This window comes from Streptomyces sp. DSM 116795 (assembly GCF_055792905.1).
In genome coordinates this window covers 4,980,336-5,441,708 of sequence record NZ_CM147707.1, presented here as the reverse complement: position 1 = coordinate 5,441,708, position 461,373 = coordinate 4,980,336, and the positions used below count along the sequence as shown (strand labels likewise).

376 protein-coding genes, 8 tRNA genes, 7 pseudogenes and 1 riboswitch (2 of these 392 running past the window's edge) are annotated in these 461,373 nt (G+C 71.0%); of the genes and pseudogenes, 182 read left to right on the top strand and 209 right to left on the bottom strand.

Features of this window, described 5'->3' with window-relative positions; all coding sequences use genetic code 11:
- From pcaH to ACSMXX_RS23410, 7 genes are all read left to right on the top strand, one after another.
- On the top strand, positions 1 to 58 hold the end of the coding sequence (pcaH, locus tag ACSMXX_RS23440; RefSeq protein WP_473180665.1) for a protocatechuate 3,4-dioxygenase subunit beta. 713 nt of this gene lie to the left of the window's left edge; the window shows 58 of its 771 coding nt (coding positions 714-771); its start codon lies off the left edge, out of view; the stop codon is at positions 56 to 58.
- The gene (pcaG, locus tag ACSMXX_RS23435) at positions 55 to 660 is read left to right on the top strand and encodes a protocatechuate 3,4-dioxygenase subunit alpha (RefSeq protein WP_473180664.1); all 606 of its coding nucleotides are present in this window, start codon (positions 55 to 57) and stop codon (positions 658 to 660) included. Before pcaH ends, pcaG begins: the two co-directional genes overlap by 4 nt.
- Entirely contained in the window at positions 647 to 2,395 is a 1,749-nt protein-coding gene (locus ACSMXX_RS23430) for a lyase family protein (RefSeq protein ID WP_473180663.1), read from the top strand. Before pcaG ends, ACSMXX_RS23430 begins: the two co-directional genes overlap by 14 nt.
- A 93-nt stretch (positions 2,396 to 2,488) precedes the next feature.
- Positions 2,489 to 3,331, top strand: a complete 843-nt coding sequence (locus ACSMXX_RS23425) for an alpha/beta fold hydrolase (RefSeq protein WP_473180662.1) — start codon at positions 2,489 to 2,491, stop codon at positions 3,329 to 3,331.
- A gap of 100 nt (positions 3,332 to 3,431) precedes the next feature.
- The gene (locus ACSMXX_RS23420) at positions 3,432 to 4,349 is read left to right on the top strand and encodes an oxidoreductase (RefSeq protein ID WP_473180661.1); all 918 of its coding nucleotides are present in this window, start codon (positions 3,432 to 3,434) and stop codon (positions 4,347 to 4,349) included.
- Between the two features lie 234 nt (positions 4,350 to 4,583).
- Positions 4,584 to 5,414, top strand: coding sequence for a response regulator transcription factor (locus ACSMXX_RS23415; RefSeq protein ID WP_473180660.1), 831 nt, complete (start codon positions 4,584 to 4,586; stop codon positions 5,412 to 5,414).
- 256 nt (positions 5,415 to 5,670) lie between these two features.
- Positions 5,671 to 5,851: riboswitch (cyclic di-AMP (ydaO/yuaA leader) on the top strand.
- Between the two features lie 5 nt (positions 5,852 to 5,856).
- Positions 5,857 to 6,927, top strand: a complete 1,071-nt coding sequence (locus ACSMXX_RS23410) for a transglycosylase family protein (RefSeq protein WP_473180659.1) — start codon at positions 5,857 to 5,859, stop codon at positions 6,925 to 6,927.
- A 213-nt stretch (positions 6,928 to 7,140) separates the two neighbouring features.
- On the opposite strand, the gene ACSMXX_RS23405 is transcribed toward ACSMXX_RS23410, so the two are convergent.
- Positions 7,141 to 8,784: a thiamine pyrophosphate-dependent enzyme gene (locus ACSMXX_RS23405; RefSeq protein WP_473180658.1), complete on the bottom strand. Its 1,644-nt coding sequence runs from the start codon at positions 8,782 to 8,784 to the stop codon at positions 7,141 to 7,143.
- Between the two features lie 107 nt (positions 8,785 to 8,891).
- Positions 8,892 to 10,367, bottom strand: a complete 1,476-nt coding sequence (locus ACSMXX_RS23400; RefSeq protein WP_473180657.1) for an MFS transporter — start codon at positions 10,365 to 10,367, stop codon at positions 8,892 to 8,894.
- Positions 10,368 to 10,499: 132 nt separating this feature from the next.
- On the opposite strand from ACSMXX_RS23400, the gene ACSMXX_RS23395 reads away from it, so the two are divergent.
- The gene (locus ACSMXX_RS23395; protein ID WP_473180656.1) at positions 10,500 to 11,297 is read left to right on the top strand and encodes an IclR family transcriptional regulator; all 798 of its coding nucleotides are present in this window, start codon (positions 10,500 to 10,502) and stop codon (positions 11,295 to 11,297) included.
- A gap of 3 nt (positions 11,298 to 11,300) precedes the next feature.
- Here the strand turns inward: ACSMXX_RS23395 and ACSMXX_RS23390 are convergent, their stop codons facing one another.
- From ACSMXX_RS23390 to ACSMXX_RS23330, 13 genes are all read right to left on the bottom strand, one after another.
- Positions 11,301 to 12,059: an aminoglycoside adenylyltransferase family protein gene (locus ACSMXX_RS23390; protein WP_473180655.1), complete on the bottom strand. Its 759-nt coding sequence runs from the start codon at positions 12,057 to 12,059 to the stop codon at positions 11,301 to 11,303.
- Positions 12,060 to 12,119: 60 nt separating this feature from the next.
- Complete coding sequence (locus tag ACSMXX_RS23385; RefSeq protein WP_473180654.1) at positions 12,120 to 12,578, bottom strand: VOC family protein; 459 nt, start codon at positions 12,576 to 12,578, stop codon at positions 12,120 to 12,122.
- A gap of 30 nt (positions 12,579 to 12,608) precedes the next feature.
- The gene (locus tag ACSMXX_RS23380) at positions 12,609 to 13,079 is read right to left on the bottom strand and encodes a pyridoxamine 5'-phosphate oxidase family protein (RefSeq protein ID WP_473180653.1); all 471 of its coding nucleotides are present in this window, start codon (positions 13,077 to 13,079) and stop codon (positions 12,609 to 12,611) included.
- A gap of 138 nt (positions 13,080 to 13,217) precedes the next feature.
- Positions 13,218 to 15,359, bottom strand: coding sequence for an ArnT family glycosyltransferase (locus tag ACSMXX_RS23375; protein WP_473180652.1), 2,142 nt, complete (start codon positions 15,357 to 15,359; stop codon positions 13,218 to 13,220).
- A complete protein-coding gene (locus tag ACSMXX_RS23370; protein WP_473180651.1) occupies positions 15,356 to 16,750 on the bottom strand; it encodes a bifunctional glycosyltransferase family 2/GtrA family protein in 1,395 nt (464 codons plus the stop codon). The genes ACSMXX_RS23375 and ACSMXX_RS23370 overlap by 4 nt, the downstream gene beginning before the upstream one ends.
- Positions 16,751 to 16,776: 26 nt before the next feature.
- Entirely contained in the window at positions 16,777 to 18,354 is a 1,578-nt protein-coding gene (locus ACSMXX_RS23365; RefSeq protein ID WP_473184926.1) for a sensor histidine kinase, read from the bottom strand.
- Between the two features lie 62 nt (positions 18,355 to 18,416).
- Positions 18,417 to 19,205, bottom strand: a complete 789-nt coding sequence (locus ACSMXX_RS23360; RefSeq protein WP_473180650.1) for a response regulator transcription factor — start codon at positions 19,203 to 19,205, stop codon at positions 18,417 to 18,419.
- Between the two features lie 231 nt (positions 19,206 to 19,436).
- The gene (gene ppdK, locus ACSMXX_RS23355; RefSeq protein ID WP_473180649.1) at positions 19,437 to 22,148 is read right to left on the bottom strand and encodes a pyruvate, phosphate dikinase; all 2,712 of its coding nucleotides are present in this window, start codon (positions 22,146 to 22,148) and stop codon (positions 19,437 to 19,439) included.
- A gap of 505 nt (positions 22,149 to 22,653) precedes the next feature.
- Positions 22,654 to 23,604: a Gfo/Idh/MocA family protein gene (locus ACSMXX_RS23350; protein ID WP_473180648.1), complete on the bottom strand. Its 951-nt coding sequence runs from the start codon at positions 23,602 to 23,604 to the stop codon at positions 22,654 to 22,656.
- A 19-nt stretch (positions 23,605 to 23,623) separates the two neighbouring features.
- Positions 23,624 to 24,859, bottom strand: a complete 1,236-nt coding sequence (locus ACSMXX_RS23345; protein WP_473180647.1) for an ROK family transcriptional regulator — start codon at positions 24,857 to 24,859, stop codon at positions 23,624 to 23,626.
- A gap of 7 nt (positions 24,860 to 24,866) precedes the next feature.
- Complete coding sequence (locus ACSMXX_RS23340; RefSeq protein WP_473180646.1) at positions 24,867 to 25,763, bottom strand: carbohydrate ABC transporter permease; 897 nt, start codon at positions 25,761 to 25,763, stop codon at positions 24,867 to 24,869.
- A 91-nt stretch (positions 25,764 to 25,854) separates the two neighbouring features.
- Positions 25,855 to 26,934 (bottom strand): carbohydrate ABC transporter permease, encoded by a 1,080-nt coding sequence (locus ACSMXX_RS23335; protein ID WP_473180645.1) that lies wholly within the window; start codon positions 26,932 to 26,934, stop codon positions 25,855 to 25,857.
- A 67-nt stretch (positions 26,935 to 27,001) separates the two neighbouring features.
- Complete coding sequence (locus ACSMXX_RS23330) at positions 27,002 to 28,423, bottom strand: ABC transporter substrate-binding protein (RefSeq protein ID WP_473184925.1); 1,422 nt, start codon at positions 28,421 to 28,423, stop codon at positions 27,002 to 27,004.
- A gap of 155 nt (positions 28,424 to 28,578) precedes the next feature.
- Here ACSMXX_RS23330 and ACSMXX_RS23325 point away from each other — a divergent pair, with 155 nt between their 5' ends.
- From ACSMXX_RS23325 to ACSMXX_RS23305, 5 genes are all read left to right on the top strand, one after another.
- Positions 28,579 to 29,625 carry a zinc-dependent alcohol dehydrogenase gene (locus ACSMXX_RS23325; RefSeq protein ID WP_473180644.1) on the top strand — a complete coding sequence of 349 codons (1,047 nt, stop codon included), beginning with the start codon at positions 28,579 to 28,581 and terminating at the stop codon, positions 29,623 to 29,625.
- Positions 29,626 to 29,709: 84 nt separating this feature from the next.
- Positions 29,710 to 30,510, top strand: a complete 801-nt coding sequence (locus ACSMXX_RS23320) for a sugar phosphate isomerase/epimerase family protein (RefSeq protein WP_473180643.1) — start codon at positions 29,710 to 29,712, stop codon at positions 30,508 to 30,510.
- Entirely contained in the window at positions 30,507 to 32,105 is a 1,599-nt protein-coding gene (locus ACSMXX_RS23315) for an MGH1-like glycoside hydrolase domain-containing protein (protein WP_473180642.1), read from the top strand. The genes ACSMXX_RS23320 and ACSMXX_RS23315 overlap by 4 nt, the downstream gene beginning before the upstream one ends.
- 5 nt (positions 32,106 to 32,110) lie before the next feature.
- On the top strand, positions 32,111 to 34,192 hold the full coding sequence (locus tag ACSMXX_RS23310) for an amylo-alpha-1,6-glucosidase (protein WP_473180641.1): 2,082 nt from the start codon (positions 32,111 to 32,113) through the stop codon (positions 34,190 to 34,192).
- 181 nt (positions 34,193 to 34,373) lie between these two features.
- Positions 34,374 to 34,601, top strand: a complete 228-nt coding sequence (locus tag ACSMXX_RS23305; RefSeq protein WP_473180640.1) for a dodecin — start codon at positions 34,374 to 34,376, stop codon at positions 34,599 to 34,601.
- A gap of 125 nt (positions 34,602 to 34,726) precedes the next feature.
- Here the strand turns inward: ACSMXX_RS23305 and ACSMXX_RS23300 are convergent, their stop codons facing one another.
- Together ACSMXX_RS23300 and dusB are read right to left on the bottom strand one after the other, a co-directional pair.
- Positions 34,727 to 35,785 carry a zinc-dependent alcohol dehydrogenase family protein gene (locus ACSMXX_RS23300; RefSeq protein WP_473180639.1) on the bottom strand — a complete coding sequence of 353 codons (1,059 nt, stop codon included), beginning with the start codon at positions 35,783 to 35,785 and terminating at the stop codon, positions 34,727 to 34,729.
- A 100-nt stretch (positions 35,786 to 35,885) separates the two neighbouring features.
- Complete coding sequence (dusB, locus tag ACSMXX_RS23295; RefSeq protein WP_473180638.1) at positions 35,886 to 37,322, bottom strand: tRNA dihydrouridine synthase DusB; 1,437 nt, start codon at positions 37,320 to 37,322, stop codon at positions 35,886 to 35,888.
- Positions 37,323 to 37,603: 281 nt separating this feature from the next.
- On the opposite strand from dusB, the gene ACSMXX_RS23290 reads away from it, so the two are divergent.
- The 4 genes from ACSMXX_RS23290 (at position 37,604) to ACSMXX_RS23275 (ending at position 40,813) form a co-directional block, all read left to right on the top strand.
- On the top strand, positions 37,604 to 38,608 hold the full coding sequence (locus ACSMXX_RS23290) for an aldo/keto reductase (RefSeq protein WP_473180637.1): 1,005 nt from the start codon (positions 37,604 to 37,606) through the stop codon (positions 38,606 to 38,608).
- A gap of 17 nt (positions 38,609 to 38,625) precedes the next feature.
- Positions 38,626 to 39,216 (top strand): TetR/AcrR family transcriptional regulator, encoded by a 591-nt coding sequence (locus tag ACSMXX_RS23285; RefSeq protein WP_473180636.1) that lies wholly within the window; start codon positions 38,626 to 38,628, stop codon positions 39,214 to 39,216.
- 16 nt (positions 39,217 to 39,232) lie between these two features.
- Positions 39,233 to 40,090: a phosphotransferase family protein gene (locus ACSMXX_RS23280; RefSeq protein ID WP_473180635.1), complete on the top strand. Its 858-nt coding sequence runs from the start codon at positions 39,233 to 39,235 to the stop codon at positions 40,088 to 40,090.
- Between the two features lie 93 nt (positions 40,091 to 40,183).
- Positions 40,184 to 40,813: a Uma2 family endonuclease gene (locus tag ACSMXX_RS23275; RefSeq protein WP_473180634.1), complete on the top strand. Its 630-nt coding sequence runs from the start codon at positions 40,184 to 40,186 to the stop codon at positions 40,811 to 40,813.
- Between the two features lie 58 nt (positions 40,814 to 40,871).
- Here the strand turns inward: ACSMXX_RS23275 and ACSMXX_RS23270 are convergent, their stop codons facing one another.
- Positions 40,872 to 42,254, bottom strand: coding sequence for a glycine--tRNA ligase (locus ACSMXX_RS23270; protein WP_473180633.1), 1,383 nt, complete (start codon positions 42,252 to 42,254; stop codon positions 40,872 to 40,874).
- A gap of 183 nt (positions 42,255 to 42,437) precedes the next feature.
- Here ACSMXX_RS23270 and ACSMXX_RS23265 point away from each other — a divergent pair, with 183 nt between their 5' ends.
- The 5 genes and pseudogenes from ACSMXX_RS23265 to ACSMXX_RS23245 all read left to right on the top strand — a co-directional run bounded on the left by ACSMXX_RS23265 (position 42,438) and on the right by ACSMXX_RS23245 (position 46,888).
- Positions 42,438 to 43,397 (top strand): metal ABC transporter substrate-binding protein, encoded by a 960-nt coding sequence (locus ACSMXX_RS23265; protein ID WP_473180632.1) that lies wholly within the window; start codon positions 42,438 to 42,440, stop codon positions 43,395 to 43,397.
- 110 nt (positions 43,398 to 43,507) lie between these two features.
- Positions 43,508 to 44,299 carry a metal ABC transporter ATP-binding protein gene (locus ACSMXX_RS23260; RefSeq protein WP_473180631.1) on the top strand — a complete coding sequence of 264 codons (792 nt, stop codon included), beginning with the start codon at positions 43,508 to 43,510 and terminating at the stop codon, positions 44,297 to 44,299.
- Positions 44,296 to 45,171, top strand: a pseudogene (locus ACSMXX_RS23255) (metal ABC transporter permease); the annotation flags it as partial. The gene ACSMXX_RS23260 and the pseudogene ACSMXX_RS23255, both read left to right, overlap by 4 nt.
- 388 nt (positions 45,172 to 45,559) lie before the next feature.
- Positions 45,560 to 45,973, top strand: coding sequence for a Fur family transcriptional regulator (locus tag ACSMXX_RS23250; RefSeq protein WP_473180630.1), 414 nt, complete (start codon positions 45,560 to 45,562; stop codon positions 45,971 to 45,973).
- Positions 45,974 to 46,156: 183 nt separating this feature from the next.
- Positions 46,157 to 46,888, top strand: coding sequence for an SDR family oxidoreductase (locus tag ACSMXX_RS23245; protein WP_473180629.1), 732 nt, complete (start codon positions 46,157 to 46,159; stop codon positions 46,886 to 46,888).
- A 54-nt stretch (positions 46,889 to 46,942) separates the two neighbouring features.
- On the opposite strand, the gene ACSMXX_RS23240 is transcribed toward ACSMXX_RS23245, so the two are convergent.
- The 6 genes from ACSMXX_RS23240 to ACSMXX_RS23215 form a co-directional block, all read right to left on the bottom strand.
- Entirely contained in the window at positions 46,943 to 47,764 is an 822-nt protein-coding gene (locus tag ACSMXX_RS23240) for an isoprenyl transferase (protein ID WP_473180628.1), read from the bottom strand.
- A gap of 131 nt (positions 47,765 to 47,895) precedes the next feature.
- On the bottom strand, positions 47,896 to 48,756 hold the full coding sequence (gene recO / locus ACSMXX_RS23235; RefSeq protein ID WP_473180627.1) for a DNA repair protein RecO: 861 nt from the start codon (positions 48,754 to 48,756) through the stop codon (positions 47,896 to 47,898).
- Positions 48,757 to 48,862: 106 nt separating this feature from the next.
- Positions 48,863 to 49,471 carry a histidine phosphatase family protein gene (locus ACSMXX_RS23230; RefSeq protein WP_473180626.1) on the bottom strand — a complete coding sequence of 203 codons (609 nt, stop codon included), beginning with the start codon at positions 49,469 to 49,471 and terminating at the stop codon, positions 48,863 to 48,865.
- Positions 49,468 to 51,015, bottom strand: a complete 1,548-nt coding sequence (locus ACSMXX_RS23225; protein ID WP_473180625.1) for an FGGY-family carbohydrate kinase — start codon at positions 51,013 to 51,015, stop codon at positions 49,468 to 49,470. Before ACSMXX_RS23225 ends, ACSMXX_RS23230 begins: the two co-directional genes overlap by 4 nt.
- Positions 51,016 to 51,088: 73 nt before the next feature.
- Positions 51,089 to 52,528: an MFS transporter gene (locus tag ACSMXX_RS23220; RefSeq protein ID WP_473180624.1), complete on the bottom strand. Its 1,440-nt coding sequence runs from the start codon at positions 52,526 to 52,528 to the stop codon at positions 51,089 to 51,091.
- 189 nt (positions 52,529 to 52,717) lie between these two features.
- A complete protein-coding gene (locus tag ACSMXX_RS23215; RefSeq protein WP_473180623.1) occupies positions 52,718 to 53,512 on the bottom strand; it encodes a DeoR/GlpR family DNA-binding transcription regulator in 795 nt (264 codons plus the stop codon).
- A gap of 163 nt (positions 53,513 to 53,675) precedes the next feature.
- On the opposite strand from ACSMXX_RS23215, the gene ACSMXX_RS23210 reads away from it, so the two are divergent.
- From ACSMXX_RS23210 to ACSMXX_RS23185, 6 genes are all read left to right on the top strand, one after another.
- Complete coding sequence (locus ACSMXX_RS23210) at positions 53,676 to 54,374, top strand: HAD family hydrolase (protein WP_473180622.1); 699 nt, start codon at positions 53,676 to 53,678, stop codon at positions 54,372 to 54,374.
- The gene (locus tag ACSMXX_RS23205; protein WP_473180621.1) at positions 54,374 to 56,233 is read left to right on the top strand and encodes a dihydroxyacetone kinase subunit DhaK; all 1,860 of its coding nucleotides are present in this window, start codon (positions 54,374 to 54,376) and stop codon (positions 56,231 to 56,233) included. Before ACSMXX_RS23210 ends, ACSMXX_RS23205 begins: the two co-directional genes overlap by 1 nt.
- A complete protein-coding gene (locus tag ACSMXX_RS23200; protein WP_473180620.1) occupies positions 56,230 to 56,682 on the top strand; it encodes a ribose-5-phosphate isomerase in 453 nt (150 codons plus the stop codon). Before ACSMXX_RS23205 ends, ACSMXX_RS23200 begins: the two co-directional genes overlap by 4 nt.
- Before the next feature lie 67 nt (positions 56,683 to 56,749).
- Complete coding sequence (locus ACSMXX_RS23195; RefSeq protein WP_473180619.1) at positions 56,750 to 57,796, top strand: 2-hydroxyacid dehydrogenase; 1,047 nt, start codon at positions 56,750 to 56,752, stop codon at positions 57,794 to 57,796.
- Entirely contained in the window at positions 57,793 to 59,244 is a 1,452-nt protein-coding gene (locus ACSMXX_RS23190; protein WP_473180618.1) for an FGGY family carbohydrate kinase, read from the top strand. The genes ACSMXX_RS23195 and ACSMXX_RS23190 overlap by 4 nt, the downstream gene beginning before the upstream one ends.
- Before the next feature lie 213 nt (positions 59,245 to 59,457).
- Positions 59,458 to 59,961: a DapH/DapD/GlmU-related protein gene (locus tag ACSMXX_RS23185; RefSeq protein WP_473180617.1), complete on the top strand. Its 504-nt coding sequence runs from the start codon at positions 59,458 to 59,460 to the stop codon at positions 59,959 to 59,961.
- An 88-nt stretch (positions 59,962 to 60,049) separates the two neighbouring features.
- Here ACSMXX_RS23185 and ACSMXX_RS23180 read toward each other — a convergent pair.
- A pseudogene (locus tag ACSMXX_RS23180) lies at positions 60,050 to 60,393 on the bottom strand (HAD-IA family hydrolase); the annotation flags it as partial.
- 138 nt (positions 60,394 to 60,531) lie between these two features.
- A complete protein-coding gene (locus tag ACSMXX_RS23175) occupies positions 60,532 to 61,014 on the bottom strand; it encodes a GNAT family N-acetyltransferase (protein WP_473180616.1) in 483 nt (160 codons plus the stop codon).
- Between the two features lie 249 nt (positions 61,015 to 61,263).
- Between ACSMXX_RS23175 and ACSMXX_RS23170 the strand changes: the two genes are divergently transcribed.
- Positions 61,264 to 61,917: a class I SAM-dependent methyltransferase gene (locus ACSMXX_RS23170; protein WP_473180615.1), complete on the top strand. Its 654-nt coding sequence runs from the start codon at positions 61,264 to 61,266 to the stop codon at positions 61,915 to 61,917.
- A gap of 185 nt (positions 61,918 to 62,102) precedes the next feature.
- Here the strand turns inward: ACSMXX_RS23170 and ACSMXX_RS23165 are convergent, their stop codons facing one another.
- Entirely contained in the window at positions 62,103 to 62,567 is a 465-nt protein-coding gene (locus tag ACSMXX_RS23165; RefSeq protein WP_473180614.1) for a hypothetical protein, read from the bottom strand.
- Positions 62,568 to 63,295: 728 nt separating this feature from the next.
- Between ACSMXX_RS23165 and ACSMXX_RS23160 the strand changes: the two genes are divergently transcribed.
- Entirely contained in the window at positions 63,296 to 64,045 is a 750-nt protein-coding gene (locus ACSMXX_RS23160) for a dienelactone hydrolase family protein (RefSeq protein ID WP_473184924.1), read from the top strand.
- A gap of 32 nt (positions 64,046 to 64,077) precedes the next feature.
- Here ACSMXX_RS23160 and ACSMXX_RS23155 read toward each other — a convergent pair whose 3' ends face one another.
- The 4 genes from ACSMXX_RS23155 to ACSMXX_RS23140 form a co-directional block, all read right to left on the bottom strand.
- On the bottom strand, positions 64,078 to 64,479 hold the full coding sequence (locus tag ACSMXX_RS23155; protein ID WP_473180613.1) for a hypothetical protein: 402 nt from the start codon (positions 64,477 to 64,479) through the stop codon (positions 64,078 to 64,080).
- Entirely contained in the window at positions 64,476 to 64,952 is a 477-nt protein-coding gene (locus ACSMXX_RS23150; protein WP_473180612.1) for a protease inhibitor I42 family protein, read from the bottom strand. Before ACSMXX_RS23150 ends, ACSMXX_RS23155 begins: the two co-directional genes overlap by 4 nt.
- A gap of 20 nt (positions 64,953 to 64,972) precedes the next feature.
- Entirely contained in the window at positions 64,973 to 66,565 is a 1,593-nt protein-coding gene (locus ACSMXX_RS23145) for a peptidoglycan-binding protein (RefSeq protein ID WP_473180611.1), read from the bottom strand.
- A 69-nt stretch (positions 66,566 to 66,634) separates the two neighbouring features.
- Entirely contained in the window at positions 66,635 to 67,069 is a 435-nt protein-coding gene (locus ACSMXX_RS23140; RefSeq protein WP_473180610.1) for a WXG100 family type VII secretion target, read from the bottom strand.
- 157 nt (positions 67,070 to 67,226) lie between these two features.
- Here ACSMXX_RS23140 and ACSMXX_RS23135 point away from each other — a divergent pair.
- Positions 67,227 to 67,337 (top strand): annotated as a pseudogene (locus ACSMXX_RS23135) (XRE family transcriptional regulator); the annotation flags it as partial.
- Complete coding sequence (locus ACSMXX_RS23130; protein ID WP_473180609.1) at positions 67,318 to 67,524, top strand: DUF397 domain-containing protein; 207 nt, start codon at positions 67,318 to 67,320, stop codon at positions 67,522 to 67,524. The pseudogene ACSMXX_RS23135 and the gene ACSMXX_RS23130, both read left to right, overlap by 20 nt.
- Positions 67,525 to 67,555: 31 nt before the next feature.
- Here ACSMXX_RS23130 and ACSMXX_RS23125 read toward each other — a convergent pair whose 3' ends face one another.
- The 5 genes from ACSMXX_RS23125 to leuA all read right to left on the bottom strand — a co-directional run bounded on the left by ACSMXX_RS23125 (position 67,556) and on the right by leuA (position 73,823).
- Complete coding sequence (locus ACSMXX_RS23125) at positions 67,556 to 69,718, bottom strand: tetratricopeptide repeat protein (protein WP_473180608.1); 2,163 nt, start codon at positions 69,716 to 69,718, stop codon at positions 67,556 to 67,558.
- Complete coding sequence (locus ACSMXX_RS23120) at positions 69,715 to 70,137, bottom strand: hypothetical protein (RefSeq protein WP_473180607.1); 423 nt, start codon at positions 70,135 to 70,137, stop codon at positions 69,715 to 69,717. Before ACSMXX_RS23120 ends, ACSMXX_RS23125 begins: the two co-directional genes overlap by 4 nt.
- Before the next feature lie 269 nt (positions 70,138 to 70,406).
- Positions 70,407 to 70,865 (bottom strand): hypothetical protein, encoded by a 459-nt coding sequence (locus ACSMXX_RS23115; RefSeq protein WP_473180606.1) that lies wholly within the window; start codon positions 70,863 to 70,865, stop codon positions 70,407 to 70,409.
- Positions 70,866 to 71,040: 175 nt separating this feature from the next.
- Complete coding sequence (locus tag ACSMXX_RS23110; protein WP_473180605.1) at positions 71,041 to 71,733, bottom strand: TerB family tellurite resistance protein; 693 nt, start codon at positions 71,731 to 71,733, stop codon at positions 71,041 to 71,043.
- A gap of 317 nt (positions 71,734 to 72,050) precedes the next feature.
- Positions 72,051 to 73,823, bottom strand: coding sequence for a 2-isopropylmalate synthase (leuA, locus tag ACSMXX_RS23105; RefSeq protein WP_473180604.1), 1,773 nt, complete (start codon positions 73,821 to 73,823; stop codon positions 72,051 to 72,053).
- A 405-nt stretch (positions 73,824 to 74,228) separates the two neighbouring features.
- Here leuA and ACSMXX_RS23100 point away from each other — a divergent pair, with 405 nt between their 5' ends.
- Complete coding sequence (locus ACSMXX_RS23100) at positions 74,229 to 75,362, top strand: M4 family metallopeptidase (RefSeq protein ID WP_473180603.1); 1,134 nt, start codon at positions 74,229 to 74,231, stop codon at positions 75,360 to 75,362.
- A gap of 38 nt (positions 75,363 to 75,400) precedes the next feature.
- On the top strand, positions 75,401 to 75,679 hold the full coding sequence (locus ACSMXX_RS23095; RefSeq protein WP_473180602.1) for a protealysin inhibitor emfourin: 279 nt from the start codon (positions 75,401 to 75,403) through the stop codon (positions 75,677 to 75,679).
- 65 nt (positions 75,680 to 75,744) lie between these two features.
- On the opposite strand, the gene era is transcribed toward ACSMXX_RS23095, so the two are convergent.
- The 12 genes from era to ACSMXX_RS23035 all read right to left on the bottom strand — a co-directional run bounded on the left by era (position 75,745) and on the right by ACSMXX_RS23035 (position 89,195).
- Positions 75,745 to 76,713, bottom strand: coding sequence for a GTPase Era (era, locus tag ACSMXX_RS23090; protein ID WP_473180601.1), 969 nt, complete (start codon positions 76,711 to 76,713; stop codon positions 75,745 to 75,747).
- A 148-nt stretch (positions 76,714 to 76,861) separates the two neighbouring features.
- Positions 76,862 to 77,233: a cytidine deaminase gene (locus ACSMXX_RS23085; RefSeq protein WP_473180600.1), complete on the bottom strand. Its 372-nt coding sequence runs from the start codon at positions 77,231 to 77,233 to the stop codon at positions 76,862 to 76,864.
- 91 nt (positions 77,234 to 77,324) lie between these two features.
- Complete coding sequence (locus tag ACSMXX_RS23080; RefSeq protein WP_473180599.1) at positions 77,325 to 77,681, bottom strand: MmcQ/YjbR family DNA-binding protein; 357 nt, start codon at positions 77,679 to 77,681, stop codon at positions 77,325 to 77,327.
- A gap of 48 nt (positions 77,682 to 77,729) precedes the next feature.
- The gene (locus ACSMXX_RS23075; protein ID WP_473180598.1) at positions 77,730 to 79,067 is read right to left on the bottom strand and encodes a hemolysin family protein; all 1,338 of its coding nucleotides are present in this window, start codon (positions 79,065 to 79,067) and stop codon (positions 77,730 to 77,732) included.
- Positions 79,064 to 79,564, bottom strand: coding sequence for an rRNA maturation RNase YbeY (gene ybeY / locus ACSMXX_RS23070; RefSeq protein WP_473180597.1), 501 nt, complete (start codon positions 79,562 to 79,564; stop codon positions 79,064 to 79,066). The genes ACSMXX_RS23075 and ybeY overlap by 4 nt, the downstream gene beginning before the upstream one ends.
- 11 nt (positions 79,565 to 79,575) lie before the next feature.
- The gene (locus ACSMXX_RS23065) at positions 79,576 to 80,721 is read right to left on the bottom strand and encodes a PhoH family protein (protein ID WP_473180596.1); all 1,146 of its coding nucleotides are present in this window, start codon (positions 80,719 to 80,721) and stop codon (positions 79,576 to 79,578) included.
- A gap of 161 nt (positions 80,722 to 80,882) precedes the next feature.
- The gene (locus ACSMXX_RS23060) at positions 80,883 to 82,268 is read right to left on the bottom strand and encodes a PfkB family carbohydrate kinase (protein ID WP_473180595.1); all 1,386 of its coding nucleotides are present in this window, start codon (positions 82,266 to 82,268) and stop codon (positions 80,883 to 80,885) included.
- Positions 82,269 to 82,485: 217 nt separating this feature from the next.
- On the bottom strand, positions 82,486 to 83,778 hold the full coding sequence (locus ACSMXX_RS23055; protein WP_473180594.1) for a glucarate dehydratase family protein: 1,293 nt from the start codon (positions 83,776 to 83,778) through the stop codon (positions 82,486 to 82,488).
- A 226-nt stretch (positions 83,779 to 84,004) separates the two neighbouring features.
- Entirely contained in the window at positions 84,005 to 85,333 is a 1,329-nt protein-coding gene (locus ACSMXX_RS23050) for a cation:proton antiporter (protein WP_473180593.1), read from the bottom strand.
- A 547-nt stretch (positions 85,334 to 85,880) separates the two neighbouring features.
- Complete coding sequence (locus ACSMXX_RS23045) at positions 85,881 to 87,410, bottom strand: potassium/proton antiporter (RefSeq protein WP_473180592.1); 1,530 nt, start codon at positions 87,408 to 87,410, stop codon at positions 85,881 to 85,883.
- Positions 87,411 to 87,524: 114 nt separating this feature from the next.
- The gene (locus ACSMXX_RS23040; RefSeq protein ID WP_473180591.1) at positions 87,525 to 87,779 is read right to left on the bottom strand and encodes a DUF3040 domain-containing protein; all 255 of its coding nucleotides are present in this window, start codon (positions 87,777 to 87,779) and stop codon (positions 87,525 to 87,527) included.
- Between the two features lie 117 nt (positions 87,780 to 87,896).
- Positions 87,897 to 89,195 carry an ArsB/NhaD family transporter gene (locus ACSMXX_RS23035; protein ID WP_473180590.1) on the bottom strand — a complete coding sequence of 433 codons (1,299 nt, stop codon included), beginning with the start codon at positions 89,193 to 89,195 and terminating at the stop codon, positions 87,897 to 87,899.
- Positions 89,196 to 89,615: 420 nt separating this feature from the next.
- Here ACSMXX_RS23035 and ACSMXX_RS23030 point away from each other — a divergent pair, with 420 nt between their 5' ends.
- The 3 genes from ACSMXX_RS23030 to ACSMXX_RS23020 are packed head-to-tail and all read left to right on the top strand — an operon-like array spanning position 89,616 to position 92,065.
- Entirely contained in the window at positions 89,616 to 90,569 is a 954-nt protein-coding gene (locus ACSMXX_RS23030) for a HAMP domain-containing sensor histidine kinase (RefSeq protein ID WP_473180589.1), read from the top strand.
- A 1-nt stretch (position 90,570) separates the two neighbouring features.
- Positions 90,571 to 91,230 (top strand): response regulator, encoded by a 660-nt coding sequence (locus tag ACSMXX_RS23025; protein ID WP_473180588.1) that lies wholly within the window; start codon positions 90,571 to 90,573, stop codon positions 91,228 to 91,230.
- Positions 91,231 to 91,270: 40 nt separating this feature from the next.
- The gene (locus ACSMXX_RS23020; RefSeq protein ID WP_473180587.1) at positions 91,271 to 92,065 is read left to right on the top strand and encodes an IclR family transcriptional regulator; all 795 of its coding nucleotides are present in this window, start codon (positions 91,271 to 91,273) and stop codon (positions 92,063 to 92,065) included.
- A gap of 53 nt (positions 92,066 to 92,118) precedes the next feature.
- On the opposite strand, the gene ACSMXX_RS23015 is transcribed toward ACSMXX_RS23020, so the two are convergent.
- A complete protein-coding gene (locus ACSMXX_RS23015; protein ID WP_473180586.1) occupies positions 92,119 to 92,862 on the bottom strand; it encodes an SAM-dependent methyltransferase in 744 nt (247 codons plus the stop codon).
- Positions 92,863 to 92,966: 104 nt separating this feature from the next.
- On the bottom strand, positions 92,967 to 94,055 hold the full coding sequence (locus ACSMXX_RS23010; protein ID WP_473180585.1) for an S-(hydroxymethyl)mycothiol dehydrogenase: 1,089 nt from the start codon (positions 94,053 to 94,055) through the stop codon (positions 92,967 to 92,969).
- 332 nt (positions 94,056 to 94,387) lie between these two features.
- On the opposite strand from ACSMXX_RS23010, the gene ACSMXX_RS23005 reads away from it, so the two are divergent.
- Positions 94,388 to 95,410 (top strand): pyridoxal-phosphate dependent enzyme, encoded by a 1,023-nt coding sequence (locus tag ACSMXX_RS23005; protein ID WP_473180584.1) that lies wholly within the window; start codon positions 94,388 to 94,390, stop codon positions 95,408 to 95,410.
- 186 nt (positions 95,411 to 95,596) lie between these two features.
- Here the strand turns inward: ACSMXX_RS23005 and ACSMXX_RS23000 are convergent, their stop codons facing one another.
- The 5 genes from ACSMXX_RS23000 to ACSMXX_RS22980 form a co-directional block, all read right to left on the bottom strand.
- The gene (locus tag ACSMXX_RS23000; RefSeq protein ID WP_473180583.1) at positions 95,597 to 95,869 is read right to left on the bottom strand and encodes a hypothetical protein; all 273 of its coding nucleotides are present in this window, start codon (positions 95,867 to 95,869) and stop codon (positions 95,597 to 95,599) included.
- Positions 95,870 to 96,036: 167 nt separating this feature from the next.
- On the bottom strand, positions 96,037 to 96,957 hold the full coding sequence (locus ACSMXX_RS22995; protein ID WP_473180582.1) for a ribonuclease Z: 921 nt from the start codon (positions 96,955 to 96,957) through the stop codon (positions 96,037 to 96,039).
- 69 nt (positions 96,958 to 97,026) lie between these two features.
- Positions 97,027 to 97,404: a histidine triad nucleotide-binding protein gene (locus tag ACSMXX_RS22990; RefSeq protein WP_473180581.1), complete on the bottom strand. Its 378-nt coding sequence runs from the start codon at positions 97,402 to 97,404 to the stop codon at positions 97,027 to 97,029.
- A gap of 140 nt (positions 97,405 to 97,544) precedes the next feature.
- Positions 97,545 to 98,327, bottom strand: coding sequence for a 16S rRNA (uracil(1498)-N(3))-methyltransferase (locus tag ACSMXX_RS22985; protein ID WP_473180580.1), 783 nt, complete (start codon positions 98,325 to 98,327; stop codon positions 97,545 to 97,547).
- A complete protein-coding gene (locus ACSMXX_RS22980; protein WP_473180579.1) occupies positions 98,324 to 99,472 on the bottom strand; it encodes a nitronate monooxygenase in 1,149 nt (382 codons plus the stop codon). Before ACSMXX_RS22980 ends, ACSMXX_RS22985 begins: the two co-directional genes overlap by 4 nt.
- On the opposite strand from ACSMXX_RS22980, the gene ACSMXX_RS22975 reads away from it, so the two are divergent.
- Complete coding sequence (locus ACSMXX_RS22975; protein ID WP_473185053.1) at positions 99,438 to 99,635, top strand: hypothetical protein; 198 nt, start codon at positions 99,438 to 99,440, stop codon at positions 99,633 to 99,635. The genes ACSMXX_RS22980 and ACSMXX_RS22975 overlap by 35 nt on opposite strands.
- Positions 99,636 to 99,896: 261 nt before the next feature.
- Here the strand turns inward: ACSMXX_RS22975 and dnaJ are convergent, their stop codons facing one another.
- Positions 99,897 to 101,036 carry a molecular chaperone DnaJ gene (gene dnaJ, locus ACSMXX_RS22970; RefSeq protein WP_473180578.1) on the bottom strand — a complete coding sequence of 380 codons (1,140 nt, stop codon included), beginning with the start codon at positions 101,034 to 101,036 and terminating at the stop codon, positions 99,897 to 99,899.
- Positions 101,037 to 102,053 carry a heat-inducible transcriptional repressor HrcA gene (gene hrcA, locus ACSMXX_RS22965; protein ID WP_473184923.1) on the bottom strand — a complete coding sequence of 339 codons (1,017 nt, stop codon included), beginning with the start codon at positions 102,051 to 102,053 and terminating at the stop codon, positions 101,037 to 101,039.
- 238 nt (positions 102,054 to 102,291) lie between these two features.
- Here hrcA and ACSMXX_RS22960 point away from each other — a divergent pair, with 238 nt between their 5' ends.
- The 3 genes from ACSMXX_RS22960 to hemW all read left to right on the top strand — a co-directional run bounded on the left by ACSMXX_RS22960 (position 102,292) and on the right by hemW (position 105,460).
- The gene (locus tag ACSMXX_RS22960) at positions 102,292 to 103,086 is read left to right on the top strand and encodes an MBL fold metallo-hydrolase (RefSeq protein ID WP_473180577.1); all 795 of its coding nucleotides are present in this window, start codon (positions 102,292 to 102,294) and stop codon (positions 103,084 to 103,086) included.
- A gap of 11 nt (positions 103,087 to 103,097) precedes the next feature.
- Positions 103,098 to 103,970: a DUF3097 domain-containing protein gene (locus ACSMXX_RS22955; protein WP_473180576.1), complete on the top strand. Its 873-nt coding sequence runs from the start codon at positions 103,098 to 103,100 to the stop codon at positions 103,968 to 103,970.
- A 251-nt stretch (positions 103,971 to 104,221) separates the two neighbouring features.
- Positions 104,222 to 105,460, top strand: a complete 1,239-nt coding sequence (gene hemW, locus ACSMXX_RS22950) for a radical SAM family heme chaperone HemW (RefSeq protein WP_473180575.1) — start codon at positions 104,222 to 104,224, stop codon at positions 105,458 to 105,460.
- Between the two features lie 525 nt (positions 105,461 to 105,985).
- Here hemW and ACSMXX_RS22945 read toward each other — a convergent pair.
- On the bottom strand, positions 105,986 to 107,914 hold the full coding sequence (locus ACSMXX_RS22945) for a SpoIIE family protein phosphatase (RefSeq protein WP_473180574.1): 1,929 nt from the start codon (positions 107,912 to 107,914) through the stop codon (positions 105,986 to 105,988).
- 849 nt (positions 107,915 to 108,763) lie between these two features.
- Between ACSMXX_RS22945 and ACSMXX_RS22940 the strand changes: the two are divergent.
- Positions 108,764 to 110,701: pseudogene (locus ACSMXX_RS22940) on the top strand (ATP-binding response regulator); the annotation flags it as partial.
- Positions 110,701 to 111,417 carry a response regulator gene (locus ACSMXX_RS22935; protein ID WP_473180573.1) on the top strand — a complete coding sequence of 239 codons (717 nt, stop codon included), beginning with the start codon at positions 110,701 to 110,703 and terminating at the stop codon, positions 111,415 to 111,417. The pseudogene ACSMXX_RS22940 and the gene ACSMXX_RS22935, both read left to right, overlap by 1 nt.
- Before the next feature lie 170 nt (positions 111,418 to 111,587).
- On the opposite strand, the gene ACSMXX_RS22930 is transcribed toward ACSMXX_RS22935, so the two are convergent.
- Entirely contained in the window at positions 111,588 to 113,507 is a 1,920-nt protein-coding gene (locus ACSMXX_RS22930) for an AMP-dependent synthetase/ligase (protein WP_473180572.1), read from the bottom strand.
- A gap of 259 nt (positions 113,508 to 113,766) precedes the next feature.
- The gene (gene lepA, locus ACSMXX_RS22925) at positions 113,767 to 115,653 is read right to left on the bottom strand and encodes a translation elongation factor 4 (protein ID WP_473180571.1); all 1,887 of its coding nucleotides are present in this window, start codon (positions 115,651 to 115,653) and stop codon (positions 113,767 to 113,769) included.
- 261 nt (positions 115,654 to 115,914) lie between these two features.
- Here lepA and rpsT point away from each other — a divergent pair, with 261 nt between their 5' ends.
- The gene (rpsT, locus tag ACSMXX_RS22920) at positions 115,915 to 116,181 is read left to right on the top strand and encodes a 30S ribosomal protein S20 (protein ID WP_473180570.1); all 267 of its coding nucleotides are present in this window, start codon (positions 115,915 to 115,917) and stop codon (positions 116,179 to 116,181) included.
- A gap of 279 nt (positions 116,182 to 116,460) precedes the next feature.
- On the opposite strand, the gene ACSMXX_RS22915 is transcribed toward rpsT, so the two are convergent.
- From ACSMXX_RS22915 to holA, 3 genes are all read right to left on the bottom strand, one after another.
- Positions 116,461 to 117,246 (bottom strand): response regulator transcription factor, encoded by a 786-nt coding sequence (locus tag ACSMXX_RS22915; protein ID WP_473180569.1) that lies wholly within the window; start codon positions 117,244 to 117,246, stop codon positions 116,461 to 116,463.
- Positions 117,247 to 117,278: 32 nt separating this feature from the next.
- Entirely contained in the window at positions 117,279 to 118,655 is a 1,377-nt protein-coding gene (locus ACSMXX_RS22910; RefSeq protein WP_473180568.1) for a sensor histidine kinase, read from the bottom strand.
- A 190-nt stretch (positions 118,656 to 118,845) separates the two neighbouring features.
- Complete coding sequence (gene holA / locus ACSMXX_RS22905; protein WP_473180567.1) at positions 118,846 to 119,835, bottom strand: DNA polymerase III subunit delta; 990 nt, start codon at positions 119,833 to 119,835, stop codon at positions 118,846 to 118,848.
- 55 nt (positions 119,836 to 119,890) lie between these two features.
- Between holA and ACSMXX_RS22900 the strand changes: the two genes are divergently transcribed.
- The 3 genes and pseudogenes from ACSMXX_RS22900 to ACSMXX_RS22890 all read left to right on the top strand — a co-directional run bounded on the left by ACSMXX_RS22900 (position 119,891) and on the right by ACSMXX_RS22890 (position 121,229).
- Positions 119,891 to 120,139 (top strand): hypothetical protein, encoded by a 249-nt coding sequence (locus tag ACSMXX_RS22900; RefSeq protein ID WP_473180566.1) that lies wholly within the window; start codon positions 119,891 to 119,893, stop codon positions 120,137 to 120,139.
- Between the two features lie 3 nt (positions 120,140 to 120,142).
- A pseudogene (locus tag ACSMXX_RS22895) lies at positions 120,143 to 120,282 on the top strand (IS630 family transposase); the annotation flags it as partial.
- A 59-nt stretch (positions 120,283 to 120,341) separates the two neighbouring features.
- Entirely contained in the window at positions 120,342 to 121,229 is an 888-nt protein-coding gene (locus tag ACSMXX_RS22890; protein WP_473180565.1) for an aminoglycoside phosphotransferase family protein, read from the top strand.
- A 188-nt stretch (positions 121,230 to 121,417) separates the two neighbouring features.
- On the opposite strand, the gene ACSMXX_RS22885 is transcribed toward ACSMXX_RS22890, so the two are convergent.
- The 7 genes from ACSMXX_RS22885 to ACSMXX_RS22855 all read right to left on the bottom strand — a co-directional run bounded on the left by ACSMXX_RS22885 (position 121,418) and on the right by ACSMXX_RS22855 (position 131,723).
- Complete coding sequence (locus tag ACSMXX_RS22885; RefSeq protein WP_473180564.1) at positions 121,418 to 121,594, bottom strand: hypothetical protein; 177 nt, start codon at positions 121,592 to 121,594, stop codon at positions 121,418 to 121,420.
- Positions 121,591 to 124,338, bottom strand: coding sequence for a ComEC/Rec2 family competence protein (locus tag ACSMXX_RS22880; protein WP_473184922.1), 2,748 nt, complete (start codon positions 124,336 to 124,338; stop codon positions 121,591 to 121,593). The genes ACSMXX_RS22885 and ACSMXX_RS22880 overlap by 4 nt, the downstream gene beginning before the upstream one ends.
- A 161-nt stretch (positions 124,339 to 124,499) precedes the next feature.
- Positions 124,500 to 125,369 (bottom strand): ComEA family DNA-binding protein, encoded by an 870-nt coding sequence (locus ACSMXX_RS22875; RefSeq protein WP_473180563.1) that lies wholly within the window; start codon positions 125,367 to 125,369, stop codon positions 124,500 to 124,502.
- 686 nt (positions 125,370 to 126,055) lie between these two features.
- The gene (locus ACSMXX_RS22870) at positions 126,056 to 126,913 is read right to left on the bottom strand and encodes a DegV family protein (protein WP_473180562.1); all 858 of its coding nucleotides are present in this window, start codon (positions 126,911 to 126,913) and stop codon (positions 126,056 to 126,058) included.
- A 20-nt stretch (positions 126,914 to 126,933) separates the two neighbouring features.
- A complete protein-coding gene (locus ACSMXX_RS22865) occupies positions 126,934 to 127,683 on the bottom strand; it encodes a hypothetical protein (RefSeq protein ID WP_473180561.1) in 750 nt (249 codons plus the stop codon).
- Between the two features lie 143 nt (positions 127,684 to 127,826).
- The gene (leuS, locus tag ACSMXX_RS22860; RefSeq protein WP_473180560.1) at positions 127,827 to 130,700 is read right to left on the bottom strand and encodes a leucine--tRNA ligase; all 2,874 of its coding nucleotides are present in this window, start codon (positions 130,698 to 130,700) and stop codon (positions 127,827 to 127,829) included.
- Between the two features lie 950 nt (positions 130,701 to 131,650).
- Positions 131,651 to 131,723 (bottom strand) — tRNA-Ala (locus tag ACSMXX_RS22855).
- Between the two features lie 174 nt (positions 131,724 to 131,897).
- On the opposite strand from ACSMXX_RS22855, the gene ACSMXX_RS22850 reads away from it, so the two are divergent.
- Entirely contained in the window at positions 131,898 to 133,268 is a 1,371-nt protein-coding gene (locus tag ACSMXX_RS22850; protein WP_473180559.1) for a glycosyltransferase 87 family protein, read from the top strand.
- Positions 133,269 to 133,287: 19 nt separating this feature from the next.
- Here ACSMXX_RS22850 and ACSMXX_RS22845 read toward each other — a convergent pair whose 3' ends face one another.
- From ACSMXX_RS22845 to ACSMXX_RS22805, 9 genes are all read right to left on the bottom strand, one after another.
- Positions 133,288 to 133,521, bottom strand: coding sequence for a hypothetical protein (locus tag ACSMXX_RS22845; RefSeq protein ID WP_045863337.1), 234 nt, complete (start codon positions 133,519 to 133,521; stop codon positions 133,288 to 133,290).
- A 6-nt stretch (positions 133,522 to 133,527) separates the two neighbouring features.
- The gene (locus ACSMXX_RS22840; RefSeq protein WP_473180558.1) at positions 133,528 to 133,722 is read right to left on the bottom strand and encodes a hypothetical protein; all 195 of its coding nucleotides are present in this window, start codon (positions 133,720 to 133,722) and stop codon (positions 133,528 to 133,530) included.
- 325 nt (positions 133,723 to 134,047) lie between these two features.
- Entirely contained in the window at positions 134,048 to 134,941 is an 894-nt protein-coding gene (locus ACSMXX_RS22835; protein WP_473180557.1) for a carboxymuconolactone decarboxylase family protein, read from the bottom strand.
- 58 nt (positions 134,942 to 134,999) lie between these two features.
- Positions 135,000 to 135,072 (bottom strand) — tRNA-Ala (locus tag ACSMXX_RS22830).
- A 171-nt stretch (positions 135,073 to 135,243) separates the two neighbouring features.
- The gene (locus tag ACSMXX_RS22825; RefSeq protein WP_473180556.1) at positions 135,244 to 135,924 is read right to left on the bottom strand and encodes a histidine phosphatase family protein; all 681 of its coding nucleotides are present in this window, start codon (positions 135,922 to 135,924) and stop codon (positions 135,244 to 135,246) included.
- Positions 135,921 to 136,448, bottom strand: coding sequence for a ribosome silencing factor (gene rsfS, locus ACSMXX_RS22820; RefSeq protein ID WP_473180555.1), 528 nt, complete (start codon positions 136,446 to 136,448; stop codon positions 135,921 to 135,923). Before rsfS ends, ACSMXX_RS22825 begins: the two co-directional genes overlap by 4 nt.
- A gap of 76 nt (positions 136,449 to 136,524) precedes the next feature.
- Positions 136,525 to 138,204: an LCP family protein gene (locus ACSMXX_RS22815; protein ID WP_473180554.1), complete on the bottom strand. Its 1,680-nt coding sequence runs from the start codon at positions 138,202 to 138,204 to the stop codon at positions 136,525 to 136,527.
- Positions 138,201 to 138,827, bottom strand: coding sequence for a nicotinate-nucleotide adenylyltransferase (gene nadD, locus ACSMXX_RS22810; RefSeq protein WP_473180553.1), 627 nt, complete (start codon positions 138,825 to 138,827; stop codon positions 138,201 to 138,203). The genes ACSMXX_RS22815 and nadD overlap by 4 nt, the downstream gene beginning before the upstream one ends.
- A gap of 123 nt (positions 138,828 to 138,950) precedes the next feature.
- Positions 138,951 to 139,112 (bottom strand): hypothetical protein, encoded by a 162-nt coding sequence (locus tag ACSMXX_RS22805; RefSeq protein ID WP_171904209.1) that lies wholly within the window; start codon positions 139,110 to 139,112, stop codon positions 138,951 to 138,953.
- A gap of 277 nt (positions 139,113 to 139,389) precedes the next feature.
- Between ACSMXX_RS22805 and ACSMXX_RS22800 the strand changes: the two genes are divergently transcribed.
- Positions 139,390 to 140,517: a M48 family metallopeptidase gene (locus ACSMXX_RS22800; protein ID WP_473180552.1), complete on the top strand. Its 1,128-nt coding sequence runs from the start codon at positions 139,390 to 139,392 to the stop codon at positions 140,515 to 140,517.
- A 145-nt stretch (positions 140,518 to 140,662) separates the two neighbouring features.
- Here the strand turns inward: ACSMXX_RS22800 and ACSMXX_RS22795 are convergent, their stop codons facing one another.
- From ACSMXX_RS22795 to ACSMXX_RS22780, 4 genes are all read right to left on the bottom strand, one after another.
- Positions 140,663 to 141,817, bottom strand: coding sequence for an SCO2583 family membrane protein (locus tag ACSMXX_RS22795; protein ID WP_473180551.1), 1,155 nt, complete (start codon positions 141,815 to 141,817; stop codon positions 140,663 to 140,665).
- A gap of 254 nt (positions 141,818 to 142,071) precedes the next feature.
- Positions 142,072 to 142,977, bottom strand: a complete 906-nt coding sequence (locus tag ACSMXX_RS22790) for an SCO2584 family spore wall biosynthesis protein (RefSeq protein WP_473180550.1) — start codon at positions 142,975 to 142,977, stop codon at positions 142,072 to 142,074.
- A 94-nt stretch (positions 142,978 to 143,071) separates the two neighbouring features.
- Positions 143,072 to 144,334: a glutamate-5-semialdehyde dehydrogenase gene (locus tag ACSMXX_RS22785; protein WP_473180549.1), complete on the bottom strand. Its 1,263-nt coding sequence runs from the start codon at positions 144,332 to 144,334 to the stop codon at positions 143,072 to 143,074.
- 144 nt (positions 144,335 to 144,478) lie between these two features.
- Positions 144,479 to 145,048 (bottom strand): YceI family protein, encoded by a 570-nt coding sequence (locus tag ACSMXX_RS22780; protein WP_473180548.1) that lies wholly within the window; start codon positions 145,046 to 145,048, stop codon positions 144,479 to 144,481.
- Positions 145,049 to 145,228: 180 nt separating this feature from the next.
- Between ACSMXX_RS22780 and ACSMXX_RS22775 the strand changes: the two genes are divergently transcribed.
- Complete coding sequence (locus ACSMXX_RS22775; protein ID WP_473180547.1) at positions 145,229 to 146,539, top strand: sensor histidine kinase; 1,311 nt, start codon at positions 145,229 to 145,231, stop codon at positions 146,537 to 146,539.
- A 37-nt stretch (positions 146,540 to 146,576) separates the two neighbouring features.
- Positions 146,577 to 147,236, top strand: coding sequence for a response regulator transcription factor (locus tag ACSMXX_RS22770; protein ID WP_473184921.1), 660 nt, complete (start codon positions 146,577 to 146,579; stop codon positions 147,234 to 147,236).
- A 66-nt stretch (positions 147,237 to 147,302) separates the two neighbouring features.
- On the opposite strand, the gene ACSMXX_RS22765 is transcribed toward ACSMXX_RS22770, so the two are convergent.
- Together ACSMXX_RS22765 and proB are read right to left on the bottom strand one after the other, a co-directional pair.
- A complete protein-coding gene (locus ACSMXX_RS22765) occupies positions 147,303 to 147,719 on the bottom strand; it encodes a hypothetical protein (protein ID WP_473180546.1) in 417 nt (138 codons plus the stop codon).
- Positions 147,720 to 148,070: 351 nt separating this feature from the next.
- Positions 148,071 to 149,207 (bottom strand): glutamate 5-kinase, encoded by a 1,137-nt coding sequence (gene proB, locus ACSMXX_RS22760; protein ID WP_473184920.1) that lies wholly within the window; start codon positions 149,205 to 149,207, stop codon positions 148,071 to 148,073.
- A 421-nt stretch (positions 149,208 to 149,628) separates the two neighbouring features.
- Here proB and ACSMXX_RS22755 point away from each other — a divergent pair, with 421 nt between their 5' ends.
- Positions 149,629 to 151,737 carry a hypothetical protein gene (locus ACSMXX_RS22755; RefSeq protein ID WP_473180545.1) on the top strand — a complete coding sequence of 703 codons (2,109 nt, stop codon included), beginning with the start codon at positions 149,629 to 149,631 and terminating at the stop codon, positions 151,735 to 151,737.
- A 135-nt stretch (positions 151,738 to 151,872) separates the two neighbouring features.
- Here the strand turns inward: ACSMXX_RS22755 and ACSMXX_RS22750 are convergent, their stop codons facing one another.
- The gene (locus ACSMXX_RS22750; RefSeq protein WP_473180544.1) at positions 151,873 to 152,781 is read right to left on the bottom strand and encodes a LysR family transcriptional regulator; all 909 of its coding nucleotides are present in this window, start codon (positions 152,779 to 152,781) and stop codon (positions 151,873 to 151,875) included.
- Between the two features lie 242 nt (positions 152,782 to 153,023).
- On the opposite strand from ACSMXX_RS22750, the gene ACSMXX_RS22745 reads away from it, so the two are divergent.
- On the top strand, positions 153,024 to 153,758 hold the full coding sequence (locus tag ACSMXX_RS22745; protein ID WP_473180543.1) for a type 1 glutamine amidotransferase domain-containing protein: 735 nt from the start codon (positions 153,024 to 153,026) through the stop codon (positions 153,756 to 153,758).
- Between the two features lie 415 nt (positions 153,759 to 154,173).
- Positions 154,174 to 155,640 carry a S41 family peptidase gene (locus tag ACSMXX_RS22740; protein ID WP_473180542.1) on the top strand — a complete coding sequence of 489 codons (1,467 nt, stop codon included), beginning with the start codon at positions 154,174 to 154,176 and terminating at the stop codon, positions 155,638 to 155,640.
- Between the two features lie 28 nt (positions 155,641 to 155,668).
- On the opposite strand, the gene ACSMXX_RS22735 is transcribed toward ACSMXX_RS22740, so the two are convergent.
- Positions 155,669 to 156,328 carry a response regulator gene (locus ACSMXX_RS22735; protein WP_473184919.1) on the bottom strand — a complete coding sequence of 220 codons (660 nt, stop codon included), beginning with the start codon at positions 156,326 to 156,328 and terminating at the stop codon, positions 155,669 to 155,671.
- 2 nt (positions 156,329 to 156,330) lie between these two features.
- Positions 156,331 to 157,377, bottom strand: a complete 1,047-nt coding sequence (locus ACSMXX_RS22730; protein WP_473180541.1) for a HAMP domain-containing sensor histidine kinase — start codon at positions 157,375 to 157,377, stop codon at positions 156,331 to 156,333.
- 400 nt (positions 157,378 to 157,777) lie between these two features.
- Here ACSMXX_RS22730 and ACSMXX_RS22725 point away from each other — a divergent pair, with 400 nt between their 5' ends.
- From ACSMXX_RS22725 to ACSMXX_RS22710, 4 genes are all read left to right on the top strand, one after another.
- Positions 157,778 to 158,104: a TraR/DksA C4-type zinc finger protein gene (locus ACSMXX_RS22725; protein WP_473180540.1), complete on the top strand. Its 327-nt coding sequence runs from the start codon at positions 157,778 to 157,780 to the stop codon at positions 158,102 to 158,104.
- Positions 158,105 to 158,184: 80 nt separating this feature from the next.
- Positions 158,185 to 158,583: a TraR/DksA family transcriptional regulator gene (locus ACSMXX_RS22720; protein WP_473180539.1), complete on the top strand. Its 399-nt coding sequence runs from the start codon at positions 158,185 to 158,187 to the stop codon at positions 158,581 to 158,583.
- Complete coding sequence (locus tag ACSMXX_RS22715; protein WP_473180538.1) at positions 158,580 to 159,401, top strand: rod shape-determining protein; 822 nt, start codon at positions 158,580 to 158,582, stop codon at positions 159,399 to 159,401. The genes ACSMXX_RS22720 and ACSMXX_RS22715 overlap by 4 nt, the downstream gene beginning before the upstream one ends.
- A 135-nt stretch (positions 159,402 to 159,536) precedes the next feature.
- A complete protein-coding gene (locus tag ACSMXX_RS22710; RefSeq protein WP_473180537.1) occupies positions 159,537 to 160,157 on the top strand; it encodes an Rv1733c family protein in 621 nt (206 codons plus the stop codon).
- A 10-nt stretch (positions 160,158 to 160,167) separates the two neighbouring features.
- Here ACSMXX_RS22710 and ACSMXX_RS22705 read toward each other — a convergent pair whose 3' ends face one another.
- Positions 160,168 to 160,437 (bottom strand): DUF397 domain-containing protein, encoded by a 270-nt coding sequence (locus ACSMXX_RS22705; RefSeq protein WP_473180536.1) that lies wholly within the window; start codon positions 160,435 to 160,437, stop codon positions 160,168 to 160,170.
- Positions 160,397 to 160,687: a Scr1 family TA system antitoxin-like transcriptional regulator gene (locus ACSMXX_RS22700; protein WP_473180535.1), complete on the bottom strand. Its 291-nt coding sequence runs from the start codon at positions 160,685 to 160,687 to the stop codon at positions 160,397 to 160,399. The genes ACSMXX_RS22705 and ACSMXX_RS22700 overlap by 41 nt, the downstream gene beginning before the upstream one ends.
- Positions 160,688 to 160,756: 69 nt before the next feature.
- Between ACSMXX_RS22700 and ACSMXX_RS22695 the strand changes: the two genes are divergently transcribed.
- Positions 160,757 to 161,596, top strand: a complete 840-nt coding sequence (locus ACSMXX_RS22695; protein WP_473180534.1) for a GNAT family N-acetyltransferase — start codon at positions 160,757 to 160,759, stop codon at positions 161,594 to 161,596.
- A 35-nt stretch (positions 161,597 to 161,631) separates the two neighbouring features.
- Here the strand turns inward: ACSMXX_RS22695 and ACSMXX_RS22690 are convergent, their stop codons facing one another.
- On the bottom strand, positions 161,632 to 162,966 hold the full coding sequence (locus tag ACSMXX_RS22690; protein WP_473180533.1) for an erythromycin esterase family protein: 1,335 nt from the start codon (positions 162,964 to 162,966) through the stop codon (positions 161,632 to 161,634).
- Between the two features lie 530 nt (positions 162,967 to 163,496).
- Between ACSMXX_RS22690 and ACSMXX_RS22685 the strand changes: the two genes are divergently transcribed.
- A complete protein-coding gene (locus ACSMXX_RS22685) occupies positions 163,497 to 163,802 on the top strand; it encodes a hypothetical protein (RefSeq protein WP_473180532.1) in 306 nt (101 codons plus the stop codon).
- Positions 163,803 to 163,879: 77 nt separating this feature from the next.
- Here ACSMXX_RS22685 and ACSMXX_RS22680 read toward each other — a convergent pair whose 3' ends face one another.
- The 4 genes from ACSMXX_RS22680 to ACSMXX_RS22665 all read right to left on the bottom strand — a co-directional run bounded on the left by ACSMXX_RS22680 (position 163,880) and on the right by ACSMXX_RS22665 (position 168,874).
- A complete protein-coding gene (locus ACSMXX_RS22680; RefSeq protein WP_473180531.1) occupies positions 163,880 to 164,602 on the bottom strand; it encodes a LutC/YkgG family protein in 723 nt (240 codons plus the stop codon).
- Positions 164,599 to 166,071 carry a lactate utilization protein B gene (locus tag ACSMXX_RS22675; protein WP_473180530.1) on the bottom strand — a complete coding sequence of 491 codons (1,473 nt, stop codon included), beginning with the start codon at positions 166,069 to 166,071 and terminating at the stop codon, positions 164,599 to 164,601. Before ACSMXX_RS22675 ends, ACSMXX_RS22680 begins: the two co-directional genes overlap by 4 nt.
- Positions 166,068 to 166,925 (bottom strand): (Fe-S)-binding protein, encoded by an 858-nt coding sequence (locus ACSMXX_RS22670; RefSeq protein ID WP_473180529.1) that lies wholly within the window; start codon positions 166,923 to 166,925, stop codon positions 166,068 to 166,070. Before ACSMXX_RS22670 ends, ACSMXX_RS22675 begins: the two co-directional genes overlap by 4 nt.
- Before the next feature lie 134 nt (positions 166,926 to 167,059).
- Positions 167,060 to 168,874 (bottom strand): L-lactate permease, encoded by a 1,815-nt coding sequence (locus ACSMXX_RS22665; protein WP_473180528.1) that lies wholly within the window; start codon positions 168,872 to 168,874, stop codon positions 167,060 to 167,062.
- A gap of 249 nt (positions 168,875 to 169,123) precedes the next feature.
- Between ACSMXX_RS22665 and ACSMXX_RS22660 the strand changes: the two genes are divergently transcribed.
- Positions 169,124 to 169,921: a FadR/GntR family transcriptional regulator gene (locus tag ACSMXX_RS22660; protein ID WP_473180527.1), complete on the top strand. Its 798-nt coding sequence runs from the start codon at positions 169,124 to 169,126 to the stop codon at positions 169,919 to 169,921.
- Positions 169,922 to 170,018: 97 nt separating this feature from the next.
- Here the strand turns inward: ACSMXX_RS22660 and ACSMXX_RS22655 are convergent, their stop codons facing one another.
- Positions 170,019 to 170,303, bottom strand: coding sequence for a hypothetical protein (locus tag ACSMXX_RS22655; RefSeq protein ID WP_473180526.1), 285 nt, complete (start codon positions 170,301 to 170,303; stop codon positions 170,019 to 170,021).
- A gap of 62 nt (positions 170,304 to 170,365) precedes the next feature.
- Positions 170,366 to 170,878 (bottom strand): DinB family protein, encoded by a 513-nt coding sequence (locus tag ACSMXX_RS22650; RefSeq protein WP_473180525.1) that lies wholly within the window; start codon positions 170,876 to 170,878, stop codon positions 170,366 to 170,368.
- Between the two features lie 99 nt (positions 170,879 to 170,977).
- Between ACSMXX_RS22650 and ACSMXX_RS22645 the strand changes: the two genes are divergently transcribed.
- The gene (locus ACSMXX_RS22645; RefSeq protein WP_473184918.1) at positions 170,978 to 171,742 is read left to right on the top strand and encodes an ArsR/SmtB family transcription factor; all 765 of its coding nucleotides are present in this window, start codon (positions 170,978 to 170,980) and stop codon (positions 171,740 to 171,742) included.
- Positions 171,743 to 171,836: 94 nt separating this feature from the next.
- Here ACSMXX_RS22645 and obgE read toward each other — a convergent pair whose 3' ends face one another.
- The 16 genes from obgE to ACSMXX_RS22565 all read right to left on the bottom strand — a co-directional run bounded on the left by obgE (position 171,837) and on the right by ACSMXX_RS22565 (position 195,860).
- Entirely contained in the window at positions 171,837 to 173,279 is a 1,443-nt protein-coding gene (gene obgE / locus ACSMXX_RS22640) for a GTPase ObgE (protein ID WP_473180524.1), read from the bottom strand.
- A gap of 254 nt (positions 173,280 to 173,533) precedes the next feature.
- Positions 173,534 to 173,791, bottom strand: a complete 258-nt coding sequence (rpmA, locus tag ACSMXX_RS22635) for a 50S ribosomal protein L27 (protein ID WP_473180523.1) — start codon at positions 173,789 to 173,791, stop codon at positions 173,534 to 173,536.
- Positions 173,792 to 173,804: 13 nt separating this feature from the next.
- Positions 173,805 to 174,134 carry a 50S ribosomal protein L21 gene (rplU, locus tag ACSMXX_RS22630; RefSeq protein ID WP_473184917.1) on the bottom strand — a complete coding sequence of 110 codons (330 nt, stop codon included), beginning with the start codon at positions 174,132 to 174,134 and terminating at the stop codon, positions 173,805 to 173,807.
- Positions 174,135 to 174,534: 400 nt separating this feature from the next.
- A complete protein-coding gene (locus tag ACSMXX_RS22625) occupies positions 174,535 to 179,334 on the bottom strand; it encodes an Rne/Rng family ribonuclease (protein WP_473184916.1) in 4,800 nt (1,599 codons plus the stop codon).
- A gap of 270 nt (positions 179,335 to 179,604) precedes the next feature.
- On the bottom strand, positions 179,605 to 180,420 hold the full coding sequence (locus ACSMXX_RS22620) for a TIGR03936 family radical SAM-associated protein (RefSeq protein WP_473184915.1): 816 nt from the start codon (positions 180,418 to 180,420) through the stop codon (positions 179,605 to 179,607).
- A 169-nt stretch (positions 180,421 to 180,589) separates the two neighbouring features.
- Positions 180,590 to 181,873, bottom strand: coding sequence for a hypothetical protein (locus ACSMXX_RS22615; protein WP_473180522.1), 1,284 nt, complete (start codon positions 181,871 to 181,873; stop codon positions 180,590 to 180,592).
- Positions 181,874 to 182,039: 166 nt separating this feature from the next.
- Positions 182,040 to 183,965 (bottom strand): TIGR03960 family B12-binding radical SAM protein, encoded by a 1,926-nt coding sequence (locus tag ACSMXX_RS22610; protein WP_473180521.1) that lies wholly within the window; start codon positions 183,963 to 183,965, stop codon positions 182,040 to 182,042.
- A gap of 122 nt (positions 183,966 to 184,087) precedes the next feature.
- Positions 184,088 to 185,287 (bottom strand): rod shape-determining protein RodA, encoded by a 1,200-nt coding sequence (rodA, locus tag ACSMXX_RS22605; protein ID WP_473180520.1) that lies wholly within the window; start codon positions 185,285 to 185,287, stop codon positions 184,088 to 184,090.
- Positions 185,284 to 187,446 (bottom strand): penicillin-binding protein 2, encoded by a 2,163-nt coding sequence (mrdA, locus tag ACSMXX_RS22600; RefSeq protein ID WP_473180519.1) that lies wholly within the window; start codon positions 187,444 to 187,446, stop codon positions 185,284 to 185,286. Before mrdA ends, rodA begins: the two co-directional genes overlap by 4 nt.
- Positions 187,443 to 188,195, bottom strand: a complete 753-nt coding sequence (gene mreD / locus ACSMXX_RS22595) for a rod shape-determining protein MreD (protein ID WP_473180518.1) — start codon at positions 188,193 to 188,195, stop codon at positions 187,443 to 187,445. The genes mrdA and mreD overlap by 4 nt, the downstream gene beginning before the upstream one ends.
- A gap of 3 nt (positions 188,196 to 188,198) precedes the next feature.
- On the bottom strand, positions 188,199 to 189,137 hold the full coding sequence (gene mreC, locus ACSMXX_RS22590; protein WP_473180517.1) for a rod shape-determining protein MreC: 939 nt from the start codon (positions 189,135 to 189,137) through the stop codon (positions 188,199 to 188,201).
- A 145-nt stretch (positions 189,138 to 189,282) separates the two neighbouring features.
- The gene (locus ACSMXX_RS22585) at positions 189,283 to 190,302 is read right to left on the bottom strand and encodes a rod shape-determining protein (RefSeq protein ID WP_028431807.1); all 1,020 of its coding nucleotides are present in this window, start codon (positions 190,300 to 190,302) and stop codon (positions 189,283 to 189,285) included.
- 303 nt (positions 190,303 to 190,605) lie between these two features.
- On the bottom strand, positions 190,606 to 191,019 hold the full coding sequence (gene ndk, locus ACSMXX_RS22580) for a nucleoside-diphosphate kinase (RefSeq protein WP_473180516.1): 414 nt from the start codon (positions 191,017 to 191,019) through the stop codon (positions 190,606 to 190,608).
- Positions 191,020 to 191,134: 115 nt separating this feature from the next.
- Positions 191,135 to 191,485 carry a DUF4233 domain-containing protein gene (locus ACSMXX_RS22575; RefSeq protein ID WP_473180515.1) on the bottom strand — a complete coding sequence of 117 codons (351 nt, stop codon included), beginning with the start codon at positions 191,483 to 191,485 and terminating at the stop codon, positions 191,135 to 191,137.
- Positions 191,485 to 193,047 carry a bifunctional tetrahydrofolate synthase/dihydrofolate synthase gene (gene folC, locus ACSMXX_RS22570; protein ID WP_473180514.1) on the bottom strand — a complete coding sequence of 521 codons (1,563 nt, stop codon included), beginning with the start codon at positions 193,045 to 193,047 and terminating at the stop codon, positions 191,485 to 191,487. The genes ACSMXX_RS22575 and folC overlap by 1 nt, the downstream gene beginning before the upstream one ends.
- Before the next feature lie 161 nt (positions 193,048 to 193,208).
- A complete protein-coding gene (locus tag ACSMXX_RS22565; RefSeq protein ID WP_473180513.1) occupies positions 193,209 to 195,860 on the bottom strand; it encodes a valine--tRNA ligase in 2,652 nt (883 codons plus the stop codon).
- A 158-nt stretch (positions 195,861 to 196,018) separates the two neighbouring features.
- On the opposite strand from ACSMXX_RS22565, the gene ACSMXX_RS22560 reads away from it, so the two are divergent.
- Positions 196,019 to 196,993 carry a hypothetical protein gene (locus ACSMXX_RS22560; RefSeq protein WP_473180512.1) on the top strand — a complete coding sequence of 325 codons (975 nt, stop codon included), beginning with the start codon at positions 196,019 to 196,021 and terminating at the stop codon, positions 196,991 to 196,993.
- Positions 196,994 to 197,069: 76 nt separating this feature from the next.
- A complete protein-coding gene (locus tag ACSMXX_RS22555; protein WP_473180511.1) occupies positions 197,070 to 197,777 on the top strand; it encodes a hypothetical protein in 708 nt (235 codons plus the stop codon).
- Positions 197,778 to 197,895: 118 nt separating this feature from the next.
- On the opposite strand, the gene clpX is transcribed toward ACSMXX_RS22555, so the two are convergent.
- The 5 genes from clpX to ACSMXX_RS22530 form a co-directional block, all read right to left on the bottom strand.
- Entirely contained in the window at positions 197,896 to 199,182 is a 1,287-nt protein-coding gene (gene clpX / locus ACSMXX_RS22550; protein ID WP_473180510.1) for an ATP-dependent Clp protease ATP-binding subunit ClpX, read from the bottom strand.
- A gap of 151 nt (positions 199,183 to 199,333) precedes the next feature.
- Entirely contained in the window at positions 199,334 to 200,041 is a 708-nt protein-coding gene (locus ACSMXX_RS22545; protein ID WP_473180509.1) for an ATP-dependent Clp protease proteolytic subunit, read from the bottom strand.
- A gap of 73 nt (positions 200,042 to 200,114) precedes the next feature.
- Entirely contained in the window at positions 200,115 to 200,717 is a 603-nt protein-coding gene (locus tag ACSMXX_RS22540; protein WP_473184914.1) for an ATP-dependent Clp protease proteolytic subunit, read from the bottom strand.
- A 250-nt stretch (positions 200,718 to 200,967) separates the two neighbouring features.
- Entirely contained in the window at positions 200,968 to 202,416 is a 1,449-nt protein-coding gene (tig, locus tag ACSMXX_RS22535; RefSeq protein ID WP_473180508.1) for a trigger factor, read from the bottom strand.
- A gap of 109 nt (positions 202,417 to 202,525) precedes the next feature.
- Positions 202,526 to 202,602, bottom strand: a tRNA-Pro gene (locus ACSMXX_RS22530).
- 133 nt (positions 202,603 to 202,735) lie between these two features.
- Here ACSMXX_RS22530 and ACSMXX_RS22525 point away from each other — a divergent pair.
- A tRNA-Gly gene (locus ACSMXX_RS22525) sits at positions 202,736 to 202,806 on the top strand.
- 135 nt (positions 202,807 to 202,941) lie between these two features.
- Here the strand turns inward: ACSMXX_RS22525 and ACSMXX_RS22520 are convergent.
- Entirely contained in the window at positions 202,942 to 203,136 is a 195-nt protein-coding gene (locus tag ACSMXX_RS22520; RefSeq protein WP_055485007.1) for a hypothetical protein, read from the bottom strand.
- Positions 203,137 to 203,748: 612 nt separating this feature from the next.
- On the opposite strand from ACSMXX_RS22520, the gene ACSMXX_RS22515 reads away from it, so the two are divergent.
- Positions 203,749 to 205,068: an acyltransferase family protein gene (locus ACSMXX_RS22515; protein WP_473180507.1), complete on the top strand. Its 1,320-nt coding sequence runs from the start codon at positions 203,749 to 203,751 to the stop codon at positions 205,066 to 205,068.
- A gap of 177 nt (positions 205,069 to 205,245) precedes the next feature.
- On the opposite strand, the gene ACSMXX_RS22510 is transcribed toward ACSMXX_RS22515, so the two are convergent.
- On the bottom strand, positions 205,246 to 206,403 hold the full coding sequence (locus ACSMXX_RS22510; RefSeq protein ID WP_473184913.1) for a SpoIIE family protein phosphatase: 1,158 nt from the start codon (positions 206,401 to 206,403) through the stop codon (positions 205,246 to 205,248).
- Positions 206,404 to 206,551: 148 nt separating this feature from the next.
- Between ACSMXX_RS22510 and ACSMXX_RS22505 the strand changes: the two genes are divergently transcribed.
- Positions 206,552 to 207,790 (top strand): GNAT family N-acetyltransferase, encoded by a 1,239-nt coding sequence (locus ACSMXX_RS22505; RefSeq protein ID WP_473180506.1) that lies wholly within the window; start codon positions 206,552 to 206,554, stop codon positions 207,788 to 207,790.
- 84 nt (positions 207,791 to 207,874) lie between these two features.
- Here the strand turns inward: ACSMXX_RS22505 and ACSMXX_RS22500 are convergent, their stop codons facing one another.
- The 4 genes from ACSMXX_RS22500 to ACSMXX_RS22485 form a co-directional block, all read right to left on the bottom strand.
- Positions 207,875 to 208,705: an Fpg/Nei family DNA glycosylase gene (locus ACSMXX_RS22500; RefSeq protein WP_473180505.1), complete on the bottom strand. Its 831-nt coding sequence runs from the start codon at positions 208,703 to 208,705 to the stop codon at positions 207,875 to 207,877.
- A 4-nt stretch (positions 208,706 to 208,709) separates the two neighbouring features.
- Entirely contained in the window at positions 208,710 to 209,195 is a 486-nt protein-coding gene (locus tag ACSMXX_RS22495) for a ribose-5-phosphate isomerase (RefSeq protein WP_473180504.1), read from the bottom strand.
- Between the two features lie 66 nt (positions 209,196 to 209,261).
- Positions 209,262 to 209,879 carry a biotin transporter BioY gene (locus ACSMXX_RS22490; protein ID WP_473180503.1) on the bottom strand — a complete coding sequence of 206 codons (618 nt, stop codon included), beginning with the start codon at positions 209,877 to 209,879 and terminating at the stop codon, positions 209,262 to 209,264.
- A complete protein-coding gene (locus ACSMXX_RS22485) occupies positions 209,876 to 210,067 on the bottom strand; it encodes a hypothetical protein (protein WP_473180502.1) in 192 nt (63 codons plus the stop codon). Before ACSMXX_RS22485 ends, ACSMXX_RS22490 begins: the two co-directional genes overlap by 4 nt.
- 152 nt (positions 210,068 to 210,219) lie before the next feature.
- Here ACSMXX_RS22485 and ACSMXX_RS22480 point away from each other — a divergent pair, with 152 nt between their 5' ends.
- Together ACSMXX_RS22480 and ACSMXX_RS22475 are read left to right on the top strand one after the other, a co-directional pair.
- Positions 210,220 to 211,740: an amino acid permease gene (locus tag ACSMXX_RS22480; protein WP_473180501.1), complete on the top strand. Its 1,521-nt coding sequence runs from the start codon at positions 210,220 to 210,222 to the stop codon at positions 211,738 to 211,740.
- Between the two features lie 136 nt (positions 211,741 to 211,876).
- The gene (locus tag ACSMXX_RS22475; RefSeq protein ID WP_473180500.1) at positions 211,877 to 212,518 is read left to right on the top strand and encodes a superoxide dismutase; all 642 of its coding nucleotides are present in this window, start codon (positions 211,877 to 211,879) and stop codon (positions 212,516 to 212,518) included.
- A gap of 197 nt (positions 212,519 to 212,715) precedes the next feature.
- Here ACSMXX_RS22475 and ACSMXX_RS22470 read toward each other — a convergent pair whose 3' ends face one another.
- Entirely contained in the window at positions 212,716 to 213,348 is a 633-nt protein-coding gene (locus ACSMXX_RS22470) for a DsbA family protein (RefSeq protein ID WP_473180499.1), read from the bottom strand.
- A gap of 220 nt (positions 213,349 to 213,568) precedes the next feature.
- On the opposite strand from ACSMXX_RS22470, the gene pepN (ACSMXX_RS22465) reads away from it, so the two are divergent.
- On the top strand, positions 213,569 to 216,304 hold the full coding sequence (pepN, locus tag ACSMXX_RS22465) for an aminopeptidase N (protein WP_473180498.1): 2,736 nt from the start codon (positions 213,569 to 213,571) through the stop codon (positions 216,302 to 216,304).
- Positions 216,305 to 216,446: 142 nt separating this feature from the next.
- Here the strand turns inward: pepN (ACSMXX_RS22465) and ACSMXX_RS22460 are convergent, their stop codons facing one another.
- From ACSMXX_RS22460 to ACSMXX_RS22450, 3 genes are read right to left on the bottom strand one after another with little or no spacing between them, the layout of a single operon-like run.
- Positions 216,447 to 218,021, bottom strand: coding sequence for a nickel transporter (locus ACSMXX_RS22460; protein WP_473180497.1), 1,575 nt, complete (start codon positions 218,019 to 218,021; stop codon positions 216,447 to 216,449).
- The gene (locus tag ACSMXX_RS22455; RefSeq protein ID WP_473180496.1) at positions 218,018 to 219,427 is read right to left on the bottom strand and encodes a tetratricopeptide repeat protein; all 1,410 of its coding nucleotides are present in this window, start codon (positions 219,425 to 219,427) and stop codon (positions 218,018 to 218,020) included. The genes ACSMXX_RS22460 and ACSMXX_RS22455 overlap by 4 nt, the downstream gene beginning before the upstream one ends.
- Before the next feature lie 50 nt (positions 219,428 to 219,477).
- A complete protein-coding gene (locus tag ACSMXX_RS22450; protein WP_473180495.1) occupies positions 219,478 to 220,959 on the bottom strand; it encodes a DUF4331 domain-containing protein in 1,482 nt (493 codons plus the stop codon).
- A gap of 492 nt (positions 220,960 to 221,451) precedes the next feature.
- Between ACSMXX_RS22450 and ACSMXX_RS22445 the strand changes: the two genes are divergently transcribed.
- Positions 221,452 to 222,159 carry a hypothetical protein gene (locus ACSMXX_RS22445; protein ID WP_473180494.1) on the top strand — a complete coding sequence of 236 codons (708 nt, stop codon included), beginning with the start codon at positions 221,452 to 221,454 and terminating at the stop codon, positions 222,157 to 222,159.
- A gap of 161 nt (positions 222,160 to 222,320) precedes the next feature.
- On the top strand, positions 222,321 to 222,950 hold the full coding sequence (locus tag ACSMXX_RS22440; RefSeq protein WP_473180493.1) for a DUF1707 SHOCT-like domain-containing protein: 630 nt from the start codon (positions 222,321 to 222,323) through the stop codon (positions 222,948 to 222,950).
- 17 nt (positions 222,951 to 222,967) lie between these two features.
- Here ACSMXX_RS22440 and ACSMXX_RS22435 read toward each other — a convergent pair whose 3' ends face one another.
- On the bottom strand, positions 222,968 to 223,972 hold the full coding sequence (locus tag ACSMXX_RS22435; RefSeq protein WP_473184912.1) for a LysR family transcriptional regulator: 1,005 nt from the start codon (positions 223,970 to 223,972) through the stop codon (positions 222,968 to 222,970).
- Positions 223,973 to 224,181: 209 nt separating this feature from the next.
- Between ACSMXX_RS22435 and snpA the strand changes: the two genes are divergently transcribed.
- Positions 224,182 to 224,847, top strand: coding sequence for a snapalysin (gene snpA, locus ACSMXX_RS22430; RefSeq protein ID WP_473180492.1), 666 nt, complete (start codon positions 224,182 to 224,184; stop codon positions 224,845 to 224,847).
- 341 nt (positions 224,848 to 225,188) lie between these two features.
- Here snpA and pepN (ACSMXX_RS22425) read toward each other — a convergent pair whose 3' ends face one another.
- Complete coding sequence (gene pepN / locus ACSMXX_RS22425) at positions 225,189 to 227,777, bottom strand: aminopeptidase N (protein WP_473180491.1); 2,589 nt, start codon at positions 227,775 to 227,777, stop codon at positions 225,189 to 225,191.
- A 428-nt stretch (positions 227,778 to 228,205) separates the two neighbouring features.
- Between pepN (ACSMXX_RS22425) and ACSMXX_RS22420 the strand changes: the two genes are divergently transcribed.
- On the top strand, positions 228,206 to 229,951 hold the full coding sequence (locus ACSMXX_RS22420; RefSeq protein WP_473184911.1) for a TIGR03767 family metallophosphoesterase: 1,746 nt from the start codon (positions 228,206 to 228,208) through the stop codon (positions 229,949 to 229,951).
- Between the two features lie 70 nt (positions 229,952 to 230,021).
- Here the strand turns inward: ACSMXX_RS22420 and ACSMXX_RS22415 are convergent, their stop codons facing one another.
- Positions 230,022 to 230,933 (bottom strand): LysR family transcriptional regulator, encoded by a 912-nt coding sequence (locus ACSMXX_RS22415; protein WP_473180490.1) that lies wholly within the window; start codon positions 230,931 to 230,933, stop codon positions 230,022 to 230,024.
- A 97-nt stretch (positions 230,934 to 231,030) separates the two neighbouring features.
- On the opposite strand from ACSMXX_RS22415, the gene ACSMXX_RS22410 reads away from it, so the two are divergent.
- A complete protein-coding gene (locus tag ACSMXX_RS22410) occupies positions 231,031 to 232,050 on the top strand; it encodes a DMT family transporter (protein WP_473180489.1) in 1,020 nt (339 codons plus the stop codon).
- 9 nt (positions 232,051 to 232,059) lie between these two features.
- On the top strand, positions 232,060 to 233,184 hold the full coding sequence (locus tag ACSMXX_RS22405) for a serine hydrolase domain-containing protein (RefSeq protein ID WP_473180488.1): 1,125 nt from the start codon (positions 232,060 to 232,062) through the stop codon (positions 233,182 to 233,184).
- Positions 233,185 to 233,223: 39 nt separating this feature from the next.
- On the opposite strand, the gene ACSMXX_RS22400 is transcribed toward ACSMXX_RS22405, so the two are convergent.
- The 3 genes from ACSMXX_RS22400 to ACSMXX_RS22390 all read right to left on the bottom strand — a co-directional run bounded on the left by ACSMXX_RS22400 (position 233,224) and on the right by ACSMXX_RS22390 (position 235,465).
- Positions 233,224 to 234,378, bottom strand: a complete 1,155-nt coding sequence (locus ACSMXX_RS22400; protein ID WP_473180487.1) for a hypothetical protein — start codon at positions 234,376 to 234,378, stop codon at positions 233,224 to 233,226.
- A 415-nt stretch (positions 234,379 to 234,793) separates the two neighbouring features.
- The gene (locus tag ACSMXX_RS22395) at positions 234,794 to 235,051 is read right to left on the bottom strand and encodes a hypothetical protein (protein WP_473180486.1); all 258 of its coding nucleotides are present in this window, start codon (positions 235,049 to 235,051) and stop codon (positions 234,794 to 234,796) included.
- A 120-nt stretch (positions 235,052 to 235,171) separates the two neighbouring features.
- The gene (locus ACSMXX_RS22390) at positions 235,172 to 235,465 is read right to left on the bottom strand and encodes a hypothetical protein (protein WP_473180485.1); all 294 of its coding nucleotides are present in this window, start codon (positions 235,463 to 235,465) and stop codon (positions 235,172 to 235,174) included.
- 791 nt (positions 235,466 to 236,256) lie between these two features.
- Between ACSMXX_RS22390 and ACSMXX_RS22385 the strand changes: the two genes are divergently transcribed.
- The gene (locus tag ACSMXX_RS22385; RefSeq protein WP_473180484.1) at positions 236,257 to 239,547 is read left to right on the top strand and encodes a beta-N-acetylglucosaminidase domain-containing protein; all 3,291 of its coding nucleotides are present in this window, start codon (positions 236,257 to 236,259) and stop codon (positions 239,545 to 239,547) included.
- A gap of 126 nt (positions 239,548 to 239,673) precedes the next feature.
- Here ACSMXX_RS22385 and ACSMXX_RS22380 read toward each other — a convergent pair whose 3' ends face one another.
- Complete coding sequence (locus ACSMXX_RS22380; protein WP_028435157.1) at positions 239,674 to 240,213, bottom strand: HNH endonuclease; 540 nt, start codon at positions 240,211 to 240,213, stop codon at positions 239,674 to 239,676.
- Positions 240,214 to 240,568: 355 nt separating this feature from the next.
- On the opposite strand from ACSMXX_RS22380, the gene ACSMXX_RS22375 reads away from it, so the two are divergent.
- From ACSMXX_RS22375 to ACSMXX_RS22360, 4 genes are all read left to right on the top strand, one after another.
- Positions 240,569 to 241,717, top strand: a complete 1,149-nt coding sequence (locus ACSMXX_RS22375; protein ID WP_473184910.1) for a mechanosensitive ion channel family protein — start codon at positions 240,569 to 240,571, stop codon at positions 241,715 to 241,717.
- Positions 241,718 to 241,842: 125 nt separating this feature from the next.
- Complete coding sequence (locus tag ACSMXX_RS22370) at positions 241,843 to 243,090, top strand: ROK family transcriptional regulator (protein ID WP_473180483.1); 1,248 nt, start codon at positions 241,843 to 241,845, stop codon at positions 243,088 to 243,090.
- Between the two features lie 24 nt (positions 243,091 to 243,114).
- Positions 243,115 to 244,398 carry a 6-phospho-beta-glucosidase gene (locus ACSMXX_RS22365; RefSeq protein WP_473180482.1) on the top strand — a complete coding sequence of 428 codons (1,284 nt, stop codon included), beginning with the start codon at positions 243,115 to 243,117 and terminating at the stop codon, positions 244,396 to 244,398.
- Entirely contained in the window at positions 244,389 to 245,381 is a 993-nt protein-coding gene (locus ACSMXX_RS22360; RefSeq protein WP_473180481.1) for an N-acetylglucosamine kinase, read from the top strand. Before ACSMXX_RS22365 ends, ACSMXX_RS22360 begins: the two co-directional genes overlap by 10 nt.
- Positions 245,382 to 245,491: 110 nt before the next feature.
- Here the strand turns inward: ACSMXX_RS22360 and ACSMXX_RS22355 are convergent, their stop codons facing one another.
- The 6 genes from ACSMXX_RS22355 to ACSMXX_RS22330 all read right to left on the bottom strand — a co-directional run bounded on the left by ACSMXX_RS22355 (position 245,492) and on the right by ACSMXX_RS22330 (position 254,254).
- A complete protein-coding gene (locus ACSMXX_RS22355; protein ID WP_473180480.1) occupies positions 245,492 to 247,120 on the bottom strand; it encodes an FHA domain-containing protein in 1,629 nt (542 codons plus the stop codon).
- A gap of 62 nt (positions 247,121 to 247,182) precedes the next feature.
- The gene (locus ACSMXX_RS22350; protein WP_473180479.1) at positions 247,183 to 248,550 is read right to left on the bottom strand and encodes a vWA domain-containing protein; all 1,368 of its coding nucleotides are present in this window, start codon (positions 248,548 to 248,550) and stop codon (positions 247,183 to 247,185) included.
- Positions 248,551 to 248,662: 112 nt separating this feature from the next.
- The gene (locus ACSMXX_RS22345; protein ID WP_473180478.1) at positions 248,663 to 249,679 is read right to left on the bottom strand and encodes a PP2C family protein-serine/threonine phosphatase; all 1,017 of its coding nucleotides are present in this window, start codon (positions 249,677 to 249,679) and stop codon (positions 248,663 to 248,665) included.
- Between the two features lie 850 nt (positions 249,680 to 250,529).
- On the bottom strand, positions 250,530 to 251,834 hold the full coding sequence (locus ACSMXX_RS22340; RefSeq protein ID WP_473180477.1) for a hypothetical protein: 1,305 nt from the start codon (positions 251,832 to 251,834) through the stop codon (positions 250,530 to 250,532).
- 626 nt (positions 251,835 to 252,460) lie between these two features.
- Positions 252,461 to 253,195 carry a TSUP family transporter gene (locus ACSMXX_RS22335; protein ID WP_473180476.1) on the bottom strand — a complete coding sequence of 245 codons (735 nt, stop codon included), beginning with the start codon at positions 253,193 to 253,195 and terminating at the stop codon, positions 252,461 to 252,463.
- A gap of 105 nt (positions 253,196 to 253,300) precedes the next feature.
- The gene (locus ACSMXX_RS22330; protein WP_473180475.1) at positions 253,301 to 254,254 is read right to left on the bottom strand and encodes a methyltransferase domain-containing protein; all 954 of its coding nucleotides are present in this window, start codon (positions 254,252 to 254,254) and stop codon (positions 253,301 to 253,303) included.
- Between the two features lie 72 nt (positions 254,255 to 254,326).
- Here ACSMXX_RS22330 and ACSMXX_RS22325 point away from each other — a divergent pair, with 72 nt between their 5' ends.
- From ACSMXX_RS22325 to ACSMXX_RS22315, 3 genes are all read left to right on the top strand, one after another.
- Positions 254,327 to 255,055 (top strand): ABC transporter ATP-binding protein, encoded by a 729-nt coding sequence (locus ACSMXX_RS22325; RefSeq protein WP_473180474.1) that lies wholly within the window; start codon positions 254,327 to 254,329, stop codon positions 255,053 to 255,055.
- Positions 255,052 to 256,131, top strand: a complete 1,080-nt coding sequence (locus tag ACSMXX_RS22320) for an ABC transporter permease (RefSeq protein WP_473180473.1) — start codon at positions 255,052 to 255,054, stop codon at positions 256,129 to 256,131. Before ACSMXX_RS22325 ends, ACSMXX_RS22320 begins: the two co-directional genes overlap by 4 nt.
- Before the next feature lie 663 nt (positions 256,132 to 256,794).
- A complete protein-coding gene (locus ACSMXX_RS22315; RefSeq protein ID WP_473184909.1) occupies positions 256,795 to 257,208 on the top strand; it encodes a globin in 414 nt (137 codons plus the stop codon).
- Positions 257,209 to 257,273: 65 nt separating this feature from the next.
- Here the strand turns inward: ACSMXX_RS22315 and ACSMXX_RS22310 are convergent, their stop codons facing one another.
- The 7 genes from ACSMXX_RS22310 to ACSMXX_RS22280 form a co-directional block, all read right to left on the bottom strand.
- On the bottom strand, positions 257,274 to 257,936 hold the full coding sequence (locus ACSMXX_RS22310) for a DUF8185 domain-containing protein (protein ID WP_473180472.1): 663 nt from the start codon (positions 257,934 to 257,936) through the stop codon (positions 257,274 to 257,276).
- On the bottom strand, positions 257,905 to 258,426 hold the full coding sequence (locus ACSMXX_RS22305; protein WP_473180471.1) for an acyl-CoA thioesterase: 522 nt from the start codon (positions 258,424 to 258,426) through the stop codon (positions 257,905 to 257,907). The genes ACSMXX_RS22310 and ACSMXX_RS22305 overlap by 32 nt, the downstream gene beginning before the upstream one ends.
- A 19-nt stretch (positions 258,427 to 258,445) precedes the next feature.
- Positions 258,446 to 260,110, bottom strand: a complete 1,665-nt coding sequence (ettA, locus tag ACSMXX_RS22300) for an energy-dependent translational throttle protein EttA (RefSeq protein ID WP_473180470.1) — start codon at positions 260,108 to 260,110, stop codon at positions 258,446 to 258,448.
- A gap of 157 nt (positions 260,111 to 260,267) precedes the next feature.
- The gene (locus ACSMXX_RS22295) at positions 260,268 to 261,773 is read right to left on the bottom strand and encodes a TQXA domain-containing protein (RefSeq protein WP_473180469.1); all 1,506 of its coding nucleotides are present in this window, start codon (positions 261,771 to 261,773) and stop codon (positions 260,268 to 260,270) included.
- Positions 261,774 to 261,984: 211 nt separating this feature from the next.
- A complete protein-coding gene (locus ACSMXX_RS22290) occupies positions 261,985 to 262,479 on the bottom strand; it encodes a single-stranded DNA-binding protein (RefSeq protein ID WP_473180468.1) in 495 nt (164 codons plus the stop codon).
- Positions 262,480 to 262,634: 155 nt separating this feature from the next.
- Positions 262,635 to 265,022, bottom strand: a complete 2,388-nt coding sequence (locus tag ACSMXX_RS22285) for a GTPase (protein ID WP_473180467.1) — start codon at positions 265,020 to 265,022, stop codon at positions 262,635 to 262,637.
- Between the two features lie 5 nt (positions 265,023 to 265,027).
- Positions 265,028 to 266,797 carry a dynamin family protein gene (locus ACSMXX_RS22280; RefSeq protein ID WP_473180466.1) on the bottom strand — a complete coding sequence of 590 codons (1,770 nt, stop codon included), beginning with the start codon at positions 266,795 to 266,797 and terminating at the stop codon, positions 265,028 to 265,030.
- A 340-nt stretch (positions 266,798 to 267,137) separates the two neighbouring features.
- Here ACSMXX_RS22280 and ACSMXX_RS22275 point away from each other — a divergent pair.
- Positions 267,138 to 267,210: transfer RNA gene (locus ACSMXX_RS22275), tRNA-Arg, on the top strand.
- An 890-nt stretch (positions 267,211 to 268,100) separates the two neighbouring features.
- On the opposite strand, the gene ACSMXX_RS22270 is transcribed toward ACSMXX_RS22275, so the two are convergent.
- On the bottom strand, positions 268,101 to 268,295 hold the full coding sequence (locus tag ACSMXX_RS22270) for a hypothetical protein (RefSeq protein WP_473180465.1): 195 nt from the start codon (positions 268,293 to 268,295) through the stop codon (positions 268,101 to 268,103).
- 241 nt (positions 268,296 to 268,536) lie between these two features.
- On the opposite strand from ACSMXX_RS22270, the gene ACSMXX_RS22265 reads away from it, so the two are divergent.
- Complete coding sequence (locus ACSMXX_RS22265; protein ID WP_473180464.1) at positions 268,537 to 269,124, top strand: hypothetical protein; 588 nt, start codon at positions 268,537 to 268,539, stop codon at positions 269,122 to 269,124.
- Between the two features lie 4 nt (positions 269,125 to 269,128).
- The gene (locus ACSMXX_RS22260; RefSeq protein WP_473180463.1) at positions 269,129 to 270,076 is read left to right on the top strand and encodes an SRPBCC family protein; all 948 of its coding nucleotides are present in this window, start codon (positions 269,129 to 269,131) and stop codon (positions 270,074 to 270,076) included.
- A 290-nt stretch (positions 270,077 to 270,366) separates the two neighbouring features.
- On the opposite strand, the gene ACSMXX_RS22255 is transcribed toward ACSMXX_RS22260, so the two are convergent.
- The 3 genes from ACSMXX_RS22255 to ACSMXX_RS22245 are packed head-to-tail and all read right to left on the bottom strand — an operon-like array spanning position 270,367 to position 272,424.
- Positions 270,367 to 271,044, bottom strand: a complete 678-nt coding sequence (locus ACSMXX_RS22255; protein WP_473180462.1) for a hypothetical protein — start codon at positions 271,042 to 271,044, stop codon at positions 270,367 to 270,369.
- Positions 271,045 to 271,102: 58 nt separating this feature from the next.
- Positions 271,103 to 271,813, bottom strand: coding sequence for a DUF6114 domain-containing protein (locus ACSMXX_RS22250; protein WP_473180461.1), 711 nt, complete (start codon positions 271,811 to 271,813; stop codon positions 271,103 to 271,105).
- A complete protein-coding gene (locus ACSMXX_RS22245) occupies positions 271,804 to 272,424 on the bottom strand; it encodes a DUF6230 family protein (protein WP_473180460.1) in 621 nt (206 codons plus the stop codon). The genes ACSMXX_RS22250 and ACSMXX_RS22245 overlap by 10 nt, the downstream gene beginning before the upstream one ends.
- Before the next feature lie 621 nt (positions 272,425 to 273,045).
- On the opposite strand from ACSMXX_RS22245, the gene ACSMXX_RS22240 reads away from it, so the two are divergent.
- The 12 genes from ACSMXX_RS22240 to qcrB all read left to right on the top strand — a co-directional run bounded on the left by ACSMXX_RS22240 (position 273,046) and on the right by qcrB (position 290,225).
- Positions 273,046 to 274,236 carry a LacI family DNA-binding transcriptional regulator gene (locus ACSMXX_RS22240; protein ID WP_473180459.1) on the top strand — a complete coding sequence of 397 codons (1,191 nt, stop codon included), beginning with the start codon at positions 273,046 to 273,048 and terminating at the stop codon, positions 274,234 to 274,236.
- Positions 274,237 to 274,373: 137 nt separating this feature from the next.
- A complete protein-coding gene (locus ACSMXX_RS22235; RefSeq protein WP_473180458.1) occupies positions 274,374 to 275,624 on the top strand; it encodes a sugar ABC transporter substrate-binding protein in 1,251 nt (416 codons plus the stop codon).
- A gap of 4 nt (positions 275,625 to 275,628) precedes the next feature.
- Positions 275,629 to 276,627, top strand: coding sequence for a carbohydrate ABC transporter permease (locus ACSMXX_RS22230; RefSeq protein ID WP_473180457.1), 999 nt, complete (start codon positions 275,629 to 275,631; stop codon positions 276,625 to 276,627).
- Positions 276,624 to 277,508: a carbohydrate ABC transporter permease gene (locus ACSMXX_RS22225; protein WP_473180456.1), complete on the top strand. Its 885-nt coding sequence runs from the start codon at positions 276,624 to 276,626 to the stop codon at positions 277,506 to 277,508. The genes ACSMXX_RS22230 and ACSMXX_RS22225 overlap by 4 nt, the downstream gene beginning before the upstream one ends.
- A gap of 84 nt (positions 277,509 to 277,592) precedes the next feature.
- The gene (locus ACSMXX_RS22220; protein WP_473180455.1) at positions 277,593 to 279,449 is read left to right on the top strand and encodes a GH39 family glycosyl hydrolase; all 1,857 of its coding nucleotides are present in this window, start codon (positions 277,593 to 277,595) and stop codon (positions 279,447 to 279,449) included.
- 92 nt (positions 279,450 to 279,541) lie between these two features.
- A complete protein-coding gene (locus tag ACSMXX_RS22215) occupies positions 279,542 to 280,954 on the top strand; it encodes a glucoamylase family protein (protein WP_473180454.1) in 1,413 nt (470 codons plus the stop codon).
- A gap of 154 nt (positions 280,955 to 281,108) precedes the next feature.
- Complete coding sequence (locus ACSMXX_RS22210) at positions 281,109 to 282,557, top strand: sulfatase family protein (RefSeq protein WP_473180453.1); 1,449 nt, start codon at positions 281,109 to 281,111, stop codon at positions 282,555 to 282,557.
- Positions 282,554 to 283,525: a formylglycine-generating enzyme family protein gene (locus ACSMXX_RS22205; RefSeq protein ID WP_473180452.1), complete on the top strand. Its 972-nt coding sequence runs from the start codon at positions 282,554 to 282,556 to the stop codon at positions 283,523 to 283,525. Before ACSMXX_RS22210 ends, ACSMXX_RS22205 begins: the two co-directional genes overlap by 4 nt.
- A gap of 138 nt (positions 283,526 to 283,663) precedes the next feature.
- Entirely contained in the window at positions 283,664 to 286,216 is a 2,553-nt protein-coding gene (locus ACSMXX_RS22200; RefSeq protein WP_473180451.1) for a beta-galactosidase, read from the top strand.
- Between the two features lie 354 nt (positions 286,217 to 286,570).
- Positions 286,571 to 288,235, top strand: coding sequence for an aa3-type cytochrome oxidase subunit I (gene ctaD / locus ACSMXX_RS22195; protein ID WP_473180450.1), 1,665 nt, complete (start codon positions 286,571 to 286,573; stop codon positions 288,233 to 288,235).
- A complete protein-coding gene (ctaF, locus tag ACSMXX_RS22190) occupies positions 288,232 to 288,615 on the top strand; it encodes an aa3-type cytochrome oxidase subunit IV (RefSeq protein WP_473180449.1) in 384 nt (127 codons plus the stop codon). The genes ctaD and ctaF overlap by 4 nt, the downstream gene beginning before the upstream one ends.
- Before the next feature lie 35 nt (positions 288,616 to 288,650).
- The gene (qcrB, locus tag ACSMXX_RS22185; RefSeq protein WP_473180448.1) at positions 288,651 to 290,225 is read left to right on the top strand and encodes a cytochrome bc1 complex cytochrome b subunit; all 1,575 of its coding nucleotides are present in this window, start codon (positions 288,651 to 288,653) and stop codon (positions 290,223 to 290,225) included.
- 34 nt (positions 290,226 to 290,259) lie between these two features.
- On the opposite strand, the gene ACSMXX_RS22180 is transcribed toward qcrB, so the two are convergent.
- The 6 genes from ACSMXX_RS22180 to ACSMXX_RS22155 form a co-directional block, all read right to left on the bottom strand.
- Positions 290,260 to 290,850 carry a class I SAM-dependent DNA methyltransferase gene (locus tag ACSMXX_RS22180; protein ID WP_473180447.1) on the bottom strand — a complete coding sequence of 197 codons (591 nt, stop codon included), beginning with the start codon at positions 290,848 to 290,850 and terminating at the stop codon, positions 290,260 to 290,262.
- 158 nt (positions 290,851 to 291,008) lie between these two features.
- Entirely contained in the window at positions 291,009 to 292,001 is a 993-nt protein-coding gene (gene ku / locus ACSMXX_RS22175) for a non-homologous end joining protein Ku (RefSeq protein ID WP_473180446.1), read from the bottom strand.
- Between the two features lie 105 nt (positions 292,002 to 292,106).
- On the bottom strand, positions 292,107 to 293,558 hold the full coding sequence (gad, locus tag ACSMXX_RS22170) for a glutamate decarboxylase (RefSeq protein WP_473180445.1): 1,452 nt from the start codon (positions 293,556 to 293,558) through the stop codon (positions 292,107 to 292,109).
- 102 nt (positions 293,559 to 293,660) lie between these two features.
- Entirely contained in the window at positions 293,661 to 294,458 is a 798-nt protein-coding gene (locus ACSMXX_RS22165; RefSeq protein ID WP_473184908.1) for an SAM-dependent methyltransferase, read from the bottom strand.
- A gap of 156 nt (positions 294,459 to 294,614) precedes the next feature.
- Positions 294,615 to 295,802: an L-rhamnonate dehydratase gene (gene rhmD, locus ACSMXX_RS22160; RefSeq protein WP_473180444.1), complete on the bottom strand. Its 1,188-nt coding sequence runs from the start codon at positions 295,800 to 295,802 to the stop codon at positions 294,615 to 294,617.
- Positions 295,799 to 296,893, bottom strand: a complete 1,095-nt coding sequence (locus tag ACSMXX_RS22155) for a zinc-dependent alcohol dehydrogenase (protein WP_473180443.1) — start codon at positions 296,891 to 296,893, stop codon at positions 295,799 to 295,801. Before ACSMXX_RS22155 ends, rhmD begins: the two co-directional genes overlap by 4 nt.
- Before the next feature lie 109 nt (positions 296,894 to 297,002).
- On the opposite strand from ACSMXX_RS22155, the gene ACSMXX_RS22150 reads away from it, so the two are divergent.
- The 12 genes from ACSMXX_RS22150 (at position 297,003) to ACSMXX_RS22095 (ending at position 314,086) form a co-directional block, all read left to right on the top strand.
- Positions 297,003 to 297,767 (top strand): IclR family transcriptional regulator, encoded by a 765-nt coding sequence (locus tag ACSMXX_RS22150; protein ID WP_473180442.1) that lies wholly within the window; start codon positions 297,003 to 297,005, stop codon positions 297,765 to 297,767.
- Positions 297,768 to 297,910: 143 nt separating this feature from the next.
- Positions 297,911 to 298,438 (top strand): (2Fe-2S)-binding protein, encoded by a 528-nt coding sequence (locus tag ACSMXX_RS22145; RefSeq protein ID WP_473180441.1) that lies wholly within the window; start codon positions 297,911 to 297,913, stop codon positions 298,436 to 298,438.
- A 72-nt stretch (positions 298,439 to 298,510) separates the two neighbouring features.
- A complete protein-coding gene (locus ACSMXX_RS22140; RefSeq protein ID WP_473180440.1) occupies positions 298,511 to 299,506 on the top strand; it encodes an FAD binding domain-containing protein in 996 nt (331 codons plus the stop codon).
- Complete coding sequence (locus ACSMXX_RS22135; RefSeq protein WP_473180439.1) at positions 299,503 to 301,749, top strand: xanthine dehydrogenase family protein molybdopterin-binding subunit; 2,247 nt, start codon at positions 299,503 to 299,505, stop codon at positions 301,747 to 301,749. The genes ACSMXX_RS22140 and ACSMXX_RS22135 overlap by 4 nt, the downstream gene beginning before the upstream one ends.
- A 143-nt stretch (positions 301,750 to 301,892) precedes the next feature.
- Positions 301,893 to 303,035, top strand: a complete 1,143-nt coding sequence (efeO, locus tag ACSMXX_RS22130; protein ID WP_473180438.1) for an iron uptake system protein EfeO — start codon at positions 301,893 to 301,895, stop codon at positions 303,033 to 303,035.
- A 9-nt stretch (positions 303,036 to 303,044) separates the two neighbouring features.
- Positions 303,045 to 304,385, top strand: a complete 1,341-nt coding sequence (efeB, locus tag ACSMXX_RS22125; protein ID WP_473180437.1) for an iron uptake transporter deferrochelatase/peroxidase subunit — start codon at positions 303,045 to 303,047, stop codon at positions 304,383 to 304,385.
- A gap of 48 nt (positions 304,386 to 304,433) precedes the next feature.
- Complete coding sequence (efeU, locus tag ACSMXX_RS22120) at positions 304,434 to 305,306, top strand: iron uptake transporter permease EfeU (RefSeq protein ID WP_473180436.1); 873 nt, start codon at positions 304,434 to 304,436, stop codon at positions 305,304 to 305,306.
- Between the two features lie 307 nt (positions 305,307 to 305,613).
- Entirely contained in the window at positions 305,614 to 306,237 is a 624-nt protein-coding gene (locus ACSMXX_RS22115) for a helix-turn-helix transcriptional regulator (RefSeq protein WP_473180435.1), read from the top strand.
- 172 nt (positions 306,238 to 306,409) lie between these two features.
- Complete coding sequence (locus tag ACSMXX_RS22110; protein ID WP_473180434.1) at positions 306,410 to 309,847, top strand: GH92 family glycosyl hydrolase; 3,438 nt, start codon at positions 306,410 to 306,412, stop codon at positions 309,845 to 309,847.
- 80 nt (positions 309,848 to 309,927) lie between these two features.
- Positions 309,928 to 310,716, top strand: coding sequence for an HAD family hydrolase (locus ACSMXX_RS22105; RefSeq protein ID WP_473180433.1), 789 nt, complete (start codon positions 309,928 to 309,930; stop codon positions 310,714 to 310,716).
- The gene (locus tag ACSMXX_RS22100) at positions 310,713 to 313,061 is read left to right on the top strand and encodes a glycoside hydrolase family 65 protein (protein WP_473180432.1); all 2,349 of its coding nucleotides are present in this window, start codon (positions 310,713 to 310,715) and stop codon (positions 313,059 to 313,061) included. The genes ACSMXX_RS22105 and ACSMXX_RS22100 overlap by 4 nt, the downstream gene beginning before the upstream one ends.
- Before the next feature lie 245 nt (positions 313,062 to 313,306).
- Positions 313,307 to 314,086: a snapalysin family zinc-dependent metalloprotease gene (locus ACSMXX_RS22095; protein ID WP_473180431.1), complete on the top strand. Its 780-nt coding sequence runs from the start codon at positions 313,307 to 313,309 to the stop codon at positions 314,084 to 314,086.
- A 45-nt stretch (positions 314,087 to 314,131) separates the two neighbouring features.
- Here the strand turns inward: ACSMXX_RS22095 and ACSMXX_RS22090 are convergent, their stop codons facing one another.
- The gene (locus ACSMXX_RS22090) at positions 314,132 to 314,776 is read right to left on the bottom strand and encodes a GNAT family N-acetyltransferase (RefSeq protein ID WP_473180430.1); all 645 of its coding nucleotides are present in this window, start codon (positions 314,774 to 314,776) and stop codon (positions 314,132 to 314,134) included.
- A 265-nt stretch (positions 314,777 to 315,041) separates the two neighbouring features.
- On the opposite strand from ACSMXX_RS22090, the gene ACSMXX_RS22085 reads away from it, so the two are divergent.
- From ACSMXX_RS22085 to ACSMXX_RS22070, 4 genes are all read left to right on the top strand, one after another.
- Positions 315,042 to 315,632 carry a TetR/AcrR family transcriptional regulator gene (locus ACSMXX_RS22085; protein WP_473180429.1) on the top strand — a complete coding sequence of 197 codons (591 nt, stop codon included), beginning with the start codon at positions 315,042 to 315,044 and terminating at the stop codon, positions 315,630 to 315,632.
- Positions 315,633 to 315,721: 89 nt separating this feature from the next.
- Positions 315,722 to 316,471 (top strand): ABC transporter ATP-binding protein, encoded by a 750-nt coding sequence (locus tag ACSMXX_RS22080; protein ID WP_473180428.1) that lies wholly within the window; start codon positions 315,722 to 315,724, stop codon positions 316,469 to 316,471.
- A 5-nt stretch (positions 316,472 to 316,476) separates the two neighbouring features.
- The gene (locus tag ACSMXX_RS22075; RefSeq protein WP_473180427.1) at positions 316,477 to 318,894 is read left to right on the top strand and encodes an ABC transporter permease; all 2,418 of its coding nucleotides are present in this window, start codon (positions 316,477 to 316,479) and stop codon (positions 318,892 to 318,894) included.
- Positions 318,895 to 319,167: 273 nt separating this feature from the next.
- On the top strand, positions 319,168 to 319,788 hold the full coding sequence (locus ACSMXX_RS22070; RefSeq protein ID WP_473180426.1) for a LysM peptidoglycan-binding domain-containing protein: 621 nt from the start codon (positions 319,168 to 319,170) through the stop codon (positions 319,786 to 319,788).
- Between the two features lie 237 nt (positions 319,789 to 320,025).
- Here ACSMXX_RS22070 and ACSMXX_RS22065 read toward each other — a convergent pair whose 3' ends face one another.
- On the bottom strand, positions 320,026 to 321,327 hold the full coding sequence (locus ACSMXX_RS22065; protein WP_473180425.1) for a PucR family transcriptional regulator: 1,302 nt from the start codon (positions 321,325 to 321,327) through the stop codon (positions 320,026 to 320,028).
- On the opposite strand from ACSMXX_RS22065, the gene nhaA reads away from it, so the two are divergent.
- The 4 genes from nhaA (at position 321,309) to ACSMXX_RS22045 (ending at position 325,970) form a co-directional block, all read left to right on the top strand.
- On the top strand, positions 321,309 to 322,715 hold the full coding sequence (gene nhaA, locus ACSMXX_RS22060) for a Na+/H+ antiporter NhaA (protein WP_473180424.1): 1,407 nt from the start codon (positions 321,309 to 321,311) through the stop codon (positions 322,713 to 322,715). The genes ACSMXX_RS22065 and nhaA overlap by 19 nt on opposite strands.
- 145 nt (positions 322,716 to 322,860) lie before the next feature.
- Positions 322,861 to 324,147: a cation:proton antiporter gene (locus tag ACSMXX_RS22055; RefSeq protein WP_473180423.1), complete on the top strand. Its 1,287-nt coding sequence runs from the start codon at positions 322,861 to 322,863 to the stop codon at positions 324,145 to 324,147.
- A complete protein-coding gene (locus tag ACSMXX_RS22050; protein WP_473180422.1) occupies positions 324,144 to 325,442 on the top strand; it encodes an ArsB/NhaD family transporter in 1,299 nt (432 codons plus the stop codon). The genes ACSMXX_RS22055 and ACSMXX_RS22050 overlap by 4 nt, the downstream gene beginning before the upstream one ends.
- Positions 325,443 to 325,472: 30 nt before the next feature.
- Positions 325,473 to 325,970, top strand: a complete 498-nt coding sequence (locus tag ACSMXX_RS22045) for a CBS domain-containing protein (RefSeq protein ID WP_473180421.1) — start codon at positions 325,473 to 325,475, stop codon at positions 325,968 to 325,970.
- Here ACSMXX_RS22045 and ACSMXX_RS22040 read toward each other — a convergent pair.
- Together ACSMXX_RS22040 and ACSMXX_RS22035 are read right to left on the bottom strand one after the other, a co-directional pair.
- Complete coding sequence (locus tag ACSMXX_RS22040) at positions 325,956 to 326,564, bottom strand: dihydrofolate reductase family protein (RefSeq protein WP_473180420.1); 609 nt, start codon at positions 326,562 to 326,564, stop codon at positions 325,956 to 325,958. The genes ACSMXX_RS22045 and ACSMXX_RS22040 overlap by 15 nt on opposite strands.
- A 49-nt stretch (positions 326,565 to 326,613) precedes the next feature.
- The gene (locus ACSMXX_RS22035; protein ID WP_473180419.1) at positions 326,614 to 327,012 is read right to left on the bottom strand and encodes a YybH family protein; all 399 of its coding nucleotides are present in this window, start codon (positions 327,010 to 327,012) and stop codon (positions 326,614 to 326,616) included.
- A gap of 159 nt (positions 327,013 to 327,171) precedes the next feature.
- On the opposite strand from ACSMXX_RS22035, the gene ACSMXX_RS22030 reads away from it, so the two are divergent.
- Positions 327,172 to 328,071: an ATP-dependent DNA ligase gene (locus ACSMXX_RS22030; protein WP_473180418.1), complete on the top strand. Its 900-nt coding sequence runs from the start codon at positions 327,172 to 327,174 to the stop codon at positions 328,069 to 328,071.
- Between the two features lie 20 nt (positions 328,072 to 328,091).
- Here ACSMXX_RS22030 and ACSMXX_RS22025 read toward each other — a convergent pair whose 3' ends face one another.
- Both ACSMXX_RS22025 and ACSMXX_RS22020 read right to left on the bottom strand, forming a co-directional pair.
- Positions 328,092 to 328,970 (bottom strand): isocitrate lyase/PEP mutase family protein, encoded by an 879-nt coding sequence (locus ACSMXX_RS22025; RefSeq protein WP_473180417.1) that lies wholly within the window; start codon positions 328,968 to 328,970, stop codon positions 328,092 to 328,094.
- 78 nt (positions 328,971 to 329,048) lie between these two features.
- Positions 329,049 to 331,268: an FUSC family protein gene (locus ACSMXX_RS22020; RefSeq protein WP_473180416.1), complete on the bottom strand. Its 2,220-nt coding sequence runs from the start codon at positions 331,266 to 331,268 to the stop codon at positions 329,049 to 329,051.
- A gap of 193 nt (positions 331,269 to 331,461) precedes the next feature.
- Between ACSMXX_RS22020 and ACSMXX_RS22015 the strand changes: the two genes are divergently transcribed.
- Together ACSMXX_RS22015 and ACSMXX_RS22010 are read left to right on the top strand one after the other, a co-directional pair.
- Positions 331,462 to 331,971 (top strand): GyrI-like domain-containing protein, encoded by a 510-nt coding sequence (locus tag ACSMXX_RS22015; RefSeq protein ID WP_473180415.1) that lies wholly within the window; start codon positions 331,462 to 331,464, stop codon positions 331,969 to 331,971.
- A 59-nt stretch (positions 331,972 to 332,030) separates the two neighbouring features.
- Positions 332,031 to 332,501 carry a GNAT family N-acetyltransferase gene (locus tag ACSMXX_RS22010; RefSeq protein WP_473180414.1) on the top strand — a complete coding sequence of 157 codons (471 nt, stop codon included), beginning with the start codon at positions 332,031 to 332,033 and terminating at the stop codon, positions 332,499 to 332,501.
- Positions 332,502 to 332,526: 25 nt separating this feature from the next.
- On the opposite strand, the gene ACSMXX_RS22005 is transcribed toward ACSMXX_RS22010, so the two are convergent.
- The 6 genes from ACSMXX_RS22005 to iolC all read right to left on the bottom strand — a co-directional run bounded on the left by ACSMXX_RS22005 (position 332,527) and on the right by iolC (position 340,315).
- A complete protein-coding gene (locus ACSMXX_RS22005; RefSeq protein ID WP_473180413.1) occupies positions 332,527 to 333,693 on the bottom strand; it encodes a serine hydrolase domain-containing protein in 1,167 nt (388 codons plus the stop codon).
- Positions 333,694 to 333,797: 104 nt separating this feature from the next.
- The gene (locus tag ACSMXX_RS22000; RefSeq protein WP_473180412.1) at positions 333,798 to 335,303 is read right to left on the bottom strand and encodes a CoA-acylating methylmalonate-semialdehyde dehydrogenase; all 1,506 of its coding nucleotides are present in this window, start codon (positions 335,301 to 335,303) and stop codon (positions 333,798 to 333,800) included.
- Positions 335,304 to 335,382: 79 nt separating this feature from the next.
- On the bottom strand, positions 335,383 to 337,320 hold the full coding sequence (iolD, locus tag ACSMXX_RS21995) for a 3D-(3,5/4)-trihydroxycyclohexane-1,2-dione acylhydrolase (decyclizing) (protein WP_473180411.1): 1,938 nt from the start codon (positions 337,318 to 337,320) through the stop codon (positions 335,383 to 335,385).
- Positions 337,317 to 338,243 (bottom strand): 5-deoxy-glucuronate isomerase, encoded by a 927-nt coding sequence (gene iolB / locus ACSMXX_RS21990; RefSeq protein ID WP_473180410.1) that lies wholly within the window; start codon positions 338,241 to 338,243, stop codon positions 337,317 to 337,319. The genes iolD and iolB overlap by 4 nt, the downstream gene beginning before the upstream one ends.
- Before the next feature lie 79 nt (positions 338,244 to 338,322).
- Positions 338,323 to 339,204 (bottom strand): Cgl0159 family (beta/alpha)8-fold protein, encoded by an 882-nt coding sequence (locus ACSMXX_RS21985; protein ID WP_473180409.1) that lies wholly within the window; start codon positions 339,202 to 339,204, stop codon positions 338,323 to 338,325.
- Between the two features lie 76 nt (positions 339,205 to 339,280).
- Positions 339,281 to 340,315 (bottom strand): 5-dehydro-2-deoxygluconokinase, encoded by a 1,035-nt coding sequence (iolC, locus tag ACSMXX_RS21980; RefSeq protein WP_473180408.1) that lies wholly within the window; start codon positions 340,313 to 340,315, stop codon positions 339,281 to 339,283.
- A 250-nt stretch (positions 340,316 to 340,565) separates the two neighbouring features.
- On the opposite strand from iolC, the gene ACSMXX_RS21975 reads away from it, so the two are divergent.
- From ACSMXX_RS21975 to ACSMXX_RS21960, 4 genes are all read left to right on the top strand, one after another.
- Complete coding sequence (locus ACSMXX_RS21975) at positions 340,566 to 341,477, top strand: sugar phosphate isomerase/epimerase family protein (RefSeq protein WP_473180407.1); 912 nt, start codon at positions 340,566 to 340,568, stop codon at positions 341,475 to 341,477.
- A gap of 185 nt (positions 341,478 to 341,662) precedes the next feature.
- On the top strand, positions 341,663 to 341,857 hold the full coding sequence (locus ACSMXX_RS21970) for a helix-turn-helix transcriptional regulator (protein WP_070013986.1): 195 nt from the start codon (positions 341,663 to 341,665) through the stop codon (positions 341,855 to 341,857).
- A 245-nt stretch (positions 341,858 to 342,102) separates the two neighbouring features.
- Entirely contained in the window at positions 342,103 to 342,321 is a 219-nt protein-coding gene (locus ACSMXX_RS21965) for a heavy-metal-associated domain-containing protein (RefSeq protein ID WP_473180406.1), read from the top strand.
- Positions 342,322 to 342,370: 49 nt separating this feature from the next.
- A complete protein-coding gene (locus tag ACSMXX_RS21960) occupies positions 342,371 to 344,707 on the top strand; it encodes a heavy metal translocating P-type ATPase (protein ID WP_473180405.1) in 2,337 nt (778 codons plus the stop codon).
- 592 nt (positions 344,708 to 345,299) lie between these two features.
- Here ACSMXX_RS21960 and ACSMXX_RS21955 read toward each other — a convergent pair.
- A complete protein-coding gene (locus tag ACSMXX_RS21955) occupies positions 345,300 to 346,589 on the bottom strand; it encodes a citrate synthase (protein ID WP_473180404.1) in 1,290 nt (429 codons plus the stop codon).
- Between the two features lie 149 nt (positions 346,590 to 346,738).
- Positions 346,739 to 348,997 carry an SF1B family DNA helicase RecD2 gene (gene recD2, locus ACSMXX_RS21950; protein WP_473180403.1) on the bottom strand — a complete coding sequence of 753 codons (2,259 nt, stop codon included), beginning with the start codon at positions 348,995 to 348,997 and terminating at the stop codon, positions 346,739 to 346,741.
- 260 nt (positions 348,998 to 349,257) lie between these two features.
- Here recD2 and ACSMXX_RS21945 point away from each other — a divergent pair, with 260 nt between their 5' ends.
- The 9 genes and pseudogenes from ACSMXX_RS21945 (at position 349,258) to ACSMXX_RS21905 (ending at position 361,989) form a co-directional block, all read left to right on the top strand.
- Positions 349,258 to 350,265, top strand: coding sequence for a LacI family DNA-binding transcriptional regulator (locus ACSMXX_RS21945; protein ID WP_473180402.1), 1,008 nt, complete (start codon positions 349,258 to 349,260; stop codon positions 350,263 to 350,265).
- On the top strand, positions 350,262 to 351,920 hold the full coding sequence (locus ACSMXX_RS21940; protein ID WP_473180401.1) for a sugar ABC transporter ATP-binding protein: 1,659 nt from the start codon (positions 350,262 to 350,264) through the stop codon (positions 351,918 to 351,920). The genes ACSMXX_RS21945 and ACSMXX_RS21940 overlap by 4 nt, the downstream gene beginning before the upstream one ends.
- A 97-nt stretch (positions 351,921 to 352,017) precedes the next feature.
- Positions 352,018 to 353,977, top strand: a pseudogene (locus ACSMXX_RS21935) (ABC transporter permease/substrate-binding protein).
- Positions 353,978 to 354,152: 175 nt separating this feature from the next.
- Complete coding sequence (gene rbsD, locus ACSMXX_RS21930) at positions 354,153 to 354,548, top strand: D-ribose pyranase (protein WP_473180400.1); 396 nt, start codon at positions 354,153 to 354,155, stop codon at positions 354,546 to 354,548.
- An 85-nt stretch (positions 354,549 to 354,633) separates the two neighbouring features.
- Positions 354,634 to 355,029, top strand: a pseudogene (locus ACSMXX_RS21925) (VOC family protein); the annotation flags it as partial.
- Positions 355,018 to 355,575: a GNAT family N-acetyltransferase gene (locus tag ACSMXX_RS21920; RefSeq protein ID WP_473184907.1), complete on the top strand. Its 558-nt coding sequence runs from the start codon at positions 355,018 to 355,020 to the stop codon at positions 355,573 to 355,575. The pseudogene ACSMXX_RS21925 and the gene ACSMXX_RS21920, both read left to right, overlap by 12 nt.
- A 145-nt stretch (positions 355,576 to 355,720) precedes the next feature.
- Positions 355,721 to 360,289: a DUF6531 domain-containing protein gene (locus ACSMXX_RS21915; RefSeq protein WP_473180399.1), complete on the top strand. Its 4,569-nt coding sequence runs from the start codon at positions 355,721 to 355,723 to the stop codon at positions 360,287 to 360,289.
- 606 nt (positions 360,290 to 360,895) lie between these two features.
- Positions 360,896 to 361,792, top strand: coding sequence for a helix-turn-helix domain-containing protein (locus ACSMXX_RS21910; RefSeq protein ID WP_473180398.1), 897 nt, complete (start codon positions 360,896 to 360,898; stop codon positions 361,790 to 361,792).
- The gene (locus ACSMXX_RS21905; protein ID WP_473180397.1) at positions 361,789 to 361,989 is read left to right on the top strand and encodes a DUF397 domain-containing protein; all 201 of its coding nucleotides are present in this window, start codon (positions 361,789 to 361,791) and stop codon (positions 361,987 to 361,989) included. The genes ACSMXX_RS21910 and ACSMXX_RS21905 overlap by 4 nt, the downstream gene beginning before the upstream one ends.
- Before the next feature lie 1,119 nt (positions 361,990 to 363,108).
- Here ACSMXX_RS21905 and ACSMXX_RS21900 read toward each other — a convergent pair.
- The 10 genes from ACSMXX_RS21900 to ACSMXX_RS21855 form a co-directional block, all read right to left on the bottom strand.
- The gene (locus ACSMXX_RS21900; RefSeq protein ID WP_473180396.1) at positions 363,109 to 363,972 is read right to left on the bottom strand and encodes a sugar phosphate isomerase/epimerase family protein; all 864 of its coding nucleotides are present in this window, start codon (positions 363,970 to 363,972) and stop codon (positions 363,109 to 363,111) included.
- A complete protein-coding gene (locus tag ACSMXX_RS21895; protein WP_473180395.1) occupies positions 363,969 to 365,261 on the bottom strand; it encodes a dihydrodipicolinate synthase family protein in 1,293 nt (430 codons plus the stop codon). Before ACSMXX_RS21895 ends, ACSMXX_RS21900 begins: the two co-directional genes overlap by 4 nt.
- A gap of 42 nt (positions 365,262 to 365,303) precedes the next feature.
- A complete protein-coding gene (locus tag ACSMXX_RS21890; protein WP_473180394.1) occupies positions 365,304 to 366,455 on the bottom strand; it encodes a Gfo/Idh/MocA family protein in 1,152 nt (383 codons plus the stop codon).
- 164 nt (positions 366,456 to 366,619) lie between these two features.
- Complete coding sequence (locus tag ACSMXX_RS21885; protein WP_473180393.1) at positions 366,620 to 367,243, bottom strand: hypothetical protein; 624 nt, start codon at positions 367,241 to 367,243, stop codon at positions 366,620 to 366,622.
- A 6-nt stretch (positions 367,244 to 367,249) separates the two neighbouring features.
- The gene (locus tag ACSMXX_RS21880) at positions 367,250 to 368,146 is read right to left on the bottom strand and encodes a carbohydrate ABC transporter permease (protein ID WP_473180392.1); all 897 of its coding nucleotides are present in this window, start codon (positions 368,144 to 368,146) and stop codon (positions 367,250 to 367,252) included.
- A complete protein-coding gene (locus ACSMXX_RS21875; RefSeq protein WP_473180391.1) occupies positions 368,146 to 369,168 on the bottom strand; it encodes a carbohydrate ABC transporter permease in 1,023 nt (340 codons plus the stop codon). The genes ACSMXX_RS21880 and ACSMXX_RS21875 overlap by 1 nt, the downstream gene beginning before the upstream one ends.
- Entirely contained in the window at positions 369,168 to 370,451 is a 1,284-nt protein-coding gene (locus ACSMXX_RS21870; RefSeq protein WP_473180390.1) for an ABC transporter substrate-binding protein, read from the bottom strand. The genes ACSMXX_RS21875 and ACSMXX_RS21870 overlap by 1 nt, the downstream gene beginning before the upstream one ends.
- A gap of 72 nt (positions 370,452 to 370,523) precedes the next feature.
- The gene (locus tag ACSMXX_RS21865; RefSeq protein WP_473180389.1) at positions 370,524 to 371,288 is read right to left on the bottom strand and encodes a cupin; all 765 of its coding nucleotides are present in this window, start codon (positions 371,286 to 371,288) and stop codon (positions 370,524 to 370,526) included.
- A gap of 70 nt (positions 371,289 to 371,358) precedes the next feature.
- A complete protein-coding gene (locus ACSMXX_RS21860) occupies positions 371,359 to 372,294 on the bottom strand; it encodes a DUF6807 domain-containing protein (RefSeq protein WP_473180388.1) in 936 nt (311 codons plus the stop codon).
- The gene (locus ACSMXX_RS21855) at positions 372,291 to 373,466 is read right to left on the bottom strand and encodes a Gfo/Idh/MocA family protein (RefSeq protein WP_473180387.1); all 1,176 of its coding nucleotides are present in this window, start codon (positions 373,464 to 373,466) and stop codon (positions 372,291 to 372,293) included. Before ACSMXX_RS21855 ends, ACSMXX_RS21860 begins: the two co-directional genes overlap by 4 nt.
- A gap of 323 nt (positions 373,467 to 373,789) precedes the next feature.
- On the opposite strand from ACSMXX_RS21855, the gene ACSMXX_RS21850 reads away from it, so the two are divergent.
- Both ACSMXX_RS21850 and ACSMXX_RS21845 read left to right on the top strand, forming a co-directional pair.
- On the top strand, positions 373,790 to 374,983 hold the full coding sequence (locus ACSMXX_RS21850; RefSeq protein WP_473180386.1) for a LacI family DNA-binding transcriptional regulator: 1,194 nt from the start codon (positions 373,790 to 373,792) through the stop codon (positions 374,981 to 374,983).
- A gap of 147 nt (positions 374,984 to 375,130) precedes the next feature.
- On the top strand, positions 375,131 to 375,994 hold the full coding sequence (locus ACSMXX_RS21845) for a sugar phosphate isomerase/epimerase family protein (protein ID WP_473180385.1): 864 nt from the start codon (positions 375,131 to 375,133) through the stop codon (positions 375,992 to 375,994).
- A 154-nt stretch (positions 375,995 to 376,148) separates the two neighbouring features.
- On the opposite strand, the gene ACSMXX_RS21840 is transcribed toward ACSMXX_RS21845, so the two are convergent.
- Positions 376,149 to 377,558 carry a S28 family serine protease gene (locus ACSMXX_RS21840; protein WP_473180384.1) on the bottom strand — a complete coding sequence of 470 codons (1,410 nt, stop codon included), beginning with the start codon at positions 377,556 to 377,558 and terminating at the stop codon, positions 376,149 to 376,151.
- A gap of 197 nt (positions 377,559 to 377,755) precedes the next feature.
- Positions 377,756 to 379,168, bottom strand: a complete 1,413-nt coding sequence (locus ACSMXX_RS21835; protein WP_473180383.1) for a flavin monoamine oxidase family protein — start codon at positions 379,166 to 379,168, stop codon at positions 377,756 to 377,758.
- Positions 379,169 to 379,297: 129 nt separating this feature from the next.
- On the opposite strand from ACSMXX_RS21835, the gene ACSMXX_RS21830 reads away from it, so the two are divergent.
- A complete protein-coding gene (locus ACSMXX_RS21830; RefSeq protein ID WP_473180382.1) occupies positions 379,298 to 379,813 on the top strand; it encodes an NUDIX hydrolase in 516 nt (171 codons plus the stop codon).
- Between the two features lie 15 nt (positions 379,814 to 379,828).
- Here ACSMXX_RS21830 and ACSMXX_RS21825 read toward each other — a convergent pair whose 3' ends face one another.
- The 3 genes from ACSMXX_RS21825 to speB all read right to left on the bottom strand — a co-directional run bounded on the left by ACSMXX_RS21825 (position 379,829) and on the right by speB (position 388,367).
- On the bottom strand, positions 379,829 to 382,582 hold the full coding sequence (locus ACSMXX_RS21825; protein WP_473180381.1) for a glycosyl hydrolase family 65 domain-containing protein: 2,754 nt from the start codon (positions 382,580 to 382,582) through the stop codon (positions 379,829 to 379,831).
- A 52-nt stretch (positions 382,583 to 382,634) separates the two neighbouring features.
- Positions 382,635 to 386,483: an ABC transporter ATP-binding protein gene (locus ACSMXX_RS21820; protein ID WP_473184906.1), complete on the bottom strand. Its 3,849-nt coding sequence runs from the start codon at positions 386,481 to 386,483 to the stop codon at positions 382,635 to 382,637.
- An 855-nt stretch (positions 386,484 to 387,338) separates the two neighbouring features.
- The gene (gene speB / locus ACSMXX_RS21815; protein WP_473180380.1) at positions 387,339 to 388,367 is read right to left on the bottom strand and encodes an agmatinase; all 1,029 of its coding nucleotides are present in this window, start codon (positions 388,365 to 388,367) and stop codon (positions 387,339 to 387,341) included.
- Positions 388,368 to 388,529: 162 nt separating this feature from the next.
- Between speB and ACSMXX_RS21810 the strand changes: the two genes are divergently transcribed.
- The 3 genes from ACSMXX_RS21810 (at position 388,530) to erm (ending at position 390,691) form a co-directional block, all read left to right on the top strand.
- On the top strand, positions 388,530 to 389,333 hold the full coding sequence (locus tag ACSMXX_RS21810) for a phosphatase (protein ID WP_473180379.1): 804 nt from the start codon (positions 388,530 to 388,532) through the stop codon (positions 389,331 to 389,333).
- Positions 389,334 to 389,426: 93 nt separating this feature from the next.
- Positions 389,427 to 389,558 carry a hypothetical protein gene (locus ACSMXX_RS21805; RefSeq protein ID WP_473180378.1) on the top strand — a complete coding sequence of 44 codons (132 nt, stop codon included), beginning with the start codon at positions 389,427 to 389,429 and terminating at the stop codon, positions 389,556 to 389,558.
- 365 nt (positions 389,559 to 389,923) lie between these two features.
- On the top strand, positions 389,924 to 390,691 hold the full coding sequence (gene erm, locus ACSMXX_RS21800; protein ID WP_473180377.1) for an ErmE/ErmH/ErmO/ErmR family 23S rRNA (adenine(2058)-N(6))-methyltransferase: 768 nt from the start codon (positions 389,924 to 389,926) through the stop codon (positions 390,689 to 390,691).
- A gap of 91 nt (positions 390,692 to 390,782) precedes the next feature.
- Here the strand turns inward: erm and tesB are convergent, their stop codons facing one another.
- The 3 genes from tesB to ACSMXX_RS21785 form a co-directional block, all read right to left on the bottom strand.
- Positions 390,783 to 391,673 carry an acyl-CoA thioesterase II gene (gene tesB, locus ACSMXX_RS21795; protein WP_473180376.1) on the bottom strand — a complete coding sequence of 297 codons (891 nt, stop codon included), beginning with the start codon at positions 391,671 to 391,673 and terminating at the stop codon, positions 390,783 to 390,785.
- Positions 391,674 to 391,800: 127 nt separating this feature from the next.
- Complete coding sequence (locus tag ACSMXX_RS21790; protein WP_473180375.1) at positions 391,801 to 392,958, bottom strand: acyl-CoA dehydrogenase family protein; 1,158 nt, start codon at positions 392,956 to 392,958, stop codon at positions 391,801 to 391,803.
- 101 nt (positions 392,959 to 393,059) lie between these two features.
- The gene (locus ACSMXX_RS21785) at positions 393,060 to 393,764 is read right to left on the bottom strand and encodes an SACE_7040 family transcriptional regulator (protein WP_473180374.1); all 705 of its coding nucleotides are present in this window, start codon (positions 393,762 to 393,764) and stop codon (positions 393,060 to 393,062) included.
- Positions 393,765 to 394,000: 236 nt separating this feature from the next.
- Between ACSMXX_RS21785 and ACSMXX_RS21780 the strand changes: the two genes are divergently transcribed.
- Genes ACSMXX_RS21780 through ACSMXX_RS21765 form a run of 4 tightly spaced genes read left to right on the top strand, consistent with a single transcriptional unit; the run spans position 394,001 to position 399,916 of the window.
- Positions 394,001 to 395,635 carry a carboxyl transferase domain-containing protein gene (locus ACSMXX_RS21780; RefSeq protein ID WP_473184905.1) on the top strand — a complete coding sequence of 545 codons (1,635 nt, stop codon included), beginning with the start codon at positions 394,001 to 394,003 and terminating at the stop codon, positions 395,633 to 395,635.
- A gap of 32 nt (positions 395,636 to 395,667) precedes the next feature.
- Positions 395,668 to 397,770 (top strand): acetyl/propionyl/methylcrotonyl-CoA carboxylase subunit alpha, encoded by a 2,103-nt coding sequence (locus tag ACSMXX_RS21775; RefSeq protein WP_473184904.1) that lies wholly within the window; start codon positions 395,668 to 395,670, stop codon positions 397,768 to 397,770.
- On the top strand, positions 397,767 to 398,747 hold the full coding sequence (locus ACSMXX_RS21770; RefSeq protein ID WP_473180373.1) for a hydroxymethylglutaryl-CoA lyase: 981 nt from the start codon (positions 397,767 to 397,769) through the stop codon (positions 398,745 to 398,747). Before ACSMXX_RS21775 ends, ACSMXX_RS21770 begins: the two co-directional genes overlap by 4 nt.
- Before the next feature lie 5 nt (positions 398,748 to 398,752).
- Positions 398,753 to 399,916 (top strand): acyl-CoA dehydrogenase family protein, encoded by a 1,164-nt coding sequence (locus tag ACSMXX_RS21765; RefSeq protein WP_473184903.1) that lies wholly within the window; start codon positions 398,753 to 398,755, stop codon positions 399,914 to 399,916.
- A gap of 156 nt (positions 399,917 to 400,072) precedes the next feature.
- Here the strand turns inward: ACSMXX_RS21765 and ACSMXX_RS21760 are convergent, their stop codons facing one another.
- Positions 400,073 to 401,686: a beta-N-acetylhexosaminidase gene (locus ACSMXX_RS21760; RefSeq protein ID WP_473180372.1), complete on the bottom strand. Its 1,614-nt coding sequence runs from the start codon at positions 401,684 to 401,686 to the stop codon at positions 400,073 to 400,075.
- Between the two features lie 344 nt (positions 401,687 to 402,030).
- Here ACSMXX_RS21760 and ACSMXX_RS21755 point away from each other — a divergent pair, with 344 nt between their 5' ends.
- Both ACSMXX_RS21755 and glmS read left to right on the top strand, forming a co-directional pair.
- Positions 402,031 to 402,309: a hypothetical protein gene (locus ACSMXX_RS21755; RefSeq protein ID WP_473180371.1), complete on the top strand. Its 279-nt coding sequence runs from the start codon at positions 402,031 to 402,033 to the stop codon at positions 402,307 to 402,309.
- Between the two features lie 146 nt (positions 402,310 to 402,455).
- Complete coding sequence (glmS, locus tag ACSMXX_RS21750) at positions 402,456 to 404,282, top strand: glutamine--fructose-6-phosphate transaminase (isomerizing) (protein WP_473180370.1); 1,827 nt, start codon at positions 402,456 to 402,458, stop codon at positions 404,280 to 404,282.
- Between the two features lie 296 nt (positions 404,283 to 404,578).
- Here glmS and ACSMXX_RS21745 read toward each other — a convergent pair whose 3' ends face one another.
- Positions 404,579 to 405,100, bottom strand: coding sequence for a universal stress protein (locus ACSMXX_RS21745; RefSeq protein ID WP_473180369.1), 522 nt, complete (start codon positions 405,098 to 405,100; stop codon positions 404,579 to 404,581).
- Positions 405,101 to 405,428: 328 nt separating this feature from the next.
- Here ACSMXX_RS21745 and ACSMXX_RS21740 point away from each other — a divergent pair, with 328 nt between their 5' ends.
- The 5 genes from ACSMXX_RS21740 to ACSMXX_RS21720 all read left to right on the top strand — a co-directional run bounded on the left by ACSMXX_RS21740 (position 405,429) and on the right by ACSMXX_RS21720 (position 409,500).
- The gene (locus tag ACSMXX_RS21740; protein WP_473180368.1) at positions 405,429 to 405,887 is read left to right on the top strand and encodes a hypothetical protein; all 459 of its coding nucleotides are present in this window, start codon (positions 405,429 to 405,431) and stop codon (positions 405,885 to 405,887) included.
- Positions 405,888 to 406,301: 414 nt separating this feature from the next.
- A complete protein-coding gene (locus ACSMXX_RS21735) occupies positions 406,302 to 407,651 on the top strand; it encodes a helix-turn-helix domain-containing protein (RefSeq protein WP_473180367.1) in 1,350 nt (449 codons plus the stop codon).
- A gap of 24 nt (positions 407,652 to 407,675) precedes the next feature.
- The gene (orn, locus tag ACSMXX_RS21730) at positions 407,676 to 408,281 is read left to right on the top strand and encodes an oligoribonuclease (protein ID WP_473180366.1); all 606 of its coding nucleotides are present in this window, start codon (positions 407,676 to 407,678) and stop codon (positions 408,279 to 408,281) included.
- 202 nt (positions 408,282 to 408,483) lie between these two features.
- Positions 408,484 to 408,556 (top strand) — tRNA-His (locus tag ACSMXX_RS21725).
- Positions 408,557 to 408,747: 191 nt separating this feature from the next.
- The gene (locus tag ACSMXX_RS21720; RefSeq protein ID WP_473180365.1) at positions 408,748 to 409,500 is read left to right on the top strand and encodes a DUF6069 family protein; all 753 of its coding nucleotides are present in this window, start codon (positions 408,748 to 408,750) and stop codon (positions 409,498 to 409,500) included.
- 129 nt (positions 409,501 to 409,629) lie between these two features.
- Here ACSMXX_RS21720 and ACSMXX_RS21715 read toward each other — a convergent pair whose 3' ends face one another.
- Positions 409,630 to 410,133, bottom strand: coding sequence for a M23 family metallopeptidase (locus ACSMXX_RS21715; protein ID WP_473180364.1), 504 nt, complete (start codon positions 410,131 to 410,133; stop codon positions 409,630 to 409,632).
- 399 nt (positions 410,134 to 410,532) lie between these two features.
- Positions 410,533 to 411,543, bottom strand: a complete 1,011-nt coding sequence (locus ACSMXX_RS21710) for a chitinase (protein WP_473180363.1) — start codon at positions 411,541 to 411,543, stop codon at positions 410,533 to 410,535.
- Between the two features lie 588 nt (positions 411,544 to 412,131).
- Here ACSMXX_RS21710 and ACSMXX_RS21705 point away from each other — a divergent pair.
- From ACSMXX_RS21705 to ACSMXX_RS21685, 5 genes are all read left to right on the top strand, one after another.
- On the top strand, positions 412,132 to 412,335 hold the full coding sequence (locus tag ACSMXX_RS21705) for a cold-shock protein (protein ID WP_014155340.1): 204 nt from the start codon (positions 412,132 to 412,134) through the stop codon (positions 412,333 to 412,335).
- Between the two features lie 375 nt (positions 412,336 to 412,710).
- Complete coding sequence (locus ACSMXX_RS21700) at positions 412,711 to 414,333, top strand: DEAD/DEAH box helicase (RefSeq protein WP_473180362.1); 1,623 nt, start codon at positions 412,711 to 412,713, stop codon at positions 414,331 to 414,333.
- A 233-nt stretch (positions 414,334 to 414,566) separates the two neighbouring features.
- On the top strand, positions 414,567 to 415,145 hold the full coding sequence (locus tag ACSMXX_RS21695; RefSeq protein ID WP_473180361.1) for a DUF5994 family protein: 579 nt from the start codon (positions 414,567 to 414,569) through the stop codon (positions 415,143 to 415,145).
- A gap of 5 nt (positions 415,146 to 415,150) precedes the next feature.
- Positions 415,151 to 415,417: a hypothetical protein gene (locus tag ACSMXX_RS21690; RefSeq protein WP_473180360.1), complete on the top strand. Its 267-nt coding sequence runs from the start codon at positions 415,151 to 415,153 to the stop codon at positions 415,415 to 415,417.
- A gap of 172 nt (positions 415,418 to 415,589) precedes the next feature.
- Positions 415,590 to 416,756: a fatty acid desaturase family protein gene (locus ACSMXX_RS21685; RefSeq protein ID WP_473180359.1), complete on the top strand. Its 1,167-nt coding sequence runs from the start codon at positions 415,590 to 415,592 to the stop codon at positions 416,754 to 416,756.
- A 56-nt stretch (positions 416,757 to 416,812) separates the two neighbouring features.
- On the opposite strand, the gene ACSMXX_RS21680 is transcribed toward ACSMXX_RS21685, so the two are convergent.
- Both ACSMXX_RS21680 and ACSMXX_RS21675 read right to left on the bottom strand, forming a co-directional pair.
- Positions 416,813 to 418,282 (bottom strand): sensor histidine kinase, encoded by a 1,470-nt coding sequence (locus ACSMXX_RS21680; RefSeq protein WP_473180358.1) that lies wholly within the window; start codon positions 418,280 to 418,282, stop codon positions 416,813 to 416,815.
- A gap of 25 nt (positions 418,283 to 418,307) precedes the next feature.
- Positions 418,308 to 419,027, bottom strand: coding sequence for a response regulator transcription factor (locus ACSMXX_RS21675; RefSeq protein ID WP_473180357.1), 720 nt, complete (start codon positions 419,025 to 419,027; stop codon positions 418,308 to 418,310).
- Between the two features lie 59 nt (positions 419,028 to 419,086).
- Between ACSMXX_RS21675 and ACSMXX_RS21670 the strand changes: the two genes are divergently transcribed.
- Positions 419,087 to 419,638: a hypothetical protein gene (locus tag ACSMXX_RS21670; RefSeq protein WP_473180356.1), complete on the top strand. Its 552-nt coding sequence runs from the start codon at positions 419,087 to 419,089 to the stop codon at positions 419,636 to 419,638.
- Positions 419,639 to 419,738: 100 nt separating this feature from the next.
- Here ACSMXX_RS21670 and ACSMXX_RS21665 read toward each other — a convergent pair whose 3' ends face one another.
- A complete protein-coding gene (locus ACSMXX_RS21665; protein ID WP_473180355.1) occupies positions 419,739 to 420,713 on the bottom strand; it encodes a spermidine synthase in 975 nt (324 codons plus the stop codon).
- Positions 420,714 to 420,777: 64 nt separating this feature from the next.
- The gene (locus tag ACSMXX_RS21660) at positions 420,778 to 421,161 is read right to left on the bottom strand and encodes a hypothetical protein (RefSeq protein WP_473180354.1); all 384 of its coding nucleotides are present in this window, start codon (positions 421,159 to 421,161) and stop codon (positions 420,778 to 420,780) included.
- A gap of 180 nt (positions 421,162 to 421,341) precedes the next feature.
- Here ACSMXX_RS21660 and ACSMXX_RS21655 point away from each other — a divergent pair, with 180 nt between their 5' ends.
- Entirely contained in the window at positions 421,342 to 422,913 is a 1,572-nt protein-coding gene (locus ACSMXX_RS21655) for a tetratricopeptide repeat protein (protein ID WP_473180353.1), read from the top strand.
- 137 nt (positions 422,914 to 423,050) lie between these two features.
- Here ACSMXX_RS21655 and ACSMXX_RS21650 read toward each other — a convergent pair whose 3' ends face one another.
- Positions 423,051 to 423,647, bottom strand: a complete 597-nt coding sequence (locus tag ACSMXX_RS21650) for a histidine phosphatase family protein (RefSeq protein ID WP_473180352.1) — start codon at positions 423,645 to 423,647, stop codon at positions 423,051 to 423,053.
- Positions 423,648 to 423,882: 235 nt separating this feature from the next.
- On the opposite strand from ACSMXX_RS21650, the gene ACSMXX_RS21645 reads away from it, so the two are divergent.
- The 6 genes from ACSMXX_RS21645 (at position 423,883) to ACSMXX_RS21620 (ending at position 429,929) form a co-directional block, all read left to right on the top strand.
- A complete protein-coding gene (locus ACSMXX_RS21645) occupies positions 423,883 to 425,193 on the top strand; it encodes a hypothetical protein (protein ID WP_473180351.1) in 1,311 nt (436 codons plus the stop codon).
- Positions 425,184 to 426,860 carry a hypothetical protein gene (locus tag ACSMXX_RS21640; RefSeq protein ID WP_473180350.1) on the top strand — a complete coding sequence of 559 codons (1,677 nt, stop codon included), beginning with the start codon at positions 425,184 to 425,186 and terminating at the stop codon, positions 426,858 to 426,860. Before ACSMXX_RS21645 ends, ACSMXX_RS21640 begins: the two co-directional genes overlap by 10 nt.
- Positions 426,861 to 427,000: 140 nt before the next feature.
- Positions 427,001 to 428,311, top strand: coding sequence for an AAA family ATPase (locus ACSMXX_RS21635; RefSeq protein WP_473184902.1), 1,311 nt, complete (start codon positions 427,001 to 427,003; stop codon positions 428,309 to 428,311).
- A gap of 211 nt (positions 428,312 to 428,522) precedes the next feature.
- Complete coding sequence (locus ACSMXX_RS21630) at positions 428,523 to 428,885, top strand: hypothetical protein (protein ID WP_473180349.1); 363 nt, start codon at positions 428,523 to 428,525, stop codon at positions 428,883 to 428,885.
- A gap of 203 nt (positions 428,886 to 429,088) precedes the next feature.
- Positions 429,089 to 429,865 carry a hypothetical protein gene (locus ACSMXX_RS21625; protein ID WP_473180348.1) on the top strand — a complete coding sequence of 259 codons (777 nt, stop codon included), beginning with the start codon at positions 429,089 to 429,091 and terminating at the stop codon, positions 429,863 to 429,865.
- Positions 429,856 to 429,929: transfer RNA gene (locus ACSMXX_RS21620), tRNA-Lys, on the top strand. The genes ACSMXX_RS21625 and ACSMXX_RS21620 overlap by 10 nt, the downstream gene beginning before the upstream one ends.
- Before the next feature lie 129 nt (positions 429,930 to 430,058).
- Here the strand turns inward: ACSMXX_RS21620 and ACSMXX_RS21615 are convergent.
- Positions 430,059 to 431,249, bottom strand: a complete 1,191-nt coding sequence (locus tag ACSMXX_RS21615; RefSeq protein WP_473180347.1) for a M6 family metalloprotease domain-containing protein — start codon at positions 431,247 to 431,249, stop codon at positions 430,059 to 430,061.
- A 530-nt stretch (positions 431,250 to 431,779) separates the two neighbouring features.
- On the opposite strand from ACSMXX_RS21615, the gene ACSMXX_RS21610 reads away from it, so the two are divergent.
- The gene (locus ACSMXX_RS21610; RefSeq protein ID WP_473180346.1) at positions 431,780 to 433,531 is read left to right on the top strand and encodes a putative bifunctional diguanylate cyclase/phosphodiesterase; all 1,752 of its coding nucleotides are present in this window, start codon (positions 431,780 to 431,782) and stop codon (positions 433,529 to 433,531) included.
- Between the two features lie 302 nt (positions 433,532 to 433,833).
- Here ACSMXX_RS21610 and ACSMXX_RS21605 read toward each other — a convergent pair whose 3' ends face one another.
- The 4 genes from ACSMXX_RS21605 to ACSMXX_RS21590 form a co-directional block, all read right to left on the bottom strand.
- Positions 433,834 to 434,472: a LysE family translocator gene (locus ACSMXX_RS21605; protein WP_473184901.1), complete on the bottom strand. Its 639-nt coding sequence runs from the start codon at positions 434,470 to 434,472 to the stop codon at positions 433,834 to 433,836.
- An 80-nt stretch (positions 434,473 to 434,552) separates the two neighbouring features.
- Positions 434,553 to 435,659, bottom strand: coding sequence for an LLM class flavin-dependent oxidoreductase (locus ACSMXX_RS21600; RefSeq protein WP_473184900.1), 1,107 nt, complete (start codon positions 435,657 to 435,659; stop codon positions 434,553 to 434,555).
- Between the two features lie 117 nt (positions 435,660 to 435,776).
- On the bottom strand, positions 435,777 to 436,520 hold the full coding sequence (locus ACSMXX_RS21595) for a maleate cis-trans isomerase family protein (protein ID WP_473180345.1): 744 nt from the start codon (positions 436,518 to 436,520) through the stop codon (positions 435,777 to 435,779).
- 205 nt (positions 436,521 to 436,725) lie between these two features.
- Positions 436,726 to 437,700, bottom strand: a complete 975-nt coding sequence (locus ACSMXX_RS21590) for a maleate cis-trans isomerase family protein (RefSeq protein ID WP_473180344.1) — start codon at positions 437,698 to 437,700, stop codon at positions 436,726 to 436,728.
- 214 nt (positions 437,701 to 437,914) lie between these two features.
- On the opposite strand from ACSMXX_RS21590, the gene ACSMXX_RS21585 reads away from it, so the two are divergent.
- Both ACSMXX_RS21585 and ACSMXX_RS21580 read left to right on the top strand, forming a co-directional pair.
- Complete coding sequence (locus ACSMXX_RS21585) at positions 437,915 to 438,880, top strand: D-2-hydroxyacid dehydrogenase (protein ID WP_473180343.1); 966 nt, start codon at positions 437,915 to 437,917, stop codon at positions 438,878 to 438,880.
- Positions 438,881 to 439,127: 247 nt separating this feature from the next.
- On the top strand, positions 439,128 to 440,537 hold the full coding sequence (locus ACSMXX_RS21580) for an amidase (protein ID WP_473180342.1): 1,410 nt from the start codon (positions 439,128 to 439,130) through the stop codon (positions 440,535 to 440,537).
- A 158-nt stretch (positions 440,538 to 440,695) separates the two neighbouring features.
- Here ACSMXX_RS21580 and ACSMXX_RS21575 read toward each other — a convergent pair whose 3' ends face one another.
- Positions 440,696 to 441,217, bottom strand: coding sequence for a DUF3830 family protein (locus ACSMXX_RS21575; RefSeq protein WP_473180341.1), 522 nt, complete (start codon positions 441,215 to 441,217; stop codon positions 440,696 to 440,698).
- Positions 441,218 to 441,346: 129 nt separating this feature from the next.
- Here ACSMXX_RS21575 and ehuB point away from each other — a divergent pair, with 129 nt between their 5' ends.
- The 11 genes from ehuB (at position 441,347) to ACSMXX_RS21520 (ending at position 454,728) form a co-directional block, all read left to right on the top strand.
- Positions 441,347 to 442,282: an ectoine/hydroxyectoine ABC transporter substrate-binding protein EhuB gene (ehuB, locus tag ACSMXX_RS21570; protein WP_473180340.1), complete on the top strand. Its 936-nt coding sequence runs from the start codon at positions 441,347 to 441,349 to the stop codon at positions 442,280 to 442,282.
- On the top strand, positions 442,279 to 443,031 hold the full coding sequence (gene ehuC / locus ACSMXX_RS21565; protein ID WP_473180339.1) for an ectoine/hydroxyectoine ABC transporter permease subunit EhuC: 753 nt from the start codon (positions 442,279 to 442,281) through the stop codon (positions 443,029 to 443,031). Before ehuB ends, ehuC begins: the two co-directional genes overlap by 4 nt.
- A complete protein-coding gene (gene ehuD, locus ACSMXX_RS21560) occupies positions 443,028 to 443,678 on the top strand; it encodes an ectoine/hydroxyectoine ABC transporter permease subunit EhuD (RefSeq protein WP_473180338.1) in 651 nt (216 codons plus the stop codon). Before ehuC ends, ehuD begins: the two co-directional genes overlap by 4 nt.
- Positions 443,668 to 444,483: an ectoine/hydroxyectoine ABC transporter ATP-binding protein EhuA gene (gene ehuA, locus ACSMXX_RS21555; protein WP_473180337.1), complete on the top strand. Its 816-nt coding sequence runs from the start codon at positions 443,668 to 443,670 to the stop codon at positions 444,481 to 444,483. The genes ehuD and ehuA overlap by 11 nt, the downstream gene beginning before the upstream one ends.
- 776 nt (positions 444,484 to 445,259) lie before the next feature.
- Entirely contained in the window at positions 445,260 to 446,018 is a 759-nt protein-coding gene (locus tag ACSMXX_RS21550) for an IclR family transcriptional regulator (protein WP_473180336.1), read from the top strand.
- A gap of 84 nt (positions 446,019 to 446,102) precedes the next feature.
- Positions 446,103 to 446,176: transfer RNA gene (locus ACSMXX_RS21545), tRNA-Lys, on the top strand.
- A 230-nt stretch (positions 446,177 to 446,406) separates the two neighbouring features.
- Complete coding sequence (locus tag ACSMXX_RS21540) at positions 446,407 to 447,000, top strand: lytic polysaccharide monooxygenase auxiliary activity family 9 protein (RefSeq protein ID WP_473180335.1); 594 nt, start codon at positions 446,407 to 446,409, stop codon at positions 446,998 to 447,000.
- 230 nt (positions 447,001 to 447,230) lie between these two features.
- Positions 447,231 to 448,373: a winged helix DNA-binding domain-containing protein gene (locus tag ACSMXX_RS21535; RefSeq protein ID WP_473180334.1), complete on the top strand. Its 1,143-nt coding sequence runs from the start codon at positions 447,231 to 447,233 to the stop codon at positions 448,371 to 448,373.
- A gap of 420 nt (positions 448,374 to 448,793) precedes the next feature.
- Positions 448,794 to 450,767, top strand: a complete 1,974-nt coding sequence (locus ACSMXX_RS21530) for a glycosyltransferase family 2 protein (RefSeq protein WP_473180333.1) — start codon at positions 448,794 to 448,796, stop codon at positions 450,765 to 450,767.
- The gene (gene glxA, locus ACSMXX_RS21525) at positions 450,764 to 452,755 is read left to right on the top strand and encodes a radical copper oxidase GlxA (RefSeq protein WP_473180332.1); all 1,992 of its coding nucleotides are present in this window, start codon (positions 450,764 to 450,766) and stop codon (positions 452,753 to 452,755) included. The genes ACSMXX_RS21530 and glxA overlap by 4 nt, the downstream gene beginning before the upstream one ends.
- A 446-nt stretch (positions 452,756 to 453,201) precedes the next feature.
- A complete protein-coding gene (locus ACSMXX_RS21520; protein WP_473180331.1) occupies positions 453,202 to 454,728 on the top strand; it encodes an alanine/glycine:cation symporter family protein in 1,527 nt (508 codons plus the stop codon).
- Positions 454,729 to 454,861: 133 nt separating this feature from the next.
- Here ACSMXX_RS21520 and ACSMXX_RS21515 read toward each other — a convergent pair whose 3' ends face one another.
- The 3 genes from ACSMXX_RS21515 to ACSMXX_RS21505 form a co-directional block, all read right to left on the bottom strand.
- Positions 454,862 to 455,977, bottom strand: coding sequence for a glycoside hydrolase family 6 protein (locus ACSMXX_RS21515; protein WP_473180330.1), 1,116 nt, complete (start codon positions 455,975 to 455,977; stop codon positions 454,862 to 454,864).
- 254 nt (positions 455,978 to 456,231) lie between these two features.
- Positions 456,232 to 457,011, bottom strand: coding sequence for an HAD-IIA family hydrolase (locus tag ACSMXX_RS21510; RefSeq protein WP_473180329.1), 780 nt, complete (start codon positions 457,009 to 457,011; stop codon positions 456,232 to 456,234).
- A gap of 86 nt (positions 457,012 to 457,097) precedes the next feature.
- The gene (locus tag ACSMXX_RS21505) at positions 457,098 to 458,705 is read right to left on the bottom strand and encodes an ROK family transcriptional regulator (protein WP_473180328.1); all 1,608 of its coding nucleotides are present in this window, start codon (positions 458,703 to 458,705) and stop codon (positions 457,098 to 457,100) included.
- A 55-nt stretch (positions 458,706 to 458,760) separates the two neighbouring features.
- Between ACSMXX_RS21505 and ACSMXX_RS21500 the strand changes: the two genes are divergently transcribed.
- Positions 458,761 to 459,852, top strand: coding sequence for a Gfo/Idh/MocA family oxidoreductase (locus ACSMXX_RS21500; RefSeq protein ID WP_473180327.1), 1,092 nt, complete (start codon positions 458,761 to 458,763; stop codon positions 459,850 to 459,852).
- 66 nt (positions 459,853 to 459,918) lie between these two features.
- Positions 459,919 to 461,130, top strand: a complete 1,212-nt coding sequence (locus ACSMXX_RS21495; protein ID WP_473180326.1) for a hypothetical protein — start codon at positions 459,919 to 459,921, stop codon at positions 461,128 to 461,130.
- Between the two features lie 215 nt (positions 461,131 to 461,345).
- Here the strand turns inward: ACSMXX_RS21495 and ACSMXX_RS21490 are convergent, their stop codons facing one another.
- On the bottom strand, positions 461,346 to 461,373 hold the end of the coding sequence (locus ACSMXX_RS21490) for a fumarylacetoacetate hydrolase family protein (RefSeq protein ID WP_473180325.1). Its footprint extends 833 nt past the window's final position; the window shows 28 of its 861 coding nt (coding positions 834-861); its start codon lies off the right edge, out of view; its stop codon occupies positions 461,346 to 461,348.

Sequence of the window (461,373 nt, the reverse complement as noted above, 5' to 3'; positions counted from 1 at the left end):
CTGGGACATCGTCCTCGACGGACCGTCCGCCACCTGGATCGAGGAGGGCCGCCGATGAGCGAGCAGACGGGCGCACACACCGCCCTGCAGCCGACCCCGTCCCACACCGTGGGCCCCTTCTACGGCTACGCCCTGCCCTTCCCCGGCGGAGGTGACGTCGCTCCTGTGGGCCGCGGCGACGCCGTCACCGTGCACGGGAACGTGTACGACGGCTCGGGCGCGCCCGTCCCCGACGCCCTCGTCGAACTGTGGCAGGCCGGCCCGGACGGAGATCTCTCCGGGGTGCCGGGCTCCATGCGGCGCGACCCCGTCGACGGCGGTCATCTGGGCCGCAACGGCGTGGACTTCACCGGTTTCGCACGTGTGCCGACGGACGCGGACGGCCACTGGACGGCCCGTACTCTCAGGCCCGGCGCACGCCCGGGCCACGCCCCGTACATCAGTGTGTGCGTCTTCGCGCGCGGACTGCTGCACCACCTCTTCACCCGCGTGTACTTTCCGGAGGACACTCAGGCGCACGCCGACGACCCGCTTCTCGCCTCGCTCGACGCCGAACGGCGCGAGACCCTGGTGGCAACGGCCGACCCTGCCACAGGCTCGTACCGCTTCGACATCCGGCTTCAGGGCGAGAAGGAGACGGTTTTTCTTGAGTTCCACTGAACCAGGCCCGGTTCCCGCCCACGGCCCGGAGGACGTCGGCCTTCTGGCGCCGGTGCGGGCCGGCTCGGGCGCGGAGTCGGCCACGGGCGACACCGCGGTGCTCCAGGCCCTGCTGGACGCCGAGGCCGCTCTGACCCGCGCGCAGGCGAGCCTGGGCCTTGCGCCCGCGGCCGTCGCGTCGGCGGTCACGGAGGCCGCCCGCGCCGGACGCTTCGACGCACGCGGGCTGGCACTGCGTGCCCGCTCCGGCGGCAACCCCGTGATCCCGCTGGTCGCGGATCTGACGGACGCCGTCGGACGGGAAGCGGCACCGTACGTGCACAGAGGCGCCACCAGTCAGGACATTCTCGACACAGCGCTGATGCTGGTCGCCGCCCGCACCATCGACGCGGTTCTCCCCGACCTGGACCGCACGGCGCGGGAGCTGGCCATGGCGGCGGCCGAGCACCGCGACACCCCCATGCCGGGGCGGACGCTGACGCAGCACGCCGTCCCCACGACGTTCGGCCTCAAGGTGGCGGGCTGGAGAAGCCTGGTACTGGACGCCCGCGACCGGCTCTCGGCGGTGCGGGCCGCGCTCCCCGTCCAACTGGGCGGCGCGGCGGGCACGCTGGCCGCCTTCGCCGCACACGCGGAGGCGGACGCCGCACCGCACGGCGAGGGGACGGCCGGGACCGCCGGAACCACCGGGACCGCCGGGACCACCGGGAACGCGGGGACGGCCGGAACCACCGGAACCACCGGGGCCGCCGGAGCGGCCGGGGCGCCCCAGCCCAGGACCGGTCCCGGCAGCCACGGCCCCGAGGCGGAGTCCCCGGACGGTGCGGCACACGGCGTCCCCGCCACCGACCTCGGCCTGCGGCTCCTCGCCGCCTACGCGCGCGAACTGCCCCTCGCCGAACCGGCCCTGCCGTGGCACACCCTGCGCACCCCGGTCGCCGACCTGGGTTCCGCGTGCGCCTTCACCTGCGGTGCGCTCGGCAAGTTCGCCGCGGACGTGCTGGTGCTCTCGCGCAGTGAGGTCGGGGAGGTGGGTGAGGGCGGCGGCGGCACGTCGTCCGCGATGCCGCACAAGACCAATCCCGTACGTGCCACGCTCGTCGCCGCCACCGCGCGGCAGGCTCCCGCCCTCGCCTCGACACTGCTGTCCTCGCTGGTCGCCGAGGACGAACGCCCCCCGGGGGCGTGGCACGCCGAGTGGCAGCCGGTACGCGAACTGCTCCGGCTGACCGGCGGTGCGGCACACGCGGCCGCCGAACTCGCCGAAGGGCTGCAGGTCTTCCCGTACCGCATGCACGAACACCTCGCCCTCACCGAGGGGCTCATCGTCAGCGAACGCTTCACCGTCGCCCTCGGGCCGCTGCTGGGCCGCGCCCGCGCGCGCAAGCTCCTCGACGCCGCGTCACGCAAGGCCGTCGACGAGGGGATCACCCTGGACGAGGCCCTGGAGGAGGAAGAGCCAGCCCTGCGCGAGATGCTCTCCGGGGAGCGGCTGCGGGACCTGACCGACCCGACGCACTACACGGGGTCCGCGCCCGCCCTAACCGACCGGGCGCTGCGGCGCGGCCCGTCGTCCGTACGTACGTCCGAGCCGGGGCAGGGGCAAGGGCACACGCACGGCCCGGCACCCGGGCCCGCGCAGGCAACCGGGCCCAATCAGACGTCCGGACCCGGACCCGGAGCCGGCCCCGGACCAGACTCAGAAGACACGACCCCCGACACCGGAGAGCGGTGACAGACCATCGGCAACGGAATTCCATCTCCCGCGTCGCCCGGAGACGACTCGCGCGGCACGCCTCGAAGCTCCAGCCAGCCCGGAGACATCACCGTGACCGCTTCCGTCCCGCCCGAGCCCGCGCCGCTCCCGTACCACCGGCTCGACGGGCCCGCCGACGGCCGGCCGATGATCCTCGGCTCCTCTCTGGGCACGTCCCTGGCCGTCTGGGAGCCCCAGCTCCCCGCGCTGATCCGCACCCACCGGGTGCTGCGCTGGGACCTGCCGGGACACGGGGCCTCCCCCGCCGAGCCGATGGCCGGCTCCTCCAGCGAACTGATCCCCACCGACGGCACCGCGACCGTCGCGCACCTCGCGGAGCTGGTCCTGCGCGCCGCGGACGCCCAGGGCTGGGACGAATTCGCCTACGCCGGGGTCTCGCTGGGCGGCGCGGTCGGACTGCACCTCGCGGTGCACCACCCCGAGCGGCTCACGGCGCTCTCCGTCGTCTGCTCCTCGGCCCGGTTCGGGGAGCCGTCCGCCTGGCGCGAGCGTGCGGCGGCCGTACGCGCGCACGGCACCGAGTCCATGATCGCCTCACGTCCCGGGGTGTGGTTCGCGCCCGACTTCGAAGTCACGCCGCACGGGATCGCACTGCTCGAGGACCTGCGCTGCACTGACGCCGCAGGCTACGCGGCGTGCTGTGACGCCCTCGCCGCCTACGACCTGCGCGGACAGCTCGCCGAGGTGACGGTGCCGACCCTCGCGGTCGCCGGCCGCCTCGACCCGGCGACGCCGCCCGCGCACGCCCGCGAGATCACCGACGGCATCCCCGGAGCGGCCCTGGTCGAGGTCGCGGGGGCCGCGCACCTGGCCAACGCCGAGTGCCCGGACGCGGTCACCTCGGCCCTTCTCGTCCACCACGACGGCCTGCCGGGCCCCGGGGAGCGGTGGTGAGCGCGGCACCGGCGCGCGGCGTCCGGATCCCGCCCCCGGCCCGGCCCACGGTCCGGCGGAGCCCTCGCGCGGTCCGTCCGCCCGCCATACGCTGAGTCGCATGAGCTGGACAGCGCGCAGCATCCCGGACCAGAGCGGACGTACCGCCGTGGTGACGGGGGCCAACAGCGGCATCGGCTATGTGACCGCGCGCGAACTGGCGCGGCGCGGCGCCCGCGTGGTGCTGGCGTGCCGCAGCGAGCAGCGCGGCGCCGCCGCCCTGGACCGGCTGCTCTCCCAAGTGCCCGAGGCCCGCGCCGAGTTGCGCCTGCTGGACCTGGCGGATCTGTCGTCCGTACGGGAGTTCGCCGGCGCTCTGCCCCACGACCGGCTCGACCTGCTGGTCAACAACGCGGGCCTGATGGCGGTTCCGTACGCACGGACCGCCGACGGCTTCGAGATGCAGCTCGGCGTGAACCACCTCGGCCACTTCGCCCTGACGGGGCTGCTGCTGGAGCGACTGCTGTCCGCGCCCGGCGCGCGCGTGGTGACGGTCGCCAGCATGGCGCACCTGCTGTCCAACATCGACATGAGCGACCTCGGCAGCGCACGCCGCTACCGGCCGATGGCGGCCTACGGCGCCTCGAAGACGGCCAACCTGCTCTTCGTACGGGAACTGGCCCACCACGCCGACCGCAAGGGCCTCGACCTGACCGTCACCGCCGCCCATCCCGGATACGCGCGTACCGAGCTGCAGGCCAAGGGCCCGCGGCTGGCCGGGCAGGCGGGGCGCGAACGGCTCACGCGGCTGGTCACCGACGTGGTCGGCGCCTCCGCGGACCAGGGCGCGGCGCCGGTGCTGTACGCGGCGACCGCGCCGTACGTGCACGGCGACTCCTTCTTCGGGCCGCGCATCCTCGGGGTACGCGGCGGCCCCGGCGCCGCCCCACGAGCGCCGTGGGCGCGCAACGACATCGCGGCGGGGCAGCTCTGGGCGGTCTCGGAGCGGCTCACCGGCGTCGCCTACGGAGGGCTGTGACCGGGCTGCTCCACTGCCGCCTCACCGGTACGGGCCCTGGTGTGCGGCCGCGGCGTCGGGCATGGTTCTCCTGCGTCCGTCCGGGGCCGCGGTCGCGGCCCCCTGGTCACCTCCGGCGCATCCGTCCAGACCGCCCAGACCGTCCGTCCAGTCCCTCCAAACCGTCCAGTCCGTCCGTCCCGTACGCTCCGTACGCCCGTGCCCGGCCACCCGGCGCGGAGAGAGGAGGCAGCCGTGATCCGCGTGCTCGTCGTCGACGACGACTTCATGGTGGCGCGGCTGCACAGCACCCTCGTCGGGCAGGTGCCGGGCTTCACAGTGGCCGGAGCCGTGCACAGCGGCACCGAAGCGCTGGCGGCCGTCCGGGAGCTGCGCCCTGACCTCGTACTGCTGGACATGTACCTGCCGGACCTGCCGGGCCTCGAGGTCCTGCGTGAGCTGCGCGGCACCGCGGCGCCCGAGGAGGGCCCGGACGTGCTGGTCGTCACCGCGGCCCGGGACGCCGAGACGGTACGGGGCGCGCAGCGCGGCGGCGCCGTGCAGTACATCATCAAGCCGTTCGAGGGTGAGCTGCTGAAGGAGCGGCTGAGCCGGTACGCGGAGCACCGCGAGGCGCTGGCCGCGCTCCAGGCGCCCGAACAGGGCGACGTGGACCGGCTGTTCGCCGATCCGGCCGTCGCGGGCGGAGCGGCGGACGACACCGGCACCGGCGCCCCGGGCGAGGCGGGTTCCGCCGCGCCCCACCCGCACGCGAGGCCGTCCGGCCCCGGCACCCCGGCGCGGCTGCCCAAGGGCCTCACCGAGCAGACGTCCGGCCTGGTGCGCGCCACGCTCGAAGCGGAGCACGGCCCGGCGGGTCTGTCCGCCTCCGAGTGCGCCGAGCGCAGCGGCCTGTCCCGGGTGAGCGCCCGCCGTTACCTGGAGCACTTCGTCTCGCTCGGGACCGCACGCGTCACCCTCCGGTACGGCACGACGGGCCGTCCGGAGCGGCGCTACCACCGCGTGTATCCGCAGCGGCGGGAAGCGGGCGGCGCGGCCCCCGGGGAAATCCGCGAGAACACGTGATTCGCACCACAGAAATGCCGTGACACGGGTCACATTCCACACGGCGCCCACATCCGGCTCGACTCAATTCCCTTGCACGGCAAGGCGAATGGAAGAGCAATCATTAACCCGTACATGCCAATTTTCGCGATCTTCGCCTTATCCGGGTTCTGCGCCTTTCTTGTGGTGATGAATTTCTTCTGCTTAACGTGCATCACCACCGCGTCTCCCGTGCGGTGGTCCGCTGCCGGGAACGCCGAATCCTGCCGCCCGGTCCGCGGAAAACACGCAATCCCAGCCCGGCAGGAGCGGGGGACCCAGGTAAGCGCCGCGCGTTTCGCACCCGAGGAACGCACGGCTAGGGGTGAAGCCGCACCGAATGCCCCCTCGCATTCGCTGCGGCCGGGCCACTCCAGCCCGAATCCGACAGCTCACCTCGCAGGCGCAGGAGAGGAACTGCCCTATGTCCGGACGCGGTCGACACCGTCGTCACTCCAATCGTCGTATCTCGCGCAGAGTCACGTCCATCGCCATTACCGCGGGCGGTGCGGGCATCGCCCTTCCGTTCATCGGTACGGGCACCGCGCACGCTGCCTCCGTCGACACCTGGGACAAGGTCGCCCAGTGCGAGTCCACGGGCAACTGGTCCATAAACTCCGGCAACGGCTACTACGGCGGCCTCCAGTTCAGCCAGAGCACCTGGGCCGCCAACGGCGGCACCGAGTACGCCGAGCGCGCCGACCAGGCCACCAAGGAAGAGCAGATCCGCGTCGCCGAGAAGGTGCTCGACAGCCAGGGCGCAGGGGCCTGGCCGTCCTGCGGGGCGAAGGCCGGCCTGGCCGGCGACAGCGCCGCTCCGGACCTCTCCGCCGGATCCGGAAAGCAGGCGAAGCCCGCTGCCGGGGACTCGTCGAAGAAGGCGGACTCGTCCAAGAAGAAGGACGACGGCTCCAAGAAGAGCGACGAGAAGTACACCGTCGAGACCGGCGACACCCTCAGCGCGATCGCCCGCGAGAACGACACCGAGGGCGGCTGGCACAAGCTGTACGACGCCAACCGCGAGACCGTCGGCTCCGACCCGGACCTGATCCGGCCCGGCCAGAAGCTCAGCCTGTCCGGCGGCGGTTCGGGCTCGGACCAGCAGCAGGGTTCGGAGCCGCAGGGCAGCCAGGCGCCACAGGCCGGCGGTGTGCACAAGTCAGGCTCGAAGCACGGGAACAACCTCGACGGATGGATCCAGGAGGCCCTGGACATCATGAAGTCCAAGGGCATCCCCGGCTCGCACGACGGCATCAAGCGCAACGTCATCCGGGAGTCCGGCGGCAACCCGAACGCCGTCAACAACTGGGACAGCAATGCCGCGAAGGGCACCCCGTCCAAGGGTCTGCTGCAGACCATCAAGCCGACCTTCGACGCCTACCACGTCGAGGGCACGGCCGACAGCATGACCGACCCCGTCGCGAACCTCGTGGCCGCCTGCAACTACGCGGCGGACAGGTACGGGTCCATCGACAACGTCAACGGACCGTACTGACGGACCGGTCCGGCAGACCTGACCCTGCCGGACCGGAAAACTCAACTCGGCACATGCGCGGTGCGATCCGGGGACCGGTTCGCCGATCCGTGAATCCACGAATGGGAATCCGGCGCATTTCGCGGCACGATGGCGGCCTGTTCGCCGGAGAAATCCGGCGGGCGGCCGCCATCGGCATTCCACCTCATTCCAGCGCGGCGGCGCACGCCCTTATCAGGGCTGGAAGGTCTCGTCGGCCTCCACCGTCACTTCGAGAACCAGCGGCCGTGTGCTGTCGGGGAGTTCGGGCAGCAGCGTGTCCAATTCCGCGAGCAGTTCGGCATGTCCGCTCACGCGGCGCGCGGAACAACCCAGAGCCTTCGCCATTCCGGAAACGCTGACCTCCTCGAAGTCGGGCCATGGCGCGGTGTCTTGGTGTCTGTCCGCGAGCCGGTCCATGATCGCGTAACGGCCGTTGGCGAGAACGATGAAGACGACGCCCACCCGGTAGCGCACAGCCGTCCAAAGGGCCTGTATCTGATAAAGCGACGACCCGTCGCCGACGACCGCCACCACCGGACGCTCCGGCGCTCCCATCCGTACGCCGATCGCGGCCGGGAGCGCGAAGCCGAGCGCGCCCATCGCCGCGCTGAGGAACCCCAGCGGACGCCGGGCGGGCACGAGGGCGTGCAGATCGGGGCGACTGGACGGGGTCTCCTCCACGAGCACCGTCTCCGCGGGCAGCCGTCGCGCCAGCTCCGCCAGTACGTGCGCGGCGCGCAGCGGCTCGCCCTCCCCGGGAGGCGGCGGCGGTGCGGGCCGCCCGCCGGGCGTCCCGCCGGGCGGCCCGTACTCCGGCCCGTGCTCCGCCTTGCGCGCCGTACTGTTCACCGTCTTGCCCGCCGTCTCGGCGAGCGCCGTGCAGAACGCCGGCAGTGCGGCCACCACGGCGAGCTCCACCGGGGCCCGGTGCGCCTCCGCCGGGTCGTCCGTGACGACGGCGAGCCGTGTGCCTGCCCGCACCAACGGCCCTTCCTCGTACGGATACTGGCGGAAGACGGGAGCCCCCACGCTCAGCACCAGGTCGTACGGACCGAGCGTCTCGCGCAGCCGCGTACGGTCGGCCGGCAGATGCCCGGCGAAGAGCGGATGGTCCTGCGGGAAGCCCGCCCGTGCGCCGAAGGACTCCTGCCACACGGGGCAGCCGAGGCGCTCCGCGAGGAGCGTCAGCGCCTCCCAGGTGACGGGGTGGTCCGCGCCGGCGCCGACGACCAGGGCGGGCGCGGCAGCCTCGTCCAGCAGCCCGGCCACCTCACGCACGTCGCCGGCGTCCGCGGCGGCCGGAAGGCGCAACTCCGCGGGAGCCGGCAGCGGCAGCTCCTCGGCGGGCTGCGCCCAGTCGTCCATCGGCACGACGACCAGGGCGGGACCGCGCATCGTACGGGCGGCGTGCGCGGCCCGGGCGATCGCTCCGGGCACGTCCTGCGCGCGCGGCGGCGTCTCCGTCCGTACGGGATAGTCACCCGCGAGCTGTTCCAGCCGACCCGCGAGGAACGGCTCCTGGACGAGGTGCCGGCGGTCCTGCTGCCCGACGATCACGACGAGCGGCGCCCGGTTGACCCGTGCCGTGGACAGCGCCCCCACCGCGTTCCCGAGGCCCGCGGTGGTGTGCAGCAGCGCGAGCGCGGGCGCTTCGCGCGCGAGGGCGTAGCCGGTGGCGGCCCCCACGACGGAGCCCTCGTGCAGCGCGAGCACGAAGCGGATGTCGTCGGGAAGGCCGGCGAGGAAGGGCACCTCCGTCGAGCCCGGATTGGCGAACACGGTGGTCAGGTCGTGCCGGCGCATCACGTCGAGCGCCGCCTCGCGGACGGTGGGCATGGAAGTGGAGCTCCTGTTGCGGGTGTTGAGCGGGACCGGCCCGTGGCCGGCGGCCGGGTGGCAGGTGATGAGGGAACGTCAGGGTCAGGCGGGTCGTGCCATCGCTCCTAGGTGGTGGCGGCGGCCGGCGAGCGGTGGCGTACCTGCATCAGGACGAAGAAGCCGGCGACGACCAGCGCCGTGTCGAGCCATACGGCCGCCTCCCAGCCTCCCGTGCTGTCCCGCAGCACACCGCTGATCGCGGGAGAGAGCACAGCGCCCGTCTCGCCGATGAGGTTCTGCATCCCGAACGCCGAGCCCCGCAGGTGTGCCGGGGCGATCTCGGCGGTCAGGGCGTGCCCCACGGGCTGCAGGGCGTTGAAGAAGAGGCTCGCGAAGAACAGCAGCAGGCCCATGACCCACAGGGACGGTTTGGCGGCGGCGCTGAGGTACCAGGCGAACGCGATGGTGAGTACGGCCTGCGCTCCCGTGAAGGTCAGCATCATCTCCTTGCGGCCCCAGCCGCGCTTCAGCCCGTGGTCCGAGATCCAGCCGCCGGCCGGGAAGCCGAGGATGCCCGCGCCGGCGTTGAAGGCCGCGGTGAGAGCGGCGTTCATGAACGAGGAGTCCGCCGCTCCGGCCACGATGGAGACCGACCAGAAGCTGAAGAACCAGAGGTTCCACAGGATCGCGATGTAGACGAGGTGGACCAGGAACAGATCGCGGTTCTTGATCACGGGGCCGACTTCCTCGCCCTTGCGCACCAGCGCGAAGATCACCAGACCGACGGCGAGGGCGACTTCGAGCAGCGCGATCCACAGCTCGGACAGGCCGATGCCGGTGCCCAGCCAGTACACGCCCATGATCAGGGCGAGCGAGACGGCCGAGTAGGCACTCAGATGCAGCGTCGCCCGGCTCAGCCCGGAGATGGTCAGATGGGCTCGGAACCAGAAGGCGACGACGACACCCACCACGACGGTCCCGGCGCCGAGCACCCAGAAGACCATCCGCCAGGCCTCGATGTGCGCGAGGAAGACCTTGCCGAATTCGACGAGTCCGGGCGTGAAGACGATCGCGACGGTGATGCCGAGGGCGAGACCTGTGATGACCACGCCCATGCCCAAGGCCCGCTGACGCTCGGGGGTGGTGGCGGTGATCAGGCTGCGGTCGTTGGAGTAGAAGGCGCCCTCGCCGAGACCCGTGACCACGCGCACGACGATGAACGCGACGAGTCCGCCGATGAAACCCGTCAGCACGGTGGCCACACCGGCCCACAGCAGGCTGACGACGATGAGGGTGCGGTGCCCGTACCGGTCCCCGAGATAGCCGCCTGGGAACTGGGTGAGCATGTAGCCGGCGAAGAAGAGCCCGCCGACGAGGCCGCCGAGCGCGTGCGGATTCTCGGCGTCGGCGAGGAAGCCCACCCCGTTGTCGATCATCCACGTCACGACGGGCCCGGTGACCGCTCTGTCCGCGGCGCTGACCGTCCAGCCCAGGAGCAGCAGCACCCACAGGGTGTGCCAGGAGCGCCAGCCGCCGCCCTCCGCGAGGGCGTCGTCCGTACGTGACTCGACTGAGGAGGGGTCGCCCGGTGCAGCCTTCATGGGTTTCTCCGTAGCGGTTGGTGCGGCCCGGACGCCGAGCGGTGACGTCCGGGCGGGGGGGGGAGAGCGGACCGCCGGTCAACCTAAACTCGCGAAGTGGCAGGCGGAACAGGTTGCGATACGTTTTCTGCTATGCCGAAAAAGCAGCCCACGGAAAAGGAGCGACGAGGCGAGGAGAGACGAGGCGACGCCTACGCCGCCAGCTCCGTCGACAACGCCCTGCGCACGCTCGTCTATCTGCGCGGGACCCAGTGCGCCCGCGTCACCGACATCAGCGACCACCTGGGCGTCGCCCGCTCCACCGCGCACCGGCTGCTGACGACGCTGCGCGGCCACGGGTTCGTCGAACAGGAGCCCGGCGGCAGGCGTTACCGCCTCGGCCCCGTACTGCTGGGGCTGACCCGCGGCGCCGTCGACGAACCCACCCTGGTGCGGGTCGCGCACGGTCACCTCGTCCAACTGCGGGACGCGGCGGGCGAGACGACCAATCTCCTCGTCCTCGACGGCTCCGACTCACGCTTCGCCGACGGCGTCGAAGGCCCGCACCCGCTGCGCGTGGGCACCCGCACGGGCGACCGCGTGCCCGCGTACGGAACGGCGGGCGGCAAGGCCCTGCTCGCCGAACTCGCCCCCGAGGCCGCCCGCACGCGCTACCGGCGCGGCCTGCCCGCGCTGACCGCCTCCACCCTCCCCGACGTGGACGCCCTGATCGCCGACCTCGCCGTGACGCGCGCCCGCGGCTACGCCCTCAATCTCGACGAGAGCGTCACGGGCGTGCACGGCGTGGGCGTCGCCGTCCGCGACCGCTTCGGCACGTGTGTGGCGGCACTGACGGTCGCGGCCCCCAGCACCCGCCTCGACTCCGTCCGCGCCGCCGAACTCGCCCCGCTGCTGCGGCAGACGGCCGACCGGATCGGTGCGGAGCTGTGAGCCTCAGGTGCCGGTGATCCGCGCGATCTCGGCGAGCACCGCCTCCACGTGCGCACGCACCGCGGCCTTGAGCGAGTCGCTCCAGCTCTCCTCGGAGTACGGGCGGCCGAGATAGAGATCCCGGGCGTGCTCCAGCACGGGCCGGTGCTCCGCGGGGAGCCGGGCGAGGGCCCACCGTGCGGCCCCGTCCTTGGACGCGATGTCACCCGTGGCGAGTGTGTGCCAGATCCGGGCGAGGGTCAGCAGGACGTTGCGGGTGTCGTCGTGCAGGTCGTCGAGGAGCCCGGGGATGCCGGCCACGCTCGCCCGGAGGAGGTCCGCGTGCGGGACGGGGTCCAGGACGTGCGAGGGCGGCGGGCCGGTGAGGGGGTGCGCCGCCGCCAGGGCCATCGTGAGCAGCAGCGCCAGATCCGGCATCGGCTCCGGCTGCGGGACGAGTCCGGCCTCGAACTCGCCGCGGAGCCACTCCCCGTACTGGAAGTCACCGGTCGGCGGGTAGCGCCACGGACGGACGGCGGACCGGACGACGACGGTGAGTTCGACCGGGCGGGCCTCGGCACCGCACGGGGACATCCCGAGCAGCCCTGCGAGGAGCGCCCGCCGCTCCAGGTCCTCCATGGGCCGCCGTGACACGACGAGGACGTCCAGGTCACTGGCCGGCTTGAGCCCTCCGAGCACGGCCGAGCCGTGGAGGTAGGTGCCGATGACCTCGCGGCCCAGCACCTCTTCGGCCAGACCCGCGATCCTTTGAATCCGATCCACGGTGCCAGGGTGGTTCCCGTACCGGGACGGCGCAGGTGGATTTCCGCTTGTGACCGTGCGTCAGCCGGGCGGCGGCGCGGACCGCTTCCGCATCGGGGGTGGGTCTTCGCCGAACACCCAAGGTGCGAGGACGAGTTCGCGGCCGTCCGGGTCGAGGAAGGTGACGCCGTCGTTGAGCTCCCAGTACCGGTACTGACGGGCCGGCGTGTAGCCGGCCTCCTCGATACGGCGTGCGACGGCATCGCGGGCGGTCTCGCCACGGAAGTAGAGCACCAGCTCTTCGTGCCGGTCGACCGGCACCGGTTCGAGCCCTTCGACCAGTTCGAAGGTCGCCGGCGTGCCCGGCAGCCCGAAGATGGCGCAGCCGAAGCCGTCCGGACCGTCCTCGGCGAGATACACCAGCGGCAGTCCGACCACGTCCCGGTAGAAGATCACGGATTCCCGGTACCGGTTGCAGCGGCGGCCGATCCTGGTGGCACCGACGGCCAAGCCGTCGGGCCAGCCGGGCGCCTCACTCATGAACACCACCCCAACTGGCGGACTACATGCCTAGACGAGCCACTCACCGTCACGCATGAGGGTCCGCCCCTTCATCTCGGCCACTGTTCCCCATGCCTGCAGCAGCTTCGGGACGACCTGGAAGAAGACATACGACGGGTGGTCCTCGCGAGGGTCCCAGCCGTCCTTGGCGGCGAAGGCGTCGCCCACCCCGGCCGGAAGCTCCTCGCGGGTCACCATGCGCGCAGTGCCGTGGACCAGGACCACATCACGGGTGTGGCCGAAGGAGAGCCGGGCCCGGCCCGAGGCACACAGGTTCCGCCCGGTCGGATTGGTGTCACGAGTGGCCAGCCACACCGCCTCGCCGTCCCACCAGAAGGCAAGCGGAACGAGACACGGCTCGCCGCCGGCATCGGCCGTGGCCACCCATGCGTCGTCGTCCCGCGCGAGCCGCTCCAGCGCCTCGTGCTTGCGCTGCTCCGGGGTGCGGGGTCCGCCGGAACGGGGTTCGACTGCCGTCATGCGGTGAGGCTATGACGTCGAGCACCCGGCCACATCCGGCGGCGGAACTAGGCCCCGGGACGGACGCCGTCCTCGGCCGGAGGTGGCCGTACAGGGCCCCGCGGAAGGCCGCGGGCCCAGGCGAACGCCCGCTGCCGGCTACTGCTTCTCCTTCGTCAGGTCGTAGAGAGTGGTCCCGCCGATCCGCAACTTGGTGTAGTGCTTCTCGACCCGGTCGGCGATTTCCGAGGAACCTCCCCTCCGGTCCTGTCCGGGTGACCCGTTCCCGCCGACGAAGTAGTGGATCTCACGGTCGCCCACGTACTCCTTGAACCGCGCCAACGTGGGAGCGGGATCGGTTCCGTTGAAGCCGCCGATCGACATCACGGGCCGTTCGGTGGCGAGTTGGTAGGTGGCGCCGTTCATCGCGCCGATCGCGGCGGCAGCCCACTTGTAGTCCTCGGCGTTCTCCGTCAGCTTCGCCTCGACGGACTTGCCGACGCGCTGCCCGTCGAGCAGCCCGCCCATCGGACCGCCCGCGGGCATTCGTCCCGCGCGTTCGCTGCCGGTGCCGCCGCCAGGGCCGGTGCCGTCCGGCATGCCGCCCTGCCCCTGCCCCTGCCCCTGCCCCTGCCCCTGCCCCTGCCCCTGCCCCTGCCCCTGCCCACCCGGCATACCAGGCGGGAACTGCCCTGGGCGGCCGGTCCGTTGCCCTTGTCCGTCCGGCTGGGCGCGTTCGCCGCCGGGGCCGCCGAAGCCCTGCCCGTCGCCGGGTCCTCCGCCGGGTCCGGAACGCGCCACCACCGGGCCCGCCGTCACGATCGCGCCGGAGTGCGGCGTGCCCACGGTGCTCAGCGTGTACGCCACGGGCCCGGCGACGGACGCCGCGAGACCCAGCCCCGCGACGGCCATCGCCACCCGCCGCGGAACCACGGCCACCACGAACATTCCGAGCGCGGCCGCCAACCCCACCGCCAGGACCGCCCACTTGAGCCATGGCAGCCAGTCGCCTGCCCGTCCCAGCAGTACGCAGGACCACACCGCTGTCGTCGCGACCGCGAACGCCAGTGCCGCCGACGCGGCGCGCCGCGTGCGCCGGCGCCATAGCAGCACGGCACCCATGGCGACGACCGCGGCGATGTACGGCGCCAGCGCGACGGTGTAGTACTCGTGGAAGATGCCCGACATCAGGCTGAAGACGGCGCACGTGACGAGCAGCGAGCCGCCCCAGGCCAGAAGTGCCGCGCGCTGTACGTCGGTACGGGGTGCCTTGCGGATCACCAGCAGTCCGGCGACGAGCAGGAGGAGCGCGGCGGGCAGCAGCCAGGAGATCTGGCCGCCGGTCATCTGGTTGAACATCCGCCCGATGCCGCTCTCTCCGAACGGGCCGCCGCCGGGGCCGCCGGGACCTCCGCCCCGTCCGGCGGCGCCCGGCCCGGCGCTCCCCGGCTCGTTGCCGGTGATGCGGCCCAACCCGTTGTAGCCGAGGGTGAGTTCGAGGAAGCTGTTGTTCTGCGACCCTCCGATGTACGGACGTGAGCCAGCAGGCCACAGCTCGACGAGGGCCACCCACCAGCCGGCGCTTGCCACCATCGCGAGCCCTGCCGACAGCAGTTGCCCTACCCGGCGAGGCAACGACGCCTGTGCGCACACGAGATGGACCAGCGCCAGGGGCGGCACGATCAGCCATGCCTGAAGTGTCTTGACCAGAAAGGCGAATCCCAGGCAGACGCCGCACAGCAGCAGCCATCTGCCGCGCGTGCCTTCGAGGGAGCGCAGCAGGCAGTACACCGCGCACACGCACAGCAGACACAGCAGGGCGTCCGGATTGTTGAAGCGGAACATCAGCGCCGCGACCGGCGTCACGGCCATCAGCCCGCCCGCGAGAAGGCCTGCTGCGGGCCCGAACCAGCGCCGTACGGACGCGTACAGCACCGCGACCGTGGCGACGCCCGTCAAGGCCTGCGGGAGGAGGATCTGCCACGCGCCCAGCCCGAAGAGCCGCACGGACAGAGCCATCGGCCACAGGGCCGCGGGCGGCTTGTCGACCGTGATCACGTTGCCGGAGTCGAGGGAGCCGAAGAGGAACGCCTTCCAGCTCTCGCTGCCCGCCTGGGCCGCCGCGGAGTAGAAGGAGTTGGCGTATCCGGAAGCGCCCAGCCCGTACAGGAAGAGGACCGCCGTCAGTGCGAGCAGCGTCCAGTAGGAGGGACGCTCCCAACGCGGGCGACCGGGCCGGACGCGAGGAGCCGTCCGCCGGGCGAAGAGGGTGAGGGGCGTGGAGCGGGCAGGGGTGGTCATGCGGTGGTCCGTTCCGTGGAGTCGTCGCCGGTATCGTCTCCGTGCCCGGCTTGCCGTTCGTCGTGGGTCGACGGGCCGCCGGGGCCCCCGGGGCGTGCTCTCGTCGCCGGCGTCCGGCCGTCCTCCCCCGCGAAGACCCAGGTGCGGAAGAGCAGGAAGCGCAACAGCGTTGCGGCCAGATTCGCGACGACGAGAACCGCCAGTTCCGTGCTGTGCGACGGATGCGCGTCCGCGGCTTCGAGTGCGCCGAGCGAACCGCTCGTCAGGGCAAGCCCGATCGCGAAGACCAGCAGCCCTTGGGCCTGGTGCCGCACCATGCGCGCACGCCCGCGGACCCGGAAGGTATGACGGCGGTTGGCCGCGGTGTTGGCAAGTGCGGTGAGCAGCAGGGCCAGGGCGTTGGCGTACTGCGGACCGAGCCCGAGACGCAGCAGCAAGTAGAGGGCGAGGTAGGCGAGCGTGCTGAGGGCGCCCACCACGCAGAAGCCGGCGAGCTGGCGGGCAAGTCCGTTCGGCACTCCCCTTATCAGGCGGTCGCGAGGGTCGTCGCCGAAGGGGCGGCTCAGCCGTGCGAGGGGCAGCGCGCCCGTGGCCAGCGCACGCCCCACACGCCATACGCCGCGCAGGTCGTCCACCGCCGTGCGGACGAGGTCGACCCTGCTGTCGGGGTCGTCCACCCAGTCGACAGGCACCTCGTGGATGCGCAGCCCGGCACGTTCGGCGAGCACCAGCAGCTCCGTGTCGAAGAACCACCCCGTGTCCTCGACCAGCGGCAGCAGCCGGTCCGCCACCTCGCCGCGGATCGCCTTGAAGCCGCACTGGGCGTCCGAGAAGCGGGCGGAGAGAGAGCCTCGCAGAATCAGGTTGTACGCACGGGAGATCAGCTCCCTCTTCGGACCGCGCACGACCCGGGACCCGCCCGCCAGGCGGGTCCCGACGGCGATGTCGGAGTGCCCCGAGACGAGTGGTGCGACCAGCGGCAGCAGGGCGTTGAGGTCGGTGGAGAGATCGACGTCCAGATAGGCGCGTACCGGCGCGTCCGAACGGCTCCACACCGTGTGCAGGGCTCGTCCGCGCCCCTTCTGCTCCAGGCGTACGGACACGAGGCCGCTCAGCTCCGCCGCCAGCGCGGCGGCGATCCGCGGCGTGCGGTCGGTGCTTGCGTTGTCGGCGACCGTGATGCGGAAGCCGTACGGGAGGTGCACGGAGAGATATCTGTGCAGTCGCCGCAGGGACGACTCCAGGGTGCTCTCCTCGTTGTGGACCGGCACGACGATGTCGAGCACGGCCCGCCCCGGAGGAGCCGTTGTCGTCGGCGTGGCAAGGGCCAGCGGGCTGCGGGCGGGCAGCGACTCCATGGCGGGTCCTGTCCGCGGGGTGTCTGTTCGCATGCCCCGAACAGTTGTCAACTGGTCTGTCAGGAGGGTGTGGTGAGCCTTTGAGCGGGCTGTGAATCGCTCCGCGACGGCTGTTCCCGCTGTTCAGCGTGAGCCACGTGAGCCGCATGCGCCGCGGCCGGGAGCCGCACTGCGAAGACCGTACTGCCCGGCGCGCTGTCCGCGCTCACCCGCCCGTGGTGCGCGGTGACGACGGCTTCCACGATGGCCAGACCGAGCCCGGTGCTGCCGTGCGCGCGTGACCGCGTGGCGTCTCCGCGGGCGAACCGCTCGAAGATGTGCGGCAGTACGTCCGCAGGGATGCCGGGACCGTCGTCCTCGACTTCGACGACGACGTGGCGTCCCTCAGGCTCGGAACGCACGCGTGCCGTGACCGTGGAGCCGGCCGGCGTGTGCGTACGGGCGTTCGCGAGCAGGTTGCCGAGCACCTGCTGCAATCGCGTGCCGTCGCCGGGCACTTCGACGGGTTCGGGGGGAAGCTCCAGCCGCCACAGGTGACTTGGCCCTGCCGCACGAGCGTCGCTCACCGCGTCCACGACGAGCGACGAGAGGCTCACGGGTTCACGCTCCAACGGCCTCCCGGCATCGAGCCGGGCCAGCAGCAGAAGATCCTCCACGAGCCCCGACATCCGCGCCGCCTCGGCCTCGATCCGGTCGAGGGCGTGCAGGGCGTCCGGACCCCACTCCGGGAGGGTCTCCTGCACGCCTCGGACCGCGGCCGGCGGGCCGGCGTCCTTGCCCGGCGGGCCGGGACCCCGGGAGACCCGCCGGGTCAGTTCGGCGTATCCGCGGATGGAAGCCAGCGGGGTACGCAGTTCATGACTGGCGTCCGCCACGAACTGCCGTACCCGGGTCTCGCTCTCCTGACGTGCTTCCAGCGCGGCACCCACGTGCCCCAGCATGCTGTTCAGGGCGGCGCCCACCTGGCCCACCTCGGTACGCGGATCCGTGTCACGCTCGGACACCCGGTGCGGAAGCTCCACATCGCCCCTGTGCAGGGGCAGCCGGGTGACCTTCGTCGCGGTCGCGGCGACACGGCGCAGGGGCCGCAGCGCGATCCGGACGGTCGCGGCGCCCGCGATGCCCGCGGCGACCAGACCCGCGGCCGAAACACACACTTCGACGACGACAAGGGTCTTCAGGGTCGACTGGACACCGTTCATCGGCAGACCGACCAGCAGGCCGGCCTCCTCTCCGGGCGGCGCCCCGGACTGAACGCGGTAGTCGCCCAGCCCCGGCAGCGACACCGTGTGCGGACGGCCGTCGCGCGGCACCTTCTCGAGCGCTCTGCTCTGGGCGGCCGTCAGCCCCGCAAGCCGGTCGGACAGGTCCATGCCCGGGCCACCACCAGGGTCCGTGCTCCGCGCCGTGCCGGTCAGACCGCCGTCGTCGCCGGTGCGGGCGCCGACGGTGCCGATGGGCTGGCCCGGTACGGCGACGAAGCGCATGTCGTCGGGGCGCGGCTCCGGCGCGCGGGGAGGCCCGTACGAGCGCTGCACGGAAGCGCGCAGCTCGTCGTCGAGACGCGACTCCAGCGAGGAGTTGACGGCTATCGCGGTCACAGTGCCGATCACCGCGCAGACGACAGCGATCAGCATCACCGCCGAGACCACCAGCTGAGTACGCAGCGACCAGCGCCGGCCCCGCCGCGGCCGCCGCTTCACCGCTCGTCCTCCCCCGCGGGCTCTGCGGACCGGCTCGCGGAACCCGTGCGAACCGTGGTCCCGGCATGCTCATCGGACGCGGCCTTGATGAGATATCCGGCGCCCCGACGGGTGTGGATCATCGGCTGACGCCCGGCGTCGATCTTGCGGCGCAGATACGAGATGTAGAGCTCCACGACATTCGCACGGCCACCGAAGTCGTAGCTCCACACCCGGTCCAGTATCTGCGCCTTGCTCAGCACCCGGCGGGGATTGCGCATCAGATAGCGCAGCAGCTCGAACTCCGTCGCCGTCAGCTCGATCCCGCTGCCGCCCCGTGCCACCTCGTGGCTCTCCTCGTCCAGCGTGAGGTCACCGACGACGAGCACGGACTCCGCCCGCACGCTCAGCGCCCCCGACCGGCGCAGCAGCCCACGCAGCCGCGCGACGAGCTCTTCGAGGGAGAAAGGCTTGGTGACGTAGTCGTCGCCGCCCGCCGTCAGTCCGGCGATACGGTCCTCCACCGCGTCCCTGGCCGTGAGGAACAGGACGGGGACCTCAGGCAACACCCGCCGCAACCCGCCGAGCACGGCCAGCCCGTCCATGTCCGGCAGCATCACATCCAGCACCACCGCGTCCGGCCGCCAATCGCGCGCGGTGCGCAGCGCCGAGGCGCCGTCGCCCTCGGTCCGCGTCTCCCACCCCTCATAGCGCAGTGCCATCGACAGCAGGTCGCTGAGCGCGTCCTCATCGTCCACGACAAGGACGCGGCAGGGGCGGTGCCGGGGAGCGGCGGTCTCGTTCATACGCTCAGAGTGAGCGCTCACCCTGAGAGACTCCTTTGGGATTCCTGTGAATCCGCTGAGAATCCCGCACCTCGGAAGCCCGTCCGCCGGCGCACGAAGGGGGGCGGCACCTCCGCACAGGTGCCGCCCCCGGGTTCCCCGGCCCGTCCCGCCGCCGGTGAGGTTGCGGGCGTGAGGCGGGCCGGGAAGCCGGTCCGGCTCGGGACGCGAGCCGGTACCGGAGCCTCGGCCTTAGGGGGTGTCCGCCGCTGCCGCCCGGCCCGCCTCCAGCCGCGCGACGGGGATGCGGAACGGCGAACAGGAGACGTAGTCGAGCCCCACCTCGTGGAAGAAGTGCACCGACTCGGGGTCGCCGCCGTGTTCGCCGCAGATGCCGAGTTTGAGGTCGGGGCGCGTCGCGCGGCCCTTCTCCACCGCGAACCGCACGAGTTCGCCGACGCCGTCCCTGTCGATCGTCTCGAACGGGGAGACTCCGAAGATCCCCTTCTCCAGGTACGCAGTGAAGAAGCTGGCCTCCACGTCGTCCCGGCTGAACGCCCACACCGTCTGGGTGAGGTCGTTGGTGCCGAAGGAGAAGAAGTCGGCGCACTCGGCGATCTGGCCGGCCGTCAGCGCCGCGCGCGGCAGCTCGATCATCGTGCCGAGGGTGAGGTTCAGCTCCACCTCGTACCGCTCCTCGACCTCCGCGATGACCGCCTCCGCCTCCTCGCGGACGATCTCCAGCTCCTGCACGGTGCCCACCAGCGGAATCATGATCTCCGCACGCGGGTCGCCGCCGCCTGCCTTGCGTTCGGCCGCGGCCTCCGCGATGGCCCGTACCTGCATCGTGAACAGGCCGGGCACGACGAGACCCAGCCGTACGCCGCGCAGCCCCAGCATCGGGTTCTGCTCGTGCAGCCGGTGCACGGCCTGGAGCAGCCGCAGGTCGTTCTCGTTGGCGTCCTTGCGGGACTCGGCGAGCGCGACCCGCACCGACAGCTCGGTGATGTCCGGCAGGAACTCGTGCAGCGGCGGGTCCAGCAGCCGTACCGTCACCGGCAGTCCGTCCATCGACTCCAGCAGTTCGGTGAAGTCGCCCTGCTGGAGCGGCAGCAGACCCTCCAGCGCCTCGTCGCGCTCCTCCTCGGTGTCCGCGAGGATGAGCCGCTCGACGAGGCTGCGCCGCTCGCCGAGGAACATGTGCTCGGTGCGGCACAGGCCGATGCCCTGGGCTCCGAAGCGACGGGCGCGTGCGCCGTCCTCGGCATTGTCGGCGTTGGCCCGTACTCGCAGCCGGCGTACCCGGTCCGCGTACGCCATGATCCGGTGGACGGCCTTGACCAGCTCGTCGGCGTCGTCCGCCCCGGCGTGCATGCGGCCCTCGAAGTACTCGACGACGGGCGAGGGCACGACCGGCACCTCACCGGCGTAGACCTTGCCCGTGGAGCCGTCGATCGAGACGACGTCGCCCTCCTCGATCACCTTCCCGCCCGGCGTCTTCAGGCAGCGCCGCTTGGTGTCGACCTCCAGCTCCTCCGCACCGCACACGCAGGTCTTGCCCATGCCGCGTGCGACCACGGCGGCGTGCGAGGTCTTGCCGCCGCGGGAGGTGAGGATGCCTTCGGCGGCGAGCATGCCGTCCAGGTCGTCCGGGTTGGTCTCGCGGCGGATGAGGATGACCTTCTCGCCGGAACGGGACCACTTGATCGCGGTGTACGAGTCGAAGACCGCCTTGCCGACGGCCGCGCCCGGCGAGGCGGCGATGCCCCAGCCGATCTCGTCGGCGTCCCTGACGCCGCCGTTGCTGTCGAAGCGGGGGAACATCAGCTGCGCGAGCTGGTTGCCGTTGACCCGCTGCAGCGCCTCGGCCTCGTCGATGAGGCCCTGGTCGACGAGCTGGGTCGCGATGCGGAACGCCGCGGCGGCGGTGCGCTTGCCGACGCGTGTCTGCAGCATCCACAACTTGCCGCGCTCGATGGTGAATTCGATGTCGCACAGATCCCTGTAGTGCGTCTCCAGGGTCTCCATGATCTGCATCAGCTGGTCGTACGAGGCCTTGTCGAGCCGCTCCAGCTCGGCGAGCTGCACGGTGTTGCGGATGCCGGCGACGACGTCCTCGCCCTGCGCGTTCTGCAGGTAGTCGCCGTAGACGCCCTGCTGGCCGGTGGCGGGGTCGCGGGTGAAGGCGACACCGGTGCCGGAGTCCGGGCCGAGGTTGCCGAAGACCATCGAGCAGACGTTGACGGCCGTCCCCAGGTCCTGCGGGATGCGCTCCTGACGGCGGTAGAGCTTGGCGCGCTCGCCGTTCCACGAGTCGAAGACCGCCTTGACGGCGAGGTCCATCTGCTCGCGCGGGTCCTGCGGGAAGTCCCGTCCGGTCTCCTTCAGCACCAGATGCTTGAATTTCTCGGCCAGCATCTGCATGTCCGCCGTGTCCAGGTCGACGTCGCTGGTGACGCCCTTGAGGCTCTTGGCCTGCTCCAGGGCCTCGGCGAAGACCTCGCCGTCCATGCCCAGCACGGTGTCGCCGAACATCTGGATGAGGCGTCGGTAGGAGTCCCATGCGAAGCGTTCGTCGCCGGACTGCGCGGCCAGGCCGTTCACGGAGTCGTCGGAGAGCCCGATGTTGAGGACGGTGTCCATCATCCCGGGCATCGAGAACTTCGCGCCGGACCGTACGGACACCAGCAGCGGGTCGTCGGCCTGGCCGAGGTTCTTGCCCATCTTCCGTTCCAGCGCGTCGAGATGGGCGCTGACTTCGTCGCGGAGCGCACCGGGTTCCGCACCACTGTCGAGGTAGACCTTGCACGCCTCGGTGGTGATGGTGAAACCCGGAGGGACGGGGAGGCCGAGATTCGTCATCTCGGCGAGATTGGCCCCCTTGCCACCGAGGAGGTCCTTGAGGTCCTTGTTGCCCTCTGTGAAGTCGTAGACGAACTTCTGCGCTGCATCGTGATCCGGCACGGCACTCGACCCCTTGTGGACGGCTGGCCTGACGGCGGGGAGCGTACCCAGATCGAAGGCAGGGACGTACGTCCAGCGGTACGCCAAAGGGCCGTAACCACCCGGACGGCGAGGATCGAAGGCGGCGGTCTCCTCGTACGGCCGTAAAGATCGACTCCACAAGTCGAATTCACGACTTCGCCCCGCCACCGGCCACCCGTCGATGACCACTCTCCGTCATCACCCTCTTCGGGGGGTGAATCTAGGACGGGTAAAGTCGCGGGCTGCTCCTTGGAGATGTTGACCGCCCAGGTGAGCGCTCATGTGAGCGCAGTCCTGATCAGGGTGGCGAGAATCACGCCTGCGGGTGACTGCTTGGTCTCACAATGCGGACAGGCGGATCGGGGCTGCGGGCGGGACCGCGGCTTGCGGCCCGCGGCCCGCGGGCTCCGATTCGGGCATACGCACGCGGGCGTGCTCGCACCGTGAGGTTCACGCTCACGCCCCGAGGCTCACGCCACAGCGGTCACGCCGCGTTCCGCCGCACCTGCTCCAGCAGCTCCTGCAGGCGCAGGCCACGCCGCGCGTCCGGGTCCGCGGAACGCCTGCCGCGCACGGCCTCGGCGAATTCGCGGCGCAGCACCGGCCAGCCCTCTTCCAGGTCCAACTCCGCGGCGTCGTAGACGAGTTCGTCCTCTTCGCCGTAGAGCTCGATCCTCGTACGGGCGCGTGTGAGCCGTATCACGCCGGACAGGGACGCCTGACTGACGGCGCCGTTCTCGTGCTCGCAGGTCAGCTCGATCCACCGCCGCGAGTCCCCCGTACCGCGCACCTCGGTTATGGGACCTACGGCGAGGTCCAGCAGGTCCAGCAGGTGAGGTCCCAGGTCGAGCAGCGCACCGTGCTCCAGACGCCAGGCAGTGGCCATCTCCCCGCCCAGGAAGGCGCCGTGTATGTAGCAGGAACGAGCGCCGGTGACCTTCAACCGCCTTGCCCGGGACAGGAATTCGCGGGTGCCGGGGTGGTATCTCTTGCTCAGTACGAGCTGCGAGACGGCTCCTGCCTCGTCCACGGCGTCGGCGAGCGTACGGGCCGATGCGAGGTCGTCTCCCAGGGGCTTCTCCAGCAGCAGCGCCCGGCCGGCCAGCGCGGCACGTACGGCCAGCCCGGCCTGGACCGCGGGCGGTACGGCGAAGGCCACCGCCTCGCATTCGTCGAGGAGTTGGGCGAAGGAGGCCGCGACGGACGCCCCGTACGGCGCGGCGACCTCCGCCGCGGCCTCGGGCCTGCGAGCCCATACGGACACCAGTTCCGTCTCCGGTCCTGCCGCCAGCATCCGGGCGTGCATGGTGCGGGCCCAGGGCCCGGCGCCGACGAGTCCGACGCGTACGGGATCGCCGCTCCACGGCCCGGCCACGGTCCCAGTCGCGGTCCCGGTCCCGGTCTCCGTCTCGGTCTCGGTCTCCGTCTCGGTCATGGGGGCGTTCCTTCCGGGGTCAGCGGCCGAGGGCGGCGAGACGGGCGTCGGCTCGCTCGGGCGAGTAGAGGTCCTCCACGACGACGGCGGCGGCCCCGAGCAGCCCGGCCCGCTCACCGAGCCGCGAGGTGACGACGCTCAGATGCGCGGTCGTGCGCGGCATGGCCCGCTGGTAGAGCAACTCCCGTACGCCGGTGAGGAAAGGCGTGCCCGCGAGATCCCCGGCGATCATCAGCACACCCGGGTTGAGCAGCGTGACGACGGTGACGAGCACTTCGCCGACCCTGCGTCCCGCCTCCCGTGCGAGCCGCACCGCGTCCGGCTGTCCGGCGGCGAGATGGTCGCGTACGCCCGTGCCCGAGTTGGTGGCGATGCCGGCGTCGGAGAGCTGGGCGGCCAGCGCGCGGCCGCTGGCGACGGCGGCGAGGCAGCCGTAGGAGCCGCACATGCACAGCGCCTCCGGGCAGTCGTGCAGCCGGATGTGGCCGATGTCGCCCGCGCCGCCGTCGGTTCCGCGGTAGAGCCGCCCGTCGGCGACGACGCCCGCGCCGATGCCGGTGGAGACCTTCACCAGCAGGAAGGCCGTGCAGTCCGGGTGGCCGGCTCGCTGTTCGGCGTAGGCCATCAAGTTGGCGTCGTTGTCGACGAGTACGGGCACCTCAGGCACATCGGTCACGGGCCCGTCCGCGGCGATGTGCCGTGCCCACGCCTCCTGGAGTCTCTGCCGGATCGGGTATCCGTCCCAGCCAGGCATGATCGGCGGCTGCACGACCAGGCCCGAGGCCCAGTCGACGGGGCCCGGCACGGACAGTCCCATGCCGCACACCCGCTCGTGCGGGGTGCCGGTCTCCTTCAGCAGCGCCGCGAACCACTGCGCGAGCACGTCGAGTACGCGCTCCGGGCCGTCCGCGATCAGCATCTCGCCGGAGCGCTCGGCCAGTACATTGCCGGCGAGGTCGACCACGGCGGCGCTCGTGTGCCGGGTGCCGAGATCCGCGGCGAGCACGACGGCATGCCCCGCGTCGAACTCCAGCCGCGTGGAGGGCCGTCCGCCTCCCGGGCCCTCGACGGGTGCCGCTTCGCCCTCGCGCAGCCAGCCTGCCGCGAAGAGCTGGTCGAGGCGGTGCCCGACGGTGGACCGGGAGAGCCCGGTGGCCCGTTGCAGCGCGCCGCGAGTGGTGGCGCGGCCGTCCCGGATGAGCCGGAGCAGTGCTCCCGCGCTCGCCTGGTTCCCGGTCGTCGGCTTTCCGGTCATCGACTCCTCAGCTCTTGTCCGCACCGCTGGTGAGGCCCTCTGTCAGCAGCCGTTCCGCGGCGAGGAAGAGGAGCACCACGGGAACGGTCAGCACGACCGATCCTGCCATCAGCACGGTCTTGGACACCTCGATGCCGTTCGCGAGCTGCTGGAGGCCGAGCGAGACCGTCCAGTTCTCCGGCGTCGCGGCGAGGAAGAGCAGAGCGAAGAGGAACTCGTTCCAGGCGATCATGAAGATGTAGAGGCCGGTCGCCATCAACGACGGTGCGGCGAGCGGCAGTACGACCTTGCGGATCGTCTGCAGCCGCGAACAGCCGTCCAGAGCGGCTGCCTCCTCGATGCTGAGGGGGATCGTCGCGAAGTAGTTCCTGAGCATGTAGATCGAGACGGGCACGGTCTGCGCGATGTAGACGATCGCGAGCCCGACGATGCTGCCCTGCAGTCCGATCTTCGCGAACATCACGAAGAGCGGCACGGCCAGCAGGGTCGCCGGGAAGAGGTAGACGGCGAGGAAGAGCGCACTCAGATGCCGCCCGCCGAAGAAGCGCAGCCGGCTCACGGCGTACGAGCCGGGAATCGCTGCGAGCAGAGTCAGCACCACGGCGCCGAGCGAGGCGAGCGCGGAGTTGTAGAGCATGTCCAGGAATCCCTGGCCGCCCTCGGCGGTCGGCCTGAGGACTTCCTCGTAGGTGCTCAGGGTGAACTCCTTCGTGGACACCCACAGTTTGCCGGGGTCCAGCAGGAGCGCGTCGATGGGTTTCACCGACAGCAGCACCATGTAGTAGAAGGGCACCAGCGTGATCAGCGCGAGGAAGGCGATCACGACCCAGCGGAGCACGCCGAAGAGACGCTCCTCGAACCGGGCCCGGCTGAAGGGGACTTGGGCGCGGTCGGCGCTGCTCATGACGTGCCCTCTGCATGAGCTTCTCCGCCCGCACAAGTCAGAGGCGCGGGCATCGCGCACCTCTGCAGCCGGGTGGTTGTGCGTGCGTAGCTCATGAATCCTCCTGGACCTTCCTGCCGAAGAACGCGAAGTAGAGGCCCAGCAGCGCCATCAGGACGACTGCGAGCACGAGCGCCTGGGCGGCGGCGGCGCCCACGTCGAAGCGCGCGGTGAGGAATTCGTAGACGCGCACGGCGACGACGTCGGTGCCGGAGCCGCCGCCCGTCAGCAGATACACGTCGTCGAACTTGTTGAACTCCATGATGAAGCGCAGCACGCACAGCAGCGCGACGACGGGCATCAGCTGCGGCAGCAGCACATGCCGGAAGCGCTGAGTGGGCGCGGCGCCGTCGACCTTCGCCGCCTCCTCCAGGCTGTCCGGCACCGCCTGGAGCCGGGCCAGCAGGAAGAGGAACGCGAAGGGGAAGTAGCGCCAGGTCTCGAAGGCGATGACGGTCAGCAGCGCGAGCGGCAGCTCGAAGTCGAGCCCGAGCAGGGAGACTTCGTAGGAGCGCGTGGAGAGGAAGGCGACGGGGTCGTCCCAGCCGAGCAGCTTCGCGCCCCATTCGTTGACGATGCCGAACTGCGGGCTGAGGGCGATCTCCCACACGAAGGCGACGGCGACGACGGGCGCCACGTACGGCAGCAGCATCGAGCCCCGCACCAGGCTGCGGCCGCGGAAGGGCTTGCGCAGCGCCAGTGCGGCCACGAGGCCGAGCGCGATCGAGCCGGCCGTCGAGCCCACGGTGTAGAGGAGCGTCGTCCAAAGGCTGGTCCAGAACCCGGGAGAGCCGAAGACGGACTGGAAGTTCTCCAGTGACCAGTCGCCCAGCAGCCCCATGCCCTGGATGTCGACGAGCCTGGCGTTCTGGAAGGCGAGCAGCACCGTCCAGAGGATCGGCAGCACGACGACGACCGCCACGACGACCACGGTGGGCGTGACGAAGGCCAGGCCGGCGCGGTTCTCCCTGCTGCTCGCGGTGAGCGGACGGCGAGGGCCGCCGGGCCCACGCGTGCCGGGGAAGCGGCGGGGGCGCCCTCCGTCCGCGGTGCCTCCGGCGCCGGACCCGGCGCCGGACCCGGCGCCGGGACGCGGGGCGCCGTCCGGTGCGGTGGTCGTGGGATGCGTCATGGTTTGCGTACCTCGGGTGTGTGCGTACCTCGGATGCCGGCGTCTCCGGCGGGGGTGCGGGGGCTGCTCACCGCAGGGACTGCCGTAGCGCGTCGACCTCGTCCTGGGACTCTCGGGCCGCCTCTTCCGGCGTGGTCTGGCCGCTGGTCATGGCACCGATGGCCTTGGGTACGGGCAGTTCGCCGTTCGTAGCCCCGACGAGCGCGCCCTCGCCCTGTGTGAAGCCCCAGCGGCGCATCACGCTGACGCCGTCGGCCAGTTCGTCCAGCAGCTCGTCGGGATAGATCGAGTTCAGCGGCTTGCGGACCTCCGCCTCGACGCCGAGGCGGCTGGAGTGCCAGGCGCGGGTGTACTTGTCCGGGTCGTCCGAAGTGCCTTCCCGTACGGGGATCTTGCCTTCGGGGGCCATCCCGAACCAGTCCTCGTAGCTGTCGCTGAGCATGTACTTCACGAAGCTGCCGGCGGCCCCGGTCTCGGCGGTCCTGGTCACCGCCCATGAGGTGATCTCGCCGAACTGGACCGGCTTCTCACCGTCCGGCCCCTTCAGGGCCGTGGTGATGCCGCTGTTCCCGGCCAGGAACTCCTTGTTCTTCTTGCACTCCGGGCAGTTGGGCACGGCGTCGGCGCGCTGCCCGGACAGCTCGTCGAGAAGGAACGAGGACCACACCATCATCGGCGACCTGCCCGCGAAGTAGGTGGCACGGGTGGTGTCGACGGTCTGCGTCCCGGGAGCTCCGTGCTCGCGTGCCAGCCGGTCGTACGTGGCGAAGGTGCGGCGGCACGCCGGGGAGTCCAGCGTCACCTCGCCCTTCTCCACCAGCTGGCAGTCGTTGGCGAGCGCCAGGTCCTCGAAGCTCTGCTGGGTGAAGGGGTCGGAGGGGTCGGTGGCCAGCGAGATGCCGTGCATACGGCCGCGGTCGAGCTTACGGGCGGCCTTCAGGACCGTCTCGTAGCTGTCGGGTGCGGGCAGGCCGGCCTTCTTCAGCAAGTCCTTGCGGTAGACGAGGAGTTGGAGCCACGCGTCGGAGGGGACGGTGAGCCGGTCCGGGCCGTCCGAAGTCAGCTTCAGCGCATTCGAGTTGAAGGTGCCGCGGCCCAGTTCCTTGACGATGTCGGCGGGGGCCTTGGTGTTCAGCAGCCCGTTGCCGTACATCTGCCAGGCCTGGCCGAGCGGCAGGGAGCCGATGACATCGGGAAGATTGCCGGACGCCGCGGCGGACATGATCAACTGCGGGAGCTGGCCCTCGTCCACGCCGACGAGCTCGACGCGCACTCCGCTCTTCTTCTCGAAGCGGGCCACCATCTTCTTCTCCGCCGCCATGCGGGCCGGCAGGTTCTCCAGCGTCCACACGGTGATCTTGTTGTCCGCCTTGCCGGGCCCCGCCTGCGCGTCCGCCGAGCATCCCGCGAGCAGGGCGGCGCTCAGCGATACGGCCACGGCGGCCGCGGCCGGCTTCCTCACGCTCGAACGCCGCGTCCACATACGCACCTCTGCCTCGCCCTCATCCGGCTTCCGCTTTACCGCCATGCATCTCAGCACCACTTCTGTCTTTTAACAAGACGTAATTCTCATGTACCTTCGACGGAACTTGAGAGGTCCACGTCAGGGCCCCACGTGAAGGACCCAAGTCTTCGGAGTGCGTTGTGGAGCAAGTCGTCCAGTTCACCGGCCCGCGGCAGGTGGAGGTCGCCGAGCACGAACGTGCGCCGCTGCCGTACGGCCATGTGCGGCTCCGCACGCTCTACTCGGGCATATCGGCGGGTACGGAGCTGACCGCGTACCGGGGCACGAACCCGTATCTCACCCGCACTTGGGACCCGCAGGCCCGGCTCTTCCGGGACGGCGCGGCCGGCATCGAGTATCCGGTCGCCGGCTGGGGTTACTCCGAGGTCGGCGAAGTCACCGAGATCTCCCCCGAGTCGGCGGAGCTGCCCGGCATGCCCCGCGTCGGTGACCTGGCATGGGGAATCTGGGGCCACCGCAGCGAGGGCGTCGTACCGGCGGAGCGGCTGGCCGGGCACACGCTTCCCGCCGGGCTCGAACCGCTCGCCGGGGCGTTCGCCCGCGTAGGGGCCATCGCGTACAACGCGGTGCTCGGCGCCGGCATCAATCTCGGCGAGGACGTCGCGGTGTTCGGGCAGGGCGTCATCGGTCTGCTGACCACTCGCCTCGCCCGGCTCAGCGGCGCCCGCGTGACCGCCGTCGACGCTCTCGGCGTACGGCTGCCCGTCGCGCGGCGCTACGGAGCGGACGTCACCCTCGACGCCCGTGAGGACGAAGTCGCCGAACGCATACGGGAGTCGACGGACGGACGGGGCGCGGACGCGGCCATCGAGATCAGCGGTTCCTACGCCGCGCTGCACGAGGCGCTGCGCTCGGTCGCGGTGGGCGGACGCGTCGTCGCCTCCGGCTTCTACCAGGGGGACGGTGCGGGACTGCGGCTCGGCGACGAATTCCACCACAACAGGGCGCAGTTGATCTGTTCGCAGATCGGGGGCGTGCCGCAGGAGCTGGCCGGGCGGTGGAGCGTGGAGCGGCTTCAGCAGACGTTCCTGCGGCTGGTGGCCGAGGAGCGGGTGGATGTGAAGTCGCTCGTCAGCCACGTCGTCCCGGTCGCGGAGGCGGCGGACGCCTATGCGCTGCTGGACGAACGCCCGGCGGACGCCCTCCAGATCGTGCTCGCGTTCTGAGCTCCGCCGGACGGACCCCGTCCACGCCCCCGAGCGACCGACCCGAAGCACCGAAGCACCGAAGCACTCCGCGAAAGGCCCGCCATGTTCACAACCGCCTGCCAGGAGCAGCTGCTGCCGGGCGAGACCCTGCAGCAGAAGTGGGAGTCCGCCCGGTCCGCGGGCTACGGCGCCATCGAGCTGCGCGCACAGGGCGACTTCGCGTTCCGTGACCGGCTGCCCGAACTGCGCCGGGCGCTCGCGGACGGCGTCGTCATGCCGACGGTGTGCGTGGAGATGCGGCACTTCTTCGGCGCCTTCGACGAGGACCTGCGGCGCGACGCCGTGGAGCAGATGAAGTCGCAGCTCTCCGTCATCGGCGAACTCGGCGGCCGCGGTGCGATGACCCCCGCCTCGTACGGGATGTTCTCGCGCCGCCTGCCGCCCTTCGAGCCGCCGCGCAGCGAGGAGGAGGACCGCGAGGTACTGCTCGCCGGCCTGACCGAGCTCGGTGAGCACGCCCGCCGCGAGGGCGTCGCGCTCTTCCTCGAACCGCTCAACCGCTACGAGGACCACATGGTCAACAGGCTCGACCAGGCAGTGGAGTTGGTTCGTGCGACGGGGCTGGACTCCGTACGCGTCGGCATCGACAGCTACCACATGAACATCGAAGAGGCCGACCCTCCGGCGGCGATCCTCGCCGCGGCCCCCTACATCGGACACGCCCAGGTCAGCGACTCCAACCGCTTCCAGCCGGGCGCGGGCCACCTGGACTGGCCGGCCTGGCTCGGCGCGCTGGACGCCGCGGGATACGAGGGCGAGCTGGCCGTCGAGTGCCGGCTGACCGGCGACCCCGCCGAAGCGGTCCGTTCCGTACCGGCGTTCCTCGCCCGGGCCGCCGCGTGAACGCCGCCGCGCCGGCATCGGCATCGGCGACGGCATCGGCGACGTCGCGAGCCGCGCACAGCACGGCACAGCCCAACTCCCTGCCCCCGCACCGGTTTCCGGGAAGTGCGGAGCGCGCCCGTATCAGACGCGGCGCCCACCGCGTACTCCTCGGCAACTGGACGGGCGCCTCGACGGTGCCGTCACATGGTCTCTATCCGCACCAGTGGAGCTGGGACTCGGCGTTCATCGCGATCGGGCTGCGCCATCTCTCACCCGTACGGGCACAGCGCGAACTGGAGACGCTGCTGGGCGGGCAGTGGGACGACGGCCGCATCCCGCACATCGTCTTCAACCCCCGTGTGCCGCCGGACGCCTACTTCCCCGGTCCCGACTTCTGGCGCTCCTCCTCGGCGGGGGCCGCCGCGCGCGGCGGTACGGGCGCGCCTCGCCACGTGGAGACATCCGGGATCGTCCAGCCGCCCGTGCACGCGCTCGCGGCGTGGCTGGTGCATCTGGCGGACCCGGCGGCCTCCCGGCGCCGCGGCTTCCTGGCTCGGGTACGCCCGCGGCTGGCGGCCTGGCACCGCTACCTCGCCGAGCAGCGGGACATCGGTGGAGGCGGACTGGCCGCGGCCGTGCATCCGTGGGAGCCCGGCATGGACAACAGCCCTTGCTGGGACGGCCCGCTGGCCCGTGTCGAACCGGCCGCGGCGGACTCCTTCCGGCGCGCCGACCTCGCACACGGCGCCGCCGCCGACCGCCCCACCGACCTGGACTACGGGCGTTACGTGGCCCTCGCCGCCGGCTACCGCGACCACGGCTACCGGGACGCGGACGCACCGCATCCGTTCGCCGTCGAGGACCCCTCCTTCAACGGCCTGCTCATCGTCTCCGAGCACGCACTCGCCGCCGTCGCACGGGAACTCGGCGGCGACCCCGCACCGCACCGCGAGCGCGCCGCCGCGCTGACGGCCGCACTCGTGCGGCGGCTGTGGTCGCCGGAAGCGGGCCAGTTCCTCTGCCGGGACCTGCGCGGCGGACTGGGCGGCGGACTGCGCGGCGGCGACGGTTCGGACCAGGGCGCGCTCGTGGACGCGCGGAGCGCCGCGGGGCTGCTGCCGCTGATCGCACCGGGCCTGCCCCGGCACATCACCGCCGCCCTGCTGCGCACCGTCACCGGTGAGCGCTTCGGGCTGGGCACGAGAGTGCGGCTCCTTCCCAGTTACGACCTGTCCGGTCCGGCGTTCGACCCGTCCCGCTACTGGCGCGGCCCGGCCTGGTTCAACGTCAACTGGCTGCTGGAGCGCGGTCTCCGCCGCTGCGGCGAGACCGAGCGCGCGGACACGCTGCGCGCCGACGTGCTCGGTGCGGCCGCCGCGTCCCGCTTCGCCGAGTACCTCGACCCGTACACCGGAGCGGCCCGTGGTACCCGCGACTTCAGCTGGACCGCGGCGCTCGCCCTCGATCTGCTGAAAGGGCCGGATTCAGGCCATGAGTCCGGACCTGAGGTTCAGCAGGCCGGATTCACGTCAATGAGCCCAGAAGAGTTCACACCCGAGTCGCCCGAGTCACCCGAGTCACCCGAGTCGTCCGAGTCCGAGGAAGGACCCTGACCCCTGTGAATGCGACCGAGCACCGCCTGCTCGTGCACGAAGGCACCTTCGCCGTACTGGGCCCCTCCGGCGACGTGAGCGGCCCGCCCGGCTGGGCCCTGCCCAGTGCGCAGTCCGAAGGCACGGTCCCCGAGGGCCTGTTCGTACGTGACGCGCGGCATCTGAGCCGATGGCAGCTCACGGTCGACGGCTCGTCCCCAGCCGTTCTGGTGCCCGCATCCGACGGCGACGGCGCCGCCGTCCTCACGCCGCACGGCACCCGCGAGGAGCCGCCGGCCTACACCGTCTTCCGCCGGCAGGCCGTCGTGAGCGGCGAGTTGACCGAACGCATCCGGTTCACCAGCAACCTGGGCGAGGCCACGACCGCACGGCTCACGCTCACGGCCGACGCCGACTTCGCCGACCAGTTCGAGCTGCGCTCCGACCACCGCTCCTACGACAAGCCGCACACGGTCCGTACGCACGAAGTGCTGCCGGACGGCGTCGAGTTCGGCTACCGGCGCGGCGAGTGGCACTCCCGTACGAGCATCACCGCGGACCCGGCGCCGCTCACCGTAGAGGAAACCGGCAGCTCCGCACGGCAGTTGGGCTGGCTGCTGGAGCTCCCGCCGCACGGAACGGCGGAGTTGACGCTCCGCGTCACGGCGCACCCGCACGGCGCCCCGGTGCGCGGCCGACCGGCACCGGTGGCGGCGCCGGCACCGCCACCGGCAGGCGACCCGGCCGCCGTCGTCTCCTGGCTGCGGGCACGCACAGAGGAGTTCACCTCCGCGGAGCCCGTCCCCTCCCGTCTCACCGACTGGCCTGAGCTGGCCCGCGCCTGCGAACAAGGGCTCGCGGATCTGGCCGGTCTGCGCGTGACCGCCCGCGGCCCCGACGACGAGGAACTGCTCATACCCGGCGCGGGAGTTCCCTGGTTCCTGACCCTCTTCGGCCGGGACTCCCTCCTCACCTCGCTCTTCGCCCTCCCCTACCGGCCGCAGCTCGCCGGTCCCACGCTGCTCGCGCTCGCCGCCTCCCAGGCGCGCGAGGAGGAGCCCGAACGTCTCGCACAGCCCGGCAAGATCGTGCACGAGCTGCGCCACGGCGAACTGGCCCACTTCGGCCAGGTCCCCTACGGGCGCTACTACGGCTCGGTCGACTCCACGCCGCTCTTCCTGATCCTCCTCGGCGCGTACAGCGAACAGCTGCGCGGGAACGACGGCGACGACGGGACGGGCCGTCCAGACCGTACGGGCTGGCCGGACCTCGCCCGCCGCCTCGAACCTCACGCACGCGCCGCCGTCGACTGGATGTTCACCCACGGCGGCCTCGACGAACACGGCTACCTCGCCTACCACGCACACGAAGGCGGCCTCGCCAACCAGAACTGGAAGGACTCGCCGGGCGCCGTGTGCACCGCCGACGGCACACGCCCCACGGGCGCCGTCATGGTCGCCGAAGTGCAGGGCTACGCCTACGATGCGCTGTGCCGCACCGCGGAGCTGGCCCGTACGGACTGGCAGGACGCGGCCTACGCCGAACGGCTGTCGAAGGCGGCGGCGGCGCTGCGCGAACGCTTCGAGGCCGACTTCTGGATGCCGGAGCAGAACTTCCCCCTCCTCGCACTCGCCGCAGACGGCCCCGGCCGCAACCCGGCGGAAGGCACCCGCGCCGACGTACTCGCCTCCAACGCGGGCCATCTGCTCTGGTCCGGAATCCTCGGCCAGGAGGCGGGCGAGCGGGTGGGCCGCCGGCTGCTCCAGGAGGACTTCTTCTCCGGCTGGGGCGTACGCACGGTGGCCGCCGGCCAGGCCCCGTACCACCCGCTCTCCTACCACCGGGGCAGCATCTGGCCGCATGACAACGCCGTGATCGCTCTCGGGCTCGCCCGCTACGGGCTGCACGGGGAAGCCCGTACGCTCGCCGCCGGCATGGTCGAGGCCGCCGCCAGGCAGAGCTACCGGCTGCCCGAGGTGCTCGCGGGCTACGGCCGAAGCGACCACCCGGACCCCGTCCCCTATCCGCATGCCTGTTCTCCGCAGGCGTGGGCGGCCGCCACGCCGCTCGCGCTGCTCACAGCCGTGGGGGACGCTCCGGGCACCTGACACCCGCGCCGTCCCTCACCCGCCGCCCCTGGCCGCCATCCCCCCTGCGGCCGGGGGCGGCCTCTTCACGTGCGCGTTTGCGTACGCGTTTGCGTACGCGGCCTCGCGTGCTGCGTATTCCGGGCAGATCCGGGCACCGGGGGAAGAACACACCGGACGAACGAGGCCTGCGGAGGTCCGCATGAGCGAGCACACCTACCGGGTGACCGAGATCGTCGGCACGTCCCACGAGGGCGTGGACGCCGCGATCCGCAACGCGATCAGCCGTGCTTCGGAGACGCTGCGCCATCTGGACTGGTTCGAGGTCACGCAGGTGCGCGGCCAGATCGAGGAGGGGCAGATCGAGCACTACCAGGTCTGCATGAAGGTCGGGTTCCGGCTGGAGGCGGGCGAGTCCGCAGGAGGCTGACCTGCCCGCCCGCCTGCGCGCCTGCCCGCCCACCTGCCCGCGGGCGACCGGTCGCTGGAACCGTGCGGCGCACCAGACCGCCGCCCGGTCACATCCGCGAGGCACTCGCCGCGGGCGCGACCGGCTCAGGACTTCGGCGACTCCGGCTTGATGACGGTCACCCCGGGTGTGGCGGGCACCGGGATGTCCATCTCCATCAGCGCGGCAGGCGCCTCCGAGAGGTCGATCGTGCGCCGTACCAGCAGCTCCGGCTTGAACACGCCCGACTCGACGAGGCCGAGCAGCCCCGGGTACTCGTGCGCCTGGATGCCGTGGCTGCCGAGCACCTCCAGCTCGTGTGCGACGACGCGGTCCATCGGGATCGCCGGCGTGCCCTCGTCGGACGGCAGCAGACCGATCTGCACATGCCGTCCGCGCCGCCGCAGGCTCCGTACGGACGCACAGCAGGTGCGCGGATCACCGAGGCAGTCCAGGGACAAGTGCGCACCGCCGTGCGTGACTTCGAGGACTCCGGCCGCCGCGTCGTCGACACTGGAGACGTCCACGGTCGCTTCCGCGCCGAGGTCTTTGGCGACCTTCAGCGCCGCTGCGGAGATGTCCACCGCCACGACCCGTGCGCCGCTCGCGACCGCCACCATCACCGCGGAAAGCCCCACGCCGCCGCAGCCGTGCACGGCGACCCACTCCCCGGGCGTGACGCGGCCCTGCCGGACGACCGCACGGTAGGCCGTACCGAAGCGGCAGCCCAGGGCGGCCGCCGCGGGGGCCTTGAGCGAGTCGGGCAGCGGGACGAGGTTGCCGTCGGCGTTGTCGATCGCGACGTACTGGGCGAAGGACCCCCAGTGGGAGAAGCCCGGCTGGGTCTGCTGCTCGCACACCTGCTGGTTCCCCGTGACGCACTGCGCGCAGGCGCCGCAGCCGCAGACGAAGGGCACCGTCACGCGCCGCCCCACCCAGGGCAGCCCCGATCCGGAACCCGCGGCGACGACCGTCCCCGCGAACTCGTGGCCGCCGACATGCGGCAGCTTCACATCCGGGTCGTGGCCGCGCCACGCGTGCCAGTCGCTGCGGCACAGGCCCGTGGCGTCGACTTCGATCACCACGCCGCCTGGGGCAGGTGCGGGGTCGGGTACCGAGCGGAGCGCGGGGTGGTGTCCGAACTCCTCGTAGACGATGGCCTTCACAAGCGGCGAGTCTCTCAGTCACCTGACCTGCACACGCGCTTGCTTAGCCGTTCCGGATAAAACTCCGGCTGGTCCCGACCAAGCCCTGTGACAGGGGACTTCAACCGCCCGAAGTATCCAGTTCCGCCTCAGCGCCCACGCCTCCGGCGCAGTCGTAGGGGTCGTCGAGCCAGCCCTCGGGCAGCACGACCTTGTTGCGCCCGTGGGTGCGGCCGCGCGGGCCGTCCGCGCCGTGCGGCCACGGCTCGTCCTGGTCGAGGGCGTCGAGCAGCCCGGCCAGTTCGTCCAGCGAGGCGGCCACCGCGAGTCGCCGGCGGGCCTGCGAACCGAGCGAGAAGCCCTTGGTGTACCAGGCCACGTGCTTGCGGAAGTCGATCACTCCGCGCGCCTCGTCGCCCAGCCACTCCCCCAGCAGCGTCGCGTGCCGCAGCATCACACGCGCCACCTCGCCGAACGACGGCCGCGCGTACGCCTCTTCGCCCTCTCCCGCGAACGCCGCGACGAGATCGCCGAACAGCCACGGCCGCCCCAGACAGCCCCGTCCGATGACCACGCCGTCGCAGCCCGTCTCGCGGACCATCCGCAGCGCGTCGCCCGCGGACCAGATGTCGCCGTTGCCCAGTACGGGGATCTCGGGCACCGCCTCCTTGAGGCGGGCGACGGCGTCCCAGTCGGCGGTGCCGCCGTAGTGCTGTGCGGCGGTGCGGCCGTGCAGGGCGATCGCGGTGATCCCCTCGTCGACGGCGATGCGGCCGGCGTCCAGATACGTCAGGTGGCCGTCGTCGATGCCCTTGCGCATCTTCATCGTGACGGGGAGGACGCCCGCGTTGCCGACCGCCTCGTGCAGGATCGCCCGCAGCAGCGGCCGCTTGTACGGCAGGGCCGAACCGCCGCCCTTGCGCGTCACCTTGGGCACCGGGCAGCCGAAGTTGAGGTCGATGTGGTCGGCCAGGTCCTCGTCCGCGATCATCCGGACCGCCTTGCCGACGGTGACCGGGTCCACCCCGTACAGCTGGATGGACCGCGGCCGCTCGCTCTCCTCGAAGCGCACGAGCTGCATGGTCTTCGCGTTCCGCTCGACGAGCGCCCGCGTCGTGATCATCTCGCTGACGAAGAGGCCCTTGCGGGCGCCGCTGCCGGGGGCGGCGGTGTCGGGGGTGCCGCTGCCGGGGGTGGCGCCGGGGGCGGTGCCGGCGTCTGCCGCGGGACGGCCCGCGTAACCCCGGCCGCCTTCGGCACTGCGATCCCCCGGGGGACGGCCCCCGTAACCCCCGCCGCCTTCGGCACTGCGATCCCCCGGGGGACGGCCCCCGTACCCCCCGCCGCCTTCGGCACTGCGATCCCCCGGGGGACGGCCCCCGTACCCCCCGCCGCCTTCGGCACTGCGATCCCCCGGGGGACGGCCCCCGTACCCCCCGCCGCCTTCGGCGAATTCCCGGCACAGCGTGCGGAACGGCGCGTTCGTGATCCCGGCCATCGGCGCCAGCACGACAGGCGGCTGGACGGCGTGGGGACCGATGTGGAGCGGCGGCGTCATGACGTCGGCGTCCTCCGGGACGTTCGTACGGACGGTGCGGTCGCGGGCCGCTCCGGTGCGGGGCGGTGCGTTGCCTGCGCGGCGGGCGGCGGCGCGCGGCCTCCATTCTCCCGCATCGGCGCGGCGGCCGTACGGAGGGCACCGAAGGGGGCGGGGCGGGCCTGACCTTAGTCTGACCTTGGCCGGACAGAGTTGGACTGACAGATATTGAAATCTGTCATCCGTCATGCCATAGTTGTCATCGCAAGGCTCGCCGCCCTCACCACCCCAAGGAGCGCCCTATGCAGACCCGCAACCTCGGCAAGAACGGTCCCCGCACCTCGGCCCTCGGTCTCGGCTGCATGGGCATGTCCGCGCTCTACGGCGACACCGACCGGGCCGAGTCCATCGCGACCGTCCACGCCGCCCTCGACGCGGGCGTGACCCTGCTGGACACCGGCGACTTCTACGGCATGGGCCACAACGAACTGCTCATCAACGAGGCCCTGCGCACCGCACCCACCGCCCACCGCGAACGAGCCCTGACCAGCGTGAAGTTCGGCGCCCTGCGAACGGTCGAGGGCGGGTTCACCGGCTACGACGGCCGCCCCGAGGCGGTCAAGAACTTCGCCGCCTACTCCCTGCAGCGCCTCGGCACGGACCACATCGACGTCTACCGGATCGCCCGCCTCGACCCGGCCGTTCCCATCGAGGAGACGATCGGTGCCATCTCGGAGCTGGTGACGGCCGGCCATGTGCGGTACATCGGCCTCTCCGAGGTCGGCGCCGAAACCATTCGCAAGGCCGCGTCGGTGGCTCCCGTCAGCGATCTGCAGATCGAGTACTCGCTGATCTCCCGCGGCATCGAGGAGCAGATCCTCCCCGTCTGCCGCGAACTGGGCATCGGCGTCACCGCCTACGGAGTGCTCTCGCGCGGCCTCATCAGCGGCAACTGGTCCAGCGAACGGGAGCTGGCGCCAGGGGACTTCCGCAGCATGAGCCCGCGCTTCTCCGGCGAGAACCTGGACCGCAACCTCACCCTCGTCGAGGCGCTGCGCCGCGTCGCCGACGGAAAGGGGATCACCGTCGCCCAGACCGCCGTCGCCTGGGTTCTCTCGCGGGGCGAGGACATCGTTCCGCTGATCGGCGCCCGTACCCGCGAGCGGCTGGCGGAGTCCCTGTCGGCGCTTGACGTTACTCTCGACGCGGACGATCTCGACGCCATCGAGCAGGCGGTGCCCGCCGGTTCCGCCGCCGGCGACCGGTATCCGGCCGCCCAGATGGCGCACCTCGACAGCGAGAAATAGCCAGAACAGGGGGCCCGATGGTGTCGGAAGCGCTGACTGCGGAGCGTGTTCTCGAGGCCACCGAGGAGGTGCTGCGCCGCTACGGGCCCAGCAAGGCCACGGTGGTGGACGTCGCGCGCGCCCTCGGCGTCAGCCACGGCAGCGTCTACCGCCACTTCCGCACCAAGGCCGCCCTCCGCGAGGCGGTCACCCAGCGCTGGCTGGACCGCACCACCGAGCTGCTGGTCCCCGTCGTCGACGACTCCGCCCCGGCGGAGGAGCGCCTCGACCGCTGGCTCACCAGCCTCTTCGAGGCCAAGCGCCACAAGGCGGGCGGAGATCCGGAGCTGTTCGCCACGTATTCGGTCCTGACCGGTGACATGAGCGCCGTCGTCGACCGGCACATCGGCGATCTGGTCGGCCAGCTCGCACGCATCATCGAGGACGGCCGCCGGGAGGGCGTCTTCGCCTCCGACTCGGTCGGCTTCCCGACCGAGACCGCCCGTGCGGTGTTCCAGGCGACGGGCCGGTTCCACGACCCGGCGTATGCCGCGGAGTGGTCGCGTCCCGGCATCGACGAAGACTTCGCAGCCGTACGGACGTTGATCATCCGCGGCCTTCGCGCCTGACCGAGGGCCCGGACCCTTGAGCACCGGAGCGCCCGGCACCCACGGCACCCACACCGTCGAGCTGGGCCCTCACCTGGTGACGAAGCGCTTCCGCCACGCGGACGCCGGGGCGGGCGAACGGGAGTGGCGGGCGCTGCAGTTGCTCGCCGAGCACGCACCCGGGCTCGCCCCCGCTCCTTCGACGGCCGTACTCGGCACGGCGGAACCGGTGATCACCATGTCGCGGTTGCCGGGTGAGCCGCTGCGCGGCCGCACTCAGGACGGGAGAGCCCTCAACGCCCTCGCCGACGCGGTGATTTCTCTCCATTCGGCGCTCCCGCCCGCCGTCCTCGCCGGAGTCCCGCCCAGACCGGGCCTCCCGCACGAACTGACAGCACATCTGCGCTCCTGGGCCGCCCGCGTCCGCGTTCCGCCCCGCGGGGAAGTGGACGTGGCCATGGACCTGGGGCTCCGATGGCTGGCCGAATCGGACATGGAGAACGCCCCGCCGGACGTCCCCGCGGTCTTCGGCGCCGGTGACGGCAACCTCGCCAACTTCCTCCATGGCGGTCCCCCCGGGCCGCAGGGCCCAGGGGGAGGCTCCCGCGTACGGATCGTCGACTTCGAGGACTCCGGCCGCAGCGACCGCGCCTTCGAACTGGCGGAAATCACCGAGCACGTGGGCTCCTGGGTCGACAGCCCTCTCGACGTCCCCGCGTTCCTGTGCCGGTTCGCTCTGACGCCGGCCGAGTCCGCCCGGCTGCGGGAGTGCCGCCGGCTGCTCGCCCTCGTATGGCTGTTCCTGCTCTCCTCCGACGCGGAGCGGGAGCACCCACGCAACCCACCGGGCACGGCGGCGCGGCAGGCGCGCAGGCTGACGGCTCTGCTGGCCTGAGCGGCCGGGCCACTCCAGGACCCGTTGTCAGACCCGCCGAATACTCTGGGTGACGACTGGATCACCCAGGAAGAAAGGCGCATCATGACCGTGATGCTTGAGCGACCGACGTCACCCACGCCCATAGAGACCCCTGACGGCCCGCCCGGCTTCGAGGCGCTGTGCCGGACTCTGCTGAGCATGAACGTGCCCGACGGCTACCGGGCGGAGATCATCGGGGGAAACATCGTCATGTCGCCGTGGTCGAGGGGCTACTACTACCGGGGCATGGAGTCGCTCCGGGAGCAGTTGGGGCAGCATCTGCCCCAGGGTGAAACCTGCGGCGACGCTCCCTTCCTCTTCACCTTCCCCGGTCAGGAACGCGCGTACGGACCGGATGTCTACGTTGCGGCACGCGAGGCGTTCAACACCACGAAGCGGTACATCGACGGTGACGCACTCACCCTCGTCGCAGAGCTGACGTCGCCCTCGACCCGGACGGACGACTGGGAGGGCAAGGTCCGCGTCTACGGGCAGGCCGGCGTCCCCGTGTATCTGCTGCTGGACATGGAGGAGGAGTCGGCCACCGTCTTCTGGACGCCGTCCGGGAAGGGCTACAGCTCGCACACCACAGTGCCGTTCGGGAAGACGCTCCAGATTCCCGCGCCCTTCGACTGCGAGCTGGACACCACCGGCTTCGGAGCGCCGACCGGACACGGGGGCGAGCAGGCGGAGGGCAACTGACGCAGAGCGAGGGCCGGTTCCGCGCCACGGCGGAACCGGCCCTTCACGTTCGTACGGCTCAGCAGCCCAGCAGCCGCCCGGCCAGATAGCTCTCCATCTGGTCGAGCGAGACGCGGTCCTGCTTCATCGTGTCGCGCTCGCGCACCGTGACGGCGTTGTCGTCGAGGGTGTCGAAGTCGACGGTGACGCAGAAGGGCGTGCCGATCTCGTCCTGCCGGCGGTAGCGGCGGCCGATGGCGCCGGCGTCGTCGAACTCGATGTTCCAGTGCTTGCGCAGCGTCTCGGCGAGGCCGCGCGCCTTCGGCGACAACTTCTCGTTGCGCGACAGCGGAAGCACGGCCACCTTGACGGGGGCGAGCCGCGGGTCGAGCCGCATCACGTTGCGCTTCTCCAGCTTGCCCTTGGCGTTGGGCGCCTCGTCCTCGATGTAGGCGTCGAGCATGAACGCGAGCATCGCGCGGTTGACGCCTGCAGCCGGTTCGATCACGTACGGGACCCAGCGCTCCCCGGCCTCCTGGTCGAAGTAGGACAGGTCCTGCCCGGAGGCCTTCGAGTGCGCAGTGAGGTCGAAGTCGGTGCGGTTGGCGACGCCTTCGAGTTCGGAGAACTCGTTGCCGCCGAAGTTGAAGCGGTATTCGATGTCGGCGGTGCGCTTGGAGTAGTGGGAGAGCTTCTCCTGCGGGTGCTCGAACCAGCGCATGTTCTCTTCGCTCAGGCCGAGATCCGTGTACCAGGACCAGCGCTGCTGCATCCAGTACTCGTGCCACTCCTCGTCCTCACCCGGCTTGACGAAGAACTCCATCTCCATCTGCTCGAATTCGCGGGTGCGGAAGATGAAGTTGCCCGGCGTGATCTCGTTGCGGAAGGACTTGCCCGTCTGCGCGATGCCGAACGGCGGCTTCTTGCGCGAAGTCTGCTGCACGGCCGCGAAGTTGGTGAAGATGCCCTGCGCCGTCTCGGGCCGCAGATAAGCCACGGAGCCGGCGTCCTGCGTCGGGCCGAGATGCGTGGAGAGCAGCCCGGAGAACTGCTTGGGCTCGGTGAAGCCGCCCTTGTTGCCGCAGTGGGGGCAGTTGACGTCGGCGAGCCCGTTGGCCGGAAGCCGTCCGTGCTTCGCCTCGTACGCCTCCTCCAGGTGATCCGCACGGAAGCGCTTGTGGCAGGAGGTGCACTCGGTGAGCGGGTCGGTGAAGGTGGCGACATGGCCGGACGCCTCCCACACCTGCGTTGCAAGGATCACGGACGAGTCGATGCCGACGATGTCGTCCCGCGAGGTGACCATGGCACGCCACCACTGACGCTTGATGTTCTCCTTGAGCTCCACGCCGAGCGGCCCGTAGTCCCAGGCGGCACGCTGACCACCGTAGATCTCACTGCACGGGTACACGAAGCCACGGCGCTTGCTCAGGCTGACGATGGTGTCGATCTTGTCGGCGGCCACAGTGCTCTCTTCATCAACGGCGGACGGAATGCTTCAGGTTACCGATCCATGAGGGGGGCGGATCAAATCGGTTCGGCTATCGGTACGGCGAGCGATTCGCGGGCGCCCGCGGGCCCGCCCCGGCGAGCGGAATCCCGCCTCACCATTTGACAATCGTTTCCAAGTAGTCTGAAAATGACTGTCATGAACGCTTCCCGTCGGCTGATACGCGCCCTCGCCGCCACCACCGCTCTCGGCGTCGGCTCTCTCGCCCTCAGCGCCTGCACGAGCGAACCGGGCAGTGCGGACTCGGACGGGAAGGTGAACGTCGTCGCGTCCTTCTATCCCCTCCAGTTCATCGCCCAGCAGATAGGCGCCGAGCACGTCGAGGTCGAGACCCTCACCAAGCCCGGCTCCGAGCCGCACGACCTGGAACTCAGCCCCCAGCAGACCGGCCGGCTGACCGACTCCGACCTCGTCGTCTACCTCAAGGGCCTCCAGCCCGCCGTGGACGAGGGCATCCAGCAGGCCGAGCCGGAGCACGTCGCCGACGCGTCCTCGTACGCCTCGATGGAGAAGCACAGCCAGGACGTCCACGGCGAGGAGGACCACGGCAAGGGCCACTCCCACTCCCACTCGGACTCCGGGCAGGGCGGCGACCCGCACGTCTGGCTCGACCCCGTCCGCTACGCGCAGATCGCCAAGGGCGTGGGCAAGGAGCTCGCCGAGGCCGATCCGGCACACAAGAAGGACTACAAGAAGAACACCCGCGCCCTGACCGAGCGCCTGCACTCCCTCGACAAGGAGTTCAAGAAGGGTCTGTCGCGCAAGAAGACCGACACCTTCATCACCACTCATTCCGCCTTCGGCTATCTCGCCGAGCGCTACGGGCTGCACCAGGCCGCCGTCTCCGGCATCGACCCGGAGTCCGAGCCGAGCGGCGCCCGCATGAAGAAGCTGCACAAGATCGCCAAGGCGGACGACGTCGACACCGTCTTCTTCGAGTCGAGCGCCAGCGACAAGACGGCCAGGACCCTGGCGAACGATCTGAACCTGAGGACCGGGGTACTCAGCCCACTGGAGACCGTGAACAAGGGCCAGGACTACTTCTCGGTCATGCACCAGAACCTCATCGCGCTGCAGTCCGCGCTCGGCGCCAACTGAGCCCCCTCCGCTCCGGACTCCTCCCCCGCAGCGCAGGGAATCCGGCAGCGAATCCGAACCCGAACCCGACCCGAGCCCCGCTCACCGACCACCGAGGAAGGGCCCCGCCCATGGCCGCACCGCAGCCCGTGATGTCCCTCCGGGCCGCCACCGCCTCGCTGGGGGCGCGCACCGTGCTGCGCGGCGTCGACCTGACCGTGGGCAGCGGCGAGGTCGTCGCGCTGCTCGGCGCCAACGGCTCGGGCAAGTCGACGGCGATCCGGGCGGTCATCGGCCAGGTGCCGCTCTCCGGGGGCGAGCTGGAGCTGTTCGGCACCCCGTTCGCGCGGTTCCGCGACTGGCGCCGCATCGGCTACGTGCCGCAGCGCTCCACGGCCGCCGCAGGCGTGCCCGCCACCGTGCGGGAAGTCGTCTCCTCCGGCCGCCTGGCCCGTACGAAGCTGCGCCCGCTGGGCCGGGCGGACAGAGCCGCCGTCGCCCGTGCCCTCGACGTCGTCGGGCTCGGGCACCGCGCCAAGGACTCCGTCAACGCCCTCTCGGGCGGGCAGCACCAGCGCGTACTGATCGCCCGTGCGCTCGCCGCCGAGCCCGACCTGCTGATCATGGACGAGCCCCTGGCCGGCGTGGACCTGGCCGCCCAGGACGTACTGGCGGACGCGCTGCGTGAGCAGGTCGGACGCGGTACGTCCGTCCTGCTCGTCCTGCACGAGGCGGGGCCTCTCGCACCGCTGATCGACCGCGCGGTGCTGATGCGCGACGGACTGGCCGAGAGCGTCGCCGACCCCGAACGCCTCCACGACCTGGCCTGCCACCCGCACGACACCCGCGACGCCGCGGCAACGGCCGCAGCCATACAGAGCGGACTCTCCGTGAGCGAAGCCAACCCCGGGACGCGCGCATGACCGAGCTGCTGCACTACCCGTTCATGCAGCGCGCCCTGCTCGCCGCACTGCTCGTCGGTATCGCGGCCCCGGCCGTGGGCATCTACCTCGTACAGCGCCGCCAGGCGATCATGGGCGACGGCATCGGTCACGTCGCGCTGACGGGCGTCGCCCTCGGCTTCCTGCTGGGCACCAGCCCGGTGTGGATGGCGATCGCCGTCGCCTCGCTCGGCGCGATCACGATGGAGCTGATCCGCTGGCACGGGAAGGCACGCGGCGATCTGGCCCTCGCGATGCTCTTCTACGGCGGCCTGGCAGGCGGCGTCCTGATCATCAACTTGGCGCCGAACGGCTCGAACGCCAGCCTCACCACATATCTCTTCGGCTCCATCACCACCGTCTCCGACTCCGACGTGGTCGCCATCGTCTGTCTGTCGGCCTTCGTCCTGGCCTGCTCGCTGGGGCTGCGGCGGCAGCTGTTCGCGGTCTGCCAGGACGAGGAGTTCGCACGCGTCACCGGCCTCCCGGTGCGGGTGCTGAACCTGCTGCTCGCCGTCACCGCAGCGGTGACGGTCACCGTCGCCATGCGGGTCGTGGGCCTGCTGCTGGTGAGCGCGCTGATGGTGATTCCGGTGGCCGCCGCGCAGCAGGTCACGCGGGGCTTCGCCGGCACTCTCGGGCTGTCCGTGATCTTCGGGGTCGCCGTGACCCTGTCCGGGACCACCGCCTCGTACTACGCGGACGTGCCGCCCGGCGGCAGCATCGTGGTACTGGCCATCGCCGTCTTCGCCCTGGTGACGGTCCTGGCGGCGCCGCTCGCGAAGCGCAGGGCCGCGCTGCAGGGGGCGGCGGCGGCCGGCGGAGCGACGGGGGGAGGCGGCCCGGACGGCGGCGTCACCGGCGGAGACCGGAGCGAAGGGGACCGGCGCGAAGGGGACCGGCGCGAAGGGGACCGGCGCGAAGGGGACCGGCGCGGCGGGGACCGGAGCGGCGGGGACTCGGGCCAGGGGGACCAGGACCGCAGGGACGCGGACCACGCGGACCCGGACCACGGGGTGACGGTCGCCGGCGGGGCACGGTCGGGCCGCCGGCCGCGTCCCCAGGACGGGGACGGTGCCTCCTCCCACCGGGACCAGGCCTCCTCCCGCGACGGCAGGGGCGCCGAAGGCGCGGCCTAGAGCCCCGGTCGACCGCTGGTTTCCGGGCGTGGGGCCCCGCGCCCGCGCTGCCTGGCACAATGACCGGGCAGGTTCAGTGAGCGAGACGAGCGAAGGAGACAGCGTGACCACCGCAGGTCCCCCAGTCCGCGGCCGGTCGACGCGGCAGCGTGCCGCAGTCTCGGCGGCACTGGCTGAGGTCGAGGAGTTCCGCAGCGCGCAGGAGCTCCACGACATGCTCAAGCACCGCGGGGACTCGGTCGGGCTGACCACCGTCTACCGCACGCTGCAGTCCCTCGCCGACGCCGGTGAGGTGGACGTCCTGCGCACCGACGAGGGCGAATCGGTTTACCGCCGCTGCCACAGCGACGACCACCATCACCATCTCGTGTGCCGCCACTGCGGCAAGGCCGTCGAGGTCGAGGGCCCGGCCGTGGAGAAGTGGGCGGACTCCATCGCCGAGGAGCACGGCTTCGTGAACGTCGGCCACACCGTCGAGATCTTCGGTACGTGCGGGGACTGCGCCGCCGAGAAGTGACGGCGCCGAACTGACGGCGCTCGTCCGCCTCTCCTGCCGCGTGTCCCGCACGCCGCGTCCTTCGACGACGAGCACCGCGATCTGCGAGGGACGACGGGGCAGCACGCAACCGGATGCACAAAAGGTACGCATGTGACTTCATGGGGCTATTACCCGCAGTGGCACCAGGAGAGAGGGCACCACATGAAGGTCGCAGTGATCGGTGGAACCGGGCTGATCGGATCGCAGGTCGTGACGGACCTGAACGCGGCCGGACACGAGGCCGTACCGCACTCCCTGTCCACAGGAGTGGACGTCATCACCGGCCAGGGCCTGGAAGCAGCCTTGGCGGGCACTGACACCGTCGTCAATCTGACGAACTCCCCGACCTTCGACGAAGCCTCGTCCGCCTTCTTCCAGACCTCGATGGACAACCTTCTCGCCGCGAGCGAGAAGGGCGGAGCCGGGCACTTCGTCATCCTCTCCATCGTCGGCGTGGAGCAGGTTCCGGAGCTGGACTACTACCGGGCCAAAGTGCTCCAGGAGGACATCCTCAAGGCCGGGCGGATCCCCTACTCGATCGTCCGCGCCACGCAGTTCATGGAGTTCATCGACGCGGCCATGTCCTGGACCGTCGACGGCGACACCGTCCGCCTGCCGCGGACACCTCTTCAGCCGATCGCCGCGGCCGACGTCTCCCACTACGTCGCCGAGGTCGCCGCCGGCGCCCCCACGGGCGGCGTGCTCGACGTCGCCGGCCCCGAGGTCCACCCCCTCGACGAACTCGGGCGGCTCACCGTCACGGCCAAGGGCGACGGACGGTCCGTCGTCACGGATGACAACGCCGGCATGTTCGCCGCCGTACACGGCGACGTCCTCACTGCTCCGGCCGGCGCCCGCATCGCGCCCACCAGCTTCGCCGACTGGCTCTCCTGAGCCCGGCAGGCCCCGGCCCACCGGCCGCAGGCCGCCGTCGGGCGAACAGCACACCTAGGAGCTCTTACCGTCCCCGCCGTTCCCGCGCGCTCCGCCGAAGCGGCGGTCGCGCTTGGCGTATTCGAGGCAGGCCCGCCACAGGTCACGGCGGTCGAAGTCCGGCCACAGCACGTCCTGGTAGACCATCTCGGCGTAAGCGCTCTGCCAGATCAGGTAGTTGGACGTGCGCTGCTCGCCGGAGGGACGCAGGAAGAGGTCCACGTCCGGCATGTCCGGGTAGTACAGGTACTTGGCGAGGGTCTTCTCGTTCACCTTCGACGGGTCGAGCTTCCCGGCCCTCACGTCCTCGGCGAGCGCCTGCGCCGCGTCCGCGATCTCCGCGCGGCCGCCGTAGTTGACGCAGAAGTAGAGCGTCATCGCGTCGTTGCCGACGGTCTGTTCCTGCGCGACCTGCAGCTCGCGCACCACGGACTTCCAGAGCTTCGGCATCCGCCCGACCCAGCGGATACGGATGCCCAGTTCGTCCATCTCGTCGCGGCGGCGCCGGATGACGTCACGGTTGAAGTTCATCAGGAAGCGCACCTCTTCGGGCGAGCGCTTCCAGTTCTCCGTGGAGAAGGCGTACAGGGAGAGGTTCTTCACGCCCATCTCCAGGCAGCCCTTGAGCACGTCGAGCACGACGCCCTCGCCGACCTTGTGCCCCTCCGTGCGCGGCAGACCCCGCTGCTTCGCCCACCGTCCGTTGCCGTCCATGACGCACGCCACATGGCCGGGGACGAGCTCCGGCGGGATCTCGGGCGGGCGTTCGCCGGAGGGGTGCGGCTCGGGCGTGACGTACTCGCGACGCTGCCTCTGCAGCATTGCGCGGCGTGCCATGGTCGTTCAGCTCCAGGGATGGACGGGGCGGGGTCACGGTGCGGGAAGCGCCGGGGCACGGGCGAGCGTAGCCGACGCCCGGACGTCACCGCCGGTCAGGACCGCGGTCAGGACTGTTTTCAGGACCGCGGTCAGGGCTGCGGCCAGGACTGCCGGGCCTCCGGTTCCGCCGGCGGCTGCGGCCGGGACTGCGCCGGCGGCTGCGGCTGGGCCTGCGGCTGCTCCTGCGCACCCGCGGGCCCCGTCGTGCGGTCGACGTAACGCAGCGAGCGCAGCCCGCGCTCCATGTGCCAGTGCAGATACGCCGAGACCAGCCCGGTGCCCTCCCGGGCATGCCTGGCCTCGCTCGCGTCCGCCGTCTCCCAGTCCCCCGTGAGCAGCGCACCGAGCAGCCGCAGCGTCTCCGGCGACGGTACGACGCTGCCGGGCACCCGGCAGTCGCCGCACACCACGCCGCCGGAGGCGACCGAGAAGAAGCGGTTGGGGCCGTGCAGCCCGCACTTGGCGCAGTTGTCGAAACTCGGCGCGTAACCGCCCATGGCCAGCGAACGCAGCAGGAAGGCGTCCAGCACCAGACTGGGCGTGTGCTCGCCGGCGGCCAGCGTGCGCAGCCCGCCCACCAGCAGCAGATACTGCTGCACGTTGGGCTCGCCCTCGTGGTCGGTGAAGCGCTCGGCGGTCTCCAGCATGGCCGTACCGGCGGTGTAGCGCGCGTAGTCGGCGACGATGCCCTGCCCGTACGGGGCGATGGTCTCCGTCTGGGTGCACAACGGCAGCCCGCGGCCGATCAGTTCACTGCCCCGTGCGAAGAACTGCACATCGACGTGGCTGAAAGGCTCCAGCCGCGCCCCGAATTTCGACTTCGTACGCCGCACCCCGCGCGCGACCGCCCGCACCCGGCCGTGCCCGCGCGTGAGCAGAGTGATGATCCGGTCCGCCTCGCCCAGCTTCTGGGTGCGCAGCACGATGCCGTCGTCGCGGAACAGACTCATGCGGGCCAGTATCCCGTACGGGCCCGTCGGAGGACGCCGCTCCGGTCGGGGAGCACGGCGGCGCCCTCAGTACGGCGGCACCGTCAGCACAGCGGCGCGCGAGCCGTCAGCACAGCGGCGCGTTGAAGCGGATCAGGGACCACTGGCCCTCGCGCAGTCGCAGGGTGGTCGGTGCGGTGTTGCCGAGTTCGGGGAACGTCCGCCGGTACTCGGACAGCGGAATGCCGAGGACCGTGCACAGCATCAGCCGGATCAGGGTGTTGTGCGATACGACCAGCACCGTTCCGTCCGGATGGGCGGCAGCGATGTCGTGCAGGGCCGCCAAGCCCCGTTCGGCGGCTGCGGCCGGGTCCTCACCGCGGGGCAGCGGCGATCCGGCGGGGTCGCGGTGGAACGCCATGAGCCGGTCGCCGAAGGCCTGCCGCATCTCCGTCTTCGTCATGCCCTCGCCGTCTCCGAAGTGCAGTTCCCGCAGGCGCGGTTCGCAGCGCAGCGGGAGGCCGGCCGCTTCGGCCGCCGGAGCCGCCGTCAGGCGGCACCTGCTCAGCGGTGAGCAGAGCACCGCCGCCAACTCGCCGTGCCTGGACGCCCATTGGGCGAGGTCACGGCCCTGCTCGGCGCCTCTTTCCGTCAGCTGTACGTCGCTGCTGCCCGCATAGCGGTTCTCCGCGTGCCACACGGTCTCGCCGTGCCGCACCAGCACCAGTTCCGTCACGTAAGGCTCCTCTGCACAGCGTGCGCGGCCAGTTCGGACGGGAGCCAGCCGCGCCGTTCCAGCTCCCGCACGAGCCGCCGGTAGGACCGCAGCAGGGGCTCCTGATGCTGCGTGCGCGGTTCGAAGGTCTCCCGTGTCCGCACCATCGCACGGCTCGCGGCGCCGATGCCGTCGGCACCGATGCCGTCAGCGCCGCTCCCGCCCCCGCCCCCGGCACCTTCGCCGAATCCGGGGGATGCGGCGAGCAGCGCCATGCCGAACGCCGAGCCGTGCTGCTCCGTGACGCGCGCGGGCCGGCCGAGCACGTCCGCGCGCAGCGCACTCCAGACGCGGCTGCCGCTGCCGCCTCCGCCCAGGGTGAGGCCGCCGTCGGTGGGCACTCCGAGCAGGTCCAGCCGGTCCAGCGCCAGACGTTCCACGAACGCCACGCCTTCCAGCAGGGCGCGGTAGTGCTCTGCTTCGTCCAACCGGTTCCCGGGCCTCTCCAGCAGGAATCCGTGCGCCGCGGGTGCGGCGAAGGGGAAGCGCTCGCCCGTACCGGGCAGCGGGTAGGCCACGGTGCCGGCGGGCCCGTGCCGCTCCGCGGCCGCGTCGAGGGCGGCGAACCGCTCGGGCGGGAAGACCGTCTCCAGGGCCCGTCCGCCGGCGCTGGACGCGCCACCCGGCAGCCAGAGTCCGGTGGGTGAGCGGTGTGCGTATACGGCCCCGTCGGGGTCCCGGGGCAGGCGAGGACTGACGCCCTTGACCACGAGGGTGGTGCCGAGCACCGAGTTGACGTCCCCGATATCCGTGGCGCCGACGGCCAGTTGGGCCGCGCAGCCGTCGGTCATGCCCGCCGTCACCCTCGTCCCCGGCGGCAGTCCGGTCTGTTCCGACGCCGCTTCGCAGACCAGGCCCAGGGTGGTGCCCGGTGCAACCACGGGCGGCAGCACCTCGGGCGGGACCTTGAGGGCCTCCAGCACCTCCCAGGGCCAGTCGTCCTCGGTCAGGTCGAAGCCGGACTTCAGCGCGTGACTGCTGTCGGTGGGGGTCGCGTGACCGGTCAGCCGCCGGTTCACGTAATCGTTCTGGTGCGTCAGCCGTACGCCGGGGGCGCGGGCGCCGTCGCCGTCGCCGTCGCGCAGCAGCCGGCACAACTTCGGCAGCCCCCAGGAGCGCTGCATGTGCCCGTATCCCAGCCGCTCCCAGATCTCGCCGCCGCAGGAGTCGGCCTCGGCCGCCTCCTGTTCGGCGCGCGCGTCGTCGTACATCAGGCCCGGGGTCAGCGCCTCACCGTCGGCTCCGGCCAGCAGGACCGTTCCGGAGGTGGCGTCGACCGCCACACCGCCGACCCGGGCGGGCGGCACGCCCTGCAGCGCCTTTCGGCAAGCGGCCGCGGCGGCGGTCCACCACTCCTCCGGTGACTGGGTGTGCCGCACGCCCTCCCGGTGGCTGGTGAGGGGGACCGCGCCCCGGCCGAGCACCCGGCCCTCGCGGTCTGCCGCGAGGGCGCGGGCGCCCGTGGTGCCCAGGTCGATGCCGATCCAGACGTCCGGGCAGGTCACGCTCCGCCTCCAGGGGTGGGCCGCGGCGGACTCGGCGAGGGATACCGCGGGTCAGCTCTGCTGAGCCGCGCCGTCACGCCGTACTGCCGGCGACGGCCGTGGGGGTGTCTGCCGCGCGGCGCTGTTCGCCCGGGTCGCTGGGGTCCTTCAGCCGGGTCGAGAGGACGGCGACCACGAGGTAGAGCGCGCCGAAGACGATCGCGACGCCGCCGCCCCCGATGAACGGGTAGCAGATCGTGACCAGGAACGGCCCGACGAACGCGGCCCCGCCCGCACCGAAGTTGAGCACGGCCAGCGAAGCCCCCTTGTCCTTGTGCTGCACCATGGACGGCATCAGGGCGGACAGCGGTACGAAGCCGGCGAGCAGCACGCCGTAGACGCAGCCCAGCACGATGGCGACGGTGAAACTCTCGCTGGCCAGCGAGACGAAGTACCACAGCGGCGTGGCGATAGCGCAGCCGAGACAGCCGAAGAAGGTGACGGTGCGGCGCCAGCCGAAGTAGTCGCCGAAGACGCCGAAGAAGAGGTTGGCCGCGATGTTCGCGCCGTAGGTGATCGCGGTCAGGGTGGAGAGCTGGGCGATGCTGAGGAAGCCGTCCGCGTCGCCGGCCGTGCCGAAGGTGAACGGGAACATCGCGAAGAAGCCGTACTGCGGTGCGGTGTTGACGATGCGCACCAGCCCGCCCGCGAGAGTGCGCTTGTCGCGCCACAGGATGTCCACGCCCTCCATCAGCCTGCGGTAGCTCCGGGGCTCGGCCACCGACGAGTCGGCGATCGGGAGCAGCCCCTGGGGTTCCCGTACGGCGAAGGAGCCGATGGCGCCGCCGACGGCGACCAGGACGAGGGACAGCACCAGGGTGTCCCGCAGGCTCATGCCCAGTGGCCCGATGGCCAGCGCGGCGACGCCGGCGCCGAGGGTGGGGAGGCCGCCGGTGAAGGCGAACCAGAACCAGCCGGCGACCGATCCCCGCATCCGCTGCGGGCTGGTCGTCTGGGCCCACACCAGGAACGCGAACGCGAACAGCGGGTAGGCGAAGCCGCGTATCCCGTAGACCAGCGCGATGAACGGCAGGCTCTGGCTGGGGATGGCGAAGAAGAGGAAGACGATCTCAAAGCCGACCCACCATGCCGCGCCCAGCCACATCACCCGGCGCGGGCCCCAGATCGCGGACAGCGTGCCGGAGAACCAGGACGCGACCATCACGGCGATGCCGTACGCGGTCACCGTGGCGAAGGACGCCTGGCCGCCGGCGAGGCCGCCGCCGCCGGGCTGCTGCAGATAGTCGGTGAGGTAACTGATCTCGACCCCGTCACCGATCATGTAGATGAAGACGCCGACGAACCCCCACACGAGCGGCCGGGGGATGCCGATGCGTTCGATCCCGCGCGGTACGTAGTCGGGTGCGTCGGGCGCGGGCGCGCCTCCCGGCCCGGCCGGGCCGTGGGGCGCTTGTGAGGTGGTGGTGCCGCGGCCTGTGCCGAGCGCCGCCTGTGATGTCTCCGGCTCGTTCATGGGTCTCCCCTGTGCGGGTGCGGTCCCTGTGGCGGATGTGGTCCTTGCCGGACCAGCAGGCCGGGGAGCCAGTGCCCCTCACGGCACTGGGCGCCCTGGCGCAGTTCGCTGTGTGCGGCGCCCGCGAACGGATCGCGGTCTGCCTTCACCGGACGCACCGTAGAGCGTGTTTTTTTCACACGCAATACGTTAAGAGCGATCGATCTCCGCGACGTGCACCCGCACCGCCTCCCGGAGCTCCGCCAGCGTCTCCGGGGCCGCGCCGTCGTCGACCACCAGGTCGTCGTAGCCGGAGAGCGGAGCCAGCTGGTGCAGCGCGGTCCGCGTCAGCTTCCCCGAGTCCATCAGCAGCACCCGCTTCGAGGCCGAGGCCAGCATCGCCCGCTTGACCTGGACGATCTCCTGCTCCTGGTGGAACGTCATGGCCGTGCTCATCGCCGAGGTGCTCACGAACGCGACGTCGACGTGGACCCTGGCGATCGCCTCGGTGCAGGACAGCCCGTTGAAGGAGTCGTGGGTGCGGGAGTACTCGCCGCCGAGGGCGATCAGCCGCATGTCCGTGACGCCGCACAACTCGTCGATGGCCCGCCGGTAGTTGGTCACCACGGTCAGGGGCGTGAACGGCTCCAGCAGCCGGGCGAGCTGCAGCGCGGTGGTGGAGTCGTCCAGCAGGAGGGACGTGCCGGGCTCGACGAGCCCGGTGGCGCACCGGGCGATCGCCCGCTTCTGCTCCAGCCTGGCGCCGAGCCGGTATTCCACGTCGCTCTCGAAGACCGTGGAGGGCTGCGCGGAGACGCCGCCCCGGAACTTGCGCAGCAGGCCGCGCCTGGCCAGGTCGTCCACATCCCGGTGCACGGTCATCACACTGACGCCGGTCAGTTCCGCCAGTTCGTTCGCCGTCGCGGAGCCGTTTTCCGCCACGTACTCGGCGATCGTCTGCTGGCGGGACTCCTGTGGCCGTGCCGCACGGCGTCGAGAACTCATGGGCACAGTCTGCCGACCGAGGGCGCGCGGTGGGGCCGCCGGGCCCGCTCGGCGACCGGGATCGACGCCCGGGGGGTCGCCAAGTAACATCCTGGATGTTAATTTCACGTTCGGGACGGGACCTCTCGTCCCGAACAAGCCCCACCAGCGGAGAGGTGCCCCCATGCAGGACGGTCGGCTGCAGGCGGTGGTGTTCGACCTGGACGGAGTCCTCGTCGAGAGCGAACACCTGTGGGAGGAGAACTGGACCCGTTACGCGGAAGCCCACCACACCCCCTGGACGCCCGAGGACACCCGTTCCGTACAGGGCATGAGCGCCCCCGAGTGGGCCGCCTGCCTCTGGCGGCTGACCGGGCGGCCCGACGGCGGTCCCGAAGGCACCGAGCGGAGCGTCGTGGACGGGATGGTCGCGGACTTCGAGAGCGGACGCGTGGACCTGCTGCCCGGCGCCGAACGGCTCGTCACCGCCGTCGCCGCACGTGTCCCCATCGCACTGGCCTCGTCCGCGCCCCGCCGGCTGATCGACGCGGTCCTGCACGGACACGGGCTCGCCGGAAGCTTCTCCGCCACCGTCTCCAGCGCGGAGGTCGACCGCGGCAAGCCGCACCCGGACGTCTACGCCGAAGCCGCCGGCCGTCTCGGATTCCCCGGCGCGGACTGCGCGGCCGTGGAGGACTCGGGCAACGGCATACGCGCGGCCCACGCCGCTGGGATGACCGTGATCGCCCTGCCCAACCCCACGTATCCCCCGCCGTCCGACGCGCTCGCCCTAGCGACCGGCCGCGCGGCGGACCTCGACGACGTCGGCCGGCAGCTGGACCGGCTGCTGACCCCCGCCCGCGATGCGGAGAGGACGCTCTGATGCGGCCACTCGGTGAAGCCTCGACCTTCAAGTCCGACTGGATACGCGGGCTGGTCACCGCCCGCGGCCATACGGTCCGGGCCGTGCCCGGCGCGTACGGCGTGATGAGCCGCAGCGCACCCGAGCCGGGCCGGGTCGGGGTCGTCATCGGCGGCGGCTGCGGTCACTACCCCGCCTTCGCCGGGCTGGTCGGACCCGGGCTGGCCGACGCGGCCGCCATCGGCGACGTCTTCACCAGCCCCAGCGCCGAACAGGTCTACCGGACCGCGCGCGCCGTGGACGGCGGTGCGGGTGTGCTGTTCTCGTTCGGCAACTACGCGGGCGACGTCATGCACTTCGGGCTGGCGGCCAGCCGGCTGGCCGCCGAGGGCACCGACTCGCGCACCGTGCTCGTCACCGACGACGTGGCGAGCGGCCGGCCGGACCGGCCCGAGGAGCGGCGCGGAGTGGCCGGCGGCTTCTTCGTGTTCAAGACCGCCGCGGCGGCCGCGCACCGCGGGGACCCGCTGGAGCAGGTCGAGGCCCTCGCCCGGCACGCCAACGCCCGTACGCGCACCTACGGCGCCGCCTTCGCCGGCTGCACGCTGCCCGGCCACGACGAGCCGCTGTTCACCGTCGAGCCCGGTGCCATGGAGCTGGGGCTGGGCATCCACGGTGAGGCGGGCGCCGAGACCGTACCGTCGCTCGCGCCCGCCGATCTCGCCGACGTGCTGGTCGACCGCGTGCTCGACGAACTGCCGCCGGGACGCAGGGTCGCCGTCCTGCTCAACGGGCTGGGCCGCACCACCCCCGAGGACTTGTTCATCTGCTATGCCCGCGTCCACGACCGGCTCACCGCCGCCGGACGTATCCCGTACCGGCCCGAGGTCGGCGACTTCGTCACCTCCCTCGACATGGCAGGCATCTCGCTGTCCGTGACCGTCCTCGACGACGAACTCACCGCGCTCTACGACGCCCCGTGCGAGACGCCGGGCTTCACCCGGGTCGCCGGGCGGCCGCCCGGCGACCACGACGGGGAGGGCGAGGTGGAGGGCGACGCGTTGGGCGCCGTGGACGGGTCTGCCGCCGCGGGCGTTCCCTCGCCCCCGGTGCCCCCGGACGGACCGGACGGTCCGCCGCGCGGTGCCGCCGCCGAGCTGCTCGCCGCCGCTCTGGCCGTCGTGCGGGAACACGAGGAGGAGCTCGGCCGGCTCGACGCGGTGTGCGGTGACGGCGACCACGGCCAGGGAATGGTCCGGGGGCTGCGCGCCGCGCTCGTCGCGGCTCAGGCCGAGGCGGCGGATCCGGACGCTGCCGCGGGCCGCGGCGCGGACACGGACGCGGACGCGGACACGGGCGTGGACGCGGACGCGGCGCGCGTCGGCCGCCACCTGCTGCGCGCCGGCACAGCGCTTTCCGACGCAGCCGGAGGCGCCTCCGGCGCGCTGTACGGACTGCTGCTCACCGAGATCGGCGCCGGCCTCGGCCGGTCCGCCGACGGGCCGGTCACCCTGGACGCCGTCGCCGTCTCGGTCGACTCCGCCTTCGAAGCCGTACGCGCACTCGGCGGCGCGGAGGTCGGTGAGAAGACGCTGCTCGACGCCCTCGATCCGTTCCGCGCAAGCCTTCTCGCGCAGCGCGGCAGCAGCACCCCGCTGGCCGAGGCGTGGGCCGCCGCCGCGCACGAGGCCGACCGCGGCGCGCAGGCCACCGCGGATCTCGTCGCGCGCCGCGGCAGGGCAGCCCGGCTCGGCCCGCGCGGCCGTGGCCACCCGGACGCCGGGGCCACCTCGCTGGCCCTCATGCTCGGCGCCGCCGCCCAGGTCCTGGCCCGGCGGGCCGGTGCCGACGTACACGCACACCACGTGGAGGAACGTTGAAGATCGCCGTAGCGGCCGACGACGCCGGCCTTGAGCTGAAGAACATCCTGAGCCGGGTGCTCGCCGACGATCCGCGGGTCACCGAGGTCCACGACCACGGCGTGCACGTCCCGGACGACGACCGTCCGTACCCCCCGCTGGGGATCGCCGCCGCCGAGGCCGTGGCCCGCGGCGAGGCCGACCGTGCGCTGCTGGTCTGCGGCACCGGCATCGGCATGTGCGTCAGCGCGAACAAGGTGCCCGGCATACGGGCCACCGTGGCCCACGACGCCTACTCCGTGGAACGCTCGGTGGAGTCCAACAACTGCCAGGTCCTCGCCATGGGCGCCCGTGTCATCGGGCCCGAACTGGCCAAACGCGTGGTCGGCGAATGGCTCGGCCACACCTTCGACCCGGACTCCCCCAGCGCCGCCAAGGTCGCCCGCATCAGCGCGTACGAGCAGAGCTGACCGGGCGTCACGTACCGACGAGCACCGAAAGACCGAGCCGCGAAACACCGAGCTCCGAGGAGCGATCATGCGCGTACTTGCCGCGGGCGACCACTTCGTCTCCCCCGGGCTGCTGGAGACATGCCTGAGGGACGAGGCCGGCGACTCCGCCGGTCTGGACGTACGCCACCTGACCCTGCCCTGGCCCGTCGAACCGTTCGGGCCGGTCGGGGGCGTACGGGAAGCCAGCGGAGACGAGGAGACGCTGATCAAGGCCCTCGACGGCGTGGAGGTCTGTCTCACGCAGATGGCACCTTTCACCGACACCGTCTTCGCCGCCGCACCCGACCTCCGGCTGGTCTCGGTCTGCCGGGGCGGCCCCGTGAACGTCGACCTGGCCGCGGCCACCCGGGCCGGCGTGGCCGTCAGCTACGCCCCGGGGAGGAACGCGAGCGCCGCCGCCGAGTACGCCGTCGGCATGATCCTCGCCGCGATGCGGCACATCCCCCATGCCAACTCGGAGCTGCACAGCGGCCGTTGGCGTGGTGACCTCTACGCCTACGACAAGGCCGGTCTGGAACTGTCCGGTACCACCGTCGGACTCGTCGGCTACGGCGCGATCGGCCGCATCGTCGCCCGGGTCCTGCAGGCCTTCGGCGCCCGCGTCCTGGTCAGCGACCCGTACGCCGACGGCGAGGCCCTGGCGGAGGACGGCGTGACACTCGTGGACCTGGACGAACTGCTGCGCGCCAGCCCTGTCGTCAGCCTGCACGCCCGGCTCACCCCCGAGACCCGGCATCTCATCGACGCACGCCGGCTCGCGCTCCTCCCGCACGGCGCCGTCCTGGTCAACACCGCCAGGGGGGAACTGCTCGACCACGAGCCGCTCGCGGCCGCGCTCGCCGACGGCCGGCTGCGGGCCGTCGCACTCGATGTGTACGACGTCGAGCCGCCCCCGGCAGACTGGGCGCTGCGCGGTGTGCCGGGCGTCGTCGCCACCCCGCATCTGGCCGGCGCCACCCGGCAGACGGCCGAACGGGCCGCGCGCATCGTGGCAGGCGAGGCGGCACGGCACTTGCGCGGCGTGCCGCCCGCACACCTGGCGAACCCAGAGGTGACCGGAGGCGGCGCATGATCATCGGTGTCGACATCGGGACGACGCTCACGAAGGCCGCCGTCTTCGACGACGACGGGCACTCCGTCGTCGAGGCCGACGCGCCCTCCCGTCTCAACCACCCCGCCCCCAAGCACGTGGAACAGGACCTGGAGGAGGTCCTCGAGACCGTCACCTCCGTCGTCCGCCGGGTCGCCGCCGAGCACGGGGGCGCCGTCGACGCCGTGGCACTCACCGGTCAGGGCGACGGCCTGTGGCTGCGCGACGCCGAGGGCTCTGCCGTACGCCCGCCGCTGTCCTGGCTCGACGGCCGCGCGAACGATCTCGTGGAGCGCTGGTGGGAGGACGGCACCGCCGCCGAGGTGCACAGGCTGACGGGACAGGCCGTCTTCCCCGGCTGCCCGGCTCCGCTGCTGGCCACGCTGCGCGAGGAGGAGCCGGAGTCGCTGGAGAGGGCGGCCGTCGCCGGATACTGCGTCGACGCCGTCGCCCAGCGGCTCACCGGGGAGATCACCGTCGACGCCTCCGACGCATCGATGCCCTTCCTGGACGTACGGACCGGGCTGTACGACGACGACGCGATCGCCGCCTGCGGGCTGCAGGACCTGCGGCGGCTGCTCGCGGACCCGGCACCGCCCGGCCGGCTGCTGTCCCTCGACGCCCGTGGAGCGGCGCTGCTGGACCTGCCGGTGGGGACGCCCGTGACCGCCGGCCCCTTCGACCTGCCGGCAAGCCTCTTCGGCAGCGGCCTGACCGAGCCCGGGGACGGCCTGCTGACCGTCGGCACCACGCTCGCCTGCCAAGTCCTCACCGACAGCCCGGCGATCGGTGCCTCCGCGCCGGAGCAGGAGCCCGCCGGCATGTGGCTGTGCACCGCGGACCCCGCACTGTGGTCACGGGGGATGCCTGCGATGGTCGGTACCGCCAGCATCGACTGGCTGCTGCGGCTGCTGAATCTGAGCACCGACGACGTCGCGGGGCTGCTGCGGCAGAGCCCACCGGGAGCGCGCGGGGTCTCGGCGCTGCCGTTCCTCGCCGAGTCCGGCGAACGCGCCCCGTTCGTCGCGCCCCGCGCCCGCGGCCAGTTGACCGGCGTCACCTTCACCACCGAAAGCGCGGACGTGGTCCGCGCGGTGTGCGAATCGGTCGCCTACGCCGCCCGGCACTGCCTCGAAGCCGCGGGACTCGACGGGCGGCTGGCCATCTGCGGCGGCGGCAGCAGGTCCGACGAATGGACCCAGGTCTTCGCCGACGCCCTGGGCCGGCCCGTCCTGCCACCCTCGGACCACGCGGTCGGCGCCCGCGGCGCGGCCGCCGTGGCGGCCCGGGCGCTGGGCAGGCCGGTCGACACCACGAGCTGGCTGGTCGAGGACCACGCGGTCCTGCCGCGCAGCGAGCACCGCGCATGCTTCGAGGACGGCTACGAGCGCTACCTGGCCCATCTGGAGAGCGCACGCGAACTGTGGTGACGGGTACGGGTCGGCGGCACCGCACCGCGGGCCCGTGCGCGCGATGATTCGATACGGCCTGTGCAGCAGCATGGGTTTCGCCGATCGACTTCATGTCGATCTCCAAGCCGCAAGGACGTTGTGGCTTGCTGCGATAGCGGTTGTTTGTCCACGGGTGACGTCCCTGCTTTGCTCAACTCACCCCACACGATGGTTGGTCGACGAAGGGTGAGGATGGACTTCGCAGAGAGAGTGCAGCGCGCGATTCGACTGACCGAGGAACTGAACGCGCTTCGGTATGCCGATCAAGAGGCAATCCGCGAAGGATGGAGCGAGCTCACTGGCCAGACCGTCGATGAGACGTTCCATCTCATCCCACCGGTCTACTCCGACCATGGGGTCAACATTCGGATCGGCCGCAACGTCTTCGTGAACCAGAACTGCCGCTTCAACGACATCGGCGGGATCGGCATCGGTGATGACGTCATGATCGGCCCGAGCGTCAGCTTGCTCACCTCAGGCCATCCCCTCGCCCCGGAACAGCGACGCACTGGCATCACGTCAGCGCCGATCCGCATCGGCCGAAACGTGTGGGTCGGGGCCTCCGCCCTGATCATGCAGGGCGTGACCGTCGGGGCAGACGCCGTCGTTGCCGCCGGTGCGGTCGTTACCCGGGACGTGCCCGGGCGAACGCTGGTGGCTGGCGTGCCGGCCACTGTGATCAAGAAAATCGATTGATGAGCGCGTCGACACGCACGGAGCACAACGGACAACCACCCGGGTCGTCGGCTCCGACCACCGTCAACAACGTCTTTCCCTCATACATCTAGTGGGCAGCGGTCCCCAGCAGTTCAGGCAGGTCTCGCATGTCGTTGAACACGACGGTGCCTGGTCCTTCCAGCCGCGACGCCGGGGTGAGGCCGCCGCAGCATCCGAAGGCCCGCATGCCGGCGGCCCGGGCTGCCTGCACCCGTATGCGCTGTCCTCGATCACCGCGCACTGCTCGGGTTGTACCCCCATGGAGCGTGCAGCGTGCTGGGAGAGGTCGGGTGCAGGCTTGCCCCGACGGACGTCGGTCGCGCTGAAGATGCGGTTCTCGAAGTGGTCCATCAGATCGGCGATCTCCAGGCTTCGTCTGATACCGACATGATCACCGTTCGATGCGACGCAGACGTCGGCCTGTCGTTGCGAACGCGGGCGCCTGCGCGGGCGGTTGAGCCCGGGGGGTGTTCTGAAACGGGGCTCTGTAGGCGGTAGTTGCTGTCCGGAGCGTGCTGCGGGACCGCAGCCCGCCCCGGACAGGGGTCGTCAGAGCTGCCGGTAGTAGACCGCGGTCGGAAGTTGAGTGCACCCGAGGCGCTCATAGAGGCCTCTCGCCGGCGCGTGGAAGGGGTCACCGCCGGTGCCGATTTGGACCACCTGAGCGCCGATGCTTCTCATCTCGCCGAAGGCGTGCTCACACAGTGCGGTTCCTACGTGGTCTCGGCGGTAGTCGGTTGCGACGGCGAGGATCGTGACGCTGGCGCTTGTGTTCACCAGGTCGACACTCCACGCCACGTACCCGGCAATGACGCTGCTGATTTCGGCTACCGCGACGTACTTGTGCTGTTCAGGGTCGTGGAGTTCGGCGACCTGCTTGCGGTAGTCGTCGCGCCAACTGCCGTGCTGATTGGCGAAGATGACCTCGCCCAGGAGGGGGAGGAAGGATTCCTCGTAGAACGGCCGGAAGGTCTCGATGGTCAGCTCGGTGAGCCGGGCCTGGTCGTGCTGAACGAACGATCGAATGAGCATTGGGGTGCCTCTCGGGCTGAGGGGAATCGGGCATCAACTGGCCCACCCACGGCCTGCATTGCGGCGGCGGGCCGACCCTCAGCGGCGAGTACGCCAGGCGGCGAAACACTCCATGCCCGCGATGCTAGTGCCGTGACCGGAAAAGGTCACCGGAGTGGTGTGACGGCCGGGCGGCCGCAGCGGTGGTGTCGCGCAGGTCAACGAATGTCGCGCCATTGCCTGTCAGTTCCCTGGTCTACGGTCGCCCACATGGCCGAGCCCTCTTTTCTGACCGCCGTCCGCGAGTCGTACGACACGGTTGCCGTCGACTACGTCGAACGCGTCCCGCCTCCAGCCGAGTTGGATCCGCTGTCACGCGCGATGCTGGCGGGGTTCGCCGAACTCGTGCGGACGGCCGGTCCGGGGCCGGTCGCGGACCTGGGATGCGGCCCCGGCCGCGTGACGGCGCACCTGGCCGGGATGGGGGTGTCCGCCTTCGGCGTCGATGTGTCACCGAAGATGATCGGGCTGGCCCGCCACGCCTATCCGAACCTGCGGTTCACCGAGGGCTCAATGACCTCGCTGGATATGGGGGATGACGAGCTCGGCGGCATCCTGGCCTGGTACTCCACCCACCACACGCCCCCGCAGTGGCTGCCGGCGGTGTTCGCCGAGTTCCACCGCACGCTCGCGCCCGGCGGCTACCTGCTCTGGGGAGACTATGCCGGCGATGAACGGCTGCGTTCGGCCCAGGGCTATGGCCGTCCGGTGTCCTACGAGTCGTACCTTCTGCCGCTGGACCGCATCGTCGGCCTGCTGGAGCAGGCCGGGCTCGTCGTCACCGCGAGACTGGAGCAGGAGCCCAGCGGACGGGCGAGGAGACCGCACGCCTGCCTCCTGGCCCGCAAGCCCGAAAGGCCCTGACGGGGCTTGTTCCTGCGGCGAGGCCGCTCGTGCCGGAACGCAGACGATCACGGGCCGAGCGGGTCAGGGCACTGGGGTGGACGCGGTTGAGCCCAGATTCGTGAACTGCTCAAGCAGTGGCCGGACATGCCGGCGACGGTGATCCCTAGGCGGATCGGCTGAGACCGCGGCCTGACGGTGCCTTGTCAGTGGACTCTGCCGCCCCGTGTCCCGTGCCGATCGATGCCGCGCCCGGCGAACAGTCGCCTCACCTGCCAGGGCCCTACCACCAGAAAGAAGATCCCCAAGCTCAAGACCGCGATACCCGCGACGCTCTCCCAGAGAACTGCCTGGCCGTCGTCCTTGACGGCGACGGTCTCGGTCGCCCGCACCGCGACGGCCTTGCCCTCGTCCACGTCCTCGGCGAGCTCGATCTCCCCGGTGCCGTGCGCGCCACCGGCCATTCTCCAAGTGCCCGAACAGCGGTACGAGCCCTTGCTGCTCGAGGGTGGGATGCAGTTCTGCACTTGCGCCGTGGTCTTTTCCGCGGTGAGGTACGTCCCGGCGATCCCGTTCAGGCTATATAGCGCGTAGACGGTGAGGAACAGCCCTAGCATCACGTTGCCTACGATCAGGGCCCACTTGGTGACCGCCCTGCGCTGCTGGTTCATTGCCGCATCCTCGTCCCCCCGGGTTCTGATAATCACAGCGTGCTTACCAAAGAGCAGACAATAACCCCCAGTTCGCGCGACCTGAACCTCAGGGGTCACCCAGGGGTGCAGTGGTCGAACCCCTCGGGGCTGTAGCCCGCTTGCCGACGCGAAGCGCTGTTCGCCAGCAACAAGCCTGTACGGGACCGCGGTCGGCGAGGATCGCTCCGTTCTGCCCCGCCACAGCGGGCCGTACGGGCATTGCCCGGCACCGGCCGCCGGAGCGGTCGAACAACGGGTCTGGCCGCTCCGAACTCCCCCAAGAAGTCCGGCCGTTCGTAGAACTCGCGCTGCACGACGGAGTGGTGGCCGGGTGTTCGTCAGCAGGGCCACCGCCGTGGGTGCGCTGCTGACGTACGCCTACCTCGCTCAGCAATCGCTGTCGCGGTGGCCTGGGTAATGCTGCCGCTTGCCCTTGGCGCCGTGGCGCTGGCCCGCAGCATGCACCTGAACGAGAACGTCTCCGAACCGCGCTCGGTCGGGATGGGCACGGCCCGCTGACGGCGGTCGGACCCGCGCCGCCTCGGCCCGTCAGTCGTCAAATGCCGTCCCTGCAGGGCCATTTGGGGGCATCTCGCGCCCCCCGATCGATTACGTTGATCTCGGCCTGGCCTCAACCCGCATGGGCTGTGCGCCGGTCATCAGGCATCAGTCCGAGAAATGTCAGTCCAAGAAAAGGAAGATCCGCCATTCCCACCAAGACGCTGCAGATTTCCACCCCCGACGGTAAGGCCGACGCCTTCGCCGCCTTCCCCGACCAGGGCGAGCGGCTCCCGGGGGTGCTGCTGTACACGGACGCCTTCGGTCTGCGTCCCGAACTGGAGGAGCGGGCCCGTCAGCTGGCCGCGCACGGGTACTACGTGCTCGTCCCCAACCTCTACTACCGGCACGGCCCGGCACCGGTGACCGAACTTCCCGAGCACATCGGAGAGGACGTCCGTGGCGCGCTCATCGGCGAGTTGATGCCCTTGATCGAGGCGCACACCACCGAACGCATCCTTCGCGACGCCGACGCCTACCTCGCATTCCTCACCGCTCAGCCCGAGACCGGCGCCGGACCGGCCGCCGTGATCGGCTACTGCATCGGCGCCGCCCTGGCGATGCGCACCGCGACGGCCCACCCGGGCCAGGTGGCCGCCATGGCGGGATTCCACCCCGGATTCGTGGTCACCGACGCGCCCGACAGCCCGCACCGCCTCGTGCCCGAGCTCACCGCCGAGGTCCATCTCGGCCTCGCCGAAGGCGACTTGTCACCCGAGGCCATCAACGAGCTCAACCAGGCCCTGGATGCCGCAGGTGTCGGCTACACCACCGAGATCTACCCGGACACGATCCACGGCTTCACCATGTCCGACACCGACGCCTTCAGCCCGTCCGCACTGCAGCGCCACTGGGACCGCCTCCTCCCCCTCCTCGACCGCACCCTGGCAGGCACCTGAGGGCCTCGGGGCGGCACTCCGGGGAGACCGAATCAGTCCCCCCTCTGGCGCCAGGTGCGGCGCATGGCGAGCAGTTCGGCGACGGCCTCCAGCCAGCGGGCGGCGGCCTCGTCTTCGTCGAGTCCGCTCGCCACGTCGGCGGCGGACTCCAGCCAGGAGCGCACCGTCGCCGCCGCGTCCTCACCCGGTACGGGCTCGGGCAGACCGGCCGCGTAGCGGACACCGCCGCTGCGGACGACCTTGGCGAGGAAGGCCACGGCGCGCGGCTGGATACCTTGCCGGTCGAGGAGTACGGCGGCGCCCACGGCTCCGTCGCCGAAGAGCGCGGTTCGGTGCGGCCCGGGGAAGGACAGGCCGTACCGCAGCATCGCCGGGAGGTCGGACCGGGCGAGTTCGTCGTCGGTACGTCCCGGGGGCGGCATCTGCGGATTCACGGCTGCGTCACCGTCACGGTGTAGGTGTGGACGGTGGCCCGGTACTTCTTGCCGGGTGCCGGGCTACCGCTGGGAACGGGCGATGGAGTGACCGGGCCGCCCTTGCTGCCGCCGCCCGCGCAGGCGCCGCGGGGGCACTGGATGAGGCGGATCTTCGTGGTGCCCTCGCCGACGGCCTTGAATTTGAAGACGTCCGTGCCGCTGCTGCCGCCCGCCTCGTCGTCGTCATCGCCGTCCACCTGCTCGTCCTTGCCGAGGCGGTCGACGACCGCGGCGTCAGGCTTCGGGGACGTGAGATGCCACCACTCCCCCATCGCGGTCTCGACGGGCACGGACAGCGTGAACTCCTCGCCCTTCTCCACTTCTACGTTCTTCTCACCCAGCTCGTAGGTGTCCGGACCGGTGACGCCGCAGCCGGTGAGCGCACCGATCAGCAGGACGGAACCGGCAAGCCGGACAGGGGTGTTGCGCATGACTGTCACTGCTCGCTTCCTCAGTCGGCCGGCACGTGGACGGAGTAGGCGTCGGGCATGCGGGAGTCGGAGGCCTTGCCCAGGTGGCCGTTGACGAAGTCGTCCTCACTGACCCAGGTCGTCTGGCCCCACGGGTTGTAGATCTGGAGCATGTCGCCCTCCTGGCCGATCACCATCATCTGGTGCCTGGGGCTGTCCGGGTTGTCTCCCTCGACCTGGACCGGGACGGGCTTCCCCTCGGCGACGGCCTTCTCGACGTCGGGCAACACGTCACGGCGGTCGTCGGCACTGCCGAGTTCGTGGTGCTTGTACTCACTGCCCGTGTGCGGACTGATCTCCTTGTCGGCGATCTCCACCTGACCGTCGGTGTCCATGCCGGCCGGGGTGTCGGACCACCAGTGCTCGTAACTCCCGTCGCCCTCCTCGTGCATGCGCATCTGCTCGTCGGTGAGGCGCTCACGGAAGGCGTCGGGGTCGTTCTCCTGACCTGAGGGCCCGCCGGTCAGCTCCAGCGCGTAGACGGGGTCGACCATGGCGCGTGCGGTCACGGTGGAGGAAGGTACGCAGGTGTTGCCGTCCTGGGACCATCTCTCGTCACCGAACTGCTGATAGTCGGTGTTGGTGTTCGAGCCGTCCGCGTTGAGTCCCTCGTCCTTCTTGCTGTCGGCGGCCGTGGTCACCGGCGTGAGGTGCTGCTGGAGCCACTCGGGGTCCTTGCCGTGGATCTTGTCGCGGAACTCGCCGACCTCGTTGACGCTGTAGCCGGACGCCAGGGCCTTCACCAAGTAGGCCCGTTCCTGCGGGGTATTGGCGTCCGCGAGCATCCGCTCGTAGCGGGCCCGGTCCTGGTCGCTCATCTTCTCCAGGCGGCGGCCGGAGCGTTCGAGGTCGTTGGCGGAGAGCAGTTCGTTCTGCTCCTGCGGGCCGCCGTGCACGGAGATGTCGGCAAGTACGAGACGGTCGGCCGCGGAGATCTCGTCGGTCTTCATCTGGCCGGCGCGAGCCTCCGACGCGTACTTGTTCAGCTCGCGTGCGGCCGCCCTGGCCGCGTCGTCCGCCTGAACCGCCGCGCTGTGCAGGTAGTTCGCTCCGGTGCCGGCGGTGTCCTGGGCCCGTCTGCGCTCCGCCTCCTCGGCGTCCTTCTCGACCATTCCGTCGAAGAATCCGTCCTCGCCGCCGAGCATGCCGCGGGCCTTACGCAGCTGCTCGCGCCCCTGCTCGTCCCTCGACTGGGCCGAAGTGATCGCGTCGGACAGGTCGTTGAGAGCCCCGGACGCCTTGCGGAACGCCTCAGCCATCTGTTCCGCCGAGCGTCCGGCCGCGGCGACCACTTCGGAGGCCTTGGCGCCCGTGCTGCCCACCCACACGGAAGGCAGACCGGACTTGGCGACCTTCTCGACACGGTGCTGCACTTCTGCGGCGTCGTCGGCCTGGCCCTTGTAGCGCTTGGCGATGCCGTCGATCGTGCCCGGCGAGCCCACGGGCGGGGAGACGCCGAGGAGCTTGTCGATGGCGTCGATGACTCCGTTCTTGCTGTCCGCCTGGGCGAGGGCGCGTATGTGTTCGGCGATCTTCTCTCGCCTGTCGGTGGTGGATTCGCCTTGATTGGACATGACTTGGGCCCCCGTTGTCGTCGGTGTCGGGAGGTGGACGGAAGCGGACAGCGGTACGCGCGCCGCGCGTCAGTCGAAGTCGGCGAGGCTGCGCGGAGGCTCGCCAGGAGCGGGTTGAGTACCGACTGCCGGACCGCCGACTGCGGCGGGGCGTGCGCCCGGCGTGGGGCCCCCTGCCAGGCCCTCGCCGGCGCTCGCTGAGTGCAGACCGCGCACCGCGTCGCCGTCGGCGCCCTCGTAACTCCGTTTGGAGACACGGACCTTGTCCGCGAGCTCGTGCAGCGCCGCTTCCAATGTCTTCGCCTCGGCCTGCCAGGCGGCGGCGAACCCGTCGTAAGCGGGGCCGGAGTCGGAGCCGCCGAGCACATCGGCCGAATAGCACATCTGGGTGTCCACGGCCTTGGCTATGCCGCCGACGTCGTCGCCCGCGCGGTCGAGCTTCCCGGCCTCTCCCGCCATGCCGCTCTGCTGGACCTCGTAACCGCCCGACGCACCACCGGACATGGCTGTCGCCCTCCCCCGTCGACCACCGGGAGACCACCCAGCGGCCCCCCACTTGTTCGACCAAGCATCATAGTTCATCAAATGCCGTGCTCAGAAGGGTATTTCGACGGCAACTTGCAGCGTGCACCGGGTTCAACCGGCCGCCCCGTGCCCGGACTACCGCAGGGCATACGATCGGCTCAGGGCCGCCGCACTGCCACCGAGGGCGTCCCTGGCCATGATCGAGGCAGCGGCAGAGGACTACCGAAATGACAGGCAACCGGATTGACTTGAGCGCCGCGCGGTGGCGTAAGAGCACTTACAGCAACGGCGACGGGGGAAGCTGCGTCGAAGTCGCCGACGGCCTCACCGGCGTCGTCCCCGTACGCGACAGCAAGGACCCCGATGGGGCTGCCGTCCTCTTCGGTGCACATGCCTGGTCGGCCTTCATCGACCTCGTGACGAACGGCAGTTAAGGCACCGAGGGGGCGGGGCTATCCCTCTGAGCTAGCCGATCTCGTCCGGAGTGCTGGCAGTGGTTGATCGGTCCCTTCTTCCTCGCCACTCTTCAATGAACGCAAGACTCGCGCGTGTATATGGATGCTCAGCGCCCAGAGTTCGTTCGCGGCGCGCAGCGATATCCACCTCCAACTCAATTGCTGGAGTCACCTCACCTAGGGCATGGAGAGTCTGGGCGTGCAGAGATTGAGCCGCCAACGTGATCGAATGGTCGGGCCCGAAGCAACGTACGTAGTCCTCGGCCACCACACGCGCCTCGTCCCTGGCCGCCTCGTAACGGCTCAACACAGAAAGGGCGACACCATAGTTGAACCGTGCGTGCAGAGTCACAGCGTGTTCCGGCCCGAGGTACGAAGCGCACCTCTCTGGAAGCGCCACCTCCGCCCCGTCGATCTCGTCGGCTAGCTCCGAGACAGGCAGACAGTTCAGCAGGTTGGATTGGGCGCGAAGAGTGAGCGGATGGCCGGGGCCGAGGAGTTGCCCTCGACCCTCCACCGCGCGTCGGAGCAGGGCAAGCCCTTCAGAGCCCTGATCAAGCAGTTGCAGAACCATGTTGAGGCCATGGCAGCTGCTAAGAGTGTCTACGTCCGTAGCCCCGAAGAGCCTTTCCCGGACGACGAGCACACGACGATGGACCGCAGCCGACTCCTCGAACCGTCCAAGGCGCAGCAGCGCTCGGCCAACACGCTCTTGTGCCGTCAACACCAGCCTGTGTTCCTGTCCAAGCGTCGGCTCCGCCAACGGGCCTGCGGCGGAGGCCAGTTCCAGCGCGGCCAGGTAATCGCCGTCACGGTGCAGCGTGATGGCCAGGCGAATGGCGACGTCCAGTGCCTCCGTCACGGTCGGCTCATCCTCCGTCTGCCGCAGCAGGGCGAGGACGTGGGGCGCCAGGAGGCGCAGTCGCACATCGTTCTGTCCGGGCTCGGGAACTGCGGGCACAACGGCGTTCAGTAGCTTTGCGGCCGTTGCACGGACATCCGGGAGCTGCTGAATCGAGGTCCCGGCGGCGACGCTCGCGAGCAGTACGCCGTGCGACTGGATGCAGCGGACACCGACGTCGACCAGAGCAGTGAGGGAATGGTCCAGCAGCCCCCGCAGCGCGGCTTCGGCCCGCTCAGGCGGCAGCACGGCAGCCAGATCTGGACCATTGAGCAAGGACAGGGGCAAGGGGTCGGACCCATAGCAGGCGAGGAGTTGGAGGAGTGCCGTCGACTCCTGGAAACCCTGTGCCGCAAGTGCGTCCAGGGATAACTGCCAGGTGCGACTGACCAGTTGCCGGGAGTCCTCGTCGGGGAGACGTGCGGCCCCCCGGTCGATGAGGCCCACCTGTTCGCGTCCGTCGAGCCGTGAACCGTACTGCGTCATCGTCCATGGATCGATCACCTGGTGGGAGAGGAATCCGCCCGCGAGGGTGAGCGCCAGCGGCAACCGCCCTAGTTTCTCGGCGATTTCGGCGGCCTCGTCAGCCGTGCCCGCTTCCGGTGCCAGGTCGCACAGCACTTGTGCCGCGGCCTCGTGCGGCAGCACGCCGACGTGATGCAACTCGGCGTAAGGCCACCAGTGCGGCGCGGACTGACGGGTGCTGACCAGGACGGTGCCACCTGGACTCGTACGCAGCCAACCATCCTGCAGAATGGCGGGGTCGTCGGCGTTGTCGAGCACGAGAAGCCAGGGCTGGTCGGATCGATCGAGCCGTTCCCAGACCAGATCGGCCGCCGCCCGTAACCCGCTGCGCGCCGCTTGCAGTTCGCCGTCCGAGGCACCTCGGTCCGCGGCGACGGCGAGCATTCCGCCACGAAGCGTGGCCTTGTCGGAAGCGTTCACCCATAAGCCGACGCGGTCGCCGCCGGTCGTGGCGTACTGGAACAGCGTATACGCGACGGCGGTCTTGCCACAGCCTCCCATCCCGTGAAGGACGTAGACCTGGTCGCGGGTGTCCGCGTCGATCGCTCCGCGTAACCGGTCCATCAGCTCTTCGCGGTCCCGTAGGGCCACCGGAGGACGGCCGAAGGCCGGCTGGCGTACCGAGTCGGGGCTGAAGCCCGAAGCCGCAACGGGTTCATGGTGGTGGTGCTCAGTGATGTGCTGGTCGCCAGACGCCTGGTAGACGCGGCCCCGACCATCCGCGCGGCCGTCCATGGCGCCGCTCATCCCTCGCCGCCTCGCTCTTCGATTCGCTGGTCGCGTCCGGCCTGATAAACCCTGGCGTTGCCAGAGGCGGCGGCATGTTGCGTAACCACCGGAGCAACCGCATCACTTGTGTCGATCTCCCTAAGAAGCGCTCGGAGCTCTTCGGCGGCATCAGGCCGGGCTACCAGCAGGCGCCGGATACGGCCCTGCCACTCCGCCTGTAGTTCCTGCCGGGTGTCCGGATCTCCGTCCGGTTCGGCGGCCAACAACTCCTCGCGAGTGGCTTCGAGTTCACCAGCGACCATGTCGGTACGCTCAGGGTGCGCGCGCCGCCAGAGCGAGGTGACGGCGTCGCGAGTACGCTCCCATGCGTCTGTCGCCATCAGGGTGACGACGGTGGTCCCTGCGGTGCCTGCCAGTGCCGTGATCTCCGGATCCACAGAATCCCCCGACAGTTGCTCCGTGCGCTGACCTCCCTACCCTACGAGGACGCGCGCGCCTGGTCGTCCTTCATCAGCCAGGTGAAGACCGGGAGTTGACGCGCAGGCGCCGTGTTGGCGCCAGGGCCGACGCCTGTGCTCGTGGAGTGCCGGGAGTGAACGGCCGGGTGCCCGGCCCTCGTCAGCGGAGAGCCGGGCACCCGGAGCAATCGGCCAGTCGGCCAGTCGCTCAGTGGGTCAGTGGGTCAGTCGGTCAGTCGGTCAGTCGGTCAGCCCTTGGGGTTCCTGTGCCACTTGCCGTACTTGCAGGTGTTCGACCCCCAGTCGTCCTGGCACACGACGACACGGCCATGGGTGATGTTGAAGTCGTCGCTGAACTTGGGCCCCTTGCGCGTCTGTCCCTTGCCCTTGCAGAGGCTGTCGCTGTTCCAGTACTCGGTTTCCCCGTCGACGGTCTGCCCGGTGGCGCGCTTGAACTGCATCCAGGCGTAGGCGCTGTGACCGTTGCAGTCCTGGTCGTTGACATACACGGTCATCGTGCCGGTCGAGCCCGGGCCCGCCCACTTCCAAGTGGCGTGCGCGTACGCGTACTTGGCGTTGGCCTTGGAGGACGCCTTGACGCCGCGGGCGTCCTGGCCGGAAGAGCCGTCCTGGGCACCCGCCGTCGCCATACCACCCGTCGCGAGCAGCGCGGCAGCGCCGATTCCCACGATGGCCTTCTTTGCCACCAACATGATTCTCCCCGTTTCTGCACCGAGCTGGTTCGGGTCGGTGCACCCTCGTTGACTCATCCAGAATTGCTGAGACATACGGGGCGGAGACAGGTGTTTCGGGCGCACACGAAACTGCAGGGTCGAGCGAGGTGCTCCTGAACGTGGGCCGAGACCCGGCGGCCTGGAGCGCTCAGTGCGGCGTACGGGCCTGCGTGAGCAGCCGGTGAACGTCGTCCTTGGCGATCCGCAGGGACCGGCCGACCGCCGCGAGCGCTTCGCGCTCCCCGGGGCAGTACGGCCCGTCCGCCAGGGCGATGCGCGCACCGTGCAGCAGCAGGGACTCGCGGCCCGCGGTGGCCAGGTGCGGTGCGAGCGGGGCCAGGGCCTCGTGGAGTTCGATCTCCGCGGAGACGCTGTCCGCCGTGGAGTCGCGCTCGGCGGAGAGCGCGGCCAGCAGCGTCAGCAGCTGGTCCTCCGTACAGGCGGTGTAGCCGGCGCTGCGCACGGTGTGCACGGCGGCCTCCCGGGCGGCGCGGCTCTCGCAGCCGCCGGCGGTCAGCACGGTGAGCGCGATGGCGTGCACGGCGTCGCGCAGCAGCAGGGAGAGGCGCTGGGTGGTGGGGTGGTCGAGGGTCTCGGTGCCGAAGTGGCCGTGGCAGGCGGCGCATTCGAGGACCGGTGCGACCTCGCCGCGCGCGAGCAGCGGCACGCCCAGCAGTACGAGACGGCGCCTGCCGATGCGCCGGCGGTAGCTGCGGTCGCCGCCGCAGGCGGGGCAGAAGAAGTCCCCGTCGTCCACGGTGTGCCAGCTGGTGCGTACACCTGCCAGGCGCCCGCCTGGACGCTGTTCCCGCTGCTCACGGGAGTGTCTTGCGCCCTCCACGCCCTACCTCCGTCATGGTTCGGCCACGCTGCCGTGAGCGTGATGTTAACCACAGCGGAAGTGCGCCGTCAGCACCTCGTTCCGGACGATTCGCGGCCGTTCCCCCTCGCGGCACGGCGCGTACCGGGAGGGGGAACGGCCGCGGGCCTCACCCGGAAGTGGGTGAGGCCCGCGGAACGCTGCGGTGACGCCGCCGGGGACGGCGGGGAGGACGGGAGGGCGGCCTGGCCGACCGCCGCCCGCGCGCCCGTACACGCGACCCGTGCAGCCGTCCCGTACACGCACTACGAACGCCGTCGGCCCGCGGCGCAACGCCCTCAGCGCGCGGCGCGGTTGACCGCCGAGACGACGGCCTTGATCGACGCGCGCACGATGTTGGCGTCGATGCCGACGCCCCACAGCACCTTGCCGTCGATCGCGCACTCGATGTACGCGGCGGCCTGGGCACCCGCGCCCTCGCTCATGGTGTGCTCGACGTAGTCGAGAAGCCGCACGTCGACGTCGACGGTCTGCAGGGCGTCGAAGAAGGCGGCCAGCGGGCCGTTGCCGGTGCCCTCCAGCACGACGTCCTCGCCGTCGACGGTGGCCTCCACGGTGACCTCGTCCTGCCCGTCCACCGTGGTCGTGGTCTGCCCGGCACGCAGCGCGATGCGGCCCCAGGCGTTGTCGGGGGTGGGCAGGTATTCGTGCTGGAAGATCGCCCAGATGTCGGCGGGGGTGACTTCGCCGCCCTCGCTGTCCGTGCGCTCCTGGATGATCTTCGAGAACTCGACCTGCATCCGGCGGGGCAGGTCGAGGCTGTGCCCGTCCTTCAGTACGTAGGCGATGCCGCCCTTGCCGGACTGGGAGTTGACGCGGATGACGGCCTCGTACGAACGCCCCACGTCCTTGGGGTCGATGGGCAGATACGGCACGGCCCATTCCAGCTCGTCGACGCTCTTGCCCTCCCGCTCGGCGCGTACCTCCATAGCTTCGAAGCCCTTCTTGATGGCGTCCTGGTGGGAGCCGGAGAAGGAGGTGTAGACGAGGTCGCCGACGTAGGGGTGCCGGGAGTGGACGTCCATCTGGTTGCAGTACTCGGCGGTGCGCTTGACCTCGTCGATCTGCGAGAAGTCGATCTGCGGGTCGACTCCCTGGCTGAAGAGGTTCATGCCGAGGGTGACCAGGTCGACGTTGCCGGTGCGCTCACCCTGCCCGAACAGGCAGCCCTCGATGCGGTCCGCGCCCGCCATGATCGCCAGTTCGGCGGCGGCCACGGCGGTGCCGCGGTCGTTGTGCGGGTGCACGGACAGACATACGTGCTCGCGCCGCGTCAGGTTGCGGGACATCCACTCGAAGCGGTCGGCATGCGTCGAGGGTGTCGAACGCTCCACCGTGGCGGGCAGGTTGAGGATGATCTCGCGGCCCTCGCCGGGCTGCCACACGTCCATGACGCTCTCGCAGACCTCCAGGGCGAAGTCCAGCTCGGTGTCGGTGAAGATCTCCGGGCTGTACTGGTAGCCGAAGGCGGTGCGGTCGTCGAGCAGCTTCTCCGCGTACTCGGTCACCAAACGGGTGCCGTCCACCGCGATCTGCCGGACCTGCTCGCGGGTCCCGCGGAAGACGACCTCGCGGAAGACGGGGGCGGTGGCGTTGTAGAGGTGGACCGTCGCGTGGCGGGCGCCTTTCAGGGACTCCACGGTGCGCTCGATCAGTTCCTCGCGGGCCTGGGTGAGGACGGAGATCGTCACGTCCTCGGGGATCGCGTCCTCCTCGATGATGGAGCGCACGAAGTCGAAGTCGGTCTGACCGGATGCGGGGAATCCGACCTCGATCTCCTTGTAGCCCATCGACACCAGCAGATCGAACATCGCGCGCTTGCGGGCGGGCGACATGGGGTCGATCAGCGCCTGATTGCCGTCGCGCAGATCGGTGGAGAGCCAGCGGGGGGCCTCGGTGATGCGGTTGCCGGGCCAGGTGCGGTCGGGGATGTCGACGGCCTCGTACGGGCCGTACTTGTGAACCGGCATCCCGGACGGCTTCTGCCGTACGGTCGCGGCCGTGATGGGCGTGGGTGCGCCGAAGGTATTCGAGCTGGACGACACAGTCATGATGCGTGGGCTCCTGATCGCGGAGATCGCTCCGCGCGAGTGGGCTTCAAGGGCCGACGGTGGCAGCACCGGTCTCCGCGGGGAGGGGGTCGGCCTTACGACTACAGACCCTCGCCGCGGCAGCTAAGAAGAAGCAGCCCGAAACGCATGATTGGCGAGTCTAACGGAGACCGCGGAGATACCCGAGCCCGTATCACCATGCGGGACTGTGCATCGCTTCACACCGCACGGGCGCCGGTTCACACCGTACGGCGTCCGGTTCACGCCGCACCGGCGGGCGACCCCAGGTCCAAGTCACGGACAGTGCACGCGAGTTGAGGGCTTCTGTTCCCTTCGTGCCGCTTTTTCACGCCAATTCCCGCAGCAGGGAGTGACAGGCGAATGACCCTGTGCCACGTTCCTTGTATGAACGCACACCCAGCGCACACGCCACGAGCACGTTCCGTGAACGCCGTCTTCTGCACCATCGTCCCCCCGCATCTCCTGGACCACCTCTCCCGTTCCGGCGATCCCACGCTGTACGAACCGGCCCGCCGCACCCTGGAGCGCGACGCGCTGCAACGCACTCGCCGCCGCATCACCACCGTCCGTATGACGGCCGGCACGGGCGCGGGCCGCGCCGTCGACGAAGCGGCGGAGAAGAAGCCGCGGCGCACCGTCTTCAACGCGGGGAACAGTGAGCGACTGCCGGGCGAGAAGGTGCGGTCCGAGGGCGAGGAGCCCGTGGAGGACGCCAGCGTGAACCGCGCGTACGCGGGCCTCGGCGCGACGTTCGACCTCTATCTCGGCGTCTTCTCCCGCTATTCGATCGACGACGCGGGCATGCCGCTGGACGCGACCGTCCACTACGGCCGCGACTACGGCAACGCCTTCTGGGACGGCGAGCGCATGGTCTTCGGCGACGGCGACGGCGAGGTCTTCCGCGACTTCACACTGCCCGTGGACGTCATCGGCCACGAACTGACCCACGGCGTCACGCAGTACACCGCGAACCTCGCCTACTTCGGCCAGTCCGGGGCGCTCAACGAGTCGCTCTCCGACGTCTTCGGCTCCCTCATCAAGCAGTACGGGCTGAGCCAGACCGCGGACGCCGCGGACTGGCTCATCGGCGACACCCTCTTCACCGACCGGGTCGAAGGCACCGCCCTGCGCTCGATGAAGGCTCCCGGCACCGCGTACGACGACGACGTCCTCGGCAAGGACCCGCAGCCGGCGACCATGGAGGACTACGTGCACACCGGCTCCGACAACGGCGGCGTGCACATCAACTCGGGCATCCCCAACCACGCGTTCTACCGGCTGGCGACGGAGCTGGGCGGTCACGCCTGGGAGCGGGCCGGGCAGATCTGGTACGACACGCTCACCTCCGGCAGCCTCGCGCCGGACGCGGACTTCGCCGCCTTCGCGGGCGCCACGGTGACCGCGGCGACGGGCCGCTACGGGGAGGGCAGTGCGGAGCGTGAAGCGGTGCTCAAGTCGTGGTCGCTGGTGGGCGTTTCGCCGCGTGACGCGGAAGAGCCCGCGGCGCAAGAGGCATAGCCGGGGCAAGGGCGCAGGAGTCGAGCGAGGATGGACGCATGCGTATCACCGTCACCCGCACCGGCGGCTTCGGCGGCCTCACCCGCCGGGCCACCCTCCGTACGGACGGCAGGCCGGACGCCGCCGAGCTCGCCGCCCTAGCGCGCAGCGCGCTGGCCGAGGGCCGGGCAGGGCCGTCCACGGGGGTGCCGGACGGCTTCCACTACGAGATCGAGACGGACGACGGCACGGCGTACTGCGCCGACCCCCGCCTCACCGAGGCCCAGTCGGCGCTGATCGGAAGGGTGCTCAGGGAAGGCGGCACCGACCGCGGGTGAGCGGCCTGAGGGACGTGAGACCGGACGCCGCCCTGGACTCGTACGGGACTCCTCCGGCACGCGTCCTAGAAGCCCAGCCTGCGCAGCGCCTTGGGGTCGCGCTGCCAGTCCTTGGCGACCTTCACGTGCAGATCCAGATAGACGGGCGTGCCCAGCAGGGCCTCGATGTGGCGGCGTGAGGTCGTGCCGACGTCCTTCAGGCGCTTGCCCTTCGGGCCGATGACGATGCCCTTCTGGCTGGGGCGCTCGATGAAGATGTTGGCGTGGACGTCGAGCAGCGGCCGGTCGGCCGGGCGGTCCTCGCGCGGCAGCATCTCCTCGACGACGACGGCGATGGAGTGCGGCAGCTCGTCCCGTACGCCCTCCAGCGCGGCCTCACGGATGAGCTCGGCGACCATGACCTGCTCGGGCTCGTCCGTCAGATCGCCGTCCGGGTAGAGCGGCGGGCCCTCGGGGAGCATCGGGGCCAGCAGGTCGGCCAGCAGGGACACCTGCCGGCCTTCGGTGGCGGAGACGGGCACGATCTCGGCCCATTCGATCCCGCACTCCTTGCCGAGTCTGTCGACGGCGATCAGCTGCTCGGCGAGGGCCCGCGACTCGACCAGATCGGACTTGGTGACCACCGCCACCTTCGGGGTGCGCTTCAGCCCGGCCAGTTCGTTCGCGATGAAGCGGTCGCCGGGGCCCGTCCGCTCGTCGGCGGGCAGGCAGAAGCCGATGACGTCGACCTCGGCCCACGTCGTGCGTACGACGTCGTTGAGCCGCTCCCCCAGCAGCGTGCGCGGCTTGTGCAGACCAGGGGTGTCGACCAGGACGAGCTGCGCCTCAGGGCGGTGAACGATGCCGCGGACGGTGTGCCTGGTCGTCTGCGGGCGATTGGAGGTGATCGCGACCTTCGTACCGACCAGGGCGTTGGTCAGGGTCGACTTGCCCGCGTTGGGGCGGCCGACGAAGCATGCGAAACCGGAGCGGTGCGGTGCCTCGGCGTCGTCGGCTGCGGCAGAAGCTGGGGAGGGCGCATCCATGGCGACCATTGTCCCCGATCGGGTGAGTGCCCCCGACCGTGGTGCGGGCCGGAAGCCCGCGGGGTGACCGGGAGAAGGCGGCCGCAGCCGGACCTCCGACGGCGGCTCGGCCGGACCGCGACGCTCAGCGGCACGGGCCCTCAGCCGGACGTGCCGCTCAGCGGGCCGCCACCGTCGCGCGCAGTTCGCCGTCCGGGCCGGCCAGCAGCACCGTGGTCGGCTGCCCGGACAGGTCGTGCACGGCCGAGAGGTCCGCAGCCGGAATCAGCTCCGCCTCCGTGACGACCGCCGCGGCCTCCAGCGACTCGGCGCCGGAGGCGACCGCCATCGCCACCGCGGTCTGCAGGGCGGTGAGGCGCAGTGAGGCCAGGTCCACGGAACCCGCCACATACGTACGGCCCGTCTCGTCCCGTACGGCCGCGCCCTCCGGAACGCCGTTGCGGGCGCGGGTGCTTCGGGCCAGCGTGAGGAGCTTCCGGTCCTCGGGGTCCAGTGCCTGATCGCTGCGGTCACTCATACGACCGAGCATATGCCGCCCCCGCCGTGGCCCTCCCGGGGGTGCCACCGGGGACGGGACCGGAGGGGGTGCGCCCCCGAGGTGGTGCTCCGGGAGGGGGCGCTCAGGGACGGTCGAGCAGGAGCCGTTCGCGGCGCGGCAGCCCGGCGACCACGAGATCGTAGGAGTCCTCGATCATGTCCCGGACCATGCGCTCCGGAAGTGAGCCGTCGAGCGTGACGGTGTTCCAGTGCCGCTTGTTCAAGTGGTAGCCGGGCGCGATGGCCGGATGGGCGTCGCGCAGCTGGGCGGCCAGCTCCGGTTCGCACTTCAGGCTCACCTGCAGCGGGCTTTCGTCGAGTGCGCAGATGGCGAAGATCTTCCCGCCGACCTTGAAGACCGACACCTCTGGGGAGAACGGGAAGTCCTCGGTCGCCCCGTTCAGGTCGAGGCAGTACGTCCGCAGCTCGTCCGGAGTCATGGGTTCAGGGTCCCCCTTCAGGGTCCGCCCCGCACCGCCGACAGCCGCTCACGCGTTGGCAGGCTCGTCCGCGGAGGACTCGTCGGCGTCCTCGGCCGAGCGGACGGGCTCGACCAGCACCGTCACGATCCGGTTCCGGCGCCCCGCCGGTGCCTCCGCCGTCAGCCGCAACGCCGTCAGGGCGGGGTCGGAGCGGTCCTCAGTGACGTCGACCGTCGCCGTCGCACCCGCGATGGGCACACGGCCGAGCGCCTTCGCCAGCAGACCCCCGACCGTCTCCACGTCCTCGTCGTCGAGGCCGACCAGGTCGTACAGCTCGCCCAGATCGCCGATGTCGAGCCGCGCCGTGACCCGGTAGCGGCCGTCGCCCAGATCCTGCACGGGCGGCAGCTCACGGTCGTACTCGTCGGTGATCTCACCGACGATCTCCTCCAGGATGTCCTCGATCGTCACGATCCCGGCCGTGCCGCCGTACTCGTCGATGACGACCGCGACGTGGATGCGGTCCTGCTGCATCTCGCGCAGCAGATCGCCCGCGTTCTTCGTGTCCGGCACGAACGCCGCCGGGCGCATCGCCGTGGAGACCAGGTCCGTCTCGGCCTCGCGGCTGATGTGCACTCTGCGCGCCAGGTCCTTGAGGTAGACGATGCCGACGACGTCGTCCTCGCTCTCCCCCACCACCGGGACGCGGGAGAAGCCGGAGCGCAGCGCGAGAGTGAGCGCCTGCCTTATCGTCTTGAACCGCTCGATGGTGATCAAGTCGGTGCGCGGCACCATCACTTCACGCACGATCGTGTCGCCGAGCTGGAAGACGGAATGCACCATCTTCCGCTCCTCGTCCTCGATCAGCGACTCCTGCTCGGCGAGGTCGACCATCGCGCGCAGCTCCGCCTCACTCGCGAACGGGCCCTTGCGGAAGCCCTTCCCGGGCGTGAGCGCGTTGCCGAGGAGGATCAGCAGCTGCGGCACCGGGCCGAGAATGCGCACCAGCGGAACCAGCACGTACGAGGCGGCCGTGGCCGTGTTCAGCGGATGCTGACGCCCGATGGTCCGCGGCGAGACCCCGATGGCGACATAGCTGACCAGCACCATCACGCCCATCGCGACGGCCAGGGACTCCCACGTCTCGTCGAAGACCCGCACACAGGTGAACGTGACCAGCACACCGGAGGCGACCTCGCACGCCACCCGCACCAGCAGCGCGAGATTGAGATAGCGCGTCGGATCGGCGGCGACGACCGCGAGCCGCTCGGCACCGCGACGGCCCTGCCGGACCGCTTCCTCCGCGCGGTAGCTGGTCGTACGGGCGAGACCGGCCTCGGCGCAGGCGGCCAGCCAGGCGACGACGAGCAACAGGACCGCCGCGGCGATCAGTTGGGCCGTCACGACGCGGTGGTGGGGGCCGGAGAGGGACCCGTCAGGCCGCGCTCGCCGCGCCAGCCGTCCAGGATCGCGGACTGCAGGCCGAACATCTCGGCCTTCTCGGACGCCTCCTCGTGGTCGTAACCCAGCAGGTGCAGCACTCCGTGGACGGTGAGCAGCTGAAGCTCCTCGTCCATCGAGTGCTGCGTCGGAGCGTCGGCACCCTGCTGCTCGGCGACCTCGGGGCAGAGCACGATGTCACCGAGCAGACCCTGCGGCGGGTCATCCTCCTCGCGCACGGGCGGGCGGAGCTCGTCCATGGGGAACGACATCACGTCGGTCGGACCGGGCAGATCCATCCACTGGAGGTGGAGCTGCTCCATCGCGCCGGAGTCGACGACGATCACCGACACCTCGGAGAGCGGATGGATGCGCATGCGGGTCAGGGCATAGCGGGCGATGTCGAGGAGCGCCTGCTCGTCGACGGTCCGCCCGGACTCGTTGTTGATCTCGATCGTCATGGTGAACCGGCTCAGTGCTTTCCGTGGCCGGGACCGTGGCTGGAGCCGGAACCCGAACCGGAGCCCGAACCGGAGCCCTGACGGTGGCGGTCGCCGTCGCCGGACTTGCCGCCGGGGTGGCCCGAGCCGCCCGCACCGTCCGTACGCACGTCGTAGCGCTCGTACGCGTCGACGATGCGGCTGACGAGCTTGTGCCGCACCACGTCGGAGCTGTCGAGCATGCTGAAGTGCACGTCGTCCAGGCCGTCCAGGATCTCCCGCACCTGCCGCAGCCCGCTCTTCGTGCCGCCCGGCAGGTCGACCTGGGTGACGTCGCCGGTGATCACGATCTTCGACTCGAACCCGAGCCGGGTGAGGAACATCTTCATCTGCTCGGGATTGGTGTTCTGCGCCTCGTCCAGAATGATGAAAGCGTCGTTCAAGGTCCGGCCCCGCATATAAGCCAGCGGCGCCACCTCGATCGTCCCGGCCGCCATCAGGCGCGGGATGGAGTCGGGGTCGAGCATGTCGTGCAGCGCGTCGTAGAGCGGGCGCAGATACGGGTCGATCTTCTCGTAGAGCGTGCCGGGCAGGAAGCCGAGCCGCTCCCCCGCCTCGACCGCCGGCCTGGTCAGGATGATCCGGTTGACCTGCTTGGACTGGAGCGCCTGAACGGCCTTGGCCATCGCGAGGTAGGTCTTGCCGGTGCCGGCGGGGCCGATGCCGAAGACGACGGTGTGCTTGTCGATCGCGTCGACATACCGCTTCTGGTTCAGCGTCTTGGGGCGGATCGTGCGGCCGCGGTTGGAGAGGATGTTCTGTGTGAGCACCTCGGCGGGAGTCTCGCTCGCCGAGCCCGTGCCGTCCTGCTGGTCGCGGAGCATCGAGATGGAGCGCTCGACCGCGTCCTCCGTCATGGGCTGGCCGGTGCGGAGGACCAGCATCATCTCGTCGAAGAGCCGCTGGATGAGGTCGACCTCCGCGGCCTCGCCGGACGCGCTGATCTCGTTGCCTCGTACGTGGATGTCGGCGGCTGGGAACGCCTGCTCGATCACGCGCAGCAGGGAGTCACCGGAACCCAGCACGGTCACCATCGGATGCTTTGCCGGAACGGTGAAGCGGGCCGTGGCTTGAGGCGCCTGCGGGGACCCCGCCTGATTCGTCGTTGTCTGCGTCATGGGTGACCCGGTGGGCCTTCCTCATCCCTCTCTGTCTCTGCCGGCGATTGGCTTTCCAGAATACGACGCGGCACTGACAAGGCCGAACGCGATTTCGCTGCCGGCGCCCGGCGGGCAGGCCCCCAGCGGTCCCGATCCCGGTCCCGGTCCCGGTCCCGCGGCTATGCGGGCCCGCCGGTGCGTCCGAAGCCGATCGTGGGGAGCGCGCGGCGGCGTGCGGCCGGGGCGGGGCAGCCGGTGAGGAACGCGTCAAGGAAGCCGTACCGGCCCTCGCCGGGGCCGGCTCCGGCCGGGGGCTGCGCCGTACGCAGCCGGCTCCGCCACGCCGCGATCTCGGGCCAGCCCGGCGCGGAGAGCGACCCGCCGAACTCCTGGACGGAGAGCGCGGCCGTGAGCCCTGCGAAGGCCAGCCGGTCCGGGAGAGGCCAGCCGGCGAGGGAGCCCATGACGAAGCCCGCGGCGAAGACGTCGCCGGCGCCGGTGGTGTCGAGGGCGTCGACGGGGATGCCCGGGACCTCGGCGGTCTCGCCCGTACGGCCGTCGACGGCGCAGGAGCCCTGTGCCCCGAGCGTGACGACGGCGAGCGGCACCCTCTCGCTGAGCGCCCGGGCGGCCGCGCGGGGGCAGCGGGTGCGTGTGTAGCGCATGGCCTCTTCGGCGTTGGGGAGGAAGGCCTCGCAGTGCTCCAGGCCGGGGAGTGCGCCGAGGTCCCAGCGGCCGGTGTCGTCCCAGCCGACGTCGGCGAAGATGCGGCTGCCGCGGCCGACCGCGGTGGCGATCCACTCCTGGGGGTCGCCCGGCACGAGGGACGTCACGCAGGCGCGGGCGGGAGGCGGGCAGTCGGGGGCTTCGGGATCGATGGGGGCGCCGCCCAGGCCGAGGGCCGCGGGGGCCGCGGTCTTGCGGGGTGGCGCCTCGTGTCCGTGGGAGATCATCGTGCGTTCGCCCTCGTACGCCATGGAGACGGTGACCGGCGAGTGCCAGCCGGGGACGGTGTGGGAGAGGGCGAGATCGATGCCCTCTCCCTTGTCGAGGGCTTCGCGGCAGTAGTCGCCGTACATGTCGTCGCCGAAGGCCGCCGCGAGGGATGTGCGCAGGCCCAGCCGGGCCAGGGCGGTGGCCATGTTGGCGACGCCGCCGGGGCTGGAGCCCATGCCCCGCGCCCAGGACTCGGTGCCGCGTACGGGCGCCGAGTCCAGGCCGGTGAAGATGATGTCGAGGAAGACGGTGCCGGACAGGTAGACGTCGCAGGCCGGGTCGCCGGGACCGCGGAGCGCGGCGAGTGGGTCGAACGGGTGCGTGTGCTGCGGGAGCGTGCCGTGGTGCGCCGGACGCTCCGGCTCCGGTTCCCGCGCCCGCCCGGGCCTGGGCTCCGGCCGCGGTTCGCGCCCGGGTTCCGGCCGGGGTTCCGCTTCCGGCTCGGGTCCCGCTTCCGGCCCCGATCCCCGTTCAGGCCCAGGTGCCGGCCTCGCTTCCGGCTCCGCGCGGGGCCACGGCCCGGACTCCCGTCCGGGCCGATCCTTCTGGTTCCCCGCGCCCGTGCTCACCTGACTCCTCCGGCACCTGTGCAGCTTCGAGTGGTGTCTCCGGTGTACCGCGCGGCTCAGGCATCGGGCCAGCCCGGCGGCTCGCCCGGCCACTCACCCGGCCGCTCCGGGCACCGCCGTGGCGGTACCCGTGGCCGTGGCCGTGACGGCCGGCCCGGCGGTGCCCCTGGCCCAGCCCGTGCCGGGATCATGCCGGGTCAGGGGCCCTGGACGCCCGTCACCAGCGCGGAACGTCCGGGGTGACCCACCCGGGGTCGGCCTTGCGCATGGCCGCGGCGTCGTCCCGGTCGCGCATGGTGCCGTCGTCGTCCAGCCAGCGCTGGTGGAACGCGGCGAGCCGCTCGCGGTCCACCTCGACGCCGAGGCCGGGTGCGTCCGAGACGTCGACGCAGCCGTCGCGGAAGGTCAGCCGCCGGGTGAGGACGTCCTCGGACTGCCACGGGTAGTGGCTGTCGCAGGCGTAGTCGAGGTTGGGGACCGTCGCCGCGACGTGGGTCATCGCGGCCAGCGAGATCCCCAGGTGGGTGTTGGAGTGCATGGACAGGCCGATGCCGAACGTACGGCAGACGGCGGCCAGTTCACGGGTGCGGCTCAGACCGCCCCAGTAGTGGTGGTCGCTGAGGACGACCTGTACCGCGCCGGTGGCGAACGCCTCGGGGAGCTCGGGGAAGGTCGTCACGCACATGTTGGTCGCCAGCGGCACCCCCGCCTGCGCCGCGACCTCGGCCATGCCGGGTGTGCCGCTCGTCGGGTCCTCCAGGTACTGCAGCACGTCGCGCAGCTCCGCCGCGACCCGCAGCGAAGTCGGCACGGACCAGGCGCCGTTGGGGTCCAGGCGCAGGGGCGCACCCGGGAAGGCAGCGGCGAGCGCGCGGACGGCGGCGATCTCCTCGTCCGGTTCGTACACGCCCCCCTTGAGCTTGAAAGAGCTGAAGCCGTAGTCCTCCGCGAAGCGGCGGGCCTGCGCCACTATTCCGGCGGGGTCGGTGGCCGCGCCCCAGTCGTCGGGCTCGCCCTGGCCGGCGGGGTGCTGCTCCCAGCGGTAGAAGAGGTATCCGCTGTATTCGACGCGGTCGCGGATCTTGTGCCCCAGCAGGGCGTGTACGGGCAGTTCCCTGGCCTTGCCGAGGGCGTCCAGGCAGGCGACCTCGAAGGCGGAGACGACGGAGAGGCGGAGCTTGCCGGCGGTCTGCACTCCGCGCAGTCCGCCCACGTCCACGGAGTTCTCGACGCGTCCGGAGTCGACCTCGACACCACTCACCAGCGTGAACAGCCCGTTCAGGTCCGTGACTTGACGGCCCGGCAGTGCCGCGGCCAGCGGCCGGGCTATCTCCAGGTACTTGGTGTCGCCGTAGGTCTCGCCGAAGCCGCTGGTGCCGCCGGAGGTGACGACTTCGACGATCAGCCGCGTCGCGTACGGCTGGTGCACCCCCTGGGTGTTGAGGAGCGGCGGATCGGAGACGAGGACGGGTGTCAGCCGTACGTCAGTGATGGTCAGGTCGGCGGTCATGGGGCGGCTCCCGTCGCGTCCGTCGGCGCTTGTCTCCGTACGTAGACGTTGTCCACGTATGGAAATGGAGGCTATGGACCTGAACGCACCCGGTCAAGAGCCCGCGCAGCCGTACCCGCCGGTCTTCGCGCTTCCCGCACGCACACCGGCCCCCGGACACACCTCCGCCCCCGCGTTGTGCGCGGGGGCGGAGGAAAGCCGGGAGAGCCGGGCGGCGAGGGCCGGCTCAGCGCGACGAGCTCGCGGAGTCGCTCTCCTCGACACCGGAAGGCGGAGACTCCCCGGCCGGGCGGCCGCCCTCCGCCGCATCGCCACCCTCGGAACCCTCGGGCGCCGCCGGGCCCGTCGACCCCGTTGCTCCCGTCGCCCCTTCCTTCGCTCCGTCCTTCGACACAGCGGTCTTGCCGCGCCGCGTGAGCCGGCGGGCGGCCGGCTCGGTCCAGCGGGCGGTGAGCGGTCCGACGATGACGAGGATGAGGACGTACGCGGTGGCCAGCGGACCGATGCGCGGTTCGGCCCCGGCGGCGAGGCCCGCGATGACGATCGAGAACTCACCGCGTGCAACGAGCGTGCCGCCCGCCCGCCAGCGCCCCGGCGACCTGATGCCCGCGCGGCGTGCGGCGTACCAGCCGGTGGCGATCTTCGTCAGCGTGGTGACGACGGCGAGGATCAGCGCGGGCAGCAGTACGGGCGGGATGTCGGACGGTTCGGTGGACAGGCCGAAGAAGACGAAGAAGACCGCCGCGAAGAGGTCGCGCAGCGGCATCAGCAGATTGTGCGCGCCCTCGGCCACCTCGTCCGACAGCGCGATCCCCACGAGGAACGCGCCGACGGCCGCCGAGACCTGCAATTCCTGGGCGATGCCCGCGACGAGCAGCGTGAGGCCGAGCACGACCAGCAGCAGCATCTCCGCGCTGTCGGAGGAGACCACGCGGCTGATCAGACGGCCGTGGCGCAAGGCCAGATAGAGCACGGCGCCGACGGTGCCCAGCGAGATCAGCAGCGTCAGCGCACCGCCTGCGAGGCTCACACCGGCGAGGATCGCGGTGAGGATCGGCAGGTAGACGGCCATGGCCAGGTCCTCGATGACGAGGACGCCGAGGATGACGGGTGTCTCGCGGTTGCCGAGACGGCCGAGGTCGCCGAGGACCTTGGCGATGACGCCCGACGAGGAGATCCAGGTGACCCCTGCCAGCACGACGGCGGCGACCGGCCCCCAGCCCAGCAGCAGCGCCGCCACGGCGCCGGGCACGGCGTTGAGGACGAAGTCGACGGCGCCGGAGGGGTATTGGGTCTTGAGGTTGGTGACGAGTTCGGAGGCGCTGTACTCGAGACCGAGCAGGAGCAGCAGCAGAATGACGCCGATCTCCGCACCCGTGGCGACGAATTCCTCGCTGGCCTGCAGCGGGACGAGGCCGCCGTGGCCGAAGGCGAGCCCGGCGAGCAGGTAGAGCGGGATCGGGGAGAAGCCGATGCGGCCGGCGAATCTTCCGAGCAGGCCCAGGGCCAGGATGATCGCCCCGAGTTCGATGAGCATGGCGGTGGTGTCGTGCACGGGCGTCGTCCTCCGGTCGGTTCAGCGGCGGCGTCCGGCTCGTCTTCGTACGCGACGGCTCGGCGGTGGCGTCGAGGTTGCCGAGGGTGCCGTGGGCGTCGAGGGTGCCGACTGCGTCAAAGGCGCCGGCGGCTTCGCGTACGGGACTGATGCCGGGTGTGGCGGCGGGCCGGCGGCGGCCGGCCCAGGGGGGCGGAGTGCGTCCCCCGCGCACGGAGGCGGCCACAGCGGTCTGTGCCGCTGCTGCCGTGCACGCTGCCGACGGCGGCGGCATCCGCACGCGCGGGCACGGCGGCGCGCGGTGCGGGAACAGCGGGCAGCCGACGCCGGCGAAGGCGGCTTCACGGACCGGCGGTGGGTCGGATGCATCTTCTGGCCCCCGTCACGTCGGCTCAAGAACCGGCGTACGGACCGGCACTAGCGATGGGCAATCACCCGCACCAGAGTAATCGACCGGTAAAGAGGGCTTACTGCCAGGGCAAAACCAGAGCGCTGCCCGGCCCGTGCGGACGGCCGGGCCCGTCGCCGCCGCACGGCGGTGAGCCGGTCAGCGGCGGCCCGCGCCCGTCTCCACGGCCGGCTCGGCATCGCCATGTTCGCCGTACCAGCGGGCGAGCTTGCCGCGCCTGCCGATCGCGCGCAGCCGGCGTTCGGCCGCGTCCCGGACGGCCGGGTTGACGATCAGGAGCAGTTCGTCGCCGGCAAGGAGCACGGTGTCCTCGCGCGGAACCATGCTGGAGCCGTCGCGTACGACCAGGGTGACCACTGCGGGCGGAGGCAGCCGGAGCTCGAAGACGGCCACGCCCTGGAGTCGGGAGCCCGGCGGCACCGACACGGTGAGCAGATCGGCGTCGAGCACGTCGAGCGGTGCCGACTCCACCTCGACGTCCCGCAGCGCACCGGAACGGCTCACACCCAGCCGGCGGGCCATGACCGGAAGGGTGGGCCCCTGGATCAGGGTGAAGACGACGACGAGCACGAAGACGATGTTCAGCAGGCCCCGTGCTCCCTCGACCCCCGCCACGATCGGGAAGGTGGCCAGCACGATCGGCACCGCGCCGCGCAGACCCGCCCAGGAGATGAACGCCTGTTCCCGCAGGGGAATGCGGAAGGGCACGAGGCAGAGGAGCACGGAGACCGGCCGTGCGACGAGCAGCAGGAACAGTCCGACGCCCAGGGCCGTCAGGAGAACCGACGGCAGTTCGCTGGGGGTGACCAGCAGGCCCAGCATGACGAACAGCCCGATCTGGGCCAGCCATCCCGCGCCCTCCGCGAAGGAGCGGGTGGCGGCGCGGTGGGGCAGCTCGGCGTTGCCGAGCACGAGTCCCGACAGGTACGCGGCGATGATGCCGCTTGCGTCGACCGCGCCGGCCGCGGCGAAGGCGATGATGCCCAACCCGACGGTGGTCAGCGGGTACAGCCCGGTCGCGGGCAGCGCGATGTGCCGCAGGGCGAAGGCCCCCAGCCGCCCGACGGCCAGACCGGCGGCGGCCCCAACTCCCAACTGGAAGAAGATGTCGCCGACGATGACGACCGGGCCGGGCATGCCCGTGACGGCGTTGCTGAAGACCAGGACGAGGATGATGGTGGGCGCGTCGTTGAAGCCCGATTCCGCCTCCAGCAGACCGGTGACCTTCTTGGGCAGGGGCAGGGTCCGCAGGACGGCGAAAGTGGCGGCGGCATCGGTGGAGGAGATGATCGCGCCGAGCAGCAGCGCCAGATGCCATTCCAGTCCCAGCAGGAAATGGGCCCCGGTGGCGGTGACGCCGACCGACACCGCCACACCGGCGCCGGCCAGCACACCGGCTGGTGCCAGCAGGCGCTTGACGTCCTCCCAGCTTGTGGTCAGGCCGCCTTCGACGAGGATGAGGGCCAGCGCAGCGGTACCCAGAGCCTGCGCGAGCTGTGCGTCGTCGAATTCCAGCCCGAGGACGTCCTCGCCGAGGATGACGCCGACGGCGAGGAAGAGCAGCAGGCTCGGCAGCCCGAGCCTATGGGCCGTCCGCGCGGCGGCGATTCCGGCCAGCAGGACCGCTCCGCCGATCAGCAGGGTCACGTAGAGCTGCTGCAGCGTCACCTGGAGATCCCCGCAGTGATCCGGGCAGCGGTCCGGACAGTGATCCCGGCAGCGATCCGGGGAGCGATCCGGGGAGGCACGAGGCCGCCCGTGACGGGCCGTCGGACACGGTGGTCACCTGGGAGGCCGTCCCCGGGGATTCCGGTACTCCGGAGTGAACAGGTGCCCGGAGACTCCTGCGAGCACCAGGCCCGCGGCGATGAGCAGGCCCTCTCCGGCCACGATGCCGCCCAACAGGCATACGGTGGCTGGGACCAGCACCAGCCAGGCGGCCACACGCCAGCGCCTGCCGTGTGGGGGTGCCGTACGGTCTTCGGCTCCCGGAACACGCTGCCCGCGCTGCGCGGGCAGATCGTCGAAGCGGTCCACTGGTTCGCCCTCCCTCCGGCGTCGTCGCCGCGCTGCCGCCGCGTCAGGTGTGCGGTGCGGTTCCGGTGCTTCACTGGCCCCCCTCGTCCGACGGATCGTCAACCCCGCGTCCAGCGCCTACGCGAAGGCGAAATAGCGCAGCCACACATAGGCGGCGGCCAGCACGATCGTCACCGCGGTGACGATCACGCCGTACTTGGAGAACTTCCAGAATGAGATGTGGTGGCCGCTGCGGTCGGCGATGCCGACGACCACGACGTTGGCCGAGGAGGCGATGATCGTTGCGTTGCCCGCGAGGTCGGCGCCGAGCGCGAAGGACCACCAGAGCATCCCGGCCTCGCCGGTTCCGCCCGATGCCTGGACCATCTCGGAGACGACGGGAGTGACCGAGGCGACGAACGGGATGTTGTCGATGACCGCCGAGGGGACCACCGATCCGAAGACCAACGCCATCGACGTGCCGAGCAGTTGCCCCTCGGTGGCCTCCGCTGCCGCCTCGCCCAGGTCGGCGATGATCCCCGTCTGCACCATCGCCCCGACCATCACGAACAGCCCGGCGAAGAAGGCGAGCGTCTCCCACTCCACGTCCTTGACCACGTCCCCGGCGCTCAGTCCGGAGACGGCCAGCAGCGTCAGCCCGCCGACTATGGCGACCACAGCGGGCTCCACGTGCAGGACCGTGTGGAGCACGAAGCAGGCCATCACCGCGGCGACCACCACACCGCTGACGACGAGCAGCCGGGGGTCCTTGATGGCCTCCCGCTCGTCCATGTCCATGACCTGCTGCGCCTTCTCCGCGTCGTAGCGGAAGGCCGAGCGGAACATGAAGCGGCTCATCACGACGAAGACCAGAGTGAGGAACACCGCGATCGGCGCCATGTGCCACAGGAAGTCGTTGAAGGACAGCCCTGCGCGGGAGCCGATGATGATGTTGGGCGGGTCGCCGATGAGAGTGGCCGCACCGCCGATGTTGCAGGCGAACACCTCGGCCAGGAGGTAGGGGACGACGGGCACGCCCAGCCGCCGGCAGATGACGATCGTGACGGGGGCCATCAGCAGGACCGTGGTGACGTTGTCGAGCCAGGCGGAGAGGATCGCGGTGGCGACGATCAGGAGGACCATCAGCCGGTACGGTCTGCCCTTCGCCCGCTTCACGGCCCAGACAGCGACGTACTCGAAGATCCCGGTGCGCTTCAGCACCGCGACGATGAGCATCATCCCGAGCAGCAGGAATATGACGTTCCAGTCGATGCCCGCTTCCTCGGAGAAGAACGCGTGCTCCGTGTCGGTGGCCCCGATGACCAGCATCACGACCGCACCGCCGAGTGCAGCGGTGACCCGGTGCACGCGCTCGGTCGCGATCAGTACGTAGGCGGTGGCGAACACACCTACTGCCAGCCATGCGGTGACCGTCATACGCGCTTCCCCTCTTGAGATGGACGGACCGGGCGGCGCCGGGCCCTGATCTCAAGGCTCATGTGGGGAGGGCATCCGGAACTATCCGGTCCGACACCCAGATCGCGAGGTGGCCGACCTGCAGAGACGGGGATCGCAGCCGGGCCGGAATGGGTGCCGGACCCGATGGACGCGTCCCGCTCGGTGAAGCAAGCTGAAAGACGGGCCACCAGGCCCGTCGGCCCGTGGGCGCGGTGCGCCGCAGTGCGGCGGTCATCCCCGCGCGGCGGCAGTCCCCAGGTCAGCGGCCATTGCGGCCCGCGGTCACACCCGGCCCGCGGTCACACCCGGCCCGCGGTCACTCCCGGCCGGCCGGTGCCCACGGGCGAAGAAGGTGCGTGCGGCCCTGCCGGCGTCGTCGCACGAGGAGGCGGTTGCACTTTGTCCCTGTTCTGGCGGATCTTCCTGCTCAACGCCGCGGTGCTCACCGTGGCCACCGCTCTGCTGCTGCTCGGCCCCGTCACCGTGTCAACTCCCGTGCTGCTCACCGAGGCGGCCGTCCTCGGCGCCGGCCTCGTCTCGATGCTCATCGCCAACGCCGCTCTGCTGCGGCTCAGCCTCACGCCGCTGCGGCGCCTCACCCGTGCCATGACCACCATCGACCTGCTGCGTCCTCGGCCACGTCCGGCGGTCGGGGGGCAGGGCGAGATCGCGGACCTGATCAGGACGTTCAACACCATGCTCGACCGTCTGGAGGCCGAACGGGCCACGAGCACCGCCCGCGCGCTCTCCGCACAGGAGGCCGAACGCCGCCGCATCGCCCAGGAGTTGCACGACGAGGTCGGCCAGACGCTCACCGCGGTGCTGCTGGAGATGAAGCGCGTCGCGGACCACGCCTCCGAGCCCGTACGCGACGAGCTGCACGAGGTACAGGAGGCGACCCGCGGCAGCCTGGACGAGATCCGGCGCATCGCGCGCAGACTGCGCCCTGGGGTGCTGGAGGAGCTGGGGCTGGCCAGCGCCCTGAAGTCGCTGACCACGGAGATCCCCTCGCACGGCGGCCCGGCCGTGAAGGCGCGGCTGGACGCGGAGCTGCCCGAGCTGGACGACGAGACGGAACTCGTCCTCTACCGCGTCGCACAGGAGGGCCTCACCAACACCGTCCGGCACGCGGACGCCGGGCACGCCGAACTCACCCTCCGCCGCACCACCGGCGGAGTCGAGCTGCGCGTACGCGACGACGGACGCGGACTCCGCGGCGCACCCGAAGGCGCCGGGATCCGCGGCATGCGCGAGCGTGCCCTGCTGATCGGCGCCGGACTGACCATCGGGACCGGGCCGGCGGGCGGCACGGAAGTGCGGCTCGACGTGCCCGTACGGAACGGGGGCGGCTGACATGCGCGAGAACGCGAAGACCCGCGTTCTGCTCGCCGACGACCACGCGCTCGTACGCCGGGGAGTGCGGCTCATCCTCGACGGCGAACCCGACCTGACCGTCGTCGCCGAGGCGGGCGACGGCGCCGAGGCGATCGAGACGGCCCGTGCCGAAACGCCCGACCTGGCCATCCTCGACATCGCCATGCCACGCATGACCGGGCTGCAGGCGGCACGCGAACTCTCCCGGCAGCAGCCGGACATCCGCATCCTCATGCTGACCATGTACGACAACGAGCAGTACTTCTTCGAGGCCCTCAAGGCCGGCGCCGCGGGCTATGTCCTCAAGTCCGTCGCCGACCGCGACCTGGTCGAGGCATGCCGCGCCGCGATGCGCGACGAGCCGTTCCTGTACCCCGGTGCCGTCACCGCGCTCATCCGTGACCACCTCGCCCGTGCGCGGGAGGGGGACCGGCTGCCCGCCCGCGCCATCACCGACCGCGAGGAGGAGATCCTCAAGCTCGTGGCCGAGGGCCACACATCGAAGGAGATCGCCGGAATCCTCTTCATCAGCGCCAAGACCGTGGAGCGGCACCGGGCGAACCTGCTGCAGAAGCTCGGCCTGAAGGACCGCCTGGAACTGACGCGGTACGCGATCCGGGCCGGGCTGATCGAACCGTAGCCGCGGCGGCACGGTGAGGCGGATGTCCTACGATCGGCGCATGCCGGAGAACGGGGGCGTACGCGCCGTGAAGTCCGCGTCCCGCGCCGTCGACCTGCTGGAGGTACTGGCCGCGCGAGGCGACCGGCCCGCCCGGCTGCGCGAGCTCGCCGAGGAGCTGCAGGTGCCCCGCAGCAGCATGTACGCCCTCCTCCAGACCCTCGTCGAACGGGGCTGGGTGCGCACCGACGCGACCGGCTCGCTCTACGGCATCGGCATCCGCGCCCTGCTCACCGGCACCAGCTACCTCGACAGCGACCCGAGAGTGCGCATCGCCCGCCCGTACCTCGCGGAGGCCTCCGAGACGCTGGGCGAGACGATCCATCTCGCCCGTCTCGACCGCGGCGACGTCGTCTATCTCGCCACGAGGGAGTCGCACGAGTACCCGCGTACGCTCAACCGCGTCGGCCGCCGCCTGCCCGCTCACGCGGGAGCACTGGGCAAGGCACTGCTCGCCGAGCGGCCGGACTCCGCACTCCCGCTTCCCGGCGGCCCGTTGCGCGCCCTCACCGCCAACACCCACACCGGACGGGCCTCCCTGCTGGCCGACCTGGCAGAGGTGCGGAAGCGCGGTTACGCCGTGGACCGGGAGGAGAGCGTCGTGGGCATCGTGGGCTTCGGCTTCGCCCTGCGGGACGACTCCCCGGCCACCGACGCGGTCAGCTGCTCCGTACCTGCCGGGCGGCTCACCCCGGAGCACGAGCAGCGCATCGTCGCCGTGATGCGGGAGATCCGCGAACGGATCGAATCCGCGGGCCCCGTGGCCGCGGGCGGCAGCACCCCCGACTGGCGCTGAGGGGGCGGGGGCAGTCGTTCCCCGTAACCGCGGTGCGGCGCTCGCGAGCCGCCTCAGCGGGCCGGGCGGAGGACGAAGGCGCCCCAGCCCAGCAGGTCACGCCCGTGGGCGAGATGGGACGTGCGGGCGTGACGTAGGAAGTCGCGCATGTCCGGGGCGTCTTCGTGATCGGGGTTCGCGCGCAGCCAGTCGCTGATGGTGCGCCACTGGGACGCCCCGTACCGGTCCCAGCTGTCCGGGTCTGCGAGGACCATCTCCACGAGTTCCAGACCGGCCGCCTCGAAGCGCTCGTTCGTGCCGACGAGGCTGGTGAAGTCGTCCCGTTCCAGCTCCAGCGCCCGGCATGCCTCGTCGGACGGTTCGCTGCGCCAGTACACCTCGCCGACGACCAGCGTGCCGTCCGCGCGCAGCGCACGCCGCATCAGCTCCAGCGTGCCCGCGAGACCCCCGCCGATCCAGGTGGCGCCCAGGGAGGTGACCAGGTCGTAGCCCTCCGGGCCGGCCTCGTACGTGCCGGCGTCGGCGCGTACGAACTGCAGCCGCTCCGCCACTCCCAGCTCGGCCGCGCGTTCGCGTGCCGCGCCGAGGAAGACCTTGCTGATGTCGACACCGACCCCCGTGGTGCCGTGGTCACGGGCCCAGGTCGCCAGCAACTCGCCCTTGCCGCAGGCCAGATCGAGGTGCCGGGCGCCGCGCTCCGGTCTCGTCACCTCCCCGAGAAGCCGCAGCTTCTCATCCGTGAGGGGGTTGAGGATGCGGCTCCGTGCTTCGGCGATCTCGTGGTGGCGCAGTGACATGGGGTTCCTTCCGGTGCGTACGGGCGGAACCCTGCCCGTACGCACCGGTCACGCGCAACGCGATTCCGGGCGGCGGCCCGGGGGCCACCGACCCGGTGCGCGGATCAGAAGACGACCACCGACCGGAGGACGTCCCCCGCGTGCATCCGGTCGAAGGCCTGCTCGACCTCGTCGAGGGCGATCCGCTCCGTCACGAACTTCTCCAGATCCAGGCGCCCTTGCCGGTGGAGGTCGATCAGCATGGGGAAGTCGCGGGAGGGCAGACAGTCGCCGTACCAGGAGGACTTGAGGGAGCCGCCGCGGCCGAAGACGTCCAGCAGCGGGAGTTCGAGACGCATCTCGGGGGTCGGCACACCGACCAGGACGACCGTGCCGGCCAGGTCCCGGGCGTAGAAGGCCTGTTCGTACGTCTCGGGGCGGCCGACCGCCTCGATGACGACGTCCGCGCCGAAGCCGCCGGTCAGTTCCCTGATCGCCTCGACGGGGTCCGTCGAGGCGGAGTCGACGGTGTGCGTGGCGCCCATGGACTCCGCCTGCCTGAGCTTGCGTCCGTCGATGTCCACGGCGATGACGCGCGAGGCTCCCGCGAGCCGCGCGCCCACGACGGCCGCGTCGCCGACGCCTCCGCAGCCGATCACCGCGACGGTGTCACCGCGCCCGACCTGGCCGGTGTTGACGGCGGCACCGATGCCGGCCATCACGCCGCAGCCGAGCAGCCCCGCGACCGCGGGTGAGACGTCCGGATCGACCTTGGTGCACTGTCCCGCGGCCACCAGGGTCTTCTCCGCGAAGGCGCCGATGCCGAGGGCCGGGGAGAGTTCGGCGCCCGACCCGGCGAGCGTCATCGGCTGGCCGGCGTTGTGCGTGTCGAAGCAGTACCAGGGGCGTCCGCGGCGGCACGCGCGGCACTGGCCGCACACCGCGCGCCAGTTGAGGATCACGAAGTCGCCGGGCTCCACCTCGGTCGTGCCCGCGCCGACGGACTCGACGACGCCCGCGGCCTCGTGGCCGAGCAGGAAGGGGAACTCGTCGCTGATGCCGCCCTGTTTGTAGTGCAGATCGGTATGGCAGACGCCGCACGCCTGCACCCGCACCACGGCCTCGCCCGGGCCGGGGTCCGGCACCACGACGGTCTCCACGCGCACCGGTTCGTCCTTGCCCGGCGCGATGACGCCGCGCACCTCCTGTGACATCCGGACCCTCCGTACTCGGCCCGCGGTCACCCCGTCGTGACCGCGGTTGTCGGTTGCGCCCAACTGTGCCGCCCGGAAGGCGAACCGTCGACCATGCGACGGGGTGTCGCGGGTGCCGGCCCCGGCGGCACCCCGGGCGCGGGGCGTCCACGTGGGGCCCGGGTGGAAACACATTCGGCTTCACGGGCGGCGGCGGGTGAGGATGTGGCTGCAGGAGGCGCGCGATGCCGGCCAGCAGGTGACAGCTGACAGCTGACGTTATCTGTCAGCTGAAGACTGACCGTTGACCGGCCCCAGAGGCCCGCCGGTCCCGGAGGAGAAGCGGAGCACCCATGAGCAGCAGTACGAGTACGAGTACGGACGGCCCCGCATCCGGAGGCCCCGAGCCCGTCACGCTGGAGGACATCCGAGCCGCGGCCCGCCGGCTGAAGGGGGCGGCACACCGCACACCGGTGCTCCGCTCCCGGACGCTGGACCGGCTGGTGGGCGCTGAGGTCCATCTGAAGTGCGAGAACTTCCAGCGGATGGGGGCGTTCAAGTTCCGCGGCGCGTACAACGCCCTCGCTCAACTGCCGCCCGCCCAGCTGGCGAACGGCGTCGCGGCCTACTCCTCGGGCAACCACGCGCAGGCCGTCGCGCTCGCCGCGCGCGAGCTGGGGAGCAAGGCCGTCATCGTGATGCCCGAGGACAGCCCGCGCTCCAAGATGGATGCCACGGCGGACTACGGCGCCGAGATCGTCACCTACGACCGCTACACCGAGGACCGTGAGGCCATCGGCGAGCGCCTGGCCGAGGACCGGGGGCTGGCGCTCGTACCTCCGTACGAGCATCCGCACATCATCGCGGGCCAGGGCACCGTCGCGCTGGAACTGCTGGAGGAGACGGGCGAGCTGGACGCCCTCGTGGTTCCGGTGGGCGGCGGCGGGCTCGCCGCGGGGTCGGCGACGGCGGCCAAGGCGCTGTATCCGGGCATCCGGGTCATCGGCATCGAGCCGGAGGCGGGGGACGACACGCGGCGCTCGCTGGCCGCGGGCCGCCGCGTCTCGCTGGACGCCGTGCCGCGCACCATCGCCGACGGCCAAGGGGCCGTCACACCGGGCGAGTTGACCTTCTCCCTCAACCGGCGTCTGCTGGCGGCGGTCGAGCTGGTGAGCGACGAGGAGATCCGGGCGGCGATGCGGCTCGCGTTCGAGCGGCTGAAGGTCGTGATCGAACCGAGCGGCGCGACCGGCCTCGCCGCCCTTCTCGCCGGGCGCATCGACCCCGTTCCGGCGCGCGTCGGAGTCGTCGTCTCGGGAGGCAATATCGGCGTACGGCGCTTCCTTGAGCTGATGGAGGAGGACGGGCCCTCCTGACAAGGCGGCCCTCCTGACAAGGCGAACGGCCGGCACCTGGGCAGGAGGTGCCGGCCGTTCCTACTCGGCGAGCCGCCCTGTGCCGCCGAGGTTCACGGTGCGCGAAGACGCGCTCGGGGATGGATGTCCGTGTCCGTGTCCGTGTCTGTGCCGCTCGGCAGCCCAAGTGCTCGGCTGCTCAGCCGGTCACTGGCAGCCCGCCGCCTGCCTGCGCTGCTCGATCAGGTCGACGACCGCCTGCCTGTTGGCGATCCTCGCCTCCGACTGGGCGTCGGGGTTGGCCTGTTGCTCCGCGATGAAGTTCTGGTTGTTCTGCAGGGCCTGGTCGAGCCCTGCGCAGTTCTCCGTCGCCGCCTGACTCGTGCTGACGGTCACCGCCGCGATTCCGACTGCGAGCACTGCGGCTCCGACACCCGCGACCGCCTTGACCTTCAGGCTGCTCTTCCGTTTCCGGGACATGGCTGCTCCAGTTCTGAAGTGGACCGGGGTCCCCCACACGCGTAAGAAGGTACGTACAAATCATTGCCGTTGCAGAGTTGTTATCAGGGATCGGCAAGGAACTTGACGCGGGCGCCCCGCGTGTACGCGAAGCGGAGCGAGTGGGAGCGGGTGTGCGGGCCCCGCGCTCAGGCCCGGCGCTTCGGCACGGGAACGCGTGTCAGGTCCTCCGCCACCGTCAACTCCCCCTCGAAGCCCGCCCGCCGGGCCTGCCCGGCGAAGAGCGAGGCGTCCGCGTAGCGCTGTGAGAAGTGGGTGAGTACGAGGCTGCGCACACCCGCGTCCGCCGCCGCCCGGCCGGCCTGCCCGGCGGTGAGATGGCCGTACTCCTCGGCGAGCGCTGCGTCCTCGTCCAGGAACGTCGCTTCGATGACGAGCAGGTCGCAGCCCTGCGCCAGGGCCAGTACGCCTTCGCACATGCGGGTGTCCATGACGAAGGCGAAGCGCTGCCCCGGACGGCGCTCGCTGACCTCTTCCAGCCGTACGCCGTGCAGTTCGCCGGCGCGCTTGAGACGGGAGACGTCCGGACCGCGGATGCCGCGGGCCTCCAGCCGCTCCGGGAGCATGCGCCGGGAGTCCGGCTCGGTGAGCCGGTAGCCGTACGCCTCGACCGGGTGGGACAGTCGGTGCGCGGAGAGGGTGAAGGGCCCGGATGCGTTCAGCTCGCACGCCGCCTCGCCCGCCGCCCCGACCGGTTCCGTGCGCAGCGGCACCGTCTCCCGGTACGCCGTCGCGTGGCGCAGCCGCTCGAAGTAGCGCTCGCCGCTCGCCGGATAGTGCGCTGTGACGGTGTGCGGCACCCGGTCCAGGTTGATGCGCTGGATGACACCGGCCAGCCCCAGCGAATGGTCGCCGTGGAAGTGCGTCACGCAGATCCGGTTCAGGTCGTGGGCCGAGACTCCCGCGCGGAGCATCTGGCGCTGGGTGCCCTCGCCGGGGTCGAAGAGAATGCCGTGACCGTCCCAGAGCAGCACGTAGCCGTTGTGGTTGCGATGCCGGGTCGGCACCTGGCTGGCGGTGCCCAGCACGACGAGTTCACGTGACGACATCTCTGTACGACCTCTGTAGGGACTTCCGTACGGACCTCTGCAGGGTCCACCTCTGCAAGGTCCGCCGGCTCAGCCCGGCGGCCAGTTGAAGCCGCGGCCGCCCAGGACGTGGGCGTGCGCGTGGAAGACGGTCTGGCCCGCGCCCGAACCGGTGTTGAAGACGATGCGGTAACCCGTGCCGGGCCCGCTGTCGCCGGCGACGATGTTCTCGGCGGCGGCGACCTCGCCCGCTTCGAGCAGCACGTCCACAGCCAGCTGCGGCTCGGCCGCCGCGAGGGACGCGGCGTCGGGGTAGTGCGCCTTGGGGATCACGAGGACATGCGTGGGCGCCTGCGGGTTGATGTCCCGGAACGCGACGATCGTCTGGGACTCCCGTACCACCGTCGCCGGGACCTCACCGGCGACGATCTTGCAGAACAGGCAGTCGGCCTGCGGTTCTCCAGCCATGCCGGGGATGCTACCTGTGCTCACGGGCGCCGCACCCTCCCGAACCACCACTGCCGTCCCGGCGCGGGTGGGGCCCGCAGGACGGCACGGGCGAGGGCGTGACTCCGGGCAGGGGGCCCGGGGCAGTGCGCGTGCGGGTGTCAGGCCCAGCGTCCCGTGCGGCCCAGCAGCAGAGCCGTCGCCGCCGTGCCCGCCGTCGAAGTGCGCAGCACACTCGGGCCGAGCCGGCAGGCCCCCGCGCCGGCGTCGGCGAACGCCGTCAACTCCTGCGGAGCCACGCCTCCTTCGGGCCCGACGACCAGCACGATGCCGCCGTCCCGCGGCAGTTCGGCGGTCGCCAGCGGGAGGCTGCCCTCCTCGTGCAGCACGAGCCCCAGCTCCGCGCCGTGCAGCAGGCCTGCCACATCGGCGGTCGTAGCAAGTTCCGCGACCTCGGGAAAGCGCAGCCGCCGCGACTGCTTGCCCGCCTCCCGCGCCGTGGAGCGCCACTTGACGAGCGACTTCCGGCCGCGCTCGCCCTTCCACTGCGTCACGCAGCGGGAGGCGGCCCACGGCACGATCGCGTCGACGCCGGTCTCCGTCATCGTCTCGACTGCGAGCTCGCCGCGGTCGCCCTTCGGGAGCGCCTGTACGACCGTGATGCCGGGGCGGGGTTCGGCCTCCGTACGTACGGCGGTGACGGCGACCTCCAGGCGGTCCTTGCCCGAGACGGACCGCACCGTGCCGTGCACGCCGGTGCCGGCGCCGTCCGTGAGCACGACCTCCTCGCCGGCGCGCAGCCGCCGCACCGACACCGCGTGCCGGCCCTCGGGGCCTTCGAGCACGACCGTGGCGTCGCTGCCGTCGCTGCCGTGGTGTTCGTGGTGTTTCCGTGCGGCGTCCGCGAGTTGTGCGGTGTCCGCCAGGAAGACGGGAGCGGTCATACCGAGCCGCCCGGACCGCCGCCCGGACCGCCGCCGGCCGAGCCGCCGCCGGAGCCGCCCGGGGCGCCCTGCTTCGCGACCCTGTCGCGTGCCACCGCCAGCTCGGTCACCAGCACGTCCATCAGCTGCGCGACGGGCAGATCGCGCGCGAGCCGGTGGCCCTGGCCCGCCCACAGCGCCATGCCCTGCGGGTCCTTCGCCTTGGCCGCCGCCTTGCGCACCCCGGCGGTCAGATGGTGCACCTGCGGATACGCGGCGGGAGCGTACGGCCCGTGCTCGCGCAGGAACCGGTTGACCAGCGCACGGGCCGGCCGTCCGCTGAAGGCGCGGGTCAACTCCGTACGTGCGAAAAGGGGGTTGGTCATCGCCTGCTTGTGCACCAGCTCCGCGCCCGACTCCGGGCAGACGAGGAACGCCGTACCGAGCTGCGCCGCACTCGCGCCCGCGGCCAGCACCGCCGCGATCTGCTTGCCGCGCATCAGCCCGCCGGCGGCGACGACCGGCAGCCGCACCGCCTCCTTGACCTGCGTCACCAGCGTGAGCAGGCCGAGACCGCTGCCGGTGCCGTCCGCCTGCGGATCGTCGCGGTGTGTGCCCTGGTGGCCGCCCGCCTCGATGCCCTGCACGCACACGGCGTCCGCGCCCAGGAACTCGGCGGTCTGCGCCTCACCGGCGGAGGTGACGGTGACGATGGTGTACGTACCGCGCTTGGTGAAGCGCTCCAGCACTTGACGGGTCGGGCAGCCGAACGTGAACGACACGACGGGAACCGGATCGTCGAAGAGTATGGCGAGCTTCGCCTCGTACGCGTCGTCGGTGGCGTGGTCGGTCTCGCCGAGCTGCGCCTCGTACCACGTCGCCTCACCGGCGAGCTGCGCGCGGTAGCGCTCAAGCGCCCCCGAGTCGGCGTTGTCGGGCTGCGGCATGAACAGATTGACGCCGAAGGGGCGTTGGGTCTGCCCCCGCAACTGCTTGATCTCCTCGTACATCGCCTCCGGCGTCTTGTAGCCGGCGGCCAGAAACCCCATCCCGCCGGCCTCGCTCACGCTCCCGGCCAGCTCCGGACACGAGGGCCCACCCGCCATGGGGGCCTGCACAATCGGATGCTCCGTGAGGTCTGAGAGCGGGATCGACGCGGAGGTCATGGGCACATCCTGTCACGCGGTGCCGGGCCGCCCCGTCCCGGACCTGTCCCGCCGTGGACGGGACCGGGACGGACAGCAACAGGAGAGCGAATGGGGCGACATGACGGATCTCACCGACGTGACGGGCCTGACGGACCGGCCTGGCCCCGCGGATCCCGCGTAACCCGCGTAGACCGGCACGCCCCCGCAACTCCCGGGGCGGTCCGGGGCGTTGCCGGACGCGGTCCCGGGTCTCTGGGAGTCGGGGGTCCGGGGCCCCACCGGGCCGTCGACCAGGCTGCCGGACCCTCGCGTCGGGTGGTGGCTCACCATCGAGGCCGGCACCTCTGCCCGCGGCCCTGCCAGCGCTGATCCCCAGCCCTCCCGGGCCGCGAGGCCCAGGGGACGGCACGTACAGCCTGAACGCCGGATTCGGCCGAGACCCTCAGCGGCCGTTGAACGCGTCCTTCAGCCGCGAGAACAGCCCCTGCTGACCGGGCTGGAACTGGCCCGTCGGCCGCTCCTCACCGCGCATCTCCGCCAGCCGCCGCAGCAACTCCTCCTGCTCCGGCTCCAGACTGGACGGCGTCGTCACTTCGACGTGGACGATCAGCTGGCCCCGTCCGCCGCCCCGCAGATGCGTGACGCCGCGCTCATGCAGCGGGATCGACTGCCCGGACTGGGTGCCCGGCCGGATGTCGACCTCCTCCATGCCGTCCAGCGTCTCCAGCGGCACCTTCGTACCGAGGGCCGCCGCCGTCATCGGGATGGTGACCGTGCAGTGCAGATCGTCGCCGCGGCGCTGGAAGACCGGGTGCGCGGTCTCGTGGATCTCGACGTACAGATCGCCGGCGGGGCCGCCGCCCGGGCCGACCTCGCCCTCGCCCGCGAGCTGGATGCGGGTGCCGTTGTCGACGCCGGCCGGGATCTTCACCGTCAGGCTGCGCCGCGAGCGGATGCGGCCGTCGCCGGCGCACTCCGGGCAGGGCGTGGGCACGACCGTGCCGAAGCCCTGGCACTGCGGGCAGGGACGCGACGTCATGACCTGGCCGAGGAAGGAGCGCGTGACCTGGGAGACCTCTCCCCTGCCACGGCACATGTCGCAGGTCTGCGCGGACGTGCCGGGTGCCGCGCCCTCGCCGCTGCAGGTGTTGCAGACGATGGCCGTGTCGACCTGGATGTCCTTCGTCGTGCCGAACGCGGACTCGTCGAGCTCGATGTCGAGCCGGATCATCGCGTCCTGGCCCCGACGCGTACGGGATCTGGGCCCGCGCTGCGAGGCCGTACCGAAGAAGGCGTCCATGATGTCGGAGAAGTTGCCGAAGCCGGCACCTGCTCCGCCGAAGCCGCCGCCCGCACCGGCGGCACCGGCCGCCGGGTCCCCGCCGAGGTCGTAGACCTGCTTCTTCTGCGGGTCGGAGAGGATCTCGTAAGCGGTGTTGATCTCCTTGAACCGCTCCTGCGTCTTCGGGTCCGGATTGACGTCAGGGTGCAGCTCGCGCGCAAGCCTGCGGAAGGCCTTCTTGATGTCGTCCTGCGAGGCGTCGCGCTGCACGCCGAGGACCGCGTAGTAGTCCGTCGCCACTTACGACTCCGCGAGGATCTGTCCGACGTACCGTGCCACTGCGCGTACAGCTCCCATCGTTCCGGGGTAGTCCATGCGGGTCGGTCCGACCACGCCAAGCTTGGCGACTGCTTCGTCGCCCGAACCGTAGCCGACCGAAACGACCGATGTGGAACTCAGCCCTTCGTGGGCATTCTCATGCCCGATTCGTACGGTCACGCCCGGGTCCTTCGCTTCCCCGAGCAGCTTCAGCAGCACGACCTGCTCCTCCAGCGCCTCCAGCACGGGCCGGATGGTCAGGGGGAAGTCGTGCCCGAAGCGGGTGAGGTTGGAGGTGCCGCCGATGATCAGCCGCTCCTCGGTCTCCTCGACGAGGGTCTCCAGCAGGGTGGCGAGCACCGTGGAGACCGTGCCGCGGTCGTCGCCCTCGAACGCGTCCGGCAGGTCCTGCACGAGGGAGGGCACGTCGGTGAAGCGCTGCCCCACCACACGGCTGTTGAGCCGGGCCCGCAGGTCCGCCAGGGACGAGTCGCCGATGGGCGCCTGGCAGTCGATGAGGCGCTGCTCGACCCTTCCGGTGTCGGTGATCAGCACCAGCATCAGCCGCGCGGGCGCCAGGGAGAGCAGCTCCACGTGCCGCACCGTCGACCGCGTCAGCGACGGGTACTGCACAACCGCGACCTGGCGGGTCAGCTGCGCGAGCAGCCGCACCGTGCGCCCCACCACGTCGTCGAGGTCGACGGCTCCGTCCAGGAAGTTCTGGATGGCCCGGCGCTCGGGAGGCGAGAGCGGCTTGACGCCCGCCAGCTTGTCCACGAAGAGGCGGTAGCCCTTGTCTGTCGGGATGCGCCCGGCGCTGGTGTGCGGCTGAGCGATGTACCCCTCGTCCTCCAGCGCCGCCATGTCGTTGCGCACGGTGGCCGGAGAGACCTGGAGATGGTGCCGCTCCGTGAGCGCCTTGGAGCCCACGGGCTCCTCCGTGCCCACGTAGTCCTGGACGATCGCGCGCAGCACTTCGAGTCTGCGTTCGCTCAGAATTGCGCACCTCCCGTCCGGCCCTGCCTTTTGCTGTGCCTGCGGCCTGCTCGCGCGGCCTGCTGGGGACCCGCCGGCGCCGCTCGTTCCCCCGGCTTCTCGGCGTGCCTGGCACTCTCGCCGATCGAGTGCCAGAACCCCCGGCTAAGTGTACGGCCGGTTGCGGTGGCAGGGGCAAGAGACGCCTCAACGACCGTATCGCGGTGCGCGCGGTCCCGGTACGCCCGAGTAGCGTCGTCGTATGGCCGGGAACAGGGACGAACGCCGCGAGCCGGTACTGAACGAGGCACCGGAAGACGTGCCGGGGGCCGGTGCGGCCGAGGGCCGCTGGGAGGAACTCGTGCCCGGCATCGTACGGCGGAGGCTGCCCCGCTGGGACGCGACCGTCGGCGCGGTGCGCGGCACGGCGGGGGTGCTGGTCGTCGACACCGGATCGGGTGCCGTCGAGGGCGCAGGCATCCGCGACGGGCTGCGCGACCTGTTCGGGCTTCCGGTGACGCATGCCGTGCTCACCCATTCCCACTTCGACCATGTCTTCGGCACCGCGGCGTTCGACGGCGCCCACGTGTACGGGGCGCAGGGGCTCGGCGATCAACTGGCGGACGGGCGCGAGGAGTTGCGGCAGGACGCGGTGCGGCACGGAATGGCCGAGGACGCCGCCGCGGACTCGGCTTCGCGGCTCGTGCCGCCGCTGCACGCAGTCTCCGAGCAGGTCACGCTGGCGCTCGGCGAGCGGTCGGTGCGGCTGGTGAACATGGGTGCCGCGCACAGCGGCTTCGACCTGGCGGTGCTCGTGGGCTGCGGCGCCGGTGAGGCGGGACGCGGCGTCGTCTTCTGCGGCGATCTCGTGGAGGAGTCCGGCGAACCGCAGGCGGGGCCCGACGCCAGCCCGTCCCGCTGGCCGCGGGCGCTGGACCGGCTGCTGGCGCTCGGCGGTGAGGACGCGCTGTACGTGCCGGGGCACGGGGCCGTCGTCGGTGCGGAGTTCGTACGCGCCCAACGGGACGTCCTGGCACGCCGTTTCGCTGAATCGTGAAGAATGCCGCCATGCGCAGCCGTTCATACGATCCCGATCTCACGCCGCCGTGGAAGAAGCGGCAGCCGGTGCCCGAGGTCCCTGCCGATCCCGGTCTGGTGGTCGAGGAGGTGACCACCGGCTTCTGCGGTGCCGTCATCCGTACGGAGAAGACCGCCGAGGGCCTGACGGTCACCCTTGAGGACCGGTTCGGCAAGCACCGGGTCTTCCCGATGGAGCCGCGCGGATTCCTGCTGGAGGGCCGGACCGTCACGCTCGTACGGCCTGGCGGATCCCCCGGGACGGCTTCTGCGGCGGCGGCTGCAGGGCAGGCGGCTTCAGGAGCGGCGTCCCCGCGGCGGACGGCTTCCGGCTCGCTCGCCGTGCCGGGCGCCCGGGCGCGGGTGGCAAGGGCGGGGCGGATCTATGTTGAGGGGCGGCACGACGCGGAACTCGTCGAGAAGGTCTGGGGCGACGATCTGCGCATCGAGGGCGTCGTCGTCGAGTATCTGGAGGGCGTCGACGATCTCCCCGCGGTCGTACGGGACTTCGGGCCGGGCCCGGACGCGCGGCTCGGTGTGCTCGTCGACCATCTGGTGCCGGGCTCCAAGGAGTCCCGCATCGCGGCGGAGGTCACGGACGAGCACGTGCTGGTGGTCGGCCACCCGTACATCGACATCTGGGAAGCGGTGAAGCCCTCCTCCGTCGGCATCGACGCCTGGCCCCGCGTACCGCACGGCCAGGACTGGAAGACCGGCGTGTGCCGGGCACTGGGCTGGCCTGAGAACACGGGCGCGGCCTGGCAGCGGATCCTGGGACACGTACGCGACTACCGGGACCTGGAGCCGGCCCTGCTGGGGCGGGTGGAACAGCTCATCGACCATGTGACGGTGGGCTTCTCCTGACGCGTCGCCCTCGTGGCGACGGGTGAGACGCCTCACTGCGCGGGCCGCAGGCCCGGGGGCCGCATGCAGCCGACGCCGGGGCACCCGTACGCCGCGGCGGTGGCCGATGCCGGCCGACGGTACGGCGGCGGCTCCATGGCCGTCCGCGCCGGTCACCCGGCACGAAGCCCCCGCGGAGGGGCACCGGGCGGCGGGCCGCGAAACACGGTGCCCGCGCCGGAGGAGCAACCGCGTCGCGGACAATGGGACGCATGCCCTCCGTACTGCCAGAAGGCGATCCCGTGCCCGAGAGCGGTTCGCTGCCGTCGGACGCGCTCGCGGGCCGGGAGTCCCGGCCGCTCGGCTTCTATCTGCACGTGCCGTACTGCGCGACCCGCTGCGGCTACTGCGACTTCAACACCTACACCGCCGCCGAGCTGCGCGGCTCCGGCGGCGTGCTCGCTTCGCGGGAGAACTACGCGGCCACCGCCGGTGACGAGATCCGCCTCGCCCGCAAGGTCCTCGGCGACGACCCGCGCCGCGTATCCACCGTCTTCGTCGGGGGCGGCACCCCGACGCTGCTGCCGCCCGAGGACCTCGGCTCGATGCTGGCCGCCGTACGGGACGAGTTCGGGCTCACGGCGGACGCGGAGGTCACCACGGAGGCGAACCCGGAATCCGTCGACGCCGGATATCTGGAACGGCTGCGCGAGGCGGGCTTCAACCGGATCTCCTTCGGCATGCAGAGCGCACGCCCCCACGTACTCGGCGTCCTTGACCGCACCCATACGCCGGGCCGCCCCGAGGCATGCGTCGCGGAGGCCCGTGCGGCGGGCTTCGCGCACATCAACCTCGACCTGATCTACGGCACTCCCGGCGAGAGCGACGACGACTGGCGGGCGTCGCTGGACGCCGCCCTGGCTGCGGAGCCCGACCACGTCTCCGCGTACGCGCTGATCGTCGAAGAGGGCACGCAGCTCGCGCGCCGCATCCGGCGCGGCGAGGTGCCGCCGACGGACGACGACGTGCACGCGGACCGCTATCTCCTCGCGGAGCAGACCCTCTCCTCGGCGGGCATGAGCTGGTACGAGGTCTCCAACTGGGCTACGGCGTCGGACCCTTCGGCCCGCTGCCGCCACAACGAGCTCTACTGGACGGGCGCCGACTGGTGGGGCGCCGGTCCCGGCGCGCACTCCCACGTGGGCGGGGTCCGCTGGTGGAACGTGAAGCATCCGGCCGCGTACGCGGGAGCCCTCGCCGAGGGCCGCTCCCCCGGCGCGGGCCGCGAGGTGCTCACCGCCGAGGACAGGCGAGTCGAGCGCATCCTGCTGGAGCTGCGGCTCGCCGCGGGCTGCCCGCTCGGGCTGCTCGCTCCCCCCGGCGCGGACGCCGCGGCCCGCGCCCTCGCCGACGGGCTGCTGGAGCCGGGCCCGTACGAGCAGGGGCGGGCGGTGCTGACGCTGCGCGGGCGGCTGCTGGCCGACGCCGTCGTCCGCGACCTGGTCGACTAGGGGGTGTCCGGCGGATCTTCGTGGGTCAGCGAGCTGGGGGCACCTCCCGGCGAAGCCAGGGGGAGTCCGGTGCATGGGGCCTCCCCGGGCCGCAGGCCCAGGGGACGCATCGCAAGGCGGAGGGCCGTTCTCATACTGGGGTCCCCCATGCCGGAGGGCTGGGGTTCCCCATGGCGAAGCCCAGGGGCGGGAGTATTCGGACGAGCCCGACAACGCTGGGGGCACTCCCCCTCACTCCGCTGGGGGGACCCCCACCCGCGAAGCGGGGGAGAGGTGCGGTGCCGGGCGTCGCGAGCCCGCAAGGATCCGCCGGACACCCCCTAGCGCCGTGCCAGGTGCATTGCCCTGAGGGAACCGGTCGTCGTTCGGCGTGGCCCTTCGGGTCCCGCACGGGGTCTCCCCCGCTCGGAGAACCGGCGGAAGGGCCGGCCGGCCAGACGCGGACCGCCTCGACCAGCGCGTCCTGCACTGCGTCCTCGGCCGCCGCGAAGTCGGCTCCGCGGCGGCCGACACCGGCGACGGCGCTCAGCCCGCCGGGCGTGCCTGGAGCACGAGCAGCGCGAGGTCGTCCGCCGCCGCGCCGTCGCCGAAGCTGTGCACCGCGCGGCGCACCTTCTCCGCGGTCTGCGCCGCGTCGAGGCCGCCGCAGTCGGCGAGCACGGCCGCCAGACCGTCCTCGTCGTCGAACTGCCGCCGCCCGCTGCGCCGTTCGGTGACGCCGTCCGTGACGCACAGCAGGGTCTCGCCGGGCTCCAGGAGGACGGTCTGGCTCCCGTACGAGACGTCCTCCTCGATGCCGAGGAGGAGTTGGGGCTCCGCTGCCGCCCGTACCTTCCCTGAGGTGTCGCGCACCAGCGGCAGCGGGTGGCCGGCGCACACCAGCGTGCAGTGGCTCCCGCCGCCCTCGGAGGCGGGACGCGGGGTGAGTTCGCCGTAGACCATGGACAGGAAGCGGGTCTGCTCGCCCACTTCGCGGTTGAGCCGGTCCATGACCTCGGGGACGCTGTGGCCCTCGCGGGCCAGCAGCCGCAGGACGGGCCGGGCGAGGCCGGTGACGACGGCCGCCTCGGGGCCGTTGCCGCACACGTCTCCGAGCGCGAACCGCCAGCGGCCGTCCGCCCCTTCGTAGAAGTCGTAGAAGTCGCCGCCCGCCCAGGAGCCCTCGCCGGCCGGTTCGTACACGACGGCTGTCTCCACACCCGGTACGGCGACGTCGCCCGAGGGCAGCAGCCCTCGCTGAAGGACGCGGCTGATGGTGGCCTGACGCGTGTAGCGCCGGGCGGAGAGCACGGCCTGGGCGACGCGCCGTGCGAAGTCCTCGACGATGCCCACGACTTCGCCGGGGATGCGGATGAGACCGGCGCGCCCGATGACCAGCGTCCCGACCGTCCGTCCGCCGACGACGAGCCGGCAGCCCACCGCCGCGCCGCCGGGACCGTACGCGGACGCCTGGCCGGGCCAGGTCCACGGCACCGCCCGCCCGGGCGGCGTATGGCCGGTGAGCTGGGGCGGTGTCCTCTTCAGTTCGCCGCGCAGCTCGTCCATGCGCTCCTCCTGCGTGTGCCATACACGCGAGAGGCGGAGCGGAGCGCCCGCGTCGGGGTCGGCCAGCCAGACCGCGCACCAGTCGGCGAACCGGGGCACCAGCAACTGGCAGGCCAGGGAGGCGACCCGGTCCTCGTCGGTCTGGCCGGCGAGGAGGTCGGAGGCCTCGGCGAGGAAGGAGAGGATGCCGTGGTTGACCCAGTCGGGATCGTGGCGGTGCGTGCCCGCCGCGGGGCGCTGGGCGGTGGGGGCGAGGCTCCCGGTCAGGCTGCCGCGGGACTGCTCCCCGTGCTCGTCACGCGCGTGGGGCACGGCTGCGGCAACGGGAGCGGAGAGGGACGTCCGTGACGGCTCGCTCCCTGAACTCCCGCTCCGTGACGGCTCGTTCTCCGACAGCTCGTTCCCCGAGGGCTCCCCGCTCCGTGACGGCTCCCCGGATGCGGCAGGCAGCCGGAACCAGACCGTCTTGCCGTCCCGCCGGTAGGTGACGCCCCACTCCTCCGCGAGTGCCGCGACCAGCCGCAGGCCGTGGCCCTGGTGTGCGTCCCGGGTGCCTTCGGCGGCCTCTCCGGCGCCGCGGGTCTCCACGGCGCGCGTGGGGTGCCGGTCGGCGACCTCGACGGCGAGAGTGCCGCCCTCGTGCCGGCACTCCAGGCGCACGGCCGTGCCCGCGTGCACGACCGCGTTCGTCACCAACTCGCTGACCAGCAGCGTCACATCGTCCGCCGTCCCGGCGGGCACTCCCCAGTCGCCCAGTGCCGTACGTACGAACTCGCGCGCAGCGGACGGCGCCCGCGCGGTGCCCGGCAACGGCGCCCGCACCACGGCGGATCCGGCGGCGCCGGGCGGCGGACCGGCTCCGCGCCGGGCCCGCTGCTCCGCCTTCTCCGCTTCCCCCCACCGCGTCAACGACGTCCCCACAGTGCTGCCCCCACCAGTTCTTCGGTTTAGTCCCCACGGGATTATCGCAAGGGTGACAGACTGATCTGATCCAAATGCGCCGGGTGACGAAACCGATGAGGCGGCACTGCCATGAGTGGTGAAGTGTCCGGACTTCCGGACGGACTTCCGGACCGGCTTCCGGCCCACGTTCCGGAAGGGCTTCCGGACGGCTCTCCGTACGCGGGCGCCGGCACGGACGCCGACCCGCGTCCCGGCGCGGGACTGCACCCCGTGCTCTGCGCCCTGCGCGCCCTGCGAGACGGCGACTTCACCGCCAGGGTCGAGGTGGCAAGGGACGCCCTCCCCGGCTTCCACACCGAACTCGCGGACACGGTCAACCAGCTCGCGGCGCGCAGCGAGCACCTCGCCACCGAGCTGATGCGGGTACGCGCGGACGTCGTGCGCCGTGGCCGCGTGGACGAGAGGCTGACTGCGAGTCCCGGCCAGGGCATGTGGACGGACTCCGTACACGCGGTCAACACCCTGCTGGAGACGCTGCTCGGCTCGCGTGCGGAGGCCACCCGGGTGCTGGCGGCCGTCGCCGACGGCGATCTCTCGCGCCGCGTCGATCTGCACGAGAACGGCAGGGCCCTGCGTGGCGAACTGCGCCGTCTGGGACGCACGGTGAACCGGATGACCGATCAACTCGCCCTCTTCACCGGCGAGGTGACGCGCGCCGCGCTCGACGAGGACGGCGAGGCCGGCGGCCGCGGCTCCGGCGGCAGGAACGGCAAACACGGCAAGCACCAGGGGCCGGTCACGGCGCACACCACCGTCCGCGGCCTGTCCGGCAGTTGGCGGGACGCGGCCGAGGCCGTCAACAGGATGGTCTCCGATCTGCGCGAGACCACCCGCGCCAAGGAGTGGCTGGAGTCCAACCTCACCCGTCTCGCCGCGCTCATGCAGGGCCGCCGTGACATACGCGAGATCGCCGAGCCGATCATGCGGGAGCTGCCGCCGCTGGTGGGTGCGCAGTTCGGCGCCTTCTTCCTCGCGGAGAGCCACGGGGAGGAGACGCCGGGAGGCGGCGGAGAGCTGAGTTACGTCGCGGGCTACGGCACCGCGGCATACGAGCCCGGCGCCCACCCGCGCGGCGGCGTGCGCGGCCACAGCCTGATCGCGCAGGTGGCGGCGGAGAAGCGGCGGATGCTGCTCACCGACGTGCCGCCGGACTATCTGCCCATCGGCTCCGGCCTGGGCGAGGCGCAGCCCGCGTGCGTGGTGATCCTTCCGGTGCTGTACGAGGACAGGCTGCTGGGCGTGCTCGAACTCGCCTCGTTCAGCGCGTTCAGCGACATCCATCTGGCCTTCTTCGACCAGTTCGTGCACACCATGGGCGTCGCTCTGCACACCATCAGGGCGAACACCGAACTCTCCGAGAAGGCCTCGCTGCTGGCCGCCTCCTCCCAGTACAAGACGCAGTTCCTCGCGAACATGTCGCACGAGCTGCGCACGCCCCTCAACTCGCTGCTGGTCCTCTCCCGGCTGCTCGCGGACAACGAGTCGGGGCGCCTGTCCGAGGAGGAGGTGCGCTTCGCGCAGACCATCCACCGCTCCGGCACTGATCTGCTGTCTCTGATCAACGACGTACTGGACCTCGCCAAGGTCGAGTCCGGCCGGATGGAGGCCCGGCCGCGCCGCCTGACGCTGGGCAAGCTGCTCACGTACGTGGAGGACACCTTCCGTCCGATCGCGCACGACCGCGGTCTCGGGTTCTCGGTCGCGTCGGCGGAGGACGCGCCCGACGAACTCCACGTGGACGAGAGGCGGTTGCAGCAGATCCTGCGCAACCTGCTATCCAACGCAGTGAAGTTCACCCCCGAGGGCAGTATCGAACTGCACGCGGGGACGGCCGCCGGGCGCGGTCCCGACGGCGAGACGCTGATCGCCTTCACGGTCACCGACACGGGCATCGGCATCGGGCCGGAGCAACTGCCGCGCATCTTCGAGGCGTTCCAGCAGGGCGACGGCTCCTCGCACCGCACGTACGGCGGTACGGGGCTCGGGCTGGCGATCAGCAGGGAGCTGGCCACTCTCCTCGGCGGGAGCATCGCGGTGGAGAGCACGCCGGACGCCGGCAGCACCTTCACGCTGTACGTGCCGGCCGGCGTTCCCTCCGCCGTCCCCGCCGTGGGCCCGCCGGCGGCGCACGAGCGGCCCGCCGCGGTACCGCCCGCCGCCCTCCCCGCCGCCGTACTGCCAGCGCAGGCGCCGCCGTCCCCGGGCAACGGCCACGGCGCGACTGCGGGCAACGGCGGCGTCCCCCTCGCCGAGCGGGCTCGCACGGAGAGCGTCCAGGCCGCGGCACAGTCACCGCCGTCGGGTCTCGCCGCCTGGCAGAGCGGCCGCGCCGCACTCGTGCTCCGGGACAAGCGCGTGCTGATCGTGGACGACGACATCCGCAACGTCTACGCCCTGACACATCTCCTGGGCCGGGTCGGCATGTCCGTGCGCTACGCGGAGAACGGCCGCGAGGCGCTGGCCACCCTGCACGGCGGCCCCGCGGTCGATCTGGTCCTGATGGACATCATGATGCCGGAGCTGGACGGCTACGAGGCGATCCGCACCCTCCGCGCCGACCCCCGCTTCGAGGAGCTGCCCGTCGTCGCCCTCACCGCGCAGGCCATGCCGGGCGACGGCGCGCAGTCGCTCTCCGCGGGAGCCTCCGCCTACGTGCCCAAGCCGGTGGCGGTCGAAGCGCTGCTCGGCACGGTGCTCTCCCTGCTCGACCCTCAATCCCCGCCGAGGCCGTGATGACACCACCCGAACTCAACACCCGCATACCGCACAGCTCTTACGCGGACCCGGCCGAGGAGGCGGGCGTCCTCCTCGTCGACGACCGCGAGGACAATCTCGTCGCCCTCGAAGCCGTGCTGGGCACTCTGGAGGTGCCGCTGGTGCGGGCGACGTCCGGCGAGGAGGCGATGAAGGCGCTGCTGCGCCAGGAGTTCGCCGTCATCCTGCTGGACGTGCTGATGCCGGGCATGGACGGCTTCGAGACCGCCGGCCACATCAAGCGCCTGGACCAGACCCGGGACGTCCCGATCATCTTCCTGACGGGTGCCGAGTCCGCGGCCGAGGCGGGCTACGCCTTCCGCGGCTACGCGACGGGCGCCGCGGACTACCTCACCAAGCCGTTCGACCCGTGGATGCTGCGCTCGAAGGTGTCGGTCTTCCTCGAACTGCACCGCAAGAACCGGCAGTTGCAGCAGCTTCTGGCGGGGGAACGCGACAGGCTGGGCGAGTTCGCGCGGAGGCTGGAGGCGCTGGAGCGGTATCTGAACCCCGGCGGCGCCGTCGGCCCTGCCGCCTCGCCGTACGCGGGTGAGGCGGGGAACGCGCAGGACGCGCCGGTGGCCGCGGACGCCGCCGCACGGCACACCCCCGCCGTGCCCGAGGTGCCGGAACTCGCCCGGCACATCGCCGGGTTGGCCGACGCGCTGAACGAACTCCGCGGCGAGCTGCCCTGACACCGGCCACAGCCGGCCCCGCGGAGGGCCCGCGCGGAAGGACCGCAGTGGAACCCTCCCGGCTGCCCCCCAGGTCCGGCGGATCAACCGAAGGCGGTTCGCCGCCGGCGGTCGCCCATGCTTCCGGCCACGGCGGAGGGCCATCGCCTCCGGCTGATCCGCCGGAGGTCTCAGACCTCCCGCGCCCCGGCGTACATCTCGTCGATGAGGTGCCCGAACTCCCGCTCCACGACAGGCCTCTTGAGCTTGAGGCTCGGGGTCAGCTCACCGTGCTCGATATCCAGGTCGCGGGGCAGTACGCGGAACTTCTTGATGGTCTGCCAGCGCTGGAGCGTGCCGTTCAGCTCCTCGACGTAGCCGTCGACCATCTGGCGCACCTCGTCGCTGGTGATGACCTCCGCGTAGGGCTTGCCCTTCAGCGACTCCTGCTCCTCCGCCCATCCGGTGAGGGTCACCTCGTCCAGCGCGATGAGAGCGGTGCAGAAGTTGCGGTCGGCGCCGTGCACCAGAATGGTGGAGACGTACGGACACAGGGCCTTGAACTGGCCCTCCACCTCTGCCGGGGCGATGTACTTGCCGCCAGAGGTCTTGATCAGGTCCTTCTTGCGGTCGGTGATCCGCAGGTAGCCGTCCTCGGACAGCTCGCCGATGTCTCCGGTGTGGAACCAGCCGTCGGACTGCAGGACTTCGGCCGTCTTGTCCGGCAGCCCGTGGTAGCCCTCCATGATGCCGGGGCTGCGCAGCAGGATCTCGCCGTCCTCGGCGATACGGACCTCCGTGCCGGGCAGCGGCTTGCCGACGGTGCCGGTGCGGTAGGCCTCACCCGGGTTGACGAAGCTGGCCGCGGAGGACTCGGTGAGTCCGTAGCCCTCCAGGATGTGGATGCCCGCGCCGGCGAAGAAGAAGCCGATGTCGGGAGCGAGAGCCGCCGAGCCGGAGACACATGCGCGCAGGTGCCCGCCGAAGGCCTCACGGAGCTTCGCGTAGACGAGCCGGTCCGCGACGGCGTGCTTGGCCTTCAGACCCGCGGGTGCGGTGGCGTTGCCGGTACGGCGGAAGTTCTCCTGCGTGACCTTGGCGTACTCGCGGGCGACCCCGGCCGCCCACTGGAAGATCTTGAACTTGGCGGCACCGCCGGCCTTCGCCTTGGAGGCGACGCCGTTGTAGACCTTCTCGAAGATCCGGGGCACAGCCGCCATGTACGTCGGCTGCACGACCGGCAGATTCTCGATGATCTTGTCCACGCGGCCGTCGACGGCCGTCACGTGACCGACCTCGATCTGGCCCGCCGTGAGCACCTTGCCAAAGACGTGTGCCAGCGGCAGCCACAGGTACTGCACGTCCTCGACCGTCACGAGGCCGGACTGTGCGATGGCCTTCGCCATGTACGCCCAGCAGTCGTGCGGCAGCCGTACGCCCTTGGGCTTGCCGGTGGTGCCCGAGGTGTAGATGAGCGTGGCGAGCTGGTCGGAGCGGAGCCCGCCCACCATGTTCTTCACGCAGTCGGGGTTGGCCAGCAGATGGTCGGCGCCGCGCCTGGTGAGCTCGGAGAGGCTGATCACCCAGCCCTCGGGGTCGCCGTGCTCGGGCCCCGCCCCGGCGAGGTCTCCCTTCTCGGAGACGTCACCGGCGTCGATGAGGACGACGTGCTTGAGGCCGGGCAGCTCCGCGCGGTGCTGCCGCACCTTCGCCAGCTGCTCGGTGTCCTCCGCGATCAGCACCCGGCTGTCGGAGTCGGCGAGGATGTAGGCGGTCTCATCGACGTTGGTGCTCGGGTAGACCGTGGTGGTCGCGGCACCGGCGCAGAGGATTCCGAGGTCGGCGAGGATCCAGTCGACCCTGGTGTTGGAGGCGATGGCCACGCGCTCCTCGGGGGCCACACCGAGGGACATCAGCCCCGCGGCGATGCCGAAGACCCGCTGTGCGGCCTGGCCCCAGGTGTAGCTGCGCCACTCGTCGGGCCCTTCGCCTGCGGCGGAGGGCACCGGATAGCGATAAGCCTCAGCGTCCGGGGTGGCCTCGACCCTTTCCAGGAAGAGTGTCGCCACGGAGGGCGGCCGGTTCTCGATCAGGGGTTGTGTGTCGCTCACGACATCCTCCGCTGGCCCGCACCTTTACTCGGTGTGATTTGCGTGGGGTGAGTACTTGTTGACTCACGAGTAACTAGAAGCAGCCGCCAGCCTAGAGGCCGTCGCCGCCCAACGTAAGGGGGCTGCCGCCCGCAAAACCCCGATCACCTCGCGATCGTCACAGGCTCCTCAGGAAACACAGAGAGACGGGCCGCGAACGGCCCGTCTCACCCTGTTTCTGAGCCTTTTCCGGGCCGCTCGAGTAGCCCTATTGTTATTTTCAATTCTTCGCTTTGGCGCCGCCTCCGCCACCCGCGCCGGTGCCTCCGCCGTCGGTCGACAGCGCGGCGATGAATGCCTCCTGCGGCACCTCGACGCGGCCCACGACCTTCATCCGCTTCTTGCCTTCCTTCTGCTTCTCCAGCAGCTTCCGCTTCCGGGAGATGTCACCGCCGTAGCACTTCGCCAGCACGTCCTTGCGGATCGCGCGGACCGTCTCGCGGGCGATGATGCGGGCCCCGATGGCCGCCTGGATGGGCACCTCGAACTGCTGGCGCGGAATGAGCTCGCGCAGCTTGTTCGCCATGCGGGAGCCGTAGGAGTACGCCTTGTCCTTGTGGACGATCGCCGAGAACGCGTCGACCTGGTCCCCCTGCAGCAGGATGTCGACCTTGACCAGGTCCGCGCTCTGCTCGCCGGTGGGCTCGTAGTCGAGCGAGGCGTAGCCGCGGGTGCGGGACTTCAGGGCATCGAAGAAGTCGAAGACGATCTCGGCGAGCGGGAGGGTGTAGCGCAGCTCGACGCGGTCCTCGGAGAGGTAGTCCATCCCCTGCAGGGCGCCGCGCCGCGACTGGCACAACTCCATGATCGCGCCGACGAATTCGCTGGGTGCGATGAGCGTGCCCCGTACGACCGGCTCGTGCACCTCGTCGATCTTGCCGCTGGGGAACTCGCTCGGGTTCGTGACGACGTGCTCGGTGCCGTCCTCCATCTCCACGCGGTAGACGACGTTGGGCGCGGTGGCGATGAGGTCGAGGCCGAACTCCCGCTCCAGACGGGCCCGGATCACCTCCAGGTGCAGCAGCCCGAGGAAGCCCACGCGGAAGCCGAAGCCGAGCGCGACGGAGTTCTCCGGCTCGTACGTCAGCGCCGCGTCGTTGAGCTGGAGCTTGTCCAGAGCGTCACGCAGCTCGGGGTAGTCGGAGCCGTCCAGCGGATACAGCCCCGAGAAGACCATGGGCTTGGGTTCCTTGTACCCGGGCAGCGCGTCCTCGGCGCCCTTGGTGAAGCTGGTGACCGTGTCGCCGACCTTGGACTGGCGTACGTCCTTCACACCGGTGATCAGATAGCCGACCTCGCCGACGCCGAGGCCGTCGGCGGCCGTCATCTCCGGTGAGTTGGTGCCGATCTCCAGCAGCTCGTGGGTGGCGTTCGTGGACATCATCCTGATGCGCTCGCGCCGGCCGAGCTGCCCGTCCACGACCTTGATGTAGGTGACGACACCGCGGTACGCGTCGTAGACCGAGTCGAAGATCATCGCGCGTGCTGGGGCGTCCGCGACGCCGACGGGCTGCGGCACCTGCCTGACGACCTCGTCCAGCAGGTCCTCCACGCCCTCGCCGGTCTTCGCGGAGACCTTCAGCACGTCCTCCACCTCGCAGCCGATGAGGTGGGCGAGCTCCGCGGCGAACTTCTCCGGCTGGGCGGCGGGCAGATCGATCTTGTTGAGCACCGGGATGATCGTGAGGTCGTGCTCCATCGCCAGATAGAGGTTGGCGAGAGTCTGCGCCTCGATCCCCTGCGCGGCGTCGACCAGCAGAATGCACCCCTCGCACGCGGCGAGCGAGCGGGAGACCTCGTAGGTGAAGTCGACGTGGCCCGGGGTGTCGATCATGTTCAGGATGTACGGGGTGTCCTTGGCGCCGGAGGGCGCCCAGGGCATGCGCACCGCCTGGGACTTGATCGTGATGCCGCGCTCACGCTCGATGTCCATGCGGTCGAGGTACTGGGCACGCATCAGCCGGTCCTCGACGATGCCGGTCAGCTGGAGCATCCGGTCGGCGAGCGTCGACTTGCCGTGGTCGATGTGCGCGATGATGCAGAAGTTACGGATCAGCGCCGGGTCGGTGCGGCTCGGCTCCGGCACGTTCGAAGGGGTCGCGGGCACGCAGTGTCCTGTCGGGTCTGTCGGGTCGGCGGAAGGGCCTCCGTGAGGCTCCTCGGGAAGCTCTCGTACGATTTCGCAGCCCCCATGGTCCCATGCGCGCACGGTACGGACCGGATTGGGAGGCCACGGGGCCTGCTGGTAGCCTGACCGACTGTGCCTCGTGCGCTCCGCGGCCGGGACAGGCCTCGAAGCCGGCCCCGCAGCGGAAGCTCACGCTGGTATGTGAAGGCACCATCACCGAACCCGTAAAGGCTCTTTTTCGTGGCGAACATCAAGTCCCAGATCAAGCGGATCAAGACCAACGAGAAGGCGCGTCAGCGCAACAAGGCGGTCAAGTCGGAGATCAAGACCGCGATCCGCCGCACTCACGAGGCCGTCGCCGCCGGCGACGAGGCGAAGGCAGGCGAGGCCCAGCGCACCGCCGGCCGCAAGCTCGACAAGGCCGTCAGCAAGGGTGTGCTGCACAAGAACAACGCGGCGAACAAGAAGTCCGCCCTCGCCAAGCACGTCTCCTCCCTCAAGGGCTGACCGGCCCGCTTCCGCCGGTGCGGGTCCCACGGGCCCTCTCATTCCGTTCCGTGCCGGCTCCTTCACGCGCCGCACGCGGCCTGCGTTCGCCACGCGGGTGCGGCGCGGGAGATCGCTTCGCGATCGCTCACTGAACCGTCGAAGGCCCCGCAGCGCTGTCCCCAGCGGCTGCGGGGCCTTCGCCGTGTTTGGGGCCCCCGCCGTACCGGGCGGGCGGGCCCTGCGCGGGGCGGCTGTTCGTCGAAGAGTGGCGCCCGTCGCAGGGCGGTACTCGTTCAGTCAGCCCGAGCAGAGGTTGTTCTCCCAGGCCCAGGCGGCGACCTCGACCCTGTTGCGGGCGGCCAGCTTTCGCTGCGCGTTGGCCAGATGGGTCTTGACGGTGGAGAGGGTGACGTAGAGCTCGTCGGCCAGTTCCTCATTCGTACGGCCGCGGGCGACGAGACGTACCACCTCCAGTTCGCGGGGCGTCAGCAGCTCCTCCGCGGACACTTGCTGCCGGGCTTCCTGCCGGTCTTGCTTTCGGTGGTGCCGGACAGCCGCCTGCTTGCGCCGCGCCCCTGGCCCCGGGCGTTCCCCGGCGACGCCGGGAGCCTCGGAGGCGAGGCCGGTACGGGAGCCGCCCCGTTCCGCGGACGCCATATGGGAGAGCAGCCGCACCGTGACGGACGGCGCGATCATGGCCTCGCCCGATGCCGCGGCCCGGACGGCCTCGGTCAGCAGCGCCGGCGACCCGTCCTTCAGGAGAAACCCGCAGGCCCCGTTGCGCAGGGCACGGTAGACGTACTCGTCGAGGTCGAAGGTCGTGGCGATCAGGACGTTCAGGGGGTCGGAGACCTCGGGGCCGGCCAATCGGCGAGTGGCTTCCAGACCGTCCAGTCCGGGCATGCGGATGTCCAGCAGACAGACGTCCGGGCGCAGCCGCTGGGCCTTTTCGACTGCTTCGACGCCGTCGGCCGCCTCGGCCACGACCTCCATGTCCGGCTGGGAGTCCAGGATCATGCGGAAGGCTGACCGGACCATCTCCTGGTCGTCGGCGATGAGCAGCCGGATCGTCATTCCGCCCATGGTGTCAGAAGGGCCGTTGGCGGCAGCGGGGTTCACCTGGGCGGGGGCAGCGGGAGGAGGGCCGAGACGGTCCAGCCCGCGTCCGGGTCCCGGTCGCCGTCGGTGTCCGTCTCCGCGCCGGTGTCCGGGGCCGTCTCCGTGTCGGTGTGCAGGTCCGCAATGGCGTCCGGGTCCCGGTCTGCGTCCATGTCCGGGTCGGAGACCGTTTCCGTCCGGGGTCCTGCGCTGAACCGGCCGCCGGCTGCTTCGACCCTCTCGGCCAGCCCTTTCAGGCCGAACCCGCCGCCGGTGGCGATGAGTTCAGCGGACGCGCCGTCGGGCGGACTGCCGGAATCCGTGCCGGACGGTGTGCCGCACGTGCCGCCGCCGTCGTCCGTCACGGAGAGCTCCAGGCGCTCCGGGGAGCCTGACTGCGGAGAGGCGGCCACGATGACGGATGAGGCGGCGGGCGCGTAGCGGCGGGCGTTGGTCAGCGCCTCCCGTACGACGCCGTGGACGACGTCCACGAGCCCGGGCGGCAGGCGGCGTTCAGACACCCGCGGATCCACATCGACCGCGACCGGCGGCGGCCCGGCCGCGCGGAAATCGTCCACAGCCGACTTCAGCACCTGCGCCAGCTCCTGCTCCGGCTCCCGCTCCGGCCCGGGAGGCGCGGTCGGCGGGGTGGAGGTGCGCAGGACGGAGACCATGCCGCGCATCGAACTCAGCGACTGCGAGGCGGCGTTCTCGATGTCCTCCAGCATCCGGTCGAGCTCCGCGGGTTCCTGTTCGCGTCCCTGTCCCGCGGCGAACCGGGCAGCCCTCGTACGCGCCACGATCGCCGTCACGTGATGGGCGACGAAGTCGTGCAGGTCGCGGGCGTATTCGAGCCGTTGGGCCTCGCGGATGCGCTCCCGCTCCCGCGCCCGCAGCCGGTCGCGCAGCCGCAGGTGAAGTCCCGCCGGGATCGCCGTGAGCACGCAGAAGAAGAGGGCGGTCTCCAGCAGATTGAGATGCTCGTCGTTGACCTTGGACAGCCGCAGCGGTATCAGTGCCACCGCCAGACCGGCCGCGGTCACCAGCATCTCCGCCTTCACCGGCCTCAACTGCCGGACCGCGCGGGCGACAAGGGCCAGCAGGGCACACAGCTCCACCAAGCCCGGTGTGTGCTCGGGACGTTCGGAGATGTTCGCGGACACGACCGAGAGCACGGCCGACCCCGTGACGGCGAGCACGGCACAGCGCGGCAGCAGCTCCAGCGGTACGGCCAGAGCCGCCACGCAGAGCGCACCGGTCACGACGGTGCCCACGGCCGTCGGTACGAACCCGGTGTCCCGTCCTTCGAGGGCCAGGAGCGCGAGAAGTACCCCGGCGGTGACGACGAGGGCGGCCTGCCGGAGGGCCGTAAGCGAACTGAAGGCGCTGAGCATGCCCGGAACGCTACGGGAGCCGCGCCCCGCCGCACCTCGGCAATTCGGCCGATGTGGAGCGGGTGCGGGGCGGGTGCGGACCGCACACGTACTGCCCACGTACCGCCGACGCATCGGCTTTCCGGCTGATGCGGGGGCCGGTAAAGGCCCCGCCGGCCCGTGGACCGACAGGCCTGCACACGTGGGCACTTCAGCGGGAACGGGCTGCCTTCGCGACGGCGATGACCGCCTGTTCCAGCGCGTACTCCGGGTCGTCGCCGCCGCCCTTGACCGCCTCGTCGGCCGCCGCCACGGCACGCAGCGCCGTGGAGACGCCGTCCGCCGACCAGCCGCGCATCTGCTGCCGCACCCTGTCGATCTTCCATGGCGGCATGCCGAGTTCGCGTGCGAGATCCCCTGGGCGCATGCCGCGGGGCGCGGAGGCGAGCTTGCCGATGCCGCGTACGCCCTGCGCCAGCGCACTGGTGATCAGCACGGGAGCGACGCCTGTCGCCATCGCCCAGCGCAGCGTCTCCAGCGCTTCGGCCGCACGGCCCTCCACCGCGCGGTCCGCGACGGTGAACCCGGAGGCTTCGGCACGCCCCGTGTAGTAACGCCCGACGACGGCCTCGTCGATGGTGCCCTCGATGTCGGCGACGAGCTGGTTGCACGCGGAGGACAGCTCACGCAGATCGCTTCCGACCGCGTCCACGAGGGCCTGGGCGGCCTCCGGTGTGGCGGACCGGCCGAGCCCGCGGAACTCACCCCGTACGAAGGCGAGCCGGTCGGCCGGCTTGGTCAGCTTGGCGCAGGCCACCTCGCGCGCACCGGCCTTGCGTGCGGCGTCCAGCAGCCCCTTGCCCTTGGCGCCGCCCGCGTGCAGCAGTACGAGCGTGATCTCTTCGGCCGGTGCGCCGAGATAGGCCTTCACGTCCTTGACGGACTCCGCCGAGAGGTCCTGGGAGTCGTACACGGCGACGACCTTGCGCTCGGCGAAGAGGGACGGGCTGGTCAGCTCCGCCAGCGTGCCCGGCTGGAGGTCGGCGGAGGCCAGCTCGCGCACGTCGGTGTCGGCGTCGGCCGCGCGCGCGGCTGCGACCACCTCCCGCACAGCCCGCTCCAGCAGCAGCTCCTCCTGGCCCACCGCGAGGGTCACGGGGGTCAGCGGGTCGTCCGTCGTCTTCTTGCGCGCACCAGCCATCGCCGACCAGCATCCCACGCCGCACCGACACTCCTGCCTGGCGCAGAATGCCGGTGTGACGGACGTACGACACATCCTGGTGCTGCCCGACCGCGACGCCGCCGAGGAGGTCGCCGAGAAGCTGACGCGGCGCTTCGACGGACCTCACGAAGAGCCCCAGCTGGTACGGGACGCTCTCGCCGGCGAGGACGACGCCGAGGACGCGCAGTGGCTGGTGGTCCTGGAGGACCCGAGGACGCGCTACGACCGCGAGCAACTGGACGCGCTCGCGGCCGAGCACGACGGCTGGCTGGAGTGGGACTGACGGGTGCAGGCCCGGGCCCAGCACGTCTACCGGCGCAGGCGCAACGCCAACGCCTGCCACCGCGATGTCCTGGCCGCCGAACGCAAGGAACGCGCCCGCATCCGCAGCGAGAAAGGCATTCCTGGGGCGGGCGTCCCCTCTAGACAGCAGCCTGAACCAATCAGGCGAACCAATGCGGCGGTCACGGCACTAGGTTGGCGGTGTGAGCCTCGACATTCCTGACCAGGTCCGCAAGACGGTCATAGCCGACGGGAACGAGTCCTGGCTGGACGAGCTGCCAGGCGTGGTCGACTCGCTGGCCCAGGACTGGTCTCTGACGATCGGTTCCAGCTTCGCGGGCGGTCACGCCGCTCTGGTCGTCGAGGTGACGCTTGTGGGCGGAGCTCCGGCGGTCCTCAAGATCGGTGTGCCAGGTCGGGACGTCGGGCAGGAGGCCCTGGTGTTGCGCCTGGCGAACGGAGGGGGATGCGCCAAGCTGCTGGGCGAAGACGTGGGTCGACAAGCCCTTCTGCTGGAGCGCCTTGGGGCTCCGATGAACGACATCGTCGCCGACCCTGCAAGCCGCCACAACTTGCTGTGCGAAGTGGCGGTTCGCCTGTGGCGTCCGATCGGTCCCGGCATTGACCTTCCAACCGGCGCGAAGTTGGCTGAGCAGTACGCCGATCGGCTGCCAAGACTATGGGAGCAGGCGGGGCGACCGTGTTCGCCGGCCACTGTGGCGGACGCGCTGAATTGCATGAATCGTCGTCGCCTTGCCCACGACGATCGGTCCGCGGTTCTGGTCCACGGTGATATCCACGAGATGAACGCCCTGCAGGCGAGTGACGGCAGCTACAAGTTCATCGATCCAGCCGGGCTGCGGGCCGAACCGGCGTGCGATCTCGGCACCATCGTGCGCTGCAACCCGGACCTCGGCGATGACCTCTGGGCACGGACTGAGCAACTGGCTTCTCGCACGGGCGTGGATGCCACCGCCATCTGGGAATGGGGAACCATCCACCGAGTCGTCAGCGGCGTCTACGCCTGCAGTATTGGCTTTCAGCCCTTCGGCGATCTGCTGCTGGCCGAAGCGGACCGCCTCACGGTGTAGTCACCTGTCGGGGGGGGAGACCGGCCCGCTCGCCCCCGCCGGCCTCTGGGCGAGGACCGGACGGTGCGCACGACCGGCATGGAAGCAGGCCCTCGTCTCGGCCACCGAGCCTCCCACGGTCGGATCGGAAGTCACCACACATCCATCCGCCACGACGGCCAACCCGGCGAACCTATGCGGTCACAGCACTAGTTGCAGATGTCCGGCGGATCGGCGGCCGGACCCACGTTGTGGATCCAGGTGTTGGCCGTGCCGGCGGAGCCGGAGCCCGTCGTGGCGTCGCGGCAGTCGAGCATGCCGTTGCGGCGGGCGATGTTGGAGCTGATGGCGCTGCCGCCGTTGCCGCCGGCCGCGCGGTCCTTCACCCCCGTTCGGGGTTTGGCTCCCGCTCGCCATCGACAACAGCGGGAGCGTCCTTGGCAGTCCCGCGCTCCGCGACGACGGCCGGTGCGCCGGGGTCCTTCTGGGAATCACCGGCGTTCGGTGAACTCGTCACCGCCAGCGCACCGTTGCGGTCGGTACGGCGGACCAGGGCGCCGGCGGCACGCAACGCGGCGAGGGTACGCGGCGCGGGGTGCCCGTAGGGGTTGCCCGCACCGCAGCTGATCAGAGCGATGCGCGGACGCAGCTGCTCCAGCAGGCGTGCGTCCTGGTAGGCCGACCCATGGTGCGCGACCTTCAGCACGTCGACGGACGGCAGTGCCGGGTAGGCGCTCAACAGGCCGCTCTGCGCGCTCGGTTCGAGGTCGCCGGGCAGCAGCAGCGACATGCCGCCCGTACGGAAGAGCAGGGTGATGCTGGCGTCATTGGCGCCCTCCGCGCCTTCTGCACCCTCCGGGCCCTCCGTGCCCCCCGGCTGCGCCCCGGTCCCCACGGTCCCGGGCGGCTGCGGAATCCGGGGTGACTGCGGCCACAGGGCCTGCCAGGACAGCTCCCCCACGGCTCTTCGCTCGCCCGCCGCCGAGCCGATGACGCGGACTCCGGCCCGGCGTGCCGTGCGCCGGACGAACTCCGCCTGTCCGCGCGGCTCTTCGAGCCTCGTGGTCTGAATCGCCCCTACGCTTCTGCCTTTCAGAACGCCCGGCAGTCCGGCGACGTGGTCCGCGTGGAAATGCGTCAGCACCAGCAGCGGTACCGAGGAGACACCGAGAGCCTCCAGGCACCGGTCGACGGCCGCCGGGTCCGGGCCCGCGTCGACGACCACGGCGCTGCGCGCGCTGCCCGTTGCGAGCACCAGCGCGTCCCCCTGCCCGACGTCGCACGCCACGAGCCGCCACCCCGGCGGCGGCCAGCCCGTGAACGGCCGTACAAGCGGCACCGGCCGGACCACCGCGAGCAGCAGCAACAACGCGAACGCGGCGCACAGCCAGGGGCGGCCCAGCAGTGCGGGCAGCCCCGTGTTTCTGCACAGCAGCAGCGCGGCGGCGGTGAGCGCCGCGAGCAGCAGCGCACCCGTCCAGCCTCCGGGCCAGGCGATCTCTCCTCCTGGCATGGCGGCTCCCGCTCGTGCCAGGGCGGCGATTCCCTCGGTGGGCCAGCCGGCCAGCCATGCCAGGGCCTCGGCGAGTGGCATCGCGAACGGCGCCGCCGCCAGCGCCGCGAAGCCCAGCACGGTCGCGGGTGCGACCGCGAACTCCGCGAGCAGGTTGCACGGTACGGCGACGAGGCTGACGTGCGACGCCAGTACGACCACCACCGGCGCACACACCACCTGCGCGGCGGCGGCCGCTGCGAGCGCCTCCGCGAGACGCCCGTTCATGCCCCTGCGGCGCAGGGCGGCGCTCCAGCGCGGCGCAAGAGTGAGCAGCGCTCCGGTGGCCAGCACCGACAGCAGAAACCCGAAGTCCAGCGCCAGCCGGGGATCGTGGAGCACGAGCAGCAGCACGGCGGCCGCGAGCGCGGGCAGCAGGGAGCGCCGCCGCCCGGTGACGAGGGCCAGCAGCGTGATCAGCCCGCAGGCCGCCGCCCGTATGACGCTCGGCTCGGGACGGCAGACGACGACGAAGGCGAGCGTGAGCAGCGCGCCCAGGACGGCCGTGCCCCGCAGCGGGATGCCCAGACGCGGGGCGAGCCCGCGTCGCTCGGCGAGATGAGCGGTGCCCGGCGGCCCGATGAGCACGGCCAGCATGATCGTGAGGTTCGCGCCGCTGACGGCCAGCAGATGGGTCATGTCCGTTGCGCGGAAGGCCTCTTCGAGGTCCGGCCGCAGCCGCGAGGTGTCGCCGACAACCAGCCCCGGCAGCAGACCGCGCGCGTCGCCGTCCAGGCCCTCCGTGGCTTCCCGCAACCCCGCACGCAGGCTGCCCGCGCCGCGCTGCAGGGCCGTGGGGTCACGGATCACGGACGGCGGCCCGTCGGCCCGAACACGCACCACCGCCGCGACGTCCTGTCCATACCCCGTACGGAGAGGTGCCGCGAGCCGTCCTTCGGCCCTGAGACCGGTCGAGGGCAGCAGCCGGTGCCACCGCCTCGGCGGCGGCCCGTCCCGCTGCTGGACGATGACGAGCACCGGCGTGCGCACGGCACGGTCGACGGGCCCCGGGTCCCCGCCGCCGCGGCCCCCGCCACCGGCCTCGCCGGCGGGCCCCGGCGAACCGCGCGCCGTGACATGGGTGGCCTCCGCCCGGAACAGCAGTGCTCCGGGCGTCTGCTGAGCACCGTTCACGCGCGGGCGGATGCGGTGCGGGTCTCCGGTGACGGTCAACTCCACAGTGGCCGTGGCGTGTTGCTCGGCGAGACGGGGCAGCGGCCCGCGACGCAGGTCGGCCGCGTGCAGCGCCGCCGCCCCGGCTGCGGCGGCCGCGCAGAGCAGCGCCGCTGCGGCGGTGAGCCGGCCGCGCGGGCGTCCCCCGGTCGGTTCACCTCCCGGCCGTTCACCTCCCGGCCGTTCACCTCCCGGCCGCACTTCCGTGCGCCCACCTCCCGTCGGCGCACCACCCGGCGCCGCTCCTCTGGGCTGCGCGCCTGCGGACCTCGTGCGCTGCTGCCGCTGCGCTCCTCGTGCCCGTACGAGCAGCAGCACCGCACCGAGCACGCATGCCGCGGCACCCGTCGCGGTCACCCGCCCGGAGACTCCCGACGCCAGTGCGGCGGCTGCCCACGCGGACAGCGCGAGCGGCACCAGCCGCAGGTCGACGGCGCCTTCCGGCCGGAGGGCTGCCGCCCGGGGCCGCCCCGGCAGCGCCCGCGGCACACCCGCCGGGGCCCTGTCGCCGGTCACAGCTCGGTCATCGGTCACAGCTCGGCCGCCGGCCGCGGCTCCCGCGCCGGTCACGGGCTCACCTTCGGCTTGATGTCGGCGAAGCGCCGGTCACCGATGCCGTTGACCTCCTGAAGCTGGTCGACGGAGGTGAAGCCGCCGTGCTGCTCCCGGTACTCGACGATGTGCTGCGCGAGCACGGGGCCGACGCCGGGAAGCGTCTCCAGCTGTTCCACAGTCGCCGAACTGAGGCTCACAACACCGCCCTGCGCCGCCCCGCCGGCCCCACCTCCGTCCGCTCCGCCACCTCCCGCACCTGGGCCTGGCCCGCTTCCGGCGGACGGAGCGGCCGGTGCGGCCGGGCCGCCGGCGACGATCTGCTCGCCGTCGACGAGCCTCCGCGCCCGGTTGAGCCCACCGAGGTCCGTACCGGGACGGACACCGCCCGCCGCCTCGAGCGCATCGGCGACCCTGGCACCGTTCGGCAGCCTGTGGACGCCGGGCTGGCGCACCTTGCCGCCGACGTCCACCACCAGCCGCTTGCCGGACAGTTGACCGGAATCCCTCCCGGTGCCCGGCGCACGTCCGGCAGCCCCCGGCACCTCCGCGGGGCCCGCGGGTGCGCGCTCCGCCGAGGGTGCCCGTACGGCTTCGGGGCGGCCGGTCCAGAAGTGGTGGACGGCGAAGCCGACGGCGACGACGAGCACCACGGTGAGCGCGAGCAACGTCCTGGGCTCGATCCCGCAGCGCAACTGCACCCACAGCGGCAGCCGTTCACGCAACGCGAGCCGCGCCCGCTCCCCCGAGGCGAGCGGCACGCCCGTACTGGCGGAGGCCCCGTGCCCCCGCGCCGCGGCACCGTGCCCCCGCGCGGCGGCATTGTCCCCGGGCCCGGCGCCCCGCCCGGCCCCGGAGTCACGCACCGCCCCGTTGTCCGGCATCGCCCCGGTTTCCCGCTGAGCCGCCGCACGAGCCGTTGCCGGCGGTCCGGGCGCCCGCATCGCCGCGCGCCGCTCCCGGCCGCGCCGCACGGCTTCCCGCGCACTGGCGACCGCGGCGGCCCGCGGCAGCACCCCCGCACCGCACCGGCCTGCACGGACGGCCGCAGGAGGGTCCAGCCCCGTGCCGCCGGGCCCGCTGCCCTCGCCGGACCATGCGTGCCCTCCCCCGTCACCGAGCAGGGCTGCCGCGCGCTCTCCGGGGCGATACGGCATCCCCTCCCGGCCTGCCGCCCCGGGCGCCTCCGGCCCGGAGCCCGGCCGGGGGCCGGGCCGGGAGCGCCGACCGGGTCCCGCCGGAGCACCGCGGGGACGGGAACGCCGAGCGGACCGGTGGGGAGAACGGTGACGGGCGCGGAGACCGGCATCCGTACGCACATCTGCTGCGACGTGACGCTGCCGGCCGGCCCGGTGGCGGGAGAGGAGACGGGATCGGGTGCTCATGCCGACCGACGGTAGGGACGATCAGCCACCCGCTGTGATCTTGCTCAATTCCCGTGGACAACCCTCAAGTTGTGGATACCGCCGTCACCCACCTCAGCGATTCGGCCCCACCGATGCCCGATGCCGCGGCCCACTCACCCCACCGATGCAGAACCGCTCACTCGCTCTCCCCGACGGCGACCCGCTCACTTCAGCGAAACGACCGTCCCCAGCAGCCCCGGCCCAGTGTGCGCCCCGATGACCGCGCCCACCTCGCTCACATGCAACTCCCCCAGCCCCGGCACCCGTTCCCGCAGATGCCCGGCGAGCGTGTCGGCACGCTCCTGCGCCGCCAGATGGTGCACCGCGATGTCGACGTCGGCGTCCCCCGCGCGCTCCACCACGATCTCCTCCAGCCGCGCGATGGCCTTCGACGCGGTACGCACCTTCTCCAGCATCGCGATCCGCCCGTCCGCCAGCTCCAGCAGCGGCTTGACGGCCAGTGCGGACCCGAGGAGCTTCTGCGCCGCACCGATCCGTCCGCCGCGGCGCAGATAGTCGAGGGTGTCGACGTAGAAGTACGCGGAGATCCCCTCGGCGCGCTTCTCGGCCGCGGCAACGGCCTCTTCCAGCGAGCCGCCCCCGGCCGCCGTACGGGCCGCCTCCAGGGCGCAGAAACCCAGCGCCATGGCCACCACGCCGCTGTCCACGACCCGCACCGGCACGGGTGCGTCGCGGGCGGCCAGCACCGCCGCGTCGTACGTCCCGGAGATCTCGCTGGACAGGTGGAGCGAGACGATGCCCTCGGCGCCCGCTGCCGCCACCTCCCGGTAACGCTCCGCGAACACGGCGGGGCTCGGCCGTGAGGTGGTCACCGGGCGCCGCTCCCGCAGCGCCTCGGCGAGCGAACGCGCCGAGATCTCCGTGCCCTCCTCCAGCGCCCTGTCTCCGAGCACCACGGTCAGCGGCACTACGTCGATCCGGTGCTGTGCCAGTGCCGACGGCGGGAGGTAGGCCGTGGAATCGGTGACGATCGCGACCTGGCGGGCGGTGGTGCGGGACATGGAGGGAGGCTACCGCCGTCTCACGAGGCGCTCTGCGGACGCCCCTTCTCGAAGCCGGACGGGACGTCGCCGCGGCCCAGGCCCAGGCCCCGGCCGCGGTCCTGATCCCCGTCACGGCCGAGCTCGGGCTCGCGGTCCGCCGGCCCCTCGATCTGCTCCCGGTCCCCGTCCCGGTCCCGGCCGGGGTTCGCCGCCCCCTCGGCCTCATGGCCCAGGGCCTGGCGGCCGGCGTGCCAGTGCCGCAGCGCGCCCGACTCGATCTCGATCTGCTCGCGCAGCGCGTCCAGCCCTTCCGCGTCGTACCGGCTGGCGCGGTCCTGCGCCGCGAAGCGCAGCGAGTCCGCGGAATCCCTGATCCGTGCGACGCGCTCACGCACCTCAGGCATGAGGTCGGCGGTACGCGCCTTGTCCGGCTCCCGGTCCATCAGCAGCCGCATCTCGCCGTCGAGCTGCCGTGCGTGCTCGTGCAGACGGTTGAGGAGGCCCAGCGCTTCCTGCAGGGAAGGGTCCCGGCTGACGTCCGACTCCAGGGCGCGGCGCGTGCCGTCGATGGCGGTGCGCAGCTCCAGCCGTTTGCGGGCGAGCTCGCCGACCGGGCCGGGCTGGGCGCTCCTGGCCTTCAGCGTCGTCTCCTCGACCGTACGGCGGACCTGGGTGCCCGTGCGCTCGACGCCGCGCTGCACCGCACGCGTCACCCGCACCGCCGCGATGACGCCGAACGTCACGAAGAGCACGAAGAGCAGTGCCAGCACGCCGATGACGAATTCCACGAGCAAGCTCCCTCATCCGTCCGCTACGAGCCGTCCCTCTCCACCCTAAACGGACCTGGCGGACGAGGCGTTCCGCGGACCCCCGACCCTCCCCTCACCTGCCCCGTAGGGGACGGGCCGCATCTCCCCCGAGCGGAACGGTCTCAGCCCGGTACGACGTTCACCAGCTTCGGCGCCCGCACGATGACCTTCCGGATGCCCGCACCGCCCAGCGCGCCGACGATGGCCGGCTCGGCCAGCGCCTGCGCCTCCAGGTCGGCCTCCGAGATCGACGGGGAGACCTCCAGCCGCGCCTTGACCTTGCCCTTCACCTGCACCACGCAGGTCACGGTCTCGTCGACCAGGTAGGCGGGGTCGGCGACGGGGAAGTCCGCGTACACGATGCTCTCTTCGTGGCCCAGCTTCCGCCACAGCTCCTCGGCGACGTGCGGCGCCAGCGGGGCGACCAGCAGCAGCATCCGCTCGGCCACCGAACGCGGCACCTCGCGCACCTTGGTGACGTGGTTGTTCAGCTCGGTGATCTTCGCGACCGCGGTGTTGAAGCGCAGCCCCGCCAGGTCCTGCGTGACTCCGTCGACGGCCTTGTGCAGCGCGCGCAGCGTTTCCTCGTCCGGCTCGGCGTCCACGACGGTGACTTCGCCGGTCACCTCGTCGATCACGTTGCGCCACAGGCGCTGCAGCAGCCTGTACTGGCCGACGACCGCACGCGTGTCCCAGGGGCGCGAGACGTCCAGCGGGCCCATCGCCATCTCGTACAGCCGCAGCGTGTCCGCGCCGTACTCGGCGCAGATCTCGTCCGGAGTGACGGCGTTCTTCAGGGACTTGCCCATCTTCCCCAGCAGCCGGCTGACCGGCTCGCCGTCGTGGAAGTAAGCGCCGTCCACCTCTTCGACCTCTGCGGCCGGTACGGCGATGCCCCGGCTGTCGCGGTAGACGAACGCCTGGATCATGCCCTGGTTGTACAGCTTGTGGTACGGCTCGACCGCGGAGACGTGCCCCAGGTCGTACAGCACCTTCGTCCAGAAACGCGCGTACAGCAGGTGCAGCACGGCGTGTTCGGCGCCGCCGACGTACAGGTCGACACCACCGTGCGGCATGCCCTCGCGGGGGCCCATCCAGTAGCGCTCGACCTCGGGGTCGACCAGCTTCTCGCTGTTGTGCGGGTCCAGATAGCGCAGCTGGTACCAGCACGAACCCGCCCAGTTGGGCATGGTGTTGGTCTCGCGGCGGAAACGCCGCGGGCCCTTGCCGTCGCCCAGGTCCAGGGTGACGTTCACCCACTCCTGGTCGCGCGACAGCGGCGTCTCCGGAACGGTCTCGGCGTCCTCCGGATCGAAGGTGCGCGGCGAGTAGTCGTCGACCTCCGGCAGTTGCAGCGGCAGCATCGACTCGGGCAGCGAGTGCGCGACGCCTTCCTCGTCATACAGGATCGGGAAGGGCTCGCCCCAGTAGCGCTGGCGGCTGAACAGCCAGTCGCGCAGGCGGAAGTTGACCGTGCCCGCGCCGACGCCCCCGGCCTCCAGCCACCGGGTGATGCGCGCCTTGGCCTCAGTGACGCCCAGGCCGTCCAGACTGACGCCGTCCGCCGCCGAGTTGACGATCCTGGCGTCGTACGAGACGAACGCCTCGTCCCAGGAGCCGGTGTCCGTGCCCCGGCCGTCGGAGGGCTCCACCACGCACCGCATCGGCAGCTCGAAGGCGCGCGCGAAGGCGAAGTCGCGGTGGTCGTGCGCCGGTACGGCCATGATGGCGCCGGTGCCGTAACCCATCAGCACGTAGTCGGCGATGAAGACCGGGATCTGCTCGCCGGTGGCCGGGTTCACGGCGTAGGCGCCGGTGAACACCCCGGTCTTGTCCTTGGCCTCCGCCTGCCGTTCGACGTCCGACTTCGCGGCGGCCTGCGCGCGGTAGTCGGCGACGGCCGCAGCCGGGTCCGCGTGGCCGCCCGTCCACACGTCGTGGGTGCCTTCGGGCCACACCGCCGGCACGACGTCGTCGACCAGCGGATGTTCGGGTGCCAGCACCATGTAGGTCGCGCCGAACAGCGTGTCCTGGCGGGTGGTGAAGACCTCGATCTTGTCGTCGCCCACCGGGAAGTCGATACGGGCGCCCTCGCTGCGTCCGATCCAGTTGCGCTGCTGCAGCTTGATCGCCTCGGGCCAGTCCAGTCCGTCCAGGTCGGACAGCAGCCGGTCCGCGTAGGCGGTGATGCGCATGTTCCACTGGCGCAGTTCCGCCTTGAAGACGGGGTAGTTGCCACGCTCGGAGCGGCCCTCCGCCGTGACCTCCTCGTTCGCCAGTACGGTGCCCAGCCCGGGGCACCAGTTGACGGGAGCGTCGGAGGCGTAGGCCAGCCTGTACTCGCCCAGGACTTCGGCCCGCTGCACTTCGCTCAGCTCGTCCCAGCGCCCGAATCCGTCCGGGGTCTCACGCTTCCCCGACCCGAACTGCTCGACCAGTTCCTCGATCGGACGGGCCCTGTCGGCCTCCGTGTCGTACCAGGAGTTGAAGATCTGCAGGAAGATCCACTGGGTCCACCTGTAGTAGTCCGGGTCGATCGTCGCGACGCCCCTGCGCTGGTCGTGACCCAGGCCCAGGCGGCGCAGCTGCGCCTTCATCTGGACGATGTTGGCCTCGGTCGACGCCCGCGGATGCGTGCCGGTCTGCACCGCGTACTGCTCGGCGGGCAGCCCGAAGGCGTCGAAGCCCAGCGTGTGCAGGACGTTGTGCCCGGTCATCCGCTGGAAGCGGGCGAAGGCGTCGGTGGCGATGTATCCCAGCGGGTGCCCCACGTGCAGACCCGCACCCGACGGGTACGGAAACATGTCCATGATGAACTTCTTGGGCCTGGCCACCACCGCCGGATCCCCGGCCATGTCGCCGTCACCGGGGTTCGGTGCCTCGTATGTGCCCTGCTTCTCCCAGAAGTCCTGCCAGCGCGCCTCGATGTCGGCGGCCAGTGCCGCCGTGTAGCGATGGGGAGCCGCGCTCTCCGCGGCAGTCGTGGTCTCGGTCATCGTCCTCAAAGCTCCATCGGTCGTCTCTGCCGAGCGCAAATGAAAAAGCCCCTCGCACAGGAGGGGACGCCGCGCCGATTCCGGTCCTCCCGAGCTCGTCGGTCGGGGACCGGGACTGATCAGCGCGGCCCGCTAAGCAGAAGGCGTACGGCACGCATGTCGGTCAGGGTACCGCAAGGGCGGCAGCGCCTTGCCCTCGCGGGCGGCCTGGGGGTTGGGGGGGCGGGGCTCCCGGGGGCGGGGTGCGGGGTGCGGGGTGCGCCTCGGGCGCGTGATGGGTGACGGGGGCGTGCCGCTCCGGGAGCCAGTCCGGACGGCATGATTTACGGCCGACCTCAAGGAACAAGTCAGTGAGCTCTTCTTCGGCACAATCACATCCCCACGCTTCGCTGGGGAGACCCCATGGTGTCCGGACGTGCCCCCCTGCGCGTCCCGCCCCCTCCCGTCCGTCGGCGTCTCTCCCTCAGCGGCTCCGACTGAGCTCTACTCTCCATCCACACCAGGCCCGGCGCCCCCGCTGCGCCCGACGCCGTAGGTGAATCGTCCCTGTCCAGGCGCTTGTTGACCCGCGCACGCACAAAACCACGACACAGAGCGAACCCCGGAGCGGAGAACCTGGGAAGCAACACACGGCGCGCACCCCGAGGGGGCCGCAGGGGCGAAGCCCCCGCCAAGAGGAGAGCTCAGGAAAAGCAACACACGGCACCGCAACCCCGGAGGGACCGAAGGGGCCGCAGCTCCCGCCCAAAGAAGAACCCGGGAAGCAACACACGGCGCGCACCCCGAGGGGGCCGCAGGGGGCGAAGCCCCCGCCAAGGGGGGTGCCGGGGGCGGAGCCCCCGACGGGGGTGCGGGTGGCGGAGCCCCCGCCCCGCGCGGCGAAGCCGCGCAAAAGCAAAGAGGGCGACCCGGTCCGCGCCTTCCGCGGACACACGTCACCCTCGCACTCGTGGAGCTAAGGAGAATCGAACTCCTGACCTCTTGCATGCCATGCAAGCGCTCTACCAACTGAGCTATAGCCCCGAGACTGGTCCGCCGGGGGTCGGCCCCGCGGCGGCGTCGCCAACCTTACACGGCCCCTGCCACGTTCCGCCAAATCCGTTTCCCTCGGCCTGACAGGAACGCGCCCCGCCCCTCCCCGCGGCGGGTACTGTCGACGGCTGCCCCCGACGATCACGACTCCGGAGCCCGCCCGCCGTGAGCGCACTGCAGCAGTCCGCGTCCAGCCGGTCCCGCACGGCCATCGGGACCAGGCTGCTGGGACGTCCGGTCCTGCTCGCCTCGGCCGCCTGTCTGCTCTCCTTCGCCGCGTTCTGGACGGCGCAGCGCGTGACGGACGTCTCCATGATCGACCTCATGGTCTACCGGGCGGAGGGCTGGACCGTACGCACCGGTGGCGACCTGTACTCGATGCGCGCCACCTACGCCGATCTCCCCACCACCTACCCGCCTTTCGCGGCACTGCTGTTCATGCCGTTGACGCTGCTGGACGTCGCGGAAATGCGGACGCTGGCGACCGCGGGGAACCTCGTCCTGCTGGTGGCGGTCGTCCACTTCTCCCTGCGGCTGATCGGCCGCCCGTCGAGAGGGACGCGTCTGCCCCGTCCCGCGGCCGCACTGCTGATCTCCTCCGTCGCCGTGTGGTGCGAACCGCTGTGGACGACGCTGCGCTACGGGCAGATCAATCTGCTGCTGACAGCACTCGTGCTGTGGGACCTCACGCGCCGTTCCGGCCACCGCTTCGCGGGTGTGGGCATCGGCGTCGCAGCCGGGATCAAGCTCACACCGGCGCTGTTCGCGGTGTTCCTCGCGCTGTACGGCGCCGCGCGGGCCGTTCGCCGACTGCGCGCCGGCAACGGCCTCACCGCAGCGTGGAACCGTGAGCTGCGCCAATCCGCCGTCGCCGTGGGGGCGTTCGGGGGCACGGTGTTGCTGGGCGCGCTGATCCTGCCGTACGACTCACGACGCTTCTGGTTCAACGCCCTCTTCCAGTCGGACCGCGTCGGGCATGTGGAGATCACCGACAACCAGTCCCTGCGCGGTGTCGTGGCCCGTCTGCTGCACACCGGCGATCCGGGGTGGCCGTGGCTCGTGCTCGCCGCTGTGGTGGCCCTTTCCGGCCTGGCCGTCGCCGTCGCGGCAGCCGCTGCGGGCCGCCGACGGCTGCCGTACGCGCCGGCGTGGGCGGTCCTCGTGTGCGCCTTCACGGCGCTGCTGGTGAGCCCCGTCTCGTGGTCGCATCACTGGGTGTGGTGCGTGCCGTTGGTGCTGCTGCTGGGCACGGAGTCGCTGGAGCGCGAACGGGCCCTGCCGTGGCGGGTGTCGACGGGTGCCGCTGTGCTGCTGTTCTGTTCGTACGCGCTGTGGTGGGTCCCGCACGGCGCGACCGGACCGGTGAAGCCGGAACTTCACCAGACGGGCGGCGAGATGGTGCTCTCGGCGCTCTATCCCGCCGGCGGCCTGGGCTTTCTGACGCTGGCCGCGGTGCTGGCGGTACGGGCGCTGCGCAGGCCCGCTCCGTACGAACCGGACGCTGCGGCGAACCGGGCGGCCGCACCCGCACGTTGACCCGCGGCAGGGCACTCTGTCAGGCGGTCGCGAAGGAGTAGAAGCGCTTGAGGGTGCAGTGCTCGTCGAGCAGGCGCCCGTAGATGGGCTCCCCGTCCAGTTCGCGGTACGTCTCGATCGGGTCGCCCTTTATGATCAGCGCCCGCGCGCAGTCCTCGCACCAGTACTGGAATTCCGGGTTGACCGGCTCCATGTCGCGGACAATGGGCGTCCCGCTGCCGCACCAGTCGCACTTCCGGCTGTGTGCACCCATCAGTCATCAGCCCCAGCTGTGGCCGCAGGTCGTGCACACGTAGGAAACTCCTCCATTGTCGCCGAGCATCTGGGCAACGTTCGATGAACCGCAGGCCGGACACTGCAGCGTTCGCGATGACACCGCTGCCGGACCGGTGGCTGGACTTGTGCGCGGGCGAGCCTGCTGCCGACCGCCCTCGGCGGGGACCACTGCCGACATCGCACACGTCCCTCCCCTCGGCCCTCCCCCTTCCGGCCGTCACGATTCTGCCACGTTCTCCCATTGCTCAGGAGGCCCGGTCGGCGATAGGGACGCAAAGCGCGTTGCGAGGCGAACCCTCGCAGGATCGACGGAACCGGACCCGTTCCGGTTCCGGCCCGCACCACTGGACATTCCCGCCCAACGTCCGCGCATCGCACGTTCCATGGTCACGGGGGGAAAGCCCTTGCAAGCAGGATGCCGGGCCCGCCGTCCCTGGACAAGCCACCGTTGGCCGATCACCGGAGGACGAACGGCCGCGGCCGTTCTCGACAGGCCGCTCGCTTCAGCTCGTGGGCTTCTGCTCCAGTGCCTTCCGGGCCGCATCGAAGCTGCGCAGCGCCGCGCCGACCGCCGCCGCGACGGTGACCTCGAAGATCTCGTCTTCGGAGTGACCGGCGGCGACGAGTCGGCCGATGTCGGTGTCAGTGATCCGGTACGAGGCGTCGCGGACGGTCGTGGCGTAGGACTGCCACGGTTCGGGAAGCGCGGCACCGGCCGCGGCGGCGGCGCGCAGCGACGGGTCGGTGACAGCGGGCGCGTCCAGCACCGCGTGGCGCAGGTCGGCCACGGCCTCACCGTGACCTGTGGCCTGGCCGTCGGCGAGCAGGAAGGAGGGGAAGCGGTAGCCGAACCGGTGCAGTGCGCGGGTGCCGCTGTGCAGTTGGCCCTCGCGGAGGGTGAAGCCGAACGCGTTGGCCAGGCGGTCGACGATGTTCCACACCAGGTTGACGTGCAGCGCCTCCAGCAACGCGTGCTCGGGCAGGTCGGCGGTCGCGGCGGCGGCGTCGGTGGCGTTCACGCTGTCCGGCGTCCGGCTGACCAGGTCGAGGAAGTCCCGGACGGCGCGCAGTTGCGGCCGGGCCGACGCGGGATCGTCCGGGTCGATTTCGCCGTTGCCGGCGATGCGGGTGAGCTCGGCGTGCGAGTCGATGCAGAACGGGCACTGGTGCAGCTGCGCGGTGCACATCGCGAGGTATTCGCGCTCCCCCGCGGTCCAGTACGACGGCCCGCGCATCGCGTCGGCGGTGAGCTCCAGCAGTGGACGGGTGAGAAAGCCAGGCCGGTACAGCAGCATCTTCACGATGTCCGGGCTGTCCACACGCGACATTGCCGAGGTGAGTCCCAGGAACAGCTTGGCGCGGCGGCGGTGGCCGTGGTCGAGAACGGACAGTCTCATCGGGACTCCGTCACGTCGAGGTCGTGAGACGGCCGAGTGTTCGGGTCGTGACACGTTGTGGAGCTAAGGAGAATCGAACTCCTGACCTCTTGCATGCCATGCAAGCGCTCTACCAACTGAGCTATAGCCCCGGGGAGTTCACGCACCGGCCGACGCGGAAACGGAACGCCGCCTCGTGAACGGGAGGAAGCCTAGCCGGTGCCCGGACCGGATGGGAAATCACGCCAGGCACCAGAGACCAGGCGCCAGAGACCCTGCGCCAGGCACCGGGCACCGGGCACCGGGCACCGGACGCCAGTCGTCTAGTCGTCGTCTCCGAGCACCGGTTGCGGAAGCGTGCCCGCGTTGTGTTCCAGCAGCCGCCAGCCGCGCGCACCCTCACCCAGCACGGACCAGCAGCAGTTGGAGAGCCCGCCGAGCGCTTCCCAGGTGTGCGGCAGCAGGCCGAGCAACCGTCCGATGGTGGTACGGATCGTGCCGCCGTGGCTGACGACGACCAGCGTCCCGCCAGGCGGCAGCTTCTCCACGCTCCGCTCCACGACCGGCGCCGCCCGTTCGGCGACCTCGGTCTCCAGTTCGCCGCCGCCGCGCCGCACGGGCTCGCCGCGCTTCCACGCCGCGTACTCCCCGCCGTACCGCTCGACGATCTCCTCGTGCGTGAGGCCCTGCCACGTACCCGCGTAGGTCTCGCGCAGAGCCTCGTCGTGCGTCACGTCGAGCCCGGTGATGGCTGCGAGCTCCGCTGCCGTCGCGACCGTACGGCGAAGGTCGGAGGCGAGGATCGCGTCAGGGCGCAGCGCGGCCAGCAGACGGGCGGCGCGACGGGCCTGCTCCAGGCCTGCCGGGGTCAGCTCGATGTCGGTGGAGCCCTGGAATCGCCGCTCCAGGTTCCACGCGGTCTGGCCGTGCCGCCAGAGGACGACCCTGCGGTCGCGGCGTTCGGGCGGAGCGGGCGTGGGGGTCACGGCAGGCTGCGCCGTCACCGGGCGCCGTCACTTCCGCCCCGCTCCGACGCGCGCTCGTAGGCCCCGGAGCCGTCCGCCGGACCCGAGCCCGAGCCGGAGCCCTGGCCGCCGCTGCCGTCCTGGCCGCCGGCGGCCGCCTCCTGCACGGCGTGCTCGCGGTCCTTGCCGCGCGTGGCCTTGGCGTCCTCGGGCAGGTCCAGCTCGGGGCAGTCCTTCCAGAGCCGTTCCAGCGCGTAGAAGACCCGCTCCTCGCTGTGCTGCACATGCACCACGATGTCGATGAAGTCCAGTAGCACCCAGCGCCCGTCCCGCTCGCCCTCGCGGCGGGCCGGCTTGGCGCCCTTCTCCTTCAGCAGGCGCTCCTCGATCTCGTCGACGATGGCCTTGACCTGCCGGTCGTTGGGTGCGGAGGCGAGCAGGAAGGCGTCGGTGATGGCGAGCACGTCGCTGACGTCGTAGGCGACGATGTCGTGCGCGAGCTTGTCCGCTGCCGCCTGGGCGGCGGCGTCGATCAGCTCGATGGAACGGTCCGTGACGGTCACAGGCGAAGCTTTCGAATCGGAAGCGGTGGACGTGTGTGCGTGTCGGGAACCAGGATCTCACGCCTGGCCGGGGCTCTCACTGCTTGTAGTCCCTGCCCAGCACGACCGCGACATCGGCGTTGGCCGCTTCCTTGCCCTTGCGGACCGCGCTTGCGGGCAGTCCGAGCGTCTTCGCCACTTCCTCCGCCTTGGCCTTGTACTTGCCTCCGGCGTACGTCACCTGGGAGCGGGCCTGCGCCTTGCTGCCGGCTCCGCCCTTGACGACGGTGTAGCCGCTGTTGACCAGCGCCGCGGAGGCCGCGTCGTCGCTGCCGCGGTCGCCGCTCGCGTTGACGATCTTCACCCTGGGGGCCGCGTCCGGGTCGGTGTTCTTGACCGTGCCGCCCAGCACCTGTTTCACCAGGCCGTCGCTCGTACGTCCGCTGAGCGTGCCGTTGGCCCTGACGGGCAGCGTCTGGGTCTTGTACGCACCGTCCTTGGCCTGGCTCGCCAGTTTCGCCAGCGAGGCACCCAGCTCCCCCTCCGGCAGCGACGGGTCGGGGATCTGCCCGAGCGTCTCGACGGTCCTCGTCGCCGACTTGGAGTCGCTGGAGAGCTTCCGCAGCGTCTGGTGCATGACCTCGCCGAAGCGCTCGAGCTGCCGCGTCTGCGGCTCGCCGCGGCCCCGGTACGTGGCGTAGGCGACCGCCGCCTGCCCGTCGAGGGTCTGCGTCCTGCCGCGTTCGACGAGCGGTTCGTCGCCCTTCTTCTCACCGGGGACGGTGGCGTTCGCGTCGACCTTGATGCCGCCGACCAGCTCGACCAGGTTCTCCAGGTACGGGGTGTCCAGGCGCCAGCTGCCCTTGATGTCGGCGCCCAGCAGCGTGCCGAGCGCCTCCCTGGTCGGGGCGGTGCCCTCGTCCTCGACCGCCTTGCCGAGGGTGGTCGTGGTGCCGTTCTCACCGGAGACCGCGAGGGAGTTCGGGAGCAGCACGGTGTTGCCGCGCTTGGCGTCGGCGTTGTCCACGAGGAGCGCCGTGGAGCTGCCGCCGCCGTCCAGTGAGCGCAGATGCACCACGATCACGTCGCGCTGCTGACCGGCTGTCGTGGCGGCGCCGCCCTCGTCCGCGCTCAGGCCGGGCAGCTTGCCCGCGTACCAGAGGTATCCGAGTCCGCCCGCGGCCACCATGACGAGGGCGACGACGAGCGTGACGACGCGGTTGCGGCCGCGGCGCTTGGCCTCCTCACGGCGCTCGGTGCGGCTCTCGCTGAACTTCAGCCAGTCGATGACGTCCTCGGACTCGTCGGCCTGCTCCTCGACGAAGGAGAACTGCTCCGTGTGGTATCCGCCGTCGGCGTCATGGCCCTGGCCGCCCGCGCGGACGCCGCTGCCTCCGCCGGCCGCGGGCGCTCCCGCGTCCCGCTGCCGCTGCGTCTGCTGCGGAATCCAGTCCTGCTGCGTCTGCTGCGGGGGTGCCTGCTGGTACGGCTCCGCTGGCGCCTGCGCTCCGTACGTGCCGTAGGCGCCGTGGCCCTCGTAGCCCTGGCTCTCGTAGCCCTGGCCCTCGTGGCCCTGGTAGCCGTATCCCTGCGGCTCGGGCTGTGCCGGCCGGCCGGGCTCTCCGGGCTGCTGCTGCGGCGGCGCCCCGTACGGCCCGCTCTCGTCGTAGCCGTAGACCGGCTGCCCGTACTCGTCGTACCCGAGGAAGCGGGGCTCGCCGGACGGCTGCCCGCCCTGCTGCTGCCCGTACTGGTCGTATCCGTAGCGCTCGTTCATGTGTGGGGCGCCTCCTCCCCGTACAGCCCCCGCTTGTTGATGTAGCGCACGACGCCGTCCGGGACCAGATACCAGACGGGGTCGCCCCGCCGCACCCGTTCGCGGCAGTCCGTCGAGGAGATGGCCAGGGCCGGGACCTCCACCAGTGACACCCCGCCGTCGGGCAGACCGGGATCGGTCAGCGTGTGCCCGGGCCGGGTGGCCCCGATGAAGTGGGAGAGGGAGAAGAGTTCGTCGGCGTCGCGCCAGCCGAGGATCTGGGCGAGGGCGTCGGCACCGGTGATGAAGAAGAGGTCGGTCTCCGGATTCGCGGCCCGCAGATCACGCAGCGTGTCGATTGTGTACGTGCGGCCGCCGCGGTCGATGTCGATGCGGCTGACCGAGAACTGCGGGTTGGAGGCCGTCGCGATGACCGTCATCAGATAGCGGTCCTCGGCGGGCGAGACCTGCTGGTGGGTCTTCTGCCACGGCTGCCCGGTCGGCACGAAGACGACCTCGTCGAGGTGGAAGCGCGTGGCCACCTCGCTGGCGGCGACGAGGTGCCCGTGATGGATCGGGTCGAAGGTCCCGCCCATCACCCCCAGCCGCCGCTTGCCGGTGCCGGGCACTATGTGCTCTCCCATGCGAGCCGACCTTATCCCCTCGATCCTCACTCCGCTGCTCCGCCCGTACGACGCGGAGGCCGCCTGCGCGACGGCGTCAGCCGGAGACGCGGACACCCGGGACGTGCCGGGAGACGGCTCGGGTCAGCGGTCCCGGTTGAAGCGCGTGGTGATCCACAGCAGCAGAAGCAGCGCCAGCAGCGACCCGCCACCGGTCAGGTACGGGAGGACGGGGTCGTGCCCGTGCTCGCCCCCCTCGGAGGCGAGAGCGGCGAAGGCGTGGTGGGCGGTGCTGGGAAGCATCATCGTCGGCAGGACCTATCCACGTGTGGGCCGGACATCGGTTCGTGTGCTGCACATCGTATGCGGGGCCCTTCGGCGGGCTCACGCCACCTCTCGCCCGGGCCTCACCTCCCGGCCTCTCCGGTCCCGTCCCCCGCGCAACCTTCCGGGGCCCGTACGACGTCTCCACCTCACGTCCGGGGTTCCCACCGGACGCGTTCGCCCCGGGCATTCCGGTTCCGAGCGCCTAGGCTGACCTCAACCCACCGTGAACGGTGAGACAAGCGACAGGGGGAACGCGATGAGCGACAACGCAGGCACCGAGCGGCTGCCCGGCCGCAACCGGCGCCGCTTCCCGGGGATCTCCTCCCGGGCGTACGAACATCCGTCGGACCGCTCGGCGCTCGTGGCGCTGCGCAAACTGAGCGGTTTCGACTCGGTCTTCAAGGCGCTGAGCGGGCTCGTGACGGAGCGCAGCCTCAGGCTGCTCTTCCTCGCCAACTCGGTGCGCGTCAACGACGAGCAGTTCGCACATCTCAACTCGATGCTGCGGGACGCCTGTTACATACTGGACCTGGAGAAGGTCCCGCCGATGTACGTCAATCAGGACCCGAATCCGAACGCGATGTGCATCGGGCTGGACGCGCCGGTCATCGTCGTCTCCACGGGCCTCGTCGAGCTGCTGGACGAGGAGGAGATGCGGACGGTCATCGGCCACGAGGTCGGACACGCCCTGTCCGGGCACTCCGTCTACCGCACGATCCTGCTCTTCCTCACCAACCTCGCGCTCAAGGTCGCCTGGATTCCGCTCGGCAACGTCGCGATCATGGCGATAGTCACGGCGCTGCGCGAGTGGTTCCGCAAGTCGGAACTGTCGGCGGACCGTGCGGGGCTGCTCGTCGGGCAGGACCTGGCGGCGTCACTGCGCGGGCTGATGAAGCTCGCGGGCGGCAACCACCTGCACGAGATGAACGTGGACTCCTTCCTCGCGCAGGCCGAGGAGTACGAGTCGGGCGGCGACATCCGCGACTCCGTACTGAAGATCATGAACGTGCTGCCGCGCAGCCACCCCTTCACGGCGGTGCGCGCCGCCGAGTTGAAGAAGTGGGCCGAGAGCCGCGACTACCAGCGCCTCATGGACGGCCACTACCCGCGGCGTGAGGACGACAAGCAGACGTCCGTCTCCGACTCGTTCAAGCAGTCGGCCGACCACTACACCGAGTCGTTCAAGAACAGCAAGGACCCGCTGATGGGGCTCGTCCGCGACATCGCCGGCGGCGCCGGCGACCTGGGCGGCAAGCTGCGCGACACCTTCACCGGACGGACCGGCGGCGGCGGCGAGGGCAACGGGAACGGGAACGGCAACGGCAGCTCGGGCGGCAGCGGTTCAGGGGGCAGCGGTTCGGGCGGCGGCAGCAGCTCCGGCTGAGCCGGACCGCGGTCGCCGTCACACCCGGCACACACCCCGGTTCACGCCCAGCTCCCCCACCCGGCACGAGTCGCAGTCCCTCAGCACGAGCCCGGCACGCGGGAGTCCGCACCGGACGGGCAGGCCCTGAGGCCGCCGTCCGGTCCTACTTCTGCGCGGCCGGGCTCGGCTGTGAGCTGGTGGAGAGCACGCCGCACAGCGAGGCCGAGGACCGTCCGCGCGCATACGGGTCCGTGCCCGCCGCCCCGTCGTCCTTGGCCTTCTCGCCGGCCATCAGCGGAGCCAGCGCGTCCGACATGTCGGCGGAGCAAGGCAGCGGCCCGGCGCGCATCGAGACCTGCTGCACGCTCAGTTGCTGCCGCCGAAGATCCTCGCGGTCGATCTGGAAACGCACTTCGCGCCGCACGGTGAACAGGGACGACTTCTCCTCGGCCTTCTTGCCGTCGCCCTCCTCCGTCGCCCGTACCGCGTAGACGAAGACGTGGTCCGCGACGACCTCGAGGGCGTCGGCGCCCGCCTCCTGCACCGTCAGCGTGCCGTTGACCCGGATACGGGGGTCGGCGAGCGTCGTCTTCGACGGGTCGAAGCGGACCATCCAGCCCGTCGCGGAATGCCGTCCGTCGTTGCGCGGGTGGTCGATGCTCTGGTCGAACTGCTCCTGCTGCGCGGGGTCGAGCATTATCCGTATGTCGCGTACGGAGTTCCCGCTGAGCACCGCCGGGTCGAGCGAACTGGTGACGATGTACTCCTTGGCTGCCGTCAGGGCGGACAGCACCTGGCTCTCGGAGAAGTGCCGCATGCGGCGCGCCGCCGGCAGCGTCACGCCGTCGGCTCCGCCGCGGAACTGGGCGGCCGGGCTGTGCTTGAAGAGGTCCGCGGGCGTGGCGCCGGGCACTTCGTCGCGGGGTGCCAGCGGCAGCAGCGAGTTGCGCATCGGATCGGCGGGCGGTTCGGGCGGGGCCTGGTAGGGGTTGCGGATGCCCATGTAGATGGCGGTGCCGAAGGCGAGGACGATCAGCAGCACCAGGACGATGCCCTGCCGGGACGCGGTGATGGAGCCTCGGCCGTATGTGGTCTCCAGCCCCGGGTCCGTGCTCTCGCCGGGGGGCGCGAAGGCGCGGTTGCGTACGGCTGCGTGCTCCTCGTCCTCCAGGCGCTCGCGCGCGGAGAACTCCTGGAGCCGCGCAGCTTTGATGAAGGACTCGTCGAAGACGACGGATCGGTAGTCTTCGCGATACTCGTCGTCGCCCCCGGAGGCGTCGTCGGGTGTTCCCTCTGGGGGATTGCCTCGCCCGGCCATAACAACAGAGTAGGTCCGGCTGGCCCCACGTAAACGCTTCTGTGCACGGGCAACCCGGCGGATACAGGTGTTCGTGAACACCTCGTCGCCCCGGCGTGACGAACCGGTGACCGTACGGGGCGGCAGGGACCGGCGGGGGCTGTGTGGGCGCGGAGAACCGTCGGACTTGCGGGACTTGTGGGGCTTGTGGGCTTGCGGGGATTAAGGACTTGCGCGGCCTATGAGACTTCCGGGACCTGCGCGGGCCGCCCGGCTCAGCCCGGACGCGACTGGGCCGGTATGCCGGTCAGCCGCTGCGCGGCGCCGTCGCCGCCGGAGGAGTCGACGCCCGTCGTCGCGGGCGGAGGCGAAGGGTCCTGGCGTTGCTGCGACGTACCGCGGTACACGGCGCCCAGGGCGAGGGCGACCATGCCGATGCCCATCACAAGGGCGAGCAGCCAGGCGACGGGCCGCTGCCAGCGGGCGTGGCCGCGGTACGGACGGTACGGACGGCGCCGCGAGGCGGCACCGTGCTTGGCGTGCGCGGGGCGGCGGCGGAAGTCGGAGCCGTGCTCCTCGCCCAGGTCGAAACGGGGGTCGTAGCGGCGGTTCACGCCGAAGCGGATGTACTGCCCGTACTGCCCGTACTGGTCGTATTGGTCGTAGGGGGCGAACCGGCCGTACTGGTACGGGCCGTAGTGCCCGCTGTCACCGAAGGTGTTGTGGTTGTACGGGCCGTCGCCGTTGTAGGGACCGAAGGACTCGTACGGCCCGTACGACTCGTAGTGGTCGTACTCGTCTCCGTCGGCCGGCTCCAGGTACTCGGTGTAGTCGGAGCGGTCGAACCGGCCCTCGTCGTCGTCGGAGTCGTCGTCCAGGTCCTCCGGGCCGGACAGGCCGTCCTGGCCGGCTGTGCCGTCCGGGTCGTCGTCGAGGCCGAACTCGCCCTCGGTGCCCGGCCCGTACACATAGCCGTCCTCGAAGCCGCGGACAGTCTCGCTCTCGGCGTGCGACTGCGCGGCGGCCAATATGCGCTCGACGGCGGTGGGCTCGTGGATTGCGGCGGACCGCACGAAGTCCTCATCGAGCACCAGGGCGGCGAACTCGTCGTCCGCGGCCCCGTAGTGGTATTCGGGCCCCTCACCGTCCGGAAACGGCTGGCCCCCCACGTCGTCCGGCACGCTGTCAGCGTAGACCTTTGCGGTCTATAAGGGCAGGGAGAACCAGGATTCCGTCAGAACCGGAGCAACGGGCCGTGCGTGGCCGCCCGATGGGTCAGTCGCGCGTGTGACCGTCCCCCGTGACCACGTACTTCGTCGACGTCAGCTCGGGCAGGCCCATGGGCCCGCGCGCGTGCAGCTTCTGCGTGGAGATGCCGATCTCCGCGCCGAAACCGAACTGGCCGCCGTCGGTGAAACGCGTGGACGCGTTGACCATCACGGCCGTCGAGTCGACGAGCGCCGTGAAGCGCCGTGCCGCGGCGGTGTCCCTCGTGACGATCGCCTCCGTGTGGCCCGAGGTCCATTCGCGGATGTGCCGCACCGCGGCGTCCAGCGACGGCACGACCGCCGCCGCGATGTCGTACGAGAGGTATTCGGTGCCCCAGTCCTCGTCGGTGGCCGGTACGACGTCCGCGCCCGCCTTCTGCCACGCCTCGTCGCCGTGCACCGTCACGCCGGCTCCGGCGAGGGCCTCCACGGCGCGCGGCAGGAACTCGGCCGCCACTCCTTCGTGTACGAGGACGGTCTCGGCGGCGTTGCAGACACTGGGGCGCTGCGCCTTGGAGTTGACGAGGACGGCGAGGGCCGTGTCGATGTCGGCGGCCTGGTCGACGTACACATGGCAGTTGCCCACGCCGGTCTCGATGACCGGAACCGTGGATTCCTCGACCACGGAGCGGATGAGCGAGGCGCCGCCGCGCGGGATCAGCACGTCCACCAGGCCGCGGGCGCGCATCAGTTCGCGCACGCTGTCCCTGCTCTCGCCCGGTACGAGCTGCACGGCGTCGGCGGGCACCCCGGCGCCGGCGACCGCGTCGCGAACCACCTGGACCAGGGCGCCGTTGGAGGCGTACGCGGACGAAGAGCCGCGCAGCAGCACCGCGTTGCCGGACTTCAGGCACAGCGCGGCGGCGTCGACGGTGACGTTGGGGCGGGCCTCGTAGATGATGCCGACGACGCCGAGCGGTACGCGGACCTGGCGCAGTTCGAGTCCGTTGGGCAGCGTCGAGCCGCGTACGACCTCGCCGACGGGGTCGGGGAGCGCGATGACGTCGCGCACGTCGGAGGCGATGGCCGCGATCCGCTCCGGGGTGAGTGTCAGCCGGTCGACGATGGCGTCCGGGGTCCCGGCGGCGCGGGCCTTCGCCACGTCCGCGGCGTTCGCGGCGACGATCTCGGCCGTACGGGCCGTGAGCGCGTCGGCCACGGCGAGCAGCGCCGCGTCACGGACCGTGCGCGGCAGCGGGGCGAGTTCGGCGGCGGCCTCCTTCGCGCGGCGGGCGGTCTCGGTGACGGACTGGTTCTGCGTTGCGCTCATGTCTCCGAGCTTAGGGGGCGGCGCGGCCGGGCGGCGGGCCGTCCCACCGTGCGGGACGGCTGCGGGACGGGCGCGGGACGGCCGCCGGACCCCCGTACCGGCGACCGTCCCGTCTCCCCCTCCCCCCGGCTGCGGGCTCGGTGATCAGGTCTTCACACACCGGATGTGCAAGGAGACGCCGAGGTGGCGCCCGGCCATTCCCGGGGACGCGGTGACCCCGAACTCCTTGCGGTCGATTCGGGCCGTGGCGCGGAGGGTGAAGTCCCGCGGTGTCACGGTGCACTCCCCGACGTCCAGGCGGACGGTCCTGCTCACACCCAGCGCCGTGAGAGTGCCGGTCAGGCGCGCGCCCCCGTCCGTCTCGGCCACCGTGTCCGCGCCGGCGCCCGCGCCCGCGTCGAAGGTCATGACGGGGTGGCGGCCGGCGTCGAGGAATCGTGCCGACCGTACGGCGCCGTCCCGTGCCCGGTTGCCCGTGTCGAAGCTCGCCGCTTCGATCTCCACGTGCACGCCGGACGCGGCGAGCGGTTCGGCGACGTCGACGGTCCCCGCCCGGACGGCGAAGGTGCCCCGCACCGGCAGGAGCCCGAAGACGTGCCGGGTGGTGAACCCGATCGTGGAGCTTCCGGTGTCGATCTCGTAGCGGCCCAGCCCTGGAGGCGTGACCCCAGGAAGCGGGGCGGGCACGCTGCTGCGGTCCTGTTCGGTGTCCATGGCTCCAAGTCCACGGCAGGGCGGGGTCGGCGCGGCAGGGCGGACCGTCCCCACTCGCGGCGACGTAAGTTCCGCCGCCGGGCGGTGCGCAGAACTTTCGTAGGGGTTCGCACCCGCCGTTCGTCCCCGGTCGCCGCACGGCCAACTCCCGGCGCGCCGCGCTGACATACCGTGTCAGCCATGACAGACGGACGGTGTGGGCCGTGGCAGGGCGGGGTGCTGAGCCGTCATCCCGTCGCCGTGGACGCCGCTGTCGCCGTCTTCTTCGTACTGCTGGACACGGCGCTGACGCTGACCGGGGAGACGTGGTGGCCGCGGCACCCCGGCACACTCGCCTGGATCATGCTGGGTGTGCAGGCCGTGGCGTGCGGTTCGCTGGTCTTCCGCCGCCGCGCTCCTCTCACGGTCCTGGCCGTGCTGGGGGTGTTCACGCTGGCGGTGACGCTGCTGATCTCGCCGGCCGGTGTGCTGACGCCCGAGGAGCGGGGGAACGTGTGGGCGCCGTTCGCCACGGCGGTGGCCGCCTATGGGCCGGTCTTCCACCGGCCCGGCAGCCGGCGCACCGCATTCGTCGCGCTTGCCGCCTTCGTCATCGTCGTCGCGCGGCCCTGGGAGCCGTCGTTCACGGTCGTCATGATCGGTCTGCTCCGCACCGCCGTGGGGCCGCTGCTGGCGCTGTACTTCGACGCCCGCAGGCGTCTCGTACGCGCCCTGACGGAACGCGCCGAACGCGCCGAACGCGAGCGTCACCTCCTCGCCGAGCAAGCCCGCGCGGAGGAACGGGCGAGGCTGGCCGCCGAGATGCACGACGTCGTGACGCACCGGGTGAGCCTGATGGCGCTGCAGGCGGGCGCCCTGCGGATGACCGCCCCCGACGAGACGACCCGGCAGGCCGCCGAGGAGCTGCGGGCGGCGGGCTGCCAGGCCCTGGAAGAACTGCGCGACCTGGTGGGCATCCTGCGTACGGAGCCCGAAGGGCTGCCGCCGACGGAGCCGGTCGCGGGACTCGCGGAACTGGTCGCGGAGTCGGCGGCCGTGGGGACACCTGTCGAGCTCGTCGAGGACGGGGACAAGAGACTGGCCTCGCCGGTCGTGGGGCGCACGGCGTTCCGCGTCGTACGGGAGGCGCTCACGAACGTCCGCAAGCACGCACCCGGGGCACAGGTGACCGTGCACGTGGAGTACGGGGAGACACAGGTGCGGCTCACGGTGCACAACACGGCCCCGGCTGCGGTGGCGGGCCCGGACGGCGCGGTCGCGGTCAGGAGTGCGGGCGCCGGCACCGAGATCACTGCCGCTGCCGCCACCGCAGACGCCGCTGCCACCGCCGCCGCCCTCGCGGGCACCGGGTCGGGCCTCGGCCTCGCAGGGCTCCGCCGCCGCCTGGAACTGGTGCACGGCACACTGCGCGCGGGCCGGTCACCGGACGGCGGCTTCAGCGTCGAGGCCACGCTGCCCGCCTACGTACCGACCGCGGAAGCGGCGGTGTAGCGGCGTGGCCGGCACCGGTGGCGGAGAGGGGCGCGGCCTGGTCCGCGTGGTCGTCGTGGACGACGAGCCGATGGTGTGCGGATTCCTGCGCACCATCCTCGGCTCGGCCGGCGACATCGAAGTGGTCGAGGAGGCGCACGACGGAGGGGCAGGCGTCGAGGCCGTCGTACGCAGCAGACCGGACGTCGTACTGATGGATCTGCGGATGCCCGGCGTGGACGGGCTGACCGCTGTCGAGCGCGTACGCGAACTCGCCGATCCGCCGGCCGTCGTAGTGCTGACGACCTTCGACGCCGATCAGTACGTGCTGCGCGCCCTGCGCGCCGGCGCCGCCGGGTTCCTGGTCAAGTCGACGCCGCCGGAGGACCTCATCGGGCTCGTACGGGTGGCCGCCGAAGGACACACGGTGCTCTCGGCTGCGGCTGCCAGACGGCTGGTCGCGGCGTCGTCCGACAGCCACTCCGCACGCGACCGTGCGCGCAAGCTCATCGGCTCACTGACCGAACGGGAGTCCGAGGTGCTGGCCTGCCTCGGCGAGGGCCTGCCCAACGCGCGCATCGCGGCCCGGCTCCACCTCTCGGAGGCCACGGTCAAGGGCTATGTGTCGCGTGTGCTGGACAAGCTGGGCTGCGGGAACCGTACGCAGGCCGGACTGATCGCCCACGACGCGGGCATCGTCGGCGGGCCGCAGGCGTGAACGGACACGTCGGCCACCGGTACGAGGACAGCGGAGCAGACGAGAACAGCGGATCAGAAGGGGCGCTCAGAAGGGGTGAATGCCCATGGAGGCGGCGGGCGGCGGGCCGTACCCCTCGGCCACCCGCTGGTGGTACGTCTCGCGGCCGATGACCTCGAGGCCGACGATCTCCCACGGGGGAAGCTTCGCCGAGTTGCGGTGCTCTCCCCACAGGCGCAGCGCCACGGCGGCGGCGTCGTGCAGGTCGCGCGCCTCTTCCCAGTAGCGGATCTCGGCGTGATCGTTCGCATACCGGCTGTTCAGGAGAAAGGGATGGTCGTAGGCGAGCTTCTCCAGCGACCGGCGCACCTCCTTGAGGGGGGCCTCCTTGCCGGCGACGCTGAGGGTGATGTGCCACAGCCGGGCGTGATCTCGCCTTTCCGCAACCGCGCCCGTACGTGATTCGGCCCGCTGCTCTGTGTCAACGCTGACCAGCCGTCTCACGGATGGCCTCCTCGTCCGGTGGATGCTCTCGGTCCCGGGCGCCGCTTCTCTGCCGCACGACCCCTACTGAAGAGTTGACCAGCCCGGGACCGGCCGCGTGGCCGTTTTCCGGAAGGTGTCCGTGGAAAGGCTGGTCTTCTCTCCCGGCCGATGACGGTTCGGACACCACTCCCCCGCCCTTTGCACGAACCATTCACGCAAGGGTGCGGGCGAGAGGCGCACGCGATCCTCGTGCGCGGGCGAGCACGCCGCCCGCGCGGGGCGGTGCGGTGCGGGTCCGCGGCTCCCGGGTCCCGGGACTCCGCCGGGCACTTCAGGCACGCCGGGCACGGGCACGCACGGGCGGTCGGGTCAGTCGAGCAGCACCAAGTCGTCGCGGTGCACGATCTCCCGCTCGTACGCGGGCCCCAGCTCGCGCGCCAGCTCCGGCGTCGAACGTCCGAGCAGTTGCGGGATCTCTTTCGCGTCGAAGTTGACCAGCCCCCGGGCGACCGCGACCCCGCGCTCGTCACGGAGCTCGACCGGGTCGCCCGCCGCGAACTCGCCCTCGACCCCGGCGATGCCCGCCGCCAGCAGCGAGGTGCGCCGCTGGACGACGGCCCGTACGGCTCCGTCGTCCAGCGTGAGCGCACCGCGCGGCGTCGACGCGTGCGCGAGCCACAGCAGCCGGCCGGCGGCGCGGCGGCCCGTCCGGTGGAAGTACGTGCCGGTGCGGCGGCCCGCGAGCGCGTCCGCGGCGTGCGTGGCGGACGCCAGCACCACCGGCACACCCGCGGCGGCGGCGATACGGGCGGCCTCCACCTTCGTGACCATGCCGCCGCTGCCGACGCCGGCGCTGCCCGCGCTGCCGATCTCGACGTCCTCCAGGTCCCCCGGGCCCGTGACCTCGGTGATGCGGGAGGTGCCGGGAGAAGCCGGGTCGCCGTCGTAGAGCCCGTCGACGTCGGAGAGCAGGACCAGCAGGTCGGCCCGTACGAGATGAGCGACGAGTGCGGCGAGACGGTCGTTGTCGCCGAAGCGGATCTCCTCCGTGGCGACCGTGTCGTTCTCGTTGACGACGGGCACCGCGCCCATCGCCAGCAGCTGTTCCAGCGTCCGGTAGGCGTTGCGGTAGTGGGCGCGGCGGCTGGTGTCGTCGGAGGTCAGCAGCACCTGGCCGACGCGGCGCCCGTAGCGCGCGAACGACGCGGTATAGCGGGCGACCAGCAGCCCCTGCCCCACGCTCGCCGCGGCCTGCTGCCGCGCCAGGTCGCGGGGCCTCTTCGGCAGGCCCAGCGGCGCGAGACCAGCGGCGATGGCCCCGGAGGAGACGAGCACGATCTCCCGCTGCGGGACACGCGCGGAGCCGTCGTTCGCGCCGTCCACCGCCGTGGCGTGCTTGGCCAGTACGTCGACGAGCGCGTCGACGCGGTCCGCGTCCAGACCGCCGGCGGCCGTGGTGAGCGAGGAGGAGCCGACCTTGACGACGATCCGCCGCGCGCCCGCCACATCGGCGCGCAGCGCACCGCGCGGCTCACCGCCCGCCCCGGGATCCGCGCCCGCTGCCGCGTCGGTGCCCATGTCCCGCTGCCCGTCTGTTCCTTCTGTCACGCCCGTGCGTTTCCGTTCCTGTATTCGCCCCGTACGTCACTTGTGTCACGTACGGTTCCGGCCTGTGCCGCTGCTCCGCCTCGCGCTGCTTGCTTGCCCGCCTCCGCAATCTACGGGAGTGCTGATCAGCGGCGCTCGCCCGTTCCGACCAGTGGACGGGTGGGGATAATGACCTTTGTCCGCGTATCGGCGCAGGACACCCCGACGCAGATTGTCACCGGCCCGGTGCCCGGCATACGGTCAGTGGTCGACCACGGCCGCCACCCCCACCGGCCGGTTTCCATCCCGCCCCCCGACCTCCTGCCAGGAGCCCAGTCCCGTGCCCTCTGCCGGTCTCTCCACCCGACGCGCCGTCCAGCTGACGGCTCTGCTCGCGCTGACGGTCTTCTACGCCGCACAGCTCGCGGGCGCGCTGCTGCCGAACGTGCCGGTCTTCATCGTCGCCTCAGTGGCGGGCCTCGCGCTCGATCTCTACCTCACGCACCAGCAGCCGGGCCTGCTCGCCCTGCTCGGCAAGGTCCGCTTCGACGTGACCACCCGCCAGCTGCTGCGAGACATGCTCATCGTCATCGGCCTGGTACGCATCCCCGACGTGCCGCCGGACATCGAACGCCCCCTGACGCTTCTGCTGCTCGCCGCCTATGCCACGCACTTCCTGTGCCAGGCCGTCGCCCAGTTCGTGCGCCGCAGCCGTACGCTGCCGATCCTCACGCGCAACATCGACGCCTCCGGTCTGCGTCTGACCATCGCGCCCCCGCGCCTGCTGGCGAAGCAGCCCAGCCGCCGTCTGCTGCGGTTCTCCATCCCCGGCACCGTCGGGCTGATGCTGAGCGCGGCGCTCGACACCGAGGTGTGGGGCATCGTCGGACTCGGTCTGAGCATCGCGCTGTCCCTCGGCGGCGCCGTGTACCTGGGCACCTGGATGCTGCCGAAGAAGCGGCACGCCAACGAGCAGCAGGCCCTGGACTGGCTCGGCCGCTGGCTGGCGGCGTACAAGCCCACCGTCGGCATGTACTTCTCGGGCGGCACCACCTCCGCGTACCAGGCGAACATGTGGCTCTCCACGCTCGCCGAGCTCGAAGGCAACCCGGTCATCGTGCTCCGTGAGCGGTTCATGGTGCAGAAGATCGAAGCGACGGACGTCCCGATCATCTGCATCCCGAAGGTCGCGCACCTGATGCATCTGGAGCACTCGACGCTCAAGGTGATGCTGCACCCGGCGAACTCCGGCAAGACCTCGCAGGTGCTGCGCATCCCCACCGTCAAGCACGCCTTCATCAACCACGGCGAGAGCGACAAGCTCTCCTCCTGCAACCCGTACGCCAAGGCCTACGACGAGGTCTGGGTCGCCGGCCCCGCCGCCCGCGAGCGCTACCAGCTCGCCGACATCGGCGTCGACGACCGTGACGTGGTCGAGGTCGGCCGCCCGCAGCTCTCGCCCATCGAGCCGTACGCCGGCCCGCCGCAGGGCACGTACACCACCGTTCTGTACGCCCCCACCTGGGAGGGCTGGACGAACGACCCGGGCAACACCTCCGTCATCCTGGCCGGCGAGAACATCGTCCGCGCGCTGCTGGCCGACCCGGGCGTGCGGCTGCTGTACAAGCCGCACCCGATGACCGGCTCCGTCGACCCCCGCGCCGGTGCCGCCAACGCACGCATCCAGGAGATGATCACCGAGGCGAACGCGAAGCGCTCCGGCGAGCGTCCTGGCGCCGATGCCGCGGCCGAACTGGAGCGCCGCGCACGCGAGTTGGACGAGCTGACGACCACCGCCTTCCGCCGCGGCGCGGACGAGGTGGAGCGGATGATGCTCCAGTCCACACCGGAGGCGGACCGCGCCGAGCGCGTCGCGGCGGCGACGGCCGCCTGGGAGGCCGCCAACTGGGCCTCGTTCCCGGAGTGGGAGCACCAGATCATCACCGGTCCCCGGCCGACGATCTACACCTGCTTCAACCAGTCCGATCTGCTCATCTCCGATGTCTCGTCCGTCGTCTCGGACTATCTGACGAGCGAGAAGCCGTACGCGGTCGCCAACACCAGCGGCCTGACCGAGGAGGAGTTCCGGGCCGGATTCCCGACCGTACGGGCCGCCGCGATCCTCTCCCCCGAGGCGAAGGAGATCCCGGGGCTGCTGGAGGCGGTGCGCGAGCCGTCCAAGGACGACCTCGCCAAGGCCCGCGCGGAGCTGAAGGTCCATCTCCTCGGCCCCTCGGACCCGCCGTCGATCACGCGCTTCAACCAGGCCGCGATCGACCTGTGCGAAGCCACGGTCGCCCGTAACGAGCGGGTCGCCCGCCGTACGAGCGAGATCCCGGGCCAGCGCGAGACGGAGGCCCAGGAGGCCGCGGAGGAAGCCGAGATGGAGGCCGCGGCGAACGGCGGCACGCCGTCCGACCCGGAGGAGGCCGACCAGGTCACGGCCTGACGGCCCGAGGCCCGAGGCCCGACGGCCGGTCTGTTCGTCCGGAGGTCCCGGGAGGCGCCGAGCTCGGTGCCTCCCGGGACCTCCGTCATGTGCGTACGCGGCACGGAGCTCCGCTCTCTCCGGCTCGGACACGCCCTAGAGAAGCTCCCATTCCCGTGAGCGCTCGGTCAGCTGACGGTGCACCACGGCCGCGGCGGGATGGGCGAGGCCGCCGACGCGGGTCGCCAGGTACAGGGTGTTCAGCGGGCGGACCTGCGGCTGGTGCAGCGTCTCCACCGAGCCCGCGGCGAGCGCCGGTTCGGCCAGGTAGCGCGGAAGTACGGACACCCCGGCGCCCGCGACCACGGCAGCCAGGACCGCACGCAGGTCGGGAACGGTGACCGCGAGCGGATTGGGCGGACGGCGGCCGAACTCGCTGCGCCAGTAGCGGCGGATGATCGGCAGCTCCTCCCCGTACGCGACCAGCGGCAGGTGCGCGAGCGCGCCCACCGGTTCCCCGGTCAGCCGGCCGTGGTCGACCGTACGGGCGAGTCCGGGCGGCCCCACCAGCAGGAACTCCTCGTCGGCGAAGGGCTTCGCCACCACGTTCTTCAGCCGGGGCCGCACCGCGGACACGACCAGGTCGACGCGGGCGGCGGCGAGCGCCGCCAGCAGCTCGTCCGCGAGGCCGAGGGTGACCCGCAGCCGCAGCCCGCCGGCAGTGAGCGGGGCGAGGGCGGGCACCACACGCATGGCCATCAGATCGGACGGGCCCGCCAGGTGCACCGTGCCGCGGTGGTCCGCCTGGTCGCCGTCACCGTCGCCGAGGGCGTGGTGGAGCTCGTCGAGGTGGGTGCCGATCCGCCGTGCCAGCTCGTACGCACGCTCGGTGGGGACGGCGCCGCGGCGCGAGCGTACGAAGAGGGGCTCGCCGATCTGCTCCTCCAGGCGGGCCAGTTGACCGCTGACCGCGGGCTGGCTCAGCCCGCGCCGGTCGGCCGCGGCGGTGATCGACCCGCCTCGGTAGATCTCCAGAAACGTGGACAGCAGATCGAGGTCCGGCACGCAAGTCTCCAGATCGTCCAGCCATAAGAAATCTGATGGCAGATGCCAGATTAGCGGAGGAAATCCGAGGTCTGCGAGTGTTGAAGTGGAGGACGACGGACACCGGCACGGCAACAGCCACCGGCGCGGCGGGAGCGACCGCCGGGGCGCCCGGCCGGCGACAGAGCTGCAGAACTGCAGAGCCACAGAACACCAGAGCTACAGAGCTAGAGAGCCACAGAGCTACAGAAGGAAGATCCGCCATGGCAAAGATCCTGATGGTCGTCTCCGCTGCCGACAGCCTCACCCTGGCCGACGGCACGGCCCACCCGACCGGCTACTGGGCCGAGGAAGTCGCCGTCTCGCACCGGGTGCTGACTGAGGCAGGCATCGACGTGGACATCGCGACCCCCGGCGGCGCACAGCCCACCGTCGACCCGATCAGCCTCGACGAGCGCGGCAATGTGGAGGAGGCCGACGCGAAGGAGTTCCGCGCCTATCTGGACTCCCTGGCAGGCCAGTTGGCGAAGCCGCTGGCGCTGGCAGATGTGACGGCGACCGACTACGACGCCGTCTACATCCCCGGCGGCCACGGTCCGATGGAGGACCTGGCACACGACGCCGACCTCGGCCGTCTGCTCGCCGCCACCGACCGGAGCGGCAAGATCGTCGCGGCGCTGTGCCACGGTCCGGCCGGGGTGCTCAGCGCGAGCGGCGCGAGCGGGGAGAGCGGCGACACAGGCGCCGGCTTCGTCTTCTCCGGGCGCAGGCTGACCGTCTTCTCCGACGAGGAGGAGCGGCAGGGCGGCCTCGGGGAAGCGGTCCCGTACTTCGTGGAGAGCAGGCTCCGCGATCTCGGGGCCGTGGTCGAGACCGGTCCGGCCTGGGCGAGCAAGGTCGTGGTCGACGGCAATCTGATCACCGGGCAGAACCCGCAGTCGAGCGCGGACACCGCAGGTCAGGTGGTCCAGGCCCTCAAGGAGCGCGGCTCCGCCTGACGTACGGCCGCGCGACGGTGTCCACGGGCCCGGGGAGGCAAGACCGCCTCCCCGGGCCCGCTCATGTCTGCCGCTGTGCACGACCTGGTACGCCGACCCGGTTCGCCGACCCGGACGGCGATCCGGACGGCGACCCGGTACGGCAGTCCTCGCCGGCGGTCGGGCCGTCGCTTCGCGGGCGGGGGTGGCCGGCCCACCACGTCCGGGGGGGATACCCACACTCCCGAGGCGGCGGACAGCGGGATGTCGCAGGCGGGACGGGTCCGGCGATGGTGTGAGCAGACCGATTCACGACCGACCGACGACCGGGACCGACGACCGGGACCGACGACCGACCGTCGGCCGACCAACGGTCGACTGACGCCGACCGACGGCCGATGACCGGCAGCCGATGACCGACGGGGGAAGCTTGATCATGCAGACGGGAAGTTCGTTCGGAAGCGCGGCGAAGGCAGCGGCCACCGCTGCCGTCGTACTGGCGGTCACGGCCAGCGCCGCGCTCAGCGTCGCCTCCGCGGAGGAGGCCCGGCAGTCCGCGGCTGCGGCGGACCGGCACGTCGGCGGACCGGTCGCCGGGGTGTGGCGCATGGACGGTTACGGCACGGTGCTGTCCGTCGGGGAAGACCGTGTGCGGGAGTACCAGACCACCGAAGCGAGCTGTCTGAAAGGCAGTTCGGCCAAGCAGACGGGCGGGCACGGCACGGCCGCCCGGTACACCACCGACGAGGGGGAGAGCTTCACGCTGCACCGGGCGGGGAGCCGCAACCGTGCGTCGATGCACGTGGACGGATCGCCCGGCGACCGCCACCTGCGGCGGATCGACGCGCTGCCCGGCCCTTGCCGCCGCCCCGCCCCCGAGGACCCCGAAGACCCCGAGGACCCGGTGAAGAGCTTCGACGTCTTCTGGCAGACGTTCGAGGAGAACTACCCGTTCTTCGAGGCCAAGGGCGTCGACTGGCACGCCGTGCGCGACCGGTACCGGCCCCGCGTGGACGCCGCCACCAGCAAGGACGAACTCTTCGCCGTCTTCCGCAAGATGGTCACACCGCTGTACGACGCGCATGTGGCCGTGCTGGCCGGAGACACCGGCTCCTTCGGTCAGGTCCGCCCCGGCACACAGCGGCCGACCCCCGAACTGGACGCAAAAGTACGGAAGTTCGTCGAGAAGCGGGACCTGAAGGGCAAGCAGCTGCGGGAGTTCGCAGGCGGCCGCATCGGCTACGCCGACCTCCCCGGAGGGCAGGGCTATCTGCGCGTGTCTGGCTTCGCCGGCTACACGGACAGCGGCGAATACGCCGCCGACCGCGCCGAGTTGGGGCGAGCGCTCGATGCCGTACTGACGAAGGAGCGCACGGCGCGCCTCAAGGGACTGATCGTCGATCTGCGCATCAACGGCGGCGGATCGGACAGCCTGGGCCTGGAGTTGGCCGCCCGCCTCACCGACAGGCCCTACTTCGCGTACGCCAAGGCGGCACGCAACGACCCCTCCGACCCCACGCGTTTCACCCGGCCTCAGCCCTCGTACGTACAGCCGGCAGCGGGACAGGCCCGCTGGACCGGGCCGGTCGCGATGCTGACGGGCGGCTCGACGGTCAGTGCGGGTGAGACCTTCACGCAGGCCCTGATGGAACGGCCCGGACGGACGGTGCGGATCGGGCAGCCCACGCAGGGCGTCTTCTCCGACACCATGGAGCGACGCCTCCCGAACGACTGGCGCTTCCTGCTCCCGAACGAGGAGTTCCGCACCCGCGACGGCCGCACCTTCGACGGCACGGGCATCCCGCCTCACATCACCGAACCGGTCTTCACGGACGAGGAGTTCGCCCACGACCGCGATTCCGCCTTCGACCGGGCGAGGAGCGAGTTGCGAGGACGCGGCTGACAAAGCCCGGTCTCAGGGGTCAGGGGTCTCAGGGCTCGATCAGGCCGGCCCTGATCGCGTAGCGGGTGAGCTCCAGACGGTCCCGCAAGCCCAGTTTGTGCAGCAGGTTCGCCCGGTGCCGCTGCACGGTCTTGGCGCTGATGAACAGCATCTCCGCGATCTCCTTGGACGAGTGGCCCTCGGCGACGAGCTTGAGGACCTCTTCCTCACGGGCGGTGAGGAGTTCGTCGGCTGACTCCTCGCCTCTGCGGGCGCGGTCGAGGAAGTTGCGGATGAGGGCGGTGACCGCGCCGGGGTATACGAACGGCTCGCCGCGCATGGCCGCCCGGCAGGCCGCGACCAGGTCACGGTCGGCGACGGACTTCAGTACGTATCCGGACGCCCCGGCCTTCAACGCCTGGAAGAAGTACTGCTCGTTGTCGTACATCGTCAGCATGAGGATGCGGAGTCCCGGCCTGAGCACGGCCAGTTCACGCGCGGCCTGCAGACCGGTCAGGCGTGGCATGGCGACATCCAGGACGGCCAGGTCGATCTCGTGAGTGCGGGCCATCTCGATGGCCTCCGCGCCGTCACCGGCCTCGGCTACGACCGTGAGATCCGGTTCGCCGTCGAGGATGAGCCGCACGCCGCGCCGGACCAGCGCGTGGTCGTCGGCCAGGAGGATGCGGGTGGTGGACGTTTCGGACATCGTCACGCGTCTTTCGTGGTGGTGGTGCCGGCGTCGGTTTCGGTGCCGGTGCCGGTGTCGGTTTCGGTGTCGGTCCCGGCGCCGGTTTGGGTGTCGGTCTCGGTGTTGCCGGCGGCCGGTGCGGACAGGAGCACTTCTGTTCCGGAGCCGGGGCGGGATGTGATGTCCAGCGTGGCGCCGACGAACAGGGCGCGTTCCCGCATGCCGCGGATCCCGGCACCTTCTGTGAAGACGCCGATGCCCCGGCCGTCGTCGGCGACGCGCAGCACCACCGCGTCGCCGGTGAAGTCCAGGCTCAGCTCGACCCGTTCGGCTTCGGCGTGGCGGGCGACGTTGGTCAGACCCTCCTGCGCGACGCGGTAGAACACCAGCTCCGTCGGCTGGTCCAGCCGCGGCAGGTCGGTGCCGAAGGAGGGGTGCACACGCAGGCCGGTGTGCGTGGCGAAGTCCGTCGTCAGCGAGGTCAGGGCGCTGATCAGGCCGAGGTCCTCCAGTACGCCGGGGCGCAGCCTGCGGGCGAGCCGGCGGACCTCGTCGAGGCTCTCCCTCGTGGTCTCCTGCGCCAGCAGCAGTTCCTCCCGCAGCGGCTCGGAGGTCTGGTCCGCGGCTCGCTTCAGGTCCAGCAGCACCGCGGTCATGCTCTGCCCCACCTCGTCGTGGAGTTCCTGCGCGATGCGGTGCCGTTCGGACTCCTGAGCGGACAGCGCCCGGGCACTGCTCGTGGCACGTTCGGTCTCCAGCCGGTCGAGCATGTCGTTGAACGTCCCGATCAGCTCGGCGACTTCGCCGTGCCCGTGCACGGGCAACCGCTGGCCGGGACGGAGCAGGTCGACCGTGGTCATCAGCCGGTTCAGCCGGCCGAGGGGAGCCAGACCGATCCGCAGCAGCGCCGCGTTGGCGACCAGCATCACGGCGAGGCCGCCGACCAGGATCACGGCCTCCGTGAGCAGGACCGGTACGGAGACGGTCACGGGCGCCCACAGCAGCAACGCCGTGGCGGCGCCGAGCACGAGGGCGTTGAGGCCGAAGATCCGCCAGAACAGGGACATGGTGGTGCGGAGCCTCCTTCTGATCCATCCGTAACCGTTGCCACCACTCTGCGCCATGCGCCGGCTGGAGCGGCGCCCGGCGGCTCCGGAGCGACCCGCCGGGTGCCCGAGGGTCAACGGCCGGCAACCGCTGCCCAGCTGGCCGGGCGGACCGGCCGCGTCGATGGGGCCGGGGAGCCATCGGGGGCGTGCGATCCGCCCGGATGTCCCGGCCGCGTACATCCTCGGACCCCCGGGAAATGGGCGCTGCGGCCGATGGCCCGCGCAGAGTGGACAGGCCAGGGTTGGAGCCATGAACCACCAGGTGACGGCGTGCGTCGCACCGTGGCGACGCGACCGGCCACGTGTACCCGTGTCCCCCGCGTACGTCGCACAGGTTCCTGGAAAGGACTCCGCTCCCATGACGCTCGACACTTCCCGCCCGGGATCCCGCCCGCAGCGGCTCACCGCGCACGAGGCCCGTCAGCGGCTCGAACACGAGCGCAACTCACGGCTCTCCCAGCTCAACGCGCTCGAGGAGTCCGGTGCGGAGTCCGCGGACCCGTTCGTCGCCGCACAGAAGGACTCCGTGCGGCGCGTACTCGAAGAGATCGACGCCGCCTTCGCCCGCGTCCAGGACGGGAGTTACGGAACCTGCCAGGGCTGTGCCAGGCCTGTCCCGGCGGAACGCCTGGAGATTCTGCCGTACGTGCGCTGCTGCGTCGCATGCGTGCGCCGTACCGGCTGAATCCCTTTCTCTCTTTCTCCCTGTCCCCTTTTCTCTCCCCTTCTCCTTCTCCGTGCCTTGCTTCGTGGAGGTGTGAAGTCGTGAACAACCAGGTCATCGGCGACGACGACACCGGCCTGTCCCGCGAGGACCTCGCCGCTCTGCGCGAGCACCTCCACGAGCAGCGCCGCTTCCGCCAGGAGCAGCTCCGGCAGATCGCCGGCGCCTCACAGGACGCGGAGGACGCGGAGGACACGGAGGACGCGGAGGACGGGAAACCGGGGCCGGAGGCGGCCGCGCTCACCGAGGTGCAGATCAAGCTGGCCGCCTCGGCCCGGATGGTGCTCAACGACGTGGAAGCGGCCCTGGAACGGATGAGCCGCGGCCGGTACGGCACATGCCAGCTGTGCGGGAGGTCCATCTCGCCGGCGCTGCTGGCCGTCGTGCCCCAGGCCCGCCACTGCACCCGCTGCCGACAGGTCAAGGAGACCGGACGATGACCGTGGTCCGCCCCCCGCGCCACGCCTCCCTCCGCCACAGGGCCTGGCCGCTGTGCTGCCGCAAGTGCACGGGCATCGCGATCGACCTGGGCAGCTCCCGCACCCGGGCGTGGGCTCTGGGCCGGGGGATCATCCTGGACGTACGGACGGTGACCTTCCCCGGCACAGGCACCTCCTACCCCGTCCAGCGGGGCACGATCGTCGACCCCGAGGGCACCGCGCGGATGCTCGACCGGCTGCTGGGACGCCGCGTCCCGCTCCTCGGCCATACCGTGATCGGCCTGACGACCCCCGTCCTCGGCGGCATCGCCTTCCGGGAAGCGGCCCGTACGGCGCTCCAAGTGCTGCGTCCGACCGATGTGCTGACCATCCCCACCGCCAAGGCGATCGCCCTCGGCGCCGGTGCCGACCCGTCCCGGCCCCTGCTCGTCGTGGACGTCGGCGCCCACCTCACGGAGGTCTTCCTGCTCACCGACGGCGAGGTCACCGACGCCCACCGCACCCCGCTCGGCACCGACGACCTCGGCCACGTCCCGTGCAGCCGGCTCACCGAGTCCGTGGTCGACGCGGTGACCGGCATACTGCACCGGGACGCCACCTCGCAGACCCTCGACGCCCTGCAGCACGGCGTGCTCGTGGCCGGGGGCGGCGCCCTGCGTCCCGAGATCACCCACGGTCTCTCCGAGCAGCTGCACGTCCCCGTACGTCCCGCTCCGGCGCCGCACACCGTGGCTGTGCGGGGCGCGGCCCAGCACCTGCAAGCCAGTCACACTCATCCGCCGGACGACTCCGCCGACGGCCCACCAGGTCGTACGTAGCCGCCGTCCCGCTCTGCACTGCACTGCACTGCACTCCACTGCAGTGCCCGAACCCTCGGACTCCGCCCGGCGCACAGTGCGCCGGGCGTCTCGATGCGCCCGGATGCGTCCCGCTGCATGAAAGGAAGGCGCCACGTGAAGGAGAAGATCCCTCAGGCCCAGCCCCCGCCTGCGCCCCGTCCGAAGAGGCTGTGGCGGTGGCGGTGCAACCCTCTGCGCCGCCGAACCGACCTCCTGCAGGCGTGGCTCGGCCTGGCTGTCACGGCAGCGGTACTCGCCACGGCACCGTGGGCCATGGTGCTGGTGAGCGGCGCCATGGATCACTCACTGCGGCTGACAGCGCACGAACAGGCCGAGTCGCGGCACCACATCACAGCGGTACTTGTGCACGACGCACCCCAGCACCCCGAACCGGGATCCGACGAGGCCGAACACGCCCGCTACCCGGCCGAGGTCCGCTTCACCGACACCGGTGGACGCACGCGGACGGCCGAAACCGACGTACCGCCCGGCCTGCCCGCCGGAGGCACCGTCAAGGTGTGGAGCAACGACAGGGGCGAGCTGACAGAACCACCGATGACGGACGGTGAGATCCGCAGCCGCACGATCGGCGGTGCCGCGACGACCGGAATCGCGGTGGCGCTCACGGGCGCGGCCGTCCACGGCGCGATCGGTCTTGCCCTGAAGCGCCGGAGCCTCGCCCGGTGGGAGAAGGCATGGGCCGACACCGCACCACACTGGACCACGTCCAGGTAGCCGGGACCTGTCAGTCGCGGGCTACAGACCGGACGAGGTGCGCGAACGACGCGGCGGGGAAGGTGAGTTGGGGTCCTTCGGGGTCCTTGGAGTCGCGTACGGCGACGGCGGCGGGGAGTTGAGCGACCTCGACGCACTCGCCGCCGGTGTCGCCGCTGTAACTGGACTTACGCCACGCGGCTGCGCCTAGAGGCGCGCACTCCACGCACTCGCCGCCGGTGTCGCCGCTGTAACTGGACTTACGCCAATGGACGCTGGCCTTGCTCGGGGTGATGCTCATGACGCTCCTCCATCACGCGGGCGATCAGCCCCGCCGAGTCCGCCGGGGACAGAGCGGAGGCTCGCAGCAGATCGTAACGGAGTGAACGTGCCCTCACGTCGCGAGGATTCGCGGTGGCCCAGCCCTCGTCGTACCCCTCCGTGTAGGCGACATCAGCCTGGTCGTCAAAGGTGGCCCTCATCACCCTGCTCACCGACAAGTGGGCGGTGGCGTCGGAAGCAACCGGCAAGACCGTCTGGTGCGAGGGCACGGCGTGATTCGCAAAGATAGGAAGCCCTGGCGCAAATGCGGTGGCAAGGGTTCGAGGCCCGATGCTTGGATGCGTGACGTGACGTCTGTGGATCTTGAGGGCCGGCGTGAGCTGCTGAACCGGCTTGAGCAGTACTACGACGCGGTTCCCCGCTTCGGCGCACGGGTCGAGGACTTCGGGCCACTGAGCTTGTTCATCCGGGAGGGGCAGGGCTGGCCCTTCTATGCCCGCCCGGCCCTGGGGGCGTCCGGACCGGTGACTGCGGCCGATGTGACCCGAGTGCGCGTGCGCCAGCGGGAGTTGGGCATCCCGCAGAGTTTCGAGTGGGTCGCTGAGACCACGCCGACGTTGCGCTCCGCGGTAGAGGAGACAGGGCTTGTGGTGCACGAGCACCCCTTGATGGTGCTCGGGCCGGACGTACCGGATCCCGTCGTGCCCGAGTCGGCCGACGGCGCGGTGGCTCGGACCGTGGGGCCGGACGATCCGGTGCTGCCGGGCGCGCTGGCCGTCCCGCACCTGGCCTTCGCCGATCCCGGAACCCGTGTCGGTGCAGCAGGCCGGAAGGAACTCGGCGAGGCGGTGCGGGACCACGCCAGTGCGGGGTCGGTGGAACGTACGGCGGCACGCATTCGGGCCGGCCGGACATGCGTTGCCGCCTCGGTGGAGAACGGAATGGCGTTGTGCGCCGGACAGCACCAGCCGGTGGGGGCGGTCACCGAGATCGTCGGGGTGGGCACGCTGCCGAGCGCGCGCCGCCGTGGCCTTGCACTCTCGGTCACGGCGGCGCTGGTGGCCGACGCACGGTCACAAGGAGTCGAGACCGTCTTCCTGTCCGCGGGCGACGAGGACGTCGCCCGTATCTACACTCGGCTCGGCTTCCGCGCCGTGGGCACCGCACTGATCGCCTAGCCCGTCGCCGTCGCGTAACGCCCGTTCCTGCACGCTCAGAAGCGCACCGACCCGTCCCGGGTGACCGTCGGGACGGACAGCGCCGCGTCGAACGCCTCAGGGATCGGCGTCGACAGGCTCGCGCTCTGCGTCCGGATGCGCTGGAGCAGCGGCTCCCCCCGGGCACCGCGCGGTGACCGGCGCAGGTCCGTCAGCGTGATCGCGTCGCCGAGTCCGGCGTCGGTGAGTGCGGCCTCGACGCTGCCGGGCTCCGGGCGTTCGAGGTCTGCGTCGCCGAGAGCGAAGCCCACCTCGGCATCCGCGTCCAGGTACATCTCCGGGACGTGGTCGTCGGTGTGGACGAGGGCCACCGAGCGGTACTCGTCGCCGAACATCCGCCGAAGGTGCTGGCCCATCGGCAGCGACGTGAGTGCGCCGTCGAACTCCACCGCGGTCTTCTGGATGTGGTTGTTGTGCGCCATGAGCACGATCCGGTCGTCAGGGCCCGCGTGCTCCAGGTGCCAGCGCACCGATTCGGCCATGTAGATCTCCCGTACCGACAGATCCGCGGCCGAACCCCGGCCGGACATCAGGCCGTTCATGGCCTGGAACATGTGGTCCGTGTGGCACGCCGCCTCCACCATGCGCCGGGTGATGTCGAAACGGCTCTGGCTGCTGCGTGAGACGTAGAGCGGTTCGACGGCTCGCAGCCGCAGCAGCAGTCGCGCCAACGAGGCGGTCAGCGCGTCCTGTTCGGCGGCGCCGAGGGCCGCCCATGCGGGAGCGGCGGCAGCGCCGGAAGCGGCGGTGCCGAGGAACCGGTCGCTGATCTCCAGGACTTGCTCCAGCAGGGGAAGCGCGTCGGGGTCGACCTCGCGCAGATAGCCGGCCACCGGGTCCAGGGCGGGCCGCAGGGCTCCCCCGGCCGTGGGCAGGTCGATGCCGGCGAATCGCACGGGGTGGGTGCTCGTACGGTTGTGGCGGCGCACCCAGTGCATGAGATCCGACGCGAGCCACATCGTGGACGACTTGCCGACCTCTTCCAGGTCGCCGTCGTCGCCCTCGCCCTGCAGCCACGGGTCGAGCGCGAAGGCCTCGCTGAAGCCGAACTCGAAGGCGAAGACGGTGAATCCGCAGCGCTCGGCGAGAAAGCGCAGCAACCGTCGGCGCGCGAGGGAGAACTCCTCGACGAAGTGTGCGTTCTCGCCGACTGCGAGGACACGGGCGTCTCCGGCGATCTCGCGGAGCACCTCCAGATCGTCGAGGGGCTGATCCGGATCGAGGGTGGTCAGGGTGGTGGCGTGCTCCCGGAACCAGTCGGCGAGCACGCCGCCGGCGGCAGGCTCGGTGGCAGACGTGGAGGCAGGCTCGAAGGCAGGCTGATCAGACATGGGTGGAACTCGATTCTCGTCTGAGGGGTTCGGAAGGACTGACCGTCCGTGCAAGGGACGCAGCAAGGCGTCGGCGCGCGAGGGCAACGCAACTCGCGCCGGAGACCGCTCGGTTCACCGGCGTGGTGCGTGCGTATCGACGTGCCGACGGACGAACCCGTCAGAGGAAGAGACTGCCAACTGCCATGGCCCGAACTTAGCGCTGGACGAGGGCCGGCACACCTGAATTTTCGTCCTGAGGTGCCCGACGGAGTCGTGTGGAGTGACCCGGTGTGGGATGTGTGGGTTGTGTGCGGCCGACGCCGCCCGATATCCTGAAAGGCTTTCCACTCCCGGGGGGCGAGCCTCAAGTCGCCGTCCGCGCGGGGACGTTGGATGGCTTGGCCGACCAGGGCCCGTACGCCGCGATACGCCGGCACGCCGGTTCCCGCAGAAGGAAGGAGCGTGACGCCCATGAACTCGCGAATCCGAACCTAGCCGCCCGCCCCGGAGAGTCCGGGATCCCGGGCGGCGGTTCCGGAAGGAACGAGATGTCCCGTACGGACAGGACCAAGCCGTTGTGGGTGCGCCACGCGGAGCACGACCCCCGGCCGGTCCACGATCACCGCCACGGCGCCTGTGATCTGCCGCCGCACCCGACGCGGGAGAAGGCGGACACGCGCTGCAGGTGGGAACACCCCGCCGCGCTGCTGTTCGACCACACCTGCTGCTCGGGATGCAGCAGGCGCGGCTGCGTCAGGGAATGGCAGCAGATGGTGAAGTCGAGCAACCGCAAGGAGCGTTACGCAGGCCGGCGTGAGGCCCGCCGTCTTGCCGCCGGCGAGGACGGCGACTGACTCCGTTTCCCAGCCGCGGCAGCGCACGGCGCTTCCCGCCACCGGCGGCGCACGGCACCGGTGGCGGGGGCCGCCCCTCACACCATGACGATGGCCTCCAGCGTGCGCGGCCCGTGCACGCCCTCTACTCGTTCGAGTTCGATGTCGCTGGTCGCCGACGGGCCGGAGATGAACGTCAACGGCCGTGCGGGATCCAGCCTGGCCAGCGCCTCCGGTACGCCGGAGACGACCTGGTCGGCCCGTATGAGGCACAGGTGGTAGTCGGGCACCAGCGTCAGTGCCCGCCGTCCCTGGCCGGGGCCGCCGTCGAGGACGAGGGTGCCGGTCTCGGCGATGGCAGTGGCAGCGGTCGTGACCGTGCCGTCGATGCGGTCGAGTTCGCTCACGGGCACCCGCGGGTCGTCGCTCAGAATCCGGATCGGCGTCCGCGTCCGCGTCCGCATCCCCTCCGGGGGCAGCTCGGCCTGCCACTCGCGCGGAAACCCGACGGGCACCACTATGCGGTTCGCGCCGCGAGCCGCGAGTGCGTCCGCGACGGCCCGGGCGACGGCGTCCTCCGGCACCAGCCGCACCGCCGCGCCGTAGTCCGCCAGCCGCTCCGCGAGCAGCTTCGCGGCCTGTGCGGGGTCGGCTCCCGGTGGCGCGCTCCGGCTGTAATCCCGGGCAACGGGCACGTCCTCCGGGCGCTCGTCGTCGGGTACGTCCGTGAGCGCGCGGCGGATGCGGTGGAGGACCTCCGCGCGTGCCTCGCTCATCGCCGTTTCGCTCATTGCCGTTTCGCTCATTGCCGTTTCGCTCATCGCCGCGTCCTCCTCCACCAGGCTCTGAAGCTTTCGTCGGCCGGAAGCGGTGCGTCGCGCGCGTCGGTCCATGCGGACAGCGGCCCCGGCAGCCGGCTCGCGCCGCGCCCGCGCCGCCGCCCGGGCAGCAGCCGCCCGGCCCGCGCTCCCGCGCGCTGCGCCGCGGCCAGCCGGGACGGTTCGGCCAGCACCCAGCTCGCCGCCGCCATCGCCAGCCGCTCGGGCTTCGGGACCGGGCGGCGCCGGCCGCCGTCCACCATGCGCGCCCGGAGATGGACGAGGACCTCCGGGATGTTGATCTTGACGGGGCAGACCTCGTAGCAGGCTCCGCACAGCGTCGACGCGTATGGCAGCGAACGGTCCATCTCCGTGGCGCCGCCCCGCAGTTGGGGACTCAGGATGGCGCCGATCGGTCCCGGATAGACCGACCCGTACGCGTGGCCGCCGACCCGTTCGTACACGGGGCACACGTTGAGGCAGGCGGAGCACCGGATGCAGTTGAGCGCCTGACGGCCGACCGGGTCGGCGAGGGTGTCGGTCCGCCCGCCGTCGAGCAGCACCAGATGGAAGGCACGCGGCCCCTCGCCACCGGCGGCTCCTGCCCCCGTCCCCGTCCCCGTCCAGGTCGAGGTGTACGGGTTCATCCGCTCACCCGTGGAGGAGCGGGGCAGAAGCTGCAGGAAGACCTCCAGGTCCTGCCACGTCGGCACGACCTTCTCGATGCCGACCACGGAGATCAGGGTCTCGGGGAGCGTGAGGCACATCCGTCCGTTGCCCTCGGATTCCACGACGACCGCCGTGCCGGTGTCGGCGACCAGGAAGTTCGCCCCCGACACCCCGACCTTCGCGCGCAGGAACTTCTCCCTCAGATGGCGCCGGGCCGCCTCGGCCAACTCCGCGGGAGCGTCGCTCAGTTCGGCCGGGGCTGCGGCGCCGTGCTCACCCATCGCCCGCAGGAAGATCTCCCTGATCTCCGCCCGGTTGCGGTGGATCGCGGGCACCAGCAGGTGCGAGGGAAGGTCCTCGCCGAGCTGGACGATCAGTTCGGCGAGATCGGTCTCGTACGCCGCGATGCCCGCCTCGGCCAGCGCCTCGTTCAGGCCGATCTCCTGAGTGGCCATGGACTTGACCTTGACCAACTCCCGCTCCCCGGTGCCCCGTACGAGGTCCACGACGATCCGGTTGGCCTCCTCGGCGTCGCGCGCCCAGTGCACCCGGCCCCCGGCGGCCGTCACCCGCTCCTCCAGTTGCAGGAGGTAGCGGTCCAGGTGGCGCAGGGTGCGTTCCTTGATGGCGCGCCCCGCCTCGCGCAGTTCCTGCCAGTCGTCCAACTCGCCCACGGCGTCCGTCCGTTTGCCGCGGATGGTGGCTGTGGCGTGCGCGAGGTTGCTGCGCAGCTGTGTGTCGGCGAGCGCGTCCTTCGCCGCCGCGGGGAAGGAAGGCATGCCGAGGAACGTCGTGCCGCTCATGAGGACTTCACCCTTTCCGTGCCGTACGGACTGTCCGGGCCGGACGGACTGTCCGGACTGTCCAGGGGGACCGCTTCGGGACGGCGGGACGGCAAGGGCCGGTCTCCCTCCTCCGGTTCCGGCCCGTACGTCTCGGTGCAGGCGAGGATCTCGGCGAGGTGCATCGTCCGTACCCCCGCGCACAGCCGGGAGAGCATTCCGCCGATGTGCGTCAGGCAGGAGTTGTCGCCCGCGCACAGCACTTCGGCGCCCGTTCCCATCACATGCCGCACCTTGTCCGCGCACATCGCCACCGACGTATCGGCGTTCTTGAGCGCGAAGGTGCCGCCGAAGCCACAGCACTGCTCGGCCGCCGGCAGCTCGACCAGGTCGATGCCGCGCACGGCCCGCAGCAGTGCCGCCGGCGCGTCCCCCACCCCGAGCATGCGCAGCGAGTGGCAGGTCGGGTGGTACGTGACGCGGTGCGGGAAGTAGGCCCCGACATCGGTCACTTGGAGGACGCGGACGAGGAACTCCGACAGCTCGTACACCGGTGGCGCGGCGTCCACCGCGGCGGACAGCCGGGCATCGCCCGCCATTCCGGCCACCTGACCGTGGTACTCGCGCACCATGGCGGCGCACGAACCCGACGGGGTCACCACCGCGTCGTAACCGGTGAAGGTGTCGGCGAAGCGCCGCACGAGCGGCACGCACTCCCGCTGGTAGCCGGTATTGAAGTGCATCTGCCCGCAGCAGGTCTGGGACTGCGGGAACTCCACTTCGCAGCCCAGCCGCTCCAGCAGCCGCACGACCGCACGGCCGGTGGCGGGGGCCAGGGTGTCGGCCAGACATGTGATGAACAGGGCGATCCGCATGCTCTCTCCGATGTACGGCGGGGGCGCACGGTGTGCGGCACCCGCCGGGCGGTCACGGGAAGTTGTGGGGACGGCGCAACGGCCGTACGGGACGGACGGCCGACGGGAGCCCATCGGCCGCGGCCCCCGACGGCCTACGGGAGCATCCAGGCGAGCGCGCCCGACTGCAGGTAGACCAGCACGCACATGCACAGCAGAAGCAGCAGGCTCCACTTGATCGCGCCCCGGAACAGGACGGATTCCCGTCCGACGAGGCCGACGGCCGTGGCGGCGATCGTCAGGTTCTGCGGGCTGATCATCTTGCCGACGACACCGCCGGAGGTGTTGGCCGCGACGAGCAGCGTCGGATCCAGTCCGGCCTTGTTCCCCGCGGCCTGCTGGAGGGTCGCGAACAGGGCATTGGCCGAGGTGTCCGACCCGGTGACGGCGGTGCCCAGCCAGCCGAGGATCGGCGAGAGGAAGGCGAAGGCGGCGCCCGTCCCGGCGATCCATGTGCCGATGGTGATCGTCTGCCCGGAGAGGTTCATGACGTACGCGAGCGCGAGTACGGATGCGACGGTGAGCAGGGCCCAGCGCAGCTTGACCACCGTGGAGGCGAACTCGCGGGCGGCGTCCGCCGCGTTGACCCGGTAGGCGACGGCCACCACGAGTCCGGACAGCAGCAGCAGCGTGCCCGGCGAGGAGAGCCACGGCAAGGTGTAGACGGTGCTGGTGGAGGGCTCGCCCGCGGCCGTGAGGACCTGCCCGTCGAGTCCGGGCCAGCCGATCTTGAGGTCGCTGGAGGCGAGGAACTCCTCGGCGGGCGCCCACAGTTTGGCCACCGAGAAGACCGCGATCACGATGAGGTAGGGCAGGAACGCCATGACGGTGCGGGAGCGGCCGCCAACGTCCTCGCCCGCCACACGGTCCCGCTCGGCCGGACGCGTACGGGTCGTGGTGCCGGACCCCGCTGTGTCCGCGCCGCCCGACGGCCCGCCGGCACCGGAACCGGAGCCCGAGCCGCTGCCCGCGTCCGAGCCTGCGCCCGTGCCCGTGCCCTCGGCACCGACACCCTCGGCACCGGCGCTCGCGCCCTCGCCCCGCACGTCCCCGGAACCGTCGCCGCGCTCCAGCCCGGCCCTGGCCTCTTCGCCGCCCTTGGGCGTCCACACACGGAGGAAGAGCACCACTGCAGCAAGCGCCACGAGCGAGGCGATGATGTCGGTCAGCTCCACGGAGACGTAGTTGGCACTGACGAACTGCGCCAGCCCGAACACCGCACCGCACACGGCCGCCACCGGCCAGGTCTGGCGGACACCGCGCCTGCCGTCCACGAGCGCCACGAGCAGCAGCGGCACGAAGAGGGCGATCAACGGCGTCTGACGGCCGACGTAGGCACCGATCTCGGTGTACGGGATCTTGGTGAGACTGCCCGCGGTGATGATCGGAATCGCGATCGCTCCGAACGCGACGGGCGCCGTATTGGCGACCAGGACGGTGATCGCGGCACGAACGGGAGCGAAGCCGAGCGCCATAAGCATGACGCCGGTGATCGCCACCGGCGCTCCGAACCCTGCGAGCGCCTCCAGCAGCCCGCCGAAGCAGAACGCGATGATCACCGCCTGGACCCTCGGGTCGTCGCTGATCAGGCCGAAGGCGCGGCGCAGATCCTCGAACCGGCCGCTGACGACGGTCAGTTGATACACCCAGATCGCGGCGACCACGATCCACATGATGGGGAACAGGCCGAAGGCCGCCCCTTCGCCCGCCGCCAGCGCGACGAGGCCGGCGGGCATGCCGTAGCAGACGACGGCGACGCCTGCCGCCGCGGCGAGCGACGCGAGTCCGGCCCAGTGCGCCTTCAGCCGGAAGCCGCCGAGCAGGACGAAGAGCAGGAGGAGCGGTACGGCGGCGACGAGCGAGGACAGGGCGAGGCTGTCGGCGACCGGGGACAGATCGGGTTGGTACATGGCGATCCTCACTGGGGGCACCACCCAGCGGTGGCTGGGGTAGGAACTTTGGCCAGACAGGGACTTTGGTCAGACCATAGATTGGCTGGCTCACGCTAAGCAGTCCCGGAACGTCCCGTCCAGAGCTACGCACAAACAAATATCTTTGGTCTGACCAATGAATGGAGGCCTCAAGCTATGATCAGGGTTGTGGACTGACGCAGGCCGCGAGCCACACGATGCGGCCGTCACCTGCTGAAAGGGCTCTCCATGGCTCAGACCGCGGCCTGGGAGCCGGTGCCGCGCTCTCGGACCTTCGAACTCGTCCTCGGCCGGATCGAGGAGCAGATCCTCGCCGGCAACCTCCACGTGGGCGACCGCCTGCCGCCCGAGCGGGAGCTGGTCGAACTGCTCGGCGTGAGCCGGGCCGCCGTACGGGAAGCGCTGCGCGTACTGGAGGCTCAGGGCGTGCTGCGCTCCCGCGTGGGCACGGGGCCGGCATCGGGAAGTGTGATCGCCGCCATGCCCAGTGAGGGCCTCAGCCGGCTCCTCCGTCTCCACATCGCGCTGGCCAACTTCCCGCACGGCGACGTCGCGGAGGCGCGCGCCACCCTGGAGCGTTCCAGCGCACGCCTGGCAGCCGAACGGGCCACCGAAGCCGACCTCGCCCGGATGCGCGAGCCCCTTCTCCGCATGGACCAACAGGGCCTGGCCCCCGAGGAGTTCAACGACTTCGACACGGCCTTCCACGTCGCCGTCGCCGAGGCCGGAGGCAACCGGCTCGTGGCCGACATGACGATCGCCGTACGCAACGCCGTACGGCACACGCTGCTCAGCGCATTCCGGAGACTGCCGGACTGGGAAGCCGTCGCGACCCGTCTGCGAGCCGAGCACCACGGTGTGTACGACGCCATCGTGGCCGGTGACAGCGAGCGCGCCGGGGACCTTGTGGAGGCCCACATCCGCGGCTTCCACGAGGACGTCGTCCACGGCGTCCTGGATGCGCCGCGGCCCGCTCCGGACCAGGCACCCGGACCGGACCCAGGGCCGGGACCCGGGTCCGGCTAACCTCCGGTCCGCGGACCGTCCGCGCGTCCACCGCTTCGCGGTGTCACGCACGCGTCCCGGCGAGGGGGCAGCGCGGAGACGGCGCCCCCGTCACCGGTCACCCGTCGCCCCGCATGAGCGCCAGATCATCGCCCCAGGAGTCCAGTACGTGCCCGTGCCCGGCGGCACGGGCACGAGGTTCGAGCTCGTTGAACAACTGCCGTACGGCGGCAGTGGCTTGGGGAGAGACCGCCTCCGCCAGAAGCCCCAGCAAACGGTCGTGGGCCCATTCCGGACGGCTGAGCGGATAGCGCCGCAACGACCCGCTCAGGACGAGCCCCAGCACCCGCGGCTCCCCGGCGGCCCGCTCGCGGAGCATGGCGAACTCATCTCCGGGCGTCATCAGGGATCAGGCCTCCGATCTGGGGCAGGCCTCCGGGTCAGGGATCAGGCCTCCGGCCCGCGTCAGTAGTACCCCTTCTTGCCGTCGACGAGCTCCCGGATGATGTCCACGTGTCCGGCATGGCGGGCGGTCTCCTCGATCATGTGGATCAGGATCCAGCGCAGCGACGTCTGGTCGGCCTTGTACCCCGGGTGCTTGCCCACGTCGTCGAGCCCGTGTGACGCGATGATCTCGTCCGACACCTCGCACTGCCGCTCGTACTCCTCCAGGAGCTGCGCCAGCGGAATGCCTTCGACCATCATGTCCGCGGCCTCGGGCCCGTCCTCGAACTGCGGCCCCACGGCGGGCCGTCCGAGCAGCAGCACCTCGAACCAGCAGTGCTCGACCCAGCGCATGTGGGAGACGACACCGGCCATGGTCATGTACGGCGACCCGGGAAGGACGGAGCGGTGAGCATCCGCCTCCGAGAGCCCTTCGCACTTCCAGCGGATGACCGCGCGCTGCAGATCGAGATAGCCGAGGAGCTGCGTCCGCTCGTCGGCGTCGAACCGAGGACGTACACGGGAAGGAGCCATGGCCGCGCACGCTACCCCGGCCCTGCGCGCCGCCGCACCGCAATTAGGACTGCTTGACATGCAAGCATTTCCTTGCATGATTGAAGTGTGAGCACCGACATGGACAAGGTCTTCAAAGCCCTGGCCGACCGGACCCGGCGCCGGCTGCTGGACCGGCTCCACGAGCACAACGGCCAGACGCTGGGCGAGCTCTGCGAGCGCCTGGAGATGTCGCGCCAGGCGACGACCCAGCATCTGGCACTCCTGGAGGCGGCGAACCTGGTCAGCACGGTGTGGCAGGGCCGGAAGAAGCTCCACTACCTCAATGCCGTTCCCCTCCACCGGGTCCAGGAACGGTGGATCGACAAGTTCGAACGCCCGCGCCTGCGGGCGCTCAGTGATCTGAAGCAACGAGCGGAGAAAGCCATGAGCGCGAAACCCAGCTTCGTGTACGTCGTCTACATCGAGAGCACCCCGGAGAAGGTCTGGGAGGCGCTGACCGACGCGGACGTCTCCGCCGCCTACTGGGGCCACCGCAACGTCTCCGACTGGCAGCCCGGCTCCACCTGGGAACACCGCCGCACGGACGGCTCGGACATCGCCGATGTCATCGGCGAGGTCGTGGAGAGCGATCCTCCGAGGCGCCTGGTGACCACCTGGGCCGAGCCCGGCGGAGACCCGGCGGACGAGCCCTCCCGGGTCACTTTCGACATCACGCCGCACCAGCAGATCGTCCGGCTCACCGTCACTCACGAGGACCTGAAGGACGACGCGGAACGGAAGCAGGCGGCCGGCGGCTGGTCAGCGGTGCTGTCGAACCTCAAGACCTACCTGGAGACCGGCAGCCCTCTCCCCCTGGAGCCCTGGAGGGTCCCCGCGAGGTGACAGGGGCACGAGCCCTTTGGTCAGCGGTCACGGGTGTCGGGCACGAACCGCACGGGAGACCCGCTGACTTGCCGGGCGCCGCCTGTTCGTGGCACTAATCCTCGAACGGGTCGAAGTCCTCGTACTCCCCCAGCGCCTCGTCACGCTCCGCGTCGCGGTCGCGGCGGCGCTGGGCGGCGGGGCGCGGAGCCTCCATTCGGTGGTCCTCGCCGCGGCGGCCGAGCATCTCCGCGCCCGCCATCATGGTCGGCTCCCAGTCGAAGACGACCGCGTCGTCCTCGCCGCCGATCGCGACGCCGTCGCCCTCGCGGGCCCCCGCCTTCATCAACTGCTCCTCGACACCGAGCCTGTTGAGCCGGTCGGCGAGGTAGCCCACCGCCTCGTCGTTGTTGAAGTCCGTCTGGTGGACCCAGCGTTCGGGCTTCTCCCCCCGTACGCGGAAGAGTCCGTCCGCCTCCTTGGTGACCGTGAACCCCGCGTCGTCCACGGCCTTCGGACGGATGACGACGCGCGTCGTCTCCGTCTGCGGCCTGGCGGCACGCGCCTCGTCGACCACCTTGGCGAGCGCGAACGACAGCTCCTTCAGGCCCTGCCGGGAGACCGCGGAGACCTCGAAGACCTGGTAGCCGCGGGCCTGGAGGTCGGGACGGATGATGTCCGCGAGATCCTGGCCGTCGGGGATGTCGACCTTGTTCAGGACGACGACGCGCGGCCTGCCCTCCAGGCCGCCGTACTGCGCGAGTTCGGCCTCGATCACGTCCAGGTCGCTGGCGGGATCGCGGTCGGATTCGAGGGTCGCGCAGTCCAGTACGTGTACGAGGACCGAGCAGCGCTCGACGTGCCGCAGGAAGTCCAGCCCCAGCCCCTTGCCTTCGCTCGCTCCGGGGATCAGACCGGGGACGTCGGCGATGGTGAAGACGGACGAACCGGCCGTGACCACACCCAGGTTGGGCACGAGCGTGGTGAAGGGATAGTCGGCGATCTTCGGCTTGGCCGCCGAAAGCACCGAGATGAGCGACGACTTGCCCGCCGAGGGATAGCCGACGAGTGCCACGTCCGCGACGGTCTTCAGCTCCAGGACGATGTCGCGCGCCTCGCCCGGCTCGCCGAGCAGCGCGAAACCGGGGGCCTTGCGGCGCGGAGAGGCGAGCGCCGCGTTGCCGAGGCCCCCGCGGCCGCCCTGCCCGGCGACGAAGACGGTGCCCTTGCCGACCATGTCGGCCAGCACCTCGCCCCTCTTGTCGAGTACGACCGTGCCGTCCGGGACGGGCAGCACAAGGTCCCTGCCGTCGGCGCCCGAGCGGTTGCCGCCCTCCCCCGGCTTGCCGTTGGTGGCCTTGCGGTGCGGGCTGTGGTGGTAGTCGAGGAGAGTCATCACGTCCGGATCGACGACGAGGACGACGTCTCCGCCGCGTCCGCCGTTCCCGCCGTCCGGGCCGCCGAGCGGCTTGAACTTCTCCCGGTGCACGGAGGCACAGCCGTGGCCTCCGTTACCCGCGGCGACATGCAGCTCGACGCGGTCCACGAAGGTGGTCATGTGAAGTGCCTCCAGGCTGAGGGTCGGTGCATGGTGATGCGATTCGGTGCGATGCGAGGCGTGCGATGCGAGGCGTGGGGTGCGTGGTCGTGCGGTGCGTGATGCTGCGGTCCGTGGTCCGGCTGCCCCGCCGAACACACCGAGGGCGGACCCGCTTCCCGTACGTACGAGCGATGCGTACGCACAGGAGCGGCCGTCCGCCCTCGATGGTGATGCCTGATGCGATGCGCTACATGCGCTGCCCGCGCGGCTGATTACTCAGCGGCAGGAACGATGTTCACGACCCTGCGGCCACGGCGCGTGCCGAACTGCACCGCACCGGCGTCCAGCGCGAACAGCGTGTCGTCGCCGCCCCGGCCGACGCCCGCGCCCGGGTGGAAGTGCGTGCCGCGCTGACGGACGAGGATCTCACCGGCGTTGACGAGCTGACCGCCGAAGCGCTTCACACCCAGGTACTGAGGGTTGGAGTCGCGGCCGTTCCGGGTGGACGATGCGCCCTTCTTGTGTGCCATCTCTGCTCAGTCCTTACTTCTTCTTCTTGGCCGGAGTGGGGATGTCGGTGATCTTCAGCGCGGTGTGCAGCTGGCGGTGGCCGATCCGCTTCTTGTAACCGGTCTTGTTCTTGTACTTCTGGATGCGGATCTTGTCGCCCTTGTGGTGGTCCACCACCTCGGCGGCGACCTTGACCCCGTCCAGCACCCACGGGTCGCTGGTGACCGTGTCACCGTCCACGACGAGCAGGGTCGAGAGCTCGACGCGCTCGCCGGCCTTGCTCTCGGAAATTCGGTCGACCTCGATGACGTCGCCGACAGCCACCTTCTGCTGACGGCCGCCGGTGCGCACGATTGCGTACACGCGGAACTCTCTCTCACTCGTCACGGAACCCCTGACGCCAGCCGCCCGGCGCGAATCCGGCTGACGGTGGAAGACACCGCCGACCGGCCCCACGATCTGATCCGAGTGGATTGAGCGGCCTCTCCCGGGCTCACGCCGCGGGAGGGATTTGCTCAGGAGCGTGGCGCATCCCGTTCGACACGCCAGCGGTCAAGGTTACGGGGCGCCGCACACGCTGGTCAAACCGGTGCCGGCCGCACCGCGGCAGGGTCGCGGGCGGCGGCCACGACGGCAACTCCCCTTGCGGGGAACCCTTCTACGGGGAAAGCCCCCGGCCGTGACGCGGGCGGCGATGGTTCGCGATCGCGTCACGGCCGAGGGCCGGGCCCTCACGGCGTGCGAGAGCCGTGAGGGCCGCCGTTCACTCCTCGTCGGCGGGTGCGGACACGGAGGACGGTGCGTCCTGCTCGGCCGCCGCCGTCTTCCTTGACGTGGCCGCCTTCTTGGCGGCGGTGGCGGTGGTCTTCTTCGCCGCCGTCTTCTTGGCCGCCGTCTTCTTCGCCGCGGACTTCTTCCCGGCCGTCCTGCCGGCCGTCGAGTCGGCCCCGTCCTCGTCGCCGTCTCCGGCCTCCGCGGACCCGGGACCGGACTCCGGAGATTCAGTACCCGCGTCCTCCGTCCCAGGCGGGGGACCCGCCGGCGCGGAGACGCTACGGGTGGCCCGGCGACGGGCACGTGCCGGAGGAGCGGCGTCCGGAGCGGCTGCCTCCGGTGCCGCCTCGGCAGCCGGCTGCGGCGGTGCGGCCGGGCGCTCCGGGACGGACAGCACGATCGCCCCGGCCTCGTCCGACGCCTGCGGAGACCCCGCCGGAGCCGTGACGCTGCGGCTGACCCGTCGACGAGGCCGTGCCGGAGGAGCCGCCTCCGCCACGGACGACTGCTCGGGCGCCGCCTCGGTGGCGGGCTGCCCCGGCTGCCCGGACGGCTCGGTCTCCCCGGACTGCCCGTCCGGCTTGGGCGCCACGACGGTGACGACGGCCTCCTCCGACGCGGGCGGCGACCCCGCGGGGGCCGATACCTTGCGCGCCGCACGGCGGCGCGTGCGCGCGGGGCGCTCGGCCTCCGTCTGCGCCTCCGTGCCCGTACCGGTACCGGGGCCCGTCCCCGGGCCAGTACCTGAGCCTGCGTGACCGGCGTCGTCCTGCTGCACGCCGCCCGCGTCGCTCACGTCACCGGCGGCCTCGCCACCAGCTTCGGAGCCGTCCCGCGAGCGGCTGCGGCCGTTTCCCGGGCCGGTGGCCCCCTTCGGGGTGCTCGCGTCGTCGGAGTCGGAACTCGCGGTTCTCGGTTGTGCGGGTTTCTCGCCCTCCGTACTCGCCTGCCCCACGGGGACGGGCTCGGACGCAGGCTCGGGGGCGGGCTCGGGCTCACCCTGCTCCGGGGCGGACTGCGGTGCTCCCTGCGGTGCGGTCGCCTTGCGGCTGCCCCTCCGCCGGGTGCGGCCGCCGCGTCCGGATGTTGTGGCCGAGGCCTCCGCCTCCGCCACCGAGCCGTACAGCTCCTCGTCCGGTACGAACTCCTCGGCGCGGGACGCCTTCGCGCCCTTGGCGCTCTTGGTGCCCTTAGCGGTCTTCGCGGTCCTGGCAGCCTTCGCGCCCTCGCCCGCGCCCGCGCCCTCACCTTCGGCCTCGGCTCCGGACTCCGCCTCCGGTACGGACGCGGGCCCGGCCTCCGCCGGAGCCTTGCCCTCGGCAGCAGCCTTGGTCTCGGCCTGGGTCTGCTGTGCGGCGCCGCCCTTGCCGCCCCGCTTCTTGCTCTTCTTGCCGCCGGCGGCCGCCGGCTGCTCCATGTGTACGAGGACACCGCGCCCGTTGCAGTGCACGCACGCCTCGGAGAAGGACTCCAGCAGCCCCTGCCCGACCCGCTTCCGCGTCATCTGCACGAGCCCCAGCGACGTCACCTCGGCCACCTGGTGCTTCGTACGGTCTCTGCCCAGGCACTCCAGCAGGCGGCGCAGCACCAGATCCCGGTTGGACTCCAGCACCATGTCGATGAAGTCGATCACGATGATGCCGCCGAGGTCGCGCAGCCGCAGCTGGCGCACGATCTCCTCGGCCGCCTCCAGGTTGTTCCTGGTGACCGTCTCCTCCAGGTTGCCGCCCTGGCCGGTGAACTTTCCGGTGTTGACGTCGACGACGACCATCGCCTCCGTACGGTCGATCACCAGCGAGCCGCCGCTCGGCAGCCACACCTTGCGGTCCAGCGCCTTCATCAGCTGCTCGTCGATGCGGTACGTGGCAAAGACGTCCACGTCCGACGTCCACTTCTGCAGCCGCTCGGCGAGATCCGGCGCCACATGCGAGACGTAGCCGTGGATGGTCTCCCATGCCTCGTCGCCGCTGACGATGACCTTGGAGAAGTCCTCGTTGAAGATGTCGCGCACGACGCGCACCGTCATGTCCGGCTCGCCGTACAGCAGCGTCGGGGCGTTGCCCTTCTGCGACTTGCGCTGGATGTCCTCCCACTGCGCCTGCAACCGCTCGACGTCGCGGCGCAGTTCGTCCTCACTGGCGCCCTCGGCGGCCGTACGGACGATCACGCCCGCGTCCTCCGGGACGACCTTCTTCAGGATCTGCTTCAGGCGCGAACGCTCGGTGTCGGGCAGCTTCCGGCTGATGCCGGTCATCGACCCCTCGGGGACGTAGACCAGGTAGCGGCCGGGCAGCGAGACCTGGCTGGTCAGGCGGGCGCCCTTGTGACCCATCGGGTCCTTGGTGACCTGCACCAGCACTGACTGGCCGGACTTGAGGGCGGTCTCGATGCGGCGGGGGCCGTTGGCCATCCCCAGTGCCTCGAAGTTGACCTCGCCCGCGTAAAGGACGGCGTTGCGGCCCTTGCCGATGTCGACGAACGCGGCCTCCATCGACGGCAGTACGTTCTGCACCTTGCCGAGGTAGACGTTGCCGACGTACGACGTGGACTGCTCCTTGTTGACGAAGTGCTCCACGAGCACGTCGTCCTCCAGCACGCCGATCTGCGTACGCTCGCCGCTCTGCCGGACGATCATCTCCCGCTTGACGGCCTCGCGGCGGGCCAGGAACTCGGCCTCGGTGATGATCGGCACCCGGCGGCGGCCCTGCTCACGACCCTCACGCCGGCGCTGCTTCTTCGCCTCCAGGCGCGTCGATCCCTTGATCGCCTGCACCTCGTCGACGGGCTCTTCCTTGCGCTTGCGCGGCTCGCGGATCTTGACGACCGTGCGCTCCGGGTCGTCCTCCTCACCCTCACGGGCGGGCCCGGCATCGCCGCTGTCGCCGCCGCGGCGACGGCGACGGCGGCGACGGCGGGAGCTGCTGGAGGAGCCGCCGGAACCTCCGCCGCCCCGGGTCTCCTCGCCTTCCTCGTCGGTCTCGTCCGCTTCGGCGGACTCCGCGGACTCCTCGTCCCCACCGCCGGCGTCCTCGCGCTGCCTGCGCTGGTCCTTGCCGTTGCGGGCACCGGCACCGCCCTCCGCGGCGGCCTCGTCCGAGGATTCGGGGCTCTCGCCCCGGCGGCGGCGCCGTCCGCCACGGCGACGGCGGCGAGCGGGACGCTCCTCCTGGCCGTCATCGGCCTCGGCGTCAGTACCGGACTCTCCCGGCTCCTCGTCGGCCTCTGCGCCGTCGCCCTCGCCCTCGTGGGTGCCGGTGTCGCCTTCCGCATCCCGGCGGCCGTCTCCGGCGGAGTCACCACGGCGGCGGCGACGGCGCGGACGCTCCGAGGCGGCCGGGGCCTCCTCCTCGTCCTCCTCCAGCTCGTCGGCCTCTTCGGCCGCCGCGTCGGCGGCGGCAGCGGCGGCCGCGCTCTGCGGAGTCTGGAACGCCGGCTCTGTGAACACCGGCGCCTGGAAGAGCGCCATCGGCGGCTCGGCCTTCTTGCCGGTGGACTGCCTGTCCTCGCGCTGCCTGTCCCCGGCCTGCTTGCCCTCCGGCTGCCTGCCCTCGGACCTCTTGCCCTCGGACTTCTTGCGCGGGGCGGGGGTCTCCTCCGCCTCCGTCTCCGGCTGTGCCGTCTCACCGGCGGCGGACTGTGCGGTCTTGCGTGTGGCAGTGCGGCGCCTCGTACGGGCCCCGGCCTCGGCTGCCTCGCCGGAACCGGCGGAGTCGTCGGAACCGGCGTCGCCGGTCTGCTCCGCGGCCGCCGCTTCTGCTCCGGCTTCCGCCCCGGCTGCGGCCTCTGTTCCGTCGGCCCCCTTGGACGACGTCTTCGCCGAAGCGCTGACCTTACGGGCCGACGAACGGCGCGAAGTACGTCCGGGCGCCGCGGCTTCCTCACCCGCGGACTCGGAGCCGGACTCGCCACCGGCACCGGCACCGGCACCGGCACCGGCACCCGCCCCGGACCCGGCTTCCGCCTGCCTGGGCTGCTCCGCGGTGCTCTCCGCGGCGGAGACCGCCTTGCGCGTCGTCCTGCGTCGTGTGCGTGCGGACGGGGCGGGCTCGTCACCCGTACCGGCCTCCGCGGGCTGCTCGGCTGCCGGCGCCGGAGCGCCCTCGGGAGCCGCGGCCCGGCGGCGCGAACGCGCGGGCGGTGCCGGATCGGCGACCGCCTCTGAAGCGGAACCGGCAGCAGCGGTGGCACCTTCGGCGGGGACATCCTGCTCACCGGAGGCGAGCTGCTCGGCGGTCGCCGGCTCGCTCACACTCGGGGTGCCCGCGGGAGCACTGGCCCTGCGGGAGGCCCGGCGCCGCGGAGGCACGGAGACCGGGGCAGGAGCAGCGGCAGGGGCGTCCGGGGCCCCGGTGGCCTCCTCCGAGACGTTCCCAGAGCCGGCCTCACCCGTCCGGACTGCTGGTTCGCCGGTGTCCGAAGCCGCGGCCGCACCGGCGGAGACGGTCACGTCGCTCGCCGCGATCACCTCTGGAACCGCCGACGGCTGAGCCGGCGGACCCGCCGGACGGCTCGCCGCGCGGCGACGCCGCGGCGGAAGGGTGTCGCTCGGAGAGGCGGAGCCGGCCGAGCCGGCCTCCGGCCCCTGCTTCTCAGGCTCCGGCTTCTCAGGCTCCGACTCCGGCGCCCGGGCCTGTGCCCGGGTCTCGTCCGGTGCGTCGGTCTGCGCCTGCTGCGGCTCGGCAGCCGGGGTGTGCTGCGCGTCCTGAGCGTCTTGCGCGTCCTCCGCATTCACCGTGTTCTCGGCGGACTCCACGGCTGCGCTTTCATCTTCGTTGTTCGGTTCGAGCATGCGGGCGTTTCTCCCGTCACGCTCCCGGGCGCCGCGCCTCATCGTCACGATCACGGCCGCGCTCCTGGCGGGCCGTGCTCCGGGGCGTGGGCGCCACACGGGAGCTTCGGTCTCACTCGCCGGTTCCGGTCTGTCTTTCCGTACAGACGGCCCGGCTACGGCGAAAGTCTTCTGGTCAGTACGCCTGCCTGGCTCGACACGGACCCGGGTGGCTCCCTGGTGCCTGCGTCGGCGGTGGCGCTTTCAACGCTGATCCTCCAGGCCCTCGGCCTACGCGCTGCCGCCCGGCGCCGTCGCGACGAGGGGTGCGTCGCGGTCGGGCGCCAACGGGTCGGTCACCGTGCCGGTCTCCTCATCGAGCGGCCCCTGCGCCAGCCTGGTCACCGCTGCGGGGACCGGCGGCGCCAGGTCGGCCGTAGCTCGGAGGCCGGACAGGACGTCGTCGGGTCGTACGGCAGGTGTCAAGTGCCGTACCACCAGGCGCAGTATCGCACAGGGTTCCTGCCCGCGACCATCGGCCCCCGCTCCGGGCACCGCTTCCGCTGAGGTCAGTGACGTGACGGCCGCCCTCGCGTCGAAGGTGCGCAGACCCTTCTTGGTCTGCCGTTCCACCTCCACCGAATCCGCCGCGAGGAACGCCGCGACGGCCCGTACAGCCTCCGCCGGGGCGACCCCGTCGAGCCGGAGCTCCCACTCGGAGGCCTCCAGCCGGTCGGTGAAGTCGGACGTACGGGCCTCGACCGCCTCGACGATGTCGAGACCGGTCGGCATGGACTCGTCGAGCCGCGAACGCAGCTCCCCGGGATCACACCGCTCCGCGAGGGCGATCTCCAGATACTCGGCCTCACTGCCGGTGCCGGTGGGTGCGGCATTGGCGTAGGAGACCTTCGGGTGCGGGGTGAAACCGGCCGAGTACGCCATGGGTACCGCCGCCCTGCGCAGCGCTCTCTCGAAAGCGCGCTGGAAGTCTCGATGACTGGTGAACCGGAGGCGGCCGCGCTTGGTGTATCGCAGTCGCACACGCTGAACGGCGGGTGCGGGCGGCGGGCCTTCGGGCTGTCGCTTGCCCAGTGGTTCTCTCCTCAGTGCCTGGTGCGGGGCGGCAACGCGTGGGGAAGCGGCGCCCTCCGCGTACGTACGGATTCAAGTTCTGCTGCTGTGCTGGCCTGCTGTGGCTGTTGTGCCTGCTGTTCAGCTGCGCTCTTCGGTTGCTTCTGCGGTGCCGGCGGACGGTGCCCGCGGCACCGCAGGTGCTTCAAAGGGTGCGGAAGTCCGCATCGTCGCGCTTCGAGCCGAATGTGCCTGGCGTCGTCGTGCTGTTGTGCGGTGATCCTGCGACCCAGGGTACGCGCCCGCTCCCGGACAGCGCCCGGCGATCCGGAACGGACTCCGCAGCGGGCTCCGGCGCGGGGCTCCCCGCGGGCCGCCCGCCGAACAACGCCCGCCGGAGCTCCGCGCGCGTCTCCCGTACCGAGGCACGGGCGGCGGCGAGGGCGGCACGCACGCTGCGCCCGGCCTCACGCACCGCCTGCGCGGCCGGCCGCCACACCCCGTACCGCAGGCCACGGCCCACAGGCCTGACGACGTTCTGCCACAGCCACACGGCGGGATCGGCGAACAGGAAACGCAGCACACGACCGAAGAACCGGAAGACAGCCCGCGAGACGCGCCCGGCCACCCGCCAGGCCTGGACGACGGCATCCGCGATCTCCCGTGCGACGACGGCCACACCACGCCCCGTGGGCCTGAGCAACCGGCGGTGGACGAACCGGCACGGCGCCACCACCAGATTCCGCCAGAGCCACCCCAGCCCGGCACCGGCCCCCAGCACCACGGCGACCAGCCCGTGCCCGGCCGGCGTCAGCACGTACCGGTACAGAAGCGTGCACGGCTCCATCACGAGCCACCGCCACAGCCACCCCAGCCCGGCACCGATCGCGAGCGCCACAGCCAGCACCCCACGCCCCACCGGAGTCAGCACATACCGGTACAGAAAACTCAACGGCGCGACGACCAGATTCCCCCCGAGCCACGCCAGCCCGGCCCCCACCGCCCGGGTCAAGGCCACCAGCCCCTGCCCCACCGGGGTGAGCACATAGCGGTACAGAAGACCCAGCGGCGCGACGACCAGATTCCCCCCGAGCCACGCCAGCCCGGCCCACAGACCCCGCGCCCAGGCGATCCCCGCCCCGGCGGTCCTCCCGAGCCACCCGAGGCCACGGCCCGCCGGCCCCAGCACGTACCGCCACAGCGCGCCCCACGGCCATACGAACAGCGCGAATAGGACCGGCGCGAGCACCCGGTGCCACAGCCGGCCCGCCGCCCGGCCCGTCACCCGCGCGAACGGCACCCACAAGGTCCGCCTCAGCGCCCGCCCGCAGACGGCGAGGGCGTCCCAGGCCATCCGTACGGGGAGGATCAGCAGCAGCGTCACGATCCGTACGGGCATCCGCACCGCCCGCGCGAGCCATCCCTCGAAGGCGAACTCGGCGTCGTCGGCGGCGGAAGCGGGCCCGCCCGCGGGCCGGACGTCCTTCACCAAGGAGACCGCAGGCACGGCCTGAGGAGCTGCTGCGGGGTCCGCGGAACCTGCCGGGTCCGCTCCGTGTCCGGACTTGGAGTCACTCACACCCGGGGAGACGCCGGAACGCCCCTTCCGGTTCACCCTCGGACACACCGCTGCCCGGACAACCGCGCCACACGGCCTACTTGACGACCGTGAGCGGCAGCAGCTTCTTCCCGGTCGGGCCGATCTGGATGTCGGTCTGCATCTGAGGACACACCCCGCAGTCGAAGCAGGGTGTCCAGCGGCAGTCCTCGACCTCCGTCTCGTCGAGGGCGTCCTGCCAGTCCTCCCAGAGCCAGTCCTTGTCCAGGCCGGAGTCCAAGTGGTCCCAGGGAAGGACCTCTTCGTACGTACGCTCGCGCGTCGTGTACCAGTCGACGTCCACGCCGGCCGCCGGCAGCGTACGGGCGGCCGAGTCCATCCACAGCTGGTAGCTGAAGTATTCGCGCCAGCCGTCGAAGCGGCCGCCCCGGTCGTAGACCTCGCGGATCACCGCGCCGACGCGGCGGTCGCCGCGCGAGAGCAGGCCCTCGACGATGCCGGGCTTGCCGTCGTGGTAGCGGAAGCCGATGGAGCGGCCGTACTTCTTGTCGGCGCGGATCTTGTCCCGCAGCTTGCCGAGGCGTTCGTCCGTCTCCTGCGCCGAAAGCTGCGGCGACCACTGGAACGGCGTGTGCGGCTTGGGCACGAACCCGCCGATGGAGACGGTGCAGCGGATGTCGTTGGACTTCGCGACCTCGCGGCCCTTGGCGATGACGTTGACGGCCATGTCGCCGATCTGCAGCACGTCCTCGTCGGTCTCGGTGGGCAACCCGCACATGAAGTAGAGCTTCACCTGCCGCCAGCCGTTGCCGTAGGCGGTGGAGACGGTACGGATCAGGTCCTCTTCCGAGACCATCTTGTTGATGACCTTGCGGATGCGTTCGCTGCCGCCCTCAGGGGCGAAAGTGAGGCCGGAGCGGCGGCCGTTGCGGGTCAGCTCGTCGGCGAGATCGATGTTGAAGGCGTCGACTCGTGTGGAGGGCAGCGACAGCCCGATCTTGTCGTCCTCGTAGCGGTCGGCGAGGCCCTTCGCCACGTCGCCGATCTCGCTGTGGTCGGCGGAGGAGAGGGAGAGCAGCCCGACTTCCTCGAAGCCGGTGTTCTTCAGGCCCTTCTCCACCATGTCGCCGATTCCGGTGATGGAACGCTCGCGCACCGGCCGGGTGATCATGCCGGCCTGGCAGAAGCGGCAGCCGCGCGTGCAGCCGCGGAAGATCTCCACGGACATCCGCTCGTGGACGGTCTCGGCCAGCGGCACCAGCGGCTGCTTGGGGTAGGGCCACTCGTCCAGGTCCATGACGGTGCGCTTGGCGACGCGCCATGGGACGCCGGTGCGGTTGGGGACGACCCGGGAGATGCGTCCGTCCGCCAGGTATTCGACGTCGTAGAACTTCGGGACGTAGACCTCACCGGTCTTCGCCAGCCGCATCAGCAGCTCGTCACGGCCGCCCGGGCGGCCCTCCGCCTTCCAGCCGCGGATGATCTCACTGACCTCCAGCACGGCCTGTTCGCCGTCGCCGACGACGGCGCAGTCGAGGAAGTCGGCGATGGGCTCGGGGTTGAAAGCCGCGTGGCCTCCCGCCATGACGATCGGGTGGTCGTCGCCGCGGTCCTTCGCCTCCAGCGGTACGCCGGACAGATCGAGGGCGGTGAGGAGGTTGGTGTAGCCGAGTTCGGTCGCGAAGGAGACGCCGAGCACGTCGAAGGCACCGACGGGGCGGTGCCCGTCGACGGTGAACTGCGGTACGTCCTGCTCCCGCATGAGCTTCTCCAGGTCCGGCCAGACGCTGTAGGTCCGCTCGGCCAGCACGCCCTCGCGCTCGTTGAGCACCTCGTAGAGGATCATGACGCCCTGGTTGGGCAGCCCGACCTCGTAGGCGTCCGGATACATCAGCGCCCAGCGCACATCGCAGGAGTCCCAGTCCTTGACGGTGGAGTTCAGCTCACCGCCCACGTACTGGATCGGCTTCTGGACGTGGGGAAGGAGGGCCTCCAGGCGCGGGAAGACCGACTCGACTGGCATGGGGTTCCTCGGATCGGGGCGCAAACGCGGTGCAGGTGACCATTCAGCGTAACGCGGCCCGGAAGGGGGCGGGCGCCTGCCTCGTACGGCGGGAGGCGCCCCCGCCCGTCATGCGGCCCCGGCTACGCGGAGACGGGACGCTGCACTCTGATCGACTGCAGCAGGCCCAGTGCGATCCACACCGCGAACATCGACGTACCGCCGTAGGAGACGAACGGCAGCGGAAGGCCCGCGACGGGCATGATGCCCAGCGTCATGCCGATGTTCTCGAACGACTGGAAGGCGAACCAGGCGATCACACCGGCGGCGACGACCGTGCTGTAGAGCTCGGAGGATTCGCGGGCGATGCGGCAGGCACGCCAGATCACCACGCCCAGCAGGAAGATGATCAACCCACCGCCCAGAAAGCCGAGTTCCTCACCGGCGACCGTGAAGACGAAGTCGGTCTGCTGCTCGGGCACGAACTGGCCGGTGGTCTGGAAGCCTTCGAAAAGGCCCTTGCCGGTCAGCCCGCCCGAACCGATGGCGATCCGCGCCTGGTTCGTGTTGTAGCCGACACCGGACGGGTCGAGCGCGGGGTTGGCGAAGGCGGCGAACCGGTTGATCTGGTACTGGTCGAGCAGACCGAGCGCCCACACCAGTACGGCACCGCTCGCACCCGCGAGACCCAGCCCGACGATCCACCGGTTCGAGGCACCCGAGGCGAGCAGCACTCCGAGGACGATTATCACCATGACCATCACGGAGCCGAGGTCGGGCATCAGCATGATGATCACGATCGGCGCCGCCGCCATGCCCAGGGCCTGGACCACGGTGCGGTGGTCGGGATGCTCCCGGTCCCCCGCGTCCACGCGCGCGGACAGCAGCATCGCCATCCCCAGGATCACGGTGATCTTGATGAACTCGGCGGGCTGCAGTGAGAAGCCGCCACCGAGATGCAGCCAGGCCCGCTGACCGTTGATGGTCGCGCCCAGCGGCGTGAGCACGAGGAGCGCGAGCAGCACCGAGGCGCCGTAGAGGAACGGCACGGCGCCTCGCACCCTGCGGTGGCCGAGCCACACCATGCCCGCCATCAGCAGCAACCCGACGACGAGGCTGAGCACATGGCGGGTCACGAAGTAGTACGGGTCGCCGTGGTTGAGGTCCGTGCGATTGCGCGTGGCGGACCAGACCAGGAGCGAGCCGACGACGGAGAGGGCCATGCCGGCCGACACCATGATCCAGTCCAGCCGCCAGACCGCCGAGTCCCGGGCGGTGAGCCTCCCCCACGCCGACTTGTTCTGCGGCCCGTAGCCGCTGAGGGAGTAGGAGTGGGTGCTCATCCGGCGGCTCCGGCGGGGGGTCCGCCCTTCGTCGCGCGTTCGGCCGACTTCTTGAAGTCCTCGTCGTCCCTGGCCTCGATGTTGCCGTGGCTGTCGACCTTCGGAAGGTCTTCCTCGGGGTGCGGGAGGAGTGCGGCGTCCTCGTCGATCTCGCCGTCGCCGTTGACTCCGTAGATGGCGTTGTAGATGTTGCGCACGGCGGGGCCGGAGGCACCGGAGCCGGTGCCGCCCTGCGAGATCGTCATGACGATCGTGTAGTCCTTGGTGTAGGTCGTGAACCAGGACGTGGTCTGCTTGCCCGCCACCTCGGCCGTACCTGTCTTGGCGTGCATCTTGATCTTGTCCTGGGGCCAGCCCGCGTCCCCGAAGCGCCAGGCCGCGGTGCCTCGTTCGGCGACACCGGCGAGTGCCTTGTCGATCTTCTTCAGGATGCTCTTCTTCACGGGGAGCTTGCCGTGCGCCGTCGGCTCGATCTCCTTTATGGTCTTGCCCTTCGGCCCGATGTGGGCCTTGCCGAGGGTGGGGTCGTACATGGTGCCGCCGTTGGCGATCGCGGAGTAGATGGTGGCCATCTGGATCGGGGTGACGAGCGTGTCGCCCTGCCCGATGGAGTAGTTGACGCTGTCACCGGCGCGCATCTTCATGCCGGAGACGCAGTTCTCCTTGGCGATCTTGTCCGCGTAGGACTTGGGGTCCTTGGCCTGCTTGCACCAGGCGTCCTTGTTGGCCTCCCAGTAGTCCTTCTTCCACTGGCGGTCGGGGACTCGGCCCTCGACCTCGTTGGGGAGGTCGATGCCGGTCTTCTTGCCGAGGCCGAACTTGTGGGCGGTCCTGTAGAAGTGGTCCTTGGCGTTCTTCTTCGGGTTGTTGCCGCCGTCCTTGAGCCACTGCTTGTAGGCGAGGTCGTAGAAGACGGTGTCGCAGGAGACCTCCAGCGCACGGGCGAGGTCGATGGTCCCGTAGCTCTTGGACTCGTAGTTCTTGAAGGTCTGCCCGCCGACGTTGTACGAGGACGAGCAGTTGTAGTTGCCGTTGAACTTGTTGCCGGCCTCCACCGCGGCGGCGGTGGAGATGACCTTGAAGACGGAACCGGGCGCCGAGAGGCCCTGGATGGAACGGTTGAGCAGCGGGTAGTTCGACTTCTTCCCGGTGAGCTGCTTGTACTTCTTGCCGGAGATGCCGCCCACCCACTCGTTCGGGTCGTACTCGGGGTTGGACGCCATCGCCACGACCCGGCCGGTCTTGTTCTCCATGACGACCGCTGCGCCAGCGTCCGCCTTGTAGTTCTTGTTGGTGTTCTTGTCGTGCTCTTTGCGGGCGTTCTTCATGGCCGTGAGCAGCTCGTTCTCGGTGACGGCCTGCACGCGTGAGTCGATGCTCGTGACGAGGCTGGAGCCCGGCTCGGCCTTGTCGCTCTTGGCCCGGCCCATGACACGCCCCAGGTTGTCCACCTCGTAGCGCGTCACGCCCGAACTGCCGCGCAGTATGGCGTCGTAGGTACGCTCCAGCCCCGACCGTCCGATCTCGTCGGAGGAGAGGAACGGCGAGTCGGTGTTCTTGGTCTTCTTGATCTCTTCGTCCGTGACGGGCGAGAGGTATCCGAGCACCTGGGAGGTGTGGGAGCCGTAGGGCGCCGGGTAGCGGCGTACGGCGGTGGGTTCGGCGGTGATGCCGGGGAAGTCCTCGGCACGTTCCCGGATCTGCAGGGCCTGCTGGGTGGTGGCGTCGTCGGTGACCGGGATCGGCTGGTAGGGCGAACCGTTCCAGCACGGCTGCGGCGTCTTCGCGTCGCAGAGCCGGACCTTCTCCTGCACGGTCTTCGGGCTCATGTCGAGGACGCCGGCGAGCCGGGAGAGCACGGCCTTGCCCTCGTCGTCCATCTTCATCAGCTCGGTGCGGGAGGCGGAGACGACGAGGCGCGTCTCGTTGTCGGCGATGGGCACGCCGCGCGAGTCGAGGATGGCGCCCCGGGTCGCGGGCTGCACGACCTGCTGCACGTGGTTGCCGGCGGCTTCCTTCTGGTATTCCTCGCCGTTGCGGACCTGGAGATACCACAGGCGTCCGCCGAGGGTGAGCAGCAGCGACATCACCAGGATCTGGATGGCGACGAGCCGGATGTTCACCCGGTGACTGCGTCCGGTCTCAGGGATGTTGCTCACAGCCGCTTTACCCCCTTGATCTTCCCGGTCCTGCCCTTGCGCCCCGGCTTGTCCAGCAGGCTGCCCCGCTGGATGCCCATCCGGACGGCCTTGCCGTTACGCGCGTTGCGCACCGTGCCGCCGTTGCGGCCCTTGCCGAAGAGGCTCCCGCCGACTTGCAGTCCCGTACCCGAACTGAGCCACCCGTAGGCGCCTTTGTCACTTCGGCCCATACTTCCGACGCCGGACGCGTCGGAAGTGATCACGCCGCGTTCCGTGCGGCGGGCGGCCCACATGATCAGCGGCACGACGAAGGGCGCCAGCAGCAAGTCGTAGAGAGTGGCGGTGAACAGCAGCGGCAGAAGCCCCACTTGGCCTGCCGCGGTGTCGCCGACGAGGGTGCCGACACCCGCGTACATCAGCGTCGACCCGACGGCCGCGCTGGCGACGACGAGCATCGGCACCGTGGCCGAACGGTGCTGTGCGCCTTCCGGCTTGGTCAGCCCCGCGACGTAGCCGATGACGCACAGGACGAGTGCGTAGCGCCCCACCGCGTGCTCGGCGGGCGGTGCGAGGTCGGCGAGCAGACCGCCGAGGAAGCCGGTCACGGCGCCGGCGGTGTGACCGTAGACCATCGCCAGACCGAGCAGGACCAGCAGCAGCAGATCGGGGACTGCGCCCGGCAGTTGAAGCCGTGCCAGCACGCTCACCTGCGCGATCAGGGCGCCGACGACGAGGACGGCCGAGAGCAGGATCCGGTTGAGGTACATCGGTCAGCTCCTGGATTCCGAAGCGCTGGGCTTCGGCGTCTTGGTGACGGTCACCGTGGGCGCAGGCTTGGGCTTCTTCGGCTTGTTGGCGTCCAGCACCTCGTCCCTGGGGTCGCTCCGCGGCGGCTTGACGACGATGCCGACGATGTCGAGCTTGCTGAAGGTGACGAACGGGCGGACGCTGACGCTCCGCGTGAGGTCGCCCGCCGTCCTGTCGACCTTGGAGACCGTCCCGACGGGCACCCCCGGCACGAAGGGCTTGTTGTCTCGGGAGCCGAAAGTCACTATCCGGTCGCCCTTCTTCACCTCCGCCTTGCCGTTGAGTAGCTGAACGGTCATGGCGTCGCCGCCGCGGCCGGTGGCGAAGCCGAGCTCGCTGCTCTTCTCCATCCGCGTACCGACGGAGAAGTCGGGGTCGTTGGCCAGGAGCACGGTCGCCGTCGAGGAGCTGACGGTGGTGACGCGGCCGACGAGGCCGTCACCGTTGATGACCGTCATGTCGCGGGCGATGCCGTCCTTGCTGCCGGCGTCGAGGGTGACCGTCCAGGAGAAGCCCTGTGCCGAGCCGATCCCGATGACCTGGGCGCCCTTGAGTCCGTAACCGCCGGCGCCTGCGGTCTTCAGCAGCCTGTCGAGCTCCTTGGACCTGGAGCGGTGCCGGTCGCTGGAGCCGAGCCGCTGCTTGAGCTTCGCGTTCTCGGCCTCGAGACGGCTTATACGGTCGTGCCGCACACCGGAGTCACGGACGGCGGCGATGGAGTTCCCCACGGGGTCGACGGCCGCCGCCACCCCGTTCTCCACTGGCCCGAAGGCGGAGGCGGCAACGTGCCGCGCGCTGTCCATCGGGGACTGCTCGCCCTTCCTGATGTCCACCGTGATCAGTGCGAACGCGATGGCGATCAGAAGGACGAGCAGCAGCCGGCTCTCTCGGGTGTCCCTCACGTGCGGCGGCCGTGCCTTTCCTCAGTCGGTCGGACCGGTGTCCGTTCCGGAGCAGCGCTGCCGTGCTCCGGAACACTCAACGATCCGCAGGGCGGACTGGTGGTGGTACATGCGGCAGACCGCACGGCAGATCGTTACGTTCGGATCATCGCCTGGGCTGTGAGTCGAGGACCTGCTGAAGCGCCTCGAACTCCTCCACGCACTTGCCGGAGCCCAGCGCCACCGAATCCAGCGGATCCTCGGCGATGTGGATCGGCATGCCCGTCTCGCTGCGGAGCCGCTCGTCCAGGCCGCGCAGCAGAGCGCCGCCGCCGGTGAGGACGATCCCCCGGTCCATGACGTCGCCGGACAGCTCGGGCGGGCACTTGTCGAGCGTGGTCTTCACCGCGTCGACGATCGCGTTGACGGGCTCCTCCATGGCACGGCGGACCTCCGCGGCGGAGATGACGACCGTCTTGGGGAGACCGCTGACCAGGTCACGGCCGCGGATCTCGGTGTGCTCGTCCTTGTCGAGGGAGTGCGCGGAACCGATCGTGATCTTGATGCTCTCGGCGGTGCGCTCACCGAGGAGCAGGCTGTACTCCTTCTTGATGTGCTGGATGATCGCGTTGTCCAGCTCGTCACCGGCGACGCGGATCGACTGTGCAGTGACGATCCCGCCGAGCGAGATCACCGCGACCTCGGTGGTGCCGCCGCCGATGTCGACGACCATGTTGCCGGTGGCCTCGTGCACCGGGAGTCCGGAGCCGATCGCCGCGGCCATCGGCTCCTCGATGATGTGCACCTGGCGGGCGCCGGCCTGGGTCGAGGCCTCGATGACGGCGCGGCGCTCGACTCCGGTGATTCCGGAGGGAACACAGATGACCACCCGCGGACGAGCGAGATAACGTCGCTTGTGGATCTTGAGGATGAAGTAGCGGAGCATCCGCTCTGTGATCTCGAAGTCGGCGATTACGCCGTCCTTCAGCGGACGCACCGCCACGATGTTGCCCGGGGTACGGCCGATCATCTTCTTCGCCTCGGCGCCGACCGCCAGAATGCCGCCGGTGTTGGTGTTGATGGCGACGACCGACGGTTCGTTGAGGACGATCCCGCGACCCCTGACGTACACCAGCGTGTTGGCGGTCCCGAGGTCGACAGCCATATCACGGCCGATGAACGACATGTTGTTCGCCATAGGATGCGTCTGGCCTTCCAACTGGAGCGATGTGTGTGGGAGGACGGCAGGAGAGGGTGGTCCGCGCTAACGCTGTGGAGACGCGAGGTTCCATCGTAGACGCGGACTCGAACACGTAGCGAGGGTGTCCCGCCATTGTCGGCGCAACAGCCGTCGTCCCTGTAATCAGTGACGTCGTGTCGGGGTGATGCGTTCCCCCGAACCCCGGCGCATATGCCGAAGGGCGACCGAAAATTGCCGGTCGCCCCAGGTCATCAATGTTCCGACGACTGATGACGCGTCAGCAGGACACTAACTGAAGTCGGGGAAAAAAATCTTCAGCTCACGTGCCGCGGACTCTTCGGAGTCCGACGCGTGAATCAGGTTTTCCCGCACAATCGTTCCGAAGTCCCCCCGAATGGAGCCGGGAGGCGCGGCAATCGGGTCCGTCGGCCCGGTGAGCGCCCGTACGCCCTCGATGACGCGCTCGCCCTCGACGACCATCACGACGGACGGACCCGAGGCCATGAACTCCACCAGCGGTTCGTAGAAGGGCTTGCCCACGTGCTCCGCGTAGTGCTGCTCCAGGGTGGAGCGGTCAAGCGTGCGCAACTCCAGTGCTGTGACAGCCCAGTCCGCCTTGCTCTCGATGCGGCCGGTGATCTCACCGATCAGACCGCGGCGTACGGCGTCGGGCTTGAGCAGTACCAGGGTGCGCTCGCTCATGGTGGGGGCTCCTCGGGGATGAAGCGTTCGGACGCCCGGGCGTCGGGGACGTCAGGGTTCCGGATGTGGCCGGTTTACGGATGCCCAGAGGCTACACGGGCATCAGTGGCCACCGTCACGCAGTGTCAGGCTCGGTCTCCAGGCGGGCGCGCTCGGCCTTCGCCTCGTCCACCTTCCGTCCGAAGTGGACGGACGCCCACCACAGCCCGGCGAAGCAGACGCCGAGGAAGTACATGGCCGGGACCACCGAACCGGAGGCGATCAGGGCCAGTTGGAGCGCCCAGCCCAGCGGCACACCGCCCCGTCGCGTCAACGCGCCGCACAGCAGCAGACACAGCGCCATGGCCACACCGCACACCGTCCAGACGGTGCCCGCGGACAGATCGCTCGTACGCATCGCGACGAGGCCGGCGAAGCCGATCACGAAGAACTCGCCGAGCAGTGTGCTCGCGCAGAGGGTGCGCACTACCGCTCCCTTCCCAGCAGCAGCCGGGCCTCGCCGGCGGTGATGACGGAACCGGTGACCAGGACGCCCGCTCCCGCGTACTCGTCCTCGGACTCGGCGAGCGTGATCGCCTCCTCGAGGGCGCTGTCGAGCCGGGGCTCGACCTGCACGCGCTCCTCACCGAAGACCTCGACCGCGACGGCCGCCAGAGCGTCGACATCCATCGCGCGGGGCGTGGAGTTTCGGGTCAGCACCACTTCCGCCAAGATCGGTTCGAAGGCTTCGAGCAGGCCGCGTACATCCTTGTCGCTGCTGGGGCCGATGACGCCTACAAGGCGGCTGAAACTGAACGCTTCGCCGACCGCCTCCGCGGTGGCGCGGGCGCCCGCCGGGTTGTGCGCGGCGTCGAGGAGGACGGCGGGGCTGCTGCGCACCAGCTCCAGCCGCCCCGGTGAGGAGACCGACGCGAAGGCCTGCCGGACGATGTCGGCATCGAGGGTGCCGCCCTCGGCCGTCTGCCGGGTACCGACGCCGAAGAACGCCTCGACGGCGGTGAGCGCCACGGCGGCGTTGTGCGCCATGTGCGCGCCGTGCATGGGCAGGAAGATCTCCGGATACTCGCCGGCCAGCCCGCGAAGGGTGATCAACTGCCCGCCGACGGCCACCTCTCGGGCGACCACGCCGAACTCCAGACCCTCCCGTGCCACCGTGGCGCCCTCCGCGGCGGCCCGCTTCAGTACGACGGAGGCCGCCTCGACGGGCTGCTGGGCGAGGACGACGGCGGCGTCCTTCTTGACGATTCCGGACTTCTCGCCGGCGATCTTCTCCGGGGTGTCTCCGAGCCGGGCGACGTGGTCCAGGGAGATGGGGGTGATGACGGAGACGCCGGCGTCGATCACGTTGGTGGCGTCCCAGCTTCCGCCCATGCCGACCTCGACGACGGCGACGTCCACGGGGGCGTCGGCGAAGGCCGCGTAGGCCATGCCCGTCAGCATCTCGAAGAAGGAGAGGCGGTGGGGCTGCGCCGCGTCGACCATCTCCGCGAACGGTTTGACGTCCTCGTACGCCTCGATGAAGCGCTCCGCACTGACGGGTGCGCCGTCGACGCTGATCCGCTCGGTAATCGACTGGACGTGCGGCGAGGTGTAGCGGCCGGTGCGCAGGTCGAAGGCGCTGAGCAGTGCCTCGATCATGCGTGCGGTGCTGGTCTTGCCGTTCGTACCAGTGATGTGGATGGACGGGTAGGCGCGCTGGGGCTCGCCCATCACGTCCATCAGAGCCCTGATGCGTTCCAGGGAGGGGTCGAGCTTGGTCTCGGGCCAGCGGCCCATCAGCTCCGCCTCCACCGCCCGCAGCGCGCGGTCCGTCTCCGGGTCCTCGGGCCTGGCCGGTACGACGTCGGCCTGCGGTGGCCCGGCCTGGGCGCGGAGGGTGCGGCTGCCCGCCTCGATGACCGCGAGATCGGGGTCGCGGTCGGTCTCGGCGCCGATGATCTCCTCGAACTCGGAGGGTGCGGTGTTGCCGTTCTCCTCGTCGGGGTTCTCGCCGGGGTCTGGCTCGGGGGGCTGGGGCTGGTCACTCACGGGGACCAGTCTACGTAGGGCGGCGGTGCCGCCTTCAGCCGACGGTGCCCTGGGCTCCGGGCCGGGCCCGGACCCCAGGGCTGCGGCCGGCCGCCGAGTCGCAAGGGGCGCGCGGGCCCTCGGCGTCCCGGTGGCCGCTTGGCCGCTTGGCCGTTTGGCCGCTACTCGCCGCGCAGGCGCTCCAGTTGCTGCTGGAGGCGTGCGATGTCGGACTCGGCGGTGGACTGGCGTTCACGGATCTTCCCGACCACATGATCGGGGGCCTTCGCCAGGAAGCCCTCGTTCCCCAGCTTCGCCGTGGTCTGACGCAGCTCCTTCTCGGCGGCGCCAAGGTCCTTCGTCAGGCGCTTGCGCTCCGCGTCGACGTCGATGACGCCGGAGAGGTCCAGCTCCACGGTGCCGCCCGCGACGGGCAGCGACGCCGTGGCGTGGAAGCCCTCGCCCTCGGGCTGGAGCCGCAGCAGCTGCCGCATCGCGTCCTCGTGGGACGCCAGCGGGGACCCCGTGAGGCTGAGCCGCGCCGGGACCCGCTGCCCCGGCTGGAGGCCCTGGTCGGCACGGAATCGCCGGACCTCGGTGACGGCGTCCTGGAGCGTGGCGATCTCCCGCTCGGCCTCCGCGTCCCGGAAACCCGAGTCGGCGGGCCAGGACGTGACGACGACGGAGTCGCCGCCCGTCAGTGTCGTCCACAGAGACTCGGTGACGAACGGGACGACGGGGTGCAGCAGCCGCAGCATCACGTCGAGCACCTCGCCGAGGACGCGGCGGGAGACCTCGGCGGGCCGTCCGCCGGCGGCGAAGGTGGTCTTGGACAGCTCGACATACCAGTCGAAGACCTCGTCCCACGCGAAGTGGCGGAGCGCGTCCGAGAGTTTGGCGAACTGGTAGTCGTCGTAGTAGCCGTCGACCTCGGAGACGACGGAGCCCAGCCGGGAGAGGATCCACCTGTCCGTGGCGCCGAGTTCGGCCGGCTCAGGGAGCGGTCCGCTGACGGTCGCGCCGTTCATCAGGGCGAAACGCGTGGCGTTCCAGATCTTGTTGGCGAAGTTGCGGGACGCCTTGACCCAGTCCTCGCCGATCGGCACGTCGGCGCCGGGGTTGGCGCCGCTGGTGAGCGTGAAGCGGACGGCGTCGGCGCCGTAGGCGTTCATCCAGTCCAGCGGGTCCACCGAGTTGGGGTTGGACTTGGACATCTTCTTGCCGTGGTCGTCACGGACCAGCCCGGTCAGGGCGATCGTGTGGAACGGGGCCTCGCCGTCCATCGCGTACAGCCCGAACATCATCATCCTGGCGACCCAGAAGAAGATGATGTCGTGCCCGGTGAGCAGCACGTCCGTTTGATAGAACTTCGCCAGATCCGGGGTCTGTTCGGGCCAGCCCAGGGTGGAGAAGGGCCACAGGCCGGACGAGAACCAGGTGTCCAGGACATCCGGGTCCTGCGTCCAGCCCTCACCGGAAGGGGGCTGCTCGTCCGGGCCGAGGCAGCGGACCTCGCCGTCGGGCCCGTACCAGACGGGGATGCGGTGGCCCCACCACAGCTGGCGCGAGATGCACCAGTCGAGCATGTTGTCGACCCAGTCGAAGTAGCGTGCCGACATCTCGGCCGGGTGGATCTTCACGCGGCCGTCGCGCACCGCGTCGCCGGCCGCCTGCGCCAGCGGGCCGACGCCGACCCACCACTGCATCGAGAGCCGCGGCTCGATCGTCGTCTTGCAGCGCGAGCAGTGCCCGACGCTGTGTGTGTACGGGCGCTTCTCGGCCGTGATGCGGCCCTGTTCACGCAGGGCGGCGACGATCGAGGAGCGCGCCTCGAAGCGGTCGAGGCCCTCGAACGGGCCGTGCGCCGTGATCACACCGCGCTCGTCCATGACCGTCAGCGCCGGCAGGTCGTGCCGCTGGCCGATGGCGAAGTCGTTCGGATCGTGGGCCGGGGTGACCTTGACGGCACCGGAGCCGAACTCCGGGTCCACGTGCTCGTCGGCGACGACGGGGATGCTGCGGTCCGTCAGCGGCAGCTTGATGTGCCGGCCGAGCAGATGTGCGTACCGCCGGTCGTCCGGGTGGACGGCGACGGCGGTGTCGCCGAGCATCGTCTCGGCACGGGTCGTGGCGACGACCACGGAGTCGTCCGCGCCGTCGCCTCCGCCGTAGCGGATGGAGACCAACTCGCCGTCGTCCTCCTGGTATTCCACCTCGATGTCGGAGATGGCGGTCAGACACCGCGGGCACCAGTTGATGATCCGCTCGGCCCGGTAGATCAGCCCGTCGTCGTACATCTGCTTGAAGACGGTCTGGACGGCGCGCGAGAGGCCCTCGTCCATCGTGAAGCGCTCACGCGTCCAGTCGACGCCGTCGCCGAGGCGGCGCATCTGGCCGAGGATCTTGCCGCCGTACTCCTCCTTCCACTGCCAGACGCGCTCGACGAACTCCTCACGCCCCAAGTCCTGCCGGGACTTGCCCTCTTCGGCGAGCTGCTGCTCGACCTTGTTCTGCGTGGCGATGCCCGCGTGGTCCATGCCCGGCAGCCACAGCGACTCGTAGCCCTGCATGCGCTTGCGGCGGGTGAGGGCGTCCATCAGCGTGTGCTGGAAGGCATGGCCGAGATGGAGCGAGCCCGTGACGTTCGGTGGCGGGATGACGATCGTGTACGGCTGCTTGTCGCTCTTGGCGTCCGCCTCGAAGTAACCGCGAGCTACCCAGCGCTCGTACAGCTCCTCCTCCACCTCGGCCGGTGCGTACTGCGTCGGCAGGTCTGCGGGGGCTGCTGCGTTCGGCCCTCGGGAGTCGGGGCGCTGCGATGAGTTCTCGGTCACGACGGCAGTGTACGGGCGGCAATGTCGCAGTCTCGAATCGGTTTGGGGACCGGTGCAGCACCCGCTTGGGACGTCCGACAGGATGTACGCGGACCGCGCGAGCGCTAGCGCGGCGGCGTCGTCACACGACGCACATCAAACGGAGGGGAAGCGCCGCAATGAGTCAGAACCAGCCTGGGCCTTACGGACAGCAGCCGCCCCCGCCCGGACCGTACGGACAGCCGCCGCAGGGCCCGAATCCGTACGCGCAGGGCGCTCCGGGCGGCGCGCAGGGGCAGCCCGGCTACGGGTACCCGCAGCAGCCGCCCGGTCCGCCGCCCGGACAGCCGGGGGCGCCCGCACAGCCGGGTTACGGCTTCCCGCAGCAGCCGGGCCAGCCGGGCCTTTACGGCCAGCCCGGCCCGTACGGACAGCCGGGGCCGCCGATGCCGCCCTCGGGGGGCGGGATGGCAGGCAAGACGGTCGCCATCGTCGTCGGTTCGCTGGTGATCGTCGGCCTCGTGATCGGCGGCATCTTCCTGTTCGGGGGTGTGGGAGGCGGCGGATCGACGGTCGCCGGCGACGGCAAGAAGTACAAGCTGACGTCGCCGCAGACGGTCGCCGGCGAATACCAGAAGGACAGCGCGGGCACCACGAACGAGATGACGCAGTCGGAGCTCTCCGAGTTCGAGAAGGCGGGCGTCGGCGACCCCAAGAACGAGTACGGCTCGTACAAGTCGGGCAGCGGCGTTTCTGCGAAGCAGATGAACTTCCAGGGCGTCTGGGGCGAGGTCGAGGACCCGGAGGGCACCGTCGACACCGCCTTCGCGAAGATGGCTGAGGACAGCGAGAAGAACGCGGAGCGCACCGGCCGCAAGGCCGAACTGGTCGGCAGCCCCGAGAAGGTGGAGCCGGCCGGTCTCGACGACGACACCGTGATGAAGTGCCAGGTCATCAAGGTCTCTCTGGGCGTCTCCACTTCCAACACCTCGGAGCTCAAGGCGCCGCTGTGCATGTGGGGCGACCACAGCACAGTGGCGATGGTGTCGGCGCAGGACGGCGCGGCGGTGCTCACCGGCAAGAGCATGACGACCGACCAGGTCGCGGAGCTGGCGAAGAAGCTGCGCGACGACGCACGGGTCGAGATCAAGTAGCCCGCAGGGGCAGCCTGAGGGGGTGCCCGGCCCGGTGAGCCGGGCACCCCGTCGCCCGACCGAGGAGAAGCAAGCGATGAGTGACAGTCAGCCGGGCCCGTACGGACAGGAGCGGCCGGAGTCTCCCGGCGCACCGCCCCCCGCACAGCACGGCGGCGACGACGACGGCCGCAAGCCCGGCACCAGCCGGCGCAACACCGCGATAGCCGCTGCCGCGGTCGTCGTCGTGGGTGCCCTCGTCGGCGGCTGGTTCGTACTCGGCTCACCCGGCGACCCTGAGCACCGGCTCACGACGCCCAGGACGGTCGCCGGCGAGTACGAGCGTGACGGCAAGGGCGAGAAGGGCGACGGCAAGGCCTTCGGCAGCAAGAAGGTCCCCGGGATGACGAGCAACGCGGACGTCAGCGCCGAGTACAAGTCCGGCGCCGGCAAGAAGCTGCAACTCGGCGGCGCCTACGGCTCCGTGGAGAATCCGGACAAGGCCGTCGACTGGGTCTTCCAGCAGACCGCCAAGTCGCTGAAGACCGAGACGGGCGCGAAGGCCGAGGGCAGGCTGCAGAAGTTCAAGCCGTCCGCCTTCGACGGCGACGTACTCAAGTGCCAGGAGTACAAGATCTCCAACATGAGCCTGGCCATGTGCAGTTGGGCCGACTCCAGCACCGTCGGCACGGTCTCGTCGATGATCCTCACGAGTGACGGGACGTCGACGAAGCCCGTGGACCTGAAGTCGACGGCTGCACTGACCGCGAAGGTGCGCAAGGACGCTCTCGTCGAGGCCGGCTGACCCAGGACGGTTTCGGTTCCGACGCGACGACGTGAGGGGCGCCCGGCACAGTGCCGGGCGCCCCTCCACGTTCAGACCTCTCGGGCCGGCCGGCCGCTGCCCCGCGGCCGCCGTCACCTCATGCGCTCTTCTCGTGCCGCTCCTGCTCGTTGCCGCGCGAACGGGGCACGAGCGTCGGGTTCACATTCGAGTGGACGACCTCTTCGGTGATCACGACGCGCTCGACGTCCTTGCGGGACGGCACCTCGTACATCACCGACATCAGGACCTCTTCCATGATGGCGCGCAGGCCGCGCGCTCCCGTCCCCCGCAGAATCGCCTGGTCGGCGATCGCTTCGAGCGCGGGACGGTCGAAGTCCAGCTCCACACCGTCGAGTTCGAACAGGCGCTGGTACTGCTTGACGAGCGCGTTGCGCGGCTCCATCAGGATCTGCAGCAACGCCTCGCGGTCGAGGTTGTGCACGCTCGTCATCACCGGCAGACGGCCGATGAACTCCGGGATCATCCCGAACTTCACCAGGTCCTCAGGCATGACGTCCTCGAACTGGTTGCTGTCCTCGATCTCGCGCTTGGAGCGGATGGTGGCGCCGAAGCCGATGCCCTTCGCCCCGGCGCGCGACTCGATGATCTTCTCCAGCCCGGCGAAGGCACCGCCCACGATGAACAGCACGTTCGTCGTGTCGATCTGGATGAACTCCTGGTGCGGGTGCTTCCGTCCGCCCTGCGGCGGCACCGAGGCCGTCGTGCCCTCGAGGATCTTCAGCAGCGCCTGCTGGACGCCCTCGCCGGAGACGTCGCGCGTGATCGACGGATTCTCGCTCTTGCGGGCGACCTTGTCGATCTCGTCGATGTAGATGATCCCCGTCTCGGCCTTCTTGACGTCATAGTCAGCGGCCTGGATCAGCTTCAGCAGGATGTTCTCGACGTCCTCACCGACGTACCCCGCCTCCGTCAGCGCGGTGGCGTCCGCGATCGCGAAGGGGACGTTGAGCATGCGGGCGAGGGTCTGGGCCAGCAGCGTCTTGCCGGAACCGGTGGGGCCGAGCAGCAGGATGTTGGACTTCGCCAGCTCGATGCCGTCGTCCCGGCCCTGCGCGCCGCCGTTCTCGCCGGCCTGCACCCGCTTGTAGTGGTTGTAGACCGCCACCGAGAGGGCCTTCTTGGCTGCCTCCTGGCCGACCACGTAACCCTCGAGGAACTCCGAGATCTCGCGGGGCTTGGGCAGCTCGTCCCAGCGCACCTCCGAGGACTCGGCGAGCTCCTCCTCGATGATCTCGTTGCACAGGTCGATGCACTCGTCGCAGATGTACACCCCTGGGCCTGCGATCAGCTTCTTCACCTGCTTCTGGCTCTTTCCGCAGAACGAGCACTTGAGCAGATCGCCGCCATCACCGATGCGTGCCACGAGGTGCTTCCCCTTCGCCTGGGACCGGTCCATCAGCCGTCGGACCGAGGTACGTGCTCTGACGACGGTACCCTGCCGAGCCGTCGATTTGGGCCCCCCTTGGGACGACTCGGTCGAGGCGTCCCAAGGGGTAACGTCACGTGGGCCGGAGTCAGACTCCCATGCCGACCGACGACTTGCGGGTGGAGACGATCTGGTCGATCAGCCCGTACTCGAGCGACTCCTCGGCCGTGAGGATCTTGTCGCGCTCGATGTCGTCGCGGATCGTCTCGATCTCCTTGGTGGAGTGCTTCGCCAGCATCTCCTCCAGCTGGACACGCATGCGCTGGATCTCGTTCGCGGCGATCTCCAGGTCCGAGACCTGACCGCGGCCCGTCTCGCTGTAGGGCTGGTGGATCAGGATGCGTGCGTTGGGAAGCGCCATCCGCTTGCCGGGGGTGCCGGCCGCGAGCAGCACGGCGGCGGCGGAGGCCGCCTGGCCCATGCAGACCGTCTGGATGTCCGGCTTCACGAACTGCATGGTGTCGTAGATCGCCGTGAGCGCCGTGAAGGAGCCGCCGGGCGAGTTGATGTACAGCGAGATGTCACGGTCCGGATCCATCGACTCCAGGCACAGCAGCTGCGCCATGATGTCGTTGGCCGAGGCGTCGTCGATCTGGACGCCGAGGAAGATCACGCGCTCCTCGAAGAGCTTCGCGTACGGGTCGTACTCGCGCACACCCTGCGAGGTGCGCTCCACGAAGCGCGGAACGATGTAGCGGGACTCGGGCTGCGGGCCCGTGAAGCGGCCCTCGGAGGCGTAGGTGCTCTCCGCGCCGGGGCGGCCGCCGGGGGCGGGGAGTCCGGAAGAATTCGTCATCGGAGCCTTCTCCTGGTGATGGGCTGACTGCGGTCGCTGCGCTGTTGCTGAGCCTGCTGTCCTGCGGCGCGGCTCACGCACCCGTACCGCCGCCTCCCGGAAGCTGTGCAGCCCTGCCGTACACCTCGTCGATCAGGCCGTAGTCCTTGGCCTCCTCGGCGGAGAACCAGCGGTCGCGGTCCGCGTCACGGGTCCACTGCTCGATGGTCTGGCCGGTGTGCTGGGCAGAGAGCTCCGCCATCTTCTTCTTCGTACGCAGCAGCTGCTCGGCGTGGATCTTGATGTCCGAGGCGGAGCCGGCCAGACCAGCGGAGGGCTGGTGGATCAGGATGTCCGCGTTCGGCAGCGCGAAGCGCTTGCCGTGGGTGCCGGCGCTCAGCAGGAACTGGCCCATCGAAGCGGCGAGGCCCATCGCGATGGTGACCACGTCGTTCTTGATGTACTGCATGGTGTCGTAGATCGCCATGCCGGCCTGGATCGAGCCACCGGGGCTGTTGATGTAAAGGAAGATGTCCTTGTCCGGGTCGGCTGCCAGGAGCAGCAACTGAGCGGTGATCTGGTTTGCGATCTCGTCGTCCACGGGCTGGCCGAGGAAGATGATCCGCTCGTTGAGCAGCCGGTTGTAGACCTGGTCGCCGAGGCCACCACCAATCTGCTCACCGGCGGCCGAAGGCATCGGAAGCGTCACGTGTCCACCTGCTCGTGTCCGGACGGTAGCCGAAGGCGTGCCGTCTCTGGGGTCTTCATGCACTTGGGACCCTAACGCGCGGCACCGGCGGAGCCATCCCGGATCAGGAGCTGTTCGCTGTCAGCGCAGGTCCCACAGGCCCTCTGTGCAGCCCGGAAGCCCGCGCACCGAAGGGTGCGCGGGCCCGCGTGCTTACCGCCGCGGTGCGTGCTGCGGAAGGGCGCGGAGAGGACGGAGGTCAGCTCTCCGACTTCTTCTCCTGCTCCTCGCCGGAGCCCTGCTCCTCGGTCTCCCCGGCGTCCGCCGCGGCGGCCTGCGCCGGCTCCCCGCCGGCTTCGGCGTCCGCACCGGTTTCGACCGTCTCGGCGGTCTCGTCCTCGTCGTCCAGGTCGACCGCCTCGCCGTTGGTGTCCTTGACGGTGGCCTTCTCAACGACGGTCGCCAGCGCCTTGCCGCGGGCCACCTCGCCGACGAGCATCGGCACCTGGCCGCCCTCGACGACGGCCTGCGCGAACTGGTCCGGGCTCATACCGGAGGACTGTGCACGGCGCATCAGGTGCTCGGTCAGCTCTTCCTGGCTGACGTTGAGCTTCTCGGTGCTGACCAGCTCGTCGAGGACGAACTGGGTGCGGATGCCCTTCTCCGCCTGCTCCTTGAGCTCGGCGTCGAAGTCCTCCTCGGACTTCTCCTGCATCTGCAGATACGTCGCCAGGTCGAGGCCCATCTGACCGAGCTGGTTGTTGACGAGGTTGTCCTTGCGGGTGCCGACCTCTTCCGCGAGGAGCTTGTCCGGGACGGGGACCTCGACGAGTTCGAGGAGTGCGTCGAGCACCTTCTCCTGTGCCTCGGTGGCCTGCTCGTACTTCTTCTGCTGTCCGAGGCGCTTGCGGCTGTCCTCGCGCAGCTCCTCAAGGGTGTCGAACTCGCTTGCCAGCTGGGCGAAGTCGTCGTCCAGGGCGGGCAGTTCACGCGCGGAGACCGTCTCGACCTTCACCGAGACCTCGGCCTCCTTGCCGGCGGCGGAGCCGCCCTTGAGCTCGGAGGTGAAGGTGGCTTCGCCACCGGCCTCGAGGCCGGTGACGGCGTCGTCGATGCCTTCGAGAAGCTCGCCCGAGCCGATCGTGTAGTCGATGCCCTCGGCGACGCCGTCCTCGAGGACCTCGCCGTCGACCTTCGCCTGCAGGTCGACCTTGACCACGTCGCCCTCGGCCGCGGCGCGCTCGACGAGCGTGGTGGAGGCGAAGCGCTCACGAAGCTGCTCGACGGACTTGTCCACCTCCTCGTCGGAGACCTCGGCGGCCTCGACCTCGACCTCGATGCCCGAGTAGTCCGGGATCTCGATCTCGGGGCGGATGTCGACCTCGGCGGTGAAAGCCAGGAGCTCGTTGTCCTTCAGGTCGGTGATGTCGACCTCGGGCTGGCCGAGCGGGTTGAGCTCGCCCTCTTCGACAGCCGACTGGTAGAGCTTCGGAAGCGCGTCGTTGACGGCTTCCTCCAGCACCGCGCCGCGTCCGAACCGCTGGTCGATCACCCGGGCAGGGATCTTGCCCTTGCGGAAACCCGGGACGGTGACCTGCTGGTTGATCTTCTTGTACGCCGCGTCGAGGCTGTCCTTGAGCTCCTCGAAGGGCACCTCGACTGTGAGCCGAACCCGGGTGGGGTTCAGGGTCTCCACGGCGCTCTTCACGGTCGGTCTCCTTGGGGCTGACTGCTTGGGGATTTCACGCTCTGCCGGGCGCCCCGCAAACGGCTCGGAATCCGGACACGACACAGGCTCGCGCGTCTTGCATAGTACGTGGTCGGGGTGGCCGGATTCGAACCGACGACCTTCCGCTCCCAAAGCGGACGCGCTACCAAGCTGCGCCACACCCCGTCGGTGCGACACGTAGAGTACATGCACTACGATGCACTCCGTGCCGCTCCGAGCGTCCTTCCGGCCAAGGCCGTGACGACGCCGGATTCACGGCCTGGAATCCCGTCACCGACGTATATGGGGCGGGGCACTTGCGGGCGTAGCTCAATGGTAGAGCCCTGGTCTTCCAAACCAGCTACGCGGGTTCGATTCCCGTCGCCCGCTCGGAAAGCGCGAAGGGCCGGTCCCCGGTGGGGCCGGCCCTTCGGCGTGCACCGAGTCCTCGGTGCCGGTGTGCACTTGTGACTGCGCGGCCGGGCTGCGCGGTGCGGGCGCGCGGGGCGCGGACGCCCGGGCAGCTCAGAAACTGATCTGGTTGACCATGTCCGCAAGCGAGTTCATGAACCGGTTGACGGACGGCGCTATGTCGGTCGAGGCCAGGAAGAAGCCGAAGAGCACCGCCACGATGGCGGGCCCAGCCTTGATCGACCCACCCCGGATCATCACCACCAGGATGACTGCCAACAGCAGCACCACAGACAGTGAAATGGCCACAACTGATCACACCCTCGCGGTCGGAACGCCTCACGGCCGAGGGGCCCGTCGCCACCACTGCCCCCGCCGCGGACCATCGTGCCACCAAGTCGCGTGCGCGTGGAGCTGGGTGACGAATCATCGGCCATGGGACCTTCCCCGGTCGTTGCGGTTCTCCCCCGCGCGCACACCCTCTACACGCCCCGGGCACACTCGTGACGCATCTCCCACCGCGTGCCGGGGCGTATTACGTACGGAAATTCGGGACGCGCCACACCGATCAATGCGCTGCGCAGCGGTAATGCAACATGTGCAAGAGCGCGCCATGACTCCGCGCCATCGCCGGCGCGAATTGGCCGCGCACGGCCGGGTGTTGTGGAGTCGATCACAACGGGTTCCGGAAACGGTATGACCGGGAAGCAATCAAGCCCCGATGGGGCTGCAGACCAGCTGTCGGCGTGGCGTCCGAGTGTCCGGTTATGACGGACATGTCGCAGCAGAACACCCTGTCGGAGGGGCATCGCCGCAGGAAATCCTGGCTGACGGACGTATGTCGAAAACTGTTCCGGGTAGGCGTGTTGGAATCTCGCCAAGAATTTACGCCTCGCAGGTTTGACCGCTAAGGTGCGACAGATGTTGCACGCTGGTTATGAGCGGGCACCGCTCCCCCCGGTCCGCCAGGAGTCCCCCTCCGCGACGAGTGACGCGTCCGCGGAGCCGCCGGCCAAGGTCAAGAAAAAGCCCGCGGACCAGCGGGACCCCTTTCTCGACAACGCGAAGTACCTCACGATCGTGCTCGTCGCGATCGGGCACGTGTGGGATCCCCTGCGCGACGACAGCCGCATGGCCGGCGCGCTCTACTTCGTGCTCTACGCCTTCCACATGCCGGCGTTCATCATCGTCTCCGGCTACCTCTCGCGCAGCTTCGAGGGCAAGCCCCGGCAGATCAAGCGGCTCGTGACCGGCGTGCTCGTGCCGTATGTGGTCTTCCAGACGGTCTACACCTTCTTCATGCGGTGGGCCAGCGACAACCCCGACCGGGAGTTCAAGTACCAGGAGCCGGGCTTCGCACTGTGGTTCCTCGTCGCCCTCTTCCTGTGGCGGCTGACCACCCCGCTGTGGAAGAGCCTGCGCTGGCCGCTGCCCGTCGCCCTGGCCATCGCGGTCGCCGCCGGGGTCACGCCCAGCATCAACAGCGACCTGAACCTGATGCGGGTTGCCACCTTCCTGCCGTACTTCGTGCTCGGCCTCCAACTGCGGCCCGAGCACTTCCAGATCATCAAGCGGCGCAGGTTCCGGCTGATGGCGCTGCCGGTCTTCGCCGGGGCACTGCTGGTCGCCTACTGGGCCGTGCCCCGGATGTCCAAGGGCTGGTTCCTGCACGACAAGGCCTCGCAGGAGCTCGGGGCGCCCGCATGGGTCGGCGGTGTGATGACGCTCGCCACCTTCGGCTGCGGGCTCGTGCTGACCGCCGCTTTCCTCGCGCTGGTGCCTCGACGGCACATGTGGTTCACGAGCCTCGGCGCCGGCACGCTGTACGCGTATCTGATCCACGTCTACCCGATCAAGATCTCGCGTGAGTTCGAGTGGTACGACATGGAGTGGGTCGACCATCCCGTCAGCCGCGTGGTGATCACGTTGATGGCCGCGGCGATGATGACCGTCCTGTGCACCTGGCCCGTACGCCGCGCCTTCCGTTTCGTCATGGAGCCGAAGATGGAGTGGTTCTTCAGGCGGGACGCGGGCGAACAGGCACGCGCACGCGAGAAGGGTTCCGCGGCCGCGCACACGCCGGGTCATGCGGCTCCCGCACCGCCGGTCACGCCCGCGGCTCCGGAGGGGCCGGAGCAGTCCGGCTCGAAGGAGTTCGCCCGGTCCGGTTCGTCCTCGTCGTACGGGACGTCCGCCACGGGATCGCACAGCGGGAGCGGCGGCGGCAAGCACGCCAGGTAGGCGGACGCCGCACGCGGGCACCACGCCCGCACAGAGTCGGACGGGAACACTGCGCAGGGCCGGGCCTACGGGGCCGGCCCTGGCGGCTGTTCCGTACCAACCGGTCCCGACCCCGGCGCCCGGCGCGCACCCCGTGGTGGACCGCGCACCCGCGGACCGCGGACGTCTCCCGGCGGCTCAGCCGCGGCAGAGCAGGAGCAGTGCGCGGTCGTCGTTGACGTCCCGCGCCACCGTCTCTATCAGGTGCCAGGCGGCACCGTGGAAGCCGGAGGCCACGTGGCGGTCGGCCTCGCCGGTGAGCCGGTCGATTCCGTCCGCCAGATCCCGCTCGGAGGTCTCGACGAGGCCGTCTGTGAACAGCATCAGTACGTCACCGTGGAGCAGCGTCCCCTTCACGGGGTCGAACTGAGCTCCCTCGTAGACGCCGAGCAGAGGGCCCTCGCCCGACTTCTCCTCCCACTTGCCGGTGCCCGCGCCCCGCTGAAGGGCGGGCACGTGACCCGCCGAGAAGAGTTCGTAGTCGCCGCTGTCCAGGTCGAGGACGAGATGCACGGACGTGGCGAAGCCCTCGTCCCAGTCCTGCCGGAGCAGATAGGCGTTGGCGGCGGGCAGGAAGGCGTGCGGGGGCAGGGACCCCAGCAGGCCCCCGAAGGCTCCGGAGAGCAGCAGCGCCCGCGAGCCCGCGTCCATGCCCTTCCCCGACACGTCCGTCAGCACGACCTCGAGGGTGCGCTCCCCCGTGCCGGTGCGCGCTGCGACGACGAAGTCGCCCGAGAAGGACTGCCCGCCGGCGGGCCGCAGCGCCATCTCGCGGTGCCAGCCGCGCGGAAGCCTGGGCAGCTTGCTCTGTACGCGGATGCGTTCGCGAAGGTCGAAGAGCATCGTGCCGCCGCGCCGCCACGGGACGCCGACCCGGCTGCGGAACTGGGCGATCAGCAGGCCGGACAGCCCGGCGGTGGCCACGACCAGGATCGTGCCGGGCGTGACCCGGCCGGCGCCGTCCTGGTACGGGCCCAGCATCGCGGACTCCACGATGAGGGCGCCCGCGGCCGACGCGTAGAGCGCCAGGAGACTGGCCGGGCGCAGCAGCAGGCCGCCGGCGATGAGCGGCATCACGAGCGCTTCCGGGGCGGCCCACAGCGGCATCATCACGGTCAGCACGGTCAGCGCCGGAATCGTGAGAAGCAGCGCACTGAAGGCGAGCCAGTCGGAGACGCCGCCTCGGAAATAGTCGACGGCGGAACGGCGCAGCCCTGTCCGAGCCCGGTGCCACGCTCTTCGCGCCTTGTGCAACCGGGCCTTGGGGGGTGTGAGGCTCGGACGACGTACCGCCATGCAGAAGGACCTTATCGAGCCTTTGACCAGTGCGTCGATTCCGTTCACGAGGTGCACGAACGACGGAACGTGCATACGCACGTGCACTTGCCTCCCGGGGCGCGGAAATATGTTCGCTCTTTCTCAAAGCCCCTGCTAGAGAAGGCGCATGACCACAGAGTTGCGCCGGCTGCGCCGGTCCGAATGGGACCTCTGGTACGACGGAATTCTTCGCGCTTTCGGAGTCGCCGGAGACCTCGACCGGGAGCTGTACCGGGAGTTGACCGAAATCGACCGGTCGGTCGGTGCGTGGGACGGCGGTGAAATCGTCGGCTCGTCGAGCCTGATCTCCTTCCGTATGACCGTGCCCGGCAGTGCGGCCGTACCGGTGGCGGGCCTGTCGATGGTGACAGTGGCGGCCACGCACCGGCGTCGCGGAATCCTCCGTTCCATGATGCGGAGGCAGTTGGACGAGATCCGGGCTGCCGGAGTGGAGCCGCTCTCGGTCCTCACGGCCTCCGAACCGGGCATCTACGGACGGTTCGGTTACGGCATGGCGACGCGCAAGCTCGACGCCGACATCGAAACCCACCGGGTCGCTCTGGACGTGCCGCCGGAGTCGGACCGTCTGCGGCTGCGGATCGTGAACGATCCGGTGTCCGTGCTCGACGCGTGTGAGGCCGTCTACGCCCGCCGGGTCCCCGAGCGGGCGGGGATGCTGGAGCGCCGGCCGGGCTGGGAGCGCCAGCCGCTGAAGGACCCGCCGGCAGGGCGCGAGGGCACCACCGCGCCGGCCTGTCTGCTGGCGGAGGACGAGAAGGGCGAGGTGCGCGGCTATGCGCGGTACGCCCTCAAGTCCGGCGGCGACGACCACGGCGCCCCGGACGGCCAGGTGGTGCTGCGCGATCTGGAGGCGCTGGACACCGCCGCGTACGGGGCCCTGTGGCGCTGTCTCTTCGACATGGATCTGATGCGGGTGCTGCGCGTACGCAACCGTCCCGTCGACGACGCCTGGCTGCACATGGTGGGCGACAGCGTGCGGCTGTGCCGGCCGCGCTGGCGGGACTCGCTGTTCGCGCGGCCGGTGGAGGTGGGGGCGGCCCTGGCGGCGCGTACGTACAGCGGGCCCGTCGATGTGGTCCTCGATGTGGAGGACGCCTTCTGCCCCTGGAACGAGGGCCGTTGGCGGCTCTCGGGCGACGGCGGGGGCGCGACGTGCGAGCGTACCGGCGATTCGGCTGAACTTGCGCTGTCCGTACGGGAGTTGGGCGCCGCCTATCTGGGCGGGACCTCGCTGCGGGCGCTCGCCTCGGCGGGCCGGGTACGGGAGTTGCGCGAGGGCGCGCTGGCCGCGGCGTCCAGCGCCTTCGCGACGGATGTGGCGCCGTGGCTGCCGCACGGCTTCTGATGACGTGGCGGTTCTGAAGGGACGGAGCCGCCGGCTGGCGCCTGCGGGCGCGGGTGGGCGGAACGGGGCGGCCGGATCGGGCGGTCAGGCCGGCTGGCAGGCGGGGCACCAGAAGAGGTTGCGCGCCGCCAGCCCGGCCGTGCGGACCGGCTCACCGCAGACGTGGCACTCCATCCCGGCCCGCCGGTAGACGTACACCTCGCCGCCGTGGTCGTCGACCCGCGGGGCGCGCCCCATGGCTTCCGGAGTGTGGTGGGGGCGCACGGTGTCGATGCGGTTGTTGCGCACGCCCTCATGCATCAACTCGACGAGGTCGGCCCATACCGCGTCCCACTCCGTGCGGCTGAGGCCGCGCCCCGGGCGGTACGGGTCGATGCCGTGCCGGAAGAGCACCTCGGCACGGTAGACGTTGCCGACGCCCGCGACGATCTTCTGGTCCATCAGCAGTGCCGCGATGGTGGTGCGGCTGCGGGAGACGCGTGACCAGGCGTCCTCGGGATCGGCGTCCTCGCGCAGCGGATCGGGGCCGAGCCTGTCCTCGACCGCGAGCTTCTCGGCCTCGGTGATCAGCTCGCAGCGGGTCGGGCCGCGCAGATCGGCGTATACGCCTCCGCCGTCGTCACCGTCACCGTCACCGTCGATTCTCAGCCGTACCTGCCCGACGGGCGCGGGCGCCGGACCCGTACCGAAGGTGAACTTGCCGTACAGGCCGAGGTGTACGTGCACCCAGCCCGCCCCGTCGAAGCCGAGGAAGAGGTGCTTGCCGTGGGCGTCGGCCTCCGCGAGGACCTGCCCGTCGACCAGGCCGGCTCCGTCGGAGAACTTGCCCTGCGGGCTGGCGGCCCGCACCTTGCGGCCGCCGAAGCCCGCCCGGAAGTCCTGGGCGAGCCGGTGGACCGTGTGCCCCTCGGGCATGCGGTCAGGACTCCGGGTGGTGTGGCGGCACGGACGGCAGCTGCCCCGTGACCTCGTACGCGGAGAGCATGTCGATGCGGCGCTCGTGCCGCTCCCCTTGCGAGAAGGGCGTGGCCAGGAACGTCTCCACGAACTTCAGCGCCTCGTCCGTGGTGTGCATCCGCGCGCCGATGCTGACCACGTTGGCGTTGTTGTGCTCGCGCGCCAGCGACGCCGTCTCCTCGCTCCAGGCCAGCGCGCAACGCACGCCCCTGACCTTGTTCGCGGCCATCTGCTCGCCGTTGCCGGAGCCTCCGACGACGATGCCGAAGGCCTCGCTGTCATGCGCCGTGCGCTCGGCGGCGCGCAGGCAGAAGGGCGGGTAGTCGTCGGCCGCGTCGTAGATGTGAGGGCCGCAGTCGACGGGCTCGTGCCCGGCCGACCGCAGCCACTCGACGAGGCGGTTCTTGAGTTCGTAGCCGGCATGATCGGAGCCGAGGTACACGCGCATGGCGCCGAGTCTATGACGCACCGCCGGAGGGCTCGGCACCGGGCGTGACCTCGGACGACGGCGTCGTCAGCCGCGGCGGCCCGCCAGCTTCCAGGCGCCCGGCAGCGCGATCATCGCGAGCACCGCTTTGAGCAGGTCCCCGACGAGGAAGGGCACCAGACCCGCCGCGACCGCCTCGGACGGCGACATGCCGGTGGCGACGGCGAGGTAGGGCACGCCCACCGCGTACGTCAGGGCCATGCCGGCGGCCATCGTCCCGGCCGTGCGCAGCGGCCCCCGGTCACCGCCGCGCCGTGCCAGGGCGCCCACGACGGTGGCGGCGAGCAGCATCCCGAGCACGTAGCCGAACGACGGCATCGCCACGCCCGAGGAAGCCTCGGCGAACCACGGCATCCCGGCCGCTCCCGCCAGCGTGTACAGCGCCATGGCGAGGAAGCCGCGGCGTGCGCCGAGCCCGGCGCCGACGAGGAGCGCCGCGAAGGTCTGCCCGGTGACGGGGACCGGCGATCCCGGTACGGGAACGGCGAGTTGGGCCGCGAGGCCGGTCAGCGCGGCACCGCCGAGAACCAGGACCGCGTCGCGTATGTACGCGCGGGGCCCGGCGACGGAGGCCGGGGCCGGGGTGAGCACATCGGCGAGAACGGTGCCGGGGCGGGGGTCGGCGGCGGGTGTGAGGGCGCTCATCGGGCGGCTCCGAGTTGTTTGTCGTTACGGATGTCGGTGCGGATGTCGGTGTGGATGTCCGTACGGATGTCCGTACCGAGGTCGGTACGGATGTGTTCGGGGTGCGAACCGTTCGACGCTAGCCGAAGCCGCGCCGGAGCGATGTGAGCGGTCAGACAGCGCTCGCGCCCGGGAGCCCCCGAACCCACGGCCCTGCACCTCCGCCGCCGCGGAACACCGTTCGCTTGAGCCCCCCTTGAGCGGTCCGTCCACGGGCCGCCTGATCAGCCGTGCGGGCCCGCTGCGAGACTGGATTACCGCTACAACGACCACCCGCAGTCTTTCTCAGGAACGGCCTTTCATGACGCGCACCGAGCTGTCCGACGCGCCACCTCCCAGCCCTGGAGGGTCCAGAACCGACCAGGGGCAGTCGGCTCTTTCCCACGGCCTCAAGCAGCGCCATCTGTCCATGATCGCCCTCGGCGGTGTGATCGGGGCCGGGCTCTTCGTGGGCTCCGGCGCGGGGATCGCCGCCGCCGGTCCGTCGATCGTCCTCGCCTACGCGGCGTCAGGTCTGCTCGTCATGCTCGTGATGCGCATGCTGGGCGAGATGTCGGCGGCGAACCCGGCGTCGGGGTCCTTCTCCGTACACGCGGAGCGCGCGCTCGGACCGTGGGCCGGATTCACGGCGGGCTGGATCTACTGGGTGCTGCTGTGCGTCGCGATCGCGACCGAGGCGACGGCGGCCGCGGACATCGCCACGCAGTGGCTGCCGGGCACCGAACCGTGGATGTGGGTCGCGCTGTTCATGGCGCTGTTCTGCCTGACGAACCTCGTGGCCGTACGCAACTTCGGTGAGACCGAGTTCTGGTTCGCGGCGCTGAAGATCTTCGCGATCACGGCCTTCCTGCTGCTGGGCGCGATCGCCGTCGCCGGCCTGCTGCCGGGCGTCGACGCTCCCGGCACGGCCAACCTCACCGGCGAGGGCGGCTTCCTGCCCACCGGCACGAACGGCCTCGTCGTCGGCCTGCTCGCCTCCGTCTTCGCCTATGGCGGCCTGGAGACGGTGACCATCGCCGCCGCCGAGTCCGAGGACCCGGTCAGGGGCGTCGCCAAGGCGGTGCGCACGGCGGTGTGGCGGATCGCCGTCTTCTACGTGGGCTCGATGCTCGTGATCGTCACGCTGATCCCGTGGGACGACAAGTCGGTGGTCGCAGGCCCGTACGCAGCCGTGCTCGACCACATCGGCATCCCGGCCGCGGCCCAGGTCATGAACATCGTGGTGCTGGTCGCGCTGCTGTCCGCGATGAACGCCAACATCTACGGTGCCTCCCGCATGGCCTTCTCCCTCATCGCCCGCGGCCAGGGCCCGGGATTCCTCGGGAAGGTCAGCGCGAGCGGGGTGCCGCGCGCGGCCGTCGTCGCCTCGTCCGTCTTCGGCTTCGCCGCGGTGCTGCTGAACTTCTGGTGGCCGGACACGGTCTTCCAGTGGCTGCTGAACACGGTCGGCGCCGCGACGCTCGTGGTGTGGGGCTTCATCGCGGTCTCCCAACTGGTCAGCAGGCGCCGCCTGGAACGCGAGGCGCCGGAAAAGCTCGTGGTGAAGATGTGGGGCTTCCCGGTGCTGACGGTGATCGCGCTGCTGGGCATCCTCGCCGTGCTCGTACTGATGCTGCGCGAGGGCGACACCCGTACGCAGCTGGCCTTCACCGGCTGCCTGACCGTCGTGCTGATCGCGACGGGCCTGGCCCGGCAGAAGGCGCGGCCGCGCGGCGGCGACCAAGCGGACGGCGCGGACCCCGCGAACGGCTCCGGCGGCGCGGACCGCGGGAACGGCGCGGACGGCTCCACCGGCACGAAGCCGGGTGGCGGCGCGAGCTGACGGTCAGCGCCGGAGACGCAGCCGCGAGGCATGACGGAGCGGTCCCGCACTGCGGGGCCGCTCCGTTTCTCTGCTGCTGTTGCTGGTAGCGTCCTCTTGCAAGTAATGTGCAATAAGCCCCGAGGAGAGAACGCCCATGGCCTTGTATTCGCTGCCTGAGCTGCCGTACGACTACTCCTCACTGGAGCCGGTCATCAGCGGCGAGATCATCGAGCTGCACCACGACAAGCACCATGCCGGTTATGTGAAGGGCGCCAACGACACGCTGGAACAGCTCGCCGAGGCCCGCGAGCAGGACCAGTGGGGCGCGGTGAACGGCCTGGAGAAGAACCTGGCGTTCCACCTCTCGGGGCACATCCTGCACAGCATCTACTGGCAGAACATGACCGGTGACGGCGGCGGCGAGCCCCTGGAGAAGGACGGGACGGGCGAGCTCGCGGACGCCATCGCCGAGTCCTTCGGCTCCTTCGCCAGGTTCAGGTCCCACCTGTCCAAGGCGGCGGCCACCACCCAGGGCTCCGGCTGGGGTGTGCTGGCGTACGAGCCGGTGACCGGGCGCCTCATCGTGGAACAGGTCTACGACCACCAGGGCAACGTCGGCCAGGGCAGCGTGCCCATCCTGGTCTTCGACGCCTGGGAGCACGCCTTCTACCTGCAGTACCGCAATCAGAAGGTCGACTTCGTCGAGGCCATGTGGCGAGTGGTCAACTGGCAGGACGTCAGCAGGCGTTACGCCGCCGCGAAGCAGAAGGGCGACACCCTGCTCACGCCGCTGTAGAGCACCCGGGGCCCTGGGCGCCCCGGCACGGACCTCCTGCCCTCGTGATCGTCTTCTCACCTTCACCGGGCAGGCGGAGAGAAAGGGAGGGCCCCCGTACGGACGTGACGTACGGGGGCCCTCCTGTCTGTGCGGCCCTGCGCACCGCCCGCGGACGCTCCGCGCGGACTCGCGAGCTCCGCGGACTCCGAAGCGCGTCAGTCGTCGAAGACGGGACCGACGTCCCGGGTGCGCTTGATCTCGTAGAAGCCGGGCGTGGAGGCCACCATCAGCGTGCCCTCCCACAGCTTCGCCGCCGCATCGCCCTTGGGCGCCGGGGTGACCACGGGCCCGAAGAACGCTATCCGCGACCCGTCGGCACCCGGCACGGCGATCACGGGAGTGCCGACGTCCTGGCCGACGAGGTCGATGCCCTCCTTGTGCGAGGCGCGCAGGGCCTCGTCGTACTCGGTGGAGTCCGCGGCGTCCGCCAGGTCGGCCGGCAGACCGGCCTCTTCGAGGGACTCCTCCAGCAGTTCCCGCGACAGCTCCTGCCCGCGGTTGTGCAGGCGGGTGCCGAGGGCGGTGTAGAGAGGTCCGAGCGCCTCGCCGCCGTGCTTCTGCTCCGCCGCGATGCACACGCGTACGGGGCCCCAGGCGGAGGCGAGCAGCTCCCGGTAGCCCTCAGGCAGCTCGTCCAGCTTGTTCTCGTTGAGGACGGCGAGGCTCATCACGTGCCAGCGCACCTCCACGGGCCTGACCTTCTCCACCTCCAGCATCCAGCGGGAGGTCAACCACGCCCACGGGCACCTGGGGTCGAACCAGAAGTCGGCGACGGTCTTCTCTGTCATTGCACGTTCTCCTCGGCTCTCCTGGACAGGGGCTCTGCTGGACAAGAAAGGGTGGTCCGGCTGCTGCGGCAACGCACGAACCCGCGCCGCAATTCCCGAGTGTGCGGTACGTGTGCCGCGTGAAATGCTGAGGCGGCGTCGCCGGGGCCGGTTTCCGGAGGAGTCCGGGAAGCCGAAAAGCCCGAGAAAACCGAGAAAAACCGAGAAGAGGAGCCACGCCGTGCCCGGAGAGAACCTGACCCAGCACGAGGCACAGCGACGGGCCGGGCTGCTGACCGTGGACGGCTACGAGGTGGCGCTGGACCTGCGCTCGGCCACCTCTCCCCCGCCGGCGAAGGGGCCCCGTACCTTCCGTTCGACGACGACGATCCGCTTCCGCTGCTCGGAGCCGGGCGCTTCCAGCTTCGCGGACCTCGTGGCGCCCAGCGTGCACTCGGTGACCCTCAACGGGCGCTCCCTGAACGCCGACACCGTCTTCGACGGCTCCCGCATCGCCCTCGACGGGCTGGAGGCGCAGAACGAGCTCGTCGTCGACGCTGCCTGCGCCTACAGCCGTACGGGCGAGGGCCTGCACCACTTCCTCGACCCCGAGGACGGCGAGGTCTACCTCTACACGCAGTACGAACCGGCCGACGCCCGCAGGGTTTTCGCCAACTTCGAGCAGCCCGACCTCAAGGCCCGCTTCACCTTCACCGTCACCGCGCCCGCCCGCTGGACGGTGCTGAGCAACGGCGAGCGGCGCGGTGAGCCGGAGCGCCTCGACGAAGGCGGGGCGGCCTGCTGGCGGTTCGCACCGACCGAGCCCATCTCGACGTACATCACAGCGGTGGTCGCGGGGCCGTACCACTACGTCACCGACACATACCGGCGCACGCCCGAAGGGGAGGGCGGTGAGCTGGAGATCCCCCTCGGCGCGCTGTGCCGCAAAGGGCTGGCCAAGCACTTCGACGCCGACGACGTCTTCACCGTCACCAAGCAGGGCCTGGACTTCTTCCACGACCACTTCGGCTTCCCCTACCCCTTCGGCAAGTACGACCAGGCCTTCGTCCCGGAGTACAACCTCGGCGCGATGGAGAACCCGGGGCTGGTCACGTTCCGCGAGGAGTTCGTCTTCCGCGGGAAGGTCACCGAGGCGTCGTACGAGCACAGGGCGAACGTCATCCTGCACGAGATGGCGCACATGTGGTTCGGCGATCTGGTCACCATGCGCTGGTGGGACGACCTGTGGCTGAAGGAGTCCTTCGCGGACTACATGGGCGCGCTGGCGCTGGTGGAGGCGACGCGGTTCAAGGACGGCTGGATCACCTTCGCCAACCGCCGCAAGTCCTGGGCCTACCGGGCCGACCAGCTGCCCTCCACGCATCCCGTCACGGCGGACATCCGGGACCTCGAGGACGCCAAGCTCAACTTCGACGGGATCACCTACGCCAAGGGCGCGTCCGTGCTCAAACAGCTCGTCGCGTACGTGGGACGGGACACCTTCCTGGAGGGTGCGCGGCGCTACTTCCAGCGGCACGCGTGGGGCAACACCACGCTGGCCGACCTGCTCGCGGTCCTGGCGGAGACCTCGGGCCGCGACATGGACGAGTGGGCGCGGGCGTGGCTTCAGACCGCCGGGGTCAACTCGCTGTCGCCGCGGGTCACTTGCGATGCCGACGGGCGGATCACCGAGCTCGCCGTGGTCCAGGAGGCGCCGGAGGAGCATCCCGTCCTGCGGCCGCACCGCGTCGCCGTCGGGCTCTACCGGCACGAGGGCCTGGAGCGCGGGCTCGTGCGCTATGCGCGGGCGGAGGCGGACGTGCGGGGTGCCCGTACGGTCGTCGGGGAGCTGACCGGGGCGGAGCGACCGGATCTGGTGCTGGTCAACGACGACGACCTGACGTACTGCAAGATCCGCTTCGACGTGGGCTCGCTGGCGTCGCTCCGTGCTCACCTCGGCGAGCTCGCGCCGCCCGGACCGACGGCCGCGCGGGACACGGCGCCGGAGGCGGACGGCGGCCACAACCCGTCGCTGTCCAGGGCCCTTTGCTGGTCCGCGATGTGGAATCTGACACGCGACGCTCTGATGCCCGCGAGGGACTTCATCTCGCTGGTGCTCTCCTTCGCGAGCACCGAATCGGACGTCGGCGTACTTCAGATGCTGCACGCCTGGTGCCGCTCCGCCGTGGTCCACTACTCCGCGCCCGAGCGGCGGACGGAGTCCCGGCGTGCGCTGGCTGAGGGCGCGCTGAGCGGGCTGCGGCTGGCGGAGCCAGGCAGCGGGCACCAGCTGGCGTGGGCGCGCTTCTTCGCCGCGGTCGCCACCGAGGAGAAAGATCTGCGGCTGCTGCGGGGGCTGCTCGGCGCTCCGGGCCCGGACGGCTCGAAGGACGACGGCGCCGCGCGTATCGACGGGCTCGTCGTCGACCAGGAGCTGCGCTGGACGTTCCTGGAGACGCTCGCCGCGCGCGGCGAGGCCGACGCGGAGCTGCTCGACGCCGAACTCGCCCGCGACGACACGGCGTCGGGGAAGCGGCACCATGTGCGCTGCCTCGCGGCACGCCCCTCGGCGGAGGTCAAGGCACAGGCGTGGGATGCGGTGATGACGTCCGACCGGCTCTCCAACGCCCTTGTCGAGGCCACGATCGCCGGGTTCGCGCAGCCCGGGCAGCAGGAGCTTACGGCGCCGTACACGCAGCCTTACTTCGATGCCCTGGAGGAGATCTGGCGTACGCGCTCGATCGAGATCGCCATGGCCGTCGTACGGGGTCTCTACCCGGATCTGCAGGGGGACCAGGCCACGCTCGACGCGACGGACGCGTGGCTCACCGCGCACGAGGACGCGGCTCCCGCGCTTCGCCGGCTCGTGCTGGAGGCGCGCGACGATCTGGCCCGGGCCCTGCGGGCGCAGCGCTGCGACGCGGGAGCGGCCGGGGGCCCGGCCGCGCAGAGCGGCACGGAGCTGACACGGAGCTGACGCCGAGCTGACACGGAGCTGACGCGGAAACCGGCAGAGGGCTGGCACGAAGCTGTCAGAGGGCTGGCAAGGAGCTGTCAGGGAGTTGGCACGAGCACCGGCGGACGGATGGCGGCCGACGGGCGACGGCACCGGCGGACGGTCAGAGCGGCGCCAGGCTGCGCAGCGTCAGCCCCAGGCCGACCGTGAGGACGGTCAGCGCGGTGAGAAGGGTGCCGTAGCGCCTGAAGCGGGACCAGGCGGGGAGCCGTCTCCCGACGACGGCTGACAGACGGCTGCCGCCGCCGGACAGCAGCAGGCCCGCTGCGGTGAGGGTGGCCGCCATGCCCAGTCCGTAACCGAGGACGAGCAGTACGCCGAAGAAGGTACGGCTCAGGGCGATCGCACCGAGCAGCACCACCAGCGCCGACGGGCTCGGCACGAGTCCTCCGGCGAGCGCGACTCCGAGAAGCGAGGGAAGACGGAGGGCGGAGCGGCGCCCGCCCTCCTCGCCCTCGTCCGGGCGGGAGTGCTCGTGGGCGTGGCTATGCCGGTACTCATGGCCGTGCCCGTGGCCGTGCTCATGGCCGTGCTCATGGCCGTGCCCGTGGCCGTGCCGGTGGCCGTGCCCGTGGTGCCAAGTCGCCGACGGACTGCCCGACTTGAGGGCGCGTACGGCCGTGACCACCAGCCCCGTGCCGATGACCGCGATGAGCGCCCCGCTGACCGCGCCCAGCCAGCCGAGCAACCGCTCCCCCAGCAGGCCGCCGGACAGGGTCAGCACGAGGCCCACGGCCAGTACCCCCGTCGTGTGCGTCGCCGTCACGGTCGCACCGACCGCCAACGCGGCCCGCACTCCTCCTCTGCGGCGGGCGAGGCACGCGGCCACGGCGAGTTTCGCGTGGCCGGGCAGTGCCGCATGCCCGGCTCCGAGGAGGACGGTGAGCAGGACGCCGAGCACCCCCATGGGGAGGGTGAGTTCACGGCCGCCCGTGAGGTGGGTCAACTCCCGTTCCAGACCGGGGAAGAGCGTTGCGCCCACCCCGGCAGAGGGCGCCCCGCCGGGCGCGGCGCCGTCCGCGACACCGGCGGTCCCACCCGTACCCGGCTGCGAACGCAGGCTCGCCGTCGTACGGTTCAGCGGCTCGTCCGCCGCGTCCGCCGGATAGCGGCGCAGTCCCCCGCTCACGCTTCGCGCGGGTACGGATGAGGCGTCCAGCCGTACGCCGTTCCCCGCGGTCGCCGTGATCTCCTTCCAGCCGGTACGCGACTTGTCCGCACCCGAGTTGAACGTGACGGCGGCCGGGCCGGAGAGATCCGCACCGCTGTGCAGGCGGCAGGTGAGCCGGGCGGTGGGCAGGCCGGCCGTACCCTCGCCGTACACGACGCGCCCGTACCGCAGGCGCCAGTCGACGCGCTGTCCGCCGACCGTGACCCGGGCGCCGTCGGCGAGCCGGGCGCAGCGCTGCCGGGCGTGGGAGGCCGCCTCCGCACGGGAGACGGTGCCGTCGCCGTCCGTATCGGCCTCCTCCCGGTCCTGTGCGGTGGGGATCTCCGCGCTGTCCACGACGACCGTGTCCTCGATGCCGTCGTCCGAAAGCCGAAGGGCGTCAAGCCGGTTGAGGCTGAAGTTGCCCAACGGGTGCGCGTGCGCGGCGGGCACGGACACCGGAGCGAACAGCAACGCGAAGACCGCCGTCACGACGGCGAGCAGCGCGGTACGGGGATGCCGGCTCACGGGCGCCCGCTCTTCTCTTCGCGCCCGTCGCCGCCGGATTCGCCGAGCAGCCGGGCCGCACGCGGCGCGTGGTAGGGCGAGAAGTGCGGGTTGAGTCCGAGAGCCTGCCGCAGGTGCCGGTCCCCGGCGGCGTCCCGTCCGAGCTGATGCTCGATCACTCCCCGGTGGTAGATGAAGAGCGCGTTCCGCCATCCGGTGCGAGTGGCGGAACGTGCGTACCGCAGGGCTTCGGTGTCGCGTCCGGCGTGGTGCAGCGCCCAGCCGAGCGCGTCGGCGACGATGACGCTGCGCGACTGCTTCCACGCGCGGCGCATGAGTTTGACCGCGGTCCCGGCGTCTCCGTGGTCCGCCTCGTAGAGCGCGAGGTGGGGATCGACCGGACCGCCCTGCGCGCGCAGCAACCCCAACTGTGCCTTCAGTCCCGCGAGTTCGCGCCGGTCGGGCCCGCCGCGCGCGTCGTCCCCCGCTCGGCCGTCGCGGCGCCCGTCGGTGCGCGCCAGCCGCAACTCCGTGGCCTCCAGCAGGAACTGCGGCAGCGGCGTCCGCCCTGTCAGCCGGCCGTACATTCGCAGCGCCTTCGCGGTGTCGCCGCGCGCGGCGTGCAGCCGGGCGAGTCCGGCCGCGGAGTACGGATGGCCAGGCGCCGCGGCCAGCGCACGCTTGAAGTGCCGCTCGGCGCGGTTCAGTTCACCCTGCGACCAGGCCACATCACCCAGCCCGGACTCGGCGAAGGCGGTCTCGTCCGGCGTCCCTGCGCTGTCCGCCGCCCGCTGGAGCAGGACCGACGCGTCGCGGCTCCTGCCGTGCGTCCGGAGGTCGTAGGCGGCACGGCTGTACGCGGCGGTGCCCGGCTCCAGATCGAGCATGCGCTGCACGGCCTTGCGCGCGGCGCCATAGTGCCCCAGCTGGATCTCGGCGTCGGCGAGCACCCCGTAGCCATCGGAGCGGTCGGGAGCCATCCCGGTGCTGCGGAGCCCCCAGGTGCGGCCGTCGTCGAACTCGTGCCGGGCGTTGGCGAGTTGCCCCATGCCCGTGACGGCCTGGTAGTTGTCCTTGCGCTCCAGCTCCAACGAGCGGTGCAGGGCCTTCTCCGCCGCGTCGAGCCGGCCGGTGTCGAGGGTGGTGCGGGCCCGCTCGATCTCCGCGCCGGCCAGCCGGGACCAGGCGGCGGGATCGCCGGGCGCCCTCTCCGCCGCCCGGCGGGCGACGGCCACCGGGTCGCCGGTGCGGGACGCCGCGCCCGCCCGTTGACCCGGCGGCGCAGCGGCCCGGCCGGCCCCGTCCGCCCCGCCGGCAGCTGCGTCGGAGCCGTCGCCGCCGGACCCGAGCGGCCCCATGGCCAGGAGTCCCGCGACGCAGGCGCCGACGGCGACCGCTCCGCCCACCGCCGCGGCGCGACGCTTCACAGCCGACACCACCGACGCAACCGTCAAGGCCCTCACAGCCCTCACAGCCCTCACAGCGCCGCGTGCGGCGGGTTGAGGTAGGGGAATGTGTCCTGGGCGTCGGCCGGCTGGAGCTTGAGGGCCGGTGTCGGCAGCAGATGCTCGGCGGACGGGCCGCCGGGCTCGCCCATCAGCATCCGGATCAGCGGCCCGTCGATGGTGTCGTTGAGCCGGCGCCCGTTGGGGAAGCCCTGCTTGTCGCCGTCGATGAGGCCGTTCGGCTCCGGGTTCTTCGTCACAGGGGTCGTGAGGTTCAGGCGCAGTTCCTCGGCCGGGACGATCTCCGACCGCTCGGCGTCCGCATTCATGGTGTGCGTGTTCAGGTCGTACCCGAACTTCGCCCCGTTGTTCTCGCCGATCCCGCGCAGGAACAGCGACTCGATGTCCTTGCGAGGAGTGGCGGGAGCCTCGACGCCCTCGGCCCGTTCGATACGATGCGGCGGCTTCGGGTCGTTCACGGCTGCGAGGAAGTCCCGCTCCAGACGGTCGTCCTTGGGTGCGCGCTGCTGGAAGCGGTCCTCGGGGCCTCCGGGCCTGGCCAGTCCGACCGTCGAGCCGAAGACGCCGAACGCCACGTGCGGGTTGCCGTGCCGGGACACCTGACGGAACGCGGCGTCCTGGCCCGGCAGGCTCCTGCTCAGATCGGCGCCGGGGCGGGAGACCGACGCCCATACGCCCACGACCGGATTGCGCCGCGGGTCCTCACGCAGCGCGATCTCCTCCTTGGGCACCTGCAGGACCAGGCTGTTGACGTTCAGCACCGACAAGGGCTGGGCGTCAGGGAGCCAGCCGCGCACGGGCCCGGCCGTTCCGGCGACGTACAGCCCGAACACCTCGGAGTCGGCCTTGAACGCCTCCGCCGACTGGCCGGCCAGGGCCCGGCCGCCCCCGGGCAGCTTCCGGACCGCTTCGCTGCGCAGCTTCCCGTAGTCGGGCATGAGGACCCGGCCCGCGTGAGTGGGGGCGGCGACGCCCTTGCCGACGAGGGGCTCGGGCTCCGACCCGGCCCGTACGCGTTCCAGCGTGTACGTCTGCCGGACTCGCAGCGACGGGTCGTCCAGCGACGTCACTGGGCCGGGACCGACTTCGGGGCCCGCCTGGAAGGGCCTGCGGTCGTCCTTCTCGAAAGTCCAGCGGTATGTGGTGTCGGGCGTTCCGTCACCGTCCGCGTCCGTGTTGATCTCGTACCGCGCGCCGTTGGCGAAGGCGTAGCCGGCCAGCGAGTTGGCCCCGTTCCCTGGCGGCTGGAACGGCCGGACGTTGGCGATCAACGTGACCATGTCGTGGTCGTCGGGGCTGGTGAAGGCGTAGACGTCCGTGATGTCCGCGGCGGAGTCACCCACGGACGAAGGGGCGTCGACGTGGCCGCCCGCGCGGCTGCCGGACAGCAGGGGACCGCACAGTGCGGCGGTAGCCACTGCGGTTGCGCCGGTGATGAGGGCGATCCGGCGGCGGTACGGTCCGGCGGCCGGGGACCTGCGGAACCAGGGCATACGAACTCCAGGCGTTGGGGGCATCCGTAGCCACAGCGTGTCGGGCGCCCGTATCCGCCCCGGCCGTTCCGAGCGGACGCCACCCGTGAGAGCTACGGGATGCATCAGGAGGACTGATGCCGGGGTCTGAAAACTGACGGACCGTCAAGAACAGGCATTCGTCCATGTATGGACGGACGACCCCAACAGGCCTGTGAACAGCGGTTTTCAGGTGCCGGCCGGCGCGCTCCGGAGCGGCGCGAGCGGGAGCATCACACGAAATGGCCAGTTTCCCCGATTGGTATGGCTATGTAGCTCAACGAGGACCTATTCATGGACTGTTCGGACCGGCGAGCAGCTGCGAAGCACCCCCGCGTGCCGCGGAGCGACTCGCCGACATCCGTTTCCATGCGGCCTGTTGAGACGGCATCACGGTTCCCGGTCACTCCGTGGCCTGCCCGGCCGTCCGGCGCGGGCCGCCCGCGCCCGTGAAAACCGAAAGGTTCACTTCTCATGTTCGAGCACGGACTCCGTCGCCGCATCGCCCTGCTGGTCTCCGCGACCGCGCTGCTGCTCCCGCTCGGGATCGGCCAGGCGGGCGCCGCTGCGCCCGACAAGGACGCCACGACCCGCACCACTTCGGCCGAGGGACCCATTCCGGGTGCCTACATCTCGCCATGGGGCGACGCGGACGTCGAGATCTCCCCGGAGATCCAGCAGTGGATGGCACGGGAGGGCGTCACTCTCGAGACCATCAGCCCGTTCACGATGCACGCGGACGGCACGGGCTTCAGCATGCCGATCGGCTCGACGGCCGGCGACGGCCTCGATTCCAGGGGGCGCATCTACTACCCCGGCGGACTGCGGCTCCACCACGCCGAGTCCGGCCGGACCGTCACCTTGAAGCCGACCTGGATCCGCGTCATGCCCCGGCCCGGCTATTCGGCGGGAGTCGAACTGGACGGCAGGACGATCTCCGAGGAGACGCAGATCGCCGACACCAACTACAGCGAAGCGATGCTCGGCGCCCGTCCCAGCCCGACGGGCTTCCGCCTGGAGAAGATTCCGTTCTACTTCACGCAGGAGGCGGCGAGCCTGATCGAGGAGCACAGCGACATCGACGCCCCCGAGCCGGGCACTCCGTTCGGCACGCTCACGCCGCACTTCGACTACGTCCCCGGAAATCCGAACTTCCCCGGCATGCCCGGCCTTCCCGGCTGACACCGCATCCCACGGCCTCCCACGGCCGGCCGGCGGGCCGGCCGTGGGACCACACCACCGGCTTGTCCGGACAGTGACTGCCGCATCACGCCCCGCAGTTGGTGCCTTCGGTCGCCACCATGACTCCTGCCGCCGCGGAGGCCTGCCGTAGGATCCGGCGGGTGAGCGAGAAGCAGCCCGAACCGGTGTCGAAGCGCCTGGCGCAACGGGCGTCGGATGACGACCGTGAGCGGGTCGTCGAGCGGCTGAGGGACGCCGCGAGCGAAGGCCGCATCGACCTCGCCGAGTTCGAGGAGCGCATGACCCTCGCCTATCAGGCGCGGACCTACGGCGAGTTGGAGCCGGTCACGGCCGATCTACCCGAGATCGAATCGCCGGCTCAGCAGCACGAGCTGGCTCTGCGGGCGCACGGGTCGCACGTGCGCCGCGAGGGCCGCTGGCTGGTGCCGAGGCGGATCACCGTCGAGGCCAAGCACGGTCAGGTGCGGCTCGACCTGACCCAGGCGGTCGTCCTGGCCGGTGAGGTCGCGATCGACATCGACGTGAAGCACTCCTCGGTGCGGGTGCTCGTCCCGCAGGGCACCGAGGTGGTGGACGGCGGGCTCGCGCTTGAGTGGGGGTCGGTCAAGTACGGAAGCGACCACCAAGAGGGTGCTCCGGAGCGGGCACGGTTCCGGATCCGGCTCACGGGTGAGGGCAAGCACTCATCGGTCGTCATCGGCACGCCGAACGTCTTCCAGGTGTGGGCGATGCGCCTGAAAACCCGGTGGCGCCGGCTTTTCCGTCCTTGAATCACGGTTCTCCGCCCTCAGGCCACGACGGTGAACGGCAACGACGAGCTGTCGTCGTGCCGTTGATACCAGTGCCGGTAGGCGTCGCTCGCCCACGCCACCTCGCGGTATGCGGCTTCGAGGTCGGCCAGGAGCGCGGCCGGTTCGATCACGGGCGCGGTGTCCGGAACGGCGCCCGGTGTCGTCCCGCGGGTCGCCAGCAGCAGCCGCACCGCCAGCGGATCGCCGAGCAGCGGACGTACGACCCTGCCGGGGCGTGTGGGCGCGGTGGGCTGGCAGGGCGCAACCACCTCGCCCGCGGCCACGAGGTCGGCGGCGGCAAGATTGTCGCCGTGTACCACTCGCGGGCTTATACCTGCCTCGGTGAAGACCCTGCGCAGCCCGGTCCATTCGCCGTCCGCCGTCGGGTCCACCATCCATCTCTCGTGTGCGAGCTCCGCGAGGCTCAGCACCGGGCGGGATGCCGCCGGGTGCGTCGCGGAGAGGGCGACGAACTGCGGCTCGCGCTCGACGAGTACGTGGAGCTCCACACCTTCGGGTATCCGCAGCGGCGAGCCCTCGACCTCGTGCACGAAGACGGCGTCGAGCTGGTTCGACGCGACCATGCGCAGCAGGGTGTGCGCGGAGGCGTCCATGTGGAAGGTGGTGTCCGCCTCGGGAAAGCGGGCACGCAGCCGGCGCAGCCAGCCCGGCACCGCGGGAGAGCCGGTGCTTCCGATGCGCAGATAGTCGCCGCCGGCCCGGCTCGCAGCAGCTTGCGCCTCGCTCACCAGCGCGGTCATCTCGGCCACGAGGGGCCGTGCCCTGCACAGGACGAACTTGCCCAGCGGGGTGGGAATGCTGCCCGTACGCTCCCGGGAGAAGAGCTGCCCGCCGACGGCCTGCTCGATCCGGCGGAGCTGCGTGGTCAACGAGGGCTGAGTCATGCCAAGTTGACGGGCGGCCTTGTGCACACTGCCCGTGTCGGCGATCGCGCAGAGCGCGCGAAGATGCCTCACCTCCAGCTCCACAGGGCGGAGCATAGCCAAGCGGGCGTTCGTCACACCAGACGCCGAAGGGGCCCGGAACGCCCCTGCATATCGGGTGATGCGACGGGGCTATCACTACTTGCCATCATCCCCTGCGCCCCGGTCTCCAAGAGACTCTTCGTCGGCAGGAGTTCTTCCGGAAGCACGCGGCCGCACCCCACCTTGCAGCGGCCACGGCGCTACGGACCAGAAGGAGACCCCCCATGAGACACCGCACCACGGCAATCTCAGCGGCACTCGGCCTCGGACTGGCCCTGGGTCTGGGTGCGATGCCCGCATCGGCTGCCACGCCGGACGACGGTGGCAGCACCTCCAAGAGCAGCGCAACCCGCTCCGGATACATCGGCGAATCCGACAAGGCGACCGAGGCGTTCTTCAAGGCCGTCGTGAAGGACGCCCTCAAGAAACAGGCCGCCAAGCCCGGCATTCAGGCCGTCACCGTCAACTACGACGCGAGCGGTGCCCCCACCTTCGCCAACGAGATAGCCAACAGCACGGCCGTCTGGAACGCGGCCGTCTCCAACGTGCAGCTCGCCGAGGGCGGCAGCGCCAGCTTCGACTACCGCGAAGGCGACGACCCCCGCGGCTCGTACGCCTCGACCGACGGTCACGGCAACGGCTACATTTTCCTGGACTACGCCCAGAACCAGGAGTACGACTCCAACCGCGTCACCTCCCACGAGACCGGACACGTCCTCGGCCTGCCGGACCACTACGAGGGTCCGTGCAGCGAGCTCATGTCCGGTGGCGGCCCCGGCCCCTCCTGCACCAACGACAAGCCGGACGCCAACGAGTCCGCACAGGTCCAGTCCCTGTGGGCGAACGGCGTGGCGAGTGCCGCATTCGACCAGGCGGCCTTCGCCAAGTAGCAGTACCGGCCGCACGAGCCGGATGAGAACAGAAGAGATAGCCCAGCACCACGCCGGAACAGCGCGTAGTAATACAACGCACCACGCCTGAACAGCGCAGTTGTACGCACCACGCCTGAGAGATGCACCACCCGCATCCCCCCACACGGAGGCCCCCGGCGCAGACCGGGGGCCTTCGGGCGCCTCCGGGGCAGCCGGGTCGGAGTGACGGGCCTGCCGTCCGCGCGGGGGGCCGCCGGATGTCCGCCACCCCGGCCCGGGGACGCCCCGGCCGTTCCGGTGCCCCTCACCCGGCACCAGGTGCGGGGCGCGCAGCCTCACCGCGCGCCCCGCACACAGGCTCAGCCTGCCGCCGCCGCGTCCGCCTTCTGTGCGCGCAGCGCCCGCTCCACGCCGGCCCGCGACTCGGTCACCAGACGCCGCAGCGCCGCCCCGGGCTGGGCCCTCTCCAGCCACGCGTCTGTGGCGTCGAGCGTCTCCTGGGAGACCTGGAGCGTCGGGTAGAGCCCGACCGCGATCTGCTGTGCCATCTCGTGGCTGCGCTGCTCCCAGATGTCCTTGACCACCTCGAAGTACTTCTCGGCGTACGGCGCGAGCAGTTCCCTCTGGTCGGTCTGCAGGAACCCGGCGATGACGGCCTCCTGCACCGCGTTGGGAAGCCCAGTCTCCTCCGCGGCACCGCTGCCGACCACCGAGGCCCATGCCTCGGCCTTGGCCTCGGCCGTGGGCCGGGCGGCCCGCGCCATCGCCGCATACCGCTCGCCGGCCGAGGTGGCGTCGCGCTCCAGCTCCGCCATGATCTCCTTCTCCCCCGCCCGTCCGGTGGCGGCGAGCCGCTGGAGCAGGGCCCAGCGCAGCTCCGTGTCGACGGCCAGACCGTCCACCGAAGTGCTCCCGTCCAACAGGCCTTCCAGCAGCGTCAGTTGGTCGTCCGTACGGGCCGCGGACGCGAGGGCGCGAGCCCACGCGAGCTGGTGGTCGCTGCCGGGCACCGCCGCGCGGAGCTGCTCCAGCGCCGCCTCCGACCAGCGCAGCAGGCCGGTCTCCCGCCACTTCGGGTCGGCGTACAGGTCGAGGGCGAGCTTGACCTGCCGCTGCAGCGACTGGACGAGGCCGATGTCCGACTCCTCGGTGATGCCGGAGAGCACGAGGTCGAGGTAGCCGCGGGCGGGCAGTTCGCCGTCGCGGGTCATGTCCCACGCGGAGGCCCAGCACAGCGCGCGCGGCAGGGAGTCCTTGAAGTCCCCGATGTGCTGCTTGACCGTCTCCAGCGAGTGGTCGTCGAGCCGGACCTTCGCGTACGAGAGGTCCCCGTCGTTGAGGAGCACGACGTCGGGGCGCTTCTGGCCCACCCAGTTGTCCACCTCGGTGAGGTCGCCGGTCACGTCCGTCTCGATGCGCCGGGACGCCCGCAGCCGGCCGTCCTCCAGGTCGTACCCGCCGATGCGGATGCGGTGCGGGCGCAGCGTCGGCTCACCGGTGGCTCCCGGGGGCAGCGCCGGCGCCTCCTGCCGTACGGCGAAGGAGGTGATGGTGCCCGAGGCGTCGGTCTCGATCTCGGGCCGCAGCACGTTGATTCCGGCGGTCTCCAGCCACGCCTTCGACCACTCCGACAGGTCGGTCCGCCAGGTGTTCTCCTCCAGGGCGCCGAGCAGGTCGCTCAGGCGTGTGTTGCCCCACTCGTGCCGCTTGAAGTAGCGCTGCACGCCGCTGAAGAAGGCCTCCTCGCCGACGTAGGCGACGAGCTGCTTCAGCACGGACGCGCCCTTGGCGTAGGTGATCCCGTCGAAGTTGACCAGGACGTCGTCCAGGTCGCGGATCTCCGCCATGATCGGGTGGGTGGAGGGCAGTTGGTCCTGCCGGTACGCCCAGGTCTTCATCTGATTGGCGAACGTCGTCCAGGAGTGCGGCCAGCGGGAGCCGGGAGCCGCCGCCATGCAGGCGACGGAGGTGTATGTGGCGAACGACTCGTTGAGCCACAGGTCGTTCCACCACTCCATCGTCACGAGGTCGCCGAACCACATGTGGGCCAGCTCGTGGAGGATCGTCTCCGCGCGTGCCTCGTACGCTGCGTCGGTCACCTTGGAGCGGAAGACGTACTGGTCACGGATGGTGACGGCGCCCGCGTTCTCCATGGCGCCCGCGTTGAACTCGGGCACGAAGAGCTGGTCGTACTTGGCGAACGGGTAGGGGTAGTCGAACTTCTCCTGGAACCAGTCGAATCCCTGCCGCGTCACCTCGAAGATCGCGTCCGCGTCGAGGTGTTCGGCCAGCGAGGGACGGCAGTAGATGCCCAGATCGACGGTCCGTCCGCCGCCCTCCCAGCTGCTGTGCACCGAGTGGTACGGGCCGACGATGAGCGCCGTGATGTAGGAGGAGATACGGGGCGTCGGCTCGAAACGCCACAGCCCGCCGTCCTCCGAGTCCGGCGTCGGCGAGTTCGAGATCACCGTCCAGCCCTCGGGGGCACGCACGGTGAACTGGAAGGTGGCCTTCAGATCCGGCTGTTCGAAGCTGGCGAAGACGCGCCGCGCGTCGGGCACCTCGAACTGGGTGTACAGATAGGCCTGCTGGTCCACCGGGTCGACGAAGCGGTGCAGCCCTTCACCGGTGTTGGTGTACGAGCAGTCGGCCACGACGAGCAGCTCGTTCTGGCCCTGAGCGAGACCGGGCAGCGCGATGCGGGAGTCCGCGAAGGCCTCTCCGGGGTCGAGGGACCGTCCGTTCAGGGTGATCTCGTGCACCTCGGGGGCCACCAGGTCGATGAAGCTGGAGGCCGGTTCGGCGGCCTCGAAGCGGACGAGCGTACGGGAGCGGAAGGTACCCCCGTCCTGCGCGCCGCTCAGATCCAGCTCGATCTCGTAGGAGTCCACGCGGAGGAGCTGCGCGCGCTCGCGGGCCTCCTCGCGTGTCAGATTCGTGCCAGGCACCTGGTGCTCTCCCATGCTCTCGCGGTCTCACGATGTCGTAGTTCGGCCATCCTTCCACGTGGGGACCGCACGCGGTTCCCACCCGCACACCCGAACACGGCAGTAGCGCCCCGGCCGCACAGGGGCGCCGCGGACCCTCGCTCCGGCCGCCCGCAACGCGGTGCGGAGCTGTCCCCGCGACGCGGCAGGTGAACGGCGGGTGAGCAGCACAACGACGGGCGGTCCGAGCCGGGCGACGAGGAGGAGGATCAGGTTCCGGTCAGTGATCCATGAGTGTGGATGGGCGTGCTGCGTTCTGCCGTCGTTCAGACGCAGGTCACTCCAGATGCCAAACATCCCTGGTGAGCAGGTCGTTCCGGCCGTTCGACACGAGCGGCACGGCACGGCACGCGTTCCGCTTCGCGTCCCTCACCCGGAGAGGCACCCGCATGCACTGCAGCAGCCGGAAGCAGACCAGTCTGCCCGACCGCCGCACCCTCCTCCTACTCGGCGCCACCGGAGCGGCCACCGCTCTGGGAGCCGGAGCCGTGCTGAACGGCGGCGCCGCCAACGCCGGTCAGCCCGCCAAGGCGGCACCCTCACCCGCGGCCGTCGCACGTACACGCGCCGCCCGCGCACGCTCACAGGCTCCCGTCACCCGGGACGGGCCGGTTGAACCGTCGCCCGAGGGCACCACGCTCGCCGGCGTGGCCACGCCGCGCGGGAACGCCGACGGCTACCGCCGGCTCGGGGACGGCCCCGGCTGGAAGCGGCTCGTTCGTACGGATCTCGCCGACGCAAGCTCCGGACGGACGGAGAAGCGGCGACCGCTGACCGCGTTCGTCCAGTTCACGGATCTGCACATGGTCGACGTGCAGCACCCGCTGCGTTACGAGTTCCTGCGGCCGGGGAGCGGCAAGGCCTGGCGCCCGCAGGAGGCGCTCTCCGTCGCCGGCTCCGTCTCCCTGATCGAACGCGTCAACGCGCTGCGCGGGGGCCCGGCGACCGGCGAGCCGCTGTCTTTCGTGGTGACCACCGGCGACAACACCGACAACAACTCCCGTTCCGAACTCGACTGGTTCCTGACGGCGATGAGCGGCGGGCGCGTCACCCCCAACACCGGCGACGTCGACCGGTACGAGGGCGTGCACGACAGCGGCCTCAAGCTCTACTGGCACCCCGACGACGATCTCCGCGACGACGACAAGGCGTTGGGCTTCCCCCGCATCGACGGCTACCTGCGGGCGGCGATACGCGAGGTCAACAGCCCCGGGCTGGCGCTCCCCTGGTACTCCACGTCCGGCAACCACGACGCCCTCCCGGGTGGCTGCTACGCCGGCGGCTCCTTCTTCGCGGACTTCGCCGTAGGCGGACGGAAGCTGATGGAGCTGGAATCCGAGGCGGAGGCCGTCAAGCTGTGGAAGACGCTGGAGGCCGACGGCGACCCGAAGGGTGAGCAGTACCAGGAGGTGCTGCGCTCCCGGATGGACTCCAAGAAGATGCGCCGTGTCACCGCGGACCTGGAACGGGCACCGTTCACCAGGAAGGACTGGATACGTGCGCACATGCGCCGCCGGTTCAAGGGCGCGGGTCCCGTCGGGCACGGCTACACCGAGGCGAATCTCGCCGAGGACCGCCTCTACTACACCTTCCGGGTCGCGGAGAGCGTGACGGGCATCAGCCTGGACACGACACGGCTGGACGGCGGCTACAAGGGCAGCGTGAGCGACGCCCAACTCGACTGGCTGGAACGCCGGTTGCGGGAGGAGCGCGACAAGGGCACGTACGTGCTGATATTCAGCCACCACACAAGCACCACCATCCCGGACGGCGGCGACCGGCTCCTGTCCCTGCTGCACCGCAATCCGCACGTCCTGGCCTGGATCAACGGCCACAGCCACAAGAACCGGATCAGACCGCGCCGTACGTTCTGGGAGATATCAACGGCCTCGCACGTCGACTTCCCGCAGTTGGCGCGGACGCTGGAACTGGCCGACAACGGGGACGGAACGCTCTCGCTGTTCACCACCCTGATCGAGTCCTCGGCACCGGCGCGCACCGACTTCGAGGACCTCTCACAGACCGGACTGGCCTCCCTCTACCGGGAGCTGGCCCTCAACGCGCCCGGTGCCCGCACCGGACTGGGCGGCGACCCCGACGACCGCAACGTGGAGCTGCTGCTGCGCAAGCCGTGACGGGGCACGGTGCCGGGCCCCCGGCGCGGGGGCGGTGCCGGGCCGCGGCACGGGGAGCGGGGAGCGGGGCTCACGCCTCGCGCACGAGCGCGCCGACGCAGGCGCGTACCGCCGGGCTCGCGGACGAACCCCCGTCCGGGCCCGGCCCCTTGGCCCGCCACGCGGCCAGCACCTCTCTGTGCAGCCGCGGCCGTACGGGAAGGAAGCGCACCCCCGCGGGCGCGGGCCGCTGGCCCATCTCGGGGAGCAGGGCCACCGCCAGGCCCCGGGCGACGAGCGCGAGCTGCGTCGCGAACTCGCTGACGGTGTACCGGACTTCCGGTTCGCAGCCCACCGACCGCAGCCCTTGCACGAGCGCCTCGTACGGCTCGGTACCGACCGGACAGCTCGTCCACACCTGGCCGTCCAGCTCACCGAGGGCGACCTGCCCCGAGCTCGCCAGCGGGTGCTCCTCGCCGAGCGCGAGGTGGACGTCCTCGATGGCCAGCGTGCGCGTCGCCAGTCCGGCCGGCAGGGCCAGCGGGCGGTTGGACCAGCTCTCCACGAGGAGGAGGTCGAGGTCGCCGCGGGTGAGCAGCGGCACCATGTCGACGGCCTCCCCGTCGACCACCGTCGGTACGAGCCGGGGGTGCGCTGTGGTGAGCGCGCCCAGCGCCTCCGGCAGCAGGGCTCGCAGCGAACTGCTCACACCGCCGAGCCGGAGCGGCCCCAGGATCTCCTCACCCAGGTCCGCCAGGTCGGACTCCGCCGCTGTGGCCTGCGTGACGACGCGCGAGGCGTGCGCCGCGAGCACCCGGCCGGCGTGGGTGAGCCGCACACTGCGCCCGTACGGCTCCAGCAGCCGGTGCCCCGACTCCCTCTCCAGCTTCCCCAGTTGCTGGGAGACGCCGGAGGGCGTGACATGCAGCGCTGCCGCCGCACGCGCGACGGAGCCTTGCTGGGCCACCGCGTGCAGGATGCGCAGCCTTTCCAGATTCAGCACGGCGCCACGCTATCCGCTCTCTCTGTAGCAGCACTACCGGATACCGGCGAGAAATCGTCGCTGTTGCTTCTGCGTCGAGAGGAGCAGAGTGACCTGCATGGCGAGTACGGAGCAGACCGGAGCGGCGGGAGGTCCGGCGCCGGAGGGACCCGACGGACGGAACCCGCTGCTGGGACAGGGACAGGGACAGGGCCGGGGACGCGGTGCCGCGACCATGCGGGGCGGCCCCGCGCTGATGGTGGTCGCGGGAGCGGCCTGTACGTCGTCCTCCGGCATGTTCATCAAGCTCTCCGAGGTGAACGCGGGCACCGCCGCCTTCATGCGGTGCGCCCTGGCCCTCGTGGTGCTGGCACCCATGGCATTCGTCGAGTACCGACGGCTGGGGCCGCGACCGCTGCGTCTGCTCGCACTCGATCTCGCGGCGGGTGCGCTGCTCGGGCTCGACTACGTGTGCTGGGTGCAGAGCATCCACGACCTGGGAGCGTCCATCGCCACGCTGCTGCTCAACGTCCAGCTCATCGTCTTCCCGCTGCTGGCGCGCTTCCTCACCGGAGCGCGGCTCGGTCGGCGGTTCTGGCTGACCGCGCCGGTACTGCTGACCGGGATCGCCCTGGCCGGGGGCGCGATCGGGCATGCGGAGCCGGGCAGCGACCCCGCCTCCGGTGTGCTGTTCGGCACCATCGCCGGTGTCGCCTTCGCCGGTTACCTCTTTCTGATCCGGCTCGGCGGCGAGGGCGGCTGGGGCGCCGGCTCCCAGCAGCCGTCCGCACCGCGCTCGCACACCGTGACCCCGGTCTGCGCGGCCACCTTCGCGGCCGCCGTCGCCGCCGGCGTGCTGGGCTCGCTGTGGACGGGCGTCGACCTCGACCCGGGCTGGCCCGCCTGGGGCTGGCTGATACCGATGGCGTTCCTCGGGCAGGTGCTGGCCTGGCTGCTCATCAACCCGGCGCTGGCGCGCCTCGCCCCCGACAAGGGCGCCACGCTGCTGCTCCTGCAGCCCGTGCTCGCGCTCCTTTTCGGGGTGGGTTTCCTCGCCGAACGTCCCACTCCCACCCAGTACGCGGGCTGTCTCCTGGTCGTTCTCGCCGTATGGCGCACCACCCGTACCGATCACTAGAGTCGCTGCATGTCCGTGCGCTCCACCGTCGTCGCCCTGGTGGTCGCCGCCGCGGCGGCCTTCTCCGTGAGCTCCTCCGCGGCGGCCGACGCGGGTCACGACGCCGCGCAGGACGCGATGGACGCACAGGTCGAACAGGCGGGCGTGCCGGGCGTCCTGGGCCAGGCGCAGGACGGCGGCGGCGTCTGGCACGGCGCGTCCGGCGTTGCGGACCGGACGACGCGGCGCCCGCCGATGCCGCAGGACAGATTCCGCATCGGCAGCCTGACCAAGCCCTTCATAGCCGCGGTGATGCTGCAGCTCGAGGCGGAAGGCACGGTGGATCTCGACGCGCCCGTCGAGCGCTGGCTTCCGGGGACGGTACGGGGCGACGGGCAGGACGGCCGCCTCATCACCCTCCGCCAACTCCTCGGCCACACCAGCGGCTTGTACGACTTCACCGCGGACCCCGGCATGCAGCGCGACCATTTCGGCCCGCGCTTCGCCGCCCACCGCTACGACTCGCAGGACCCGGAGTCCCTCGTACGCACGGCCATGGCGCACCCCCGCTCCTTCCGGCCGGGCAGCGACTGGGGCTACTCGAACACCAACTACGTACTCGCCGGAATGGTCATATCGAAGGCCACCGGCCACTCCTACGCGCAGGAGATCGAAAGCAGGATCATCCGGCCGCTGAAGCTGCGCGACACCTCGCTGCCGGGCACCTCCGCGCGCATCCCCGCTCCGCACGGCCGCGCGTACTCCACGCTCTCCGCGACGGGCGGGCAGGCGCGCGTCCACGACGTCACCGCTCTCGATCCCTCCGTCGCGGGCGCCTCGGGTGAGATGATCTCCTCCACCGGCGATCTGGTCCGCTTCATGCGGGCCCTGCTCGGCGGCGACGTACTGCCGCCGCGGCAGCTCGCGGAGATGAAGTCCACGGTCCCCGCCGACGGCGACAACCGCTACGGCCTCGGCGTCACCCGGCACCGGCTCTCCTGCGGGACCACCGTGTGGGGCCACGAGGGCACCATCCAGGGCTCGCGCTCCACGGCCGTCACCACCGCCGACGCCTCGCACACCGCCGCGTTCAACCTCAACGGCGACTGGTCCGGCAGTACGGCCGCGCTGGTCGAGGCGGAGTTCTGCGGCTAGCCGCTGACGCGGCGCGCTCCGTGCGGCCCGTCGTGGTCCCTAGCGCGGCGTCACGATCAAGTACTCGGCGGGTTCCCGTTCCACGGCGGTCATCAGTGCCGTACGTACGATCGCGGCCTGCTGTTCCAGCGATTCGCGGAGCTTCACCGGCGTGAGATGGACGACGGTGATGCCGAGCCCTTCCAGTGCCTCCCGCTTGCGGGCGTACTCCGACCAGTACGCGTCGTGGTCGAGGTGCGGGCGGGGCGTGCGGGTGTCCAGTTCGAGAGCCACGGCCTGATCGGGCCAGTAGGCGTCGACGCCCCCCAGGTGAGGGCCGCCGGGGAGGCGGAGGTCGACGTTCCAGCAGGGGTCGGGAAGCCGGTGCCGGAAGACCATCTCGTAGAGCATGCCCTCCGCCAACGCACGGCTTTCCGCCACCAGTTCGTCGACGGCGTCCCTGACGTGAGGCCTCCCGAGGAGCCTCGCCCTGAGCAACTCCCCCACGACGGCGCCCGCTTCGCAGTGCCCTCCGCGCAGGGACTCCACGAGCAGCCGCCGCACCACTCCGGCGTCCGTGAGCTGCGCGACGGTGTCGGCGAGAGCGCGCGCCGCGGGCGCCACGGGCAGGCCGGTGACCTCTTCGGGGTCGGGCAGGCTCTGGCCGCGGACGATGCGGACGCACCCCGTGGAGCGCAGCCGCTTCGTCCGCGGTACGAGTACGTCGATCCGGTCCAGGGCGCGCAGCGAGGGTGCGCCGGTGAAGCCGTGCAGGGTGAGCGCGGCGAGGCCGGTGATCATCGCCTCCGGCAGATGCGGGGGCGGGCAGTGCCGGACGGCGGGTGCGACGGACGGCAGCGCGGGCGGAAGCACCGCGGGGGCGGGCGGGGATGCGCCGGCGGGCGCGGCCTGTGCCGCGGTCGTGGAGCGGCCGGTTCGCGTGTCGGGTCCCTGCTGGGCGGGGATCGCCGGGAACTCGCCTCCCGCGTAGAGCAGTGCGGCGTGCAGCCGCTCGTCGCTGGTCGGCGGGCCGGAGTGCAGCAGGTAGACACCGGGAAGCAGCAGCTGCCAGGGACCGCCGGGGCGGCAGCGCTCGTTGGCGGCGCCCAGGGAGACTCCGTGCTCGCGGAGCGCGTCGGCGGTCAGCACGCGGCGCTGTGCCGCTTCGGTGAGGTGGCTGAGGGGACGGGGGGAGAGCGGGGTGTTGTGCGTCATGCCGGGCCGATTCCCTGCCCCGTACCGCCTACCAACCTCTGTTACGAGCTCGTCGCCAAAGCCGGACAACTCTGCCCTAAAGTACGCACGTTCGACTGCCGATCAGGCTCGCGCGCCGGCACGTGTTCAGCGCGTGCGAGGCCGTCGCCCGTACGCGCGGGCCGGTTGGGGTCAGGAGAGATGCCCCGGGAGATGTCAGGACACGGGAGGACTCGTCCAAGACGGATGTCCGTGCGGTCGAGGAGGCCCGGAGAAGTGCACATCCGGAGAGCAGAGCACCCGGAGAGCAGAGCATGTGGAAGGAACCGGCCGGGCCGGAAGAGACCGGGAACGAAGGGGCCCGGAGAGGAGAAGACGACTCGGGCCTGTGGCGCGGGCTCGCGCCGGGGGTCCCGGCTCGGGCCCCTGGCTTGGCTCAGTGCTGCTGCTTGCCGTTGCCGGGCCGGCCGCCCAGCATCACGAGGACGGAGATCAGGAGGAAGATGCCGATCGGCGCCGCGACGAACAACCCGAGGGTCTCGATGACGCTGATCCCGGGGCCGGGGTCGTCGCCGTCGTCGGGGGCGACCGCGAAGGCCGGGGACGACACCGTCAGCATCAGCGCCGAGGCGGCGGTGACGGTGCCGGCTCGCAGTACGTTCTTCTTGACCTTCGAATTGACCTTGTCGCTCACACCGTCAACATAGCGGACCGCTCATGGCGCCGCTCTCCCGGGTCTCCCCGGGCGGCCGCCCGCCCCGCCGAAGCGGGGCGCGGCTCGGCGACAGGTCTTGTGGGGGCGCCGGGTCCGGGATCAGATCTCGGTGCTGTCGGCACCGAAGCCGTTGCCGGTGGGCTCACTGGTGAGCGGCAGCTCCGCGAGGGGCGGCTCGCTGGTGAGCGGGGCGACGTCGGCCAGGGGTGGTTCGGAGGTGAGCGGCGCCTCGAAGCAGCCGCACGAGCACGAGCCGTCAAGTCCGGAGTCGGGGTCGGACACACCGGACAGGTCTACCGGCTCGTGCCCCTGTTTGGAGAGCGCCTGCTGTTTCGAGAGCACCTGTTTGGGGAGCGGGGTCAGCACGGCGAGAAGCTCAGCGGACGCGGCCACGGCGGGCCTCCGTTCGTTGACGTCGGATGGTCAGGTGGGTGGCCCTACCCAGTCGAGCCGCACGCAGACGTAATCGGGGGCGGAACGTGGCCGAGGTCACGTTTCCCTCCGCAGGCGATTTGCCTGCGCGCCGCGGCGAGCGGCGAACGGACGGCGGGATTCCGGGCCATCTCGCACGAAATTTTACAGCCCACTCACCGAAGGTCACCACCGGGCGGCCCGATTGCGGCACTTCACCCGTTCCCCTTCACGTCTCCCGGCCGTACGCACTCGACATCCGTCACTGCGCGTACGCGGCCATGAGAGCGCTGTGCGCACCGGGTTGCGACTCACCGTCACGGTCCGCACCGGAGCGTGGCAGAGGCCGCGCGCCCGGCGGCAGGCGGGCACCACATCAGGACCCCGCCAGGAGGGGCGCCAGAACCCCGCCCGGGACCCCGCCGGAACCCCGCCGATGCCGCGCCAGGAACCGGCGCGGCACCGGCCCGCGTCCAGCAATGGTGGAACCTGGCAGCCGTGAACGGCCGCCGCTCCGGCCCGCGTTGACACGCTCCATGCGACGGTGATGAGCTCGCCTCGAAGTGTGCCTCGCGGACCGGGTGTTCAGCTCTGGTGAACAATGTGACCGATGTGAGCGATCTGAACGGCGAGACCGGCACGAGACCGGCAAGGGCCCTTCGGCGGTGACTTCGTGAAGCGGCCCGACGGCGGAACCTGGAAGCGGCTCGGCCGTGGACCGGGAACCGCCGGACGGCAGGCGGATACCGGCACGGGGAGGACTGGAGGACGTCGTGGGCGCAGCTGCCCAGGGGGACAGAGCACGGCGGCGGGCGGGAGCGACCGCGCTCACCGCGGCCGTCATCGGCGGGCTTCTCGGCGGCATGCCGACGGCGCAGGCCGCCCCCGCACCGGACCCGGGCGGCAGCTCCGCGGGAGCCGCGGACCACGAACCGGACGGCGAGGAGACGAAGGCCCGCGGCTCCTCCGTACCGAAGGTGTGGCCGCGCCCGCAGTCGATGGACCGTCGGGGCTCGTTCGTGGCGGTGGGCCGTGATGTGACTCTCGTCGCGGACGAGGGCACCGACACCGCCGCTCTCGACGCGCTGAGAGCCGCGCTGCGCGACGCCGGCGCCCGCGGCATCGACGAGGTGCGTCCCGGGCAGCCGCTGCCCCGCGGGGGCGGCCTGATCGTACGCGCGGACGCGGCCTCGGCGCCCGAAGCACTCCGCGCGCTGAAGGCTCCGCCGCGCGGCGATCTGCCCCGGAGCGGCTACCGGCTCGCCGTCGGCCGGACCGGCTCGCGGCCCACCGTCGCCCTCGAAGGGGCGGACGCCGACGGCCTGTTCAACGCCGCGCAGACGCTGCGCCAGCTCGTCACCGAGGGGGACGGCCGCCGTGGCTTCGCCGGCGTGACCGTACGGGACTGGCCGACCGCTCCCGTGCGCGGCATCACCGAGGGCTTCTACGGCAGCTCCTGGACGCAGCAGGAACGCCTGGAGCAGCTGGACTTCCTCGGCCGCACGAAGCAGAACCGCTATCTGTACGCCTCCACCGACGACCCGTACCGGCAGTCCTCCCGCTGGCGCGACCCCTATCCGGCCGCGGAGCGCGAGGAGTTCCGCGCGCTGGCCGAACGGGCCCGGCGCAACCATGTGAAGCTCGGCTGGGCCGTCGCCCCCGGTCAGGGCATGTGCTTCTCCTCCCCCGCCGACCGCCGCGCGCTGCTGCGGAAGCTGGACGCGATGCGGGCGCTGGGCTTCGAGGCCTTCCAACTCCGCTTCGAGGACGTCAGTTACAGCGAATGGCACTGCGACGAGGACGCGCAGAAGTACGGCTCCGGGCCGAAGGCCGCGGCGCGTGCCCACGCCGAGCTGGCCGGTGACGTCGCCCGCCATCTCGCCGCGCGCCACCCGGATGCCGAGCCGCTGTCCGTCATGCCGACCGAGTTCTACCAGGAAGGCGACACCGACTACCGCACCGAGCTCGCTCAGAACCTCACGCCGGGCGTGGAGATCGCCTGGACGGGCGTCGGCGTGGTGCCGCGCACCATCACCGGGAGCGAACTGACCGCCGCGCGCTCGGCGTTCCACCAGCATCCGCTGGTGACGATGGACAACTACCCCGTCAACGACTACGCGCAGGACCGGATCTTCCTCGGCCCCTACCGCGGACGGGAACCGGCCGTCGCCGCCCGCTCCGCGGCCGTACTGACCAACGCGATGAAGCAGCCGACCGCTTCGCGCATCCCGCTCTTCACCGCGGCCGACTACGCCTGGAATCCGAAGAGTTACCGCCCCGAGGAGTCCTGGCAGGCGGCGATCGACGAGGTCGCCGGCGGCTCCGCGCAGGCGCGCGAGGCCGTGCACGCGCTCGCCGGCAACGACGCCTCCTCGCTGCTCGGCGGAGAGGAGTCGGCGTATCTGCGGCCGGTACTGAAGGACTTCTGGAACGCCTACGAGGCCGCCGACCCGGAGGAAGAGGCGTCCGCGCAGCGCTTGCGTCGCGCCGCGGACCGGCTCCGCGACGCCTTCCGCACGATGAGCACCGCACCGGAGCACGTCCCCGAAGGTCTCGCACGCGAAGTGCGCCCGTGGCTGGAGGAGTTGGCCCGGCACGGCGAAGCGGGCGAGCAGGCCGTGAAGATGCTCACGGCGCAGGGCCGCGGCGACGGCGGCGGCGCCTGGGACGCACGCCTGGCACTTGAGCGGCTGCACGGGGAGGCCGAGGAGCGCGGCAGGCCGTCCGCGACCGTCGGGAAGGGCGTGCTGGCGGACTTCGTGAAGCGGGCGCTGAAGACGTCCGACAGCTGGACGGGCGCCGGCTCCAAGGGTTCGGGACGGCACCGGGCCACCACGCAGGGCGGTCCCGCGGCACGCCCCGACTCCCCGGCCGAAGCCGCCGTCGACGGCGACCCGGACACCGCCTACCGTGCCGAAGCCGCCCCGGCCGCCGGGTACTTCGCACCGCGCGCAGCCGTTCCCGGTGCCTCGCTGCCGGGCGGCCTCGGCCGCTACGGCGACCCCTCCGGCGACCCGCACGCCCCGGATGACGGACCGTCCGGCACCCCGGGCGGTGGCGGCGACGGCTCCGGGCCGGGCACTCCCGCGCTCACCGTCAGGCTGCCCGACCGGCGTCCCCTGGAGGCGGTCACCGTGCAGACGGGCCCGGGCTCCGGCACCCGCGCCCGCGTCGAGGCCCATGTGCCGGGCGAGGGCTGGCAGCGTCTCGGGCCGCTCTCCGGGAGCGGCTGGACGCAGCGCGAGGGCCGCGGGCTGCGGGCCGACGCGCTCCGTCTCGCCTGGTCACCGGGCTCCGACGAGCCGGTCGTACACGAGATCACGCCCTGGTACGCGGACCGGCCCGACGCCTCTCTCTCCCTGTCGAAGGACGACATCTACGCCCCCATCGGCGGCGGCAAGGGCGAGGTGACCGCCGAACTCGAGGGCCACCGCCCGTCCGACGTACGGGGCAGGGTGGCCGCCGACGCCCCGGGCGGCTTCACCGTACGCACCCCGGAGCGGACCGTCGTACCGCGCGGCGGGTCGGCGCGGGTTCCCGTCGAGGTCGAGGCCGACTCTTCGGTGAGGCCCGGCACCTACCGCATCCCGCTCTCCTTCGGGGACGAGAAGCGGACACTGACCGTGCGCGCCTTCCCCCGTACCGGCGGGCCGGATCTGGCACGGGAGGCGGAGGCGTCGTCGTCCGGCGACGAGGCAGGCGAGTTCCCCGCGTCAGCCGTCAACGACGGCCGCGGGGACACCCGTTGGTCCTCCCCCGCCGAGGACGGCGAATGGGTGCAGCTGAAGCTGCAACGCCCGGCCAGGCTGGGCGAGTTGGTGCTGCACTGGCAGGACGCGTACGCGAAGCGCTACCGCGTGCAGGTCTCCCCCGACGGCAAGCGCTGGCGCGACGCCGCGAGGATGCAGGACGGAAGGGGCGGCCGGGAGACGGTGCGCATGGACGCGCCGGAGGACACCCGCTACGTACGGATGCAGGGCGACGAGCGTGCCACGCGCTTCGGGTACTCGCTCTGGTCGCTGGAGGCCTACGCCGTGCGCGAGGAGACGGCGCGGGGCCGCTGACCGGGGCACTGGACGGGCGGCTCAACGGGCGGCTGCAGGAGACGCCGCCCGCTGGGCGCGACGGTGTACCCACGGCCCCACCCCCGCCCGCCGGTGTTCCGGCCGTGAGAACAACGAAGCCCGGTCTCAGGCAGTAGCTCTGCCTTCGATCCGGGCGAGGGCGTCGTCCGCGCCGTATGGCTGTAGATACGGCATCCAGCGCGGGTCTCGGTGCCCCGTGCCGATGATCCGCCAGGCGAGGCCCGACGGCGGCGCGGGTTGATGGCGCAGCCGCCAGCCGATCTCGGCGACGTGACGGTCGGCTTTCACATGGTTGCAGCGGCGGCAGGCGGCCACCACGTTCTCCCAGGTGTGCTGTCCGCCGCGGCTGCGCGGAATGACGTGGTCGACGCTGGTTGCGATACCACCGCAGTACGCGCACCGGCCGCCGTCGCGGGCGAAGAGCGCCCGGCGGGTCAGCGGAACAGTGCCCCGAAAGGGCACCCGCACAAAGCGCTTCAGCCGGACGACGCTGGGGGCGGGTATGACGCGGGTCGCGCTGTGCATCAGGGCGCCGGACTCCTCGATGCTGATGGCCTTGTCGTTGAGCACGAGGATGAGGGCGCGTCGCAGCGGTACGACACCGAGCGGCTCGTACGACGCGTTGAGGACCAGGACATGCGGCACGGTGCCTCCTTGTACGTCTGCGGCGCGTGGCTCGCGCCGGGACGATCTGTACTCAGTGTGGCCTGCGCCCTGGTCATTCCGCCACCACGACCGCGTAACGCCCTGAGCGTGTTTTCAACCACACCCCCTGGCTCCCCCTTGAACTTCTGCCCCGCTTCCGAGCAGTCAAGACGTCACGAACCGTGAAGCGAAGCGGCCCCCGGAACGGCCGGATACTGCCCATTCGAGCCGCTCCCGCCGCTTGTGAAGGGCGTGCGCCGTTAGTGTGGTTGCCGCGTTCGGGGTCCGCATCGACGGGCTCACGGCGCTGGGTTGACCCTGGCTCTCCCGCTCGGAAGGTTCTGCTGTGTTCAGGCTGATCGGCGCTGCTTCTCCGTCCACGCCCGCAGGCCCGTACCGCGCGGGAGCCGGAACGGCGGACGGCGGCGGACAGGACCCCGGCGCCTCTCTCGAGGACGCTCACGAGTCGGCCGCCGACGCGGCCGGGTGGATCGAGCAGAACTGGTCGGAGTGGGTCTCCGCCGGGCTGCGCATCCTGCTCATCGCGATCATCGCCATCCTGCTGCGGTGGGTCATACGGCGCTCCATCAGCAAGCTGATCAAGCGCGTGAACCGCAGGGCGGAGGCCGCCGACAGCGCCAACGCGCTGCGGGGTCTGCTGGTCAGCGGCGAGCGGCGGCGGCAGCGCTCCCAGGCGATCGGCTCGGTGCTGCGCAGCACCGCGTCCTTCGTCATCATCGGCACCGCACTGCTGATGGTCCTCTCCGACCTCGGCATCAATCTCGCGCCGCTGCTGGCCAGCGCCGGTGTCGCCGGTGTCGCGCTGGGCTTCGGCGCGCGCGACGTCGTCACGGACCTGCTGGCCGGGATCTTCATGCTCCTCGAGGACCAGTACGGGGTCGGGGACCGCGTCGACGTCGGCGAGATCTCCGGCACGGTCCTGGAGATCGGGCTGCGGGTGACGCAGCTGCGCGGCGACGGCGGCGAGATCTGGTACATCCGCAACGGCGAGATCAAGCGGGTCGGCAACCTCAGTCAGGGCTGGGCGACCGCCGCCGTGGACGTCCTGGTGGGCCCGCGCGAGGACCTCGACGAGGTGCGGGCCGCCATCGTCTCCGTCGGCGAGGAGCTGGGCGGGACGGAGCCCTGGGACGAACTGCTGTGGGAGCCCGTCGAGGTGCTGGGCCTGGATTCGGTGACGCTCGAAGAGATGGTCGTGCGGGTCTCGGCGAAGACCATGCCGGGCAAGTCGCTGCCCGTGGAGCGCGAGCTGCGCTGGCGGATCAAGCAGGAGCTCGACAGGAGGGGCATTGTGAGCACGCCCCAGGAGCCGCTCGCCCTCGGCGCGGCGGGTGCAGCGGGTGCGGCCGGACCGGCCGCCGCTGCCCCGGAAGCGCGGACGGGCGTGACCGCCGCGGAAGGGGGCTCCGCTGCCGCCGGTGCCGGAGGCCGCCGTAGCCGGGTGAACAGCTCGGAAGTGACCCTGCAGAAGGCCCGCAAGTAACCCGGGGCGGCAGCCCGGCCCGTGGCCGGCCCGCGGTCCATTGACGCCGCCGGGCCCGGGCTCTACTGTCCGACGACAGGAAGGCTTCCTAACAGTGGTTGCCGAGCGTCGGAGGCAGAGGGCAGATGGCCGGTACGGCACCGGGGACCCCGCGAGTGCTGCGCGCGATGAACGATCGCGCCGCCCTCGACCTGCTGCTCGCCCGGGGCCCACTCTCCCGGGGCCGCATCGGCGAGCTGACGGGCCTGTCCAAGCCGACGGCCTCGCAGCTGCTGGCCCGTCTGGAGGCGGCGGGCCTGGTCGTCGCCACGGGCCGGAGCGAAGGCCGTCCGGGGCCCAACGCCCAGCTGTACGCCGTCAACGGCACCGCGGCGCACGTCGCCGGGGTGGACGTCAGCACGGCCCGCATCCTCGCCGCCGTCGCCGACATCACGGGCAGCCTCACCGGAACCTTCGAACTGCCCACCCCGGCCCGGCCGCCGGGCGGGCCGAAACCGGGGACGCCGGAGCTCGTCGCACGGGCCGTCGAGGGAGCCGCCGAGGCGGCCGGCGTCCGCCCTTCAGCGCTGCACCGCGCGGTGATCGGCACTCCCGGCGCCTTCGACCCCAGCACGGGCCGCCTGCGCTACGCCTCGCATCTGCCCGGCTGGCACTCCCCCACGCTGCTGGAGGAGATGGCCGCCGCGCTCCCGATGCCCCTCGAATACGACAACGACGTGAACCTCGTCGCCGTCGCCGAGCAGCGGCTGGGTGCCGCCGCGGGCGGACACGACGACTTCGTCCTGCTGTGGAACGAGCAGGGCATCGGTGCGGCGCTCGTCATCGGCGGGCGGCTGCACCGCGGCCGTACGGGCGGCGCCGGCGAGGTCGGCTTCCTCCCGGTGCCCGGCACGCGTCTCGTACGCGATCCCGCTCAGCTGGGCAGCGGCGGTTTCCAGGAGCTTGCGGGTGCCGGTGCCGTACTGCGCTGGGCGCACGAGCTGGGCCTGCCGTACGACCAGGACGACTCACCGCACAGGAGCGCCACGGCTCTGGTGAGCCGCGCCGCCGGTGCCGGGGAGGGGGCCAAGGACGAACCCGGGGACGAGCACGACCCGTACACCGGGCTCTTGCGACGGCTGGCCACCGGAACCGCCGTCGGGCTGGCGTCCATGGTCGCCGTGCTCGACCCGCAGCTGATCGTGCTGTCCGGGGGCGTGCTCACGGCGGGCGGCGAGCGGCTGCGGCGGCTCGTACAGGCGGAACTGACCGAACTGGCCGTGCCGAGACCCGAGTTGAAGCTGGGCGCGGTCACGCGTGACCCGGTGCTGCACGGGGCTCTGCAGAGCGCGCTGGCCATGACCCGTGACGAAGTGTTCGACACCTCACGCTGAAGCGGAAGGACCGGGACGGACGACATGAGAATCGCAGTGGTCGGCGGCGGCTCCACGTACACGCCCGAACTCATCGACGGCTTCGCGCGGTTGCGCGACACGCTTCCCGTCAGTGAGCTGGTGCTGGTCGACCCGGCGGCGGAACGGCTGGAGCCGGTCGCCGGACTCGCACGCCGCATCCTGGCCAAGCAGGGCCACGGCGCGACCGTCACCGCCACCCAGGATCTCGGCGCCGGGGTCGCGGGTGCCGACGCCGTGCTGCTGCAGCTCCGCGTCGGGGGCCAGACGGCACGGCACCAGGACGAGACGTGGCCTCTGGAGTGCGGCTGCGTGGGACAGGAGACGACCGGCGCGGGCGGGCTCGCCAAGGCGCTGCGGACCGTTCCCGTCGTGCTCGGCATCGCCGAGCGGGTGCGCCGCACCAACCCGGACGCCTGGATCATCGACTTCACCAACCCCGTGGGCATCGTCACCCGCGCCCTGCTCCAGGCAGGGCACAAGGCGGTCGGGCTGTGCAACATCGCGGTCAATCTCCAGCGCAAGTTCGCGAAGCTGCTGGATGTGGCGCCCGAGGAGGTCCACCTCGACCACTACGGGCTCAACCACCTCACATGGGAACTGGGCGTACGGCTGGGAGGCCCCGGCGGCGCGGACGTGCTGCCGCGGCTCCTCGCCGAGCACGCCGACGGCTTCGCGCTGGAGCTGCGGATGCCGCGCCGGGTGCTGGAGGCGCTCGGCGTCTTCCCGTCGTACTACCTGCGCTACTTCTACGCGCACGACGAGGCCGTTCAGGAGCTGCGTACGAAGCCCTCACGGGCGGAGGAAGTCGCGGCCATGGAGAGGGAGTTGCTCGCGATGTACGGCGACCCCGCGCTGACGGAGAAGCCCGCGCTGCTGAGCAGCCGCGGCGGCGCCTACTACTCGGAGGCGGCGGTGGCGCTCGCCGCCTCCCTGCTGGGAACCGCCGGCGAGGACAGCAGCCGACGGCCGAGCGTGCAGGTCGTCAACGTACGGAACGACGGCACTCTGCCCTTCCTCCCCGACGACGCGGTGGTCGAGGTCCCGGCCGAGATCGGCCCCGACGGCGCCGTGCCGCTGCCCGCGCCGCCCGTCGGCCCCGTCCAGACCGGACTGATCACACACGTCACCGCATACGAGGACCTGGCGCTCGACGCCGCCCTGCACGGCGGCCGCGACCGGGTCTTCAGGGCACTCCTCGCGCATCCGCTGATCGGGCAGTACGACCGCGCCGAGGCGCTGACCGACCTGCTCCTCGCCCACAACCGGGAGTATCTGGCGTGGGCCTGACGACCTCGGGGTGCCTCGCTCTCGACGCGGGCAACACGAAGACCGACGTCGCGGTGGTCGACGTCGGCGGCCGCGTGCTGGGCACAGCACGCGGAGGCGGTTTCCAGCCGCAGGTGCTCGGCGTGGACGCCGCGGTGAACGCGCTCGCGGAATCGGTCGGCAGGGCCCTCGCCCAGGCCGGAGCGGCGGCCGGGCAGCAGGTCGCGCACGTCTCGGCGTGCCTCGCCAACGCCGATCTGCCGCGTGAGGAGCGGGAGTTGACCGCCGCCGTCGTCGCGCGCGGCTGGGGCCGCACCACGCACGTCGCCAACGACACCTTCGCCATCCTGCGCGCCGGACTGCCGGACGACGGTCCCGTCGGGCACGGGGTGGCCGTCGTCTGCGGCGCCGGCGTCAACTGCGCGGGCCAGGACAGCGAGGGCCGCACCCACCGCTTCCCCGCCCTGGGCCGACTCTCGGGCGACTTCGGCGGTGGCGGCGGCCTGGCGGCGGAGGCCGTCTGGTACGCCGCACGGGCGGAGGACGGCCGCGGCGAGGACACGCAACTCGCACGGGAACTGCCCTGGCACTACGGACTGACCTCGATGTACGCGCTGATCGAGGCCCTGCACCTGGGAGATCTGCCGCGTACGCGGATGCACGAGATCACGCCGGTCCTCTTCGAGGTGGCCTCCGCCGGCGACGCGGTCGCCCGTGCCCTGGTACTCCGGCAGGCCGAGGAACTCGTGACGATGGTCACGGTCAGCCTGCGCCGCCTCGGTCTGCTGGAGACCGCGACGCCGGTGTTCCTCGGGGGCAGCGTCGCCGCGGCCCGCCATCCGCTCCTGCACGACCACCTCACGCAGCAGCTCGCCGTACACGCCCCGAAGGCCACGCCCCAAGTGGTCACGGCGCCGCCTGTCCTGGGCTCGGCCCTCCTCGGGCTCGACGCCGTCGGCGCACCGTCGCAGGCACACGCCCGTCTGCGCGCCCACTACGCCTGAACGCGCCGATCACACCCTGAACGCGCCCTGCCCCGCCTCCACTTGGCGTTACGTGGACACGGGGGCGGGGTGCGACGTACGACGTACGGGCCGGGGCCGGGCCGGGCTCTCTAGGTGAGGTGGAGGGTGATCGTCGTCCAGGCGCCCACGTGTACCTGGTCGCCGCTCTTGAGGGGGACCGGGACGAAGGGCTGGATCGGGTCCTCGGCTCCGTTGATGGTGGTGCCGTTCGTGGAGTCCTGATCGACCACCGACCAGCTGCCGTCCGGCTGCTGCACGAGCACGGCGTGCTGATGCGAGACACCCGGGTCCTCCGGAGTACGGGCCAGGTCGATGTCGGGCGCCTCGCCGGTGGAGTGGCGGCGGCGGCCGATGGTGATCTGGTTGCCGTTCAGGGGGAGTTGCTGCTCGGGCGAGTAGGCGGGCAGGTTGAGGTTCGAGGCCTCGGGCCCGCTGCGGTCCATCATCGCGGCGAAGTACGCACGGTCGGGCGCGATGACGGCCACCCACGAGCCGGAAGGCACCTGCTGCCCCGGCTGGCTCTGCTGACCCTGCTGACCCTGCTGGCCCTGCTCCGGTCCGCCGGGACCGCCCGGTCCGGGCGGCGGCGGGTACTGGTGCTGGGGCGCCTGGGGCTGCTGAGGCGGACCGGGCGGCTGACCAGGGCCGGGGCCCTGGTCCTGGAAGAGCGACGGAGCCGGTGGCGGCTGCTGCTGATCGTGCTGCGGGGCGACGGGCGGGGAGAGCGCCCAGTCGCCGCTCGGGGGTGACGGCTGCTGTGGTCCTCCGGGCGCCGGAGGCGCCATGGGCGCGCCGATGCCCTGGCTCTGGCCCGGGCCCTGCTGTCCCTGGCCGGGGGCCTGCTGTCCCTGGCCGGGGGCCTGCTGTCCCTGGCCGGGCGCCTGCCCCTGTCCGGGTCCCTGCCCCGGGTATCCGCCCGGGCCCTGCGGGGGCTGCTGCGGGGTGAGCGGTTCCGCGGGACGGTCCACCTGGGAGGGGATGTCGGAGTTGCCGTAGCCGTACTGCTGGTCCTGCCCGTGGGACGGTGCGCTGGGGAAGGGCGGCGGCGGAGGCGGGCCGGGCTGGCCCGGCTGACTCTGCGGACCGGGCTGCCCCGGCTGACCCGGCTGACCCTGGAACCCGGGTGGCGGCGGAGGCGGACCGGGCTGACCCGGGTGGCCGGGCTGGCCCTGGAATCCGGGCGGCGGCGGAGGCGGACCGGGCTGCCCCGGCTGACTCTGCGGACCGGGGCCGCCCGGGCCTCCGGGCTGGGGAAAGCCACCCGGCTGCGGCGACTGGTCCGCGGGTACGGACGCCATCGGCGAGTGGGTCAGAAAGTTGTAGCGGCAGCCGTCGCAGAACGGCGCCTGCCCCTCACGGGGCCTGCCGCACTGCGGGCAGGTCTCCCCCTGCGGCTGCTGAGGCGGAGGGCCCTGACCGCCGGGAGCGCCACCGGGCCCGCCAGGACCGCCGCTGCCCGGCCCGGGATATCCGTAACCCTGGGACGGAGGCCCGGGAGGTCCGGGAGGCACAGGCCCGCCAGGCCCGCCAGGCCCGTCCTGACCGCCCGGCGCGGAAGGCGGCGGCCCGGGGTAGCCGTACCCGCCTCCGGGAACCGGCGGCGAGGGCGACGGCGGCACCGCGCCGGCCGGTGCGGCGGATGCGTCGGCCATGCGGTGACCGCATACCTCGCACCAGTCGTCGACAGCCGACTGGTGTCCGTTCGGGCAAGTCGGCATGGTGAGTGCCTCCCCCTCGTAACTCCTGGACTTCCGTACCTGCGGTACGACCCTCGCGTGTGTTACCTCTTCACACGGACCGTCTTCGTGGACCGCGTCTCCAGTGTCATCTCGTCGGCGTCGGCAACCTTCGCCTTCAGCCGAACAGTACCGTTCGCAGCGTCGACGACGTCCACCACCTTCGAAAGCAGCTTCGAAGTATCCGCATTTCCGGAAGCGTCGGCCAGTCGTACGGCACGACCGAGTTGTGCGGTGGCGCCCTCTTCGTCCCCGGCCTTGCGCGCCCGCAGGCCGTCCTGGATCGCCTCGGCGAGCTCGGCCTGACCGGTGTAGTGCGCGACCTGTGCGTCGATGCTGGTGGTGGCCGCCATGTCGTCCGTCCACACCGCCCGTATCAGGCCCTGCGCGAGCGTCCGCGAGAGCCCGCCGTCCTGCGCGGGAAGCATCAGCGCGGCGCGGGCCGCCAGCATCTCCTGACCCACCTCGGCCGCCGGCACCTCGACGCATACGTGGTAGTCGCGGGACTCCTCGCCCCAGGAGCCGGTCGGATAGTCGCCGGAGTGCGGGCCGGCGTCGGTGCGGCGGGCCGTCAGATCCTCCACGGCGGGCGCGACCTGCTTGATGAACTTGATCTTCGAGCCCTGCGGCGTCCACAGGCGCAGTGCCACATCCGCGACTTCCTTGCGCATGGCGGCGGCCATCATGTCCTGGAAGTCCGCGGCGAGACCCGCCGGTTCCGCGACGATGTCGGCGGAGCCGAGGAGCGCGGACGCGATCCCGGTGACCTCCTCGACCTCCCAGTCGGTGCCCACGCCGCGCGCGTCACAGGTGAAGCGGCCGGCGCACGCGTCGAGGGCGGACTTCAGGCTCTCCGGATCCTCGTGCTCGTTGCGTCCGTCGGTCAGCAGTACGCCATGCCGGATGGGACCGTCGTGCGCCGAGAGCAGCTTGTCCGCGAGCCGCAGCCACGAGCCGATGGCCGTGCCGCCGTCCGCGCGGAGCCCGCGCAGCGCGTTCCGCGCCTGGGTGCGGGTCTCCGGGGCGGCGACGGCCAGCCCGCCACCGCCTGGGTACACCTCCGCGGCCTGGTGCGTACCGGCGACGACCGCGAAGGAGACACCGTCCTGGAGCGTCTCGATCGCGGCGAGCGTGGCATCGCGTACGTGGCGCCTCTTCGAGGGCGGGTGGTCCATCGAGCCGGAGCAGTCGATCATGATCACGACCGCGGCGTCCGTACGTGCGGCGCCGGCCGGCCGGGACAGGGCCCGCGCCGGGCCTGCGGTGCCGGTGCCGACTCCGGCTCCGGCACCGGAGCCGGAGGTGACGGTGATGATCGCGTCGACCGCCTGCCCGCCCTCCGGCAGATACTCGTTCTGGTACACGTCGACGGAGAACCTCGGCTGCGCGTAAGGCTCGGCGAAATCGGTCACGTTCCGCTCCTGCTCCGTGGTGAAAGGGAGTCGTCGTCAGACGGGACGGGAGCGGGGACGAAGACGGTTCCGGGCAGCGATGCGCCGCTGGTCACCCCCGTCCGTGTGCGCCTCAGGCCGCCCCGTTTCCCGCTCCTTCATCCGGCGCCGGGAACGGAATGACGGCGACCGTGGCGTTGTCGTGTCCGCCGCCGTCGAGTGCGAAGCCGACGAGACGCTGCGCGGCCTGCAGCGGACGTCGCCGTCCGTCGGGCGGCACGGCCGCGGCCATCTGCTCGGCGGACTCCGCGTAGTTCCAGAGCCCGTCCGTGCACACGATCACGACGCCCGCTCCTTCCGGCTTGTACGAAGCGGTGTGCGGCTCGATCTCATACGCGTCCGCGCCGAGCCATCCCGTGATGGCGTGTGCGCGAGCGTCCGCGTACGCCTCGTCCTCGGTCATCAGACCTGCCGCGACCATCTGGGCCGCCCACGAATCGTCCTCGGTCAGCCGGGCCGGCGGCGCGCCCTGTTCGTCCGGCACCCAGTAGGCGCGGCTGTCCCCGATCCAGCCGACGGTCAGGATGCCCTCCGATGTGATCGCACCGACGATGGTGCAGGCCGGGGCGTTCTTCGAGGGCTCGTTGGGGCCTTCGGCGGCGAGGGCCGTGACCGCGTCGGACGCGGCGATGAGCGCGTTGTGCATGGCCTGTTGCGCGGGTGTTCCCTGCGGCAACGAGTCGCACACCGACGCGCCCGCGGCGCGGGCCGCGGCAGCGGACGCGTCGTCGGGCCGGGTGGCCGAGGAGACGCCGTCGCAGACGACGGCGATGGTCACAGGGGCGCCCGAGGGTGTCACCGCCTCGTGGAGCGAGAAGAAGTCCTCGTTGCGGTGATGGCGCAGCCCGCGGTCGCTGGCGGCCGCCACCGACGCCAACGCGCTCTCCATGTGGTCGCGTTCACGCGGCTGTTTGTGACCGCAGTGGTCGCAGTAGCCGTCGTCGTCCACGGCTCCGGTGCCGCAGGCGACACAAGCGGACCCGTAAGGCGGCAGGCCCTCCGGCGGCGAATCGTCCACGGTGACGCGGGGGTCGGCGGCACGAGGGTCCGGGCCCGGCGGAGCCTCCGGCGCGGGCGGGGCCTCCGGCACCGGCGGGGTCTCCGGCACCGGCGGCGGTGCGGAAGGGTGCGCGGACGCCGGCAGCGGCGGGGGCGGCCCGGGCGGCGGGACCGGCGGACCAGAAGGCCCCGAAGACCCCGAAGACCCCGAAGACCCGGAGAGCCCGGAAGGCGGTGGCCCCGAGGGTAGGTCCGGAGGCCCGGACGGGTGCGCGGACGGCGGCTGCTCGTGCGGCCACGCCGACATCGGCGCAGGCGGCGTCGGCCCGGGCGGCGTGGGCACAGCCGACGGGGGTACGGGCGGCGGCGGCCCCGGAGGCGGAACCGGAGGCCCGGGAGGCGGAACCGGAGGGCCGCCCGTGGCCCCCGCAACCGGCACCCCCGCGGACGTGCCCTCCGCCGGTGCGAGCGTGAAGTCGGGCTCGCCCGCGGGCGTTCCCGGTGCGGACGTTCCCGGCCCAGGCGTCCCCGGTGCAGGCGGTGCCGATCCGGGCGCGAGCGGTGGCGCCGGCGGTCCAGGCGGCGGCGTCGCCGGCACCGCCCCGTTGCCCGGAGCTGCGGGCCACACGTCGCCGTGGGCGGCGCCCGGGCCGGGTGCCGGATGCCGCACGGCAGCCGTGAGATCGGCGCCGCAGACACCGCAGAAACGGTCCCCCACCGCCAGCGGCTCGGAGCAGCTCGGACACGCAGACATTTGATCAAGCATGGTCACACCCACGTCCTGGGCCGAACGGGCAGGCCCGTTCCGCCGGTTCGATCCTCTCGGCGCCGGACTGCGCGAGCCGGACGAGCCAAAGGGCATGTCCGCGGCACACGTGCCGGGGCCGGGACGGCGTACCGCTTCCCGGGTCCCCCTTCCGCGCCCCGGCCCCGTACTCCGGTCACGAGTCCGCCACCCCCTCGGCCCGCGCGGGCCCGCCGCTGCCGCCGCCCTGCCGCGCCGTGAGGACATCCTGTGCCGCGTGCTGATAGCGCAGCACCGCGTCCTCCGCCGCCCGCAGATCGCACGGCGCACTCCACAGCATGCGCCGCGCCGCGTCGTAACGCTCGATCAGCATCCGGTCCTCCCCCATCCCCTGCTGCGCGACCTTCGCCTTGTACGCGTCCAGACGCCCGCGCAGTTCCGCCCGTACCGCCAACGGTGCGGTGACGGCGGCGAGTTGGGCCCGCGCTCGGTCCAGTTCGTCCTCGGCGCGCTGCTCCAGGCTCTCCAGCAGGGGCGAGAGCCGGTGCCACTGGGAACGGCGCCTGTACTCGGCGGCCGCCGACAGCTCCTCGTGCAGCGCCGTCGCGGGTCCGCTCACCGCGGGGACCTCCGAGGCCGCGATCTTGGCCAGCACCTCGCCGCGTGCCTCACGGGCCTCCGCGAGAGTGCGGTCCGCGCGTGACAGCACGTCGCGCAGCTGCATCAGCCGCTGTTCCGAGTCCTGGCGGACGTTGAGCACGGCGTCGATCTCCCGCCGGATGTCCTCCAGTTCGCGCGCGGCGCGGTCGTAGCGTGACGTGTCGGGTCTGCCGCCGCCGGGTGCGCTGCTGCCGCCCGCGGAGGTCCAGAACGCGAGGGGATCGGAGACCACCTCGGCGCGCAGCGCGGTGAGTTCGTCGGTCGTACGGTCCAGATCGTCGCCGGAGGGGTGCTCCCCGGGGCGTACACCCACGGAGTGCGCGAGGGAGCGCACGCGGCGCAGTTCGGCGGCGAGCATGTCTATGCGGGCGGGCAGGGCCGACCAGACCGAGTCGGCTGCCGCGACGACGTCGAGGGCCTGCGCGTACCAGTTGTTCATCCATTCGACGAGGCCGCCGAGCGTCACCTCCTCCGACAGGCGTGCGCCGCCGCCTCCCCCGCCCTCGGCGGGCCCGCCTTCGCCCAGGGCGCTGCCGGGGATCGTGCGGGGACCGCGCAGCAGCCGCGTCAGTTCGGCGAGGTCCTCGCGGCTCGGCCAGCGCCGCCGCTCACGTACCTCCTGAGCCTTCGTGAGGGCGCCGCTGTAGTGCTCGAACACGTTCCACAGCCGCGTGATGGCCGCTTCGGCCTGCGTCCAGCGCTGTGCGGTGGTGCCGGTGAGCTGCGCGCCTTCGAGGAGGCGCCGGCCCGCGTGGTCCTGGAGCGCGAGCAACGACGACTCGACCGCCTCGTGTTCGGCTGTGAGCCGTTCCAGCGCACGGTCGGCCTCCTCCCGGCTCATCACCGGTCCGGTGGGTCCCGCGGGGCCCATCGATCACCTCGCTGCTGTGTCGTGTCTGCTGGTCGGGTCGGACGGTTCAGGCGTTTCAGACGGCTCGGACGGCTCGGGCGGTTCGGTGAGGCTGTCGGTAGGGATCTGGTCGTTCACGGATCTGGCCGGTACGGATCCGGCCCGTGTGGAGGGAGCACGGGCTCAGGTCCGCCCCGTACTCGCGTACGGGCGGCGGGAGTTCCCCCCGTAGTCCGTACCCATCCTCGCCGGACGGCAGCGGTACGGGTGACGGCCGGGGCGCGCGAGCGCGGACGCCGGAGCCCGCACCGGCCCCGTATGCGGCTGCTTCACGGCTTGTCGTCCTCCCCCTGGTCGTTGCGGCGCCCACCCCGCCTACGTTGTGCGATGTGTCTGTCGCAACGGGTTGGGGGCCCACCGCCAGAGTATGACCACGGGGAACACCAACCACACCGTTTCCACAGGGATCTTGTTCGGATCGGGACCTGCGGAGCCCGCTGCGGCAACCCTGGCGACGGGCGCACCCGGCCCGGCTCCCTGGGAACTTCGTGGAAACTCCCTGGGGAACACGCGCCGGATACGGCGGCGGTTCCCCCGGCATGCCCCTTTCCGCCTGCTCACGCGAGCAGCCACAGCCCCTTCGCGCCGGTTGCCACTCCGCCCGCGAGCGCGAGCCCCAGAATGATGCGGCGCGCCCCCTTCTCCGGCGTACGGGCCGCGAGCAGGTGCCCCAGCACGATGCCCGCGCACAGCGTGCCCGCGACCAGGAGCCAGGCGGGACGGGTCAGTTGGGGCAGCCCCTTCGCCCCGGCGGACATCAGGTTGACGGCGAGCCCGTAGAACTGCGCGTTGGGTACGAACTCTCCAGCCGTCCATCCCGCGTTGGCGGCATAGACGGAGAGCGCCGGACCGCCCGCCCCGGCGGCCGAGTTCATGAAGCCGCTGGCCGCGCCCGCGACGACGGCGCCGCCCCTGCCGCGCATGGCCCTGAGACGGGCACCGCAGATCACGAGCAGCACGGCCGCGGTGATCAGCGCCCCGCAGCCCGTCAGCAGCACCGGCTCCGGGAGTCGCAGCGCGAGCCACGCACCCAGCGGCACGGTGAGTGCGGCGGCCGCGACCAGCGGGACCATGGTGCGCAGCTCCACGTGCCGCCAACTCGTCGCGAGCCCCGCGATCCCGATGACGACGCCCGCGCAGTTGACCAGCGCGACGCCCTGCACCGGACCCATCAGCAGCACCAGGCCGGGAGAGGCGAGGAGTCCGAACCCGATGCCGGCCAGCCGCTGCACGGACGACCCCAGCAGCACGACGCCGCCGAGCAGGGCGAGGAAGGGCCAACCGCTGAGCATCGTCCGAAACTAGACGTACGCGCGGGCGTACAGGAGGGGTGACTCCGCGATTCCCTTCCGGAGTGCGGAAGTTCACATCCGTACGAGTCTCCCGGGTACGTCGGCTCACGCCCCGTCGAGCCGCCAGGTGTGCGGCCCGTCCGGATCGTCGAGCCAGGCCCACTGCACGCCGTCCCTGACGGTCACCCCGTAGCGCTCACGGGCCGGACGGCCTGCGCCGCGCCACAGCTCGTACACGTCGTGCGGCTCGGCCGAACCCCCGGCGAGGCCGAAGAGGAAGTGGAAGGAGTCCTGCCGCTGCGCGTGACGCGGGACCCCGCGCGAGGCCGCCGCCGACAGCGGCGCGGCACCCGCCCCGCGCCCACCGCGGAGCGGCACGAAGAAGGCGGGCGTCGGAAGGAACCGGCCCTCGCCGTCCCGTGGCCCGTCCACGCGCAGCGTCACCAGGCCGGTCCCCACCGGGGCGAGGACCAGTGCCCCCGGCACGCACTGCGTGAGCCAGGCGGCGGGCACGGCGGACAGCGCGCACGTCGCGATGACGCGGTCATAGGGCGCGTACGCCGGGACGCCCAGCACACCGTCCCCCGTGACGACCCTCGGCCGGTATCCCGCGGCGGCCAGGTGCTCGCGGGCGGCGCCGGTGATGCCGGGGTCGAGGTCGACGCTGGTCACCCGCGTCCCGCCCAGGCGGTGCGCGAGCAGGGCGGCGTTGTAGCCGGAGCCGGTGCCGATCTCCAGCACGCGCATGCCGTCCCGCACGTCCAGGGCCTCCAGCATGCGCGCCATCAGGGAGGGCTGGCTGCTGGAGGAGATCAGTTCGCCGTCGCGCACGCGCGTGGCCAGCGGTACGTCGTCGTACACGCCCGCGAGCCAGCGCTGCCGGCGCTCAGGGTCGGGGTCCTCCCGCCACAGCCGCTCCTGACCGCCGCCGGAGGCGGGGACGTAGTAGTACGGCACGAAGAGTTCACGCGGTACCTCGGCGAAGGCGGCCTGCCACGCGGGATCGGTGAGCGAACCGCCGGCGACGATCTGCCGCACAAGATCCGAAGCAGCTGGCATGCCTCCACTGTGCTGCGAGGAAGCCCTGCGCGCGAGGCCTGAAGGTGACCTTCCGCAGATAGCCTCCCGCGCATGGCAGAGAAAGCGATCACGGCCGAGGGGCTGCGCAAGCGCTACGGGGAGACCCAGGCAGTGGACGGCGTCTCCCTGGAGGTGGAGCGGGGCGAGTTCTTCGGGATCCTCGGCCCGAACGGGGCGGGCAAGACCACCACGCTGGAAATCATCGAAGGGCTGAGGGAGCCGGATGCGGGCAGCGCCCGTCTGCTGGGTGAGGCGTCCTGGCCGCGGAATCCGGCGCTGCTGCACCGGATAGGCGTACAGCTGCAGGCGTCGGCGTTCTTCGAGCGGCTCAGCGCCCGCGAGCAGATACACACCTTCGCGTCCCTGTACGGCGTCCCCGGTGCACGCGCGGACCAGATGCTCGAGACCGTCGGTCTGACCGACAAGCGCGGCACCCGCGAGAACAAGCTCTCGGGCGGTCAGGCGCAGCGGCTCTCCATAGCCTGCGCCCTCGTGCACGACCCCGAGCTGCTCTTCCTCGACGAGCCCACGACGGGCCTGGACCCGCAGGCCAGGCGGAACCTGTGGGATCTGCTCCGCACGATCAACTCCGAGGGCCGCACCGTCGTGCTGACTACGCACTACATGGACGAGGCCGAGACGCTGTGCGACCGGGTGGCCGTCATGGACGACGGACGGATTCTGCGCGTGGGCGCCCCCGCGCAGCTGATCGAGGAGCTGGGGGTGCGGTCGCTGGAGGACGTCTTCCTCCAGCTCACGGGGAGGGAATACCGCGAATGAAGAGCTTCGTCAGCCTGTCCAGGGCCATGGCGCTCGGGCTGCTGCGGGACCGGGCCGCCGTCTTCTTCATGCTGGTCTTCCCGCTGATGTTCCTGGCGCTCTTCGGCGCCCTCTTCGCCAACGACTCCACGGCGCAGGCGAAGATCGTCCAGGTCGGCGACGTGAGGATCCTCGACGACATACCGGACGCGGAACGCGCGCAGCTGCGCGACGTGCTGAGCATCGAGAAGACGGACGGCTCGGCCGCCGCACGCGCCGAAGCGCTGAAGAAGGTACGCGAGGGCGACACCGACGCCGCCGTCTTCCAGGACGGCGAGGGCGAGATCGCGCTGCGCTACTCGGCCGCCGACTCGGTGCGCTCCGGCAACGTACGCGGCGTCGTCGACTCCGTCGTTCAGCAGGCCAATCAGGAGGCGACGGGAGAGCCTCCTGCCTACCGGCTGACGGCGGAGCGCGTCGAGGACAAGTCGGTCAAGCCCATACAGTTCCTCACGCCGGGGCTGCTGAGCTGGGCCGTCGCCATGGGCGGCGTCTTCGGCTCTGCGCTCAACCTCGTCAGCTGGCGCAAGAAGCGGATCCTGCGGCGGCTGTGGCTGGCCCCTGTGGGCCCCGGTTCGGTGATCGGCGCACGGGTCGGCGTGAACCTCGCACTCGCGTTCGCGCAGACCGCCATCTTCATCGGCCTGGCCACCCTCCCCTACTACGGGCTGCAGCTGTCCGGGAACTGGTGGCTGTGCCTTCCACTGGTCGCCTGCGGCACGCTGGCGTTCATGTCGATCGGGCTGCTCATCGGCTCGTGGGCGAAGACGGAGGAGGCGGCGAACGGTCTCGCGCAGATCATCGTCCTGCCCATGGCGTTCCTGTCCGGTTCGTTCTTCCCGCTGGAGATCGCACCGGCCTGGGTGCGTACCGTCTCCGGCTATCTGCCGCTCACCCACCTCGCGGAGGCGATGCAGGCCGTACTGAGCAGGGGCGAGAGCTGGGGCGCGGCGATGCCGGTGATGGGCGGACTGCTGGGCTTCGCGGCCGTGGTCACGCTGATCGCCTCCCGGCTCTTCCGCTGGGACGACGCGTAGCGCCTGCCGGCGCGGGCCGACCGCGGCGCCCTCGGGCACGGTCCGCGGTCACCGGGGGCGGACACCTGCCGGGACGCCGGGTGCGGAACCCCGGCATGGAAGCCCCGCCCGGCGCCGGGCCAACACCGGCCAGCCTCGCAGCCCTTCCGCCGGGACAACGCGCAGCGCCACCGGCCCGCGCCCACCGCGACGCCCTCGGGCACGGTCCGCGGCAACCGGGGCGGACACCGCCGGGACGGCCTGCACGCCCCGCACGGAAACCTCGCCCGGCCTCGCTGCCCATCCGCCAAGACGACGCATAACGCCTGCCGGGGCGGGCCGACCGCGGCGCCCTCAGGCCCCGCCGCAGCAACCGGAGGCGACACCCGCCGGCACGGCCTGCAGAACCCCGGCACCGGAGCCCCGCCCCGGCACCGGGCCAACACCGCCCGGCCTCGCAGCCCTTCCGCCGGGACAACGCGGGGCGTGCCCCCACAACGCACCTTCCTCGCAACGGCCCGGCCCGTTCGCCAGGGGCGACGCGTCGCCAGGGACGACGCGTCGCCGCGGCCGTGTCCGGCCCGGCGAAAGCCGGAGGGCCAGGGGTCGCGGACCGGCCGCCCGGCCGCCCGGTCGTCCTCCCGTCCGACGACGCCTGATGGCGTCGTGGACGCATCTGCGACCATGGGAGGCGTGATGGAGATTCCGCGCGGCAGCTTGCAGACGCAGACCTTCTACGAGCAGGTCGGGGGCGAGGAGACCTTCCGGCGCCTCGTGCACCGCTTCTACCAGGGTGTCGCCGAAGATCCAGTGCTGCGCCCCATGTACCCGGAGGAGGACCTCGGCCCGGCCGAGGAGCGGCTGACGCTCTTCCTCATCCAGTACTGGGGCGGCCCCCGCACCTACAGCGACCAGCGGGGGCACCCCCGACTGCGCATGCGCCACGTGCCGTTCAAGGTCGACCGTGCCGCGCACGACGCCTGGCTGAAGCACATGCGGGACGCCGTCGACAGCCTCGACCTCGCGCCCGAGCACGAACGGCAGCTGTGGGACTACCTCGTGTACGCGGCCGGTTCCATGGTCAACTCCCCCGACTGAGCCCCCGGTTCACCGCGTACACAGAGGTGCCGCCGGCACCGCCGCGGTGATGCTTACGAATCGGATCAGACCGGGGTGACGCTCAGCCCCGGCCCCTTCTCGGCGCCGCTCCGAACCACCACCGAGCCGGCCTGCGTGCGAAGCCGCAGCCAGGAGCCGGACCGCAGCAGCTTCAGCGGCCCGTCACCCGTGAGGAATCCCAGCGCGTGTGCGGCATGCGCGGCGCGCAGCGGCAGCTGTGTCCGGCCCAGCGGCCGGGACCAGATCTCCTCGGCGAGCGCGTCCAGCTTCTCGCGGGTGCGCTCCTTCTCTCCCAACTGCTCGGCACGCTGACGGAATTCACCGATGGCCGCGGCTGCGACCGTACGCACCGCATCCGCGGGCACCTCGCCGAAGGCCTCCCAGCCGCCACGCGGCGGCAGCATGCCGGCCCACGGCGGACCCGTCACGGCGCTAGGCACGGTGAAGGCCTCCGCCGACTCGTCGATGCCTTCGAGGAGTTCGCCGGCCGACACGGTGACGTCGACCTCGGCCGGCTCGAGCAGCCGCGCCGTCCGCACGGCCAGCACGTCGAAGCGGGCGGGCTTGGCGAAGACGCCGACGGCACCGCCGCCGGACTGGATACGTACCGCCGCAGCCTTCTCCCAGCGCAGCAGCCGCTGCAGCAAGGCGTCGAGCCCCGCGGCCTCTCCCGGGTCAGCGAATACGAGGCGCTGCCGCGCTGTCATCGAAGTAGTCCTCCAGGAACGCCCGTTCGACGGGTGTGAGCCGCCGCGGGTGCTCCTTCTCCAGGTCGTAGGGGACGATGACGGTCTCGGCCCGTACGTAGACCGTCGCCGCGTCCTTGATCTCGTACGCGAGCGTGGCCGAGGCCGCGTTCAGCTTCGTCACCCAGATGTCGACCGTGACCGGCTCGTACCGGTGGAAGAGCGGCCGCAGGTAGTCGATCTCGTGCCGCGCCACCACGCAGCCGGCCTTGAACGGCACCGGTTCTGCCGGGAACGAATCCGAGGCCGAAGACGAGCCCGAGTCCGGATCCGAACCCGAGCCCGAGCCCGAATCCGAGCCCGGCGGCGGGGTACCCGCCGCCTCCCCCGCCAGCCGGAACATGAAGTCGATCCGCGCCTCCTCCAGGTAGCGGAGGTGGACGACGTTGTTGACGTGCCCGTAGGCGTCCATGTCCGACCAGCGCAGGGGACACCGGTATGTGTGACGCACGTGAACCGATCAGCCTGCCTCAGCCGCGGGTGAGCTTCTTGTACGTGGCGCGGTGCGGGCGCGCGGCGTCCGGGCCCAGCCGCTCGATCTTGTTCTTCTCATACGACTCGAAGTTGCCCTCGAACCAGAACCACTTGGACTCGCCTTCATAGGCGAGGATGTGCGTGGCGACACGGTCCAGGAACCAGCGGTCGTGGGAGACGACCACGGCACAGCCGGGGAAGTCCAGCAGCGCGTTCTCCAGCGAGGAGAGCGTCTCGACGTCGAGGTCGTTGGTCGGCTCGTCGAGCAGGAGCAGATTGCCGCCCTGCTTGAGCGTGAGCGCCAGGTTCAGCCGGTTGCGCTCACCGCCGGAGAGCACGCCCGCCGGCTTCTGCTGGTCCGGGCCCTTGAAGCCGAATGCGGACACGTAGGCGCGGGAGGGCATTTCGACCTGGCCGACGTTGATGTAGTCCAGTTCGTCGGAGACGACGGCCCACAGCGTCTTCTTGCCGTCGATGTTCTCCCGGCTCTGGTCGACGTAGGAGATCTTGACCGAGTCACCGACCTTGATGACGCCGGAGTCCGGCTCCTCCAGGCCCTGGATCATCTTGAACAGTGTCGTCTTGCCCGCGCCGTTCGGCCCGATCACGCCGACGATGCCGTTGCGCGGCAGCGTGAAGGAGAGGTCGTCGATGAGCAGCTTCTCGCCGAAGCCCTTGCTGAGGTGCTCGACCGCGACGACGACGTTGCCCAGGCGCGGACCCGGCGGGATCTGGATCTCCTCGAAGTCCAGCTTCCTGGTCTTCTCGGCCTCGGCGGCCATCTCCTCGTAACGGGTCAGCCTCGCACGGGACTTGGCCTGCCGCCCCTTCGCGTTGGAACGGACCCACTCCAGCTCGTCCTTGAGCCGCTTGGCACGCTTGGCGTCCTTCTGGCCCTCGACCTTCAGACGGGACTGCTTCTTCTCCAGGTACGTGGAGTAGTTGCCCTCGTAGCCGATGGCACGGCCGCGGTCGAGCTCCATGATCCAGCCGGCGACGTTGTCGAGGAAGTACCTGTCGTGGGTGATGGCGACGACGGTGCCGGGGTACTGCGCGAGGTGCTGCTCCAGCCACTGCACGGACTCGGCGTCCAGGTGGTTGGTGGGCTCGTCGAGGAGGAGCAGATCGGGCTGTTCGAGCAGCAGCTTGCACAGCGCGACGCGGCGCTTCTCACCGCCGGAGAGGTTGGTGACGGGCCAGTCGCCGGGCGGGCAGCCCAAGGCGTCCATGGCCTGCTCCAGCTGCGATTCGAGGTCCCAGGCGCCCGAGTGGTCGAGCTGCTCCTGGAGCTTGCCCATCTCCTCCATCAGCTCGTCGGTGTAGTCCGTCGCCATCTGCTCGGCAATGGCGTTGAACCGGTCGAGCTTCGCCTTGGTGTCCGCGACCCCGGCCTCGACGTTCTCCAGGACGGTCTTCGACTCGTCCAGCGGCGGCTCCTGGAGCAGGATGCCGACGGTGTTGCCGGGGGTGAGCTGCGCATCGCCGTTGGAGGGCTGGTCCAGCCCGGCCATGATGCGCAGCACCGTCGACTTGCCCGCGCCGTTCGGCCCCACGACACCGATCTTCGCGCCGGGCAGGAAGCTCAGGGTGACGTCGTCGAGGATCACCTTGTCTCCGTGCGCCTTGCGCGCCTTGCGAAGGGTGTAGATGTACTCAGCCAAGAGGAACCGTCCGGCAGTCAGTAGGTTTCGGGGTGCGGCCTCGCCGCATGGGCAGACGACACCCATCTTGCCGCACACTCGCCCGGACCCCGAAACGGGGCGGACGAGGCCGCATCGCCTCTGCACACGAGCGGAAGGCGACAGGCGGAGCGCCGTCTCACACTCCGTGAACGCCGGAGTCGTCCGGATTCTTCCTGCGCACCGCCAGCACTGCCATCGCGCCGAGCACCACCAGGCCGACCGCTGTGCCGGCGATCACCGGGGTGCTGCCCGTACTGCCGGTCTCCGCCAGGTCGCCGCCCTCGCCCGCCTCCGCGCCGGCCTGGCCGCCGCCCACCGTGGCCGTACGGAGCTGCGGAGCCGCTTCGGCGTCCTCGTCGGCGGACACGGCGGGCACCGCGCTCCTGGTGGCGCAGTCCAGCACACCGGTGAAGGACTTCTGCAGGCCGCGCGGGCCCGAGAGCGGAATGCGGTAGGCCTGGTCCTCCCGCACCGGCACCGTGTACGTCCTGCTGCCCGCCGCCGCCACGGTGTGCGCCTCGCCGCCGAGACGGAAGCGGAACGGCCGGTTGCCTGCGTTGGCGACGCTGAAGCTGACGCCCTCCCTAGCGCAGCTCTTCTCCGCCTTCACGGCGGGTATCGCTCCGTAGCGCGCCCAGTTGACCGTCGCCGTCGCTGAGACCGCCGACTGGCTGGACCCGGCGAGTATCTGTGCCTGGCTTGCGGCGTGGCCGCCCACGCCCGTGAAGGCACGCCCCACCGGGACCTTCGTGGCCGCCTGGACGGTCAGCGAGCCCGCACCGGCGCGCCGCTCCTCCGGCACGTCGAAGTAGAGCCGGGCACCGTCCCGTACCGAGGTCGCCGGCTTTCCGTCGCCGCCCACGATCCGCGCACCCCGCGACGCGGGACCGGACGTCTGCGAGACGGTGACGCGAGGTGCCCCTGTACGCACGGTGAAGGGGCCGAGCCGGCTGCCGTCCTTCCGGGAGAGCGCCTCAGGCCCGAGGGACAGGGACGCCTCCGGCTCCGCCGTGCGCCGCGCCGACCGCTGCAGATGATCGGCGAGCTTCTCGGCGGCCGGGTCGGCCGCGTGCACCCGGACACCGCCGCCCCGCCCGGACCTGCGGCCGTCCGTGAAGCGCCATATCGCCACCTGCGTGCCGGCCGCTGCCGTCCGCGGCGAGAGCTTCCCCGAGCGCGCCGTCTTCGCAAGCCCCTGCAGGTCGTTCACCTGCGGGTAGGAGTGCCGCAGTATCCAGAGGATCTTGCCGGCGTCCGGGTTGTCGTGCAGCGATGTGCGGCCCCAGTCGGTCTCCCCGTAACGCGCGTGCTGCTGGGTGGGGTTGTCCACGTCGAGGCCGTACGTCTGCAGCCTGCCGCCTCCCTCGACGGCCATCTCGAAGAGCCCGGCGCCGGTGGTCAGCTCCTCGCCGTCCTCATGGACCACGGCCTGCCCGTAGGTCTTCAGACCCTCCAGCGTGGCCGTGGCGCCGCCCTGCCGTGACACCTCGTCGTCTCTCACCGCGGCCGCCGCCGGCGTGGCCGTGGCGGTCACGCCCGCCGCAAGCAGAACGGTGGCGGACAGCGCGGCAGCGACACGTCGCACCGCACGTGCGGCCACGTGCCCGCCCATGACGGTCACGGCCCCGCGGACAAACCTCATGAAATTCCCCTCCGGGCGGCACAGGCACGACAGTTGAGCGGTCACCGGAATGACCGGACGGTCGCGTCGTGCTGTCCCGCCGCCACGCACTGAACCCCCGTCAGCCACGCCGGGGATCGTAAGGAGCGGATGCGCCTCGATCCCCGCCGATCCGGCCATGCAAGCGTTCCGACTCACAATCGTTATCGGCGAATCCGGCGGACCGGGACGATCAAGGCCCGGCCGACTGACCTGGAATCTTGCCCTCCGCTCCCCCGCCCGCACCCGCAGCCGCGGGCTCCGCAGCTCCGGGAAGGGCCTCTGCCCCGCCGTCGCCGTTGCGGCTGCCCACCAGGCCCCGCCGAGCCGGCGACACCCGGACGAAGGCCGAGGTGCCGCGCGAGAGATCGTGCCCGACGGACGAAGCCGAGAGCTCCGCGGAGACATAGTGCTGCCCGTCTCGGTCGGACTCCTGGACGCGGAACTGGCCGGTGACGATGACCGGTTCACCGACCATCACCGACGAGGCCACGTTCTCGGCGAGCCCCCTGCGGGCCCACACCGTGTAGAAACTCGTGCCGGCGTCCGACCAGACCCGCTCCTGCGGGTCGTAGCGCCGCACCGTGCTGGCGAGCCGGAACCGCGCCAGCGGCACCCCGGACGCCGTCGTTCTGAACTCGACCCGCGTCGCGACGTTCCCCACGACCGTCACATGCGTCTCGTTCATCGCTCCCCCTCAGCTCCGGCGGCCGCACCATGCGCGCCGCGTGAACTCAGCTTGTACCGATTCGCGGAATGCCGCGCTGAGCTGGGGATTTCTGGGGATTACCAGGTGGTTGTGGACAACTCCGCAACCCGGAAGAGTGGTTCGACCGGCGCGCACTACAACGAAGACGTGTCCCCCGCCGCGATCACGTACTGCTCACGCACCTCCCGGTAGCGCAGCAGCTCAGCGGCGACCGGCTCCAGTACGTGCACCTGCCCGCACCCCGAAACGAGCCGCCTCAGCCGCCGCTCCTCCCGCCGCCCGTGCTCGCCCGCGGGCCCGCGGGCGGCGAATCTGCAGCCCCACGCCAGCAGCGAGCCGCCGAGGACTCCCCCGATGAGGAGCGCCACCCCGACCCACTCCGCGACAAGGTTCACCCCGAGCGCCGCCCCCGCCACACACCCGGCGCCGGCCAACTGGAGTACCAGCAGCACCAGTTGCCCGGCCAGCGCGAGGTTCCACCAGAACGGGCGGCGCGGCGGTGCCGCGCGCCCGGCCACCGCACCCCGGGCCCCGTTCCCATGGCTCCCGGCATCCGTCTCGGTGCCCGTCTCGGCGCCCTCCCGCAGCAACTCGTCCAGCGCCTCCGGCAGCCCGGTTGCCCCACGCCATGCGGCGTCCCTCACCGACCTGCGCCACGCGTCCGGCAGCCCCGCGGCCGCCTCGTCCACCACGGTGCGCACCGCGTGCGCGACCGCCGGCCGCGCCACGCGCGGGCGGGCGCCGCCGGACGCGACGGACGGCTCGGGCACCGCCGTGGCCCCGCCGCAGTCCTCCTCGAACCGGCCCCCGTCCTCCTCGAAGCCGCCGCCGGGCACATCGCCGTCAACGGGCTCGCCCCAGGACGCGTCGGACAAGCCGACTCCGGGCTCTCCGTCGGCCTCAGCGGCCGCCCCGCCCGCGCTCCCGGCCCCCGTGCCCGCCACCGCGTCCTTGCGCGAGCGACGTTCGTCGTACCAGAGCTGCAGCTGCGCCCACGGGGTTCCGCACGCCCGCTCCGCGTGCCGCAGCCAGGCTCGCTCGGCCGCCTGTCCGGCGGCCACCGCGCCCGCCGCGCGCGCCAGTCGGGCGGAGAAGTCCTCCCGCACGTCCTCCGTGAGACCCATCGGGGTGCTCGCGGCGGCCGGCCCCGTCGTCGCGTACGCCGGCCGCAGCCGCTCCACCACCACGTCCAGATCGGCGCCCAGCCGCAGCGAAGCAGCCTGCTGCGCGGCCACGAACCCGGCAAGCTCGGTGCGCAGTTCGTCGATCCCCTCCCCCACCAGCGCGGAGGTCGCCAGTACGCGCGCGCCCGGTTCCCCGTGCTCGCCCAGCGCCATTCCGTCCTCGTCAAGGAGCCGCCGCAGGTCGTTGAGGACGGCCCCGGTCGCGTCGCCCGGCAGCCGGTCGGTCTGGTTGAGGACGATGAAGGTCACCTCGGCGTATCCGGCCAGCGGACGCAGGTAGCGCTCGTGCAGCACCGCGTCGGCGTACTTCTCGGGGTCGACCACCCACACCACCGCGTCGACCAGCCGCAGCAGCAGTTCCACCTGCTCACGGTGGCCCTCCGCCGCCGAGTCGTGGTCGGGCAGGTCGATGAGGACGAGCCCCTCCAGCTCGCTGCGTGCCCCTTCGTCGATCCGCCCTCTCCAGTCGGACTCCGGACGCATCAGACGTCGCGTGGACGGAGAGATGCCGAGCCGGTCGAGGAGTCCGTCAGCCGGGCCACCGCCCGGCACCTCCCACGAGCAGGCGATCGGTGTGGCGGTCGTCGGTCTGCGCATGCCGGCCTGCGAAAGCCGCGTTCCGGCGAGCGCGTTGAAGAGCGAGGACTTGCCGCTTCCCGTGGCTCCGGCGATCGCCACCGTCGTGTACCGCCGGGAGAGGCGCTCGCGCGCGTCGGCCGCGTCCAGTACGCGGTCGGCCTCCGCCAGCAGCGGCCTCGGGAGCCGGGATCTCGACAGGTCGACAAGTCTGCGCAGTGCGACCACACGGCGTCCCAGCGCGTTCCCCTGGCCGAACGCCTCGTTCTCGTACGGTTCCGGGGCGTGAGCGTCGCTCATCGGCCAGCCGGTCAGGGGCTGGTCCGGCAACTTCCGCCCCAGGGACGGTCCTTGGGCGCGGGTGCCCGCGCCGGCGCCGGCACCCGAGCCGGTTTCGGCGTGGCGTCCGGCGCCGGTCCGTACATCCGTCAGTTCGCCGTCCGGCACCGGCGGCTCGGGATCCGCCCCCCACAGCGCCGAGGCCCTCGACCTCTTCTGACGCTCACCGGGTGCCGACGCTCCGCGGGCGCGGCGGGCGATCAGCCCGTCGTCCCATCCGCTCTCGTCGCCGGCGTCACCGGCATCACCGGCGTCACCGGGGTTGCCGCCCGTGCCGGCGTCGTCGCCGGTGCCGGGCTCGCCGAGGCCCGCCGGGCCCGGCTCAACGCCGTGCTCCGCTCCGCGTTCCGTGCCGTGCGCAGCAGCCGGAGGGGCCTGTTCCTCATCGCGCGCGCCGTCGGTCCGGACATCCGCTGTGGACACTGCGGTCACCTCTCCATCTGCGACTGCGACTGCGACTGCGACTGCGACAACTTCCTTGCTCCGGGCCCCGACAGGACCTCCGCCTCCGCCTTGCGGAGCACCGACAGCGCAGCGATCAGGTCGACCTGCGGGTCCGGTGCGGTCTCCAGCGCGTCCAGCGGCGCCAGGCGCCGGTCGCGCTCCCCGTAGAGCGCCCGTTCCACGTACGTGGCCAGCAGCCGGATTCCGCACTCCCGCAGCCGCCGCGCGCTCGGCTCGCCGAAGGCGTTCGCAAGGGCGCGGTACGCGCCTGCGGCGTGCCCGCCGCCGACGAGGGCGGCAGCCAGCATCGCGGCGGCCTCCTCCGCGTCCCGTCCGAACCCGTGGTCGACGGCGCGCGCCTCCTCATCGGTCAGCTCCTCCAGGCAGCGCCGCCAGCGCCGTACGAGCAGGTTCATCCGGCCGCGCCCGTCGGCGGCGTCCCGGCCGGCCCGACTGCCCTGCCCGGCCTGCCCGGTGGCGGTGTCCGTGATCTCTGCGCCGGGCGACGCGGGGTCGCGCCGCCACGTCTCGGCCACGCGTTCGTCGGCGGCGGCAACCGAGGAGGCGAGCAGCGTGGTCAGCCCGGCCTCGAAGGCGTCCAGCACTTCCTCGCCCCGGCTGTCGACGGGGAATCCGCGCCAGAGCGCGTCGGCGTCACCGGCGAGGAGTTCACCGACCGCGATGTGCCGGCGCACGCGCACCCGCGCTTCCTCGTACGCCTCTTCGATGTGTCCCGTCAGCCGCAGTGCCGCGGCGTGCTGCGCCGCCGAGGCGTTGGCGAGCGACGCGACCCGGGAGCGCAGCGAGGCGAGGGCCCCGGCGGCGGTACGGCGCCCGGCCACGGCGCGCGCCGCCGGGTCGAGCGCACGCTGTGTCAGCCAGTTGCGGAGCCCGGCCACGGCGGTGGCCGGCAGCAGCCCGGATCCGCCTGCGGATTCCGGCAGTTCGGGAACGGTGAAGCGCGGCACGTCGGCCAGGCCCTCGCGGATGAGCAGCGATCCGTACTGGCGGGCCACGTCGGAGGCGATCTGGTGCGGCACGCGGTCCAGGACGGTGACGAGCGTCACGTCGTACTCCCTCGCCGTACGCAGCAGATGCCAGGGCACGGCGTCCGCGTAACGTGCGGCGGTCGTCACCAGGACCCAGATGTCGGCGGCGCACAGCAGTTCGGCCGCGAGATCGCGGTTGGAGGCGACCAGGGAATCGATGTCCGGGGCGTCCAGCAGGGCGAGTCCCGGCGGGAGCGCGGTGTCGGTCTCGATGCGTAGCGGGCGCTCCCCGTCCTCCTCTTCCTGCCCTTCCCCGTCGCCGAGCAGCTCCCCCGCCGCGCACCCGTGTACGCCGTCGTCCGGGTCGCCCGTGGGCACCTCCTGACGCGGCATCCAGACGCGGCTGAGACGGGGCAGTACGCGCTGTCCCGCGAACCAGCGCTCGTCCTCGGGATGGCACACGAGTACGGGCGTACGCGTCGTCGGGCGCAGAACTCCGGCCTCGCTGACCCTGCGCCCCACAAGCGAGTTGACGAGTGTCGACTTGCCCGCGCCCGTGGAGCCGCCGACCACCGCGAGCAGTGGCGCCTTGGGTGCGCGCAGGCGTGGCATGAGGTAGTCGTCGAGCTGGGCGAGGAGTTCGTCGCGCGAACGGCGGGCACGTTCGGCACCTGGAAGAGGCAACGGAAAGCGTGCGGCGGCGACGCCATCGCGGAGCGCCGAGAGTGCGTCGAGCAGTTCAGGCCGTACGTTCAAGATCGCCACATGCGCAGAATGCCCAAATTTCGGTGATTTTTGAAGCGTATCCACGGCTCTGCGGGACGAAAACAATCGGTTTCGGGCGCGAATAGAGCCATTCGCACCATGTGACCCACAGGTCGAGCCCGTCCCGGCCGGCGCAGCCATAACGACTGAGCAACACCCGTACGACTCACGGCGAAAACCGCTGCATGAATCGCACCGGCCTGCGATTATCGGGAGCGCTTCACTGAACCTCCACATGGTGTCGCGGACGTGAAGCACACAGCGCCAGCCACGGGGACCCCTATCCTTGACCGCGCCACGGTCACCCGGAGGCACGCCCACTCCTCCGCGACCGAGACCGGCCCCCGTAGCTCAGTGGATAGAGCAGGCGCCTTCTAAGCGCTTGGCCGCAGGTTCGAGTCCTGCCGGGGGCGCATTCGAACGTCGTTCTCTACGCCCGTAGAGGACGGCGTTTTCGCAGGTCGCACACTGCGGGGCCCCGGGGGACGAGGCGGCCCCCTGGGGTCCCCCGAACCGGGGGCGTCCGGTTACTGCCGGGTGAACCCGGGCCGGGGGTTGCCGTCCCTCCAGGGGCCAGGCCTCCCGGACCCGGTCGGCCCGGGAGGCGGGTGCTACCGCGTCCGGCCGCACGGCGGACCGGCCTTGGCGGCTCTGAATCGCAACCGGCAACGACCGTGCGGCGACGGGGATTTCGAGCAGATCTCTCACCGGGTCGTGAATCAGGGGTGGTCCGGACATCGGTGAGGGGGCTGGACGCCACGCCTCCGCGGTCGTCAACTCGCCCCGGGCAGGCGCCGTCTGGCCATCGCGCTGGATGCGCGGATGTCAGGGCTGCCATCCGTTCTGCCATTCGCCGGTCCCGTCGGTCCCGTGAGCTCCGTAGGCTCCCTCCGATCCGTAGGTTCCGTCGTCCGATCCGTAGGTTCCGTACGGTCCGTAGGCTCCGTCCGCTTCGTCGAACGCGCGGCGGCGCTCCTCGGCCATGCGACGGATCTCGGGATCAAGGACCTCGGAGAACGGTAACGGGGACGGTGAGGTCGTCGGCGTGGAGCTCGTGGCCGGCGACTGCGTCCGGACGGGCGGATCCGTCCTGGTAGGCGGGGCGGGGGTGGGCTTCGTCGGTGAAGGCGTGGGGCTCGTCGAAGGGGCAGGGATGATCCTGTTCTCCGGGAGGCTCGTCCCGTTCTGCGCTCCCTGCGTGCCTCCGCGGTTCCGGCCCTCGCCGTCGTCCATGAGACCGGTGGACACCGCCGCGGCGGCGAAAAGGACCACCGCGGACGGGATGACTATCCGCCGCACCTGCTCACTGCCGGGCAGCGTCCAGGTCGGCCAAGGAGAGGGCCTGCGGGCGGTGTTCGCGAGCCGGTACAGGTCCCGGCCACAGCTGACGCAGCGGTCGGACTTCGCTGATCCCATGCCGCAGCGAGGGCAGGTCGTAGGCATTGGCAAGCTCCTGTACGTCGAGCGGTCCGGTGATCCACCAAGAGTGGTGATGCACAGACAGACGGTATCGCCGCGGCCACTCAGTGTTCCGGCGAATTCCGGACTCTTGGCACACCCCGACAGTCCCGCCGGCCGGCAGGACGGCCCACCGGACCGGGGGTCTGCCGCCACCCGTACAGCTCAGCCGGGCGGGCGCCGCCGGGCCTGCCGTGCCGTCATGTAGGCATGACGTCCTCCGTTTGTCACTGGCCCGGAGCACCGCACGTACGGCGCAGAGCAGGACGGGATGGGTACGCATGAGCGAGAGCACGAAGGCGGCACTGGCCGCGAGCATCGCCGCCGGCTACCTCCTCGGCAGGCGCCGCAAAGCGAAGCTCGCGATGGCAGTCGCCACATACCTGGTGAGCAAGAGGCTTCAGGCCAAGCCGCAGGAGCTCCTCGCGGCGGGCGCCGGCAAGCTCGGTGATTCGCCTCAGCTCGCGAAGCTGGTCGAGCAGGTGCGCGGGGAGGTGCTGAGCGTCGGACGGGAAGCGCTCAAGGCGGCCGCCGACCGGCGGCTCGGAAGCTTCGCCGACGCGCTCGCCGACCGGACGAAATCGCTGACCGAGGTCCTGGACGAGGCGCAGGAGCAGCCCGAGGAGCAGCCCGAGGCGGGAGAGGGCGAGGAGGGCGAGGAGGCCGGGGCGGAAGCAGGGCGCGGCGGTTCGCGTACCGCGGAGCAGCGCGCCAGGCCCCGCAGGCCACGCCGTGAGTCACGCCGTGAGTCCGACGGCTCGTCCGCGACCGCGAAGAAGACGGCGAAGAAGGCGCCTCCGAAGAAGGCAGCCAAGACGAGCACTGCCCGCAAGAAGCCGCCTGCCGAGTCGTCCCGTCGCCGGAGGTAGAGCCATGCCGGACACGAAGGTGAAGGGGAACAGCACGGAGGGCTCCGGAGGCTCGGGGCTCGACCGAGTGCGCGAGGAGTTCTCCAACTATCTGCTCGCGAAGGCCAACAACCTGGTCAGTTCCGCCGGCAAGAAGACCGGGGAGCTGGCGGAGAAGGCCGTGTCAGGGGCGGGCGACGGCGGTGCGCTGGCGAAGCCCGTCGCGAAGGTTCTCAAGGGGGAGTCCACGGTGAAGGCCGCTGGAGAGCAGGCCGTCAAGGGCGTCAAGGACAAGGTCACCGAGAAGACGAAGGAACTCTTCGGCGGAGGCGGCACGGCAGGCGAGAAGAAGGTCACGAACATCGTCGAGGCACTCGATGTGGGCCTGCCGCTTCGCCGCGTGTACGACCACTGGACGGAGTTCGAGGAGTTCAGCGGCTTCATGAAGGGCGTGGTCGAGGCTTCGCGCTCGGACGACGACGACCTGACCTCCAACTGGCAGCTCAAGGTCGGGCCCTCGAAGCGCAGTTGGGAAGCCACGGTGCTGGAGCAGGTGCCCGACAGGCGCATCGTCTGGGAGACCAAGGGCGAGACGAAGACGCACGGCGCCGTGTCGTTCCACAAACTGGCCCCGGACCTCACGCGGATCGTGGTCGTCGTCGAATACACCCCGGGCGGGTTCCTCGAGAAGACGGGAAATCTGTGGCGTGCCCAGGGCCGCAGGCTCCGCCTCGACCTCAAGCACTTCCAGCGGTACGTGACGCTCGGCGTCCAGGAGGTCCCGGAGGGCTGGCGCGGCGAGATCCGCGAGGGCGAAGTCGTGCGCAGCCACGAGGACGCGCTCGCGGACGAGGAGAACGGGAGCGAAGAAGAGGAAGGCGAGGAAGACGAGGCGGAGCGGTACGAGGACGAGGCCGGCGACGACGAGGAAGACGGCTACGACGAGGACGAGGAAGGACGGGAGACACGGTAGAGCGTGACCCGGCAGGGCGTGACTGACCGGCAGGACGTGACCCGGCAGGCGAGGAGAGGGCCGAGAAAGGGCGGCGAAGCAGCCGTCCCCGTACATGCCTCTGGCCCTCGACGCCCCGGAGGGAGGCGAAGAGGGCCGGAGGCCGCTGGCCGTCTTCCACGCGGCGGAACGGGGGGCGCGAACCCTGGGGTCCTCCAGCGAAGCGTGGGGGGGGGAGGGTCCCCGCGAAGTGCGGGGGACCCGATCCTGGGGGAGCCAGGGAAGAGCCGTCCCGAACCGCCTGACCGTGGTCAGGAGTTGACGGCCACGTCCGCACCGGTGTCGGTGGTGTCGGTGATCTCGTAGACGGCGCTGAACTCGGAGCTCGTGGCGCTGGTCGGGCAGCCGAAGCCGCCTTCGACCTTCACGGGCACCTGGGTGGCGTCGAAAGTGAGCGTCGAGGGCGAGCCGTTGGCCCAGTCGCCGGTGGCGGTGGAGGCCGCGTCGGGTGCGGCGGTCACGGTGCATTCGGCGAGGCCGCTGGTCTTCAGGACGAATCCGCCCGTGGGCATGGTGAGTCCGGCGGTGCTCGGGTCGCCGTGCTGCATGGACACGGTCCACTCGCCGCTCGTCGTCACCGACGCCTCGACGCCCGGGAGGCTGGTGGTGCAGGAGTCGTACGTGGGTGCCCCGACGGCGGACTCCACGGGGCCCGCGTCGTTGTGATTGCCGGGCTCGGCCGGGATCTTGCCCGCGGCCTCGGAGACGGTGCAGGTCACGGTCACGGAGCCGGCGGTGAAGGTGGCGTCGCCGGCGAGCTTCGCGGCGTAGTCGTCACCGGCGGGCGTGACCGTAGTCGATCCGGCCGCCGCCGGTCCTGCTGCGGGCTGCGCGTGGGCGGAACCCGCCAGCAGGAGCGCGGCGGCGGCGGTCGCTGCGGTGACGGCGAACCGTAAGGACGGGGAGTGCAGGGAACGCGTGCTCATCATGAGGCTCCTTCGCTGCATACATGGGGGTGGTGCAGGGGATGCGATGGCACTCGTGCGCTCAGTCCCGCCCTTGCGGCCCCGCGGTACCGCGGGGAGGGGGGAAGGGTTCGTCCTCGACCCCGAAGGCCGCCGCGAGGGAGGACTCGGCGGAGTCGGTCTTGCCTGCGGTGACAGAGGTGCCGGAGGCGTCGGAGGCTTGGGAGACCTCGGAGGTGCCGGGAGCGTCGGAGACATCGGCCGCAGCGCTGGAGGAGGTCCCCGCCGCACCGGACGTGCCCGCCGCCGCTGCCGTCGCAGCCGTCGCGGCCGTACGGGAGGGCTCAGGTGCCTCGGAGCGGAACGCGGCGGGCTCCGCCGGGGGCGCCCCGGCCGAAGCCGTGCCGTCTCCGTCCCCGCCGCCGGGTTCGTCCGGAGGCGCCGCGGGCACCGGGCGCCACGCGAACATCAACGCGCCCCCGACGACACCCAGAAGGGTGCCGATCATGAACCCGCCGAGGTTCGACAGCACCAGCGCCGCCGCCGCGAGCATCACCGTGATGATGCCCGCGAGCCCTCGGTACTGGGGTGTGAACCAGCCGCTCAGCCCCAGTACGACGATGATCGCCGCCAGGACGACCGACGGAATGCCGGCCGTCCCCTGATGCAGCATCACCTTCATCGGTGCCAGCGGCAGCACACCGATCTCCACACCCGCGATGACGGTGAACAGACCGCCCCAGAACGGCCGGCCACGGCGCCATCCGCGCCACCGGCGCCAGATCAGAAGCATTCCTTGGTGCCCTTGTTCACTTTCATGCTCAGGTTGTTGAGCCTGAACTTGCCGGCGTTGGTGGCCCACGCGGTCTGCTTGAGCTTCGTTATGCGCACGTCGTCGGCCTGCTGTCCGAACAGATCCTGCAGGCCCTGGCCGCCCTTGGGGCCCTTGTCGAGGGTGGAGGCGTCGCGTCCGATCTCGATCTTGTTGAAGGATGCGTTGCCGGAGAGCTGTGTGGCGTCGACGAAGAGGTCGGTCGCCTGCACCGGCTTCTTGCCCGTGCCTGCGGTGAGGTTCAGCGAGATGCTGCCGATCACTGGCAGGTGCGTGACGACCGACTGGCACAGGTTGTTCATCTCCGCCGTCTTGATGGCGGTGACGGCGACGGGGATCAGCTTGCCCCTCGCGTTGCGGTCCACGCTGCCGTACTGCGCGAAGCCGTCCCCGTCCAGGCTGGACGCGGAGACCTTGAACTGCTGTCCCGATACGGCGAACGACGCGGCGAGCGCCCCGTTCGCCAGTGCTATCGCCAGCGCGGCGGTGGCGGCGACGCCCGGCACGCACAGAACGGCGAATCTCCGCCAACTCGTGCGTCCCGTCAGCTTTCTGCCGTGCGCATCCTTCATGGTGTGTCCCCTTGTGAAAAAGAATGGCGTGGTGACCGTTGCGTGGGGGATGTGAAGCACATGCATGGTGCGAGGGGGGATCGCACAGAAGGAGACCCTGCTGTGCGTAAGAGTTACTGGCGAGTCAGGTTATGGACACCGGCCGTGTACGGCAAGGTTTCGCGCAGACAACTTTCCGCCGAACGCCCGGGCTTGGACCCGCGCCGCCGCGTCACGGCCGGCGCCCGGCGCGCGTCCTCACAGTCCGGCACCCCTGAGCAGGGCCGTACGAGCTGGTGTTACCCGGAGTAGCCGCCCGGATCGCCGCATCCGCGGCCCGGAAGACCGGCACCGGAGCACCCGCGGTGTGGCCAGAGGGGTGCGGGCGACCGCGGACGGTGGCCGAAATCAGGCCCCGCGCGGGCGACTTGGGCCTGGACGGACGGCGGACGAGGCCACGAGGGAGGATCGAGAGCCGCGGTGACCGGGGCAGGAAACCGGACCGGGGACGGCGCCGGAAACCGGGGCCGGCGGCCGGAGAACCGGGGTCTTCTTGCCGCCGCTTCCGTGGGCGACGTACGATGAATGCGCTTTCAACCCAGCGGCCTCCACGGCCTGAACAAGGCAGGAGAGCATGGTCGCGTGAATGCTCCCACCGTGTATGACGTCGCCGGACAAGCAGGCGTCTCGATCGCGACGGTTTCGCGAGTCTACCGGGCCCCGGATTCGGTGCGCGCCGGTACGCGGGAGAAGGTCCTGGAGGCCGCCCGCGAACTCGGCTACGTACCGAGCGGCAACGCACGGGGCCTGGCCAGCCGCAACACCCGCGTGCTGGGCCTGTGCTTCCCCGACTACGCCGACCCGGACGCCGAGGACCCGGACTCCGACTACGGCGACGACGCCGAAATGATGCTCTACTCCGACGAGATAATCCGCGGCATGGAGCGCGCGGCCCGCCGCCACGGCTACGCCCTGCTGATCGCCGCGTCCCTCGCAGAGGGCCCCAAGAGTCTCGTCGCCGACGTCGCCGGGCGCGTGGACGGTTTCGCGGTGCTGGCCCGCACGGTCCCCACCGAGGAGCTCGAAGTCATCTCGCGGCGGCTGCCGGTGGTGATGCTGGCGGGTCCGCGCGAGGACGCCCCACTGGATCATCTCGACCATGTGGAAGTGGCCAACTTCGACGGCGAACTCGCCCTGACCAGGCACCTCATCGCCGATCACGGTCTGACGCGGCTCGCCTTCGCGGGCAGTACGGAGGACTCACCCGACGGCGAGGCCCGCTTCCGCGGCTTCCAGGCGGCGCATCTCGAGGCGGGCCTGCCGGTCCCCGAGCGCCCCGACGTACGGACCGGGCTGACCCAGGCCGAGGGCGAACAGGCCGTCGCACAACTGCTGGACCGCACGGGCGAGCTGCCCGAGGCGGTGGCCTTCGCCAACGACCAGATGGCGGTCGGCGCGCTCTCGGAGCTCCGCAGGCGCGGGGTACGCGTCCCGGACGACCTCGCGGTGGTGGGCTTCGACGGGATCCCGCTCGGACGGCTGGTGGCGCCGGCGCTGACGACCGTGCGGCAGCCGATGCGGCGGATCGGCGAGGAAGCGGTGGAACTGCTGGTCGCGAGGCTGGAGGACCGTACGCGGGAGCCGGTCTCGCAGGTGCTGCCGGTCTCGGTCGTACGGCGGTCGAGCTGCGGGTGCCCGCCCCGTGACGGCGCCGCGGCCGTGAGCGGACCCTTCGGCGGGAGCCTCGGGCCTGACGGCGGTCCGGTGGGACCGACGGGTTCGCCGGCCCCCGACGACTCCGTGGACGGGCCGCCTTCCGTTACACAGTCGTAATCCACGCGACTCTTGCACGCCCGGGCAGACGCTCACAGAGTATGTATGCGCTTACACCCCGGTGTGGTCTCCGTCCCCTGAGACCCGGCCAGTGAACGCGTCACCGCAACACTCCGCACACGAGGAGGAGACCCTCCATGCAGCCCATACCACGCATCGCCGCCGCCACCGCGGCAACGACCGCCCTCGCGCTGCTGCTCTCCGCCTGCGGCAGCGGCGGCGGGGAACAGGCCTCGGCCAAGGACAAGCAGACCCTCACCGTCTGGGGCATGGGTGAGGAGGGCAAGCACCTGGCCAAGCTCGGCAAGGAGTTCAACAAGAAGCACCCCAACATAACCGTCAAGGTCACACCGGTCGGCTGGGACGTCGTGCACCAGAAGCTCGTCTCGGCCGTCGCCGCCGGAGAGCTGCCCGACATGGCCCAGATGGGCAGCACCATGCTGGGCGAGTTCATCGAGCTCGACGCACTGGACCCGGTGGACGAGAAGACCTTCAAGAAGGACGACTTCTTCCCCGCGGCGTGGAACGGCGGCGTGAAGGACGGCAAGGCCTACGGCGTCCCCTGGTACGTCGACACCCGCGCCCTCTACTACCGCACCGACCTGGCCGACAAGGCCGGCGTCAAGGAGCCCCCGGCGACCTGGAAGGACCAGCGCGAGCTCGCCAAGGCCTATCAGGACAAGGCCGGCAGCAAGTGGGGCACGTACAACCAGCCCGCCAATGTCGGTGCCTGGCAGACCTGGCTCCCCTTCCTCTACTCGGCCGGCGGCGAGCTGCTCGACAGCTCCGGCAAGCCAGCCCTGGACTCCCCCGAGTCGGTCGAGGCGCTGAAGGAGTACGCCCGCTACTTCGACGAGGGCCTGTCCCGTAAGAGCTCGCCGCCCGACTACGACGTGGTCAAGGACTTCGGAACCGGCGACGCCCCGATGTTCATCTCCGGGCCCTGGATCGTGAACAACATCAAGGACCAGCAGCCGCAGCTGAAGGGCAAGTACGCCACCGCCCCGCTCCCCGCGGGCAAGTCGAGCACCTCCTGGGTGGGCGGCGCCAGCCTCGTCTCCTTCAAGGACAGCGAGCACAAGGCCGCCGCCAAGGAGTTCACGAAGTACCTCACCAGCACGGAGCAGCAGGCCCACTGGTACGAGATCGCCAAGTCCCTGCCCGCCAACGAGTCCGCCTTCGACGAGCCGGAGCTGAAGAACGCGCCCGAGCAGCTGGACGCGTTCGAGAAGCAGCTCAAGACGGCCAAGACGGTCCCGCCGCTCGCCAAGTGGGAGGAGCTCGCCGCCAAGATGGACGAGGGTGTGGCGCGCGTCTCCCAGAAGGGCGAGTCCCCGGAGAAGACCGCCGCCTGGATGCAGAAGGCCGCCGAGGGCCTGGTGGGCTGAGCGAATGGCGACAACGACCCCATCCCGGCGGGGGGTCCCGGGCCGCACCTCGAAGGTGCGGTCCGGGGCCGGGGCCGGATCCGGTGCGGGCCCGAAGCAGGGACCGCGGCGCCGCCGGGACCGGCTCAGCGTGCAGAACGCCCCGGGGTGGCTGTTCTCCACGCCGTTCCTGGTGCTGTTCCTGACGTTCATGGCGGTGCCGATCGTCGCGACGTTCGTGATGAGCTTCACCGACTTCGGGCTGACCAACGTCGCCGACCCCTTCTCCACCGAGTTCATCGGCGTGGAGAACTACACCAAGCTCCTCGACGACGAGCGGTTCCTGACCGCGCTGTTCAACACGGCCTACTTCGTCGTCCTGGGCGTTCCGCTCACCGTCGGCTCCGGTCTCTTCGCGGCGGTGCTGCTCAACCGCGGGGTGGGGCGGCTGCGGACCTTCTTCCGCGTCGGGTTCTACGCGCCCGTCGTCACCAGCATCGTGGCCGTGGCCGTCGTGTGGCGCTTCGTACTGGACCCGGCGGACGGGCTCATCTCGAACCTGGCCTCCGAAGTGGGCCTGAGCTCACCGGACTTCCTCGGTTCGAAGGCCCTGGCGATGCCGTCCCTGATCGTGATGGCCGCCTGGCGCAACCTCGGCACGGCGATGGTCCTCTTCCTAGCCGGTCTGCAGGGCATCCCGGCCGAGGTGCGGGAGGCGGCGCGGCTGGACGGCGCCGGCATCTGGCAGGAGTTCCGCATGATCACGGTGCCGCTGCTGCGTCCGACGATGCTCTACGTCAGCGTCATGACGACCATCGGCTTCCTCAACGTCTTCGAGGAGCCGTTCGTGATGACCGAGGGCGGACCGGACAACGCCACGCTGACCGTCTCGCTCGACATGTACCGCGAGGGCTTCAGCTTCTTCCACATGGGCTACGCGAGCGCCATGGCGTACGTGCTGTTCACGGTCATCCTCGCGGTCACCCTGCTCCAGCTCCGTCTGCTGAAGGACAAGACCAAATGACCGCCCATCTCGACGTGACGGCGCCCGTGACCGGTACGGAGCCCCCGCGAGGGAAGGGGGAGGCCCGGCGTCACAGGCTGCTGCTGGCCGTCCTGTGGGCCGGCATGATCGTGATGATCGCGCCGTTCCTGTGGATGGCGCTGTCCTCCTTCAAGTCGGAGAAGGACCTGAGCGCGACGCCGACGGTGTGGCTCCCGCAGGAGTGGACGCTGATCCACTTCGAGAAGCTGATCAAACTGCTCGACGTGGGCGGCAGCTTCTTCAACTCCACGCTGGTCGCCGTCGCCGTCACGGCCTGCAACCTCGTCTTCTGCTCGATGCTCGGCTATGCGCTGGCGAAGCTGAACTTCGCAGGGAAGCGGCCCGTGTTCGCCATCGTGCTGTGCGCGCTGATGGTGCCGGGCAACCTGATGCTGATGCCGATGTTCGTGATGGTCAGCAAGATGGGCCTGATCGACTCCTATGCGGCGCTCATCCTGCCGTTCGCGGCCGGGGCCTTCGGGGTCTTCCTCATGCGCCAGTTCATGACGGCCATTCCGGACGAGCTGCTGGAGGCGGCCCGCATCGACGGCGCCGGCGAGTGGTTCATCTTCTGGCGGATCGCGATGCCGCTGGTCAAGCCGGCGCTGGCGACGCTCGCCATCTTCACGTTCCTGCAGTCCTGGAACAACTTCCTCTGGCCGCTGGTGGCCACCAACGACCCGGACAAGTACACGCTTCCGGTGGCGCTGGCCACCTTCGCCATCGACCCGACGAAGACCAACGGCTCCAACGGGGTGCTGATGGCAGGCGCGTTCCTGGTCGTGCTGCCCGTCCTGCTCGTCTTCATCCTGCTGCAGCGCTACTTCACGCAGGGCATAGCCACCGCGGGTCTCAAGTAGGCCCGTACGACCGACCGCAGGACCCGCAAGCCCCGTACGACCGCACCCGCCGTGTATGCGCATCCATCGAGAGGTGACCCCCACATGACCGAGAAGAACGCCGCTCGACTCGACTGGGAGCAGCGCATCGGCCTTCCCAGCGACCAGCCGCTGACCGGCACCGCGCGGCTGCCCGCGCCGAAGGGCCTGCGCTCCGAGGACGGCACCGGCCATGTGCTTCTCGACTGGCAGCCGGTGGAGGGCGCGCTCGGCTATCTCGTGCACCGCGCGGACACCGTGGACGGCCCGTACGAACCGCTCGACCACCGCGGCGGCGACGTGCTGGCGGTGCCCGCGCCGCCGTACGCGGACTCGCTCGTCGAGGCCGGCCAGGGCTACTGGTACAAGGTCGCCTCCTGGACGGACTCCGGCCCCGGCTCGCTCACCACGGAGCCCGTGCGGGGCTGCCCCAAGGCACCCGGCACGAAGCCGCCGACCGTCACCGTCGCGGTCGACGCCGCGGCGACGCCGGTCCCGCTTCCGCCGGTGTGGAACCGGATGATCGGCGCCGAGCATCTGTCGATGCTGGTGTGGGACGAGCCCGGGCCGGGTGACGCGGACGTCGCCAAGGAGTACGAGGACGCGCTCGGCATCGTCCGTGACGAGCTGGGTGTCCGCACCGTACGGGCGCACGGCACGTTCCTGCCCGAGTGCGTGAGCGTCCGCGAGGACGGCTCCTTCGACTTCTCCGGCATCGACGAGGTCTACGACCGCTTCCTGGCCACCGGCCTCAAGCCCGTCGTCGAACTCTCCTTCATGCCCGCCGAGCTGGCGCTCGACCCCGACTACACCATCTTCGAGTACAAGGGCATCGCCTCCGTGCCGCGCAGCTGGGAGCGGTGGGGCGAGCTGTGCCGTGCGCTGACGGTGCACCTGCGGGAGCGCTACGGCGCGGACGAGGTCGCCGGCTGGGAGTTCGAGGTCTGGAACGAGGCCAACCTGGAGGTCTTCTGGAACGGCACGCAGGCCCAGTACCACCTGCTGTACGAGACGGCCGTGCGCGCCGTGAAGAGCGTGGACCCGCGCATCAGGGTCGGCGGCCCCGGCTCGGCGGCGGCGAAGTGGGTGGGCCCGCTGCTGGAGCACTGCCGTGAGCACGACGTGCCCGTCGACTTCGTCTCGACGCACACCTACGGCAACGCACCGCTGGACTTCCGTCCCGAGACGCGCTCCTACGCGGAGGCCACGGGCAATCCGGAGCCGGAGATCCTGTGGACGGAGTGGGGCGTGACGCCCACCCACTTCCACCGCGTCAGCGACTCCGTCTTCTCGGCCCCGTTCGTGCTCCGCGGCATGAAGAGCGCGCTGGCCTCGACCGACGCGCTCGCCTACTGGGTCGCCACCGACCACTTCGAGGAGCTGGGCAGGCCGCCGAAGCTCTTCCACGGCGGCTTCGGGCTGCTGACGGTGGGCAATCTGCGCAAGCCGCGTTTCTGGGCGCTGCGCATGCTCTCCCAGCTGGAGGGCGGCCGCATCCCCGCGGCGGTCAGCGGAGACGGCGCCGAGGCGCTGGTGGAGTCCCTCGCGACGCGCACGGACGACGCCTCCACCGTCGACGTCCTGTGCTGGAACGGCACGCTGGACCAGACGAAGATCGACGGCGCCGCCTCCCTGGGCCGCGTCGCCGTCGTCGAGGTGAACGGAGTGACGCCGGGCGCGAGTTACTCGGTGACGGTGCGGCGCGTGGACGAGGAGCACTCCAACATCAAGGCCGTCTGGGACGCCATGGACGGCGGACACAGCGACTGGCCCACCGAGCGGCAGTGGAGCGAACTCCGCGCCGCCGACGAGCTGTTCGAGGAGTGCGGCGGCACCGTCACCGCCGACTCCGGCGGTTCGCTCTCCGTCACCGTCGACCTGCCGATGCCCGGCATCCGCGCGCTCCGCCTCACCAAGGGTTGAGCCACCCCGGCCGCATCCCGGCCGTCTCCCTGCCGCATCCCGGCGGCACCCCGACGACTGCACGTCCACCGAAAGACGAAGGAGTCGCACCAATGAAACGACGCACCATCCTCACGGCCGGAGCGGGTGCGACGGCCGCGCTCGCCCTCGGTGCCGCGGCCGGCCCCGCCTCGGCGAGCAGCCGCACCGCCCCTGCCGGTTCGGGTGCCCTGCTGCACCGCTGGTTCCGTGACACCTACGCCTCGATAGAGGCCATGCACACGGACTTCGGCCTCGCGGCCGACAAGGTCGACGTCAGCGGAGCCAAGCCGGAGCGCAGCGTCCAGACCTCCCCCACCAACATCGGCTGCGGGATCTGGTCGACGGTCGCCGCCGCCGGGCTCGGCGTCATCAGCCGCCCCCTGATGCGCAAGCGGCTCGCGGGCACCGTCTCGGCGGTGGAGAAGCTGGAACGGGCGAAGGGCTTCTGGCTCAACTGGTACGACGCGGCAACGGGCAAGGTGCTCACCAAGTGGCCGGAGACCGGCGACGAGGTACGGCCGTTCCTCTCCTCCGTCGACAACGCCTGGCTGGTCACGGGCCTGCGGATCGCGGCACAGGCCGACCCGTCGCTGGCGCCCCGCGTCAAGGCGCTCCTCAAGGACGCCGACTGGAACTTCTACTACACCCCGTACGACGAGGACGACCCGGCGCAGAACCCCGGCCAGATCCACGGCGGTTACTGGACGGACGACGACACCTTCACCTCGCACTGGTACGGCGCCCTCAACACCGAGCCCCGCATGGCCAGTTACCTCGGCATCGCGGACGGCAGCCTGCCCGGCGAGCACTACTGGCGCACGTTCCGCACGATGGTCCCCGAGAACGAGCAGGAGCAGAAGCCCGAGGGCGAGTACGTGACGGTCGACGGCGTACGGCTCTTCCGCGGCCACTACACCCACCGCGGCCGGAAACTGATCCCCAGCTGGGGCGGCTCGATGTTCGAGGCGCTGATGGTGCCGCTGTTCGTGCCCGAAGGCGAGTGGGCGCCCGATGCGTGGGGCGTGACGCACAAGCGCTACATCCGCAGCCACATCGAACACGGCCTGGAAGAGGAGAAGCTGGGGTACTGGGGCTTCTCCCCGGCCAACATCCCAGCGGGCGGCTACAGCGAGTACGGCGTCGACGCGATCGGCATGACGGTGGACGGCTACTTCTCCAAGGGCGTCGTCACACCCCACGCGTCCTTCCTGGCGATGCAGTTCGAGCCGAAGGACTCCGTCGCCAACCTGCTGAAGATCGCCCGCGACTTCGGCGCGTACCACGACGGCCTCGGCTTCCGTGACTCCGTCGACGTACGCGAGGGGACGGTCAGCGACTTCATGCTCGCGCTGGACCAGGGCATGATCACCGCCGGGCTCGCGCAGGTGCTCAGCCCGGGCCTGCTCCAGGGCGCCTTCCGCTCGGGCGGCTTCAGGCGGAAGGTGCAGCCGCTGCTGGCCAAGGAGGACTTCGGCATAGTCTGATCAGGTCCGCACCCGCGGCCACGCCCCGCCCCCGGGGCCACGAACCGCCGGGGCAGCGTCGGTGGCACATCCCCGGCGCTGTCCCGGCTCGCACCACGGCACAGCACCACGGCACAGCACCACCGCACAGCACAGCACCACCCGGAGGGACTCCGTGACGCCGCCCGCGCAGCCCGCTCAGCCCGCTGAAAGGCACGTGCGCCCCAACATCGTGCTGTTCATGACGGACGACCACGCCGTGCCGGCCATCGGCGCCTACGGCAGCGTGATCAACCGGACCCCGGCCGTGGATCAACTCTCGGCCGGGGGAATGCGGTTCGACAACGCCTTCTGCACCAACGCGATCTGCTCACCGGCCCGCGCGACCCTGCTGACCGGCACCTACAGCCACGTCAACGGCATGACCTCGCTGGAAGGGCCGGACCACACCTTCGACGCGACGCAGCCGAGCTTCCCCGAGATGCTGCAGGCGGCCGGCTATCAGACCGCGATCATCGGCAAATGGCACCTGGGCCACGGCGGACGGAGCGATCCGCGCGGCTTCGACCACTGGGAGATCCTGCCGGAGCACGGCGTCTACAACGATCCGGCGTTCCTCACCGCCGACGGCGAGCGCACGTACAAGGGCTACGTCACCGACGTCATCACCGACCTGGCCCTGAACTGGCTGGACCGGCGCGACAAGGGCCGTCCCTTCGCCCTGCTCATCCAGCACAAGGCGCCCCACCGGCACTTCGAGCCCGCCGAGCGCCACCGGAATCTCTACGCGGACGAGGACGTCCCCGCTCCCCCGACCCTGCACGACGATCTGCGCGACCGCGCCACGGCCGCGCACGAGGCCCGGCTGGGGATGGCCGACCTGGTGCCGGAGGACCTCAAGGAGCCCGTGCCGGAAGGGCTTTCGGAACGCGAGGAGCGCGAGTGGCGGTATCAGCGGTACATCAAGGAGTATCTGCGGGTCGTCGCTGCGCTGGACGAGAACGTCGGCCGTGTCCTGCACTTCCTCGGCGTCTCCGGGCTCGCGGAGGACACCGCCGTCGCCTACACCTCCGACCACGGCTTCTTCCTCGGTGAACACGGCTGGTTCGACAAGCGGTTCATGTACGAACCTTCCATGCGCATTCCGCTGGTGCTGCGCTGGCCGGGCGTCGTCGCGCCCGGCTCGGTGAACGAAGACCTGGTGGCGAACGTGGACTTCGCACCGACGCTGCTGGACATCGCCGGAGTCACACCGCCCGAGCGCATGCAGGGCCGCAGCCTCCTGCCGCTGCTGCGCGGTGAGACGCCCGGCGACTGGCGCACGGGGGTCTACTACCGCTACTACATGCACCTCGACCACGACCACAACGTGCAGGCCTGCTACGGCATCCGCACCCGCACCCACAAGCTGATCCGCTACCCCGGTCACGGCTCAGGCGCCTCCGGTGCGAGTGCGCAGCGGCGCGAGCCGGAGTGGGAGCTCTTCGACCTCGTACGAGATCCGGACGAGCTGCACAACCGCTACGGCGACCCCGAATACGCCGCCGTCGCGGAGGAGTTGGCCGGGCAGCTCGCGAGCCTTCAGAAGAGCTGCGGGGACACGCCCGAGGGTGCGCTGCCATGAGTCCGGGATCACGGCGGGCGTGCTGCGGGCCGAACCGCCCCGCCACAACGACGGCCGGCGCGGCCGGCGCCGCCGCCGGGGCCCCCGACGCCGGAGCCGGTCGCGGAGCCCGTACAGCCCCGGCGCCGCCCGCACCGCACGGCGGCTGGTGCGAACTGCCCGGCGGCGCCTTCCTGATGGGCTGCGACGACTCCCCGTACCCGGCGGACGGCGAGGGCCCCGTACGCGAGGTGACGCTCGCGCCGCTGCGGCTGGCGGCGACCGCCGTCACCGCAGCCGAGTTCGCGGACTTCGCCGCGGCGACCGGCCACCGCACCGACGCCGAACGCTTCGGCTGGTCCTTCGTCTTCGGAGGCTTCCTGCCGGACGGCTTCCCGCCCACCCGCGCGGCGGCCGCGGCGCCCTGGTGGCGTCAGGTGTACGGGGCGGACTGGCGGCACCCGGAGGGCCCGCAGTCGGACCTGGACGGCCGCGAGAACCACCCCGTGGTGCACGTTTCGCACAACGACGCGCTGGCGTACTGCACTTGGGCCGGTACGCGGCTGCCCACCGAGGCCGAATGGGAGTACGGGGCGCGCGGCGGGCTGAGCGGTGCGCCGTACCCGTGGGGCGAGGAGCGGGACCCGTCGGGCACGTACCGGATGAACATCTGGCGCGGCTCCTTCCCCGACCGCAACACCGCCGACGACGGCTACGCCGGCACGTGCCCCGTGGACGCGTTCCCGCCGAACGGTTACGGCCTGTTCAACATGACGGGCAACGTCTGGGAGTGGACAGCCGACACCTTCGACTCCGCCCCGGGCCCCGGCTCCGGGTCCGGCTTCGCCCCTGGCTCCGACCCCCGGGCGCTGCGCGGCGGTTCGCACCTGTGCCACGAGTCGTACTGCCGGCGCTACCGCACCTCGGCGCGCATGGCGAACACCCCCGACTCCTCGTCCGGCAACACCGGTTTCCGGGTCGCTCTGTGACGCCGCGGAGGGCCGCGAACTGCTCAGCGCCGACCTCTTGTATGCGCTTCCTGTAAGCGCATACAGTCTCGGCGCACCAACCCCACTCCCGGACCGCACGGCCGTCGGCCCTCAGGCCCTCACCTCACGGAGCCAGTCATGACGTCACATCCGGCAGACATGCGCCGCCGCTCCGTACTCGGCGGCGCCGGGGCGATCGCCGTCGGCGCGGCAGGCGGCACCGGCCCGCTCGCCGGCCCCGCGTACGCGGCCACCCCGGCAGCCCCGGCCGGCGCGCCGCACCGGCAGGCGGGCCCCTCCGTGTCGTACGACCGCAAGCGGCTGCTGATCGACGGCGAGCCCGTGCTCGTACTGGCGGGCGAGATCCACTACTTCCGCCTCAAGCGCTCCGACTGGCAGTCCCGCCTGGACATGGCCAAGGAGGCCGGGCTCAACACCATCGCTACGTACATCCCCTGGATGTGGCACGAGACCGCGGACGGCTCCATCGACGTCACGGGGAAGACCCGCGGGGAGCGTGACCTGGGCGCGTTCCTGGACCTGTGCATCGACAACGGCTTCCATGTCATCGCCCGCCCCGGCCCGTTCACGATGGCCGAACTCAAGGGCGAGGGCGTCCCGCACCGCGTGCGCGAGGAGCACCCCGAGATCGTGCCGAAGGGCTGGGACGGACAGAAGGACACCGCACAGACGGTCGACTATCTCGCGCCCGCCTACCTCAAGGAGGTGCGGCGCTGGTACGACGCCGTGATCCCGGTGATCGCCAAGCGCAAGCACCGCAAGGGCAGGCACGGCGTCATCGCCTGCCAGCTCGACAACGAGATCGGCATGCTGCCGTGGGTCAGCAACCACCCCGCGCTCACGGACGGCACCCTCAAGGCGTTCAACTCCTGGCTGGACGAGGCCTACGGCGAGGATCTCGGCGAGCGCTATCCCTTCGCGGACAAGCCCGCCGACGAGCGGGACGCCGCCATCCGCGCCCCGAAGGACTCGTACGCGCCGGCCCTCATGCACGACCTGGGTGCGTTCACGCGGGGCCGCTTCGCCCGTTACGTCGGCGCACTGCGCAAGTCCGCGGAGGGCAACGGGCTCAAGGGGATTCCGTTCCTCATCAACATCCACGGCACCTCGGACGGCGGCGCGAGGAAGTTCCCCATCGGCATCAGCCAGCTCATGGAGACGTGGTCGGGCGCAAGCGGGATCTTCGCCGGCTCGGACTTCTATCTCGGCGGCCTCACCGTCAAGAACGTCACGGACCTCTACCTCGTCAACGCCTTCACGGAGTCGGTCCAGGACGCCCACCAGCCGCTGAGCGCCCTGGAGTTCGACGCGGGGCACGCCGACTACGGAGACAACCTGGACAACCAGGAGGACGCCGAGAGCGGTGACCTGAAGACGCGCCTCTGCCTGGCGCAGGGCGTCAAAATGATCAACTACTACCTGTTCGCGGGCGGCTTCAACCCGAAGCTGGACGAGCCCGCCGGCGACGGCAACGACCGCATCGGCATCACCGGCGAACGCCACGGCTTCTCCGCCCCGGTCGACCCGGAGGGCCGGCGCAACCTCAGCTACGAGCCGCTGAAGGAGACGGTGCGCGCCGTCGGCGGCCTGGCCGGCGCGCTGGCCGGCATGGTGCCCGAGTACGACGACGTGGCCCTGGGATTCGTCCCCGACCACTATCTGACGGAATACCACCCGCCAGAGCGCGCGAGCGTCGACGCGATACTCGCCGACATCGAGGAGATCCGCGGCTTCGGCCCGCGCGGCGCCCTCTCCCGCGCCATGCTGCTGAACGGCTTCCGCTACGGGGCCGTGGATCTGCAGTCCGGGCACCTCGACCCGGACCGTACGCCCGTACTGGCGCTGGCGACCGGCAAGAACCTTGCGACGAAGGTGCAGCGCGAACTCGTCCGGTATCTGGAGGCGGGCGGCAGGCTGCTGCTCTCCGGCCGGGTCCCGGAGGAGGACATGGCGGGCGAGCCGAGTACGGAGCTGCGTGACGCGCTGGGCCTGCGGGTGGGCAAGACCCTCACCGACGCGGACCGTTTCTGGCTCTCGGCGACTTCGCACGGCTGGGCGGCGCCCCGTGCCGAAATCCGCGTGCCGAAGGCGCAGTTGTGCACCCCGGGCAAGGGTGCGACGGTGCTGCGCGAGGTCTCCACCGGGAAGGGCTGCGGCTTCGACGTCCCCGTCGGGAAGGGCCGTGCGGTCGTCATCACCACCGACTACCGCTGCGACCTGGACTTCTGGCGACGGGCGCTGAAGGCGCTCGGGGCCGCCCCGGCGATCACCCACAGCGCGACCGACCCCGGGCTCTTCCTGCTCACCACCCGCGCCGACGGCGGCGGCCGCCTCCTGCACGCCCTCAACGTGACGTCCGGGCTGGACCAGGAGTTCACCGTCTCCGAGCGGGGCCGTGCGCTCTTCGGCGGCGAGAAGCTGCGCGTCCCCGGGCGCAGCGGGGCGATGCTGCCGCTCGGCCTGGAGGCGGGCGGTGGGCGCATCGCGTACGCCACCGCCGAGATCACCGGCATCGGGAAGGGCAGCGTGAGCTTCCGCGCGGTGGGCGGCACGGACTCCGTCGTCGCCGTCGACGGCGGAGCCAGGTGCCAGGGCGCGAAGTCCTCGCGTGAGGACGGCCGTACGGTTCTGCGCGTCCGGCGGCCGGAGTTCACGGTCACGCTGGGCTGAGGCCCGTCCCGTCCCCGGGCCCGCGTCCGGGTGACCCGGCCCCGCCCAGCGGCGTGGCAGCCTCCCGCGCCGTGGCGCCTTCTTCAGGGTGTTCCAGCATGGACCGCACCTCTTGGGGAACCGGTGCTGCGACCGGAAAGGTTCACCGGCTCGCGACGCCCGGCACGGCACCTCGCTACGTTGTCGGAGTCGCCCGAGTACGCCCAGTACGAGGACGATCCTCCGCCTTGCGATGCGTCCCCTCGGCCCTTGCGGGCCTGGGGAGACCCCATGCACCGGACGCCGCGAGCTTCCCGGCAAACCTTCCCGGCCACAGCACCCGGCGCCGCGGGATTCGGGCGGGGAGGCCGGCCGGTGGGCACCGCGGCTGAGGACGAGGCGGTACGGAACGAGCCGGAGGCACGGCCGCCGGCGGCGAGCCGGCGGCTCACTCTCGGGAAGAGGCTGCTGGGGTATCTCGGCACCACCGATCACAAGGTGATCGGCAACATGTATCTCGCCACGTCGTTCGCGTTCTTCCTCGCGGCAGGTCTGATGGCGATGGTGATGCGGGCCGAACTGGCCCGCCCCGGGCTGCAGATGATCTCGGCGCAGCAGTACAACGAGCTGTTCACCACGCACGGCACGATCATGATGCTGCTGTTCGCGACGCCGACGTTCACCGGATTCGCCAACGTCGTCATGCCGCTGCAGATCGGCGCGCCGGACGTCGCCTTCCCCCGGCTGAACGCGTTCACGTACTGGGTGTTCCTGTTCGGCGGGCTGATGGTCCTCAGCGGCTTCCTCACCCCGGAGGGCTCCGCGTCCTTCGGCTGGTTCGCCTACGCGCCGCTCAACAGCGCGACGTTCTCGCCCGGTTCGGGCGGCGATCTGTGGACGATGGGCCTCGCCGTGGCGGGCCTGAGCACGATCCTCGGCTCCGTCAACTTCATCACCACCATCGTCTGCCTGCGCGCTCCCGGTATGACCGTCTTCCGGATGCCGCTGTTCACCTGGAACGTGCTGTTCACCTCGATCCTGGCGCTGCTCGCCTTCCCGGTGCTGACGGCGGCCCTGCTGGCGCTGGAGGCGGACCGGAAGTTCGGCGCCCACATCTTCGACGCCGCCAACGGCGGCGCGATTCTCTGGCAGCACCTGTTCTGGTTCTTCGGGCATCCGGAGGTCTACATCGTGGCGCTGCCGTTCTTCGGCGTCATCACGGAGATCATCCCCGTCTTCAGCCGGAAGCCGATCTTCGGATACATCGGCCTGGTCGCCGCTACCTGCGCCATCACGGGCCTGTCGGCGGTCGTCTGGGCCCACCACATGTTCGCGACGGGCGCGGTGCTGCTGCCCTTCTTCGCGCTGATGTCGTTCCTCATCGCGGTACCCACGGGCGTGAAGTTCTTCAACTGGATCGGGACGATGCGGAAGGGATCGCTGTCGTTCGAGACGCCGATGCTGTGGGCCGTCGGCTTCCTCGTGACGTTCCTGCTCGGCGGCATGACGGGAGTTCTCATCGCCTCGCCGCCGCTGGACTTCCATCTCACCGACAGCTATTTCATCGTCGCGCACCTGCACTACGTGCTGTTCGGCACGATCGTCTTCGCGACCTTCGGCGGCTTCTACTTCTGGTGGCCGAAGATGACGGGGAAGATGCTCGACGAGCGCCTCGGGAAGATCCACTTCTGGACGCTCTTCACCGGCTTCCAGGGCACGTTCCTCGTACAGCACTGGCTCGGCGAGGAGGGGATGCCCCGCCGCTACGCCGACTATCTGGCCGCCGACGGCTTCACCGTCCTCAACACCCTCTCGTCCGCCTCCTCCTTCCTCCTCGGCCTGTCCACGCTGCCGTTCCTCTACAACGTGTGGCGGACGTCCAGGCATGGAAAGCGCGTCACGCAGGACGACCCCTGGGGCTGGGGCCGCTCCCTGGAATGGGCGACGTCCTGCCCGCCGCCGCGGCACAACTTCGAGGCGCTGCCGCGCATCCGCTCCGAGTCGCCCGCGTTCGACCTGCACCACCCGGAGATCCGATGAAGACCGAGGCGCTCCTCTTCACCGGCGTGGCCACCTTCTTCGCCGTCGTCTCCGCCTGCTATGTGCCCTTCTCCCGGGACACGGCGGGGAACACCGCGCTGCTCGTCTCCTTCCTGATGTCCGCGCTCATCGCCTTCTTCCTGTGGATCCAGTACCTGCGGCACGGCTCGCGCGCGCAGGACCGTACGGGCGCGGACGTGCGCGAGGGCGCCGGTCCCGTCGCGTTCTTCCCGCCGCGCAGCTACTACCCCGTCCTCACCGCCCTCGGCACGGCAGTCGCCGGGTTCGGCGTGATCTACGGAATGTGGCTCTTCCTCATCGGGATCGGGATCGTCGCGCCCGGCGTCGCCGGCTTCGTCTTCCAGCACAACGACCGCTGAACGCTTCGCAGCAGCAGGAGAGAGGAGGACGGCGCATGCTCCCGCAGCGGAGGAGAACGAGCCCCGGCGTCAGGACCGGCCGGGCCGCGAAGAGCGGCTTCAAGTACCTCGACGACCGGCTGCCGGCCGCCGAGGGCGGCTCGTACGTGCGCAAGGTGTTCCCGGACCACTGGTCGTTCCTGCTCGGTGAACTGGCGCTCTACAGCCTCGTTCTGCTCATCCTGACGGGCATCTTCCTCACCTTCTTCTTCCATCCCGGCGAGCTGGAGGTCCGCTACACCGGCTCGTACGAGCCGATGCGGGGCCAACTGGTCTCCGAGGCCTACGACTCCACGCTGCGCATCAGCTTCGACGTGCGCGGCGGGCTGCTGATCCGTCAGGTGCACCACTGGGCGGCGCTGGTGTTCGTCACCGCGATCGGCGTGCACATGATGCGGGTCTTCTTCACGGGCGCCTTCCGCAAGCCGCGCGAGATCAACTGGGTCGTCGGCGTCACTCTGTTCGTGCTGGCGATCGCCGAGGGATTCTGCGGCTACTCGCTCCCCGACGATCTGCTGTCCGGCACCGGACTGCGGGTCGTGCAGAGCCTGCTGCTCTCGATCCCCGTCATCGGCACGTATCTGAGCCTCTTCCTCTTCGGCGGCGAGTACCCAGGTACGGAGATCATCCCGCGCCTCTACACGGTGCACATCCTCCTCATCCCGGCGCTCCTCGTCGGCCTGGTCGTGCTCCACCTGATCCTCGTCGTGTACCTGAAGCACACGCAGTGGGGCGGACCCGGCAGGACGGACAAGAACGTCGTGGGACAGCCGATGTTCCCCCAGTTCACGGCCAAGTCCACCGGACTGCAGCTGATGCTCTTCGGCCTGATGACCGTGCTCGGCGGCGTGGCGCAGATCAACCCGGTCTGGGCCTACGGCCCTTACCGCACCGACCAGGTCAGCACCGGCTCGCAGCCCGACTGGTACGTGGGCTTCCTCGAAGGCTCGCTGCGTCTGATGCCGCCGTTCGAGACGACGGTGTGGGGCCACACCTTCATGTGGAACATCCTGGTCCCCACGGTGATCCTCCCCGGCCTGCTCTTCACCGGCATCTACCTCTATCCGTTCCTGGAGAGGTGGCTGACCGGCGACGACCGCGAGCACCACCTGTGCGACCGGCCGCGCGAGAGGCCCGCCCGTACGGCCACGGGGGTCGCCGGCATCACCTTCTACGCCGTGCTGCTGCTGGCCGGGGGCAACGATGTGATCGCGACGCTCTTCCAGGTCTCCCTCAACGGGCTCACCTGGACCTTCCGGGTGGCGCTCGTGCTGGCGCCGGTCGTCGCGTTCATGGTCACGCGGCGGCTGTGCGTGGCGCTGCGCGCCCACGAGCTCGAACGTCTCCGCGAGGGCGCCGAAACGGGCGAGGTACGGCAGACCATCGAGGGCGGCATGGAGCCCGGGCACCGTCCCCTGCCGGCCGGCGAGCGCTACACGCTGCTGATGCGCGAAGCGCCCCGCCCTCTGGAACCGGCACCGGGGCGCGACGCGGACGGGCAGCGGGCCGGGCGCGTGCAGCGGCTGCGCACGGCCCTGAGCCGCTGGTACTTCTCCGACCGCGTCGGGTGAAGCCCCGCATCGCCCCCTCCCGTCACCCGCTCCGTCACCCGCTGCGGGCGCCCGCAGCGTCCGGCCGTTCCAGCACGTGCAGCGTGAAGTCCGGGTCGCGGCAGTCGGTCTGCAGCGTCAGGCCGGGGATCGCGCTGAGTACGGGCGCGAGGGTGCGGCCCGTGCGGTGGTGCTCGGGAGCGGGGTGATTCCCGTGCACGGTGACGAGGGTGCCGCCCGGTTCGAGGGCTTCGGCCGTCCGGTGCAGCACCTCGCGCAGCGTCCGGTCGTCGAAGTAGTAGAGGAGCTCGGAGAGCACGATCAGCTCGAAGCGTCCCTCGGGCCACTCGTCGGGGATCGCCAGCTGCCGCACCAGTACGTTCGGCAGGTGGCGGGTGCGGTCGGCGGTGAGCTCGGCGGCGGCGGCCACCCGGTCGGTGGCCAGAAGGGTGCCGCAGCGCTCGGCCAGCGCGGCGGTGAGGAGGCCGACGGAGCAGCCGGGTTCGAACGCGGTGCGGTAGTGGCGCCGGGTGAGCGCGGCGAGGGTGTGGTCGTACTTGCGCTGCACATACCACTGCCCGGTGAGGCCCCACGGGTCGGCCGAGTCGCTGTAGAGCTGCTCGAAGTATGCGCTGGGAGTGTTCATCGCAGGACCACCTCGCGTGCTCAGCCGGATCCTCCCCCCGGCAGACGCACGGCGGGTTCTCCCCAGAGCTTCGCATCATGTGACGAAAGGTGCATCTCCGCCGGTGGGCCGGTGGGCCAGTGGACCACGGTGCGCCGCCGGGTGTCGGGCCCGTCCAGTCAGGAGGCCGCCCTTGTGCTTGCGTACCGGTCGCTCAGGGCGCGGATGAGCTGCTGCCGGTTCATCCGGGAGCGGCCCTGGACGTCCTCGTCCGTGGCGCGCTCGTACAGGTCCCGCTTGCTCAGATCGGACAGCCGGCGGGTGCCGTCACGGCTGCCGGAGCGCGGTCCGGACCGGGACGGGGCCCCGGATGGCGTCCGGGACTCCTTCCGCGAGCCTTCCCGCTCGACGCTGCGCCGCAGAGCGTCCTCCAGGTCGACCACGTTGGTGGGTTCGGGGGGCTCCTCCCCCCGGGCGGTCTCCTTGCCGTCGCGCTTGGCCTCGACGAGCTGCCGCACCTTCTTCTCGTAGGTGTCCTCGAAGTCCTCGGGACGCCACGTGGTCGTCATCGCGTCGATGAGCTGCCGCGCGCTCTCCAGCTCCTTGCCGCCGGCCTGCTCGCGCCCGGGCAGCCGGGGGATCTCCCGGCGCGGATCGCGGATCTCGTCGGCCCAGTGCAGGGTGTGCAGCTCGAGTACGTCGTCCTGGGCGCGCAGCGCGACCAGGTACTCACGGGCGTGCATCACGAAGGTCGCCACACCCGCCTTGCGGGACTCGGCCAGTGCGGTGCGCAGCAGCCGGTAGACCCTGGCGTACTCCTCGCTCCTGGGCGCCAGGTAGTAGGTGCCGCTGAAGAACGCGGGCTCCACCTCGTCCAGTGCGACGAACCCGCTCACCTCGATGACCTGCGACCTGCCCGGCGCGATCTCGTCCAGCTCCTCCGGCTCGACGACGACGTGCTCCCCGTCGCCCGCGTCGTAGCCCTTGACGACGTCGTCGTAATCGACGCGCTTGCCGGTGCGCTCGTTGACGCGCCGGTTGCGCACCCGGTCGCCTGTGCCGCGCTGCAGCTGGTGGAAGTGGACGGCATGGTCCTGGACGGCCGCGAAGAGCTGCACGGGGACGGTCACCAGTCCGAAGGTGATCACTCCGCTCCATATCGGGCGGGCCAATGTCCTCGCCCTCCTCTCCTGCCGGGACCGCTCCAGCGGCGGGTATCCGCGTCACCGCGGTTCACGCCCCGCCCCTGGGCCCGGTGACGCCCCGCCCGCGCGCGCTCAGTGGTGGAAGGCCGTGGCGACAGCCTCGGGGCGTCCCAACGGGCCGCTCTGGCTGCGCAGTTCGGGCAGCAGCGCCGACAGATCGTCCATGAACAGATCTGCGAGGTCCGCCGTGAAGCCGTTCCGGCACACGATCCGCAGTACGGACAGATCCTGGCGGTTCGGCGGGAAGGTGTACGCGGGCACCAGCCAGCCCCGTTCGCGCAGCCGCCGTGAGACGTCGTAGACGTCGTAGCCGGTCGCGTCCGGCGCGGTCGTGAACGCGAAGACGGGCAGCTGGTCACCGTGAGTCAGCAGCCGGAAGTCCTCCGTGTCCCCGATCCGCGCGGCCAGCGACCGGGCCACCTCGCGCGCCGTCTGCTGCACGGCGCGGAAGCCGCGGCGGCCCAGCCGCAGGAAGGTGTAGTACTGCGCGGCGACCTGTGCGCCGGGGCGGGAGAAGTTCAGCGCGAAGGTCGGCATGTCGCCGCCGAGGTAGTTCACGCGGAAGACGAGTTCCTCCGGCAGCGTCTCGGGCGAGCGCCACAGTGCCCAGCCGACGCCGGGGTAGACCAGGCCGTACTTGTGGCCGGAGGTGTTGACCGAGGCGACGCGCGGCAGCCGGAAGTCCCACACCAGGTCCTCGTCGAGGAAGGGCGCGATCATCGCGCCGGACGCGCCGTCCACGTGCACGGGTACGTCGAGTCCCGTCCGCTCCTGGAGGGCGTCGAGCTCCGCGCACACCTCGGCGACCGGCTCGTACGACCCGTCGAAGGTGGAGCCGAGCACGGTCACGACGCCGATGGTGTTCTCGTCGCACAGCTCCGCGGCCGCCTGCGGATCGAGGTGGAAGCGCTCGCCCTCCAGGGGGACCTGGCGGGCCTCGACCTCCCAGAAGTTGCAGAACTTCTCCCAGCACACCTGGACGTTGGCGCCCATCACCAGATTGGGCCGTGCCGCCGCGGGACGGCGCTCGCCCACCCGGCGGGCCCAGCGGCGCTTGAGGGCCATGCCGGCGAGCATGCACGCCTCGCTGGATCCGGTCGTGGAGCATCCGACCGCCGAGGAGGGGTCCGGGGCGTTCCACAGATCGGCGAGCATCGCGACACAGCGCCGCTCCAGTTCGGCGGTGCGCGGATACTCGTCCTTGTCGATCATGTTCTTGTCCCGGCACAGGGCCATGATCTCGTCCGCCTGCGGCTCCATCCACGTCGTGACGAAGGTCGCGAGGTTCAGGCGGGAGTTGCCGTCCAGCATCAGCTCGTCGTGCACGAGCTGACGGGCCGCGTCGGGCGCCATGGGACCGTCGGCGAGCCGGTGGCTCGGCGGCTCCGTGGTCATTCCGCTGACGGGGTCGGCCTCGCCGTAGAAGGGATTGACGGACACCGCTCCCGGGTCCTCACGGGGGCGGTCCCTGGGGCCGGTGTCGGTGTCGGTGCCCGTGTCGGGCCGGCCCTTGTGCAGCGACATCTGTCAGTGCCTCCCGGGCGGCGGTAGCAACCCCCCTCTGCCGCGAACCTACGGGCCCCCGGGCCGTCCGGCCTCCCGGGCTGCGCCGGTCGGGCCCCGTGCTCACGGCTTGACGGCCAGCCCGGCCCAGAGCCCGACCTCGGCGTCCGCGACGTCCCGCGAACTGCCGATGCACGCATCCGTCTGCCGGTGCGGGTGCCAGCGGTGCGGTACCTCGATGCCCGGATCGACGAGTTCGAGGCCGTCGAAGAAGCGGGCGAACTCCTCCCTGCCGCGCGTCTGCGCCCGCGCCACGGTGTCCGTGTAGACACGCCCGGCCCTGTCCATCGCCTCGGGCGCGAACTCGCCCGTGCCGTGGGTCAGGACGAGCGCCGATCCGGACGGCAGCGCGTCGACGAACCGCCGCACGATGCCGTACGCACCGTCCTCGTCGAGCACGAAGTGCAGCAGCGCCAGCACGCTCAGCGCGACGGGACGGCCCGCGTCCAGCGTCCGCGTCAGCTCCGGCGCCAGGAGGACGGAGTCCGGCTCGGTGAAGTCGGCGTGCACATAGGCCGTACGCCCTTCCGGCGTGCTGTTCATCAGCGCCCGGGCGTGCGCCAGCACAAGGGGGTCGTTGTCGACGTACACGACGCGGGCGCGCGGGTTCTCGCCCTGCACGATCTGATGCAGATTCGGCTCGGTCGGTATGCCCGTACCGATGTCCAGGAACTGGTCGAGGCCCAGCTCGCGGGCGAGCATCCGGGCCGCGCGGTGCATGAAGGCCCTGTTGGTGCGGGCGGCGGTGCGCGCGCCGGGCCAGGCGGCGAGCACCCGGTCTCCGGCGTCCCGGTCCGCCTCGTAGTTGGTCTTGCCGCCCAGGTAGTAGTCGTAGACGCGAGCGATGTGCGGCCGGTCCATCTTCAGATCGCCGGGATCCCCCGGACTGCCTGAACCGGCCGTGCTCTCGTGCCCCACCAGCAGCCTCTCCTTCGCCACTGCCCCGTACGCAGCACCCGCCGCGTCCGGAAAGGCTCCCCGGCTGCCGGCCCTCTCACACCGGCGGCACCCGGCGCGTCAGTGCGTGTACGGCCGGCGCAGCGCGCACTCGGGGTTGAGGCGTACGCCGAACCCGGGAGTACCGGGAAGGGTGAGCCGCCCGCCGGAGGGCACCGGCTCGTCCAGGAGCAGCGGGCTGAACATGGGCACGACCTCGTCGGCCTCCGGCGCCATCATCAGGAACTCGGCGAAGGGGCTGTTGTGACGGGTGATCACGAAGTGGTACGAGTACACGCTCGATCCGTGCGGCACCACGAGCTTGCCGTGCGCGTCGGCGAGCGCCGCGATCTTCAGCAGCTCCGTTAGCCCGCCGCACCACCCCACGTCGGGCTGGACGATGTCCGCGCAGCCCATCTCCAGCAGCATCCGGAAGCCGAGCCGCCCCGCCTCGTGCTCCCCCGTCGAAGTGAGCATGCCCGCCGGGAGGTTGCGGCGCAGTTCCGCGTAGCCCCAGTAGTCGTCGGGCGGCAGCGCCTCCTCGATCCAGCGCACGCCGAGCCCGTCGAGGCGGTGGCCGAGGCGCGTGGCGTACGGGACGTCCATCGACATCCAGCAGTCGCAGGCGAGGAAGAAGTCGTCGCTCACCCTCTCGCGCATCGTGCGCATCACTTCGACGTTGGCGCGCAGCCCCTCCTCGCCCTCGGCGGGACCGTGCCGCAGCGGCACCTTGCCCCCGATGAAGCCCATGGCCTCGGCCAGGTCGGGTCGCGCTGTCGTGGCGTAGAAGACCTGCTCATCGCGGACAGGGCCGCCGAGCATGTCGCAGATGGGCTGCTCGCGCAGGCATCCCAGCAGGTCCCACAGGGCGAGGTCGACGCCGCTGATGGCGTTGAGCACGAGGCCCTTGCGTCCGTAGAAGAGGGTGGACCGGTACATCTGGTCCCAGATCCGCTCCAGGTCGCAGGCGCGGGCGCCCTCGACGAAGCGGGCGAGATGGTTCTCGATGATCCACGCAGCGGGGTCGCCGCCCGTGGTGACGGCGAAGCCGGTCGTGCCGTCCTCGGCCTCCGCCTCGACGACGAGCGAACCGAGCACGTCGATCCCGAAACTCCGGCGGCTGCGCCGGTATTCGGGATAGACGGACATCGGCGTGGCGATGTGGTCGTCGATCCAGTGGCCCTCGGGCTGGTCGTGGTAGTCGGCCCCGCCCTGCGCGTCGACGGTGAAGGCACGCAGGTGGCGGATGCGGGTCGCGGGGGAATTCACTGTGCGGCCTCCTTGCAGTCGGCACCGCCGTGCTGGGGGCACCTCCCGGGCCGCAGGCCCAGGGGGAGTACGAGCACCTTGCTCGCCTGGTTCTCGCCACTCGCGAGGGCGGTGAAGGCGCCGGGGGCGCCGGTGAGGGAGACGCGTCCCTCGATGAGTACGGACAGATCGAGGCCGGTCGCGGCGACCCACTCGGCGGTCCGTGCGAACTCGTCGGCGGAGTAGCAGAAACTGCCGACGAGTACGCGCTCGCCCGTGCTCAACGCGTACGCCGGGACCGACGGGCGGGGTTCGTGCATCCCGACGAGCACGATCCGCGCGCCCAGCTCCGTGATCTCCAGCGCGTTAGCCACCGTCTCCTCGGCGCCCACCGCGTCGAGGGCCAGCGTGGGCCTTCCGCCGAGCAACTCCCGTACAGCCGCGTCGAGTTCACCTGCATGCGGGTCCACGGTCGCAAAGCCCAGCCCGCCCAGCAGGGCACGGCGTCCCGCGTGCGGTTCGCTGACCACGATCCGCTCGGCACCGAGCCGCAGGGCGCCCAGCGCCGCGGCCTGCCCGATGGGACCGCCGCCGGTCACCAGGACACGGTCGCCGGCGGCGCACTCGCCCCGTACGGCGGCGTGGTGGCCGACGGCGAGCGGCTCGATCAGCGCCCCGTACTCCACGGGCATGTCGCCGGGGAGTACGACGATGTTGGCCGCGGGCACCGTCATGGTCTCGGCGAAGGCCGAACGCAGCGCCGGGTCCACTCCGATGACGCGCCGGGACGGGCAGCGCTGCTGCGCTCCCTCCCCGCAACTCCCGCATTCCCCGCAGGAGATGACGGGGTTGACCGTCACCGTCTGCCCGACGGCTGCCGCTCCGCCTGCCTCCTGCACTCCGTCGCCGAGCGCGGTCACGCGTCCGACCGTCTCGTGCCCCATGACCTGCCCGGGAAAGCGGCGGCCGTTCTCGCCGGTGAAGCCATGGAGGTCGGACCCGCAGATGCCGGTGGCGACGACCGACACCGCGACCTCCCCCGGCCCAGGACTCGGCTCCGGCAGCTCCTCGACCTCAAGCTGCCAGTTCCCTTTCATCACGAGCGCGCGCATCAGACGGACCCCACTTGATGAGTTCTCCTACATGAACTACAGTTCCTCATCCGGAATTCGACATGTGACGTGACAGCCCACGGCGCTGTCAAGAGCGAGGTAGGACACGGTGACCGGTCAGCAGGTGAGCGCGGTGAAGTCCGCGGACAGGGTGCTGGCCATCCTCGACCTCGTCGCCGACCGCGGCCCGGTCCGCTTCACCGACGTCACGTCCTGCCTCGGCCTTCCGCGCTCCAGCGCACACGGACTGCTGGCGACGCTCGCCGCCCGCAACTACCTGGAGTTCGACGAGGAGACGCGGCGCTACGGCCTCGGCCTGAGCGCCTGGCGGCTCAGCCAGGCCTACTCCGGCCACGGCGACCTCGAACGGCACGCACGCCCGCTGATGGAGGAGCTGGCCGCCGAGAGCGGCGAGACCGTCCAACTGGCGCGCCTCGAAGGCATCCACAACGTCTACATCGCCATCGCACACTCGCCCCGTCCGATGAAGCTCGTCTCGCACGTCGGCTCCCGCCTCCACGCGCACGCGACGGGCGTGGGCAAGATGCTGCTGGCCGGCCTCTCCCCCGCCGAGGCGAGGCGCCGGCTGACCGCCGAGGAGCTGCCCCGGCTGACCGGCCGCACCGTGACGGACGTCGATGCGCTGATGGACGTGCTGGAGAAGGTCCGCGAGGACGGATTCGCCGAGGACCGCGAGGAGTACGTCGAGGGCTGCCGCTGCGTGGCCGTACCGGTGCACGGCCCCGGCGGGCGGGCCGTCGCCGCGATGTCGGTGTCGATGCCCGCCTTCCGCTGCGACGACGAGCGGGCCCGCGCCCATCTGAAACTGCTGCGCGCGACAGCCGGGCGGCTCCAGCGGCTGACCGGCGGCTGACTGACCGGCGGCTGACCGGGGCAGCGGCTGCGCCGAGGCCGCGGTGGAGTCCCATTAGGGTGATTTGCCCTAATATGAGCCCTTCGTAAGGATTCCAGTGACGGATTCCAGTGACTCCTGTCAGAGATCTTCCGGAGGTGTACATGTCCGTACGCGGCCCCTCGCTCACCGAGCGGGGCCCGGGTCTGGAGGAGCGCGGCCCGGGGCCGGTGCCCGTCGCCCTCTCGGTCAACGGGACCGAGCGAAGGCTGGAGATCGAGCCCCGGGTCAGTCTTCTCGACGCGCTGCGCGAACACCTCGATCTGACGGGCCCCAAGAAGGGCTGCGACCAGGGCGCCTGCGGGGCGTGCACCGTATGGGTGGACGGACGCCGCGTCCTGGCCTGCCTCACGCTGGCGCTCTCCTGCGAGGGCAGCGAGATCACCACGATCGAGGGGCTGGCCGGCCCTGACGGCGAACTGCACCCCATGCAACGGGCGTTCATCGCCGAGGACGCCTTCCAGTGCGGCTACTGCACCCCCGGCCAGATCATGTCCGCCGTGGCGCTGACGGCCGAGGGCCGCACCGGTGACGACGACGAGATCAAGGAATGGATGAGCGGCAACCTCTGCCGCTGCGCCGCCTATCCCCACATCCGGGCCGCGGTCCGGGCCGTCCGCGACGGCACCTAGGGACCTGGCAACCCAGGGACCCAACAACCCCCCGGCCAGAGCAACCCGCAGCCCGAGAACGGAGTACGTCCCGTGCGGCTCATCACCTACTCCCGCGCCGCCGACGCGGCCGGCGCGATCACGACCGTCAGCTCCGATCCCACGAGCGACTTCCTCGCGGGCGGCACCACCGAGATCGACCTGCTCCGGCAGAACGTCCTCACCCCCCGGCGCCTCGTCGACATCAACGGCCTGCCGCTGACCGGCGTCGACCAGGCACCCGACGGCGGTCTGCGCATCGGGGCCCTGGCCCGCATGAGCGAGGTGGCCGCCTCCCCGCTCGTACGGGAGAGGTTCCCGGTCATCGCCGAGGCCCTGGAGTCGGGGGCGTCGCCGCAGCTGCGCAACATGGCCTCCATGGGCGGCAACCTGATGCAGCGGGTGCGCTGCCCCTACTACCGCGACGCCGTCTCCCCCTGCAACAGGCGGGAACCCGGCACCGGATGCTCGGCCATCGAGGGATTCAGCCGCGGCCACGCGCTGCTCGGGACGAGCGAGCACTGCATCGCCACGCACCCCTCGGACGTGGCGGTCGCCCTCGCCGCCCTCGACGCACGCGTCCACACCCACGGCTCACGTGGTGAACAGACCTACGGCATCGACGACTTCTTCCTGACACCGGGCCACACCCCGCACCGCGAGCACCCGTTGGAGCACGGCGAACTGATCACCGCGATCGAGGTGCCGTCCGCGCCGGTCGCCCGCCGCTCGCTGTATCTGAAGGTCCGTGACCGCGAGAGCTACGAGTTCGCGCTGGTCTCCGCCGCGTGCGCGCTCTCCCTCGTCGACGGCACGATCGCGGACGTACGGCTGGCGCTGGGCGGCGTGGCCACCAAGCCGTGGCGTGCCCACCGGGCCGAGGGCGTACTGCTGGGCGCGGCGGCCGGGCGGGAGAGCTTCACCGAGGCCGCCCGCATGGAGCTGGCCGACGCGAACCCCACCGCACACAACGCCTTCAAGGCCGAACTCGCGCAGCGCGTGATCGTACGCGTCCTGGAAACCCTCACGGCGAACGGGAGAACGTCATGACCACCGCGATCGGACAGCCGCTCGCCCGCGTCGACGGCCACGCGAAGGTCACCGGCTCGGCGCGCTACCCCACCGAGATCCCCGCCACCGGCATGGCGCACGCCTGCCTCGTCGGGGCGCGCATCGCCGCCGGACGCATCACCGCCGTCGACGCGTCGGCCACGTGGGAGGAGCCCGGCGTCCTCGCCGTGCTCACCCACGAGAACCTGCCGAGGATCGCCGCGCAGCCTCCGCTCGTCCCGTCCCTCTTCGGCGGTCCCGCGCCCGGTGAGACCTTCTTCCCCATGCAGGACGAGACCGTGCACTACGGGGGCCAGGCCGTCGCCCTCGTCGTCGCGGACACCCACGAGCGGGCGCAGCACGCGGCCGCGCTGCTGCGCGTCGAGTACGAGGAGTCCCAGCCGCTCACCACCATCGAGCAGGGCCGTGACCAGGCGTACGAGCCCGAAGCGATCTTCGCGGGCTTCCTGCCCGGACGCAGCGCACGCGGCGACATCGAGGCGGGGCTGGAGAAGGCCGACACCGTGATCGAGGGCACGTACACCTTCGCCGCCAACAACCACAATCCGCTGGAGACTTCGGGCACCACGGCGATGTGGAACGGAGACGAACTGCTCCTCCACGACGGCACCCAGGGCGTCAACGCGACCCAGCTCACGGTGGCCGCGCTCCTCGGCGTTCCGCTGTCGAAGATCCGCGTCCTCAGCCACTACGTGGGCGGGAGCTTCGGCTGCAAGGCCATGATCTGGCACCATCCCGCGCTCGCGGCGCTGGCCGCACGCGAGGTGGGCCGTCCCGTCAAACTCGCGCTCACGCGCGAGCAGATGTTCACCTCCTGCGGCCACCGCGAGGAGCAGGAGCAGCACATCACCCTCGGCGCCACGGACGACGGCCGGCTCACCGCGCTGCGCCACCACAAGCTCTCCCCCACCTCGCACTTCGACGACTGGGCCGAGCCCTCCCTCAGCTCGGCCGCGCAGATGTACGCCTGTCCGAACTACGAGGGCGTGTACCGGCTCATCCGCGCCAACACCATGACGCCCACCTTCATGCGCGGCCCCGGCGACTCCTCCGGCATGTTCGCCCTCGAATGCGCCATGGACGAACTCGCCGAGCTGACCGGCCTCGACCCGATCGAACTGCGGCTGCGCAACTTCGCGGACAGCGACCCCGTCTCCGGCAATCCGTGGTCCAGCAACGGCCTGAAGGAGTGCTACGAGCGCGGGGCGGCACGCTTCCGCTGGTACGACCGCGACCCCGAGCCCCGCTCCCGGCGCGAGGGGAACTGGCTGATCGGCACGGGCATGGCCGCCGCCGGCTATCCGGCACCGCCGCCCGGTACCCCGCAGCGTGCCAGGGCGCGCATTTACGCGGACGGCAGCGTCGTCGTGCAGGCCGCGACCCCGGAGTTCGGCACCGGAGTCGCGACCGTGATGGCGCAGGTCGCGGCGGACGCGCTCGGCGTGCCCGTGGAGCGCTGCCGCTTCGAGAAGGGCGACACCGACTTCCCGGGCATCGCCGCCGCCGTCGGATCGGCGGGCGCCGGGATGATCAGCGCCGCGGTGCACACCGCCGCGACGGCGCTGCGCGACCAGCTCGTCAGGGAGGCCGTCGCGGACGGCGGTTCACCGCTGCACGGCGCCGACCCGTCCGAAGTCACCGTACGGGACGGGGCGATGACGGCCGGCACGTCCACCGAGGCCGCGCCCTCCTCCGAAACGTACGCGGATCTGCTGCAGCGCAACCACCGCCCGGATGCCGAGGCCTCGGGCACCTGGAACCCGCCCGGTCTCGACACCCCGTACGGAATGCTCACCTTCGGCGCGCAGTTCGCGGAGGTCGCCGTCGATCCGGACCTGGGGACGGTACGGGTGCGGCGCATGACGGGCGCCTTCGCACCGGGCCGGGTGCTCAACACCCGTACGGTGCACAGCCAGTTGATGGGCGGCATGCTCTGGGGACTCGGGCAGGCCCTGCTGGAGGCCAACCACATGGACCCGCGCACCGGCCGCTGGGCCGCCGGCAGCCTGGGCGACTACCTGATCGCGGTGAACGCCGACGCCCCCGACGTCACGGTCGAGCTCGTCGAGGTCGAGGACCGGGTCGTCAATCCGCTCGGGGTGAAGGGCGTCGGCGAGATCGGCCAGGTCGGCGCGAACGCCGCCATCGCCAACGCCGTTCACCACGCAACGGGCCGCCGCATCCGCAAGATGCCGATCACCATCGAGGACGTCATCGGCTGACGGGACGCCATTCGGTCATCCTTTGTGGGCCGTTCCACACACGCACATCTTCACGACTTAGGTAAGCCTTGCTTTAATGGGCCCGCCTCATGGCGCCGCGTGCGCCGTCGTCCGGTCCGGTCCGTCAGCCCCAGGGAGTCCGCATGTCCGCCTCCGCCCGAAGCCGAACTCTCATAGCCGGCGCGGCCGTTCCTCTTCTGGCCGCCGCCGCTCTGACCGGTTGCGCGGAGAAGACGAAGGCCGGCGGGGACGGCGGGGTGCAGGTCACCGCGGACGACTCCGCGTGCAAGGTCTCGGAGACCGAGTTCCCCGCGGGGCAGGTCCGTCTCGACGTCGAGAACAAGGGCTCCAAGGTCACCGAGGTCTACGTCTACGCGCCCGGCGACCGCATCGTGACCGAGCGGGAGAACATCGGCCCCGGCACCAAGGCCCAGATCACCACCGAGATCAAGGCCGGCAAGTACGAGATCGCCTGCAAGCCCGGCATGAAGGGCGACGGCATCCGCCAGAAGGTCACCGCCAGCGGCAAGGGGGCGACCGCCGAGCGGGATCCGAAGCTGGACGCCGCGGTCGCCGCGTACCGCACGTACGTACAGAAGCAGGCCGACGAGACGGTGCCCGCGGCGCAGAAGTTCGCGGACGCGGTCAAGGACGGTGACGTCGCGGCCGCCAAGAAGCAGTACGCCACCTCCCGCATCGGATGGGAGCGCACCGAGCCCGTCGCGGAGTCCTTCGGCGACATCGACCCCAAGGTCGACGTGCGTGTGGACGGCCTGGAGGAGGGCCAGAAGTGGACGGGCTGGCACAAGCTGGAGAAGTCCCTGTGGGAGGAGAAGAAGATCTCCGCTGAGGACAAGAAGCTCGCGGACCGCCTGATGAAGGACCTCAAGGACTGGCGCGACCGCGTCGGCAAGGCCGAGATCACCCCCACCAGCATGGCCAACGGCGCCAAGGAACTCCTCGACGAGGTGGCCACCGGCAAGGTCACCGGCGAGGAGGAGCGCTACAGCCACACCGACCTGGTCGACTTCGAGGCCAACGTGGAGGGCGCGGAGAAGGCGTACGAGCTGCTCAAGCCGGTGGCGGCCAAGAAGGACCCGGAGCTGGCGAAGGATCTGGACAGGGAGTTCGCCGCGATCGGCAAGCTGCTGGACGGACACCGCGAGGGCGACGGGTTCGTCTCGTACGACACCGTCGGCAAGAGCGAGCGCAAGAAGCTCTCGGACGGCGTGAACTCGCTGGCCGAACCGCTCTCACGGCTCGCCGCCGCGGCCGTTGCTTCCTGAGGGCCGGCGATGACAGCGGAGGAGTCCGACCAGCAGTCGGCAGACCAGCCCGAGCCCGAGCAGCAGCCGGCAGACCGGCCCGAGCAGCCCCGGGAGCAGCGCACCGCACACCCCGGGCGCCGCGCGCTGCTCGGCTGGGGCGGCGCCGGACTGGCGCTGGGAGCGGCCACCGCCGGCGGCACGGCCGCGGCGCTGGAGTACGGGAGCGACGCCGGGCCCGTCGCTGCGGACTCCGCCAAGGCGGTGCCCTTCCACGGCGAACACCAGGCGGGCATCGCCACGGCCGTTCAGGACCGGCTGCACTTCGCGGCGTTCGACGTACTCACGGACGACCGTGCGGAGTTGGCGGATCTTCTGCAGCGGTGGACGCGCGCGGCGGCCCGGATGACCGCGGGCGAGACCGTCGGCACGGGAGCGGTCGGCGGCCCCGCCGAGGCGCCGCCGGACGACACGGGCGAGGCACTGGGTCTGGAGCCCTCGCGGCTCACGCTCACCTTCGGCATCGGTCCGTCCCTCTTCGAGAACGACAAGGGCGAGGACCGCTTCGGAATCGGGAAGCGGAGGCCCGAGGCGCTGGAGGCCCTGCCCCACTTCCCCGGCGACGACCTCGACGAGAAGCGCGGCGGCGGCGATCTGTGCGTACAGGCGTGCGCGGACGACCCGCAGGTCGCGGTGCACGCCGTCCGCAATCTGGCGCGCATCGGCTTCGGCAAGGTGGCCGTCCGCTGGTCGCAGCTCGGCTTCGGGAAGACTTCCTCCACGACGCCGGGTGCGCTGACGCCGCGCAATCTCTTCGGCTTCAAGGACGGCACCCGCAACATCTCCGGCGACGACGAGGCCGCGCTGCGGCGGCACGTGTGGGCAGGGCCGAAGGACGGGCCGCAGTGGATGGCGGGCGGCTCGTATCTCGTGGCACGCCGGATCCGGATGAACATCGAGATCTGGGACCGTACTTCGCTGGCCGAGCAGGAGATGATGATCGGCCGCAGCAAGGGCGAAGGCGCTCCGGCGGGCCGCCGCCGCGAACGCGACCCGGTGCGGCTCTCCGCGATGGCGCCCGTGGCACACGTGAAGCTGGCGCATCCGGACTCCAACAACGGCATCCGCATCCTGCGCCGCGGCTACAACTTCACCGACGGTACGGACGGTCTGGGCCGCCTGGAGGCGGGACTGTTCTTCATCGCGTACCAGCGTGACGTGCGGGAAGGCTTCATCCCGCTGCAGCGGCACCTCGCCCGCGACGACACCGAGCTCAACGAGTACATCCAGCACGTGGGTTCAGCGGTGTTCGCGGTGCCGCCGGGGGTCCGCGACGACGGCGACTGGTGGGCCCGGGAGTTGTTCTCCTGACCGAGCTGCTCCTGACCGCACCCGTTTCGTACACGGAAGGAAACCGGCGTGTTCGCCAACTACTTGATCGGTCTGCGCGAAGGGCTGGAGGCCAGCCTGGTCGTGTGCATCCTCGTCGCCTATCTCGTCAAGACGGACAACAAGGCGAAGCTTCCGCCCGTCTGGACGGGCGTCGGCATCGCCGTGGGCGTGAGTCTGGCATTCGGTGCGGGTCTTCAATTCGGCACGCAGGAGCTGACGTTCACCGCTCAGGAGGCGATCGGCGGCTCACTCTCCATTGCCGCCGTCGCCCTGGTGACGTGGATGGTCTTCTGGATGCGGCGCACGGCCCGCCATCTGAAGGCGGAGCTGGAGGGCAAGCTCGACGCGGCTCTCGCGATGGGCACGGGGGCTCTCGTGGCGACCGCGTTCCTCGCCGTGGGGCGTGAGGGCATCGAGACGTCGCTGTTCGTGTGGAGGTCGGTGGACGCCGCCGGGGACGGCGCGAAGCCGCTGGTGGGTGCGCTGCTGGGCATCGTCACCGCGGTCGTGATGGGCTGGCTGTTCTACCGGGGCGCGCTGAGGATCAATCTGGCCAAGTTCTTCACGTGGACGGGCGGACTGCTGATCGTCGTGGCGGCGGGCGTCCTCGCCTACGGAGTCCACGACCTTCAGGAGGCCCGGTTCCTCGGCGGCCTGGAGAACAAGGCGTTCGACGTCAGTTCGGCGGTTCCCGCCGACAGTTGGTACGGCATCCTGCTGAAGGGCACGGTCAACTTCCAGCCGGATCCGACGGTCGTGCAGGCGTGCGTGTGGGTGCTCTACGTGGTGCCCGTGCTCTTCCTCTTCCTGCGCAGGACCGAACCGTCGGGGGAGCGCACGACCGGTGAGGCCGCCCGGCAGGCCGGCAGCGGAAGCGGCCGGCGGACCGGGGTCCGCTGAGATTCGGATTGACGCCGATCCCGCGGGGAATGCAGTTCCCGCGGGACCGGCGTCTCCGCATTCCGATCTTCACAAAGCCCGCTCCCGGAGCCTCTCGCGAGTTTCAGTGGTATTGACAACTGAAACCTCAACGCCCGCTCAAAACTTCTTCTCCAAAACGGTCATACATACAGAACCACGCCCCACTCGGGCAGTTGGCGAGCCATGCGGCCATTGACCACGGCAGTTGAGGCATGGTTCTGTACGAGCGTTGGGCGATGACCTGTGAAGCCGAAGCGGGGGCTTTGTCGAGATGAATACTCGTATTGTGATCGGTGACGAGAGACGTCTTTACTCGGAAGCCATCGCGGCGACGCTCAATCTTGTTCAAGATTTCGATGTCGTGGCGAACGTGAACAACAGCAGGGAAATAGTCCCGGCCGTTCTCCGGCTCCTTCCCGCGGTGACCGTGCTGGGCACGAACACGACGGGCCGCGGCGGACGCTGCCTGGCCGACGAATTGCGGACCGCGGTTCCCCGGTGCCGTATCGCCGTCATCGGCGCCGGCCCGGGCAACCCCGCCAAGCGGCAGCAGGCGGCGGCCCCCGGATTACTGAGCATCGTGCCGGACAATGCGGCTCTGCCGCAGCTGGTGAATGCGATACGGGGGCTCGTCGCCGCCAATGCGGGCAATCCCTCAGCCCAGCGTACGGGCGGTCCGATCGACACGGCACTGATCCGCCGGCCGGCGTGCAACGGCAGATCGCTCAGCACCAGAGAAAAGGAAGTGCTCCGGCTCACGGCGGGCGGAGCTCCCGTGCGGGAAATAGCAGCGGAACTCTTCCTCTCCCCCGGCACCGTACGGAATGTGACTTCCAGCGCGATCAAGAAGCTGGGCGGCCGGAACCGCTTCGACGCCGCCTGCATCGCCAGCAAAAGGGGCTGGCTCTGACTTCCGGGTGGCCCGGCCGTGCAGCCTTCCGGCCGGGCCGTCCGGATTCCAACCGTGACCAGGCGCACCCTTGACATCACCGTGCGCACGGACATTACTTGTTCTCTGCGCCATCAGGGGACAACGATGTCAACAATCGGGGAGCGGTCACGTGCGGCACAGTGAGCCACACATGTCACGAGGCAGATCCGGCACCGCCGGCAGAACCTGGGCGGCCCTCCTCGTATCGGCGCTGCTGGTGATGACGGCGCAGGGCACGGCATCGGCCGGCCCGCCCCGGGAACCGCACGCACCGGGCGGACCGGCCGCCTCCTTCAACTCCTCCTTCGAACCGGGCGATCCCGCACCCGACTGGAAGGACAGCGTCGAGACGACGCCCGACGGCGAGAAGAAGACCGACGGCGTCCACCGCGACTCCGCACCGGGCACACCCGGCATGAGCAGCCACACGAGCAGCGGCCCCGAGGACACCCCCACCGCGAAGGACGGCGCGGGCTTCAGCGGCAAGCACTCGCTGCGTTACGCGGGTGAGCACACCGCCGGCGGCCGCGGCTACTCCTACAACCGCGTCTTCGACGTCGACGTCCGTGTGAGCGCCCGCACTTCGCTCTCGTACAAGATCTTCCCCGAGCTGCCGAAGACCGACCTCGACTACCCCGCCACGCACGCGTCCCTCGATCTCGCCTTCACTGACGGCACCTATCTGAGCGATCTGGGCGCGAAGGACCAGCACGGCGCCGCGCTCACGCCGCAGGGCCAGGCCGCCGCGAAGACGATGTACGCGAACCAGTGGAACGACAGGAAGTCGCGGATCGGCGCCGTGGCGGCGGGCAAGACCGTCGACCGGGTCCTCGTCGCGTACGACTCCCCCAAGGGCGACAGCGCCTTCCGCGGCTGGGTGGACGACGTGTCGATCGCGCCGGAGAAACCCGCGAAGCGCCCCGCGCACCTCTCCGACTACGCCGAGACCACCCGCGGCACCAACTCCAGCGGCGACTTCTCCCGCGGCAACACCTTCCCCGCCACGGCGCTCCCCGGCGGCTTCAACTTCTGGACGCCGGTGACCAACGCGGGCTCCACGGACTGGCTCTACGAGTACGCCCGCAAGAACAACGACGACAACCTCCCCACCCTGCAGGCCTTCAGCGCCAGTCACGAGCCCAGCCCGTGGATGGGCGACCGGCAGACCTTCCAGGTGATGCCGTCGGCTGCCGCCGGCAAGCCCGACGCGTCCCGCAAGGCCCGCGCGCTGCCCTTCCGCCACAGCAACGAGACGGCCAGGCCGCACTATTACGGCGTCACGTCCGAGAGCGGCCTGCGGACGCAGATCACTCCGACCGACCACGCCGCGATGATGCGCTTCACCTTCCCCGGCGACGACGCGAACCTCATCTTCGACAACGTCGACAACCGCGGCGGTCTCACGCTCAACCCGTCCGGGAGGAACAAGGACGACGCCACCGTCACCGGCTTCTCCGACGTCAAGAGCAAGCTGTCGGTGGGCGCCACCCGCATGTTCGTCTACGCCCGCTTCGACTCGTCCGTGACCGAGGGCGGCAAGCTGGAGGGCGGTGGCGGCAAGGACGTCACCGGCTATCTCCGCTTCGACCCGGGCTCTGACCGTACGGTCACGATGCGCATCGCCACGTCGCTGATCAGCGTCGACCAGGCGAAGGCCAACCTGGAACGCGAGATCCCCGCGGACGCGTCGTTCGGCGAGGTGCGGCAGCGCGCGCAGGGCGAGTGGGACGATCTGCTCGGGCGCATCGAGGTCGAGGGCGCGAGCCGCGACCAGCTCACCACGCTCTACTCCAGCCTCTACCGGCTCTACCTCTACCCCAACTCCGGTGCCGAGCGGGTGGGTTCACGCAAGCGCTACGCCAGCCCGTTCTCGAAGCCGACGGGTGAGGACACCCCGACACACACCGGCTCGAAGATCGTCGATGGCGACGTGTACGTCAACAACGGCTTCTGGGACACCTATCGCACGACCTGGCCCGCCTACTCCCTCTTCACACCGGAGCGGGCCGGGAAGATGGCGGACGGCTTCGTGCAGCAGTACAAGGACGGCGGCTGGATATCCCGCTGGTCCTCGCCCGGCTACGCGGACCTGATGACGGGCACCAGCTCCGACGTCGCCTTCGCCGACGCATACGCCAAGGGCGTGAAGTTCGACGCGGAAGCCGCCTACGACGCCGCAGTCAAGAACGCCACGGTCGCACCCCCGCGGTCCGGAGTGGGCCGCAAGGGCATGGCCACCTCCCCCTTCCTCGGATACACCAGCACCACGACCGGCGAAGGCATGTCCTGGGCCCTGGAGGGATACCTCAACGACTTCGGCATCGCGCGCATGGGCAAGGCCCTGTACCGCAAGACCCACAAGGCCCGCTACAAGGCGGAGTCGGAGTACTTCCTCGGGCGCGCCCGTAACTACGTCAAGCACTTCGACGACCGGATCGGCTTCTTCCAGGGCAGGGACGCGGAGGGCGACTGGCGCCTGCCGCCAGGGAAGTTCGACCCGCGGGTGTGGGGCCACGACTACACCGAGACCAACGGGTGGAGTTTCGCCTTCACCGCGCCCCAGGACACCAAGGGCCTCGCGAACCTCTACGGCGGACGCGCCGGCCTGGCGAAGAAGCTCGACAAGTACTTCGCCACGCCCGAGACCGCGTCGAAGGAGTTCGCGGGCTCGTACGGCGACGTCATCCACGAGATGACCGAAGCTCGCGACGTACGCATGGGGATGTACGGGCACAGCAACCAGCCCTCGCACCACATCGCCTACACCTACGACGCCGCCGGGCAGCCCTGGAAGACGCAGGAGAAGGTGCGCGACGTACTCTCCCGCCTCTACCTCGGCAGCGAGATCGGCCAGGGCTACCCGGGCGACGAGGACAACGGCGAGATGTCCGCGTGGTATCTCTTCAGCGCGCTCGGCTTCTACCCGCTGGTGATGGGATCGCCCGAATACGCCGTCGGCTCACCGCTGTTCACCAAGGCGACCGTCCGACTCGGAGGCGGCCGCGAACTGGTGGTGAAGGCGCCGCGCAACGGCAAGCGCAACTTCTACGTGCAGGGCCTGCGCGTCAACGGCAAGGAGTGGCACTCCACTTCACTGCCGCACAAGCTGATCGCACGCGGCGGCACCCTCGAATTCGACATGGGACCGAAGCCTTCCAAGTGGGGCACCGGCGAGAAGAACGCCCCGTCCTCCATCACCAAGGACGACAAGGTGCCCTCGCCGCCCGGGGACGTGACCGTACCGGCGAAGGCGGGAGAAGAGGCGGGGCCGCTGCTGGACGACACATCCGGCACCAGAGGCGTCTTCTCCGAGGCCGCGATGGAGGTGAAGCCGGGCTCCCGGGACAAGCCGGTGAAGTCCTACACGCTGACCTCCGCCGACCGGGCCGACGCCCCGGAGGGCTGGGTCCTGGAGGGCTCCCGCGACGGGAAGAAGTGGACGGCGGTGGACAGGCGCAAGGGCGAGTCCTTCCGCTGGGACAGGCAGACCCGGGTCTTCACCGTCGGCGACCCCGGCGCGTACAGGCACTACAGGCTCGTGCCCGCAGGCCGCTCCGCGGTGCTCTCGGAGATCGAACTGCTGGGCTGACCACACGGGCGGCTGGTCACGAAGCCTGTAGTGCTGGGTGACCAGGCATGCCGGGGCCCCAGCGGGGGACCCGGCCCCGCATGACGACCCTGGGACTGCCGCAGACCGTCCGCGCCTGCCTGTTCGATCTCGACGGTGTGATCACCAGGACGGCCGTCGTGCACGCCGCCGCCTGGAAAGAGATGTTCGACGGCTTCCTGCGCGGCCGTGAGAGCACCCGGGACGGCGGCCGCGCGGGAGAGGACCTCAGGCCGTTCAGCCCGGACGACTACGACAAGTACGTGGACGGGCGGCCGCGGGACGACGGCGTACGCACCTTCCTGGCGTCCCGCGGCATCGAACTGCCCGAGGGCACCGCGGACGATCCCCCCGGCCGGGAGAGCGTGCACGGCCTGGGAAACCGCAAGAACGACCTGCTGCTGGAGAAGATCCACAAGGACGGCGTCGAGGCCTACCCCGGCTCGGTCCGCTATGTGAAGGCGGTGCGGCAGGCCGGCCTGCGCACGGCCGTGGTCTCCTCCAGCAGGAACTGCCGCGACATCCTGGTCTCCGTCGGCATCGAGGACCTCTTCGAGGTGCGGATCGACGGCGTGGTGGCCGAGGAGCGCGCCCTGCCCGGCAAGCCGGCGCCCGACACGTTCCTCGCCGCCGCCGCCGACCTCGGCGTGGACGCCGCCACGTCCGCCGTCTTCGAGGACGCCCTGGCCGGCATGGACGCCGGACGCTCCGGCCGCTTCGGGTACGTCGTGGGCGTCGACCGGGTCGGCCAGGCCGACGCCCTCCGCCGGCACGGCGCCGACACCGTCGTCCAGGACCTGACCGAGCTCACCTCCGACGCCGAGGCCACCCAGCCCGAGGAGCGCACATGATCACCCACCGGGCGTACGCCTGCGAACCCTGGACGCTGCGCGAGACCGGGCTCAACGTGGACGTGCTGCCCCAGAGCGAGTCCGTCTTCGCGCTCTCCAACGGCCACGTCGGCTGGCGCGGCAACCTCGACGAAGGCGAGCCGCACGGACTGCCCGGCTCCTACCTCAACGGCGTCCACGAGCTGCATCCGCTGCCGTACGCCGAGGCCGGCTACGGCTACCCCGAGTCGGGCCAGACCGTCATCAACGTCACCAACGGCAAGGTCATCCGCCTGCTCGTCGACGACGAGCCCTTCGACGTCCGCTACGGGCGGCTGCGCTCCCACGAGCGCGTACTGGACATGCGGACCGGGCTGCTGCGCCGCACCTGCGAATGGACCTCGCCGGCCGGCAGCACCGTGCGGGTGCGCTCCACGCGGCTGGTCTCCTTCACTCAGCGCGCCATCGCCGCCGTCGCCTTCGAGGTCGAGCCGCTGGACGACGAGGTGCGCGTCGTCATCCAGTCGGAACTCGTCGCCAACGAGCAACTCCCCCACCTCAAAGGCGATCCGCGTGCCGCCGCCGCACTCGAATCGCCGCTGGAGCCCGAGGAGAACCTCGCATCGGGGAACCGGCTGCGCCTCATCCACTGCACGCGCCGCAGCGGTCTGCGCGTCGCCGCGGCGGCCGACCACGTCGTCAACGGCCCCGAATCCACGCGTACTTCGAGCGAGAGCGGCGAGGACGTCAGCCGGCTCACGGTCACCGCGGTGCTGCAGCCGGGCGTGCCGCTGCGGCTGGAGAAGACGGTCTCGTACGGCTGGTCGAGCGTGCGCTCCCTTCCCGCGGTGCGCGACCAGGTGGACGCCGCCCTCGCCGGTGCGTGCAGCACGGGCTGGGACGGGCTCGTCGAGCAGCAGCGCTCCTACCTGGACGACTTCTGGGCGCGCTCGGACGTCGAGGTGGACGGCGACGCGGAGATCCAGCAGGCGGTGCGCTTCGGCCTGTTCCACGTCCTGCAGGCGGGTGCGCGTGCCGAACAGCGCGCCATCCCCGCGAAGGGCCTCACCGGCTCGGGGTACGACGGCCATTCGTTCTGGGACACCGAGACCTTCGTGCTGGCGCTGCTGACCTACACCTCGCCGCATTCGGTCGCGGAGGCGCTGCGCTGGCGGTACGACACGCTGCCGGCCGCGCGCGCCCGCGCAAAGCAACTCGGCCTGCGCGGCGCCGCGTTCCCGTGGCGGACGATCGACGGTTCGGAATGCTCGGCGTACTGGCCGGCGGGCACCGCCGCCTTCCACGTGAACGCCGATATCGCCGACGCGGTGGTGCGGTACGTGGCCGCCACGGGCGACGACGAGTTCGAGCGGGAGACGGGCGTGCCGATCCTGGTGGAGACCGCCCGGCTGTGGCACTCGCTCGGCCACCACGACCACCAGGGCGCCTTCCACTTCGACGGAGTCACGGGACCCGACGAGTACAGCGCGGTCGCCGACGACAACATCTATACGAATCTGATGGCGCGGGAGAACCTCCGGGAGGCCGCCAACGCCGTCGACCGGCACCCGGACCTGGCCTCCGCCTTCGGCGTCGACCTCGAGGAGACCGCCGCCTGGCGGGACGCGGCCGACGCCGTGGCCCTCCCGTACAACGAAGACCTCGGCGTGCACGAGCAGTCGGCCGACTTCACCGGGCATCAGGTCTGGGACTTCGCGGGCACCCGGCCCGACCAGTATCCGCTGATGCTGCACTTCCCCTACTTCGAGCTGTACCGCAAGCAGGTCGTCAAACAGGCCGACCTGGTACTGGCGATGTGCCGGCACGGCGAGGAGTTCGACGACGAGCAGAAGGCCCGCAACTTCGAGTACTACGAGCAACTGACCGTGCGGGACTCCTCGCTCTCCGCGTGCTGGCAGGCCGTGATGGCGGCCGAGGTCGGCCATCTGCGCCTGGCCTACGACTACTTGGGCGAAGCGGCCCTGATGGACCTGGCCGACCTGGAGAACAACACCCGCGACGGACTGCACATCGCCTCCCTCGCCGGCACCTGGATGGCGCTCGTCGCCGGTTTCGGCGGGATGAGGCACGCCGCCGACTGCGCCCTGGAGTTCGCCCCCAAGCTGCCGGAACGCCTCACCCGGCTCGCCTTCACCGTCCAGGTGCTGGGGCGGCGGCTGCGGGTCGAGATGGGCGACTCCACGGCGACGTACACGCTCGTCGAAGGTACGCCGATGGAGATCTGCCACTACGGCGAACGCTTCACCGTGCACGGCAAGGAGCCCCGCACCCGGAAGGTGCCGCGGACCCCGCCGCGCACGGAGCCGAAGCAGCCGCCGGGACGACGGCCGGCGAGCCGGCACTGAGCCGGGATATTTCCGGCGCCGAGCGCTGGTCGTGGTGAGTCCTGGTATTGAGGCCGGCTATTGGTGACTCCCGGTAAGTTCAATGCGGTTGACATGTCATGTACATCACCTGCGCACCGGGGAACGGCATCCAGTCTGTACGCGTGAGTAGGAAACATCTGCGGGACCGCCCGGCATCGGGCACTATTCGTACGCCCGCAGTGGCGCCCCTTCACGACGGACCCGATGACCTTGCAGGAGACAGGATGCGTACCGGACTCGAGAGATGGGTGGCGGCATGTGCGCCGCTGACTCTGTTCGCACTGACCGCGTGCGGAGGCCCGGAGGGGTCCGGGACGAAGTCGCCCGTGGACGAACGGAGCGTCTCCGCCACGAGCGACTCCACCGGAGAGTCCTCGGGACGGGGTTCCGACGAGATCCCCTCGCGCGGCTCCGGCTCCGGCTCTCGCGGTACGGACGCCGTCGTCGGCGAATCGGCAGGTCCTGGCGGGCAGGGCCCGGAAGGCGGTTCGGGCGCGGAGTGGCCGGCCGACGACGTCTCCGGAACCATCCCGCAGGCCGGACCGGCTACCGGGACGGGTGCGGGTGCGGGCCGACGTGACGCAGTGATCCTGAGCTACGACGCGAGCGCCGCCGACGGGTTCGCCGGAGCGATACGTGCCGCCGCCGAGTCGTGGAACGACCGGGTCCCCGAGGTGAAGCTGCAGCGTGCGCGCGCCGGAACCGACGCGGACATCCGCATCGTCGCCACCAAGGGCTGGCCCGGCGCCGAACCCCAAGGGCCCGGCCTCGGCAAGGGCACCGTCAACATCGGCCGCAGAGCCCTCGCACAGGGGCACGATGCGATCCGCATCGTCTCCCACGAGTTCGGCCACATGCTCGGCCTTGAGGACAAGCAGCCGGGGCCGTGCTCCGACGTGATGTCGGGCAAGTCCGCGGGGACGACCTGCACCAACTCGTATCCGAGCGCCGCGGAAGTACGCGAGGTGCGGGGCAACTTCGGCTCCGATGCCACGGCTTCCTGACGGCAGGGGTGCCGACGTACGTCAGGGGCTGCCCTCGACCGTCCGTCAGTCAGGGCTCCAGACCATCGTCTGCTGGTGAACTCGCCTGCCCTCATGGCGAATTCCCGGGACGAGCGGAGTGGGACCGTGCTTGACGAAGCCCATGCGCTCGAAGAACCGCACCGCGCGGGTGTTCTCCGACAGGGTCAGCAGATGGCATCCCGGTGAGCCGTTGTCTCTGAGCCGCTGGAACCACGCGTGCATCAGTGCGTCGGAGGCACCCGTACCGCGCGCTGCGGACGCCACGTTGATGTGCAGGTGCGCGGGCCATCGTTCGTCCGTGAAGTCCGATGCCGTCGGCTCTCTCCGTACGGCGGCCCGGCCCATGTCGAGCACGCTGCGGGCGAGGAAGGCCGCGGGCCGGGGCCTGAGGACCAGCCGGTACTTCCGGATCGCCCGCGCGATGCGTTCGCTCTCCCTCGGGAACTGCGAGTGGTCGAGGCTTCCGGCCAGGTAGCCGACCAACGCCCCGTCGACCACCGCGACGAACAGCGATTCCGGCTCCAGATCCATGTACGCCTGCAGATAGATCGCCGCTTCCGACTCCTCGTGCCCCCACAAGGAGGCCGTCGGCGCGCCCTCGCCTGCCCGGCGGAAGAGCTCACGCAGATCGGCGCGGTCGCCTTCCGCGAACGTACGGACCTCCGTCACGCCGAACCCGCTCCCCGGTGGTGTTGGTGTTCGTGTTGAGCAGCGAACAGCTTCTCACTCGGACTGACGATCACCGCTGTTTCGTTGGTGCGGGGGTGGGTGGCGCGCTGGCCGGGGAAGGGCGTACGGTGGCATTCAGTTTGGACGTACGCCCAAATCATTTGCCCAAATCATACGTCCAAGTCGATCAACCCAAGCCGCTGAGGGGCCCCGAGGCCCGAGGGTCCGTCCCGCGGAATCCCGTGAAGCACCGAGTGGAGCGAGCATGACCCCGACATCCGCGGAGCGCGGACATGAGACCCGGCAGCGGCTGCTCGACGCCGCGGCGCAGTTGATCGTCGAGGACGGCTGGGGTGCGGTGACCACTCGGCGCGTGGCGGACCGGGCGGGGCTGCGGCCGGGGCTGGTGCATTACCACTTCTCCACCGTCAGCGATCTGCTGATCGAAGCCGCACTGGCCTCCGCACGGCGCGAGTTGAGGCGTGCGACCGAGGCGATGTCGCAGGCGGACGACGCCTCGGGGGGCGTGAGCCAGGTGCTGGAGATGGCGTCGGAGTACACCGCGACGGATCCGACGACGGTGCTGTTCAGCGAGATGCTGCTGGCCTCGACGCGGCTGGAGCGGCTGCGTACGGAGCTGGCGGAACTGATGGCGGAGTGGCGCCGGGGCGTCGCGGAGTGGCTGAGGGCGGCCGGCGGCACGGGCGGCTCCGAGGACGACGCCGAGGCCACCGCTCTCCTGCTGGGCGCCGCGGTCGACGGGCTCGTGCTGCACCGGCTCATCGACCCGTCGGTAGCGCAGATCTCCGTGTCGGGACCGCTGGCGCGCCTGGCCCGGGTCACACCAGCCGACTGAGTGCAGCCCCGTGCCGCACAGCAAGTCCCGTGGAGAGAGCTTCAAGTCCCGTACAGAGACCTCAAGTCCCGTACAGAGGGAGGAAATCCGTGGCGCATACGAGCACACAGGACGCCGGTACCGGAGTCACGCTCCGGGGCGGGGCGAAGCTGCGCGGAGTGTCGAAGACGTACGGGGACGGGGAGGCCTCCGTCGCCGCCCTCGACGGGGTGGATCTGGACCTGGAGGCGGGCGAGTTGGTGGTCGTCCTCGGGCCGAGCGGCTCGGGCAAGACGACTCTGCTGAATGTGCTCGGCGGAATCGAGCCCGCCGGCGGCGGTTCGGTGGAGGTCGCAGGGGTGGATCTGACCGGACGGCGGCCGCGCGGGCTGGCGGGCTTCCGCCGGGATCACATCGGCTTCGTCTTCCAGTTCTTCAACCTGGTCCCCACCCTGACGGCACAGGAGAACGTCGAGGTGATGGTCGAGTTGACGGGCCGGGGCGAGCGGCGCGACGCCGCCGGGCTGCTGGAGTCCGTCGGGCTCGGGGACCGGCTGGACCACTTCCCGGCGCAGCTCTCCGGCGGCCAGCAGCAGCGCGTCGCGATGGCGCGTGCTCTGGCCACCGACCCGGATCTGCTGCTCGCGGACGAGCCCACGGGTGCCCTGGACGTAGCCACCGGCAAGTCGGTGCTGCGGCTGCTGCAGCAGACGAACCGTGAGGGCCGCGGCGTGCTGATGGTCACGCACAACGCCGCGATAGCGCGGATGGCCCACCGGGTGGTGACGATGCGGGACGGACGTGTGGAGTCGGTCGAGCGGAACGCGGTCCCAGCCGACGTCACCGACGTGGACTGGTGAGCGGCATGGTCTTTCGCACCAGGACACGGCTTCTCGCCAAGACGCGGCGTGATCTGCGGCGCCGCCTGCCGCAGTTCGCGGCCATCGGGGTGACCGTGATGGTCGGCGTGCTGCTCTTCGTCGCCAGTTACGACGCCTACCGCAACCTGGGTTCCAGTTACGAACACACCTACTCCCGCATGCACTTCGCGGATCTGACGGCCTCCGGCGGCGACGCGGCGAAAATCGCGGCGGCGGCCCGCGCGGCGGACGGCGTCGAAGGGGTCGCGACCCGTACGCAGGGACGGCTGCCGGTACGGCTCGGCGGGGACGAGCAGGGTGCCGAACTCCTCGGCCGGGTGACGGGGTTGCCCGCCGGTGAGCAGGCAGACGTCAACAAGGTCGATGTCGTCTCAGGTCACTATCCGCGGCGCGGCGACGCGCACGGCGTGCTGGTCGAACGGCACACCGCGAAGACCTTCGGCCTCTCCCCCGGTGACACTTCGAAGATCCACGACGGTTCGCGCTGGCGGACGGTGACCGTGCGGGGTGTGGCGGAATCGCCCGAGTATCTGTGGCCGGCCCTCACCCGTCAGCAAGTCCTCGGTGATCCGCACAACTTCGCGGTGCTCTTCGCACCCGAGGCGACCGTGCGGGAACTCACGCGCAGCGCCCCGGGCACGCGGCAGACCCTCGTGCGGCTGAGCGACGCCGCCCGCGACGACGACGTCGCGACCGCCCGTGCCGCCGGAATCCTCCGCGCGGCGGGAGCCGCCGAGGTGCAGCCGCGCTCCGAGCAGCCGTCCGACGCCACGCTGAACGAGGACCTGAAGGGCTTCTCCCAACTCTCCGTCGCCTTCCCGGTGTTGTTCCTGTCGGCGGCGGCTGTGGCCGCGTACGTACTCATCACACGCATGGTGCTGGCGGAACGCAGGATCATCGCGACCTTCCTGGCCGCCGGAGCTCCGCGCTTCACCGTGGTGCGCCACTACCTGGGCCACGGTGTGCTCGCCGGTGCGGGCGGTGCCGTGCTGGGCGTGGCCCTGGGAGCGGTGGCGACGACGGCGATGACGCACGCCTACACCGCCGAACTCGGCATCCCCTACACGCTCGTGGAACACCGCCCGGCGGTCATGGCGACGGGCCTGCTCTTCGGCGTACTGGTGGGGCTGGTGGGCGGCGCGGTGCCGGCGTGGGCGACGACCCGTACCGCGCCTGCGGAGTCCATGCGCGGTGAGGGCGGCGCCGTGCCGAACCGGGTGCGCCCACGCACGAAGCGTCGGCGGGCGCCGGGTTGGGCGCGGCGCTTGCCGCTGACACTCCGGCTGTCGCTGCGCGAACTGGGGCGCAGCCGGCGCCGCACGCTGGCGACGATGCTCGGCAGTGTGCTCGCGCTGGTGCTGGTGCTCTCGTCGGCGGGCATGGCGACGAGCATGAAGTCGGCCACGGACAAACAGTTCGAGACGGTGCAGCGTGAGGACGCAACCGTCACCGCCGATCCGCGGGCACCCGACCAGCAGCGGGCGCTGCGCGGCGTCGACGGAGTGAGCGCGGTGGAGCCGACGACGTCGGCGCAGGTCACCGCGAGGGCCGGCGGCGAGTCCTACAGCACCCCGTTGACGGGGTACCGGCCGGGCACCACCATGCACGGCTTCCGGACGCCGGACGGGCGGGAGCGCCGCCTGCCCGCCGACGGCTGGGTCCTGGCGGGCAAGGGGCTCGCCGAGCGGCTGCACCTCTCCCCCGGCGACCGGTTCACGCTCCGCTCGACCGGAGGCGGGGGCGGCGACGCCACGGAGGGGACCGTGCGGCTGGCCGGGCTGGTGGACGAGCCGATGGGGTCGGCGCTGTACGGCACGCAGGCCACGGTCGAGGCGGCGACGGGCTCCGGAACCAACGGCTATGCGCTGCGGTTCGCCTCCGGAGCGGCCGCGCCGGCGGACGATCAGGTGCGTCAGGACGTCACGGCGCTGGACGGCGTCGTCGCCTACGCCGACTCGCAGGCGGTCAAGCGGCAGATCGACCGCTACATGACGCTGTTCTGGGTGTTCGTCGGAATCATGCTGCTGCTGGGCGGCGTGCTGGCGCTGACCGTCATCTACGTGACGATGACCGTCAACGTCGCCGAGCGCACCGGTGAGTTGGCCACTCTGCGCGCGGCCGGGGTGCCGTTGCGCCGCATCGCGGGCCTGCTGGCCGCGGAGAATCTGACGGCGACGGCGCTTGCCGTGCCGGTCGGCCTCGCGGCCGGGTACGCCGCGGCGCGGGAGTCCCTGAACTCCTTCTCCAGCGACATGTTCTCGATACGGCTCGAGATCGGCTGGCCCGTCGCCGTCGCGGCGGCGGCCGCCGTCCTGGGTGCGTCGCTGCTGTCACAGATCCCCGCCGTGCGGGCCGTTCAGCGCCTCGACATCGCACGCGTCGTACGGGAGCGCGCCGGCTGAGGGCGGGCGGGAGCCGGGGCAGCGGCCGAGTGGGAGCAGTACCGGCTCGCCATGTGACCCTTCTCTCCGCCGGTGCCCCGCACAAGCCCTGTTGTCCGGTTCGCACCCATCCGGGTGACCTGCGGTGATGGTGATTCCTTGGCGGCTTCCGGGAGTTGACGGATCACTCGTGCCGGTTTTTGCCCGTCCGCGGCAGTGTGCTTACGGTCGCCACCGTTCGACACGTTCGCCACGGCATGTGGCGAACTCCGCGATCGTTAGGAAACATTCACCATGCTGTTCTCCGGCAACGGCCGTAACCGCGGGCCTGTGAAGGCCACCCGCCTCGCCGTGCTCAGCGGCGTCGTGGGCGCCGCCGTCGCCCTTCCGATGGTGACTGCGCCCGGCGCCCAGGCTGCCTCTGTCAGCACCTGGGACAAGGTCGCCGAATGCGAGTCCAGCGGCGACTGGCAGGCCGACACCGGCAACGGCCACTACGGCGGCCTGCAGTTCTCCGAATCCAGCTGGAAGGCGGCCGGCGGTACGAAGTACGCGCCGCGCGCCGACCAGGCCACCAAGGAACAACAGATCGCCACCGCCGAGAAGTTGCTCGACCGTCAGGGCCCGGGCGCCTGGGCGTGTGCCGGCGAGGCCGGCCTGAGCGCCGACGGCGCACCGGCCGACGTCGACGCGGGCGGCTCAGGCGAGGGCTCCGCTGAGGCGAACGGCTCGCCGCGGCACGAGACTCACGACGCCGGGGGCAAGGGCGACTACACCGTGAAGACCGGTGACACGCTCGGCTCCATCGCCTCCTCGCACGGCGTCGGCTTGAAGCAGCTCTACGAGGACAACAAGTCCGCCGTCGGCGGCGACGTCGACCTGATCCACCCGGGTCAGAAGCTGCAGGTGGGCTGAGCCCGAGTACTGCCGACTTCCGGCAGTCAGCACCGTGCCCCCGGGAGAACCCCGGGGGCACGGCAGTGCACGGAGCCGATGCCCTCACCCCCGTCGAGGGCATCGGCTCGTGCATCTGCGCCCTTGCGGCGCACACTCATGGTGACATCGCAGACGGAGGCCACACATTGCCAGAACCCGGCAATATTCACGTGCTTTTGACGTCCTGTGAGCAACGCATTCGTGGCGGGGCCCGCGTCACAGATCCTTGCCGGGCCATCCCAGCAGCCGCGCTCCCATGGCCGCCGCCTCCAGCGTGAACCGCTGAAGGGGTTCGTTCGGTGTGTAGCCGGTGAGGGTGCGGATGCGTTCCAGCCGGTACGAGAGCGTACGCACGCTCAGACCGAGCCGCCGTGCGGCCTCCGCGTTGACGTATCCGGCCGCGGAGCACACCGTCAGGGTCTCCAGGAGCGGCTCCGCCCCGCCGCGTGCCTTCGTCAGCGGCCCGAGCACGGTCCGCACGAGGTCCGCCATCGCCCCCCGGTCGCGGAGCAGCACCGGGAAGACCAGCAGCTCCGAGGCGTTGAGCCGGACGTTCTCCAGGGCCAGCCCTTCCGCGAGTTCGAGTGCTCCCAGCGCCTCTTCGTAACTGAGCACCACGCCGCCCGCACCGGGATGCTCACGCCCGACGGCTATGTGCCGCGCGCCCGGATGGTCCGGGCCGGGGTCGCGGGCGAGGCGGACGAAGTGCTCCAGCACGTCGTCGTCGCTGCTCGCGGCGATGCACACCAGCCGTCCCTCCTTCGTGGACAACAGCACGTCCCGCGAACCGAACCGCCCCTGCAGGTCGCGCTCGATGCGCCGGACCGTGCGGTGCAGGTCGTCGTACTTCTCCTCGCCGTCCGCGACCGCGACCGTGTGCACGTCCGCGAGCCGCAGTCCGAAGCGCTGCGCACGCTCGGCGAGCAGGCCCATGTCGCTGCGTCCGTGCAGCAGATCGTCGACGAACTCCCGCCGCTCGCCCTCCTCCCGGCGCGCCGCGAGTCGCTGCGCACGCTCGTGTCCCTCCCCCAGCGCCGACACCGCGCCCTCGACCGCACCGAGCAGCGCGTCTCCCGTACGGGCGCGCTCGCCCGCGGTGGCGGCACGGGCGACGCCCGGCAGCGTGCCCCACAGTTCACGTGTCCGGCCGAGGTACAGGCCGACCAGTTCGCGCAGCGCCCAGCCCTGCTCGGAGGCGCGTTCGCCGAGGGCGCGGAAGGAATCCAGTTCGCCGCGGCGGGGCAGGCGGCCCGTCTCGGACACTTCGGCCAGCAGTTCCGGATAACGGCCGAGGAAATCCTCTGCCCTGTCGCCGCCAGGGCTGCCTTCTGCCACCGCTCCCCCTCTCGCCTCGGCCCCCTCACCGCGCATCAGCGTAAGCGAGCGGGTTACGGTGTACGGGTCGAACGAGATCGACGCAGCAATGGTGAGCCGGGAAGCCTGGTCGGCGGCGTCTTCAAGCGATGGCGTCTCCTTCTCCCGCGCCAGGAGCCGCCCCGATGCCCGCGTACCCGTCACGTTCGACGTCTGCTTCCCAGTCGACGTCCTCGACTCCCTCTCCACAGCAGACCCGCCTCTTCGGCCGTCCCCCGGCGCGTGAACGCCGCCGCCTGTCCGAAGCGCTGCGCGCCGAGACCGTCGGCGGCATGATTCTGCTCGGCGCCACACTGGTCGCGCTGGTGTGGGCCAACTCACCACTGAGTTCCTCGTACGAGTCCCTCCGGGACTTCCACTTCGGCATCCCCGCCCTCGGGCTGGACCTCTCGGTGGAGCACTGGGCGTCGGAGGGCCTCCTCACGCTCTTCTTCTTCGTCGCCGGAGTCGAGCTGAAGCGCGAGCTGGTCGCGGGAGAGTTGCGCAAGCCCGCGGCCGCCGCCCTTCCGGTCGTCGCGGCCGTCGCGGGCACCGCCGTTCCGGCCTTCCTCTACGCCGCAGTCTGCCTCGCCGGAGGAGGCAGCCTGGACGGCTGGGCCGTGCCGATGGCCACCGACATCGCCTTCGCCCTCGGCGTCCTGGCGGTGATCGGTTCCCACCTGCCCTCCGGAGTCCGCGCGTTCCTGCTGACCCTCGCCGTCGTCGACGATCTCGGCGCCATCCTCGTCATCGCGGTCTTCTTCTCCGCGAGCCTCGACTGGGCCGCGCTGGCAGGCGCGGCGGCCGGGCTGGTTCTCTTCCGCGTGCTGCACGCGAAGCTGGGAGTGCGCGGCTGGTACGTGTACGTGCCGCTGGCCCTCGTCGTCTGGACCCTCATGTACAACAGCGGCGTCCACGCGACCATCGCCGGCGTCGCTCTCGGCATGCTGCTGCGCAGCCGTCCGCGCGAGGGGCAGCAGACGTCTCCCGGGGAACGCGTCGAGCACCTCGTGCGCCCGCTCTCGGCAGGCATCGCCGTTCCGCTCTTCGCGCTCTTCGCGGCGGGCGTCGGCGTCTCGGGTTCCGCGCTCGCCGAGATGTTCCGGCAGCCGGAGTCCCTGGGTGTCGTCCTCGGCCTCTTCCTCGGCAAGTTCGCCGGCGTCTTCGGGGGTACGTATCTCGCAGCACGCTTCACGCGGGCACGGCTCGACCCGGCGATGGCCTGGCCGGATGTGGCGGGCGTCTCGATGCTCGCGGGCATCGGCTTCACCGTGTCGCTGCTGATCACGGAGCTGGCCTTCACGGACCCGGAGACCGCGGCGCATGTGAAGGCTGCGGTGCTGGTCGGCTCGCTGCTCTCCGCGGCCGTCGCATGCGTACTGATCAAGGCCCGCGACAGGAGGTACCGGGTGCTGTGGGAGGAGGAGACCCGCGACGAGGACGGGGACGCGGTTCCCGACATCGACCAGCCCGAGGACCCGGAACGGCGCGGCAAGGAGGCGGCCCGGAGGGCGGCGGAGCGGGCACGCGACAGCGGCACCGGCGACCCGTGATCTGCGCGGTTCGCGGCATGACCGTCGCATCGAGCGAGCCCGTGGCCAGAGCACCGGAACGACGGCCGTGTAGAGTCTCCGGCGGTGTGCCGGGAAGTCTGGTCGGCGATGAGGCAGAACTCTCAGCTGACCGGAGGCGCTTGTCGTGGTGCTCATCGCGGTTTTCGGGATCGTTCTCCTGGTGGCGGTCCTGCTGTCCGGGCTGGCGGCGCGGACGGTCCTGTCCACCTCGCTGCTTCTCCTCGTCGGCGGAGCCCTCGTAGGTGAAGGGTTTCTGGGGTTCGTCGAGGTCACGCCGGAGAGCGAGATCGTGTCGGTCACCGCGGACCTCGCGCTCTTCGCCGTGCTGTTCGTCGACGGCATGCACGTCTCCTTCCCGGCACTGCGCCGTGCCTGGCGCTACCCGGCCCGCGCACTCGCGCTGGGAATGCCGCTGGCGTTCGCGTTCATGGCACTGGTCTCCCACTACCTGGTGGGTCTGGACTGGACGACGTCCTTCCTGGTGGGAGCCGTGCTGGCACCCACGGACCCCGTATTCGCCTCGGCGATCGTGGGCCGGAAGGAAGTGCCCGCGCGGCTACGGCAGTTGCTCAACGTCGAGAGCGGAATCAACGACGGTCTCGCTCTGCCCGTCGTACTGCTTCTGATCGCCGCGGCGGGCCCTGCCGCGGGTCAGGCCCGTACCTCGAGCACGGCGATCGGCGCAGAGCTGGCACTGGGGCTCGCCTTCGGCGCCGGACTTCCCCTCCTCGTACACGCGCTGGCCCGGGTCCGAGTGCTCGGCGCGGAGCCCAAGCTGCAGCCCCTGCTGCCGCTGGCGACCGGCGTGATCCTCTACGCCCTCTGCCACCTCACCCACGCGAACCCCTACCTCGCCGCCTTCTCGGCTGGCGCCGTCCTGGCCTCCGTCTCGCCCGAGGCCAAGGAGTCCTTCGGTCCGCTGGGAGACCAACTCGCCGAGCTGGCGAAGTTCGCCGCACTGCTGATCTTCGGAGCCCTCCTGACTCCTCAGCTCTTCGGTGACCTGACGGTGGGCGGCTACGTGGCCGCCGGGCTGGCCATCGTCCTGATCCGTCCCGCCTCACTGCTGCTGTCCCTCATCGGGGCCGGCCTCGACCGCCGCGAGAGATTCGCGGCCGCCTGGTTCGGCCCCAAGGGTTTCGCATCGGTGGTGTACGGGCTGCTCGTGCTGCAATCGGGAATCCCGCAGGCCGAACAGGCATACACGCTCGTGGCAGTGTGCATCGCCTTCTCCATCGTCGCGCACAGCAGCACGGACGTTCCGGTCGCGCGCCTCTTCCAGGTCTCGCACCTCGTCGAAGGAACCGATGTCCACGCAAGCACCCCGGAGACCGGCCGAGAGGCAACGGTGCCGGGCCCCTCCACCGCCGGCTCCACCCCCAGCCCGAACCGACTCCCCGGAGCGTCATGAACGACTGGCACAGCTGGGCGGCGATCGCCGTCTTCACGGCGACGTACATCCTGATCATCAGCGAGAAGATCCACCGGGTCGCGGCCGCCCTCGGCGGCGCGGCGCTGATGCTCGCGATCGGAGCGACCGACGACGCGTCGGCCTTCTACTCGCAGAAGTCGGGCATCGACTGGAACGTCATCTTCCTGCTGCTCGGCATGATGATCATCGTCGGGGTGCTGAAGAAGACCGGGCTGTTCGAGTATCTGGCCATCTGGTCGGTGAAGCGGGCGCGTGGCCGGCCGTTCCGGGTCATGGCGATGCTGATCGTGATCACCGCGGCGGCCTCGGCGCTGCTGGACAACGTCACCACGGTCCTGCTCATCGCCCCCGTGACCCTGCTGGTCTGCGAACGCCTCGCGCTTCCCGCCGCCCCGTTCCTGATCGCCGAGGTCATGGCGTCCAACATCGGCGGGACGGCGACCCTGGTGGGCGACCCGCCCAACATCATCATCGCCAGCCGGGCCGGGCTCACCTTCAACGACTTCATCGTCCATCTGACACCGATCGCAGCCGTCCTGACGTTCGTGCTGGTCGCGATGTCCCGGGTGATGTTCCGCAAGTCCTTCGTGTACGACGAGAAGCGCGCGGCGGAGGTCATGGCGCTGGAGGAGCGCGAAGCGATCCGCGACAAGCGGCTGCTGGTGCAGGGCCTGGTCGTACTGGGGCTGGTCGTCGCGGGCTTCGTGCTGCATCCCGTGCTGCACTACGAGCCGAGCGTCGTCGCCCTCCTGGGCGCCGGGCTGCTCGTCGCCGTCTCCTCCGTGCAGACCGGCGAGGTGCTCGGCGACGTCGAGTGGCCCACACTCGCCTTCTTCGCCGGGCTGTTCGTCATGATCGGCGGGCTCATCGAGACGGGTGTGATCGGGTCCGTGTCGAAGTCCCTCGCCGGAGCCATCGGCGACAACGAACTGGGCGGCTCGATGCTGCTGCTGGGCGCCTCGGGCGTCCTCTCCGGCATCGTCGACAACATCCCCTACGTCGCCACCATGGCGCCCATCACAGGCGACCTGGTGCAGAGCGTCGGCGGCGGGAGCGACCACGTCTTCTGGTGGGCCCTGGCACTCGGCGCGGACCTCGGCGGGAACGCGACCGCCATCGGTGCGAGCGCGAACGTCGTCGTCCTCGGAATCGCCGAACGCAACCGCACGCCGATCAGCTTCTGGCACTTCACCAAGTACGGTCTCGTCGTCACCGCCGTGACGATCGCGCTCTCGGCGGTGTACGTGTGGACGCGGTACTTCGTTCTGGCCTGAACCCGGCCCACGACCTGAGAGGAGCCGGCAATGCGCGCACGTGACCTGGCAGTCGCGTACGAGTCGGTGACCGTCGACAGCCACGCGCTGGAAGCCGCCCGGCTGATGGCCGAGCACCGGCTGCCCGGGCTGCTGGTGCTCGACGAGCGGGACGAGCCGAGGGCGATCCTGCCCGCCTCGCAGATGATCAAGATCCTGGTCCCGGGGTATGTGATCGAGGACCCTGCCCTCGCTGCCGTCGTCGACGAGCAGCATGCCGACCGGCTCTGCGAGGCGCTCTCGGGCCGCCGCGTCGGCGACTGTCTGCCGGCCGACGCCGGGCCGCCGCCCGTCGCCGACGCGGACGACACGGCGCTGGAGGTCGCAGCGCTGATGGCACGGGTGCGCAGCCCGCTGGTGGCGGTGGCAGCGACGGACAAGGCCGGCAGCTATCTGCTCGGCGTCATCACCGCGTCGCATCTCCTCGACGAACTGCTCCGGGGCAGCACCGCCACGGGAGACACCGCCGGCGGCTCATCCTCCGGATGAAGGACCAGCCACCCGCACGTGGTGCAGCAGCACGACGCCGTTGCCGAAGGTGCGCGTGCCCGCGAGGCGGAGGGGCGTCCTGGCATCCGCGGCTTCGGTCAGTGGGGCTTCGAGCGGCGGGAGAAGGAGCCGGCCCCCGCCGAGCAGCACGGGGTGCACAAGGATGCGGTACTCGTCGATCAGGTCGTGCCGGCGGAAGGCCTCCGCCAGGAGGGCACCGCCGACGGCCATGTCGCCGCCGGGCTGGGCCTTCAGGGCCGTGATCTCCTCGGGGTCCACCTCCCGGCGCAGCGCCGCGTTCTCCTCACCGGTCCGCTCCAGCGTGCGGGAGAAGACGAGCTTGGGCGTCTCCCGCCAGATGCCGGCGAACTCCTTCATGGGGCCGGTGACCGACGGGTCCGAGTCGGCGGTCGGCCAGAAGCCGGCCATCATCTCGTAGTCGACGCGCCCCAGCAGGAAGGCGCTCATTCCCCTGAACTGTTCATTGACGTGGGTGTGCAGCTCGTCGTCCATGAGGTGCCAGTCGATCTCGCCGTCAGGGCCTGCGAAGTAGCCGTCCAGCGAGACCGACATGGACAGGATGATCTTTCTCATCTCCGGGTCCTCCGTGCGTCAGACCGGCGGTTCAGCCACCGGCCGTGCGTCAGCCCTTGGACGTGAACGAGTGGTGCTCGTGCGAGACGGTCCAGCGGCCGCCTTCTTTGCGAAGCCCGATCGTCAGGCGGAGACGGTTGGCCGGGTCGTCCCGCAGTTCCTTCTCGGTGCCGCAGCGCGCGAGCGCGTGCGCGAAGGCGACGTCCTCGCCCGCCGTGACGTCCAGGGAGACGATCTCGAAGCAGGCGCCCTGGCGCTGCCAGTCGAAGAACGGCGGCCAGGTCGCGCGGTAGCTCTCGATGCCGCGCACGCCGTCCTCGGGCGGCGGCACGTCGAACATGACGATGTCGTCGGAGTGCGCGGCCAGCACAGCGTCCATGTCGCCTTCGTGCACCGCCTCCGCCCACCGTTCGATCAGCTCGCGGATCTGTGTCTCGTCGCCGGCCACGCCGGGGCTCCTTCCGTTCTGCGTCACGTACGAGGTGCTGACCAGGGCGGCCGCGGAAACTCATCGGCTGACACCGCGCTCCGCCACAACGGTGGCGTGCGCGGACGGGCGCGGCGTGGCCGCCGGACGCTCCGGTCGCCCGCCGTGAAGCTGGCCGCTGTGAATTCAGCGCTCGTGGTGCGGCTGCCGGTGGAGCTGGTGCGGCCGAAGGCGGTCGAAGCCGTCCCCGACGGGCCCGGCTGGCACCACTCCGTCAAGCTCGACGGCTGGCGCGTGGCCCTCTCCGTGACCTCGGAGGCCGTACGGATCCACTCCCGCAGCATGCGGGACGTGAGCGCCCAGTTCCCCGAACTCATTCACGCAGCAGAGCAGTTGGAGGCGGGGACCGTCATCGACGGGGAGGTGGTGGTGTGGAACGAACAGCAGGGGCGTTTCGACTTCGAGGCAGTGCAGTCCCGCGGCCTGGCCAGGCGGCCGAGGTCCGCTCCCGGGGCCGTACTCGTCGCCTTCGACGTGCTCGCGGTGCCCTGGACGGATCTGCGGTCCGAGCCGCTGCGTACGAGATGGCCGCGGCTGCAGAGCATCGTCGAACAGGCGGGCCCGCAGATCCAGTTGGTCCTGGCCACCGACGACGCGGCCCAAGCCCGCGCGTGGATGCGGGAGATGAGACCGCAGGGCGTCGAAGGCATCGTCTCCAAACGCTGGGACTCCCCGTACCGTCCGGGCGAACCGCGTACGGCCTGGCGGAAGGTGAGGTCCGCGGAAACGGTCGACGCCCTGCTCCTGGGCGTGACCGGACCGGAGCGGCGGCCCTGGGGCGCGGTCGTCGAACTCCCCGACGGGCGCCGGGCCGTCACCACACCGCGGCTGCCGTCGGTGACGGCGTCACAGCTGGGCCGCGCCGTCGCCGGGCGCCTCGGCGAGGCGGTCACGGACGACGAACTGGACGTGCGGTGGCAGCCGTTGACCGCCGATGCCGAACCCCTCACGGCAGAGGTGCGCGTACGCACCGGCCGCGTCCCGCTGGTGCGGTACGTGCGGCTGCGCGTGGACGTCTGAAGGCTCCCGCTGCCCTGCGGCTACATCGGGCGGGGGCGGAAGACGGCGTTGAGCTCGGACTGCGGGATCTGGTCGTCGGCGTAGGAGAACGTGCCGAGGTCGTGGAGTTCCCGGGCGGCCTCGCGCAGGTGGTGGTACATCGCCCTGGCGATGCTGCCGCCGACGGTGACCCTCCGAACGCCGAGTGCAGCCAGGTCGGCCAGTGACAGCGCGGTGCCGTTGAGTCCCGCCACCACGTTGAGCGGACCGTCGAGTTCGGCGACGAGCCGGGCGACGGTGTCCTTGTCGGCCGCGCCGGGAACGAACGCGCAGTCGGCTCCGGCCGCGAGGTAGGCGTTGGCCCGGTCGACGCATTCGGCCAGGGAGGCCTCGGTCAGCAGCGCGTCCGTCCGTCCGACCAGGACGAACGGTTCGCCGGTCTCATCGGCGGCGGCGCGGGCCGCCACGATCCGGTCGACGGCGAGCGCCCGGTCGTACAGCGGTCGGGTGCGGTCACCGGTGAAGTCTTCGATGTTGCCGCCCGCCGCGCCCGCCGCCACGGTCAGCGCGATGGTCCGCGCCACTTCGCCGGGCGATTCGCCGTACCCGTCCTCGAGATCGGCGCTCACCGGCACCCGCACCTCGTCGACGATCTCGCCGACCCTTCGCAGCATCGGATCGCGGTCGATCCGCCCGCCGGCCGGCTGCTCCGAGAAGAAGTCGTGGTCCGGCCGACCGTATGAGAACGCGACGCCCGCGCTCGTGGTCGCGAGGGCGGCGAATCCGACCGACTCCAGCATCCGGGCGCTGCCTGCGTCCCACGCGTTGGGCAGCAGGAAGCAGCCGCTCCGGTGCAGTTCGACGAAGCGCCGGGCCCTGGCCCGCCGTGCCGTGGCCTGGTCTTTGCCGTCAGTCTCCACAAGCGAGCTCCTTCGAGGTCGAGCGTTTCGTACGGCCCGAGGCACGATACGGCGCCTCCTGCCCCGCGCGTCTGCCGCTCACTTGGGTGCCACCGCGTCCGCCAGGTCCTCCAGTGCGTCCGCGAGCAGGTCGGCGGTGCGCAGCGCCACCGAGGAGGAGGGGAGGTCCGCCTCCTGCTCCCACCAGCGGGCCAGGGCGTCGTGCACGGGGCCCCAGTCCGGGGTGCGGCCCTCGCGGAGTGCGGCCACCGCGTCGGGGAGGGCGGCCGCGAGCGCCCTGGAGTACTCCTCCGCGCCGGAGTTCGGCTTCGCGTTCCGGTCCGGGAGGTGGGCCTCCAGCAGCATCGTGACCCGGCCCAGCGTGACCATCGCCGACTGTGCCGCGGTTGCCGAGCGACGCGAGAGTCCCCCGCGGTGGCGTACGGGTTCCGCGCCCGCCCGTGTCGCCGTCTGGTCCCACTCCTCGCGGGCGGAGCGCGTGTCCAGCAGGGCCTCGCGGACCTTGCGGCCCAGGTTTCCGGGCGCGGGCGTGCCGACGGCGCCGGCGGCGCTGCCCGCCGGGTCGGCGAAGCAGTCGAGCACCGCGGTGGTGTAACCGCCCGTCGCCGAGAGCCAGTCGGCGAGCCGGTCCCTCAACTGCGGTGTCTCCCAGGCCGGGAAGAGCGCGTAACTCAGCATGGCGAGCGCCCCGCCGAGCGCCGTCAGCCAGATCCGGTCCAGCACGGTCTGCGACCACAGCGAGCCGGCGATGCCCAGCAGGAAGACGACGTACGCGCCGATGCACGCGGACGTAATGGCGTAACCGGTGCGCATCAGCAGATACATGCAGCCGACGCTGACGACCGCCAGCGCGGCGCTCGCATACGGAGGCGGATGGGCCAGCGCCGTGACCGTGCCGGCCAGCCCCACGCCGAGCAGCGTCCCGGCGACGCGGGCCACACCCCGTTCGTACGTCCGTGAGAAGTCGGGGCGCATCACCATGACGGCGGTCAGCGGCGCCCAGTAGCCGTGCTCGGGCGGCAGCACCCTGCCCAGCACGTAGCTGAGGGCGACGACGGCGGCGACGCGCAGCGCATGCCTGCACACGGGCGAGGACCAGCGCAGTTCGCGGCGGAAAGTGCGCACGGCGACGGGGACGAGGACGGCGAGGGACGGCTGGCTCAAGTGCCGTGGCTGCACCGGATGTGCGGGCTGGGCGTCCGCGTCGGGGTCGACGTAGACGTCGGCTTCCTCCACGCTGTCGGGCCGTGCCGGCATCTGCCACGTGGCGCGGGGAATCAGCGGGATCGACCGGGTGACCTCGACCGGCTCCTGCGCGGCGTCCACCGCGTCCTGCGTCAGGGCGATCAGCCGCATCGCCGCCTTGCGCGCGGGGCCGCTCAACACCGGCCCGGAAGCCGGGACTTGGAGCACGTCCAGGGCGTCCTCCGGGAGACGTACCCGCTCACCGCGCCGCACCGCGCGGGCCGTCGCGTCCAGCACGGTCGCCGCCGCCTGCAGCAGCTCCCGTACGCGCTCCCGCTCCCGGCCGACCATCGGCGCGCCCACGACGGGGTCGGCGAGGGAGGCGAGCACGGGACGGAAGCGTTCGGCCAGGCCCCGGTAGCCGCCGAGCTGGCGCGGCCGGCGACGGGCCTGACGCGGTGACACCGCGGCGGCGCTGCGGGCCTCCATCAGCGGCTTCGGGTCGAAGGAGGCACCGGGGTCGTGGCGCAGCCTGCGCGCGTAGTCCGCGACGGCCGCCAGCGCGTCGGCGAGCGCGTCGCGCCGCTCGCCCCACGGCCGTACGGGAAAGAGCACGATCAGCGCCGCCTGCACGAATCCGCCGGCCGCGATGAGCGCGGCCTGTGCGAGAGCGCCGAGAACGGTGGTCGGCAGGGTGACGGTCACCAGCATGCAGGCCACCGTCGAGGACGCCACGACACCCGCGGTCGGGCCCAGTCCCCAGGCCAGCCCGGAGGCGAACGCCCAGGCGGCGAGCAGGAGTACGAACGCGACGGGATGGCCGACGACGAGATAGCCGGCGAACGTCGACAGCGCCAGCGCCGCCCCGGCGCACAGCGCCAGCACCGGCCTGGGGCGCCAACTGCGCTGGAACGTCGCCACACCTGAGGAGAAGGCTCCGAACGCGGAGGCCACGGCCAGCTCCGCGGACCCCGCCCACAGGGTCAGGAACACGATGACCGCGACACCGGCCGCGGCGCGCAGCGCGATGAGCGGACTGAGCTTGGCCCGCTCGACCGACAGTCCGGAGCGCGCCGTCTCACCGAGCGCCCGGAACCAGGGCAGGACCTTCATGGCGTCGAGCTTACGGGGACCTTCCCCGGCAACGGCCGGGGCAGCCGGGGGCGGCCGCCGAGGTCAGAGCCGGGGTCGGAAGGAAGTCCGGACCCCGGGAAGGGGGCCGAGGCGGGCCGGTCACCGCCGGGGCGATGAGTTCCGGCGGGCCGGCTGGTCGACCTCGGGCAGAGCCATACACATGGGGAGGATCATGAGCAGCGCCGCATCATCACAGCCCGGCACCGGCGAGCCGGAGATCGTCGACGTCGAACCGGCGGTGACCGCCGTCGTCCGCGGTGTCGTGCCACTGGCCGGGCTGCGGGACTTCTTCGACACGTCCTTCCGGCAGCTCGGCGAGACGGTCTCACGTCAGCAAGTCGCCATAACAGGGCCCGCGTTCGGCCTCTATCACCGGCCGCCGGAGGAGACCGCCGAACTCGAGGTCGGCTTCGTCACCGACCGGGCGGTCCGGCCCGAGGGGGACGTCGTCGTGAGTGCGCTGCCCGCGGCACGCGTCGCCCGTGCGACCCACCACGGCTCGTTCGACGGGCTTGGCGCCTCCTGGGAGCGGCTGCACACCTGGGTACGCGAGCAGGGGCTGACGCCGGGCCCGGTCATGTGGGAGTTCTACGTCACCGAGCCCACGCCGGAAATGGACCCGCGGGATCTGCGTACACAGCTCAACTGCGTGGTCGCGGACGGAAAGACGGAGGCAGTCTGACGGGGTCGCTCAGCACGACCCCGGCCCGCCGGTGACGGCTTCCGCGAAAGAATGGCCTCATGAACCGCATCGCGATCCGCCCTGTACGGACCGGCGAGCTGGAGGCCGTCGCCGTGCTCCGGTGGCGGTGGGCGCAGGAGCGGCAGCGGACGCCCGTCACCTCACGGGAGGAGTTCGTGCAGCGGTTCGTGACGTGGGCCCTGGAGAACGAGACATCGCACCGGTGCCTGATCCTGCTCCGCGAAGACGTTCTCATCGGCATGGCCTGGCTCGCGATCACGCAGCGCGTACCGCACCCCGGCGCCCTCGACCGCGCCTCGGGCGACGTCCAGTGCGTGTACGTGGTTCCCGGCGAGCGCGACGGAGGCCTCGGCGCCCAACTGGTCGACGCGGTGCTTGCCCTGGCTCGCGGCCTGGGTCTGGAACGGGTCACCGTCCACTCCAGCGATCGCGCGGTCTCCGCCTACGCCCGCGCCGGCTTCGCCCACTCCCCTCTCCTGCTCCAGGCCGGTCTCGGGCGGAGCGGCTGACGCGGGGCCCGGCGCGGCACCATGCTCAGAACCCGGCCGCGTACCGCCAGAAGTCCCGCATCCGCTCGGGCCACGCCGGTCCGGACAGCCGGAGCTGCGTGAGCAGGATGGTGACGGCGCCGGTCGAGGGCGTGATGTGGGCGGCCGTCCCGCTGCCGCCGACCCAGCCGTAGCGGCCCGGCACGTTCCACGGGTCGACGGGGTCGACGTCCACGCCGCCGCCGAACCCCCACCCCTGCCCTTCCAGGAAGTGTGCGCCCGCCTCTCGCTGGGACGGCGTGAGCTGGTCGGACGTCATCCGGCGCACCGAGGCGGGTGACAGCAACTGCCTGCCGCCGGCGCTGACTTGGGCGCTCCCCTCGGCGAGCAGCATGCGGGCGAAGGCGTGCCAGTCGTCCAGGGTCGAGACGAGACCGCCGCCGCCGGACGGAAAGGCGGGGCGGCTGCTCCACTGCCCGTCCGGCGGGTCGGCGGGCACGATCCCGCCGCCCTGCGTCCGCGGGGGCAGGTAGAGGCTGGTGAACCGGTCGAGCTTCTCCGGCGGCACCCAGAACCCGGTGTCCTCCATCCCCAGCGGTTCGAACAGCCGCTCGGCGAGGAACTCCGGCAGGGCCGTTCCCGAAGCGCGGGCGATCAGTACGCCGAGGATGTCGGAACCGAAGTGGTAGAGCCAGCCCTCGCCCGGCTGGTGCAGCAGCGGGATGCGGGAGAGCGCCGCGAGCCACTCGTCCGGCGGCGGGCCCGCCTGGGGCCGCACCGGATCGTACGCCAGCTCTCTGAAGAGCCTTCTGACCACCGGCAGCGAGAAGTCGGGCGCGAAGCCGTACCCGGCACGGAACGTCAGCAGGTCGGACACAGTGATGGGCCGCGAAGCCGGAACGACGTCGTCCACCGGGCCGTCGGGCCTGCGTACGACGACGGGCGAGGCCAGCTCCGGAAGCCACCGCTCCACCGGATCCTCCAGCGCGAACCGGCCCTCCTCCACCAGCATCATCGCCGCCACCGCAGTCACCTGCTTCGTCAGCGACGCCACCCGGAAGACCGACTCCCTCGCCATCGGAGACGCCCCGCCCGCATCGGCGGAACCGACTACGGCCACCTCGGCAAGGTCGCCCCGCGCGACCATGGCGACCGCTCCCGGCGCCGATCCCCGGCCCGTGTGCCGCTCCAGGACGTCGCGCAGGCTCGTCATCGTCCCCCTCCGGGTTTCAGGTCGAGCAGCGTACCGGGGCTCATCGCGCAGCGCCCGGCCGCCGCAGCGCTGCGGCGGCCGGGCCTGAAGGAGCCGCTGCGCCGCTACGACGACGTCGGGAAGCCCAGGTTGATGCCGCCGCTCTCGGCGGGGTCGGGCCAGCGGGTGGTGATGACCTTGCCGCGCGTGTAGAAGGCGATGCCGTCGTTGCCGTAGATGTGCAGGTCGCCGAAGAGGGAGTCCTTCCAGCCGCCGAAGGAGTGGTGGCCGACCGGGACGGGGATGGGCACGTTGATGCCCACCATGCCCGCCTCGACCTCCAGTTGGAAGCGGCGGGCGGCTCCGCCGTCGCGGGTGAAGATGGCGGTGCCGTTGCCCCAGCGGCTGCTGTTGATGAGGGCGATCGCCTCGTCGTAGGTCTCCGCCCGTACGACGCACAGCACCGGGCCGAAGATCTCGTCCCGGTAGGCGTCCATGTGCGGGGAGACCTTGTCGAGGAGGGAGACGCCGAGGAAGAAGCCGTCCGCGCACTCGGGGCGGTCCTCGACGGTGTACCCGGTGCCGTCCACGACGACGTCGGCGCCCTGGTCGCGTGCGCCGCCCACGTACGAGGCGACCTTGTCGCGGTGCTCGCGGGTGATCAGCGGGCCCATCTCGGAGGACGGGTCGTCGCCCGGCCCGATGCGCAGCTTGTGCGCGCGGTCGGCGATCTTCGTCACCAGCTCGTCGCCGGTGTCGCCGACGGCCACGACGACGGAGACGGCCATGCAGCGCTCGCCGGCCGAACCGTAGGCGGCGTTGATGGCGTTGTCGGCGGCGAAGTCCAGGTCGGCGTCCGGGAGTACGAGCATGTGGTTCTTGGCGCCGCCCAGCGCCTGGACCCGCTTGCCGTGCGCGACGGCCTCCGACTGGATGTACTTCGCGATCGGCGTCGACCCGACGAAGCTGACGCCCGCGACGTCCGGATGCGACAGCAGCCGGTCGACCGCGATCTTGTCGCCGTTGACGACGTTGAGCACGCCGTCCGGCAGGCCCGCCTCCGCGGCGAGTTCGGCGAGACGGTACGGCGCGGACGGGTCCTTCTCGCTCGGCTTGAGCACGAAGGTGTTACCGCAGGCGATGGCGAGCGGGAACATCCACATCGGCACCATCGCGGGGAAGTTGAACGGCGTGATGCCGGCGACGACCCCGAGCGGCTGGCGGATGGAGGAGACGTCGACGCGCGTCGAGACCTGCGTGGACAGCTCGCCCTTGAGCTTCTCCGGGATACCGCAGGCCAGTTCGAGGATTTCCATGCCGCGGGCGACCTCGCCGAGCGCGTCGGAGTGCACCTTGCCGTGCTCGGAGGTGATCAGCGCGGCGATCTCGTCGCGGTGGGCGTCGAGCAGTTCGCGGTACTTGAAGAGGAAGGCCGTGCGCTTGGCCAGCGAGCTGACCGACCACTCCTCGTACGCGCGCCGCGCCGCGTCGACGGCCGAGTCGACCTCCTCGGCCGAGGCGAGCGCGACATGCGTGGGCTGCGCGCCGGTGGCGGGGTCGTAGACGGGGCCGACGTTGCCGGAGACGGACTCGACGGCCTTGCCGCCGATCCAGTGGCCGAGGGTCTTCATATGGTGGCTCTGCTTTCTGTGGTGGGTTCGGGGGGCCGGTGCTCTTCGGGTCCGTGCTGATCCGTGCTGGTCCAGGCGGCTACAAGTAGCGGCGCCTGGCGGCCGCGTGGCGTTCGTACTCCTCGCGTGCCTTGCGCGCGGCCGGACGGCCGGAGGTCTCGGCGACCACCACGTCCCACCAGGCCGCGGCCCCGGGCGGTGCCGGCGCCGAGGGGCCGGTGTCGGTCTCGACGTACACGCACGTGGGACGTTCGGAAGCGCGCGCCCGCGCGAGAGCCGTACGCAGCTCGCCGACGGTCTCCGCGCGGATGACGTCCACGCCGAGCGAGGCCGCGTTGGCGGCCAGATCGACGGGCAGCGGCTCGCCCGTGTACGAGCCGTCGGCCGCGCGGTAGCGGTAGGCGGTGCCGAAGCGTTCGGCGCCGGTCTGCTCGGACAGGCCGCCGATGGAGGCGTAGCCGTGGTTCTGCACCAGCACCATGTTGATGTTGACGCCCTCCTGCACGGCCGTGACGATCTCGCCCGGCAGCATCAGATACGTGCCGTCGCCGACCAGCGCCCACACGGGCCGGTCCGGGGCGGCGAGCCGGACTCCGATGGCGCCGGGGATCTCGTAGCCCATGCAGGAGTAGCCGTACTCCAGGTGGTATTGGCGCGGTGAGCGGGCCCGCCACAGCTTGTGCAGGTCGCCGGGGAGGGAGCCGGCGGCGTTGATGACGATGTCGTCGTCGCCGACGACGCCGTCCAGGGCGCCCAGCACCTGGGCCTGGGTGGGGCGGGCGCCCTCGTCCTTCGCGGCGTACGCGGAGTCGACGGCCCGCTCCCACTCCGCCTTTCCGCGGGCGTACTCCTCCTCGTACGAGGCGGTGACACGGTGCCCCAGCAGGGCTCCCGACAGGGCCTCCAGTCCGGCACGGGCGTCGGCGACGAGCGTCAGCGCGCTCATCTTGTGCGAGTCGAACGGGGTGATGTTGAGGTTGAGGAAACGCACGCCCGGTTCGGCGAAGAGCGTGTTCGACGCGGTGGTGAAGTCGCTGTACCGGGTGCCGACGCCGATGACGAGGTCCGCGGTGCGCGCCAGGTCGTCGGCCACGGCGGTGCCGGTGTGGCCGATGCCGCCCACGTCGCAGGGGTGGTCGAAGCGGAGTGATCCCTTGCCCGCCTGGGTGCTCGCGACCGGGATGCCGGTGGCGTCGGCCAGCGCCCGGAGTGCGTCCTCGGCCTCGCTGTGGTGCACGCCGCCGCCCGCGATGATCAGGGGCCTGCGGGCGTCCAGCACTGCGGTGGCGGCGGCCGCGACCTCGGCGGCCTCCGGTCCCGGCCTGCGTACGTGCCAGACGCGCTCGGCGAAGAACTCCTCGGGCCAGTCGTACGCCTCCGCCTGCACGTCCTGCGGCAGCGCCAGCGTGACGGCGCCGGTGTCGGCGGGGTCGGCGAGGACGCGCATGGCCTGCAGGGCGGCGGGGATCAGCGCCTCGGGCCGGTGTACGCGGTCGAAGTAGCGGGACACGGGCCGCAGCGCGTCGTTGACGGAGACGTCGCCGGCGCCCGGCACTTCGAGCTGCTGCAGCACGGGGTCGGCGGTGCGGGTGGCGAAGATGTCGCCGGGGAGGAGCAGCACGGGCAGCCGGTTGACGGTGGCGAGGGCGGCGCCGGTGACGAGATTGGTGGCTCCGGGACCGATGGAGGTGGTGACGGCGTGGGCGGAGAGACGGTTGTTCTGCCGGGCGTAGCCGACGGCGGCGTGCACCATCGCCTGCTCGTTGCGGCCCTGGAGGTAGCGCAGCGGCGCGTCGTCGCCCTGGCCGCTCTCGACGAGCGCCTGGCCGATGCCGGCGACGTTGCCGTGTCCGAAGATGCCCCAGCAGGCGTCGATCAGCCGGTGCCGCCGCCCGTCGCGCTCGGTGTACTGGGCGGCGAGGAAGCGCACCAGCGCCTGCGCGACGGTGAGGCGCCGCGTGCCGGGTCCGGGGCCGCCGGCTCCCGAGGCTCCCGAGCCTCCCGGTGCTGAGTTCACTTTCCAGTCTCCCCTTCCACTGTCGGTGCGTGGTAGAGCGGCAGCCTTGGATCGACAGGCTGCTCCTCCCAGCTGCCTCGGATCCAGGCGTGTTCTGGATGGTCGCAGATAAGCCACGCCCGCTCCAGACCCGGTCCGGCCATCACGTTCAGGTAGTACATGTCGTGGCCGGGCGCGGCGATGGACGGCCCGTGCCAGCCGTCCGGAATCAGCACCGCGTCGCCGTCACGCACCTCGGCGAGCACGTCGGTTCCGCTGCGCGGGCCGGACGGCGAGACCCGCTGGTAGCCGAGGCCCGGGACCTCCGCGGCGCCGGCGACGTCCTCCGTACGGTGCGGGGCGATCTCGAAGTAGTAGATCTCCTCCAGCTCGCTCTCCACTCCGGGCCGGTCCTCGTCGTGCTTGTGCGGCGGGTACGAGGACCAGTTGCCGCCCGGCGTGAGCACCTCGACGGCGATGAGCTGGTCGGCTTCGAAGACCCCGGCCGCACCGAAGTTGTTGACCTGCCGGGAGCAGTTGCCCCTGCCGCGCAGTTCGACGGGCACGGACGAGGCCGGACCGTAGCGCGCGGGCAACCTGCGTGTGCAGCGGGCGCCGGTGAGCGCGAAGCGGCCGCCCGCGGCGCTGGTGATGCTCACCCCGGCGTCCCTCGGGACGTACGCGAAGTCGCTCACGCCGTCGAAGACGCTTGCGCGGCCGTGGAGTTGGAACGTCTCGCCCTCGGCGGCGACGGTGCAGCCGCCGCTGAGCGGCAGGACGATCCACTCGCTCTCCCCCGCGCCGAACTCGTGGGTGCCGCCGGGTTCCAGCTCCAGGACGCGCAGCGAGGTGTAACCCCACCCGGCCCTCTCGGGATCGATCTCGAGCGTGTACGGGGCCGCGGCCGCGCTGCCCGCCGGCAGATGCAGTTCGCTGCGTGTCATGTGCGCCATCCTGGGTTTCCTGGGGTTCCTGCGGTTCCTCGGAGTCCTTCTTGCGCCCGGCGTCCTTCGTGTGCCCTGCTCACAGCAGCCCGACCGCGGTGTCCACGGCGCCCGCCACGTCGCCGTCTGCCGGGTAGAGCAGGGACCGTCCGACGACCAGCCCGCGCACGGTGGGCATGCGCAGCGCTGTACGCCACTTCTCGTACGCACCCTCCTGGTCGCCGTTCGTCTCGCCGCCCAGCAGCACCACCGGCAGCGTCGAGGTCTCGCACACCCATGCCATGTCGTCGGGGTCCTCGGCGACGGGAAGCTTCAGCCAGCTGTAGGCGGAGGTGCCGCCCAGGCCGGAGGCGATGGCGATGGAGCGGGCGACCGCCTCCGCGCTGAGGTCGTTGCGGACCTTGCCGTCCACGCGGCTGGAGATGAACGGCTCGATGAAGACGGGCAGCCGCCGCGCCGCCATGTCGTCGACGGCGCGCGCGGTGGAGTGGAGGGTGGCCAGCGAACCGGCGTCGCCGTAGTCGATGCGCAGCAGCGCCTTGCCCGCGTCGAAGCGCAGCCGTTCGATGTCCTGGGCGCGGTATCCGGTGAAGCGGTCGTCGAGTTCGTACGTTGCGCCGGCCAGTCCTCCGCGGTTCATCGAACCCATGACGATCTTGTTCTCGAGGGCACCGAGAAGCAGCAGGTCCTCCAGGATGTCGGCCGTCGCCAGTACGCCGTCGACTCTCGGACGTGACAGGGCGAGCGTCAGCCGTTCCAGCAGCTCCGCGCGGTTGGCCATGGCCAGTTCGCTGCCGCCGATGCCGAGGGCGCCGCGAGCCGGGTGGTCGGCGGCGACGATCATCAGCCGGCCGCTCTCCCCCACCAGGGGACGGCGGGCGCGTCTGGCGGCAGCCTCCGCGATCGCCTCCGGGTGCCTGGCCCGTACGGCGACGAGGTCACAGATGCTGATGCTGCTCAAGGGAGTTGCTCGCTTTCGTGGCGTGGCGTGGCCTGGCCCTGGCGACCCGGCGGGCGTGACGGAGCGGCGGCGCAGGTCAGCCCCGCAGGAGTTCCTCGACCTCGCCGGCGGTGGGCATCGCGGTCGAGCAGGCCAGCCGTGAGGCGACGAGGGCCCCGGCGGCGTTCGCGTACCGCATCGTGTAGTCCAGATCCCAGCCGGCGAGCAGCCCGTGGCAGAGCGAGCCGCCGAAGGAGTCGCCCGCGCCGAGGCCGTTGACGACCTCGACCGGGTGCGGGGGGACCTGGGCGCGGGTGCCGTCGCGGTGCGCGGCGAGCACCCCCTTGGGGCCCTGCTTGACGACGGCGAGTTCGACGCCCGCCTCCAGCAGGGCGTCGGCGCAGGCCTCCGGTTCGCGGGTGCCGGTGGCGACCTCGCACTCGTCGAGGTTGCCGACGGCGACGGTGGCGTTCGCCAGTGCCTGCCGGTAGTACGGGCGTGCCTCCGCCATGACCGCCTGCCCGGCGTCTCCGGGGTCCTCAGTGTGCTCCGTGTGCTCGGCGGGCTCGCCCCAGAACATGGGCCGCCAGTCCATGTCGAAGACGGTCGCGGTGGGCTCGCCGCCCGGGTGCCGCATGCGGCTCTCGGCGCGGGCCTCGAGGGCGGTGAGGGTCGTCGTGCGGCTCGGTTCGGCGCACAGCCCCGTGCCCGTCACCCAGAAGATGCGCGCGGCCGCGATCGCGTCGAAGTCGAGGTCCTCGGGTGCGAGTTCGAGGTCGGGGGCCTTGGGCTCACGGTAGAAGTACAGCGGGAAGTTGTCGGGCGGGAAGATCTCGCAGAAGGTGACGGGGGTGGGATACCTGGTCACGGGCGTGACCCACCTGTCGTCCACACCGAAACCGCGCAGCGCCTGGTGGCAGTACTCGCCGAAGGGGTCGTTCCCGGTGCGGCTGATCACGGCGCTGGTGTGCCCGAGCCGGGCGGAGGCCACGGCGACGTTGGTCGCGGAGCCGCCGAGGAACTTCCCGAACGTCTCGACCTGCGGGAGCGGAACGCCGGTCTGGAGGGGGTAGATGTCGACACCGATGCGGCCCATAGTGATGACGTCGTGCGGCTCTTCCGTGACTGCCATGGATGCCCTTCCCTGGGTCGTTCCCTCGCTCGGCCTCCTCATCGTCGGCGCTCACGGCAAAACCTGTCAATGATTTGTCCTTACATACTGACGTGGCCGTCGCCAGCAGTCTTCTTAGTCCGTATGAAACGTTGTCCTTACATACTCTTGACAGTGGCCGCGCGCACCGACTTGGCTCGGCCCGTCGCTCCGCGCGACCCTCCGGCCCGTGACATCACACGCAAGACGTACGTAGAGCGAGGAGCCCTCAGTGACTTCTGCGACCCCTTCCCTCGACCGCATCCGGGTCGGCTCGGCGCCCGACTCCTGGGGCGTCTGGTTCCCCGAGGACCCCGAGCAGGTGCCGTGGCGGCGCTTCCTCGACGAGGTCACAGAGGCCGGTTACGAGTGGATCGAACTGGGCCCGTACGGCTACCTCCCCACCGACCCCGCGCGTCTCACCGAAGAGGTCGGCTCACGGGGCCTCAAGGTCTCCGCCGGCACCGTCTTCACCTCGCTGCACCGGGGCCCCGCGGTGTGGGACGCCACATGGGAGCACGTCAGCCAAGTCGCCGCTCTGACAAGGGCGATGGGCGCGGACAACCTCGTGGTCATCCCGTCCTTCTGGCGGGACGACAAGACGGCCGAGGAGATCGAGCCGCGCGAACTGACCGCGGAGCAGTGGCGCCACCTCGCGAGCGGCACCGAGCGCCTGGCCCGTGAGGTACGCGAGAAGTACGGGCTGGAGATCATGGTGCATCCGCACGCGGACACCCACATCGACACCGAGGAGCACGTCGAGCGCTTCCTCGACGCGACCGACTCCGGCCTGGTCAACCTCTGCCTGGACACCGGCCATTACGCCTACTGCGGCGGCGACAGCGTCAAGCTGATCGAGACGTACGGCGAACGGATCGGCTATCTGCACCTCAAGCAGGTCGATCCGGCCGTCCTCTCCGACGTGGTGGAGAAGGGGACGCCCTTCGGGCCGGCCGTGCGGCAGGGCGTGATGTGCGAACCGCCGCTGGGCGTACCGGCGATGGAGCCGGTGCTCACCGCCGCCCAGGGTCTCGGCGTGGATCTCTTCGCCATCGTCGAGCAGGACATGTATCCGTGCCCGCCGGACCAGCCCCTGCCGATCGCCCGCCGCACACGGCGTTTTCTGCGCGGGTGCGGCGCTTAGGGCCCTTAGGGCCCATCCGGGCATACCCGCGAGGGGTGTTGGCACCCTGTCACGAGCGTCACCATTACCCCGTCGGTACGTCACAGACCTTCAACAGGCCCTCCCCGTCGGTCACTCAGCGTCGTTCACCGGGCACAGGCTGATGATCAACAGCCGCTTCTGTGGTCCCTGTGGGAGGTGCCGAGTTGCCCGATCGACGACTCTGGTCGTACAAGGACATCGCAGCGCACATCGGAGTCCGTACGGACACGGTGCGCTCGTACCGCAAGCACGGCCTGCTGCCGCCGCCCGACCTCGTGGAGGGCGGCAAGCCGTTCTGGTACGCGGACACCGTCCGGGCCTGGGTCACGCGCCGTCCCGGACACCGGGGAGGGCGCTGAGGGCGCGACTGGCGAAACACCGGCGCACGCACGCTGGTTCTGTGAGGCGGGCCGGGGCCCCGGCGCGCGTCTCCCACCGAGATCCTTGAGGATCTCCAGGGGGGGGCGGGCGCCGGGGCCTCTGTCATATTCGGACGCGCATCACCGCACAGCGGGAATACCTAGGGGGGGTATACTGGTCGTTGTCTCCGTGCCACACCGGAGCACAGGAGCCGGCGAGAACCAGGCATGACCAGGGAGCGACGATGAGCACAGTCACCACCACGTACAAGGTCAGCGGCATGAGCTGCGGGCACTGCGAGGGCGCCGTTTCGAGCGAGATCTCGGAGATCGAGGGCGTGTCCTCCGTGAAGGCGGTCGCCTCCACCGGCGAGGTCACCGTCACCTCCGCCGCCGAGCCGGACGACGAGGCGGTACGCGCCGCGGTCGACGAGGCCGGCTTCGAACTGACCGGGCGGGCATAGGCCCTGCCCCGCACCCGCATCCCACCCCGTCGGTCCCGGGAGCACCACGATGTCCAGCACCACGGAGCATGAGGCGCCGGCCGCCGCCCCGCATGCGGTGGAACTGTCCATCAGCGGCATGACGTGTGCCTCGTGCGCCTCCCGGGTCGAGAAGAAGCTCAACCGCATGGACGGCGTCTCCGCCGGCGTCAACTACGCGACGGAGAAGGCGAAGATCCGGTACGCGGACGGGGTGTCGGTGGACGACCTCATCGCCACGGTGGAGCGCACGGGCTACTCGGCGCAGCGGCCCCGGCCTCCGGTCACGTCCGCGCCGGGGCCGCGTGCCGAACCCGGCCCCCTGGAGGCGGAGGCGGGTGCGGTGGCAGGCCCCGAGGCGGGCGAATCGGCCGCGCTGCGGCAGCGCATCCTCGTCGCACTCGTGCTGTCCCTGCCGGTCGTGCTGCTGTCGATGGTGCCGCCCTTGCAGTTCGACAACTGGCAGTGGCTATCGCTCGCACTCGCCTCACCCGTGGTCGTCTGGGGCGGCCTGCCCTTCCACCGCGCCACCTGGACGAACCTGCGCCACGGCGCCGCCACCATGGACACCCTGATCACGGTCGGCACGCTCGCGGCCTTGGGCTGGTCGCTGTGGGCGCTGTTCTTCGGGGACGCCGGGATGCCGGGCATGCGGCACGGTTTCGAGTTCACCCTCTCTTCCGGCTCGGGCGGGGGCTCCTCTGCCCTCTATCTCGAAGTCGCCGCGGGCGTCACGACGTTCCTCCTGCTGGGCAGGTATCTGGAGGCACGCGCCAAGCGGAAGGCGGGCGCCGCACTGCGCGCGCTGATGCAGCTCGGTGCGAAGGACGTCGCGGTGCTCCGGGACGGCGCCGAAGTGCGGATTCCCGTCTCGCGGCTGGCCGTCGGCGACCGTTTCGTCGTACGCCCCGGGGAGACCGTCGCCACGGACGGCAGGGTCTCCGAAGGCGCGTCGGCTCTCGACACCTCGATGCTGACGGGCGAGTCGGTGCCGGTCGACGTGGCCGCGGGAGACGCGGTGACCGGGGCGACGGTCAACGTCTCCGGACGGCTCGTCGTGACCGCGACCCGGATCGGCTCGGACACCCAACTGGCCCGTATGGCACGGACGGTGGAGGAGGCGCAGAGCGGCAAGGCCGCCGTGCAGCGGCTCGCCGACCGGGTGTCGGCCGTGTTCGTGCCCGTCGTGCTGGTGCTGGCCGCGGCGACCCTCGCCGGGTGGCTTCTGACCACCGGCGACGTCGCCTCCGCCTTCACCGCGGCCGTGGCGGTGCTCATCATCGCCTGCCCCTGCGCGCTCGGACTGGCCACGCCCACCGCCCTGATGGTCGGTACGGGACGGGGCGCGCAGCTCGGCATCCTGATCAAGGGACCGGAGGTGCTGGAGTCCACGCGCCGCATCGACACCGTCGTGCTCGACAAGACCGGCACCGTGACCACCGGACGCATGGAACTGCACGACGTCGTCCCCGGTGAGGGCGTCTCGGAGGACGAACTGCTGCGGCTGGCCGGTGCGTTGGAGGACGCCTCCGAGCACCCCATCGCACGCGCCATCGCGCGGGGCGCCCGGGAGCGCGCCGGCGCGCAGGCGCCACCGCTGCCCGCCCCGGAAGACTTCGAGAACCTCGCCGGTCTCGGCGTGCGCGGCACGGTGGAGGGCCGGGCCGTGGAGGTCGGACGTGTGGCGGGTGAGCTGCCGGCCGGGCTGGCCGAGGCGAAGTCCGCGGCCGAGGCAGCGGGCCGTACGGCGGTCGCGGTCAGCTGGGACGGTGCGGTACGGGGCGTGCTGACCGTCGCGGACACCGTGAAGGACACCAGCGCCCAGGCCGTACGGGAACTGCGCGAACTGGGGCTCGCGCCGGTGCTGCTGACGGGCGACAACAGGGCGGTCGCGGAGGCGGTGGCCCGCAGCGTCGGCATCCTGCCCGCCGACGCCGCCGAGTCCGCCGGCGCCGCTAACAACACGGTGATCGCAGGGGTGTTGCCCGAGGACAAGGCCGGCGAGGTGCGCCGGCTCCAGAGCGAAGGGCGCACCGTCGCGATGGTCGGTGACGGCGTCAACGACGCGGCGGCCCTGGCGAGCGCCGATCTGGGCCTGGCCATGGGCACGGGCACGGACGCGGCGATCGAAGCCGGCGATCTGACCCTGGTGCGGGGAGATCTCCGGGTGGCGGCGGACGCGATCCGGCTGGCCCGGAGGACGCTCGGCACCATCAAGGGCAATCTCTGGTGGGCCTTCGGTTACAACGTGGCCGCGCTGCCGCTCGCGGCGGCCGGGCTGCTCAATCCGATGATCGCGGGGGCGGCGATGGCCTTTTCGTCGGTCTTCGTGGTCACCAACAGCCTGCGGCTGCGCCGTTTTCAGTGACGGTGCCGTTCCAAGTGACGCGATGAGTGGTGACCGCGACCGGTCACGGCCTCTCACGTGAGGGAAACGTGAAGATGGTGTGACGGCCACCCGACCCTATGTCCGTACGCGCCACTCTTGATGCGGGAAATCCGGAATTACCAACTCCACCCTTCCGCATCCCCGCGGGGACACCTGGGCGGCCGCACCCGGGCACCGAAAAGCGCCCCGCCGGTCAGGTCCCCCCACGGGCCTGTCGACGGGGCGCTTCCGTTTCCCGGTCACGGATTCCCCCCACGGGATCCTGGCCGGGTGCTTACTGGCTGCACGTACGGACGGGAGGGCCGCTCAAAGCTCCCCGCGCACGCTTGCCGATTCTGCTCACCGGGTCCGTCCCCCAAAGACGCACTCGGCAGTGGCGGCGGCTCCGCCGGGGGGCCGCTGCCACCCGGTTAGACGTCCGACCCTGGACAATGGTTACCCCCCAATTTCTGTGACCTATGTCTCTCTGCGGATCTGCATATACGGAAGGCCCCAATCCGCTTGGATGGGGCCTTCCGCGGACGTCTCCCAAGGGGGCGTCACGCACTGTACAGCAAACGTCACCCGCGGGTCAGCGGGATTCGATGGGTACGTACTCCCGCTCGACGACGCCGGTGTAGATCTGCCGCGGGCGTCCGATGCGCGAGCCGGGCTCCTTGATCATCTCGTGCCACTGGGCGATCCAGCCGGGCAGCCGGCCGAGCGCGAACAGCACGGTGAACATGCTGCTCGGGAAGCCCATGGCCCGGTAGATCAGACCGGTGTAGAAGTCGACGTTCGGGTAGAGCTTCCGCTCGGTGAAGTAGTCGTCGCTGAGGGCGTGTTCCTCCAGGCGCAGGGCGATGTCCAGCAGTTCGTCGCTCTTGCCGAGAGCCGAGAGCACATCGTGCGCAGCCGACTTGATGATCTTCGCCCTGGGGTCGAAGTTCTTGTAGACGCGATGGCCGAAGCCCATCAGCTTTACGCCGTCCTCCTTGTCCTTCACCTTGCGGATGAAGGTGTCGACGTCGGAGCCCGACGCCTTGATGCCCTCAAGCATCTCCAGGACGCTCTGGTTGGCGCCGCCGTGCAGCGGTCCCCACAGGGCGTTGATGCCGGCGGAGATCGAGGCGAACATGTTCGCCTGCGAGGAGCCGACCAGCCGCACCGTGGAGGTGGAGCAGTTCTGCTCGTGGTCGGCGTGCAGGATCAGGAGCTTGTCGAGGGCGTTGACGACGACCGGGTCGAGCTCGAACTCCGCGGCCGGCACGGAGAAGGTCATCCGCAGGAAGTTCTCGACGTAGCCGAGGTCGTTGCGCGGATAGACCACGGGGTGGCCGATGGCCTTCTTGTAGGCGTAGGCGGCGATCGTCGGCAGCTTCGCCAGCAGCCTTATGGTCGACAGGTGCCGCTGCTCCTCGTCGAACGGGTTGTGGCTGTCCTGGTAGAAGGTCGACAGCGCACTGACCACGGACGAGAGCATCGCCATCGGGTGTGCGTCGCGCGGGAATCCGTCGTAGAAACGCTTGACGTCCTCGTGCAGCAGGGTGTGGCGGGTGACCTCGTCCTTGAAGGCGGCCTGCTGGTCGACGGTGGGAAGTTCGCCGTGGATCAGAAGGTAGGCCGTCTCCAGGAACGTGCCGCGCTCCGCGAGCTGCTCGATCGGGTATCCGCGGTAACGCAGGATTCCGCCCTCGCCGTCGAGGTAGGTGATGGCGGATTTGTACGCGGCGGTGTTGCCGTAGCCCGAATCCAGGGTCACCAGACCGGTCTCGGCGCGCAGCTTGCCGATGTCGAAACCACGGTCGCCGACCGTGCTGTCGACCACGGGGTAGCTGTACTCATCGTCCCCGTACCGAAGTACTACAGAGTTGTCGCTCACGTCTTCCCTCACCGACGTAGTGCCTCTTCTTCGAGGTGCCCTGACCCTTTCCACTGTCTCCCACTGAGCGCGGTGCGGTGCACTCGGGGTCGGCCAAAGGGCTCTTTGATGGCACGCAGTGCCGTCTTCTTCTCAACATCCTGCACCCTCTACGCGGCGCCGGTCACCCCCTGGAACGGCTGGGGAGTGAGCTGGAGCGCAGAGGCGGCCCGCAGCCGGTGATCCAGGGCCGTGCACCGGCGGCCCGCGGAGACCGTGCGGACTGCCTGCCCGATCGCCTTCCGCGATCCCACAAGCACCACCAGACGCTTTGCCCGGGTGACGGCGGTATAAAGCAGATTGCGCTGGAGCATCATCCAGGCACCCGTGGTGACGGGAATCACCACTGCCGGGTATTCGCTGCCCTGGGAGCGGTGGATGGTGACGGCGTAGGCGTGGGCCAGCTCGTCCAGTTCGTCGAAGTCGTAGGCCACCTCCTCGTCCTCGTCCGTACGGACCGTCAGACGCTGGTCCTCCGCGTGCAGCGCGGTGACGACGCCGACGGTGCCGTTGAAGACGCCGCAGGCGCCCTTCTCGTAGTTGTTGCGGATCTGGGTGACCTTGTCGCCGACGCGGAAGACCCGCCCGCCGAAGCGCTTTTCCGGAAGGTCGGGCCGTGCCGGGGTCACCGCCTGCTGCAGCAGCCCGTTGAGCGTCCCGGCGCCGGCCGGGCCGCGGTGCATGGGCGTGAGCACCTGTACGTCGCGCCGCGGGTCGAGGCCGAACTTCGCCGGGATGCGGCGGGCCACGACATCGACGGTGAGCTTCCCTGCCTCCTCCGAGTCGTCCTCGGAGAAGAGGAAGAAATCACTCAATCCGTGGGTGACGGGCTGCGCCCCGGAATTGATGCGGTGCGCATTGGTCACCACACCGGACTGCTGCGCCTGCCGGAAGATCCGCTTCAGCCGCACCGACGGGACGGGACCGCCCTCGGCGAGCAGATCCCGCAGCACCTCGCCGGCACCGACGGAGGGCAGCTGGTCCACATCGCCCACCAGCAGCAAGTGGGCGCCCGGCGGCACGGCCTTGATCAGCTTGTTGGCCAGCAGCAGATCGAGCATCGACGCCTCGTCGACCACCACCAGGTCCGCGTCGAGGGGGCGGTCACGGTCGTACGCCGCGTCCCCGCCGGGCTTCAGCTCAAGCAGTCGGTGGACCGTGGAGGCCTCCGCTCCGGTCAGCTCCGCCAGCCGTTTGGCTGCCCTGCCGGTGGGCGCCGCCAGGACGACCTTCGCCTTCTTCGCCCGCGCCAGCTCCACCACCGACCGCACGGTGAAGGACTTGCCGCAGCCGGGCCCGCCCGTCAGCACCGCCGCCTTCTCGCTGAGCGCGAGCCGCACCGCCTGCCGCTGCTCCGGAGCCAGCTCGGCTCCCGTGCGCTCCGCGAGCCAGCGCAGCGCCGCCTCCCAGTCGACGTCCTGGAAGGCGGGCATCCGGTCCTCCGGTGCGTGCAGCAGCCGGCGAAGCTGACCGGCCAGCGACAGCTCCGCCCTGTGGAACGGCACCAGATAGACGGCCGTGAGCGGCTGCCCGTCCTCGCCGGGGACCGTCTCGCGCACGACCCCCTCCTCCTCCGCGGCGAGTTCGCCGAGGCAGTCGATGACGAGGCCCGCCTCGACCTGGAGCAGCTTCACCGCGTCGGAGATCAGCCTCTCCTCGGGGAGATAGCAGTGCCCCTGGTCGGTGGACTGCGAAAGGGCGTACTGCAGACCGGCCTTGACGCGCTCGGGGCTGTCGTGGGGGATTCCGACGGACTGCGCGATGCGGTCCGCGGTGAGGAAGCCGATGCCCCACACGTCCGCCGCCAGCCGGTAGGGCTGGTTCTTCACCACGGAGATCGAGGCGTCCCCGAATTTCTTGTAGATCCGCACGGCGATCGACGTGGAGACGCCGACGCCCTGCAGGAAGACCATCACCTCCTTGATGGCCTTCTGCTCCTCCCAGGCCGCGGCGATCTTCCCCGTACGCTTCGGGCCAAGGCCCGGCACCTCGATCAGCTTGCGCGGATCCGCCTCGATGACCTCCAGGGTGCCCGTGCCGAAGTGGTCGACGATGCGCTCGGCGATGCGCGGGCCGATGCCCTTGATCAGGCCGGAGCCGAGATACCGGCGGATGCCCTGCACGGTGGCCGGGAGAACCGTCGTGTAGTTCTCCACGGTGAACTGGCGGCCGTACTGCGGGTGGGAGCCCCAGCGGCCCTCCATACGCAGCGACTCGCCGACCTGCGCGCCCAGCAACGAGCCCACGACCGTGAGCAGTTCGCCGCCGCCGCGGCCGGAGTCGACTCTGGCCACGGTGTATCCGTTGTCCTCGTTGGCATAGGTGATGCGTTCGAGGACCCCTTCGAGCACCGCGTTCTGGAAGGACATGTGACAGACCGTAACGCCCTCCACCGACAACACGGCAGGCCTGTGGACAACCAGGGCAACCCGTTCCGATGCCGGGGCCGGGCACCTCCCGGACCGAGTCACGGACCGCGTCACGGGACGCCTCATGTACCGCGTCGCGGGACGCGTCACGGACCTTGTCACGATCACATGTCGAACCCTTGTGCTGACGCGGTGCGGTCCTTTCTCATGTCGGATGTAATCGTTACCACGAGGATCGGGATCCAAGGCGGGCGCGGCAGTTGACCAGCATCAAGGACGTTGCATCACGCGCGGGCGTCTCGGTCGCCACGGTCTCCCGGGTGCTCAACGACCACCCGGCCGTGCGTCCGGACACCCGCTCGCGCGTGCTGACCGCCGTCACCGAACTCGGTTACCGTCCCAACGCCGTCGCCCGCTCGCTGAGGACGCATCAGACGCGCACCCTCGGTCTCGTCATCAGCGACGTGCTCAACCCGTTCTTCACGGAGCTGGCCCGGGCCGTCGAGGACGCCGCCCGTGAGCGCGGCTACAGCGTCATCATCGGAAACGCCGACGAACGCGCGGCACTTCAGGAACACCACGTGCGCACGCTCCTGGAGCGCCGCATCGACGGGCTCCTGGTCTCCCCCACCGACGGCGGCAACGCGATGATCCGGGACGCGGCTGCCGCGGGCACCCCCATGGTCTTCGTCGACCGCTGGATACGCGGCCTCGACGTCCCCGTCGTGCACGCGGACGGACGCGGCGCCGTCCACGATCTCGTCGCGCACCTGTACGCACTGGGCCACCGGCGCCTCGCCATCATCGGCGGCCCCAGCGAGACCACCACCGGCGACGAGCGCGTGGCCGCGTTCCGCGCGGCGCTCGACGCGCACGGGCTGCCGCTCCCGCAGGAGTACACGGGCCAGGGCGACTTCCAGACCGAGAGCGGCAGACGGGAGACGGCGGCCTTCCTCGATCTGCCCGAGCCCCCCGAGGTCGTCTTCGCCGCCGACAACCTGATGGCACTGGGCGCGATGGACGAACTGCGCCGCCGCGGACTGCGCGTTCCCGGCGACATCGCACTTGCCGCGTTCGACGACATCCCGTGGTTCCTGCACACCGATCCGCCCATCACCGCGATCGCACAGCCGACCGGCGAGCTGGGACACCGCGCCGTGGAAGCCCTGATCAACCTCGTCGAGGGCCGCAGCGCCGAGTCCGTCACCCTCACCGCCCGCCTTGTCACGCGCCGCTCCTGCGGCGAGAGCGAAGGGAAGAACCGTTGAGCACGCCCGACCCCCCACCGTCTCGGGAGTTGCTGCGCACCGAGGGCATCCGCAAGACCTTCCCCGGAGTGGTCGCCCTCGACGGCGTCGACTTCGATCTGCACGAGGGTGAAGTGCACGTACTGCTGGGCGAGAACGGCGCCGGCAAGAGCACCCTCATCAAGGTCCTCTCGGGCGTCCACCGCGCGGACTCCGGACGCGTGCTGCGCGACGGGAAGCCCGTGCGCATCCACAGCGCGGGCGACGCCGAACGTCTCGGAGTCGCCACCATGCACCAGGAGTTCAACCTGGTGCCGCATCTCAGCGTCGCCGAGAACATCTTCCTCGGCCGGCAGCCCCGCCGCTTCGGGCTGCTCGACCGCGCCCGCATGAACGCCGGCGCCGCCGAGGTGCTCGGCCGCGTCGGCGTGGACATCGCGCCGGACGTGCCCGTACGCGAACTGGGCGTCGCACGCTCGCAGATGGTGGAGATCGCCAAGGCGCTGAGCCTGCGCGCCCGCGTGCTGATCATGGACGAGCCGACGGCCGCGCTCACCGCCGACGAGGTGGAGAAGCTCTTCGACCTCGTACGGCGGCTGCGCGCCGACGGCGTCGGCATCGTCTTCATCACCCACCACCTGGAGGAGATCGCCGCGCTCGGCGACCGCGTCACCGTGCTGCGCGACGGGCGCAGCGTCGGACAGACGCCGGCCTCGACGCCGCGCGACGACCTCGTACGGATGATGGTGGGGCGCAGCATCGAGCAGCAGTACCCGCGGAACACCGGTGCGCCCGGCGGTCAGCGGGACGCCGGGGCCGGCGCGCCGCTGCTGCGCGTCTCCGGGCTGGGACGCGCGGGCAGCTTCTCCGACGTCGGCTTCGAGCTGCGCGCGGGCGAAGTCGTGGGCCTGGCAGGGCTGGTGGGCGCCGGACGTACGGAGGTGGCGCGGGCGGTCTTCGGCGCCGACCCGTACGACTCGGGCACCGTGGAGGTGCAGGGCAAGCGGCTGCGCCGGCACGACATCAACGCCGCCCTCGCCGCCGGCGTCGGGCTCGTCCCGGAGGACCGCAAGGGCCAGGGTCTGCTGCCGGACGCCTCCGTGGAGGACAACCTCGGGCTGGTCACGCTGCGCCGGGCCAGCCGCGCCGGCATCGTGAACCTCTCCGGCCAGCAGGCGTCCGCGGGCCGCATCGCCGAGCGGCTGGGCGTACGCATGTCGGGGCTCGGTCAGCGCATGGGCACCCTGTCCGGCGGAAACCAGCAGAAGGTCGTCATCGGCAAGTGGCTGCTCGCGCAGAGCAGAGTGCTGATCCTGGACGAGCCGACGCGCGGCATCGACGTCGGCGCGAAGGTCGAGATCTACGAACTCGTCAACGAACTCACGGCGTCGGGGCACGCCGTGCTGATGATCTCCAGCGATCTCCCCGAGGTGCTGGGCATGAGCGACCGCATCCTCGTGATGGCCCAGGGCCGCATCGCGGGCGAACTCGGCGCGCGGGAAGCGACGCAGGACGCCGTGATGCGGCTCGCCGTCGGCACCGCGCACGAGCAGGGCACGTCCGAGCCCCCCAACTCGCCCGCGTCGTCCGCGTCGTCGGTGTCCCACACCTCGCCGGCATCGCCCGCATCGCCCGCATCGAAGACCAAGGACAAGGAGGGCCCCCGTGGCCACTGACATCCACAGCAGCAGCGGGCAGGGCCACGGGCACGGGCAGCGGGGACAGCAACGCCCGGGCAAGGACCCCTCGGACGGCCGGGGTCCCGCCGGCGCCCTGCGCGATGCCAAACCGGTGCTGCGCAAGGTACTGCTGGAGAACGGCGCGCTGAGCGGACTCGTCGTGCTGACCGTCGCGCTGGCGGTCATGTCGCCCGACTTCCTCAGCACGCAGAACCTGCTGAACGTCGGCGTGCAGGCCGCCGTCACCGCGATCCTGGCCTTCGGCGTGACCTTCGTCGTCGTCGCGGGAGGCATCGACCTGTCGGTCGGTTCGGTCGCCGCCCTCTCCGCGATCATGCTCGGCTACACCTCGACGAAGGAAGGGCTGCCGGTCTGGATGTCCGTGCTGCTCGCGGTCGGTACGGGCGTCGCCTGCGGCCTCGTCAGCGGCGGACTCATCGCCTACGGCAAGCTGCCGCCGTTCATCGCGACCCTCGCGATGCTCTCCGTCGGGCGCGGCCTCTCGCTCGTACTCTCCGAGGGCACCCCGATCGCGCTTCCCGCCTCCGTCGCCACGGTCGGCGAGACGCTCGGCGGCTGGTTCCCCGTGCCGCTGGTGGTGCTCGTGGTGATGGGCGGCATCACCTCGCTGGTGCTCGCCCGTACCTACAGCGGCCGTTCGATGTACGCGATCGGCGGCAACGAGGAGGCCGCGCGGCTCTCCGGAATCCGGGTGCGCCGTCAGAAGCTCGTCATCTACGGGCTCTCCGGCGCCTTCGCCGCCGTCGCCGGAATCGTGCTGGCCTCGCGGCTGGCCTCCGCGCAGCCGCAGGCCGCCACAGGGTACGAACTGGACGCCATCGCGGCCGTGGTGATCGGCGGCGCGAGCCTCGCGGGAGGCGTCGGAAAAGCGTCCGGAACGCTCATAGGCGCCCTGATCCTCGCAGTCCTCCGCAATGGGCTGAATCTGCTGGAAGTCTCGATTTTCTGGCAACAGGTCGTTATCGGGGCGGTGATTGCTCTTGCGGTGCTCCTCGATACACTCCGTCGTCGCGCATGATCTCTGTGTGCGTTCGCGGGACAGCACGCCGTTCGTTTCACTGCCGTCGACTGCAAGGAATGCAGCAATGAGCAAGAGGAAGAGGAAGAGCACGTTTGCCGTAGTGACAGCTGCGGCTCTGATATGTGCCGCTGCCACGGGATGCGGCAGCGGCTCGGCGAAGTCCGGGGAGAAGAAGGACATCAAGCTGGGTCTGGCCCTCTCGACCCTGGACAACCCGTTCTTCGTGGAGATGAAGAAGGGCGCGGAGGCAGAGGCCAAGGCTCACGGAGCCACGCTGAACGTCCAGGACGCCCAGAACGACGCGTCCCAACAGGCCAACCAGCTCCAGAACTTCACCAGCCAGAACGTGAAGTCGATCATCGTCAACCCCGTCGACTCGGACGCCGCAGCGCCCCCCGTCAAGGCCGCGGCCAACGCCGGTATCCCCGTCGTCGCCGTCGACCGTGCTGTCAACAAGGCGAAGGTCGAGACGACCGTCGCCTCCGACAACGTCTCCGGCGGCAAGAAGGCGGCCCAGCAGCTCGCGAAGCAGCTCGACGAGCAGGGCAGCATCCTCGTCCTGCGCGGCCAGCCGGGCACCTCCGCCTCCCGCGAGCGCGGCAAGGGCTTCATGTCCGCGATCAAGAAGTACCCGGACATCAAGGTCGTCGGTAAGCAGTCCGCCAACTTCGACCGCGCCGAGGGACTCGACGTCACCACCAACCTGCTCCAGTCCCACCCGGAGGCCACCGGCATCTTCGCCGAGAACGACGAGATGGCCCTGGGCGCGATCAAGGCACTGGGCAGCAGGGCCGGCAAGCAGATCAAGGTCGTCGGCTTCGACGGCACCCCTGACGGCTTCAAGGCCATCGAGAAGGGCACGCTCAACACCTCGATCGCCCAACAGCCCGCCGAACTGGGCAAGATGGCCGTGCGCAACGCCATCCGCAAGATCGAGGGCAACGACCCGGACGAAGAGATCATGGTCCCGGTCGTGACCGTGGACAAGAGGAACGTCAGCCGGTACTCGTGACCGGCCGGCCCACCCGGGCCGATCGCTCGCGGGTCGCGGGGTCGCGGGGTCGCGGCGGCCGACGGGCAACCGGCCGCCGCCGCCCCGCCGCCGCCCGGCGGGCGGGCGGGCGCAGGCCAGGCGTGCGCAGGCCGGAGCCGTATCGAACTGCAGCTGGAGAAGGAGCTGGCGCCCTATGAAGAAGTCGGGAATCCTCAACCGTCATCTCGCGGGCGCGCTGGCGATGCTGGGCCACACCGACCGCGTCGTCGTCTGCGATGCGGGGCTCCCGGTGCCGGTCGCGCCGGGCTTGATGGTCGTCGACCTCGCCTTCCGCGCGGGTGTGCCGGCCTTCGCCGAGGTGCTCTCCGGCCTGCTGGACGAGCTCGAGATCGAGGGCGCCACGGCCGCCTCCGAGATCAAGGAACACAACGCGGAGGCGTCCGCCCTCCTCGACGGGCTCTTCCCGTCCCTGGAACTCGTCCCGCACGAGGCGTTCAAGGCCCGGACCCGTCAGGCGCGCCTCGTCGTCCGTACGGGCGAGGTCCGTCCGTACGCGAACGTGATGCTGCACTGCGGAGTGCCGTTCTAGTGCCGTGACCGGCACTCCGCCGGGGCGGGAACCGATGGCCGGGAACCCGATGGCGCGGGGAGCGCGGTGCGGGCAGGATCGCGGGATGCCTCATCTCGGACTGGTGACCGTCGTCGTGCCCGACTACGACGCGGCCATCGCCTTCTACGTGGACGCTCTCGGCTTCGAACTCGTCGAGGACACACAGCTGGAGGACACACGCGTCGACGGCGGGAAGCGCTGGGTGGTGGTCGCCCCGCGGGGAGCGCGGGAGGCCCGGGTGCTGCTCGCCCGTGCCGACGGGCCCGAGCAGAGCGCCCGGATCGGGGACCAGACCGGAGGACGCGTCGGCTGGTTCCTCGACACCGAGGACTTCGACGGTGACTACGCGCGCATGCGGGCGGCCGGGGTCGTCTTCGAGGAAACGCCGAGGGACGAGCCGTACGGGAAGGTCGCGGTCTTCCGGGACCCGTACGGGAACCGCTGGGACCTGATCCAGCCGGACCGGGCCGCGTCCCCGGAGCCGGCTCCGTGGCCTGCCGCCGGCCGGATCGCGACCGCCCGCCTGGCGCTGGAGCCGCTGCGCGTCTCGCATGCTCCGGAGGCGTTCCCGGTGCTCGCCGACGAACGCCTGCACACCTGGACCGGCGGATCGCCTCCCTCGATCGAGGAACTCGAAGCCCGCTATCGGCGGCAGTCCGCCGGACGCTCGCCGGACGGGGACGAGGGATGGCTGAACTGGATGCTCCGCCTGCTGTCCGACGGGCAGCTGGTCGGCACGGTGCAGGCCACGCTCCACCGCACGGCCGCCGGACGCCTCACGGCCGAGGTCGCCTGGGTGGTGGGCACCGGCCACCAGGGAAACGGCTACGCACGCGAGGGCGCACTCGCCATGGCGCGGTGGCTTCGCGACCACGGTGTGGACGCGCTCGTCGCCCACGTACACCCGGACCACGCGGCGTCGGCCGCGGTCGCCCGCGCCCTGGGCCTCAACCCGACGGACACCGGGGTCGACGGGGAGACCCGCTGGACCGGCGAGGGCTGGTGAAGGGGAACCGCTTTCGCTGTACGGATGCGCTCTGTGCCTTTCCCCACGTCCGAACTTCCCCTTGTGCAGGGCACTTTGCAGCTGTCTAGACTGTTCGAGGTTTCGAACTGGCCGCCCGGGGGGCGGTGTACGGGGGGAGTTGACGGTGGGTTACACGCTGCCGGAGTGGGCCGACGAGGTCCTGGACTACATCGGGATCAGTTTCCCGAACGTGGACGAGGACGATTACCGCGAAATGGCCAGCGGGCTACGGGAGTTCGCCGAAAGCATCGAGGACCACGGAGCCGAGGCCCACCGCGCGATCCAGCGACTGCTCTCCTCCGGCGAAGGCGCTGCCGCCGACGCCCTCGAAGCACACTGGGGAAAGGTCAAGGGCAAACATCTCCAGGACGTCGCCGACGTCTCCCGCACCTTCGCCGACGCCATGGACGTGGTCGCCGGACTCATCGAGGGAATGAAACGCAAAGCCGAGATCGAACTCGGCGTCATGGCCGCCGCGGTCGGCATCTCCCTCGCAGCAGCCGTCTTCACCGGCGGCCTGTCGGCCCTGGGCGGCGCCGCGGCCAGCGCCGCCTGCCGGGAGGCGATCCGCCGCGCCATCAAGGAAGCCTCCGAGGCGATCGTGGAGGAGCTCGTCGCGAAGCTGACCGAGCCCGTGGTCGCGAAACTGGAGAGCAAAGCCGCCGACCTCCTCGTCGAGCTCGGCTCCGAGGCACTCGGCCTGCCCGGCGGCGACGGCCCGCCCAAGGGCAAGGACGCCACCCAGCTCAACTCCGCACCCGGCTCGGCCGGTTTCGGCTCCGGCCCCGGCAAGACCGGCAAGGTCAAGGTCGACCACGACGAACACGAAACAGCCGCCACCAGCCTCGCCGGCCTCGGCTCCAAGATGGACTCCGGCGCCCTGTCGAAACTGGACCGCGCCGACTCCAGTCACGGCCGCGTCCGCGGCAAGGACGCCTTCACCGCCCCCTTCGACGCCCTCATCGACTCCGGCGTCAAAGCCGCCAAGAAGGCCGGCCCCGCCCTGCGTGACCACATATCCGACGGCATGACCCGCGCCATCCGCACCACCTCCAAGAACCACAAACGCAACGAAGACTCCATCGTCGACGACCTCAAAGGCATCAACTCACGCACCGACGGCAAAGGCCCCGGCGGACAGCGGGGCGGACCGAACGCGGCGGGCAAGGACGCACCCGGCAAGAACAAGCCCCCGTCGCCGGAGCTTTCGGCGAAGGGCCGCAACGCCTCCGACAAGTGCCTGGGCGGCGACCCGATCGACATGGCCACCGGGGAGGTCTTCCAGCACCAGACCGACCTCACCCTCCCCGGCGTACTGCCGCTGGTCATCGAGCGCACCCACATTTCCGGCTACCGCAACGGGTACTTCTACGGCCCCTCCTGGGCCTCCACCCTCGACGAACGCCTCGAAGTCGCCGAGGACGGCAGAGAGTTGTGGTGGCACCGCACCGACGGCTCCTCGCTTCGCTACCGCCACGCCCCGGACATGATCGGCGAACAGGTCCACCCCTATGAGGGCCACCGCATCCCCCTGACCTGCGTGCAGGGCTCCAGCAGCTGGGACCTGGCCGTCACCGACCCCCGCACCGGCCTCACCCGCCGCTTCCTGCCTCCCGAGGACGGCACGTCCGGCCTGTGGTGGCTGGCGGAAATCGAGGACCGCAACGGCAACGGCATCAGCATCGACCGGGAGCCCGACGGCACCCCCACGGCCGTCCGCCACGACGGCGGCTACCACGTCGACATCGCGTCCGAGGACGGCCTCGTCACCTCGATCGCGGTCCGCACCCCCGACGGCCCGACCCAGGTCAAGTCCTACGACTACGACGACGACCGGAACCTGACGCACATCGTCAACTCATCCGGCCTGCCCATGGTCTTCGGCTACGACGCCGACCACCGCATCACGTCCTGGACCGACCGGAACGACTCCACCTACCAGTTCGTCTACGACGAACGCGGCCGCGTGACGCGGACGGTCGGCCCCGAGGGCTACCTCTCCTCACAACTGGAGTACGACACCGCCCAGCGCATCACCCGCTACACCGACTCCCTCGGCGCGGTCACCACGTACCACCTCAACCACCTCGGCCAAGTCATCGCGGAGACGGACCCGCTGGGCAACACGGTCCACAGCGAATGGGACCGCCACGACAACCTCTTGTCCCGCACGGACGCGCTGGGCCACACGACCCGCTTCGACTGGGCGGACAACCATGTCGACCTCCTCGCGGTCCACCGCCCGGACGGCACGACGACTTCAACCGTCTACAACGGCCAGCACCTCCCGGTGGAGATCACGCTGCCGGACGGCGCAGTCTGGCGGCACGAGTTCGACGCTCGCGGCAACCGCACGGCTGTGATCGCGCCCGACGGCGTCATCACCCGCTACACCCACGACTCCACCGGTGCCATCGCCACCATCGCTCATGGGCTCGGAGCCGAGGCACGAATACTCAGCAACCCAGCTGGTCTCTCCCTGACGGTCACCGATCCTGTCGGCGCCGAAAGCGTCTTGACCAGGGACGCCTTCGGACACCCGATCAGCGTCACCGACGCGATGGGCGCAACAACCCGACTGGAATGGACCGTTGAAGGCAAGCCCTCACGTCGCCTCGCACCGGACGGCACCGACGACACCTGGACCTGGGACGGGGAAGGCAACTGCCTCACCCATACTGACCCCAACGGGGGTGAATCCCACTTTGAATACACGCACTTCGATCAGCTGGCCGCCCGTACCGGGGCTGACGGCGCCCGTTACGAGTTCTCGTACGACACGGAACTACGCCTGACCCGGGTCACAAACCCGGGCGGCTTGACCTGGGATTACACTTACGACCGCGCCGGACGCCTGCTCGCCGAGTCCGACTTCGATGACCGCGAAGTCACCTACAAACACGACGATGTAGGCCAGTTGATCTCTCGTACTACACCCCTCCGCGAGACGATCGACTACGTGCGCGACGCTCTGGGCCGCACCACAGCCAAGAACGCCGCCGGCAAGATCACCCACTACACGCACAGCGCCACTGGCCGCGTTGTACGCGCCGTATCCGATGAATCCAGTCTGCACCTCGAATACGACCCCGTCGGGCGGCTGTTGGCCGAGACCGTCGAGGGCCGCACCACCCGCTACACCTACGACCAACTCGGCCGACGCACCTCCCGATCCACGCCCACCGGCGCGGTCAGCACCATCACATATGACGGAGCAGGAAACCACACCTCGCTCGCCGCCGACGGACACCTCATCGGCTTCGCCCGCGACGCGAACGGCCGGGAACTGGAGCGCACCTTCGGCGACACCGTCGCCCTGACATCAGTCTGGGACCCGCTCGGCCGCCTCACACGCCAGGAGGTGGTCGCCAACTCCCGTACTGAGCGCGCCCGTTCCTACACCTACCGCCCCGACAGCCACCTCATCTCCATCACCGACGAGGCTACGGGCGTGAGCCAGCGCATGGGGCTCGACCCTGTCGGCCGCCCTCTCACTGTCACAGCCGACGGCTGGCAGGAGTCCTACGCTTACGACCAGGCCGGCAACCAGACGGAAGCCCACTGGCCAGAAACAGCGGGGCAGGCGACAGCGCGCGGTGAACGCATCTACACAGGTACGCGCATCGTCTCTGCGGGCAATGTGCGTTACGAACACGACGCCGCCGGACGCATGACCTTGCGCCAGAAACCGCGCCTCTCGCGAAAGCCGGACACGTGGCGCTACGAATGGGACGCCGAGGACCGGCTCACCTCCTGCATTACCCCAGACGGCATCCGCTGGACCTACACCTACGACCCTCTCGGCCGACGCACCGCGAAGTACCGCCTCGATGCCGACGGTTCACCTGTAGAGGCTGTGTACTTCTCGTGGGATGGCACCCGCCTCGCCGAACAGTCCGACACCTCCACTGGGGTTACCCTCACCTGGGACTACGAAGGCCGCCGTCCCGTGAGCCAGTACGAACGCAAACACCTCACCCAGGACCAGGTCGACTCACGCTTCTTCGCCATCGTCACCGATCTCGTCGGAACCCCCACCGAACTCGTCGACGAACAAGGCGACATCGCCTGGCACACCCGCACAACCCTCTGGGGCACCACCACTTGGAACCGGGACGCCACCGCCTACACACCGCTCCGCTTCCCCGGCCAGTACGCGGACCCCGAAACGGCCCTCCACTACAACTACTTCCGCCACTACGACCCCGAAACCGCCCGCTACATCACTCCCGACCCTCTCGGTCTTGATCCGGCACCCAATCCTGTCGCGTACGTGACCCATCCCTACGTACAGACGGACGTACTGGGCTTGGCACCGGACGAAGGGTGTTCAAAAAAGAAGCGCGGCCTTCTCGGCAGGCTCTTCGGCAAACGTGAGGCCCCCGAGCCCCCTGCACCGAACGCCACCGTCGGTGACCTCCGCGGCGTCCCACATGACAACGTCGATGACGACGGGAACTGGAACTACGACCCCCTGAAGAGGGGCATTCAGAGCAGCCTGGACGACGATGCCCTACTCCGGGCAGTGTTCGAACCCGACGATGAGTATCGAACCTTCATGACCATCCACGGCGACGGCCATATGATGGAAGGGAACCACAGAATGGCAGAACTAATAAGTCGCGCAGAAAATCCGAACAACAAGAATATTGAATGGGATACTCCAATCTATATCCGCGGATTCAACGAGTAAGCAGACATGCGCATGATTCGTAGGTGCGCCGCCCGCCTGGCGACGAGGAGAATCAAACGACTTTCTCCCACAGACATTACAGCCCTGACTGCCTCAGCTGTAAGGAGAGGTGCAGAGCATCAAGGTAACGAGGCCTGGCTACGAGACAACGTGAAGAGCATTACGCACGCCTGGCTGATTCCGATTCCCGAAGGGGTCCTGCGCTCAGGGGACGTGCGCTGCATGGTCATCCTGTCGGGCCGTAGCCGAGTCGTCTGGATGACTGTCGATGTCTCGCCGTGGCATCACTTCTCACTGCGATCCATGAGCAGGATGGAGTCCACCAAAATGATCACAGACTTGGGTTCGAGATTTCCGGTGGTCAAGTGGGACGGCACCCTCTCGGACTGAGTATCCAGAGGATACGGCTGCCAACCTCGCACCGAGCAGCCAGTTCTCTGGGCCGGCAGAGAACCTCTTCGCCCAAGGGTTGGCCTGACGCGGGCGACCGCCCGCATCTGTACCGCTGCCGCCCCGATCCGTACCGCTCGTCCGCGGTAACCCCGACTCCCCCGCCCCGTTGGGCAGTTCAGGATGCCGGACGGATGCCGGGCGGAGGGTGCGCGCATGGGTGCAGGTGAGGGTGGCGGCAGTGCAGGGGCCGGGCGGAGGGACTACACGACGGACGGCGCGGACAAGTCCGGGTGGGATCCCGGGCTGGAGGACGACTCGGGCGCCGTCGTGAAAGCCGTCGGGCGGCAGATCAAGCTGTGGCGGGAAGCGGCCGGGCTGACGCAGGCCGAGCTGGGGGCGGCCATCGGGTACGGGGAGGATCATGTCTCCTCGGTCGAGCGCGGAAGACGCGTACCCAGGCCGGAGTTCCTGGAGTCGGCGGATCAAGTGCTCGACGCCGAGGGCAAGTTGGCGGCCATGAAGGGTGACGTGGCCGAGGCCCGCTACCCGAAGAAGGTGCGGGACCTGGCCAGGCTGGAAGCGGAGTCGGTGGAGTTGGGGGCGTACGGCAACCACAACATGCACGGGCTGCTGCAGACCGAGGAGTACGCGCGGGCGCTGTTCCGGATGCGCCGCCCCGCGTACGGCGATGACGACCTTGAGCGGTATCTGGCCGCCCGCATGGCCCGGCAGGAGATCCTCACCAGGACTCCCCCGCCCACCCTCACCTTCGTACAGGAAGAGGTCACGCTTCGGCGTCCCATCGGGGGCAGGGACGTGCTGCGGCGGCAGCTCCAACATCTGTTGCAGATCGGCCGGTTGCGGCACGTGGAGATGCAGGTCATGCCGACCGACCGGGAGGATCACGCGGGATTGGGAGGCCAGCTCCAGGTACTCAAGCTCAAAGACGGGGCCACTGTCGGGTACTCAGAAGCGCAGTTGATCACGCACCTCATCTCCGACCCGAAAGAGGCTCAGGTGCTGGAGCTGCGGTATGGAATCATCCGAGCTCAGGCTCTCAGCCCACGGGAGTCGCTGGCCTTCGTCGAGAAAGTGCTTGGTGAGACATGACTTTGAAACCCTCTGACGGGTTCGGCCTGCACTGGATTAAGAGCAGCTACAGCGGCAGCGACAACAACGACTGCGTCGAAGCCGCAGCCACACCCACCACCGTCCACGTCCGGGACTCCAAGGACACGCAAGGCGCACGGCTCACGTTCGCGGCCCACGCATGGGCGGAGTTCGTCTCGTACGCGGCCCCTCGCTGAGAATCGGCGCGCTGAGAATCGACGCGGCCACTGGGCCGACTTCAAGGGCCCGGTCGCGGATCACCGCTGCCGGGCCCTGTCACGTCGCGCGACGGTTCAGGGCCGGTCCCGGTAACTAGAGCCCCGGGGTGCCCACTGCTCCGAGATCTCCTGGGCCAGCTCCAGCGCCTCCTCCGCTTCGGAGATACCGGGAACGGGTTGCTGCGAGCTCTGCGTCGGGGAAGGCGTGGCCGAGGGGGTATTCGGGGGCGGCGTACTGGAGGGGGCCGGCTTCGGCGGGGCCTTCGTCTTGGAAGGCTTGGCGGAGGAGGGCGGCGCAGACGGTGTGGGCTCACGGGGTACGGCCGAGGCGGGGACCCTGTTCTGCGAGATCGGCTCCTCGTTCTCGTCACCCCCGTACAGCAGGGCGCCTGTTGACACCCCCGCACCGAGGAGGAGGAGCACCGCCCCCACAGCGATCCGCATCGGCACGCGGGTGCGGAGGAAGTTCAATCGGAACGAGGCCGACGGGGCTGACGGGGCCGGGTAGGAGACCCGATAGAGGTCGTGGCCACAGTCTCGGCAGGATTCGGACGTCGCGGGTGATCGGGTTCCGCATCGCGGGCATGTGGTCGGCATGCTCACACTCCAGAACAGTTATGGGGGGGTCACACCACTAACCGCTTACGCATGTGTACCCGCGGACACTAGCGGCGTAACCGTCGGTAACAAGACCCCCCGGGGCCCGGTGACTTGGCATCGGACGACGACTCGCTTGTCGCCAATTTTCCGATGACAGCGGGGCATTGGGCCCGCCAGCCGGACCGAGGGCCCGGACCCTTCGCCGGCCCGGCGGCCCGGCGGCCCGGCGGCTCACCAGCTCGGCGGCTCCGCGGGCGGAGTCCGTCTCGCACACCCGCGCGGGCACCCGCGCGTCGCGTGGCGCAGGAAGATTTCTAGGGGCCCGGCTGCCGTGCTCCAACGGCCGGGCCCCTGTGCCCCCCTCGGCCTCTTGCATCCCCCCAAGAGGCCCAAGCACCAGGTAAGACCTACGACACCCCGGAACGGTTGCACCCGATCCGGAATTTCTTCTTCAGGTCTCGTGCCGCCGCCTCCGGCGCCTCAGCCGCCGCAGCAGCCTCAGCCGCCTCGGCCCTCGTCCGGCAGGACATGCCGCACGAAGCGGTCCGCCGTCTCCGCCAGGACCTCGACCCCGTCGCGCGCCCACAGGCCCGGGTTGAAGATCTCCACCTCGATGGGCCCGTCGTAGCCCGTGCCGTCGACGAGTTCGCGGAAGCCGCGCAGGTCGACGGCACCGTCGCCGAGCTGGCCGCGGCCGAGCAGTACGCCCTCGGGGAGCGGCGTCACCCAGTCCGCGAGCTGGAAGGACGCGAGCCGTCCGCCCGCGCCCGCCCGCGCGATCTCGTCCGGCGCCCGCTCGTCCCACCACACGTGGTACGTGTCGACGACGACCCCCACCTGCTCGGGCGGAAACCGTTCGGCCAGATCCAGCGCCTGCCCCAGCGTGGAGACCACACAGCGGTCGGAGGCGAACATCGGGTGCAGCGGCTCGACCGCGAGCCGGACCCCGCGCTCCCCCGCGTACGGGGCCAGTTCGGCGAGCGCGTCCGCGATCCGCTCCCGGGCGCCCCGCAGGTCGCGGCTGCCCTCGGGCAGCCCGCCCGAGACGAGAACGAGCGTTCCCGTGCCGAGCGTCGCGGCCTCGTCCACGGCCGCGCGGTTGTCGTCGAGGGCGCGGCGCCGTTCCGCCGTGCCCGACGCGGTGAGGAAACCACCCCGGCAGAGCGAGGTGACGGTCAGCCCCGCGTCCCGTACGAGACGGGCGGCCGCCTCCGGGCCGTACTCCTGGACGGGGCCGCGCCACAGCCCCACATGCGAGATGCCGAACTTGCCGCAAGCGTCGGCCAGTTCGGGGAGCGGGAGCTGCTTGACGGTCTGCTGGTTGACGGAGAAGCGGGCGAGCCGCCCGGCGGGGGCCCTCACGCGTCCACCCCGTGTACGTCGAGCAGCCGCCGCATCCGCGCTTCGGCGAGGCCCGGGTCGGGGAACAGGCCGAGCGTGTCGGCGAGTTCGTAGGCGCGGGCCAGGTGCGGCAGGGGGCGTGCCGACTGCATGCCGCCGACCATGACGAAGTGGTCCTGGTGGCCGGCGAGCCATGCCAGGAACACGACGCCCGTCTTGTAGAAGCGCGTCGGCGCCTGGAAGAGGTGCCGGGAGAGTGCCACGGTGGGATCGAGTGCCGCGCGGAAACCGTCGCGGTCACCCGCGTCGAGAAGGCGTACGGCGTCGGCGGCGAGCGGCGCGAGCGGGTCGAAGATGCCCAACAGGGCGTGGCTGAAGCCTCCTTCGCCGTCTCCGCTCCCGCTCACTCCGCTCCCGCCCTCTTCGCTCCCGCCGTGTTCGCCCCCGCCGTCTCCCGCGATCAGCTCCGGGTAGTTGAAGTCGTCGCCCGTGTAGCAGCGCACGCCCTTGGGCAGGCGGCGCCGCAGCGCCACCTCACGCCCCGCGTCCAGCAGGGAGACTTTCACGCCGTCGACCTTGCCGGGGTTCCCGTCGATGATCCTGAGGAACACATCGGTGGCTGCGTCGAGATCGGTGCTGCCCCAGTAGCCCTCCAGCGCCGGGTCGAACATCGGCCCGAGCCAGTGCAGGATGACGGGCTCGCGGGCCTGGCGCAGCAGTTGCCCGTACACCTCCAGATAGTCCTCGGAACCGCGGGCGGCGGCGGCCAGGGCCCGCGAGGCCATGACGATCGCCTGCGCGCCGGCCTTCTCCACCACCTCGAACTGTTCCTCGTACGCACCACGGACCCTCGCCAGGTCCGAAGCGCCGGGCGGCAGTTGGTCCGTCCCGACGCCGCAGGCGATGCGTCCGCCCACGGCTCTCGCCTCGGCCGCGGAGCGTCCGATGAGTTCGGCGGCGACGGACCAGTCCAGGCCCATGCCGCGCTGCGCCGTGTCCATGGCCTCGGCGACGCACAAGCCGTACGACCAGAGACGGCGCCGGAAGGCGAGCGTGGCGTCCCAGTCCAGGGCGGCCGGGCCGCCCACGCCCGCCCCTTCCTTGAACCGGTCGGCGACGACGTGCGCCGCGGCGAAGACCGTACGCGAGGAGGGCGCGCCACCGGCGCCAGCTCCGGCACCGGCACCACCGCCGGCACCCGCACCGGACTCAGCACCCGCACCGGCTCCCGCCCGTGCGACCGCGTCCGCGGGCTCGGCCCGCGGCTCGTACGCGCGCAACGCCCCGCTCTCGTCAGGCAGTCGGATCACAGAGCTTCTCCTCGCAGCAGCCGGTACGGCGGGGCCGGGACGTCACAGCGAGAGTTCCGGGACGGGCAGTCGCCGGCCCTCCGCCGACGACCGCAGGCCGAGTTCGGCGAGCTGGACGCCACGCGCGCCCGCCAGCAGGTCCCAGTCGTAGGGCGTGCCGAGCGCGACGTGCCGCAGGAAGAGCTCCCACTGTGCCTTGAAGCCGTTGTCGAACTCCCCGTTGTCCGGGACCTCCTGCCACTGCTCGCGGAAGGACTCCGTGGCGGGCAGGTCCGGATTCCACACGGGCTTGGGCGTGCCCGACCTGTGCTGTGCGCGGCAGCGGCGCAGGCCCGCGACGGCCGAGCCCTCCGTGCCGTCCACCTGGAACTCGACGAGTTCGTCGCGGTTGACGCGCACCGCCCAGGAGGAGTTGATCTGCGCGACGACGCCGCCCTCCAGCTCGAAGATGCCGTACGCGGAGTCGTCGGCCGTCGCCTCGTACCCGCGTCCCTGCTCGTCCCAGCGGCGCGGGATGTGCGTCGCGGCGTGCGCCAGTACGGTCTCGACCTTGCCGAAGAGCCCGTGCAGCACGTACTCCCAGTGCGGGAACATGTCGACGACGATGCCGCCGCCGTCCTCCGAGCGGTAGTTCCAGGAGGGGCGCTGTGCCTCCTGCCAGTCCCCCTCGAAGACCCAGTAGCCGAACTCGCCGCGCACCGACAGGATCCGCCCGAAGAAGCCGCCGTCGATGAGGCGTTTGAGCTTGAGCAGCCCCGGCAGGAAGAGCTTGTCCTGCACGACGCCGTGCTTGACGCCCTCGGCGTGCGCGAGCCGTGCGAGGGCGAGGGCGCCGTCGAGGCCGGTGGCCGTGGGCTTCTCGGTGTAGATGTGCTTGCCGGCGGCGATCGCCTTGCGCAGTGCGTCCTCCCGGGCCGAGGTGACCTGGGAGTCGAAGTAGACGTCGATGCTGCCGTCCGTGAGGACGGCGTCGAGGTCGGTGGTCCACTCGTCCAGTCCGTGCCGCTCGGCGATCGACTTGAGGGCGAGGTCCCGGCGGCCCACGAGCACGGGCTCGGGCCACAGCGCGCTGCCGTCACCGAGGTCGATGCCGCCCTGCTCGCGGATGGCGAGTATGGAGCGGACGAGGTGCTGGCGGTATCCCATGCGTCCGGTCACGCCGTTCATGGCGATGCGCACGGTTCTGCGTGTCACGTGGGTGGTCTCCTTCGCATCCGCACGATGGCGGCTCAGTGGGTAACTGGCTCATTGAAACAGCAAGCGCTTTCTAACCGAGAAAGCCTGCCGTCTTTCGCCGGGCTCCACAAGGGGGCCCCTACCGGGACATCCCGGGCAGGCGTGCTCACGAGCGGTCCGGCTCACCGCCCCTGCTCCCACCGCAGTTCGACGGCGGTCAGTGCCAGAGCGAGCGGTCCGGGCAGCAGCAGGAGTACGGGGGGCAGGGCCCACGCGCACACGCCAGCGGTGCACAGGGCGAGCACCACCAGGCCGCTGCCCGGGAGATCTCTCACCGTGCGGGCGGCACCCGCCCGTACGGCCGTGATCCAGCCCTGCGGCCCCGCGTCCGGAACCGGCCCGCACCCACGCAGCGCGGACGCGCGCAGGCCGGTCACCGCCGCCGCTGCCGTCACCACCGCCAGGGCCGTCGCGAACGGCGCCGCACCCGGCAGGCCCGCGGTGGCGAGCCCGGCGTCTGCGGCGACCAGTGCGGCGAGCACGAGCAGCGCCGCCCCGGCGGCCCATTCGCCGGGACGTGCCAGCCGCCTGCGCAGTACGGCGAAACAGCGTCCGGCCGTGCACGGTTCGGCGTAGAGGCGGCGGCGCCTGAGCAGCGTGCACGCCGTGGACAGCGCGGCCGGAAACGTCACCACAGGCAGGGCCGCGAGGGACACCGCGAGCCCGACGGCGAGGACGTCGGCGAAGAGCTCGAAGCGCGCCCCGAACAGGTCGCCGCGTTCCCGCTGTATCTGCGTAGTGCTCATCGCCGGTCAGCCTTTCAGCCCGGAGTTGGCCATGCCTTCGACGAGCAGCCGCTGGAAGGCCAGGAAGAACAGCACGATTGGCAGCAGCGCGAACACCGACATCGCGAACATCGGCCCGTACGCGGACTGGCTGGAGGTGTCCACGAAGGTGCGCAGCGCCAGTGTGAGTGTGTACTTGTCCGGCTCGAAGAGATAGATCAGCTGGGTGAAGAAGTCGTTCCACGTCCAGATGAAGGTGAAGATCGCGGTGGTGATCAGCGCGGGCCTGGTCAGCGGAAGAACGACACGGGCGAAGATGCGGAACGGACCGCAGCCGTCGATCTTCGCCGCTTCGTCCAGCTCACGCGGCAGTCCGCGCATGAACTGCACGATGAGGAAGACGAAGAAGGCGTCGGTGGCCAGGAACTTCGGCAGCACCATCGGCCAGAACGTGTTCACCATCCCGAGCTGGTTGAAGACGATGTACTGCGGGATCAGCACGGCGTGATGCGGCAGCATGATCGTGGCGATCATGAACGCGAACAGCGGTCCCCGCATGGTGAACCGGAGCCGGGCGAAGGCGTAGGCGGCGAGCGAGCAGCTGAGCACGTTGCCCAGCACGGCGCCGAGCGAGATCGTCAGCGAGTTGCCGAACAGCTGGAGCAGCGTCACGCCCTCGATGCCCTCCGCCGCCGTCCCGTAGTTCTCGGTGGCCAGCCGGGAGGGCAGCAGGGCGAGGCTGGCGAGCACTTCGTCCGCCGGTTTGAAGGACGTGGCGACCAGCCAGGCCAACGGGTAGAGCAGCACGGCGAGTACGGCGGCCGCGCCCAGGTGCAGCGCGACGCGCGGCCAGGGGACGCGGCGCCCAGGCCGGGTGGCGGTGGCGGCGGCGGAGCTGGTGGCGGTGGTGGCGGTGGTGGACATCAGGCGGCCTCCTCGTTCGCGTAGAAGACCCAGGACCGGGAGGTGCGGAACAGCACGGCCGTGACGATGCCGATGGCCAGCAGCAGCATCCAGGCCATCGCCGAGGCGTAGCCCATGTGCGAGGCCGTGAAGCCCCGTTCGTAGAGGTAGAGCGTGTAGAAGAGCGTGGAGTCGGCCGGTCCGCCGCGTCCGCCGCTGACCGCGAACGCGGGTGTGAAGACCTGGAACGCCTGGATGGTCTGCAGCACCAGGTTGAAGAAGAGCACGGGGGAGAGCATGGGCAGTGTGATCGAGGCGAACTTCCGCCACCTGCCCGCGCCGTCCACGGCCGCGGCCTCGTACAGGTCCTGCGGGATCTGCTGGAGGCCGGCGAGGAAGATGACCATCGGCGCCCCGAACTGCCATACGGTCAGCAGCGCGACGCTCAGCAGCGCCCAGCCCGGCTGGTTGACCCAGCCACCGATGTGGACGCCGAAGCCGGAGAGCAGATTGTCGACGGTGCCGCCGTCGTTGAATATCGCCCGCCAGACCAGCGCGATGCTCATGGACGCCCCGAGCAGCGAAGGTGCGTAGAAGGCGGACCGGTAGAAGGCCCTGCCGCGCCGCATCGACTTCAGGGCGAGGGCGGCCGCCAGGGCCAGCGCGAGCTGCAGGGGCACGGCGATGAACACGTACAGCAGGGTGTTGCCGACGGAGCGCAGCAGGCGCGGGTCCTCGGTGAACATCTGCGTGTAGTTGCGCAGGCCGACCCACGAAGGCGGTTCGAAGAGGTTGTAGTCGGTGAAGGACAGGTAGAGCGAGACCGCCATGGGGAGCAGCGTGAGCACGCTCGCGCCCAGCACCCACGGGGAGAGGAACACCCAGGCGGCGCCCTGCCGTTCGCGTACCGGCGGCCGGCCGTCGCGCTTGCCGGGGCCGGGCTCCCCGGCTCCGGTCCCGGTCCGGGTCGCAGCCGCACGGGAGCCGTGGGTGCCGGCTGCCGTGGTGGCACGTGCTGTCTGTGTCGTGGAAGATCCGGCCATCAGGGCCTCAGCTCCGCTTGAGCCTCGGTGAGGAAGTTCTCGGCCGCCTCACGCGGTGTCAGCTTCTCGAAGGAGACCTGGTCGTAGTCGCGTTGGAAGGTCGACTGCAGCCCGTTGTCGCCGCGTGGCGGAGCGGCCGGCGGGGGCTCGAGCTTGCCGCGCAGCGAGGTCTGCAGCCTGGCCACCTGCTTCTGGAAGCCCGTGACCGTGGAGAGCACCCTGCCGCGCTGTGTGCTGTTCACCGGAGTGCCGCGGTCGACGCCGAGGATGTCGGCAGCCTTGTCGGAGTTGAGCAGGAAATCGATGAACTGCGCCGACTCACGGGGGTGTTCACTTCCGGCGGAGATTCCGAGCAGCATCGACGGCTTGTAGTACTGCCCGAACGTGCCGTCCTCGCCCGTCGGCGTCGGAGCGATGGCCAGCCGCTCGCCGTACATCGCCTCGTAACCGGCCGAGGGCGCATCCCAGTTGAACTCCGCGACTGACTTCTCACGCCCCATCGGGGTGTCCTCCACCGACCCGGACATCTGCGTGGTGTCGGTGGCCGGACTGACCAGTCCCTCCTTGCGGAGCGCGGAGGTGAAGGTCCACCAGCGCGCCAGATCCGCCGCGCTGAAGGCGACCTGGCCCTTGTCGTCGTAGAGCTGCTTGCCCTGGCCGCGCAGCCAGATCTCGAACTGGTCCTCCGCCGCACCCGGGTCCGTCATGGCGTACGTGCCGCGGTCCTGCTTCACCTTGCGCAGCGCCTTCACCCAGTCCTGCCAACTCCAGCCGGCCTCGGGCTGCTTCACCCCGGCCGCACGCCATGCCTCCTTGTCGTAGGCGACCGTCTGGGTACCGACGCCCATCGGCAGGGCGTACTGGACGCCGCCGACCTGACCGGTCTTCAGCAGCTTCGGGTCCATCTTCCCGGTGGGCAGGACCTTGCGCTGCTCGGCGAGATCGAGCATCACGCCCGAGCCCGCGTACTGGCTGATCTGCCGGTAGTCGAGCTGGATCAGGTCGGGTACGTCGTCGCCCGCGGCCTGGGTGGCGAGCTTCTGCTTGTAGGAGTCGTAGGTGGAGTAAGAGGTCTGGACGTCGATTCCCGGGTGGGCGCGTTCGAAGGCTTCGACGGCCTTCTCGGTGCGGGCGGCGCGGTCGGCGTTGCCCCACCAGGTGAAGCGGAGCGTGACCTTGCCGTCGGCGGTGGCGGAGGCTCCGTCGCCGCAGCCGGTGAGCGTCGCGCACAGGGCGATCGCGACGGCTGCCGCGCAGGACGCCCTCGTCCTGGGTGCGGGCATGCGGTGAACCTTTCCGGTACGGGCCGTTCGGTGCAGGTGGCAGGTGGCACGGCGGCCGCGGCCGACTGCGGGCTATTCGCCGTGGTACGGGAGCGTGGTGCCGGGCAGTTCGTACTCGTCGCGGCGTCCGCACATCCCGTAGCCGCCGCGGCGCGTGGGTTCCGCCGAGCGGGCACGCGCCGCCGACAGATGGGACGGGTCGCCGTCGGCCAGCGCGGCGAGATGCCGGCCGGTGCGTTCGGCGGCGGCGAGCGCGCCGTCCCGCCAACGCGGCTGCCAGGCGGCCAACTTGGGGCCGACGAGGCGTGCTGCCGCCCGGTGGAAGGCATGCAGCGGCTCCGCGTCGCCGTCCTTCAGCGCGTCTCTCAGCCGCAGATAGCCCTCGACCGCGAGGTCCCGCCGCTTGCGCGCCGCACGGTCCGCCTCGGGGCCCTCCTTGGCGGGCAGCGCCGATGCGGCCGCGTACACCTCGGGGTCGGCCAGCACCTCCGGCGGAAACGTGAACACCGCGTCGCCTGCCTCCGGCAGGCCGCTGTTCTGCATCAGCACCGTCACCCGCAGTCCGCCGCCGCTGCCGTCCCCTTCCCGTCCGCGGGTCATCCGGTGCACCGTCCCCGGAGTGAACCAGGCGATCACGCCCGGCTCCAGCGGCGTCTCGGTGAAGCCGTCCTCAACGGTCAGCGTCTGGACGGAGCCCTTGCCCGCGGTGACGACGTACGCCTCCGTACAGGCGAGATGGATGTGCGGGCTGCCGCCGCAGACTCCGTCGGCGGCCTCCCAGTCGTAGGCGGTGATGTGCGACAGGCCGATTCCGCCCGGCAGTTGAGCGTCCACCACGTGCTGTCTCCTTCGACTCGGCGTTCAGGGTCCGGAGTTCAAGGTCGCGCTCCGGGTCTCTCCCGGCCCGTCACCACGGGATCGCCTTCAACTGCCGCTCGATCCCGTCCGTGTCCAGGACGCCGTCCGCAATCAGCACGCGGTAGCCGTACGCGAAGGAGTCGCCCGGCGGCAGCACGAACTCCTCGAAGAAGGCCCAGGAGAAGGCGACGGTCGGTACGGGCTCGGAGCGTACGAACCAGTGCGAGGCGTGCACCGACTCCTCGTTGCCCGGCGCGTGCGCGAAGACGAGCGTCGAGTGGGCGTCCGTGCCGTCGTGTTCGCCGGTGAAGCCGATCCAGGGGTGCTCCTCGGCGGACTGCCCCATCATCTCCTCGTCGGTGCTCGGCCCTGCTGGTGAGAGCACCTGGCCGCCGGTGAAGTCGCGCGGGCCGCGCCAGTGCAGCCCCGTGTAGCCGGCCATCGCACGGCCGTGTGTCGTCGGCGAGCCGAAGTGCAGTGGTTCGCCGCGGATGTTGGTCAGCTCGATGACCCAGTCGATCGCGTACGTGCCGCTCCGGGCGTCGGCCGAGTGAAGAGCCACCGAGCGCCGCTCGTGCGCCCACTCCTGGCCGCCGTTCTCGACCCAGGTGAGCAGTTCGGTGAAGTCCAGCCTGTCGTCGGCCACTTCGAAGGAGTCGAAGCCGTCGTGCCGCATGGAGCCCACGCGGTCGTGCAGGGGCAGGTAACCCTCGCCGTGCACATAGGAGTTGCCGCCCCAGAAGTTCTGTCCCGACAGGTGGCTGGCGGTCATCTGCAGGCCTTTGTGCCAGCGGTGGTCGTTGGGCCGGTAGCCGGAGACCGGGCTCCCGGCGAGGGTCCGCAGCGGATGCACGTACGGCTTGCGGGACTCGAAGGCCACCGGGTCGGGGGCGTAGACGTACGCCATCAGCTCGGTGCCTGCCGCCGCGACGCTGACGTTTTCGCCGTGCGTGTGAGTGACGGTGATGGGAGTCGGGGCGCTCATCGCTGCTCCTTCGGTGCCCAGTCGGGGTGATAGCCGTGCATGGCGCGGTAGAAGGGGTCGTGCGGTGTGATTTCACCCTGATGTACGGGTGCCCCGGTGATGGCCGACTTGTAGAGCGCGGCAAGGAATTCGAGGGTGCGGCGGGCGTCCCGGCCGCTGCCCGGGGGCCGTTCGCCCTTCTCAACGGCGTCGAGGAAGCCGGCGAGCTGGGCGGCGTGCGAGCTGGGCACGTCGGCCGCCGGGGTGCGCCAGTGCGATGTGCGTTCCCGCTGCCCGCGTGCATGCGGAGCCGGGGTGTAGGCCCAGTCGTCGTTGCCGTACCCGTACAGGTGCGTCAACTCCACTGTGGCGTCGGTGCAGTCGATGCGTATGCGGCTGACCTCGTCCGGGCTGAGCACGCTGTTCACGACGGTGGCCATGGCGCCGTTCTCGAAGCGGACGAGAGCGGTCGAGACGTCCTCGCTCTCCACGTCGTGCACGAGCCGGCCCGCCATGGCGCGTATCTCGCTCCACTCGCCCAGCAGATGCAGCAGCAGATCCATCTGGTGGATGCCGTGACCCATGGTCGGTCCGCCGCCCTCGGTCTCCCAACGGCCGCGCCACGGCACGGAGTAGTACTCCGTGTCCCGGTGCCAGGTGGTCTGGCAGTGCGCCACGAGCGGCGTCCCCAGCTCTCCGGCGCGCAGGAGTTCGCGGGCGTGCGCGGCCCCGGAGCCGTATCGGTGCTGGAAGACGACGGAGGCGTACGGGCCGCCGGCGCCGTTCCCCTCCGCGGCCGAGACGGTGTCGTACTCGGCGAGGGACAGACACAGCGGCTTCTCGCACAGCACCCACGCCCCGGCGCGCAGCGCCGACACTGCCTGCTCGGCGTGGAACGCGGGCGGCGTCCCGATCAGGACGAGGTCGGGCTGCTCCGCGGCGAGCATCTCCGTAACGCCGGGGTAGCCGCTCACGCCCTCCCCGGCCGCACCGAGGAAGTCCGCGAGGCGGCTCTCGTCGACGTCGACCGCGCCGACGAGCCGTACGCGGTCCGCCTGTGCGCGCAGCGCGGGCAGATGGCTTCCGGCGACGATGCCGCCGGTGCCGACGACGGCCGCACGCAGGGGAGTTCGGCCGGAGGACGGAGCGGACGGCGGATCAGGGGGCGGCTGGGACGGCGGCTCGGAAGGCATTTCAGAGGGCATACAGCAGTGGCTCCAACCACGATAGAAAGCGCTTGCCGTCCAGGGACACTAAGGGTCCCTGATATGACAGGACAAGACCCGTGCACGCTCCAGCCGGAAGACCCCGTTCCGAAACAGACCAGGGAGCCGGTTGCGCACACAAAAGAACACGCGGGGTGAGAACATGGGCGCGCCCGGGCACCGCTGGGGAGGGCTGTGGCCGTGTGCGCTGCGCTTCTGCGCTTCTGCACCACCGGGACGGGCGTCCGGATGCGGCGATCCCCCAGGGCGTTACGTGGACATCACGAAGACTGTGGACAACGGAGGACTGGATGGCAGTGACTCTGGCCGACGTGGCGACGCGAGCAGGGGTCTCGGCAGCGACCGTCTCGCGTGTACTGAGCGGCAATTACCCGGTCGCGGGCGCCACCCGTACACGGGTGATGCGCGCGGTCGAGGAGCTCCAGTACGTCGTCAACGGCCCGGCCAGCGCTCTCGCCGCGGCCACCTCCGATCTCGTCGGCGTCCTCGTCAACGACATCGCCGACCCCTTCTTCGGCATCATCGCCAGCGCGGTGCAGAGCGAGATGGGAACCGGCGGGCAGGGCGGCAGCGGCGGCCAGAAGCTCGCCGTCGTCTGCAACACGGGCGGCTCCACCGAGAGCGAACTGACCTACCTCACGCACCTCCAGCGCCAGCGCGCGGCCGCAGTCGTCCTGACGGGCAGCGGCGTCGAGGACGAGAAACACGGCGCGGCACTCGCCACCCGGCTGCGCCGCCTCGCGGCGGGGGGCACACGCATCGTGCTGTGCGGACGGCCTCCGCTCGCGCCGCCCGAGCTGAAGGAGGGTCAGGAAGCCCAGGAGCGGGAACAGGCCCCGGACCGGGGACCGGCTCAGGACCGGAGACCGGCTCAGGCGCCGCGCGACGACGGAGCGCCGGCTCCCGGCGCCGGTGAGGGCATAGTCACGATCGCCTTCGACAACCGCGGCGGCAGCCGCCGGCTCACCGAGCATCTGCTCTCCCTCGGCCACCGCAGCATCGGCTATGTGACCGGTCCGGCCGACCGCACCACCACACGGGACCGCCTGGAGGGCCACCGGCTCGCCCTCCGCGCCGGTGCGCCCGAACTCCTCGCCCAGGCGGAGCAGTTCACCGTCCACGGAGGGGCGTACGACCGCTCCTCCGGCTACGACGGCGCTCTCGAACTGCTGCGCCGCGTCCCGGATCTGACCGCCGTGCTCGCCGCGAACGACACCGTCGCGCTCGGCATCTGCGCGGCACTGCGCGACCAGGGGCTGCGCATCCCCGAGGACGTCTCCGTCGCGGGCTTCGACGATCTGCCCTTCAGCGCCGACGCCTCACCGACGCTCACCACCGTCCGCATCCCCCTGCACGACGCGGGCGCGCGCGCCGGTCGGCTGGCCCTCGGCCGCGAGACGCCGCCCCCCGGCGGAGTCGCGACCGTACGCACCGAACTGATGGCGCGCGGCTCGACGGCACCGCCCTCAGGACGCCGCGGATGAGACCGGCCGGCCACCGCCGGCCGGCACGGAATCCGGCATCGCACGTGTGAGCTGCACGGCCGCCGCTCACACTGCGGGGCGGGGCACAGGCGGTCATATGACGCCCGGAGCTTGTACGAGCACAGGGGCATCTGATCCGCTGTGCACATGCGACTCGCCTTCTCCACCCTCGGCATCCCCGGCCTCCCCGTTCCCGACGCCGTACGTCTCGCCGCCGACTCCGGCTTCGAGGGCCTGGAGCTGCGGGCCCACCCGGAGGAGCCCGTGCATCCGGGGCTGACCCTCGCCGAGCGGGTGGACGTGGTCGAGGAGTTCAAGGCGGCGGGGGTGGAGATCCTCGCGATCGCGGGATACGCGAAGGTCGCCGCCCCCGGCGACGACGACGCCGTACTGACGGACGTGCAGGAACTCCTGGAGCTGGCACGCGACTTGGGCGCGCCCTTCGTACGGGTCTTCCCCGGCGGCGGCGACAGCAGCCGCGAGGAGAGCGACGCGACGGCCGCTCGGCGGCTGGCCGCCCTCGCGCCTCTCGCCGCCGACCTGGGGGTGCGCCTGCTGCTGGAGACGCACGACTCGCACAGCACCGGTGAGGACGCCGCACGCGTCCTCGCCGCCGTCGGCCATGCCGCGACGGGCGCGCTGTGGGACGTCATGCACACCTGGCGCGCCGGCGAGGAGCCCGGCACCAGCCAGCGTCTCCTCGCGCCTTTCCTCGGCTATGTGCAGGTCAAGGACATCGCCTCCGCCGACGACACCACTCCCCTTCCGCCTGGCGAGGGCGTGCTGCCGCTGGGCGAAGTGGTGAAGCTCCTGACGCACGCGGGCGACGCGAAGGACCCCATCGCGGCCGTCGGCACGAGCGGCAGCACCTCGGCGGGCGCACGCTCCGACCCGTCGCACGGCTGGCTGTGCTGGGAGTACGAGAAGCGCTGGTATCCGGAGGTGCCGGAGCTGCCCGCGCTGCTTCCGGCCGTACGGGACCATCTGCGGGGTCTGATGGCCGGGAACTGACAGGCGCGGGTGGCGGCACACGCACAGGTGCCCGGCCGGGGCGTACATGCCCCGGCCGGGCACCTGTGTGCGACAGGCCTGCGGAGAGCCGGACTCGCAGCCGACCGCAGCCGGACTCACAGTCGGAGTCACAGCCGGACCGCGGCCTCAGGCCTTACGGCCGCAGCATCCGCTCCTGCTCGGCGGGACGGTCCAGATCCGCGTCGTACTTCGTCAGACGCTTGGGCTGTGCGCTCTTCGCGGGCTCGACACCGGCCCACTTCAGCAGCGCGCGCGTGGCCGTCTCCTTGTCCTTCTCACCCAGCGCGGCGATGTCCGCACCGTGGTTGGCGCCGGGTGCCGTGAACAAGTGCGCGTCCTTCGTGCCCTTGCCGACGCTGAACGGCTCGGCGCTCCACGGGTCGTTCTGCCCGTTGACGAAGAGCATCTGCGAGGCGTGCCCGCGGACCCACTTGTCGACGTCCTTCATCGCCTTGGAGTCGAACTTCATCGGGATGTCCCGGGGCACGTACGTGCGGGGCTTGTTGAGCCCGGGGTACTTGCGCACGTCGTCCAGGAGCGGCGACTCGTAGTCCGGCGACCCCAACTCCGTACCGGCCTGGAAGTAGTACGGCGTGTAAGGCAGCATGCCCTGGTCGGCCCCGGCCTCCCAGCCGCCGATCTCATTGGCCCAGTCCCACAGTTCCTGGGTCTTGGCCTTCGTGGAGGGCACCTTGTCGCACTCCTCCTCTTCCAGGTGGTACTGCCAGAAGCCCCACACCAGGTCCTGCGCGACGAGTTCGAACGCCTTGTCCGCGCTGCCCGCCAGCTTGAAGGTGTAACCCTCCTTCTTCGCGAGCTCCTTGAGCCTCTTCACCATCTCGCCGCGGCGTTCGAAGATCTCGTGCTGCGTCGCGTTGAGCCGGTCGCGGCACTTGTCGGAGCCGACCTTCTCGAAGAAGTCGTAGTACGCCGAATCCTCGTCGTTGTTCACGTCGTTGGGCGCGACGTAGGCGACGGTGCCGTCCATGTCCTTCGGGTAGAAGCGGCGGTAGTACGTCGCCGTCATTCCGCCCTTGCTGCCGCCCGTGGAGATCCAGCGCTCGCCGTAGATCTTGTTCAGCGCCTTGAAGATGCGGTGCTGGTCGCTGGCCGCCTGCCAGATGTCGAGCTTCGACCAGTCGGCCGGGTCGGGCCTGGACGGCGTGAAGAACCGGTACTCCATGGAGACCTGGTTGCCGTCGGTCATCGCGGTCGGCTCGCTGCGCCTGGGCTCCGGGTTCAGGTCGTAGCCGGAGGTGAAGAAGACGGTGGGGCGGTCCTCGGCCTTGTGCAGCAGCGAGATCCGCTGTTTGAAGGTCCCCTTCCCGGGGTTCCTGTGGTCCACCGGCTGTTCGTAGTTGAGGAGGAAGAAGCGGTAGCCGTCCACCTTCTTCTCCTCGATGAAGCTCATCCCCTTGATAGCGAGGATGCGGTCCTTGATGTCTGCGTCGGCTGCTGTGGCGGCCGACATCGACGCCCCGCCGGCGCCCGCGGTGCCTATGAGCACCGCCAGCGACAGCGTCCATCTGAGCGTTCTTCGCATGCGCTCTCCCCTGGATCCGTCAAAGGTCGGAGTGAACCTACCGGGAGGGATGCCGCACCGCCAGATATTCCGCGCAGGTGTGACGCTCGACCCAGGGTCTGCTGCGTACGGCGGCTGCGCCCGGTCAGATCGCGGAAGAGGCCGCCGCCGACAGGACGGACGTCACCCGGCCCCGTGCCGCTCACCGTCCGGTCGGGTCAACGGTGCATCCGGCGGAGCGCGTTCATGGCCGAGGCGACGATCCGGTCGTCGGAGACACGCGCCAGGGCGCGGGCCGCCCGGCCGCCGTTGAATCCGAGAAGCACGGGCCGGCCGAAGGCCTTCCGGCCGTTGACCCACCAGGACCACCGGCCCGGGGCGTCCCGGTCGAACCACTCGATGACGTCGGCGTCCGGCTCCCAGAAGACGTACGGGAACTCCAGCCAGAGCTTGTCGAGGAGACCCGATCCGAGGGCCTCGACGGCCTGTTGCTTGTCCGGCGGCAGCGGCGGATCGAATGCGATCCTCTTCGCCTTGAGCACACCGATCGGGACGGTGATCACCACGTGGTCGGCCGTCACCGCCCCGCCGTTCCGCAGGGCGAGGGTGACACCGTCGGAGCGGTGGCGCACGGCGGTCACCACGGCCCCGGTACGGACGGGGAGTTCGCCGCGGACGTAGTCCGTCAGGCGGGCGTAGCCGTCGGGCAGCAGCAGATCCGGGCCGCGCAGGTCGCGCCCTTCGCGCTCCGCGGTCACCGCGAGCCGGTCCGGGTCGGCGCCGTACTCCTGGGCGTAATGGACGCCGGCGGCGTACCGCAGCGCGGCCGAGGGCTGCTGAGGGAAGACCGCGGAGACGGGGGTCGTGTCGGGCTCGTCGACGTCCCGGAGTTTCCGCCGGTACCGGGCGAGTTCGGCCATGGCCCCGGAATCCCGCCCGGCGACGCTGTCGTAGTCGAACGCACGGCCGCGGCCACCGCTTCGCCGCAGCACGCGCGTCATGACGTTGCCCGTGGAGCCGTGTATCCAGGAGGCGCCCATCTCGGCGGGCACGCCGGCGATCCGCTGCGTCCAGATCCGGCCGCCGACGCGGTCGCGGGCCTCCAGGACCGTCACCTCGAACCCCGCGCCGGCCAGAGCGCGCGCACAGCCAAGGCCCGCGAACCCGGAGCCCACCACGGCGACGTGCTGTCCCGGGCGGCCGTCGCGGGCGATCTCCTTCGCGGCCCGCCGCCCGCTCTCCAGCGCGCCGTGCGTGGTGGCCGGCGCCTCGGACGAGGTGGCTTCGCCGGCGAAGTGCAGCCTTCCGGCCACGGACTCCGCAAGCAGCGTCCGTGCCTTCACACCGAGACGGCCGGGCGGGAGGCAGGAGTAGGAGCCCAGTGCGAACGGGTCGGCCGACCAGGACGTACGGAGGAAGGACACCGGCTCGGGGACGGTGCCGCGCCACCTCGCCGAGGCCCGTGCCCGTGCGGCCCCCTGGCCGGGTCCGCTGCCGGCGACCCCGCCGGCCGCCAGCGCCGCCGCGGTCATGCCCGCCGCGAGCACCTGCCGTCGCAGCACCGGGCCCTGGAGTCCGGCGCGTTCCCGGCTCGCATCGCTCCTGTCCCGTGCGTCGCTCCCGTCGCTCACGTCCGGTCTTCCGGAATCAGCTCCCACGCCGTCCCCCCCTCCGCCGGCCTCCCGGCACAACGGCAATCCTGCCCCTCATCCGTGCTCCGTCCGAGGGCCGCCCCCGGAGCACGACCTAGGGTGCGTGACATGACCGACTTCCGGCACCAGCCCCTGCACCAGCCCGAGCCCCTGGCCACCGGGCCGCGCAACATGGCTCTGCTCTCCTTCCACGACGCGCGGGAGCACCCCGAGGACGCCAGGTTCGTGGACGCGCCCATGGGCTACGCGCTGGTCGTGCTCTGGCACGGGAACCGGGTGCTGATGGTCTACGAGCGCGAGCGCGAGTGCTGGGAGCTGCCCGGCGGCGGGATCGAGCCGGGCGAGTCGCCGCGGGCCGCGGCCGTACGGGAGTTGTGGGAGGAGACCGGTCAGCCCCTGGAGGCGGACGCGATGCGGTTCGTCGGTCACACGTGCACGGCGCTCGGCACGTCCGGACGCGTCCTGTACGGAGGCGTGTTCACGGCGCGCACCGAGCGGCCGCGTACGTTCGCGCCCAACAGCGAGGTCTCGGCGGTGCACTGGCGCGCGGACGGCGAACCGCTGCCGGGCGGCGGCATGGTGCAGACGGTCGACGAGTACATCGTGGAGCTGTGCAGGGGCTGAGCAGCGCCCGGCGGGTCAGCCGGAGCGGTGGCCGGTCACCCTCAACTCCTCGATGCCCGTGGGCTTCTCAGCGTCCTCGGAGGTGACCGAGACGCGTACGTAGCGGTACGGCTTGCCCTGCTCGTCCGGCTTGCCGTCGCCGGCTTCGTGCCAGTGCCTGCCGTCGGCCGACACCTCGGTCCGGTGGCTCGCGGGCTTCCCGCCGTCCCACTGCGGCTCGATGCTGCCGCCCTCGGTGCTGCGGGCGAGGCGCACGGTGAGCGAGCCCTTCTTGCCGTCGGGGGTCCAGGCCGTGGCGGAGTTGCCGTCGACGGCGGCGCCCGCGTACATGCCGGACTCCTCCGAGGAGGCGTCCGCGTCGCGGCAGCGGGCGAGGTTCGGCGTCGGATCCTGGTCGGGGCGGCGGGTCTTGAGGACCGCGGGCGCCTCCCCGCTGACGGTCTGCTCGCCGTGCGGAGTCTCCAGGGTGAAGGGCTCACCGCCGGTGAGGCGGACGGTGGTCCGGTGCGCGCCGAGTTCGACGTCGTACGTACGTCCCTGCCAGCGCTGCCCCTTGAGCGTGACGCCCTCGGAGAGCTGCGGCGGAAGCATCGGGTCGAGCTTCAGCGTCCCCTCGCGCAGCCGCTGCCCGGTCAGGCCGTGTGTGAAGACCTGCAGGAAGCCGCCCTTTCCGGTGACGAAGTCCTGTGCGGGCTGCCCCGCGTGCGGGTCGGCGGCCCCGGCCTTCTCGCCGCGCGCCTCGGAGAAGAGCGCGAAGGGGCCGCGCACGAACGGCTCGATGGAACGCTTGAGATACGTGTACGTCGAGCAGCCGGGCTCGTCGTTCTGCGCCGCGTCCACGGCGTGCACGGAGTCGGTCATGGCGGGGCCGTCGGGGTCGGTGCGGGAGGCGTAGTAGTCGAGGGTCCGCCGTGCGTCGCCCTTGGACATCGGCCATTCCAGCGGGTATTGGAGCAGCACCGTGTCGGCCTGCTTGATGGTGGAGCCGTCGTAGCCGTCGTACTGCTCGAAGACCTTGTTCTTCTTGTCGAAGGGGATGCGCAGCTTGCCGGCGATCTTCGTCCACTGCGGCGGCGCCTCCTCACCCAGCAGGCGCGCGGCGCGGGCGGCCTGGCGCAGGGACGTGGCGGCGCCGGCGTTGGTGAAGACACCGTCGTCGACGCCGTTGCTGTACTCGTCGGGCCCGGCCACGTTCTTCACCGAGTAGCTGCCGTCGCCGTTCTTGTGCACGCGGCTCGCCCAGAACTCGGCGATGCCCTTGAGCACGGGCCAGCCGCGCGCACGCAGCCACTGCTTGTCGCCCGTGGCGAGGTAGTACTGCCAGTTCGCGAGCGCGATGTCGCTCTGCAGGTGGTTCTGGGTGCGGCAGTGCGGCGGGTCCCAGCTGTGGCACTCATTCCACAGATCGCCGTCCCTGCCGGTGTTCCAGCCGTAGAAGAGTCCGTCGTAGCCGAGCTTGCGGGCGTTGGCGCGGGCGCCTTCGCGGGTGCGGTAGCGGTAGTCCAGCACGGACTTGGCGAGGTCCGGGTGCCCGGAGAGCAGGCCCGGGTACATCCACGTCTCGGCGTCCCAGAAGACGACGCCCGCGTAGTTGTCGCTGGTGAGGCCCGCGGGGGCGATGCTGTCGTCGCTGCCGCGCCTGGTGCTCGCAAGCAGCCCGTACTGGGCGGAACGGAGCCACTTCTGCAGCTCGGGGCGGCCGCCGACCCGGATGTCGCTGCGCCACAGCCGCTTCCACGCGGCGGAGTGCGCCGGGAGTGTGCGCTCCCAGCCGCGGGCGGCGGCCTCGCGGGAGGCGGTCAGGGCGCTGCGCCGGGGCGCGTCCGAGGTGTGTGCGGTGTCCACGCCGACGTACTTGGTGAACTCGTACGTCCTGCCCTCACGTGCCTCGAAGGAGACGCCCTGCTTGGCCGTCAGCTTTTCGGCGCGCCCGGCCTTGCGTTCACTTGTCGCATGTACTCCCGGTCCGGGGCGCAGCGTCGATGCGACCGCTCCCCCGACCTTCGTACCGTGCGTACGGAAGGCGACGTCCATGCTCTGCCGGCCCGGCGCCCCGCCCTCGCCGGCGTCCGTACGGTCGCCGCCGCCCGTCTGCGAGATCCGGCGCGCGCCCCGGCCGTCGAGTACGTCGGTGACGCGCGCTTCGCCGCTCCAGTGCGGCCGCATCCGTACCCGGACCGCGCCCGAGTGCCGGTGGTTGCGGTCGGCGAGCACCTCGTACGTCAGGTCTGTTGCGCGTCCGTCCTTCGCGGTCCAGGTGAGCGAGGTCCGCACCAGCCCGCGGCGCATGTCGAGGGACTGCTTGTAGTGCGAGACGCGGCCGGCCGGGGTGCCGGAGGAGAAGGTCTCGCCGTCCTTGCCGCCCGTGGCGACGTTCATACCGGTCCAGGTGGGGAGTGCGGCCAGGGCCTGCCGGTTCTTTGCGGTCTTCTGGTTGTGCGCGTAGAGACCGGAGACGAACGAGCCGTCGTAGCGCGGCGTGAACAGCGGCCAGCCGGACTTCTCGCCGCCCGCGCTGTAGCCCGAGCCGGACGGTGCGATGCGCTGGCCGAGGTAGCCGTTGCCGACGTAGGCGCGGTAGCTGTCCTCCGGATCCTTCTCGTGCGAGGTGAGCACCCAGCCGTCGGACCGGCCGGGCCCGTCGGCCGCGGGGGCAGGGGCAACGGCGCCCGGCGGGGCGGTGGTCGACGCCTGCGGCACTGCTGCCACAAGGGCGCAGGCGAGCAGCGGCAGCACCAGACGGGAATGGCGACGAGCGGGTCCGAACATGGACCGAAACTAAAGTTGTGAACACATCCAGTCAACAGGCCGCGCTTTTTCGTCAAACTCTTGAATGGGAGGCGTCCGTCGTCGTCCGTACCCCGGCCGACTGCTCCGTACCGCCCACGAAGACGCGCCACAGCCGGGCGTACTGCCCGTCCCGCGCCAGGAGTTCCTCGTGCGTGCCGTCCTCCGCGATCCGCCCGTGGTCCAGGACCACGACCCTGTCGGCGCGCGCGGCCGTCGTGAGGCGGTGCGCCACGACGAGCGTGGTGCGCCGTCCCGACAGCCGGTCCGTCGCCTGGTTCACCAGCGACTCCGTCGCCAGGTCGAGCGCCGCCGTCGCCTCGTCCAGCAGCAGGACGTCCGGGTCGACCAGCTCCGCGCGGGCCAGCGCGATGAGCTGCCGCTGGCCGGCGGACAGGTTGCGTCCGCGCTCGGAGACGGGGTGCAGATAGCCCCCGGTCAGGGTGGCGATCATGTCGTGGGCGCCCACCGCCCTTGCCGCCGCCTCGACTTGGGCGTCGCTCGCGTCGCTGCGTCCGTATGCGATGGCGTCGCGCACCGTGCCCGGGAAGAGGTACGGCTCCTGCGGTACGACGCCGAGCCGGTGCCGGTATGCGGGCAGGTCGAGCGTCCGCAGGTCCGCACCGTCCACGAGCACGGCGCCCGTCGTCGGGTCGTAGAACCGGGCGACCAGCTTGACGAGGGTGGACTTGCCCGCGCCCGTCTCACCGACGAACGCGACGGTCTGCCCAGCCGGAACGGTCAGGCGGACGCCGGAGAGCGCCTCCTCCTCGTGCGTGCCGCCCTCCGCGGTGGCGTAGCGGAAGTGCACGTCCTCGAAGGTGATCTCGCCGCGCAGCGTGCCCGGGTCGCGCGGGTCCGCGGGCGCCGGCGTGGTCGTCTCCTCACGCAGCAGCTGCTGGATGCGGCCGAGCGCGACCGACGCCTGCTGGTAGCCGTCGAAGACCTGGGAGAGCTGCTGCACCGGGGAGAAGAACAGCTCGATGTAGAGCAGATAGGCCACCAGTCCGCCCGCCGTGAGCGTCCCCTCGTCGATCCGTCCGGCCCCGACGACCAGCACCCCGGCCGTGGCCAGCGAGGCGAGCAGCTGCACGAAGGGGAAGTAGACCGAGATCAGCCACTGGCCGCGCACCCGCGCCTGCCGGTAGCCGTCGCTGCGCTCGGCGAACCGGGCGGTGCCGCGCCGTTCGCGCCGGAACGCCTGCACCATGCGCAGACCCGCGACGGACTCCTGCAGGTCGGCGTTGACGACGCTGACGCGCTCCCGCGCCAGCTCGTACGCCTTGACGCTGTGGCGGCGGAAGTAGACGGTCCCGACGATCAGGACCGGCAGCGTCGCGAAGACGACCATCGCAAGCTGCACGTCGAGCACGAACAGCGCGATGAGGATGCCGAGGAAGGTGAAGACGGAGACCACGGCGGTGACGAGGCCGGTCTGCAGAAACGTCGACAGCGCGTCCACGTCGGTCGTCATCCGGGTCATGACCGCACCGGCCAAGTGGCGCTCGTAGTAGTCGAGTCCGAGCCGCTGAAGCTGCGCGAAGATCTTCACCCGCAGCGCGTACAGGACCCGTTCGCCGGTGCGGCCCGTCAGCCGCATCGCGGCGTACTGCGCCGCCCACTGGCCCGTCACCACGACGAGCGCCAGCGCCGCGGCCGTCCAGACCGCCCCGAGTGCCGCCTTCTGGACGCCGTCGTCGATGCCGTTGCGGATCAGCACGGGCAGCGCCAGGCCGAAGGCCGCGTCGAGGGCGGCGAAAAGGAGCGCCACCGCGAGCGCCGCGCCGAAGCCGCGCAGCAGACGGCGCAGCCCGTAGGACCGCTCGGGGCGCTCCGCGCCCGCCTCGTCGACCTCCGGTACGTCCTCGGCCGGCGGCAACGCGGCCACGCGGGCGAGGAGTTCGGGGCTGCCGGGCATGGCGGCCAGCTCGGCGGCGAAACCGCCGGGGCGTCCGGCCTGCGCTCCTGCGAGGTCGCCGCGCCCCGAGGCGGTGGCGTCCTCCTCGGGCGAGGAGCCGCTCTCGCGCACCCACAGCTCGGGCGTGACGCCCGGCTCCACCGCGGCGGAAGAGGTGTCGCCCGTCCCGTCGTCGCCTGCGGCCACGGCGAGCCCCGCGGGGTCGCGCTCGACCTCGCCCAGTTCGTCGGGGTCGGTCAGCAGCCGGCGGTAGAGCGCGCAGCGCTCCGTCAGCTCCTCGTGCGTTCCGACGTCGGCGAGGCGCCCGCGGTCGAGTACGGCGATCCGGTCGGCGAGGGCGAGCGTGGACTGCCTGTGCGCGATGAGCAGCGTCGTACGGCCCGCCATCACGCTGCGCAGCGCCTCGTGGATCTCGTACTCGACATGTGCGTCCACTGCGGACGTCGCGTCGTCCAGGAGCAGCAGCCGCGGATCGGTGAGTACGGCGCGGGCGAGGGCGATGCGCTGGCGCTGGCCCCCGGAGAGGGTCAGGCCCTGTTCGCCGACGGTGGTGTCGTAGCCGTCGGGCAGTTCACGGATGAAGCCGTCGGCCTGTGCGATGCGGGCGGCGGCGGTGATCTGTTCGTCCGTCGCGTCGGGTGAGCCGTAGGCGATGTTCTCGCGGATGGAGTCGGAGAAGAGAAAGCTGTTCTCCGGTACGAGCCCGATCGCGGAGCGGAGCGACCCGATCGTCAGATCGCGCACGTCGTGTCCGCCGACCCGTACGGCACCGCCCGTCACGTCGTAGTAGCGGGGCAGCAGCATGGCCAGCGTGGACTTGCCGCTGCCGCTGGAACCGACGACGGCCACGGTCTCGCCGGGCTCCACGCGCAGCCGGAAGCCGTCGAGGACGGTGCCGCGGGCGGCGGGCGCACGGGAGCCGCCGTGAGCGGCGTCGCCGTCGGCGGCGTCACCCTGGGTGTCGTCGCCCGCCGGCTCGTCCTGACGTTCGTAACCGAAGCTGACGTCGTCGAACTCCACGGAGGCCTCGGCGCCGGCGGGCAGCTCACGTGCGTCCGGGCGCTCGCTCATCTGCGGCTCGGTGTCGATGAGTTCGTAGACCCGCTCGACGCCGGCGCGCGCCTGCTGCCCGACCGTCAGCATCATCGCGAGCATCCGCACGGGCCCGACGAGCTGCGCGAGATATGTGGAGAAGGCGACGAACGTGCCGAGGGTGATCTCCCCCTGCGTCGCCATCCAGCCGCCCAGCGCCAGCATGCCGACCTGCCCCAGGGACGGCACGCTCTGCAGGGCGGGCGTGTAGCGGGAGTTGAGACGTACGGTGCGCATCCGCGCGGCGAACAGTTCACGGCTGATGTCGCGCAGCTTGCGCTTCTCCTGCTCCTCCTGCCCGAAGCCCTTCACCACGCGCACTCCGGTGACCGCGCCCTCGACGACGGAGGCGACGGCACCGGCCTGCTGCTGGGCATACCAGGTGGCCGGGAAGAGCCGGGTCCGGCTGAGGTTCGCGATCCACCACAGCGCCGGGAAGACGGCGAGCGAGACGAGCGTGAGCATCGGGGAGAGCACGATCATCACGACGAGCGCGACGGCGAAGAGCAGCACGTTCCCGATCATCATCGGCAGCATGAACAGCAGGCTCTGCACCAGCTGCAGATCGCTCGTACCGCGTCCGACGACCTGCCCCGTCGACAGCTCGTCCTGGCTGCGCCCGTCGAGGCGGATGATCGCGCGGTACATCTCGGTGCGCAGGTCGTGCTGTACGTCGAGAGCGAGCCGCCCGCCGTAGTACCGGCGGGCGTAGGTGAGGACGTAGACGGCGGCCGCGGCGAGCAGCAGCAGCCCGATCCACAGGGCGAGACCGCCGCCGTTCCCGACGACCACGTCGTCGATGATCACCTTGGTGAGCAGCGGGACGAGCGCCATGACGCCCATTCCGGCCAGCGAGGCGCCGACGGCCAGCACGACGGCGCGCTTGTAGCGCCAGCAGTACGCCGTGAGCCGCCTGGCCCAGCCCTGCGGGGACTGCGGAGCCGGAGCCTCCTGGCCCTCCGGGTGCTCCTGGACCTCCGGGTCCTCCCGGTCTTGCGGACCGTCCGGGTCCTGCGGGCTCGCCTGGACGGTCCCGCTCTCTCGACGCGGCCCGCTCTGCCCGGTCCCCTTGGTCAGCAGGTCCTGGCGCTCCGGCTCGCCCTCGGCCGGTTCCGTCCCCGTGTCCGTCGTCACCTGTGCCCTCGCTTCCTTCCCGCTGCGCGCAGCGCGCAGTGGACGCCGCAAGACTCCAACGTCCCGGTGCGCGGGATTTCATCCCGGCGCAACGATCCGGGCCGAAGAGGGGACTTTCGTCCTAGGCCCGCGGACCAGGAGAAACGGAGGGAGCAGGTCCGCAAACGACAACCGGGGCGGCCGGGAGAGCGGGGGGCTCTCCCGGCCGCCCCGGCGGGGACGTCCATGGAATGCTGACAGGTGGCACCCCCCACAGGGCCAGCGCTGTCGCCGTCATGTGTCGTCCCCATCCCGCGGGACCGCAGTGGGAAGTCTGTCGGGAACTTTCACGAGATGCACATCCCACCCACCAGATTCAGTAACGTTTCGTGTTAAACCACGTTCGCACAGTTACCGCTTACTGTGTGTGAGTGCGGTCACACGCACCGCTTTCACCAGCCACGTTCCAGTGGCTCGAAATCGTCCGGGTAGGCACGGTGTGCAAGCAAGCGCATACACACCGTCCCCAATACGGCTGGAAACAGCCCCATGTGCGTCTCTCGAACCACTTGTCGAACTGAAACCGCCGACGTTCCCCCAGGACACACGCGACCCCTACCGCCCCGTCCGTCCCGCGGCGATCTGCCGGGCCATGACCGTGGTCAGTTCGTACGCCGTGTGCGAGGCGGCCACCGAAGTGATCTCCGCGTGGTCGTAGGCGGGAGCGACCTCCACCAGGTCGGCGGAGACGAGACGGCAGTCCGCGAGGCCGCGGATGATCTCGAGCAGTTCGCGTGAGGTCAGGCCGCCGGCCTCGGGGGTGCCCGTGCCCGGTGCGTGCGCCGGGTCCAGGACGTCGATGTCCACCGAGATGTAGAGCGGCCTGTCGCCGACGCGCTGCCGCAGCTGGTCGGTGACCTCGTCGACTCCGCGGCGCATCACGTCGGCGGACGTGACGATGCCGAAGCCCATCCTCTCGTCCTCGTCCAGGTCCTTGCGGCCGTAGAGCGGGCCGCGCGTGCCGACGTGCGAGACGGCGGAGGTGTCCAGCAGCCCCTCCTCGAACGCCCGCCGGAACGGGGTGCCGTGCGTGTAGGCCGCGCCGAAGTAGGTGTCCCAGGTGTCCAGATGGGCGTCGAAGTGGAGGAGCGCGACGGGGCCGTGCTTCCGTACGACCGAACGCAGCAGCGGAAGCGCGATGGTGTGGTCGCCGCCGAGCGTCATCAGCCGCGCACCGGTGTCGAGCAGGCCGTCGGCGGCCTCCTGCACCGTCTCCACCGCCTCACCGATGTCGAACGGGTTCGCCGCGATGTCCCCAGCGTCGGCGACCTGCGCGAGCGCGAAGGGCGCGGCCTCCTGCGCCGGGTTGTACGGGCGCAGCAGCCGGGAGGCCTCGCGGATCGCGTTCCCCCCGAAGCGCGCGCCCGGCCGGTAGGAGACCCCCGTGTCGAAGGGGACGCCGACGACCGCGACGTCCGCGGTGCCCCCGGTCTCGTCCAGGCGCGGAAGCCGCGCGAACGTGGCGGGACCCGCGAAGCGCGGCACCCGCGAGCTGTCCACCGGGCCGACTGGCTCCGGCCGCGGCGTCCCTTCCCGCTGCGGGGCGGGCTGCTGGTGCTGTCCGTGCTGATCGGCTGTGCTCATGGGCGCGAGGCTAGACGCCGGGAGCACTCCCTCTCGTTGGACGTAACCGGAAGCGCGGGCCGCCGACTTGTCCGCGGCGTACAGGTGTGCCCGTGCCGGCAGGGTCCGGCCGGCCGAGGGCGCGCCTGCAGCGCCCGGTGCCGCAGGGGTGACAATGAGCGCATGCCCATATTCGCTCCCGCCGCCGCACCGGCCAGATCCGAGCTGATCGAGCACCTCGTACGCACCCGTATCGCCGGTGACGTGGCCACCCCCCGCGAGAACAACCTCTCCCACTACCGCAAACTCGCCAACGGCGACCGGCACTACTGGCTCGGTCTCGAACTCGGCGACCGCTGGCAGGACGAGCAGGACGTACTGGCGGTGATGGCGGAGCGCTGCGGCGTCGTCGACGACCCGGACCACCGCAGCGGCCAGGACACCATCGACCCCGAGCTGACGGTGGGTGCCCTGGACCGGGCGGCCGCCGAGCTGCGCAAGGCGGCGGAGGCGCGTCAGCGGGTGCTCTTCGCGACGGGGCACCCTGGGGCGCTGCTCGACATGCACGGTGCGCTCGCGCAGTCGCTCCACGACGCCGGCTGCGACATCGTCCGCGTACCGCTGGGCACGTACACGGACGAAGGCGTGGTCGTGCAGTTCGGCGGGGTGGCGGTTCACGAGCGTGCCGCGTCCCTGTGGCACACCCACTCCCCCGCCCCGATGGCCGCCGTGCTGGACAAGCTGCGCCGTACCGGGCAGGCGCCGCCCGACCTGGTCGTCGCCGACCACGGCTGGGCGGGGTACGCAGGGGAGCAGGGCATCGACACCGTGGGCTTCGCGGACTGCAACGACCCCGCGCTCTTCCTCGGCGAGGCCGAGGACACGCTCGCGGTCACCGTGCCGCTCGACGACCACGTCGCCGACCCGCGTTTCTACGAGCCCATGACCGCGTATCTGCTGGCGGGGGCGCGGCCCGGTACCGAGTGACCGCGGCAGCGGGCACGGTCCTCGCTCGCGCCGCCGGCCGGCGGCGGGAAAACCGATTGCTCCGCTCCGTCGCCTCCGCATAGCGTCGTGACCATGTCCGCAGCCACTCAGGCGATCATCAACGGTGTCAGCGCCGACGCGCGTGGCACCGGCTGGGGATCGCCCCAGCTCGTCATCCGCCCGCGCGCCCGGCGCCCGGCCCTGGCCATCCGCCAGGACGCCTGAGGCGCACCCGGCTTCCGGGCTCCGCGACTTACGGCTCCGGCTTCCGGCTCCGGCTTCCGGCTCACATCCGGCGTCTCCTCCGGCCTCCCGCGCCGGCGGTTCCGCCCGTCCGCTGCCGCTGCCCCGCCGCCCGCCGCCCGCCGCCGTACGACCCGGCCGTACGACCCCGCCTTACGCCTCCACGTCGCGTCCGCGCATGTGCCCAGGGCCTCCGGTGTCCCCATCGACCGGACAGGCCCGGCGGAGTCATGCCGTACGAACCCCGTACAGCTCAGCCTTCACGTCTCGCACGCCGCGCTCATCGCACACACGTGCGCGCACCCGCACGCCGCCGCGCCTGTCCTCACACACCAGAGGACTTCGCCGTGGCACGCCGCCGCAAGACGCTCTCCCAGAACTTCCTCCACGACACCGCCGCCGTACGCCGCATCGTCCGCGCCGGCGCAATCCGCCCGGACGCCCTCGTCGTCGAACCAGGCGCCGGACAAGGGGCGTTGACGCGCCATCTGGCCACCGGCGGCCGACGTGTCATCGCGTACGAGATCGACCCGGCACTCGCCGCACACCTCTCCCGCCGCCTCGGCGACCGGCCCGGACTGCGCCTGGTGCACGGCGACTTCCTGCGCGCACGCGCACCGCGCGAGCCGTTCGCCGTGGTGGGCAACATCCCCTACTCCCGCACCACCGACATCGTCCGCTGGTGTCTCGCCGCGCCACAGCTGACGTCGGCCACGCTGCTCACCCAGCTCGAATACGCCCGCAAGTTCACCGGGGACCGGGGACGCTGGCCGCTGCTGACCGTGAGCACCTGGCCGGAGTTCGAGTGGCGTCTGCTGGGACGGGTCGGCCGCGAGTCGTTCACACCCGTGCCGCGCACCGACTCCGCCGTGCTGCGGATCGAACGCCGCGCCCGGCCCCTGCTGCCGCCGGGCCGGCTGCACGCCTACCGGGGCTTCGTCGCGCACGGCTTCACCGGAGTCGGCGGCTCGCTCGCGGCGACGCTGTCGAGGCGGCACCGTACGGGCCGGGTCCGCGCCGCATTCGCACGTGCGGACGCCGACGCCTCCGCACCGGTCGGGCTGGTGACACCGCACCAGTGGCTGACCCTCTTCGCGGAACTGGCCGGGCGGTGAACCGCGGCACTGGACGGGCGCTCAACTCCCGTGCGGCGCACGGCTCGTGCCCTGCGCCGCGCCCCGGCCGCCCCCGCTCACGCTCTCGCGGTCACTCCTGGCCGCGCGGGACCCGTACGACGCCCTCCTGGATCACCGACACCGCGAGCCGCCCGTCACGCGTGAAGATCCGGCCGTGGCCGAGGCCGCGTCCTCCTTGCGCCGTGGGGCTGACCTGGTCGTAGAGGAGCCATTCGTCCGCGCGGAAGGGCCGGTGGAACCACATCGCGTGGTCCAGGCTCGCCCCGACGACGTCGCCGACCGCCCAGCCGCCCCGGCCGTGCGCCAGCAGCACCGAGTCCAGCAGTGTCATGTCGGAGACGTACGTGGCGAGACAGATGTGCAGCATCGGGTCGTCAAGCGGCCCGTCCAGCTTGCCGTTCGTACGGAACCAGACCTGCGAGCGCGGCTCCCGCGGCTCCCCGGCACTCGCGAACGGAGGCTCGCGCACGTACCGCAGATCGACGGCGGCACGCGCCTTCATCAGCCGCTGCGGCACGTCGGAGCCGCGGAAGAGGGCGGCATACCGGGGCATCATGTCCTCGGCCGTCGGCAACGTCTCCGGGTCGGGAGCCTGCGGCATCGGGTCCTGGTGCTCCAGCCCTTCCTCGTACGTCTGGAAGGAACTGGAGAGATGGAAGATCGGCTGCCCGTGCTGGACGGCCACGACCCGGCGGGTGGTGAAGGACCGTCCGTCGCGGATGCGGTCGACGGTGTAGACGATCGGGGCGCCCGGGTCGCCGGGGCGCAGGAAGTACGAGTGCAGGGAGTGCGGAAGACGCCCCTCGGGGACGGTCCGGCACGCGGCGACGAGCGCCTGCGCCGCGACCTGTCCGCCGAACACCCGGGGAACGACGGCCTCCCGGCTGTCGCCCCGGTAGATGTCCTGTTCGACCCGCTCCAGATCGAGCAGGTCGATCAGGGACGTCAGTTCATGGCTCATGCCGGCGATTGTGCCCGTGGCGGGCCGCCCTCCGTTACGGCACAGATCACAATCCGGAGTGAAGCGTTCCGGATCACAGCCGGCGGACTCGCGGCCGGCCGGCTCACGGTCCTCCGGCTCACGGTCGTCAGAGCCCCATCGACTTGGCCACGATCGAGCGCATGACCTCGCTGGTGCCGCCGTAGATGCGCGAGACGCGGGTGTCCGCGTACAGGCTCGCGATCGGGTACTCCAGCATGTAGCCGTAACCGCCGTGCAGCTGCAGGCACTTGTCGATTACGCGGGCCGCCAGTTCGGTGGTGAACAGCTTCGCCGAGGCGGCGTCCGCGGCGGTCAGATCGTCCGCGTCCAGCGCCTCCAGGGCCCGGTCGCACACGGCCTGCATGGCGTCGACGTCGGCCTTGCAGTCGGCAAGCACGAACTTGGTGTTCTGGAACGAGGCGACCTCACGGCCGAAGACCGTGCGGTCGTTCACGTACTCGTGCGCGAACCGCACCGCGGCGGCGGACATCGCGTACGCGCCGATGGCGATGCCCAGGCGCTCCTGCGGCAGATTGTGCGTGAGGTAGCTGAACGCCTTGCCCGGCTCGCCGAGCATGTCCTCGACCGGCACCTTGACGTCGGTGAAGGAGAGTTCGGCGGTGTCGGAGGCGCGCAGGCCCAGCTTGTCGAGCTTCCGGCCGACCGCGTACCCCTCGCTCCTGGCGTCGACGACGAGGATGGAGATGCCGCCGCGACGGTCCTCGGGGTCGGGCGGCGACGTACGGCAGCAGACCAGCACCCGGTCGGCCTGGACGCCGCCGGTGATGAAGGTCTTGGCGCCGTTGAGCACGTAGTGCTTGCCGTCCTCCGACAGCCTGGCCGTGGTCTTCATGCCCGCGAGGTCGGAGCCGGTGCCGGGCTCGGTCATGGCGATGGCGGTCATCATGTCGCCGGAGACGAAGGAGGGCAGCCAGCGCCGCTTCTGCTCCTCGTTCCCGTACTTGAGTATGTAGGGCAGGCACAGCGCCGTATGGACGCTGGAGCCGCCGAAGCTGACGCCGGCGCGCGCGCACTCCTCGGTGATCACGGCGTTGAACTTGAAGCTGTCCTCACCCGCGCCGCCGTACTCCTCGGGGACCTCGATGCCGAAGACGCCCAGCTCGCCGAGCTTCTTGTAGAACTCCCTCGGGACATGGCCCTGTTCGGCCCACTCCTGGTAGTTGGGTACGGCCTCGGCCTGGATGAAGTCACGGATGGTCTGACGGAACGCCTCGTGATCCTCGTCGAAAACCGTGCGTCGCACTGGCACGCCTCCTCATGTCCCGCTTCGTCGCGCGCCAGCCGCCGGATCTGGGCTTTCGACGTTGGCTAAGCGCTTGCTCAGTCAACCAAGCTACCCACGGGTCAGCCGCGCTGTCCAGAGGTCGTACCCACGGGGGCGGCGGCGTCACCGGCACCCGTACGGCCGCCTCCGCCTCCGTCCTTGTCCCGGCCCCTGCCTCCGTCCTCGGCCGGGGCCGCGGCCAGGGCGCCCCGCGCGAGCCGGTGCAGCAGCGCGGCCGTGGTCTCTCTGTCGGGCAGGGCGGACGAACCACTCAGGTGGGGCGTGGAGTTGAGGAGCCCGAAGACCGTGTGCACCGCGACGCGGGCCTCCAGCGACGTCAGCTCCGGGTAGATCGCGCGCACCGCGTCCACCCACAGCTCGACATACTGCCGCTGCAGCTTGCGCACCTGCTTGCGGTCGCTCTCGCGGAGCCTGTCCAGCTCGCGGTCGTGGAGCGTGATCAGTGAACGGTCGTCGAGGGCGAAGTCGATGTGCCCGGCGATGAGCGCGTCGAGGGCGGCCTCCGGGGCGAGGCCCGCCGCGGCCGACTCCTCCACCCGCATACGCCCGCCCTCGTGCAGCCGCTCGCTGATGCCCACGAGGAGCTCGGCGAGCATCGCGTCCTTGCCCGCGAAGTGCCGGTAGAGGCCGGGACCGCTGATGCCGACCGCGGCCCCTATCTCGTCGACACCGACGCCGTGGAAGCCGCGCTCGGCGAAGAGACGGGCAGCCTCCCGCAGGATCTGCTCGCGGCGGGTGGGGGTGGACCCCGTCTGCGTGCTCATGAATCCATTCTAGACAGGAGGGTTAGCGAGCGTTAACCTGGTGGACAGTGGTTAATGGCCGTTAACCGCCGCCCAATAACAGGTACGAGTAATAGGCACGCGTAACAGGCACGAGCAGGCACGAGCCGAGCACGAGCCGGTACCAGGCGGCAGAAGGAGCGAGGGGGCGCGAGGTGAGGCACGAGCAGCCGCAACCCGCTGCGGGGCGTACGGGCGTCCCTGAGGCGGTATCGGGAGTGGCCGGGCCGGCGCCGGCGCTCGCCGGCAACACCGACACGGCCTCCGAGGCCTGCCGGTCGAACGAGGCGGCGCACCGCGAGCTGGCCGCACAGCTGCGGGAGAAGCTGGCAGCCGCCAGGCTGGGCGGCGGCGAGCGGGCCCGCGCACGGCACACCGAGCGGGGCAAGCTCCTCCCCCGCGACCGCGTGGACACGCTGCTCGACCCGGGCTCGCCCTTCCTGGAGATCGCGCCCCTCGCGGCGGACGGGATGTACGGAGGGGCGGCGCCGGCCGCGGGTGTGATCGCGGGTATCGGCCGGGTCTCCGGGCGCGAGGTGGTCGTCGTCGCCAACGACGCCACGGTCAAGGGCGGCACGTATTACCCGATGACGGTCAAGAAGCATCTGCGGGCCCAGGAGATTGCCCTGGAGAACAGGCTGCCCTGCGTCTATCTCGTCGACTCGGGCGGCGCGTTCCTGCCGATGCAGGACGACGTCTTCCCCGACCGGGAGCACTTCGGCCGGATCTTCTACAACCAGGCACGCATGTCGGGGGCGGGCATTCCGCAGATCGCCGCGGTGCTCGGCTCGTGCACTGCCGGCGGTGCGTACGTACCGGCGATGAGCGACGAGGCGGTGATCGTGCGCAGCCAGGGCACGATCTTCCTGGGCGGTCCGCCGCTGGTGAAGGCCGCCACCGGCGAGGTCGTCACCGCCGAGGAGCTCGGCGGCGGCGAGGTGCACAGCCGGATCTCCGGTGTGACGGACCATCTCGCCGAGGACGACGCCCATGCGCTGCGGATCGTCCGGCACATCGCGGGCACTCTGCCCGAGCGCGGGGCGCTGCCGTGGTCGGTGCTCCCTTCGCAGCCGCCGGCCGTCGACCCTTCGGGGCTCTACGGCGCGGTGCCCGTCGATTCGCGCACGCCGTACGACGTGCGCGAGGTGATCGCCCGCGTGGTGGACGGCTCGCGGTTCCAGGAGTTCAAGGCCGAGTTCGGGACGACGCTGGTCACCGGCTTCGCCCGTGTCCACGGCCATCCGGTCGGCATCGTCGCCAACAACGGCATCCTCTTCTCCGAATCGGCCCAGAAGGGCGCGCACTTCATCGAGCTGTGCGACCAGCGCGGCATCCCGCTGCTCTTCCTGCAGAACATCTCCGGCTTCATGGTCGGCAGGGATTACGAGGCGGGCGGAATCGCCAAGCACGGCGCCAAGATGGTGACCGCCGTGGCCTGCACGAGGGTGCCGAAGCTGACGGTCGTCATAGGCGGTTCGTACGGCGCGGGGAACTACTCGATGTGCGGCCGCGCATACAGCCCCCGCTTCCTGTGGATGTGGCCGAACGCGAAGATCTCCGTGATGGGCGGGGAGCAGGCCGCCGCCGTACTGGCGACCGTCAAGCGCGACCAGCTGGAGGCGCGCGGCGAGGAGTGGAGCACCGAGGAGGAGGCGGAGTTCCGCGCCCCGGTGCGCGCCCAGTACGAGGAGCAGGGCAACGCCTATTACGCGACGGCCAGGCTGTGGGACGACGGCGTGATCGACCCGCTGGAGACGCGCACGGTGCTGGGCCTCGCGCTCACCGCCTGCGCCAACGCACCGCTGCCGGCGAAGGATTCCGCAGGGCCCGCCTTCGGCGTCTTCCGCATGTGAGGGGCTGCATTGTGAGGGATGGGACAGTGACCATGTTCGACACCGTGCTGGTTGCCAACCGCGGCGAGATCGCGGTGCGCGTTATCCGCACCCTGCGGCAACTGGGCATCACCTCCGTCGCGGTCTTCAGCGACGCGGACGCCGACGCCCGCCATGTGCGGGAGGCGGACAGGGCGGTGCGCATCGGGCCCGCGCAGGCCGCGTCCAGCTATCTGTCGGCGGAGCGGCTGCTGCGGGCCGCGGCACGCACCGGTGCGCAGGCCGTCCACCCGGGTTACGGCTTCCTCGCGGAGAACGCCCCCTTCGCGCAGGCCTGTTCGGATGCCGGCCTTGTCTTCGTCGGCCCCCCGGCCCCCGCCATCGAGCTGATGGGCGACAAGATCCGCGCCAAGGAGACGGTGCGGGCGGCGGGCGTCCCGGTCGTGCCCGGCTCCTCCGGCTCGGGTCTGAGCGATGCCGAACTGGCCGCCGCAGCACGGGAGATCGGCATGCCCGTGCTGCTGAAGCCCTCGGCGGGCGGCGGCGGCAAGGGCATGCGCCTGGTGCGCGACGCCGCGGCCCTGCCGGACGAGATCGCGGCGGCGAGGCGCGAGGCCCTGGGCTCCTTCGGTGACGACACCTTGCTGGTGGAGCGCTGGATCGACTCCCCGCGCCACATCGAGATCCAGGTGCTCGCCGACGGGCACGGCAATGTGGTGCATCTCGGCGAGCGCGAGTGCTCTCTGCAGCGCCGCCACCAGAAGATCATCGAGGAGGCCCCGAGTCCGCTGCTGGACGAGGCGACGCGGGCCGCGATGGGCGAGGCCGCCGTGGACGCCGCCCGCTCCTGCGGGTACCGCGGCGCGGGCACGGTGGAGTTCATCGTCCCGGGCGGCGGGCCCTCCCCGCACGAGGGCGGCAGCCCCCGCCCGTACTACTTCATGGAGATGAACACGCGCCTCCAGGTCGAGCATCCCGTCACGGAAATGATCACGGGCGTGGATCTGGTCGAGTGGCAGCTGCGGGTCGCCGCCGGAGAGCCGCTGCCCTTCGGCCAGGCCGGCATCGCTCTGAGCGGTCATGCGGTCGAGGCGCGCATCTGCGCCGAGACGGCCCTGCTCCAGGGGGACAGGGTGGACTTCCTGCCTTCGGCGGGCACGGTGCTGCTGCTCCGGGAGGCCGAAGGCCAGGGCGTACGCACGGACTCCGGGCTGCTGCCGGGCACCGAGGTGGGCACGACGTACGACCCGATGCTCGCCAAGGTCATCGCCCACGGCCCGGATCGGCCCACGGCGCTGCGCAGGCTGCGGGCGGCCCTCGCGGAGACGACGGTGCTCGGCGTGGAGACCAACACCGGTTTCCTGCGACGGCTCTCGGGACATCCCGACGTCGCCGCGGGCGCCCTCGACACCGGCCTGGTCGACCGCACGGCTGCCTCGCTGGTGCCCCGTGAGGTCCCCGAAGAGATCTATGCGGCGGCCGCCTTGCTGCGCCACGCGGCACTCGAACCTGAAGCGTCCACGACTGCCTGGACGGACCCGTTCTCGGTGCCTTCGGGCTGGCGCCTCGGCGGTGAACCGGCTTGGACGGCACACCACTTGCGCGTACCGGGGCACGACCCTGTCGCCGTCCGCGTACGGGGGCCGGCGCGCGACGCGCAGGTCCGGGTCGGCGACGGCGAGCCCCGCGCGGCCCGGCTCGTCGACGGGGGCGCAGCGCACGGGTTGCACGTCGAATGGGACGGCACCACCCTCCGGCTGGCCCACGCCGCCTCCGCCTCGGGCCACTGGCTCGGCCGCGCCGGCGACAGCTGGCACATGCAGGACCACGACCCGGTGGCGGCCGCCCTGCGCGGCGGTGCCGGGGCACACGGCGCGGACGCGCTGACCGCGCCCATGCCCGGCACGGTCACCGTGGTGAAGGCCGCCGCCGGCGACAAGGTGACGGCGGGCCAGAGCCTGCTCGTCGTCGAGGCGATGAAGATGGAGCACGTCATCACCGCCCCCTGCGACGGCACCGTCACCGAACTGGACGTCACGGCGGGAAGCACCGTCGCCATGGACCAGGTGCTCGCCGTCGTCGAGCCGCATCCCACCCCGGAAGTCACCGGGGAAACGGAGACGGCGCAGGAGCAGGAGAAGGAGGTGGAGGTGTGATCGAGGGTCTTCCCATGCGGTTCACCGGCGACGGCCTCCCGTCGCGGGTGCGCATCCACGAAGTCGGCCCCCGCGACGGCCTGCAGAACGAGCAGGCGACCGTCCCCGTCGAGGTGAAGTCCGAGTTCATCCACCGGCTGCGCAAGGCGGGGCTGACGACCGTCGAAGCGACGAGCTTCGTGCACCCCAAGTGGGTTCCCCAACTCGCCGACGCCGAGGAGCTGATGCCACTCCTCGCCGACCTCCCGGACGACCTGCGGCTGCCGGTGCTGGTGCCCAACGCACGCGGCCTCGACCGCGCCTTCGCCCACGGCTGCCGGCACATCGCCGTCTTCGCGAGCGCCACGGAGTCCTTCGCGAGCGCCAACCTCAACCGCTCCCTGGACGAGTCCCTGGCGATGTTCGAGCCGGTGGTCGCCCGCGCCAAGGCGGAGGGGCTGTGGGTGCGCGGCTATGTGTCCATGTGCTTCGGCGACCCGTGGGAGGGCTCCGTTCCGCCCGCGCAAGTCGTCGGAGTGTGCCGCGCGCTGCTGGACATGGGCTGTGACGAGCTGAGCCTCGGCGACACCATCGGCGTCGCCACGCCCGGTCATGTCGCGGCGCTGCTCGGCGAGCTGGCCACCGCCGGGGTGCCCGCGGCCCGTACGGCAGTCCACTTCCACGACACCTACGGCCAGGCCCTGTCCAACACCCTCACCGCGCTCCAGCACGGCGTGACCACCGTCGACGCCTCCGCGGGCGGCCTCGGCGGCTGCCCGTACGCGAAGAGCGCCACCGGAAACCTCGCCACAGAGGACCTCGTCTGGATGCTGCAAGGCCTCGGCATCGAGACCGGGGTCGACCTCGCCCGTCTGACGGCCACAAGCGGCTGGATGGCGGACCGGCTGGGCCGTCCCAGCCCTTCACGCACCGTGCGCGCGCTCACCGGCGCCGGCACGGATGCCGGCTCCCGTCCGAACTCCCACAAGGAGCAGTGACCACCATGTCTCTCGACCACCGTCTCTCCTCCGAGCACGAGGAACTCCGCCGCACCGTCGAGGAGTTCGCGCAGAAGGTCGTCGCGCCGAAGATCGGCGAGTTCTACGAGCGGCACGAGTTCCCGTACGAAATCGTGCGCCAGATGGGCGAGATGGGCCTGTTCGGGCTTCCCTTCCCAGAGGAGTACGGCGGCATGGGCGGCGACTATCTCGCGCTCTGCCTCGCCCTGGAGGAGCTCGCCCGTGTGGACTCCTCGGTGGCCATCACCCTGGAGGCCGGCGTCTCCCTCGGCGCCATGCCCGTCTTCCGCTTCGGCACCGAGGAGCAGAAGCGCGAGTGGCTGCCCCGGCTCTGCTCCGGCGAGATGCTGGGCGCGTTCGGCCTGACCGAACCGGAATGCGGTTCGGATGCCGGCGGCACCCGCACGACGGCGGAGCGGGACGGGAAGACCGGAGAGTGGGTGATCAACGGCTCGAAGTGCTTCATCACCAACTCCGGTACGGACATCACCGGTCTGGTCACCGTCACGGCCGTCACGGGGCGCAAGGAGGACGGTTCGCCGCGGATCTCGACGATCATCGTGCCGTCCGGCACCCCGGGCTTCACGGTCGCCGCCCCCTACTCGAAGGTCGGCTGGAACGCCTCGGACACCCGCGAGCTGTCCTTCTCCGACGTACGGGTCCCGGAGGCGAATCTGCTGGGTGAGGAGGGCCGCGGCTACGCCCAGTTCCTGCGCATCCTCGACGAAGGCCGGATCGCCATCTCCGCGCTGGCCACAGGGCTCGCGCAGGGCTGCGTCGACGAGTCCGTCAGCTATGCCAACACCCGGCAGGCGTTCGGCAAGCCGATCGGCGCCAACCAGGCGATCCAGTTCAAGGTGGCCGACATGGAGATGCGGGCGCACACGGCCCGGATCGCCTGGCGTGACGCGGCGTCCCGGCTGATTCTCGGCGAACCGTTCAAGAAGGAGGCGGCGCTGGCGAAGCTGTACTCCTCGGAGATCGCCGTCACCAACGCCCGCGAGGCCACCCAGATCCACGGCGGCTACGGCTTCATGAACGAATACCCGGTGGCCCGCATGTGGCGCGACTCCAAGATCCTGGAGATCGGCGAGGGCACCAGCGAGGTCCAGCGGATGCTGGTGGCCAGGGAGCTCGGCGTCGGATAGTCGCGCGCGGCGAAGACCATCCAGCACACGGGGCACTCAGGGCCCGGCCCGGCCCCTGAGTGCTCCGTCCCTCTCCAAGGGCGACGCGGAAACCTCGCGGCCGCACAGCCGCCCGGCCCGCCCGGCCCTACCGCCGCCCCGCGTACCGCCGTGCGCTCAGTCGCTCCCGCCCGGCCAAGGCACCTGCGGCGAGCGCCAGTACTCCATGCCCAACTGCTCCCAGCGCGGCCCCTGTTCGGCCAGCCGTTCCCGGTAGCCGTCCCAGCCGAGTGCCGACTCGGGCGACCAGCCCAGCTCCGCGATGCCGGGAAGCCGGGGGAACGCCATGAACTCGATGTGCTCGCTTTTCTCCAGCGTCTCCGACCACAGCGGCGCCTCGACCCCCAGCACGGCGCCGGCGGGCGCGCCCTTGATGTAGCTGCCGGGTTCCCAGGCGTACGACTGCTCGGCCTCCACATAGCCCGCCCAGTGCAGCCCGAGCGGCGTGTCCTCGTTGTACTGCATGTCGAGATACGCATGGTCGGCGGGCGAGAGGATCAGTTTCGTCCCCTTCTTCGCCGCCTCCACGACCTCCGGTTCGTCCGCGGCCCCGCTCGTCCCCCAGTACTGCGCCACGGCGCCCTCGGCCGGCTTCGCCCCTGTGAGCTGGTGCCAGCCGATCACCGTCTTGCCGTACTTGGCGACGGTCTTCTGCGCCCGCTCCATGAAGGCGACATAATCCTCGTGGCTCGTCGAGTGCGCCTCGTCGCCGCCGATGTGCAGATAGCGGCCCGGCGTCATCGCGGCCAGCTCACGCACCACGTCGTCCACGAAGTCGTACGTCACGTCGAGCGGCACGCACAGCGAGCTGAAGCCCACCTCGGTGCCCGTGTAGCGGGGCGGTGCGACTCCGTCGCAGTTGAGCTCCGCGTACGAGGCGAGCGCGGCGTTGGTGTGCCCCGGCATGTCGATCTCGGGTACGACGGTCAGCTCGTGCTCGTCGGCGTAGCGGAGGATCTCCCGGTAGTCGGCCTTGGTGTAGTAGCCGCCGGGGCCGCCGCCGACCTCCGTTCCGCCGCCGTACGTCGCCAGCCGCGGCCAGGAATCGATGGCGATCCGCCAGCCCTGGTCGTCGGAGAGATGCAGATGCAGCTTGTTGATCTTGTACATGGCGAGCTGGTCGATGTAGCGCTTCACCTCCTCGACGCTGAAGAAGTGCCGCGAGACATCGAGCATCGCGCCGCGGTAGGCGTACCGCGGCCGGTCGGTGACCGTGCCGCCCGCCACCTGCCACGGCCCGGGCTGCTCCGTACGCGACTCGATCTGCGGGGGCAGCAACTGACGCAGCGTCTGCATCCCGTGGAAGAGCCCCGCACCGGTGGGTGCGGTGATCACGGCCGCCTGCGTGGAGACCTTCAGCCGGTAACCCTCGGCGCCCAGCCCGGACTTGCCGGACTTGCCGCCCGCGAGCCGCAGTTGGATGCCGTCGCGGCCGGGCCGCGTGGTGACGGGCAGCGGGTATCCGGTGGACGGGCGCAGCAGCCCGGCCAGTTGGTCCCCGACGCGACGCGCCTCGCCGGAGGAGCCGGTCACGCGGATGACCGTCCGCTCCGTGATGGTGAAGGCCCCGCCGCCCTCCCGTACGGACTCGGGCGCCGGCACCACCTGGTCCAGCGGCGTGGGCTTCCGCTCCTGGGACCCGGGGCCCTCGGCGGCCACGGCCGCGGTCGAGCCGGGCAGGACGGTGACGAGGAGAGCGGCGCACAGCAGCAGCGGCCGGATTCGTCTCACGGACGGTCCCTTCGGTGGGCGTCGTGCATGGGGCCCACACGGCGTAGCCGCGCGGGCCGGGGCATGTGCGTGGTGCAGACGAACGGTCACACGTGTATCGCGCCCCTCACGCCGGGTCAAGGTGTAGACCACTCGCCGCGGGCCACGGGGCAGACGAGCTCGCGGCCCGCGCCCGGTCCCGCGCCATAGCCCCCGCTGACTCGGCCACCTCCGCCATCGGCCACCTCGGCCACTCCTGGACAGCATCCAGTCACCGCCGCGTCGCGCACAGCTATATTCGACACACGTGCCCGATTTCGGGCAAGTTTCTTGCGTTCCTCGCGCCGAGCGCTCAATATCAAGGTGTGCTCGAAGTGCGTACGCCGGTCCACGACGACCTCATCGACCATCTGGTCCGCACGACACCGCTCCAGCGCGGTGAGGCGGCCCGGATCGTCCTGGACGTGCTGGCGTACTTCGACGAGACGACCGAGGAGTTCGTACGCCGCCGCCATCGCGAGCTGCAGTCCAGGGGGCAGAACAACGCGCAGATCTTCGCCCGCATCTCGTCCGAGCTGCCGCACCGCGCGGTGGCACCACCGGATCTCTCACTGCGGCAGCTGCGCCGCATCGTCTACGGATGACCGATGACGGCCGGCGCCTTCCCGGCGGCGGAGCCCCGCGCACGATGAAGACCGGCGGCCGGGCCTGAAGCCGGGCACAGCACACAACAGCAACGACGACCAGCCCACCGCCAGGTGGAAACCGACGAGGAGAGGCAACAGCCAATATGTGCGGAATCGTGGGATATATCGGCCGACGCGAGGTTGCTCCGCTCCTGCTGGAGGGGCTGCAGCGCCTGGAGTACCGGGGATACGACTCCGCCGGCATCGCCATCCACAGCAGCGGGACGGGCAGGAACGCGGGCCTGAAGACGGCGAAGACCAAGGGCCGCGTGCGTGACCTGGAGGAGCGCGTCCCCGCGAAGTTCGCGGGCACCACCGGCATCGCCCACACCCGCTGGGCCACGCACGGCGCCCCCAACGACGTCAACGCCCACCCGCACCTCGACCGCGAGGAGAAGGTGGCCGTCGTCCACAACGGCATCATCGACAACGCCTCCGAGCTGCGCGCCAAACTCACCGCCGACGGCGTCGTGTTCGTCTCCGAGACCGACACCGAGGTCCTCTCCCACCTGATCGCCCGCGCCCAGGCCGAACGGCTGGAGGCCAAGGTCCAGGAAGCGCTGCGGATGGTCGAGGGCACGTACGGGATCGCGGTGCTGCACGCGGACTTCCCCGACCGCATCGTCGTGGCCCGCAACGGCTCACCCGTCGTGCTGGGCATCGGCGAGCACGAGATGTTCGTCGCCTCGGACGTCGCCGCGCTCGTCTCGCACACCCGCCAGGTCGTCACCCTGGACGACGGCGAGATGGCCACCATCAAGGCCGACGACTACCGCACGTACACCACCGAGGGTTCGCGCACCTCGACCTCGCCCGAGACGGTGGAGTGGGCCGCCGAGTCCTACGACATGGGCGGCCACGACACCTACATGCACAAGGAGATCGCCGAACAGGCCGACGCCGTCGACCGCGTGCTGCGCGGCCGGATCGACGAGCGCTTCGCGACCGTCCACCTCGGCGGCCTCAATCTCGACGCCCGCGAGGCACGCAGCATGCGCCGCGTGAAGATCCTCGGCTGCGGCTCGGCTTACCACGCGGGCATGATCGGCGCGCAGATGATCGAGGAACTGGCGCGCGTGCCCGCGGACGCGGAGCCCGCCAGCGAGTTCCGCTACCGCAACGCCGTCGTCGACCCCGACACCCTCTACATCGCGGTCAGCCAGTCCGGCGAGACCTACGACACGCTCGCCGCCGTGCAGGAGCTCAAGCGCAAGGGCGCGCGCGTGCTGGGCGTGGTGAACGTCGTGGGCTCCGCCATCGCGCGTGAGACGGACGGCGGTGTTTACGTGCACGCGGGGCCAGAGGTCTGCGTCGTCTCGACCAAGTGCTTCACCAACACGGCCGTCGCGTTCGCGCTGCTCGCCCTGCATCTCGGCCGCATCCGCGACCTGTCCGTCGCCGACGGCAAGCGGATCATCGCCGGCTTGCGCCGGCTGCCCGGGCAGATCGACGAGATCATGCGCGCGGAGGACGACATCAAGAAGCTCGCGCAGGACTACGCGCAGGCGAAGAGCATGATGTTCGTCGGCCGCGTACGGGGCTATCCCGTGGCCCGCGAGGCGTCGCTGAAGCTCAAGGAGGTCTCGTACATCCACGCCGAGGCCTACCCGGCCTCCGAGTTGAAGCACGGGCCGCTCGCGCTCATCGAGCCCGCCGTACCGACGGTGGCGGTCCTTCCCGACGACGAACTCCTCGACAAGAACAGGGCGACACTGGAGGAGATCAAGGCCCGCAGCGGCAAGATCCTCGCCGTGGCGCACCAGGAGCAGGAGAAGGCGGACCACACGATCCTCGTGCCGCGCAACGAGGTCGAGCTGGACCCGGTGCTGATGGGCATCCCGCTCCAACTGCTCGCCTACCACACGGCGTTGGCGCTCGGCCGGGACATCGACAAGCCGCGGAACCTGGCGAAGTCCGTCACGGTGGAGTAGCCGGCTGGGCGCAGTGAACACAGAAGGCGGCGGGCGGAATCCCGCGCGGGCCACCAACCACGCGGGATTCCGCCTCCCCTTGCCGACGTCGCCCATAACGCCGGCAGGTTGCCGTCCCACGGGACCGTCACCTCCCGTGCGACAGCACGCTTTTCATATGTACGGGAGTCCCGTGCCCCCTATATGCCCCTCACAAGCGCACAATCCACATGCTGCGTTGAGAAGATTCGGCGTCGGACAAAAGCAGAACTCCCGCCGCACAGGGCGCAATTGGGCACCGCCTGCCCTCGGGAACGTTACGGAATCACCACGACCGGACGCTCGGCCCGCCGGGCCAGCCGCCCGGCCACCGAGCCGAAGATCCGCCCCGCGAGACCGTGTGTCGACCCGACGACGATGGCGTCGGCCTCGTACTCGTGCCCGACCTCTTCGAGTTCGTGGCAGATGTCGCCGCCCCGCTCGACGAGGATCCAAGGAACCTCGGAGAGGTGTTCCGCGCAGGCGAGTTCGAGCCCGAGGACCTCCGTGCGGTGATCGGGCACATCCACGAAGACGGGCGGCTCGCACCCCGCCCACACGGTCGTCGGCAGCCTGTTGGCCACATGGACGATGATCAGGCCGGAACCGGACCTGTAGGCCATCCCGATCGCGTATGCGAGGGCACGTTCACTCGACATCGAACCGTCGAAACCCACCACAACGCCGTGCTGGAAGGCCGGATCGCATGAGTGGCGTGCTTCTTCCGCCGCCTCATCGGTCGCACTCGGATCTGCGACCTGCTTGCGGTCCGCTGGTTCGGGGATCTCGTGTCCGGCCATCTGTATCTCGGCGAAGGGAGTCCTCTGTGCGGAGGGAGCGGCGGTTGACTGTGAGCTTCCGTACGGGAATCAGGATCCTGGCGGTACTGAGCGCCCGGAATGAATCCAGCCATCAGCCGTCTGCAGGGCGCTCTCCAGCCTCTTACCCGTAAGGGTACGACCAGACTCCCCCCTTGCCCAGGGGCGCTGGGAGGGGCCGGCCGCGACAGGCTGACCCCGGAGCATGCCTGAGGGAGCGGCTCGGCGCAACGCCCGGCGTCGCCCCTTACCGCCAACAGGCATCCGGATACGCCGAGTTACGCCGCGCTCGACGCTGCGTTATCACTGCGTGCCCACACAGACTCCCGGACGGGGCGGCGGCCGGCGCCGCCTCCCCTCCTCCGCGGCGCTCCTCTCCTCCGCGGTGCCGCCCTCCGCGGTGCTCCCCTCCGGCCGCGGCGCGGACCACGACGACGACGGCCCGGCCCCCGACTCGGAGAGCGCGGCGCGCGCCTCCGCCACCGCGGGCGCCCTCGTCCGCTGGGGCGCCTTCAGCTGCGCACTGACCCCGGTCACGCTTCTGACCTGCGGTGTTTCCTTGCCGGCCGCCCTCGGTGCCGCCGTCGGACTCACCGTCGTCACGGCAGCGTGCGGTGCGCTCCTGCACCTGTCCCAGCACGCGTACGCGCAGCACGGCATCGGCCGCTTCACCGCCGCCAGGCCGGGCCCGCACCGTGGCCGTCACAGCCGTACCGGCACGGGCCTGCACAGGGGCGGACGGCACTGGGGACCCCCGGGTGAGCCGTAGGCAGTGCCCTGGCGGCCGAATTGCACCGGCGTACGCCGGTGCACGGGGGCGTACGCACACGATGTGTCCGAATCCCACGTGCGGTCCCCGTGATTTTCGGCCAATCTTGTTACTGGTCACGGCAGTTGGGACGGCAACTTCGCCACCCCTCGCCACCTGCGAGGAAAGGACCAACGGGCACGTGTGGCGCCTACGGCGGCGGGGCAGGGACGGCATGCGCACTTCCCAGTGGCGTCACCGGATGGAACGCTTCGTGATCGAACGCTTCACGCCAAGTTGCCTTGTCGACATAGCACCGAGTGTCGAACTTGTCCCAACGGCATCGTCCGACACAGTAGATTCGATCTTGGCTATCGCCGCGGGGGAAACGTGCAGGACCGAGAGGACGCGACGATTGAGGGGGGCTGACTACCGGTGAGCGTTCCAAAGAGCCATCAGGACTCGACGAACGGCCCGGCGACGACCCGCAAGCTGGCCGCACGGCGGCGCCGGGAGATCGTCTCGGTGCTGCTCTTCAGCGGTGGTCCCATCTTCGAGAGCTCCATACCGCTCTCCGTGTTCGGCATCGACCGCCAGGACGCAGGGGTCCCCCGCTATCGGCTTCTGGTGTGTGCGGGTGAGGACGGGCCGCTGCGTACGACCGGCGGGCTCCAACTGAGCGCTCCCTACGGGCTCGACGCGCTGTCCCGCGCGGGCACCGTCGTCGTCCCGGCCTGGCGGTCGATCACCCAGCCGCCCCCGGCCGCCGCCCTGGAGGCCCTGCGCAGGGCGCACGAGGAAGGGGCACGCCTCGTCGGGCTCTGCACCGGGGCGTTCGTGCTCGCCGCCGCCGGACTCCTGGACGGACGCCCCGCGACGACCCACTGGATGTACGCACCGACGCTCGCCAAGCGCTACCCCTCCGTCCACGTCGACCCCCGCGAACTCTTCGTGGACGACGGCGACATCCTCACCTCCGCGGGCACCGCCGCCGGCATCGACCTGTGCCTGCACGTCGTACGCAACGACCACGGGACCGAAGCGGCGGGTGCCCTCGCCCGCCGCCTGGTGGTACCGCCCCGCCGCGGCAGCGGGACGGAGAGCGGAGGTCATCCACGCCATCTGGACCGCTCTTTACCAGAGGAGATGGGCGCGGACCCGCTTGCCGAGGTCGTCGCGTGGGCGCTGGAGCATCTTCACGAGCAGTTCGACGTGGAAACGCTGGCTGCGCGCGCGTACATGTCGCGCCGTACCTTCGACCGGCGCTTCCGCTCCCTGACCGGCAGCGCACCCCTCCAGTGGCTGATCACGCAGCGTGTGCTCCAGGCACAGCGGCTGCTGGAGACCTCCGACTACTCGGTCGACGAGGTCGCGGGGCGCTGCGGCTTCCGTTCGCCGGTGGCGCTGCGGGGGCACTTCCGGCGTCAGCTGGGCTCGTCACCGGCCGCGTATCGCGCCGCGTACCGCATCCGGCGGCCGGACAGCGGAAACGGATCCGGCGGCGGGAGCGGCGAGGACGACGCCGGCGCGGGTGCCGCGGAGGCCGGTGGCCGCAGCGGGGCTCAGGGAGCGCAGGCCCAGTACGGTGACCCGGGCGTTCCCGGCGGTTCCGGCAGCGGCACGGGCGGCGACCGCGTGCTGCACGCGGCGGGCCAGTACGTCCCGCGCGAGCTGCGGGACGCCGCCCGCGCCCACCGGGACTCCCGTCAGGACGCCGCTGAGCCCGGCAAACCGGAGTCGGACGCCTGGGCTCCGAGGTTGCCGGGACAGCGGGGCCGCAGCTGACGGCGTGGACGTAGGGTGAAGCGCATGAATGACCGCATGGTGTGGATCGACTGCGAGATGACGGGCCTCTCGCTGGCCGACGACGCGCTCGTGGAGGTGGCCGCTCTCGTCACCGACTCCGAGCTGAACGTACTCGGAGAGGGCGTCGACGTCGTCATCCGTCCTCCGGCGCGAGCACTGACCTCGATGCCGGAGATCGTCCGCGAGATGCACACCGCGTCAGGCCTGCTGGACGAGCTCGACGACGGCACGACGCTGGCCGACGCCGAGGAGCAGGTCCTCGCCTACGTACGGAAGCACGCCCCGGAGGCGGGCAGGGCCCCGCTCTGCGGCAACTCGGTCGCCACCGACCGCGGCTTCCTCGCCCGCGACATGGCCGATCTGGAGGCGCACCTCCACTACCGCATCGTGGACGTCTCCTCCATAAAGGAGCTGGCCCGCCGCTGGTATCCGCGCGCCTACTTCAACAGCCCGCCGAAGAACGGCAACCACCGCGCCCTCGCGGACATCCGCGAGTCGATCGCGGAGCTGCGCTACTACCGCGAGGCGGTCTTCGTCGCACCGCCCGGGCCGGACTCGGACACGGCGAAGAAGATCGCCGCCAATCACGTGGTCCCGCCCGCTTCCTGAGCGGACGGGAGTCCGGGCGTCCCCGGCTCCGGACGGGTCCCGTCCGGGTGCAGTCCGGTCCCGTGCCCATCCCGTACGGGTCCGATTCGGGTTCCGTTCGGCCCCCTTGGAGCCCCTTCGGCCGGGCCAGAACCCGTGCGCGAGCATCCCGCCGCACCCTGTACACTCTTTCTCGGCCGGACAGAAGAGCGAGCCGGTCGTGGTGGATGTAGCTCAGCTGGTAGAGCACCTGGTTGTGGTCCAGGAAGTCGCGGGTTCAAGTCCCGTCATTCACCCTCACTGATCAAGGCCCTCACCTGGGGAGACCCGGGCGGGGGCCTTTTTCGCGCGCCCGTGCGCGCGGCGGCGGTCTACGGCCGCGTGGGTGAGCCGTGCCCGCGCTGGGGATGCGGCGGCAGCGGGGCGGACCGAGCCTGGTGAGAGCGGACCACGGTCCGGGGAGGCCCAGGGAGAGGACTCGATACACATGGCAGGTCCACACGACCCGAACGGCCCTCAGGACCCTCGCAATCCGCACGGGCGGCCGGGACAGCCGGGACAGCCGGGACAGCCGGGGCAGCACGGACAGCCCGGTCGGCAAGGCCCGGGTGCCGGGCCGGGCTCGGGCCCGGGCACGCATGGCACCCCGGAGCGGGACGGACCGTTCGAGCCATTCGAGCCGGTGCGCGGCTACGGCGCCGCCGCCCGCTACCCGGATCCGTACGACGAGTCCGGGACGTACGTACCGGAGAAGCGGACCAACGGCTTCGACCACGACCGCCCGCCCGGCGGCCACCGCCGCCGCATCAGCTTCGCGCGGCTGTGGGCGGGCGGCGTCGTCGTGGCGCTGGTGGCCGCGCTCGCGGCGGCCGTCGCGCTGCTGCTCGTACGCGGTGTGCTGGACATCCCGGTCTTCGCCCCCGAGCAGGAAGGCACGATGGAGCTCACCTCCACCGGCCAGCTCGCACTGGGCTCGGCCCTCGTCGCGCTGGCGGCCACGGCCGTGCTGAATCTGCTGATGCTGGCGACGCCGCAGCCGGGCCGGTTCCTCGGGTGGATCATCGCGCTGGGCACGGCGGCAGTGATGCTGATGCCCTTCACCTCCACTGCGAGCTGGGAGGCCAAGGCGGGCACCGCGGGCGTCTATCTCGTGATCGGCGTCGTCATCGGCACACTGCTGGCGACGGTCGCGCGCACCGCCGCCCGCCCCGATGACCGTCGTGGCGGCGACCGCGGCTGATGTGCGCGCGGCCGCCGTGCGCCGGGTGTGCGCCTGGCCGCCGTCCGGCCCGCCACGTGGCAAGGCCCTCACCGGGACGCCTCTCCGGTGAGGGCCTCATGCTGGCCCCGCGGGATGCCGCCTCACGGTCTACGCGATGCGGACACCGTGCCGGGCCAGGTAGGTGACGGGGTCGACTTCCGTTCCGTAACCCCGCTTGACGCGTACCTCGAAGTGCAGATGGGGGCCGGTCGAACGGCCGGTGTTGCCGGATTCACCGAGCACGGTGTTCGCGCGGACGACGCGCCCCAGCCGTACGGTGATCTTCGAGAGGTGCGCGAAGAGGACGTGCTTGCCGTCCTTCATGTGAATGATCACGGCATTGCCGTACGAGCCTGCTTCTCCGGCGAGTTCCACTCTGCCGGTGCCGACGGACCGGACGGTGGTTCCCGTCGGTGCGGCGAAGTCGACGCCCGTGTGATGTCCTGCCGCCCATCCGCCGGGGACTCCCCAGCGGGCCGAGATGCGGGCGGCCCTCGTTATGGGTCGTGCGTAGGAGTGTGCCGGTTCGCTGAGAGTCACGCGCTCGCGCCCCTCGCCCGGATGCCCCGCGTCGTCCGACGCCGGTGCCAGGTTGTGGGGCCGGCTGTTCACCGACGCCGAACCGGCGAAGCCGCATATGGATACGGCCGCTGCGAGCCCGCCGGTCAATATCCTCCGCACGATGCCTGAATCACGCCGCGTCTGAGGTGTCATACCTGGCAGCAAAGGACACCGGCCGGGCACCCGCACCCGGGCGCTGTCCGGAGGAGTGACCATCCCGACGCCCCGTCACCCTCAGGGGTCAGGTGAGGTGTGACGGGGCGCCGGGACGAGGAGGAGGCCGGGGGGCCGGAAGAAGGGGTCCGGAAGAAGGGTCCTGGTCTGGAAGAACGGGACGGAAGAAAAGGGCCGGAAGAAAGGGTGGGGCGCAGCGGGGTGTGGGGGGAAGGCACCACGCCCCACCCTCGTCCGGGGCCGGCCGCACGCGGCCGGCTAGGGGGCGGAGACCGGTCAGCCGGTGAAGCCCTTGGCGAAGGCGTCCGCCTCCTGCTCGATGCTCGAACAGGTCGGGTCCGCCTCGTCCTTGGGGCCGCCCGGGCAGGCCTTGTCCCTGGTGGCCGACCACATCGACAGCCAGCCCAGGTTCTTCTCGTCCGCGAACTTCTTCACCTCGGCCGCGTCGTCCGTCTTGAAGATCTCGACGGGGACGTCGTTGACACCGATCATCGGGGTGACGGCCACGGTCTTCCACGCCTTGGCGTCGTCCTCGATGCCCAGGGCCTTCTTGACCTGCTTCTGTGTGGCGGTGGCGGCGTCGATGGCGTACTTCCCCATGTCGCCGTCGTAGGACGGGCCGTAGTCCATGGCCATGATGTTGACCGCGGAGATCTTCACGCCGTTCTTCTTGGCGTTCTCCAGCAGACCTGTGCCGTCCTGCGTCAGCCCTTCGGGGAGCACGGGCAGGGTGAAGGAGACGTCCAGGTCCTTGTGCTTCTTCTGGAGCTGGGCGATCGCCTGGGCGCGGCGGGTGTTGGCCTCGGTGTCGGGAAGCGCGGCACCCTCGATGTCGAAGTCGGCCTTCTTCAGGGCGAAGGCTTCGATGACCTTGCCGTACGCCTCGGCCAGTTCGTCCGCGGAGTTGCAGGCCAGGCCGAGTTCGGAGCCGGCCGCGCCGCCGAAGGAGATACGTACGTCTCCGCCCTTGGCCCGGAACTCCTCGATCTGCTTGGCCACGGCGTTCTCACCGAGGTCCTGAGTGCCGCCCCACTTGGGTACGCAGCCGCCGCCGGAGGTGATGAAGGCCAGGTTGAACTCCTTCACACCCGTCTTCTCGGAGCTCTTGATGAGGTCGTAGGAGGGCTCGAGCGAGGTGTCGACGTACGGGGCGAAGGTGCCTGCCGCCGCGGGCTTCGACTTGCTCGCGCTGCCCTTCTCCTCCTCTCCCGCGCTCGCGTTCCCGGCGAACGCGAAGGCGGCGCCGGCGACCGTCGCCGCCGCGGCGGCGGCCGCGGCGAGCTTCACTTTGCGGCTTGTCCGAGAGGGTTGTGCTGCGGGGGTGTTCGTCATCGTCGGGTGCCTCATCAGGTGGGGGTGATGGTACGGACCTGAGGCAAGCTAGCGGGGCCGAGCCGGACAATTCGCTTGTTACGGACGGAAGTTGAAGAACTTAGGCCGCGCTTAAGGAAGGGCAAGGGCCCGGTTATGGAACGGGAGCGCCGGAGTCCCGGGTTCGGGTCCGGCAGCTGAGCGAGGTCGCTCGGTGAGCGGAAGGTGAGTGGAAGCCCGCCCCCCGGAGCGCGCGCACCGGGGTCCGAACCGTAGTGAGTCTGCGCACGTGCGGTCGTCACGCTCCGCGATATGGGGTGGTCAGGAAGTTCGATCGTCACGCCCGGTACGGGCCGGCCTCCGGTGAGTCCATGTTCAGCCGTTCGGCCGTGCTACCTTTGCTTTTGGTTGCAGTTATGGTTCCCAAGAACTTCAAGTGCTCTTTTCGACAGTGTCGACAGGCGCATTTCTTTGTGTTTCCGGTGTTTTCCGGACGGGGCGATCATCGCGGCGACGTGGGTTCGCAGAGCGCGGTCCCAGGCACTGCCCCGAAGGAGATAAGACATGGCCACCGGCACCGTGAAATGGTTCAACTCAGAAAAGGGTTTCGGCTTCATCGAGCAGGAAGGCGGAGGCGCTGACGTCTTCGCCCACTACTCGAACATCGCCGCCCAGGGCTTCCGCGAACTGCAGGAAGGCCAGAAGGTGAACTTCGACGTCACACAGGGCCAGAAGGGCCCGCAGGCGGAGAACATCACTCCTGCCTGACCCCGGGACGTACTGGGGAGCCGGGGTCCGTACCCTCTCGGTCGGGCCCCGGCCGTTTCGTTTTACCGCGCCCGCACGCGGCGCACCTGGTCCGAAGCCGCCGTCAACGGCTGGAAGCTTCGCTGTCCGCTTGCCGAACGGGCAGGCACACACTCCCGACCCGCCCGCACGCGAATCGTACGCGCGGACTCCCTACCGCGGCCTTCAGTCCGTCTTTCGCCGCGTCTCATTCATCCCGGAATTGCCGGGCCCGGATTTTCCGGGCAGCTCGGCCTCCGGCTTCGCTTGTCTTTTCCGGCTCGTTCTTGCGTTTTTCCGCGCCGCTCACGGCTGCCAGGAACTCCTCGACACGTGCCGCACCGAGGAAGGTTCTGCATGAACCGCACAACACGCATGAACGACCGCTCCCCCCGCACCGGCACGGGAGGCGCCGGATCCCGGAAGGACCGTGGCTTCCGCCCGCGTACAGAGGGCGGCAAGAACCGGCCGAGGCGTTCCGCGGCCCCCCGCCCGTCGGGCGGCAAGGGACGTCAACGCGTCCAGCCGCAGGGGGAGTTCACGCCTCCGGACACCGTCACCGCGGCGCTGCCGGCGGTCGAGAGGTTCGCTGATCTGGATATGCCCGCACCGCTGCTTGCGGCCCTGCGCACCGAGGGCGTGACCGTGCCCTTCCCCATCCAGGCGGCGACACTGCCGAACGCGCTGGCCGGGCGGGACGTGCTGGGACGCGGACGCACCGGCTCGGGCAAGACCCTCGCCTTCGGCCTGGGTCTGCTGGCCCGTACGGCGGGCAGGCGTGCGGAGCCGCGGCAGCCGCTGGCTTTGGTCCTGGTGCCGACCCGGGAGCTGGCCCAGCAGGTCACCGACGCGCTCACCCCGTACGCGCGGCCGATGAAGCTCCGCCTGACCACGGTGGTCGGCGGACTGCCGATCGGCCGGCAGGTCCGCGCCCTGCACGGCGGAGCGGAGGTCGTCGTAGCCACACCGGGCCGGCTCAAGGACCTCATCGAGCGCGGCGACTGCCGCCTGGACGCTGTCCGCATCACCGTGCTGGACGAGGCCGACCAGATGGCCGACATGGGCTTCATGCCCCAGGTCACCGAACTGCTGGACCAAGTGAGCGCCGACGGCCAGAGGATGCTCTTCTCCGCCACCCTGGACCGCAACGTCGACCTCTTGGTCCGCCGCTATCTGCACGACCCGGTCGTGCACTCCGTCGATCCCTCCGCCGGCGCGGTGACGACGATGGAGCACCATCTGCTGCACGTCCAGGCCGCCGACAAGCACGCCGCCACGACCGAGATCGCGGCCCGTGACGGGCGGGTGCTGATGTTCCTGGACACCAAGCGTTCCGTTGACCGGCTCACCAAGCACCTGCTGAACAGCGGTGTGCTCGCAGGCGCCCTGCACGGCGGCAAGTCCCAGGCCCAACGCACCCGTACCCTCGCCCAGTTCAAGGCGGGCCGGGTCACCGTGCTGGTGGCCACCGACGTCGCCGCCCGGGGCATCCACATCGACGACCTCGACCTTGTCGTCAACGTGGACCCGCCCACCAGCCACAAGGACTATCTGCACCGCGGCGGCCGCACCGCCCGGGCGGGCAAGTCCGGCAGTGTCGTCACGCTGGTCCTGCCCGACCAGCGCCGCGAGATGACGCGCCTGATGGCGGACGCGGCCATCACCCCGCAGACAGCGCAAGTCCGCTCCGGGGAGAGCGAACTGACCCGCATCACCGGCGCCCAGGCACCCTCGGGGGTGCCCGTCACGATGCCTGTGGCAGAGCCCGCCCAGCGCAGCGACCAGGCACCCAGGGGCCGGAACGGCCGCCCCGCCCGGAAGCAGCGCCGCCGTGGCTCCGGGTCGAAGCGCACCGACGTCCCGGCGACGGTCGTCACCCAGCCACGCCGTGCGACGTCCGGCGCGCAGCCGTCCGGCGCCCGGCGCATGGCGCGCGACACGGCACGGGTCACACGGCCCCGGATTCCCGGGGTCTCGTGAGCGCTCGAGCGAGTGCAGCGCGTCTTGGCCGCCAAGTCCGCAGGAGAATCCCGGGGTTCGCCGCCCGGGGAGCGCGGTCGCACGAAGGCGCAAGGCCGTGGCCGGCCGCGGAGTCCCGCAGCGGAGTAGGCTGGCGATACCGAGGGCTTTCCGCGCACCGGTTTCGCATGCCGGTGCCGTTCTTGGTGACAGATGGCCCCGGGCCGTCCCCCGGCCCGAGTCAGGTACGCGTCATGAACGTGACCGCAGACCGCACTCAGCTCATCCACGAACCGCATTCCGAGCCGTCGCTCCGTCTCGCACTGAAGCCCGAGGGCGCCCCGAGGGGCCTCCTCGATGGTGCGTGGTGGCCGCGCTCCCGCAGTCTTCTGCGTGAACTCCCCGTCCTCACCGACGTGCTGGACCCTCTGTGGGGACGCATCACGCGGATTTCCGTGAACCCCGCACACTGGCCGGTCGTCCCGCGCGAGGTGCCGGTCACCGGCCATGTGGTCAAAATCGGATGGTTCAAGGAGGAGCAGGACCCGCACAAGCTTCTACTCCTCTCCTACCGCGTCGGCCGCTGGGATCTTCTGGTGATTCCACCCCAGGCGAGCGCGGCCACGGCTGCCCGTCTGATGGCCGCCGCGACCGGCACAGGCCTCCGCCGCACCGCGAGCGCTCTCATCGCAGCCGACGACGCCGCCCGGGCCGCCGCCGTGGAGCAGCACATCCGGGAAGAAGAGTGGGAGTCCGAGGGCGGCGGCACCGCTCAAAGGGCCGCGGCCGTTTCGCGCCGGGTCCCCCAGCCGGCCCGCTCCCACGGGGTGTGAGAGCGATGGACACCGTGATCACCATCGGCATCATCGTCGCAATGAGCGTCTTGGGCTCGATCGTCATCCGCCGGCTCCACCACAAACAGGCGGGCCGGGTCGCGGCCCTGCGCTACGGACCTCTCCAGCCGGGCAAGGAGACCCGGAGGACGAGTGCCGGCGATGTCCGCCGCGGGCCGGTTCCGTCACTGCGGAAGTGGGTCCGCCGTGACCACCGCGACGGCGGCCGTGGCCGCCACCCCGCACGGCGACGCCGCAGCAGCCGCCGGTGACCTGGCACCTGCCCTCGAACGGCGCCCGTCCAGGCACGAGCCGGCCATGCGGGCACCGTCCGCAGAACGCCCCGGATTCCGGTCCGGGGCGTGCAATGCACAGTAGAACTACACTTCTTGTGATGCCCCAGCCCCCGGCAGCGAGATGTCGTGCGCTCCGAGGAGGCACTTGATGAGCACTCACCGACCCCCGCCCATCTCCCCCGGGTATCCAGGGACATCGGACGGTGCCGAGCACGAACAGGCCCACGGGACGGCCCGCACTCCGGGCGAGGTCACGGCGCCCGAAGAGGCGGCCGCCCATGAACCGCGTACGGGCGGAAGCGACTTCGCCCGGCTGTCGAAACAGATCGTCGCCGCGGGCCTCATGCGCAGGCGAACGGGCTACTACACGCTGCGGCTCACGCTCGTGACCGCGCTCTACACCGCGGGCTGGGCCGCCTTCGTGCTGCTCGGCGAGAGCTGGTGGAGTCTGGCTGTGGCCGGATACCTGGCGCTCGTCTTCGGCCAGGCCGCGCTCGTGGCACACGATGTGGCACACCGCCAGGTCTTCCGGCGGCGCCGGGCGAGCGAGCGCGTGGGGCGGATCGCCGGGAACCTGGGCATCGGTATGGGCTACGGCTGGTGGCAGGACAAGCACACCCGTCACCACGCCAATCCCAACCATGAGGAGCTGGACCCGGACGTCGTCCCCGACCTCCTGGTATGGAGCCAGAAGCAGGCCCGGTCCGTACGGGGCCTGCCGCGGCTCATCGGGCGCGCACAGGCATTCCTGTTCTTCCCGCTGCTCGCACTTGAGGGCTTCAACCTGCACGTCTCGGGAGTCAGGGCGCTTCGGAACCGGTCGGTGAAACGACGGGGCGTCGAGGGGACCATGCTCTTCGCCCACTTCGGTCTTTACCTGACAGCCCTGTTCCTGGTGCTTCCGCCCGGCATGGCCGTGCTCTTCCTGGCCGTCCACCAGTGCCTGTTCGGCCTCTACCTCGGCTCCATCTTCGCCCCCAACCACAAGGGCATGCCGATCCTCACCGGCAAGGGCCGTCCGGACTTCCTGCGGCGTCAGGTGCTCACCTCACGCAACGTACGCGGCGGTTGGTTCACGGACATCGCGCTGGGCGGGCTCAACCACCAGATCGAGCACCACCTCTTCCCGAGCATGCCCAGCCCGCAACTGCGCAAGGCGCGGCCCATCGTCCGGCAGTACTGCGCGGAGGTGGGCGTGGCCTACCTGGAGACCGGGCTCATCGCCTCGTACCGGGAGGCGCTGCGGAGTCTGCACCACGCCGGCGCACCCCTCCGGGGAGCCCACCGAGGCAGGAGTTCCGACGCCGGCAGCTGACCTCCGGCACCGAGCGGCGCCCTGCCGACGGCGGTCGGCGCTCTGCTCGGACCTGGTTACGTGCGGCCGAGAGGCAGGCGGATCCGGCGTTCGGGGCGGCGGCGGCCGCGGCCACGGCGTCGGCGGTCCGCCTCGCCGCCGTCCAGCGTCAGCCACACCCGTATCTCGGTGCCGCCCAGCACGGACGGTCCGATGCGCACATCTCCGCCGGTGGACTCCGCGACCCTCCGCACGATGTCCAGGCCGAGCCCGGTCGAGCCCGGCTTGCCGTCGCCGTGACCGCGGCGCAGCGCCGCGTCCGGGTCGGCTATGCCGGGGCCCGCGTCGGAGACGAGCACGATCACCGAGTTGCTCGCGGGTCCGCCGTGGTGAACGTCCACGGAGAAGGCCGTGCTCACGGGCGTGTGACGGAAGACGTTGCCGAGCATCGCGTCCAGGGCGGCGGCGAGTTCGCTCCGGGCGACCGGCACCCGGACCGGACGCTCCACACCGGCCAGCCGCGCCTCCCGGCCCTCGTCCTCGGCGAGTGCCGACCAGAACGCCATGCGCTCCCGTATCACCTCTGCCGCGTCGCAGGCCGCGGACTCGATGGCGCCCGTCGTCTGGGCCCGCTGCTCGCGCTGCTCGCGGGCGGTGCTGATGATGTGGTCGACCTCGCTCTCCAGCTTGGCGACGGCCTCCCGGGTGTGTTCCGCGGCGTCGCCGTCGCCGAGCGAGGCGGCGTTCAGGCGCAGCACAGTCAGCGGCGTACGCAGCCGGTGCGACAGGTCGGCTGCCAACTCCCGTTCGTTGGCGAGGAGTTGTACGACCTGATCGGCCATGGCGTTGAACGCGGCGGCGGCGGAACGCAGTTCGCTCGGCCCGTCCTCGGGCACCCGCACGCCCAGCTTGCCCTCGCCCAGGGAGTGCGCGGCGGCCGCGAGCCGTCCCGCCGGGCGCACCATGAGCGTCCCGAGCCGGTCGGCGACGGCCACCGATCCGAGGATCAGGGCGATGCCGACGCCCGCGAGGATGAGCCAGGACGTGGTGACGTTGTGGGTCACCTCGTCGTTCGGGATGAACACCTCGACGACGGCGAACTCACCGCTGGCGACCGCCGTGGGCCGCAGCAGCGTGTAGCCGCCGGGCACCATGACGGTCGAGGCGCGGCCCTGGCGCCGCGCCGTCTCCAGCTGCTTCTGGGTGGCGCGCTGACGGCCCACCTCGACGGCGCTGTCCGGTCCGGCGGCTCCGGCCCTCGCGGACTCCGGCGCGGACGACGAGGACTTCGAGGACGACGAGGCCTGCGGCACATGGACGGCGAGCCGGCCTTCGCCGCCCGCCTCCGTGCTGACCACGGCCCGCTCGAGCTCCTGCCGGTCCGTCGTGATCGCCAGCACCGGACCGACGGTGGCCGCCTGCCGCTCGGCGTTGGAGAACGCACGGTCCCGTGCCGTCTCCTTCACCACGAGCCCCAAGGGCACGGCGAAGGCGATCACCACCATGACTGTCACGGCGAGGCACACCTTCACCAGTGCCCATCTCATGCCCGTATTTCCTTTCTTGCCTCTCTCACGGCCGCGCTTCCTTCGGCGCCTCGAGCTTCACCCCGACACCGCGGATGGTGTGCAGGTAGCGCGGACGGGCCGCCGTCTCGCCCAACTTGCGGCGCAGCCAGGAGAGATGGACGTCGATGGTCTGGTCGTCGCCGTAGGACTGCTGCCACACCTCGGCCAGCAGCTCCCTGCGCGCCACGACCACACCCGGCCGGCCGGCCAGAAAAGCCAGCAGGTCGAACTCGCGCCGGGTGAGATCCAGCAGCGTGCCGTCGAGCTCGGCCTGCCGCCGCAGCGGGTCGATGGCGAGGCCGCCCACCTTCAACACACGCTCCGTGACCGTGCCCTGGCCTCCGCCCCCGCCTGTCGCCGCGCCCTGTGAGCGCCGCAGCACCGCGGACATACGGGCGGAAAGGTGCTCCACGGAGAAGGGCTTGACCAGATAGTCGTCCGCGCCGTCGTTGAGGAGGCGGACGATCTCGTTCTCGTTGTCGCGGGCCGTGGCGACGATCACCGGTACGTCGGTGATGCCGCGCAGCATCTTCAGCGCCTCCGCGCCGTCCAGGTCAGGAAGGCCCAAGTCGAGGATCACGACGTCGAATCCGTACTGGGCGACCTCACGCAGCGCCTCCAGCGCCGTGCCGACGCTGCGCACCACGTGCGAGGCGTCCTTGAGGTGCCGGATGAGGGCGGAACGTACGAACTGGTCGTCCTCGACCACGAGCACTCGGGCCATGTGCGCACGTTAGTCCATACCGAGACGTGAGTGCGCAGGTTGCAGCTATGGTGACAGTGATGGGACGACGAACACTTGTGCACGCTACGGCTTGGGTACTGGCTACAAGCGGTGCCGTCACGCTGTCCTGGTTCGGGGTTCACACGGTCCTGGCGGGAACCGAGTACGAGCCGCCGCGTTCGCTGCCCATCGCGGACGGTTCGTCGTCCACGACGGATCCCGGAGCGCCCTCGCCGCAGCAGCCGGAGCCGACGCCGCCTCCGCCCCCCTCCGAGTCCTCACCGCCGGACAAGCCGCGGCCGACCGCCTCCGCCCCGCCCGGCGACGGTGAACAGACCACGAAGCCGCCGTCCGAGCCCACGGAGCCGGACGACCCGCCGGAATCGGGGAAGGTCGAGGGTGCCAGCGTCGCGGGCGGCCGCGCCGTCTTCGACATGCGGGACGACTACGCGACGTTGGTGTCCGCGACGCCCAACGACGGCTGGGACACGCAGGTCTGGAAGGACTCCACCTGGATCCGGGTGACCTTCTCCAAGGACGGGGCGTCCTCGTCGGTCTTCTGCCGCTGGGACGGAGCGCCGCCGCGCATCGAGTCGTACGACAACGGCTGAGGACGAGAGGGCCGGCGGACGAGAGGGCCGGGGGCGAGAGTTCCGGAGCCCGAAGCGCAGGGCATCGGCGCCGGGGCGGCCGGGCAAGGCGCGGGCCGCCTCAGCCGAAGGTGCCTTCCGGCGGTACGGGTGAGGGCTTCGCCGTCGCGTCGGTGACCGGCACGGCACCGCCCGCGAAGCCGGCGAGCGTGTCGCCGGACTCCACGCGCCCAGGGTGCGGATCGCCCGCGGAGCGCCGGGTCAGCTCCGCGACGGGCAACTCACGGTCTGCGGCGACGAGTACGGCGTTCCCGAAGCGCTTCCCACGCAGCACTGCGGGATCGGCGACGAGGGCCGCCGCGCCGAACACCTCGCGCACCGTGGCGACTTGGGAACGCAGATGCTCCAGCGGCCGGCGCCCTCGCCCGCGGACCGTCCCGCCGCCGTCGCCGCCCGGCCCGTCCGCGATGTTCGCGGCGTACAGCCCGTCCCGGCGCAGCACCCGCCGCACCTCGTGGAGGAATTCGGTGCTGGTCAGATGCGCCGGCGTGCTCGCGCCCGTGAAGACGTCGGCGATGACGAGGTCCGCCCACCGCACCGGGAGTCTGCCCAGCACCTCACGGGCGTCGCCGCCGCGTACGCGTATGCGCCAGCCACGTTCCAACGGCAGTTCGGTACGCACCCATTGGGCCAGCGCTGCGTCCCTCTCGACGACCTGCTGCGTGGAACGGGGCCGGGTGGCCGCGACGTAACGGGCGAGGGAGAAGGCCCCGCCGCCCAGGTGGAGCACGTGCAGCGGACGCCCAGGCGGCGCCGCGAGGTCGATGACGTGACCGAGCCTGCGCTGGTATTCGAACCCGAGGTGGGAGGGGTCTTCCAGGTCGACGTAGGACTGCGGCGCTCCGTCCAGCAGCAGCGACCAGCCGCGCGCACGGTCGGGATCGGGGACGAGCTCCGCCTCTCCCCCGTCGACCTGCGCGCTCAGCGTCTCGCGCGTCCCCCGCGAGCGGCCGCCTCTGCCGCGGTCACCGCTGCGGGCGCCATCACGAGCGCCGCCGTAAGCACGGCCGCTCCGCCGTCGTCCGCCCTTCGCCACATGTCCAGTATCGCGGGAGCCAGGGGAACTCGGGCAGCTCGGGGAGCTCGAGCAGCCCTGCTGCTCACTGGCAGCGGTCGGCGGCCTCGATCGTGCGGGCGGCCTCGCCCAGCGCCGCCCGCAGCAGCGACGCGTCGGTGGCGACCCCGAACGCCCCCTCCGGGGGTACGAGCCAGCCCGTACCCGCAAGTGGCTGCTCCTGTGCGACCGTTCGGGGCCGGCCGGGGGTCTGGGTGCAGGCGCTGCCTGGCAGATCCCAGCAGGCGGCGGTGCCCGGCGGCACGAGGAAACCGAGCGTGTCACCGTCACCGTCGCACAGCAGCACCGGGCCCAGTCCGTCCCGGAGACGCAGGATGTCGACGGCCTCCAGGCCCTGCCGGGCGGGCACAGTCACCAGATCGCAGGGCACACCGCCGGAAACGGTGCGGACTCCTAGGCCGGTGTCCATCGGGACCCCTCCTCCGAGCTCCTCCGCAGTGGTCATGCAGAGTTCAACGGCCCGGACCGTCAACGGGCTACGGCACACCCCGCCACAAAGGATGGCACTTCATGGCAGATGATGGGTGAGATATCCGTTTTGTAGCGGAACCCTGCGTGCTGATCGCGTCACAGCCGGTACCGTCCGGCCATGGCGTCGTCATCTTCCGCGCCGCAGGGCCCGCCCCGCGCGCCCAACACGGCGTTCCGTCGGCTGCGCGGCACACTGTCGCCTGCCGAGTTCGCCGCAGCCGTACGCCGGGCGGCGCGCGAGATCGGCGAACACGTCGCGTGCGACGCCCGCTACATCGGCCGGGTGGAGGCAGGCGAGATCCGCTGCCCCAACTACGCCTACGAGCGGGTCCTCCTGCACATGTTCCCGGGTCACACGCTGACCGACATGGGCTTCGCCGACCGCGACGCCGTACGGGGCAGGGCGGCCCGCCGGACACAACAGGCTTACGGAGGTGATAATCCGCCGCCTTACCTGACCACGCGTCACACGGAATCACGTACGCTCTTCGGTCATCACAGCAGCCCCAACAGCCCCAGCACTCCTAATAGTCCCATCAATCACAACAGCATCACTGGTCACAGCGGCAGTCCCGGCGCCACGCAGGGCGCCCCCAACTCCCTTATCTGCACGATCTGTTCAGACTGTTCCGAGATCCACGAGGAGAGCGACGTGCTACGTCGCGCGTTCATGACCGGCGGCCCGGCAGCCGCCCTGATCGCCATGCCGCCCCTCGGCGCCGTGGCCGCGGCCGCAGACGGCCGCGCCTCGTCCGCGCGCGCACACCGGCGCGTCGGCGAGACCGAAGCGGAAGCGCTGGAGCACGCTGTGCGGCGCATCCGGCTCCTGGACGACCGGCACGGCGCCGACGCTCTCTACCAGCGCGCGGGCAACTCCCTCCGCAGCGCGTACGAACTCCTCGACCAGGGCACTGCCGGCCGTCAGTCCGTCACCGACCGCCTGCACAACGGTGCGGGTGAACTCGCCATCTCCGTGGGCTGGCTCGCCCACGACTCCGAGCGCTTCGACGACGCGCGCTCGCACTACGCGGAGGCGCTCGCCACTGCCCGCGTCGCCACCGATCCGGCGCTGGAGGCCCACGCCTTCTGCAACACCGCCTTCCTCGCACGCGACGCGGGCCGTCCGCGCGAAGCCGTACGGGCGGCGCAGGCCGGGCAGCAGGCAGCCAAACATCTCGGCTCCGCACGGCTGTTGTCGCTGCTCAGCATGCGCGAAGCGGGTGGCTGGGCCGAGCTCGGCGACCGTACGGCCTGCCAGGAGGCGCTGAGCAGGGCGCACGCACTCTTCGAACGCGGTCCCGCCGACCCCGACCCGGCCTGGATGAGCTTCTTCGGCGACGCCGAACTGGCGGGCCTGGAGGCACAGTGCTGGTCGGCGCTGCACGACTGGCAGCGGGCGGCCGCGCACGCAAGGCGCGCCGTCGCGCTGCAGGATCCGCACTTCGTCCGCAACAGGGCGCTGTTCACGGCCGAACTGGCGGGCGACCTCGCAGCGTTGAAGCTTCCGGAGGAGGCGGCGAAGGCGGGCGGGGAGGCGCTCGCACTGCTGGGGCGGCCCGTGCAGTCCTCCCGCATCCGCGGGATGCTCGGCACCGCGGCACGTCGGCTGCGGCCGTACGCGGGAGAGCGCGCGGTCGACGCGTTCCTGGAGGAGCAGAGCCGCGCCGTGCCGAAGCCGCGTACGGCCTGAGCGCCGGAACCCGCGTACGCCTTCGGTGGCTCGGCGTTCGCCAGTCGGGCGCCGGGCCCGCTCAAGCCGGGCGCCGGGCCCGCCCAGGGCCCGGTTCGGCTCGGTTCGGCCCGGTTCCGCTCGTGGCTCGGCCCGGCTCAGTCCAGGTGACCGGTGTCGTTCCAGCGGCTGATCGCCGGTTCCCCGTATGCCCAGCCGAGCACCGAGAAGGAGGCCGGCGAGAGGGACATGCATCCCCCGAAACGGATCTCCTGACCGAGCCAGCGTGCGCCCAGCACACGCAGGATGTGGCCGTGCGCGAAGAGAAGCACGTCGCGGTCCGCCGACCGGGCCCATTCCACGACGGCGTCGGCGCGGCCGGCGACCGCGCGCATGCTCTCGCCGTCCACGACGCCGTCGCGCCAGATGAACCAGTCCGTGCCGGTCTCCTCGCGGATCTGCTTCGTCGTGAGGCCCTCGTACGCGCCGTAGTCCCACTCCTTCAAGGCGTCCCACTCGGCCGCGCGGTCTGCGAACCCCGCGATGTCGCACGTCTCGCGGGCACGGGAGAGAGGGCTGGTGCGCACCTCGGCGCCCGGAAGCCCGTTCCACGGCTCGCTCTTGAGGCGCTCGCCGAGGAGCCGGGCGTCACGGCGGCCCTCGTCGAGCAGCGGGACGTCGGTGCGGCTGGTGTGCTGCCCTGTCGCGGACCATTCGGTCTTTCCGTGCCGGACGAGCAGGATGCGTGGTGCCATGGGAACCTCTTCAGCCGTCGTAATGGGTCGCGGACCGGGGCCGTTGCCCGGCCGGGTGTGCGCCCTGCGCGCCGGTGCCGGTCCGCTCACGTACGGTCGACTCTGCCCTGGTCGCCCCATGGTCGCCCGTACCCTCGCCGTACGGGGGGACAGGCGCGCGGGCGCCGGTGCGGCGTCTGTCGGTCGCGGATGCCACACTTCCGCAGGTGATGCAGTCTTCCGCGAGGCGACGCCGATGACCCACTCCGACGGCAGCGCGAACACCCTGCGCCGGCGCCTCGCCGAGCTGCGCGGCGGGCCCGACGTCCCGCCCCGTCCGCTGGACGCCCGCGCCCTGGCCGCCCTCGCCGCGAACCCGGGCTGCCGCAGGCGGGCCCTGCTGGACGGCGCGGGTGTCGACAAAGCCGCTCTGGCACAGGCGTTGGGGGCACCGGCTCCCTTCGGGCAGTCCCAGTTCGCCTTCGCCCGGGGCAACTCGTTCGAGGCGAAGGTCAAGGCCGACGGCGGTGCCGAGCTGATCCGGCTGCTGTGTGCCAGTACGGGCGAGACTCCGCCGGAGCCGGGTGAAGTCGCCCTGCCCGACCTCTCCGCCGACGGCCCCGCGGGCCGGACTGCCCGTACGCGCCTCGCACTTGAGCCCTCGCGGGCCGTGGCCGGGGACGAAGCCGACGGAGCCACGACGGCGGATGGCGGAACGGCACAGGGCGAAGCGGCGGAGGGTGGATGGGCGGAGGGCGGATGGGCGCTGCTCTTCCACCCGATGCTGGCGCTCGACGTCGCCGGTGCGACGGCCTACCTGGAGCCGGACGCCATCGCCGTACATCCGGACGGCAGTTGGACGGTCGCCGAGATCAAGTCCTTCCCGGTCCTGGACGGTTCGGCAGACGCGGCGAAGGTCGGAGCCGCCGCACGCCAGGCCGCGGTCTACGCACTGGCTCTGGAGGAGTCGGACGTGGCGGGCGAGGTGCGGGAGCAGGCTCTGCTGGTGTGCCCGAAGGACTTCTCCAATCTCCCCACCGCGCACGGCATCGACATCCGCAAGCAGCGCGCCGCCACCCGCCGTCAACTCGCCCGTCTCACCCGCCTCGAAGAGATCGCCGCCGCGCTTCCCCGGGGGACGGTCTTCGATCCCGCCCGCCCGGTGCCCGAGCTGATCTCCGCCGTCGAGTCGGTTCCCGCGGCCTACGCCCCCGAATGCCTCTCCACCTGCGAACTGGCCTTCCACTGCCGCGACCGGGCGCGCGCCGCGGGCGCGGTGGAGTCGCTGGGCCGGTCGGTGCGCGGCGAACTGGGCGGCTTCACGACGATCGACGCGGTCCTCTCGGCGGCGGGAGCCGCACCCCACTCCGGCGGGAGCGACGGAGCCAGCCCGGATACCGGCCAAGACGGGGCGGACACGGGCGACTTCGCCGGTACGGACACGGGCCGGGGCGCCGGTACGGATGACGGCGAGCCCGCGGCGGCCGCGCTGCGACGCGCGGCGAGGCTGCGCGCGGAAGCTCTGGGAGCCGGCCGCCCCGACTGCCGGGTGACGCCGTGTCGTTGATGTCCGCGCTCGCCCGCATGGAGGCCGCGGCGGCCGGCCGTGCACAGCCCCGAGCCACCGTCCGCCACCGGCATCTGGCCGAACGGCCCCTGGTCTTCGTCCCGTTGACCACCGCGGGAGAGGCGGGGGCCCCGCTCGGGGCGATGGTCGGCACCGAGCGCGAGGCGCCGGTACTTCTCGTCGTACCGCAGCCGCGCGACCGCGATCTGCGCTTCGCCTTCCTGGCCCGTCTCGCCGGCGTGGTGCTGCCGCACCTGGAGTCGGCGCAGGACGAGATCGAGTGGGAGGAGCGCAAGGAGACCGACCCCGAGACCGGCAAGAAGGTGACGGTCCAGGTCGAACTGTGCGTGGACGCCCCGCAGTTGATCGTCCCGAACGGCCCCGGCGCCGACTTCGTACGGCTGCTGGGCCGCTCCATGCGCTTCCGGCGTACCGCCGAGGAGGACCCGGAAGGCCCCTATCCCGCTCCCCCGGGCGTACCGCTGCTCGGCCGTTGGCTGACGCTCTACGGCGAACGGGCCCGCGTCCCGGGCTCGTCGCTCCTGTTGTCCATGACCGAGCTGCTGTCGCGGCACTGGGCCACCGGCCAGAGCGCGCTGGAGGACCAGCATCTGGGTGCGCTGCTGGCGTGGATCGACCCGCCGGAGGGCCTGAGCGGCGGTGAGGCCGCACTGCGCGCGGAGGTCGGGAGGGACTCGGCGGGGCAGTTGCTGTGCCCGCCGGCCGGTCCGGCCACGGACCCGGCGTTCGACAACAGGCTCCTGGCGCCCGCGATCGACCGCTTCGACGCGCGCCTCCCGGACGCCGAGGACGAGGTGAAGCAGCTGGTCGCCTCCCAGCTACGGCCTGCCTGGGACGCGGTGTGGCGCGGCATCGATCTGCTGCGGACGCTGCCGGAGGGCGAACGCGTGGCGGAGCGCTTCAAGCGCGACCGCTGGTCCTACACGGCGCACCGCGACCGTATACGCAGCGGGGAACCGCCCCAGCCCCGCCGCGACGACGCGGTCACGGCTGCCGCCAAGCTCGCACAGCGCGAGCGCGAACAGGCCCGGCTGGAGGCGCAGGAAGCGCTCGACGACCCTCTCCTCATGGCCGAACGCCGGTTCGCGGGCGAGGCGTTCGCCGGCGAGGTCACCGCGGTGGAGATGGCGTACTCCGAGGGGAAGCGGGCCATGCCGCGCCCCCTGGTCACGCTGCGCACGGACGACCGTCCGCACCTCGGAGAGGGCGTCAAGGCGCACCGTGTGCTGGACGAAGGGGCCCGTCAGAGCGCTGAGTTCGTGCGGTACGAGGAGGAGTGGGACGGGAACGAGGACCAGGACCGGGACGGGAGCAGGAACGGAAACGGGCACGGGGGAGATGACGGCCCCGGCCCCGGCCTGGTGACGCTGCGCCTGACGAGCGGCATGGGCCGCGGCAAGGAGCCCGCGCCCGGCACGGTTCCGGAGAAGGGCGAGCGACTGTGCTGGACCCTCTTCGAGCACACGCCTCGCGGCGGCCCCGAGCTGCCCGAAGTGGAGGACACCCCGTGGACGCACGGCGGCCCGCCCGCCGAACCGGCCCCCGGCGGCGTGCCGTCCCCACGCGGCACGGGCACGGCAGCCCCGGCGGCTCCGTCCCCGCAGCCGCCCCTCCCCGACCCCGTCACCAGTGAGGACCTCCTGTGAGCGCGCCGCCCCGCCCGTACGGCCCCCGCCCCGGTGAGGCCACATCCGAAAAAGCGGCGGGTGAAGCGACCGGCGAAGCCGTCCCCGCCGGGGTTCACGATCCGGCGCCCGGTGCCGCCGCGTCGCTCGCCACGGACGCGATCCTCCACGACACGCTGCACAGCTCCCGCCGCGGCGTCGTCGTGGACTCGCCGCCCGGTGCGGGCAAGTCGACGCTCGTCGTCAGCGCCGCACGCGAACTCGCCGCGGCCGGACGGCCGTTGATCGTCATCGCGCAGACCAACGCCCAAGTCGACGACCTCACGGTGCGGCTCGCCGCCGCCGACCCGGAGCTCCCCGTGGGGCGGCTGCACAGCAGCGAGTCACGCCCGTACGATCCGGCGCTCGACGACCATCCGGGTGTCGTCACCTCCGCGAAGATCGGCGACCTCGCCGAGCTGCCCGTCGTCCTCTCCACTGCCGCCAAGTGGGCGTGGGTGAAGCGGAGCGAGGGGCAGCCGCCGTGGCCGCACGCGATCGTGGACGAGGCGTACCAGATGCGCTCGGACGCCCTGCTCGCCGTAGCCGGTCTCTTCGAACGGGCGCTCTTCGTCGGCGATCCCGGCCAGCTCGACCCGTTCAGCCAGGTCGGCGCGGAGCAGTGGGCGGGTCTCACCCACGACCCGTCGGCCAGCGCCGTGACCACGCTGCTTTCGCATAATCCGGATCTTCCGCAGCACCGGCTCCCCGTCTCGTGGCGGCTTCCCGCCTCCGCCGCGCCGCTGGTCTCGGAGGCCTTCTATCCGTACACGCCCTTCCGCAGCGGCAGCGGCCCATGCGACCGGCGGCTTACCTTCGACGGCCCCGCCGACGGTTCGCCCGCGGACGAGGTGATCGACGAGGCCGCCCGTTCCGGCTGGGGTCTGCTGGAACTTCCGGCCCGGCTCACGCCGCGTACGGATCCGGAGGCCGTCGCCGCCGTCGCCCGGGTCGTGGGCCGTCTGCTCGCCCGCGGCGGCGCCACATCCGACGAACGTTCGGCAGGGACGGCTCCGCTCACCGCGGCCCGCGTCGCAGTCGGCACGGCGCACCGCGACCAGGCCGCCGCGGTGCGGTCCGCGCTCGCCGGGCTCGGTCTCCCCGAAGAGCTGCACGTCACGGACGTCACCGTCGACACGGCGAACCGGCTGCAGGGCCGCGAGTTCGACGTGACGGTGATCCTCCATCCCCTCTCGGGCCGCCCCGACGCGACGGCGTTCCATCTGGAGACGGGCCGGCTGTGCGTGCTTACCTCACGGCACCGGCACGCGTGCATCGTGGTCTGCCGCGCGGGGGTCCCGGAACTGCTCGACGACCACCCCGGCACCGAGCCGGTCCAGCTCGGGGTCACCGTGAGGTTCCCGGACGGATGGGAGGCCAACCATGCGGTCCTCTCGCATCTGTCGGCGCACTCGGTTCCGTGGCGCCAGTGAAGCCCTTCAAAGCCCCTGAAGGCCCATGAGGCCCCTGACCTGCTGAACTCCCTGAGGCCCTGAGCCCTCTGCACCCCCTCCGAGCGAGCCGTCGTCCGGCGTGCGCCGTGTCTGCGCCGGGCGTGCGCCTGAAGCCGTACGCGGCCCGACCTGCACAGCGAACGGCCCGCGCGGGACAATGGCTGCGGCCACGACTCATGGAGGTAGGCACATGCCCGAGCCGAATCCGGCTCCGGACCCGCGCGGGAGCGCCCCGCGCTTCCGCCGTCCGGCGCCCCTGCTCTTCGAGCCGTCGGAGGGCAAGGAGGACTCCGAGCAGTTCTTCGACCTGGACACGATCACGGACCCGCGCGAGCTGCTGGAGCGGTCGACAGAGCTGGCGCTGGCCTTCCGTGCCGCTGCCGACCGTGCCGTGGAGTTCCAGGCGATGGCGGCGGCGCAGCTCGCCGACCCCAAGCGCTTCGACCGGCTCTCGGACGCGGCCGTCGCCGAACGGGGCGACTGGTCCGAGGACTACGCCCGGAAGATGATCGAGTTCGGCCGGGAGCTCCTCGCGGACCGCGGACCTCAGTAGGGGGCTGTGGCCGGCGTCTCGGCCGAGGCTGCCGCAGAAGGACGGCCGGAAACCGCCTTGCACCTACGCGGCGAAACCAGTCCCAGTCGCCCCAAGTGATCAGTCATGAGCGGGCCGTGCACAATACTCCACGCCTACCCCGCTTGTCCGATTTTCTGTTCAAAGTTCAAAACAGAACAGCATGTCCGGTACATCTGTTCTTCATGAGTGACTGGCAGCGGGACGACATCCCTCAGCGCCCCCACCCCGCCGGCGACCCCGGCGTCTTCGGGCTCACCTCCGACCCGGCACCCCACGGCACCAGGTGCGCCGCCACCCACGGCGCGTCCTGCGTCACGCAGGCCGGGGCCGACTGGCTCGCCTCCGCCTGCAGCCTGCCTGCCAGCGTGCACGCGCTGTGGACGCACCGGCCCGCCTCCCCGAGCGTCCTTCCCTGCGGAACCGCCTTCGACGTCGTGAGCGCGCCGCCGCTCCCGGGCCGTCTGATCCTGGAGCGCTTATGGTCCAGCGGCCCCGGCAGCGGTCCCGTCGCCGTCCACCAGGGGCGGCTGCTGCTCTTCGCCGCCACCGGTACGGCCCAGCGGCTGCCCGCCCTGCTGAGCTGGGGGGAGTGGCGGCAGCCACAGCGAGCCTTGTCGGCCACCGCTGCCGAAACGTTCCCCTCGCTGCTCTGCCTCGGTCCCGGCGACTCCGTGACCATCCCCGCCCTCCACGGTGGACACCGGGGCGACAGGACGGCAGGGAAGAAGGAGGGGGCGACCTCCCGGTCCCGCTGGCTCGTCGCGCCGGACGTCCGCCACCCCTGGCTCCCCGGCCCCGAAGTCCTCCTCCGCGCGTGCGTACGTGCCCTCCGCGACCGCCCTTCCCCGCACCCCCGGGCTTCCGTACGTGCAGGTCGGGGGCCCGCGAGTGCCGAACAACCGATTTCCGGAACTGCGGACCGTGATGCTAAGGTCTATGACGTCACCAGGCGCCGTTAGCTCAGTTGGTTAGAGCAGCTGACTCTTAATCAGCGGGTCCGGGGTTCGAGTCCCTGACGGCGTACGTGCACAGCGAAGGCCCTCTCGCCCGAGGCGAGGGGGCCTTCGCTGTGCGCCCTGCACCCCGGCGCGACGCTTTCAAGCGGCGCCGCGCACCCTGGCGGCCCCGGGGCGGGCGGACGCGGCCCGCGCCCTATGCCTCGCCGTCCTGCCGCGTCACCTTCACCCGCCAGGTGTCGTCCGCCGTGCGCCGGGTGACCTCCACCCGCACCCCGCCGCCACGGTCCGTCGTATAGCTGTCGCCCTCCCCCAGCGGTGCGTCCGCGAGCGACGGATAGACCGAGCCGTCGGAGCAGCCGTGCGTTCCGGGGTGCCCGTCCACCACCTTCACCGGCCCGTACGTCGAGGCGCGGTCGCTGCGCACCCAGTACAGGAGCACGCCCTCTGCGCACAGCCCTCGGTCGTTGCCCTCTGAGCCGCGGGCCTCGATCGCCAGCGCCTCGTGCTGACCCGTACGTACGACCGCCAGCCTCCGGTCCCCCCGGCCGCCCACCGGGTGCGCACCCAGCGAGCGCAGCGTGTGCGTGGTGGCACCGGCGCCGGACGGCACACAGCTGACGTTGCGCCGGCCCAGCCAGCCGAGCTTCCACTTCTCCCACGCGAAGAGATCCGGAGCGAGCCCGAACTGGCTGCCCATGAGGTCCCAGTCCCCCACGTACGTGTCCCAGTCGGCCATCCCCGAGGCCGGCCGCTGGTAGAGGTCGGGCAGGTCGAAGGCGTGACCGGTCTCGTGAGCGAGGACATGACGGTCGGGCGGGCTCTGCTCGAAGACTGTGACGAGGCGACGCAGCTCGGTGCCGTCGGCCTCGATGGGGGTGTCGAGGTTCACGACCTTCGTCGCGTCCGAGTCGACACCGCCGGCATCCGGATCGGCGACGAGATAGACCAGGTCGTACCGGCTGAAGTCGACGCTCGGGTCCGCCGCGGCGACGGCGTCCCGCAGGTAGTCGGTGCGCTGCCGCTCCTGCCAGTCACGCCTTATCCCGTACGAGCGGGAGCTGGAGGGCATCCGGATCCAGCGCTTGCCTGTGTGGGTGCGCAGCTGAAATTTGCCGTAGGAGGCGCGTTTGTAGAAGTCGGACGTGGCCGGGAAGTGGTCGGCGGTCAGCTCCCGGGGCGTCGTCATGGGGCGGGAGTCGGGGAAGGAGAGGAAGAGCATGGCCGCGTCTATCCGGTTCCGTGGTCGCGGATAGGCCGGGTCCCAGCTGTCCACGCCGAGGGAGTGGTGCGCGGCGGTCCTCGGCAACGCGCACGGTGCGGCGACGGCGACGGCGGTGATCGGCCCGGCGAAGAGCCCCATCCCCGTGAAGGCGGTCAGTGCCATGACGACCGCTCCCGCGCGGCGCCATCCGCACCGCACGGAGGTGGGTCTCCGCGAGCCGTGCTTCGTCGAACGCGCCACGTGTGGACCTCACTGGGGCAGGGAGCAAGACCCTTCAACCGTTGCCCGTAATGCCCGTTAAGTCCTGTTCCGTTAGACCATGCGCGTGAGCGGCAATATGACTACTGTGTGTGATGCGCTGCCTTTCGCGGTCGGTCCCGTTCCCGCACCCGTGCCGGAACGGTCACCCTCGCGTTCACTCTTACGTCCCACGGGCACCAACGCCCCGGTGGGACGCCGTGGTTGCTGGCTCCGCTCAGGCACGAACCTCTATGATCGGCACATTTCCAGCGCGGATCGCCAAGCAGCATCCCGGGCCGACCGCCCGTCCGATCCGCACGCGACGAGCCCCTCGGCGGGAGCGATTGGTGAACGGACCCCTCGAAGGACCGGGCAGGAACTCCGGCGAGAACACCGGGACTTCACCGCAGAAGATCACTCAGCGTAGCCGCACGCGAAGCGGGTGGCACGGCATGACGGAGCTGCGGAGCCGGAAGCGGGACAGCGACTTCCGGGCCGCCTTCAACGCCGCACGCCTCGCGATGGCCATCGTCGACCGCGACGGCAGGGTGGTCAGCGCCAACGACGCTCTCGGTGCTCTCCTGGGCGCCTCGCCGGAGGCCCTCGTCGCCACCTCCGTCACCGACCTCCCCTCGCTCGGCCTCGACGGAAGCGCGCTGAGGAGCGGGCTCGACGGGGACGGTCCGCGGTACCCCGTCGCCCCCCGCACGGGCGGAGACGACACCGTCCCGCCGGCCGGGACCATGCGCGAGGCGGCGCACGTGAGCTGCACACGGCGCGTGAAGAACCCCGACGGACACACCCTCTGGGCCGAGATCTCGCTCATGCCCACCGCGCACGACGGCGAGACCCTGCTGTCGGTGGCCGACGTCAGCGAGGAGCGCGACCTGCGCGACCGGCTCCGCCACCTCCAGATGCACGACCCGGTGACGCGCCTGCCCAACCGCACCCTCTTCTTCGAGCGCCTGGCGACCGCCCTGTCCGACACGGCGACCGGCCGCGTCGGCATCTGCTACCTCGACCTGGACGGGTTCAAGGCGGTCAACGACACCATGGGCCACCGCGTCGGCGACGAACTGCTCGACGCCGTGGCCCGGCGGCTCACCCAGTGCGCCGAGGACGGCGGCCAGCGGCACCTGGCGGCACGGCTCGGCGGCGACGAATTCGCACTGCTCGTCGACGGTTCCACCGGTACGGAACAGCTGACCGCCCTGGCCGACGCCACTCTGAGGGCCCTTCAGCAGCCCTTCGACCTGGGCGGGCAGCGGCTGACCGTCTCCGCCAGCATCGGCGTCGTCGAACGTGAAGCCGAAGGCACGGATCCGACGGAGCTGATGCAGGCCGCGGACACGACGCTGTACTGGGCGAAGGCCGACGGCAAGGCGCGCTGGACGCTCTTCGACCCGGAGCGCAACGCCCACCGGATGACCCGTCAGGCGCTCTCGTCCGCGCTGCGCGGCGCGGTGGAACGGGGCGAGTTCGTACTGGACTACCAGCCGATCGTCGGCTTCCACGACGACCGGCTCGTGGGCGTCGAGGCGCTGGTTCGCTGGCAGCATCCGCAGTTCGGAAAGCTCGGACCGAACCGTTTCATCGGCCTCGCCGAGGAGAACGGCGCGATCGTCCCGCTGGGCCGCTGGGTCCTGGAGGAATCGTGCCGCCAGGCGAGGAGCTGGATGCTGGGACACCCCGGCCCGCCGGTCTACGTCAGCGTGAACGTGGCCGTGCGCCAGGTGTGGGACTCGGATCTCGTCGCGGACGTCCGCGACGTGCTGGAGAGGACCGGACTGCCTTCGGGACTGCTGCAGTTGGAGCTGACGGAATCCGCGGTGATGGGTTCCGCCGGCCGTCCGCTGCAGGCGCTTCAGGCCCTGAGCGAGATGGGTGTCCGCATCGCCATCGACGACTTCGGCACCGGCTATTCGAACCTGGCGTATCTGAGCCGTCTCCCGGTGCGGCTGCTGAAGCTCGACGGCAGCTTCGTACGGGGCTTCCGCGCGGCACGGCACCCGAACCCGGCGGACGAGACCATCGTCACGGCGCTGGTACGCCTGGCACACCAGCTCGGTATGACGGTGACCGCCGAGTGCGTCGAGAACTCGGCACAGGCCGACCGCCTCCGCGGCATCGGCTGCGACACCGGGCAGGGCTGGCACTACGCCAAGCCCATGCCGGCTCACTGCATCGCGGCGCTGCTGCGCTAGCCGGCCGCGCGCCGGCCCGGGCCGGGCGCTAGGGGGTGTCCGGCGGATCCTCGCGGGCTCGCGATGCCCGGCACCGCACCTCGCTACGTTGTCGGGCTCGTCCGAATACTCCCGCCCCTGGGCTTCGCCATGGGGAACCCCAGCCCTCCGGCATGGGGGACCCCAGTATGAGAACGGCCCTCCGCCTTGCGATGCGTCCCCTGGGCCTGCGGCCCAGGGGAGGCCCCATGCACCGGACTCCCCCTGGCTTCGCCGGGAGGTGCCCCCAGCTCGCTGACCCACGAAGATCCGCCGGACATCCCCTAGTCCTTGCGTCCCGTCGCGGCCACGGTGACGCCGAGGCCGATCATGGTGAGGCCCCCGGCTCCGCCGACCAGCGCGAGCCGCTGTGGTGAGCGGGCGAACCAGCCCCGGGCGGTGGCGGCCGCAAGCCCCCACACGCTGTCGCAGACGACAGCGATGACGTTGAAGACCAGACCGAGCAGCAGCATCTGAACCGGCACCTGGCCCTGTCCGCGGCCCACGAACTGCGGCAGCACGGCGGCGAAGAACACGATCGTCTTGGGGTTGGCCACACCGACCGCGAAGCCCTCCCACAACGTGCGCATCCCGCCCTGCGCGGGTGCGTCACCGGTGAGCGCCGCATGCAGCGACCCGCGCTGCCGTATCGCCTTCACCCCGAGATACACCAGGTACGCGGCGCCCGTGAGCTTCAGCACCGTGAACGCGAGCGCTGAGCGCTCCACGAGCGACCCGATCCCCAGCGCCACGCACACCACGAGCACGTAGGCGCCGAGCGTGTTCCCCACGACCGTGGTGAGTGCGGCGCGCCGGCCCTGCGCGAGGGCGCGCCCGATCACGAATAGCACGCTGGGGCCGGGGATCACGATCAGCGCGAGGGACATCGCCGCGAAGGCCAGCAGCCGGTCGGTGGACACCATGGCGCCATGAGGCACCATCGGCCCTGCCTTCCGCCACCCCTTTTCCCGCGGGGAGGATCGGTCTCGCGGCGCGGCGACCGTCAGGGCAATCCGTACGCGTCCGCGATGAGGGCCACGGAGCGGACGCGAGCCGCCGGGGTGTGGACGTTGGCCGTGAGCATCAGTTCGTCGGCGCCGGTGCGCTTGACGAGGGCGTCGAGGCCGTCGCGTACGGCGTCGGGTGTGCCGAAGGTGACGTTGGCCAGCCAGCTGTCCACGAAGTCCCGCTCGGCCGCGCTGAACGCATACGCCTCCGCCTCCTCCGGGGAGGGGACGAGGCCGGGCCGGCCGGTGCGCAGACGCAGCATGGCGAGCGCGCCGGTGAGCACCTGGCGGCGGGCTTCCGCTTCGTCCTCCGCGGCGAGGGCGGCGGCACCGATGAGCGCATACGGCTCGTCCAGTACGGCGGAGGGGCTGAAGCTGTCGCGGTAGAGATCCAGAGCCGGCAGCGTGTTACGGGCCGAGAAGTGGTGCGCGAAGGCGAAGGGCAGCCCCAGGCGGCCCGCGAGTTCGGCGCTGAAGCCGGACGAGCCGAGCAGCCAGACCGGTGGACGGGAGACCTCGCCCTGCACCGGTCCCGGTACGGCGTGGATGCGCGAGTAGCGGTGCCCCTCGGGGAAGTCGTCGTCGAGGAAGCGGATCAACTCCGCGAGCTGCTGCGGGAATTCGTCCGCTCCCTCGCTTAGGTGCTCGGTACGGCGCAGCGCGGCGGCCGTCGCGCCGTCGGTGCCGGGCGCGCGGCCGAGGCCGAGGTCGATGCGACCGGGGGCGAGCGCCTCCAGGGTGCCGAACTGCTCGGCGATGACGAGCGGAGCGTGGTTGGGCAGCATCACACCGCCCGAGCCGAGCCGGATGCGGTCGGTGCGGGCAGCGAGGTGGGAGAGGATCACGGCCGGCGAGGAGCTGGCGACGCCGGGCATGGAGTGGTGCTCGGCGACCCAGTACCGGGTGAAGCCGCGCTGCTCGGCGAGGCGTGCCGTCTCGACGGTTGCCCGCAGCGCGTCACCGGAGCTCGATCCGACGCCGACGTTCGCCAGGTCCAGGACCGAGAGCGGGACGGGGGCCGCGCCCCTCGCCTCGCCGCGGATGCCGCCCCCGCTGTCCCTGCCGGTGCCTGCTGCGCTGCCTGTGACGTGGCCCTCTTGCACGGGTGCCGCCCTCCGCTCGCTGGTGCTGCGTCCAGCACTCGTCAACGGCGGGCGGCACCTTTCTCTTCCCGGCCGTCCTTTTACCGGCCGTTCCTCTTCCCGGTCTGCCGCGGTGCGTCAGGCCGTGAAGAGCGTGCCCAGGGCCGGGACGCGTACCGAGACGTCCAGCAGACGCAGGCCTTCCCAGGTCGTGACCTGGTTCGCGGTGAGTACGGGCTTGCCCAGCGCGTCCTCGATGTCCTCGATCCACGCGGCGGTGTGCAGGGCGGTGTCGGGAAGCAGCACGGCCTGTGCCTCCGGGTGGTCGCCGCCACGGGCGAGGGCCAGCACCTCGTCCTTGCCCCAGGTGCCGACCTCGGCCGCGGTGATGATTCCGCTGCCGCGCATCGAGACGACCTCGGTGCCCGCAGCCTTGAGGAAGGCGGTGAAGAGCTCGCCGACGTCCTCCGGGTACGTCGCGCCGATGGCGACGCGCTCCGCGCCCAGGGCCTGTACGGCGTGGGCGAACGCGAAGGAGGTGCTGGAGGCGGGGAGCCCGGCGGTGGCGGACAGCTCGCGGACCTGCGCGTGCGCGCCGTCCCAGCCGAAGACGAAGCTGGCGCTGGTGCACGCCCACACGACGGCCTGGACGTCCTGCTCCTTGACCTCCTCGACCTTCGCGGCGAGCCGCTTGGCCGAGCCCATCTCCAGCAGGGCGTCGGCGCGGTGGGCGTCCTCGCCGATGTCGGTGTGCACGAGCGGCAGCCGGACGTCCGCGCCGGCGTCCGAGAGGATTCGCTCAAGCCGCGGGTAGTCGTCCTCAGCCGAGAAGCCCGGGTAGAGGAATCCCACCGCCTGCGACTGTGCTGCCGCGTTCGCCATCTACGCCTCCTGAAGCGTCGCTGGTTGATCGGGGTGACTGCCGAGTGTCGCTCACCTCCCGCCCATACGGTCCGCGCGAGCGTTCACGCAGGGACGTACGGCGAGCGGCGGCGGGCACGGATGGGCGCCGGACACTCTGTCCGGCGCCTGTTTTTCGGGGGGGCACCCCGCCGGGGCGGGGTGCCGCATCTCACACGGGCGGCGGTCACACCGGCGGCTGGTTGCCGCCGCCCCACTCGTCCGTGTAGCCAGGGATGAAGCCCTGGTCGAATCCGTCCAGCGGCTCGCCGCTCTCGGTGCCCGCGCTCGCCAGCGCCGCCTCGGGCTCGACGGGACGGACCGCCGGCTCGGCCACCTCTGTGGACTCGACCGGCTCGACCGGCTCCTCGGGCCTGCTGACCGGCAGCGTCGCCGACGAGTTCATCGCCGCCGGACCGCGCCGGGCCACCGGGTCGACCAGCGCCTGGTACTGGCCCACCGCTTCCTTGCCGATGCGGCGCAGCGCGTCCCAGAGCGTGACCTGGTTCGCGGAGAGCACCGGCATGCGCAGTTCCGCCTCCAGTTGCGGGATGACGTCGTACGTCGGCAGGTTGGTGCAGCTGATGAAGAGGGCGTCCGGAGCGTCCCCGGCGACGGCGTCGCGCGCCATGTCCACGACGTCCCGGTAGGGCACCCGCCAGATCTCCTTGGTCAGCCCGAGATAGCTGCGGCCGGTGACCGCGATGCCGGCCTCGCCGAGGAAGTCCTCCAGCGAGTCGGTGACCGACTTCGTATAAGGGGTGACGACGGCCACGCGCCGGGCCCCGATCTCCTGGAGCGCCGCCAGCAGCGCACCGGAGGTGGTCAGCGAGGTGACCTCGCAGGCCTCCTCCATGGCCGCGGTCATGGACCGCTCGCCCGCGGCACCTCCGACGAAGCTGCCCGAAGTGCACGCGTAGGCGACCACCTCGGGGGCCACCGCATACAGCGCCTGCACGCCCTCGCGCAGGGTCTCGTGCTCACTTACGAGGCGAGCCTGGTCGAGGCTCACCTCGACCGGCACAAAAGGGGTTCGTGTGAGGTGCAGTGACACATCGTCCGGCACCCAACGCCACAGCTCCCGATCGAGTGCGAAGTCGAAGGGAGCGACAATTCCGACACCGCGTTGCGGCTGCGGTCCGCCGAGGAAGGAGACATCCATGGGTGAGCCCCAAAGAACGGAGGGGTGGCCTACGGCCAGAAAGGGAAATGAAAGCCGGTCATTAGCCGGAACGCCGGGACAGATGCCTTCATTGACGACGGTAGTTCGCGCTACCTACCGTGGTCAATCCTTGCATGTACGCCAACTTCCCGCCGCCGAGTTGAGCCATCCCGACCAGCCAACCGCCCCCTAGTTTCGAAGTGGTTTCCTGCCGATGACCGAGCCCGTACTTCTTGTCCTCGACGACGATCCGCTGCCGCGGCTCGACCGCCTCGCCGGCCGCGCCCGCGTCGTACACGCAGACGAGAAAAGCCTGGTCGAGAAGCTGCCGACGGCAGACGTACTGCTGGTGTGGGACTTCCTCTCGGACGCGGTCCGGCACGCCTGGCCGGGGGGCGGACGGCGGCCGCGGTGGGTGCACACGCCGAGTGCCGGAGTCGACCGTCTGCTGCCGGAGCTCGCGGCCTCACCTGAGACCTTGGTCACGAACGCAAGAGGGGTCTTCGACCAACCCATTGCCGAATACGTGGCAGGGCTGGTTCTAGCCATGGCCAAGGATTTCCGGGGGAGCTGGGAATTGCAGCGGCAACGTCTCTGGAGGCACCGGGAGACGAAAAGGGTCGGCGGCTCCCGTGCGGTTGTGGTCGGGTCCGGACCAATTGGCAGAACTATCGGCCGGACGATGAAGGCGCTCGGCGTCGCCGTCGACCTCGTGGGCCGCACGGAGCGGGCGGACGATCCGGACTTCGGACGTGTCCACGGCAACGCGGCGCTGGGTTCACTGCTCGCCGGAGCCGACTGGGTCGTGTGCGTCGCGCCGCTGACGGACGGGACGCGCGGGCTCTTCGACGCGGGGGCCTTCGCACAGATGAAGTCCGAAGCGCACTTCATCAACGTCGGCCGCGGTCAGCACGTGATCGAGGACGACCTCGTGGAGGCGCTCGGCGCGGGCCGGATCGCCGGCGCAGCACTGGACGTCTTCGCGGAAGAGCCGCTCGCCGGGGACAGCAGACTCTGGGACGTGCCCGGGCTCCTGGTCTCGCCGCACATGAGCGGTGACACGATCGGCTGGCGGGACGACCTCGCCGAGCAGTTCCTCGACAATTTCGACCGCTGGGAGGCCGGGGAGCCCCTGCTGAACGTGGTCGACAAGGACCTCGGTTACGTCCCCTCGACCTGAGCCCGGCAGGTACGGAGAACGGGGAGGGAAAGGGGGCACGGGCCGGCACCGATGACCGGTAGCTGTACCTGTACCTGTTCTTGCGGGCGCAGACCCGGTGCCGGGTTCCCGATCCGTGGCCGGGTCCGGCTCCGGCTCCGCGTCTGCACCCGCCTTCCCGCTCTCCGCCGTCGCCCGCTGCCCGCTGCCCGCGGCACCCGCCGCCGGCCATCCTCCGGCCACCCCGGCCACGACTCGAAAGGCTCCCATGTCGGATCTCAGCAGCCTCACCGCCGGCCGGCTCCTCGCCGGGTACAGCAACGGGGACTTCACCCCCGTCGAGGCGACCCGCGCCGTACTCGAACAGGCCGAGAAGGTGCAGCCCCATGTGAACGCCTTCGTCAGCATCCACGCCGAAGACGCCCTCGCGCAGGCGCGCGACTCGGCGGAACGCTGGCGCCGCGGCGAGCCGAAGGGCCCGCTCGACGGTGTGCCTGTGACGGTGAAGGACATCCTGCTGCTGCGCGGCCGGCCCACCCTCCGGGGCTCCTGGTCCTCCTCCACGGAAGGCGCATGGGAGGAGGACGCGCCCTCCGTGGCGCGCATGCGCGAAGCCGGCGCGGTGTTCGCAGGCAAGACCACGACGCCTGAGTTCGGCTGGAAGGGCGTCACGGACAGCCCACGGCACGGCGTCACCCGGAACCCGTACGACGTCTCCCGTACGGCCGGCGGCTCCAGCGGCGGCGGCTCGGCCGCGGTGGCCCTCGGCGCCGGGCCGCTGACGCTAGGCACCGACGCGGGCGGATCGGTGCGCATCCCGGCCGCCTTCTGCGGGATCTTCGCCCTCAAGCCGACGTACGGCAGGGTGCCGATCTATCCCGCCAGCGCCTTCGGCACCCTCGCGCACGTGGGTCCGATGACCCGGGACGCGGCCGACGCGGCGCTGCTGATGGACGTGATCTCGCAGCCGGACGCCCGCGACTGGTCCCAGCTGGCACCGCCGCAGGGCAGCTTCCGGGAGTCGGTGAAGGGCGGGGTGCGCGGGCTGCGCGTCGCGTACTCGCCGGACTTCGGCGGACGCGTCGACGTGGCCCCGGCGGTCGCCTCCGGCGTACGGCGGGCGGTTGAGCGGCTGGAGGAGCTGGGCGCGGTCGTCGAGGAGACCGATCCCGGATTCGAGGACCCGATCGAGGCCTTCCACTCCCTCTGGTTCGCCGGGGCGGCCCGCGTGACGCAGTTCTTCACCGACGAGCAGCGGGAGGCGATGGACCCCGCGCTGCGGGAGGTCTCCGAGGACGGCGCCTCGCGCAGCGCACTCGACTACCTGGCCGGGGTCGACGTCCGCATGGCGCTGGGCAAGCAGATGGGCGTCTTCCACGAGACGTACGACCTGCTGGTGACTCCGACGACACCGGGCACCGCCTTCGGTGCGGGCCTGGAGGTGCCCGAGGGCTCCGGCTACCGGCGGTGGACGGAGTGGACGCCCTTCACCTACCCCTTCAACATGACGCAGCAGCCCGCCGCCTCGGTGCCCTGCGGGCTCGACGGCGACGGGCTGCCGATGGGCGTGCAGCTCGTGGCCGCACGTCACCGGGACGATCTGGTGCTGCGGGCCTCGCACGCGCTGTACGAGGCCGGGGCCGCGGACGTACCGCCGCCCGCCCTTGCCGGGGACTGAGCGGCCGAAGACCGGCCCCGAAGCATCGTTCCTCCCCCAGAGCCTCCGGCCTGGGAGGTGGCCCCCAGCAACGGCGGTCGACCACTACGGCGAGGGTCCGGCGCTGTGACAACGACCGGAACCCGCACGTCCGGCTGATCCGTCGGAGACGAGTCGGCCTACACCCGGCGGAAGTTGAGGGTCTCGCCGAGAGCTCCCGCCCGCCACAGGTCCTGGCAGGCCTCGGCCATCGCGTCGAGGCCCTCGACGACCGAACCCCAGACGATGCCGGGCACCCATCCGGCATCGCCGTTGATCAGGAGGTTGTTCCGCTCGTAGAAGAGCGCGAGGTCGATGACGGTGGACCGGGTGGCGTGCGCGGCCTTGCCGCCCTGCTGCTCGGCCGCCGCCTCGTAGCCGTACGACGCGGTGTTCAACTGCGTGTCGGTGAAGGTGAAATAGCACAGATCACCCGGAATAGGAGTGATCGTCGGATTCTCCAGCGGCGGCTCCTCCGGAGCGAACGGCGGGATCAGCGCGTAGATCTCGTTGCGGGCGTATTTCGCGTGGTAGACGTCGCCGCCCAGGGGCAACGCGTTCCACACGGCTTCGCAGGTGATCGGGGCGCGGTCGTCGAGCAGCTTCGCTGTGCAGCTCACTCCCCGCTTGTCCAACGACACTTCAATGAACCGCTCGGCCATCGTGCCTCCGCGTCGTGCAGTGGTGGTTCGTACGTGTCAATGGTGGCGCAGCGGTCAAGCCCACAACGAGCAGGTCAAGGGCTGAAAACGATCCGCATATCTTCAGGGGGCCTGGGTAGCTGCGCGCCCATGGCTCCACCACGAGGGAACAACACCGGAAATGCCGGGAAAACCGGCAGAAGTCTGGGCCGCCGTTCGATGCTCGCGGGAGCGGCATCGCTGACGGCGCTCGGAACGCTGGGCACCACCACTGCGTGCAGCCGTGTGTCCAGCGCCAACACCGGAGACGGGGGCGATCTGCTGGAGAGACTGAAGGTACAGGGCACGGTCAAGCTCGGGATCGCCGGCGAGCAGCCCTACAGCTACATCGACACGAACGGCGAGCTGACCGGTTCCTCGCCCGCCATCGCACGGGTGATCTTCCGGCGGCTCGGCATCGAGAACGTCCAGCCGCTGCCCACCGAGTTCAACTCGCTGATCCCCGGCCTGAACTCCCAGCAGTTCGACGTGGTCGCCGCCGGCATGTACATCAACCCTGACCGGTGCCAGCAAGTGCTCTTCGCCGACCCCGAGTACGAGATGAGGGACGCCTTCATCGTCCGCAAGGGGAACCCCAAGGGCCTGCACACCTATAAGGACATCGCCGAGAAGGGCGCCAAGATGGCCACCGGCGTGGGCTACGCGGAGATCGACTACGCGGTGGACGCCGGCGTCAAGAAGGCCGAGATCAAGCTCCTCCCGGACCAGCTCGCGGGGCTGCTGGAGGTCCAGGGCGGCCGGGCCGACGTCTTCGCGGGCACGGCGATCACCGTCCGCAACGTCGTGAAGCAGTCCAAGAGCGGAAAGACGGAGTACACCGAGGACTTCGTGCCCACCCTGGACGGCGAGCCCGACCTCGGCACGGGGGCCTTCGCCTTCCGTAAGAGCGAGAGCAACCTCCGCGACGCCTTCAACGAAGAGCTGCAGAAGATGAAGAAGAGCGGTGAGCTCTTCCGCATCATGAAGCCCTTCGGGTTCGTCGAGCGGGAGATGACGACCAAGACCGCGAAGGAGCGCTGCAAATGACGGACCTTACCTGGGGTCTGTGGGAGCTGCTGCTGACGGGCGTCTGGCTGACAGTCCAGCTGACCGTCCTCAGCGCCCTGCTCGGCGCCGCCGTGGCGTTCGTGGTCGGGGCCGCACGCACCCACCGGCTGCGCTCCGTGCGCTTCATCTCCGGTGCCTACATGGAGATCTTCCGCGGCACCTCGGCCCTCGTGCTGATGTTCTGGATCTTCTTCGTGCTTCCGGTCGCCTTCGGCTGGCAGCTCGTCCCGATGTGGGCGGCGGTCCTGGCACTCGGCCTGTCCTACGGCGCGTACGGATCGGAGATCGTGCGCGGAGCGCTCGCGGCCGTGGCCCCGGCGCAGCAGGAGGCGGGCATCGCGCTCAGCTTCAGCCCGTGGCAGCGGCTCACCAAGATCGTGCTGCCGCAGGCGTGGCCGGAGATGATCCCGCCGGCCAACAACCTGCTGATCGAGCTGCTCAAGGGCACGGCCCTGGTCTCGATCATGGGCGTTGCGGACATCACCTTCGGTGCCTCGCTGGTGCGCAACGCGACCGGGCAGAGCGCCCCCGTCTACACGATCGTCCTGGTGATGTACTTCGTGCTCGCCTTCGTCCTCACGCGAGGGATGCGCGTACTGGAGCGGCATGCCAAGGCAGGTGTCGGTCAGGCACCTCCCGCAAGGAGCTTCGGCGTACGGCGCCAGGTCACCGTGCCGCGTCAGGCCGACGCCTCCCGTGACGTTCCCACCGCCGGAGGTGCCTCATGAGCTGGGACTGGTCCGCAGTCAGCGAATTCATGCCGCGCCTCTGGGACGGCGTACTGCTCACCCTCCAGGCGCTGGTGCTGGGATCGCTCATCGCGTTCGCGCTGGGTCTGGTCTGGGCACTGGCCCAGCGGTCGAGCCTGAAGATCGTGAGCTGGCCCGTCACGGCCGTCACGGAGTTCATCCGCAACACTCCGCTGCTGGTGCAGCTGTTCTTCCTCTACTTCGTACTGCCCGAGTGGAACATCACCCTCACAGCGCTGGTGGCCGGCGTCGTCGGCCTCGGGCTGCACTACTCGACGTACACGGCTGAGGTCTACCGCGCCGGCATCGACGGTGTGCCCGTCGGGCAGTGGGAGGCGTGCACCGCGCTCAGCCTGCCGCGTACCCGCACCTGGAGTGCGGTGATCCTGCCGCAGGCGATCCGTCGCGTGGTGCCCGCACTGGGCAACTACGTCATCGCGATGCTGAAGGACTCGCCGATGATCGCGATCATCGGCGCACTCGAAATGCTGGGCCAGGCCCGGCAGTTCAGTGCCGAGACCTTCCAGCCGACGGAACCGATCACGGTCATCGGCATCGTCTTCATCCTGATCGCATACCCGGCATCCCTGCTGATGAGAGCCCTGGAGCGTCGACTTGTCCACTGAGAGCAGCACTTCGAAGGAAACCAAGAACCCGGCCGTCGACGGCAGTGAGCTCATCGAGTTCAAGGACGTCACCAAGCGGTTCGGGAGCAACGTCGTACTCGACAACCTGTGTTTCGACGTCTCGTCCGGCAAACACGTCACTCTCATCGGCCCTTCGGGATCCGGCAAGACCACGATCCTCCGGCTGCTGATGACACTGGTGAAGCCGGAGGAAGGCACGATCAAGGTCGCCGGCGAGTACCTCACACACGAGAAGAAGGACGGGAAGCTGGTACCGGCGGGCGAGCGCCACTCCCGCGAGGTGCGCAAGAACATCGGCATGGTGTTCCAGCAGTTCAACCTCTTCCCCAACATGAAGGTGCTGCGGAACATCACCGAGGCACCCGTCCATGTGCTCGGCCTGTCCAAGGACGAGGCGGAGCAGCGCGCACGCGAGCTGCTCGAACTGGTCGGCCTGACCGAGCACATCGACAAGTACCCGAGCCAGCTCTCCGGCGGCCAGCAGCAGCGTGTGGCCATCGCCCGCGCGCTCGCCATGCGTCCGCAGGTGCTGCTGCTGGACGAGGTCACCTCGGCTCTCGACCCGGAGCTGGTGGCGGGTGTGCTGGACGTCCTGCGGGACATCGCGCACACCACGGACATCACGATGCTGTGCGTCACGCATGAGATGAACTTCGCGCGTGACATCTCGGACGACGTGCTGATGTTCGACGAGGGCCGGGTCATCGAGTCGGGTTCGCCGGAGAAGATCTTCAGCGAGCCGGAGCACGAGCGTACGAGGGAGTTCCTGAGCGCCGTTCTGTAGCGCGGTGGCGCCTGGCGGCGCAGCGCAGCCCTGGGGCCGCACCCGGTGTTCGGGTGCGGCCCCGTGTGCGTGGGTGCGGGTTCGCCTCGGGGTGTGTTCGTGGTGGCGGGGGCGTGCCGTTCCGGCGGCGGCTCCGGGAAGGCATGATTTTCCTCCCTGTACCGGTACGGGCCTTTGTGCTGCCTCCCATGTGCCGGTCCGCAAATCCTGCTTGAGTTCCCGGAACCACCGCCTCCACGTCCCACCCCCTCCGGTCCCCGATGGCGACTTTCCCCCGGTGACCCCAGTGAGTCACTTCCTCCCTACCCGGCCGGTCCCAGTGGGCAGGTGCCCAACAGGCCCCTGCTGAGGGGCACTTGCGGCCCGCAGGCACGTACACCTGTTGGCAGGTCCGCATGGCAGTGGCCTCGTGCTGCGTAGTGGCCACGGCGGGAGAGCCGCCGACGTGCGGGAGCGGGCGGGACGCGCAGGGAGGCACGTCCGGACACTCAAGCGTGATTTGCGGACCGGCATATGAAGGGCAGCACACAGGCCCGTACCAGTGCAGGGAGGGAAATCATGCCGTCCGGACTGGCTCCCGGAGCGGCACGCCCCCGGCACACACCACGCACCCCGAGGCGAACCGCGGCAAGCCCCGCGCGCCAGCGCGAGTTCGCATATGCCAAATAGGCGCAACCAGCCCCTCCGCCCGACCTGTTGACCGCTATCGTGAGAAGCGGACGTGACCGGACGCGACGGTCACGACGCAAACGGTCACACCTCCAGGGAGGCCCGTCGTGGCGCTGAAGCCGGAGCACACCGCACCGTTCCACTCAGTGCGGTACGCGCTGCGTGTGCTCGAGGCGATCGCGGCGCACCGCGACGGCGTCACCGAGGCGGATCTCGCACGGGAGACGGGGCTGCCTCCGGGCCACCTCGCGCACCTGCTGGCGATGCTCTGCAGGGAGACGTACGCGGAACAGCTCTCGGACGGAAGCTATGTCGTAGGCGAGTCGCTGGTGCTGCTCGGCTCCGGCGGCGACCGCGAACGGGCCCTGGACGAACGCCTCCAGCGCACCCTCGCCGATCTGCGCGACACTCTCGGCGCCGCCGTCTACCTCAGCCGCTACAAGGAGGGCGAGCTGGAGGTCACCGGGTACGCGGACAGTCCGATGACGCCCGCCGTCAACGAATGGGTCGATTTCCGCTCGGCGCTGCACGCGACGGCGATCGGAAAGTGCCTGCTGGGCCAGCTCGACCACAACGGCCGCATGGACCATCTCTCCCGGCACCGGACGGCACGTCTCACCTCCCGCACGATCACGGACGAGACCCTGCTGCTGAACACGCTCGACCGGCAGCCGCCGACCGTGCCCGTACTGGATCTGCAGGAGTACGCGGTGGGCACGGTGTGTGCGGCGGTACCCGTCACGGCCGGGTCGTCGGTGGGATGTCTCGCGCTGTCGCTGCCCGTCGAGCACGCGCACCGGCTGCGTCAGGCGGCGGAGACGCTCAGCCGCCGGGCGGCTCCGGTGATGCTGTCGCTCGCCATTTGAACGTCTGCTTGCCATTTGATCATGGTCATGAGCACCCCTTCGAAGGGGGTAGTATTTCCCGCGTCGGTCTGCGAAGGCCGACGGGCGCCGTTAGCTCAGTTGGTTAGAGCAGCTGACTCTTAATCAGCGGGTCCGGGGTTCGAGTCCCTGACGGCGTACAGCGCAAGACCGGAAGCCCTCCGCATGAGCGGGGGGCTTCCGGCGTTTCCGCTCCCCGCTCTCTCCGCGCTCCCTTCTCCGTCGCTGCTCATGGCGCCGCCGGGGCCATGAGCCCACGACGTACGGAAAATTGGTCTGGACATGGCTGGATGAGCACGCTACATTCGCCGTCTGGTCTAGACCGTTGGACGTCATGTGCGCACTCCCCCCCACGATCAATTGGAGAGACATGCGCAAGAGGATCGCAACAGCCGTCGTAGCACTGGGACTTGGCGGCACCGCCATGCTCTTCGCCGGTGGCTCGGCACAGGGCCACGGCTTCAGTACCGACCCCTCCAGCCGTCAGGCGAACTGCGCCGACGGCAAGGTCACCGACTGCGGCGCCATCGAACATGAGCCACAGAGCGTCGAGGGCCCGAAGGGCTTCCCCGAGGCCGGTCCTGAGGACGGCACCATCTGCGCCGGCGGCAACGACAGCTTCAAGGAGCTCGACGATCCGCGCGGCGGCGACTGGCCGGCCACCGAGCTCAAGGCGGGCGCGGACCACACCTTCAAGTGGTCGATGACGGCGCGGCATTCGACGACGGACTTCCAGTTCTTCGTCACCAAGGACGGCTGGGACCCGTCCAAGAAGCTCACCCGCGATGACCTGGAGGCGAAGCCGTTCCTCAAGGTGGACATGAACGGCGAGCAGCCCCCGGCCGAGTGGACCGGCAAGGGCAAGCTGCCGGAGGGCAAGTCGGGCAAGCACCTGATCCTGGGCGTGTGGAACATCGCCGACACGGCGAACGCCTTCTACTCCTGCGCCGACGTGAAGTTCTGAGCCCGCGGGCCGCGTGACCCCGCGACATCCCCGCAGGACCCACGGGGAGCCACGGGACCCGAATTCCCGTACGGCCCCCGGAGGGAGGGTCCTGGCCCGGCCGTGCACCGCGACGGCCGGGCCGGGCCCCGACCCGGACCCGGCCCGGCTCTCGGACGCGACCCGGCAACGCCCCGTCTCCACGGCCACGCCGCGTGGCGCACCCGGATCCGATCCGACAGACTCCTTCCATGCACCCCGCCACCCTCACCAGCAGGGCACTCGGCCGCGCCCTCGTCTCACGTCAACTGCTCGCCGAGCGCGAGGGGATGACCGCGCTGGAGGCTGTCGAGCATCTGGTCGGCATGCAGGCGCAGGCGCCCAAGCCGCCCTACTTCGGGCTCTGGTCACGACTGGCGGACTTCCGCGCCGAGGAGCTGTCCGCCCTGCTGCGCGACCGGCACGCGGTGCGTGTCAGCGTCATGCGCGGCACGGTCCATCTGGTGAGCGCCGCGGACTGCCTGCAGCTTCGGCCGCTGACCCGCGTGCTGTACGAGCGTCTGATGCGCGCCAGCCACGCCAAGCGCCTTGCGGACCTCGACCCGTGGGACGTCGCCGACGCCGCACTGACCTTGCTGCGCCAGGAACCGCGCACGGCTCGCGACCTGGGACGTCTGCTCGGCGAGCGCTGGCCGGACCATGACCCGGAGGCGCTCTCGCGGGCGGCGCGTGCGCTGTGCGACGTGGTGCAGATCCCGCCGCGCGGGCTCTGGGGGCGCTCCGGGCAGCCGACGTACGTACCCGTCGAGCAGTGGCTGGGGCGGCCGTTGGCGACCGAGCCGGGCGTCGAGACCGTACTGCTGCGCTATCTGGGCGCGTTCGGGCCCGCGTCCGTCATGGACGCGCAGACCTGGTCGGGACTGACGCGGCTGGGCGAGGTCATGGAGCGGCTCCGTCCGCAGCTGCGCGTCTTCCGGAGCGAAAGCGGCAGGGAGCTGTTCGACCTGCCCGACGCGCCGCGCCCCGACCCCGAACTGCCGCTGCCGGCGCGCTTCGTCGCCGAGTACGACAACCTCATCCTGTCCCACGCGGACCGTACGCGCGTGATCAGTGACGCCACCCGCAAGCTCATCGCGAGCCGCAACGGCCAGGTGCCCGGCACCGTACTGCTGGACGGCGAGGTGCGCGGCATGTGGAAGGTGGAGCAGCGGCGGAAGACGGCGGTGACCCTCACCGTCACCCCCTTCCACCGCAGGCTGACCGCCGACGAGGAGCGGGAGCTGGCGGCCGAGGGCGAGCGGCTGCTGGCGTTCGCCCTGCACGGCGGCGAGGAGGACCGAACGCCCCCCGGAACGGAGGAGTTCACCGTAGTCTTCGCCGACACGGCGGTCTGACGGGGGCGGAGCGCGAGGGACGCCGGGCCCGCGAACTTACTCACAGACCACACACAAGGCGTCCATTTCGATGACACCTCCGTCACAGAGAACTCGGAATTCACGTCGCTATCCGGACGAACTGCCCCTTTTCGCCCTTGCGTTCGGGCCTGTAGTCGGAGAACCTACCGACGTCTACGGCCGACGTGCGGCTCAGCGAACCGACGGCCGGCGAGCGGGCGCGCGCTGCGGGGCACGGCCAAGCCCACGGGCCGCGCCCGAAGAGCCGCCCGGACGGCAAACCGAGTCCTCTCCGTGGAACCGGGCGTCGCCCGCCCGCAGTCTCTGTACGAAGCAGCCGACGCCTGCCGCGCGGGGGCCGCGGGAAAGACGCGGGAAGTACGACCACACGCAGCCTGCTGCGTTCAGGGGGAATGACCCATGACCTCGACCGGGCCCGGTGACCGAGCGCCGGAACACGTGCAGGCCGCCGACGACGACCCGTCACGGACCACGCAACTGCGCATTCCCGCGCACGTCAGACAGAGAGCCAGAGGCACACTCGGCCGCGGGCTGCGCTGGACGCCCAAAGAGCTGCCGCGCTACGACTACGAGCACTACAGCCGCCTCGCCGGTCCGCTCAGACAGCCCGACAAGGACAGGCCCTACCGCGTCGCCTACCGCAGTCTGCTCTCCGACGAGCCGCACCGAATACGCGCCGCCACCCTGCTCTGCCTGGCACCGCTGCTCTCGGCCGGGCTGCTGGTGTGGCTGATGCAGCCGCAGCACTGGACGCGGCGCGACGACGGCGCCGTCTCCGACCTGGTGCTCAAGCTCGACATCGTGATGCTGGTCTCGATCGGCCTCATCGAGCTCTTCCGTACGCTCAACGTCCTCTCCAACGCGCACGCCACGCTCGTCGCACGCGACCCCGTGCCCGTGGTGCCGGAGTCCGGCACCCGCGTCGCCTTCCTCACCTCCTTCGTTCCCGGCAAGGAACCGATCGAGATGGTGACGAAGACCCTCGAAGCGGCGGTGAAGATACGCCACCGCGGCCTGCTGCACATATGGCTCCTCGACGAGGGCGACGACCCGGAGGTCAAAGAGGTCTGCCGCCGCCTGGGCGTGCACCACTTCACGCGCAAGGGCGTCCCCCGCTGGAACAAGAAGAAGGGCCCGCACCGGGCGAAGACCAAGCACGGCAACTACAACGCCTGGCTCGCCGCGCACGGCGACCACTACGACTACTTCGCGTCCGTCGACACCGACCACGTGCCGCTGCCCAACTACCTGGAGCGGATGCTCGGTTACTTCCGCGACCCGGACGTCGGCTTCGTCATCGGCCCGCAGGTCTACGGCAACTACGACAACTTCGTCACCAAGGCCGCGGAGAGCCAGCAGTTCCTCTTCCACGCGCTCATCCAGCGCGCCGGAAACCGCTACCACGCGCCCATGTTCGTCGGCACCAGCAATGCCGTACGCATCAAGGCCATCAAGGGCATCGGCGGCCTGTACGACTCCATCACGGAGGACATGGCCACCGGCTTCGAGATGCACCGCGCCAGGAACCCGGAGACCGGCCGGAAATGGCGGTCGGTCTACACCCCGGACGTCCTCGCCGTCGGCGAAGGCCCCAACGCCTGGACGGACTTCTTCACCCAGCAGCTGCGCTGGTCACGCGGCACGTACGAGACGATACTCAAGCAGTACTGGCGGGGCCTGTTCACTCTGCCGCCCGGCAAGCTCTTCAACTACACGATGCTGATGATCTTCTACCCGATCTCGGCACTCAACTGGATACTGGCGGCGCTGAGTTGTGCGCTCTTCCTGGGCCTGGGCGCCTCCGGCGTGCAGATCGACCCGACCATCTGGATGGCCCTGTACGGCAACGCCTCCGCGCTGCAGATCGGCCTGTACGTCTGGAACCGGCGGCACAACGTCTCCCCCCACGAGCCGGAGGGCTCCGGCGGCCTCGCCGGCATGCTGATGTCCGCGCTCTCCGCACCGATCTACGCCCGTTCCCTCTTCGACACCGTGCTGCGCCGCAAGAGCAAGTTCGTGGTGACCCCCAAGGGCGACTCCGCCAGCCCGGACACCCTCTTCGGCACCTTCCGCATCCACCTCTTCTTCATCCTCGTCTTCGGCGGCTCGCTGGGCGGATCGTTCTACCTGGGCCACGACCACCCCGCCATGATCACCTGGGCCGCGCTGGCCCTGCTGATCACCGCCGCGCCGATCGTCGGCTGGCGCTCCACCGTCCGCGCGGAGAAGAAGAAGCGGAAACAGCGCAGGCACCGGCACCGGCAGGGCGGCCCGTTGCCGCCGCCGCCCGACCCGGCGAACGGGGGCGGCCAGGTGTCCGCGACGCAGCAGCCCGTACCACTGCAGACCGCCCCTGGGGGACGTGAAAGATGAAGTTCCGACCGAGCCGGCGCACGCGCCGCACAGCGATAGGCGCGGCCGTGGTGCTGGTGATCGCGGGGTTCAACGGGCCCGCGCTCTACGGCATAGCCTCCGAGAAGTACCACGACTACAAGATCAACCAGCCCGAGTACAAGGCGGAGAACGGTCATTGGAAGGCCGTCCAGGTGCCCGAGAAGTACCGGATCAACACGATTCACGCCGCGCTGCTGCACACCGGGAAGGTGCTGCTGGTGGCCGGTTCCGGCAACGACGCCAAGCAGTTCAACGCGAAGACGTTCCGTACGGTCCTGTGGGACCCGGTGAAGAACACCTTCAAGAACATCCCCACGCCCAACGACCTCTTCTGCGCCGGGCACACCCAACTGCCCGACGGCAAGCTGCTCGTGGCGGGCGGGACACGCCGGTACGAGAAGCTCGGCGGCGACGTGAAGAAGGCCGGCGGCCTGATGATCATCCACAACGAGAACCCGGACCGCGCCAAGACCGTCAAGGCGGGCACCCGCTTCACCGGCCGTAAGAACGGCAAGAGCTTCGAGGCCAAGGACTCCGTCCTGGTGCCTCGCGCCAAGAAGAAGGTGAACCCCGCCACGGGCAAGGTCGAGGTGACCCCCAGCGTCGCCCGCGTGTACGTGGAAGCCATCAAGCGCGGCAAGAAGTACCAGACCGGCACCGAGGACAACTACCGCCTGAGCGGGCTGCGCGGCGCCGAGCGCAAGAACATCTACGGCATCGCCCAGAAGCTCTCCTTCGACAAGAAGGACTTCCAGGGGATCAAGGACACCTACGAGTTCGACCCGGTCGCCGAGCGCTACCTCAAGACCGACTTCATGGACGAGGCCCGCTGGTACCCGACGCTGACCACCCTGGAGGACGGCAAGGTCCTCTCGGTCTCCGGCCTGGACGACATCGGCCAGGTCGTCCCCGGCAAGAACGAGATCTACGACCCGCAGACGAAGAAGTGGGAGTTCCTGCCCCGCAAGCGGTTCTTCCCCACCTACCCGGCGCTGCATCTCACCGACGACAACAAGATCTTCTACTCCGGCGCCAACGCCGGCTACGGCCCCGCCGACAAGGGCCGCATCCCCGGGCTGTGGGACCTGGAGACCAACGGCTTCCGCAAGATCCCCGGCATGAGCGACCCGGACAAGCTGGAGACCGCGATGTCCGTGCCGCTGCCGCCCACCCAGAGCCGCAAGTTCATGGTCCTCGGAGGCGGCGGCGTCGGCGAGTCGAAGAAGGCCAGCGAGAAGACCCGCATCGTGGATCTGAAGGACCCCGAGCCGCGCTTCCAGGACGGGCCCGACCTGTACGCGAAGGCCCGTTACCCCAGCAGCGTCATCCTGCCGAACGACAAGGTGCTGACGACGAACGGCTCCGGCGACTACCGCGGCCGCAGCGAGAGCAACATCCTCAAGGCCGAGATATACAACCCGGCGGACAACACCAAGAAGCCCGTCGCCGACCCGATCGTCGGGCGCAACTACCACTCCGGCGCGCTGCTGCTGCCCGACGGGCGCGTGATGACCTTCGGCTCCGACTCGCTCTTCTCCGACGAGGCCAACACCAAGCCCGGCAAGTTCGAGCAGCAGATCGACATCTACACCCCGCCGTACCTCCACACGAAGGGCGAGCGGCCCGAGCTCGAGAACACCGGCCGGGGTGAGCAGACCGCACGGCTGGGCGGCACGGCCTCGTTCAGCAGCAAGGACGCAGGCTCCATCAAGAAGATGCGGCTGATCAGGCCGAGTTCGTTCACGCACGTCACCAACGTCGAGCAGTCCTCCGTCGCGCTGAAGTTCAAGAAGAGCGCGGACGGCGTGACGGTGAAGCTGCCCGAGGACCCGTCCCTGGTGCCGCCCGGCTGGTGGATGGTGACGGCGGTCGACGACGAGGGCAAGCCGTCGAAGTCGGTGTGGCTGAAGGTGCCCCGCACGGCGACCGCGCAGGCCCCCACGACGACGCCGCTGTCCCCGCCGTAGGAAGGTCGTCCGTCCACGCCGTGCGCTCCCGCAGCATCGTCCCTGCGGGAGGGGCGGCGTGGACGGTGCTTGAGCACCACTTCGTCACGGTGAGTGTCCGGACACGAGCGCTCCGGAGAGCCCCGCGGGAGGTGTGAGGCGACCGACGATGCCGTCACACTCATCGGCCAATATCCGGCTATGACCTCTTTCGTTCTCCGCTCAGAGAAACGTCAAGTCGCGATAACGGTCGCATCACCATCCCCTGGTCGCACATCTCAAGTGATCCACGCCACTTGTGGTGGTCGCTGTCCGTGATATGAACTGGCGATCCGGCTTTTGCCCGGCGTTTACGCCTGCGCCGCGTGGTGCTCGCTGCAAGCCGGTCGAAGCTGTGCGCTCTGTCCGTCAGGACGACGCAGTGCGTCCATATCACCGACTCCCGCTCTATCTGCCAAAGGTGGCCCATGTCACTCGACTCCATGACGCAAGACTTCGACAAGGCGGTGAACGACCTCTTCGACCCGGTCGCCACCTGGCTGAGTGAACTTGTCTTCTACACGGTCAACGTGGGCGGCGCCGATGTGCCCCTCATCGTGGTCTGGCTCGTCCTGGGCGGGCTGGTCTTCACCGTGTGGTTCGGCGTGGTCCAGTTCCGCAAGTTCAAGCTCGCCGTCGAGACGATCCGCGGAAAGCACGACGAGAGCGACGCGCCCGGCGAGGTCAATCACTTCCAGGCGTTCACAGCAGCGGTCTCCGGCACCGTCGGCCTCGGCAACATCGCCGGTGTCGGGGTCGCCGTCAGCATCGGCGGCGCAGGCGCCACCTTCTGGATGATCCTCTGTGGACTCCTGGGCATGGCCACCAAGTTCGTCGAGGTCACTCTCGGCGTGAAGTACCGCGAGGTGCACGCCGACGGCACCGTCTCCGGCGGCCCGATGCACTACCTGCCCAAGGGCCTCGCCGACCGATTCGGCCGCAACGGGAAGATCTTCGGATCGGTTCTCGCGGGCCTCGCCTCGGTGATGATCCTCTTCTTCGGCCTCTTCGGCGGCAACCTCTTCCAGATCAACCAGAGCTACGCACAGCTCGCCGCCACCACCGGCGGCGAGGACGGCATCCTCGGTTCCTCGGCGGGCGCGCTCACCTTCGGTGTGGTCATCGCCGCACTGGTCGGGCTCGTACTCATCGGCGGGATCAAGTCCATCGCCTCGGTCACCAGCCGCCTCGTACCGGCCATGGCCATCATCTACGTCCTCGCGTGCCTGACCGTCATCCTGTGGAACGCCGGTCAGGTCCCCAGCGCGTTCGTCGACATCTTCGAGGGCGCCTTCGCACCCGAAGGCGTCGCGGGCGGCATTCTCGGCGCCCTGATCATCGGCTTCCAGCGGGCCGCGTTCTCCAACGAGGCGGGCCTCGGCTCGGCCCCGATCGCGCACTCCGCCGTGAAGACGAAGCACCCCGCCAGTGAGGGCCTCGTCGCCCTGCTCGAGCCGTTCATCGACACGGTCATCATCTGCACCATGACGGCGCTGACCATCGTCATCGCCCAGCCGGCCAGCTTTACGAACGCCGGCGCAGAGGTCGAGGGCGTGACTGTCACCTCCGACGCGTTCGAGACGGTGCTGCCCTGGTTCCCGAACCTGCTGACAGTCGCGGTGCTGCTGTTCGCCTTCTCCACCGTGCTGACCTGGGGCTACTACGGACTCAAGGCGTGGTCCTACCTCTTCGGGAAGAGCAAGACGAGCGAGACCATCTTCAAGATCATCTACAGCGTGTTCGCCGTCGCGGGCTCGCTGCTGTCCCTGGAATCCCTCATCAGCATGGCCGACGCGTTCCTGTTCATGCTGGCCGTCATCAACATCATCGGCCTGTACCTGCTCGCGCCGGTGGTCAAGCGCGAACTCAACCACTTTGTCGCGCACGTCCGCGGTGACCGCACCGGGGCGGAGAAGGAGACGAGCGAGGGCACTCAGGCCGACACGCTCAGCTGACGCAGCATCGCCGCAGCACGTAGAGGCGCGCGGGCCCGCACCGGTTGACGGTGCGGGCCCGCGCGCGATGTGTGCGGCCGGGGCGGCAGCACGGACGGATCTCCGGTACGGCGGGGCTCCCGGCGGACGGGGCTCAGCGCTCGTTGCCGGCGAGCCCCAGCGCGTACTCGGGCCACCACTGACCGGCCTTCGGGCCGCCCTTGCACTCGCCGTCCGACTCACCGGGACGCTTGATCCACAGATAGCCGTCGACGATCTGGTCGCCCGTCTTCGTCGTCGGTGCCTCACCGAGGGCGCGGCCCTTCGGGTTGCACCACGCCTCCTCGTCGGCGCCCGCGCCCTCGACGGGGCCGTTGCCGTTGCGGCTGGTGTCGATGACGAAGGGCTTGTTGCCGACCATCGGCGAGAACTTCTTGCCGTACGCCTTGTTCGACGCCGTCGTCTGGTAGTTGGAGACGTTCAGCGAGAAGCCGTCGGCGGTCTCGATGCCCGCGCGCTTCATCGGCTCGACGAGCGCGCCCGGGTCGCGCACCCAGTCCGGGTTGCCCGCGTCGAGATAGACCCGGACGTCCGGGAGGCTCTGCAACTTGCCGACCGCTTCGTTGAGCAACTGGTAGCGCTCTTCGGTGTACTTGGCCGGGGTGCAGCCCTTCATCAGCACGTGCGGGATGGCGTCCGGCTCCACGATCACCGTCGCCGGCCGCTTGCCGATGCCCTTCATCACCTTCGCGAGCCAGGCCCGGTAGGCGCCGGCGTCGGGGGCGCCGCCCTTGGAGTACTGGCCGCAGTCGCGGTGCGGCAGGTTGTAGAGAACGAGCAGCGCCTCGCGCTCCGCCTTCGCCGCGGCACTCGTGACCTTCCGCGTCTGTCCCTCCGGGTCGTCGGTGCCGACCCATTCGGCGACCGGCTGGTCCGCGATCTTCCGCATCAGCGTCGACTGCCGGCTCTTGCCGTCCTTGCGGAAGGCCTCCGCCTCCTTGGCCGCGTTGCTCTCCTGGTCGACCCAGTACGGGGTCACCGACTTCGGCCGCTGCCCGACCTCGCCGCCAGCTCCGCCGCCGCTGCCGTCGTCCCCGCCCGTACCGGAATCCGACGAGCATCCGCCCAGCAGCACTCCCGCCAGCGCAAGTGCGCTGCCTGCCGCGACTCCTGAGCGGACGGGTCTGCGGCGCCCGCCGTGCCCGCGGCCGACGCGGGTCCCGCGGTCACCAGATCCGCTCTGGAGAACGTAACTGCCCCTGCCGTACATTCACTTCCCCCTCGGTGGGCCTGCTCCTCCGGCAGGCGCGCCCGGAACCGGACGGCCATCGTGTCACAGCGCCCACACCGGCCGCCGTAGTCTCAAGCGGCCGTTACTGTGCCGTTCCACGCGCGGACTCGTGCGAACGTGCGCGGGGATGTACCGGCAATACGCAGGGCCTGGGCAGGAGTGCGCGGGGACGGGCGGGGGTGCGCAGGGCCTGGGCAGGAGTGCGGGGATGCGCAGAAACCTGCCGCGTGCTGTCAGATCCGTTCGACGAGATCCGCGATGGAGTCGACGACCTTGGAGGCCCGGTACGGGAAGAGATCGACCTCGTCCGGCTTGGTCAGCCCCGTCAGCACCAGGAACGTCTCCAGGCCCGCCTCCATGCCGGCCCGTACGTCCGTGTCCATCCGGTCGCCGATCATCGCGGACGTCTCCGAATGCGCGCCGATCGCGTTCAGACCGGCCCGCATCATCAGCGGATTGGGCTTGCCCACGAAGTAGGGCTCCCGGCCGGTCGCCTTGGTGATGAGCGCCGCGACCGATCCCGTGGCCGGCAGCGCGCCCTCCGCCGAAGGGCCCGTCTCGTCCGGGTTGGTGGCGATGAACCGGGCGCCCGCGTTGATGAGCCGGATCGCCTTCGTCAGCGCCTCGAAGCTGTACGTGCGGGTCTCGCCCAGCACCACGTAGTCCGGCTCGGAGTCCGACAGCACATACCCGATGTCGTGCAGCGCCGTCGTCAGCCCGGCCTCGCCGATGGCGTACGCGGTGCCGCCGGGCCGCTGATCGTCCAGGAACTGGGCGGTCGCGAGCGCCGACGTCCAGATGTTCTCGGTCGGCACGTCCAGCCCGATCCGGCCCAGACGGGCGTGCAGATCACGCGGCGTGTAGATCGAGTTGTTCGTCAGTACGAGGAAGGGGCGCCCGGACTCCTTCAGACGCTTGATGAAGGCGTCCGCCCCCGGGACGGGAACGCCCTCGTGCATCAGCACACCGTCCATGTCGGTGAGCCACGACTCGATCGGCTTTCGCTCTGCCACGTGACGGCTCCTGCCAGGCGTCGGGCGGTCTCTCGGAAGGGACGGGGCGGGGCGGCGGGCCGGTGCTCGCGGCCGCCACGTTCAGCCTATCGGGCGGTGACAGGGGCGCCCGGGGCACGTCCGAAGAGGGGGGCGAGGACGAGCTGTGCGGCACCGTCGGCGACCGTACGGCTCCCCTCCGGGACGACCTCCACGCGTACGGGGCCGCGGGTGGCGGCACCAGCGGTACGGGGAGCGCCGGAGGCCGAACCAGCGGTACGGGTAGCGCCGGAGGCGGCGCGCAGCTGGGCGGCGACGCCATCGACGTAGGTGTCCGGGTCGGCCAGGACGGTACGGCCGCCCAGCAGCACACGGTCGACGTCGAGGAGGCTGACGAGGTTGGCGGCACCGATGCCCAGCAGCCGGGCCGCCTCGTCCGTACGGTTGCGCCGCACGGCGTCCATGCAGAGCGCCTCCAGGCAGCCGTCCCTTCCGCAGCGGCAGGGCGGCCCGTCGAGCTGGATCACCTGGTGGCCGAACTCGCCCGCGCCGTTCCGGTTGCCCCGGTGGATGTGACCGTCCAGCACGAGCCCGGCGCCCAGGCCCGTACCGAGGTGGATGTAGGCCAGTGACTCCTTGCCGCGCAGCGCGAGACCCAGCGCGGCGGCGTTGGTGTCCTTGTCGACGACGACGGGCATGCCCAGGCGCCGGGCCAGCGCGTCCCGCAGCGGGAAGCCCGCCCACCGCGGAAACCCCGTGACGTGGCCCAGCACACCGCGGACGTGGTCCAGCGGGCCCGGGGCGGCGACGCCGACGCCGACGACGCTTCCCCAGCGTCCGTCCACGCCGGGCGGCCCGGCACCCTCGTCCGCTTCCGGCCCGGTTCCGGCAGCGGGTCCCGGTTCGGGCTCGGGCTGGGGCTCAAGTTGGGGTTCGGGTTCGGGTTCGGCTGCCGAGGGCTCCTCGGCTCCCTCAGCCTCCGCCTCGGCCTCGGCGTCCGCCTGGGCCTCGGCTTCCGCTTCCGCCTCCGCTTCCGCCGCGCGTGCCGCGTCCCGCCACAGCTCGCCCTCCTCCGCGACGGCCCGCCGGGCGTCGGCGCCGAGCGCGGCACGCTCCACCACCGGGACGCCCCCGGCACCGACTCCCGCCCCCGGATGCCTGCCCGTCCACACCTCGCCCTCGGAAGCCTGCTGCCACAGCTCCCCGCCCGCGGCCCCCTCCGGGCCCGGTGCCGTGCCGCTCCTCCGTGCGGCCAGGGCCGGGAGCCCGGCGCCGATCAGTCCGTTCACCGCCGACTCGACCGCGTCGAGCAGCGCGTCCGCGTCGGCGCCCATGTCCAGCGGCGCGGTACGGCCCGCCACGACCCCGCCGGAGAGGTCGACGAGCACCGCCGTGAGCTGGTCCCGGTCCAGCTGTACGCCCACCGCGTGACGCGCGCCGGGCGCCAGGCGCAGCACCGTGCTCGGCTTGCCGCCGGTCGAGGCGCGACGGCCGGCTTCGGTGACCAGACCGTGCGACCGCAGCCGGGCGGTGATCTTGCTCACCGCCTGCGGGGTGAGTCCGGTGCGCAGGGCCAGCTCGCTGCGGTTCGCGCCGTCCTGCCCGGCGAGCCGCAGCAGACCGAGGACTCGGGCGGCGTTCCTGCCGTACGGCACGGCGAGGCCACCTCCTCTGATGAAGGCCGGGTCGCTGCTGAGGGCGGGTTCGCTGCTCATGGGGCCATTGTCCGCGCGGCTTGCGCTTACGCAACCGCGTTGCGAAAGTGGCCCCATGGACCGTACGGCAGCAGCTGCCCCTCCTCCCCTCCGCGTCGGCCTCATCGGATACGGCCTCGCCGGCTCCGTCTTCCACGCACCCCTCATCGCAACCACGGAAGGGCTCACGCTCGACACCGTCGTCACCGCGAACCCCGACCGCCGGGCGCAGGTGCACGCGGAGCACGGCAGCGACATGCGTACGCTCGCCACCGCCGACGAACTCTTCGCACGGGCGGACGGACTCGACCTCGTCGTCGTCGCGTCCCCCAACCGCACCCACGTCGCGCTGGCCCGCCGCGCCCTGGAGGCCGGGCTTCCCGTCGTCGTCGACAAGCCGCTCGCCGGCACCTCCGCCGAAGCGCAGCAGCTCGCGTCGCTCGCCGCAGAACGCGGGGTGCTGCTATCCACGTTCCACAACCGGCGCTGGGACAACGACTTCCGTACGGTCCGCACCCTCGTCGCCGACGGCGCGCTCGGCGACCGGATCCACCGCTTCGAGTCCCGCTACGAACGCTGGCGCCCCGAACTCAAGGGCGGCTGGCGCGAATCCGGAGACCCGGCCGAAGTAGGCGGTCTCCTCTACGACTTGGGCAGTCACCTCGTCGACCAGGCACTGACCCTCTTCGGCCCGGCCACGGCCGTCTACGCCGAGACCGAAGTGCTCCGCCGCGGCGCGCAGGCCGACGACGACGCCTTCATCGCCCTCACGCACGCCAACGGCGTCCGCTCACACCTGTGGATGAGCGCCGTCGCCGCCCAACTCGGGCCGCGCCTGCGGGTGCTGGGCAGCGCGGCGGCCTACGTGAAGGACGGACTCGACCCGCAGGAGGCCGCCCTGCGCGAGGGCGCCCGCCCCGCACCCGGCGAACGGTGGGGCGTGGAACCGGAGATCGCCTGGGGCACGCTGGGCGACCTCGACGCGCGGCGCCCCGTACCCACGCTGGACGGCGACTACCCCGCCTACTACGCGGGGATCGTCACGGCCCTCCGCGAAGGCACACCGCCACCGGTCACGGCACACGAAGCCGTGGCCGCCATCCGGGTCCTGGAGGCGGCACGCATCTCGGCCGCCGAATCACGCGTGGTGACGACGGACCTGGCGTAAGCCTGAGGCCCGGCGCCGAATCGGTGCCGGTCGGCGTTGTCAGACCCCGGGGGCAGGCTGGTGACCATGCGGACACTGTTCAACGGCGAATTCAGCGTGGCCTACGGCCAGATGTACGTGGACAGCCGCCCCGACCCCGACGAGGGTCCGGAGGCCGGTCTCCACGAGTGCTTCATGGGACAGCGGGCGGGACTCTGCGGAGCCGCCGTGCCGGGACACCTGTTCCTGCTGACCGGGATGCACACCGGCTCCGTCCCCCTCACCGTCGAACTGCACGAGACGGAGCCGTCCTTGGACTACGACGGGTGGGAGGACATCGTGGAGACGCCCTTCCGTACGGCCTCGGAGGACACGGAGCTGATCCCGTGGGAGGGCCACGGGAGAAACCTCGGCCTGCCCTCGGGCGCGTACCGCGTGCGCTACCACTGCCGCGGCATGGACGAGGCCCGCGACGGCGCACGGTGGGACGACGAACCCGTGCTGGACGAGTATCTGCTCCAGTTCTGGCCGGCCCCGCCGGAGCGCGACCGCATCGTGAAGGAGACGACCCGCTCCGCCGCCTACTGGCACCGGTTCGCGAGCGAACTGCCCCCGCCACCCACTCCTGAAGAGCTGGCCCAGGCCGAACGCCTCGCCCGCGAGAAGGAGGAGCGAGAAGCGCGGGAGCTGCGGGAGCGCGTCGAGAGGAAGAGATGGGGCGGGCGCCTGCCCAGCGACAGGCTGCGGGACGTCGGGGGCAACGTGGCCGGGATGGTGGACCTCGACGTCGCCCTCGTGCACGCGATCGACGAAGCCGGGCCGGACGTCCAGCGCGCGATGGCCCGTTGGGCCGCGCACCGTTCCTGCGACGTGGCCGGGCTCAGCGGCGTCGACTGGATCGCCCGCGGCCTGGCGGAGCTGGACCGGGGCGTGCCCTTCTCCCCGCCGATGGACGACATGCAGCGCAAATGGCACCTGCTCTTCACCGACCCGCAGGTCCCGGCCACCGTCGTCACGCTGCCCGACGGCACCCCCGACGCCTCCCAGCAGGCCATGGCCCTCCCCGCCCTGACCGACGCGGCGAACCCCGACCCGCTCCAGGCCGCCCTCGACGCGCTCTTCGCCGCCGCTGCCGCCCACGGAGCCGGCTGGCGTGACCTCTTCGCCGAGGTCCGCAGCGCCTTCCCGGAGACCGCCCACGCCGCGCTGCCGCCCCGGGACCGCCCTCAGCGCAAGCCGAACACGGCCTCGCCCGTCCTGGAACGGCGACCGGGTGAGGAGCCGCGGCAAGCGCCCTGAATCATCGGCGACCAAGACCACCAGCGGCGAGTGGCCGCCGTTCGCAGAGAGCAGCGCAGAGCCGCCGGGGCTGAGGGGTGTCCGGCGGATCTTCGTGGGTCAGTGAGCTGGAACTCCCAACCGCGAAGCGGGGGGAGAGGTGCGGCGCCGGGCCTCGCGAGCACGCAAGACCCGCCGGACACCCGGGGGCGCCGCAGGGCGGGCCGCCAGGCCGGCTACGCGTCGCTCAACTCCTGACGCTGC

What these genes read in the sequence shown, in the direction of transcription:
- pcaG (WP_473180664.1), top strand. Translation starts at nt 55, where the DNA reads ATGAGCGAGCAGACGGGCGCACACACCGCCCTGCAGCCGACCCCGTCC.
- ACSMXX_RS23420 (WP_473180661.1), top strand. Translation starts at nt 3,432, where the DNA reads ATGAGCTGGACAGCGCGCAGCATCCCGGACCAGAGCGGACGTACCGCC.
- ACSMXX_RS23410 (WP_473180659.1), top strand. Translation starts at nt 5,857, where the DNA reads ATGTCCGGACGCGGTCGACACCGTCGTCACTCCAATCGTCGTATCTCG.
- ACSMXX_RS23405 (WP_473180658.1), bottom strand. Translation starts at nt 8,784, where the DNA reads ATGCCCACCGTCCGCGAGGCGGCGCTCGACGTGATGCGCCGGCACGAC.
- ACSMXX_RS23400 (WP_473180657.1), bottom strand. Translation starts at nt 10,367, where the DNA reads ATGAAGGCTGCACCGGGCGACCCCTCCTCAGTCGAGTCACGTACGGAC.
- ACSMXX_RS23395 (WP_473180656.1), top strand. Translation starts at nt 10,500, where the DNA reads ATGCCGAAAAAGCAGCCCACGGAAAAGGAGCGACGAGGCGAGGAGAGA.
- ACSMXX_RS23385 (WP_473180654.1), bottom strand. Translation starts at nt 12,578, where the DNA reads ATGAGTGAGGCGCCCGGCTGGCCCGACGGCTTGGCCGTCGGTGCCACC.
- ACSMXX_RS23380 (WP_473180653.1), bottom strand. Translation starts at nt 13,079, where the DNA reads ATGACGGCAGTCGAACCCCGTTCCGGCGGACCCCGCACCCCGGAGCAG.
- ACSMXX_RS23375 (WP_473180652.1), bottom strand. Translation starts at nt 15,359, where the DNA reads ATGACCACCCCTGCCCGCTCCACGCCCCTCACCCTCTTCGCCCGGCGG.
- ACSMXX_RS23370 (WP_473180651.1), bottom strand. Translation starts at nt 16,750, where the DNA reads ATGCGAACAGACACCCCGCGGACAGGACCCGCCATGGAGTCGCTGCCC.
- ACSMXX_RS23365 (WP_473184926.1), bottom strand. Translation starts at nt 18,354, where the DNA reads ATGCTGATCGCTGTCGTCTGCGCGGTGATCGGCACTGTGACCGCGATA.
- ACSMXX_RS23360 (WP_473180650.1), bottom strand. Translation starts at nt 19,205, where the DNA reads ATGAACGAGACCGCCGCTCCCCGGCACCGCCCCTGCCGCGTCCTTGTC.
- ACSMXX_RS23350 (WP_473180648.1), bottom strand. Translation starts at nt 23,604, where the DNA reads ATGACCGAGACGGAGACCGAGACCGAGACGGAGACCGGGACCGGGACC.
- ACSMXX_RS23345 (WP_473180647.1), bottom strand. Translation starts at nt 24,859, where the DNA reads ATGACCGGAAAGCCGACGACCGGGAACCAGGCGAGCGCGGGAGCACTG.
- ACSMXX_RS23340 (WP_473180646.1), bottom strand. Translation starts at nt 25,763, where the DNA reads ATGAGCAGCGCCGACCGCGCCCAAGTCCCCTTCAGCCGGGCCCGGTTC.
- ACSMXX_RS23335 (WP_473180645.1), bottom strand. Translation starts at nt 26,934, where the DNA reads ATGACGCATCCCACGACCACCGCACCGGACGGCGCCCCGCGTCCCGGC.
- ACSMXX_RS23320 (WP_473180643.1), top strand. Translation starts at nt 29,710, where the DNA reads ATGTTCACAACCGCCTGCCAGGAGCAGCTGCTGCCGGGCGAGACCCTG.
- ACSMXX_RS23305 (WP_473180640.1), top strand. Translation starts at nt 34,374, where the DNA reads ATGAGCGAGCACACCTACCGGGTGACCGAGATCGTCGGCACGTCCCAC.
- dusB (WP_473180638.1), bottom strand. Translation starts at nt 37,322, where the DNA reads ATGACGCCGCCGCTCCACATCGGTCCCCACGCCGTCCAGCCGCCTGTC.
- ACSMXX_RS23290 (WP_473180637.1), top strand. Translation starts at nt 37,604, where the DNA reads ATGCAGACCCGCAACCTCGGCAAGAACGGTCCCCGCACCTCGGCCCTC.
- ACSMXX_RS23285 (WP_473180636.1), top strand. Translation starts at nt 38,626, where the DNA reads ATGGTGTCGGAAGCGCTGACTGCGGAGCGTGTTCTCGAGGCCACCGAG.
- ACSMXX_RS23275 (WP_473180634.1), top strand. Translation starts at nt 40,184, where the DNA reads ATGCTTGAGCGACCGACGTCACCCACGCCCATAGAGACCCCTGACGGC.
- ACSMXX_RS23265 (WP_473180632.1), top strand. Translation starts at nt 42,438, where the DNA reads ATGAACGCTTCCCGTCGGCTGATACGCGCCCTCGCCGCCACCACCGCT.
- ACSMXX_RS23260 (WP_473180631.1), top strand. Translation starts at nt 43,508, where the DNA reads ATGGCCGCACCGCAGCCCGTGATGTCCCTCCGGGCCGCCACCGCCTCG.
- ACSMXX_RS23245 (WP_473180629.1), top strand. Translation starts at nt 46,157, where the DNA reads ATGAAGGTCGCAGTGATCGGTGGAACCGGGCTGATCGGATCGCAGGTC.
- ACSMXX_RS23240 (WP_473180628.1), bottom strand. Translation starts at nt 47,764, where the DNA reads ATGGCACGCCGCGCAATGCTGCAGAGGCAGCGTCGCGAGTACGTCACG.
- recO (WP_473180627.1), bottom strand. Translation starts at nt 48,756, where the DNA reads ATGAGTCTGTTCCGCGACGACGGCATCGTGCTGCGCACCCAGAAGCTG.
- ACSMXX_RS23220 (WP_473180624.1), bottom strand. Translation starts at nt 52,528, where the DNA reads ATGAACGAGCCGGAGACATCACAGGCGGCGCTCGGCACAGGCCGCGGC.
- ACSMXX_RS23215 (WP_473180623.1), bottom strand. Translation starts at nt 53,512, where the DNA reads ATGAGTTCTCGACGCCGTGCGGCACGGCCACAGGAGTCCCGCCAGCAG.
- ACSMXX_RS23210 (WP_473180622.1), top strand. Translation starts at nt 53,676, where the DNA reads ATGCAGGACGGTCGGCTGCAGGCGGTGGTGTTCGACCTGGACGGAGTC.
- ACSMXX_RS23205 (WP_473180621.1), top strand. Translation starts at nt 54,374, where the DNA reads ATGCGGCCACTCGGTGAAGCCTCGACCTTCAAGTCCGACTGGATACGC.
- ACSMXX_RS23195 (WP_473180619.1), top strand. Translation starts at nt 56,750, where the DNA reads ATGCGCGTACTTGCCGCGGGCGACCACTTCGTCTCCCCCGGGCTGCTG.
- ACSMXX_RS23190 (WP_473180618.1), top strand. Translation starts at nt 57,793, where the DNA reads ATGATCATCGGTGTCGACATCGGGACGACGCTCACGAAGGCCGCCGTC.
- ACSMXX_RS23185 (WP_473180617.1), top strand. Translation starts at nt 59,458, where the DNA reads ATGGACTTCGCAGAGAGAGTGCAGCGCGCGATTCGACTGACCGAGGAA.
- ACSMXX_RS23175 (WP_473180616.1), bottom strand. Translation starts at nt 61,014, where the DNA reads ATGCTCATTCGATCGTTCGTTCAGCACGACCAGGCCCGGCTCACCGAG.
- ACSMXX_RS23170 (WP_473180615.1), top strand. Translation starts at nt 61,264, where the DNA reads ATGGCCGAGCCCTCTTTTCTGACCGCCGTCCGCGAGTCGTACGACACG.
- ACSMXX_RS23165 (WP_473180614.1), bottom strand. Translation starts at nt 62,567, where the DNA reads ATGAACCAGCAGCGCAGGGCGGTCACCAAGTGGGCCCTGATCGTAGGC.
- ACSMXX_RS23150 (WP_473180612.1), bottom strand. Translation starts at nt 64,952, where the DNA reads ATGCGCAACACCCCTGTCCGGCTTGCCGGTTCCGTCCTGCTGATCGGT.
- ACSMXX_RS23145 (WP_473180611.1), bottom strand. Translation starts at nt 66,565, where the DNA reads ATGTCCAATCAAGGCGAATCCACCACCGACAGGCGAGAGAAGATCGCC.
- ACSMXX_RS23140 (WP_473180610.1), bottom strand. Translation starts at nt 67,069, where the DNA reads ATGTCCGGTGGTGCGTCGGGCGGTTACGAGGTCCAGCAGAGCGGCATG.
- ACSMXX_RS23130 (WP_473180609.1), top strand. Translation starts at nt 67,318, where the DNA reads ATGACAGGCAACCGGATTGACTTGAGCGCCGCGCGGTGGCGTAAGAGC.
- ACSMXX_RS23125 (WP_473180608.1), bottom strand. Translation starts at nt 69,718, where the DNA reads ATGAGCGGCGCCATGGACGGCCGCGCGGATGGTCGGGGCCGCGTCTAC.
- leuA (WP_473180604.1), bottom strand. Translation starts at nt 73,823, where the DNA reads ATGACTGTGTCGTCCAGCTCGAATACCTTCGGCGCACCCACGCCCATC.
- ACSMXX_RS23100 (WP_473180603.1), top strand. Translation starts at nt 74,229, where the DNA reads ATGAACGCACACCCAGCGCACACGCCACGAGCACGTTCCGTGAACGCC.
- ACSMXX_RS23095 (WP_473180602.1), top strand. Translation starts at nt 75,401, where the DNA reads ATGCGTATCACCGTCACCCGCACCGGCGGCTTCGGCGGCCTCACCCGC.
- era (WP_473180601.1), bottom strand. Translation starts at nt 76,713, where the DNA reads ATGGTCGCCATGGATGCGCCCTCCCCAGCTTCTGCCGCAGCCGACGAC.
- ACSMXX_RS23085 (WP_473180600.1), bottom strand. Translation starts at nt 77,233, where the DNA reads ATGCTCGGTCGTATGAGTGACCGCAGCGATCAGGCACTGGACCCCGAG.
- ACSMXX_RS23080 (WP_473180599.1), bottom strand. Translation starts at nt 77,681, where the DNA reads ATGACTCCGGACGAGCTGCGGACGTACTGCCTCGACCTGAACGGGGCG.
- ybeY (WP_473180597.1), bottom strand. Translation starts at nt 79,564, where the DNA reads ATGACGATCGAGATCAACAACGAGTCCGGGCGGACCGTCGACGAGCAG.
- ACSMXX_RS23065 (WP_473180596.1), bottom strand. Translation starts at nt 80,721, where the DNA reads ATGACGCAGACAACGACGAATCAGGCGGGGTCCCCGCAGGCGCCTCAA.
- ACSMXX_RS23055 (WP_473180594.1), bottom strand. Translation starts at nt 83,778, where the DNA reads ATGACCGCCGACCTGACCATCACTGACGTACGGCTGACACCCGTCCTC.
- ACSMXX_RS23035 (WP_473180590.1), bottom strand. Translation starts at nt 89,195, where the DNA reads ATGACGGTCACCGCATGGCTGGCAGTAGGTGTGTTCGCCACCGCCTAC.
- ACSMXX_RS23025 (WP_473180588.1), top strand. Translation starts at nt 90,571, where the DNA reads ATGCGCGAGAACGCGAAGACCCGCGTTCTGCTCGCCGACGACCACGCG.
- ACSMXX_RS23020 (WP_473180587.1), top strand. Translation starts at nt 91,271, where the DNA reads ATGCCGGAGAACGGGGGCGTACGCGCCGTGAAGTCCGCGTCCCGCGCC.
- ACSMXX_RS23015 (WP_473180586.1), bottom strand. Translation starts at nt 92,862, where the DNA reads ATGTCACTGCGCCACCACGAGATCGCCGAAGCACGGAGCCGCATCCTC.
- ACSMXX_RS23010 (WP_473180585.1), bottom strand. Translation starts at nt 94,055, where the DNA reads ATGTCACAGGAGGTGCGCGGCGTCATCGCGCCGGGCAAGGACGAACCG.
- ACSMXX_RS23005 (WP_473180584.1), top strand. Translation starts at nt 94,388, where the DNA reads ATGAGCAGCAGTACGAGTACGAGTACGGACGGCCCCGCATCCGGAGGC.
- ACSMXX_RS23000 (WP_473180583.1), bottom strand. Translation starts at nt 95,869, where the DNA reads ATGTCCCGGAAACGGAAGAGCAGCCTGAAGGTCAAGGCGGTCGCGGGT.
- ACSMXX_RS22995 (WP_473180582.1), bottom strand. Translation starts at nt 96,957, where the DNA reads ATGTCGTCACGTGAACTCGTCGTGCTGGGCACCGCCAGCCAGGTGCCG.
- ACSMXX_RS22990 (WP_473180581.1), bottom strand. Translation starts at nt 97,404, where the DNA reads ATGGCTGGAGAACCGCAGGCCGACTGCCTGTTCTGCAAGATCGTCGCC.
- ACSMXX_RS22985 (WP_473180580.1), bottom strand. Translation starts at nt 98,327, where the DNA reads ATGACCGCTCCCGTCTTCCTGGCGGACACCGCACAACTCGCGGACGCC.
- ACSMXX_RS22980 (WP_473180579.1), bottom strand. Translation starts at nt 99,472, where the DNA reads ATGACCTCCGCGTCGATCCCGCTCTCAGACCTCACGGAGCATCCGATT.
- ACSMXX_RS22960 (WP_473180577.1), top strand. Translation starts at nt 102,292, where the DNA reads ATGGCCGGGAACAGGGACGAACGCCGCGAGCCGGTACTGAACGAGGCA.
- ACSMXX_RS22955 (WP_473180576.1), top strand. Translation starts at nt 103,098, where the DNA reads ATGCGCAGCCGTTCATACGATCCCGATCTCACGCCGCCGTGGAAGAAG.
- hemW (WP_473180575.1), top strand. Translation starts at nt 104,222, where the DNA reads ATGCCCTCCGTACTGCCAGAAGGCGATCCCGTGCCCGAGAGCGGTTCG.
- ACSMXX_RS22935 (WP_473180573.1), top strand. Translation starts at nt 110,701, where the DNA reads ATGACACCACCCGAACTCAACACCCGCATACCGCACAGCTCTTACGCG.
- ACSMXX_RS22915 (WP_473180569.1), bottom strand. Translation starts at nt 117,246, where the DNA reads ATGGGCGGAATGACGATCCGGCTGCTCATCGCCGACGACCAGGAGATG.
- ACSMXX_RS22910 (WP_473180568.1), bottom strand. Translation starts at nt 118,655, where the DNA reads ATGCTCAGCGCCTTCAGTTCGCTTACGGCCCTCCGGCAGGCCGCCCTC.
- holA (WP_473180567.1), bottom strand. Translation starts at nt 119,835, where the DNA reads ATGGCTGGTGCGCGCAAGAAGACGACGGACGACCCGCTGACCCCCGTG.
- ACSMXX_RS22875 (WP_473180563.1), bottom strand. Translation starts at nt 125,369, where the DNA reads ATGCCGGACAACGGGGCGGTGCGTGACTCCGGGGCCGGGCGGGGCGCC.
- ACSMXX_RS22870 (WP_473180562.1), bottom strand. Translation starts at nt 126,913, where the DNA reads ATGTCCCGCACCACCGCCCGCCAGGTCGCGATCGTCACCGATTCCACG.
- leuS (WP_473180560.1), bottom strand. Translation starts at nt 130,700, where the DNA reads ATGACCGAGACCACGACTGCCGCGGAGAGCGCGGCTCCCCATCGCTAC.
- ACSMXX_RS22845 (WP_045863337.1), bottom strand. Translation starts at nt 133,521, where the DNA reads ATGGGTGCACACAGCCGGAAGTGCGACTGGTGCGGCAGCGGGACGCCC.
- ACSMXX_RS22840 (WP_473180558.1), bottom strand. Translation starts at nt 133,722, where the DNA reads ATGTCGGCAGTGGTCCCCGCCGAGGGCGGTCGGCAGCAGGCTCGCCCG.
- ACSMXX_RS22835 (WP_473180557.1), bottom strand. Translation starts at nt 134,941, where the DNA reads ATGAGACTGTCCGTTCTCGACCACGGCCACCGCCGCCGCGCCAAGCTG.
- ACSMXX_RS22815 (WP_473180554.1), bottom strand. Translation starts at nt 138,204, where the DNA reads ATGAACGAGCGCTACGGATACGACCAGTACGGGCAGCAGCAGGGCGGG.
- nadD (WP_473180553.1), bottom strand. Translation starts at nt 138,827, where the DNA reads ATGGGAGAGCACATAGTGCCCGGCACCGGCAAGCGGCGGCTGGGGGTG.
- ACSMXX_RS22805 (WP_171904209.1), bottom strand. Translation starts at nt 139,112, where the DNA reads ATGATGCTTCCCAGCACCGCCCACCACGCCTTCGCCGCTCTCGCCTCC.
- ACSMXX_RS22800 (WP_473180552.1), top strand. Translation starts at nt 139,390, where the DNA reads ATGAGCGACAACGCAGGCACCGAGCGGCTGCCCGGCCGCAACCGGCGC.
- ACSMXX_RS22795 (WP_473180551.1), bottom strand. Translation starts at nt 141,817, where the DNA reads ATGGCCGGGCGAGGCAATCCCCCAGAGGGAACACCCGACGACGCCTCC.
- ACSMXX_RS22785 (WP_473180549.1), bottom strand. Translation starts at nt 144,334, where the DNA reads ATGAGCGCAACGCAGAACCAGTCCGTCACCGAGACCGCCCGCCGCGCG.
- ACSMXX_RS22780 (WP_473180548.1), bottom strand. Translation starts at nt 145,048, where the DNA reads ATGGACACCGAACAGGACCGCAGCAGCGTGCCCGCCCCGCTTCCTGGG.
- ACSMXX_RS22775 (WP_473180547.1), top strand. Translation starts at nt 145,229, where the DNA reads ATGACAGACGGACGGTGTGGGCCGTGGCAGGGCGGGGTGCTGAGCCGT.
- ACSMXX_RS22745 (WP_473180543.1), top strand. Translation starts at nt 153,024, where the DNA reads ATGGCAAAGATCCTGATGGTCGTCTCCGCTGCCGACAGCCTCACCCTG.
- ACSMXX_RS22740 (WP_473180542.1), top strand. Translation starts at nt 154,174, where the DNA reads ATGCAGACGGGAAGTTCGTTCGGAAGCGCGGCGAAGGCAGCGGCCACC.
- ACSMXX_RS22735 (WP_473184919.1), bottom strand. Translation starts at nt 156,328, where the DNA reads ATGTCCGAAACGTCCACCACCCGCATCCTCCTGGCCGACGACCACGCG.
- ACSMXX_RS22730 (WP_473180541.1), bottom strand. Translation starts at nt 157,377, where the DNA reads ATGTCCCTGTTCTGGCGGATCTTCGGCCTCAACGCCCTCGTGCTCGGC.
- ACSMXX_RS22725 (WP_473180540.1), top strand. Translation starts at nt 157,778, where the DNA reads ATGACGCTCGACACTTCCCGCCCGGGATCCCGCCCGCAGCGGCTCACC.
- ACSMXX_RS22715 (WP_473180538.1), top strand. Translation starts at nt 158,580, where the DNA reads ATGACCGTGGTCCGCCCCCCGCGCCACGCCTCCCTCCGCCACAGGGCC.
- ACSMXX_RS22705 (WP_473180536.1), bottom strand. Translation starts at nt 160,437, where the DNA reads ATGAGCATCACCCCGAGCAAGGCCAGCGTCCATTGGCGTAAGTCCAGT.
- ACSMXX_RS22695 (WP_473180534.1), top strand. Translation starts at nt 160,757, where the DNA reads ATGCGTGACGTGACGTCTGTGGATCTTGAGGGCCGGCGTGAGCTGCTG.
- ACSMXX_RS22690 (WP_473180533.1), bottom strand. Translation starts at nt 162,966, where the DNA reads ATGTCTGATCAGCCTGCCTTCGAGCCTGCCTCCACGTCTGCCACCGAG.
- ACSMXX_RS22685 (WP_473180532.1), top strand. Translation starts at nt 163,497, where the DNA reads ATGTCCCGTACGGACAGGACCAAGCCGTTGTGGGTGCGCCACGCGGAG.
- ACSMXX_RS22680 (WP_473180531.1), bottom strand. Translation starts at nt 164,602, where the DNA reads ATGAGCGAAACGGCAATGAGCGAAACGGCAATGAGCGAAACGGCGATG.
- ACSMXX_RS22675 (WP_473180530.1), bottom strand. Translation starts at nt 166,071, where the DNA reads ATGAGCGGCACGACGTTCCTCGGCATGCCTTCCTTCCCCGCGGCGGCG.
- ACSMXX_RS22670 (WP_473180529.1), bottom strand. Translation starts at nt 166,925, where the DNA reads ATGCGGATCGCCCTGTTCATCACATGTCTGGCCGACACCCTGGCCCCC.
- ACSMXX_RS22665 (WP_473180528.1), bottom strand. Translation starts at nt 168,874, where the DNA reads ATGTACCAACCCGATCTGTCCCCGGTCGCCGACAGCCTCGCCCTGTCC.
- ACSMXX_RS22660 (WP_473180527.1), top strand. Translation starts at nt 169,124, where the DNA reads ATGGCTCAGACCGCGGCCTGGGAGCCGGTGCCGCGCTCTCGGACCTTC.
- ACSMXX_RS22655 (WP_473180526.1), bottom strand. Translation starts at nt 170,303, where the DNA reads ATGACGCCCGGAGATGAGTTCGCCATGCTCCGCGAGCGGGCCGCCGGG.
- ACSMXX_RS22650 (WP_473180525.1), bottom strand. Translation starts at nt 170,878, where the DNA reads ATGGCTCCTTCCCGTGTACGTCCTCGGTTCGACGCCGACGAGCGGACG.
- ACSMXX_RS22645 (WP_473184918.1), top strand. Translation starts at nt 170,978, where the DNA reads ATGGACAAGGTCTTCAAAGCCCTGGCCGACCGGACCCGGCGCCGGCTG.
- obgE (WP_473180524.1), bottom strand. Translation starts at nt 173,279, where the DNA reads ATGACCACCTTCGTGGACCGCGTCGAGCTGCATGTCGCCGCGGGTAAC.
- rpmA (WP_473180523.1), bottom strand. Translation starts at nt 173,791, where the DNA reads ATGGCACACAAGAAGGGCGCATCGTCCACCCGGAACGGCCGCGACTCC.
- ACSMXX_RS22625 (WP_473184916.1), bottom strand. Translation starts at nt 179,334, where the DNA reads ATGCTCGAACCGAACAACGAAGATGAAAGCGCAGCCGTGGAGTCCGCC.
- ACSMXX_RS22610 (WP_473180521.1), bottom strand. Translation starts at nt 183,965, where the DNA reads ATGCCAGTCGAGTCGGTCTTCCCGCGCCTGGAGGCCCTCCTTCCCCAC.
- rodA (WP_473180520.1), bottom strand. Translation starts at nt 185,287, where the DNA reads ATGAGCACCCACTCCTACTCCCTCAGCGGCTACGGGCCGCAGAACAAG.
- mreD (WP_473180518.1), bottom strand. Translation starts at nt 188,195, where the DNA reads ATGTACCTCAACCGGATCCTGCTCTCGGCCGTCCTCGTCGTCGGCGCC.
- ACSMXX_RS22585 (WP_028431807.1), bottom strand. Translation starts at nt 190,302, where the DNA reads ATGTCGTTCATCGGCCGTGATATGGCTGTCGACCTCGGGACCGCCAAC.
- ndk (WP_473180516.1), bottom strand. Translation starts at nt 191,019, where the DNA reads ATGAGCGAGCGCACCCTGGTACTGCTCAAGCCCGACGCCGTACGCCGC.
- ACSMXX_RS22560 (WP_473180512.1), top strand. Translation starts at nt 196,019, where the DNA reads ATGAGTCAGAACCAGCCTGGGCCTTACGGACAGCAGCCGCCCCCGCCC.
- ACSMXX_RS22555 (WP_473180511.1), top strand. Translation starts at nt 197,070, where the DNA reads ATGAGTGACAGTCAGCCGGGCCCGTACGGACAGGAGCGGCCGGAGTCT.
- ACSMXX_RS22545 (WP_473180509.1), bottom strand. Translation starts at nt 200,041, where the DNA reads ATGACGAATTCTTCCGGACTCCCCGCCCCCGGCGGCCGCCCCGGCGCG.
- ACSMXX_RS22540 (WP_473184914.1), bottom strand. Translation starts at nt 200,717, where the DNA reads ATGCCTTCGGCCGCCGGTGAGCAGATTGGTGGTGGCCTCGGCGACCAG.
- ACSMXX_RS22515 (WP_473180507.1), top strand. Translation starts at nt 203,749, where the DNA reads ATGTTGCACGCTGGTTATGAGCGGGCACCGCTCCCCCCGGTCCGCCAG.
- ACSMXX_RS22510 (WP_473184913.1), bottom strand. Translation starts at nt 206,403, where the DNA reads ATGGCGGTACGTCGTCCGAGCCTCACACCCCCCAAGGCCCGGTTGCAC.
- ACSMXX_RS22505 (WP_473180506.1), top strand. Translation starts at nt 206,552, where the DNA reads ATGACCACAGAGTTGCGCCGGCTGCGCCGGTCCGAATGGGACCTCTGG.
- ACSMXX_RS22500 (WP_473180505.1), bottom strand. Translation starts at nt 208,705, where the DNA reads ATGCCCGAGGGGCACACGGTCCACCGGCTCGCCCAGGACTTCCGGGCG.
- ACSMXX_RS22495 (WP_473180504.1), bottom strand. Translation starts at nt 209,195, where the DNA reads ATGCGCGTGTACCTCGGCTCCGATCATGCCGGCTACGAACTCAAGAAC.
- ACSMXX_RS22490 (WP_473180503.1), bottom strand. Translation starts at nt 209,879, where the DNA reads ATGAGCGCCCTCACACCCGCCGCCGACCCCCGCCCCGGCACCGTTCTC.
- ACSMXX_RS22480 (WP_473180501.1), top strand. Translation starts at nt 210,220, where the DNA reads ATGACGCGCACCGAGCTGTCCGACGCGCCACCTCCCAGCCCTGGAGGG.
- ACSMXX_RS22475 (WP_473180500.1), top strand. Translation starts at nt 211,877, where the DNA reads ATGGCCTTGTATTCGCTGCCTGAGCTGCCGTACGACTACTCCTCACTG.
- ACSMXX_RS22470 (WP_473180499.1), bottom strand. Translation starts at nt 213,348, where the DNA reads ATGACAGAGAAGACCGTCGCCGACTTCTGGTTCGACCCCAGGTGCCCG.
- ACSMXX_RS22450 (WP_473180495.1), bottom strand. Translation starts at nt 220,959, where the DNA reads ATGCCCTGGTTCCGCAGGTCCCCGGCCGCCGGACCGTACCGCCGCCGG.
- ACSMXX_RS22445 (WP_473180494.1), top strand. Translation starts at nt 221,452, where the DNA reads ATGTTCGAGCACGGACTCCGTCGCCGCATCGCCCTGCTGGTCTCCGCG.
- ACSMXX_RS22435 (WP_473184912.1), bottom strand. Translation starts at nt 223,972, where the DNA reads ATGCTCCGCCCTGTGGAGCTGGAGGTGAGGCATCTTCGCGCGCTCTGC.
- snpA (WP_473180492.1), top strand. Translation starts at nt 224,182, where the DNA reads ATGAGACACCGCACCACGGCAATCTCAGCGGCACTCGGCCTCGGACTG.
- ACSMXX_RS22420 (WP_473184911.1), top strand. Translation starts at nt 228,206, where the DNA reads ATGCACTGCAGCAGCCGGAAGCAGACCAGTCTGCCCGACCGCCGCACC.
- ACSMXX_RS22410 (WP_473180489.1), top strand. Translation starts at nt 231,031, where the DNA reads ATGGCGAGTACGGAGCAGACCGGAGCGGCGGGAGGTCCGGCGCCGGAG.
- ACSMXX_RS22405 (WP_473180488.1), top strand. Translation starts at nt 232,060, where the DNA reads ATGTCCGTGCGCTCCACCGTCGTCGCCCTGGTGGTCGCCGCCGCGGCG.
- ACSMXX_RS22400 (WP_473180487.1), bottom strand. Translation starts at nt 234,378, where the DNA reads ATGACGCACAACACCCCGCTCTCCCCCCGTCCCCTCAGCCACCTCACC.
- ACSMXX_RS22370 (WP_473180483.1), top strand. Translation starts at nt 241,843, where the DNA reads ATGGCCGGTACGGCACCGGGGACCCCGCGAGTGCTGCGCGCGATGAAC.
- ACSMXX_RS22365 (WP_473180482.1), top strand. Translation starts at nt 243,115, where the DNA reads ATGAGAATCGCAGTGGTCGGCGGCGGCTCCACGTACACGCCCGAACTC.
- ACSMXX_RS22355 (WP_473180480.1), bottom strand. Translation starts at nt 247,120, where the DNA reads ATGCCGACTTGCCCGAACGGACACCAGTCGGCTGTCGACGACTGGTGC.
- ACSMXX_RS22340 (WP_473180477.1), bottom strand. Translation starts at nt 251,834, where the DNA reads ATGAGCCGGGAGGAGGCCGACCGTGCGCTGGAACGGCTCACAGCCGAA.
- ACSMXX_RS22335 (WP_473180476.1), bottom strand. Translation starts at nt 253,195, where the DNA reads ATGCTCAGCGGTTGGCCCTTCCTCGCCCTGCTCGGCGGCGTCGTGCTG.
- ACSMXX_RS22330 (WP_473180475.1), bottom strand. Translation starts at nt 254,254, where the DNA reads ATGCCAGCTGCTTCGGATCTTGTGCGGCAGATCGTCGCCGGCGGTTCG.
- ACSMXX_RS22325 (WP_473180474.1), top strand. Translation starts at nt 254,327, where the DNA reads ATGGCAGAGAAAGCGATCACGGCCGAGGGGCTGCGCAAGCGCTACGGG.
- ACSMXX_RS22320 (WP_473180473.1), top strand. Translation starts at nt 255,052, where the DNA reads ATGAAGAGCTTCGTCAGCCTGTCCAGGGCCATGGCGCTCGGGCTGCTG.
- ACSMXX_RS22315 (WP_473184909.1), top strand. Translation starts at nt 256,795, where the DNA reads ATGGGAGGCGTGATGGAGATTCCGCGCGGCAGCTTGCAGACGCAGACC.
- ACSMXX_RS22310 (WP_473180472.1), bottom strand. Translation starts at nt 257,936, where the DNA reads ATGACAGCGCGGCAGCGCCTCGTATTCGCTGACCCGGGAGAGGCCGCG.
- ACSMXX_RS22295 (WP_473180469.1), bottom strand. Translation starts at nt 261,773, where the DNA reads ATGAGGTTTGTCCGCGGGGCCGTGACCGTCATGGGCGGGCACGTGGCC.
- ACSMXX_RS22290 (WP_473180468.1), bottom strand. Translation starts at nt 262,479, where the DNA reads ATGAACGAGACGCATGTGACGGTCGTGGGGAACGTCGCGACGCGGGTC.
- ACSMXX_RS22265 (WP_473180464.1), top strand. Translation starts at nt 268,537, where the DNA reads ATGAGCGAGAGCACGAAGGCGGCACTGGCCGCGAGCATCGCCGCCGGC.
- ACSMXX_RS22260 (WP_473180463.1), top strand. Translation starts at nt 269,129, where the DNA reads ATGCCGGACACGAAGGTGAAGGGGAACAGCACGGAGGGCTCCGGAGGC.
- ACSMXX_RS22255 (WP_473180462.1), bottom strand. Translation starts at nt 271,044, where the DNA reads ATGATGAGCACGCGTTCCCTGCACTCCCCGTCCTTACGGTTCGCCGTC.
- ACSMXX_RS22250 (WP_473180461.1), bottom strand. Translation starts at nt 271,813, where the DNA reads ATGCTTCTGATCTGGCGCCGGTGGCGCGGATGGCGCCGTGGCCGGCCG.
- ACSMXX_RS22245 (WP_473180460.1), bottom strand. Translation starts at nt 272,424, where the DNA reads ATGAAGGATGCGCACGGCAGAAAGCTGACGGGACGCACGAGTTGGCGG.
- ACSMXX_RS22235 (WP_473180458.1), top strand. Translation starts at nt 274,374, where the DNA reads ATGCAGCCCATACCACGCATCGCCGCCGCCACCGCGGCAACGACCGCC.
- ACSMXX_RS22230 (WP_473180457.1), top strand. Translation starts at nt 275,629, where the DNA reads ATGGCGACAACGACCCCATCCCGGCGGGGGGTCCCGGGCCGCACCTCG.
- ACSMXX_RS22225 (WP_473180456.1), top strand. Translation starts at nt 276,624, where the DNA reads ATGACCGCCCATCTCGACGTGACGGCGCCCGTGACCGGTACGGAGCCC.
- ACSMXX_RS22220 (WP_473180455.1), top strand. Translation starts at nt 277,593, where the DNA reads ATGACCGAGAAGAACGCCGCTCGACTCGACTGGGAGCAGCGCATCGGC.
- ACSMXX_RS22215 (WP_473180454.1), top strand. Translation starts at nt 279,542, where the DNA reads ATGAAACGACGCACCATCCTCACGGCCGGAGCGGGTGCGACGGCCGCG.
- ACSMXX_RS22205 (WP_473180452.1), top strand. Translation starts at nt 282,554, where the DNA reads ATGAGTCCGGGATCACGGCGGGCGTGCTGCGGGCCGAACCGCCCCGCC.
- ACSMXX_RS22200 (WP_473180451.1), top strand. Translation starts at nt 283,664, where the DNA reads ATGACGTCACATCCGGCAGACATGCGCCGCCGCTCCGTACTCGGCGGC.
- ctaF (WP_473180449.1), top strand. Translation starts at nt 288,232, where the DNA reads ATGAAGACCGAGGCGCTCCTCTTCACCGGCGTGGCCACCTTCTTCGCC.
- qcrB (WP_473180448.1), top strand. Translation starts at nt 288,651, where the DNA reads ATGCTCCCGCAGCGGAGGAGAACGAGCCCCGGCGTCAGGACCGGCCGG.
- ACSMXX_RS22180 (WP_473180447.1), bottom strand. Translation starts at nt 290,850, where the DNA reads ATGAACACTCCCAGCGCATACTTCGAGCAGCTCTACAGCGACTCGGCC.
- gad (WP_473180445.1), bottom strand. Translation starts at nt 293,558, where the DNA reads ATGTCGCTGCACAAGGGCCGGCCCGACACGGGCACCGACACCGACACC.
- ACSMXX_RS22165 (WP_473184908.1), bottom strand. Translation starts at nt 294,458, where the DNA reads ATGGACCGGCCGCACATCGCTCGCGTCTACGACTACTACCTGGGCGGC.
- ACSMXX_RS22155 (WP_473180443.1), bottom strand. Translation starts at nt 296,893, where the DNA reads ATGCGCGCGCTCGTGATGAAAGGGAACTGGCAGCTTGAGGTCGAGGAG.
- ACSMXX_RS22145 (WP_473180441.1), top strand. Translation starts at nt 297,911, where the DNA reads ATGTCCGTACGCGGCCCCTCGCTCACCGAGCGGGGCCCGGGTCTGGAG.
- ACSMXX_RS22135 (WP_473180439.1), top strand. Translation starts at nt 299,503, where the DNA reads ATGACCACCGCGATCGGACAGCCGCTCGCCCGCGTCGACGGCCACGCG.
- efeO (WP_473180438.1), top strand. Translation starts at nt 301,893, where the DNA reads ATGTCCGCCTCCGCCCGAAGCCGAACTCTCATAGCCGGCGCGGCCGTT.
- efeB (WP_473180437.1), top strand. Translation starts at nt 303,045, where the DNA reads ATGACAGCGGAGGAGTCCGACCAGCAGTCGGCAGACCAGCCCGAGCCC.
- ACSMXX_RS22110 (WP_473180434.1), top strand. Translation starts at nt 306,410, where the DNA reads ATGTCACGAGGCAGATCCGGCACCGCCGGCAGAACCTGGGCGGCCCTC.
- ACSMXX_RS22105 (WP_473180433.1), top strand. Translation starts at nt 309,928, where the DNA reads ATGACGACCCTGGGACTGCCGCAGACCGTCCGCGCCTGCCTGTTCGAT.
- ACSMXX_RS22100 (WP_473180432.1), top strand. Translation starts at nt 310,713, where the DNA reads ATGATCACCCACCGGGCGTACGCCTGCGAACCCTGGACGCTGCGCGAG.
- ACSMXX_RS22095 (WP_473180431.1), top strand. Translation starts at nt 313,307, where the DNA reads ATGCGTACCGGACTCGAGAGATGGGTGGCGGCATGTGCGCCGCTGACT.
- ACSMXX_RS22085 (WP_473180429.1), top strand. Translation starts at nt 315,042, where the DNA reads ATGACCCCGACATCCGCGGAGCGCGGACATGAGACCCGGCAGCGGCTG.
- ACSMXX_RS22075 (WP_473180427.1), top strand. Translation starts at nt 316,477, where the DNA reads ATGGTCTTTCGCACCAGGACACGGCTTCTCGCCAAGACGCGGCGTGAT.
- ACSMXX_RS22070 (WP_473180426.1), top strand. Translation starts at nt 319,168, where the DNA reads ATGCTGTTCTCCGGCAACGGCCGTAACCGCGGGCCTGTGAAGGCCACC.
- nhaA (WP_473180424.1), top strand. Translation starts at nt 321,309, where the DNA reads ATGCCCGCGTACCCGTCACGTTCGACGTCTGCTTCCCAGTCGACGTCC.
- ACSMXX_RS22050 (WP_473180422.1), top strand. Translation starts at nt 324,144, where the DNA reads ATGAACGACTGGCACAGCTGGGCGGCGATCGCCGTCTTCACGGCGACG.
- ACSMXX_RS22045 (WP_473180421.1), top strand. Translation starts at nt 325,473, where the DNA reads ATGCGCGCACGTGACCTGGCAGTCGCGTACGAGTCGGTGACCGTCGAC.
- ACSMXX_RS22040 (WP_473180420.1), bottom strand. Translation starts at nt 326,564, where the DNA reads ATGAGAAAGATCATCCTGTCCATGTCGGTCTCGCTGGACGGCTACTTC.
- ACSMXX_RS22020 (WP_473180416.1), bottom strand. Translation starts at nt 331,268, where the DNA reads ATGAAGGTCCTGCCCTGGTTCCGGGCGCTCGGTGAGACGGCGCGCTCC.
- ACSMXX_RS22015 (WP_473180415.1), top strand. Translation starts at nt 331,462, where the DNA reads ATGAGCAGCGCCGCATCATCACAGCCCGGCACCGGCGAGCCGGAGATC.
- ACSMXX_RS22010 (WP_473180414.1), top strand. Translation starts at nt 332,031, where the DNA reads ATGAACCGCATCGCGATCCGCCCTGTACGGACCGGCGAGCTGGAGGCC.
- ACSMXX_RS22005 (WP_473180413.1), bottom strand. Translation starts at nt 333,693, where the DNA reads ATGACGAGCCTGCGCGACGTCCTGGAGCGGCACACGGGCCGGGGATCG.
- ACSMXX_RS22000 (WP_473180412.1), bottom strand. Translation starts at nt 335,303, where the DNA reads ATGAAGACCCTCGGCCACTGGATCGGCGGCAAGGCCGTCGAGTCCGTC.
- iolB (WP_473180410.1), bottom strand. Translation starts at nt 338,243, where the DNA reads ATGACACGCAGCGAACTGCATCTGCCGGCGGGCAGCGCGGCCGCGGCC.
- iolC (WP_473180408.1), bottom strand. Translation starts at nt 340,315, where the DNA reads ATGGCAGTCACGGAAGAGCCGCACGACGTCATCACTATGGGCCGCATC.
- ACSMXX_RS21965 (WP_473180406.1), top strand. Translation starts at nt 342,103, where the DNA reads ATGAGCACAGTCACCACCACGTACAAGGTCAGCGGCATGAGCTGCGGG.
- ACSMXX_RS21960 (WP_473180405.1), top strand. Translation starts at nt 342,371, where the DNA reads ATGTCCAGCACCACGGAGCATGAGGCGCCGGCCGCCGCCCCGCATGCG.
- recD2 (WP_473180403.1), bottom strand. Translation starts at nt 348,997, where the DNA reads ATGTCCTTCCAGAACGCGGTGCTCGAAGGGGTCCTCGAACGCATCACC.
- rbsD (WP_473180400.1), top strand. Translation starts at nt 354,153, where the DNA reads ATGAAGAAGTCGGGAATCCTCAACCGTCATCTCGCGGGCGCGCTGGCG.
- ACSMXX_RS21910 (WP_473180398.1), top strand. Translation starts at nt 360,896, where the DNA reads ATGGGTGCAGGTGAGGGTGGCGGCAGTGCAGGGGCCGGGCGGAGGGAC.
- ACSMXX_RS21905 (WP_473180397.1), top strand. Translation starts at nt 361,789, where the DNA reads ATGACTTTGAAACCCTCTGACGGGTTCGGCCTGCACTGGATTAAGAGC.
- ACSMXX_RS21885 (WP_473180393.1), bottom strand. Translation starts at nt 367,243, where the DNA reads ATGAGCACTACGCAGATACAGCGGGAACGCGGCGACCTGTTCGGGGCG.
- ACSMXX_RS21880 (WP_473180392.1), bottom strand. Translation starts at nt 368,146, where the DNA reads ATGTCCACCACCGCCACCACCGCCACCAGCTCCGCCGCCGCCACCGCC.
- ACSMXX_RS21875 (WP_473180391.1), bottom strand. Translation starts at nt 369,168, where the DNA reads ATGGCCGGATCTTCCACGACACAGACAGCACGTGCCACCACGGCAGCC.
- ACSMXX_RS21870 (WP_473180390.1), bottom strand. Translation starts at nt 370,451, where the DNA reads ATGCCCGCACCCAGGACGAGGGCGTCCTGCGCGGCAGCCGTCGCGATC.
- ACSMXX_RS21860 (WP_473180388.1), bottom strand. Translation starts at nt 372,294, where the DNA reads ATGAGCGCCCCGACTCCCATCACCGTCACTCACACGCACGGCGAAAAC.
- ACSMXX_RS21855 (WP_473180387.1), bottom strand. Translation starts at nt 373,466, where the DNA reads ATGCCTTCCGAGCCGCCGTCCCAGCCGCCCCCTGATCCGCCGTCCGCT.
- ACSMXX_RS21850 (WP_473180386.1), top strand. Translation starts at nt 373,790, where the DNA reads ATGGCAGTGACTCTGGCCGACGTGGCGACGCGAGCAGGGGTCTCGGCA.
- ACSMXX_RS21845 (WP_473180385.1), top strand. Translation starts at nt 375,131, where the DNA reads ATGCGACTCGCCTTCTCCACCCTCGGCATCCCCGGCCTCCCCGTTCCC.
- ACSMXX_RS21840 (WP_473180384.1), bottom strand. Translation starts at nt 377,558, where the DNA reads ATGCGAAGAACGCTCAGATGGACGCTGTCGCTGGCGGTGCTCATAGGC.
- ACSMXX_RS21830 (WP_473180382.1), top strand. Translation starts at nt 379,298, where the DNA reads ATGACCGACTTCCGGCACCAGCCCCTGCACCAGCCCGAGCCCCTGGCC.
- ACSMXX_RS21825 (WP_473180381.1), bottom strand. Translation starts at nt 382,582, where the DNA reads ATGTTCGGACCCGCTCGTCGCCATTCCCGTCTGGTGCTGCCGCTGCTC.
- speB (WP_473180380.1), bottom strand. Translation starts at nt 388,367, where the DNA reads ATGAGCACAGCCGATCAGCACGGACAGCACCAGCAGCCCGCCCCGCAG.
- ACSMXX_RS21810 (WP_473180379.1), top strand. Translation starts at nt 388,530, where the DNA reads ATGCCCATATTCGCTCCCGCCGCCGCACCGGCCAGATCCGAGCTGATC.
- ACSMXX_RS21805 (WP_473180378.1), top strand. Translation starts at nt 389,427, where the DNA reads ATGTCCGCAGCCACTCAGGCGATCATCAACGGTGTCAGCGCCGACGCG.
- tesB (WP_473180376.1), bottom strand. Translation starts at nt 391,673, where the DNA reads ATGAGCCATGAACTGACGTCCCTGATCGACCTGCTCGATCTGGAGCGG.
- ACSMXX_RS21785 (WP_473180374.1), bottom strand. Translation starts at nt 393,764, where the DNA reads ATGAGCACGCAGACGGGGTCCACCCCCACCCGCCGCGAGCAGATCCTG.
- ACSMXX_RS21775 (WP_473184904.1), top strand. Translation starts at nt 395,668, where the DNA reads ATGTTCGACACCGTGCTGGTTGCCAACCGCGGCGAGATCGCGGTGCGC.
- ACSMXX_RS21765 (WP_473184903.1), top strand. Translation starts at nt 398,753, where the DNA reads ATGTCTCTCGACCACCGTCTCTCCTCCGAGCACGAGGAACTCCGCCGC.
- glmS (WP_473180370.1), top strand. Translation starts at nt 402,456, where the DNA reads ATGTGCGGAATCGTGGGATATATCGGCCGACGCGAGGTTGCTCCGCTC.
- ACSMXX_RS21745 (WP_473180369.1), bottom strand. Translation starts at nt 405,100, where the DNA reads ATGGCCGGACACGAGATCCCCGAACCAGCGGACCGCAAGCAGGTCGCA.
- orn (WP_473180366.1), top strand. Translation starts at nt 407,676, where the DNA reads ATGAATGACCGCATGGTGTGGATCGACTGCGAGATGACGGGCCTCTCG.
- ACSMXX_RS21720 (WP_473180365.1), top strand. Translation starts at nt 408,748, where the DNA reads ATGGCAGGTCCACACGACCCGAACGGCCCTCAGGACCCTCGCAATCCG.
- ACSMXX_RS21705 (WP_014155340.1), top strand. Translation starts at nt 412,132, where the DNA reads ATGGCCACCGGCACCGTGAAATGGTTCAACTCAGAAAAGGGTTTCGGC.
- ACSMXX_RS21700 (WP_473180362.1), top strand. Translation starts at nt 412,711, where the DNA reads ATGAACCGCACAACACGCATGAACGACCGCTCCCCCCGCACCGGCACG.
- ACSMXX_RS21695 (WP_473180361.1), top strand. Translation starts at nt 414,567, where the DNA reads ATGAACGTGACCGCAGACCGCACTCAGCTCATCCACGAACCGCATTCC.
- ACSMXX_RS21690 (WP_473180360.1), top strand. Translation starts at nt 415,151, where the DNA reads ATGGACACCGTGATCACCATCGGCATCATCGTCGCAATGAGCGTCTTG.
- ACSMXX_RS21685 (WP_473180359.1), top strand. Translation starts at nt 415,590, where the DNA reads ATGAGCACTCACCGACCCCCGCCCATCTCCCCCGGGTATCCAGGGACA.
- ACSMXX_RS21680 (WP_473180358.1), bottom strand. Translation starts at nt 418,282, where the DNA reads ATGAGATGGGCACTGGTGAAGGTGTGCCTCGCCGTGACAGTCATGGTG.
- ACSMXX_RS21675 (WP_473180357.1), bottom strand. Translation starts at nt 419,027, where the DNA reads ATGGCCCGAGTGCTCGTGGTCGAGGACGACCAGTTCGTACGTTCCGCC.
- ACSMXX_RS21670 (WP_473180356.1), top strand. Translation starts at nt 419,087, where the DNA reads ATGGGACGACGAACACTTGTGCACGCTACGGCTTGGGTACTGGCTACA.
- ACSMXX_RS21660 (WP_473180354.1), bottom strand. Translation starts at nt 421,161, where the DNA reads ATGGACACCGGCCTAGGAGTCCGCACCGTTTCCGGCGGTGTGCCCTGC.
- ACSMXX_RS21655 (WP_473180353.1), top strand. Translation starts at nt 421,342, where the DNA reads ATGGCGTCGTCATCTTCCGCGCCGCAGGGCCCGCCCCGCGCGCCCAAC.
- ACSMXX_RS21650 (WP_473180352.1), bottom strand. Translation starts at nt 423,647, where the DNA reads ATGGCACCACGCATCCTGCTCGTCCGGCACGGAAAGACCGAATGGTCC.
- ACSMXX_RS21645 (WP_473180351.1), top strand. Translation starts at nt 423,883, where the DNA reads ATGACCCACTCCGACGGCAGCGCGAACACCCTGCGCCGGCGCCTCGCC.
- ACSMXX_RS21630 (WP_473180349.1), top strand. Translation starts at nt 428,523, where the DNA reads ATGCCCGAGCCGAATCCGGCTCCGGACCCGCGCGGGAGCGCCCCGCGC.
- ACSMXX_RS21625 (WP_473180348.1), top strand. Translation starts at nt 429,089, where the DNA reads ATGAGTGACTGGCAGCGGGACGACATCCCTCAGCGCCCCCACCCCGCC.
- ACSMXX_RS21615 (WP_473180347.1), bottom strand. Translation starts at nt 431,249, where the DNA reads ATGGCACTGACCGCCTTCACGGGGATGGGGCTCTTCGCCGGGCCGATC.
- ACSMXX_RS21610 (WP_473180346.1), top strand. Translation starts at nt 431,780, where the DNA reads ATGACGGAGCTGCGGAGCCGGAAGCGGGACAGCGACTTCCGGGCCGCC.
- ACSMXX_RS21605 (WP_473184901.1), bottom strand. Translation starts at nt 434,472, where the DNA reads ATGGTGTCCACCGACCGGCTGCTGGCCTTCGCGGCGATGTCCCTCGCG.
- ACSMXX_RS21595 (WP_473180345.1), bottom strand. Translation starts at nt 436,520, where the DNA reads ATGGCGAACGCGGCAGCACAGTCGCAGGCGGTGGGATTCCTCTACCCG.
- ACSMXX_RS21590 (WP_473180344.1), bottom strand. Translation starts at nt 437,700, where the DNA reads ATGGATGTCTCCTTCCTCGGCGGACCGCAGCCGCAACGCGGTGTCGGA.
- ACSMXX_RS21585 (WP_473180343.1), top strand. Translation starts at nt 437,915, where the DNA reads ATGACCGAGCCCGTACTTCTTGTCCTCGACGACGATCCGCTGCCGCGG.
- ACSMXX_RS21580 (WP_473180342.1), top strand. Translation starts at nt 439,128, where the DNA reads ATGTCGGATCTCAGCAGCCTCACCGCCGGCCGGCTCCTCGCCGGGTAC.
- ACSMXX_RS21575 (WP_473180341.1), bottom strand. Translation starts at nt 441,217, where the DNA reads ATGGCCGAGCGGTTCATTGAAGTGTCGTTGGACAAGCGGGGAGTGAGC.
- ehuB (WP_473180340.1), top strand. Translation starts at nt 441,347, where the DNA reads ATGGCTCCACCACGAGGGAACAACACCGGAAATGCCGGGAAAACCGGC.
- ehuC (WP_473180339.1), top strand. Translation starts at nt 442,279, where the DNA reads ATGACGGACCTTACCTGGGGTCTGTGGGAGCTGCTGCTGACGGGCGTC.
- ehuD (WP_473180338.1), top strand. Translation starts at nt 443,028, where the DNA reads ATGAGCTGGGACTGGTCCGCAGTCAGCGAATTCATGCCGCGCCTCTGG.
- ACSMXX_RS21540 (WP_473180335.1), top strand. Translation starts at nt 446,407, where the DNA reads ATGCGCAAGAGGATCGCAACAGCCGTCGTAGCACTGGGACTTGGCGGC.
- ACSMXX_RS21535 (WP_473180334.1), top strand. Translation starts at nt 447,231, where the DNA reads ATGCACCCCGCCACCCTCACCAGCAGGGCACTCGGCCGCGCCCTCGTC.
- ACSMXX_RS21530 (WP_473180333.1), top strand. Translation starts at nt 448,794, where the DNA reads ATGACCTCGACCGGGCCCGGTGACCGAGCGCCGGAACACGTGCAGGCC.
- glxA (WP_473180332.1), top strand. Translation starts at nt 450,764, where the DNA reads ATGAAGTTCCGACCGAGCCGGCGCACGCGCCGCACAGCGATAGGCGCG.
- ACSMXX_RS21520 (WP_473180331.1), top strand. Translation starts at nt 453,202, where the DNA reads ATGTCACTCGACTCCATGACGCAAGACTTCGACAAGGCGGTGAACGAC.
- ACSMXX_RS21515 (WP_473180330.1), bottom strand. Translation starts at nt 455,977, where the DNA reads ATGTACGGCAGGGGCAGTTACGTTCTCCAGAGCGGATCTGGTGACCGC.
- ACSMXX_RS21505 (WP_473180328.1), bottom strand. Translation starts at nt 458,705, where the DNA reads ATGAGCAGCGAACCCGCCCTCAGCAGCGACCCGGCCTTCATCAGAGGA.
- ACSMXX_RS21500 (WP_473180327.1), top strand. Translation starts at nt 458,761, where the DNA reads ATGGACCGTACGGCAGCAGCTGCCCCTCCTCCCCTCCGCGTCGGCCTC.
- ACSMXX_RS21495 (WP_473180326.1), top strand. Translation starts at nt 459,919, where the DNA reads ATGCGGACACTGTTCAACGGCGAATTCAGCGTGGCCTACGGCCAGATG.